Raw genomic sequence first — 461373 nt, 5'->3', positions numbered from 1 at the left:
AAATAGGACGAAGCAGCGCGTTTATCGATCACCTCGCTCGACTGGCTTCTAACCATTTTTCTGGTAGTGAATTCGAAAAAGCCAATTTAGCCAAAATTTACACTCGCGTAGAAAAAGGCTTTATTCGCGTAGATGCTGACGAACTAACATATCCTGCTCACGTTATTCTTCGATATGAAATTGAGCGAGATCTCATGAACGGCGTCATCAAACATACAGATGTACCAGAACTCTGGAACGAAAAGATGAAAGCGTACTTGGGGCTATCAACCGAAGGAAACTTCAAAAATGGCTGTATGCAAGATATCCATTGGACAGACGGAAGTTTTGGCTATTTCCCGTCCTACACGCTCGGTGCGATGTACGCTGCACAATTTATGGCAGCAATGAAACAAACCGTCGATGTAGATGCGGTTATTCGTTCTGGCGACTTAGCTCCGATATTCAATTGGCTCTCGGAAAACATCTGGAGTAAAGGTAGCTTATTCACCACTGATGAGTTGGTAAAACAAGCCACGGGTGAAACACTGAATGCTAAACACTTTCAAGCTCACCTAAAAGATCGCTACTTATAAAGCGAAAAGAATAGAAAGTAAAAGCCCAAGGTTCGTATGTTCCTTGGGCTTTTTGTAGGCTCTCTATGTGTTATGCCAAGCTAGGGATGAGCCTAGGCTTGTACAAACAGTCCTCACCCTCTGGTCTAGTTTTAAACCGACGATGAAGCCACATATACTGGCTCGGACTTGCCATGATTGATGTTTCAACTATTTGATTCACGAATGCGGCGGCACGTTGATGATCCTCTTTCGGGAAACCTTCGACGGGCGCACTAATGGTTAGGGTATAGTGTCCGTCTTTTCCTCTTACCATCGTAAAAGGCACAATGGCGCAATCTGTAGAATCAACCAACAAACTTGTACCTGTCGTAGTACAAGCATTTTTAACGGCAAATAACGGTGCAAATGTCGAGCGTCGGTTACCATAATCGTGGTCCGGTGCATACCAAACCCGCTCACCCGTTTTAAGTGCTTCAAGCATGGCTTTGACGTTTTTACGATCAATCAGTGTACGATTAGAGCGAGAGCGTCCCTTATACTGAAAATAATCAAAGCACGGATTATTGTTTGGGCGATAAACACCGGTTCCAGACTTTTTAATGCCAAAAGCTCGAGCACCTAACTCTAGATTCATTGAGTGTACGGCCAACATTAATGCACCTTTGCCTGACTTCTCTAAAGCCTCTAGATGCTCCATGCCTTTTATCGTGACGTGTTTGTTTACCCGTTTATCTGACCAAAACCATGCCATTGCGGTCTCAAAAAGTGCGATGCCAGTATTGTCGATGTTGTCTTTTAGAATTGCTTCGCGTTGGCATTCTTCCATATGAGGGAAGCAAAGCTCAAGATTGCGTCTGATCGTAACTTGACGTTTTCTCATGAGTCGCATAGCTAAACGACCAATGTTGCGTCCCAAAGCTAGTTGAACTTTAAAAGGAAGGAGGCTAAGTAAGTACATCACGCTAATGATAATTAACGTTCCCCAGTAACGAGGCAAAAGAAATTCGGCCTTGAATGCAGGCTTTTTGTATTTGTTCATGTAAGTATTGTCAGATGTGCCCATCTATAAGTGATAAAAACAATGATAATGGACTGCACTTTTATCATTGATAACGCTAATAACATAAATTAAAGCGCGCGGATTCTATGGTTCTTCGACACACTACACAATAAGAACTTTGCAGAAATATGTAGGGAATGAAAAAGCAGTAAAGATGAGTCGCCACGTTAACATCTATCGGAGTGATTTATCTACTGCCCTTTCCTAAAGTTTGAAGAAACATAACTTTGTATTTTCAATGCGCTAAATAATGCCTGTGTTTCAATCACATAATGCGACCGTGATGAATGCAACAATAAGACGTCATATCAATACTCGCCATTAGCGATTGAATTTGCACTAAAAAGCCGCAGCAATTTCTCGCTGCGGCTTCTTATTCACTTAACAAGTAGAGTGGCGTTATTCGTGCCCTACTGTTTTGGATAATAAATTTACGATCAACACACCAGCGATGATAAACCCAATACCAACTAGGGCTGGTAAGTCTAGACGCTGTCCGTAAACAAAGTAACCAACCGTCGCAACCAAAACGATCCCAGCACCACTCCATATGGCATAAACAACCCCAACAGGCATTGTTTGCACTGTGACGGAAAGCAAGAAGAAAGCGATGCCGTAACCAATCAAAACGACTGTGCTCGGCATTACTTTCGTAAATTGCTCTGTTTTGGGAATATAAGAAGTGGCAATCACTTCACATACAATCGCTATCGACAGCGCCAACATTGGTGGCATAGAGACAAGCATTTTGAACATAAGGCATTAACGCTCAACAGAAATGTAACCGACAACATGTCCGGATAATTAGGCCGCGCATTATACCCAACTCATCTCACGATGGAATACCACTAACGATGTTTACACACCATCACTTTCGCTTACTTTTTGATGACCAGGTGAAAGGCTGACGTTTTGGTGCTGACGAGAAATTTCAAAGTAGATATGCATATCAATCGGCTCAGGTGTATTGAGTAGCATCTTACCTACTTCACGTTGGAAATGACCATAATTACCTAGCTCATCCGTTAGTTCTAGGAGCTCGTAAGAGGCTTCATCGGCAAACATTCCATACGCATACTGATAATGACTGATATCCTTGCTCTTATCATAACCCAGCTTTTGAAGAGCTTGATCAATCTCTTCCGGCGTATAAATGTCTTTATCACCAAACGAATGCAGTAGCACGCAAGGAACTTCTTGAGCGATGCTCTGAATCTTTGTCTTTCTCTTGAAAATACCGAACATAATGTCCTCCACTGACGATGTTTCCAAATATGCACATTAATGCAAAATGGTGAGCTGATTGTTTTTAGTATGGCTCATTAATTTGAGACTTCCTTACTACGAAGTCACCTTCACATATTAACGTGATCGCATAATTACCAGCAAATAGTACACACTGCGTTTCAAACCTATCTCATCAGAAACTCTGCTTTAGTCACAATTGTGTGACAACCCCGAGTACGGTTTACCATAATGTAAAGAGTAGATTGAAAAGTCGGATTTCGTATCGACATCTAAACTTAATTAAGTTAGCTTTAGAAGTATAGACGTCTAGATTGACTATACTTAGGGAGAGAAAGTCGTGCCAATTAGAATTCCAGATCAATTACCAGCTACCGATGTATTAAGGACAGAAAACATCTTCGTGATGAGTGAAACGCGTGCAGCGAGTCAGGAAATACGTCCTTTAAGAGTGCTGATCCTTAATCTGATGCCAAAAAAAATAGAAACTGAAACTCAGTTTCTGCGTCTACTCTCAAACAGCCCACTACAGGTTAACGTCGAATTACTGCGCATTGATAACCGCCCGAGTAAAAATACGCCAACTGAACATTTAGACACGTTTTATCGCCAATTTGAAATGGTGCGAGATAAAAACTTCGATGGCATGATCATTACTGGGGCTCCATTAGGTTTGGTGCAATTTGAAGATGTCATTTATTGGGATCATCTCAAAACCATCATGGAGTGGGCAAAAGATCATGTGACATCCACTCTTTATGTTTGCTGGGCTGCGCAAGCAGGGTTAAAGCTACTCTACGATCTACCTAAAAAAACGCGTAAAGAAAAACTTTCAGGCGTGTATCATCATCAAATCCATCATCAGTTTCACCCTATCTTACGCGGATTTGATGACACGTTTTTGGCTCCTCACTCGCGTTACGCAGATTTTTCGCCTCACTTTCTAGAAGAGCATACTGACTTAGACATTTTAGCGACATCGGATGTCGCAGGTGTGTACTTGGCCACCACAAAAGACAAACGAAATGTCTTTGTCACAGGACACCCTGAGTATGATTCCCACACTTTACATAATGAATATATCCGAGATTTAAGCGAAGGTATGGAGCCCGCTATTCCTGTCAACTATTACCCAAACAACAACCCAGATAACCCGCCAATTGCAAGCTGGAGAAGCCATGGACACCTCCTCTTTTTAAACTGGCTGAACTACTGTGTTTATCAGCAAACACCGTACGATCTCGATCACTTCAGTGAAGATGCTTTCACTAAAGACGATTAGCTTCAAAATAAGCAAACAAAGCACTCATCATTACCGAAATGTAATATGTGAACCAAGCCGCCATATGGCGGCTTTTTCATAACAGTTTGCAAACCTGATCGCATAGTGTTTTTTCCTCAATAGGTTTTTGCTAAGTAATTCATATCATGCAGAAAGATTCAGGGATGTAGGGATAAAGAATGAAAACAGCAAAGCTCGGTGCACTAATATTATTGTCTCAGTTTGCACTCGTGGGTTGCGTGACGGTGAAAGAAGATGGAAGCCCTGTCGTTAAAGCCGATCCTGTGGCAATGGCAGAATCACGTATCGCACTTGGCTTAGGTTATTTAGACGGCGGTAACATGATTCGCGCGCATGATAACTTACAACAAGCCTTAAACCACGCACCTCAATACTATCGCGCGCAATTATCTATGGCTCACTACTACGAAACGGTTGGTGAAGATATTAAAGCCGAACAGATGTATAAACGCTCTCTACGCCAACACACTAAAAACGGAAATGTGCTCAATAACTACGGTACTTTTCTTTGCAAGCGAGGTGACTTCGAAAAAGCCGATCAGATGTTTAATCGAGCCATTGAGCAGCCTTATTACTACCTTATTCCAGCAAGCTATGAGAATGCAGCTTTTTGTGCGCTAAAATCACAAGATAAAGACAAAGCGAGATACTACTTTACTAGAGCTATCGATCATGACCCTCATAGACCAAAATCGATTTTGCAACTCGCTAAAATAGAAATTGATAGCGGTGATTATACTGAAGCTAGAATTCGATTAATGAGATTCAATCAAATGTATGGCGTGAAGAAGCCCTCTTTGCAACTCATGATTCAACTTGAACGTGCAGCAGGCAATGAAGCTCTCGAGAAAAAGTATCAAAAACAATTGGAAAAATTTTCTTAGTACAAAATAGCGATACATAAGGCGCATTAGCTCACAGCCAATACAGCGCTTGACCAAGAATCCAGTGAATTCAGACTCACGGTGATACATTCATCCTGTACATAAACGTCAAATTCGGTACTATTTGAACGGAATAAGTGACCAAGTCACATTATAAAAAGTGCGCACACAACGAAATTTGTACATCATACTGTTTTTAAGATTGATTTCGGCACATTGATAAATACTAAATATTACTGACATGCACCAGAAGGAAGTTGAAGCCGGATGAAACCTGCCTGCACTCTGTTATTACTCACTTTGCTGAGTTCACCTTTTGTCGTCAGTGCACAAGAAAATATTGAGAAAACATTCACATTTGGCATTGTGTCCAATAAAGCCCAAAGCAAAATCAAAAAAGCGACGCCCCTTACTCAGTATGTAACTGAAAATATGGCTGAATATGGTTACGCAAAAGGGGCGGTAAAGGTATTTAAAAATTATCGTCAGCTCGCGGTTGCGCTTGAAAATGGCACCGTTCAAATTGCAACGGCGACCCCCTTTAATGCGATGACCTTAGAAAAGGAGTCTAATAGCCAAGTTCTTGCTATACGATGGAAAAAAGGCCTACAAAAATATCATACGGTGTTCTTTACTAATAAAGAGAGTGGCATTGAGTCACTTTCTGACCTGCGCGGAAAAACGCTTGTTTTCGAAAAGCGCACGTCTACCAGCAGCTATTACCTACCTGCGATTACATTGCTGAACCACGGAGAAAAACTGCAATACCTTCCCTCTCCTGATGACAAACCGGCCAAAGACAGCATTGGTTATTTATTCCTTGATGAGCAACTCGCTCAGTCAAATGAAATCAACCTATCTGTATGGGTATATAAACAGAGAGTTGCAGCTGGAGCATTCAGTAACTTCAACTGGAACAATCCCAAAGATTTGCCAGAGAACATGAAAGACAAACTAGCGATTTTTTCTCGTTCTGTTGAAATACCCAGGGATTTGATTCTCGCTTCTCCAAGCATGAGCCTAGAGCAACAGCGTAAAATCACGTCCATACTGCTTGATATGGATACAACTCACGAAGGCTCTCTCGCACTTAAAAAGTTTCAGAACACCAAAAAATTCAGCGCGCTTACTCCAGAAATGCGAGCCTCCTTAAGTACAGTGCGCAAGTCAGTTCACTTGTTACCGAAGGTGGATTGATGTTTCAAAAGCTCTCACTCGAAACCAAATACATTTGCTCGACAATGTTCGTTGTCTTGTTTGTTGTGGTGATAAATCTTGCGCTATACATGCACGGTTACGATGCGTATTCAAATAGCTTAACTCAACAAATCACGAACAACTCTCAAGAAAAAACAGAATCTTACGTTAAGCAAAAAGGGTTGGTTTATGCAGAGCTATTATCAAAACAGCTTTTTGATCCACTCTATACAGACAATATCAGTCAAGCGTATGAGCAAATTAAGGCAACATTGAGCCAGCCAGATGTCTCGAAAATACATGTTGTTGACAATGAAGGGCTAATCTTTCACGACGGCACTACTCAGCTAAGGATGTTTGCCCAACCTCATTACCGCTCTCCTTTTATTTTGAAAGCAATAGAAGAATCTAGAACTCTCGTTTCCTTTTCCAAGCATCAGTTGGAGATCGCAGCGCCGATTCAGCAATCAAACATTACTCTTGGGGCGGTGTATCTTGAGCTTAACTTGATACATCTACTGGAAGAGAAAGAACAGAATATTGAACAAGTCCAAGCGATTACCTCAAACGATAAACAGAAGATGTTTAACTTGCTGCTAACGATCAGTGGGATATCCGTTCTATTCGGTAGCATCATCGCTTATGCTTTGGGGCGGTCGTTAACTAAACCACTCAAGCAACTAAAAGATCAATTTTCAGAGTCAAATACCCAAGCGCTGCCAGTCACCGACATACAAAGCAAAGATGAAGTGGGAGAACTTATTTCGGCGTACAACAAAATGTCAAACAAAGTGAACCGATACACCAGCCGAGTTGAGTTCATGGCGTACCACGATATTCTGACTTCCCTGCCAAACCGAGAAAAGTTACTCATTGATATTCAAACGCAAATAACTGACCACAAATCCCCCTCACTCGCGGTTGTGTTTATTGACTTGGATGACTTTAAGCACATTAACGATAACTATGGACATAACATTGGGGATAAATTGCTAGGCCATCTTGCCTCAGAGCTTCAAGGCCGTTTGCCGAGTTATTTTAAGCCGCTTTACCGCCTTTCTACCATCGTAAGTCGAGTAGGTGCGGATGAATTTGTACTGGCCTTTCCGTGCTCGGACAATCATGAAGCTAGAGAAAAAGCGAACGATATACATCGCCAACTACTCTCTCCCTTTAGTTTGGAAGAGAACGATATTCAAATTACGGCAAGCCTCGGAATTGCTGTGTATCCAGAATTTGGTTCAAACGCTGAGTCTCTTTTACAGCTTTCCTCTCTTGCGGCGCAGGAATCTAAAAGACGCGGTAAAGACATTATGACGATATACGATTCCACGTTTGATGAAACGATTAAACAACGTTTATACATAGAACGAGAACTGCGTCGTTCAGTACGTGACTTGTCTCAATTCGAGCTGTGGTATCAACCACAATTTGATCTAAAAACCTATCACCTAATTGGGGTCGAAGCATTGGTTAGGTGGAATCATCCCGAGAAAGGCTATATCAGTCCAGAATCGTTTATCCCGATCGCAGAGCAAAGTGATTTAATATTGGAGCTTGGAGAACATATCATTGAGACGGCAGTTGCTCAGCGGGCAATGTGGGCAGAACATTTCGGTACTGATTTTCACATCGCATTAAACTTGTCCCCAAGACAAATCTATCGCCAAGATTTAAGTCAATTATTTTCTAAGTATTTACGACGACATGATGTCGCCCCTCAAACCATTCATGTTGAAGTGACAGAGTCACTTTTTATTGATGATACAGAGAAAGCTCAATATGTGCTTAAAAAACTACAAAGTATCGGAGTGGAAGTTTGGCTAGATGACTTTGGTACGGGGTATTCAGCCCTTGCCTACCTACAACATATGGCTTTTGACGGGCTCAAGATTGATCGTTCATTTATCGCTCAAATCCGAAAAAGCGATCAAGACGATTCATTAGTTCGCGCGATTGTATCCATGGCTCACAACCTAAGAATGAAAGTAGTAGCCGAAGGCGTAGAAACTCAAACTCAACTCACACGAATGGAGTCTCTCCACTGTGACGTCGTACAAGGCTTTTTCTTAGGTAGGCCTGTACCTGCTGAGGAATTGATTGCATTTGAATACCAACGAGGGAGTGGCGCTCAAAGCGTCAATCACTTTGCTTAGAACGCCGTTTTGTTAACTATTGCCGCTTAGCGCGTTAGTACTCGTAATGCAATATCGGTCACACTTCCCCCACCTCATTAATATGAATTTTCTCTTAAAATCTAACATCTGAGATAAATAAACTACACTTTTCATATCAACTTCTTGGATATGGAAATGCGCGTGGTAGGAATCTTTTCTTGGAACAACCTGTCGGTAAAACAAAAGCTATTTGGGTTGGTTTTGCTGCCAATTTTATTGTTGCTTGTCCTCGCGGGTAAACATGTACAAAGCCTTTCTATCCAGGCTCAGGAACTACAAAAAGCACAGTTATTCTCTGTCTACATCGACCGCGTATCTTCGCTTTATCACCTACCGAATAACCCTGATGTAATAGATAAGCAACTAAAAACTCAGCAGATATCTCAATTGTTACGCGACACTGCAGCACCAGTATTCGGTGAAAACGCTGAGATACTAAACCAGTTGACAAGCTTTGAGGAAGCAACCCTCTCGATGCTCTCTTCGCAAAATCAAGAAGAAAAGTTAGATGCGGCAGAGTGGCGCGCTGATACGTTCAAAGAAATCCTCATGAGCTTAGACAAAGTCTATTTTAGAAATGTGAGTTATGAAACAAACACTCACCTTTCTTCTTTGATGCAACTTGAATGGTTGATGTTTTGGTCTACTGAAGAGCATAGATTAAGCGAATATTTGATTCGATCTTCAGAGGAAAATAACGAGTACGACCTCACAACACAGGCTTCTATCCAATCTTTAATCCAGAACCAACAACTATTTCTAGAGCGTTTTGTGACGCTAAATGCCAACCAACAACAAGTAGATCTGCTCATTGAGACGTTTACGGGTGAAGTCTTTATCAAAAGCCAAGAGTTTCGTGCTTATTTATTGCAACCAGCTCAACTCAAATCATTAACCCCGGATGAGATTGATGCGGGGTTATCTGCACTCAACAAACGCTTATCGTTATTACAAAGTGTTGACGACAAAATGGAACAACAGCTGAGTGATGATATATCAAAGACAATCAACACGACGACACAGCACCGCTTTACCTTTATCGCAATGATGAGCCTTTTAACGCTGTTGGTCGTAAGTTTAACGCTAAGATTGGTGCGAAAAGTTACTGGAAACTTGAATCTAGTCCTCAAATTTCTCAGTAACGAAAGCAATGAACAAAGTAACACTGAAAATTCACCTCTTGCTCAACTAATAAAGGGTAAAGACGAGCTGAGTAAGTTTGCTCGAGAGGTAAAAAAGCTTAGTGATGAGCGGATGTTGTCCAGACTAAAGCTCACACAAGCTAAAGAAGATGCAGAACAAGCAAAAGATGATGCAATTAAGGCGAGTAAAGCCAAAAGTAGCTTTTTGGCCAACATGTCCCACGAGATCCGCACGCCGCTAAATGGCGTTATTGGCATCTCTGAAGTGTTATCCGATACTTCCCTGACTGCCACACAACGCGATTACGTCGACACGATTGAAACCTCCTCCCAACTGCTTTTGAGTTTAATTAATGACGTTCTAGACTTCTCAAAAATTGAATCTGGGATGTTGCTCATTAGCCCACATTCAACTTGTGTTCGAGAGTCTATCTATGACATTGCTTCTATCATTTCACCGAAAGCAAAGGAAAAAGGCATCGATGTGCAAGTCAACATTAGCCGTAACACGCCTTACCACGTAATGTTGGATGACCATCGTATACGCCAAGTTGTCATGAACTTCATGTCTAACGCGGTAAAATTTACCGAACAAGGCAGTGTAGAGCTATCGGTCATCACCCGCGAAATAAAAAATGGTGAAGCGGTCATCGAGTTTTCCGTTAAAGATTCTGGGATTGGTATTGATGCCCAGCAGCAAAAGAAAATATTTGCTCCATTTGCCCAAGAGGATAACTCTACTACCCGACAATTTGGGGGAACTGGACTTGGGCTTGCCATTAGCACGCAATTAGTTGAGCTAATGGGTGGAGAAATTCAACTTGAATCCGAGAAAGGTAAAGGCAGTCGCTTCTTCTTTGAACTAACTGCTCCTGTTGTGACGCAAGAGTTTAACGCTTATCACGCTCTGAATCACAACGACATATGGATTGTATGCAGCAGTACTCAACTAGAACAAAAACTGCGTAACGAGTTAAGTTTTTTCAACATCAATATAACGCAGTCAGTAGATACCTTAAGTGCGTTGCCAACGTGGATTGATAACGAGCGCGTTATCGTTATTCATGTAGAAGGATCACCAAATGCAGCGGCGATGCATATCGATGAGATAGAAAGCCTTTGTAAACGAAACATTCGTGTCTGCCTCATCAAGCACCTTCATAGCCCACAATTCGACTTTAGAAACAATATCAGCGCCTTGGTCACTCAGCCACTACTAGGGCAGCGCTTAATTAAAGCACTTGAAAGTTGTGCGGCAAATTTCTCGCACGCACAACAAGAGAGCACTTCAGCGCAACATGTTAAATCTCTGCCGAAAGTTTTGGTCGTTGATGACAATACGGTCAATCAAAAAATCGCGGGGCTACACGTCACAAAAGCTGGCTTCGACTTTGATGTCGCAGTAAACGGACAAGAAGCGGTTGAGAAATTTCAACAGAATCAGTACAGCCTAATTTTAATGGACTGCATGATGCCCGTAATGGATGGATTTGAAGCCACCCAAATAATTCGTCAAATAGAAGTAAAAGAAAAACGCGCTTTCAGAATTCCGATTATTGCTCTAACGGCAAGTGTGGTCGATGACGATATACAAAAATGCTTTGACGTTGGAATGGATGACTATGTGCCCAAACCGTTTAAAGCAGGGTTGCTTAAAGAGAAGTTAGATAAGGCAATAGGGTTACGCGTTTCCAACACGACGCCTGCTGAACCACACCAAGAGAACACCACCCCCGATAAAACTCATGAACTACCTGCAAGTTCTGAGCAACCAGAAGCAACGGTAACGCCTATTCGCTCCGAACGCATCTTGCTTGTCGAAGATAATAGAGTGAACCAGAAAGTGGCTTCTCTATTGCTATCTAAAGCAGGCTATCAATTCGAAGTCGCAGAAAACGGTCAAATTGCAGTCGAAATGTTCCAAAAAGATGGAAAGTTTGATGTTATTTTGATGGATTGCATGATGCCCATAATGGATGGGTTTGAAGCTTCTAGGCAAATTAGAGCTTATGAAGCGAGTAAAGGATTAGCTAAGACGCCCATTATCGCATTAACAGCAAGCGTCGTTGATGATGATATTCAACGCTGCTTTGATTCAGGAATGGATGCCTACGTACCAAAGCCTGTGCGCAAAGAAAAACTGTTGTATCAAATTGAACAAGCAATGTAGGTGGATTCTATGAGTAGAAATCATTCTCGCGTTGCTTTTCCTTTGCGTTACATAAAACGCTATCTGTTTATTCTGATTGCCCTTCTTTCATTAAATTGCCAAGCTCTCGCTGCAGAGAGCTACGCCGTTTTCTCATTTAATGACGAATTCTCTCCGCTCACTGTCAATAAAGCGCGAAAGTTGTACAGAGGGAAGACGCAACTTTTACAAGGCCAGCGAATTGAACTCTCTGACTGGCCTGCGACATCAACAGAAAGAGCTGAGTTCTATCGTTATCTTCTCAACAAAAATTTAGCGCAAATGAACGCGCATTGGGCAAGCTTGTCTTTTTCAGGTAAAGCTAGACCGCCAAAAGTGATTGCACGCTCCAGCATTGATGACCTCATAGCATGGATGCAAGAGAAGCCGAATAGAATTGGTTATGCCCCAACATCGAGCGTCCCTAGTAATGCTCATGTTTTATGTGTGGTTAGCTCGGAGAATTGATATGAAAAAATATTTAACCATGTTATCGCTGAGTATCGCGACCTTTCCGAGCTCAGCCACGATTGAACTAACAGAACAACTTTCTTTAAGTGGTTTTGGCTCTACTTCGTGGGCAAAATCCGATAACCCAACTACGGTACTAGTTAACCGCTTTATTGGCGATGAATCTTGTTTCGATTGCGATACCACTTTCGGCATGCAGCTCGATTATTTTCACAAGGCATTTCGGGCATCCGCACAAGTCGTAAAGCGCCCGCAAGACCATTGGAGCTCGCCTCAGCTCGAGTGGGCGTATTTGGCTTATACCTATAAAAACATAGAAATAAGAGGAGGACGCTTAAGACTGCCACTGTTTTTGATGTCTGAGTACAACTATGTCGGTCACGCTTTTACCCAAGCCCGCCCACCGAATGAGGTATATGACAGCATTCTAGGTATCACGGCTTATAACGGCCTATCTGCACGCTGGATTCATGACCTTAATGAGCAAGTCGTACTTACCGCCATGCCGTTTGTCGGGTTTAAAGACAATAGTGACGTAACCATCAATGAACGTACTGAATTGGAAATTGAGTCAAACAACACTGCAGGGATGAACTTAACGCTAAGCGGAGAGAGCTATCGTTGGAATTTTTCCTACCTCCACGGCGATTATGATCAAACAACGACGCTCTCTAACATTGAGCAGTCCACTCCCGGTGGCGGAACCACAATCATTGACCGTCTAGTTGAAACAGAAAAAAACAACACGATCGATCTGTTTTCTCTAGGGTTAAGATACGAGCTCGATAACATTGTGATTATGGCAGAAGGACAGACCAGCAATCTTTCCTCATCTTGGTACGCGACAACAAGTTATAATGTAAAAAAGTTGACTCCTTATATTGTTTACGGTCAGCAGTTTAATAGTCGGGATAAAAAAAGTGGAGACAGTTTCTTACTCGGATTGAGATACGACCTAGATTACAACGTTTCCCTAAACGCAGAATGGCAAAGGTTCAACGCCTACAATAATAGCTCTGGCGCGTTTTCATCAGCCCCAAAGGATGACAGTGCGAGCCTTTATACGCTAATGCTCAACTTCGTTTTTTAATGTTTCTTACAGTACCAATTTCCACAACGCTAGGGGCTGTTGCATTAAGAAGGCTTTTTGCAACACGTAACTAAACGCTAAACGACTGAAAGGGGTAAAATCGAACAGTTCAGATAGATAAGTGGCAATCCAAACATAGACAAAGGTTACTCTATTTCGGTTTGTTTTGATTGTCTTTTAACCGCTTTTCTTTGCGTCGCAGTGCCCGGAAAAACTTTGACTCTTCGTGGTACCAACCAAGGACACTAATTGGAAAGCCCACGAGCATCATAATAAAAACATCCGCAGGGAGTTGTTCCCAAATGTCGCTTAAAGAATGCAGCTCTCCCAAAATGAACAAACCGATGACTTTACCAAGCAGTAATGCACAACAAATCATAAAGAAGGACTTTAATATATAGTGCCATTTGCCTTTTTTACGCTCTTCTCTCCAATAGGCATACTTATATTGTCGATCGTACATTCATCCCCCTAAAGTAAACTTGCCGTAAGTTTAAGCATCTCGATAGCGTAAAGTGCGTTGGCACCTCTTTAATCATAGTGCGTATCTAAAGTGAATGCTTGTCGTGGCAATAAGAAGGAGATGTATTCTGTAGTAAGAGCTACATAATCTCTGAACGTTATATGTCTTGTGTAATTCGGATGATGCCTGATTTTGCTTATCGCTAGTGTTTTCTGAACACCCAAATCGGGCCGATGAGTAGAAACTGTAAATCCTCAAAAAACGACGGTTTTTTACCTTCAATCTTGTGACCGATAAATTGCAATATCCACAATACACCAAACAAGAGCATAGAAATATGCAGAACGGGCAACATCAATACCTCTAGAGACCAAATAAGGCCAATGCACGCTAATGTGTAGCCGATCATCATCATGAATACGCTCAGAGACAAACGAAAATAGAAAACCCAAGTGGGGATCACTGCTACCCAAACCCAATTAAGTTCGAAGCCTAATAATGAAATCTGGGGAATCGACCAAATAAGTCCAACCACAGAAATGTAGATACCTGGAACTGCGATTGTGTGAATCTTTTGGTTGATAGGGTTTTGGTGACTCTCCCCGTATTCTTTTAGCCATTCAGATAATGCTCGCATATCATTCCCCTTTTCCACCTTCTTATTCTTATATAGCCCGAGGATGAAAAAGGTGCGAATTTTTCCGTAAAGGCTACGAGCAACGAGCGACAAAACAACAGAGGCCAGTGCGTTGCCGATTACTCACCAAGCAACGCTCGTTGTGCTTTCGGCAGCTTGGCAACGACAAGAGCATAAGAGCGTTCACACAAGTCTTGAATCAACCCATCCTCGACATCACCGTTAAAATAAACCGTTATCCAATGACGCTTATTTAAGTGATAACCCGGGATAATGTCCGTAAACTGCGACGTTAAGACTTCTCCATCTTCTGGTTTTACTTTTACGCTGACATACTCCCGACCGTTTCTCTCTGCAATGATGGCAAACATCTTGCCTTTGATTTTGTAAACAACCGCTTCAGGCCCAAATGGGAAATCGCTTTCTGCACACATGAAGGTACTTAAGTATTGTTCTAGTTCTTTGCTTTTCATATCCCCTACCTCCTTCTGCGTTCTCATTCAAATTGTGGCAATAGCAATTTTAACGCCTGGTTAACCTGCGCTTTTTCATTGCCTTCTAAACCATGCAATAACGATTGCTGAACGTCTACATGCTCCAAAATTAGCTTGTCAATTAAGGTTAAGCCTTGCTCTGTTAGTTCAACGGTGACGCTACGTCGGTCTTCTTTACTATGGGTTCTGGTAATAAACCCTTTCTTCTCTAGTTTATCTAAGCGATTAGTCATCGCACCCGAAGTGAGCATCATCGACTCTATTAACGCTGAGGGAGTAAGACAATATGGTGAACCAGCTCGACGCAGTGTCGCTAACACATCAAATTCACCCATTTTCAGATCGTACTTCTTATGTAGCTCGGCGACCCTAGATTCCATGTGTTTTGCAATTCGCATTAGTCGACCCATTATTGCCATCGGTTCAGTGTCGAGGTCTGGCTTCTCCCTAGCCCACTGCTCTACCACTCTATCAATTGCATCCATTATTTCTCTCCAAACATCATATGTTTTTTATTTTAACATAAAGATACTTTACAAAAAGCCACCTTGCCGATATCGTTACATTTAATTATCTCTACATAAAGATATTTAACATGAACATTTTACTTGCGATGATTCCTGCCTTTTTTTGGGGGACGACTTACGCTGTTACTCAGTTTACTCTACCGGACTGGCCTCCCGTTTTACTTGGCGCTCTAAGGGCACTGCCTGCGGGTCTTTTGTTGCTGGCAATAAAGCCCTCGTTTCCAAAAAGAAGTGAGTGGAAGGTGCTGCTTGTTTTAGGAACCATCAACATCGCTTGCTTCTTTGGTCTCATTTTTGTCATGGCGTTGACGCTTCCTTCTGCCATCTCTGGTGTTGGTATGGTTTCGGTCCCCGTTTTTGCGATGCTGTTTGGTTGGGCGGTCTACAAACGTCAGCCTAGTGGCATTCAAGCGATAAGCGGCGCAACTTTGATTGCTTTAGCTTGGTTCTTATTTGATCCTAGCTCTATTTCTCTCGAACCCGTGGGCTTACTTGCGATGATCTCCGCCATTATGTGCATCGTGATAGGAAGTAGCGTAACAAAGTCACTAGGTACAAAAATGCACTGGTGGACAGTGCTAACATGGCAGCTCATTTTGGGTGGCGTGATTATGTCTATCGCAACAAGTGTGCTGGCGATAAACAATCCAGAGCCATATGTTACAGTCGTTCAGGACGTATCCATGACGAATATTCTAGGGTTACTGTGGGTAATTATTCTGAACACCGCATTAGGGTATGGCATGTATGTATGGTTATTACAGCGGATGTCGGTCGTAGATTTTACCTTTGGTGGTATTGCAAACCCAGTCGCAGGCATTGTTTCGGGCCTACTGCTATTGGGGGAAACGTTCACTCCTCTGCAATACAGCTTAATGCTGGGAATGATCGTAATGTCATTACTACCTCAGCTCATTACGTCAATCAAAACGAAAAGAGCCGCACTCTCCTCCTAAGTAACGTTAATTCCTAACACTCTAGGAGTAATGAGAGTGTTAGGAATCCTCAAGTGTGAGCCTACCAGCAGAAATCAGCGCTAACCTAGGAAACTGGCACCTTTAAAGCGGGATGTTATGACGTTATGGCTATTAAGCGCTTGCAAGGTTAGTCAGGGGCTCTGGTTTAGCGTAAACATAACCTTGAATAAGGTAAATCGCATGCTGAGCCAGATATTCGACTTGAGCCTGGCTCTCTACACCTTCTGCAATCATCTCACATTCCGCTTTGTTCGCTGCAGACACAATTGAGTCCAGCACTTTCAATTTTTGGTCGTCAGATCCTATTGGATCAATAAACATCTTATCCACTTTTAAACATCGGATGCCCAAATCTTGTAGGTAAGAAAAGCCACCATATCCGGTACCAAAATCGTCAATTTTGAACTTGTAGCCTTTATTCGTTAAATACAAAATCTCTTTTTTCGCGGCCTCAGTGTCTTTTACTGGTATTCTCTCGGTCAACTCAAAATGAATTCTATTCGAGATTGGCCAATTTAACTCCGACAGCAACTTCGTTAATACGCCTGACTCTAAATGGGAGGAAACAATATTGATGCTGACCCACGTATGCTCGGGTAAGTCACTTAAGTCTTGTATGATTTTACGAATAAGCTGATTGGTCATCGGGATAATCAGGCCACTTTCTTCTGCAGCACCAATAAACATATTTGGTGGCACCATTCCATCACGCCGCGACCATCGAATCAGTGCTTCGTATCCTACTGTCTTACCATCGCGACTATCGACAATCGCCTGGTAGTAAGGAATAAATTCTGCATTACTAATCCCATTTTCAATTAGACCAGTAATGGATTTTCTCAAGCTTTTACCAGATATGTATGCAAAGGCAGTCGCAAGACCAGCAAGCACACTTACAAGACCGCCCCACAAAAGTACTCTTTCCTGAGCATAATTTTTAAGTTTCTCACCGCTGTATATCTTTATGAGCATGTTGGCTTGAGACTCTCCTGAAAAGAAAAACTCTTTTGAGAGTGCGTTTTCTTCTCCTGCAATATTCGCTTTGCCACGGCTTATCGTTAAATCACCAAATATTGGTTCATCATACTTAAACTCTACAAATAGGCAGTCTTTGCAAGGCGTTTTTATTACCTCGTTAACCCAACTGTTATCAAGCACCCAGAAGACTTCAACGTGTTCATTATCATAAATGACCATCCACTCTATTTGGTCATTCTGTTGCGGCAAAATAAGTGATGCGAAAAAGTTTTCATCTATCTGAAATCGTTCACTACTAGATGGGCGAGACACTTCACTACCAACCGTGGAACACTTTTTACCGCCTTCTGTGGTCATCGCAATAAAACGAATGTAACGGTTATAAAAACGTGGGTCGCGTAAAGTTCTTACATCACTATCACTACAAGTAAAATCTAACTGAGCAATCTGCTTCACTATTGCTCCGTCCAAATAGGCAGACCTTTGATTTAAATAATCTACGTAAGCATCTATTTTCGACGCTTTTACCGAGTTGACGTAAAAGTTGGTTATCGAATGAAAGGCCACTACAAATATGGCGATGGGAACTAAGCCGAGTAAAGTGGCATACCTTGTATTCTTTGTTATCAAAGTTCGTCCTGCTAATCTGTCAAGCAACCTAAGTGGGATATGAATACTATCTCATTTTTATAGTCCAAAAAGTGAGGAATGACGCTCAATAAAATGATAGGCTCAAGTGGCTTTCAGATGTCGGGATTTAGAATGTGAGCACCAAACCACATTCGAGGGGAACAGAGTAGCGAATAAGTGGAAAGTAAGAACGAGCCCAATTGTTAAGTCATCCGTAATAAAAGTGACGACTTGGAGCTTGAGCAATACTTTTTAGATAGGCAGCAGATACGCTAAAAAACAAAAAGGAAACGATTGATGCCAACCGCTTCCTTTATTTGTTATTGCTATTTAAAAGTGCGTGAATTACGCCACTTCAAGAATCACTTTTTCCAACTTATCTAGGCCTTCATTTAGCACGTCAGATTCGATGGTCAGTGGAGGTAACAGACGAATCACGTTCGCTTTTACTCCACAAGAAAGCAGGATAAGACCATTTTCTTGCGCTTTAGAAATCACCGATTTGGTCATCTCTTGTAGTGGTTTGCCTGATTCTGGATCAGTAAACTCAATCGCCATCATCGCACCTGTAGTACGGATTTCACCGATAGCAGGCACAGACTGTTGCAGTTTAGTCATACGAGCATTGACCACTTCACCGATGCCCATCGCTTTAGCACACAAATCTTCTTCTTCGATGATTTTCAGCACTTCAAGACCAGCAACACAACCAAGTGGCGAGCCTGCATAAGTACCACCTAAACCTCCAGGCAGTGCAGAGTCCATCACATCCGCTTTCCCAACTACCGCTGAGATTGGGAAGCCACCAGCAATGCCTTTCGCCATTGTCATTAGGTCTGGTTCAATGCCTAGGTATTCTGTGGCAAACATTTTACCGGTACGAGCAAAACCCGTTTGGATTTCATCGGCAATCAGCATGATACCGTGCTTATCACACAGCTGACGCAAGCCTTGTGCAAACGTTTCAGGTGCTTTGTAGAAGCCGCCCTCACCTTGCACTGGCTCGAAGATGATCGCCGCAACGCGTGAAGGTTCGATATCGCAAGCAAATAGGTCGTCGATCGCTTGTAAGCTTTGCTCAACGCTGATGCCGTGGAACGCATTTGGGTATGGCGCGTGGTAGATTTCATTCGGGAAAGGACCAAAGCCTGCTTTATATGGCGCAACTTTACCGGTTAACCCCATCGTCATATTTGTGCGACCGTGAAAGCCGCCTTTGAACGCTATCACGCCGCTACGACCAGTATGAGCGCGCGCTACTTTCACTGCGTTTTCGACCGCCTCGGCGCCAGTGGTTAGAAAGATCGCTTTCTTCTTAGTCTCTCCTGGTGCAAGTTCTGTCAGCTTTTCTGCCAGCTCAACGAATGACGCATACGGGGTAACCATCGCACACGTGTGCGAGAAGTTATCCAACTGAGCTTTTACCGCTTCACTGATACGTTTGTGAGAATGCCCGGTGTTAGTTACCGCGATGCCCGCTGCAAAGTCGATGTATTTGTTGCCTTCGATATCCCATACGTAAGCGTTTTCTGCTTTCTCGACGTAAAGTGGGTACAGTGCGCCCATGCCTTGAGCGATAACTTGGCTTCTTCTTGCGTGTAGTTGTTGGTTTGTCATTGTCTTGTCCTTAATTAGTTGCCGCCAAAGCAGAGATATTTCACGTCCATGTATTCATCGATACCTTGTTTTGCTCCTTCGCGTCCGATGCCGGACTGCTTAACGCCACCGAAAGGAGCGACTTCAGTAGAAATCATGCCTTCGTTAATGCCGACCATGCCGTATTCGAGCGCTTCTGCGATTTTCCAAACACGGTGGATGTTTTGGCTGTAGAAGTACGACGCAAGACCGTAAATGGTGTCGTTCGCCATTTCGGTCAGCTGTGCGTCACTGTCAAAACGAATCACTGGCGCGACAGGGCCAAAGATTTCCTCAGAGACAATCTTCATGTCGTGAGTAACGTCTTTGAGAACCACTGGCTGCATAAATAGACCATCGAGCTTTTTAAGTTCTGAAACTGGCTTCGCGCCTTGCTCAATAGCACCGTCGATAAGCGCTTGAATGCCTTGCTTTGCCGATTCGCTGATCACAGGACCGATGTTCACGCCCTCTTCTAAGCCGTTACCGACTTTGAGTTGTTGAACCGCAGCGTCGAACTTAACAATGAACTCGTCATACACTTTGCTGTGTACGTAGAAACGGTTCGCACACACACACGTTTGACCTGCGTTACGGAATTTCGACGCCATCGCGCCCGCTACGGCTGCATCAATATCCGCATCATCGAATACGATAAATGGCGCGTTGCCACCTAACTCCATTGAGGTACGTTTTATGTCAGCCGCGCTTTGCTGCATCAGCACACTACCAACTTGGGTAGAGCCAGTGAAAGACAACTTACGAATCAACGGATGCGAAGTGAAAATAGCGCCTACCTGACGTGAATTTTCACCCAGAACCACTTGCAGCACATCGCGTGGGATGCCTGCTTGGTAGGCGAGCTCTGCAACCGCAAACGCAGACAGCGGCGTAGATTCAGATGGTTTTACGACAAAGCTACAGCCTGCCGCTAAAGCTGGCGCTGCTTTGCGCGTGATCATCGCGATTGGGAAGTTCCAAGGCGTAATCGCACAGGCAACTCCAATTGGCTGTTTGATGGTCACCAAACGCTTGTCTGCACTTGGCGCAGGAATCGTCTCACCGTAGGTACGTTTCGCTTCTTCAGCAAACCATTCGATAAAGCTCGCGCCGTAAAGAACTTCACCTTGAGCTTCAGCCAGCGGCTTACCTTGCTCTAACGTCATTAAGCGGCCAAGGTCGGCTTTGTTTTCTAACAGAAGTTGGAACCAACGATTGAGCATGCCAGCGCGAGTTTTTGCTGGCAGTGCCGCCCACTCTTTCTGCGCCACACTGGCACGTTCAATGCCATTTAAAATGTCGTTTTCGGTTGAGACTGGTGCGTACCCGAGGAGTTCTCCGGTCGCCGGATTAGTCACTGCAATGCCCTGTTGTGGATTCGCTACCATAAACGAAACAAGGCTTTGGTTTTGTATCTGTTGCATGGTCATTCCTTTTGACAACTCATCATCGCCGCTAAGCCAGCGGCGAGTTTATGTTTAAGCAGGGATCTGCTGCGTAATACAGTGAATGTTCCCTCCGCCGAGTAGAACCTCTCTCGACGGTATCGCGATGATTTGGTATTCCGGCATCGCGTTTTGCAAAATATCGATCGCCATAGCGTCGGTCTCTTCGTCCAGCATCGGCAAGAACACATGCTCGTTGACGATAAGAAAGTTCGCATAAGAGGCACTTAGGCGTTCGCCAGCTTGTCGACTCATTCCTGAACTGGCGTCAATGCCATTGGCTTCGCGCTCGCTGTAATGCAACGGACCCGGTAATGGCAAACGGACAATTTCAATCTCGCGTCCTTTCGCATCTTGCTGCGATTTCAGTACTTGTTCCGCTTGACGAGATAACGCGTATTGCGGATCGCTTGGGTCATCGGTCCAACTTAGTACCACTTTACCCGGTGCGATAACGTGCATCAGGTTGTCGATATGGCCGTCTGTTTCGTCATTGAATAAACCATTTGGCAACCAAATGACTTTTTCGATACCGAGGTACGCCTTTAACTGCTCTTCGATTTGCGCTTTGCTCAACTGCGGATTACGTCCTGGGCTGAGTAAGCACTCTTCTGTGGTGTAAAGCGTGCCTTCACCATCGGTGTGAATCGCCCCACCTTCAAGTACAAACGGAGCGCGGTAATGATCAATACCGATGATGTCGCACACCGAACCAGCGACAAGATCGTCCTGCTGCCAGTTGTCGTAAAGGCCGTTGTATTCGCCGCCCCACGCGTTGAATTGCCAACTAATCCCACGGCGCTCGCCCGCTTGGTTAACAAGCACGGTCGGCCCGATGTCTCGCATCCACGCATCGTTAAATGGGATTTCCACCAAACGTACATCTGAGTGAAGCATTTGACGCGCTCGGTCAAAGTTGTGCGAGCACACCGCCACACACACTTTGGTCACTTCCGCGATTAAGTTCGCGATTCTGGCGAAGGTTTCTTGCGCGGGTAATGCGTCATCACGCCAATTGTCTTTCCTTTCTGGCCACGCTAGCCAAACTTCACTAACCGGCTGAAACTCAGCCGGAAAATAGAAGCCATCTTGCGCTGGTGTTGTCGATAACTTCATTTTAACGCCTCTTTAAACGGCTAGTTTGCCAACGCTGGTGTAAAGGTCTGGACGACGGTCGCGGAACAAGCCCCACGCGTGACGCGCTTTCGCTGTCGTAGCTAGGTCGATTTCTGCGTAAATGATGGTTTCACCTTGACGCGGTGCTTCGGCAATTTTTGCACCAGTGTGGTCAGTGATAAAAGAAGAGCCGTAGAACGTCGTCTCGATACCATCATCGACTTCAGTGCCCACTCGGTTTGACGCAATCACTGGAACGAGGTTTGCTGCCGAGTGACCTTGCATTGTACGTTGCCAGTGGTCACGTGAATCCAGTGTCGGATCTTGAGGCTCAGAACCGATTGCAGTTGGGTAAAAAATCGCTTCCGCGCCGTGCAGAGCCAAGCTGCGCGCAAGCTCTGGGAACCATTGGTCCCAACAAATGCCAGCACCGAACTTACCGAACTTGGTTTGCCACACTTTGAAACCGGTATCGCCAGGGCTAAAATAGTACTTTTCGCTGTAGCCCGGGCCATCAGGAATGTGTGACTTGCGGTAGTTATCTAGTACCGTACCATCGGCATCAATCATCACTAGCGAGTTAAAAAACGTGTTGCCCGCTTTTTCAAAGTAACTGACTGGAATAACGACGCCGAGCTCTTTAGCCAACGCACTCATCTCTTTAATAAGACGACAATTCTCCGTTTCTTCTGCAAGCTCGAAATACTTTGCTTCCTGTTTTTTGCAGAAGTAAGGCGCAGCGAACAGCTCTTGCGGAAGAATCACGTTCGCACCGTTTTGTGCTGCTTCACGAATCGCCTTTTTTGCTTTGGCTAGGTTATCTTCCAGATCCCAGCTTTTCGTCAGTTGAAGGGCTGCAAATTTCACCACTTTGCTCATTGGATATTCCTTATCTCTTAAATCGCCAGTTTGTCACGTAGGTTGTAGTAAGCCGCGCCCATTGCCGTAAACGGAATTTGGAAGTGGCGGCCACCCGGGAAGGAGTAATGTTTCAGTGCAGCAAACGCGTCGAAACGTTCAGCGTGTCCAGTCAAGGTTTCAGCCAGCAACTTGCCTGCTAGGTGAGTACACGTTACACCGTGACCGCTGTAGCCTTGTAGGTAGTAAATGTTGTCTGCAAACGAGCCAAATTGCGGCATGCGTGAGTAAGTCAGCAAGAAGTTACCCGTCCAGGTGTAATCAATCTTGATGCCTTTCAATTGTGGGAAAACTTTTTCCATCTTCGGACGGATCAGTGATTCGATGTTTTCTGGGTCACGTGCACCGTAAACTACGCCACCTCCGAACAACAAACGCTTGTCGGCAGTTAAGCGGAAGTAGTCAAGCAAGTAGTTACAGTCTTCAACACAGTAGTCACTGGTCAGCACTTGTTTGAGCTGCTCATCACTCAAAGGCTGAGTCGCCACCACTTGTGTGCCGCACGGGATCGCTTTGTTGCTGATGTTTGGTGCCAAACCACCAAGGTAGGCGTTACCTGCCAGTACCACGTACTTGCTCTTCACGCTGCCTTGCGCCGTTTTGACTACTGGGTTAATCCCTTTGTCAATCGACACGACCGCCGACTGCTCAAAGATTTGACCACCTAGAGAAATGAACGCAGCGGCTTCACCTAATGCCAGTTTCAGCGGATGAATATGACCACCGCGCATATCCAGCAAACCGCCAGTGTACACTTTCGTCCCTACCGCTTGTTCTACCTCTCCTGCGTCAAGCAGAGTCAGTTGGTCGTTGCCGTAACGCTCCCAGTTCTTCTTATGTTCTTCTAGCCCTTTGAGTTGTTTACTGTTCAGTGCCGTGAACAAGCCACCTTGCTTGTAATCACAGTTGATATCATATTTGTCGATCAGACCACGGATGATATCGCCGCCTTCAAAAATCATATCGCACAGAGCTTTAGCTTGGTTTTGGTCGTAACGGCTTTCAATCACGTCAACATCTCGGCTGTAGCTATTAACGATTTGGCCACCGTTACGACCAGTTGCCCCAAAGCCCACTTTTGCGCTTTCTAGCACAACGACTTTAAAACCTTTTTCTGCAAGGTGTAGTGCAGAAGAAAGACCAGAAAATCCCGCACCGACTACACACACATCGCACTCGATGTCGTTTTGCAACTGTGGGTATTCCGGCATGTTTGGCACAGAGTGCGCGTAGAACGAATCCGTATGCTTGTTCATAGAACTATTCCTTTATTTATCGTAATCGTCAGCAGGCTTAAGGATGGAGGCGAATCCAAGTGGTTTTGGTTTCGGTGAATTTTTCAATCGCGTGGAGAGACTTGTCTCGACCGTTTCCGCTCATTTTGAATCCACCAAATGGAACCGTCATGTCACCTTCGTTATAGTTGTTGACCCAAACCGAGCCAGCTTGCAGTCGTTTTGCTACGCGATGAACGCGGTTGATATTGCTACTCCAGAGTGCCGCGCCTAAGCCGTACTTCGAATCGTTAGCGATCTCAATTGCTTGCGCTTCGTCTTTGAATGGAATGACACACAGCACCGGACCAAAAATTTCCTCTTGAGCGACACGCATCTTGTTGTCGACGTTGTCTAAAATGGTTGGGGAAACAAATGCGCCCTGCCCATCGACATCGCCGCCACAACGTACGTTTGCACCTTCTGATTCACCTAACGAGATGTATTCCAACACTTTTGATTTATGATCTTGGTCAATGAGCGCACCCATTGATGAACTTGGGTCCATTGGGTCTTTTGGCGTGAACGCTTTCGACGCTTGAATAACTTTTTCTATAAACTGCTCTTTGATGCTTTCGTGAACAAGCAGGCGGGTTGCCGCGACGCACACCTCACCTTGGTTGTAGAAACACCCTGCGGCGGTGTCTGCTGCTGCGCGGTCTAAATCATCACAATCTTCAAACACGATGTTCGCGTTCTTGCCGCCCGCTTCTGCAAACACACGCTTTAGGTTGCTCTCACCCGATCTGACCATCAGTTGACCTGCAATGCGCGTCGAGCCTGTGAAGGCGATGCAGTCTACGTCTTGGTGTTTCGCCAACGCGTCGCCAGCTTCATGACCAAAACCCGTAACGACTTGGAAAACGCCTGTTGGTAATCCCGCTTGAGAAGCAAGTTGACCTAGAAATATCGCGGTGAGAGAAGATTTTTCTGACGGTTTTAGAATCACGCTGTTACCAGCGGCTAAAGCAGGACCAAGCTTCCAGCACGCAAGCCAAAGGGGAAAGTTCCACGGTACAACCGCAGCAACCACACCAATTGATTGATGAGAAATAAAAGCGTGTACATCTTTTTCGGTTGGGGCAACTTCGCCGTACACTTTGTCGATCGCTTCTGCGTACCAGCGTAAAGAGTTTGCTGCGCCAGGAATATCGGTTGAGAAGCTGTGAGAGATAGGTTTACCAGTATCAAGCGTTTCTAGCAGAGCCAATTCTTCTTGGTTTTGATCAATCAAGTCAGCAAACTGTTTAAGCACTGCTTTGCGATGAGCTGGGCTGCTCTCGCTCCACTGACCGGATTGAAATGCTTGGCGAGCGTATGAAACCGCGAGATCAACATCTTCATTTTGGCAACGGGCGATTTCGGTGAATATCTCATCTGTTGCTGGGTTAACTACCGGGATGGTTTGCCCTGTTAAAGCGGCACTGTATTCACCGTTAATGTACGCCCTGTTTTCGATGTTTAGATTGTTTTTTAGTTCAATCCATTGCTCTTGGGTTTTCATACGCTCTCCTTGTGATCACACAAGGCAAGCCCCCACTAAAATGTGGTTGGCGTATGCGCACTTATCATTCGACAAGCCTTGTCTGTGTGATTTGTAAATCGATGGGGCTTCGTCGTATCAATAATGTACGACTCGCCCGCTGTTATGACATGAGATTGCCCTTTATATTCCAGAGTGATTTCACCCTCTAATACGGTGCCAATCTCTTCGCCTTCGTGTTTGATTTCTGCCGCACCAGTGGTTCCATAAGGTGCGTATTCCTCGATCAAGAATCCGATAACTTGATCTTTGTCGCCATTCGTTACCAGTTTCATGGACACCGTCTCGCTCCCGATTTCCACAAGATCTGACGGCTTGATGACTACTTTCACTTCATCGTTCGAAGGTTGTTCAAAAGTGAAAAACTCTGATAACGATAAAGAAAATACATTAACGATTTTTTGTAGTGAGCTGACCGACGGGCTCACTTTGCCATTTTCAATGGATGAGATTGCACTGTGGGTAATACCAGCGCGCTCGGCTAGTTCCCTTTGTGACAATCCATGTTTTTTTCGTAACTGAACAATATTTTTACCAATCTCTTGATTGTCCATTCATACAGCTCCAAACGTTTAACGAGAGGTAGCCATCATAAATTCATTGAACAAAATTTGAGAGAAATGATTGGTTTTTGCTTCCCATTCTGGGTGCCACTGCACGCCAACGAAAAATTTTTGATTAGGAAGACTAAATGCTTCTACCAAGCCATCCGGGGCTTTAGCTTCTACTTGTAATAGAGGAGCAAGCTGATCGACGCCTTGGTTGTGTAGTGTGTTCACTTCAAAGAAGGTGGTATTTTCCCAATGATTTTGCACCAGCCATTGTTCAAATAAGCTCTGCTTTTGAACTAGTACAGCGTGTGCTGGCGCGTATTTTTGTTCGAAATCTTCAACAGGCGCTTCACGATGGTCATTGAAGCCGGAGTCATGAACGGCTGGGTTTAACGAGCCACCAAGTGCGACATTCATCTCTTGAAAGCCGCGGCAAATACCAAGGCACGGAATGTTTTGGTCAACCGCATGACGAATTAACGTGAATGAGAGCTCATCACGAGCTTCATCTTTGTAGCTCTCTTCGTGCGTTGCATTGTATCGATGTGGCGCAACGTTAGAGTGGCTGCCAGGAAAAAGAAAACCATCACATATGTCTAGGATGGTGGTTACGTCATCGCCCGACATGTCGGGAGCCAACATAATCGGTAGTCCTCCAAAATCCTTTATGGCGCGAAGGTAAAAGTCGTTGACCGCTTGTATCTGATAGCCACCCAACTCTTTAGCGCAGCTAACCACACCAATGATGGGTTTGTGTGTATCTGCCATGATATGTCCGTGTTCGATTTATTTAACACAAACCCTACAAACCATGTACAAAATTATCAACACAGATGACCATTATTATCGTCACAACGTGATCTGACGCACTTTTTAGGCTTCAAAACTGAATATTTATGCTCATTATATTGAACAAAACAAAACCAACTGTTACAAAATAGTTAACAGAAAGACATAAAAACCAGCCGTTAAACATCAAAAACACAGTGTAAGTGCATGTTTAAATTAAAAATAACCTAAAAAACAAACAACTCGCTCAGAGTACTGTAATTTATTTGTTAATTTGGTTATTTCTAATTTCTACTCGTCAGGCTATTTGGAGAAGAAAATGGAATCGTATCTACAGGAAGTAAAAAATTTTAAACAAAAATGGCCCGATATTGAATTTATCGATCTCATCTTTACCGATATAAATGCCACCCCAAGAGGAAAACGCATCCCGATAGATGCTCTAGAAAAACTGAATAAAGGTGTTGCCCTCCCCCTTTCGACCATCACCCTAGATACCAAAGGTAACGTCGTTGAAACAGCCGGGTTGGGAGAAGATCTCGGAGAACCAGATAATCTCTGCTATCCAATCAGCGGCACCTTAATGCCGACGGCAAAAGAACAAGTTGGTCAGCTACTGCTTAGTATGATGGATGAAACCGGGCAGCACCCTAACCCACTGTTCATCCGAAACATTCTCGCTTCTATATTGCAAACACTGCATGCTAAAGACCAATATCCTTGCGTCGCGCTCGAGCTGGAGTTCTATTTAATAGACAAAACCCGCGGCGAAAATGGCGAACCATTAACGGCAATTAACCCCACGAAAAAAACTCGAGAAAAAGATACCGAGGTTTACGACCTTGATGGACTAGATGACTACGCTGATTTCTTGGCCGACCTTAATCGAATTGCATTAGAACAAGGTTTAAACACTTCCGGAGCCCTATCTGAATCGGCACCAGGGCAGTTCGAAATCAACTTCAACCATTCTAAAGATGTGCTTCGAGCATGTGATGAAATCATCATCGCAAAACGCTTGATTCGCCAGGTCGCTCATCAGCACGGATTTGACGCCACATTTATGGCGAAACCTTTTAGTGAGCAAGCGGGTAATGGCATGCACATTCACCTCAGCTTGGTTGATACAGATGGTAACAACCACTTTAGCCAACCAGACGGTCAAGCGAGCGCCTTCTTCTATCAAACCATGGCAGCGATGCTGTCACAAACATCCGATGCCATGGCCCTAATCTGTCCTAACGTTAACTCTTACCGTCGCTTTGTTCCTGGCGCTTACGTCCCAACCAAAGCCGATTGGGGAGAAAACCACCGCGGTGTTGCGTTGCGTGTGCCTATCAGCGATAGCAAAAATCGCCGTATAGAGCATCGTATAGCAGGCGCTGACGTTAACCCATACATTCTCGCTGCAGTAGTACTTTCCGCAGTATTAGCGAGTGAAAGCTACACCAAAGATCAATGTCCACCGACTCTCAGTGATGATGCAATTGAGTTACCTCTGCGTATGTCAGAAGCTCTAGAGCGACTGGAGCACAGTGAGCTGGCTCAATACATCTCAAGAGATTTTATCGATTTGTATCTAGCTTGCAAACAGAGTGAACTCGCAGAATTTGAGCGAGCGATTACTCCATTGGAAATCGACTGGATGTTGCACTCGGCATAAACAAAGGAAATGAACTTTATGACTACGCAGACCAAGGCGCTGGATGCGCCTCTTAAAATCAACTCTCAACACATTATTGTTTCTTTAATCTCGGTTGCGACGTTTGTCTTTTTTACCACAATCGGTTTGAACCATGAGGAAGGCGAAGCCTACGGATGGATGAGTCTTTTACCAACGGCGTTGGTATTGGTCTTTGCGCTGACAACACACCGAACTGTGGAAGCCCTCTTTAGCGGCGCTATTGCCGGTGTTCTTCTGCTTAACCCAACTGAAGCGGTGGAACAGATTGTTGATATTTCCATGAGTGTAATGATGGATGAAACTATTGCTTGGATCATCCTCGTTTGTGGTTTGATGGGCGGCCTAATTGCTATTTTGGAGAAAGGCGGCAGTATCTTAAGCTTCTCCGACATGCTGGTCACGAAAGTAAAAAGCCGTAAGCAATCGATGCTGATGACCTTTGCTTTAGGTATTCTGATCTTTATCGACGATTATTTGAATGCGATTGCAATTTCTTCCTCAATGAAAAAAGTTACGGACGGCTACCAAATCTCGCGTGAAAAGCTCTCATATCTTGTGGATTCAACCGCCGCGCCTATCTGTATCCTCGTACCGATTTCCACTTGGGCAATTTTCTTCAGTTCGTTGCTAGAAGCAAACGGAGTAGCAGAAGCGGGAGATGGTATCAAAGCATACATTGAAGCTATTCCATACATGGCTTACGGCTGGGTAACGCTGGTGATTGTTTTGCTGGTTGCAATGGAAAAGATCCCAGATCTAGGTGCGATGAAAAAGGCAGAAAAGCGTGCGAAGAATGGTCAAGTTCGTCCAGACGGTGCAACAGATGTCGACTTTGGTCCCGATGTATCTGCACATACCAACCCAACCATGGGCCTTGTCAACTTCTTGTTACCAATGATCGTACTTGTTTCCGCAAGTTGGTATTTTGGTATCGATCTACTTGCTGGTGTTTTCGTCGCGTTAATCTTTACTATTAGCTTTTACGGCGCACAAAAACTGATCTCGATGAACGACATGTTCGAAGCTGTTTATGATGGCATTAAGGTTATGCTACTGCCGCTTGCGACCGTTATTGGTGGTTTCATGTTGAAATCGGTCAACGACTCATTGGGCGTCACGCAGTATGTCATTGAGACCGTCAGCCCTTACCTGTCAGCGTCTTACTTCCCGGCGATTATCTTTATGATTACGGGCGCGTTGGTATTTGCAACGGCATCGTCTTGGGGAACGTTTGCAGTAGCGATGCCAATTGTTCTACCTTTGGGCGAACAGCTTGGTGTGCCTCTACACTTAACCGTTGCAGCGCTGCTTTCAGCATCAGCGGCAGGGAGCCACTCTTGTTTCTTTAGTGACTCAACCGTGTTATCTGCACAAGGTTCGGGCTGTACAGCAATGCAACACGCAACCACACAGTTTCCTTATGCGTTGATTGGTATTGTTGCAACCGCGATTTTCTTCTTCATCATCGGTTAGCCCCTTTATCTAATTGCAAAACCCTGCTCAAAAATAGCGGGGTTTTGTTCTATCAAGTCAAATGATCCTCTTAAAACTACTTTACGTTCGTTCAGTATAAAAATACTCAAAGATGTACAGCTGCACTCAATAAGGGTTTGGTAAACCTAATATTTTTGGTTTACGCTTAGCGAAGCGTTTATTGTGCAACAAGGCAGCTTTTGAGTAACTTAAATGCCGCCTTAATACAGTGTTAACGGTTGGAGAGACATGAAAAAGTTAGCCCAAGAGATATGGATATTTGACGGAGATCCCGTCCAATTCTTAGGACTCCCATACACCACTCGTATGACTATTGTTAGGCTTTCTGATGGTGGCCTTTGGGTTCATAGTCCAATTAAGTTATCAAATTCGATTAGAGAGCAAATCAACAATCTAGGCCAAGTGAAATACTTAATCGCTCCTAATCATTTACACCACTTGTTCTTATCTGAATGGGTATTTGCCTATCCTAGCGCAGAAGTTTATGGCACAGATGAAGTCATCAAGAAGTGCCGTGATATACACTTTCACGCTTCACTTAACCAAGGCGGTAATGCTTGGAACTCTGAGGTTGAACAAGAACTATTTTCTGGCTCTCCATTAATGGAAGAGTGTGTGTTTTATCATCGACTTTCAAAGACCTTAATTGTTACTGACCTCGTCGAGAATTTTTCTGGCCAGGACTTTAACTACTGGCAGCGGTTTGTGGCTAAAGGGGCCGGTATTCTTGCTCCGAATGGAAAAATGCCTTTGGATTGGCGCCTAAGTTTTATGTTTAGCAAACAAGAGGCTCGAAAACACTTAAATAAACTGCTGTCTTGGAAACCTAATATATTGGTTATGGCTCACGGTGAAATCGTCCTTGATAATGCAGACAAGTTCTTACAGCGCTCTTTTAAGTGGCTAGTATGAGACAACATTGAAAACTCACACAACAGAATAGACAAGAAGCTATTTTAAAACATTAGGCCCTTTTAGCTTAGTCTTAGGGGGCAATTTACAGAACTACACGTTATGTTTAACGATAAGCTCCCCTATTCCTCTTAATTGAGCATTATGCAGCAATTTAAAATTCCGTTAGAATTGCACTTCAAAAACTTCAATGCGAAGAATTCTGAACATTGATACGGACATAAGTTCAAGAGTTAACATAACGCTATAGCAATCTCTTACTAATTATTTTGCTTCGAGACATTGGCATACTCCCGAAACAAACCCTTCGACTCTAAAGGTTTTGTTAATAACTGTTGCCATGCTTGTTAGTTATTCTCGTTGAACTCAGTATCTTGAAGTTGTTTGAATATATAAATTTAAAAAAGAGACATAAGATGCACAAAAAACTCATCATTCTAAGCTTGCCTATTCTATTAGCCGCATGTGCGGCACCAAAGTATACGGTAGAAACAATCTCGAAAGAAAATCAGAGCAAGGAAATCACCATCGTAAAAGACAACGCCACGCGAGATGTTTTCTTAGATTCGATGCAAGACTGGTGTTTGGATACCGCCCATAAATGCACAGTCGTAAGCGACGGCACTCCTCCTGTTAGCTCTGAGCTGACACTTACTTACGTATCACGCTGGAGCTGGGATTTTAGAACATTTATCGCTGATGCTCAGATCAAAGCCTACAAAAATAACGAAAAAGTAGGACAAGTTGAATTTAAAGCACCAAACAGCGCGAATCCAGATAAATGGGGTAAAGACAACAAACGAATCATTTCGATGATGGATTTGTTATTCGGTAAACAAACCGTGAGTGAGGCTCAATCCAAGATTAAGCTGGGCGAAATGTAATGAGCCGAGCAATTGCCCATTTAACCAGCATCATATATTTGTAGATAAAGATAGGAATGTTTAAGTGACTGAAGTCAAAACCATTGGGCTTTTCTTTATAACCGCCATTGCAGAAATATTAGGCTGCTACTTACCTTATCTCTGGTTAAAGGAAGATAAGTCAGTTTGGCTTTTGGTACCGGCAGCGCTATGCCTTGCTATGTTTGCTTGGCTTCTATCTTTACATCCTACCGCTACTGGCAGAGTTTATGCTGCTTACGGTGGTGTCTATATTTTTGTCGCAATTCTATGGTTGTGGTGTATCGACGGCGTTCGACCAACGCTCTGGGACATAGTGGGGGTTTCTGTCGCTATGCTTGGCATGTCAATCATCATGTTTTCACCCAGAGCATCCTAAACGTAACCGAGGGAAACCCTTACGCTTAGTATTTTGGCTATGTGCTAGATTTATTGATTAATAACATTATGACGTAATTGCTACATAGCCAAAGTACGCTTGGGCTTCACCCCAAAACAGCGCTATTTATAGGAGATACCAATGAACCATGCAGTGAAGGCAAGATTTGATGAGTATCCAAAACATGTGCGTATTCGGATAGAAGAGCTACGAAATATCGTCTTAACTATCGCTTCTGAATTAAAACTGGGGGAAGTTGAAGAATCTCTAAAATGGGGAGAGCCAAGCTACAGTGTGAAAACAGGTAGCCCGGTAAGGATGGATTGGAAACAGAAAACGCCTAGTCGTTATTATCTGTTCTTTAATTGCCAAACTAAGCTCGTCGACACATTCCGCGAACTGTATAGTGACTCACTTGAGTTTCAGGGTAATCGAGCAATAATTCTATCTTTATCAGCTCCTTTGCCAGAAGCTTCAATCAAGAGCTGTTTAGAATTAGCATTAACCTATCAAAAGCGAAAGAACTTACCTCTTTTAGGTATGTAAGATCGCTTAATAAAACTATTTACGGCCGATTAACCATATTCAACTACTCTACCTTTGTATCCTTTTTAATGCTTACGCAGTAAAGTTTTAGATTAAGTGGTCACCTTAATAGCGCCGTAACCAAACTAGTAATATCGAAATAAAGAAGAGTTTATGAAATCAAAAATCTTGTTCTTACTTATGCTTGGAGCTCATTTCAATGCTTTTTCAGCGACGAACTATCAAGTAAATGTGGTAGTAACAGAGCCTCAATCAACATTCATTTTTCCGACTTTTGAAATATCCTCTAAAGGAAAAAGCAAAACCAGTTTTGTCGACGGCTGCACGTACTTAGGAACCCTTTCAGAACCGAGCAAAAATAGCATACAGCTTGAAGCTACCATGTCATGCAACCGAGATGGCGCTACGTCAAGGATGGAAATGCCGGTATTTGTACTCAACTCCGAGGGTCAAAGCGCGAGTTATGATCTTGTAGAAAACGGGGTCGTGATGTGGAAATATTCTGTAGAAGTTAAGCCGTCACTTAAAAAGTGATATATCAGAAATACTAAAGTAACAATCAGCACTATTAACCGCCGTTTAAGTGTAATAGGTATATTCTTTACGACTTAATGACGTTACTTGTTGCCGCAAGTCTCCAACTCATGTACAAAACAGCCCTAATTTTAATAGGAGATAAGTGGCATGAATTTAATTGTACGTCAGGTAACTTTAGGTGATGCTGAAGGCATTACAAACGTCCTCAACCCCATCATTATTGAAGGTTTATACACTGTATTAGATACGCCTTTCACACCTGAAGAAGAAAAAGAGTTCATTACTCATTTCCCAGAACGGGGCGTGTTTACAGTCGCTTTATCCGAAAATAGCTCACAAGTTGCATATTTCGGAACATTCCGATCAGTCATTTCGGGATTATCCGATCACTTTTAACCTAACTCCGAAATTGGTGATCGGAATAGCGAAAACCGCGATCGGAAAGCCCGAATTCCTACCTTTCCTCTTTTAGAACAATAGCTCGCTATTCTTTACTTCTTAAACAAGTAAGTAAGGAAGCGACAATGGCAAAAAGAGGAATCCAATGAACAAAATAAGAGAGGTATTACGCCTTAAGTACGACTGCAGTCTTTCAAATCGCAGCATCGCTTCTTGCCTTAAACTCGGCCCTTCCACCATATCGGAACTCCTTACTCGCTTTAAACAAAGCCAACTTGGTTGGCCTCTACCTGAAAGTTGTAGCGATGCTGATCTCACTCAAGCTCTGTATCACGGCAACAAAGCCAGTCGCGATAAAGTCATGCCAGACTCCATTCAATACGCAGTCGAACTCAGACGTAAAGGTATGACGAAGATGTTGTTGTGGCAGGAACATCATGAGCAATATCAAGAGCAAGCTTACGCTTACACTCAGTTCTGCGAGCACTTCACTCGTTGGTTCAAAACCCAAAAGCGCAGCATGCGTCAGCTCCATGTGGCAGGTGACAAGCTGTTTATCGATTACTGTGGGCTTCGGCTTCAGGTAGTCAATCCTGACACAGGCGAAGTACGAGAAGCAGAAGTGTTCGTGGCGACCTTGGGCGCGTCCAATTACACCTATGTTGAAGCCTTCTCAAGCCAAGGTAAGTCATACAGGTTAGAGGCGCGCCAATGCGTTAGAGCACCTCGGCGGCGTACCACAACACTTGGTTCCCGATAATCTGCGTAGCGCGGTCACCAAAGCTAACCAATATGAGCCAAGGCTTAACGAGAGTTATCAGAAACTGGCGAATCACTATCAAACTGCCGTAATGCCAGCTCGTCCCTGCAAACCAAAAGGCAAAGCGAAGGCCGAGAATGCCGAACTCTTAGTAGAGCGCTGGATCATGGTGCGGCTACGACACAAACCTTCCATACCTTCAAGGAACTGAATCTCGCCATCCGTCAGCTTATGAACGACTTAAACCAACGTGAGATGAAACAGTATGGTGCAAGTCGTAAAGCGTTGTTCGACAAACTCGATAAGCCTCCGTTCCCCCCCCCCCCCCACAAAAAATACAGCGTTACCTGTATACCTAAACCAAACGAGCCAAAGTCGGGCCTGATTATCACATCGAATATCGCCGCCACCACTACTCGTGCCACATCAACTTGTAGGTCACCATGTCGAACTGGAAGCCTACAACCGTCTCGTGCAGATCTACCATCAAGGTAACTTGGTCGCCCAGCATCCACTCAGCCAAAGAGAGCGCGGAAACAGCACCCAACCAGAGCACATGCCGAGTAATCATCAACATCAGAAGTGGTCGCTTGGACGCCTGCTCAACTAAGGGAGCCAATATCGGCCCAGCTATGCGAGAAGCCGTTAATAAGATGCTCAACTCCAAGCCTCATCCAGAGCAGTCGTATCGCTCCTGCCTTGAGCTGCTCAATCTGAACAAAGCGCATGGCGAATCGCGCTTAAAGCAAGCCTGTAACGATGCGCTGATGCTGACAAAACCGAACTACACCTTCATCAGCAATCTACTGAAAAATAATCGAGAAGGGCAACTAAGCAAAGACAAGGCGAGCACGCCGAACCTAGTTCATAGCAATGTCCGTGGCCCGAACTGTTATCACTAGGAGAAAAGACATGAACTCACTGAACGACCAAACCAAAACTCTCCGCCTGAGCCATGCTGTAAAATCGTTAGAGCAGTAACAGGAACAACTAAGCACCTACGCAGAGTTGGACTTCGAGGAAAGAATAAGCCTGCTTCTGGAAAGTGAAATCTTGAATCGTACTCAGACCAAAATCCAACGTCTAAAGCGACAAGCCAAGCTGAGAGTAGATGCGAAGCCAAGCCAACTCATCTACAAAGAAGGACGAAATCTCAATCGTCAACAGATAAGCGAACTTATGACGGGTAGTTATCTTTACAAGCATCAGAACATCTTGATCACAGGCCCAACAGGCGCAGGCAAAACCTATCTTGGCTGCGCACTGGCAACCAGTGCCTTCGACCAACAACAAACCGTCAGGTACTACCGATTAATTCGCTTGCTTGATGCTCTGACCGCAGAACGTCTAGATGGCAGCTATCAAAAACAACTCCAATCGAAGGCTAAGAAAGCCTTACTGATCCTTGACGACCGGGGGATGGAAAAACTGACTCAAGAGCATGCAGGCCATCTTCTGGAAGTATTCGAAGATCATTACCAAAACAGCAGCACAATCGTCATTATTCAGTTACCTGTAAAAGAGTGGTACAACATGATCGGCAACGCAACCGTCGCAGACGCTCTCATGGATCGGCTGGTACATAATAGTCATCGAACAGAACTAGGAGGTGAGTCGATGAGAAAACTGGCGCAATCCGATCACTTAGAGTAAAAATAGGAAGAGAGAAAAACGGCAGGATCAGGTGATCGGAATAAAACGAAACAAGCGATCGCAATCACCGAAATACGCAAAACACTCGCAAATTTAGAATTTTGGCATGAAGGCTTGGAGTCCATTACCTAATGATTTAGCAAAACTAAGAGGAACTAATGCATATAAAACAAAGCGATAAGCTACAGAGAAGGAGCCTTTGACGCAAGGAATTAGAAGCAAAATTCACCCTGCGTATAACGCCGCATTAAGTGGTGAGCAACTCACCGCCTAACCCGAAATATAGTGCCATAAACACCGCACTAAAACTTTGAACTGAAACTGCCGAGCGTTGGGAATCCCTCTTAAATGCTTTGTTAGCTTTCGTACTCTACGACGTCAGCATTTTTTAGTTGATATTTTTGTAACAAAACCAGTGCCCTTTCAGAAACTAAGAGTAGCCCAGTATCTGTCACGCTAAAATCGTCTTTATCTATGGTTCCAGAGACTTGGAACCACGAAAAACGAGGTAATGTACACTCTGGATACAGTTCTTCAAATATGTCAGAAATAGATATTTCAGCCACTTCCAGATTGTATCCTGACAACTGCGATGAGCGTAAGGCCATGGCTAAACGCTCAGAGACTAAAAAGCATGGAAATGAAGTCAATAAATCATCACCTAACCAACCATCAAACTGAAAATGTAGCTTTTCTATTGTCGGTGGATGCAAATCGAAATTTGCCAGCGTATTTTCACCCAAGCTTCCAGGAACTTCTGGTTCGATCAAATATTGGTTCATTTCATTCTCCCAAAGAAAGCTAACGCCCTGTGAAGGTGTGAGCAACGCAATACGAAAGCCGCCGCACACCACTCTAATCCCTAAAACCAACGCATAATGAAAATGCCACGCGTTGCGAATCCCTCTTGAATAGTTTGTTATTGCACTGAGCTAACGGCTACGCTGTCAGCGCCCATTTGATAGCCAAAATTCATACCGTTCTTTTGCCCTTTCAGATACACGCAACACTGTGCCCTCAATCCACTTAGGAGCATGTCTTCGATTCAAAATGGAAATATTTAGCTTATCCCCAGATTCTGATGTGCAATCATCGCAACCTAATCCATATTGATTGCGTAACCATCTTTTACCTTGAAAATAATAAGAGCGACCGTTTCGAGTCAGTTTGACGATATCAATCAAAACAGTACCACTTTCCAACTCAATATATGCTAACAGCTCTCTTTGTTTATGCTTCATTTTTTCCTCTGGGCAATAATGCCTTGCTAAGGGGTGAGCAACGCAATACCGAAGCCGCCGCATACCACCTTAAACACTAAAACCAACGCATAGTGAAAATGCAGCGCGTTGCGAATCCGTCTTAAAGCGTTTGTTAGCATTCAGCACCAAGTTATACTATAAATTTTCTACGTTATATAGGTAGCTAACCTTCTACTGTCTTTTTACCGCACTTTTCACAAACTAGGTGGCGTTCAAACTCATCCATAGAGGCAACAAATGCTCCAAGAGCCCAGCCTTTAATCGCGCCTGCTATAAATTCCTTAAATTTCTGATTTTTGGCACCTTTAAAAGCACTCGGCTTTCTGACCAAGACAACTACGTGATGAGTATCCGTACCGCAATCTGAACAGTAACGAACTTCTGTTTTGTGAGACATTCTTTTTCTCCATGAATGCTAACGCCTTGCTAAAGTGTGAGTAACGCAATAATAAGCTACCGCACAGCGCCTTAATCACCATAAGCCACCGTAAAGTAAAAATGCCACACGTTACGAATCACTCTTAAGCAATTTGTTCGTACATGCGCCACTTCTATTTATACGCTCAAAAATATTGAAAAGTGGCATAATATGAAAGAATTTGAACACTGAAGTGAGACGGGCAGCTACAAAACTTCAACTCGATTAATGGACGAGAGTTGACTAGAAGAAAAATGCACTGAACTGCCCTACTTTCACTGGCTTCAAATTAGAAAAGGATTCATTCATCGCACTTTTATGGCAACACCCGAAAAACGACAAGATTAACTTAGGAAGTACAGCGAAAACGAAGAAGCTCCAAAGAAGTAGGCTAATAGTTAGAAACCGTAAACGATGAAATCGAAGCGAACAATCCATATATAGTGCCACCGGAAAGAACATGAAAGACACAAACTGAAAGGTGTAAAAACGAGCGCCAACACAGATAAATACCAAAACTTATGACCTTCGACGCCAAACCCGCACTAATGCCGCATTAAGGTGTGAGCAACGTCACCACCACACTAACTTATACGCCTTAAATACAAAACCCAACGATGACATAAAAATGCCACGCGTTGGAAATCACTCTTAAATACCTTGTTAGTTTTTTGTTTCTAGAGTGTGCTTATTTTCCAAGTCGTCTAACCTGTTTTTAAGTTTCTCTAACTTTCGAGAATAAATAAAGAAACCGATTTGAGAACATACTACGGCCACATAGAACAGGTTATCTCTATGTTGAGCTGGAGCATCATTCCACAACCATATAGCGAAGACAGTGACAAGCACATAAGAAATAATATTTGAAATCATTGATGAAGCCCCGAAACTAATCGCACACTTCGATTTTCTAACTCTGTATTTACTTTTTTTAATTCAGACTTATTAAACGCAACAGCTCCCAAAATGACAAACATAGCTAAACCACCTCTACCAAGTTTACCTCTAGCTTTAGATTCCTTGGATAGTTACCAGCTTTTAGGTTGAACATGTATTTGCCAGCCGCTGTTTCTTTCCTTTCATATTTTGAATCGTCAGGCGCCTTCTTTTTCACTGAGTCAATGCCATTCTCACAACTTGGTTTTGTTGTGTAGCTCTCACTAGCTAAGATATTTTGTCCATTTCCTGCTTTTAAACGAAAGCGATATTCTCCCGCTGTATCTTTATAAAGTTCAAATTTTCCAGACATAGACGCCCCACAATATTATTGACAAATCAAACATTAAAGATATATGCATGTCAGATCATACAAAATATAATCAATTTTTCAAAATTTTCAATTATGTTGAATAAGTAATACACACTAGCTTCTGTAGGTGTGTTCTCAAAGAACTTAATGCACTCACAAGTAGCTGCCATCTATAGAGTTATAAACAACCAAGGACATTTTTGAGAGCTAATTACAATATCAACTAATTAGCGTTGAAGCTATCTGTAGTTGTGCATATGATAGACGCACAATCGGAAATGGAGATTATGTTGTGCAACCTAGAGGCAAATCACTTTCTGTACCACTACGTCCCAAAATCCAATGGCACTTGAACTAGCTGTACACCGATATGAGGTTTCAACTATTAAACTTTATAATCAAACTTGGATGAGACAACCCTAAATCTTTCAAAGCTTCTCAAGAAGATTTGAAACACCTCAAAACCTTGAGACGTAGCTTAAATGCACGGTATCATTACAAAATAACTTACAGAATATCAAGAGCGAAGCGCAGTGACTTCGCCAGACGATTTAATGGATGAACCTCATCACCTTACCCGTGTTTTGGCAAGATACCTACCCAGTATCGGTGACACCAAGCAAACTAAACGACATGAAGCCACCATATTATTATGGGAACTGGGCATTTCCGAAAAATGGAAATGATCTTTGTAACACGCAACCTTCATACGCTTGGTCTTGGAATCAATGACCCATCCAATGGTGTTTGGTTACCTAGAAATGTGAAAAACAAAGGATATTGGAGTTCTCCAGATGCTGAAGCATATAAGAAAGTTCATCGCTATGACTATGAAGCATGGGTAGTTACAAATTTAAGCAATAACTCTCTTAAAAAAGATGTGTTCATTAACCGTCTTCGTAATATCAAAATTAAATTAAAAACTTCTACTTACCCCGAAGGTATGATTTCTAGCAAAAACCCGAACTGGAATGATGAATAATGAACGTCTACCAATTGAAAGAGGCGCCGCATGATTACAAGGCTTTGCAATTAGGTCCAACGGAACTCTTCGGTGCCATAGGCAAACAACATCTAATGACCATACACCGCCAGCGCTCTCAGAACACGTCATTACTAGATATTTGGAAAAATGTATCCGCCTCATTCGATGACGTTTTAGGAACTAACGCTGACATCCCTGATGTGTCGCTGTGGTCTATGACATACCTAGTACTGTCCCATCGTGCTTACGAAATATTAAAACCCACCTTAGAAAATGAAGGTGAGTTTCTATTGGTAACTGTCGGAGAGGAACAAGTTTATGTCTTTAACTGCCTCTCCTTTGGCCAAGAAGACGAATCTGTTTGCGTGAAGAAATATCTTGATGGCATCGAAGATGGTTACGAAATACTTTATTTCGAAGAATCGGATATCGAGAAGCGATATCTATTTAAATCACGACTTGAAGGTTGTCAAAGACTGTATGCCACTGAATCTTTTAAACACTTATGTGACCACTATGACTTGCGTGGGCTTCGGTTTGAAGAAGAGCTGCTAAGAGTGTTTTAGCCAACTTAAATTTCAAGTAGCAGCTATGAAATGTATTAAATTATTCAAGAGTAACAATGAGGAAACCGTGATTGGATAAAATAGAATGAACAAACGAGTACATTGCACTAGTTAGCGAACAATTTAAACTGTGGGCTAACTTCCTCAATACAGGTTCGGGGTGTTAACTTTTACTCTGGCAATAACGTATATGGGAACATCTTCACCGTCGGTAAATCGGGTTCTTTCTTTACTCGTTATTTTCTTTGTAAGGATTAATGGCTCCCAGTATTTACCTCATAAAACTTGGCAGTTAAGAGTTAAAGCAAAATCAGACGAGAAGACAAAGTTAATACTACTAGGCCTAGAGCAAAAATACTTTAATTTTATAACAAACTTCACCATGTATCCTATGTTTATGTTTGGTTTGCTATTTCTCATAGCTGTTTCTTTGAGTACATCAATAGCAAAGTATTTTCCTTTGTGGTAAACATACGTCGGCTTTTATAAAATCCCTTAAGAATGACTCAAACGCTTGGCATTTTCAATTAAATAGCGACCTTCGTGGTTAAAGTTAATTATTAAAATTATCACAAAGTAATATTCCATTATAGTCTTAAAAGGGAATTATATGAAGTTAGTTGACAGCGCGGGAGCTACTGCTTTAATTACTGAATGTTTATACTGTGCTAGCACAGAATTTAAACATGGATATTTTAGAACCTTAGGTCTTGATGGCGATTTATTAGAGCGAAGCTTCCAAGAAATTATTTATGAGGTTTTATATAAATCTTAAATAATATTGTAGATTTTTAGCTTCTTTCGTTTGGATGCGTGTTTGTATATTCATTTTTTAGAATATCAATCAGTACAAATATACGTAAAATTTTTAGCCAGAAAAGTAGCAGGTCAAAAGCACTTTAGGTTAAATACTAAAAATCCAACGAAAATAGAAGATAAATATCTATCATATTTAAAGGTATCTTGAGGATTGCTTTTAGCAAAATTCATTTTTATTGTCATATATCCAATCATGAAAAACAAGGCGTCACTAGAGAAAATGATGTGATAGCAGTTATAAAAAGCAATGGAAATGACAAAGTCACATTCCGGACTAAAGAGTATGAGACTAGTATGATATTTTTATACTGTGGTTCTCGAAATTGTGCAGGGTATGATCCAGAAGGGAGTCAAATTATCTATGTACCCCAAACACAAATGACGACGAAAAACCCAAGAATATACCAAAGATGTTGATTATTCTATCTACAACTAGCTTTCTGATTACTACTCAATCCGATGAAGAACTAGTAGTGGTTACGGACTGGCTTCAGTGTAATTCACGTCGCCGAAAAATGACGAGCACCCTCTAAAATATCAACAATTGGAAGATATACGAATTAATTATGTGTTTGAGCCAGGAGATTGCAAGGGCAAAAAAGATGACGATAAACAGTATATTAAGAAACTCCGCAAGAAACTGAAGTTAACACATGAGAATGGGGTTGATTCATTTAATTACTTATAGTGTCGACCGAGACAAAATAAATCATTTTATGTCAATGCGTACTAAAGTGATGCGTGAGTTAGCTAAGAATTTAATTTATCGGTCAGCCATAGGGGAGGATTTTCAACCTCAAATACAAGATATTACGAAGTGACTAGAGTTAACTTTCAAAGCTTGGCCCTATCATGTTTTAAAGGATGTCTCTAATTTAAACCTCTACAACCAAGACGCTATCCGTACACAAACCAGCCCCTTCAGATTTTAGAGTCTTTATCCTAAACTGTGTGATTCATAGACATTCTTTCAACTATGCTGGGTGTCTATGGACAGAGAAATCCAACAAAGACTACGGTGGGTAAAAATGTATGAGGAATGTGGTTATGCAGGCCTGGTATGTCGACGCTGTAGTATTTCCAGACCAACATTACATAAGTGGGCTAGGCGATAGAAGCAGTATGGAATCGCTGGTCTGGAAAGCCAGAGCAGACGCCCTCATTCATCTCCAGTTGCCAAGCTCTATGATGAGCTAAGAGCATTGATCGTTACGATGCGTGAGAAAGGCAATTTAGGGGCGCGGCGTATACAAACGAAAGTAATCCGACTTCACCAAATACATCTAAGCACAGCGACACTCCATAAAGTTTTATACGAAGCACCAGTCAAACTCATCGTAACTTACCGACGAAAAAAAGATTTCCAAAGATATGAGCGCCCAATTCCTGGTGATAGAGTCCACATGAACACCTGTAAAATAGCGCCTGGAATTTACCATTATACAGCTATTGATGACTGCTCTCGCTATCGGGTTCTAAGGTGCTGCTCTCGGCGCACAGCAGCAAATACAGTTGACTTTATCGATTGTGTCGTGGAAGAGATACCATTTCCTATCCAGCGTATTCAGACGGACAGAGAGCGTGAATTCTTTGCTGAGAAAGTCCAGAAACAACTCATGATTTATGGGATCAAGTTTCGCCCAAATAACCCTGGTTCACCTCACTTGAATGGTAAAATGGAACTCTCGCAGAAAACAGATAAAAGTGAGTTCTATCCGACCATAGATGTCTATGTGGGGTTGGAAGAACTGGACCTGCTGCTAGCTGAATGGCAACACTACTACACCTAGGAACGGCCCCACAGCTCGTTAAATGGGCTAACCTCGGATAGACAGGATTACTAAGATTCTGATCAAACCCTTTTGTCTGAAGAGGTATCTCAGAACTACGAGATCAAGAAAGAGAGGTATCAAGAGCAGAATTACAAGCTCGATCTTCAGCTAAGAAAAGTGAAACCATCTCTATGAATCACACATTTAAGCTTAGAAACATGATTTTGATTGCTAGCTTTTTCTGGCGACTAACGCCCTGTTAAGGGGTGAGCAACGCAATACTGATGCCACCTTAAACACCGAAACCAACACACAGTGAAAATGCCACGCGTTGGGAATCACTCTTAAATGCTTTGTTATGTATAGCGGCTAGAGAGACCAATTGTAGCTTTTGAAAAACACATCATCTATAGGAAGAACCGGGCACAACAATGCCCCTTCAAGCGGTTTACTGACCGCGATTACTTTTGAAACCTCATCAATCATTACACCAACAGATTCAAGAGAACAGTTCTGTTCGACACTCACCCCCCATTTTTCAGCTTGATTAGAAGATATAGGTTGGCCTAGAAGAATGGCTACTTTGTTACCTTTTACACTGAGTGTCTGTAAATCACCTTGAGCATTAACTGCCCAATTACATTGAGAAGTTAGTTTTGTTTCAAAAATGGTAGACTCTTCAAACAAAGTACAAGATGATCCATTGTTAACTGACAGATTAAATGCTAAGGAAGAAAAATTAACAAACGATAAAAGTAGCGTAGTTGTTTGTTTCACTGTTTTATCTCCCAAAACCAAACTTCATCACCAAGATTAATCCAATCAGGGGCGCCTCCCTTCATATGCTCGCCATCCCAAACGTCAATGTGATCGGTACTACCCCACCCATTCCTGATAAAGATAATCCCTCTCCGACCCATTAATGATTTTCTCTTTGCTCTTTAATAAGCTCTTTATTTCCAAATATATTAGGGTTAACAGAGATCCAATTTGCTAACTCTTGGGCTGCTAAAATGTGTCTAGGACTATGTTTAAAGCCAGGGTAGCAGCGCCTATTAGGATATTTTTGGTCAAAACTTGAAGTGTCGATACCTGTTTCCTCCAGAGCAACCCGTACGAATAGCACACTGATTAGGAAAATGAGCCCTATCACAAGGAGATTTTGGGTATGGATGGTTTTTCCACAACTTGACAAATTGAATTACTGACACTGTACGTACCTCACTGAAACAAAAAGCACTCTAACACACTCAAAAATAGCAGTTACTCTAAGTGTCGCACTTCAAACTTGATACTAAGAACTCGAAGCAAACATCAAAGGGTAGATAGTAGTTCATAGGCCCTTTAAGAGTGCACGAATTATTCGATCGCGAAATATACGTAAGATAAACCATGTTATCGCTATCGTCGCTGATACCACAGCCAAACTGTCTACAGCCATCACGATGTAGAATAAGCAGCCGACAATAACACCAATCAACATCGCTACGTTGAATGGAAAAGCGTTGAATTTAACTATACCGGATGAGCCCTCTCTTAGCTCTGTCTTTAGTCCTTGCAAGTAAAAGAAGAGTAAAGTGCACCCACCGAAAAGACCCAATATTGCTATAATCATTATAACTCCGAAGGATTGATTAGACCTCTGAGGATCAGCTCTTTTCTGGCATCTTTCATGCCTTGGGTTTGCATTGCATTAAAACCAATAATCATTATCACAAAAGCGCCAAGCATTCGCCCTGACTCACCTACAAGTTGCTTTCTTAATCCCAATTTTTTCGCTGTCTCTAACACCTTATTCGAACTAACGATACTCGTTAGACCTTTGGTCACTGTTGTTTTCATTCCTTCATTAAAAACAGAATATACGCCAGCGGGTAACACTCCGACTGAAATCGTTGGAACATCAAAGCCAGGGCTACTGAGTAAGTCAGAGATTTTCTTGTTTGAATTATAATAACTTTTTAACTCAGAATCACTTAGTGACCAGCAGAACCAGTATGGATTTGCGCCGATTTGGCCTATCATTCCATAGAGTTTAGACTTCAAGCGATTGTTTTTTAAATTCAACACACTACTCGTTACTTTTCTTTGGTCGGGCTTCGATAAATGTCTGTACAACACAATACCAGATAAAAGGCTTAACGATTGATTTTCACGATGTAAATCATTTTTATATGGTTCTAGACCCATGAGAACAATGAAAAACTTTAACGGATCTTGATTGTGTTGCCGATGGGTGTATCTGGAAGATGTGACGCTTAAAGAGTCCATGCCTAAAAGTCCTTAGGTAATTTCAATACACAAATCATTACATAATATTAAGTAGGCGTTTCGTTTGTAAAATGTCATCTACTTCTAATGTATTGATATATAGAACTATATTAAAAGTGAGATCTGGTAGGGGTATCCACTTTTAGGTTACAAAAGCTGATGCAAACTTGTAAAGTTGCATCGTTGATTGTAACTTGGTGAAACTTATTTTGAGGCAAAGGTGAGTCTGCCGTGGTCGACATCTGACACGCCTTTGCACAGTTCAGAGTTGCGTTTTTCTAATTTAGTAGAGCATGAATTAACTGATGTATGGCAACTCGCTTATTTGAGCGCCCAGTATCATTGGAACAGAGCACACCGAATACAAACCCATATTGCTCAGTGCTTAATCATTAATAAATTCAATAACTTTACAAGATGATGAAGCATAAAAGGCTAGAGGGTAGCTCCTTCATCAAGAAACCGAATATACGGACGCAACAACTAAAGAGTTGCTTTGAGTTGGAAAGCAACTGGTAAGGGTTTCTTACTTATTGCCAGCAGGAAATGAGGCAAATTAACGAATTTGAACTCCACTTTAAAAAACTTGGGCGCTATCTTAAATCCTGAGATTAATTCCACAAACTTGAATTACTCCTCTTGAGCACATTTTGATCTTAGAGGCTATTCGGTGAAGATCCGAAACAAAAACAAGCACAAACAGTGATTTAAATCACAATTAGGAGTTATTTTCGCAGTTCCTCTCAATGTTTCCCTAGAGGGTAACACCAAGACAATATTACATATAAAACAATGCCTTGTAATGAAATCGAGAATCCATCTTGAACAGTTTGTTAGCTGAAAGTTTCACCGAGTGCATCTATCCATTGCTCTGGCTTCGCTACAATAAACTCGTAACACGTGTTGTTGGCTAGCTTTATGCGAAATGCATTCGTGTTGGTTGGAGTTACACCACCACCTTTGCCCAAGTACTTAGCTACGGCAGCAATGCCTTGGCGCTTTAATTGATATGGACCAAAACCCAACTTTTCGTTGTACGGAATAAAAATTAAATCCGGCTTCGTTAGTTCTAATTTCCCATCTGCTTTAGTCGCACCGAATTGAGTTGTAGCTGTTGAAGACTTAATTACTTTATCAGACATAACGTACCCTCTTCCTTGATTTACTTTTGTCTGCTAACGCCCAATTAAGGGGGTGAGTAACGCAAAACCGATGCACCGCAAAGCACCTTAATCACTCAAATTAACGCATAGTAAAAATGCCAAGCGTTGGAAATCACTCTTAAACAGTTTGTTAGCTATCTATCAAATTGATACAGTTTTGAATGATGATTGCACTATCAGCTTTACTTTGAGTTTGCATCGCGCATTGTGCCATAGAGCTATAGCCACTACTCTTACGTACTTCATGATTCAAATTATCTAGCGCAAGACGAAGAGTTGAAAGATTAAACACTCCGTTATTAACCAAATATTTTACTGTCTCAGGATAAAAACTGGCCATTTCTAAAAATTCAGCTTGCTCATTCACATCATTAAATATATTTTCCCGTTTTAGACACTTTTTGGATAATTTCATGGACAAGATACTGCGCTCTTGTTCGTTGAAAACTTTTCTTTGCATCAAAATAAGAGTCATCGCCAATGCTGCATCAACATCGTAATGATCGTTTTGGCCGCCAACCATTTTTAAGCACTCTTCAAAGCTTTGAATCAAGTCAGGTAAGATTCCATTCATGTTATTCCTCCAATTTACATTAGGCAATATCTGGCATTACAGCTAACACCCTGTTAAGGTGTGAGCAACGCAATGCCGAAGCTGACGCATACCACCTTAATAACTTAAATCGACGCATAGTAAAAATGCCACGTGTGCAAAATCCCTCTTAAACGCTTTGTTAGCGCGCTATTAAGTTAAACAAGAAATTCTTTGGGGTCCGTTGACTTCCAGTCCTTTTTTCCTCATTACTGTAATAACTATATTCACGTTGATGCTCATCACCATCAACGTGAATCTTATTAACAGCGCAAGGCATATTTATATGCGAAACCGTACACCTAATATTAAAAGTATCATTGTAACTCAACTTCTTAAGCACCTCTACATGTAATACTGTTAACCTGTTAAATATAGAGTTAAGCTCAGTAATAATTATCAATAGATTATTACGTATGCCATTCATTCTATCTTTAACAAAGTGCTTAGATGACTTAAATGACATTTATGGCAACGTAAAATCTTATTCACTGAACGTTCGAGAGCAGCTATTTGAGATCGTGAAATCATGTTTACCCCTCCATAAAGCTACGATAAAGCTCTTCAAGCTTCGAGTTCAATTCAGAGTCACTTTTCGCAGAAATTGAGCCAATTAACTCTGATTCACTTATATTTCCTAGTCTCACATCAAAGCTTTTATTATCAAAACTATCAACGAAAATACACATTTCACTCCCCTCATAAAAGAATGAAGCAGAGTTATCATTAACAGACATATCAAATTTCATCTTTTCCTCTTAATAATGTTTATAAATATCATGTCGACTTAGTGCGTTGCGAATCACTCTGAAGTAACTTGTTATACCGCTTGGATTCAAGTACGAAGTGCGACACCCCTGAAATTTAAAACTGTGAGATGTGCTATTCATAAGTTTTACTCCCGCCAAGAAGTGAAAAACCATGAATTACACACACCGCACTGAGAATGAAAGGTATATGATGTCCGCACTTAGAAAGCAAGGCATTAGTGTCGTCAACATCGCTAAAGAGCTAGGGCGTCACAAGAGCACTATCTACCGAGACTTTAAACGTAACTCTCGATATAATGCCTATCGCCCCAACCCTTCCTATCAGCCAGCTAGAGCGCAACAAAGAGCTAGAAACAGGTTAAGCCGATCACGGCGTAACAAGCGGTATACCAAGCACGATTTCAAAATTATTGACGCACTTATAATGCTCGACTTAATGAGTTTGTAGGAGACAAGCTTTCCAAGTCAATTAACTTAGGAAACCATGAACGACTTTCTAAATACATATTATGGCGATAAATCCAAAGAGGTTTATAACAAGAAACTTTCTCGATTAAAGAAGAGCTTTAGCTATCTAGCAGATGAATCCGCAATTAGTGAAAACTTTATGTTTAACAAAAAACCAAAATGGCTAAATGTTTCTGATAATAAGAAAGAACGCTTGGGTTTAGATATAGAAGCATTCAAAGCAATTGAAAAAGAGGCCCCTCTATTTTTAAAAGTAGCGATGGGGTTATCGATTCAATCGACTCACGCAGTAGCTGAACTACATAGAATAAAATACCGTATACCAAAACCGGATACATGTGGAATTGTCTGGTTTGATACTCCAAAACCAGAGAACGGAGAAATTGTATTTGGTACCTTGTACATACATCGAGCAAAGGTTAAGAATGCTAAAACGTCTTATGTTGCTATTCCGGTGACAAGCGCTATCAAAGAAGTTGTAGAGCTATCTAAAACAGATAAGCTACATTGCCCTTACGTAGTGCATCGTAGACCTGCAAGAAACAATAATATCGCTAAGCAGTGTGACCACCGTTACCAAGTGACCAGTCGCATGATCAGCGAAACATTTTCCAAAGTACGCGACGAACTCGGTTTGTACTCTAACGTAGAAAAAGCTAAGCGCCCTACTTTCCATGAAATCCGAAGGCTATCGGCAAAACTCATCGATGAAATGGGTGTAAACCCTCGCCAACGCATGGCACATGCCAGTGATAGAACCACTCAGATTTACACTGATAGTCACGACGTAGAATGGCATGAAGTACCAGCCATAAGCGTCGCAATATAGCCCATTTCAAGCGCTGTACAAACTACTGTTTTTTACCACCTTTTTACCACCCCCTCGAACTTTACTCAGTACTAACGCAGAGTAATAACAAGGGGATAAAAAGGAAAAAAGAAGGAATTCCACTTGAATATCAATAAGTTATAGACACAAAAAAGCCCACCAAAAGGTGGGCTTTTTTAAAATTTGGTGGGTCCGGGCGAACTCGAATCGCCGACCCCTACCATGTCAAGGTAGTACTCTAACCAACTGAGCTACGGACCCAAATTTTTATGTTCCTAACCATTCAATTCAGAATGGTGCGTCCGAGTGGACTCGAACCACCGACCCCCGCCATGTCAAGGCGATACTCTAACCAGCTGAGCTACGGACGCATTTCTCTGGAACGACGAGGATATTAGCTATAAGCGAACGACGGTGCAAGCACAAATTTACCAACTTTGAACCGTTTGGCGAAAATGTAAACTCAACACGCGTTTTCAGATGATTTTATCGACAAGGACGGAGCCTGCAGGGTTTAAAAGTGTGATCTATATAACTTTTATTATCTCACTTAATTGTCGTAAGGCACTTCACTGAGCATCCAAATCTGTAAGATTTGCGATACCTTAGGGCAAGTGCCGAACAAAATCTGATATTTAGGTTTAAATGGTTCGCCGATATAGGTTGTACGGATCAACTCTCCTGTTTTGACGTCTACTTGAGTGCTCACCCTGCCTTTGAAGTTTTGAAATATGACAAACTGCTCACTGTGGTAAACCATTTGCTCTCGGTAAAACAAGAAATGATCTTGGGGTGTCTCTGTCAATTCACACTCTAGTGGTTTCAAATTAGGTATCGCACTAACATTAGATGCGATGAACAATGCTGACAAAATCCATCCGTATCGCATATGGCTGCCCTATTCTGCACTCTTTTTCAAAGTATAGGTCTTGCCTTGAGGACAGATACAAAAAAGGCTTTGATCATCTCTAATCAAAGCCCCTTATTTCTGCAGGTTAATTATCGTGTTTAGTCGTCCGCCTCAAACACAACGTTATAATTTTCGGTGTATGTACAATTCGGCTGACGGCTACAAGTAAAGAAACGTCTCCCTTTGAACTCACCTTGGCTTGCGGTTTTAATGATCATCGGACTGCCGCATTTTTTGCAAAAGCGCACTTCTTTATCGGGCTCAATCAAATCAATGTGTGCCGCAAGCAAACGACGTAATCGCCCAACTTGATAACTGTGCTTTATCGAAGCGCCGATTAAAGGCAGGTTGGCCGTCTTACAAACATGAATCAATAACTTTTGTCTTTCTATCTTACCCTTGTTTAGCTCCTGCCCATTATCCAATTCAACGATAACGCGCGGCTCTAGTGTCCTTGGGTCACAAATAACGTAATCAAAATAGCTTCGAGATATACGATTGTTCGCGACAAAAAACTGCTTCTTATTTTTGATTTCTTTTGGCGTAACCAAACTGGACATGTTTACTTTCGCGAATACTACGGCATGCTCCCCTACCGCCGCTCTTAACGCATTATAGAACGCACCCTCTTGACCTCTGAGCAGAGGGCCTTTCGAGCGATAAGGATAATCACGCGTGTCATCGTGCTTAATCACGTACTTTTGAATAACAAAGAAGAATAAAACCAGAAGAACAACAATGATAAAAATGTTGGTCATAAATAAAGTGCATCCAAAACAACTCGTTGCTCAAAGCGTAAATGGAAATGTTATGCAGAGCAACAAAACCTCGCAATTTTGAGGCGCCACGACGATAGCGAGAAACAGAAAATTTTGCTCACCAATAAAAACGAGCCAATCACACACTTGGATTGGCTCGTTTAAATTTTGTTAATACATTATGTATGCTAAGAATCAACTATTAGCGTCTGGCTGATTCTCTGGCATCGCATCAATAAAAGCTGGCAGTTGATTGCATGACTGCACAACAGCGTTAATGGTTGGATAAAGAGAAGTATCTACACCAAAGCGTTGTGCGTTATAAAATTGTGGTACCAGACAAATATCGACAATAGATGGCGAGCTTGTCAGGCTAAACTTGCAATCACCATTTAGTTTACGATGCTTCTGAAGTTTCTCTTCTAATGCTGTAAAACCTTTGTGGATCCAGTGATGAATCCAAGCGACTTTGCGCTCTGGTTCGCAAGCTAACTCCCCCTCTAAATACTGTAGAACTCTTAAGTTATTCAGGGGATGAATCTCCATTGCAATATCCTGAGCCAAAGCTAGCGCTTGGTATCGAAGCGGCGTTTGCTCGGGGATCACAGTGACATCCGGGTAGTGTTCTTCTAAGTATTGAATGATCGCCAGTGACTGGGTTAACTGAACCTCCCCATCCACCAGCAAAGGAACCAGTTCAGAAGCGTTTAACTCATGGTACTCGTCACTGTGTTGTTCGCCACCATTGCGCACCAAGTGTACCGATTTTGAATCATACGATAACTCTTTAAGATTCAAGCAAATACGCACACGATACGCCGCCGATGATCGCCAGTATCCGTATAAAATCATGCTATCGCTCATATCGTCTCCCAACCAGCATTGTTAGTGCTTGAGATATTGGCTAACTTGTTGGTCAATCGAGCCGAATATGTTGTTGCCACCCGCATCGAACATTTCCAATCTGATTGAATCTCCAAACGACATGAAGTTAGTCGACGGCTTGCCATCACGAATGGTTTCAATCATGCGAACTTCCGCGATACATGAATAGCCAACGCCACCCTCCTCAATCGAAGTGCCATGTTCGGTGCCTTGCTTATTAGATACCGTGCCAGAACCTATAATTGCCCCAGCAGATAGCGGGCGCGTTTTAGTCGCATGAACAATTAAGTCTGCAAAATCAAACGTCATATCGATACCCGCATTTGGGCGACCAAACGGCTTGTGGTTGTAGGTCGAGACCAATGGTAAATGCACTTTGTTTTCGTACCACGCATCGCCTAGTTCGTCTGGTGTTACTGCCACAGGAGAAAACGCAGAAGAAGGTTTAGATTGGAAAAAACCAAACCCTTTAGCTAATTCTGCGGGAATTAGCCCACGTAGTGAGACATCATTCACCAGCATGATCAAACGAATCGACTCCTGAGCCTCTGCAACACTCGCGCCCATTGGTACGTCACCAGTTACCACAGCCACTTCACCTTCGAAATCAATACCCCATTCATCACTCGCAAACTCGATGTTGTCACAAGGACCAATAAAGGCATCAGAGCCTCCTTGGTACATCAACGGATCGGTCCAAAAACTCTCTGGCATTTCAGCGCCGCGAGCTTTTCGAACCAACTCAACGTGGTTTACGTAAGCACTGCCATCAGCCCACTGATAAGCGCGAGGAAGCGGCGACTCGCAGTAGTGCGCTTCAAACTCTTCATACCCTGCAACCGTGCCATTGTTCAGTGCAACGTATAGCTCTTCCAGTTGCGGTGCTAGCGTATCCCAGTTATCAAGTGCCACCTGCATCGTCGGTGCTAAGTTCATGGGGTGGAAAATTTCTGTCGCTGGTACGCAGCGCGTTAAGTCTTTGCTCACGACCATCAACAAACCGTCACGAGTGCTATTTTTCTTGGTTGCTAATTTCATCCTTGCCTCTTACTTCTCTTGCCAGCTATAGACGTATTCTTTGTTTTCTACTTTTTCCAGCTCATCCGAAAACTGAAGTGCGTGACGCGTATCAATCATGACCGCAACTTCGTCGGCAAAAGTCTTCTTATGCTCTCGCCCTGCCTTGAAAGCTTTCGGGTGAGGGCCATGCGTAAATCCTGCTGGATGGAATGTCACCATGCCTGCTTCAATGTTGTCACGGCTGAAAAAATCACCTGCATGGTAGAACAAGACTTCGTCATAATCGTCATTGTTGTGGTAGAACGGTACTTTGAGCGCTCCAGGATCACTTTCAATTGGACGAGGAACGAAGGTACACACCACAAATCCTGCTCCTACAAATGTAGTATGTGCAGAAGGCGGTAAATGGTAACGATGTGACATAAGTGGACGAATATCACGCCAGTTCACTTTTACTACCGCCAAATCACCATGCCACCCAATCGCATCCAACGGGTTGAATGGGTAAGTGATAACACTGACTTTATCGTGGCGTTTCACCTGAACCTGTGTTTGATTTTCAGAATATTGAGCACGGAACTGATCGTTGATCGACGGCGTTTCTAGAACCGCCGGATCAAACACCGCGTGGTTTCCAACCATGCCTTTTTCGGGCAATGTATAAGCCGCATCGGTGTTTTCGATCATCAGAATGAACATCGGCTCGCTTGGCTCTAAACGCCAGCTCGTTGAGCGCGGGATCATGACATAATCCCCTTCGCTCACTTTCAAATGACCATAATCACAGTAGAGATCTGCCGTACCTTGGTGGATGAATAGCAGTTCGTCGCCATCTGCATTTCTCACCAAGAAGTCCATTTTTTCATCCATACGCCAGACACGAACTTTACAATTCGTGTTGTGTAATAGATGTGGGACTGCCCAAGGGGTAATATGGCTAGCTTTCTCGACTAGATTAAAATCAAATGCTCGTGGACGTAGCTCGCCTTCCCACTCAGACCACTCCGTTGGGGCATGTTGATGATGAAAATGTGTTGCGGGGCCGAAGAAGCCACTTCGACCTGCCTCACGTTCATAAATTGCCTCTTCCGGGAAGTCAGCATGCGCTTGTTTAGAGCACACTCCCTCCCGTTGAGGGAATGTGATCCATTTATGCATCGCTCAATACTCCTCGGCGAATTTGGTCTTCTTCTATCGATTCAAACAACGCTTTGAAGTTACCCTCGCCAAAGCCTTCATTGCCTTTACGTTGGATGATTTCGAAGAACACAGGGCCGATAACGGTTTGAGTAAAGATCTGTAGCAAGATGCCATCTTTCGTTGGTGCACCATCAATAAGAATCTGCAAATCACGAAGCTTGCTTACATCTTCACCGTGGCCTTCAACACGCTGATCGACTTTCTCGTAATAAGTATCTGGCGTTGGCATAAAGTCCATGCCGCGCTCACGCAAGGTTTTGACCGTTTCGTAGATGTCGTCTGTGGTCAATGCGATGTGTTGAATACCTTCGCCATTGTATTCACGGATAAACTCTTCAATCTGCGATTTATCATCTGACGACTCATTGATAGGAATTCGGATTTTGCCGCAAGGTGCGGTCATCGCACGGCTGACAAGACCAGTCAGCTTACCTTCGATATCGAAATAACGAATTTCGCGGAAGTTACCAATGCGCTCATAGAAACCTGACCAGACATCCATGTTGCCCTGCTTAACGTTGTGCGTTAAGTGGTCGATTTCGTAAAGACCAACATTCGCTTTTGATAAACGCTCATCAGCATCATCATAAAAACGAAAATCGACATCATAAATACTCTGCTTTCCATAACGGTCGACAAAATAAAGCAAGCTTTCACCGATGCCATAAATAGCAGGAATGCTAAGCTCCATCGGCCCAATTTCCGTTTTATATTCTTTACCGCCATTCTCTAACGCATGCGCCAGAGCAACGGTGGCGTCTTTCACACGAAATGCCATGCCACAAACCGACGGACCGTGAACTTTGGCGAATCCCTCAGCTTGGCTATGCGGCTGCGCATTCACAATAAAGCTAATGTCACCTTGTCGATATAACCACGCTTCTTTTGAGCGATGCTTTGCAATTTCCGCAAAACCTAACGATATAAACAGATCTTTAAGCTGTTGAATGCCTTTGTTGTCAGCAGCGGTATATTCAACAAACTCAAATCCGTCTGTTCCTAGTGGGTTATATGCATCAACCATGACTTTCTCCTTGTCTCAGTAGCTTTTGTTTGGACTTATTTTTCTAACTTGGCGCAGGTCTTGAGAAATTGGAATACGTGGGGAGAAATCTTTACCTTGGCGATTTTTACGCATAATTGTAAAATATATGTTACACACAGGAGGCGCGTCGAATCTACTTTCGTAAACATCAAATAAACTGCTTATTTTCAATATATTAGATTGATATTTTCGGCTTTACGCCAACACATAAAATGTAAACAAGTTGTTACTTTGGCATTTTATCTTGGCAACGTAACTCAAAAAAGTAAAAGGGTATGGAAAATCTATTGCACCCTATCTCTATCCGATTTATTCATTTGCTCCTGCAAAACATCAAAAGTAATGTTTCGTGACGCTTCATACAGTTCGAAAGGCTCATCGGTCAGAATCGTGTCATGGATACCCCTTTATTGATTCACCTCAGTTTTATTTAAAAGTAACTGTGCCATAAGTGGTGCTCTGTTCCCTATCGAGCCGAGCCACAAGGCTTCACGCTCGATCAGAAAAAGAGACATCTAATGACACACATCAATCAAGAACGCTTAGTTGAACATTTTTGCCAACTGGTACGTATCGATAGCGAATCAACAAACGAAAAACAAATTGCAGAAACACTGGCAGAGCAGCTAGGCGACCTAGGCTTTACCGTGCACAAGCTTCCAGTACCTAAGCACATTTCTAACGGCTTTAACGTGTACGCCCGTTTAGACGGCAAAAAAGACGGCTCTATCCTAATGAGCTGTCATATGGATACAGTCACACCGGGCATTGGCATTGAGCCAATCATCGAAGACGGCGTTATCCGTTCAAAAGGCAATACGATTCTTGGTGGCGATGATAAATCTGGTATTGCTGCCATCATGGAAGCCGTTCGTTGTATTCAAGCGGAAAACCTTGAGCACAAAACGTTAGAACTTGCTTTCACCGTGTATGAAGAAGGCGGTTTATTCGGTTCACAATACTTCGATATGTCACACGTCACTTCAACGGAAGCAATCGTGTTAGATACGGGTGGCCCTATTGGCACCATTGTGACCGCAGCCCCAGGCCAGCAAAAGATCATGGCAAAAATCAAAGGCCGACCAGCACACGCAGGGCTTGCGCCAGAAGAAGGCATCAGTGCGATCATGGTGGCGGCAGATGCCATCAACCAAATGAAGCTGCTTCGCATCGACGAAGAAACGACAGCCAACATCGGTATGGTTAACGGCGGTCAGGCCACAAACATTGTTATGCCTGAATTAAAAATCGTGGCAGAAGCACGCTCCCTGAATGGCGATAAACTAGATGCTCAGGTCAATCATATGATCTCAACATTAGAGTCTGTCTGTGAAAAACACGGTGCAGAAGTCGACATTGAATCTAGCCGAGCCTACGACGCTTTTGTTATTGAAGAAAACCACCCACACGTAAACGCTATAAAAGCAGCATTTTCAGAGTTGGGAATTGACGCCTTCACAAAAGGCACTGGCGGCGGTAGCGATGCCAACAACTTTAACAAGAAAGGTCTCACAACGGTCAACCTTTCAACTGGCATGGCAAAAGTACACACGACAGAAGAGTTTATCGCGGTAAGTGATATGGTCAAAATCACTGAGTTCGTGAAACATTTCCTAGTCAGTTAACGTCGTGCTTTTTGAAGAGCAGACTGACTATCTTCCCCTTCTAGCCTGTGCTTGAAGGGGATTTTAATTTGTATCGAAGCAAAATTACTTCCCGTCATGCCAACTTGATATCAGATCTTCAAAGAAATTCCCCTAGCTCACTTTTTGAGACCAGACAGCTCAACACCTGACACCCTGTTACAGTAATGTTAAAACTCGATTGTGTAGACAATTTATACAATATACATTTTTGGCATCTTTCAGGATGAAAAGAGTGAGACAAGGATGAAATTACCTAAGTTGCTTTTATTAGCGTCGATGATGAGTCCAATACTGGCAACATCAAGCTATGCCGCGCCGTATCCCTCAGGTGTGACCCTCGATGAGACACAAGAAATTACGCTAAACAATGGGGCTGAAGTTACTTCTATTGACCCAGCCAAGCAAGCCGCAGAGCCCGCTTTTAATCTCGGTCGAGACCTGTTTGAAGGTCTGGTCATTCAAGATAAGCAAGGTAAAACCATTCCTGGTGTTGCTGAGTCTTGGTCAGTCAATGACAACAATACGGTTTATACCTTCCACTTACGTGATGCAAAATGGTCAAATGGCGAAACGGTCACTGCACAAGATTTTGTCTACAGCTGGCAACGCTTACTGAATCCAAACACTGCTTCACCGTACGCTTGGTTTGCGGCCATTCCAAATATCGAAAACTCGCAAGCGATTATGAAGGGCGAAGCCGAGCCTGAGTCTTTGGGCGTGAAGGCGCTGGATGAAAAAACGTTCCAGGTAACACTCGAAGAGCCTATTCCCTTCTTTACGAAACTATTAAGTCATCCCGTACTTGCACCCGTTCACAAAGCGACCGTCGAAAAACATGGCAACCGTTGGACCCAGCCTGAGCATATCGTTACAAATGGTGCGTTTACTGTCTCTGAATGGAAAGTTAACGAAAAACTGGTGATGGTTAAAAATCCACATTATTGGGACGCAAGCAATGTAGTGCTGGAAAAAGTCACCTGGCTACCAATTGGTGATGCAAACGTAGTGCTAAACCGCTACCTAGCTGGTGAGATAGACCAAGCGGTTTCCATTCCTGCCGCTCAGAAGAAAAAGTTAATTCAACAACGCCTACAAGAAGTGGCAAGCACCAGTGCGTCTCTTGGCTCCACATTCTATTACCTCAACACTCAACAAGGGCCAACAAAAGACGTGCGGGTTCGTAAAGCCCTCTCATATGCCATTGACCGTCAACTGTTAACAAGTGCTATTTTGAGAAACGGTGGGGTTCCAATGTATACCCTTGTGCCACCTCAAACAGATGGTTTTAAATCTCACACTCCTGAGTTCGCAACTTGGAACCGCCATAAACGTATCGAAAAAGCGCAGCAATTACTGTCAGAAGCTGGATACGATAAAAGCAATCCGCTTAAGTTAACGTTTACCGTACCAACTTTCTCGATGGACGTAAAAATGGCAACCACCATGGCAGGCATGTGGAAAAGCCGATTGGGTGCGCAAGTCACGATAAAACAGCTAGAACCGAAAGTGTTCTACGCACTTAAAGAGCCGACCGACATTACTCGCGGCGGCTGGACGGCTGACTACAATGAAGCCTCTACATGGTTGGATATCTTCGTTTCTAGTGGCGAGTACAACGATTCTCGTTATAACAACCCGCAATACGACGAGTTAATGGCTCGCTCAAAGACCATGAGCAACCCATCAGAACTGTATCTACAAGCAGAAAGCATGCTGATTGAAGACATGGCCATTATTCCTATTTATCGTCCGGGTAACGATCAATACCTCATCAAGCCTTACGTGGGCGGCTACGAACTGACAAACCCTGAGTCGTCGTACTACCGCAAGAATGTCTATGTAAAAGCCCACTAAAAGCATGTTTTCGGTCTGAGTCGGCAAGTTCAATGTTTACTTGCCGTTCCTCATATCTCTCGGTGGAGAAGGCAACCTGAGCTCAGACCATTTTTTATTCATAACCGTTCGAAGTGATTTCGGATGACCAAAGGATGATGGATCATGATTTGGTACATTGTTAAGCGATTAGCTATCGCTATCCCCACGCTTCTATTCATCGCACTCGTATCATTTTGGCTGATGCACATTGCACCAGGGGGGCCATTTGATATGGAACGGCCTATGCCAGAAGTGGTACGTGCGAATATCGAAGCAAAATTCCATTTGGACCAGCCCTTCCTTACTCAGTTTTGGATTTACATTGGTAATTTCATACAAGGAGATCTCGGTCCGAGCTTCGTTTATCAAGACTTCAGTGTTACACAGCTCGTCGCACAATCATGGCCAGTTTCAGCAGTATTAGGCGTACTCTCCTTTTGTATTTCCGTTCCACTTGGCATGTTGCTTGGCACCATTGCGGCATTGAACCGAAATAGCCGCCTAGATTACGGCCTGATGACACTTTCGATGACTGGAGTTGTGGTTCCGGCTTTCGTGCTTGCTCCGGTTTTAGTCATGATTTTCGCTATTCAGCTTGGCTGGTTCCCTGCTGGTGGTTGGGAAGGAGGAAAGCTGGCTTTTCTTGTTCTTCCCGTGCTCAGCTTAGCGATTGGCTCCATTGCGAGTATTGCACGCGTCATGCGTGGCGCAATGATTGAAACGCTCAACCAACCATACATTCGAACGGCAAAAGCCAAAGGTTTGTCCACAACCTACATTTTATTCCATCACGCTTTGCGACCATCCCTGATTCCCGTCGTTGCGATGCTCGGCCCTGCGTTTGTGTCTGTTGTGACAGGCTCGGTGATTATCGACATTTTCTTTGGTACAGGTGGCATGGGACAACACTTTGTGTCTGGGGCTCTCAACCGCGACTACGGCCTAGTAATGGGCATTACTCTGATTGTCGCTTCACTCACTATCTTCTTTAACCTTGTGGTCGACTTGCTATATACGATTATCGACCCTCGTATACGCGTTTAGGAGTCCGGTATGTTAACGATCAAAAAACTGGATACACAAGCTCTTCAAGATCAAGTCGTCGACAATATTGAAGCCGTCGAAGGTCGCAGTCTTTGGCAGGATGCATGGACTCGATTTCGTAAAAACAGAGCCGCAATGACATCAGTGTATGTTTTGGCTTTCATTACCTTATGCATCACTTTCGGCCCCTCTCTTGCCGCTTTTGGCCATGATGAAATTGACTGGGAAGTGCTCATCGATCCATACGAGCTAGGGAAACCTTCACTGAGCAGTGGCCATTACTTTGGTACCGATGATCTCGGGCAAGATGTCTTCGCTCGCACGATGCAAGGTGGCAGGCTCTCTATTTTGGTAGGTTTTGTTGGCGCCTTAGTCGCCGTTGTTATTGGTACGATTTGGGGAAGTATTTCCGGCTATCTTGGCGGCGTTGTCGATAGCGTAATGATGCGCATTATTGAGGTGCTCGATTCGGTGCCATTTATGTTTATGGTTATCCTGTTTGTTACCCTTTTTGGCAACAACATCTACCTGATTTTTATCGTGATCGGAATGGTATCTTGGCTGGGCATTGCCCGTGTTGTACGTGGTGTCACCTTCGGTCTAAAAAAGCGAGAGTTCATCGAAGCCGCACACTCTATTGGGGTTTCTAAATTGACAATTGTCCGACGCCATGTTCTGCCTAATGTGCTTGGGATCGTGATGGTTTATTCCTCCTTAATGGTACCAGGATTCATTATGTTCGAATCGTTTTTGAGCTTCTTAGGGCTTGGTGTTCAACCACCAGACACGAGCTGGGGAATCCTAATTTCCGAAGGCGCAAAAACGATTGACGTTGCATTGTGGATGCTGCTTTTTCCCTCTCTGTTTTTAGTTGCCACCCTCTTTTGTTTTAACTTCATCGGCGATGGCTTGCGTGATGCTCTTGACCCGAAAGACCGATAAGGACAAACCCATGCTATCTATTGAAAACATGAACGTGCGCTTCGATACGCCAGATGGGCAAGTGCAAGCGGTCAGTAATCTCTCCTACTCGATTAAAGCGGGCGAAACTCTTGGGATTGTTGGGGAATCAGGTTCGGGAAAAAGCCAGTCTGTTTTCGCATTAATGGGGTTAACCGCGGATAACGGCGCCGTGTCTGGAAGCGCAATGTTCCACGGTGATGATTTACTCGCGATGTCTAAAAAGCAGCTCAACCGCATCCGTGCAGAGAAAATCGGAATGATCTTTCAAGATCCGATGACGTCACTCAACCCATTTATGAAAATTGGCAAACAGCTTTGTGAAGTTCTCATGATTCATAAAGGAATGACCCGAAAACAAGCAAAAATTGAATCGATTCACATGTTGGATGCGGTGCGTATTCCCTCTCCCGAAACTAGGATGAATCAATACCCTCACGAATTATCTGGCGGAATGCGTCAGCGAATCATGATAGCGATGGCCTTGTTGTGTAAGCCCGAGTTGTTAATTGCAGACGAACCAACCACCGCGTTAGATGTAACCGTTCAAGCTCAAATTTTGACGCTATTACGAGACTTACAACAAGAGTTCAATACGGCTATTTTACTGATCACTCACGATATGGGCGTCGTCGCCGAGATGTGTGATCGCGTATTGGTCATGTATGGTGGTCAAAAAATGGAGCAATCAGATACCGAGACATTGTTCGCTCAACCTGCGCACCCCTACACTCAAGGCTTGCTAAAGGCAATTCCTTCCATCACTGAAGATATGCCGCGTTTACCAACCATCCCAGGTAACCCACCAAGTGCGTTGATTAACCATCAAGGGTGTCCGTTTAAAGAGCGGTGCGAGCATCGAGAGACGCGTTGCCAATACGAAACCCCACGGTTTTCTCCATTAAACACGAGCCAGTCCATTGCCTGTCACGTTAAAGCACCCAGTGTTATCACTCCCATTCAAATAAAAGCTTAAGGAGGCGTTATGAATAAAAAAGAAGTCCTCATGTCTGCTCGTGATTTAAACGTCCACTTTCCTGTTTCACGTCATCTTATTCCAAGTCGACGTAAAATCGTGAAAGCGGTCAATGGTATCGACTTAGATGTTTACCGAGGTGAGACACTTGGCATTGTGGGGGAATCAGGCTGCGGAAAATCAACACTTGCTCGCGCCTTACTTCGCTTAATTGAACCTACACATGGCGAGTTGACTTGGAAAGGTCAAGACATGCTCGGGTTTAGTAAAAAAGAGCTTTCCTCTCGACGCAGAGAATTTCAGATGGTGTTTCAAGACCCATCCGCTTGTTTGAATCCGAGGTTAACCATCTCAGAATGCATCGCCGAACCACTGCTCACCCACGAGCCAAAGCTTAAACGGGCAGAGGTAGAAAAGCGTGTCATCGCTATGATGGATAAAGTGGGTCTCTTGGCGAGCCAGCGAAACCGCTATCCACATGAATTTTCCGGAGGTCAATGCCAGCGTGTGGGCATTGCCAGAGCATTAATTCTCAATCCAGATTTGGTCGTGTGTGATGAACCCGTTAGTGCACTAGATGTCTCCATACAAGCTCAGGTCATCAATCTTCTAGATGATCTTAAACAAGAAATGGGGTTAACACTGGTGATGATTGCGCATGACTTAAGCGTGGTGCGCCATATCAGCGACCGCGTTATGGTGATGTATCTTGGTAAACCTATGGAAGTAGGACGTTACGATCAAGTATTTGATGATGCTCAACACCCCTACACCAAAGCACTGTTATCTGCTGTCCCGATAGCTAATCCGCAATTAGCACGTGACCGTGAAATACAACTATTGCCCGGCGATCTTCCTTCTCCACTTAACCCACCGAGCGGTTGCGTTTTTCGTACTCGATGCCCAGAAGCAACAGAAGTATGCGGGCAACAGAACCCAATAAAAACAGGCTCGGAGCAGCATCATATCTATTGCTCAAATATGACTTTAGGAACCATTTAATGAACAATACTAACTCAGTAAACCAACGCCTTACGTTATTGCGTGAGGCAATGTCCTTTCACAACGTGTCTGCATATATCGTGACCAACAATGACCCACATAACAGTGAATACTCAGCGGATCATTGGTTAGCGCGAAGCTGGATTTCAGGTTTTACCGGCTCAGCAGGCGATGTCGTCATTACCCAACAAGGTGGTGGCCTGTGGACTGATGGTCGTTACTATATTCAAGCTGAAGAACAGTTACACGGCACAGGACTTGAACTGTTTAAAGCCAAACAACCAGAAACGCCGACAGTTGCCAAATGGCTGGCTACCACGCTACCAGAAAACAGTATTATCGCGGTTGACGGGCGCGCCATCAGTTACGCTTTTTATCAAGGCCTCAAACAAACCTTTGAAGCGAAAAACATTAAGATCATTCTCGACCTGGATTTACTCACACCGATTTGGCTTGAAAGACCACCTCGCCCAAGTGCACCCGTATTCGAGCACCCCACCGCTTTTGCTGGCGTTGACACTGAAAATAAGTTAGCAAGAATCCGTTCTTGGTTAACCGAGAACCAAGTAGATAGCTTATTAGTGTCAACGCTAGATGATGTCATGTGGACAATGAATATTCGAGGTGGTGATACGAATTACTGCCCAGTTTCTGAAGCCTATCTAGTCGTAGAGCAATCACTTGCGACACTGTTTATTGATAAAGCCAAACTGCCTCAAGACGTTGAAAGAGCGCTGACCGATCAGAGTGTACACATTCGCCATTACAACTACGTAAGTCAGTATTTGAATCAGCAATGTGAGGGATTATCGCTCGCTTTTAACCCGACCCACACAGACAGCTTATTGGTGAGTTCGATTGAAGGGAATGTGAATCTAAAGCCAATGGCTTGCCCTGTAACGGCAATGAAGGCCATAAAAAATGCGACCGAGCTAACTAGCCTAGAACAGGCATTAACAGATGATGGTGTGGCAATCGTAAGGTTTATGAACTGGCTCGAAGAGCAAGTTCCAAGCGGACTCGTTACAGAATTGTCTGCTGAGGCACAACTGAATCACTATCGCCGTCAAACCCGACATTATGTGAGTGACAGTTTCCGCACTATCGCAGGCTTCGCAGCTCACGGGGCAAAAATGCATTATGCCGCCGATGAAGAAAGCAATGCGGCAGTCAATGAAAGCAACTTCTTTCTCGTCGATTCTGGTGGCCAATACCTTGGCGGGACAACAGACATCACCCGTACTTTCCACTTCGGGTCACCGACCATTAAGCAGCGCAAAGATTATACCTTGGTGCTCAAAGCGGTCATCCGACTGACTCAGACTCGATTCATGAAAGGCTCTACGGGTGCCAATCTTGATATCATGGCGCGTGGCGTCTTATGGCAACATGGTATTGATTACAAGTGCGGCACTGGACACGGCGTGGGCATTTGCTTGAATGTTCACGAAGGCCCACAAAATTTCTCGCAAAGCCACCACGAGGTTGAACTAAAACCGGGTATGGTCATTACTAATGAGCCAGGCGTTTATCGCGAAGGTGAGTACGGGGTAAGAATAGAGAACATTCTTAAAGTTGTAGAAGTAGAACAAAATGAGTTCGGCACGTTTTACGGTTTTGAGACCATCACTCTTGCTCCAATTGCGACCAACGCCCTTGATTTATCAATGCTAGATCAAGCAGAGCTAGACTGGCTCAATCATTACCATTCACGAGTCTATCAAGCACTTAGCCCTTTTCTTGATACGCAAGATAAAAACTGGCTTCAACGCACAACCCAACTTATTGAGAAATAGGATATCAGCAAGCTTTATAACGTTTTCATTTTCATCTCAAACTCCTTGTTTGCCAGCCTTCGGGCTGGTTTTTTTATAGAGATAACGGCGTGAAAAACAAAAACGCCCCGCAATGTTAGCGAGGCGATCAATTAAATTAAAATGATGCAGTTAAAATGCCCTACTGACGACACTTCTGAGCATCAAAATCAACGACGATGGCGGCATTCTCAAAGTCACCAGAGACTTTAACGTAGCCCCAGTAGTTACTCTGATTTGACAACGTAATACACTCTCCATTACCAATATTATCTGACCACCCGTGAAGATTAGCACCATCCGGCCAACCAGAGTTACTGTATTCAAGCTTTAGGTTGCCCATACCGTTCCCCGTCGTTATCGCCAGATTTGAGCTCTCATTCACCGCTGGCACGCTCAGCCAAATGGTTTGTTGATTTGCCAAGCAAACAGGCTCTCCTGCTGTTAGGCGCCCACCGCTTACTTTACTTTGCACCGCGCAGTCTTGTGGCAATGTGTCATTACCGCCCAACGTTGAGATAACAACACTATGAGTGGCGGTTGCCGTCAAGCCTTCACTGTCTGTCACACTTAGACTGACCGAATACTCCCCTTCACTCCCATATTGGTGCGTCGGCTTGGTTTGTGTACTTGTCGAGCCATCACCGAAGTCCCATAAGACGCTGACGATCTTCCCGTTTGGGTCTGTACTGTTTTCACTGCTAAATGTAATGCTTTCACCGACTTTCCCCTTGTTGTTTGCGGTTATGACTGCATTAGGTGCACCATTTGAGACAAGGGCTTGCTGCCACTGCTCAAACTCACTTTGATATAAATTCGCCCATTGGGTGATCGTTGCTTTGTAATTGCTCCAATTCCCTTGGCGTGTTTCCACCAGCATTTGGTTTACGTCATCTTTATGATTTTCAAACATAAAACGTACAGCTAAGTACCCCCAACGATAAATTCGATCGACATCAAACCCATCATAAGTAGTCTCGAAAATCTCACTTAAGGTATATGTCGAGCCGTCTAAAATCGTCTCAAGTGCTGCTTGGTTGTCATTTTCTTGAGCGACATACTCTGCAATGCCTTCACTCCACCACACTATTTTTTCAGTTGGATGACTAAACCCTCCATAGAGATCAAATCGACCATCTAAGTAATGCACGTATTCGTGCTCTAAGTTCCAGACAAAGTGATCCGCGTTCGCATAAGAGGCTTCATAAGCAATAAAGTTGGGAATATTCCCCGGCTGGGAAGGATCGCCTTCCAAGTACATACCGCCATTGTCAGTACTAATATCGAAAATTGGCCCTGCGTACTTACCATAATCGGTGCTTGAATCGAAGATATTGACTTGGAGCTGAGTATTGTGGTCATCTTTTACTGGCTGTTCACCAGTTTCTAATGACTGATGAAAGTAACCCTCTTCGTAACCCATTTTAGAACATGCGGCCGCGTGTTGCTCTTGCGTCATATTCTGGGACAATATTCGAATTGTTGGACTACAAGTATAAGTTTGCGATAGCACTAAGCCTTTTAGCTCAGTTTCGAAATTACAAATTCCGAACTCACTACAATCTGCGTAATATGAGGCAGTGTCCGCCGCCGCAAGCCAAACCGCGTCACCCCGACCATACATTTCATACTGTTCAAAGATTCGACTCAGCTGACTCTTCACAACAGAACTCGCGTTACCCGTATACTTGGTCAAACGCCCGAGCTCTCGCCCCGCATTCGCGGCCATGAACTCATCTTCAGCACCGATTGATGATGCCCTCAGAGCAAAATCGCCTAAAGCTTTGGCAAGGTCCGTTTGGTTGCCAATTATTTGCACAAATTGCTCGTTCCACTGCCCACCAAACAAAATAGTGAAAACACCGTTAACTGCATTGCGCATATACCAGTGCTGGGCGTATTGATCATTCCAACGTGTAAGCCACTGGGTCACTTGCGGTAAGTACGCGTGCTGCAAGCCCGCACTATCCATAGTGATGATGACTTCACTAAGCACTTTGCCGTGACGGTCGCTGTTCTCATAGAAGTTTGCGTTATTAACAAACGCATCCACGGATTCTTTCACCGCTGGGGTAACCCATTCAATAAATGAGATGTTGTCATTGTAAAACTCGGCGTAATAACCCGCGCGCAAGTATAAGAAAAACGTTTCGAGTTCATCGCTCCCGCCACCTGTATACCCCTTCGCCAATGTCGTAGTGCGCTTCGCAATGTTGTACATATGATCGGAGCTAAATACCGACTCCTGAATCCGACTTTCAGCAGAGAATAACTGGTTCACGCACGTCGCGCCCTGACTTAAAATTTCGCTGATCAATTGGTTACTGCTTTCGGTAACCAATGCTTCCAAATCACAAGCAGTGCTCGACTCATCAAGGCTTTCAAGTGACTGTACTCGAGTTGCCTTGGAGGGCTGAATAGGGAGAGTTGCGGTTGGTTGGTATTCAACTCGATTGGATTCAACACCGTGTGTATGAGCCGAATGTGCATGTTGCTCTGTAACTTGAGAAACTGGCTCGCTTAACGCAAATACGCCAGTGCTGGTTAATGTTGTCGCAATCGCGACACTCAAAGTCTTCAGTTCCATCTAATTTCTTCTATATTGAGTTTTCCTTAAATGCATTACGTCTTTTGCATCGCCACTGCCCTTATTACTGCAAGAGCATCTCCATATAATCTACTCGCAAGACAAGATGAAACATTTTGTTAACAACTGAACGTGACGGTGTCAGTTTTTGGTACTCGAGTTGCCGTTGCACGAGCTTGCCAGAAATCGATTTGCTTTAGTAATATTGATCAACTAGTTGTTTATCTTTCCATTCAAATATCTTTTATTGCTCCTCACAAAAGCGATAAAATGGTTTCTTTTCTTTTTGCTAAACAACTCCTATGACCGACGCTGATATTGAGCTACAACATCTTTGGTTAGAAGTCCAAGCCGAACGCTGGCAAAACCTGCCACGCTTTTTATTCAGTTACTACTGCTACAAGCACAACCTTGTCAGTAAAACCAACAAAGTTTGTTGGGAGACGGCACGTGCAAGACTGCCCGCTTCAACATCAATAAAAGAGCGAAAAAAGGCGGTGGTTGAACCGTTAGTCCCTGAGGAAGCCGTGGTTGGGTTATTGAAAGCCATCAGCAAAGATGGGGAAATGACATTTGACGTGATGGGAACCACACTTAATACGTTTTTGCATTATGTTGTGATTAGCAAGGAAGAAAAAGCGCGACTTAAATCAAACATGCCAGCTAGTTGGTATCAGCAATCAAACAAGTCGCCTTTGGCACGTTTCGAGCAAGCTGGCATTAAGCTACCAGAGTGATATGTCAGTCATCGCTGAAGATACACAAAAAAGACAAGCGCCTACAATGAGGCGCATTTGGTCAAAAATTGAGGTGCCCCTAAACAAAAGTGCAAAGTGACCAACAAAGAAAAAGTTTGGTTACTCTTGAATGCCTCGAATGCGTACATTACGTCTACGCAAAACTTCTAATGTCACGAGCAAACACACCGACATAAAAATCAACAACGTAGCGACCGCCAATATGGTCGGACTAATTTGCTCTCGAATTCCTGACCACATCTGCCTCGGAACGGTTTTTTGTTCTGCCCCAGTCAGGAATAACGCCACCACAACCTCGTCGAACGAGGTGCCAAAAGCAAACAAGCCGCCAGATATCATCCCCGGACGAATCAGTGGAAAGGTAATGTGTCTGAAAGTATAAACAGGGTTTGCGCCTAAGCTAGCCGCCGCTTTTACCAAGCTATGGTCAAAGCCGCTTAACGTCGCAGTAACGGTAATGACGACAAAAGGCGTACCTAACGCAGCGTGTGCCAAAATGATGCCTAAATAAGTTTGTGATAAGCCAAAGCGTGTGTAGAAAAAGTACATCGCAGCAGCAGAGATAATGACTGGTACGATCATGGGTGAGATCAACAGCGCCATAATCGTATTGCGAAAAGGCAAGTTACTACTTGCTAAACCCAACGCCGCCAGAGTTCCTAGCCCTGTTGCAACGAGTGTCGCCATAAAAGCAATAAACGTGCTGTTTTTCAGCGCCAACAGCCACTGATCACTAGTAAACATTTCTTGATACCAGCGAGTAGAATACGCTGCCGAGTCAAGGTTTAACATCCCCTCGGTAAAAGTAAAGTAAGGCGTTGCATTAAACGATAACGGGATGATGGTCAGAATTGGAGCGATTAAAAAGAACAGCACCACCCCACAAAAAGCTAAGTAACCTGCGTAAGCAACTCGCTCTACTTTTGATGCATAGTTTGGTAATGCCATGGTTATCCCCCTACCTTAAGGTTGTTAATGCCAACCACACGGTTGAACATATAAAACAGAACCAGTACAACGAACAAAAGCAGTCCACCCAATGCGCCAGCCATCCCCCAGTTCAGTGATGTCTGCATATGATAGGCAATCATATTGGAGATCATCTGTCCGCTTCTTCCACCAACCAAAGCGGGCGTAATGTAGAAGCCAATAGAAAGAATGAAAGTAAGCAAGGCCCCCGCACCTATACCCGGTAACGTAAGCGGCATATAAACTTTGATGAACGCAATGAAAGGCGTCGCGCCTAGAGAACGAGCGGCTCGGAAATAAGTTGGGCTAATTCCTTTCATTACGCTATACAGAGGCAGGATCATAAAAGGCAACAGAATGTGCACCATAGACACCACCGTTCCGAAGGTATTGTGAATCATCTGAATTCGCTCAGAAGTAAAACCCGACCAAATAAGGAGATCATTAATGACCCCTTGGTTTTGCAGCAGAACAATCCAAGACGTGGTTCTGACTAACAATGATGTCCAAAATGGCAGCAGCACAATAATTAAAAGTAAGTTCGCGCGCTTATCAGGTAAATTGGCAAGCAGGTAAGCAACGGGGTACGCCATCACCAAACAAGTTAAGGTGATTGAAATAGACATCCAAAAAGTTTTAAAGAAAAGGTCGACGTATATTTGGCGTTTTTCTGGTTGGGGCTCAATGTCTCCAAACTCATTCACTTGCAAGTCTAGCGCTGCAAGATAATGACTGAATGTTAATGCGCCACTAAGATTCTTAAACGCCGCCCAATATTTAGGATTAGCCCAACGCTTATCCAGCTTAGCTAGTTGTGTCACCGAGCTCGGCAGCGACGTCAAACGAGACAACTTTCTGCCGGTTTTCATGAGTAAACTGCGCATACCAGACTCTTCAATATTCATCCGGTTGGCTATTTTCGGTAGCTCTTTGCTTTGATAAAGCGCAAGTACCTCAACAGAGAATGCCTCAATGACTTCTTGATGAGGCTGACCTTGATAATCCCAACTTTCTAAGGCTTGAATAGTTTGTGGTAGTGACAGGGATATTTCTCGGTTATCCACGCTTCGATAAAGCATGTCGAGGATAGGAAAAGCAAACGTAAGCAGAATAAAACACACCAATGGCGTTGTGAGCATAATGGAGCGAAGCTTTTTTCGGCGCTCGGCCTTTTGCAACTGCGCTTTCAGATTGGTTTCTTGCTCATGAACTTGGCGTTCGATTTCCAATACAGAATCTAATGCGGTTAGCTCTCGACTCATGCTGCTACCTCGCTACTTTGAGTTTGTGTCCCATCAAGAGCATGGCAATCGTCACTTTGCCAACCAATACGACAAATTGAGCCAGGCGTTAACTGCAAGTGTTTACGATTATCGTTAGGTACTTTAACGATGAAGTGACCAACGCTCTCTACTTCGACGACCAGACGATAATGATCACCGTGATAAATCAATTCTCGTAGGACGCCCGAGACTTGGTTCTCGCAAGACGCTTTCTCTGGTTGAATAACAATCTTTTCTGGTCGAATGGAAAGTGTTGTTCTCTGCCCTTGCTCAGAGACTCTGACAGGTTTCGCAGTAAATAACTCTTTCCCAACGAGCACTTGGCAATACTTTCCGTTCCACTCTTTGACTAAACCTGAGAGTTGGTTGTTTTCTCCGATAAACTGCGCAACAAACGTATTACTCGGAGATTCATAAAGCTCGGTTGGTGTCGCGAGTTGTTGCACTTCACCGTGATTAAAAACCGCAATACGGTCGGACATAGTGAGAGCTTCGTCTTGATCGTGCGTCACATACAAAATGGTAATGCCAAGCTTTTCATGCAAATGTTTAATTTCCATCTGCATTTGCTCACGCAGCTGCTTATCTAACGCGCCTAGTGGTTCATCCATCAATACGAGTTTAGGCTCAAACACTAATGCTCGCGCTAACGCAACACGCTGTTGTTGACCACCTGATAACTGCTTCGGGTATCGAGTCGCAACATGCTCAAGCTCGACCATTTCTAATACACTCTGAACTTTGCTTTGAATCGTGTCACTGTCGAGTTTTCGCACCTTTAAAGGAAACGCAAGATTCTCAGCAATGGTCATATGTGGAAACAACGCATAGTTTTGAAACACCATACCAATATCGCGCTTGTGCGGCGCGAGATGATTGACAGGAACGCCATCAATATAAATGTCTCCACCGGTCGCAGTTTCAAAGCCTGCTAGCATCATCAAGCAAGTGGTCTTGCCCGATCCTGACGGCCCCAACATAGTAACAAACTCTCCAGGAGCAATATCTAAGTTGAAGTCTTTCACCACCAAATTCGTGCCATCGTAGGTTTTCTTAACGTGTTGAAAGCTGACATAGTCCTTGTTTTCCGTGCTCATGACTTCCCTCTTCTCATTTTTTGAATATTACGAATGAGTAGAGCGTCAGTTAACGCTCTACTAAACAGCACAATTACAGATTGTATTTGGATAGGTCTAAGCGGGTTTCTAACGCATGTTCAACCATTTGAATGACTTGTTGACGCTCTTCACCTTGTAAGAGTTGGCGTGGCGCACGAACTTGTTCAGAGCCACGTCCGCAGACTTGCTCGGCCAATTTTATGCACTGAACCAGCGTAGGAATGGTGTCTAAACGCAGTAGGGGTAAGAACCAACGGTAGATCTCTAACGCTTCAGCATAACGACCTTGGCTTGCCAGTTTATAAATCGCAACGGACTCTTCTGGGAATGCGTTGGTTAAACCAGAAATCCAGCCGGTCGCACCTAGCATCAATGATTCAAGAGCGATGTCATCAACACCACTGAACACGGTAAAGCGGTCATCAAATTTATTGTAAAGCTCGGTGATACGACGAGTATCAGTGGTCGACTCTTTAATAGCTACAATGCTTTCAAACTCAGCCAGTTTCACCATGATATCGAGGTTTACATCGACACCATAAGCAACCGGGTTGTTATAAATCATGATTGGCATTTCTGGCGTTGCTTTTGCTAGCGTGCGGTAATATTCGAACGTTTCGCTCTCAGACGTGCGGTAAACCATGGCAGGCATCACCATACAACCATCGATACCAATTTTGTACGCATCCTGCATGTAATCAACAGCTGCTGTGGTAATAGACTCTGCTGTACCAGCAATCAAAGGCACACGGCCATTTACGACTTCTTTTGCCGCTTGCAAGACCTGGCGTTTCTCCTCCGGGTACAACGCACAGTTCTCACCGACAGTACCCAAGCAGATAATGCCATTCACACCATCTTTAATTTGGTTATCTATAACAGTTTGCGTTGCGTCTAAGTCGATTGACTGATCTTGACGAAATTGCGTACTGACCGCCGGATAAACACCTTTCCAATCAATTTTCATGAACTACTTTCCTTATATGTATATTGTATGCAATTTAAATGAACGAGCAAAAATGCTCAGGCATGGCTATCTATGCCATTCTCTAACAACACCGCCTTTACAGCGGCCAAATCAGCCAAAGCACTGCCAACTGATTTGTATAAAGTAATGACCTCATCGTTTTGACGTCCTGAGATTTGTTGGGCGCAAAGCTGCGGTAATTCCCCTTTGATATCGTCTGACGTGAACACGCCCTCTTGAATTGGAATGAGAAGATCGCCCGCTTCGGCTAATACATTAATACGGCTATCAACATACACCTGTGCTCGTTGCACTGCTTCGGAGTCGCATTCACGCTTATCCAAGTCATGATTACCGACCAAATCAATATGGGTGCCCGGCTGCACGTCTGCGCCATTAAACAAAGGCTCTGCTGATGCGGTAATACAGCTGATGATGTCAACGTGTTTGATAACGTGGCCCACATTTTCTACGACTGAAACACGGAACCGACGCTCATCAGGAAGCGACTGATACTCTGAAGATGACACAATGGCATCTACCGTCGCCTCGGCTTTGTCTGAGTTACGCCCCCAAATATAAACCTGCTTAAGTGGGCGAACCGCAGCGTATGCCCACGCAAAATAAGGCGCAAGATTGCCCGTTCCGAAGATCAACAGACGATCAGCATCGGGACGCGCCAAATAGTCCGCTGCCAACGCAGAAGCTGCGGCGGTGCGCCAAAACGTTAAAACTTTACCGTCCACGAGTGCGAGCGGCTCACCATCGTTTCGTCTGAAAACAAGCAGCTTAGATGCAAGCGTATCTTTGCCTTGCTCGGGATTATGCGGGAAATACGTAAAGGCTTTCACCGCAATCAACTCCTGGTTCCAAGCTGGAAGTAGCGCAAACGCCTCGTATTCTCCCTCTTCTAAGGGCATGACTCGGCGTTGAGGTATTGTTGCTGGCCGCGAGTACATTTCACGCATCGTTTCAATAAGAGACTTCATTGTTAAACATTGCGCGACTTGCTGTGCTTCGATGACTTTCATTATTTCTCCGAAAACATAAATACAGTTGAGGAAAAGTACGGAACCTCGCTTATGGATGAAAACTCGGCCCCATACAAAAATTAACGCCTAGTTAAGCAGCCAGGTGTTGAACTCTTCATTGAGTTCATCTGCGTAGTCTGACCACCATTCATCGTTAATCAGGAAGGCGGTTTGGAAGTTTTGAGGTGCGGTAGGAAGGTTCGCTAAAATGTCTGGGTTCACCTCCGCCGAAGACGACTTACGCGTAGGCCCATAGGCAACGTACTTAGCTTGATCAGCTAATGGTTTTGTTCCTGAAGAAAAAGCAATGAAGTCCAATGCAAGCTTTGTGTTCTCACTCCCTTTAGGTATCGCCCATCCATTCATGTAACCCATTTGACGGTCCCATATAATCCGAAATGGTTGACCTTCATCCTTACGGGCATTGTGGATTCGGCCGTTAAACGCCGAGGCGATCACCACTTCTTTGTCTGCAAGCATTTGAGGTGGCTGGGCACCTGTTGTCCACCACAGCACTTCTGATTTGATCGTATCCAACTTAGCAAAAGCACGCTCACGCCCCGCTTCGGTTTCGAGCAGGCTGTAGACCTCTTCTGGCTTTACACCATCAGCCAATAGTGCCCACTCAAGATTACCCTGAGGCTGTTTTTGCAATGCACGTCGACCTGGAAAAGTTTTTAGGTCAAAGAGATCGGTCAACTTGCTAGGCAAAGCCTTACCTTTAAACGCGTCTTCGTTCACCGCTAATACAGTGGACACTACGATGGTATTGATTGCGCACTCGTGAATCGCACCATCAATAAAATCCTCTTGTGCTGGTGTTCCATCTGCGCCCGGAGGCAAAATACTTGGGTTCACTGGTTCTAGTAACCCTTCGGCGCAACCACGAACAATGTCTGGCTTGTCGAGAGAAACCAAATCCCAGCGCACGTTGTTCGCTTCCACCTGCGCTTTAATTTCGGCTAATCCGCCGCTGAAATCCTCGGATACGATCTCGACACCTGTTTTTTTAATGAAAGGCTTGTGATATGCCTCCACTTGGCTCTTGGTGAATGCACCACCCCAAGATACGACCGTCAATTTGTCTTCAGCATAAGCAGAGGTCCCCAACAGCATTCCTGAAATCAACAGCGCCAATGGTGCTTTGGTCATTCGTGACATGTTTTACTCCTTTTGGTTGTTTTTCTGGAGGCATCCGAGTACGGCTGCTGGACACCATTTTTGTTAAAATTAAGTTAACATTAGCATTTAATATATTTTATACAATATTTAATATTAAATTTTTTCAGGCGAATCGTTGTAATGAAAAAGGTGATAGATCAATCGATGTCGGCTTTCCTTCGATAAGCTCTAAAAGGAGATCTGCCGTAATCGCCGCTTGAGTTAATCCAAGGTGTTGGTGGCCAAATGCCAGTAATACATTTCCATCCCAAATGCTATCAATAACCGGTAACGAGTCGACTGTTGAAGGCCGATTACCCATCCACTTTTCTCCTTGCTTGAGTGGATTTAACTCCGATTCAAACATCTCATCACCTAACTGAAAAAGCATTTCTGAACGTTTCATATTGGGTGGTGATTCTACATCGGCATACTCAACAGTGCCTGCCAAGCGTAGCCCGCCAGACATCGGAGTCATGATGAATTTTCTATCTGCAGAGCTAATAGGAAATGGCAGTACATCACGCTTGTCATCCACCATTAGGTGATAACCACGCTCGGCTTGAATAGGCACTTTGACTCCGGTTAGCTGCCGTATCAAAGGCTTAGAATGTACACCAGCAGCAACAATGATTCGGTCAAATGAATACGTTTGAGACTCAACCAGCACCTCGCCATTTTTCGCCAACGCAGATACATCTTTTTGTAAAACCTTACCGCCAATAACTTCAAAAGCTTCACTTAGCTCAACACAGAGCTGATAGGGGTCTAGCGTATGACCTGTATCGGGAAAAAAGACGCCGACACGAACCTTATGGCTGAGATCAGGTATCCGCTCTCGAATCTCCTCTTGTGTCCAAACTTGATACGCCACACCGTTTTTAGCCAGTGAGTTAAGCGTGCTTTGATAATTCTGAAACAGTTTCTCGTTTTCAAAAGTGAGCAATGAACCATTCATTTTTATTAGATGCGCTTTTCCGATTGAATCAAGCACGCCACGCCAACTTGCCACTGACCGCTCGTTAAGACTCTTAATCGCGTTTTTTGCCCGCTCCGCGGCTGATGGCTTGGTTTGTAATAGAAAACGAATCATCCACCCGATTGTGTTTGGAATATCTTGCCAACGGATCGAAACCGGACTTTTGGGATCTAGCAGCATTTTAGGTAATTGTGGAAGCAGCGCTGGCGTTGCAAGAGGGACGATTTGCTCAGTCGCGATATGGCCTGCATTTCCCTTAGAGCATCCATTCCCCACGCCATTGGGATCAAAAATCGTGACTTGATAACCTTGCTGCTGCAATTTCAAGCCAATTGATAAGCCAATAATCCCCGCACCTATCACAGCGATCCTTTCCTTTTTAGTTTCATCCTTGACCAACATAAATATGCTCCGAGTCACACTTGAAAACGTAGATTGTATACAATATATTTTACATTACGTTAACATCACTATTGTTTAATTCAACCATTTTTTCAGCAAGGAGCGAAAAATGAGACAAGGAACTTTTTTCTGTATTGATGCCCACACCTGCGGCAACCCAGTTAGGCTGGTAGCAGGCGGTGTGCCTCCACTCGAAGGCAATACCATGAGCGAAAAGCGCCAATACTTTCTTGAGCATTATGATTGGATTCGTCAGGCACTCATGTTTGAGCCTCGCGGACACTCGATGATGTCGGGGTCCGTTGTCTTGCCTCCTTGCAGCGATAACGCAGACGCTTCAATTCTGTTTATTGAAACCAGTGGCTGCTTACCAATGTGTGGCCACGGCACCATTGGAACCGTCACCACCGCTATCGAAAATCGCCTTATCACTCCCCAAAAAGAAGGTCGTTTGATACTTGATGTCCCAGCAGGACAAATCGAAGTGCACTACCAAACAAAAGGTGACAAGGTCACGTCGGTAAAGATATTTAACGTACCGGCTTACCTTGCCCACCAAGACGTAACCGTGGACATAGAGGGCTTAGGTGAGCTCACTGTCGATGTTGCTTATGGCGGAAACTATTACGTAATCGTCGACCCTCAAGAAAACTACGCCGGACTTGAACACTACTCTCCAGATGAAATTTTGATGCTTTCTCCAAAAGTTCGCGAAGCGGTATCTCGAGCGGTTGAGTGCGTACATCCAGAAGATCCGACAGTGTGCGGTGTTTCTCACGTGCTATGGACCGGAGAGCCCACTCAAGAAAACGCCACCGCTCGAAATGCTGTGTTTTACGGCGACAAAGCGTTGGATCGCTCGCCATGTGGTACGGGTACTAGTGCACGCATGGCGCAATGGCATGCAAGAGGCAAACTCAATCAAGGAGAAGACTTTGTTCACGAAAGTATCATCGGCAGCCTATTTCAAGGACGTATAGAAGGCATTACCGAAGTGAATGGCAAAGCCGCTATTTTGCCAAGTATTGAAGGATGGGCACAAGTATACGGTCACAACACAATATGGGTAGACGATGAAGATCCATATGCGTACGGATTTGAAGTGAAGTAATAAGGATAGTAAGGAAGAATGATGAACCCACAAGAACCAACCACTTTTTACGCAGTCAACGCCTTTACTGGTGAGCCTCTACCTATTGCGTTTCCGGTACATGGAGAGCAAGAAGTTAATCAAGCCGCCTCAGCCGCCCAAAACGTTGCGCGTGAGTTTCGCCAACTAAGTAATGCAAAGCGATCGAGCTTACTTTGCTCTATCGCCTCTGAATTGGAAGTGAAGAGTGAAGAAATCGTTGCTCGTGCTCATTTAGAAACTGCCCTTCCCGAAGCACGTTTAAGCGGCGAAATAGGACGTACCGCGAACCAATTAAGACTATTTGCCGAGGTTGTGAGATCGGGTAATCACCATCAAGCAATTTTCGATACGCCAAACCCAAACCGTCAACCACTGCCAAAACCAGATATTCGCCGTCAACAAATCGCAATTGGCCCTGTCGCCGTGTTTGGTGCGTCTAATTTTCCGCTCGCATTTTCTACGGCAGGTGGTGATACGGCTTCGGCACTGGCAGCTGGCTGTCCTGTGATTGTAAAAGGCCATACCGCCCACCCTGGCACCAGTCAACTTGTTGCAGAGTGTATTGAGGCTGCACTGGAGAAAGAGTGCTTACCGCAAGCCATCTTCACGCTATTGCAAGGCAACAAACGCGCACTTGGCCAAGCACTCGTTACCCATCCAAAAATTAAAGGGGTTGGGTTTACAGGCTCCGTCGGTGGTGGCCGTGCGCTGTTCAATCTAGCTCAGCAAAGACCAGAGCCAATCCCCTTCTATGGTGAACTAGGGGCGATTAATCCAACATTTATTCTCCCTTCAGCCATACGAGCAAACGCCTCATTGGCTGAAGAGTTTGTGGCTTCTATGACTTTGGGCTGTGGACAATTTTGTACAAAACCAGGCGTTGTATTTGTCTTGAATAGCCCAGAAACGCAAGCCTTTATCGAAATCGCTCAAGGGTTAATTCGACAACAATCAACGGCCACTTTGCTAACGCAAGGAATCCGAGAAACGTATGAATCCGAAGTGGATAAGCGAGCTTCCGAAACAGGCATTAACGTAACTCGTTCTGAACAAGCAGAAGTGACCAATGTCGCACCAGCACTGTTCGTGACGGACAGTAAAAACTGGCGTAAAAACCCGCAATGGGAAGAAGAAATATTCGGTCCTCAATCGTTGATCGTAATCTGTGAAGATTTCGATGACATGTTGAAACTGAGTGATTCACTGACTGGCTCGCTCACCGCAACCCTTCACGCTACCGCTGAAGACGAAGAACAAGCCAAGCAACTGCTTCCAAGTTTGGAAGAAATCGCCGGACGCCTTGTATTCAACGGTTGGCCAACTGGCGTCGAGGTTGGTTACGCTATGGTTCATGGTGGACCCTATCCGGCTTCAACCAATTCTGCCTCAACATCTGTCGGGGCAGAGGCTATTCATCGTTGGTTGCGTCCCGTCGCTTATCAAGCTTTACCAGAATCTTTATTGCCGGATTCATTAAAAGCGTCGAACCCACTGGGTATTCAACGCGCCATAGATGGCAGTGTGTCCCAATAAAATCACCAGATGGCTCAAAAAGGCATCAACTGATGCCTTTTATTTCACTCTACTTCTCAAAACCTTCTTTCCTAGTTGGTTTGTGCCAGAAAAACAATAAACTACTAAAGTAAAATGGATTGGATACAATATTAATTTCACGGGAGACTTCAATGTCACAGAAACCTGTTTTTAAAACGCGTACTCAGCTCGTTGAGGAAGCAATTCGAACTCAGATCTTGAAGGGCGAGTTAAAAACTGGTCAACCTTTACGTCAAGATGCGTTAGCAAAAGAGTTTAATGTTAGCCGAATTCCTGTGCGTGAAGCGTTAGTTCAATTGGAAGCACAAGGACTCGTTAGCTTTGAACCTCACAAAGGTGCGACGGTCACTGAGCTATCTCCAGAGAAAATCAATGAGCTATTTGAACTGCGCGCTGTCGTGGAATGCCACATTTTAGAGCGCGCGATTCAAAATATGACAGACGCTGACCTTGAACGCGCGCGCGAAGTTCGCGAACGTTTCGAGTCAGTAGTGAACAGTGGCGACGAAGTAGAAGAATGGAGCAACTACAACTACGAGTTCCACAAAGCCCTATATGCGCCAGCCAACATGCCTGAAACTATGGACGTCATTTACAACCTGAACACAAAGTGTGACCGATACATACGCATGCAGCTATTGTTTACTACAGGCATTAAAAAGGCAGAAGAAGAGCACTTAAGCTTGTTTGAAATGTGCCAAAATCGCGATATCGAAGGCGCCAAGTACCTACTGAAAAAGCACATTCTAGAAGCAGGCACAGCGATTCGAAACCTGCTGCTTGAAAGGCAAAATATCAGCCAGTAAACGGAATAACGAATAAGGTGATATTCAAGGATGAATGTTGGACCAAAGTTTTTACTTGCAGCGCTACGACAAAAGATTAAAGAAGAAGGGCTTTGCTACAATTCCTTGTCAGAGAAAAGTGGCATCCCTTTATCTAGTATTAAACGCCACCTACATAATCCAGCTTTAGGTTTGGATAAAGTACTTATTTATCTGAACTACCTGAATACCGATCTCATCGAACTCGCAACCTTAGCCAACGAGCTTCAGCACCAAAACGAGCAAATGCTAACAGATGAAGAGAGCGCCCTTTTCGTTGAGCATCCTTATTTACTTGATTTTATTTATATGCTGACTTCTCGTGATATTAAACCGCAAGAGATAGCCCAAACTTACGGACTTTCTGATACAAGCTTACGATTCTATTTGCGTATCGCGGAAATTCTAGGATATGTCGAAAACTTCGGAGACGGCTTGTTTTACCATTCTGGTCATCGATTTATTATGGAAGAAGGTACGGCATTAGACACCTTATTCAAAGAGCGATTTCAACAAGATTCGCTTTCTCATGATATCAACCCAGGCGTATGTATAGGTCGCATTAGGCTCACCGAAGAGCAGAAAGTGCAAATAGAGGACGAGCTTTGTAATAAATTAGCGAAACTTAACGCAGTTAACACTTCCAACAATGAAGGTGAACTAACAAATATATTAATGCGCTGCACTCCCGGTGCTCAGATATTTTTCGCTGATGATTTACCTAACATTGACGGAAGCTTATTAAAGCACGTCGCTCAACTCACTAAATTAAGTTAAAGCATCAGATAAATAAATCAAACACCCCCGAGATAACATCATATATCCCTACCAAACTATTGATTCAAAGCGTTTCCTGAATCTAATTCTGATTTTTTATTTAGCAAGCGTCGCTTAGTCAACTAAGAACTTGTCTTAATTTCACACTTATTAATTGTCTTGTTAGCTCTTTTGAAATAGACAGAAAACTTAAGTAATGACTAATTTAGCTTAAGTATAAAAGACAACTTTTTTACGTTATTTACCTCACACTATTTAACTATAAATTTGCAGACGAACAAATTAAATTAATACATTCACCTAGCTAATAAAAACAAAAGCAAAACACATAATTATAATTCTATTATTTATAAGGACATAGAAAAGTGAAATTTAAGTATTCTTTAGCAACGGCAGTCACTCTCGCATTATTACAAGGCTGTGGCGGTGGTGGCGGTGATAGCTCATCACCTACTCCGTCCACTAGCAGTGCAAACGGTCCAACGTGGAAAGTTCATGATTTTAGCCAACCGTCGAAAACGTTTATCAACCAATGTGAAACGCCCCGCGTCGGACTGGACCCATATGACAACTATGCCGCCTATCCAGATAAATTGGGCTCTGCATTACACGAAAAACTCTTTTTAAGAGCTTTTACTAACGAAACGTATCTATGGTATGACGAGGTTCCTGATAATAATCCAGCAAACTACAAAACTGTTACTGATTACTTCAATACGCTGGTCACCTCTGCTACTACCGCGACGGGTAAACCAAAAGATCGCTTCCATTTTACCGTCCCTTATGAGGATGATATGAAATCATCGCAATCCGGTTTAGTTGCTGGATTTGGTTTTAACTGGGCATTCCTACGTGGCGTACAACCTCGAGACGTTCGTATTTCCTACACTGAAGAAGCCTCGCCAGCTGATAGAAGCGGCATTGCTCGTGGTGATAAGCTTCTGAAAATCAATAATATTGATGTGGTTAACACCGGTAGTCAGTCCGACATTGATTTTATTAATAAAACGCTCTTTAACCCTGACATCAATCAAGATTACACCTTCACATTTGAGAGTGTTGGCGGTCTAGAGAAAACCGTGACGCTTACCGCCTCTGATGTCATGACCTCTCCAGTTAAAAATGCCAAAGTGATTACACAAAATGGTATGCGGATCGGCTATCTGCAATACAACTCCTTTGAACCAAGCGCTCAAGCCCCGCTTATTGAGGCGTTCAGTACGCTCTCAGCAGAGAATGTTGACGAGATCGTCGTTGATTTACGTTACAACGGCGGTGGCTTAGTCCTTCAGTCCTCGCAAGTAGGCTACATGCTAAGCGGTGCTGGTCAGAACCGAGTCTTCAGTGAGTTGATTCATAATGACAAAGTGATGCGTACCATTAAAGATGGGGATAACATCTATCGCTTTACGAATCTAGCAATAGACTGGGCAGCACAGAAATATTCGGATCAAGTGCTTCCGACACTGAACAAAAAGCGCGTATATGTGCTGACTTCAGGAGGCACGGCTTCCTCAAGTGAACTGCTAATCAACGCTTTGCGCGGCATTGATGTGGAGGTTATCCAAATAGGTTCAACAACCACAGGTAAACCGTACGGGTTCTCACCAGAACAAAACTGCGGCACTATGTACTACACTATTCAGTTCAAGTCGGCGAACGAGAAAAAATTTGGCGACTTCGCTGATGGTTTTATTCCTACTCCAAAGAGCCAAATCAATACCGAGCTAGGCTTAGACAATAGAGTGGAAGGTTGCTGGGTCAATGACGACCTAACAAAACCATTAGGCGATCCATCTGAAGGTATGCTTTCTGCGGCACTAAACTACATGGAAACTGGAACCTGTCCGCCAGTATCCCCTTCAAGTTTCAACGCCATGCCGCGTAACATTTCATCTCCGGAGTTAAGCGATCTTCGCTCTCCGCTACGAACAGAGGCAATTCATGTTGAGATCAACTAACTTTTTACGAATGCTGATTCGGGTTGCGCTTTTCTTAGGCACTTCGATTTCTTTGATAGGATGCCAAGCTATGTCACAAGAACCCGTTGAAGCATTGAGTAAAAAGAACTCTCCGGAAACAGTCATAGAGATTCAAAACGCGATCGCAGAAATCCAAGGGACACCAGCACCTAGAATCGCAAATAACGTATTTGAATCCTCACCGCATGTGTTGATTGAAAAAGGACGAGTAAAAGGGAAAAACAATCAACTGTTGGATGGCAGCTATACGGATCTTCCAGACCAATATACGTTGCAGATCAGAGGTGAAACCTGTGGCTTGTACTATGCCAAAACAGATACTTTTGTCTCTCTCAGTTCACTAGATTGTGAGCCCATCATTAAGTTTTAGATCTCCCAAAATAGAAGCCCGCTGATATCAGCGGGCTTTCTACTTTATTGTTCAGTGTGAAACGGTCAACGTTACTTTAGTTCAATCCATGCTTTGCGCTGTTGCTTATCCATGTATGACCAAGCTACAAAGCGGCTCACTTTCTGCCCTTGACTCATTTCAACCACACGAATGGCCTTCACACCCAATTTTTCAAGCTGCTTGCGCATCGGGCGAACGTTGTCTTTTTTGGATATAAGTGTCGTAAACCACAAGACCTGTGCGGCAAAAGCTTGGCTTTCATTCGCCATTTTTCGGATAAACGCCGCTTCTCCGCCTTCACACCACAATTCAGCGTTTTGACCGCCAAAATTCAACGCAGGTTTACTTGTCTTTACTTGTGCGGTTTGAGGTTTTAGCCCTTTCTTACGCTGGTTTGCTTTTAGATTATCGATTTTACGCTGGCTGCCCATAGCGGCATCTTCCGCCGAACGGTGGAATGGCGGATTACATGTCGTCACATCATAACGATCATTCGGTTGAATGATACCTCGATAAATATTGGCATCATTGTATTGCTGTATCAGTGCAATTTTTCCCGTCAAAACACGATTGTGCTCTACGATCGTTTGAGCCGATTGGATGGATTTTGGATCGACATCGCTGCCCGTATAGTGCCAACCGTATTTTGTTACACCAACAATCGGATAAATACAGTTTGCTCCCACGCCGATGTCCAACGCTTTCACTTTTTGGTGCGCGTACTGACCTTTTACTTCACTATCAAGTAGTTCTGCCACTCGGTGAATGTAATCAGCGCGGCCCGGAATCGGTGGGCAAAGGTAGGTGTCGGGAACGTCCCAGAACTCGATACCATAATACGCAGCAAGCAATGCTTTATTGAGCATTTTAACAGCGTTAGGATCAGAGAAGTTTATGGAGTCTTCCCCTTTCGGATTTTTGATAACGAATGGCTTTAACTGTGGTTCACTTTCCACGAGTTTTTTAAAATCGTAACGACCTCGATGAACATTACGCTCATGCAAACCATTCTTCGCTATTTTTATGAACTCGACTTCGCTCTTTCCTGCAGGCTGCGAGGATTTGCGCGCAACTTTGTCTTTAACACGCTTCGGCTTGGCTTTATTCGCGTCTGTATTCTGAGCCGCCTTTGAAGCCTTTGGCTTTGCTTGCTTCGCGTTGTGATTATTGTTCTTCATTCAAATTCGCTTTTAAATCGAGGTAAATCATAAACAAACGAGCATCAAATTCGAGTTGGTGATACTCAGGCTCCATGCTGCAACATAACTGATAGAACGCCTTGTCGTGGTTTTTCTCACGAGTATGTGCCAACTCATGTACCACCAGCATTCTTAATAGTGGCTCGGGCGCATCTTTAAATACATTGGCAATGCGAATCTCGTTTTTCGACTTAAGCTTACCACCATGGTTTCTACTGATTACACTGTGCAAACCAAGCGCATTGTTTACCGCGTGAATTTTCTTATCGTAGACAACTTTACTGATTGGCGCGGCTTTCTTCATGTAGCGATTTTTGATTGCCATGGCGTACTCATAGAGCGCCCTTTCGCTTTTGATTTGGTGCCTATCGGGATAACGCTTTTCGAACCAAGGAACAAACTTGCCACTCGCTATCAATGAGCTCACCTGCTCTACGATGTTTTGTGGGTAGCCTTGAATGTATCGAAGTGACGGATGCATAGAGTTAACGTCTGTTATGACAAAATAAAGGCGCTCAATATACCTGAGATAAAGGACAGTTTCACCTTAGCTTTCGCCTTTCATTTATGGTGAAAGGCCGTTAAACTTCGCCTCCCAATGATAATGGAGAGAAACTCAATGAAACGTGTCGTCCTTTACGTCAAAGACAAATGCCCTCACTGCAAAGATGCTCAACGTTATCTGGATTCGAAAAATATTAACTATCGTTTGTGCAATGCTAAGATGCAACGCGGTCGCAAAGAACTTGATGCGCTTGGTGCTCGTTCAGTGCCAGTTTTAAAAATTGGTGATCGGGTAATGATTGGCTGGAACCCAAAGAACTTCGAGAAGATGTACAAAGGCGACTAGTGCTCGGACGATGAATCTGCGCTGCGTTTAAACGTAGCGCTTGATAAAGTCGATAAACGTTCGATCTGCTATTGATAAATACCCCTGCTTGCGCCAAGCAAGTGCCAGATCCAGCGTCACTGGTGGTTCAAACGGTAAGCCAACAACGCCCGACTCATGTTGAGTCACCAATTCCAGTAACGCGGTAATCGCAAACTCTTGTTTTACAATACTCAAAATCAAAGGCAGTAAGTTGGTCTCGAATGATGACTTCATGGTAAACCCATGCTCCTCACTCACCTGATCCAAAAATTCGCGGTGAAAATAGCCATGCTGAAACATAACCAAATCGTGTTCAAAGAACTCATCAAAAGTAAGAGCGTGTCGCTGGGCTAACTCATGCTCAGGTGAAACAACTGCGACCATTTGGCTAGTAAACAAATGGTCAGTTTCTAGATCATCAGGCACATTATCACAACTGATCACACCAATATCGAGTTGACCATTGAGCAGCATACGACGAATCGATTGAGTTCCAGCTTCGACCAAGGTCAATTTTAACTCAGGGAATTGGCTTTTAAACGCCATCACAATTCGTGGAAAGAAATAACTGCCCATCATTGATGGCGTCCCTAGTCTTACTTCGCCTTTCGCTAAACCTTTCAACTCATCAATCGCGAGCTGCGCGTCGTGCAACTGTTGAATCACCCGCTTAGCATGTACAAATAACGTTTCGCCCTCTTTCGTTAAGCTGATTTTTTTATCATCACGGCGAAATAGGGTAACGCCCAAAGACTGCTCAAACTTTTTGATAGAAATGCTTAATGCGGGCTGGGCAATATGCAGGGCTTTCGCCGCATGGGTAATGTTTCCGTGTTCAGCGACCGCCAGAAAATGTTTAAGTTGTTTCGATTCCATTAGATCAAAAATATATGGTGTCCATATTTTTAATATATTTTTTTAATTTATAACGAACTGATAGATTGATCACAGTCTCTCCATTTGCTCACATTAGGCAGGATTCATGGTCAGTTTTGGCACACCGGAATACAAACGCATTACGCTCTCGCTAGCGCTTGGTTCCTTCTTGGTTTTTTCAAATTTATACCTACTACAGCCAATGCTGCCCACTTTTGCTCAAATTTTCACGATCTCAGAAACGCAAGTGAACTGGTTATTTGCGGCCTCAACACTCGCTCTCTCTTTTAGCCTCGTTCCAATGGCTGTGTTGTCAGAATCAGTGGGAAGAAAGCCAGTCATGATGGCTGGTCTGTTTTCGATTCCTACCCTTTCCGCTTTGATGCTGTTTGGTGACTCATTTCTGTTTTTGGTGGTATGTCGAGCACTGATCGGTGTCGCGCTCGCAGCTTTTGCTGCGGTCGCCGTGGCTTACATGGCAGAAGAGCTCGACAAGCACGCTTTCTCGATGGCAATTGGAACGTACATTGCGGCTAACTCATTAGGCGGTATTGCAGGGCGTATTAGCGGCGGCTTATTGGCGGACAATTTCAGTGTTGATGTCGCCATTGAAGTTATGATGGTGTTCACTCTTCTTGGTGTCATTGGCGTTCACTATTTATTGCCAACACAGCGCAACTTCACTCCGTCATCAAACAGCTTACGCCATCAAAATCGTGCGCTTATTGGTCATTTTAAAAACCAACGCGTGTGGTTCGCGATGCTGATAGGAGGACTTAACTTTGCTTTGTTCGTCAACCTATACTCCGTCATGGGTTTCCGTCTGGTGAGTGAACCTCACAATGTGCCCGTCGGGTTGGCCTCACTGATATTTATTTGTTACTTGGGAGGGACTTTCTCCTCTCGTTGCGCAGGCCACTGGAGTAAACGTTATTCATCAATCCTCGGTATGTTCTTAGGCGCGATAGTGAGCATGACGGGGATGTGGATTGCGGCGGTTGAAAGCTTGACTGCAATGCTAGTTGGATTGTTGCTGATAAGTTTTGGTGCCTTCTTTACTCATACCCTCGCCTACGGTTGGGTCGGTCAGAATGCCACTCGCGCCAAAGCCACCGCGACAGCGCTCTACTTAGTACACTACTATGTAGGCGGTAGTTTGGGAGGATTCTTACTTCTTTATTGTTGGCAACATGGTGGTTGGTCGAGTGTTCTTATGGGGGGAAGCGCAGTCTACCTAGCAATGTTTGCTGCAATTGCGTATCTGAAACACATTGCCGAAAGAAAGCACACTGACCAAACACCTGACGCGGCGAGTTTAAAGAGTAGCTAAGGTACGCTCATTTGCGTAATACCTCTCTGGTTACTTAGATAACCAACTCTGCTATGCTTGGGCTACTTTAATAAAAACCAGAAAGTCGTATGTCAACGCGTTCAACACAAAACACAGATATCGAAGCGATCACTCAACAGGTCGATCAATGGCTCAACGATGTGGTAATCGGACTCAACCTTTGTCCGTTTGCTGCCAAACCGCAACGTAATAAACAAATCAAAATCTTTGTTAGTGAAGCGACTCAAGAAGAAGCGCTTCTTGAAGATATTTTATTGCAACTGATTGAGCTGAGTAACACAGAGCCCGAACAACTTGAGACCACGTTGGTTGTGGTTCCCAACATGCTACAAGATTTCTGGGACTACAACTTTTGTATCGATTGGGTTGAAGGATTAATTAAGCAGCAAAACTGGGAAGGCATTTTCCAAGTAGCGACTTTCCATCCGGATTACTGTTTTGGCGGCGCAAGGCCTGAAGACGACGAAAACCTGACCAATCGTTCTCCTTACCCAATCTTCCATTTGATTCGCGAAGAGAGTATGGAAAAGGTACTAAAACACTATCCTGATCCTGAATCCATTCCCGATACAAACATCGCTCGTGTTTCCTCCCTTTCAGAGGAAGAACGTAAAAAGCTGTTCCCTTACCTATTTCGTTAAGCACCACCATTCCCAAAGGCAGATTTATCACCAGTTAGATGCAATGCCCTTGGGGTTCAAAGTGCGGTTTGGTATCATTGCCGCTTCAATCGATTCAATGGAAATTAGAATGCAACTGTCAAAGCTAACCCAAGAGATTTTTGATCACTTATACCGTGATATCACCGAGTTCCGTAGTACGTTCGACTTACCAGTCGCAGACGCTGCAAGCCTTGATACGCAAGCAGACACACTACACACCTCTTTGGCGATCGAAGAGCTAACAGAGCTAGCAGAAGCAGATTGTAAAACTGAGCAAGCAGATGCCATCGTAGACAGCGTGTATGTATTAATGGGCCGTCTCGTTCATCTTGGCCACAGCAAAGTAGAAGACAATCTGGCGATCAGCTACTTAATTGATCTTCTATTAAACGTTGCGGTAAACCGTGGTATCGAGTTTATTCCTTGCTGGGATGAAGTACATTCAAGCAACATGAGCAAAGTATGCCGTAACGAGCAAGAGTACTCAGAAACAGAAGCATTCTACGCAGAACAAGGCATCAAGTTGATGGCGGTGCAGAAAGGTGAATACATCATCGCGAAATGCGCCGAAGATTTCGTATCGGAAGGTAAAACCATTCGTAAAGGCAAAGTACTCAAATCTGTTTACTACCGCCCAGCAGATCTAAAGCCGCTAACTCAGTAAGCGTTGAGTTTGGCTTTCTCGATTAAAAAAACGACCTCAAGTAGGTCGTTTTTTTATTGTCCCTAAATACTAATCAAAGATTAAATAAGGTTGCTCATCTACGATGACCTTTTTGACTTGAGTATTGAACACTTCCCCGAGCGCTTCTTCCGTTAGCACAGTATCGGCACTTCCTGATGAGTGCAGCACACCGTTGTTAAGCAGCAATACTTTATCTGCGTGCTTTAATGTGCGATTGAGATCGTGATTAGCAACCAATACTCCAATTCCCTGCGCCGCCATAGCGTTAATCAATTGATAGAGCAGACCCTCTTGCGCAATATCTAACGGTGCTGCTGGCTCATCCAAAATTAAAAACTGCGAAAAAGGATTAATGGTACGCCACACCTGCAAACATACACCTGCTAATCGGACACGCTGCCACTCACCACCGGATAATGTTTGAATACTGCGATGAAGCTTATCTTGCAGTTGTACCAGCTCCACCACCATATTGACGGCATCACGCACTTTGATATCCGCAATCTCAGCACCACTTGGCAGAGATAAAGCGAGATACTGAAACACATCAACATTAAACGCTGGGCGCGATTGCTGACACAAATAACCTCGAACATGAGCTTGCTCTGACAACGGTAAAGTAAGCAAGTTTTTGTTGCCAACGTACACTTCACCACTCATACCGTCTCGGTGACTTAACGTACCAGAAATCGCAGCCAATAAAGTACTCTTACCGGAACCATTAGGCCCAACGATATGTACGATTTCGCCAGCTTTGCATTCAAAAGAAAGAGGCAATAATCGACTACCAACCGACATATGTTTAACGTGCATCATGACTCTTCACTAGCATCCAGATGAAAATAGGTGCGCCAATCGATGTTGTCATGACACCTAAAGGTAACTCTGCGGAGTCCAATAACAGTCTTGCGCCGATGTCAGCAAATACAAGCAACGCAGCACCAGATATTGCAGAAAGTGGCAATAAATAACGGTTTTCCGTACCAAAAGCCAAACGCAACAAGTGCGGCACCACCAAACCAACAAAACTGATGATGCCACCCAAAGCGACTGAACTACCCACCAAAACAGAAATGGCGAGGATCAATTTCCAACGCATTTGATGCACATCGACACCCAATTGGGTCGCATGAATCTCACCCAGCATCAATTTATCAAGCGACTTGCCTTTACAACATAACCAGGTAAGCACCGGTAACATCACCAAAGTAACGGTATGTTGATACCAACTTGCACCGCCAATACTGCCCATTAACCAATACATCAGTTGGCGTAAACTGAGATCATCACTAAAGTAAAATGCCCAGGTCACAATCGCGCTCGATAAAATACCCAATGCGACCCCAACCAAAAGCAATCGAGCCGTCGTCAGGTGCATTGCCCTTGCTATCGCCACCAAAACAAACGTGAATACCATCGAGCCTGCAATCGCTGCCAACATAAAAACAATCGGGGTAGGAAGAACAGGTGACGCGAACATGATTAAGACCATTGCTAAGCTTGCGCCACCAGAGATACCAAGCACGCCAGGTTCAGCCAACACGTTCCCAAGCAACACTTGTAACGTCGCGCCAGATACCGCTAACGCAGCACCAATAATTGCCGCAGACACTAACCTCGGTAAACGCAAGTCCACCAATAACTTCTGTTCAAATGCAGATAAGGATTGAAAAGGAGAAAGGAAAATTTCTCCGACCATCAAGTGAATGGCAGAGAGTACAGCGAGCACGATCGACATAACCATCAGGTTACGTTGCCAGCGTCGTTCCTTGTTCAGGATAAGTTGTTGAAAATCCATAGCGGCCGATAAAAACAAACGAGGCTTAACCTTACAGTTAAGCCTCGGTAAATTGCAATTAACTTCTCAAAGCAATGTTGGATTAATCGTAAACCAACTCACCCTCTTCAAAACGGGTTTTCACTTCACAAACCATCAGAGCTGCACGTTGACCTATTGCGACGTGGCGGTTCGGGAAGACAATCGCTTCGTTTTCATTCTTCGCCATTAATGGTTTGTCGCCATCATGACCAAACACTTCGCCGTGAACAAATGAGGTGAAGTTTTCAACATTGTCGTCGAACATAAAGTCAAAGTCTTCGTTCAAACGAACGATTGTGCGACTTACGCGATACTTAATGCATGGTTTTGGTAAGTGTTCTGGCTTCGTTTCCGCAATCAAATTACGTAAAGACAAATCAAACGCGGTCAGTTTATCGAGGTCATTTTCACCGATACGAGCCACACGGCCAAGCTCCATTGTGAGAGCCTGCGCACCAAAATTCTCGGCACTGTACCAGCTAAACGTGCTCGATGGTGAGTTTGACAGGAGCACTGCTTCAATGTGTGCACTGTCCAAGAAATCGATCAATGCCTTGCTGCGCACAGGATGACGAGTCTTAGGACTTACTGCAAACGTATAGTGCTTCGAGCCTCTAATCGCGCAGTGTAAATCAAGGTGCCAGCGTGTTGTCGGGTCGGTATCCTGATAAAAATCTCGAACAAGCAGCTTAAGCGTATCGGCGATAACAAGCTCTTTTGTCTGTTTGTGTTCTTTTTCGTCAAACAGACGGTTGAGATTTTCTTCGAGGAATCGCGTGTGCGCCAGAGTGGATTCTGGGTGAGCGATAATGAACAGACAACGGGTATCGACCGTCTGGAACCCAGATTCTATGTCTTGAATAATGGAATCCACCAGCTCCATCGGTGCGGTTTCATCTCCGTGAACCCCACAAGAGATGATGATGTTCTTCGTATCCTGAGTATAATTCGCAGGGATTACTTCTAATACACCACGCTGATAGAGTTTAAGTTTTACACCGTTAGAAAGCACCTGCTCCGCTGGTGCAACATCAATATGAACATCTAACGTGTCAGTTAAAAACGATTGGCGAAAGAGAGACTTCGTCATGCGTTACTCCTTAATAGCACGGCGGATATGTTAATAAATTGTACAAAGGATTTTTGTTGCTGCGATCTCACTTATGAGTAGAAATCACTATTTCCCTCGAAAATCCGATGCCTTTTCGCGCCAGGCACTCAAATCAAGCATTGAGGCGTTTAATTTTCAAACAATTACAAAGTGTTAGGGCTGTGAACTTTACCACAGCCCTGATTAAGATCATTATGATTTGATCAAATTTTTGTAGCTATAAAGCAGATTATGCATCAACACTGCGAAAAACTTAGCCGCGCTGTGCGAGCAAACGCTCAAACTCATCGACTTTTTCACGCACTAGCTCAACACTCTGCTGCCAAAACGTTGGCTGGGTTAAATCCATCGACAGATGCTTTTCGACGACATCTTCCGCCATCATGCAGCCTGTATCGCGCAGCAAATTGATGTAATCGGTGTAAAACGCTTCGCCTTTGGTTTCTCGCTGTGCATAGATACCCTTGCTAAACAAGAAGCCAAATAGGTATGGGTAGTTATAAAAGCTCACGCTATCAATAGAAAAGTGCAGCTTGCTTGCCCAGAAGTACGGATCCGGTTCGCTCATTACGTCGCCATACCATTCTTTCCAAGTTTCTGACATCAACTCACAGAAATCATCTGCGGTTAACTCTCCATCCTGGCGGCGTTCATAAAACGATTTTTCAAACTCGTAGCGAACCGGAATGTTGATCATTAAAGCTAGCGCAGATGACAACTCTTCCCACAACATCTCGAGCTTTTCATCAACGCTCTCAGCTTTCGAAATCAAATGATCACGAACGATGTTTTCTGCAAAGATAGAGGCGGTTTCTGCTAACGTCATTGGGTAGTAAGTTTGGCAAAGTGGCAAATCACGAATAACCCAGTTATGGAACGCATGGCCAAGTTCATGTGCCAGAGTCATAAGGTCTGAACGGCTGCCACTCCAAGTCATAAACACAAGTGGTGTTCGCGTTGCTGGCAGTTTGGTGCAGTATGCGCCAAGACGCTTGTTAGCATTTGGCGCGGCATCAATCCAACCATTTTGTACCATCAAACGGACAAACTCCGACATCTCAGGGTTTACTGTTTCAAATGCTTCACAAATAACATCAATCGCTTCATCAAAGTCGTAAACCTTCGCTTCACCGCTCAAAGCAGGCATAGCCGCCAGATGATTCCAAGGTTTCATCTCATCCAGACCATGTACTTGCGCCATCAATAAACCTGCTTTCTGACCAATAGCTCGACTGTCTTTGGCGACTGTCATCATCGCATTTAAAGTTTCAGCTTGGATTCGGCTACCATGCAAACTCGGCTCTAGGAAGTGAACTTCACGCTTCGTAGAACGCTTTTTGTTTTCAGTTAAGCGCCATCCTGCTAACGCATTCAAAATCGCAGCGAATGATTCTTGGTGCGTTTGCATTGCATCTTGTACGCCTCGCCACGCGGCTTCTTGACGCTCGAATTCAGAACCATAAAGAATGCTTGCCGCTTGAGAAAACCCAAGCTCTTCACTATTACCATCTGTGTACTCAAGCTTCACTTTCAATGAGCCAGTCAGGTTATCGTATAGGTTACCCCAAGCCGATTTGCCATCCACACTCATCGCAGCCAGTAACTGTTCTTCTGCGTTGCTAAGACGAGTATCCGCCAACTTTCTAGAATTCAAGATAGAAAAAGCTTGCCCACTGATATCAGGATTCTCATGGTCTAACACGCGCAAGATAAACTCTTCGTCGGCATGAGTTAATGTCAAATCAAAGGGACTGAACGCTTGGGAAAGCTCCGAAAAGATGCGGGTCATTTTACCAAGTAACGATTTCGCTTCGGCGTTTGTTGCATCAACAGAAGCATAACAACTCGCAAAATTTGCAACTGTGCCCGCTAAACGACTCGCGGCTTCATTGGTTAAAATCGCATTTTGCATGATCTCTACGTTGCCACAATCTGCTGATTGTTTATTCAAAAGATCAATACATTGTTCCACAAGAGCAATATCGTCTTGAATTCGTGGGTCAGAAAGGTCGTTATAAACGATGGACAAATCCCAACTCGGCGTTGTCATTTCTATATTTCCTTTTTATGTAACTGAGTCAATTTTCGCTTCCTGCACCTAGCAGATAGGCTTCCACTGACATCTTCCGTGACTATGCCCGTAAGCAATATCGTTCTGGGCATTTTAATATTTATAAATTAACGAGTTAAAAGAGGTACGCCAATCGAACGCACCGAGGCGTAAATTTGCTCATCTATAGTAATTGTTATATGCGTGACAGAAGCGTTTCCTATCGACAACGTCGAATACCACTTTGGGTTACGCCAATCTAACTCCAATACATGAGCAAGAATCATACGAATGACGCCACCATGCGTGACGATAAGTAGATTGTCATTGATATCGTTGATGATTTGAGACCAAACGCGACATATGCGCTCAGAAAATGTGCTTAAGCTCTCAGCATTCGGCAACGTATGTTGTGCTGGCGATTGCCAAAAAGCATCTAGCTTTTTCCACTGCTCAGTGAGCATATCAAAAGGCATACCATCAAAATCACCAAATGCCATCTCTTGTAAAGACTCATCCGTCATTACTGGTAATAATTGCTGTTCAGCAATGATGTTTGCCAGTTCTTGACAGCGTGAAAGCGGAGAAGAAATTATTCCTCCCACACCTCGTCCACTCTCGGCCCAAGCCCGAGCAATACTCTCTTGATCAGCAGGCGTAACTTTTACATCTGTTTGGCCATGGAGTCCTGGTGGAGCGTCTACTTTTCCATGACGCACAAGATAGATATTGAGTGTTTTCATTTTGTTCCATCCTACTCTTTAAGAACCAACGGCAAACCAGCAGCAACAAAGGTAACGCGATGGCAAACACTGGCTAGTTTTTGATTCATCCGTCCTGCATTATCCACAAAATAACGACTAACCGCCCCCAAAGGTACAATGCCCATTCCAACCTCGTTAGAGACGAATATTAACGTCGCATCTGAGCCACGCACCACCTGTATAAGCTTTTCAATTTCTGCTTCTAGCTTCTCATTGGAACATTCATCACCTAACTCAAATATCCAATTGTTGAGCCACAAGGTTAAACAATCGACCAATACAACATCGGTGGTAGCGAAATTTGTCAGTAACTCAGATAAATGAAGCTGGCATTCATGCTCTTGCCACTCGCCCCCGCGTTGCTTTTGATGATGCGCTATTCGCTCTCGCATTTCTTGGTCAAATGGCAGCGCGGTTGCAACATAGTGTAATGCTCGCTGAGAAGCGACCGATAATTGCTTAGCTGTTTTTTCTGCCAAATGCGACTTCCCAGAGCGCGCGCCACCGAGTATCAATTGCTTCATGAGGAGTGATACAACCCAATCATAGTGAGATAAACAAGCAGTTCCGATAGCTGCTGCGCTGCGCCAAGGCAATCCCCCGTAAAGCCGCCAATTCGCTTGGTTAACCAACGTTTGAACATCAAACGAAATACCACGAGAACAAGCGATATCAAGATCGCATCCGCGAAACCAAGCACAAGCAATGTTACGCCACCAGTAAACAACAAAATGGAGACTTCTAGAGAAGACTGGCGACTTGCTAGCGGTTTACTTTTCGACGTATCACTGTCACTGACATAAGGCATGTCATAAATAAGCGTCGCTGCTAGTGCTCGGCTTGCGGTGTAAGCGACGACAATGACCAACCAAAAGTGCGGCAAGTTAGCCAGTTCACTCCAAAAAACATACTTAGCCAATAACGCCATAATGAGAGTGGCGGCACCATAAGTGCCAATACGACTGTCTTTCATAATAGAGAGGCGTCGCTCTACGGTCATGCCACCGCCAATGCCATCCGCCATATCGGTCAAGCCGTCTTCGTGAAAAGCCCCAGTTAACAATAAGCTAAACACCATCGTTAATACTATGGCAACCGACTCTGGGAAAAAAATTGAGGTGAGCGAGAATACCAAAGCGCAAAGTGCTCCAAGCACGAGACCAACTAACGCAAAGTAACGGCCTGCCTGATTCATGCGTTCTTCACTGTAAGGCAACGCTTGGGGCACGGGTAAGCGGCTAAAAAAACTGGTAGCTAATAGAAATAACTCCCACTGGTATCTTAACGATGACGGCGTGACTTTCTCAGAATTATCAGGGACTGACACTATACTGTAACTCCTGCACTCTCGAAGCTCGCCATTTTGTTGTAAAACTGAGCGGCAGCTTTTAACAAGGGTAAGGCAAGAGCGGCTCCTGTTCCCTCCCCTAGCCGTAAACCAAGGTCGAGCAGAGGTTCTGCTTTAAGATGTTCCAATACAAATTTATGTCCATTTTCTTCAGAGCGATGGGCAAACAACATGTATTCACGCGTTTCTTCATCTAGCAACGTCGCAATATAAGCCGCTACCGATACGATAAACCCATCCACTAAAACTGGAGTTTTAAGCCGCTTGGCTTCTAAAAAAGCGCCCACCATTTGTACGATTTCAAAACCTCCAGCCTGTGCAAGAATCGCTTTAGTATCAAGACCTCGACATCGGTTTACCCCCTGTGCTACCAATTTATATTTGCGGCTCAACTGCTGTTGATTGATTCCAGTGCCAACGCCAACACAATAATCAATATCTAATGAGCTCAGCGCCGATAACAGTGCTGAGGCCGAACTGGTATTACCGATGCCCATCTCACCGAACATCAAGAGGTTTGAACCATGCAAAATGGTTTGCTCAGCAATCTTCGCACCATATTCTAAACCTAGCGCCACTTGTTCTGGGGACATCGCGGATTGTTTAGAAAAATTAGCCGTACCGTTACCCAACCGTTGTTCAACCAAGTTGGGATGGGATTTAAATTCTGGAACAAGCACATCAATAGGAGCCAACATGCCGCAATCTATTACTTTGAGTTGAATGCCATTGATGTCGCAAAAACAGTTGATGGCTGCGCCGCCAGCGAGAAAGTTAGCCACCATTTGCTGAGTGACTTCGCTTGGCGCAATGCTCACACCCTCCTCTGCAACGCCGTGATCTCCAGCAAATACCAGCATGCTTGGTTTGCAGATAGCGATGGAATCAACTGGCTGAGGTTTATTCTGACTTTGAATAAGAGCTAACTGCAGTGCCACCTTTTCCAATAAGCCTAAAGAACCGACGGGTTTGGTTTTGTTATCTATGCGTGCTTGTATCTCCGCAGCAAAAGAGTCATCCATTTTTTACGTTCCTTTGATGTTATCTGGGTGAGAGGTGTTCTGTTGTTCAAGAGGTCTTGTTCAGCGACAGTTTTTGCGCGCCCACTATTGTATACACTTGCATCCAATTGGGGCAGCGCTAATCAAGTTTATCTCAGGATAGTCTGCCGAGTTCGCAGAGCGTCTCACCTTTCTTGCACGAGATTATAAGTAACTCGTTGAAATCCGCTACAATAGCTTAGACTATATTCCCATATAGAAGAAAAGATATGGATAACAACACCTGCTCAATCATCGCCGGTGCAACTGGCTTAGTAGGCTCAAAAGTCATTGCAAACCTCATAAATCAATCAGGTGTTGGAACATTATATTATCTTTCTCGCCGCCCACTCGATGGCGTCCTAGATGTGGACAACAAGCTTATTCCTCTCATTGATGCAGACCTTTCTATCCACCAATGGGATGAGAACCAACCAACACCAACCATCGGCTTTATCTGTTTAGGCACGACCCTTAAGCAAGCAGGCAGTAAGGATAATTTACGTAGAGTAGATGTTGATCTGGTGTGTAAAGTCGCCCAACAGATGAAAACGATCGGAGTCAAACGCCTTGCGGTTGTTTCTAGCCTTGGTGCAAATAGTAAATCACCATCCCATTACTTAGCCTGTAAAGGACAAATGGAACAAAGAATCGAAGCTATGGGTTTTGAGGAAATCGTGTTTGTTCGCCCAGGCCCGCTTGTTGGTCAACGTCAAAACCCAAGAACGGACGAGAAGTTAGTGCAAACTCTGTTTAAGGTAATTCGCCCACTCATGCTTGGCAAACTGTCCAACTTCTTACCTATTCGAGCGGAAGATGTCGCCAAAGCGATGATTTATCAACTTTTCAGTTATCAAGAAGACTCGGTGGTTTACTTACAAAGGAAAGAAATGCGTGACTTACTGCATCACTACGAATAACCATTTTGTACAATTAACGTGCTAATTCACACTCTCATGCGACTTAGATCTCGTTTTTATATTCATTTTAGATCTAGCTAATACCCGTTTGTCATTTTTAAAGTTATATCACGAGCGTTATCTTACGCTCCATAAATAAATCCGTATAAAACCCCGTATAAAAAACAACCGCCACTTCGGCTGGTTGATAAGGTCAAATTATGAATTTTGCAGTGATAGCCTCTCTAGCCGTCTTTGTTGGCATATTGTTCTTTCTATTTAATCAACAACAAAAGAAACACACTCTTTCACGTCTCGTTTTGATCGGTCTTGTTACCGGTTCTCTTTTTGGTCTTGCTTTGCAACTCATTCACGGTGAAGGCAACAGCGCTATTGCTCAAACACTTGAATGGGTAGGCATTGTAGGCAGTGGCTACGTTGGTCTACTGAAAATGGTCATCATGCCACTAGTATTGGTATCGATGATCTCTGCAGTTGTTAAATTGGAGAAAGGTGGATCATTAGGTAAAATTTCTGGCCTGACCATCTCTGTTCTTCTAGTAACGACTGCAATTGCTGCACTTATCGGTATCTTGGTGACAACGACATTTGGCCTTTCAGCAGAAGGTTTAACTGAAGGCGCGCGTGAAACCGCTCGTATCGCCGTTTTAGAAAGCCGTGCTGGTACAGTAAGTGACCTAACTATTCCTCAAATGCTAGTTAGCTTCATTCCAACCAACCCATTTGCTGATCTAACAGGTGCTCGCTCGACATCAATTATCGCTGTTGTGATTTTCGGCGTGTTAACTGGTATCGCCGCTCGTAAAGTGATGATGGAAAAAGCAGAGTTGGAATCACCTATTCGTACTTTCGTAGAAGCAGCTCAGTCAATCGTTATGCGATTAGTGAAGATGATCATGGCGCTAACGCCATACGGCATCGCAGCACTGATGGCAAAAGTGGTAGCGACATCAAGCGCAGGCGACATCTTAAACCTATTTGGCTTCATTGTGGCGTCTTATGTTGCTATCGCACTGATGTTTGTTGTTCACGGTGTATTAGTCTCTTTTGTCGGCGTTAGCCCTGCGGAATACTTTAAGAAAATCTGGCCTGTACTGACCTTCGCGTTTACATCTCGTAGCTCAGCAGCAACGATCCCACTAAACGTAGAAGCGCAAATCACCAAGCTTAACGTTCCACCAGCGATTGCAAACCTATCAGCATCGTTTGGTGCCACTATCGGCCAAAACGGCTGTGCGGGTATCTATCCTGCAATGCTTGCAGTGATGGTAGCTCCGACAATGGGTATCAACCCTCTGGATCTTCACTTTATCCTGTCATTGATTGCGATTATCACCATCAGCTCATTTGGTATTGCAGGTGTCGGCGGCGGTGCGACGTTTGCAGCCTTGATTGTTCTTCCTGCAATGGGCTTACCTGTGACCATCGCGGCGCTGCTTATCTCTATTGAACCATTGATTGACATGGCACGTACCGCACTAAACGTTTCAGGTTCAATGACTGCGGGTACAATTGCTAGCCGAGTGCTGAAGTCACCAGAAAGTGAAGCAACATTGGAAGAAACACGAGCATAGAACTCAAATTCCTTCCAAAGCGATAAAACGTAAAATATCAAGCCGATGGTTCGCCATCGGCTTTTTTCATTTTCAAAAATTCAACTTGCATCTTTCGTTGCTAGTCAAGGCGTTGAATGGTCTAATACTGTCATCGGTTTTGTAAACGGTAAGCAGAATGCACCAAGATAATCAGCCCACTTTTTTCTTCTTTGATTATGAGACATGGGGAACCAACCCCGCGAAAGATCGCCCAAGCCAGTTCGCTGGTGTTCGTACAGATGAAAACTTTAATATCATCGGCGAGCCTTTAGTCATGTACTGTCAACCACCGGCTGATTATCTTCCGTCTCCTGAAGCTGCGCTTATTACTGGTATTACTCCGCAAAAAACGGTGCAAGAGGGCCTTTCTGAGCCAGAGTTTATCGCTAAGATTCACGCTGAACTCGCAAAACCAAATACTACCAGTTTAGGCTACAACAGCATTCGCTTTGATGACGAAGTGACCCGTTATACTTGTTATCGCAACTTCATCGATCCATACGCATGGAGTTGGCAAAACGGTAACTCACGTTGGGATTTACTCGATGTACTACGCGCGTGCCATGCCCTTCGCCCAGAAGGCGTAGAATGGCCAGAAAACGAAGATGGCTTCACTAGCTTTAAATTAGAACACTTGTCTGTGGCTAACGGCATAGAACATAGTAACGCGCACGATGCCATGGCAGATGTGGTTGCGACTATCGAAATGGCAAAGAAAGTAAAAGCAGCGCAACCAAAATTGTTTGATTACTTTTTTTCTATGCGCCAAAAGCGCAAGCTCAATGATTTAGTCGACATCGTCAACATGACACCGTTGATGCACGTTTCAGGCATGCTAGGGCGCGAATGCCAGTACACTAGCTGGATTGTGCCTGTTGCTTGGCATCCAACCAATAATAACGCCGTTATCACCATCGATTTAGCGAAAGACCCTCAACCTATTCTTGAGCTATCCGCAGAAGAGCTGCACGAAAGACTCTACACTAAGCGCGAAGATCTTGGTGAATTGCTACCAGTGCCAGTTAAACTAGTTCATTTGAACAAATGCCCTATTCTCGCCCCTGCAAAAACGTTAACGGCTGAAAATGCGGAGTCTATTGGCATTGATCGCCAACAATGTCTCGCTAATCTCGCTTTGTTGCGCCAACATCCTGAAATTAGAGAAAAGCTGATTAGCCTCTTTTCCGTCGAGCGTAAATTCGATAAAAGTGATGACGTCGATACACAACTTTACGACGGGTTCTTTTCTCCGGCTGATCGCGCAGCTATGGATATCATTCGCGAAACCGATCCGAATAATCTTGCCGCATTGGACATTGAATTTGATGACAAGCGCATTAAACCTCTATTGTTCCGCTATCGTGCGCGTAACTTCCCAGGCACATTAGACGAGCAAGAACAAAGACGCTGGGCATTACACTGTCGAGAAGTGTTTGAAAGCCAAATTGAAGAGTACATGCTGAATTTAGAAAACTTAGTTCACGAACATGAAAGTGACGAAAAGAAGATTGCGATATTAAAATCCGTGTACCGTTATGTAGAGAGCTTAGCTTCCTAACTCCTCCTAATACAAGCGCACCTTATGGTGTGCTTGTTGTTTATATACTGTCAAAATGATTAAAGAACGATTCTTACAACTGATCCAACTGCTCATTTCAATCTTCCTCATCATGGGAGCACTTGGCATCGGAATTACCATTCAAAAGTTCACTGGCGTTTCCGTTCCAGGAAGTGTCATCGGTATGCTCGTACTGTTTTTCTCCATGACTCTTGGGCTTGTAAAAGTCGACTGGGTCAAACCGGGCGCCACGCTATTTATACGCTATATGATCTTATTGTTCGTTCCTATCAGCGTGGGATTAATGCAACATTTCGATATGCTACTCGCTAATGCCCTCCCTATCATTGCTAGCGCAGTTGGAGGCTCACTCATTGTACTAGTCAGCCTCGCTTGGCTGCTGGACTACTTGTTAAAGGAGAAGCACTGATATGTGGTTAGTTGTTACCATTGCGGTTTTTCTTGTCGCGCGCCAAATTGCAATCAAAGTGAATAATCCTCTAGCAAATCCTTTGCTGATCAGTATTGCAGTGCTCATTCCTTTGCTTACTTACTTAAATGTACCGTTTGAAACGTATTATGCGGATAACGAAGGGATCAGTTTTTTACTTCAACCAGCCGTAGTTGCTCTGGCTTATCCACTATATGAACAACTACCACAAATTAAAGCAAACTGGCGAATCATCACTTTTGCTTGCACAGTAGGCAGTGTGATGTCGATGATGACAACCACCTTGATCGCAGTCGCTTTCAAAGCGGATATCAGTTTAATCGCGAGTCTAGTGGGTAAGTCCGTCACTACACCAATAGCGATGGAAATATCGAGTCACCTCGGTGGTGAAGCCGCCGTTGCAGCGATCTTGGTTCTGATTGTCGGTTTATTGGGCGCAATTTTGGCATACCCAATTTACAATTTGATTGGAATTAAACACCCGATTGCACGTGGTCTGACAATGGGTACAGTCTCTCATGCCTTAGGCACCGCTACTTGTGCAGAGAAACAGCCCATAGATGCCGCGTTCTCATCACTCGCATTGGTTTTATGTGGGATCATAACTTCTATTTTGGCTCCAAGCTTTTTTGCTTTGGCTGTCTGGCTATATCAATAGTTAAGCGCTCTCGGTCTGCCCTCCTTCCGGCAGGCCGTAGCCTTTCCGCTTCTTCCTTACCCTTTTCAAAACCCTATCTTATCTATCAACCTCACCCAGTAATATCGTGAAGGGACTTGATCGAGATATACATTCATAGCATTAGCATTCTAGGTGCTACCACTCGCTCTAGATTACGTAGGCATAAAGTAGCATAGCGGTAAAAGTCGCGTTAGTAACATACTCCTGCTCCTTGGTCATATGAATATATACTGATATGGTTAATTGTGAGACGGAGATAACGCTTCACACCTGTGCAATCGAATACATGTGTGAGCTCACTCTAATTATGTAACAGAATTATCAATTGCATTATTTATCGTGATCTAACGCACGGAACATTTCTATCTTTCACATAGAATAACTGTCCATGCAATAACAAGGATTCAACATGAAAAGTCGCATTGAACAGGCGCTAGCAGGCGCTCCAGAAGCACTTTCCAAACAACTTGCTCCTATCATCCAAGCTGATGATTTTGATGCTACGCTTTCAGTTCAACAATTTGAGCAGTTGCTTTCAGCTACCGGTCTATCAGACAAAGAGCTTCGTGTTGCGCTACTTCCTTTTGCCGCAGCGTACTCCTATGCTCCCCTTTCTGACTTTTATGTCGGCGCTATCGTTCGTGGCCTTTCAGGTCGCCTTTACTTCGGTGCCAACATGGAATTCTTTGGTGTACAGTTGGGTCAAACGGTTCACGCAGAGCAGTCTGCGATTAGCCATGCTTGGATGAAAGGCGAACGTGGTGTTAAGGATATCACTATCAACTTCAGCCCATGTGGTCACTGCCGCCAGTTCATGAATGAGTTATCTACCGCAAACGAGCTTAAAATCCAGCTCCCAGAACGCGAAGAAAAGTCACTTCATGAATACCTGCCTGAAGCCTTTGGACCAAACGATCTCGGTATCGAGTCCGGCTTAATGGCAGAAGTTAAACACCAATTCTCATGTGATGATGAAGACGCACTCATCCAAAGTGCAGTTGAAGCGATGAACATGAGCCACTCTCCATACACCAACAACTTGAGTGGTTTAGCATTAGAGATGACTAGCGGCCGTGTATTCCAAGGCGCTTATGCAGAAAATGCAGCGTTTAATCCTAGCTTGCCACCGCTACAAGTTGCGCTAATCCAAGTTTTACTTGCGGGTGAAAACTTTGACAGCATCAAAGCCGCTGCATTGGTAGAAAACTCTGAAGGTAAGATCAGTCACTTAGCCGATACGCAATCAACGTTGGAAGCGTTGAATCCAGATATTCCGCTTAGTTTTGTCAACGTATAAACGACAAATTCAACAAAAAGCTCTACAACATGTAGAGCTTTTTTATTACCTAAAAACCAAAAGCAAACGTTTGCTTTGTCATAAAACTTCAGTATGATCTCCTGCAATTTCTGTCTCATCACTCTATTTTGTAAGGGAACACTATGTTTGGCACTGCAACTAGCGCAAATGCTACCCGTGTATTACTTTTAGGCTCTGGCGAACTCGGTAAAGAAGTCGCCATTGAATGCCAGAGACTTGGTTTAGAAGTGATTGCTTGTGATCGCTATGCCAATGCTCCAGCGATGCAAGTCGCTCACCGTAGTTATGTTATCGACATGTTAGATGGGAACGCCTTAGAAGAAGTTATTACGAAGGAACAACCTACTTACGTCGTACCAGAAATTGAAGCCATCGCAACCGGCAAACTGGTAGAGCTTGAAGAAAAAGGACTGAATGTTGTTCCAACCGCTAAGGCAACCAGGCTAACAATGAATCGTGAAGGTATCCGACGTTTGGCAGCAGAAGAACTGGAATTGACGACTTCACCTTATCGTTTTGCAGATAACTTTGAAGACTTCAAAGCCGCGGTTGAGCATGTGGGTATTCCGTGCGTGGTGAAGCCAGTGATGAGCTCTTCCGGTAAAGGGCAAAGTGTTATCAAGACCGAAGACGACGTTACAAAAGCATGGGATTACGCTCAGGAAGGCGGACGTACGGGTGCAGGTCGCGTTATCGTGGAAGGTTTTATCGACTTCGATTACGAAATCACTTTATTGACCATCAGAGCCGTTGACGGTGTGCATTTCTGTGCTCCAATTGGTCATCGTCAGGAAGATGGCGACTACCGCGAATCATGGCAACCGCAAACTATGTCAGAAAACGCAGTAAAAGCAGCTGAATACACGGCTGAGAAAGTGGTAAACGCGCTCGGTGGCTACGGCATCTTTGGTGTAGAGCTGTTTGTCAAAGGCGATAAAGTCATTTTCAATGAGGTCTCTCCTCGCCCTCACGATACGGGCATGGTTACAATGATTTCACAGGAAATGTCTGAGTTTGCTCTCCACGTGCTCGCGTTTACCGGAATGCCAATTAATAATATTGTGCAATATGGCCCATCTGCGTCTGCTGTTATTCTTGGACAAGGAACTTCCACAAACATTCGCTTTGAAAACCTAAGCAAAGCTTTAGCTCAACCTCAAACACAAGTTCGTCTATTCGGTAAGCCAGAAATCGATGGCCGCCGCCGTTTAGGTGTTGTCCTTACGCGACGAAAAACCACCGAAGAAGCCGTTCAAGATGCTGTTGAAAGTGCTTCAAAAGTGAATATCATTTATTAAATACGAACCACTCATACAAAAATAGCGCAGCTCAACTTGCTGCGCTATTTCGTGTTCCAAACCGAAGAGAGCCTATTCACTCTCGATTAAGTACACTTCTTCAGAGAAGCGACTTAAGCCTTTTTTCGCAATTTTAGGATGATTCTCGTCAGCTTCATCTACGTTCAAACAAGTAACTTTGTAACCTGAAAATAACTGCTCAATCTCTTCGACCGGCACGCTAAATGGAGGCCCCGCCATCTCTTCTTGAGGATAGTTGAGTGTAACAAGCAAAATACGACCGCCTGGATTCAGCAGTTGCTTGAGACGCTCTACATACTCCTCTCGCATATCTTGCGGTAAAGCAACCAACGCGGCGCGATCATAAATGATATCGGCTTGAGATACTGGTGCAGTGAAAAAGTCCCCAGTATAAATAGAGAGCTCATCAAATTGATAAAGCTCGTGCATGCCATTAAGAGGCGTTACCGTTGGCGTGTAAAAATGTTCAGCAAAAAAGGCACGCACAGCGATATGGCTTAGCTCAACACCTTCAACCGAATCATGCTTCATCGCTAGCCAAATCAAGTCTTCTGACTTTCCACATAAAGGAACTAACACTTTATCTTCACGCTTTGGATTAGTGTGTTTCCAATATACTGGTAATAGCGGGTTTACATCTTCCAAGTGAAATCCGATTTGATTGCTGGCCCATTTGTTATGCCAAAATTCTTGGTCTCTCATTTTACTTTCTACTTGTCGGCTGTTTTCATTTTGAGAGGTAAGACTAACGTTTTTTTTCAATTTGTCTATGCCGTTCATCTTTGGTTAATACTGCGGTGATAGGATGTAATCGGTCTCATAGGAGATGCGCCTTTATCTGATAATCAGAATAAAGAAAAGAGAAATGGTGATCTAACGCACGATTCTACTTCAAGATAAAACTGAAACCTTGGAATCTTTCGTAATGGCCCCATTTATAAGTTAGTACCTGATTTGCCGAACTTAGCGACCTTTATGTTCCCTATTTTCTAAGTACAAGCAAGTTAAGGAGAGTGAATGAGCTTATTTCTTCGTACTACAGCATTGATGCTTTTGGTACTTAGCCGTGCACCGGCATTTGCCGCACTTCCAATTACCCCTGCGCCTAATGGCGAACAAAATCGTTCAACCAGCCAAAACGAAGTTTGTTCGAAACTTTTTAAACACAGCCTTAGCGGTTTATATGGCATTCAGTCAATCGACACCACACCAACTCAGCCATATTCTGACTTCGACATTCTTTACAGCAAAGCTCACCAAGCGCAATTTGAACTTGAAACTATCTGTAAAAGTACCGCACTTCTTAATGACGCTCAGCCATACTTCGCAGGCGTGAAATCCAAACAACGAGCAGAAGAAAAGATAGCTTTAGAGTTAGATGGGAAAGTTGAACGTATTACTGACCTAGCACGTGCAACGATTGTAGCTGAAGACGTCGCGAGTTTAGTCTCCATTTATGAAACGTTAGAGCGTGAAACAACGATTGTGAAAGTAAAAAATCGATTCAAAAAACCTGGCCCTTCAGGATATAGAGACTTGAACTTGCTCGTTCGTTTACCAAAAACAAACCTAGTAGCCGAAGTTCAACTGCACTTGAAAGCAATCGCAGATGTAAAAAGCGGTCCCGAACACGACCTATACGAAAAAATCCAGAAACTAGAACGTCAAGCGATGTTGGAAAAACGTGAGCTAAGCGAAATAGAGCTTGCCTCTATTCGCAACATGCGTACACAGTCTAAGAACTTGTACCAACAAGCATGGCAACCATACTTAACAACGCATCTAGAAGCGGCGTAACCGATATCATTAAGCGTCTCTCATAAACAGAAAAACCACCGCATTACGGTGGTTTTCATTTGTATGCACACGAATTTTACGCAAAAAAAAGACCACGCCTTAGCGTGATCCATTTATTCGGCTTACTGTACTTTCTTCAGGTTTTCTACACGAGCTTTTAACTTCTGACCCGGGCGAAAAGTCACTACACGTCGAGCAGTAATTGGAATATCTTCACCAGTTTTCGGGTTACGACCAGGTCGTTCATTCTTGTCACGAAGATCAAAGTTACCAAAACCTGACAGTTTTACCTGTTCGCCACTTTCCAGTGCCTTACGAATCTCTTCAAAGAACACTTCCACCGTTTCCTTGGCGTCCCGCTTACTAAATCCTAATTTATCAAACAGGTTTTCTGCCAGTTCGGCTTTTGTGAGCGCCATAAAACTTTCCTCAAAGCTATGTTAAACAATGCTACGTTAGTGTAGCGCCAGAGCAGTTTTACCCTACCAATTCAACAACATATCGGGGTTACATCAGGAAGTGTATGACAAGCTTATGATTTTCGCCAACTTTTTTCTTGGCGAACAAAAGGAATAGCACTACGTAAATTATTGTTAAACGCCAGAAATTTGATATTTTTGTTTTTGTTTCATCTTTATCAGGAAAAACATCCAGATTATAAAACTAAAAGTAGTTTAAATATCAACATTAAACACTATTTAATAAAAATATCAGATATTGGTTATTTAACAGACACTTGACATAGAACTTGTCGTAAATTCAGTGATTTGTATGTAACTCGATACGTAACAATTAGATTAAAAGGTATGACCACCTGTACTTTGCAACTGTGCTTAGAAAGCTTGATTAAACCCACGCTTCTCGCTGTTTAACGATGACGCCATATATAAAGATTGATAATGTGGAAGTTCGTGTATTTCCTCATTAGCTTCTTACACTGCTTCTAGGCGACCATGATTAATCAAATCATAAATATTCTTTTCCCTGTTTTTGCTCTTGTCGGAGTTGGCTATTTGGTCGGTCGTTACATCAAGCCTGACTTTCGCCCAATAAACCGCATTAATATTGAGGTTTTTTACGCCAGCACTGGTATTTTCGTCACTCGTTAGCATGCCGCTCGATTCAAATCAGGGGCCGCTTCTCTTGGCGGCAATTGTCGCGGTTTTAATTCCCGCACTACTCATGATCCCGGTATGTCGATGGACGTCACTCTCGTTTAAAACCTGGGCGCCACCACATATGTTTCGCAATAGCGGAAATCTAGCTATTCCTTTGTTTACCTATACGTTTGGAGAAATTGCGCTGTCGTCAGCAGTGCTTTTATTTGTCGTGTCAGCATACTTGCATATCAGCTTAGGCGTAATGCTGCTTAGTCATGGCAACCCTTTTAAGCAAATAGTCAAGATGCCAATCTTTTTAGCAGCGTCGTTGGCTCTGTTTCTCAACGTGTCAAATGTGGGTGCATGGGCGCCTTTATACGAAGCCACGGCTCTACTTGGGCAAGCGGCCGTACCCGTGATGCTTTTATCTCTGGGGGCACAAATGTGTCATTTAAGGTTGGACGGTTTAAAGATTGGTGTGTTGTGTACCGTGCAGTCACTGGCAACTGGTGCTGTCGCTTTTGCACTTATTTATTGGTTAATTCCCCTTCCAACGATGCAATTGCAAATGATGGTGCTCTTCACAATGCTGCCGCCAGCCGTCATGAATTACCTATTTGCGGAAAGACTGAATATAGAACCCATGAAGGTGGCGTCAATGGTACTATTTGGCAACTTTTTCAGCATTCTTACGCTGCCTCTTCTGCTTAGCTATACCCTCTCACTCGCTGCCTAACCGCCAATAAGCTATCGTTAGCGTGTATTAGCTGAAAAACAATACGTTCCTAATCTCGGGTAAGGGCCATCCCTAGTTTGGTCTAGTATTTTAAAATAATGAGGGGTGGTGCGAGCAGTAAGGAACTTGAACAACGATAAGGTAATCCTAAAAATAAAAAAACCCTGCCAAACTGGCAGGGTTTTCATTTCTTAAGAAGATACGTTACGCGAGATTAGTCACGTAGAGACGCACCAAACTTCTCAGAAACGTGAGCAACGATAGCGTCAACCGCACCAGCGATATCTGCATCTTCAAGCGTACGCTCAAGTGACTGTAGAGTCAGAGCGATTGCTAGGCTCTTCTTACCTTCTTCAACGCCTTTACCTACGTAAACGTCGAACAGTTTTGCATCTTTAAGGAACTCGCCACCTTGCTCTAGACAAGCGTTAACAATGTCACCAGATGCAACAGCTTCATCCACTACTACCGCGATATCACGACGGTTTGAAGGGAATTTAGAAAGTGCTACCGCTTCTGGGATCACTTTGCTGTTAATTGCAGACCATTCGATTTCGAATACGATAGTACGACCATTTAGACCGAACTTACGCTCAAGCTCAGGGTGAACGGTACCGATCACGCCCACTTCTTTGCCATCTACGATGATTGCCGCAGATTGACCTGGGTGAAGTGCTGGGTTAGCTTTTTTGCTTTCAGGTGACAGTGCAGCGAAAGAGTACGCTTTTTCGTTCGCAGATAGCTCTAGAATCGCTTCTAGATCGCCTTTAAGGTCGAAGAAATCAACCGTGTTAGTTTCGATATCCCAATGTTCTTCACCGCGAGTACCAGCGATAACACCCGCTAGCATAGGCTCTTGGCGCATGCCGTTTTCTGCAGATTCACATGGGATGAAACGTAGGCCGTATTCGAATAGACGAACGCGTGGCTGTTGACGCTTCTGGTTGTGAACAACCGTGTTCAGCAGACCTTGGATAAGACCAAGACGCATTGCTGACATGTCTGCAGAAATTGGGTTTGGAAGTACTAGAGGCTCAACACCAGGTACAACTAGCTTTTGCTGCTCAGGCTCAACGAAGCTGTATGTGATTGCTTCGTGGTAACCACGGTCAACAAGAAGATCACGAACGCGTTTCAGTGGAAGATCCGCTTCAACGTGGTTGTGCATCTTAAGTGCTGCTGCTGGGTTTTGGTTAGGAATGTTGTCGTAACCGTAGATACGGCCAACTTCTTCAATCAGATCTTGCTCGATAGCGATATCGAAACGCCATGTTGGCGCTACTGCCACCCAACCTTCTTCTGAAGCTTCAACAGTCAAACCTAGGCGCTCTAGGATTTCTACTACATCAGCATCAGCGATGTGGTGACCTAGTAGGTTGTCTAGTTTCGTGCGACGTAGTGCAACTTTGTTTGGCTTAGGTAGGTCTGCTTCAGATTCTACAGCTACAACAGGTGCTACTTCACCACCACAAATTTCAACAAGAAGCTGTGTTGCACGCTCCATTGCGCTCACTTGTAGTGCGTAATCCACACCACGCTCGAAACGCATTGAAGAATCAGTGTGAAGACCGTAGCTACGTGCGCGGCCACGGATGTGGTCAGGTGCAAAGAATGCACACTCTAGTAGAACGTCTTTAGTCTCAGTTGTTACACCAGACTCTTCACCACCAAAGATACCTGCGATTGCAAGTGCTTTGTTGTGGTCAGCAACTACTAGTGTATCTGCGTTTAGTTCTGCTTCGTTGCCGTCAAGAAGCGTTAGCTTCTCACCTTGCTCAGCCATACGAACTACGATGCCACCTTCGATCTTCGCTAGATCGAATGCGTGCATTGGTTGGCCTTGCTCTAGAAGAACGTAGTTAGTGATGTCTACTACAGGGTCGATAGAGCGAATACCACAACGACGCAGTTTCTCTTGCATCCATAGTGGTGTTTCAGCTTGAACGTTTACGTTCTTAATAACACGACCTAGGTAACGAGGACACGCAGCAGGAGCTTTCACTTCGATAGACACTTTATCGTCGATTGAAGGGGCAACTGCTTCTACTAATGGCTCTGTCACGTCAGCACGGTTTAGTACGCCAACTTCACGAGCTAGACCACGAATGCTGAAACAGTCAGCGCGGTTTGCCGTTAGGTCTACGTCTACTGTTACGTCGTCTAGACCTAGGAATTCACGGAAATCGGTACCGACTACTGCGTCTTCTGCTAGTTCCATGATACCGTCTGACTCAACGTCGATACCTAGTTCAGTGAATGAACAAAGCATGCCGTGAGATGGCTGGCCACGTAGTTTCGCTTTTTTGATTTTGAAATCACCTGGAAGAACAGCACCAACTGTTGCTACTGCTACTTTCAGACCTTGGCGACAGTTAGGTGCGCCACAAACAATGTCTAGAAGCTCTTCTTCACCCACGTCAACTTTAGTTACGCGCAGTTTGTCTGCATCTGGGTGTTGACCACATTCAACAACGTGACCGACTTTAACGCCAGTAAAAGAACCTGCAACAGGAAGAACGTCGTCTACCTCTAGACCGGCCATTGTAATTTGGTGAGTTAGCTCGTCAGTAGTAACCGCAGGGGTTACCCACTCACGAAGCCATGATTCGCTGAATTTCATGTTGATGAACCCTCTGGATTACTTGAACTGTTTTAGGAAACGAAGATCGTTCTCGAAGAACGCACGTAGGTCGTTCACGCCGTAACGAAGCATTGTTAGACGCTCAACACCCATACCGAATGCGAAACCAGAGTATTTTTCAGGATCGATACCTACGCTACGTAGCACGTTCGGGTGAACCATACCGCAGCCTAGTACTTCTAACCATTTACCGTTTTTGCCTTTCACGTCTACTTCAGCTGAAGGCTCAGTGAATGGGAAGTAAGATGGACGGAAACGTACTTCTACTTCTTCTTCGAAGAAGTTACATAGGAAATCGTGCAGGATGCCTTTCAGCTGAGCAAAGTTTACGTTCTCATCAACCAGCATGCCTTCCACTTGGTGGAACATTGGCGTGTGAGTTTGGTCGTAGTCGTTACGGTATACACGGCCTGGTGCGATGAAACGGAATGGTGGTTTACCATTTTCCATCGTACGGATCTGTACGCCTGACGTATGAGTACGAAGCATCAAGTCTGGGTTGAAGAAGAAAGTATCGTGGTCAGTACGCGCTGGGTGATCAGCTGCGATGTTTAGCGCATCGAAGTTGTGAAATGCATCTTCGATCTCTGGTCCAGCCTCGGTGTTAAAACCAAGTTCGCCAAAGAACTTCTCAATACGCTCTACAGTACGAGTTACTGGGTGTAAACCACCGTTTTCAATACGACGACCTGGTAGTGTTACGTCGATTGTTTCTGCTGCTAGTTTTGCTTCAAGCTCAGCACGTTGTAGTGCATCTTTACGAGCTGCGATAGCTTGCTGAACTACGCCTTTCGCTTTATTGATCTCTTGACCAGCTTCACGGCGTTCTTCTGGTGGTAGTTTGCCTAGGCTTTGAAGTTGAGCAGTTAGCTCACCTTTTTTACCCAGATACTGAACACGCACTTCATCAAGTGCGACTAGCGATTCGGCAGCTTCAATTGCAGTGCTCGCGCTAGCAATGATCTCTTCTAGATGTTGCATCGTTTCCTCATCTACCTGTAGGTAGTGTCCATAAGGGAGTGATTGGTTTTTTGATAGCTGTACATAGTAGCCAAACCGGGCACCAATGCCAAATTGAATTACGAAAAGAAGAGGTTATTGAATAAAAAGAGCACAAAAACGTCAAAAATGTCATCTTTAGTTGAACTGCCGTTTAGTTGTGCCCTTTTTTTTTAGAAATAGTATTGAATAGATAGCTCGATAAAATCGTCATCTCTAGCGAAGTAGAGCAAATCATTTGGTGTTTCATTTTTAAACAACCAAGCATCAATTTGCCACTTAACGTGATTCGATATTCGGCTCGATGCTTCTAACTTAGCATTGTAAACATCATCGTTATCTAAATCCTTCGTAATTCCCGTCAATACTTCCGTTCCGTCCTCATCATTGAGCGCCCAACGAATACCTGCAAACACATCATTTTGACCGATAGTTTGTGCGTTGTTCCCACGACTGTCATAGAGGTACTCACCAATAACTCCCACATCCCAAACCGTGTCAAATGCACCGACGAAGGTATACTCAAAACCCGTCACAAGACCGACATGATTATCAGCGCTATCTCGATAAACACTTTCTAGTTTCCATAACCAATCGCCAACAATTCCTTGCACATCCAGACCGACATGACTCATCAGAGCGTAGTAAGGCTTTAATTCTCCGTACTCAAAACGAAAGTAAGGATCCCGGTTTGTTCCATATAAATAGCTCAGGCCTACGTCCCAATCGCCAAGCATTTTCGAATATCGAAAAGCCACATCTACGTGCTTCTCTTCTCTGCTTGATTCATAGATAGCATCATCAGAGACAACGGGGTCGGTTCGCAAGCGGCCATCTGTACCCGCAAACGTTCGTTCCCTAAAGTAAGGTAACAACATTGCGTGGACGGCGCCCCAGTCTTTGAAAGAGGTAAAATGTAACATCGGCTGACCGAGTTTATCTTCACCATCGACGGCTTCAATGGTATCTGTTTGGTTTACTACATCAACTAAATGGGCTGATTCAGTCACTCCCCAAAAGACCTTACTAATCCCAACTCGAAGCTCATAATCATCCCAATAAGTCAGATAAAGTGCCTCTCGTATGTCACCATGACTTCGCTCATCGTCTAGACCATCCAGACGATAGAAAGGTGTGAAAGTAAAGTTTGCATCACCATTTTGCATCTCCCAGTAAAATTCTGGCTGCAAAACCAATGACGTTTGCGCTTTGCTCTGACCCTGAGAGCCCGTTTTAAAAAACTGACGATGCTCAATATTGACTTGTCCTGCAAGCTCGACGGCAGTCAGAGGCATCGAGTAAAAAAAGGCTGCTGCACTAAGCAACAACCCAACATTTAATCGCTTCATTTTTCCTCCACTACCTCACTCGCTTCAACACATTCTTATGAAAGTCATTGTCTTGTAATCCAGTGTTAAAACGCATTTCGCTAGTCGTTAGCTCAGTACTTTTTCCTGTTTGATGGTTTGTCATCACCATAGTGTGCGCTCGCCAATATTGGTTGAGATATTGCTTGTAATCGGAAAAAGAAAGCGTTTTTAACAAAGAGCCTTTGCGGTCGTAAAACTCAACTTTAAGTGGACGATAATGCGCTTTATCTAACCACACCGTTTGCTTGGTATAACCTGAGTTCTTATCGGTCGGAATTTGCTCTACGACGAAAACATCTTGCCCGTTTATGCTGTCATCTTTTAGGTAGTTGAAACGGTATTTTTCAATCTCAAAGGAACTGAGATCCTCATACGCGAATTCACTGCCCATAAAAGGGCCTGATTTGTTACGCGAGGAAATACGTTTCACACGTTTCAGTGCAGGAAGGTAAAGCCATTGGTCATCGGCACCCACCGTATGAGAATGGTTAAGAAACGCCGAGCCTTTTACATCTCTCGGTTCATCAAATATCGTGAGCCCTTTGTCACCATCGCCATCAACTTCGAGTGATTGTAAGCGCATTAAACGTGTGCTGCTTTCTCCTTGCGCGTTTCGCAGAATCATTTGCATCGTAGCAACAGAATCCCCCCACCCTTCATCACGGGCTTTGCGCTCTTGGGCAATTTCTAGTCCTTTGGCTTCATCCGCCAACACCGCATGACTCATAATAAGCGAGACAGAAAGTACTGATACTTTTAAGGCATTTTTTACTAAATTCATGTTCGATCCTTTAATTCGTTATGACTGAGTAACAGTCTTGGTTTGAGAGTCAGTTGATTTAAGCTTATTTCGGCGCTCCACCTCGTCGTAAACGCCTTTGTCAAACAACATCAGTAGAGTCGGTAGGAAGATGAAATCCACAACAAGGGCAATAAAGATGACAATGGCACTCAGCTGTCCCATATCGGCATTTAAACGGAAGCTCGACATCGCCAGAACAGAGAAACCAGCAACAAGCACGACCGTCGTAATCCAGAGTGCGCGCCCCACGGTACGAAAGGCGTAGCGAACCGCTTGCTCCGCACTGTGGCCATCTTTACGAGCGTGTTGATATTTAGAAAGAAAGTGAACGGCGTCATCGACAACAACACCAAGCGTTAATGTCACAACGACAGACAATCCCAAGTTAATCTCGCCAGAAACCAGCGCCCAAATACCAAAACCAATAAGCGCAGGAGCAATATTCGGGACAAGACTAATTAAGCCAAGCTTGAACGAACGCAAGGCAAAGATCAGTAATGCAGAGATTAAGACAAGAGTAATGGGCAAGGTTGACAGCATGCTGGCCATATTCGTTTCACCAATATGCGCAAACATCAGTGAAGGACTAGACGCAACAACATCATATTGAGGCGCGTTTTCGTTAAACCATTGGTAAATGCGATTTTCCAAATCAACAAGCTCGACGCTGCCCAAGTTCTCCACGGTGAGAACCATCTTGATCGACGACTTATCTACATTGATTTGGTTGTTCAAATCTAAACCATACGGTAGTGACATTTCATAAAGCAGCAGATATTGAGCCGCTAATTCTCTGTCTTGAGGGAGCGAGTAATAAGCCTGATCATCTCCATGCATGTTCTTGTTTAGGCGCTTATAAACATCGCTCAAGGTCGCAACATGGTCCGTTTCTGACTGCAACCTTAGCCAGTCAGTAAATTTACCCACGGAATTGAGAAAATTAGGATCGGCAATGCCCTGCGATTCGTTGGTTTTTATCGCGATACTGATGTTCGCCATGCCACTGATTCGCTCTTCCATAAAATCAGCCGCTCGGCGAAATTCATTGCTATGGCCAAAGTACTCGACGGATTCATCATTGACTTTGTTCAGCGGAATCAAGCTCGCACTCGCGACAATAACAAGCACCGACAACGGCAATAACGCATGTCGCTTTGACACCACGAAATCTCCTAAATGATCCATAAAGTGCTTTCTTTCATCAGAAGTATCCGACTTCACCGTAACCGGAAGGATATTAAGCAAGGAGGGAAGTAACGTGATGGAAAGGAAACAAGCAACCATGACGCCAAGGGCTGATAGGTTGCCGAAATCTCTCAGGATTGGAGAATCCGACATATTCATCATTAAAAAGCCGATCGCGGTGGTAATGGAGGTAATCAAGATAGGCATGAAATTGAGCGCAATACTTCGCTCAATAGAGTGGGCTTTACTAAAGCCGTTTTGCATAGACTGACGCATTGTCGCGATGATGTGTACACAGTCTGCGACGGCAAGCGTCATCACCAAGGTAGGCACATTAACGGTCGCCGTGCTTAAGAACATACCAGCCCATCCTGACAAGCCCATTGTAACCATAACCGAGCCGATAATAACGATGAGTGTCGCGATGACGCTAAGCAATGAGCGCAACATGATGGTCAGAAACACCAATATCACTAGTAACATAGTAGGCACTAATGTTGCGCTATCATCTTGGGCTGCGGTCATAAACGCGTAGTTCATTGCAATAATACCAGCCTTATGGAATTCCGTGTCTGGGTACACTTGCTGATAACGCTCAATCATTCCGTTTATGTAAGCAACCACCTCTTGTACTTCAGCAGTTTTATCTATTTCAGGGAGTTGGACCGTAATGTTTACGACCGTGACATCTCCTTTTTCAGAAATCAGTGAACTTTTCAAAACCGGCTCACTCAACGCAATACTTTTGACTTTCTCTACTCGTTGAGGTGTCAATTCATATTCGCTATACAGTAAATCTTCGACAAGAAGATCATCTTCAAACGCTTCGGTATGCTGGTAGTTGGCGAGGGAATCAACGCGGGTCGAGTATGGAACTTGCCACGCCTCGTCAGTGATCTGCTGAATAAGAGATAATGTGCTAGGAGTAAAAACAGTGCCGCTCTTTGGCGCTATAACCAAAGCAAGACTGTCAGATTTTGCAAAGGTGGTTTGAATTTCATCAAACGCAAGTAACTGCTCATTTGTTCCATCAAAGAAGATGTCGTAATCTCCTCTAAAGTAAAGATTTTTTCCTCCAATGGTTGCTATGACAATCAATAAAACGGTAGCAAGCATCACCAATACACTGTAATTCGTTGGTAGCTTACCCCACCCTGAACGGGCGTATTGTTGAACGTTGTGATGTGGCATCACACTCTCCTTTTGTGACGTTTCGTCAAATTTAAAAACTAAAAAAACAGCAAATGCTGTAAATAACCAGACAAACTCGACATGCAAACTTTAGATCGAATGAATTTGGCTACATAAGTTAGTTTTTAGTAACTTCCTATGCTTCTCGTGATCATTGGCTGAACGCCAACCTTCGAGATTTAATGACGATTCGTCACAATAGTGCGATAAAAAAGCCAACCATAACGTCAGATTGGCCTTTCCAGTTTATTAGCGATTCACTGACTCTAAATAAGCAAGCTCTTCACTAAATAACTCCTGCTCCACTCGACGCCAGGTTTTACGGTAGTCCCATTCTGTAGATAAAGGCGACCAACCTAAACCATCAAGTAACATATTCGCGTTGTGCAGTACTGAGAATGGGTCTTGAATTCGCTGAATACATCGACTGTTCGATGCATTTTGCGCCAAAGCGTTTGAACCGAAGGCAATAGACCAGTTGGCGAATACAATAGCATCTGAACCAATTGCGGGAGAAAACTTAAGATCACCACATTCTACCGCATTGTTCACTAGCGCATCAGCACCATCTATTACTTGTTCTTCCAAGTTATTCAGTTCATTCACACGTTTAGGCGAAGCCTTCTCTAGAACCCAAGGCGTCTTTGCAACAATCGCACAGGTTGATAGTACTGGCTCCATACGAGCGTAAATACGATAACCTACATGCATCGCAATGATTTTTTCTCTGGTATTGCCATTAAATTTGGCGGTACGTTCGAAAAATATTGCTTCGCTTTTCAGCGAATGAATACAAAGCGCAAGAATCACATCTTCTTTGCTGCAAAAATGATTGTAGATCGTCCCTTTAGAATAAGGGCTTGACGCTGTAAGCTTGTCCATCGTTAAGTTGGCAAAGCCTTGCTCTTGAACTAAAGACTTAGCCAATTGAATAAGCTCTATCTCACGATCAGCAATCGCCTGTTGCTTTTTTGTTAGCCCTGAAGACACACGACATCCGTCTTGCTTGCTATATTTTTTACAGCGAAAGTTAAACATAATCCTTTGATCCGTATACCAACACACTCCCAATAATTGTAACACGATTCTTTAATACAGGAACGCAACTAAAGTTGACGAACCGTCATAAATGACACTTCGTCATAATAGATCAAAAAACAAACATTTCAAGTATGAATTTATAATTAGAAGATAAATAGCTACCAATTATGCATACCCAAGTAGCTACAGGATGCTTGGTTCAACGAGAATGGTTTCTTTGTAGAGGAAGCGAGAGAGGCTTTGGGAGGAACAACGAAGGAAATCAGCATGTTAAAAATAACGAAAGTAGATGCTGAACAGGTATTATTCGAAATAAGCCCAAAACACTTTAAGTCTGAATTAAGAGCAAACACCGCTGAATGCCCTACTTACAAAGTATTTGCTGTCTTAGGCTTTTTCTTTTGCAACGCCCTTTCAGAAACTCTCTTCAAAAAAGGCTCAAAATCTATATAGATAGGCTTGGCTTATCACCTGCAGATGCGATGGCATAACGAATATCATCAATAAATCGCCCCTCTGTCTCAATAATGCCGTCAGAGAATGTGACTGGCTGATGTGGCCCAGCAAGTAGAACAATATTAGTAAAATCAGAGACATTAAAGTTCTCTGCTACAACATTTTTGGAATGAAAATCGATGACGGTCTTTGCGACTTGATCTTCCAGTAACAAAAGCTGTTCTTCGGTAATTTTCATACGCGCCAAAGCAACGCGAACACACTTATCGTGGGTAGTCGTCTGCTCTTTTATGATTTCGGTATATTTGTCGTTGAGCTTGGAGTTCTCTGCATAGCTATAATATAAAGGTCCGTGCAGCGTTATATTTTTATCTTCATCAACGTAAACGAGATCCAACAACTCTAATGCTTTTAAGTAATCGGACATGCTCTGCTCAGACAAGTCATACTTTTTCTTTAAAATAGAATAGCCGTCTTTACCTCGTAACATTCTCAATTCACGATAAAAGTCGTAAAGGTGAGGGAATTGAAAGAATACTTCATCCTGTGTGCGACTAAAGTAATCCTCGTCTTCACCTTGCAATTGATTTGCGAGCTTTTGTAGTTCATCTAACGTGCAATCAACCGCTCTACAATATTCCAGCAACTTATCTAAAGCGAGATTCGTGCTTGTAAGATGTCTCTTAAAGGTAGATAGTGGCATACCCATTTTCTCAGATAGCTCTCGATATGTTAGCCCTTTTGTTTTAATCGCTTGGCGTAATGCGGCTAGCAAGTATTCGGGAGTCAGATCTCTCATCTACAATTCCTTTTGGCAATGTTACAGCTGTATAGTATTTGTAACAATTTAGAACCGCTTGGCAAGGTATAAGTTCATATTTTTATAAGAAAAACATGAATTAATATACTGAAAAGAGAATTCACACAACAAATGAAAAATTCAATATGAATTCAATTTCATTATAGATATAAAATAATATGCAAAATAAAAGTGAAGCAATTACTCTAAATCATCGTGATTAATTTTAATAGTAACGTAAAGTTGAGAATATAAACCTATTCTCTCTACAAAAATCTAGAATAATTAACCTAAAAGGAACAGAACGGTAAATGCATAATAATTCACCGCTCTCTATTAGCATTTTTGCAATGCTATTCAAGTAGACTAGTCCGCTAGTTTCACTGCAGTACCAAATGCCAAAATTTCCGAAGAACCATCTACGATTGAGCTTGTGGTAAATCGAATCCCTACAATTGCATCGGCACCTTTAGATTCAGCGTCCGCCACCATGCGCTGTATAGCAATATCACGCGCGTCGGTCATCATTTCCGTGTAACCACGAATTTCGCCGCCAACAATGCTCTTGATACCCGCCATGAGGTCACGGCCAATATGCTTTGATTGAACAACATTACCAGTTACAACCCCTCTGATTTCAGAGATCTGCTTGCCAGGAATGCTTTCGGTCGTTGTGTAGATCATTTTTAATCCCTTATAAACGTAAAAATTTATACCCAAGCTACCTTATAACTAACATAAGATGCTAACCAATAAATTGAGAAGACTGATAAACAATACTCTAAATAGCCAAGCTAAAAGTCATTTGGGTATAAATTTTAGCAATAAAAAAGGAGAGCTAATGCTCTCCTTCTCTTAATCCTAAACTGCTAATTAAAGAGCAGCTTTCGCTTTTTCAACTAGAACTGCAAATGCAGCTTTGTCGAATACTGCGATGTCCGCAAGGATCTTACGGTCGATCTCGATAGATGCTTTCTTAAGACCATTGATGAAACGGCTGTAAGATAGACCATTTTGACGAGATGCCGCATTGATACGTGCAATCCATAGTTGACGGAATTGACGTTTCTTAGCGCGACGGTCACGGTAAGCGTATTGACCAGCTTTAGTAACTGCTTGGAAAGCTACGCGGTAAACACGTGAACGCGCACCGTAGTAACCTTTAGCTTGTTTTAGAACTTTCTTATGACGTGCACGAGCTTGTACACCACGTTTTACGCGAGGCATTATGCTTCTCCTAAACTAAACGATTGATAACTAAAAAGAATTAAGCGTATGGCAACATACGGATTACTGCAGCCACTTCACATTTTGGAAGGATTGCATTCGGACGTAGTTGACGCTTGTTCTTAGTAGTACGCTTAGTCAGGATGTGACGTTTTGTAGCGTGCTTGTACTTAATACCACCAGCAGTTTTCTTAAAACGCTTAGCAGCACCTTTGTTGGTTTTCATCTTAGGCATGATGAATAACTCCGCATTGAGTAGGTTTAATAAACAACGTAATTAGGGCGAACAAAACCTAGCCGTTATGCCTTTATCGAAAGGAAAGCGGCTAGGTTTTAATTACTTGATGAGCCGTTAATTACTTCTTTTTAGGGGCTAGCACCATGATCATCTGGCGACCTTCAATCTTCTTAGGGAAAGATTCAACTACAGCAATTTCTGCAGTATCTTCCTTAAGACGATTTAGAACGTCAACACCGATGTCTTGGTGTGCCATCTCTCGGCCACGGAAGCGAATTGTTACTTTCACTTTGTTGCCTTCTTCAAGGAAACGCGTCAGGTTGCGTAGTTTTACCTGATAGTCTCCAATATCAGTTCCAGGACGGAATTTTACTTCCTTGATCTGGACCTGCTTTTGCTTCTTCTTCTGCTCTTTAGCAGTTTTGCTCTTCTCGAAGAGGAACTTACCATAGTCCATCACACGACAAACAGGTGGCTCGGCGTTAGGACTGATCTCAACGAGATCCATACCAGCTTCTTCAGCAGCTGCAATGGCTTCTTGAATCGATACAACACCAACTGATTCACCGTCAGCGCCTGTTAGTCGAACTTCACGAATACCACGAATTTCACCGTTGATACGGTGCGGGTTTTGTTTTACCGGCTGTTGGCCACGTCTTCCGCCTTTAATAGCTTATTCCTCCAGATTGAGCTTACGGCTAGAGATCTCGTCTTGGATGTATGCAATAAAATCATCCACTTTAAATTTACCAAGATCTTTACCTTTACGAGTACGCACTGCAATTTCGCCAGCTTCCATTTCTTGGTCACCAACAACAAGCATATACGGTACACGCTTCAAAGTATGTTCGCGGATTTTAAAGCCAATCTTCTCATTTCTCAAGTCCGCTTTAGCTCTAATTCCACTTTTTTGTAGTTTTTGTACTATTTCTTGAACATAACCTGACTGTTTATCAGTAATGTTCATAAGAACTGCTTGTTCTGGCGCCAACCAAGTTGGGAAGAAACCAGCATATTCTTCGATAAGGATACCGATGAAGCGCTCTAGTGAACCTAGAATCGCACGGTGAATCATTACCGGTACAAGACGTTCATTGTTTTCACCTACATAAGTTGCACCTAAGCGACCTGGTAGGTTGAAGTCTAGCTGGACAGTACCACACTGCCACGCACGGTCTAGACAATCGTATAGTGTGAATTCAATCTTAGGACCGTAGAACGCACCCTCGCCTTCTTGAATTTCGTATGGAATATCCATCGATTCAAGAGACTGCTTCAATGCTTCTTCAGATTGATCCCAGATTTCATCTGAACCTACACGTTTCTCTGGACGAGTAGACAGTTTCACTACGATGTTGTCGAAACCAAATGTTTGGTACGTATCGTACACCATCTTGATACAGTTTGTTACTTCTTCTTGAATTTGGCTCTCAGTACAGAAAATGTGAGCGTCATCCTGAGTAAAGCCACGTACACGCATAATACCGTGTAGTGCACCAGATGGTTCGTTACGGTGACATGAGCCAAACTCAGCCATACGTAGCGGTAAGTCGCGGTACGATTTTAGACCTTGGTTGAAGATCTGTACGTGACCTGGACAGTTCATTGGCTTAATCGCGTATTCACGGTTCTCAGAAGAAGTTGTGAACATTGCATCAGCGTATTTGTCCCAGTGCCCAGAGCGTTCCCAAAGAACACGGTCCATCATAAGTGGACCTTTCACTTCTTGGTAACCGTACTCATCTAGCTTAGCGCGGATGAATACTTCTAGATCACGGAAGATAGACCAACCATTGTGATGCCAGAACACCATACCCGGTGCTTCTTGCTGCATGTGGAATAGGTCGAGTTGCTTACCAATCTTACGGTGATCACGCTTCGCCGCTTCTTCTAGGCGAGTTAGGTGCGCTTTCAGTGCTTTCTTGTCGTGGAAAGCCGTACCGTAGATACGTTGAAGCATTTTGTTGTCGCTGTTACCACGCCAGTAAGCACCTGCAACATTCAGCAAAGTGAAGTGTTGACAGAAGCTCATGTTAGGAACGTGAGGACCACGACACATGTCGATGTATTCTTCATGGTGGTAAAGGCCTGGACGATCATCACGAGATACGTTTTCGTCTAGGATTTCCACTTTGTATGGTTCGCCACGTGATTCAAACGTATCACGCGCTTCCTGCCAGCTTACTTTTTTCTTAACCACTTCGTACTTGGTTTTCGCTAGCTCTTTCATACGCTTTTCAATCTTTTCAAGATCTTCTTGCGTTAGAGATTCGTCTAAGTCGATATCGTAGTAGAAGCCATTGTCGATGGTTGGACCGATCGCCATTTTAGCTTGAGGGTAAAGCTGCTTAAGAGCGTGACCAAGAAGGTGAGCACAAGAGTGACGAACGATTTCTAGACCGTCTACTTCATCTTTAACTGTGATGATTTCAAGGCTTGCGTCTTCTTCAATTAGATCACACGCATCAACGCGGTTACCGTTTACACGACCAGCGATAGTTGCTTTTGCAAGACCAGGACCGATCGATTGCGCAACTTCCATAGTAGAAACTGGGTTGTCAAATTGACGCTGACTGCCGTCAGGAAGAGTAATAATAGGCATGCTATGTCCTTTACAGTGGTGTTGCACACCAAGCAACACATGTTATTCAAATTAGAAGCTATTTGTTGAAAATAGTTGAGAGTCAATAAAGGCCTCTCGGTAACACGAATACCGGACCGTTATCGAAAATGGGATTGTACCTAGCTCACATTTAGAATGCAAAGCGCGATTTTGTTTTGTCATAAGAACTTAACCGCAGACCCGTCACGACAATCTGATCATGCTTTTTTAAGAGACCGCATAGCTGATGAATGGAATTGCCCCTCAATGAACTTACACAACAAATTACAATATCCCCTATTACGTGTGAACCGATACAAAGCCTAACACGCTGGGCGAGAGCTCAACGTGCGATTTAGGTATATAGTTGTTTTATAGAGTAGTTTGTATGTAGGTATTCATCATGGTCTATTTCAAATCGCGCTTTATGGTGCTTCTAAGCACCTCGATATGTTCTTTGCAAGCCTTCGCATCAAATGACTTATATGGCCCGCTGCGTTCTTACGCACAATCCCCAATGCAAGTGGTTAGTCACACCAACATACTGCGTTCAGGACATAGTCTGCCCTATGGTTTTGTCGAAGCCTATGGTTCAGGAACCGTGGCAAGTGTTTGGGCTCATACTGATGAATACGCACTGGATTATTACCACAATCAAATCGAATTAGGCAGCAAATGGCAAGTCAGCAACCGTTGGCAGTTGGAGCTCAACTATCGATGGGTCTTTGCCGCTGACAACCATTTAGATGGACTGACGAAAAGCTTCCATAAACTTTTCGGTATCGGACAAAATGGGCGGGATAAAGTAGACAGAGATCGTTTTTACATTTCAATGCCGCAATATGATGTGCTTGAAGATGATTTCGAAGGACAAACACTGGCCAATAACCTATCTACTTACTTACAGTATCAAGTGTTCCAAAATGAACATCACGGCCTATCGATTGGCGGCAGTTTGTATTTTAACGATGTGGCTCACGGCACTTTTCAAGGTAGCAGTTTCGAGCAAGGCTTCCAATTAAACTACAGCTACTTAAGTGATGCTCATGCATTTTATTCGATGATTGGCATGACTTTTCGCTCGGATGACCGTGCCTTGCTCGATCTGCCCTATCGACATAATACGATTGCCATTGCGGGTGGGTACCGTTATGCCTTAGAAGATAACCATCACCTGATGTTGGAATATCATTGGTATCAAGGGTCAACAGAAGGACCCACAGAGTTTGCTGATGCCTCTAATGAACTGGTATTGGGCTATCGATATCTAATGGAAAATTCAGCGCTTGAGTTTTTAGCCGTAGAGAACGCAAGAAACATGGATAACAGTACCGATATCGCTTTCACAATAGGATATCGGTACATATTTTCATCAAGGTGATGAGAGCTATAGATTTAGCGTTGGTGCAACTGCGGCTGCGACTTGAGCATCGGTTGCATTGATCGGCAACGTAAACGAGCGATATTGGTCACCAGCCAAGCTGAGCGAACGGTCAATCTCTGCCAAACAATGCATGACCTGCCCTTCCAGAATAAAAGAGAGCTCAATTTCTTTTGATGAGATAAAGCCGCTGTTACGGAACTCTAGCTCTTGATAAATACCAGAGCGAGAGGCAAACGAGCCACCGCGCAAAAAGCCTTTTTCAACATCGGCTTTAACCATAGTGAAGCCAGCTTGCTCGATCGCTTGAATAACCCGAGATGCTACTGGTAGTGGTTTCACTTCAATATAGTCACGGTCACGCGGATCAATTGCAAAATCAATATCTAACGTCGTCTCGACCCAAACATGACATTGATTCTTAAGTGCGCTAACCGCAGTAATTGGTGTTTCGTCATGCAGTTTTAGCTCAAACGGAACCTGCTTTTCTTCATTAGGTTGAATCACAAAAGGGTCAACTGCTTTCAATTGATCGATAGTGAAGGTTTGATAACTTACGCTATCATCCACTTCGACTTTCATTTCCGTGTTCAATTTAATCGTAATAGCATCAATTTGTTGTTCGACGTCTCCGCCTTTGACATGAACATGCCCTTTCAGCGTCGCTCCTTGAAACACGCTCATTTCGTCCAAAATGGTATCTACTTTTGCAGAGCCGATCCCCAGTGATGCTTTCAATTTTTTAAACATACTTTTCCTTTTTTAACGACTTTTCTTCTAATAATCGTTTGTTTACACAATTGTTTTCTGCTGTGCAAGCAATAGACCACAAGAAAATGTTTGAATTCAATCATCAATCCAAATAATGCTCAACAGCAAGAGTCATTCAGCTCTGCAATAGGATTGTTCGGTCACTAAGCGGTACATTCGTCGAGAAATGTTTGCAATTTGTACCTAAATTAAGCAGTATTTGTATAGTCAAATAAAGGGAAATCATTATGTCTGCACCACTCTACATTCAAATTAAACAATTTATCCTGGATAAAATTGATGCTGGAGAGTGGGTAGTTGGTCATCGCATCGCCACCGAGATTGAGCTTACCGAGCAATTTGGTGTCAGTAGAATGACAGTGAACAAAGCAATTCGGGATTTAGTAAATGAGGGCCGATTACAACGTCGCCCACGCTTAGGCACGTTCGTGTGTGATCCTGGTGAAAAGTCAGAATCTCCCCTGCTAGACATTCGAAACATTGCCGAAGAAGTCAGCGATAGAGGGCGAAAGTATGGCAGTAAAGTGCTCAAACAGATTGCCATAAAAGCAGATGACAACATTGCGATAAAACTCGGCGTTATGCTAGGCACGACAGTGTTTTACAGTGAAATTATTCACTATGAAGACCAAACGCCGATTCAATTGGAGCTCCGCTGGGTGAATAGCCAATATGCCCCGAGTTATTTAAATCAAGACTTCACACAAATCACTCCAAATCAATACCTGTCAGATAATTGCCCACTCAGCGCGATAGAACATACTGTAGAGGCAATTGTGCCTGAAAGCCGTATTAAGCAAGACTTAAAAATGCAAGCCAATGAGCCTTGCCTTCTCTTGAATCGCAGAACGTGGAGCCAAGATAAGTTAGTCAGTACCGCCCTACTTTATCACCCTGGTAACAAATATAAGCTGAGCTCAAAAGTGCTCATTTAAGGGCAAGATTGGTCCTCTAGATCTACGTTTTGATCACATTTTAGCAACATCAATCTTGTCAGTGTTCTTATTTTGCTCTATTTATTTGTATATACATTTAATGATACAAATAAACACAGGGACACAAACATGGATTTGCTGATTGAAAACGCACGTCTGGTCACCATGCAGTCGGGAGAGCGCGGTTATCTGCCAACGTCTCCTGCTCGTATTGGCATTCAATCTGGAAAAATCGTTGCGATCAGCACCTGTGCAATTGGTGAAGACGAACCGCAAACCGAGTCTCTGCTGTCTGCCCAACATTACGCTCAGAGTATCGACCTTCAAGGCAAGTTAGTTCTGCCAGGTTTGATCGACTGCCACACTCATCTTATTTACGCGGGCAATCGTGCCAACGAATTTGAAATGCGCTTAAGCGGCGTGCCATATCAAGAAATTTCCAAACAAGGCGGTGGGATACTTTCAACGGTGCATGCGACGCGTTCAGCAACCGAAGCGCAGTTAGTTGAGTTAGCGTTGCCACGTTTAGACGGGCTACTCGCGAGCGGCGTCACTTCTGTCGAAGTGAAATCAGGCTACGGATTGACACTGAATGATGAAGTAAAAATGCTCCGTGCAGCCAAAATGCTTGAACAAGAGCGCAAAGTTAAAATCACGACTACACTTCTCGCCGCTCACGCCATTCCGCCAGAGTTCCAAGGTCGTGCAGATGATTATATTGAGCACATTTGTCAGGACATAATCCCTGTTGTCGCAAAGGAAGAATTAGCTACGAGTGTCGATGTTTTTTGTGAATCGATTGGTTTCAATCTTGAACAAACAGAAAAAGTGTTTGTAGCTGCAAAACGCCACGGCTTAAAGGTTAAAGGGCATACTGAGCAACTTTCTAATCTCGGTGGTACAGCCCTCACTGCGCAATACAACGGTCTGTCAGCGGATCACATCGAGTTTTTAGATGAGCAAGGTGTTAAAGCACTTGCTCGATCAAACACCGTCGCCACTCTATTGCCTGGCGCTTTTTATTTTCTAAGAGAAACTCAGTTACCACCGATTGAGTTGTTGAGAGAGCATAACGTGCCGATGGCAATTGCTACGGACGTCAACCCAGGTACATCACCATTTTCTGATCTCACACTCATGCTGAATATGGCGTGCACGCTATTTCGCCTTACACCGCAAGAAGCACTGCGTGGTGTAACGCAACATGCAGCCAAAGCTCTGGGTTATCAAAACTCACGTGGCGAAATCAAAGTAGGGTTTGATGCGGACTTCTCTATCTGGGATATCGAAAGCCCTGCGGATTTAAGCTATCAAGTCGGAGCAAAACGTCTGGTAGGTCGTATAGTAAATGGTGAATACATTTCACACGGAGGCCAATAATATGTCTCAATTCGACCTACACTCTCCCCTATTTCATTGGCAAGGCCGTCATGATGCCGAGGACGGCAAGCTTGGTCAGCGAATTCATCACGTTGTTCAACGCCAAAAAGCAGATGAGTTGAGTGCCGTTGCGCATGGCGTCTCATTACTCGGTTTTGCTACCGACGCTGGCGTTGCGAGAAACAAAGGACGCATTGGCGCGAAAAAAGCGCCAGACTTAATCCGACGAGCACTCGCTAATTTAGCATGGCACCAAGACGCCCCACTATATGACTTAGGTACTGTGGTGTGTGAAGACGACTTACTGGAAGAGAGCCAAGCTCTATGTGCAGCAACCATTTCAAGCGCACTGCCCCATACGCCAGTCATCGTGCTGGGTGGTGGGCATGAGATTGCGTGGGCCTCGTTTTCCGGCTTAGCGGAATATTTTAAAGCGCACCATCCAGAGAAGAAGCCTAAAATCGGCATTATCAATTTCGATGCGCATTTCGATTTGCGCGCATTCGAGAGTAACCTCGCCGACATAAGACCGAGCTCTGGTACACCCTTCAACCAAATTCACCATTTTTGTCAACGTAACGATTGGGACTTTCATTACGCTTGTATTGGTGTAAGCCGCAGTAGCAACACTAAAGCGCTATTTGAAAAAGCAGATGCGTTAAATGTTTGGTATGTAGAGGACAATCAGCTCTGCTACTTAAACCACAGTTATCACTTAACTCAGCTTCAGCATTTTATTGACGACTGTGACTACCTCTATTTGACTATTGATCTGGATGTATTCCCTGCTGCAACCGCACCTGGAGTCAGCGCACCAGCAGCTCGGGGAGTGAGTTACGACACAATTGCCCCCTTTTTAGATCGAATTCTTCATTACAAAAATAAGTTAATGCTGGCTGATATCGCCGAATACAACCCAAATTATGACGTCGATAGTCAAACAGCACGATTAGCTGCCCGTTTGTGTTGGGATATCGCCAACGCGATGGCGGAAAAACAGCACAAACCATAATGCATCCCAGATGCCACTGATTATTACGACCAAGCAAGTACTTGGTCATCACGAGAAACTAAAGGAGTCTGAAATGACACAGCGCCAGGGACAAGATCCACGACTTGATACAAGCAGAACAATTCGTGCACCTCACGGAGATAAACTGCGCGCAAAATCTTGGCTAACCGAAGCCCCTCTTCGTATGCTGATGAACAACCTTGATCCTGATGTTGCAGAACATCCACATTCACTGGTTGTATATGGCGGCATTGGCCGAGCAGCGCGAAACTGGGAATGTTACGACAAGATTGTTGAAGTACTTGAAAGACTCGAAGATGACCAAACGCTTTTAGTTCAATCAGGCAAGCCTGTTGGTGTTTTCCCTACTCATAAAAATGCCCCACGCGTGCTTATCGCAAACTCAAACCTTGTTCCGCATTGGGCAAACTGGGAACACTTCAACGAGCTAGATAAACAAGGCTTGATGATGTACGGCCAAATGACCGCTGGCAGCTGGATATACATTGGCTCGCAAGGTATCGTACAAGGCACATACGAAACGTTCGTATCTGTTGCAAAAAAACACTTTGACGGTGAAGCAAAGGGCCGTTGGATTCTAACAGGTGGTCTTGGTGGCATGGGTGGTGCTCAACCTCTCGCTGGTACAATGGCGGGCTTCTCCATGATTGCAGTAGAGTGTGATGAATCACGTATCGATTACCGCCTGCGTACAGGCTATGTCGATAAGAAAGCGACTTCTTTAGATGAAGCGCTAGCTATCATTAAAGAGTCAGACACACCAGTATCGGTTGGTCTACTAGGTAATGCAGCAGACGTTTTCTCTGAGCTGGTAGAACGTAATATCACGCCTGATGTCGTAACAGACCAAACGTCTGCACACGACCCGCTCAATGGCTATTTACCACAAGGCTGGAGCATGTCTCACGCAGCAGAAATGCGTTTGCAAGATGAAGCAATGGTCGTAAAAGCAGCGAAAAAATCCATGGCTGTGCAAGTTCAAGCGATGTTAGAGCTGCAAAATCGCGGCGCCGCAACACTCGACTACGGTAACAACATCCGCCAGATGGCCTTGGAAGAAGGCGTAGAAAACGCATTCGATTTTCCTGGCTTCGTTCCAGCCTACATTCGTCCTCTATTCTGTGAAGGTATCGGTCCTTTCCGTTGGGCTGCTCTCTCTGGCGATCCTGAGGACATTTATAAAACCGACCAAAAAGTAAAAGAGCTAATTCCAGATAATCCGCACTTACATAACTGGCTAGATATGGCTCGCGAACGCATCCAGTTCCAAGGTTTACCTGCGCGTATTTGCTGGGTTGGTCTTAAAGATCGTGAGCGTCTTGGTCAAGCATTCAACGAAATGGTGAAAAATGGCGAACTTAAAGCGCCCGTTGTCATTGGTCGAGATCACTTAGATTCTGGCTCTGTAGCAAGCCCGAACCGTGAAACCGAAGGTATGATGGACGGTTCTGACGCCGTATCAGACTGGCCATTATTAAACGCGCTACTCAACACGGCGGGCGGCGCAACTTGGGTTTCACTGCACCACGGTGGTGGCGTAGGTATGGGCTTCTCGCAACACTCAGGTATGGTTATCTGCTGTGACGGCAGTGAAGATGCCTCACAACGTATTGCCCGCGTGCTGCATAACGACCCAGCAACAGGCGTGATGCGTCATGCTGATGCGGGATACGATATAGCTAAACAATGTGCAGCAGAGCAAGGGCTAGATTTGCCAATGCTCAACGAAGAACTGAAGAAGCTCAAGTAAGGATGAAAGAGATGTTAAATTTAACGCTAAAGCCAGGTCATATTAGCTTAAACGAACTACGCCAAGTGAGCCGTTCACCAGTCAACCTTACTTTGGATCCTGAAGCCATTCCGGCCATTGAAGAAAGCACACAGGTCGTAGACCGAGTCATCGCGGAAGATAGAACGGTTTACGGAATTAACACTGGTTTTGGGCTATTGGCTAACACACGAATAGCACCAGAAGATTTAGAAACACTGCAACGCAGTATCGTTCTTTCTCATGCGGCAGGTATCGGTGAGTTTATGTCAGATGAAACGGTTCGTCTGATGATGGTATTAAAAATCAATAGTCTGTCTCGTGGCTTTTCTGGGATTCGCCTAAAAGTCATTAATATGCTGACCGACCTAGTCAACGCACAAGTTTACCCTTGCGTACCTAAAAAGGGCTCTGTTGGCGCATCAGGTGACTTAGCTCCTCTAGCCCATATGAGCACAGTATTACTGGGAGAAGGACAAGCTCGCCACAACGGTAATATCATTTCCGGGCAAGAAGCATTAGAAATCGCAGGTCTAGAGCCTATCACTCTGGCGCCAAAAGAAGGCTTAGCGCTACTAAATGGGACTCAGGCATCCACAGCGTTCGCATTGGAAGGCCTGTTTATCGCGGAAGACCTTTTCGCGTCAGCAACCGTTTGTGGTGCAATGTCTGTTGAAGCCGCTCTAGGCAGCCGACGTCCATTCGATCCGCGCATTCACCGTGTACGTGGTCATCGCAGCCAAATGGACGCAGCACTCGCATACCGTCATTTGTTAGACACATCGAGTGAAATAGGTGATTCGCACACTAACTGTGAAAAAGTACAAGACCCGTATTCTTTGCGTTGTCAGCCTCAAGTGATGGGTGCGTGTTTACAGCAAATCCGCAATGCGGCGGAAGTATTACAAGTAGAAGCGAACTCCGTATCAGATAATCCGTTGGTGTTTGCTGAAGATGGTGACATCATCTCTGGCGGTAACTTCCACGCGGAGCCTGTTGCAATGGCAGCCGACAACCTAGCACTTGCGATTGCCGAGATCGGCAGCTTGTCTGAACGTCGTATGGCATTACTTATCGATAGCGCGCTATCAAAACTGCCACCGTTCTTAGTCGACAATGGTGGTGTGAACTCTGGTTTCATGATTGCTCAGGTTACCTCTGCTGCGTTAGCAAGTGAAAACAAAACGCTCGCTCACCCAGCGTCAGTAGACAGCTTGCCAACATCAGCAAACCAAGAAGATCACGTTTCAATGGCAACCTTCGCGGCTCGCAGATTGAAAGAAATGGGAGAAAACACTCGCGGCATTCTGGCGGTCGAATACCTCTCAGCAGCACAAGGCCTAGACTTTAGAGCACCAAACAAGTCTTCTGAGCGTATCGAGATTGCCAAACAAATGCTGCGTGACAGAGTATCGTTCTACGATAAAGATCGCTACTTTGCTCCAGACATTGAACAGGCAAACACTCTGCTTAAGCTGGCTATCCACAATACACTCATGCCAGAGAGCTTGTTACCAAGTGTTCGATAATTAAGCATAACTGGCATTTCACCGAATAACCAGATGATGACTTGAAGGCTCTACGTTCTGCGTGGAGCCTTTTTACATACGATTAAACATGTTGATGGCACTATTTATGAACGCCAGTCTACTTTGATGGCTATACTTTAAAAGATAGGCGAGCGAAAAGGTCGTTGTTTATTGTTTTCACAAATAAAAGCGTTGCTAAAGTATGCGTTTTTAACGGTTTATCCGCCGAAATAGTGTCTTATTGTTAGGATACGGTGAAGTTTTCACTGGATGGACCATTGCTACGCAGATATTCGCATATAATCCCACACAGTTTTGGTTACTACGTAAAAATTATGTTTCTAACACCTTATTTTTCAAACACTAATCACCAGTTTCAGTTCACTCGCGAACAAGCAAGCCACTTTGCAAAACGTGTCGCAGGTGACTACAACCCAATTCATGATGAAGACAACAAACGCTTTTGTGTCCCTGGAGATTTACTTTTCGCTGTGCTTCTTAGTAAAGAAGGCGTTAGCCAAAAGATGCGTTTTAACTTCTCTGGCATGGTAAACGATGGTGTAGCACTTCATATTGAAAATAAGTGTGACAAAGAAAGCGCTGTTGTTGACGAGGCAGGTAAAGAATACTTACACATGTCCCGTGAAGGTGAAACTAACCACGATCCGGCATTTATTGAGCATGTAGTGACAAATTACGTGCAATTTTCTGGTATGAACTTCCCTCACATCATGGTTCCTCTTATGGAAGAGAAGCAAATGATGATTAACTGCCAGCGTCCATTAGTTATTTATGAAAGCATGGAAGTCGAATTTTCACGCTTAGACCTTACGCATCCAGAGGTGGATTTCACTGGCGCAACATTCGACGTAGAAGGAAAACGAGGTGTAGTCACCTTAAACTTTGCGTTTAAAGAAGACGGTGAAGTCGTTGGTAAAGGTATTAAGCGCATGGTTGCCAGTGGCTTGAAGCCATATGACCAAGAAGCGGTTGATGACCTTGTACGCCGCTTTAATGAACGTAAGGATGCATTCCTAGCAAAGTTCGTTAAGGCAGCCTAGTCGACTGCCCTATCAGAAGCGCACAAAAAACGTGTTTACTAAAAGAAAGCCCAACGTCGACCGTTGGGCTTTCTTTTTATGTCTCATCCAAACAAAACTAAACGCAATGCTTAGAGCCAACGACGAACATGATTTTTATAATCCACATACTCCTCACCAAACAATCGCTCTAGAACGCGTTCCTCAGGCTTGATTTGAAACCGATTCATATAACTGACAAATATCACGCCACAAAGCACCACACTCAAGTGCTGCCACCACAAACCAGTTGCTATGATTAGAAGCAATAATGCCGTGTACATAGGGTTGCGTGAAAAGGCAAACACACCAGTTCTTACAACAGAAGATGCCGCTTCAGGTTTTACTGGGTTCACTGTGGTTTTTACTTTGCGAAATTCATACACGCCAGCAATGCCCATGTAGCCAGACAACAAAGTTAATACACCTACTACAAATTCAACAAAGGGTACTCGAATGTTCATGCTCGGCGTCAAAACTTTAAGTCCGTACATCAAAAGTATGACTAGCAAAAACACCACAACAGGTGGGACTTTGAGTTCAAGTTTTCTCAAGATTCATATCCTTTGAAAGGGTCTAAATACGGTTTCTAAAAAGCCCAGTAAAACTGGGCTTGATTTAGTCCGATTACAACAAAGTTAACAGCGCCTGAACGGGATGCTTGGGCTTCGTTCCTTCAAAGCGTTTAACTTGGCTGCGGCAAGAATAGCCTGTAATCAAACATCTCTCGTTATCCAACTTATCTAAGATTGGCTTCCAGCTTAAATTGTAAATATCTTTCGACATCGACAACTTATCAACCTCATGACCAAACGTACCCGCCATACCACAACAACCAACAGGTACCGTATTCAAAACTGCACCAAAGTGAGCAAAAATAGCGCCCCACTCTTTTTCCGCATTTGGCATTTTGGTTTTCTCAGTACAGTGAGCAAACAGATACCAAGGTTCTTGCGCCTTATGCTCTCCGCTTTCAAACGCTTCTAGTCTTGGGTAAAGCCATTCGTGGGCTGTTAGTACATCGAAATTACCTCGCTTACTGCCAAGCACTTCAGCGTATTCATCTCGATAACACAGCACCAAAGCAGGATCGACGCCAACTAATGGAATATCCAGATCCGCTACCATCGCCAAGAACTTCGCTGTGTCGGCTGCTGTGCCCTTAAACTGACGTAAAAACCCTTTAATGTGTTGTGCTTTACCATTCGGCTTAAACGGCAGAAGTACCGGATGCATACCCAGCTTTTTCAATAACTTAACGAAGTCTTCAACGACATCAGCGTCGTAGTAGCTAGTGAATGGGTCTTGAACAATTAAAACATGCTTGCTCTTTTCAGACGAAGACAAACCACTGAGCGCTTGCAGATCATAAGGCGTTGTCAGCGACTCTACTCGTTGTTTCAAGGTGGGTACTGATAACAACGGCGCATCGACATACCCGACCGTAGATGCCGTTAAACTTTTCACCCACGACTGCTTCAAAACACCATTTACGACACCTGGCGCTTTTGCCATCATCGGCAGCATAGTCTCAATGTTCGCAACCAGATAGTCTTTTGCAGGACGTTGATAACGAGAGTGATAGATGTTTAAAAAGCGTGAGCGAAAGCTCGGAACATCGACTTTAATCGGACACTGGCTCGCACATGCTTTACACGCCAAACAACCATTCATCGCTTCATACACTTCGTGGGAGAAATCGTATTCGTGACGACGATTGATAGAATGACGTACGCGGTCAATCATGGTTTTGATTGATGTTTTGTTTTCTAGTGTTTGCTTTTCTAAGTCAAGAATATCAATGCCTTGCTCAGTAAGCTGACGCAACCACTCACGAACCAAACCTGCACGACCTTTTGGTGAATGACGACGATCGGCTGTTACTTTCATCGATGGACACATTGGCGAGCTAGTATCGTAGTTAAAACACAAACCGTTACCGTTACATTCCATCGCTTGTTTAAAGCTGTCACGTACTTGAACGTCAATCTGACGGTCATAGTAACCACGTTTGGTATCGGTAACTTTGACAAGCTCTGCACCACTATCAAGCGGCGTACAGATTTTGCCCGGGTTCATTTTGTTGTGTGGATCGAATGCCGCCTTCACACGTCTCAGCTCAGTAAACAACTCATCACCGAAAAACTCAGGGCCATATTCTGAACGGAAACCTTTGCCGTGTTCACCCCACATCAAACCGCCGTATTTCGCCACCAGCTTAACCACTTCATCAGAAACTTCGTGCATCAATGCTTCTTGGTGCGGGTCACACAAATCCAACGCAGGACGTACGTGAAGCACCCCGGCATCGACGTGACCAAACATGCCGTAATTCAGAGACTTGCTGTCTAACAGCTCTCGAAACTCTACAATGAAGTCCGCCAGATTTTCTGGTGGCACACAGGTATCTTCAGCAAATGCGACCGGTTTAGCGCGGCCTTTTGCTGCGCCTAACAAACCCACCGCTTTTTTACGCATGTTGTAAATACGCCCGATACTCGCTACATCGTTACAGACTTGGTAACCGATGATGCCCGCTTCTTCTGTTTCCAGCATGGTATCGAGCTTGGCGGTCAGCGATGCAACCTGCGCTGCAACTTCTTCTTCGTCCTGACCTGCATATTCCACCATATTGATGCCAAGCATCTCTTTATTTGGAACATCGGTAAGCAAATCACTCACGGTGTGCCAGACGATATCTTGCTTCGCGAGATTAAGCACTTTCGAGTCAACGGTTTCTACAGACAGCGCTTTCGCTTCGACCATCAACGGTGCATTACGCAGTGCAGAATCAAAGCTGTTGTATTTAACGTTAACCAAAGTACGCGCTTTCGGAATTGGCGTCAGGTTAAGCTTCGCTTCGGTAATGAATGCCAATGAACCTTCAGCGCCGCACAGTACTCGTGTGATATCGAAACGGTCACCTTCTTCATTCAAGGCATTTTTTAAATCGTAGCCCGTTAAAAAGCGGTTAAGAGGAGGAAACTTATCTACGATCTGCTGGCGTTTTTCACGACATACGGATTCCGTTACACGTAGCGCCTTGGCAGCAAACTCGTCTTCTTTTGGGTAGCCGTTGGACAGGTCTGATTCTAGAACTGAGCCATCAGCAAACACCGCTTGTAGCGACAAAACATGATCGGATGTTTTTCCGTATTTCAGAGAACCTTGACCAGAAGCATCGGTGTTGACCATGCCGCCAATCGTTGCACGGTTACTGGTAGATAAGTCTGGAGAGAAGAAGTAGCCATAAGGGCGAACTGCGTCATTTAACTGGTCTTTCACTACACCAGTTTGTACACGAACCCAGCCTTCTTTCTCATTAATCTCAAGCACTTTGTTCATGTGGCGAGACATATCCACCACAATACCTTTGGTTAGCGACTGACCATTGGTCCCCGTGCCGCCACCACGAGGTGAAAAGGTAATTCGTTCGTACTTTTCTTTATTGCTCAGTTTCCCGAGGAGAGAAACATCTTCTGTCGTTTTGGGATGAACGACAGACTGAGGAAGTTGCTGGTAAACACTGTTGTCAGTGGCAACCGCTAGTCGACTTGAATATTGGCTTTCGATATCACCAGTGAATCCGGCGTGCTCAAGCTCTTTCAGAAAACTAAGAACAAGAGGATCGACATCAGTTTGCGAGTGTAATCTTGGTAACATTTGCTTCCTGCCCCTACGACGCTGATCCGATCAGCTGCGGGTTGTGTAATTATTTGCTCACTTCTCATACAAATTGGCGCTAAGCGAAAAAAACACCACAAAAGAGTTAGTGAAGTAATATTCTTTGAATTTCGTCACTTTACAACATTTAAAAAGACGAGCAAATCAGAATCTCGATACAATAATTAAACTTATGCTTTATTTTTTCACGCTTGATGCCTTACATTGGGGAACGAATCGCGTTTCTAGATGAGTTTTCAGAATGAAAAAAAATAAAATTGTGACCACTGAAGATATCCTTCTCAAACTTTGCCAGTCTGTTTCTGGCGTACTTACTTCGGCGACATCTTCTCAAGTAAATTATTCAGCAATGGTGCAAAAAATCCACAAGACTAGCCTCAAACCAGATTTTGGCTGTTTTGTTCTGTTTGATGGCGGATTTACCGGGCTAGTTGTGATTAATTTTACGGCAAAAGCCGCACTGGAGATCTACACCAACTACATGCGTAATATGGGCATGCCAGAAGAAGAACTGGCAATATCTCATACTTCTGACGAGGTAGGCGATGTTCTGGGTGAACTCATGAATCAACTGGTCGGAGACTTCACTAATAAAATTCGTAAAGACCTGCAAACGAACATCACACAAAACCAACCAAAAATGCTGGCGCTGAATAAGCAAGTTATCTTACAAGTTGATACCAACCTTGACCGCCCTCAAGCGCGCAGAGTGACGTTCTCCACCGAAAACAACAATATTTTCTATCTCGAGCTAGCAATGGATAAAACTGAGTTCATCCAACTGGAAGAGTTTGAAGTTGCTGAAGACGAAAACCCAGACGACATTTTAGAGGCAACACGTAAACAGTTGGCTGAGAAAGAATCTAAATCGTCGGGATCAAACGATGATGCCGATGACTTGCTCAACCAGCTCGGGTTGTAATTCTAACGAATCTTAATGAAGAATGGCTTCTTAGACACAAGTACGACTTCATACTGATTACGACGAACTAAAACGCCAGCCTCGCTTAATGCGAGGCTTCTTTTTATGTGCAGAAATTATCTTCAGTCCCACCTTGTATTTCGTTTTTATGTCAAAAAAGGTAATATGTCTGACTTCATAAATTTTCTGCTTTCGTTACTGGTTGTCGATGGATAAACAAAAAGCTCTGAAAAAAATCGCCAAGTGCTTAGAACTGGGCAATTCCGCTAATGTTAATGAGGCTGCCAATGCTATCAAAATGGCACATCGCCTCATGCTTAAATATGGTCTCGATAAAGACGATATTGAGTTCATCAGAATGGGAAAAACACAATCTTCTCATCTGCTACCAGCGAACATCAGTTCTACCATATTGCGAGTGATTCGCGGCATTAACACAAAATTCGGTGTCGAAGCAGTATTGTTGAATCACAAAGGGCTCAAACGTGTCGAATTTATCGGTGAAGCAGATCGCGCTATTTTTGCTGCATTTGCTTTCGATATTGTTTATCGCGAGATGAACGAAAGTACCGGACAATTCCGAAACAGCTTTGCTGGCACCGGCACCTCTTCTCAGGAAGTGACTCGCCGTGTGAACTCATTTGTATCTGGCTGGGTGGAAGGCGCGATTGAAAAATTGCCAATTATTTCTCCAGATGAAGAGTCGGCCAATAAAATTAATGACTATATTGATAAAGAATTCCAAAACATTGACCGCGAAACGTTCAAGAAGCAATTGAAAGAAGCGATGAAAAACCTAACTGAAGACTACGAAGTGGGCTTAAAGAAAGGTAGAAAGGTTTCAGTTAACCGTGGAGTGGGCGGCGAACAAGCACGCAAAATGTTGGGCGATTCATCGAAATAGCCAGAATAGTAAAGGATTCACATAAGCACCCATGACTTCGATGTCTATAGGGCTTACTTTGAGAGCTTTGGCAGTATTGATAGGAATTTTCTTACAGAAACTCTTATCAATCTTACTTTCTCATAACAAATATTAATGCTTGTTTATTCATAATTCGCATCCCATTATGAGGCATGGTTTCGCCTCAGTTTTATACGGAGATTTTCCCTTGAAAAAGATGCCTATTGCACTAGCTCTAGTGCTAGCTCTTACTGGCTGTCAAGCCACTCAACGCCAAAATGCAACAACGGGTGAATACGAAACTAACTCCACCACGCAAGGCGCGCTTATTGGTGCGATCGCTGGCGCAGCAATCGGCCTAGCAACGGGTGATGATGCTAAAGAACGTCGTCAGCATGCACTCATTGGTGCAGCCGCAGGCGGAGCGACTGGCGCTGGCGTTGGTTACTACTTTGACCAACAAGAAGCGGAATTACGTCGCGCTTTGCTAAACTCTGGCGTACAAGTTCAGCGTGTTGGTGAAAATCAGCTTTTACTGCGTATGGAAAACGGTATCGGCTTCTCTTCAAGCTCTTACCAGCTTGATGCTAGTATCCATAATACTCTACGCGGTGTTGCTCGCATCCTAGTTGAGTACCCAGATACCAGTCTCGTTATTGACGGTTACACGGATAGCACAGGTAGTGAGTCATACAACCAAACGTTGTCAGAGCGCCGTGCAGAGTCCGTACGTCAATTCCTAGTATCTCAAAACGTTGCACCTGGTCGTGCAATTGCACGCGGCTACGGCGAACGTAACCCAATTTGCTCAAACCAAACTTCTGAAGGTCGTGCGTGCAACCGTCGTGTTGAAATCCAGATCTTGCCACTGAAGTAATTTGGTTGCACCATAACGGTAATAATAAAAAATTACCGGAGCAGGCCTAACCATTATCGTTAGGCCTGACATATTGATGTCTGTCAAAACGTCTGCCCTACTCTGCTTATTTAGCCTCAGCTTTTCTGGTTACTCGCTTGCCTCTCAAGCTCCAAATGACCCCATCGAACAATATGAGTACGCACAACAATTATTGGCATCAAACGAAGCTGAAGCCTCACCAGAAACGCGCTACTGGCTAGAGCAATCCGCCAACCAAGGTTACCTCCCTGCACAAAAACAGCTCGCGAACGACTTTGCTAAAGGGATCAATGGTGAAAAAAATGAAACACAAGCGTTATATTGGCTAACCTCTATCGCACTCAATGACCCAACCGATCGTGGCTTTCTTCTCGCCGATTTTATTCAGCGCAATCCAGATAAGGTCACAACTTCTCAATTGACTGAAGCCTTGTATCAAATGGCTTCTCAGCATAATCCAGCAGCAGAACAAGCTTATAATCAACTATTAGAGCAGCGCTTCAACCAACTGCGAGCTAAACAAGTCTCGCAAATAAAGTCGCTCGATAAAAAGGCTGAGCAAGCACAGGAAGAGAAAAGCACAGTTGCAAACCCCAAAGTAGAACACTCGCAGTTTTTATGGCTGATCTGGCTAGCGGCGATACTCATCATCAGCGGCTTAAGTTTTCTCGTAATCAAGAAACTTAAGCAGAATAGAAAAGCGCTTGAAGCCAAAGAGGAAAGCCAAAATCAACGAATGGCGAAAAAAATAAAAGAGCTAGAGTTTACGAACAAGCAACTGAAACGCCAGCTAGAGAAAGTATTCAAAGAATTTAAGAAATCCAAAACCCAGGCAGAGAACCATAAGCTAAGCGTCGCGTGTGCTATGTTTGGCTACACACCACAACACATCCCTGATTTACAAGCAATCAAGCTACGCTATAGACAGCTATCAAAGCTTTATCATCCTGACACAAGAGGCAGTGAAGAAGAAATGAAGCGACTCAATCATGCCTTTAAGCTCGTCTCACAAAATGTTACAAAACAGTAAAAATAGGTCAGGATACTTTGGCTAGCATGCTTTTAGACCTATATAATCAAGCGCCGCAATCGATCTCCCTCTCAAACAAATTAACAGACATTTAACTTAAGTCGCGCTTTTATGCCATAATGCCCGGCGCAAAATAACACCTAACGACTCAAATTAATCTAGGTGGGGAGAAAATCAATGTTCACTGAAGAAGGCACCTGTGATTGGTGTAAAAAACCTAGCCTTGTAACTCGTCACGATTATTTAGATGGCAAGCACCACTACTCATGTAAAGCTTGCTACGATATGGCGAAAATCGACGTGCGCCTATTTAACCTAGGCGAATTACAAATGCGCGAACGCTTGCAACGAGCGAGCTAAGCAAGACGGAATCAACGGAACTGATTTTCAAAGGCGCCTTTTAAGGCGCTTTTTTGATCGGCCAAGCCCTATTTCCAATCTCTATCTCGTATTCCCTCCTATCTTACATAGCACGTCGCATCGGTTATCAGCCCTCTCCCACTGTATACAAACCATTGTCCGTGAAAAACACCTGTATATACAGTAGTAAACCCCTGTATGTCTCTCGTCCAACTTTCTACTCACCTCACATTTTTAAATTGATGTTAGACATATCAGAAATGAAAAATAAACAAATAAATTCAATTACTTAAAATAAAATCCTTTTATTTCCTTCTCAAAAAACCGCAAATAACTTTTGAGAAACTTGTTGATCAGGTCGCCAAAACAAACTACTGTATAGGCATACAGCATGTATAAAGGAACAGTAAGATGCAGTTACAAAGTCAATCTCATACATACTCTCGCTACAACGTATTGGCACAAGCAACTAAGCCCATGGCCGTTTCGGATCAGCTTCTATTTAAGCTGGCTGTTTTATCGCAGCAGAAACAATGGATTTTGTTTACAGCAGACTGCCCTCGTCCAGACTTTGAACAACTCACTGCTTCTAATATTTGCTGTAAAAACATCATTCAGATGAAGCCGTCTCAACAGCTTTCTGAAGTGGAAATCGTGATTAAAGCTATTCAGTCTGGTAACGCTAGCGCTGTCGTCGCATCGAACAAGATTGCCCTAATGAATCAATCAATGCTTCGCGATATTGCTCAACGTTATCAGTGTGAAGTCTTTTTCGTCGAAGGCAGAGTTAATAAGTACCACTAACAAGATCGACGTTATCCATCCTGCATCTCGCCTCCTTTTTAAGGGGGCTTTTTTTGTATTAAAGAAAACAGGCAAACGTTTGCTTTTTCTCTGGCGAGTTAAAATAGTTCTGGTATGATGCCCACATTCGATTTATTCAGCGCCCACATTTTGCTGAATATCTTCTCTTTCTGACGTTTGATTAAGATGATAGGAATGTCGCAATGAGCCTTGCTAATCAAGTACTTGCCGTCAATGACGATCTGCCAATTCGCACCCATAAACCCGTTCATAGTGGAAAAGTTCGTTCAGTTTACTGGTTAACTGAAGAAGACAGCGCCCGACTGATCAAAGAAAAAGGATACAATGTCGCTCCAGATGCGCCTTTGGCTATCATGGTAATTAGCGACCGAATCTCTGCATTCGATTGTATTTGGCATGCTGAAGGTGGTCTTAATGGTGTCCCGGGTAAAGGGGCTGCGCTTAATGCGATTTCTAATCACTGGTTCAAACTGTTCAAAGAAAATGGCTTAGCAGATAGCCATATTCTAGACATTCCTCACCCTTTTGTTTGGATTGTACAAAAAGCCAAACCGGTAAAAATCGAAGCCATCTGCCGCAAATACATCACGGGTTCGATGTGGCGCGCTTACGCAAATGGCGAGCGCGAGTTTTGTGGAATCCAACTTCCTGAAGGGTTAGGAAAAGACAAAGCACTGCCAGAGTTGCTAATGACCCCATCCACAAAAGGCATTCTAAAAGGCATTCCCGGTGTGCCAGAAGCGGATGACGTAAATATTACTCGTCAAAACATCGTAGACAACTACGAAGCATTTAACTTCTCAAGCGCTGACGATATCGCACTCTACGAAAAATTGCTGAAAGAAGGCTTTAACGTTATAAGCCAAGCGTTAGAAGAAATCGACCAAATCTTTGTCGATACCAAATTCGAATTTGGTTATGTTCATGATGCTGCTGGCAATGAAAAGCTGATTTACATGGATGAAGTGGGTACACCAGACTCGTCTCGTATATGGGATGCTAAAGAGTACCAAGCAGGTCACATCGTAGAGAACTCAAAAGAAGGTTTCCGCCAGTTCCTACTTAACCACTTCCCTGACCCAGATATCTTGCTAAATAAAGAACGTATGCCAGAGCGTGAAGCACTCGCTCGTGATAATGCTTTACCCGTCGAATCTTTGATGGCGATTTCGAGCACCTACATTGGTATTGCCGAGAAGATTACAGGCAAGCCGATTCATTTGAGTGAGAATCCGAAAGCGGAAATCATCGAAGTTCTGAGCAAAGAATACGGATTGATTGACTAGCACTGTCGCTAGATTGCTAAATGCTTTCCAATAAAAAGTCCGCACTAGCTTGCGGACTTTTTTCGTATTAGGCTCAGTTTAGCCGATATTTAACGTAGTGCCATCTGTTGTAGAGGCTGACTTGGTCGTCACCTGATATGTTTTGTCTTTAATCGTTGATACGAAATACCAGGTCGCCTCTGCCTTGTCGGGCGTAAAAGTAACGCGCATAAAGCCACGCTGTTTGATGTCTGCCCACTGTAATTCTGACACTAAGTGCGGCAGCGTGTATTCCATTTGAGTGATCGCAACAGGGTCTAACGCGAGGTAGGCTTCTAACCCAGGGGAACTCACAGAGCTAGTCGCAAACTCTACCCCGATAGGATGCTTAGATACGTCTTTAAGCTCACTTGCCCATGCATTGTGCGTATCTCCTGCCAAACAGACAAAGTTACCACTGCTGGCTTTGGCCAGTTGATAAACGTTCTCTCGCTCAACGTAGTAACCATCCCATGCATCTAGGTTATATGGCAAAGCAATGGTATCTAAACTTGGGTCAGAGAGATAACCCGTAATCGCAGAGTTTACCGCTAATAACGCCTCTGTTTTTTGTTCTTCAGTGGCAGTAAACAATTGAAACATCGCGGTCATAACCGAACTTGGCAACTCCATACGAGACATTAACACTTGTTGCCCTAGCACATTCCAAGTTGCGTCGTGCGTACTGAACGCATCCATCAGCCAAGCGAGTTGGTCACCGCCTAACAGCTCTCGGTCTTGACTGCGCGACTGGGCAACTAAACCGCCAATAGCTTCCATCGTTGGTGAGCTGAACGAGAAATAATCCAACGGTTTATCACGCCCCACAAGTCGCGTGTCGAGCATCATCAAATTGACTAAACTTCCAAACGAAAACTGACGGTAAATCAGCATGTTTGAGAAAGTGTTTTCACGAACGGGCAACCATTCTGTCCACGCGGCAGCCGCAGCTGCACGACGATCATTAAAGCGGCCTTCCTCTTCTTGATGGTTTTCCGCACCATTTTTCCAACTATCATTTGCAAGCTCATGGTCATCCCAGACTGCAATCATTGGTAGGCTCGCATGTAACGCTTGCAGATCAGCATCTTGGCGATATTGCGCATACCGTTTTCGGTAATCATCTAAGGTAATGCATTCAGTGCCTTTGCTTGGCTCTCGCCCTAGTGCCTCAGCATCTTCACTAGCGTAGCCACCAGCCCCATACTCATAAATGTAATCACCGAGATGAAGTACCACATCAAACGGTTCTTGCTCATGTTGATTTAAGATCTCTCGATACACATGGAAATAACCAGCAGGATAGTTTGCGCAAGAAACAACGGCCATGGATGCCTTTTCTACACCACCCTCTGGTAATGTTTGAGTTTGCCCGACTTCGCTAGTGACATCTCCAACCATGAATCGATAGTAGTAGCGAGAATTTGCGTTGAGGTTTTGAACATCAACTTTTACCGTGAAATCTCGGCTCGTGTCTGTGGCAAAAGTGCCACTTTGCACGATATCAGTAAAATTTTCGTTAGATGAAACTTGCCAGCTTACATCTGCGTAGCTCGCTGAGGTTGTAACACGAGTCCAAATGATTACTTGTGTTTGAGTAGGATCTCCACTCGCCACTCCGTGCTCAAAGGTAACCGCAACAGATTCACTAGCATCGCTACCACAGCCCACCAGCCCGGTAACAATCGCCGTTGAAGAGGCAGCTTTCATAAAGTCTCGACGAGACAAAGACATATTGACTTCCTTTCTTATTGTGTTTGTTTTTATGCCCAAATGACGTGGTGACTCAATCATCCTTGTGTGCCAATAAGGGACGTTAATTCGAACTTACAGTACCAACCACTTAGTCGGTAATTTGTCCTAAAAACACAAAGTTAGAAGCTAGTTATGACAATTGCATTTCCAAACGTTACATTTTTGTTAATTTAAGTGCAAATACTCTATATTCATCACACTTCCAAGACCTGTGACAAAAACCTCAAAATAAAAAAGCGACCTACTTTGAGGTCGCTTTTCATTGCACTATTGTTAAGTGGTACATCGATGAAGTGGAAATGCTCAGCCTAAAACTTGATGTTAAGGACATCTTGTTCTGACGTATCCACCTTCAACTGACTGCGAGATTCTATGTACTCGATTTGCTGAACATCGAGCGAATATGGCATAACGACTCGCAATTCATTGATCCCTTCATGTTTAGCTAGCTGGGTTAAGCGGACCAAATTGGATTCATCACTTTTACGAGAAGACATCGATTTTAATGCGGCATCCCACAACCGATCTTCAGGCTTGCGCAATTCCGCAATGTTCTGTTTCCACATCAAACCGAAAATAGGCGCGATGGTGGCAAATGCCTCTAAAAAGGTCCATTTTTTACTACCTGTCGCTCCTAAAAAGCTAGTGTAGTCGAATTCAATGCACGTCTTTCCTTGTTGATCCATTCTATGCCCCCGACACTCGAAAATGAGATATACCAAATATCGTTCAACTGTTTTGATATAGCAATGGGATATAAAACATTCGTCTTTTATGCCCTAATTTACATACAAAAGGAAATATTAAAACCAGCTTTGTAACAACTGATGTACAGCTTCGCTATATATAAGCATTCAATTGATTAATATTTCAATTAAGAAACTAAAAACAACACGCAAGTAACGCTATCAATATGAAATTATTATAGATTCACCAAGAAAATATCAATTCTTGTCACAACGTCATCCGCCGATCTACTTTACATCAATCACTCGACTGGCCTTTTTATACTGTATCTTCCAACCCGCCCAACGTGGCAGCTCCCAACGCTTCGGGTCTCCCTTACGGTTTCCCTCTCGATAAACGACCTGTACCAGCTTGCGAGACGCGTAATACTCGACATCTAGTTGGAGTTCTGGCAGCGAAAGTTCTAAAGGGTACTGCTCCGTGAAATCGTCGTATTCCCATTCTGGAACACCGTTAAATGTTAAGTCTTCTGGTTCAAACAACGCCATATCATCGATGTTTTCAACGCCTAATGTTTCCAACTGATCCTTTAACCAGCTAGAAAATGTCAAGGAGCCCAAGTCGTTAACCTCTTCTCCTTCGACATTAAGGCCCAATGCGTTGTAGAGTTTCCAGTGTTGGATTTGCTGTTTTCTTTGAGAAGCAAAACCTGGTAACAGTGTCTCGTCTTCTATCATTTCGACAATAGACTGAACAGCAACATCACCTTTTAACGCTTGATGTTCAGTACAGATTGTTCGCCCGGCGTAGACCAAGTGCATTGTTGCTCTTGGCGTCTCTTCTTCATAATTCGTCTCACCTTGTTGCCACTCCCCTAGCTCAAGTTCGCGTAATAATGTCAGCGGGATAGGCATCATAACCGATGCGAGGTTCAGTGTTTGCTTAACGCCTCGTCCTGGCACGCTATGGCTATCTAGCACGATGGCCGCTTCTTCTTTATCAGGAAAGCGGCTGTTACGCCCAACCAGCATCTCGACTACGCCATTTCCTAGAGCATCCCTTCGACGAGCTCGTCGGACAAACACAAGCTCAGGGTGCAATGAGGCGATGGAGAAAAAGAGCGCTTCACGTTTATATCGAGAGGCAACGTCAAGTTCCGGTAATTCAAATACTTCTCGCATTTGTTTCGCTAAACCTTGTGCCTCTTCGAGTGCGCTGGCATCAATGACAATGCCCGGAAGTCGCTCCCCCCGAACCAAACGGATCAACAAAGAGACATCACACCCGTATGGCTCCTCTTGAGATAGAAGCTCAGCAACTTCACCACTTTGTCGCTGATAGAGCTGCGCAGGCACAGATAAGGCGGCAGCCAAATCAATCATTGCTTCCTTCTCTGGCTTCGCTTGAATTCTGGTAACGAGATCGGCAAACAGTGCATCAATGGGTAGTGGATATACTTTTCTCCCATGCTGCGTGACATTGCCATCCTCATCAATCGCTTCCATAGATAACAACGTCGAATGAGATGCCTCTAGCGACTTTGGGGGAATTGAGTCGAGAAAATCGAGTGTTGAGAGACGGTACCCACAACAAGCCGCTGCCAGCATGGGCTCGACGAGCTCTTCTCTGTGTAATTCTGGAGGTGTCACCAACTCTAAAGGCGCGTGCTCACCATATAGACGAATACAAGCCCCTTCGGTAACGCGACCTGCTCGCCCCATTCGCTGCGCGGCACTGGCCTTAGAAATGTTGGTTAATGTCAGTGCTGTACGTCCATTTCGTTGTACAGTTCTGCGCTCTAAACCACTATCGATTACCACACGGATATTAGGAATGGTCAGAGAGGTTTCCGCGACGTTGGTTGCCAATACGACTTTCCGTTGCTTTTGTACCGTCAGCGCACGATGTCGTTCTTCATCACTGACCGAGGCATGAAGTTTAACCACCATGACATCACTGCTGCTTTGTAGCATCTGCGCGCATTGGGCGATCTCTTTACGTCCTGGGAGAAAAACAAGAATATCGCCATCTTCATCTTCCAGTGCTTCTTTTACCGCTCCGACAACTTCCTGTTCACATCCCTTTTTGTTCGGTAAATAGCGGCTGTCTGTGGAACGATGTGTCACCGTGACTGGAAAGCAACGTCCTTCCGAACGCAGACGCTTAGCATCCAGGTAACGCGCTAGCTTTTCGCCTTCTAAGGTAGCGGAAGTGACGATCAATCGATGTTGATTTTCTTGCTTCAAAATGGCGGTTAATAGATCAATATCCCAGCGTCGCTCGTGAAATTCGTCCACTATCACGACATCAAAGTCTGCTAGCTTGTTTTCCGAAAACCAACGCAGTGCAACCCCCGGAGTCACAAATACAACTTCGGTTTTTTCATCAAAGTAGGCATGAAGCTTGATCGCGTAACCGACTTTGCGACCTATTGGCTCTCCAGATTGCTCCGCAAGAAATTCAGCCAGCGAGGTACAAGCAATTCGACGTGGTTCAATAACCAGAACGCGTCCGTGTTTTGCCGCCCACATGGGCAAGCGGGTAGATTTACCCGACCCGGTTTCGGCTTCCACCACAAGATGGTTAAGGCTTACATGATGGTCAAACTCAGCTTGCAGGCTGTCGATAGGTAGTTGAAACATAGAAATTGGATTTGATTTGATGATGCAAAACATTATACCCAAGTAAAAAAATCCTGCTTTAGGTATCTCTAAACAACCAATATTGCCGATATTTTCGTCGGTATCTGAATTTTTTTGCGACATTACATTGATGTGCATCAACGCATGTTTACAACTAAATAGTGAACCCGTTAAAATTTGGTGCGCATCCTTCAACCCTACATAAGGCACCCAATGAACAACGATAAACGCCCACTATATATTCCATATGCGGGTCCGGCTCTTTTAGCAACCCCTCTTTTGAACAAAGGCAGTGCATTCTCTGCTGAAGAACGTAGTTCATTCAACTTAGAAGGTCTGCTTCCAGAGTCGACCGAAACTATCCAAGAGCAGGTGGAACGTGCCTACCAGCAATACAAAAGTTTCGAAAGCGATATGGATAAACACATTTATCTGCGTAATATCCAAGACACCAACGAAACATTGTATTACCGCCTAGTGCAAAATCACATTTCTGAGATGATGCCAATCATCTACACGCCGACTGTTGGCGCAGCATGTGAAAACTTCTCTAACATTTACCGTCGTGGTCGCGGTCTGTTCATTTCATACCCGAACCGTGACCGTATTGACGACTTGCTGAACAACGCAGCAAACCACAACGTTAAAGTGATTGTTGTGACAGATGGCGAACGTATCCTTGGCTTGGGTGACCAAGGTATCGGCGGCATGGGTATTCCTATCGGTAAACTGTCACTATATACCGCGTGTGGTGGTATCAGCCCTGCTTACACGCTACCAATCGTGCTTGATGTGGGTACCAATAACCCGCAACGCTTAGCTGATCCGATGTACATGGGTTGGCGTCATCCTCGTATTACGGGTGCAGAATACGATGCATTTGTAGAAGAGTTTATCCAAGCGGTACAGCGCCGTTGGCCTGATGCTTTGATCCAATTCGAAGACTTTGCTCAGAAAAATGCGATGCCTCTTCTTGAGCGTTACAAAGACCGCGTGTGTTGCTTCAATGATGATATTCAGGGTACTGCTGCTGTTACTGTTGGCTCTCTACTTGCAGCTTGTAAAGCAGCAGGAACTCAGCTTTCTAAACAACGTATTACCTTCCTAGGCGCAGGGTCTGCTGGTTGTGGTATCGCAGAAGCGATCATCGCACAAATGGTATCGGAAGGAATTTCTGACGAGCAAGCTCGCTCACAAGTTTACATGGTTGACCGTTGGGGTCTGTTACAAGAAGGCATGCCTAACCTTCTTGATTTCCAACAACGCTTGGTGCAAAAGCATACCAATACGAAAGAGTGGGAAAATGAAGGAAATGGCTTCTCACTACTCGATGTTATGCGTAACGCCAAGCCAACGGTACTAATTGGTGTTTCTGGTGCTCCTGGCCTATTTAGCCAAGAAGTCATCGAAGAAATGCATAAACACTGTAAGCGTCCGATTGTCTTCCCACTGTCGAACCCAACAAGCCGCGTGGAAGCGACACCGAACGACATCATTCGTTGGACAAATGGTGAAGCACTGGTTGCAACAGGTAGCCCATTTGAGCCAGTGGTTCATGAAGGTCGCACTTACCCTATTGCACAATGTAACAACAGCTACATCTTCCCAGGCATTGGCCTTGGTGTACTTGCTGTCAATGCAAAACGTGTCACTGACGAGATGCTAATGGAATCAAGCCGCGCGCTCGCAACATGTTCTCCTCTAGCAATCAACGGTCGTGGGGCACTACTTCCACCACTGGAAGAGATCCACTTAGTATCGAAAAAAATCGCATTTGCCGTTGGTAAAAAGGCAATTGAACAAGGTGTCGCATTAGAAATTACTGATGAAGCATTGAACGTGGCGATTGAACAGTCGTTCTGGCAACCTGTTTACCGCCGCTACAAACGCACTGCGTTCTAAGCTTGAGACAATTCGTTTAATAATTAGCCCCTACCATGTAGGGGCTTTTATTTTTTTATCATCCTAACCAGATTTTGGCATAAATGGGCTTCTCTCTTTTTGTTTCTATCAGATATGATGAGAACTACATTTTTAGTTAAGGATATAAAACGTTTTGTTGTTTTCTCGCATAAGATCAAAGTGGAAGCTGAAATTTTCCTGGAAGCGATTTGCTTTGATTTTGTCGATCTCTGCACTTAGTCTGCTTGTTTCTGTTATTGCCATCGACCGGTGGGTGGTTTTACAAGCCAAAGAGAGCATTTTCACTGAATACGAGCAAATCCCTCAACATGAGGTTGCCGTAGTTCTTGGTACCAGTAAATACATCGGAAAGATCCTCAACACTTACTACACTCATCGCATTAATGCGGCGATTGAGCTTTACAACCAAGGCAAAGTAAAACAGTTTTTATTGAGTGGTGATAACGCCCACCGTTCATATAACGAACCGTGGACAATGAAACGCGACTTACTTAAAGCAGGCGTGCCTGAAGAAGTGATTCACCTTGATTATGCTGGCTTTCGTACCTTAGATTCGATTGTACGAGCGAAAAAAATTTTTGCTTCGGAGCGATTTCTGATTGTGACTCAGCGCTTTCACTGTGAACGCGCACTGTTCATCGCTAATGCTTACAGCATTGATGCGCAGTGTCTCGCGGTAGCAGGGCCGACGGCCAACAAGCAAAAAACATCGATGCGTGTTCGAGAACTGCTAGCCCGTGTGAAAGCGTTTTTAGACCTGTATATTATCAATACGCAGCCTAAGTTTCTTGGCCCTCAAGAACCTATCGTCGCAGTAAAAGAGCCAAATAAAGCAGCTAACGAGCCTCTTCAAGTCCCCGTCGAATAGAGGAATAACGTGGCTCACAAGCCTAGTAACATTTCTATAAAACAAATGGGTAGTTTTCTACCCATTTCCAATTCTCAACATCACACTTTCTAATTTGCTCTACGATTCAGGCAAAACTCTTTTTCGCATTCAAAGTAACATTTCATCAATAAATAACTACAAGTCAGTTACTTTGCCATAAAAAAACCGACAAAAGGCAATGCAAAAGGAGCACTACCCATGACCGCACTCGCTGTGACATTGAAGAATTGGTTCTTCACTCGCAACAGCATGATTTTGAACGCGAATATCCTATTGTTCATTATCTTGTTTAATACCTTACCCTTTGAGCCACAAGTAGTAACCGGCCTGAGCATCTTAGTTTTTGTTGCTATTTTGTGGCTAACCGAAGCGATTCACGTCAGCATTACTGCGCTGCTCATACCACTACTTGCGGTATTTTTGGGTGTGTTCAACACTCAAGCCGCACTGAATAACTTTTCCAACTCCATCATTTTTCTATTTTTGGGTGGTTTTGCACTAGCTGCGGCTCTACATAAACAAAAGTTAGATCAAGCTATTGCAGATAAAGTACTATTGCTGGCAAGAGGAAAAATGTCTGTCGCTGTATTCATGCTATTTGGTGTGAGTGCTGGCCTGTCAATGTGGATTTCAAACACCGCCACCGCCGCGATGATGTTACCGCTTGTGCTGGGTGTGATGACAAAGCTAGACGCTAAGAAAAACCACAACACCTTTTTGTTTGTTCTACTCGGTATCGCTTACAGTGCTTCAATTGGTGGTATTGCAACACTGGTTGGTAGCCCACCAAACGCAATTGCAGCAGCTGAAGTTGGCCTTAGCTTCACTGAATGGATGAAGTTTGGTGTACCTATTTCCCTAGTATTAATGCCAATCGCTATCCTCGTATTGTACACGATGACTAAGCCTGACCTTAGCCACAAGTTTGACCTTGACCATCAACCAGTCGAATGGACAAACGGCAAAATGATTACGTTGGCGATTTTCTTACTGACCGTGACGTTGTGGATATTCAGTAAGCCTATTAACGCTATGCTGGGTGGCTTCGCGAAGTTCGATACTCTTGTAGCTATTGGCGCCATCCTTCTACTTGGTGCTTCTCGCGCCGTCGAGTGGAAAGATATTGAGAAAACAACCGACTGGGGTGTGTTAATCCTATTTGGTGGTGGTATCTGTCTGAGTAACGTCCTAAAAGCAACCGGAACAAGCGTATTTTTAGCTCATAGCTTGTCAGGCTTCCTTGAGCAAGCCGGTATTCTCTTAACGATTCTTGCAGTGGTTGCTTTTGTTGTCTTCTTAACTGAGTTTGCGAGTAACACCGCCAGTGCTGCGCTACTTGTCCCTGTATTTGCGACCATTGCAGAAGCCTTAGGCATGTCTCCGGTTATTCTCTCTGCACTGATTGCCGTCGCTGCATCTTGTGCATTTATGTTACCTGTTGCAACACCTCCAAACGCGATTGTGTTCGGTACGGGTCATATCAAGCAAAAAGAAATGATGCGAATTGGTTTCGTATTAAACATTGCCTGTATTGCTGCACTAACGCTTTTCGCTTGGTTGTTCTGGTAAAAATAGCAAGTTCGATTAGCACTACACTGCTGCTCACGGTAATCGTATCGATAACCCAAACTTCCCCCCTAAGTGGTGTTCAGCAGTTTCCCTCTTGGTGGCCAGTTGGCCACCTTTTTTCTTTCCTTTTAGTGAACGGCTATCAGGCTTGCTTCTTTTCGCAAGCAAGTAAACCATAATGAGCTTCCACTCGGTTGCGACCATTGCGCTTCGCCTGATACAACACTTCGTCAGCTCTCGCCATGGTTTCTGAGACGCGTTCATTCTGCATTTGGGCAACGCCAATACTGCAAGTTAATGATTCACCGTGCACCCACAAATGATCCTCCACATTTTTGCGAATCATTTCTGCCTTCTCTAACGCTTGTTCAATATTGGTATCAGGGCAAAATACGACAAACTCTTCGCCGCCCCAACGAACGAGTCGATCGTCTGAGTAAATAGAAGTCGCTACCACCATGACAAATTCGCGCAATATGTCATCCCCCATTTGGTGCCCAAACTTGTCGTTCACCTTTTTAAACTTATCCAAGTCCAAATAGAGAATACTGAAGGTGTTATGCCCCCAGCGAACCTGACGAGATTGTTGTTCCAGCCAGTGTTGCACAGCATATCGGTTCATCGCGCCCGTCAAAGCATCTCGATGCGCTAACTCTGCAAACTCATAGTTTTGAGCTCGCAAAGTATTATTCACCTTTTCCAAATGACGGTGACGCTTTTGCGCTTTTTCATAAGCCACTCTATTTTTTCGTAACTCATGCAGAGAAAAAGCCAGTCCAAGCGCCATCCAAGAGATTAATAATGCATACAACAATGTTTCTTGCGCAAGGTAAGCGCCTTCAAACTCAATTTTATCAATCACAATTCTATGTTTACCAAGTGCCGCACCAGACCCAGTTGCAATATCAATACGTGTGATGTTTGAAAATTCAGGTGCGGAGTGTTCAATCGCGACTCCGTTATCTACTAACCACCAGGTCATCACCTGAAGATTTTTAATCGGAATTTCGACAATATCGCTCGAACCCGATGGAGAAAACTGCATGCCATTATATTTAATGGTGTACTCGTCGTCCGGCTTGGAATACTCAGAATTATAATTGCGAAGATACAAACGTAGGTCGTGGCTAGGGTTAGCCCCTATTCCTGCCTCTTCATATCGCACCTTCAATCGAATCGTATGGTAGTTGGAAAGGTCAATACCCTGTGTTGGCGTTGCTGAATCGGTATAAACCGAGATTCCGCAATAAGGCCAAGCATACGAGCTCTGCTTTAGTTCACAGCTAAGAACTAGGCTTTGCCGATCGTATGTGATATCTGCCTCACTCACACCTCCTTCACTGGCATCTTTAGTTGCATAGATATTGAAATGCTCAGGTGTAATGGTCAGCTTTCGCGTATCGCCAAGCACACTATAAAGGGCAACCAAACTGATAGTGCAAATAGAAAGAGCAAAGATAAAGTTATGGATCCACTTCATGGGCAAGTGACCTGCTGAGATTATACAATACGTGGGGTTCAATAATTTCAAAAAATGAAATCAAGGTAATTTATCAAGAAATAAAATCGCTTTTTCATTCAATTCTTAGTTTCGACACATAGTAACGGATTTTGAACCGTTATCACGTTTTAAAATTTCTAAAAAGTGCAGCCCAACTTCTATTTGCGAAGCATTTCACAGCCATAATTTTTAGAAAATAAAACACGATGCATAATAATTTAGTGAAAGACATTTACTTTAAAGCTCCTGTCAACCCTGCATCTCTTCTCCACTTCAGTATATACTGTGCAAAAACACAATAATGAGTAATGTCATGTCATTAATTGCAACTGGCACGCTAAACAAAATGCGTGCTTCTCTGGACGGTGCCGTCAATTACCGTCTTCCTGTCGGTGAGGAAGAAATCGACTTAACTCCGTTTCTGGGTAAAACGCTCACACTGACTCACACTGGCAATATTTTTTGTTGCTCATGTGGAAAGAAAACGAAAAAGAGTTATTCGCAAGGCCACTGTTTTGTATGCATGAAAAAGCTAGCAAGCTGCGACATGTGTATCATGAAGCCAGAGACCTGCCACTACGATCAAGGGACTTGTCGCGAACCACAATGGGGTGAAGAGAATTGCATGGTGGATCACTTTGTCTACCTGTCCAACACATCCAGCTTAAAAGTTGGTATTACTCGTCATACTCAAATCCCGACTCGTTGGATTGACCAAGGCGCGACTCAGGGCTTGCCAATTTTTAAAGTAAAAACTCGCCATATCTCCGGTTTAATTGAAGTTGAACTGGCGAAACATATCGCAGACAAGACCAATTGGCGCACACTGCTTAAAGGTGACGGTGAACCTATGGCATTGCAGGACCGTTTTGCTGAGCTATTGCCTTTAGTCGAAGAGAAAATTGCCGAGATAAAACAGCAATTCGGCGAAGATGCCATTGAAGTATTAAACGAAAGCATTACCGACCTTAGCTACCCGGTACAACAGCACCCAACGAAGATCACTTCGCATAACTTCGATAAAAACCCGGTTGTTACTGGCACTTTGCAAGGCATCAAAGGTCAATACCTCATCTTTGATACTGGCGTTATTAATGTAAGAAAATTCACTTCCTATGAAGTTGAAGTTAGTGCGTAATCGCTTGCAGAACGCGTTGATTCAAATAAAAACGAAAAAAGCTCGAGTTTGACTCGAGCTTTTGTTTTTCTATTAGGAAGAAATCGTTAGTTATGCGTCAAGGATGCTTTCTAGCACATCGAATAACATATCGACTTCTTCTATTGTGTTGTAATGCATACAACCAATTCGCACTACACCACCCGATTCTTCTAAACCAAGTTGACGAACTAAGCCCAACGCATAAAAGTGACCATTCCATACACAAATGTTATGTTCACCCAGTGTTTTCGCGATGAACTCTGGAGAATATCGGCCAAACGTTAGCGCAAAAGTTGGCGTGCGGAGTTGGCTATCTTCCTTTGCGATACCGAATAGATTGACACCATCTAATGCATTCAAACGCTGTAAGAAACGCTCACTCAAGCGCTGCTCATGTTGTTCATACAGTTGGTAACTTTGCTCCAACCGTTGGCGAAGAGGTAAACCGACTTCACCAAATTGAGCCAGATACTCAACCGCAGAAACGACACCAGCAAGACCTTCAAAACTTTGCGTTCCTGTTTCAAATCGACCTGGACCTATATTAGTGGCAGGCTCGACTTTGTAAGGGCGAATACTGTGGAGCCACTGATCGGCTATGTAAGCAATACCAACGTGCGGTCCGAAAAACTTGTAAGCTGAGCAAGCTAAAAAGTCACAACCTAACGCTTGAACATCAACCAAATGATGAGGCGCATAATGGACGGCATCCACATAAACTTGTGCCCCGACATTGTGCGCCATGCTGACTACTTGCTGTACATCCACAATAGAGCCCGTCGTGTTCGATGCATGAGTCACAGCGACAAGGCGCGTTTTATCAGAAAGAAGGCGGCTTAAATGCTCCATATCCAGCGTACAATCTTCTTCGTTGATACGAACTTGATGAACCGTAACGCCTTTATCTTCTGCCGCTTGCTGCCAGCTGGATACATTTGAATAGTGATCCAAAGCGGAAACAATGATCTCATCTCCTGCTTGCCAATCTCGACTAATCGCGCGACTAAGCTGAAAGGTTAGTGAGGTCATATTGGCACCGAAGACAATATTGCCAGATGAAGGGGCATTAAGTAGCGCCTGAGCCGACTCACGCGCATTTTGCATTACGTCAACGGTCACTTGGCTAGAAAAATAATGCCCGCCTAAGTTAGCGTTGAAACAACCTAAATACCCTACCATGCTGTCTAGTACTGATTGAGGCACTTGTGAGCCACCTGGACCATCAAAAAACGTCACGGGCTTGTCGTTGTGGTATTGAGCCAACGCCGGAAATTGCTCTCTGATCTGATTAAGATTGAAGTTCATTACGCTTATCCGTAGCCGTGAGTACAAATACATCCATATGGCCCGCTTCGTCATCAATAACAGAGCGGATTGGGCACGCGTTATGCCACAGCTTGCTATCAGCCAAGATTGCGACCTCTCCGGTTTCTAGCACTTTACGGAAAAATGGGGCTTGGTTATGGCTGCTGTACAGCATGATGTCGCCACCGATGATGTTATGGCGTCCCACACCAACCATTGCAATGTGATCAAAACCGTCTTGGTGCACACCTTCAGGTGCTACTTGGGTTTCTTCTTCCAGTGCCCTGATACGGATTTGGTGAATTTCTATTTCTTGACCGTTTGGCAGATGATTCGCATTGACAAACAATTCACACATTTCTCGAAAGCCATCGCTGGTAAGAATATCCTTCTCAATTGGCTCGAATTGTCTTACAACATCACCTTGAAATCGGTTGATATCAGAGGATTGAACAAAGCTATTTTTATTTAAGTCGATGACTTTGCCGTTATCAAAACCAACCACAGAATAACGTCGTAGTCGATACTGACCATCTGCATGTTCGGTACGAGGCAGTTCTTCAAACGATGGGGAAAGCTGCTCAATTGCTGCCATGCTGAGCTGTGTTAAATGTAGAGTATTCTCACGTGAATGTAACATCATTTGCTCCTTTAATGAGGCACATTAATTAACATTTAATTTACACACTAGGTTACGCAAATATTCTGCAATTACCAGCTTTTAACGTTGATAGCTTCAACAAAACGACGAAAACGACATAACAAACCAAATCAAACCACAAAAACAGAACCATGTTTCAGTTTTACGCTTTGACAATATTTGAAACTAGACTTCTCTACTACGAATAGAATTTTATGCTAGAAGTCAACGTTCTCTATCAATATTTAGTGGGTTCTAATCTATAACCAATTATTCGATCACAATCGTTGTTTATGCTTTTAAAGCACTAAGAATTTCCATACAATCGAGGGAAATGTTACGCCCTTTTTGGAGCCATAATGAGCGACGTAAAACACTGTAAATTATTAATTCTTGGTTCTGGTCCTGCAGGATACACAGCTGCCGTCTACGCAGCGCGTGCAAACTTAAACCCTGTGCTTGTGACGGGAATGCAACAAGGTGGTCAGCTAACCACCACAACTGAAGTTGAAAACTGGCCAGGCGATGCTGAGGGACTGACAGGACCAGCATTGATGGATCGCATGAAAGAACACGCCGAGCGTTTTGAAACTGAAATCGTATTTGATCACATCAATGAAGTAGATCTATCACAACGCCCATTTCGTTTAAAAGGCGACTCAGGTGAGTACACTTGTGATGCCTTAATCATATCTACCGGCGCATCAGCAAAATACCTTGGCCTTGAGTCTGAAGAAGCATTTAAAGGTCGCGGCGTTTCTGCTTGTGCAACCTGTGACGGTTTCTTCTACCGTAATCAGAAAGTTGCAGTTGTGGGCGGTGGTAACACGGCTGTTGAAGAAGCGCTATACCTATCTAACATTGCGTCAGAAGTTCACCTGATCCACCGCCGCGATTCATTCCGCGCAGAGAAGATCCTTGTGAAACGTCTGATGGATAAAGTTGAAAGCGGTAATATCGTTCTTCATACCGATCGCACTCTCGATGAAGTACTGGGTGACGATATGGGCGTAACGGGCGTCCGCATTAAAGACGTGAACAGCGGTGCGACAGAAGATATCGATGTAATGGGTGCATTCATCGCAATTGGCCACCAGCCAAACACACAAATCTTTGAAGGCCAAGTAGACATGAAAGATGGCTACATCATCGTTCAATCAGGTCTTGAAGGCAACGCAACACAAACTAGTATCGAAGGTGTATTTGCAGCTGGCGACGTAATGGACCACAACTACCGTCAAGCGATCACCTCTGCAGGTACAGGTTGTATGGCTGCATTAGATGCTGAACGTTTCTTAGACTCACTTGGTGACAAATAACTTTTCACATTTGTGTCATATCCTTAAAGCCCAGCGGTATTCCCGCTGGGTTTTCTTTTGTATACTACCGCCTCATTAAAACAATTATCATTAAGCCTTCACGATGGATAAGAAAAAGCAAAGCAGCTTGAATAAGTGGCTGAAGCAACAAAGTAAGTTAGCCAAGCGCTGGCTTATGATTGCGATAGGCCTAGGCGTACTTTCAAGCGTGTTTTTATTGGCTCAAGCAGCCCTGCTCGCCTCCATTCTGCACCAGTTAATCATTGACCAAGTCGACAAAACCGACCTCATTTGGCATTTTGTTGGGCTCGGTGGCACGGTTATCGGTCGAGCTGCTTGTACCTGGGGTCGAGAGCTTGCCGGTTACCGTTGCGGGGAGCAAATTCGAGTTTATATTCGCCAACTCATTTTAGATAAAGTTCATAAACTTGGGCCAGCTTACATCAAAGGCAAACCTGCTGGCAGTTGGGCAACGCTCATCTTAGAGCAGGTAGAAGATATGCAAGATTTCTTCTCACGCTACTTGCCTCAAATGTCATTATCGGTACTAGTGCCTTTCATCATTTTGGTTGTCGTATTCCCAGTAAACTGGGCAGCAGGCTTGATCTTCCTGGTCACTGCACCACTAGTGCCTATTTTCATGGCACTGGTTGGGATGAAAGCCGCAGAAGCAAACCGTAAAAACTTTAAAGCGATGCAGCGTTTGTCGGGTCACTTTTATGACCGCTTGCAAGCAATGACGACCATTCGCTTATTCGATAGAACAAAATCTGAAACTGAAACTCTTAAGGGTGCTTCAGAAGTCTTTCGTACTCGTACCATGGACGTTCTGAAAATCGCGTTTCTGTCTTCTGCGGTGTTAGAGTTTTTCACTTCTATTTCTATCGCAATTACCGCTGTCTACTTTGGCTTTAGTTATATCGGGGAGCTGGACTTCGGCTACTACGGCACGGGTGTTACGCTCTTTGCTGGTTTGTTCATTCTGATTCTTGCGCCAGAGTTTTATCAGCCATTACGTGATTTGGGCACGTTCTATCATGCGAAACAGCAAGCGGTTGGCGCAGCAGAAAGCATTGTCGAATTTCTGGATTTGGAAGTCGATCAAATCAAAGATGGTACCCAAGCGTTAGATAAAAACAGCCCTATCCATATTGAAGCGGACCAGTTAACCATTTTTAGTCCGGAAGGTAAGCAGCTCGCAGGTCCCCTATCCTTCTCTCTTGAAGCCAACAAAAGTACGGCTTTAGTTGGACCAAGTGGCGCAGGTAAAACAAGCTTGGTAAACACCATCCTCGGTTTCATGCCTTATCAAGGTAGCTTGAAGATTAATGGTTGTGAATTGTCGCAACTGGATCTAGCCACATGGCGAGAGGCAGTAAGCTGGATTGGTCAAAACCCGATGCTATTACACGGTAGCATTCGAGATAACATCACACTAGGTAAGCACAATATTCAGGATGCAGACGTACATTGTGTGTTGAATGACTCTCACGCTGCTGAATTTGTTGAAATGCATGGGTTGGATTATCCGATATCTGATCGTTCTGGTGGTTTATCTGTCGGCCAAGCGCAGCGTTTAGCACTGGCTCGCGCCATGCTACAAAATGGTCGTTTTTGGTTATTAGATGAACCAACCGCAAGCTTAGATGCTCGCAGTGAAAAACTCGTTATGGAAGGCATTAACAAGTATGCGCATGCCACAACGAATTTGATGATTACTCACCAACTTGCGCCTTTACAAAACGTATCGCAAATTCTTGTTATGCAGGACGGCCAGATTGTTCAACGTGGTGATTACGCCACACTGTCGACAGAATATGGCTTATTTAAAGACATGTTGGAAGCGAACCTCGCACAACGTGAAACAGACAAGGGGAACTTAGATGCGTGATTTACTCCCTTATCTAAAACTCTATAAGAAACACTGGTTTGGTCTTTCGCTAGGTATGCTACTGGCATTTCTGACCTTAGCGGCGTCTATTGGCTTATTAACGCTATCAGGTTGGTTTATTTCAGCCGCAGCGGTGGCAGGCTTGACGGTTGCTCGTGAGACCTTCAACTACATGTTACCAGGTGCCGGGGTACGCGGCGCTGCAATGGCTCGAACCGCAGGTCGATGGGGAGAACGTGTAGTTAGCCACAATGCAACGTTCAAGCTACTTACCGATCTACGTATCTTCTTCTTTAAGAAACTTGCACCACTGATTCCGGGTCGTGTTTCTACGATGCGTGATGCCGATCTGCTCAACCGCCTAGTAGCGGACGTAGATGCGATGGATCACGTTTACCTTCGACTTATCAGCCCTGTCGTGATTGGTGTTTTTGGCATATTGAGTTTAACGGCTGTCCTGGCGTTCTTTGATTGGCATCTCGCCCTACTGCTTGGCTCGATTCTTACCGTCATGTTGTTTGTATGGCCAGTACTGTTCTATAAACTGGGTAAAAACAATGGCGAGAATCTCACTCATCATAAAGCGCAATTGCGAGTGGCGACACTGGACTGGCTTCAAGGCTACAGCGAACTGAGTATCTTTGGAGCAGAAGAACGTTATCGTAATCTCATTCTAGAGAAGCAGAAGCAGTTGCTGTCTAACCAATTTGTGAACGCGAACTTAACGGGCATGGCTTCAGGCCTGCTTATGCTGGTGAACGGCATTACACTGGTTGTGATGCTTTGGTTTGCTGCAGACGGCGTAGGTGGTCGTGCTCCTGATCCTTGGATTGCGCTGTTTGCGTTTGCAACCATGGCGAGCTTTGAGATTCTGATGCCTATCGCAGGCGCATTCCAGTATCTCGGTCAAACGTTGACCTCTGCTCGTCGTTTAAATGAAGTAATTTTGGCTGAACCTGACGTTGTCTTCCCTGAGCAGTCGAAACATAAAGACACAACGTTAGACATTGAATTCGACAACATAGATTTTACTTACCCTGACGGTCAGCAAAAGGTGCTGAAAGACTTGTCACTCTCACTACCGTTGGGCACTAAAACTGCAATTGTAGGTCAAACAGGTTCAGGTAAATCAACACTGATTCAGCTTCTTTGCCGCTACTGGGATGTTAACCAAGGTGAAGTTCGAATCGGTGGTACAAAACTGCAAGATTGGAGCGAGTCGGACCTGCGATCAGCAATGACTGTGGTCAGTCAACGCGTAGATGTACTAAACGGGACACTACGTGACAACTTACTCATGGCCGCTCCGGATGCAAGTGATGAGCAACTGTCTACTATTTTACAAAAAGTCGAGCTTGGCGGACTTCTTGAAGAGCCGGGGTTAGACGCTTGGTTAGGCGACGGCGGTCGTCAGTTATCTGGCGGTGAGAAACGTCGAATCGGTATTGCTCGAGCATTGCTACGTGATGCCCCAATCCTACTCTTAGATGAACCGACTGAAGGCCTCGATAAGCGTACGGAACAAAAAGTGATGGCGCTTTTCAATGAACACTTTGCTAATAAGACAGTAGTATTCATTACACACCGACTGATAGAGCTAGAAAGTATGGATAGCATCTGTTTGATGGAACAAGGTGAGATCATCGAGCAAGGCGACCATCCAACGCTACTCGCTCAAAAAGGTCGTTACTACCAGCTATTACAATCTCTATAATTCGATTTTCAGTGACGAGAAGGGCTCATCAAATGATGAGCCCTTTTGTTATTCCTGTATTATTAGTTACCTAATTAAGCACGTATACAGTGCTGATTTACCGACCAGATTTTTTGAGATAAGCCGCCATTTCATCTTCCGGAACCATGCCCCCACCTGTTGCCCAAACAAGATGTGTTGCGTTTTTGAGTTTTTCTTCGTCAAATTTCATTCGAGACTGGTAAGCATGGTTATTCGAGACGTGCACTGCACCAATCATACCGGCTAATGCAGAAGGCTCTAGATTAATACCTTCCAGTTCACTTAACTCACCCAAGTGGTGATACATACGAGCGTCATCAATGGTGTAAAAACCATCAAGTAGCCTTTCCATCGCTCTTCCGACAAATCCCGAGGCACGCCCGACTGCCAAACCATCAGCGGCGGTGATGTTATCGATACCCAAATCTTGTACCGAAATATCGTCATGCAAGCCTGTATGTACGCCCAACAGCATGCACGGTGAGTGCGTTGGCTCTGCGAAAATACAGTGGACATGCTCGCCAAATGCTACCTTCAAGCCAAATGCCACCCCACCAGGTCCACCGCCAACACCACAAGGAAGATAAACAAACAATGGATGATGCTCATCAACCACGATTCCCAAGTCATCAAATTGCTGCTTAAGACGCTCACCCGCAACAGAGTAACCTAGAAACAGCGTCCGTGAGTTTTCATCATCGATAAAGAAACAGTTGGGATCTTTTTCTGCCTCTTTACGACCTTGCTCGACAGCAATACCATAATCTTCTTGGTGCTCTACGACATTAACACCATGCGACCGGAGCTTATTTTTCTTCCATTCCCGCGCATCCGCAGACATGTGGACTGAAACTGAAAAACCCAGCTTCGCACTCATGATGCCGATGGACATACCAAGATTGCCGGTTGAGCCAACCGCAATACTGTACTGCTTAAAAAACTGCCGAAACTCATTGCTGAACAATTTTCTGTAATCATCGTTTTCACAGAGCAAGCCGGCTTCAAACGCCAACTTTTCTGCATGAGTGAGCACTTCATAAATACCACCTCTCGCTTTGATCGAACCAGAAATTGGCAAATGACTGTCTTTTTTGAGCATTAAATGGCCCAATATTGGTGTGTCGTATTGCTGCTCCAAACGCACTTTCATCTTGGGAACATCCACCACAGAAGACTCAATGATGCCATGCGAAGCTTCCGTTTCGGGAAACGCTTTCATCAAATAAGGCGCAAATCGTGCAAGCCGTTCACTCGCAGCTTGAATATCTTTTTCATCTAGCCCCACATAAGGCAAACCTTCTGCTAAAGAGGTTATGTTTGGGTTAAACCAGCAGACCTCCTTAAGATCAATAAGTGGCGCCAAGAGTGGGAGCTGCTTGATCAGCGCTTCAATATTCGCCTTGGTCATTTTACCTTCCTGGAGTGATGTGAGTTGAGATAAACAAAAGCGCCGCAATAGCGACGCTTTGGAGAACAACTATCAGTTTGAGTTTACGCGTAGTTTTTCTCAAACTCTTGCATAAAATCGACTAACGCTTGAACGCCTTCTAACGGCATGGCGTTATAAATGGATGCTCGCATACCACCAACGGCTCGGTGACCTTTTAGCGCTTTCAACCCTTTAGAGTCTGCTAGCTCAAGGAAGGTTGCATCCAGTTCAGGCTTAGCAAGTTGAAATGGCACGTTCATCAAAGAACGGTTTGCTGAGTGCACGCCATTACGGTAGAAATCAGACTGATCGATGTAATCATACAGTAGCGCGGCTTTAGCGCGGTTCACTTGCTCAATCGCTTTTACTCCACCCTGTGCCTTCAGCCATTTGAAAACAAGACCAGACAGGTACCATGCAAAGGTTGGTGGCGTGTTGAACATTGATTCTTTTTCTGCCAAAACAGTGTAATCCAAGATACTTGGTAGTACCTGCTTCGCCATACCTAATAAATCATCGCGCACGATAGCAATAGCAATGCCGGAAGGACCAATATTTTTCTGAGCGCCCGCGTAAATCACACCGTATTTAGACACATCGATTTCACGAGAAAGAATTGTCGAAGACATGTCAGCAACAATCGGTTTGTCGGTGATAGGAAGATCGTTAATCTCAATACCATCAATGGTCTCATTTGGACAGAAGTGAACGTAAGCCGCTTCTGGAGCAATTTTCCATTCACTTGCAGGTAGAACCGCGACTTTCCCGTTGATTTCTGTTTTTGCATCAAACACGTCTGGTTCGCAGTATTTTTTCGCTTCAGCTACCGCGCTTCCAGCCCAATAACCACCATCGATGTAAGTTGCCGTATCGGCATCACCAAGTAAGTTTAGAGGAACAGCAGCAAACTGAGCACGAGCACCACCTTGGCAGAACAGCACTTTATAGTTGTCCGGAATATTCAGAAGATCACGTAAATCCTGCTCGGCTTCTTCTGCAACTTTGATGAACTCTTTGCTTCGGTGGCTGATTTCCATGACCGAAGTGCCAAGACCTTGCCAATCGATTAGTTCCTTTTGTGCTTGCTGCATAACTGCTTTAGGCAGACCTGCTGGCCCTGCACTGAAGTTAAATACGTTGTCCGTATTTTGTTCCATGATGCTCATTGCTCCTGCTATGTAAATATTAAGAAATTAATATCACGTTTTCGCAGTGATAAAAACAAGAAAAGAGGTCTTACGACCTCTTTTTAAAGACTAAGCGTTGAATTGGAACAAATTCGCAACAACACGAATTACTGTTGTTGCATCAAAGCAGGCATAAGTAGAGCCACCAATGGGAACTCATGCCCATTTTCGAACTTCAATTTGCCTTCACCAATTTCTGCTTTTAATTGATAACCGCCCTCTACTTTTTCGATCAACTCCATAATAAGGAGCTCATCAATCCCTTCTTGAATAAATGGGTAATGCGTTACTAATTCATCAGAGAAGTAAGTGCTAAGTTCACCAGTAGTGGCCGTCACCAACTTCATTGGATCTTGAGTAATATGCTTAGTACCTTCAGGGATGGATAGTTGCCACTCGTTGTGGAACTTGCCGTCACCGAACGCGAGTGAAAGCTCGTTCACGGATAAATCAAAACCTTTGCTAAACAGCGTATCGACATGCGGCAACAAATTCGCAATTTCCTGCTCATCTAACATAGGAGAGCTTTGATAGATAGACATAATTTGATCAAAAGACTGGCTATCCACATCTGCAATTGAGAAATCCAACTTAAAGTTATCGACATCCGTCCCATCAGTTAAACGTAGTTTCTTAGCATCTAGGTTTAATTGACTGTTCAGCTTATCACCAGACTCACTCATCGTAGTGTTACCACGGTAGCTCGCATTTTCAATCAAAAAGACAGGCGTCAAGTTCGCATCAACCACATCCAGCTTCTCTAGAGAGAAAGACTGCTCGCCTAACCAGTAGCCTTTTGCTTGCTTTCCTTTACCTTGCCCTGTCAATGCATTCAGATGAAGCTCTTCACCGTTTTCAAAATCCACTTGAACAGAAGGAACGGAAACTTGGTAATTGAGATCACCCAATACCGTCACATCACCTGTTACTTTTGCAGGGCTTGTAGAAACAGAAACACCTTGCGCTTCGTTACGATAATGCCAACTGTCTAGGTCGAGGATAAATGCTGTATTGCCATTTAGTTGAGTCTGGCTATGCATCGTGAGAGGCAAAAAGTCATTGTCCACCAATTTTGAATCTGCTGTTAGGCTTGTTAGACCGTGGCTAACATCACTGGTTACGTCAAACGTCGTTGGCATACCATCACGCTCTAACTGCGTTTTAAGCTCAGGATCAACAACTGAATAACGAGTCAGCACGACTGAAGACAAATAGCCACGCTGATACTCGACCACTTCGCCTTTAATCATTTCATCATTCATATTGGTAATACCATCTTCAATGATGGACTGACCAATTTGTCCGACAGCCAATGGCCAACACAGTGCTAATGAGATAGCACCACCAATGGCGCCGATTTTTTTAAGATTTTGCATAACGTCACTTATTAGATATTTTCGGTCAGTCTACCCCAAACCACCTGCGGAGAAAACATTGAGACAAATCAGACTATTGATGCTTATTCTAGTCCATTAATCAGGAATCATACTTGGCTCCCACTCATCATGTCCTTTTATTGTTAAAGTTTGCGTGGCGAAGTTTTAACCGGAGCTAAAACATCTGTGAATCGTTATGCTGTGTTGTGTCTCGACAACAACCCAATCAGTGCTGAACAGTTTCGATTGGAGCTGTCTGCCTTCTCTAGTAAGTTTGATATTTTTTCTGTCGAATCGATAGAAGAGGCTCAAAGCGCTTTAGAGTATCTAGAAGAAAGAGAACAGACTGTTGCTTTAGTTATAGCGAGCCATCACGCTCATTTTAACGGCGTGGATTTTCTTATTGGTTTAGACCGGATGCCACATACCGAGCAAGCAAGAAAAATTCTTATTAGCTGCTCGTCTGATATAGAGGCAATTCTCACTGCCGTTAATGAGGGCAGGCTCGACCACTGCCTCACTAAACCTTTGCCAGATAACGTCTTATTTAACACAGTGCAAAAAGAGCTGACCCAATTTATCTTGCGAAATGGCAAAGAAGACCTGCTAAGTTACAGTCAGATATTGGATCATCACAGCTTGTTGCGAGCGCACATCAATAACCAGATGAGCCATTATCAAGCCGGATTCTTACACGACTACCACTCGATGTCTGATACCGAGTTAGCCGAGCAAGTGATCTCCGCTCTCCAGCAATTTTTCAAAGATAATGACGAAACAAGAGCGTGCCGTACATACTCACCTGAACACTTATTAACCGTGGAAGGCGAGCCAAATAGCTTTTTGTGGTTTATCACCGAAGGTGAAGTGGCTCTGTACAAGCGCGATGAACAAGGCATGCAGCGAGAGGTTGTACGCCATAACAAAGGGAATATTGTCGGAGGCATGTCGTTTGTTACTGGGGAATGTTCTTTCTCGACAGCTCTAACACTAACCAAAACAGAAGTTATCAAACTCGATCGCAACGTATTCAATAAAGTGATGCAAAGCGACTCAAACTTACTGCCTCTTTTTACAAACTTGCTTTTACGCCACTTCAACCGCCGATTGCAAAGAAGCATCAACACCAAACTGCAACTTCAAAAAACGCTCGAATCTTTAGAATCAGCCCACCAGCAGCTCATTGAAAGAGAAAAAATGGCGATGCTTGGTCAATTGGTTGCAGGAGTGGCCCACGAACTAAACAATCCAGTAGCCGCGATATTGAGGGGCGTAGAGAATTTAACGCATACGCTAGAACGATTACTTAACGATGCGCCAAGTTCCGATATACAAACCAAAGGCATTGAATTACTGAGCAAAGCGCAAACCTCAAAACCCGCTTCAACCGCCGAGCTCAGATCACGCGTAAAAGCGCTTAGCCATACTTTTCCAGACCGAGCATTGGCAAAAAAAGTGGTGAGCCTTGGATTAGAGTCCGATCAAGAGCTACTTACCCAACTAATGAGAAAGCAGCAAGCGTCTTATCATGCTCTCAATACACTAGAGCAATACCACAAAGCAGGTTCTACACTTCGCTCAATTAATGTCTGTGCAGCACGAATTGCTGATATGGTAAAAAGCCTGAAAGGATATGCTCGGTCAGATGATGAAACCCTGCACTATGCCGATATTCATGAGGGTATTGAAGACACCTTGGTGATTTTCGAGAACAAATTAAAAATGCACCAAGTTTCAACCGACTATGCAAACTTGCCTTCCATCCTTTGTCAACCGATCGCACTCCAACAGGTGTGGACGAACTTGGTCTCTAACGCCATTGACGCATTTCCAGAGAAAGGTGTGTTAAACATACAAACACGCCTTGTAGAAAAAGAGCACACACATTATGCCGTTATCTCATTTGAAGATAATGGATGTGGCATTCCTGAATCGCAAAGAGACGCCATTTTCGAGCTGAACTTCACCACAAAAAAAGAAGGTAACTTTGGCTTAGGCATCGGGCTGTCCATCTGCCAGCAAATCGTAACAGCACACAGAGGGTGGATTGACGTCGAATCAGAGATCGGCCAGTTCACAAGAATGACCGTCTGGTTACCAGTCATCGAAGAAGGAGATGAAACATGACCAAGTATCTAATTTTATGTGTCGATGACGAACGAGAAGTCTTGGATAGCGTGCTCCAAGATCTTGCTCCCTTCGAGGAGAACTTTGTTGTCGAAGGAGCGGAATCAGTGACTGAAGCTCGGCAAGTGATTGAGGAGATGGCGGAAGAAGAAGTTCAGCTTGCTCTCATTTTATGTGACCACATTATGCCGGAACAAACTGGGATCAGCTTCTTAATCGAACTCAGTCAAAATGGTGACACAAAAGCAGCGCGCAAAGTTTTACTCACAGGACAAGCCGGTTTGGAAGACACCGTAGAAGCCGTAAATAACGCGAGTCTCGATTATTACATTGCCAAACCTTGGAAAGGCGAAGCGTTGAGAAAGGCAATCGTGTCTCAGCTTACCGCGTTTGTGATTGAGAATGATGATAACCTGCTATCCTGGACTCAAATCCTTGATTCTGAGGCAATCCTCAACGCCATGGCAGATAGAAGAGCAAGCTTTGGCGAGTAATAAAGTGTTTAGTTCTAACTTGAACTCAACGATGGTCATTGAACCACCTTACCTCGCATAGTAGAACGAGGTTAGAAAAACATCGTTACTTGTCCGAGTGAAATCCTCGGACACTACGTATATGGCGTAGTTTTTGCTTAAACCAAGGAACTATTAAGTTAATTGACAAAACATCGACACATTTTTGTTGGTCGTGGACCTTCCTTTTTATTATGATGTCGGACAAATCAGATTACGGTTCAAGTGGTTGCTTGAATCCATGGAAATAATGAACAAGGTTTATCGTTAGTTATGCGTAAAACACTATTAGCCGCTGCCTTACTAGTGGCATCAAGCCATGCCCTAGCTGCAAACGATCGCAATGCGCCAGCAACTATGAGCAACTTTAGCTACGACTATTTCGAAGCACGTATTGGCGCAAGTCCTGTGACATTTGGTGCTGGATTCAGCAAATCAATTCACCCGAACGCGCATGTTATTGCTCGTATTGACTCTGAGTTTGAAAGTGATTTTGACTCAGCTGCAGGCTTTGGCTTCCATTCTCCGCTAAACAACTGGGCAGATCTTACTGGTGAAATGCTAATGCGCGTTGTGCAACCTTCGAACGAGAGCAGCACAGATGTTGGTATGGAGCTGAACTTAGGTGTTCGCCAATGGTTGGGCCCTCAATTAGAAGTAGGCGGCAAAGTCGGCTACGTTTCTATCGATAACGATGACGATTGGACTGGCTCTGCCTACGCTCGATTCCACTCAACAGAGCTTTTCTCTTTGGGTGCTGAAGCACGTATCAACGATTTTTACGGTGATCAGGTAATGTTTACTACGCGTTTTAAGTTTTAAGATTTGTGCTGTAAGAAAAGAGCAAATTAAAAAAACAAAAACCGAGGTCTCTGCCTCGGTTTTTTGTCTAATTTAATGACTAACTCAATGAAGTGGTAAAAAACTTCAACGTCCTTTTTCCGCTTTTCACACTTGCCTTTACGACCCGCTAACTCCATCGAAACGAGTCAATCATTGTGCGATCAGCTTCGCTTAGTCACACAGTGCCAATAACTGTTTTTTACGCGGCTCTTGGATCAGTTTCCAATGTACGCCATCAGTTGCACCAGCAAATTTCCACAGTAGCTTTACATCAACATCATTACCGTAAGCCGTTTTAACTTTGTTGAAGACTTTTACAGGTCCAAGTTCTAAAAAGGTTTCTACGTCATCAACACCGGCTTTCTTGACCATACGTTCAAGGGTTAGTTGCATGTTGGGTAAGTCTCTTAAGCGTCTACTGGCAGAGGACTTTTGATATTTCCGTTCCTTAATTGAGTATTCAATTGATTTCTGTACCAGTTCATCAAGCCCTACATATCCGGATTCGAATAAATCGGTTACATCATAATAATTTACGGTTGCCGTCGTCTGTTTTTTGACGTGCTTATACTTCTCACAGCTCAGTTGAGTAAACACTTCATCTAGCCCATTACCACCACGTAAGTAGCAGCAATCATTGCTGACAAGCGCAAACATAGCATCATCGGTGAATAAACCAATACCACCGAACATAGAACGTTTTTGGTACTCACTGAAGGTGCGTACATATTTAAAAAAAGCTTGGTCTGTCATGTCCATTGACCTCTTTAATCTGAATAAATTACCCCGATTAGCGATGTCACCAGATAAACAGCAGCTTATAGCGAATTATAAATGTCGATTTGTTGGCGATATTTTTGTGAGTTGTGCTCACCAACTTGCTTAATCATACTTAACGTTGAAAAATAAGTTAGGACATAGGTCACATATAAAAAAGTATAAATTCTGCATACGTGATTAGTTTCACATTTATTGTTCGTGTGGTGATATTTTTTTGACGCATAGCATGCCTAAAACGCGCCATCATTATGATCTCGCTGGCAATTACGGGCACATAATACGCATTTAATTGATAAAGAATACGCTGTAAGGGTACACTGTACGAAAGATCTCAAGTACAGCGTCACAATGGAACATTTATCATTTTTTTGGCTGCCAAATAATAAAGATAAGCTTATAAACGCACTGGAATCCGAGTTTGCTCAGCTGGTAGAACAGTCCATCGCCACGGGTAAGATTTCGTTACCTCCTATTCCTGATGTCGTGCTTAAAATTCAGCAGTTATGTGTCGAAGAACACACCACGATTGCCGATGTTGCGAACTGTTTATTGGAAGATCCCGGATTAGCAGCGGTCGTTTTACGAGTCGCTAACTCTGTGATTTTCAATCGCAGAAATATCACCTGCAACGACTTAACTACAGCGGTATCTCGTCTCGGAATACTTCGTGTACGTGATATTGTTACCGCACAAGCGATCGAGCAACTTAAACACTCAGTTAATCTCACTAAAGAATGCAATGCCATCTTGGTGAAGAGTGCAGCGATATCGCGTGAGCTCGGTGCCGTCATGGTGATGTTAGTTCAATCGTTTCGTAGCCACGAGCCAGGCACTTATGGTCATCTAGAGCAAGAAAAGGCGTTATTGGTCGGTCTATTAGCCGATATTGGGTTATTTTGCCTAATTAATGAGTACCACTTGTACTTAGATAGGGGCAATTACTTAGACCCAGATATTGCATTGCAGATCTTCCAAACACGTTGTTCTGCCACAAGTAAACTGGTACTTGAGCGTTGGGGGTTTGACAACGACTTCAGAGAAGTATCCTCAAACGAAAAATACGAGTTAACGCGACCAGAAGTGAGTTATCTCGACATCGCTAGAATTGCGCATCATTTATTGATGTTCCGCAATCACGATGAACGCATTGACGAACATGAAGTTGAATTCAACTTAACTGGTGCAGAAGTCTTGTATGAACTTAGTAACATGAGTGATACTGACTTCAATGATCAAATCCGTGCTGTACTCAATGCTAGCGGTTTGTAATTTATCGCTTTCTGATAATACCTTATCCGCGATAAAACGATTCGCTCAAGGCTGAGCTGTGTGTGGTGAAATGTCTCTAATTTCAACCGATAGATAATTTGATTTATGCGTGTTGATGTTATCTCAAAAAGGAATCATTGAGCTTTATGTTCTCAGGGATGCTATTTATTTTCGCTCCGCTTGTGGTGGGGTATCTAATTCCTATATCTCGATCTTCGTTATTGGAGAAGATCAATCAGTCAACGTCCTACCTTATTTACGTCATTTTGTCGTTGATGGGTCTTAGTTTGGCGGCGCTCGATAATTTAAGCAGCAACTTACAAAGTATTCTCCTCTATGCGAGTACGTTTTTTTTGTGTCTAAGTGCCTGCAACCTGTTGGCTCTGCCTATTATTGATAAAATTATTCCACTCCAGACCAATCAGAATCAAAAGAAGCTACCGTTATCTTCGATGGCTTTAGAGTCAGTTAAGCTTATCGTGGTCGTTGGCGGAGGGTTAGTGGTTGGCCTGCTGTTACCCATTGATTTGAGTTGGGTAGATACAGCAAGCGAATGGATACTCTTTCTACTTCTATTTTTTATTGGTATTCAGCTGCGCAATAGTAGACTTACTCTGCGTCAAATCCTATTAAATAAACAAGGAATGGCCATTGCGGCTGTTGTCATCGCAACATGTATGCTTGGTGGCGTTCTTGCAGCGGTGCTTTTGGATCTTCCTCTTTATCAAGCACTCGCAATGGCTTCAGGTTTTGGCTGGTATTCACTCGCAGGTATTTTAATGGGTGACGCTTTTGGTCCGGTATTTGGTGGCGCGTCGTTCTTGATTGAATTGATGAGAGAGTTAGTCGCACTGGTTGCCATTCCTCTCTTTATTCGTAGCTATCCGTGCACCGCAATTGGTTATGCCGGTGCAACAGCAATGGACTTCACCCTACCCGTTATTCAAACTACCGGTGGTGTGCGTTGTGTTCCTGTTGCTATCGTTAGCGGCTTTATTTTGAGTTTATTGGTACCAGTTATGATGCTTTTCTTTGTATCACTTGCTAGCTAGATCTCAGGTTTTCGCTTTAACATCCATTACAATACGGCAAAAATTTAAATACCCAGTTAACGTCAAAGTGGTCAATGTTTTTTGGCAAGACCCCTCTTTCTTTTCGTCATTCAGCCCAACGATTTGTCACGACCAAATAGAAAGAAGGGAGAAACATCAACTGATGTGCATTGCGTTAATAAAGGGATAACAACCAGAAGGAAGAAGAATGAAACGCTTTGTCGTTGCAGCGCTCCTCGCTACAAGCTCAACTTTTACGCTTGCCGCAGATCAACAATGTCTTGCTAGCAAATACGATGGCTACGTCGATGCCTCACTACAGTGGTATCAAGATCTTGTTGATTTGACGGTTACCCAATATCCAGATCTGAAAGAAGTTAGTCAATGGTTCTTGGATGGACGTAAACATCACTTTGAATTAAACCGCGAAGCGGTTCACTACTTTCTAGAGAACGACCCTAGCCGCGTTGCGACGGAACAGCCAATCGAAGCATGGTTAAAACTAGAGCAACATGACGTTAAGCAGTTAGCGACCCGAAGCGATAAGTTAGGTGAAGTTGCAAAACAGACATTTAGCGACCGTCAATCAACTAACCACCCAAAAAACTACGAGCTTCGTTCAGCATTCGCTGATCTGCTTAGTCATCCCCAACAAATTGATACCGCACTTAATAAGTACAATCAGTCAATAGAAAAGATTGAAAAGCAGAAATGTGACTAAGATTGCTCGCATTAGTCGTTGATTAGCATTCGAAAACACTAGAATGTTTTAACGTACTCAATCTAGAATTTTTTAATGTGAATATCGTAACCTTCACCTAAAATTTTCATTTCTACAACTTGGGTTTCAACAATTAAAACGGGACTTTGCGCCCGTTTTAGTTTAGATTGTGCCGCTCGCATTACCAAAATAACTACAAAGATTCTTTGCTATGGTTAAGGAACAAAAAACCGCTGATGTTAGCTTTGAGAGCTTGCTAAAGATCTTCACTGTCCCAGAAGGTCCGGACTCAACGTTAACTAAAATTGACGAGAGCCTCTCGCGAAATCTAAATCAATTTCTTCGTGAACACATCGTGGCAGAAGAAAAGCCTTTACGCGAAATCGAAAAAGACTTTTCTTCTGCTCAGATTCCTGAGCAGCCAGAGTTCGTGTCAGATCATACAGAGCACTTACTCGACACTTTGGTGTCGCACTCAGTTCACACATCTTCACCAAGCTTCATTGGTCATATGACATCGGCACTGCCTTATTTCTTGATGCCACTGTCAAAGATCATGATCGCCTTAAACCAAAACCTGGTAAAAATAGAGACTTCCAAAGCCTTTACACCACTTGAGCGTCAAGTTTTGGGTATGCTGCATCGCTTGATATATGGTCAGAATGATACGTTTTACAATCAGTGGATGCACAGTGCAAACCACTCATTAGGCGCATTTTGTTCCGGCGGCACCATTGCCAATATCACTGCGCTTTGGGTAGCACGTAACAAAGCGTTAAGAGCCAATGGCTCATTTAAAGGCGTGGAAAAGGAAGGCCTTTTTAAAGCCATGAAGCACTATGGCTATGATGGCTTAGCGGTGCTAGTGTCTGAGCGTGGTCACTACTCCCTTAAGAAAGCAGCCGATGTATTAGGGCTAGGCCAAGAGGGCTTGGTTGCGGTTAAAACCGATGCCAACAACCGTATTATTGTCAACGACCTGAAAGCGAAAATTGTTGAGCTCGAAAAACAAAACATCAAGCCTATTGCTGTTATTGGTGTGGCTGGCACAACAGAGACAGGTAATGTTGATCCATTGCCTGAAATCGCTGAAGTCTGCCAAGCTCACGGCTGTCACTTCCATGTGGATGCCGCATGGGGTGGCGCAACACTTATGTCTAACCATCACCGTCACCTTCTTAAAGGTGTGGAAATGGCAGACTCAGTAACTATTGATGCGCACAAGCAGCTCTACATCCCGATGGGCGCTGGTATGGTTCTGTTCAAAGACCCTGACGCAATGAAATCCATAGAGCATCACGCTCAATATATATTGCGAAAAGGTTCAAAAGACCTAGGCAGCCATACATTAGAAGGTTCACGTTCGGGTATGGCGATGTTAGTCTACGCCGCAATGCACATCATAAGTCGCCCAGGTTATGAGCTTCTTATTGACCAAAGCATTGAAAAAGCTCGCTACTTTGCGGATTTAATCAAACAGCAAGATGATTTCGAATTGGTTTCTGAACCAGAGCTTTGTCTGCTCACATACCGTTATTTGCCGCCATTCATCCGTGAAGCATTAGCACAAGCAGAAGGCTCACAAAAAGAACAACTGAATGAGCTGATCAATGAGTTAACACAGTTTATTCAAAAGCGTCAGCGCGAAACGGGCAAATCGTTCGTTTCACGTACAAGACTGAACCCAGACCAATGGCAACGCATGAATACGATAGTGTTTAGAGTGGTTTTGGCAAATCCACTGACCACAAAAGAAATTTTGAGCTCAGTGCTTGATGAACAACGCGAAATCGCCAAGCAAGCACCAAATTTGATGAAAAGGATTCAACAGCTGGTTGTTGATATTCAATCGTCTTAACAGCCAGATCGAGTTACATCAATTTGAAATTTTTTTTCGTTTTGATGTAACTCAAACATCATTATCGTGCGACTAGCGCAACAAAACTTCGTTTACACATCCAATTCTGTAGTTTTTACAACATTTTGTTTGAGGCCTGTCAAATTCTCACTAAATAGTACCCGTTATTGGTTTAGACTGATTGAAGATCAGGTTTATACTGATTCTATGGCGCTGGTTGTTTTCGTTAACGCCCCACTCTACTCCGGAATCTTCGTGTTTCCTTTCGTTAGCAGAGCCAGCGAGTTGTTCTCTATACCCTCGTGAACACTATGAATACATTAGAAAAAATTCAAAAAAACCTGGAGAATTTCAGCAAGTCAGAGCGCAAAGTTGCGGAAGTAATTATGGCGTCTCCACAAACTGCAATTCATTCAAGCATTGCAACGCTGGCTAAAATGGCCGACGTTAGTGAGCCCACTGTAAACCGCTTCTGTCGTCGTCTGGACACCAAGGGCTTTCCAGATTTTAAGCTTCACTTGGCACAGAGCCTAGCCAACGGCACCCCTTACGTTAACCGTAATGTGGAAGAAGACGATGGCCCAGACGCGTACACCCATAAGATTTTCGAATCGACGATGGCGTGTTTAGATGTCGCGAAAAATAGCCTAGATCCAATGCAAGTGAACCGTGCGGTCGATTTGCTAACGCAAGCGAAGCGCATTTCATTCTTTGGCCTTGGTGCATCATCTTCTGTCGCCCGAGATGCACAAAACAAGTTTATTCGCTTTAATATTCCAATTACTTGTTTTGAAGATATTGTTATGCAGCGCATGAGTTGTATCAACTGCAGTGATAATGATGTTGTGGTTCTTATTTCTCATACCGGTCGAACAAAGAGTCAGGTAGAAATAGCGAACCTTGCTCGTGAAAATGGCGCAACGGTTATTGCTATTACAGCGAAGGATTCTCCTCTAGAAAAGGCAAGCTCGCTGGCCATCACGCTCGATATTCCAGAAGATACCGACGTTTACATGCCAATGGCAAGCCGAGTTGTACAAATGACAGTGATTGATGTGCTAGCAACTGGCTTCACTCTTCGCCGTGGTACAGGTTTCCGTGAGAACCTAAAACGCGTAAAAGATGCGTTGAAAGACAGTCGCTATGACAAACTAAGCCAGTACTAAGCACTAAAGCTTAGTCAATACTTTATCTAGGGGAACTCAAGGCTCCCCTTTTGTTTTAATGCTGCTAAGGGAGCAATCACCCTAAGTCGTTGACACTCGATAAGTCCGCTCTTGATTCCAGTACTTCAACAGAACTGACATGTTGTGCACTCTCTGCTACACACTCTCCGCTACAATCACAGACTTGCTGCAATATGTAAATCAAACGTTCCTGATTAAGAGGTAAAGGATTCCCTTTGATTGCCATTGACTTAAGCGCATCGTTCGCCACTTGCTCAAAAGAGGTTTCGCATACTCCAAATTGAGCCAGTAGCGGTAACGCTAACTTATCTAGCACCATATTTACCCAAAGAATTCCATCGTGTTCGTTAGCATTTACTCGCTCAGTGACTAATTGGGCCAGCTTGCGATAACGACTTATCACATCATTCCTACCCGCGAGTTTAGCGGCGTTAATGTTCTCCTGCATCACGTGCGGAGCTAGGCGAGCCGTAATAACGCTATGGGGGGCGTCTAACTTGCCTCCTAACGCCGATGCTAACCCATGAGCGGCACCTAATTTGGCATTAGTAATCGCCATACCACCAAGCAATGCAGCGAACGATAAATCAGAGCGCGCCTTATGATTATCTTGCTTACAAGCGGCAATCACTGAACGGCTTAAACGGCGTAGCCCCTCTTCGCAGACCATATCAGTAAGAGGGTTTGGCTCACCACACACATACGCTTCCATTAAATGAGTGAACGCATCCATTGCGCCACGTCCAGATGTGTATTGGTCGGTCCCGTAAGTAAGTGTCGGGTCTACAATGGCAACGTCTGCGAGCATATCAGGGCTTCGAAGACTCACTTTCACTTTATCTTGTCCAGATTTCAGCACAGCATTTCTGGTCACTTCTGAACCGGTGCTTGCTGTCGTAGGAATTGCAATAAAATGAAGAGGCTTTGCTTTTAAAGGGACGCTTCTTCCTACCACTTCTACGTAATCGTAAACATTGCCTTGATTGGGAATAATGGCAGCTAAGGCTTTGCCCATATCGATGACGCTGCCACCACCTATCGCAACTACCATATCAGGTTGGAATTTTCTACCGAGCACTGCGGTCTCTTCTACCATCGTGATGTATGGTTCACCAACGATAGCTACGTGCTGGTAACGCATATTTTGAGCTTTAAGATATTGGATAATGGGGGCGGCTCGTTGGGTATCCTGCCCAGTAACCAGCAAAACACTGTAGCCAAATTGGTTAATAACGGATAATGAAGATTGAAGTGCACCTTCACCAAATATAATCCTTGTTGCAGTCATAAACTGAAACATACACACCCTCCCAAAAGAATATACCCAAATAACCTCTCGCCCTCTGATTTAACACTTATGTAAGAGTTGAAGTTATTTGCGTATAGCCAAAATAGATTGCTATTTTTTTAAACAAAAAAAATTGACCAATTCCACCTTGCCATCATTAACCCTTTAGAATGTATGTTTTTTATGTGTCACTTCACATACTTCAGAGTCGTAAAATAAGCACGTGCGTTTAGTTTTTATTCGATAGATTTCACCTATAGAACCAAGAGGTAATTGCCGCTTTATTTCCGTATCTGGATCGGGCATAGTTACTCCAACAAAAGAAAGCGCACTCAGCCGCTATGTTTTGTACGCTTTCAAAAAAGAATAGATTTAGGAGAAATAAGATTATGTTCGTTGTTATCTTTGGTCGCCCTGCATGTCCTTTCTGTGTTCGTGCAAAAGAGCACGCAGAAACGCTAAAAGCAAAACGTGATGACTTCAACTACCGTTACGTTGATATTCACGCTGAAGGTATTTCTAAAGCAGATCTTGAGAAAACAGTTGGTAAACCAGTTGAAACCGTTCCTCAGATCTTTATCGACCAAGAGCACATCGGTGGCTGCGACGAGTTCGAAGCATACGCGAAAGAGCACCTAGGTCTATTTGACGAGTAATAAAGACTGTTTTCAAAAAAGCCGCTTCATGCGGCTTTTTTATTATTTTTCAGCTGGTTATTACGTTAAGTCAACTAATGGTAAAACCTAAAAAAATTCACTTATCTTTTTGCTATATTTAGTTACAATTCACAGTTCTTAATCTTTTTTGGCACACACTCTACCGAGCCACACAGTGAACATAGACGTCGTATACCTTCTCGAGCAAAACCCTATCCTTCTAATCTTCGTCGTATTAGCCATTGGCCTTGCCATCGGAAAAATTCGATTTGGCAAATTACAATTAGGCAACTCTATTGGCGTTCTTATTACCTCTTTGGTAATGGGCCACCTTGGTTTCTCATTTAATGCAGAAGCTTTAACCATTGGCTTTATGCTGTTTATCTACTGCGTTGGCATTGAAGCTGGACCAAACTTTTTTGGTATATTCTTCAGAGATGGTAAGCATTATTTTATTTTAAGCATGACTGTTCTCGTGTCTGCGGTCAGCTTAACGTATGGCTTGAGTCACTATTTCGGCCTCGATTTTGGCTTATCCGCCGGTATGATGGCAGGCGCATTGACCGCAACGCCAGTACTGGTTGGTGCACAAGATGCTCTTAACTCTGGCCTTGCGACTATACCGCGGAATATGGAATTTTCTCTGGTATTAGAAAATCTATCCGTAGGCTACGCGATGGCTTATCTGGTCGGCTTAATTAGCATGATCATGTTTGCTAAATTGTTGCCAAAACTGCAAAAACAAAACCTTTCTGATTCCGCGCAGCAAATCGCACAAGAGCGTGGCCTTGGAAATTCAAGCCAGAGAAAAGTGTATTTACCCATTATTCGAGCTTACCGAGTGGGCCCAGAGCTAATTGACTGGACTGATGGTAAAAACTTACGAGAACTGGGTATTTATCGTCAAACTGGCTGTTACATTGAACGAATCCGCCGAAATGGTATTCTCGCCCACCCAGATGGTGATGCTATCTTGCAAGAGGGAGATGAAATTGCACTGGTTGGCTTCCCTGACAGCCATGCTCGCTTAGACCCTAGCTTCCGTAATGGTAAAGAAGTATTCGACCGTAACTTGCTTGATTTACGCATCGTTGAAGAAGAAATCGTCGTAAAAAGTGACGCAATCGCTGGTAAGCGTTTATCGGATTTGAATTTGTCTGAGTTTGGCTGTTTCTTAAACCGCGTAGTTCGCGCTCAGATTGAAATGCCTATGGACTTAGACATTGTGCTCGCTAAAGGGGACGTCCTTCAAGTGAGCGGCGAGAAAAGCCGAGTACATGGACTGGCGGAAAAAATCGGTTTCATCTCGATCCACAGTCAAATGGCCGATTTGCTCGCTTTTTGTAGCTTCTTTATTTTGGGTATTCTGTTTGGCCTCATCACAATGACGTTCGGTCAGGTGTCTTTCAGTTTGGGTAATGCGGTGGGTCTTCTGTTGTCCGGTATTACGCTTGGTTTCTTACGAGCAAATCACCCTACTTTCGGTTATGTCCCACAAGGGGCGCTGAATATGGTCAAAGATCTAGGGTTAATGTTCTTTATGGTCGGAATTGGTCTAAGTGCAGGTGGAAAGATGTTCGAGCACCTAACGCAAGTAGGACCAAAAGTCATTGGTTTGGCATTTATTGTCAGTGTGGTGCCTGTAGTTCTGGCTTACTTAGTTGGCGCACACGTACTCAAGATGAACCGTGCCCTGCTCTTCGGTGCCATTATTGGCGCCCGTACTTGCGCTCCGGCTATGGATGTCGTTAACGACTACGCTAAGTCCACCATCCCAGCCCTTGGTTATGCGGGTACCTATGCGATTGCGAATATTTTAATGACGCTAGCTGGTACGATTCTGATAATACTAAGTTAATACTCACTTTGACTATGAAATACAAAAAGGCGCTCAATGAGCGCCTTTTGTTTATTGGTTATCTAGTCTGTGATTCGATTAGATTTGAATGAAGTCTGCTTCAACTGCTGGATTCACATCCGCTTCGTAATCTACGCCTTCAACGCCGAAACCAAATAGTTTCAAGAACTCTTCTTTGTACTCAACGTAGTCAGTCAGCTCTTTTAGGTTCTCAGTCGTAATTTGAGGCCATAGCTCACGACAGTGCTGCTGAATGTCGTCACGAAGTTCCCAGTCATCCAGACGTAGGCGGTTCATCTCATCAACTTCTGCCGCGCTACCGTCTTCTTTGTATAGACGTTGGCTGAACATACGGTAGATTTGTTCCATACAACCTTCGTGTACACCTTCTTCGCGCATTTTCTTGAATACCATTGCGATGTACAGTGGCATAACAGGAATTGCAGAACTCGCCTGAGTTACAACAGATTTAAGTACCGCAACATTGGCACTACCACCTGTTGCTGCTAACTTGTCGTTTAGCGCTTTCGCTGCACGGTCTAGGTCCATTTTTGCTTTACCTAGTGCACCATCCCAATAAATTGGCCAAGTTAGCTCAGTACCAATGTAGCTATACGCGACGGTCTTACAACCTTCAGCAAGAACACCAGCATCAGACAACGCATTGATCCAAAGTTCCCAATCTTCACCGCCCATTACAGTGACAGTGTCTTTGATTTCTTCTTCTGTTGCAGGCTCAACGCTAGCTTCGATGATCACATCTTTGTTGGTATCAACAGCCGTTGATGTGTAAGTTTCACCGATAGGTTTAAGAGATGAACGAACTAATTCACCAGTTTCTGGCATTTTACGTACTGGAGATGCCAGTGAGTAAACCACCATATCGATTTGACCTAAGTCTTCTTTGATGAGCTCGATAGTTTTCTGTTTCGCTTCATTTGAGAAAGCGTCGCCGTTTAAGCTTTTTGCGTACAGACCTTCTTCACGCGCTAGCTTTTCAAAAGCAGCGGCATTGTAAAAACCTGCTGTACCTGGTTTCTTCTCAGTACCTTCTTTTTCGAAGAAAACACCGATAGTTGATGCACCGCCACCAAATGCCGCAGCGATACGAGAAGATAGACCGTAGCCACTTGATGCACCAACAACAAGAACACGCTTAGGTGCGTTTTTGATTGGACCTTGCGCTTTGGTGTACGCAATTTGTTCTTTTACGTTAGCTTCACAACCAACAGGGTGCGTTGTAGTACAGATAAATCCACGAATTCTAGGTTTGATGATCATATTCAACTTCCTTTAAAAAACCTTGTTAGGATAAAAGTTTCGTTGGGATTTCGCATCTAATTTCTGTAAAAATGCTCTTAAAAGGCAAGTGGTTGGAGCACTATCCCACCATCCACTCCCCAAGAATACAAAAAAGCACCTCATTGAGGTGCTTTTCTTAACATTAGTTGTCTATTATGCCGCCGGATTCAACTGCGACTTTTTTGGGCTATGAGTTCGCACTTCAGAAAAGTCATGACTAAAGTGGTCAACTTGAATCGCCTTGTAGCGCAATTTATCTGCAGCCATGATTTGATCAATTTCTTGCTCAGTTAACACGCCTGCTTCAAATGCTTGCTGCAAACGGTCATGCAGCAGACCTTTACGAGCCACTTTACCATCCTTCGCAGCCTTCATAAGTTTACGCTCCAAAGGTTTAATGTCGTACATTGCAAGGAATGCATTCTCCATTAAGCCTACGCTGTCATCCTCTGATTTTCCGATGTAGCACAGATGCGTGAGGCGATCACGTTGCGCGCCTGGTGTCATCATCGCTTCAGCCAAATTCACACACAGCTCATCACTTGGCTTATTGAAATGATTACCAAGCGGGAACAATAGCCCCTTAAGCACACCGCCAACGTATTTCACAGGGAAGTTGGTGTAAGCCTCATTTAATGACTTAGAAGCGTTATACAAACAGTGTTGAACAGCGTAATGAACGAAGTCTAGATCGCCTTGTTGACGGCCTTCATCTTCATACTTTTTCAAGGCAGCAGATGCCATGTATAGATAGCTTAATCCATCACCCAAACGTGCTGAGATCATTTCTTTACGCTTCAAGTCTCCACCTAAGGTTAACATCGCAAAGTCTGCACTTACTGCAAGTGCACGACTAAGACGAGTAATGTCTTTGTAGTATTGCTGCGTTGGGCCACTCATGTGCGCGTTAACAAATCGAGAACCAGTTAGTGCTGCACCAAATGCACCGAATGTATTACCGAGCGCGTGCTTGATGTGTTTAAAGAGTAAGTTGTCAAATTCTTTCGCACCTTGTTCAGAATCTGGATTCGCCGCGGCTTCCATTTCTTTTAGAACATATGGGTGGCATCGAGTCGCACCTTGACCAAAAATCATCAGGTTACGAGTCAGAATATTCGCGCCTTCAACAGTGATAGCAACCGGGATACCAAGGTAATGTTTAGCAAGATAGTTCATTGGACCATCTTGAATCGCACGACCCGCATGGATATCAAACGAATCATTTAGAATGGTACGCGCGATTTCCGTCATGTGGTACTTGGCAATCGCGGTTACAATCCCAGGTTTTTCTTTCATATCGAGAGAAGTCGTCGTTAGCGTACGCGTCGCTTCTAGTAGGTAAGTAAGACCACCAATGCGCCCCATTGCTTCTGCAACACCTTCAAACTTACCGATCGACATTCCAAACTGTTTACGCACGTAAGCATAAGCACCTGTTGTACGTGTAGTAAGGTGACCAATCGCTGTGCCAAGCGCTGGGAGAGAGATACCGCGACCAGCAGAAAGACACTCAACCAGCATACGCCAACCTTTACCTGCATAATCAGCGCCACCGATCAACCAGTCCATAGGGATGAAGACATCTTCACCACGAGTAGGACCATTCATAAACGCAGACCCCAGAGGATCATGGCGTTCGCCTATCTCGACACCTTCATGGTCAGCGGGAATCAACGCACATGTAATGCCAACCTCTTTCTTGTCACCAAGTAGCCCTTCAGGATCTTGCAGTTTAAATGCTAACCCGAGCACTGTCGCAACTGGCGCAAGCGTGATGTAGCGTTTATTCCAACTAACTCGCACGCCAAGCACTTCTTTGCCTTCATGGGTGCCGTAACAAACCACGCCTTGATCAGGTATGCCACCCGCATCAGAACCCGCTTCAGGGCCAGTTAGGGCGAAACAAGGGATGTCTGTACCATCAGCTAAACGAGGCAACCAGTAATCTTTTTGCTCTTGCGTACCATAGTGCGATAGCAGCTCACCAGGGCCAAGAGAGTTCGGTACCATTACCGATACCGCGGTACTGATACTTCGAGTCGCAATACGAGAAACAATGGTTGAGTTCGCCAAAGCGGAAAATTCACGACCACCATATGCTTTCGAGATGATCAAAGAGAAAAATCGCTCTTTACGTAGGTACTCCCATACTTCAGGCGGTAAATCCCTGTCTTCTTTGACAATCCTCTGGTCATCAAGCATTTCTAGCAGGGTTTCAAGCTCATTATCCATAAATGACTGCTCTTCTGCCGTCAGTGTAGGCGTTGGATAATGATGCAATGTTGTGAAGTTTGGCTTGCCTGAGAATAGTTCGGCATCCCACCATACACTACCCGCTTCCATCGCCTCTTTCTCGGTGCTAGACAGAGGTGGCAATACTTTTTTGAACACTTTAAAAGCCGGGTCACTAATCCATTTTCTTCGTAGAGAGCTCATAGTTCAGATCCTTTTGTTCACGTAACCGCTCGGGGTATAATCTTATTATTGGTTTAACTTTCTTATTTGTCTTATGCCAACTGCTTTGCTGACATTCCTGCTGACAAATATGGAATCAGTAAATCGACGACAGATTTCACATCGACTTCCTTTTCAAACTTACTTTCTGCCAGCTCCGAAAGAGCTTGGCTTGAAGCCATCGTAAATACACAGGTTCCTAACGTGAAGTGCAGTCGCCAAAACAAATGTTCTTCACATAGTTCCGGGTTCGCCTTCATTATCGAGAAAGTGAAAAGGTTCAGTACCTCTTCGTATCTGGTGGTAATGAACCAGCGTAGATGACCTTGAACGTCTGTATAACCGCGGCCAATTAACAACATAAATAGCGCAGTACCATTTGGGCGTACATCATTTAATGTACGTAAAGGTAATCGCAATGACTCAAAGACATCGTCCATGTTGTAGCTATCGCGCGTGTTTAACTCAATTAATGAAGTCTTAATGCTCGGCATTAGTGCTTCTAAATACCTATCTAAAACCGCTCTAACCAGCGTTTTTTTATCGCCAAAGTGATAGTTTACCGATGCTAAGTTAACGTTAGCTTTACCTGTTATCGTTCTTAGCGAAGTATCATTAAAGCCATGTTCAGCAAAGAGTCCTTCTGCGACATCGAGTATTTTTTCTTTTGTTGATGTTCTCGGGGCCATTTTAATCACTCGTATTAAACAACTGTTTGAAAATATACTCCCGAAACTTAAGATTAACAAATGATTAACATCACACTTTAACCAATTGGTCTGACCAGACAGTAAAAGGTGTGATCTAATCTTTTGAAATTCAATCGAATACTCCGGTGAAGCTTATCAGAAGAAAACGATCAAATTTCTCAGTCCAGCGCAATTGAAACGCTAACAATAGCCTTGGCGGCTCGGAGTGAGCGACGAGAGTATGAAATACATCTTCGGTTCTCGGGGAGATAAAATGAGAAACACAGAAGTTAGTAACTTCGCCAAGTTGGTAATCCATCTCGACTTTTCTATTACTTTCGGGTGTGTAAGAAGCTAGAAAGCATTAAGTAGAAATTTTTTGAAAAAAAATGGAACTGTTTGGAAAAGGCTCGGTCTGAATATACGTAACAGTTAGGGCATTTGAAGTTTCACTGGCCGTCAAACTTGTTTCTATCTAATTGTTACGTTGCTGCTTTTTTCTTATTAACTCCTATGTTTGTATCCGCCCAGTCAAATTTTCGGCTGGGCTTTTTTTCGCCTGTAGATTTACCAAGCGCCTCTTTCGATGATTTGCCCCAACTCCATAAGCTAGACCTTAGTTGGTCACAAAAGTAACCACCCTGAAGTGGTTGATGTGCCGATCTGCAGACATAAAAAAGCCTCCCGAATGGGAGGCTTTACTAAACAGTGTGTATCTTACGCTTGCGCTTTCTTAGGCAAAGAAAAGTGCAGTAACGCGTAGCCAAGTAACGCGGCTGTCGTCGAGCCCATTAAGATGCCTAGTCGAGCATAGGTATCAAACTCAGGGCTTACATTTCCAAACGCTAAAGAGGAAATGAATATAGACATTGTAAAACCGATACCACACAACACAGAGACCGCAAAGATATGCTTGAAGTTAATGCCTTCCGGTAGCTTAGCTACACCCATTTTCACAGCAGCCCAACTAAAGGTGAAGATACCTAGAGGCTTACCAACCAGTAGCCCCAAAGCAATACCTAATGGCAGCATTGAAGTTAGGCCTGACATCGATACGCCTTCTAGCGAAATCCCCGCATTTGCAAATGCGAATAGAGGTAAGATACCAAATGCCACGTATGGATGAAGTGCGTGCTCCATGTGCTTAAGTGGGGAATGTTCGCCCTGTTTACCCTTAAGAGGAATAGCAAAGCCGATCACTACGCCTGCAAGTGTTGCGTGAACACCAGATTTAAGTACCGCAAACCATAAGATCGCGCCGACTATCATGTATGGTGTCAGTTTCGTTACTTCCTTCGCATTCAACATGAACAGGACACCAGTCATGATGAAGCCAACAAGCAGCGCCATGCTAGAAAGATCACCTGTGTAAAACAGTGCAATAATAACAACCACGCCTAAATCGTCGATAATAGCGAGAGCTAACAAAAACACTTTAAGGCTTACTGGTACGCGCTTACCTAGTAGCGCCATGATACCTAGAGCAAATGCAATATCCGTCGCAGCTGGAATGGCCCAGCCAGAAACCGCCTCTGGGTCGTTAGCATTAAACGCAACGTAAATAAGAGCAGGGGCTAACATACCACCAACCGCCGCAATAGCAGGGAAAATTGCGGTTTCTTTTGATTTTAGCGCTCCTTCAAGTAGCTCTCGCTTCACTTCAAGGCCAATAAGTAAGAAGAAAACAGCCATTAGGCCGTCATTAATCCAGTGAGAAACTGACATACCGAATACATAAGTATGCAGTACAGATTGATAAGTTTCGCCCAGCGGTGAGTTAGCAATGGTCATCGCAATTGCCGCTGCAATTACGAGAAGAATACCACCTGCTGATTCCATTTTGAAAAAGTCACGAATGACATCGTTCATGGTTTCGTCCTTATATTTATTATCTTAATAAACGATTAACAAAGAGTGATAAGAGTGTATAGCTGTCGAAAACTTTAGAATAATCGCTTCTTCAGAGTATAAACTTCGGTTTTTTCGATGTTAAGTTTACTATACATCGTATTTTCCAACATGACACTCAATTTTGATCGGAGATCGTATTTGTTTTTGTCGCACCAAATATTTATCAAGATGATGAGAAAATCAGCATAACACGGCTTGTACCATCATGATAACCCCGTACTTTTGAGAAAAAGCTAGGAAGCTTCGCGCACTAAAAAACCACCCGTAGGGGGTGGTTTTCTTCACAACTCAATAGCCTGTCAGCTGCATAAAGCCCCAAGCCTCATTGGAGCCGGAGGCTAAAGTAGGCCCTTCCCAGTAAGGTATTACAAAGGGTAGCCACATATCTGACTTGATAATGCGGGTAGTCAAATTAATTTGATGCTTCGGAATATTGATAATCCACTGCAAAGGTAACCTTCTTCCATTGGATAAACTGGTCACTTGCATTGGTTTAATACTGATATCATCGTCTGAGAGGTTGATGACTTTACCTGAGCGTGTCGACAACGTGCCAAATACGTGCGGTGTTTGCCCATGGTGACGATAACGGCTAACAGTTAATGCTCGACCATCATCTAAATTGAAAACAAACCAATCCCAGCCTTGTTGCCCCTCACCAATTAAGCCGCTGCCCCATTCTTTTTGCGCCCAAGCAGAACCCGTCACTGAGAATCGCTTACCATTTAAGCTTAAGCTACCTTTTACTTTTAAAAATGGAGCACTGAAGCTAAAAGAAGCAACAGATTGCAACGCATGTTTAACTTGGAAACCTTTGTCTCCATTCACGACAAAGGGGCCGCTTGTCATGGTATTGAGCTCAAGTCCAAACGTATCAGTATTCACATTCAAGTTGCCCGGGAAAGGCGTCGCACCGAGTGATCGCCAAGTCCAATTATCAATCCATAACCTGAAAGGGCGATTGATCATACCAGCTTGGCCTATCCCACCTCTAGCTACCCGTTGCTCTTTCCATACATGCGAGCCATGACTGACGACAACATGTGAAATGTACAATTGAGGGTTCTGCCAACCGCTGGTTTCTCGCTCGTCCGTCGCAACCCTAAAATAGCTCCATTGAACATTGTAGATCTTGCCTTGCTCATCTTTTAGTTTCGCAAAGTAGTGCCACCATTCATGCTGATACTCGGGATGAAAGCGAAAGTCTGAGGGTAAAGAGACATGCTCATTAGGTAGTACAGGCTCGAAAATCGTTTGATTTTCACGCGTTAAGATAGAATCAAGTTCGCTTTCTCGTGTTGCTGTAGCCTCTAACCAAAAAGTTGAGTAAAAAGCAGCCCCAGTCAGAAAAGCGAACGTAACAACAATGAGCGTTGAAACCAACAAGCGTTTTTTAGAGCCCATTTTTTTCATTACAACGCGTCCCTTAATGACTTCATCGGTGTACTTTTGATCATTCTAATAACTGGCAATGCGCCAGCAACCATGATGGCAAGCATCGCCCAAGCAATGGTTTGAGCATACTCCCATGGAATCGTTTGAAGCTCTAGAGACCAGCCAAATGATTGCTTAATGATAATATCAACGATCAAATGTGCGAGCGCCAAGCCGAGCGGCACTGCAATAATCGCAGAAATGGCTCCGAAGACGAATAGCTGCAAACCACCTAATACGACAAGTTCTTTTCCGGACACACCCATGCACCTTAATAAGGAAAAATGCCGCTGCCGTGAAAGTTCTCCTGCCAACGTCGCAAAGAATAAACCAAACACGGCAATAATCAGCGTGATATTGCCCAAGGTTCCTGCTATCGCAAAGGTATGATCAAACACTCTCATTGCTTGGCTATAAATATTACCGTTATCAAACACACGATCTTGCGGGAGACGGAATACATTCTCTAAGCGATTTTTCAGCCCTTCTCCATTGACGTTATCTTTTAATACTACGCCAAGACCAACATTACCCGTACCTGCAAATGCATACAGCCAATTCCGGTGCGACATCATCACCTGGTTATATGGGTTTCCATAATCGTAGTAAACGCCTACGACTTGCCAATCACCACCAAGCGGTTCTTGCAAGTTAATGAAATCGCCAGGGCGGATATCCAGCTTCAAGGCCATCGACTCACTGACCATTAAGCTCTTGGTAGCGTGCAGTTGATACCAGTAATTTGGGACACCTAACTTGACGGTAAGTGAGTCTAACTCACCTTCAGAAGAGCCCGTACTTACAACTTGTAGAGCACCGTGCTCGGTCGGCATATCTTTTTCCCAGCGCCACCAAACCGAGTTCACCTCTGGCTGATTCTGGAGCCATGCGCTCATCCTAGCGGCTGAATTGTTGGTCGGATAGATGTACACATCAGCGGCTAATCGCTGATTTAGCCACTTATCGGTTGTATCTCGAAAGCTTCCGACCATTGTTTCTACACCAATGTTTGCCGCCAGCGCTAACATAAACGCCATCGTAGCCACACCGCGATAGCTCATGCTGGCTGCTGCATCAGCAAAAAACCAACGGACACGAACCCATCGCATGGTATAAGAAAAACTTTGGAACATATGCCACATAATAAATGGCATAAACAACGCCACACTAACCAACATCAGAGCAATAATAGCAAAGCCGGTTTCTTGTGTTTTCGGCGCCTGATATACCGCTATTGCAGCGACACAAAACGCACATGCCGCAAGCGCCTGCCAAGAGAACTCTCTTCCAGCAAATCGCATTAGCGACAGTCGAGAAGAAAGGCGGATTGGTTGTGACTTCAACAAACGGATTAATGGCCACAGACACGATATCAACGCACCCATCGCTGCCATGATTAGACTGTATAAGCTAGATTGCCATGACCATCCTATGGTTAAGCCTACGTTGGCATCATACAAATCACTCAGGCTCGAAGACACTGCTGGGATAAGTTCATTTGCTAAGATCAAGCCAAAAAAGTTACCACACGCCCACGCAATAAAGACGAGCAAAGACAACTCTAGTAATAAAGCTTGCGCTAACTGTGTTCCGTTAACACCAGTCTGTCTCAAAATACCTACCAAACGTTGTCGCTGGATGAAAGACAGAGACATCGCTTGATAAAAAATAAACAACCCGACCAAAAACGACAGCATTCCCATCGCAGTGAGATTCATATGGAATGCGTTAGTTAGCGACTCAAGCTCTGTACGCGTATTCCTAACGAGCGTCATTCCGTTTGGCAGCATGTTTTTCAGTGCTATTAGCTTTTCCTCTGGCATTTCACCACAAGAAATCGCAGACAAACCTGAGCTCCGCTTGAGCATACGCAACAACGATATATCAGTAACCAGCCGAGTACCCGAAAGCATCTTGTCCTTATCTACTTGAATAGGCCCAAGACGGCTTCCGTCATTCATCTCAATGAAGTCCCCATCCTGCCAACTCATGTAAGCGGCCAAATCTTGACTAACAAGAATAGGATAAGGAGGCTTCATTAGTGATAAAACAGGCATCTCACCTAGCGATTTTCCTTGTTGTAGTGGGATCATCGCGACAGGATCTATCCCCACCAACATCAGGCTCATATCGGTCTTGGCATCTAGATGAAGCACATCAAACGGTGCACATTGGTTAAACCCAGCTCGACGTAACTGAATATAGAAACCTTGAGGAATTTTATTGGCAGAGTGCTTCGTTCGGATTCGGTATGGCAAAGGATTAGAGAAAAGTTTTTCCCCAGTTGCATAACTTTGTTTTGCATGCTGGTTGATAGAAGTAACACCAACAAGGAGGGACACGCCTAAAGTTAATCCCAGCCAGACAAGAATAATTTGTAGAGGGTAACGACGGTAATGACCGAGTAGTGCCTTAACTACGGGCCATAACATGTAGCTGCCCTCCTTGAAGTCGAATCTTTCCTTCCATATGGGCGGCCACTTTTTCACTGTGCGTCACTAACAGCAAAGTACACTCCAATTGGCGAGCGAGACTCGTTAATAAGCGCATTACTGCTTCTGCGTTTCGCTCGTCTAGGCTACCAGTTGGCTCATCAGCAAGCAGGATTTTGGGTTCCATATAAAGGGCGCGAGCAATCGCCGCACGTTGTTGCTGACCACCAGACGCCTCTTCCGGATAACGTCCTAGCAATGGCATTAAGTCCAAAGCAGAAAGAATTTGACGCCACAACTCTTTATCTTCCGGCAGACCTTTTAACTGACGACAAAAACGAATATTGTCGGCAATATTAAGTGTAGGAAGCAGATTGAATTGTTGGAAGATATTACCAATATTGTTGCGGCGATAAAGGGTTCTTAAATGCTCCGGTGCTTCATGCATAGCAAAATTTGGAAACTGCACTTCACCAGAGTCAGCAGTATCTAATCCGGCGATTAAATTCAGCAGAGTACTTTTACCCGAACCACTTTCTCCCATCAGAGCAACTTGGTCGCCTTGCTGCAATGTTAATTCTGCCCCTTGTAATACAGGGTGAAACTCTCCCCCGTCTACATAGCCTTTACATAGGTCTGACAGTTTTAACATTGATTATGCCGCTCGGATGGTGTTTAAAAATTGGGATCAGAATCTACACTAAAATCCTGTTAGTAGAAAGTATTTTGAATGCTTGATCACACTATGGAAGTACAAATGCAACTCGATTCACTTTCTGTTGCTAATTTTGTTGACGTTTTGAGCAGATTTTTGCAGCCAAAATAAACTCTGTTCCTCCTTACTGGCCAATCAGGTTTTTCATCCATTTTCGGCTAACCATTCTTGGCAAGCAAATCGCCCACTTCACAACTTCTTCCGTCAAAAAGAGTAAGTAAACCCATTGTGGGTCCCAATTGAGATAAATCGCTGCAAATGCTGCGAGTGGAATCCCGATCACCCACTGCGCCAAGATGTCTTGATACAAACAAAACTTAACATCACCGCCCGCGCGTAATACACCAACAATCGCCATCATCGGCACCGAGCGTAACACGACACCCAACGCTAGAATCACCATAAACTGTTCAGCTAGCTCGCGAGTGTCTGTTGTCAGTGCACTAAACGCATTAAGGATCCATTGATTTGACACTATCAACAAGATGGCGACCACAAATGCGATAAGCACATTCAAAATGACCGTAGCCCATGCTTGATAATAAACGGGTTCAAAATTACGAGCGCCGAGCTGGTTCCCGACTAGAACTGCAGCCGCATTCGATAAGCCAATCATCATCGCCAATGCGATCGACTCAACAGGTGTCATTACGGAAAGTGCCGCCAAACCTTGTACGCCTGCTTGCCCCATGATGGCGTGATAAGCAAACAGCCCACCAGCCCACGCCAAGAAGTTAAATGTGGTTGGCAAAGAGAGGCTCAAGAAACGCGTAATTTTATCTAAGACCAATCCTGCGCGTATATCATCCCAACCAAATGCGATTATGTGTTTTTTCAACCATAGATAACCAAACAAGCAACCTACTTCGATCGCGCCACTGATTACCGTTGCGATCGCTGCTCCCGTAATACCCAGAGCAGGAAAGCCTAATTGACCAAAAATTAAAACCCAGTTAAGAAAAACATTAGATAAAATGCCTATACCACTAAAAAAAGTGCTTAGGCCTGGTTGGTGCATCGCCCTTAGGCCCACCGACATACTGGCCACACATGCAACAGCAAACATGCTAACCGACGAAATAATGAGATAGCTGGCCCCTAATTCAATCACTTCTTGTGAATCGGTAGTCAAGCTCATGATGAGTTGTGGAAAAACAACAAACAAAGCAACAGCAATCGCAGCAAACATCATTGCGATCATCCATGTTAAAGCGGTACTGCGACGCACCCCAACTTTATCGCCAGCCCCCCAATATTGAGCGGTTAACAACGCACCGCCCGTTGTCACCCCAACTAACATGATGGTGGTGACGAAAGTCGCGCGCGCAGCAACTCCAACTGCGGCAATTTCAGCTTCACCAAGTTGACCAAGCATAAGAACATCGACGAGGCTTCGGCTTGAAAACATCATGCTTTGCAGTGTAATTGGTAACGCGATTGCAAATAAACGACGTAAGAATGCTTTATCTGCGTGTATTGAGAGTTGAGAAAGAAAAGTCACAAGCGCTCCAACGACAACTTATTGATAGAATGGGGAAAGTGTCTCATGATTATACTCTGTGGTGTTTATTCCACCAACGATAAAAGGACAGATAATGAAAAAGGTGTTGGTGCTAGGCGCCTCGGGTTACATTGGCTCTCAACTTCTTCCGTTACTTTTAGATAAAGGTTACGCCGTCACAGCAGCGGCGCGACATATTGATTATTTAGAGTCAAGAACTCAGCCTCACCCTAATTTAACGTTAAGGTATCTCGACTTGGCTGACGCAGAGACCACGAAGGCTGTAGTGAACGATTTTGATTTAGTATTTTTTCTCGTGCACGGGATGGCTCAAGGTGATGACTTTGTTGAGTACGAACTAAACCTTGCTTTGAACTTCAAATTTGCGTTGGAACAAAGCTCCGTCGAGCATGTTATCTATTTGAGCGCCATTCAACCTCAAACCGGAAACTCTCGCCATTTAGCCGCTCGTAAAGCCACGGGAAAAATAATTCGACAGTCTGGTATTCCAGTAACTGAATTGCGTGCTGGCGTTATCATCGGCCCCGGCTCTGCCGCTTTCGAAATCATGCGTGACTTTGTCTACAACTTACCTATTTTGACCGCGCCTAAATGGGTCGACTCAAAAGCGAACCCTATTGCCTTGCCCAATCTCAACCACTATTTGTTGAAGTTAGCAGAAGCCCCCTCTCCAGAAGAAAGTCAAATTTATGAAGTTGGTGGGCCAGATACACTTAGCTACCGCGAACAGTTCAAAGTCATTTGCCGAATCACGAACAAGCCGTATCGGCTGTGGTCGACCCCGCTACTTACTCCGAAAATGGCATCGTACTGGCTAGGTTTAGTTACCTCAGTGCCAACTAGTATCGGTAAAGCATTACTTGCGGGCTTAGAGCACGACTACATTGCAGACTCCAAAGCGATTGAAGAACGATTTCCTCAAACGCTGATCAGCTACGAGCAAGCGGTAACTGATACCATTCAAGATGAAGGCACATTTGTACGCAGTAATGTCTGGGGGTTTGAACCCGCAGCGCTTCGTCGATGGCAACCAGGATATGGCTATTACCCAAAACAAGCTGGAGCGAGCATTAAAACTCATGCCTCCGCTGCGGCATTATGGAAAGTGGCGCAAAAGATCGGGAGTCGCGAAAAAGGCTATTACTTTGCCAACATCTTGTGGCGTACACGTGAATGGCTCGATATCTTTTTTGGTGGCGGAAAACCGATTCGCGTTTCTCCTCCTGGACCAGAGCTTAAAGTCGGTGATTTTATTGACTCTTGGAAAGTGATTCGCTGCGATAACAATCAGTTTCTTTCACTGTTTTTTGGTATGAAAGGCCCAGGCCTTGGGCGTTTAGAAATTACCATCAAAGATCTCGGTGACGAACGAGAGCTGGATATTACCGCCTGGTGGCACCCGCAAGGGTTTCTTGGGCTGCTTTATTGGTTTGCAATGATGCCAGCCCATCTCTTCATATTTAAAGGCATGGTCAAAGCCATCGCGAAAGAAGCAAACCGTTTAGAAAACAAAAAGCCCCAATAACAGGGGCTTCTAAACACTCAAAATGTCACTTTAGTCAGCTTTGAACGAGAGTGGAATTTCGGCTAACTGGTTGCCTTCGTTTGCTGGAAAAATAAGGTACTCGCCATGGTATTTCACCATCGATTTGTAGTCTGTTACCTTATGAACCATAAAGCCCGCTTGCGCTGCTTTCTCAACAAACTCAGCATGATTGCCACGCACAAACCAACTCATTGGCTTTACGAGCAACTCGCCATCAAAACAGCTTTCGCATTGGTCTGCACATAACGCTAAAGAGTTTTGACCTTCAGTGAAGATTTGTACTTTGCCGCACCCAATCAGTTGCTCAGACGTTGAGACTTCCCAGCCTGCTTGCTCCATCAAATCAAGAAAAGACTCAATATCTGAATCTTTGAACACTTTGGAGTCTTCACCTTCAGGGAAGAATTGCGCATAAAAAGCGGAAATACGTTTAAAGATAAACAACAAACCAGCATCGTTCCCCTTTGAGCGACCGGCTTTTTGCCAACGCGTTAAGTCATCGCCCACCGTACGTCCGAAACGTTGTGATTTTAGCGCCTTTGTTACCCAACGCACTAAATAATGGTTATTCGCAACAGGGGCATTGGCTAACTTACCTGAGCGATGCTCTTGATCTAACTCTTCAAGTGCTGAGTTAACCAAGTTTTGAATTTCTTTGGTGTAATTCGACATTACGCCTTTCTTCCTAAAGTCCAATAAAACAGTGCTGAAAGCACAGAACAAGCAAACATCACGATGATCATCGGCCAAGCAACATTCCCGGGCAGTGATGCCACCAGCGCACCAACCAATGAACCGATACCGAATCTTAATGTCCCCGCTAGAGACGACGCCGTACCCGCCATTGATGGGTAACCACTTAAAAGCAGCGCCATCGCGTTACTACCTATCGTCGACAATGTACCGATAAACAGCACAACAAAAGGCACAATGCCCCATAATCCGAAGTCCATTAACCAACTTACGAATAAACCAATCCCCGCCAAAAGTTGCACGAACAACCCAAAACGAAGCATGGCATGGGAACCAACTTTCTTCACCAAGCGACCATTAATACTGGTCATGATGATCATCGCCACAATGTTCAAACCAAATAGGTAACCAAAGTGGTCTGGTCGAACACCATATAAATCAATATAAACAAACGAACCCGCCGTCAAAAATGCAAACATTCCGGAAAATGAAAACGCACCTGAGAGCATCAAACCGATCGCTTCAGGATTGGAGCATAATCTGGCGTAGTTTCTCAGCGTCGTGCGGAAACGAAGAGGCTGACGATTTTCAGGCTGTAACGTTTCAGGGATTTTCCAAAGTACGAGAAAAATCACGACTACAGCGAAAATAGCTAATACCCAAAAAATGGAACGCCAACCAAACCAAATCGCGAGATGGCCACCGATCATCGGTGCCACCAACGGCGCAATAGTAATGACCAGAGTAACGAAGGACATTGCGCGTGCAAAGTCTTCACGGTCAAACATGTCACGCACGACAGCTTGGATAATGACCGCCGCTGCCGCGCCAGCAAAACCTTGTGCCGTACGTACATAGGTCAGCGCATCAATGCCATTTGTTGTCGCACTCACAACAGCAGCCAAGCCGAAGAAAAGTACGCCTAAAATCAACACAGGTCTGCGACCAAAGCTATCGGCAAGCGGCCCGTGAATTAACTGGCCGATCGCAAAACCCGCCGTATAAGCCGTCAACGTAATCTGAACCGCGCCAGGCGCGACCCCCAAATCTTTCGCAATTGTCGGCATCGCAGGCAAATACATATCGATCGCCAAAGGCGTCAAAGCACCAATCGCTCCTAGTACCAGAAACAATAGAAAACTGATTTGGGATTGCGGAGCACTTTGAGCTTTTTCTGTCATTCTTTTACCTCTTGTTGGAGCCCTACCGTCAATACTTGCAGAACAAAGTGAAAATAACGGAAGTTCTCATAACGCTGAATGTAGAAGCCAAAAACCTGTTCTATCCAACGTTCGAGAATCATAAGGGCAAATATGTACCAAGGTGTGACCTTGACGAACTCGACATAGAAAAGCATGTGAAAGCGAAATGTGTTTATGGGAAACAAACACAATGCAGTAAAAATGATGGCGTTGACACCATCATTCCATTCACCGTAGCCGAAGGCTTTGCAATAAGAGTATGCATGCATCAGCTAAATGCAAAGGCATATCACTGAGATGAGTAAGCACACCGGAATTGTCTAGGCACTAATTTTGGTAGGAAAATTTATTTTGAGCCAATTCCTACCAAAAGACTAGTTCCTATTAGGAACTAAAGAATTTCCCATGCCGACAATTAATTCCAAATAGAATCAATTTCTTCTTGCGTGAGGTAGCGATAATCACCTGGTTCTAGTGCCTCATCAAGTTCGATAGAACCAATACGCTCACGATGTAAGTACTCAACTTTATTTCCTAACGCCGCGAACATACGTTTCACTTGGTGATACTTACCTTCCACGATAGTTAACAATACTTCATTCTCGGCCTCGTTCACGATTTCCAAACGAGCGGGCAATGTTGCTTCTGATTCATTGCGCAAAATGATGCCTTGTTCGAGCTTTTCCGCGTAATCTGGCTGAATAGCATCGACGAGCCAAACACGGTACGTTTTCTCACACTTATGCTTAGGTGAGGTAATACGGTGAGACCACTTACCATCATCCGTAATCAACACTAAACCAGTTGTGTCGACATCTAATCGGCCCGCAAAGTGAAGGTTTTCAATTTTAGGTTCATCAAGCAATGCGAATGCAGTTTGGTTGTAGCCATCTTCATGTGAACAAACAAAGTCAGCAGGCTTATACAACATAATGTAACGAGGACCAGGAGCACCAATAACACGGTCTTCCCACATCACTTCCGCACCTTTAGGTACTTTAAATGCACCACTTTTTTGAACCTCACCGTCAACGGTGATGTCTCCACTTTTGATGATCTTTGTTGCCTGTTTGCGTGTTGCACCTAGAGCGTCACACAAATATTTATCTAAACGCATGAATACCTCATTGAATTATACCCAAGTGACCTCTAAATATTGGTTTAAAGGTCACTTGGGTATAAAAGTCAGGTATTATAGCGTTCCTCGTTCGAATAGTTGAGCAATTTCACATATTTTCATGTACACACTTCGTCCTTATCAAGCCGACTCGGTTAAAGCCGTTATTCATTACTTTCGTAAACACTCGACACCAGCAGTGATCGTGCTGCCAACCGGTGCAGGAAAAAGCTTGGTGATCGCAGAACTTGCTCGCCTTGCGAAAGGACGAGTGTTAGTCCTCGCCCACGTAAAAGAACTGGTCGAGCAAAACCACGAAAAGTATGAAGGTTATGGTTTAAAAGGTTCCATCTTCTCAGCAGGATTGGGACGAAAAGAAACTGACCAGCAAGTCGTGTTTGCTTCGGTTCAATCGGTCGTACGTAACTTAGATTCGTTCAAAAACCAGTTTTCTCTGCTCGTTATTGATGAGTGCCATCGTGTGCCAGATGACAAAAACAGCAGCTACCAAAAAGTTATTACTCACTTACGAGAACTGAACCCTGGCATTAAGGTGCTGGGACTAACTGCAACGCCCTATCGTTTAGGAATGGGCTGGATTTATCAGTATCACACCCGAGGTCAAGTGCGAACCGAAGAGCCTCGATTCTTCCGCGATTGTATTTTCGAACTGCCGATCCGTTACTTGCTCGACGAAAACTTCCTCACTCCAGCCCGCATGATGGATGCGCCCGTTTTGTCTTACGACTTCTCTCAACTGAAGCCCGCTAACACCGGACGCTACAAAGAAGCAGAAATGGACATGGTGATCGATAAAGCCAAACGTGCGACTCCACAAATTGTTGAGCAAATCATGCAATATGCGAAAGAGCGCCAAGGGGTCATGATCTTCGCTGCAACTGTTCGACACGCACAGGAGATCCACAGTCTATTGCCAGAAGGCGAAACTGAAATCGTCATTGGTGATACACCTACGCCGGAGCGCGATGCGATCATCCAAGCGTTCAAGAATCGTCAAATAAAATACTTGGTCAATGTTTCGGTACTGACAACCGGTTTTGATGCGCCGCATGTCGATTTAATCGCGATTTTGCGACCAACAGAGTCAGTCAGTCTGTACCAGCAGATAGTAGGACGAGGATTACGCTTATCAGACGGAAAATCAGAATGTTTAGTGCTTGATTACGCAGGCAACAGCTACGATTTATACCAACCTGAAGTCGGTGATCCCAAACCAGACTCTGACAGTGAAATTATCACGATTCCTTGCCCGGCTTGCGGATTCAATAACAACTTCTGGGGTAAGTTGGATAGTAACGGTTTCTTGGTTGAACACTTTGGCAGACGTTGCCAAGGTTACTTTGAAGATGAAGACACAGGCGAACGTGAACACTGTGGCTACCGTTTTCGTGCCAAATACTGTGGTGAATGTGGTGCGGACAACGATATCGCTGCACGAATTTGTCATGAGTGTGACGCGACGCTCGTTGACCCAGATAAAAAGCTAAAAGAAGCCCTTAATCTCAAAGATGCATTAATCTTTGAATGCACAGAAATGGACCTATCTGTATTTAAGTCCAGTGATGGTAAATCTCAGCTAAAAGTGACGTATTCTGGTGAACCATACCAAGGCGAAGGCAATGCGTTAGTTCATGAGTTTTGGTCATTGAGTACCAAAAAACAAAAACAAACGTTTAAAGATCAGTTCGTACGCCCCCACTTAGCAGACAAGCATCGCCCTTTTGAAGAGGCTTCACCGACACGCGTTGTCGCTAATCAACATCGTTTCCGTTTGCCTCAGTTTGTTATTGCTAGAAAATCTGGTCGCTTTTGGAAGCTGCGAGATAAAATTTTTGAAGATGAGTTGAAATAACATCCACAACACATGGCAAAACTTAATTAGCTGATTCACTCTCTGTTCATCTATATCCGATATACTGCGGCTAACGCTCCAGAAAAGGTTTGACTATGTATAAAGCAACGACTTCTCTACATTCTGCGTTACTTTTCGGCCTTATTGCAACATTTATGTGTGCACCAAGTTTTGCCAAGCATGACAACGAGTACACATCACAAAATGGCCACGCCATCGTGCAAGATGTCGAAAAGCCAGGAACACGCATCGAATTCGATGAAGATCAAGATGAGGTCTATCGCGCGGTTCAACAAGGATATATACGACCATTTTCGGAACTTTACGCCGCAGTCGAAAACGACTTATACGGCCGCATCATCAAGGTCGAGCTTGAAGAAGATGATGATGCTTGGGTGTATGAATTGAAAATTCTGTACAATAACAGCGTCCTGAAAGTTGAGTACGACGCCGCCACGCTGGAAATGCTTGAGATCAAAGGTCGCAGCTTTAACAAAGCGTTAAAGCCGCAAAACAACTAAACTTGTCTAATGCGTAATCCAGACGCGATGCGTAGCTTACTTCGATAAAAATCCAAACATAATAAGAATCATCAATATGAAAATACTTGTTGTTGAAGATGATCCTCGTTTAGGCGAGCAAATCATCGAAACATTAGAAAGTACCGGCTGGGTACCAGAATTGTCCCAAGATGGCATAGACGCTCTGTATCGCGCGACTTCGGAAGAATGGGACGCCATTGTTCTTGACCTCGGCTTGCCAAAACTGGATGGTCTTACCGTCCTAAAAGGCATCCGAGATGAAAACATTAATACTCCTGTCGTGATTTTAAGCGCTCGCGACACCCTAACGCAGCGAGTTGAAGGCTTAAACGCAGGTGCAGACGATTACCTAACTAAACCATTTGAAATGGTTGAGCTTATCGCTCGTATTCGTGCACAGCTTCGAAGAGCCTCTGGTAATGCCTCTCCTGTGATGCAAATTGGCGACTTGAGCTTGGATACACGCACTTCTAAAGTCATGTGGCAAGGTCAAGCGGTAAGCTTGACGGCGCTAGAGTATAAAGTGGTCGCTTACTTTATGCATAACCCGGAAAAAGTGATTTCTCGAACCGAACTCGTCGAGCACATTTACAAACAAGACTTTGATCGTGACTCCAACACAATCGAAGTTTTTATCGGCCGAATTCGCAAAAAAATCGCACCAAAGATCATCAAAACTGTCCGAGGGTTGGGATACCAATTAAATGCCGAATAGAAACAGGCTACCGTTGAACGCAATAAAACGACTGAGTATCAAAAGTCGCCTCGTTTTAGCGGCGATCGTTTGGTTAACGGCAATGATCCTCGCCGCTGGTGTGACGATACCGACGCAGGTCTACAACTATATGGTTGATGACACTCGCTCACAGCTCAGCATTTTTATGGATGAAGTCGCAGCACAGTTAGAAGTCGATAACACCGGGCATCTTTCACTCGCAGCTCAGCTATCAGACCCTCGATTTAACCGACCTTACAGTGGTTTGTATTGGAGTGCCTCTACAGAGGCAAGCCTCGAACGTTCTCGTTCGTTGTGGGACAAAAAAATCGAATACAAAGGTTTGGATAAAGATGCGTATGGAGCAAGAGGCGAAAAACTAATTACGCTAGAAAAAGCACTGTATCTTCCTGATTACGATGGTCCTATTCACATTATTATTGGTATTGACGAAGAGCCCATTAAAAATACCCTTCAAACGTTAATCGGCCAACTTTGGCTTATTTTGGGTTTATTATTCGCGGGCGTACTTACCGTCATTTTACTGCAAATTGCTTGGTCATTGAGTCCTCTTACAAAGCTACAAAAAGAATTAGCCGAGCTGAAGTCTGGTAATAAAAAGAGTCTAGAAGAAACCTACCCAAAAGAGATTTCTCCTCTAATCTTCGACCTCAACGCTCTGCTGTTCCATTACCAAGAATTACTAGAGAGAGCTCGCAATCATGCAGGTAACCTATCTCATGCACTTAAAACGCCACTTTCTGTTCTAAAAAATGAAGTTCAGACGTTAGAACCTGAGGCACAATCCCGTCTCAGAGCTCCAATCAATCAAATACAAGACCATATCGATTACCATTTGGGTCGTGCCCGTATGGCCGGATCGATGAACATATTATCAGTGAAGTCGAACCCAGCAGATCGTGTGGATGCTATCTCAATGGCGTTTGATAAAGTGTATGCGAGCCGAAGCATTACCTTAATTAATGAACTTGATTCAGAGCTGAATGTAGCAGTAGAGCAGACCGATCTCGATGAAATGCTAGGTAACTTGCTAGAAAATGGCTATAAGTGGGCCAACAGCATGATTCGTGTGCACTCCTCTCAGGATAAGGAAAATATACACATCATTATTGAAGATGATGGGCCAGGCATCCCTAAAGAGAAACTGAGTCAAGTAATCAAGAGAGGAGTTAGATTGGATGAAACAACCCCTGGCTCAGGTCTTGGTCTAAACATAGTCAGTGAAATGGCACACAGTTACCGAGGTCAATTAACATTGGATACAAGCGCTTTAGGTGGATTAAAAGCATCTTTAGTCTTACATCTCAGCCGAACATAAAGCATATAACACATAAACTTTGTTTTTCGGACCATGATCAGTAAACCGATGAAAATGAAGTCGATGTGAACAAAATCCAAGCAAAGCGTTAAAAGGGATAGCCTTCCACCCCGCTAAATCATACCTTTTTGTTGATTTGGATACGATTTGGGTTGCCCATTTATAATTGGAATGATAGTATCCGCGCTCGCTTGAACAGTTCCTGTTTCAAGCTTTACCACGAACAACAAGGTCGCATTGTTGATTGTGAACATTTGATTTTTACTAATTTGAGAGTAAATACTATGAAATTCGAAGCAGTAGTACGTACTGAACTAGGTAAAGGTGCGAGCCGCCGCCTACGTCACGCTGGCAAATTCCCTGCAGTTGTATACGGCGGTGAAGAAGCAGCAGTAGCTATCGTTCTTAACCACGACGACATCGTAAACCAAATGGACAAGCCTGAATTCTACGAAGGTATCGTTCTAGTTATCGATGGCAAAGAAGTTAAAGTTAAGCCACAAGACGTTCAACGTCACGCGTTCAAGCCAAAAGTTGAACACATGGACTTCATCCGCATCTAATTCCCTACCAAGGAATTAATCGGATTAAATCCAAACCTTTTGCATAAAAGATAATCGGACTTACCAACCGAGACATCTAAAAAATTTCAAAACCCCGGAGTCTTACCACCTCCGGGGTTTTACTATATTTAGCATATAGCATTTGATTTATGAGCGGGCAATATACTTCACTAAAGTGAGATCGGTCAGCGTCATACTCTCAATCACTTCCGACTCTTCCTCTCCAGTACGCACAAAACCACACTTCTTGTAAAAGTTAAGCCCCTGTTGATTAGTATCCAGTGCTTTCAAACTGATCTGCATAACTGACGTAGAGAGCAAACGTGTCTCTAACTCATCTAACAGTGCACGTCCTGCTCCTTGCCCATAATGTAGCGGCGTAACGTAGCAACATGTCACTAATGCCGTTTTATCTTCGCTGGTGTGGTTAGGTAACTCGTAACTTAAAAAGCCAACAATTTCTCCTTGCCTCTCAACTACGATCAATTGGGCCAGTTGCTCCGTCATCACTCGTGCCCACATCCTTTCTCGACGCTCAATCGTAAACTGCTCTATGTAGCTCTTTGGCATTAATCCTTTATACGCCACCAGCCAAGAATCAACGTGTATCTTGGCGATTTGGGCTGCTTCCTTTTTGAGTGCGTCCCTTACTGTGTATCTCATAAGCATCCTTTATTAGCGTTCACCACTTACAAATTCTTTTAACCCTACCCTTTAAACCAAAGCTCAAAGATAACGGCTACAGTCGCAACGCTTTACATTAATCTATTTCATTTTCATTAATTAAATGATAGTTCACATCATAATATTCGAAGAAGAACGATCCATTATTTACTTTTCATTTTGACTCATTAGGTTGAATCTATTTGTTTAAACACTCGAGTGTCAAATGCGGAATAAGCACGATAAGGTATCGGATGAGGATAAATAAACGATGCCTAAAGCATAAGGTTTCTAAACGATCGCAATTATAGTAAAGAGATAAATACAATTTTTGATAGAGTTTGGCAGAATAAAGCCATGATCAAATGAGTTTAAGCTCTGTGCTGTTCATTATGCATACAAACCGAGCCCCTCATCATTAGAGCGAAAATTTATAACGATTTGTGTCATACCTATTAGGAAAAACATAAACTTGGCAAAATAATCACCAAAATCAGCGTAATACTTCGCAAAAATGCGCATTGATTCACACAAACAACACACATTCAATTAACTACCTCACAAAAAATAGAGCTAGCGATACAAAATAAATACTAAATACCAATTCTGTTTATTTATAGACGTAGTTTGCAGGCTTATTAATTCATTTCTCCGATAGAAGTATAAATAAGAGATAGATCACTAAAGTTTCACATTAATTCCGTATATTTCACGCCGTAACAATAACAAAATCACAAAGAAAGGATCCCTTATGAAGTTTTCCAAATCTCTTTTGGTAGTGGCAGTGGGCGCTGCGCTAGCAGGATGCGGCTCAGACAGCGACAATTCTCCAGTAACCTGCGAGACTGCAGATTCTTGTACTAAGTTCACCGTTCTCCACACTAACGATAACCATGGTCGCTTTTGGCATAACAGCGACGGCGAATACGGCATGGCTGCGCGTCACACTTTAATCGAATCTATCCGCGCAGAAGTCGAAGCAAAAGGCGGTGAAACCATTCTGCTATCTGGCGGTGATATTAATACCGGTGTACCAGAATCAGACATGCAAGATGCGGTTCCAGACTTCGTAGGGATGAACCTACTTGGTTACGATGCAATGGCTGTCGGTAACCACGAATTTGATAACTCACTAGATATTCTCGATATGCAAGCCGAGCTAGCTGACTTCCCTATGCTGGCTGCGAATATCTATAAAAAAGATACAAACGAGCGTTACTTCGACCCTTACAAAGTATTTACTATCAACGGCCTTAAGATCGCTGTTATTGGTCTAACAACGCAAGACACTGCGAAGCTAGTCAATCCAGACAACGTATCAAACATCCACTTTGAAGACCCTCAAGTAGAAATCAAAAAGGTACTGAAGGAAATCGAAGAGAACGAAAAGGTAGACCTAGTATTTGCAACGACGCACATGGGTCACTACGAAGATGGTAAAAACGGTAGTGAAGCACCAGGTGACGTGAAACTCGCTCGCTCTCTTGAAGAAGGACAGCTAAACGCTATCATCGGTGGTCACTCGCAAAACCCTGTATGTATGGAACCAGGTACCAATGAGTATGCTGATTTCAAACCTGGGGATGATTGTGCCCCAGACCAACAAAAAGGCACTTGGATTATGCAAGCGCATGAGTGGGGTAAATATGTGGGTCGTGCTGACTTCGAATACTACGACGGCAAGCTTCACTTAGCGAACTACGCACTGATTCCTGTAAACCTTCTAGACGAAAACGATGAAGTTATCGGTGAACGAATTCAACAAGATGCAACAGTAAAAGCGTTACTACTGCCATACCAACAACAAGGTCAAGAGTTATTAGATGAGAAGATTTCTAATACGACGGGTAAGTTAGAAGGTGATCGTAACGTAGTTCGCTCTCAACAAACTAACCTAGGTCACCTACTCGGCGAGGCATACCGTACTTACAAAACGGTAAATGCTGACTTTGGTGTGATGAACTCTGGCGGCGTGCGTGATTCAATCCAAGATGGTGATATCACTTACCGTGACGTACTAACGGTTCAGCCATTTGGTAACTTCGTGACTAAAGCAACTATGACAGGTAAAGAAGTTAAAGAATACCTAGACGTGGTTGCGACGAAATCTGCAGGGTCTGGTGCTTACGCTCAACTAGATAACATCACTTTAGATGTAAATTGTGATGCTGGCTCAGTAACCATTACCGATATTAACAATAAAGGCTTCGATCTAAACGAAACGTACACATTCTCTGTAATCAGCTTCAGTGCTGCTGGTGGCGATAACTATCCAATCATCGATGTTCAATCTACACAGCTAACTGATGCATACGTTTTGCGCGAGTTCTTCGTAAACAACCCACAAATCTCTGCGGATAACTACGACAAGAACTTAGAGAACATCAAATACTTCAGTAATGGCCAACCAGTAAAAGGCTGTCCTGCATCTGGTAGCTAATACTAAACACCTTCCCCCTGGCACTAAGAGCTTTTACAAGCAATTTCGTCAGGGCTTTCCTCAAAACCGAAGCTTTGTGCTTCGGTTTTTTATTTTCGATAAATTACTGAAAACTCTCCACCTTCACAATATGTTCAAAAATTGTTCATTTGTGTTATTGACGCCCCTGTGTTGGGCTTCTATGTTTGATAAGGTCTTTTAAATATGCAGGTTCATCGGCTAAATTTCGCGAAACATTTTTAATAGCATAGTCAATGATTCTGAGAAAGATGTGAATGGCGTTACAAACACTGCTCTCAAACAATTTGTCTTTGGACTTCAAACGATGGTGATGTGCCTCCACGCGCACACTAATGAGCAGCGATCTGGACGTCAATGTGTTCAAACTGCTGCCATCGAGTTCTGGAGGTCAAAAATGAAACGAGCCAGCAATAGCTACAGACTCCAAATGATCAAAGAAGTAGTTACCCGTAGAGAGCGTGAAGCTTGTACGGATCCTATGGCGAGATATATTCATCAACTGATGGATGAACGCCCAACAAGTAAATTAGATGTTGAATTCAATCATCGATTTTCAGGAAATCACTTCGACGAACAAGCGGGAGGCTGGGTTAGCGACCGTTGGTCGATGAAATAACGCCAATTACCGCTCTATAGGGAAAATGGATAGGAGATTCCCGGTTCTTAAAGGACACCTTGCCGGACCGGGAATATGTAAAAGCCTAATCAGAACCGAAAGCGAAGGCGTAACCCCACAGACTGAACAAGAATTCTAGAATAAGTCTTGTTGAGGCGATGACTCATCTTGAAGCTGTTCTGGCTTCGTCTTCCCGGCCAACATCTTTCTTCTGTACCTTTGACGACACAACTTAATAACGTGCAACTGCTGAGCGGGGGTTAAGTTAAGCCAATTAAACCTTTCCTCTCTCTTTCTCATACACCCCTTGCAATACCCTTTTTCATCGGAGGTACATACTCCAACACAAGGGCTTGGGACAGTAAAAAACTCCAGTTGCTCCATACTAAAACCGCTCTTTCCATATTAGGGCGTATTGGCCTAGTTTAAATAATGAGAAGATTAGTCAGCAACAAAACTTGCTATATACTTCGTTATGTCAAAAACATACGAAACCATAACCTTATGCTGACAAAAACAGTGTTTTATTACTTATACTTACCGCGTTTATAAAAACGGAGTCTATAAAATGAAGCTTAGCCTAAAAACGTTAGTTACAGCAATCTCTCTCCCTGTTCTTATGACTGCTTGTGCTAGCAACGGTGATGATGTGAAAGAAATAACGGCTCAAGATTTGCAGCACCACAACTGGGAACTTGTTCAAGTTGATGGCAAAAATATCGTTCTAGACGAACACCAAAAAGCGGCTCGCCTAGAAATCGGTGAAAATCTAACCGCAAACGGCAACGCAGGTTGTAACAACTTCTTCGGTCAAGCCGAGTTGAAAAACAACCAACTACGCATCGAAAAAATGGGCATGACCATGAAGATGTGTATGGAAGATCAAATGAAGATCGAAAACGCAATGACACAAACACTATCTAACTGGAGCGATATCACGCTAACTAAAGATGGTCTTGTTCTGAAAAGTGCCGATCACGAATTGACGTTTACACTACGTGACTGGGTAAACTAATCCCAACTAAGTAAACCAGATAGTATCTTAAAGCAGCCAAACGGCTGCTTTTTTTATATCGATGAATCGTTAGTCATGCATGCTAAAGTCATTTAAATGGCCAACTTTCTTTCTCTTTTCGCCCTCAATTCCATGCTTTAGACATCAATTTTGCTCTGTAAAACAACCTATTCATATCTCTGGGGACAATAATTTTCAATTACTTGAAAGAATATCCTCAAACAAACGGTCCGCTCCTAAAATGACACCAAATTTGTCCTTTATTCGTTTTGCTTCACATTGAGAGTAATTCTTTGAATCAATGAGTGATTCCGTTTGGGATTGGCATTGATAATAGAGAGAGATGAATTACTATCCTTGTAACAGAGCGGAACGACTTGCGAAAACGTCAATAGAAACGAAAGCAAGCACCAAAAGACATAACACGGAATAGATATGAAAAAGCTACTCAGCAGCATTGGCATTTTAGCCACGACTTTTGCGACACCTTCTTTTGCCGATTCATCAGTGAATAGCGAATGGCAAAAAATCGAACAACAAGCCGACGGGCAATCCGTCTACTTTCATGCTTGGGGCGGAAGCCAAGAAATTAATCGCTACATACAGTGGGCGAGTAGAGAGCTAAAATCACGTTATAACGTGACGCTAAACCACGTTAAAGTAACTGATATTTCTGAGACCACTACTCGACTTATCGCAGAAAAAGCGGCAGGCAAAAACAGCGGTGGCAGTGTTGATATGGTTTGGATCAATGGCGAAAACTTCAAATCAATGAAGGATAACCAATTGCTATTTGGTCCTTTTGTCGAAGGTTTGCCAAGCTGGCAATATGTGGATAAATCTCTACCAATTGATGTGGACTTCTCCGAGCCAACAGAAGGTCTAGAAGCACCTTGGGGAGTAGGACAATTAGTGTTTATCCATGACGAGCAAACCCTCCATAACCCTCCAAAATCATTCGCAGAAATGCTGAGCTATGCAAAAGCGTTCCCGAATCGCCTGACTTACCCTCGACCACCAGAGTTTCATGGCACAAGCTTTATCAAAGCATTACTCATTGAACTGTCTAACAACGCCCCTGAGCTGCAACAACCAGTTACCGATAACACGTTTGAGCAAGTCACTCAACCGCTGTGGTCTTATCTAGATGAGTTCCATAAAGTCGCTTGGCGCGGTGGTAAGCAGTTTCCAGGCGGTACAGCAGAAACCCTTCAGCTACTAGATGATGGTCAGACTGACCTGGCGATTACCTTTAACCCGAACGCGGTTTTCTCTGCGCAGTCGAGCGGTAATCTTGCAGAGAGCACCAAAGCGTACGCAATGGACGCAGGAGCACTCTCAAATATCCACTTTTTAGCGATTCCTTGGAACGCAAATGCCAGTGCTGGTGCACAAGTTGCGATAAACTTTTTATTGAGCCCTGAAGCACAGTCTCGCAAAGGTAACCTAAACATCTGGGGCGACCCTTCGGTACTAAGCAACCAATACTTAACTGGTTCGGCCAAAAACACTCAACAATTCAAATCTATCGCTGAGCCACATCCAAGTTGGCAAGCGGCGTTGGAAAAAGAATGGTTGAAACGCTACGGGAATTAGTAAGAATCCATGTTAAGAGCGCTGTATTTAGTCATTATCGCAGTTTGTATTTTGCCTACCATTCCGGGACTACTTGGAGTGGTGGTCTCTGCGCTCGGTTATGTACCTCCTATCGGTCTACACCACTTTTCTTTTGATGGCTTCAATGCCGTCTTTGATTGGGAAGGTGTTTGGACATCCATCGGGCTTACTTTCTACTCCGCCATTTTCAGTAGCTACTTGGCTTGCTTCATCGCATTTGCAATTCTACAAGCCTCTTGGGGCAGTAAGTTTTGGCGAAAAATTGAAGTTAGCCTTTCCCCACTTCTCGCGATGCCGCACGTCGCGTTTGCAATTGGCTTTGCGTTCTTGTTTGCCCCAACTGGTATGGGCGTTCGTGTTCTCAACCAACTGTTTGGTTACGACCCGAATGCACAAACGGTGAATGACTTAGCATTGCTGATTAAGGACCCACATGCACTCGGTTTGATCATCATACTTGCGATTAAAGAAGTGCCGTTTTTATTGTTGATGAGTATTCCGATCCTTCAGCAATTGAAAGTCGATAAGGTTGAAAAAGTCAGTCACTCGATGGGCTACAGTTCCGCGCAAGCGTGGTGGAAATGCGTATTTCCGCAATGGTTAGCAAAACTTCGTTTCCCAATGCTGGCGGTATTGGCTTACAGTTTGTCCGTTGTCGATGTCGCCCTGATTATTGGCCCTACCAACCCACCCACGTTTGCGGTTTTGGTATGGCAATGGTTTAACGATCCAGATTTATCGCTCCTACCAAGAGCTGCCGCTGGCGCAGTAATACTGTTTGCGATCGCTAGCGTTTTGATTGGATTTGCACGCTTAATGGAATGGTGTATTACCAAAGGCTTCAAACGCTGGCAGTACTCTGGTCGAAACGGGTTTCGTTTACCCGGTAAAACCCTATTTTCACTGGTCGCGCTACTTGCACTTCTAATGATTCCACTCATGGTGCTGTGGAGCTTTGCCCAACGTTGGCGCTTTCCAGATTTGCTCCCAAGCCGTTACAGCCTGCGTTTTTGGGAATACGAATGGCACAGTATTCTAGGGACTCTAGAACAAAGTATGTCAATCGCCCTAATCAGCGCGACTGTCGCGCTAGTTCTTGCTTTAATAGCACATGAGTATCGTCTCCGTTATCGCTGGCAGGTGCCCGGTTACATCATCGCCATCCCAATGCTGATTCCTCAGCTATCCGTGCTATTCGGTATGCAAGTAGTGACGCTGTACTTAAACAGTAATGCGTATTTCTTTTGGGTATGTTGGGCGCATGTATTCTTTGCGTTCCCATTTATTTACCTCTCGCTAGACGGTCCGTGGCGCAGCTTCGATAACGGCTTAACTCGCGTCGCACTCAGCTTGGGTAAATCACCGATGCAAGCTTGGTTAAAAGTGAAACTGCCAATCCTCCTGCCTGCAATTGCATTCGCGTGGGCTGTCGGTATTAGTGTCAGCCTGGCGCAATACCTACCAACATTGGTGCTAGGGGCTGGGCGCATTAGCACCATCACAACCGAAGCCGTTGCACTATCCAGTGGTTTTGACCGACGTGTCACCGCTATTTACGCCATTTGGCAAGCTCTGCTGCCATTCTTGTTCTTTTCTTTTGCGATACTGCTTAGCCACTTGCACAGGAAGTATCGCCGCTTGTCTATAAAAGGTTTACTACTGAATGAGTCTTTGTCTCGAAAACCTCGCCATCCGTAAAACCAATGGCGACGCGCTTTTTTCAGCGTTCAACATGACCGTAGAAAAAGGTGAAATCGTTACCCTGATGGGGCCTAGCGGTTGTGGTAAATCCACTTTGTTGGATGCCATTGCCGGGCACCTATCCGCCGAGTTCAACTACTCTGGATCCATTACGCTTGATAACGAAAAGTTGGATGCCCTCCCTGCCCATAAGCGTCAGGTCGGTATTCTATTCCAAGAAGATTTGCTCTTCCCTCATTTAACGGTGTGGGAGAACCTTGCCTTCGCGCTACCAAACTCAATCAAAGGTGAAGAGCGTAAAGCTCACGCTATGCAAGCACTGAAGAACATTTCATTGACCAAACTAGCAGAGTCCTTTCCTGACCAAATTTCGGGAGGGCAACGTGCCCGTATCTCATTGACTCGTATGCTGCTAGCAAAGCCAAAAGTTGCGCTACTTGATGAGCCCTATAGCAAGCTGGATAAAGACCTGCGCGTGCAATTTCGCAATTGGGTGGTCGAACAATTGCAGCAAGCGAACATCCCTACTTTGATGGTAACGCACGATGAAGACGATATTCCTGATGGCAGCAGCTGCCTAAACTGGCCGTGGGAGACAAATCATGCTTGATAGCCTGAGTATAAAGCTCATCCGCAAACCGCTGGCACTCAGTGCGAAATATCTCGATAAATGTGGTATCACTGCAAATCAGACGACAGTGTTTGGTTTTGTACTTGGCTGTTTTGCCCTGCCGGCTTTGATCGCCGAACAGTACTTGTTGGCGTTGCTGTTTATTTTGCTGAACAGAATCTGTGATGGGTTAGACGGTGCACTGGCGAGGATTCAAGGCATTACCGATGCGGGTGGTTTTCTTGATATCAGCTTAGATTTTTTGTTCTATTCGTTGATTCCTTTTGGCTTTGTGCTTGCCAACCCAGAGCACAATGCCGTTGCAGGCGCATTTTTGATTTTTTCCTTCATCGGCACTGGTAGTAGCTTTTTGGCTTTTGCCATCATGGCAGGAAAACAAGGCATCGATAATCCGGTATATAAAAACAAATCGCTTTACTACATGAGCGGCTTAACCGAAGGTACAGAAACCATTGGCTGCTTGGTTTTATTTTGTTTGCTACCGCAACACTTTGCCGTCATCGCGTATATCTTTGGCGCGGCATGCTGGTTTACTACTTTTACACGTATTTATTCAGGGTTTCATACGCTTAACGATCATTAATACTGCTTAGACAATCGCGTTTCCTTAAGGGACAAGCCGCTAAGCCACTGTTTTATAAAGCACCAAAACGCAGGTTAAATTGGGGTATATACTCTTTGAATGAAGAAACCATTCGGAGGCTATATGAAAAAACAGATTAATTTAGGCATGTTGCTCACCATTACTTGTGCGCTCGTGCTTGGCGGCTGTAGCTCACCTAACCCGTACGGAGATGCATACGGCTCATCCGACACTCGCAAAGTTCAGCAGGTTTACTACGGCACAGTAGAAAAAGTAGAACCCGTAACCATTGATGCCACTACCCAATCCAATGCCATTGGCACCATCGCTGGTGCTGCCGTGGGCGGGATCTTAGGCTCAAAAGTTGGGGGCGGTTCTGGCTCGGATATCGCTGCCATTGGTGGTGGTCTATTGGGTGGCTATGCAGGCAGCAAAGCGGCTGAAGCAACCGCGAAAAGAAATGGCGTGAATCTGACCATTCGTTTAGAGGACGGAAAGATTATCTCTATTGTTCAAGAAGCAAATCCAAACATGATTTTCCAACCAGGCCAAGCGGTCCAAATCAATGTTTCTGGTAATGACGCCAGAGTCGTTCCTCGTTAATTCGGACGAACCAAACCTTTGGCCTGCTTTAATTCAAACACCTAACCCGCGCAAGCTTACATCACTGGCTTGTTAACTTGCGCGTTTCTTTTCGTATCAAACTTGATCGTCGTCAATGGAACATCAATCTCCCACACCTTTCGATGTTCAAATGACATCAAGTTGCTAGCATGAGCCCATTCCAGATAACTTTGGGCTTGTTATGACTCCGACTGTTGACCACGTACTCCTTAATATCGCGCTAAACCTCAGCTCAAATCGCTCTCACGAGCAGCAATATCAAAACCTCATTGATGGGGTCGCGCAAGTATTCCCATGTGATGCGAGCTGCCTGTTTATCTTCGATGAGGATGGTTTTCTAACTCCTGTCGCGGTAAAAGGCTTATCCAGCTCGGTCTTAGGTCGTCGCTATTTCCCCAAGGCGCACCCTCGCTTAGATGCCATTATTCATAGCCGTGAACCGGTGCGTTTCGATGCCGATTGTTCACTGCCGGATCCTTTCGACGGCACACTATTAACTGAAGACCAATGCATTGATGTTCACGATTGCATGGGCTTTAGCTTGTATGTCGAAGGCCAACTTGTTGGCGCACTAACTATGGATGCACTAACGGTGGGCGCGTTTGATAGCATCGATCCTGTCGCTATCGAAACCTTTGCGGCTTTGACCGCTGCGACATTGCGTAACATTGCTCAGTTAAAAGCGCTCAAAGCGCAAAACCAGAAGCAAAAAAGCGTCACTCAAACCCTTATCCAGCAAGCCCGTTCTCAACATGGAGAAATGGTGGGTTTGAGTCTACAGATCAACCAGTTACGAAACAACATTGCGACTGTTGCTCAATCAGATTACGCAGTACTTATCACAGGAGAGACCGGTACTGGTAAAGAACTGGTCGCGCACTCGGTACACGCGCAATCTCATCGTAGCGATAAGCCGATGATTTACGTCAACTGTGCGGCCCTGCCTGAAGGTCTGGCTGAGAGTGAACTGTTTGGCCATGTCAAAGGCGCATTTACAGGTGCTAATAGCCACCGTGCCGGTAAGTTTGAACTGGCAGACGGTGGAACGATTTTCCTTGATGAAGTGGGCGAACTGCCTATGATTTTGCAAGCAAAATTGCTGCGCGTAATTCAGCAAGGCGAGCTGCAACGTGTGGGTAGCGATCAGCATTTGATGGTCAATGTGCGCATCATCGCCGCGACCAATCGACAATTAGAAAAAGAGGTCGAAGCTGGCACGTTTCGAGCAGACCTTTTCCACCGTTTAAACGTGTTCCCAATCCAAGTCCCCCCACTGCGTGCCCGTGACGGGGATATTCCCGTTTTAGCAGGATACCTGTTAGAAAAAGTACGCCAACAATTTAATGCGCCCAACCTGCACGTTCACCCTAAGGTGTTGGCTCAACTGGAGTCTTCACCTTGGTACGGAAACGTACGCGAGCTCGAACACACTTTAACTCGCGCGGCTTTACACGCCATTCAACAAGGCGCAAGCACGATCATGCTTAACCATTTCGACACCTCATTGGCTCTCGATGATGTAAAAAACACATCGCATTATCTGCCTAAAGAAAGCCAGCCAATGCGAGAGCTAATAGAAAGTTATCAACGTGATTTAATTGAACATGCTTTGAGCCAAACTGGTGGGGTTTGGGCAAAAGCAGCGGAGTTTTTACAAATGGATCGTGGGAACTTATATCGGATGGGTAAAAAGCTCGGGATCAATAAATAACCGACTACAAGAAGCCGATGTGATTAAGACATCAACTGCGTTGTCTTAATTACATCAACCACTCTCCTAAATCTGATAAAATCCAATGCAAATCAACAAGATAACAATTGGCACACATTCTGCTCTCTAGTGGTCAACATCACGACTATTAAAACAATCACTGGAGAACCCAATATGTTCTGTATTCAATGTGAACAGACAATTCAAACCCCTGCTGTTAAAGGTTGTTCTTTTGCACAAGGTATGTGTGGTAAAACTTCTGAAGTATCTGACCTTCAAGACGTGTTGGTTTACACACTGCAAGGGGTTTCTTTTTGGGCATCAAAAGCACTTGAATTCAACATCATTAACGATGAAATCAACCAATGGGCACCAAAGGCATTTTTCTCTACATTGACGAACGTAAACTTTGACCCTGAACGTGTCCTAGAGCTAACTTCTCAAGCGGCAACGTACAAAGCATTGCTAAAAGAGCAAGTAATGTCTGCTGCAACACTCGCCGATACCGAAGTTGCTGACATCCCTGTTGTTGCTCACTTTGAGCTACCAAAAAGCGCAGAAGCAATCTTAGCTTTTGCTCCTCAAGTCGCGGTTAACCGTGGTAAGGACCAAGTACATGAAGATGTGATTGGCCTACGCCTACTTTGCCTATACGGCCTTAAGGGTGCCGCAGCATACATGGAGCACGCACGTGTTCTTGAGCAAACCAACAACGATATCTATGCCGAATACCATGAAATCATGGCGTGGTTGGGCACAGACCCTGAAGATCTTGGCGAACTACTTGATTGCTCAATGCGCATTGGCCTGATGAACTACAAAGTGATGGAAATGCTCGACCAAGGTGAAACAACGACCTTCGGCCATCCAGAACCAACCACGGTGAACGTCAAGCCAGTAAAAGGTAAATGTATTCTTGTTTCTGGCCATGATTTGCATGACCTAGAAAAAATCCTGCAACAGACCGAAGGCAAAGGCATTAACGTTTACACCAATGGTGAAATGCTGCCTGCACACGGCTACCCTGAGCTGAAGAAATACTCTCATCTTGTCGGTAACTACGGCAGCGCATGGCAAAACCAGCAGAAAGAATTCGCCAACTTCCCTGGTGCAATCGTAATGACGTCAAACTGCTTGTTGAATCCAAATGTGGGTCAATACGCAGACCGTTTATTCACTCGTAGTATTGTTGGCTGGCCTGGTGTGGCTCACATCGAAGGCGATGATTTTAGCCAAGTGATTGAATGTGCTCTAGCGCAAGATGGTTTCCAACACGATGAAATCGAACACCACATCACGGTTGGTTTTGGTCGAAATGCACTGATGAACGCCGCCCCTGCGGTTATCGACCAAGTGAAGCAAGGCAACATCAAGCACTTCTTCCTAGTCGGCGGTTGTGACGGCGATAAAGCGGAACGTAGCTACTACACCGATTTTACGGCTGAAGCACCAGAAGACACGCTAATCCTGACCTTGGCGTGTGGTAAGTTCCGCTTCAACAAGAATACGTTTGGCGATATCAACGGCATTCCTCGCCTATTGGATGTGGGCCAATGTAACGATGCTTACTCTGCAATCCAGCTTGCACTTGCACTGGCGAAAGAGTTTGACTGTGACATCAATGAACTGCCACTCACGCTTGTGCTTTCTTGGTTCGAGCAAAAAGCGATCGTTATCTTGCTAACGCTATTTGCATTGGGCGTGAAAGGCATTTACACAGGCCCTACTGCACCGGCATTCCTAACGCCAAACCTAATCGCCATCATCCAAGAGAAGTTCGATATGCGCAGTATTGGCAATGTTCAGGATGATCTAAAAGCCATCCTAGCAGCTTAATAAACTTGCTTGTTACGCGCCTCCTTACGCGGAGGCGCTATCTATTTCGAACCAAAAATAGCCACAACCAAAGAGATTGTTATGTTTTTTGAATGGCAAGGTAACCAGCCCGTCACACTCCGTTGCATCGACAAATACTTCGAAACACACGACACCGTCAGCATAAAATTGGCCGAACTAACCGAATCACTTCTGTTTCAGTTTAAGCCTGGCCAGTTTATTAACTTGGGCGTCGAAATTGATGGAAAAATGGAGTTTCGTGCCTATTCAATCAGCTCGATCAATGAAGACGATCACCTTCAACTCACCATCAAACGAGTATCTGGCGGTAAAGTATCGAACTACATCGTTGACTCGCTGCTGCTCGGTGATACTGTTCAAGCATTACCACCAGCAGGCGAATTTAACTGCATCGACCATCCACCCGTGTTACGTGATGGCGAAACAAAAGCCTTGCTTATCAGTGCAGGTTGCGGCGTCACGCCCGTATTTTCGATGGCAAAACACTGGCTGAGTAATCAAGATGAAAACGACAACGATGTGGACATCGCATTTCTTCATATTGCACGCAGCCCAGAAGAGACGATTTACTACGATCAGCTAGAAACGTTAGACGCTGTGTATCCCAACTTCAATTTAAAGTTGTTGCTGAAAAACCGCGAAGGAACATCGCATCCACAAGGTCGTTTGAATGCCGACTGGCTTAAAGAGCTTGTTCCTGATTTCAAACAGCGCACCGTTTACCTGTGTGGTCCAAGCCAGTTTATGCAAGATGTTCACGGCTATTTGAATGACCTTGGTTTTGACATGACGAACTTCTACCAAGAGAGTTTTACGCCAGCGACTGGCGCAGAATCATCGGTCTCCGATGAGACGGTTAACGTTTCTGTTCCTGATTTTGCTCAAAGCATCGATGCTCAAAAAGGTCAGGTACTGGCCGATGTGCTCGAAAGCGCAGGTTTACCATTAATCGTCGCTTGTCGAAGCGGGATTTGTGGCTCGTGCAAATGCAAGGTTCGTAAAGGCAACGTCTCTTCCACCAGCCTAGAAACATTGACGCAAGAAGAAATTGAACAAGGCTATGTGCTCGCCTGCTCATCAACCATCGAAGCGGATCTTGAAGTGCAGATCGGTTAATGCTGCTGGTATCGATCTTTTATTGTTTCCCGTCATTCCGACGAGCCTAGGCGAGGTCAGGAATCTAATATCAGCGTGTTAGGAATAACTCACTCTGATAATAGACTCTGAATCACACTCGCGTCTCGCTATTCAGATTGACGGGGTATCGCGGAGATGCCAGCCTTACTCAAACGGCTGGTATTATAGATAGGTACAACTTTCGTTTCGTCGTCATTGCTTCTCGCTAAACAGCAACACTTTCAATGCTGCTTCGCTGTCTACGTCCATAAACTCTGGTGGGTTATCCAGACGCTCACGGAATGTCAACTCTGGCGCTTCTTCTTTCATGCTTTCAATCAAGAAGTCGCTTGTCACAGATGGCGAGTTCACACATGCCATCACTTGACCACCGTCTGCCAACAAATCCGGCAACCGACGTAAAATCTTTTTGTAATCTTTAGTCAGCGCAAAGCTGCCTTTCTGGAATGAAGGCGGATCGATGATAATCAAGTCATACTGACCAGATTTCTTAATCTTACCCCACGATTTAAAGATATCGTGCCCCATAAAGCTTACCTGGTTGATGTTATGACCATTTAGCTTGTGGTTCTCACGACCTTTAGACAGCGACGCTTTTGCCATGTCGACGTTAACCACTTTATCTGCGCCACCCGCAATGGCAGCGACAGAAAAGCCACACGTGTAAGCAAACAAGTTAAGCACGTTTTTATGCTTCGCATTTTCCCGTACCCAATCACGACCGTAGCGCATGTCCAAAAACAGACCGAAGTTTTGATTGCGGCCAATATCCAATTGGTATTTCAAACCGCTTTCTTCAACGACAGGGCGAGCGTCTAATTCACCGACAAGCACTTCTGAAGGCGCACCATCGGCATAACGGTGCTGAAGAACCATAGTGCGACCTTGCTTGTCTGCCCACAGTGGTGATTGTGCCAACGCATTGAGGCCGTTTTTCAGCTCAGCGAGAAACGCGTCGTCGACTTCTTTAAACAAGTTGATAATCACCTGACCTTGTAACCAATCACAGGTGATTTGCTCTAGGCCCTCAAAACGACGGCCACGACCATGAAACAGTCGACGAATTTCGTTAGGAGCTTGCGCGAGCTCGGTTTCTAGATGCTGAAAGAACAGCGGAAGTTGTGATGCTTGCATCGAGTTCTCTTATTAGTTTTCTTTGTGACGGTTATTTGATCGTAGGCCAGTTCAGTTCCCAAGGGGAAAGCCAAGTATCCAAACCCTGAGAGACTATTTCACTGAGCCATTTGTTACCCAGCACTTGGTATTCTCGTGGGTCGCAAACAAAGCGATATTGCTCATCTCGGTATTGGAAGCAAAGTGAAAATGCATGCAGATAACCGCGATCAGCCTCATTGCCTGCATTGTAAATCGGGTCGCCAACAATACCTGAGCCAACCGATTTTAATGCCACGCGGATTTGATGCGTTTTACCAGTGTGTGGCTTACATAAAAATAGGCGCTCTCCGGGCTCTGCCGCAAGAGAGAAAAACTGGGTGACGGCTGGGTTATTTTTGCTGTTGACCAGCTTCCATGATGAACGGCGCGAACGCTCCATATCACCAACGACCAAACCTTGTTTCTTTTTCGGCTTTTTAGAGCCAATCGCCAGATAGAACTTTTCCACTTGGCGGTCAGCAAAAGCTTGCGATAACGCACTAGCCGCTTTGGCGTTGCGTCCGAGGAGCAGAATACCCGATGTCATTTTATCCAAGCGATGGATAAGATAAAGCTGCTCATCACCACTCTGCTTAGCCACTTCTTGCAGCAGCATTGTGTCGCCATCGTCTTTATGAACAGAGACGTTGGGATGCTTATTGATGATCAGAAAATCGGGATGGGTATGTAGAATATCGAACATAAAAAAACTGGCTCCACGTTTGGAGCCAGCAGTATACATAAGTTATCGGACAAAGCTATCGAGGCTTGCCCTAAGGTCTTTTCTAAAGCTTCTTCGAGAAAATGCCAGCAAGACCAATGATTGCGATACCCAGCAGCATGATTTCACCTTTGCCACTATCAAAGCCAGACTTAATCCCCATGAAGGCAACAATAGCAATCGCAACAGGAATCAGGTATTTAACTAGGTTGTACCACAATCCAAATAGCGGGAAGGATACTTCGCCGTCATTAGTGATCTCTTTTTCTAGCTCAGCACGGCTTAGGCGCCATCCAGCAAAGATACAAACCAACATACCACCAACCGCTAAGAAGATTTTGTCCGTTAGCAAGTCGAAGATATCAAAGGCACCGGTACCGAACAGCGTTGGTCCCATTCCACCTAACGATAGTGACGCAAAAATACATAATGCCGCCATAACTGCGCTTGCAGACAGAACTGCGTTAGAGCGCTTCATGCCTTTCTCGTCGATTAGGTAAGACACGACAACTTCCAATAGTGATACTGAAGAAGTTAATGCCGCCACCGTCAAACCGATGAAAAATAGCAACGCGAATAGCAACCCAATCACACCGCCCATTTCAGCAAACAGCTGAGGAACGACAACGAATACAAGACCAGGGCCTGCTGCAGGCTCCATGCCAAAGGCAAACATTGCTGGGAACATAGCAACACCAGCAAGAATCGCGACACCAGTATCCATCGCTGTAACCATACCGGTTGTTTGAACTAGATTCTCTTTCTTCTTCAGGTAAGAACCGTACGTCATCATACAACCCATACCTAAGCTAAGTGAGAAGAACGCCTGTCCTAGTGCAGCAAGAACCACGTTGCTGTCGACTTTAGAAAAGTCCGGCATGAATAAGAACTCAAGGCCAGCCATTGCACCTGGCAGCATTAAGCCCTTAACAGAAACAACGATTAGGATTAAGAACAGAAGCGGCATCAGAACCTTACCGGCTTTCTCAATACCACCCGAAATCCCTTTCATCACGATCATGACGTTAAGGAACAGGTAAACACCCATCCACATTAAAGGTTGAATCGGATCTGAGATGAAACCGCCAAAACTGTCGCCAATTGCTTCTGGCGCGCTGAGTAGACCACCACCCACTTTAAAGATGTAGGCCAATGCCCAACCACCAACCACAGGGTAGAAGCCCATGATCAAAAGACCACTGAAGACTCCCATAACGCCAGTGAACGTCCAGCGTCGGTCAGTTGTTTTGAATGCACCTACGGCAGAAAGACCTGTCTTACGACCAATAGCGAACTCTGTCAGCATCACGCTAAAGCCGATAAAAATTACAAAGATAAGATAGATAGCAACGAATGCACCGCCGCCACTCTCACCTGCTGTGTAAGGGAATTTCCATATATTGCCTAAACCGACAGCGGAACCCGCTGCTGCCATTACGAAGCCTAGTTTAGACCCCCACGTATCACGTGGTGCTGCTGTATTAGTTGTAGCCACGCTTTTTCTCCAAAATTAGTTTGTTGTGTATGCATAGAGATAGGCGTCTAAAAAGTTTATGTAAAAATTATTGTACACTTATAGAATAAGCGTTCGACGCACTATGTCTAGAAAGTAAAGCAGCTCCCCTTTAAAATTGGAACCCCAAAAAAGTACATTTATCGCACAAGTGTCGAGTTACGCAGGTTAAATGCTGCTTTTTTGTTCAAAAGTTAAAGAATGGCCTTATTTTTCACATTAAAATAACAGAATCAGCTGTTATGAAATTCGTTCCTCATATAAGGTCAATCCCACGTCTAAATGGGAAATCTATTCCCCCAACCCACTTTTATGCTTAATATCCTAGAAGGGCATATTACTCTGAGCGTATATGGACAAGTTTTATCACTTTCTTACTTTAGCTGGCATCGGGCTATATTGGTTACTGGTCGCAGGTGTGACCATTCGTGTCGTTTTAAAGCGCCGTGCAGTGAGCGTGTCTTTAGCTTGGCTAATGATCATTTATATCCTTCCCGTTCTGGGTGTCGCATGTTATTTCCTCTTCGGTGAACTGAACTTAGGCAGAAAGCGAGCCGAACGTGCGAAAGAGATGTTTACACCATTCGAGAAGTGGTTCAGTCAGCTTAACGACTGTAACGCGCACAACCCAGAAACGATGGGAAGGCACATCTACCGAATTGATGAACTTTGTAACAACCGCCTTGGTCTTCCCGCATTGAGCGGTAATACATTGTCGCTGCAACAGTCACCTAATGAGATTTTGCATTCCATTATTGAAGACATCGAAAACGCGCAGAGCAGTATTCGAATGGTATTCTACATTTGGCATCCAGGTGGTTTGGCTGACTCTGTGGCTTCTGCGCTTATTCAAGCGGCTAAACGCGGCGTAGATGTCAAACTATTGCTCGATTCAGCAGGTAGCCCGCGTTTTTTCAGAAGTCCTTGGTATCGAATGATGCAGGATGCTGGAATTGAAGTTATTCAAGCGTTAGAAGTGAAGATGTGGCGTATTTTCTTACGTCGTCTTGATCTTCGCCAACATCGCAAGATCATCGTAATTGATGATGAAATTGCTTATACAGGTTCAATGAACTTGGTTGACCCGGCTTACTTCAAGCAAAATAGTGGCGTTGGGCATTGGGTGGACATCATGGTTCGCATTACGGGACCAACGGTAAACGTATTGAGTGCCATCCACTGTTGGGATTGGGAAGTCGAAACTGGCGAACGTCATTTACCAAGACTACCTGAATGCAAGATCGATGAGAGTGAATTCCAACACCCTATTCAGGTTGTGCCTTCTGGCCCAGGTATGCCGGAATATCTGATCTATCAAGTATTAACATTGGCAATAAACCAAGCCAATCGCTCGGTACGAATCACAACACCATATTTCGTGCCCAATGCTGATTTACTCGAAACGTTAAAGATGACAGCACAACGAGGCATTGACGTTGAACTCATTATTCCACATAAAAATGACTCTATGATGGTGCAATGGGCGTCACGCGCTTTTTATAGTGAGCTCTTGAGTGCAGGGGTCAAGATTTATGAGTTTTATGGTGGTTTGCTGCATACAAAATCTGTCGTAATTGACGACCAATTCTGTTTAGTTGGCACCGTAAACATGGATATGCGCAGCTTGTGGCTGAACTTCGAAGTGACCCTCGCCGTTGATGACGAAGAGTTCACCAAGCAAATGTCTTGGTTACAAGATAGCTATATTAAGCAATCTCACACTGTTGTATTGGAAGAATGGGAGAAAAGGAGCCTATTTTCTCGGTTCTTAGAGCGAGTGTTCTATCTCTTCAACCCACTCCTCTAATACCTCAAATACACAGGCTAAAAAACCTCCAGCGCTACATGCATCCTGCTGGAGGTTTGTTCTTTTAGCTCCCTATCTACACGATACCTCTCGACAGCATTACCTGTTCATCTTGGCTGTTATTGGCTGATATTGGCTGATAGTTGACTTTTCCCTTGCATAACCTACGTCGTCCATGTTTTAAATATTCAAAACCGCAATATTTAAGACAGGGAACTTTTATGTCAGAGGGAAAAAAAACCAAACTCATTACCGCTGGCCGCGATAAAAAGTGGACAAATGGTGTTGTAAACCCACCCGTTCAACGCGCTTCAACCGTGGTATTCAATACCGTTGCAGAAAAGAACCAAGCCACCATTAATCGTGCAAACAAAACATTGTTTTATGGTCGCCGAGGCACCAACACGCACTTTGCTTTCCAAGACGCAATGGTTGAGATTGAAGGTGGAGCTGGTTGCGCGCTTTACCCTTGTGGAACGGCAGCAATTTCAAACGCCATCCTCTCTTTCGTTGAAACTGGCGATCACATTCTAATGGTGGACACTTGTTACGAACCAACTCGTGACTTTTGTAACACCATCATGAAGAAAATGGGCATCGAAACCACCTATTATGACCCAATGATCGGTGAAGGTATCCGAGACTTGATTCAGCCGAATACCAAAGTCCTTTTCTTGGAGTCTCCTGGTTCAATAACCATGGAAGTCCAAGATGTGCCTACATTAGCGCGCATTGCCCACGAGCAAGATATCATCGTGATGCTAGACAACACATGGGGAGCAGGCGTGAACTTCTCTCCTTTCGAGCATGGCGTAGACATTTCCATTCAAGCGGCAACTAAGTATATTGTTGGACATTCAGATGTCATGCTAGGTACTGCTGTGGCTTCTGAAAAGTATTGGGATCAGCTTCGTGAACAAAGCTACCTGATGGGTCAGTGCGTTTCTCCTGACGACGCATACCTAGGTCTTCGAGGTATTCGCACGTTGGATGTTCGCCTAAGACAGCACGCAGAAAGCAGTTTAAAAGTCGCTCAGTGGCTCGCTTCTCGCCCAGAAGTTGATCATGTCCGCCATCCCGCTTTAGAAACAAATCCTGGCCATGAGTTTTTCAAACGAGACTTCACAGGTGGAAACGGCTTGTTTTCATTTGTTCTCAAAACGTCTTATCCAAAAGCGACGACGGCTCTGCTTGATGGTATGAAACACTTCAGTATGGGTTACTCTTGGGGCGGTTATGAAAGCCTCATTCTAGCTAACGAACCTAAGAGCTTTAACAGCCTGAGAACCATAGCTCACCCACACTTTGAAGGTACTTTGGTTCGTATTCATATTGGCTTAGAAGACGTAAATGACTTGATCGCTGATTTAGAGGCTGGTTTTGCGCGTTATAATGCCTTAATGCTTGAAAAAGAAGCCTCCCTATAACAATGATTGAATCGCCCTGCATTGCGGGGCGTTTTTATAAGCCCCTGACTTAATTAGAATTAACCAACATTCACCCGAACCATTAATTAATGTTAATCATTTGTGTTGTTTTTCAATTGAGCAGTCACAGAATGAAATAATGTGCCACAAATAGGCTTTCCAAATTTAGGGTTTCTCTCCTACTTTTTATCATTCATAAGAGGTCATACCACAAGGAGATAGTTTTGAAACTCAAATTTATAGCGCTAATGCTTTTTACCTTAGTTACCGTCCCAATAACCTCCGTATACGCTGCAACAGGTTATACCCAAACCAAGTATCCGATTGTTCTGGTTCACGGTTTGTTTGGTTTTGATACCCTGGCAGGCGTTGATTACTTTTTCGGAATACCACATTCCTTAACAAAAGATGGCGCTACGGTTTATGTTGCACAGGTATCCGCGACCAATAGCAGCGAAGTTCGAGGGGAGCAACTGCTTGCTCAAGTAGAAACCTTACTTGCAGCAACAGGCGCAGAGAAAGTCAATCTCATTGGTCACAGTCATGGTGGTCCAACAACGCGCTATGTTGCCTCTGTCCGTCCTGACCTAGTCGCATCAGTTACGAGTATAGGAGGCGTTAATAAAGGGTCTAAAGTGGCAGATTTAGTTCGTGGCACCGTATCTGAGGGTTCGGGTAGTGAGCAGCTCGCGGTAAAACTGGCGCAAGGTTTAACCACTCTTATTAATCTTCTATCAGGCGGTTCTGATCTCGACCAAGACCCTTTAGCCTCACTAGCAGCATTAACCACGGAAGGATCATTAGCGTTTAACCAACACTATCCAGAAGGAGTCCCTACCAGTGAATGTGGTAATGGTGACTTGCTGGCTTCAAATGGCGTTTATTACTACTCATGGACCGGATCATCCACTTTTACAAACGTTTTCGATCCGACCGACGCTGCCATGATGGTACTTGGCTTAGCCTTTGATGGGCCAAATGATGGCTTAGTTGGTGCGTGCAGCACACATTTGGGCAAAGTCATACGTGATGATTATCAAATGAACCATTTGGATGAAATTAACGGCCTACTCGGTATTCATCATCTTTTTGAAACCGATCCAGTCACGCTTTATCGCCAACATGCAAATCGTCTCAAACTTCAAGGTTTATAAGAGGTCATCACAATGAAGAAAGTCGCTCTCACCACTTTTATCCTGCTCTCGATATTTGGCGTGGGAGCGCTTTCTCTGTTGCAAAGCGACAAACAACAAGAGATAACCTCTAACCATTCGCAATCTCAGCAAGATATAGCCGCCGATGTCTCTTCTCCAAAAGATTTCTTCGAATATTCTCTTAGCCGGCTGGGCGAAGAAGATCTCGATACGATCAAAGCGGAAGTCAATGATGACACTTTAGCAAAGCAAACTCTGAATATTGATGCCACACTTTTTCAAGCCTACCTTTCCTACAAGCAAGCACTCACTGCATTAGAGCCTTTTGAGCACAACCACCTAACGCTTGAACAGTTAACCATGCTGAATGAAGCAATACTGAACTTACAGCTTCAATACTTTAACGAGGTGCAGATAACCCAATTGTTTGACGAAGAAAACCGACTTCGCCAACTTGCTTTAGAAAAGCTGACGATTAAAACACAGGCATCGGATATCGAGAGTCAAGCACACCTTCTCAATCAAGCGTTATCAGAACAACCGGATTACATACGAGAAAGTGAACGCAATAACGCATTAGCAAAGCAGCTCGAGCAAGCTTCTCAGCTTGATTCACAAGACAAGTACATCGCCCGTGTTGCTCTGGTAGGAGATGCCGGAGCGCAGAGGCTGCAAAAGCTTGATGAGCAAAGAGCATCATTTGAGACTCAACTCGCCACTTATTTAAAGCAGCGTCAAAATATTCTGAATAGAGGTTTTCTAGGGCAAGACGAAAAACAGGCAGAAATCATTGCTTTAAGAAAACAAAGCTTCGATGCCACTCAATGGCGTCGAATCGAAGCTTTGGAACGTATTCATGATAGCCAGAACTAACAACATTAGCTTAATAGCCAAACGTCACTTATTCTGCTTTTTAGGACATCCAACGATATGGTCATCCACCATGCCGACGGCTTGCATGAAAGCATAACAGATGGTTTCACCGACAAACTTGAAGCCTTTCTTTTTTAGGAATTTACTCATGGCTTTGGATTGCTCTGTCGAAGCTGGTACGTCACTCATATGTTGCCATTGATTGACGATTGGTTCACCGTCCACGAACTGCCACAACGCGTCTGATAAACTCCCGTATTCAGCAATTAACGCTTTGGCCGCTTTGGCATTACTGAATACCGAGTTAATCTTTCCGCGATGTCTCACAACATCGAAGTTTTCCACGATGTATTCAGCGCGTTCTTCATTTCTTTGTTCCAACGCATCTAGATCGTAATTCTCGAACGCTTCTCTGTAACCTTCGCGCTTTTTAAGGATGGTGATCCAACTAAGACCAGCTTGCGCACCTTCCAAAGTAATAAACTCAAACAGGACTTGGTCGTCATATACTGGCACGCCCCATTCGGAATCATGATATTCGCGCTCTAATGGGTGATTCATCGCCCACGCACACGTTTTTTGTTCTGTCATTATTCTTCCTTAAAAAGCGCCTCTAACTGATGAGCTAGAGGCGCGATATTTTTCATCGTTATATCAGTAGCACTAAACCTGTTTCGGTACTGCCACTTTATGGAACAAACGATACAACACTGGCACGACAATCAGTGTCAGGACTGTCGCAAAACCCAAACCAAACATAATCGTAACCGCCATTGGTTTGAAGAAAATATCTGGCAACAGTGGGATCATACCAAGGATCGTCGTGATAGCAGCCATACAAACGGGACGGACGCGACTTACCGCAGCATCAACGACCGCGTCATAAGCCTCTTTACCGGACTTCATTTCAATTTCAATTTGGTCCAGTAATACGATGCCATTTTTGAGCACCATTCCCGATAAGCTTAAGAAGCCGAGCAATGCCATAAAACCAAACGGCGTGTTGAGTGCCAACAAACCTGTGGTGACGCCAATTAACGCCAGCGGCACGGTAAGCCAAACAATGAGTGGCTCTTTGATAGAGTTAAATAGGAATACAGTGATCAAGAACATGAACAAGTACCCCATTGGCATGGTAGTAAACAGCGACTCTTGAGCATCACCAGAAGATTCGTATTCACCACCCCACTCTAGTGAATAGCCAGGAGGCATTTGAATCGCTTCGATTTGGGGCTGTAAACGTTTTTGCAACGTCGATGCGGTTTCTTCACCTAGAATATCAGGGTCTGCCATCACAGTGAGCATACGCTTACGGTTCTTACGTACGATGATAGGATCCTCCCAACGCATGTCGTAACCCATTGTGACTTGTTGAAGTGGGATAAACTCACTCTGTGCTGGACTCCATATTTTCATGCCTTCGATGTTACGAATATCAATACGTTCATCTTCAGGTAAGCGAGCCACGATAGGCATGAGCGTCGTGCCGTCTCGGTATAAGCCTATCGTCATTCCAGAGAATGACATGGACAAGAAATCATCGACGTCCGATTTGGTAATGCCATAGCGACGTGCCTAACTCTCGTTAAACTGAGGTTCAAGAACTTGGGTTCGTTCACGCCAATCATGCCTGATATTTGTTGCCTGAGGGTCGGCGTACATGATGTCCTTGACCTGAGCGGCTATCGTGCGAAGGACGGTTGGATCTGAGCCAATAATGCGAGCTTCAATTTTTGCACCACCACCAGGGCCTAACTCAATCTGTTTGAGCTTGTAATTGATTTCTGGGTAGTTGGCTTTTAAATACTCTCGAAACTTCGCCATTAATGGTTTTAACGCTTCGTAATTTTCCATACGAGTGGTTATCTCACCATAAGCCGCATAACTTTTCTCTGGCGCGTACGTTAACATGAAGCGCTGTAAGCCTTTACCCGCGGTCGTCGTGATATGGTCAACATGCTCTTGCTTAGCTAACCAACTTTCTAACTCTTTAAGCGTTGTGTTAGTTGCTCGAATATCAGTTCCTTCTGGCATCCATACATCTAACTGAAAAATCGGCGTTGTCGAAGATGGGAAAAACGCTTGCTTCACAAAGGTGAACCCGTAAACACTTGCCGCTAATCCCGCAATCAGCACCACAACGGTAAACCAAGCACGACGCATACAAAACTGAAGAAACTTTTTATAAATAACGAAAATAACCCCGTTATATGGATCATTTTCTTCCCCTTCACCTTGTTTAATCTTCTGGCCTTTAAAGAAGATGTCAGCAAAGAATGGTGTCAACGAAATAGCGGTAAACCAGCTCAACATTAAAGAGATCAGCAGAACCGTAAATAAAGTGCCACAGTATTCGCCCGTCGAGTCTTCAGACAGTCCAATTGGCGCAAATGCAGTTACCGCAATCACAGTTGCCCCAAGTAATGGCCACTTTGTTTGGGTAACAATGTCGGTCGCTGCTTGGAGTCGAGTTCGCCCTTTTTGAGTACCAATCAAAATCCCCTCAACCACAACGATGGCATTGTCCACCAGCATACCTAACGCGATAACCAAGGCACCTAATGAAATCCGCTGTAAATCTATCGCGAGATACTTCATGAAAATGAACGTACCCAGCACCGTCAGCAGCAAGATTAAACCGATTAGTAGCCCAGAACGTAGCCCCATAAAGAACAGAAGTACGATAATGACGATACCGACAGCTTGAGCCAAGCTCACAACAAAACCGCTAACCGATTTATCCACTTCTTTCGGCTGACTATAGATTTCCGAAATTTCGATACCGACAGGTTGCTGGTACTTTAGCTCGGCAAGGCGATGATCAAATGCTTTTCCGACTTCAACGACGTTGACGCCTTCAGCAAAAGAAACGCCGACGTTTAGTGCAAGACTTCCGTTAAAATTAATAATATTATTCGGGACTTCTACGTAACCACGTTTTATTTCCGCCACATCTTTCAAGAAAATGAGCCCCTGAGCGCCCGACTCAGTAATTAACAAATCACCCAGCTCCTCCACACTCTGGAACTCGCCAGTCGGCTGAATTCTGATGTACTCGTCACCAATTCTGATCGCTCCTGCGTCAGAAACCACGTTTTGCGTCGAAAGAAGATTAAACACGGTATCCGGAGCAAGACCTATACTGCTCAGCTTTTTCATCGATACTTCGATGAAAACTTGTTCTTGCTGTTGCCCGGATACCGAAACTTTACTCACGCCATCAACCAGTTCGAGCTCTCGGCGTAAGTAATCGACGTAATCCAGTAGCTCTTTATAGCTATAACCGTCGCCAGTCACCGCTAACAAAATCCCGTAAACATCACCAAAATCATCGATCACTTGAGGTTCATTCACACCTGGAGGCAACGTCCCTTTAAGGTCGTTCACTTTACGGCGCAACTCATCCCAAATTTGTGGTAGATCATCAGGGCCATAATTGTTCTTCATCGTGACCGTGATTTGAGATAATCCCCGGCTAGAAATCGAATTTACTTCATCAACATAAGTAAGCTGCTGAATCGCTTTTTCGATTGGGTACGTCACTTCTTCTTCGACTTGTTGCGGTGTCGCACCAGGGTAAGAGGTCACTACCATCGCATCTTTAATAGTAAAAGCAGGGTCCTCAAGACGCCCTAAACCAAAGAATGCGGCGATACCACCAATCAAAAATATCAGTGCGACCATCCAACTGATGACGCGATTTCGGATGAAGTACGCAGCAATACCGGTCACATCATCATCACTTTGAGGCACTGATTTATTAAGATCGCTCATAGACCGACCTCCTGCGTAGCCATTTCCTGTATCACTTCCACTTTCATGCCATCCCTTAATCGAGAAACACCGGCAATCACGACTTTGTCTTTGAGCATGAGACCATCAAGGATTTGAATGGACGTTTTAGATGCCTTACCTGCTCGCACCTGTTTGCGCGATACCGTATTGTCGTCATTCAGTACCCAAACAAATTTGTTTTCGCGCCCCAGCTCGTCACCATCCGCATTAAAAATGGCTTCGATAGGAACATTAATTCCTAGGTTGAGATCAAGCCCAACATTCTCGTCTTTAGAAGTTACCTCAACAGCCATACCATCTAGGATGTACTCTTCTTCCGGCATAGGAAGCGACAGTGTGACAGTAAACGTACCTGTTGTTGGATCGGGCTCAGTCGTAAACTCTTTTACCGTCGCGTTATATTCGTTACCACTGGGCACGCGCACTAATGCTTTGATCGCGGTAAGCCTTTCTTCCGTTGGCGGTTGGTTCACATAGAGGCGGTCAGGAAGCTGAATCAACACTTCGACTCGCTCCAAGCTGTGAATATTAACGATATGCTGTCCGACTTGAACATTTTCGAATTGGTCGATATTAACTCGCGAAATAATCCCATCCACGGGCGCTTTTAAGGCAGTAAATGATAGACGAAGTTTGGCTAACTGAAGCTCAGCTAAGGCGATTTGTCGTTGTGCTGCAATTTCATCAAACTGAGACTTAGCTAATAGGCCTTTATCAACCAAAGGGCGTGAGCGGCGATACTGACTGTCGATAACAGAAAAACGCGCACTCGCATTATCTACATCCAACTCATAGTCAGTGGGATCTAGCGTTGCAATAACATCACCCTTCGTGACTTTGTCGCCCTCTTTTACCATGATGCGGCTGACTTCTCCTGCCACTCTGAAGCTCAAATGAGAGCGATCCGCTGCATTCGCAACCGCAGGGAAGTACAAGTTGTCGTCCACCTTGTTTCCCGCTAATGACGTAACCCTAACTCGTGGCGTTTCGAGCTCTTTTTCTGGCGCCTTATCCCCACAGCCAACGAGAAAAAGCGTTGAAAGTAAAGTCGCTAGAGAGATGATTCCTTTCATATTACAACCCTCTTTCCTTAATCCACGCCCTTACCTTAATTCCGGGTTCAATTACACTGACACCCGAGATAATGATTTGGTCGCCATCGTTAAGCCCGGCTAACACTTGATTTTTGTCATTCATCTCAATTGCGGCTTTGGACACAATGCCTTGCTCATCGACACGCCAAACGTATGTTTTGCCGTTCTCTTCTAGCAACGCGGAGTTAGGAATCTTTGTCGCTCCTGCACTTTTGGACAGGAGGTAAGCATTGCCAGACATTCCCGGAAAAAGGCCTATTTCTGCTGGTCGCTCCATGACCATCGTAACTTTGTAACTGCCCGTTTTAGGGTCGGCTTCAGTATCGATTTCCTGAAAGGTTAAGTCAAAGGCTTGCTCGGGGAACGCATCAAATATCATTCTGGCAGAGACATCGCTCCCCTGCGTGTAACGATTTAGAAGATAGTCTGGGATTTGGAATATCACTTTGAGGAGTTGGTTGGACTGAATATTCATCACCCCTTCTTTCGCGGCAACATATTCATGGTTTTCTGCTGGAATGTACGAAATGGTGCCATCATATGGCGCGACAAGTTTGGTATATCTTAAGTTTGCCTTTGCTTGATTCCATTGAGCTTTTGCCGAGTTGTGGTTCGCTTTTGCCTCATCAAAATCTTGCTCAGATACTACTTGGTCTTTACGTAGCTTTTGGTATCGCTTGTATTGCACATCTGCGAGCAAAAAATTTGCCCGAGCTTGCTGTTCGAGCAGAGAATATTCATCTGGGTTTAATGACGCCAAAACATCACCTTTACTGACGACTTGACCTTCATTCACTTCTATCGTTTGAAGAAGCCCTGGAACTCGAAATGTCAGTACTGCTCTATCGCCAGCTTCCGTCGTGGCAGGAAAATGTCGCTCAAACTGGGCATTGCCAACAGATACTGTAAATAGCTTCGCAGGACGCGATTCAGGTTCAGGAACAGGAGGAAGTTCTTTACCGCACCCCGACAAGACAGCCGAGATGGCAATAGGAATGAGCAATTTTCTCATTACATTCATCCATAAAAATTGGGGGATTATTTTTAAAGTAGATGAATTTTGAACGAACTTCCAGAGCAGAAAAGATTAATAGTGCTTTAAAATTAGTAATTTGTGATAAAAAAGCAGGCTTTATGCCTGCTTCAGTTAAATCTTCTTTGGATACAAAATGCCTAGAGCTTACTGAATTCTCTGTTCACCCTATATGTATCAGACGTAACATAAGCTTCCATGTTACGAATTTTGCCATCAAGACGGTCAAAATCCCTTTCCAACACACTGAGCAGTTGATCAGGGCTTTGCCCTTTCTGCCAAGGCTTACTTTTGAGCGTATGCTCTTGCTGCGCTCTGATATTTTCAGAATACGTTACTGGTTGCTTTTCTAACATAAACGCCATCGCGACGTAGGCTAACAATACCAAAAACGTACCACCTAGCAGCGCTGCAGAAATCACTACAATACGAATCAACCAAACTTCTGCACCAAAGTAGTTGGCAATACCGGCGCAAACACCGGAGATTTTGCCATTTACTGGATCACGATACAGTTCTCGATTATTCATACTTGCGTCTCCATGTTGGTGACTCAGCATCCAAGATGCGCTCCAATGTATCAACTCGGGACTGCATCGCTTCCGCTTTTTCAGATAGTACCTGAAGGCGCTCTAAGTCTTGGCTCGACAGTGCACTATCTGTTTTGCGTTTGCTGCGATAGTGTAAGAAGAGCCATAGTGGAGCGACAAAGATTAAAAAGACAATCACTGGTCCTGCTATAAAAAATGCCGACATAAATGGCTCCTTTCTTATTTATCTTTCGATGACATCTGTTCTTTCAGTTTTGCCAACTCTTTTTCAATTTCGTCTTGTGCCTGCAACTCTGCAAACTCTTGTTCTAGCGATTTAGCATTACCAGTTTGAGCATATAGGTCTGCTTCCGCTTCCATTTCATCCACTTTACGTGAGTACTGCTCAAATTTCGCCATCGCTTCATTAGTACGGCTAGTGTGCAGGTGTTTTTGCACATCACGACGGTTAGATGCAGTTTGGTTACGAATTGCTAGTGCTTGCTGTTTTGCGCGCGTTTCAGCAATTTTGCTTTCCAACTTACCAATCTCGCCAGTAAGCTTATCGATCGTTTCTTCCACTAAGGTTTGCTCAGTGTGGAGGCCTTTAATTACTTGCTCTAGCTTTTGCTTTTCAATTAATGCTGCACGAGCTAGATCTTCGCGCTCTTTAACTAATGCTAAGCTCGCTTTTTGACCCCATTCGCCAATTTGCTCTTCTAACGTTTCAACCTTACGAGCCAACTCTTTCTTGTCTGCAATCGCTTTAGCCGAGTTAGTACGCACTTCAACAAGTGTGTCTTCCATTTCTTGAATGATAAGACGGATCATTTTTTCAGGATCTTCCGCCTTGTCCAGTAATGCACTGATGTTTGAGTTAACGATATCTGCAAATCGAGAAAAAATACCCATAACGGAACTCCTCTTTTTTCCTATTAAAACTCGACAAGGTGGTGATTAACCTTGTGTCTCCCTGAATATATAACAAGTAACGTGCCAACTTATAATTTTCTTTTAAATCAGAGCGTTATTCATTTTGTTGTCGTTACACACTATTGTGCTATGATGTTTTTCACCAACTGTTGGTGAAATTTACCAACTCTATCTCTAAATCATGGCTCGGCTGTTAAATAAGAAGGACTTTATGAAGCAAAACCTGATTGGTGAATCACCTGCTTTTCTCGCTGTACTAGATAAAGTATCACAACTTGCACCCATTGAGCGCCCTGTCCTCATCATTGGTGAACGAGGTACGGGTAAAGAACTCATCGCTCAGCGTTTGCATTATTTATCAAGACGTTGGGATAAACCACTACTATCACTCAACTGTGCGACATTAAGCGAAGGGCTAATAGATTCCGAATTGTTTGGACATGAATCCGGCTCCTTCACGGGCTCTAAAGGTAAGCATAAAGGGCGTTTCGAGCGTGCCGAGGGCGGTACTTTGTTTCTTGACGAACTGGCAACCGCACCACTTTTAGTTCAAGAAAAGCTATTACGTGTCATTGAATATGGTGAATATGAGCGAGTTGGCGGTCATACCGCTCTCAATGCGGATGTTCGACTTGTTTGTGCAACCAATGCCGACCTACCAAAATTGGCAGAGCAAGGTGATTTTCGTGCAGATCTGCTCGACAGGCTAGCCTTCGATGTCATTATGTTACCGCCTCTTCGCGAGCGCAAAGAAGACATTCTCTCTTTAGCAGAGCACTACGCGATGAAAATGTGTCGTGAACTGCAACTGGAATACTTTGTCGGTTTTACCCCAAAAGCGCAGCAGTCGCTTATTGAATATGAATGGCCCGGTAACGTCCGCGAACTAAAAAACGTGATTGAACGTGCGATTTACCAACATGGTCTGAATGCTCACCCAATTGATGAACTGGTTTTCAATCCTTTTGAAACGGTTTGGCACAGCGCGCTTGGCCATAGTGCAAAACAAGCAGAGCAACAAGAAGAGGAAGCATCAAGCAACACCATCCAATTCCCTCTAGACTATAAACAATGGCAAGAGGAACAAGATATCCATTTACTCAATCGTGCATTGGAAGAAGCCAAGTTTAATCAACGACAAGCAGCCGAGCTACTTGGCTTGAGCTATCACCAATTACGAGGGATGGTTAGAAAATATGGTTTGGTCGGACAAAGCTAACTTGACCGAGAGTACTCAATCAATACACGAGCTCGTGACTGCGCTCTAATTCGCATGCATTTATGGCATAACACCTTACAGTGTATGGATTTTATGTTTGGAGCGAGTTCACAAAGGTGATAAATTAGCGAGATCATTTTCGCTTGTTAGCTTTGAAAGAGTAAGATCAAACGAAACGAGCAAGATCCAATGAACATTTCATATTATGAATGCTTTTATAAGATTATCGCTGAGCCTTATTGGGATTAGCCTACTGACCGCTTGTGGCGATGAAATTGACCACAATGATATTCGCAAAGCTGGCTTTGTGTTTTGCGGGCAAGGTAAGCCGACCACGTTTAACCCTCAGCTTATTGATAGCGGTATTACCGCAGAGGCTCTGAGCCCGCAGCTGTACGATACGCTGCTCACGCTCGATCCTAAATCACATCAGCCCGTGGCAAGCATCGCCGAGAGTTGGTCAGTAAATGAATCAGGGACGGAATACACGTTTAAGCTTAAACGTGGTGTTAAATTCCAAACCACGCCTTGGTTCACACCCACTCGCCCATTGAATGCAAAAGATGTGGTATTTAGCTTCAAGCGAATCATCGATGTAGACCATCCTTTTCACCAAGTAGGTGGTGGTTTTTATCCATGGTTTGCAGGGTTAGATTTTCAAAACCTACTCCAAGACGTGGTTGCAATAGATGAGCATACGGTAAGGTTTACGTTATCTCAGCCAAACTTTTCTTTCTTGGCCAATATTGCCACCAGCCATGCGGTTATCTTGTCTGCGGAGTACGGACAGCAATTGGCTGCAAAAGATCATAAAGAAGAAATCGACCAACTTCCTATCGGTACCGGCCCTTATCAATTAAAAGAGTACCAAGTGAACGATTTGATTCGATTAGAGCGTCATTCTAATTACTGGAAGTCACCAGCAAAAATGGAACAAGTGGTGTTCGATATCTCTCACAGAGGCACGGGTACATTAGCTAAACTTTTAAGAAACGAGTGTGACGTACTCTCTTCACCTATTTCGAGCCAAATACCTGTCATTCAAGAAAATGACAACCTTGAGCTGACGGCTACACCAGCTAACAACGTTTCCTTTATTGCGATAAACACAGAAACCACCGCGCTGAGTGATGCTCGAGTTCGCCAAGCACTTAACTTAGCGATCAACCGTCAAAATATTTTAGATTCGGTTTACTACGGAACTGGCTCCCAAGCTTATACCTTGCTACCACCAAATTCATGGGCTTATCAAAAAGACAGCGTAAAAATTCGTTATGACCGGAATTATGCATTGGCACTACTTCGAGATGCAGGCTACGAAGACGGCCTAGAATTGACCATGTGGGTACCACTTGAACCACGTGCTTTTAACCCAAGCCCTCGTAAGACTGCGGAGTTAATCCAAGCGAATTTTGCCGATATTGGGGTTAAATTAACGCTACTGACCGATGATAGGTTTGAACGTGTGGATTTGGAGAACATCAACGATATCGATTTACTTTTAACTGGTTGGATTGGTGATACCGGGGATCCTGACAACTTTTTCCGCCCTTTATTATCTTGCGAGTCTGACCGCGTTGGCCTTAACGTGTCCATGTGGTGTAACGATGACTTCGATTTCTTGCTCGATTTGGCGTTAGAAACTCAAGAACCGCGTTACCGTTTGAACCTATATCGCCAAGCACAGAACATTTTGAATCAAGAGTTCCCGGTTATTCCTCTGGCGCATGGCGTGCAGTTCCGTGTGCACGACAAATCGCTGACAGGCTTCAAATCAAGCCCTTTCAATGCCCAACCGTTTGATAGAGTTGAGAGAATTCACTGATGTTTTGGTATACCGTTCGACGCTTTAACCTATTTATCATCACTTTGATGATCCTTACATTAGTGGGTTTTTCTCTGCTTCGCCTTGACCCTCTCTCGCACTGGGCAAACGTTGATTTTTGGTCTGGTTGGCAAACTTACTTAATCAACCTTTCTCAGCTTGATTTTGGCATAAGTAAAAACGGCAACGCGATTTATGACGAGCTCGCCGTCGTATTCCCTGCCACTTTGGAACTGTGCTTTTTTGCCTTTTTGGTGTCCCTTTTGATCGGTATTCCACTTGGAACCGTGGCTGGGATGAAGCAAGGTAAATGGCTCGACACCAGCATTTCATTCATGTCGATGTCTGGTTATTCCGCCCCAATTTTTTGGGTAGCTCTGCTACTTATCATGGTCTTTTCATTGGAATACCAACTCTTTCCCGTTGCGGGACGGTATGATTTACTTTACGAAATTGATCATGTAACCGGGTTTGCCATTATCGACGCATTCATGGCGAAAGGCGAATACCGCGCTCACGCACTGCAAAGCGTTATTGAGCATATGGTACTGCCATGTTTGGTGCTCGCTTTGGCTCCAACCACCCAGGTTGTCGGACTAATGCGCTCCTCGGTAGCGGAAGTGATGAGCCAAAACTACATCCGTGCAGCGAGAATCAAAGGTCTTTCGAACCGCGAAATCGTAACTCAACATGTATTGCGGAATGCGATACCGCCTATCATTCCCAAAGTTGGTGTTCAACTTTCGAGTATGATTACCTTAGCTATCATCACGGAGTCTATTTTTAACTGGCCAGGTATTGGTCGTTGGCTTTTAGATGCGCTAGCAAGCCAAGACTATGCATCTATCCAAGCTGGCGTGATGGTACTTGCGACTTTGGTTCTTACCGCTAACATACTCTCGGATTTGATTGGCGCGATGATTAACCCTTTAGTTCGAAAGGAATGGTATGCTAACAAATAACGTTTATCAGGAAGAGCGCATTCCAACACAGTTTGAGCGTTTTTGGCGAAGCTACCGCGCCAACGGACTAGCCATGTTTGGCTTGTGGTGCTTGGTGTTTATCGTCCTTATTACCATTTTTGCCCCCCTACTTGCACCATTTGACGCCCAAGCACAGTCAGGTGAGTTGCTTGTGCCGCCATCATGGGCCCCAGCAGGAACGGTTGATTACTTTTTGGGGACCGATGACTTAGGTAGAGATATTCTTTCGCGCCTGATTATGGGCTCTCAGCTAACATTTGGCGCTGCTGTCGCCATCACCGCAATTGCTGCCGTTGTAGGCTGTTTAATTGGCGTATTGGCAGGTATGACGAAAGGCTTACTGTCGAGTACTCTCAACCACTTGCTCGATACCGTCATGTCGATCCCGTCGCTCTTATTAGCAATCATTTTTGTGGCATTTCTAGGCTTTGGTGGGTTCAATATTTTACTCGCAATCTGCTTGGCTTTGATTCCGCGTTTTATTCGCTCCGTTTATATCGCAGTCCACACCGAAGTTGAAAAAGACTACATAATGGCAGCACGCCTTGATGGCGCTAATGATTTCTACTTACTGTGGAGTTCAATTCTTCCTAACATTCTGACGGTCATTGCCGCTGAAATCACACTCGCGCTCTCTGCTGCGATTTTAGATATTACGGCACTGGGTTTTCTTGGCCTAGGCGCACAGGCCCCAAGCACCGAGTGGGGAGCAATATTAGGTGACTCTGTCGAGCTTATTTATATTGCACCTTGGACAGTGACCCTACCCGGCCTGACCATCATGTTTACTGTTATTACCCTAAACTTAGTAGGTGAAGGTGTACGTCAAGCGCTTAATGCGGGGATCGAATAATGCCGTTGTTAGATATTCGACATTTGACCATTGAGATCGAAACACCTCAAGGGTTGGTCAAAGCCGTTGACCGAATGAGCCTAACTTTGAACGAAGGCGAAATTCGTGGTCTTGTAGGTGAGTCTGGCTCTGGAAAAAGCTTAGTTGCAAAAGCGATTGTCGGTGTGAGTAAAGATAACTGGCGCATCACCGCTGACCGTATGCGCCTTGGCAATATTGACTTGCTTCAGCTTACGCCAAAAGAGCGTCGGCGCGTCATTGCTCGTGATATTGCGATGATTTTCCAAGAACCTTCAACTTGTCTTGACCCTTCAGAGGAAGTCGGGCGTCAATTGATTGAATCCATTCCATCTCGCGCATTTGAAGGGAAATGGTGGGAGCGATTTAAATGGCGTAAAAAACAGGCCATCGCGCTTTTGCATAAAGTGGGTATTAAAGATCACAAGCGTTTAATGGGTAGCTACCCTTATGAACTGACTGATGGTGAGTGTCAAAAGGTCATGATTGCCATGGCGATTGCGACCAAACCTAAATTGCTGATAGCAGATGAACCAACCAACGACTTAGACCCGATTACCCAATCGCAAATCTTGCGTCTGTTGAGCCGCATGAACCAACTTAATAACACAACCATTCTGCTTATCGGCCACGACTTAGCGACCATAACACAGTGGGCAGGACGTATTACGGTAATGTATTGTGGTCAGTCGGTGGAGTCTGCCGATACCAGTAAAATCATTGCGGCACCCAAGCACCCGTACACCGATGCCTTGCTTAAAGCGATGCCTGACTTTAATGATTGGGTACCACACAAGCAAAAACTCCAATCCCTACCGGGCTCGATTCCGCCATTGCAGCATCTACCTATCGGTTGTCGCCTCGGACCACGTTGCCCATATGCGCAGAAACAATGTGTAGAAATTCCACACACCAGACGAATTAAGAATCATAAATTTAACTGCCACTTTCCATTGAACACGGAGAAAAAGTCATGAGTGCGTTACTTGAAGTCGATAATTTATCGAAGCAATTTGTTACGCGCTCCCGTCTGTTCAAACGTCAGGTTAATGAGGCAGTTAAACCGGTAAGCTTTACTTTAGAGCCAGGACAAACTATTGGTTTTATTGGTCAAAACGGGTCAGGAAAATCCACACTAGCTCGTATGCTTGCTGGCGTTGTTGAACCAAGCTCCGGAGAAATCCGTGTGAATGGCGAACGATTGGAGCACAAAGATTACGCGACACGCTGCAAGCTCATCCGCATGATTTTCCAAGATCCAAACACATCGTTAAACCCACGAATCCAGATTGGTCGTATTTTAGAAGGTCCGCTAAAGCGAAATACCAACATGCCGCCAGATGCGCGCATGCAGCGTGTAAAGAACACCCTGCTCCGCGTAGGATTGCTGCCTGAGCACGCCTATTTTTATCCACAAATGCTAGCTGCCGGTCAAAAACAGCGCGTGTGTTTGGCTCGTGCACTTATTCTTCAACCTTCCATCATTGTCGCTGATGAGGCGTTAAACGGTTTGGATATGGCAATGCGCTCGCAGATCATTAACTTATTCCTCGAGTTGCAAGAAGAGATGGGATTGTCATTTGTGTACGTGTCTCAGCATATTGGCATTGTTAAGCATATTACTGATAAAGTGATGGTGATGCATGAAGGTGAAGTGGTCGAGTTTGGCGAGACCAACCAAGTACTGACTCATCCCGAGCATCCTATTACTCAACGACTAGTCGAAAGCCACTTTTATAAAGCGCCAAGCCATCAAACAAAATAGCTTATCAAAGATGTAATCGTTCAAATGTAAAGAAGCCTGCTTTAACGCAGGCTTCTTTATTGCATGGGTACTAATCAAAGAACTAACGGCGGCTCGCTTGTTTGCGCAGTTCAAAATCAAACTCGTCAGGAAACAATACGACCCCTTCTTCATTTTGATTTGGGAATACAACAATCGATAGCTCGTCATCCTCTAGACCAGAGGTCCAACGGCTGTGCCACTTGTTTAAAGAGATCGCCTCAGGCTCGCAATCTTCCCAATCACCATTCGCCCATTGCAAAGCAAACTCTTCGTTTGGCCATACTGGTACACAATCATCATCTTCTGTATTTAACATGACACAGCCATGTTCGTCTTTCAGAATCCAAACCTTACGATTCGCCACAATCTCTTTTACGCAGTACTTTAAACGTTGCTCTTCATCGTAGCGATTAATGGTATCCATCTGCTCTTGGGTCAGTTGCTCAGACATATTCGTCTCCTATTTCCCATAGAAAAATGCCCGCAGCTAGGCGGGCATTTAAAGTATATGCTAGAAAATTAAGCTAGCTCAGTTTGAAGCCAAGGCCAACCTTGCTTCTTACGGCTTAGCGTGTTTTCCATCATTAGCATGCCGTCTTTTTCGTGCTTAACAAGCTTCTCAGCCCACTCACCTTTGTATAGAAGACGAGTTTGAGCAGTCGTGATGTCTGTTAGCATTACAGCAGCGAACGCTAGGTTATCTTTCTCACAACGAGATTCTAGGTCTGCTTCTAGTGCTTCGATCATACCGTCAACTTGCTCAAGAGTTGCAAGTTCAACCTGACCAACCACTACGTCACGACCGTTGAATGGGTAACCTTTAAGGTCTTTCTCAACAAGCTCAGCCGCTGATAGACCTTCGATGTTTGTTTTAGCAATTAGAAGATCTTTAGTGAACGCGTCAACATCTTGTACGTCTGCGATTGCCGCTAGTTCAGCAACGGCATCTTTGTCTTTTTGTGTACAAGTTGGAGAAGCAAAACCTACTGTGTCAGATAGAATTGCTGACATCATTAGCTTAGCAATTTGTGGAGTAATCGCGTGACCTTCAATCTTGAACATGTTGAATAGAACAGTGTTGGTACAACCAACAGGCCAGATCCATGCTTCCATTGGGTTTACTGTCATCACGTCACCTAGACGGTGGTGGTCAACAATACCCGCAATTTCAGCTTCTGCGATATCGTCTGGTGCTTGTGCTAGATCTGAGTAATCTACTAGCCAAACGGTCTCACCCGCAACTGATGTGCGAAGCTCAGGAACTTCAGCGCCAGCAACTTCTAGGATGTGCTGAGTTTCACGGTTGATTTCGCCTTGGCGAATTGGCATAGCTTCAACGCCACGCGCTTTTAGAAGTTCAGTTGCAACGAGTGCACTACAAATACTGTCACTGTCTGGGTTCTTATGACCTACAACTAGAATCATGTTTCTTCCTATTCAAGTCAATTTTATACGCCGCCTAATACAGTTAATTAGGGCGTGTTTGCTCACAAAGGCCGATACTTTACCTGATTTCAGAGAGTTTGACACGAAGAAAAGTTCACAATGCTATTGCGAATAAATCTCATTTACATATAATGATAATTATTCCTATTTGCATTTGAGTAAACGATGAACGCGACCCAATTATTACACTCTGCACAACAGTTGTTTCAGCCTACTCAGTTTCGTTTAGCTTATAAGCGATTGCTGATCCCTATCGTCATGCTCATTTTGCTAGGCAATGAAAATACACGTGACGTAGCCGTACAGACGCTATCCGACTCATTCTGGGCAGTGTCATGCTATGTTGCTGCCACATTGGCTATTTATCATTATCTTTCAAACTTTATGTCGAAAACCAATCGAATTACCGAGCTATATCATCGCTCGCGTAATCATCAGGTTTTCTTTGCTTCTTTATTGGGTGCTTTGCCTGGCTGTGGTGGCGCTATTGTTGTGACAACGCAATTTATTAGTGGCCGAGTGGGATTTGGTGCGATTGTCGCGGTACTTACTTCAACAATGGGTGACGCTGCCTTTTTACTTCTTGCCGCCAAACCAAGTGTTGGATTAGGCGTGGTTGGATTAGGCATTATCGTGGGTACTCTTTCAGGGTTAGTCGTTAATGCTTTTCATGCTGATAACTTTCTGCGACCAGAACCAAAAGAAGCACCTCAGACACATGCTTGTTGCCAACACCAGACAGACCGACACACGCCTCTTGAACAACGTGCAATCAATCTACAAGGCGCATTTTGGAAATGGCTTATTGTGCCTGCTAGTGTCGTTGCTGTGTTAATGTCTTTCCAAATAGATATTAATCAGTTGCTATCTTTGAAAGCCAACACCATTGAATGGCTGGGCGCTATCTTCGCGGTGATCACAATGTCGTTGTGGGCTATGACAAAAGAGCTCGGCGATTATCAGTCAACGGTCTCTGAAGATGAAAAAATTGTGGACTCGCATCCAATTCAAAAAGCGGCTCAAGACACAAACTTCGTCAGTGCTTGGGTGATCGTCGCTTTTCTGGCGTTTGAACTGACGACCTATTTTTCTGGAATCGACCTCGTAGAAACCTTTTCTCATTGGGGGATATGGATGCCATTAGCTGGCTTAGCCATTGGTATGCTACCTGGTTGTGGTCCGCAAATTTTAGTCACTAGCCTGTACATCTCTGGTGCAGCGCCACTTTCGGCGCAATTGGCAAATGCGATTTCTAACGATGGTGACGCCCTATTCCCCGCCATTGCTATGGCACCGAAAGCTGCTTTGGTCGCGACTATTTATTCGTCCATTCCTGCGTTTATTGTTGGATACGGGTATTACTTTTTATTCGAGTTCTAACGCCCAGAGCATCAAAACGAGAAAGGAGCCGCAATAGGCTCCTTTCTTGATCTTGGTATTAGGCGATTTACTTCACGTTATGCTGTAACGATCGCTTTCGCATTGAGCCCTTTATCCACGCTCACCATTAACAACTGGCAAGGTTCTTGGTTTAGCTTTTCCCCTGTCCAGTAATCATACCAGTCCACCGGTTGATCAGACGTCAGCGTAAATTCCATCGCTCCGTAACTCGCATAATTAAACAAACAATGGAGGTCATTCTTCGTCGTTAGTTTTAAAAACGCGTGATTTAAACTCAAAGCGGTAAACTTTGCAGATTGCTGGTTACGTTGTTGACGTAACATGAGCTTAGCCAGTGTCTTCTTAGCAAACGGCGTAATCTCAGGGAGTGGGTCGCCAGACAGCAGCAAACCACCACTCGCTAATAACACCGTGCGATGAAATTCATACTCTTCTCTGGATGCAGATTGATTAGCTAATGAAGTGAATGTCGCGCAATCCGGGTCAATTTGCCACAGTTTTCGGTGCTGCCAACTACGGTAAAAGGTTTCTCTGGCTATCTGCTCGAATCGACGACTATGACGCTCTACATCGTCAGAAACACGCATTGCATCCACAAGCCCCAGAGATGGCCACATTGGCGCGTTGCAACCTAAAAGCCACGCATCACCAGCGCCTTTGGCAATCGCTTCCATTCCTAAGCGATACGCCTCAACGCCTGTAATACCAGATTGTTTACGAACACCTTTTAAGGTGCCCCAATAGTTCGCGTCTAGCTTGAACAACTCAACGCCCCACTCTTGTCTCATGACAGAGACTACATTCGTCAGATGGTCTTGTACTTCTGGGTTTGAGGTATCGAGTATGTACCAAGGCGTGCATCGCCAACCACCGTATGTGACATCTTCTGCTTTAAGTAAGCCACCATCCTTGTGGCGAACAAACCACTCTGGATGCTGTTTGAAGATCTCCGACTCAGGCTGTGCAATGAAAGGCGCCATCCAAATTGCCGGCTTTTTTCCTTTTGCACGGATGTTATGAATGAGCTCTTTTACGCCACCAGAAAACTTATCTGATGGGGTTAACCAATCGCCCATAAAGGCTTGATAGCCATCATCCAGAAGTACCCACTCAAGGTCTTCGAGCTTATCTTGCATGCAATCAACGTTCTGCATGATGTTTTGCTCTGTCACGTCTGCGTAGTACGCGTACCACGAACACCAACCAACAGGCGTATCTTGTGTCACACCTTGGCGAACAGGATGATGCTTTGCAATCATCTCGCCATAGGTTTGATAAAGCTCGGATAGCGATTGACCACAGAGTACCGCCACGGATTCAAGTTGATTACTTTCCCAATCCGCCACTTGAGTCAACTCACCATCAATTGCGGCTGATAAAACCCAATGCCCATCACGCAGTACAACATCAAAATAGCCAGCAAAGCGATGACATGATGTGAAGCCAAATAATGTGTAGCCCGCTGAACCTTCCACCACTAAATAGTTGTAATAACGCTTAGGGGCATCTTTAGGGTAGATTCGATAAGAAGGATTATTGTCTGGACAGCGACCAATATCAACGGGGTGATTGATCGTTCCCGCCGTTTGCGCCAACATTTGAAAACCATCCCCAATTACGTTGGCCTCGTGCTCGTACAAAAACGGCATTTCGAGCAACACTTCACGGTCGGTAAAGGTTTTATTGTGGAGACCAGCAAAAGAAAAATGTAATTGATTACCCTCGACTTCAACTTGGAAGTCATTGTTATTCACAGTGATCTCAGTGTGATTTGCCAATTGAATGCTCTGAGCCATAAAGAGTCTACTCACTTAATTATTATTGTTTAGCTTGGCGCATTATCTCCTGCTTGTCTCACCCAATTCGTTACCATCATCACGAATACCAGTCTCGTTTAACGTTATGAAGTTACTATTGAGACAACGCTCACTGAAATTTTGATAAAAAAATACCAGCCCTGAGGCTGGTATTTCGATTTATGCAAACTGCACTAATTAAGCAACTTCGATCGGACCACCAAATGAAGTGACTGGCGGCACTTTACCTGTGAACTTCTCGAAGTCTACGATACATGTGTTCGCAGAAGTCGCCTGTGCAAGCTCAGAAGAACCGATGTCTTGCGTTAGCGTGTTAGGATCACCGTAGGTACAGATTGCGCCCTCTTTCTCGTTTAGAGGACCGTACCATGCACCTTCTTCGATACGAATAACGCCACGTGGGTAGCTGTCAGTCAAAACAGCGCCAGCTAACAGCTGACCACGACCGTTGAATACACGTACCAAATCGCCATCTTTGATACCTTTTGCTTTGGCATCCGCTGGGTTGATGTAAACCGGCTCACGACCTTGTACCGCGTAAGTCGCGCGGAACTCTTCAGACTCACACATCTGAGAGTGCAGACGCTTATCAGGGTGGCAAGACTGCAACCAGAATGGGTATTTATCTGAACCAGGACCACCGTGTGAACGCTCTGATTTTTCGAACCACATTGGGTGCTCTTGACAGTGTTCGTAACCGTAACGGCCGATCTTACGAGACGTGATCTCGATGAAGCCAGACGGCGTACCTAGTGGATTCAGCTCAGGGTCTTTACGGAAGTCCGCATGACGAACCCAAGGTTTACCTTCACCGAAGTCTAGTACGCTCTTCTCCCAGAACTCGTTGAATTCTGGCATTTCAAACTTACCTTCGTTCGCTTTTTTACAATCGTTGTAAAGGCTTTCGATCCATTCCATCTCGCTCATACCACGAGTGTATTCTTCGCGGCGACCAAAACGCTGAGTTAGTTCACTCATGATTTGGAAGTCAGGCTTAGATTGGAACAATGGATCAACTAGGCGATGCATCGCAATCAGACCTTTGTTCGAGTATGAACCGTATACGTCGATGTCGTTACGTTCCCATTGCGTACACGCCGGTAGAACGATATCTGAGAAACGACATGTCGCAGTCCAAGCAAACTCGATCGTTACAACCGTTTGAAGCTTGCGGAACGCTTTCTTCATGCGGTTACGATCTTGATGGTGGTGCCATGGGTTACAACCCGAGATAACCATCATCTTGAAGTCTGGCAGTTTCACTTTACCGCCGTTGTAGTTGATCTCTTTGCCAGGCTCTAGCAGACAGTCGATCCAACGTGCAACAGGGATAGTACGACTGTAACCGTTAAAGTCGTTGTTGTCCCACTTCGGTTTCATACCTTGGTCAAGGTTACGAGGGAAACCACCAGGGCCCGCGAAACCAGTAGAAGGCACACCGATACTTGAGTAATGGTGACCGTAAGAGATACCACCGCCAGGTAGACCGATTTGACCAACCATTGCAGCAACCACAGCCGCTGCCCAGTATGGCTGCTCACCGTGCTCTTGACGCTGGATACACCAACCCATCAGGATCTGTGTACGACCGCTGACTAGCATGCGTGCGAATTCACGGATCTTGTCCGCTTTCACGCCACAAATCGCTGCTGCCCATTCAGGCGTCTTCTCTACTTTGTCTTTTGTCTTACCTTGAACGTATTGAATGAACTCTTCAAAGCCGAGACAGTAAGTATCAATGAACTTCTTATCGTACAGGTTTTCGTTGTACAACACGTGTGCCACAGCGAGCATGAACGCTACGTCTGTCAGCGGGTTGATGTACAAGTGATCGTTCTCTAAGTAGCGCTGAGTTTTGTTCTTCACTGGGTCTACAGATAGAACGTTGATCTCACCTTTCGCCACTTTTTCTTTTAGTTGTGCAAGGTACTTAAACGACTCATGCGTTTCACAGTTCCAACCTACTTGAAGGTTTTTCACTGGGTCGTTAGCCCAAAGAACGATGTTGTCAGAGTTTTCTAGGATCTCAGACCAAGACGTACCTTGTGCGTACACTTCGGTTGAACCTAGCACGTACGGCATAATGGTTTGACCTGCACCCGTCGAGTAGTCACCTACTTTAGTGATGAAGTTGCCGTGCATACCTACTGCACGTTGCATGTGCGCTGTACAGTTGTTAAATGAACCCGTTTGGTTCCAACCTGTTTGACCTGCATGCAGCGCCCATGGGCCGTAGTCTTTTTGAATACGTTCTAGTTCGCGATAAAACAAATCTAGCGCTTCATCCCAAGTTACTCGGATGAAACGGTTGTTACCACGAGTATCCGCGCTGTATTTGTGTTTCTTCAACCAATCTAGACGAACCATTGGGTAACGCACACGTGAAGGGCTGTAGATAATACCCTTGATGCCGTTCAACATTTCTGTTGGGTTTTTGTCTAGCTCTAGCGGCTTGATCTCTTGAACTTTACCCGCGTAGATGTGGGCGCGGAACGCGCCCCAGTGAGAACCGGTTACTTTCCAAGTACCTGTCGTCTCAACGGCATTTGCAGAGGCGGACGCCAATAAGCTAGGACCAATTACTGACGCTGCACTTGTGGTTGCTACACCTTTAAGAAAACTTCTTCGTGTAATAGCCATTTAAAATTACTCCAATCCGACGCTTATTAGTGGTGACCTTCAGCATAATCTGAAGAGTGTTTCTGTAGATACTTCAAGATCAGTGCTTCACTGTCTGTATCTAGGTTAACGAACGCCAACATACCGTCGAACATACCTGGCCAGGTGTTCGCGTCGAAGTGCGCTTCCGCAGGTTGAGTGTGACATACAGAACAATTGGTCTTGTAGGCTTCACGAGATTTTTCCCAAACAGGATTGATGTCGTTCAGCATAGACTCTTTCTTAATCCATACTTTCGCCGCTACTTTTTCCCAAGGAAGGCCTGTTAACTCATCCACTTTTTTCTCACCAGTCGTCACAATGTTGCTGTCTGTTGCTGCTTCTTTCATCAGAGACGCAGTCGCAATGTTCTTACCGAAGTCTTCTTGAATTACACGACCAAAACCTTTTGCTTTGCGCCAACCGTCAATTTCGATCTCAACAAACTCGCCTTTGTCTTCAAGAACTTTAACGGTCGATGCAGGATTAAGAAGACCAGCTTCTTTACTGCCTTGCGCGTCAAAGTAAATTGGAAGGTGACGAATACTTACGAGCTCTTGACCTACTGCGTAGTCAGTACCTGATGTCATTTGCTCTAGATCACCCACGATGCCGCCGATGCTATCCATACCTGCTGGTAGGTTGTGCGCGATACCTTTGTGACAGTCAACACAGCTTTGATCTTTCTCAGCGGCTTGCTTCATTTGGATACGAGCCGTAGGAGACATTTGCTCGAAATCCATCGATTCGTAGTTGTGACAGTTTTTACACTCCAGAGATTTGTTTGCCGAGAAACGATCCCATTCGTGTTTAGCAAGTTCGATACGACGCTCTTCGAACACACCCGGTTCGTCGTAGTTGCCAAATACTTGTGCAAATACTTCTTTAGAAGCTTGCATCTTACGAGCGATCTTATCTGTCCAGTTATGTGGAACGTGACAATCAGGACAGGTAGCACGAACACCAGAGTGGTTTTTCCAGTGCACCGTTTCTTGTAGCTCAACGTACACGTTGTCACGCATTGTGTGACAACTAATACAGAATTCTTCTGTGTTGGTTGCTTCTAGAGCGGTGTTAAAGCCACCCCAAAAGATAACACCAGCAATAAAGCCGCCCATAGTCAGCACACCTAGGCTGATATGTACAGCTGGGCGCGTCATGGTACGCCACAGTTTAATGATTAATGATTTCATTATTTGCTCTCTTAAAATCTTTTCAAAAGTGTGGTTATGAGCTCACTGGCTTACATGCCGTGCGCGCCTGGAGGTCCAAAGAAGAAGACTTGCAACATCCAAACGATGAACCCGTAGCCGCCAACAAAGGCCACACTCAGAATTGGGAAGAGAACAACTGCAATGAAGAGGAACGACTTCCACTCCAGGGAGCGTTTTTCACCACTCTCAATTTTATTAACATCACTCATACATTTGCCTATTTTGTATCTAGTGTTATTGAAAAGCCCGCGTAACCAAGCTTAAGTTTTTTACAATCTCTAATGGAAAATGTTAGACCATACTAATAGTAGGGTTCAATCAAATAAGCGACCTCAGACCTTGTAATTCAACACTTTTTTGAGCTCATCCAGAGATATGATGGATTGATGTTATTTATTAAAAAACATGAACAGATGTGACAAAATAAGTCTTTTAAGGAGTTGTTAAATAACCAACATTTAAGAAACATCGATCACATTTAAATCGTAATTACCATGCCATAAATCGACTTAAAAACTCCGAAAAAGATAACCGTTTGTAAACAAAATGCTGCGTATTAATGTCGAAAATAGCACTCAAGATTTACTTTAAGAACAGCAAAAAGTGCACGTAGTGGTTCATATAAAGGGGAGGCTTAGATACAATTATTCGCGTATTTTCAAGGAGCGATTATGGACAACGTGGTGGATATAAGCTGGGTCAAACTGGCACTGTTTGGTTTGATTTTATTGGTCCCCTTCTTTATCAATGCCCGCTACAAATTAGGGATAGCAAAAGACACCATAATCAGTGTTATCCGAATGACACTTCAGCTCATATTGATTGGCGTGTATTTAGAATATCTTTTTCAATTAAACAGCTTACTTGTCAATATACTTTGGCTTGCCATCATGCTACTGATTGGTGCCAGCTCAATTGCGGGAAAAGCTCGCTTACCTAAAAAGCCACTTATGCTTCCGCTACTAACGGGCCTTACCTGTGGTCTAATACCACTTCTGATAGCAATTACAGCAGGCTTAGTGCAACCATCCCCTATTTACAATGCGCAGTACATGATCCCACTTGCTGGTATGTTATTGGGTAACAGCTTGAGTAGTAATATCATCGCTCTTCAGAATTTGTTTACGGCTTTTGAGCAGAGACAAGCAGAATATGAGGCTGCAATCTCACTTGGAGCCTCTCCTCGCTACGCATCCTTCCCCTTCATTCAGGAGGCTCTTAGAAAGTCCCTTGCCCCGACTTTAGCTTCTATGGCCACTACAGGGCTGGTTACCTTACCGGGTATGATGACCGGTCAAATTCTAGGTGGCGCGAGCCCGATGGTTGCGATTAAATACCAGTTAGTAATTATGCTGGCTATTTTCGTCATGTTGAGTGCCTCCGTAACCATAACGTTAGAAATGACATTGCGCTGGGTACAAACCAAAGAAGGCCGAATAAAGATAAAAATCGAGCAACCCGAATCGACCAAAACTCATGGTTAGCTGGCGCTTGTGGGTAAAGACCGTTAAACAACTTATATTGCCAAGTCGAACATACTTATAACTGAATAACTCAACTATTCTTCGAGCACTCATCAAGACGCTTTCAGATGAAAAGTCAGGCAGAATTCTTTTTGATATAAGCCTCTAATTTTATGAAATTTTCTTTGCAAGTTTAGATACGCACGACCTTTGATACAGGTTATCCACAGAAAATGTGGATAAGCCCCCAAAACCCATACGCAACCAGAAACATAGCAACATAAGTGATCAATCGAATCGTCATGCATTGATCACGTGACTGACATGTTCTAATTTTAAAGTAAAGGCAGTGACCACAAACTTGGAGAGACGTACATGGATGTCTTAATGATCAAAGAAAATTACGATGAACTCCTGTCCGATGCACCTCTGGATTGGCTCGTTCAAGAACCAAAGGAAGTAACTTCTCATTGGCTCCCAACCGATTTTGGCATCAACGAAGAGTTGATTTAACATGACTCGACTTATTTGACATTTGCAGAGACAAATAAAAAGAAAGGCGAACCATCTGGTTCGCCTTTCTTGTGATCTTCTAAACTTATCGCAAATGGTTATCTTCATCGCGTAGATAAATCATCCAATACCACATGCCAACAAATACGCCACCACCAATAATGTTTCCTATCGTAACAGGAATTAGGTTGTTTACGATGAACCCCATCATGTTTAAGTCCGCGTAGTTTGCAATATCTGCCCCTGTCATTTGCCAAAACGCTTCTGGCGCAAAGTACTTAATACCAATCGCCATAGGTACTTGGAACATGTTCGCAATACAGTGCTCAAAACCTGCCGACACGAACATAGCCACAGGCAAAATCATGACCGCTATTTTATCTGTCAATGTTCGCCCACTAAACGTCATCCAAACTGCAATACAAACTAATACGTTACACATAATGCCAAGCGCAACAGCAGCAAAGAAACCATGATGTAATTTGTGTTGGGAGATCGCCATCGCGTTAAGACCAACTTGGCCATGATCAAACATATATTGCTTGGTAACTAGCATACAGGCCACGAGCAAAATGGCCCCAACCATATTGCCAAAGTAAACCACCAACCAGTTTTTGATAAGTGCTTGCCAAGAGATTTTTCCACTCGCACGCGCAACTAGTGTCAGCACAGAGCTAGTGAAAAGCTCGCCGCCAGTAACCACCACCAAAATCAAACCAAGGCTAAATGCCAGACCACCAATGAGTCGTGTAATGCCCCAAGGCAGCTCGCCTGCGCCTGTCGTTACCGTGGTATAGAAGATGAAAGCAATACCAATATGAAGCCCCGCAGAAATGGCGAGCAGAAAAGATTTGATTGGAGCTTTCGTTGCTTTGCCTACCCCCACTTCAGCCGCGCGTTCCGCAGCTTGTGGCGGTAATAGTGAGTCAAACTGATTAAAGTTCATTCTGGTGTAACATTTAGAAACATTTAAAGAGGCGCGGATAATCGCTCTATTTCCCTATTTTTTCAAGTGCGATTTGGCGTGTTTACTAAAATCGTTGTTATTGGGAGATCAAGCAATAAATAGCGCCTATCATTCGCTACCGTAAGTATCATTGATACTTAACAAGTATTCGGCCTTTCGAACAAAGATCCTGCGTTATATCAGCCTGATAGCGCCATACTTAACACTTCTTGTCGTTGAATGTTGCCCAACGCTACTTTTCAGACTAGCTTGGTAAAAAAAGCGCAAAGGAATCATTTATGAAATATTCAGCTGAACATATCGCCGAATTGAATCTACTTCTTCAGTTCGACCTAAGTAGTGCTGCAACTGGTATTAAAGTTCATACAGACGCGTCAGAAGAAATGCAGGCAGCCGTTGCTCGTCTATATAAGAAGCAACTTTGTACACAGCCTGACGGTGGTTATCTAACAGACGAAGGCATTGAAGTTGCAGAACATGCAGATAAGATTTTGAGAGTTCTGTCTGTGTAATTTGAACAAAAAACGCCACCGAACTCGGTGGCGTTTTTTAGTCCTATATTTTTCCTGTCGATGCCTGTGGCAATAATCGCTTTTTCATTTTGCTAAATGGTTGAACCTTGTCATACAACCAGTTAAAACCAGTGGCATAAAATAGGAAGAAAACGAGGAAGCCGGCTTCCAGCATCAGAGCTTGAAGAAGCGTAATTTCTAAGAACCAGGCAATCACAGGTAGAGAGATAAAGATTAATCCTCCCTCGAAACCAATAGTGTGTCCAAGCCGCATCGCTAAACTTCGCTCAGCTCGATTGTCACCAAACCACTTATCAAAATACAAGTTGTAGATGTAGTTCCATATCACGGTATACATGCTCAACCCGACCCCAACCAACGCGAGATCACTAGAACCCTTTCCAGTGATCAATGAAGCCGCTGGTACAATAATCGCGAGTGCGATTAACTCAAAAAGTACTGCATGAAAAATTCGTTCGTTACGAGTCATATTTCTCTGTCCAAATAGTTCTACTCAATGCTTAGAATTTTATCTATTATTTAGATAACCAAAAGTTAGATACCATCGGTTTAAGCGATATGTTTACCATCGAACAACTGCAAGCTTTCATTGCTACATCAGAAGCAGGATCATTTTCAGGAGCAGCTAGAAAACTGGGGCGAGCTCAATCTGTAGTGAGCCAGCACATCATGAATATGGAGATCGACTGTGGTGTTGAGCTTTTCGATCGATCAGGCAGGTACCCTAAATTAACTGAGAATGGCCTCGCGCTCGTACCTTATGCACAAGCAACAATCAGCCAACTCGACCGCCTAAACAATAGGGCATCGCAGCTCTTTTCCACGCCAACGAACAAATTAGTCTTAGCTATTGATGAAGGGATTCCTCTGACTCGCTTGCCGGATGTGCTAAAGAAGTTAGAGCAACGCTTTCCACACTTACAAGTTGAATGCTTAACGGCTTCAAGCCCTGATATCATTGAATTGGTTAAGTCGGAACGCGCCACGACTGGGATTATTTTGAGTGATTTACAAATGCCAAGACACATCGATTTCACCAATCTTGGCAATATTGCATTTGATGTCTATGTCTCTTCAACACATCCTTTAGCAAAGCAGCAAATCACTCACATTGATCAACTAAAACAACATCGTCAATTGGTCATACGATCCAAAAGTGCAGAGCCATGTGGTCTCAATCAAGCATTTAGCCCAGATATCTGGTACGCTGATAACTACTATATTTTGTTGGAATTGGCGAATAAAGGGTTTGGTTGGTGCTTTCTACCACAGCATTTAGTCGCGTATTCACCTAATACATTAAAAAAGGTTGGGGATGATTTCACAAAACTGGCTTGGCAAGTCAATGTTGACCTTATTCAGCACCAGAAATGGCATTCAGATCCCCTCCATCAACAAGCCAAAGCAGAACTGCTCAACCTATTCGGGCAGACATAAGTAAGTAGGAAGACCCAAATGGCAAATACATTGATCGTAGGTGCAGGCTGGCTCGGAACTCCGCTAGCAGAAACATTGATGAAAGATGGACACTATGTTGTCGTCACTCGTCGTAGCCAAACTCGATTAAAAGAGTTACCCACCTCATTAACTCACTCCGCATTGTTCGATTTCAATCAATTGAACGCCACAGCACGGCTAGATGAGTTGCTCAAACAGCATCAAATTACGCACGTTATCGGTGCTTTTCCTCCAGGGTTTCGTAAAGGACGCGGTCAAGAATATGCCCAGCAATGGCAAATACTTGCCAACGCAGCTAAGCAAAACAACGTTGAAAAACTTCTCATGATCAGCTCTACCACGGTTTACCCTAACCTTGCTTCCGATATGGAAGAAGCTGACGCGTCACTCTCTTTAGCAGCCGAAAGCCCTTATTTCTCTGATAATGCACGTATTATGCTTCAAGCAGAGCAGCATGTTATCGACTCGAATATTAGCTTTGTTATTCTACGTTGTAGCGGATTAATCGGGCCAGATAGACACCCATCTCGCTTTGCAGCAAGGCTTCAACAAGTTAGTCGTAAAGCACCAGCTAATATGCTTCATCAAGATGATGCTGTCTCGGCTGCGAAATTTGCCTTAGGCAATTTAAGCAACCAAGTCATTAATGTGACGACACCTCATACTGTCAGCAAGGCTGAGTTCTACCAAGCTGCCATAAACAAAATCGGAAGTGAGATACCTCTTCCACCCGTCACAGAGCAAGCTGACAAGCGTATTCTTGCTGACAAACTACTCTCACTTGGTTATCGATTTCACTTCAATTCAACTTTGGATGCGCTATGAGACTCTATAGACATATAGAAACGCTTTGGGATTACATGCAACTCAAACATAAACTGAAGCCTGCGGACTGTTTGTTTGTGATGTGCAGTAATGATGTGCGTGTAGCGGAGCACGCTGCCAAGCTCTACCACCAAAAGTTGGCACCTTTGATTGTATTTTCAGGGGGTGAAGGTCGCTTCACAGATGGACTGTTTGAAAAAAGCGAAGCAGAAACCTTTGCCGAGATTGCAAAGATGTCGGGCGTTCCAAGTGAAGCAATTTTGCTCGAAACTGAATCCACAAACAGTGGAGAAAATGTTCGCTTTACTGAGCAACGATTAAAAGAGGAAGGAAAACAGTGTTTCTCGTTTATTCTGGTACAAAAACCGTTTATGGAGCGTAGAGCAATCGCGACATTTGAAAAACAGTGGCAGTCACCCTACACTCAGCTCCAAGTAAGCTCTGCGGCTCTTCCATTTTTTGAATACATTAATGAAGACATGCCATTAATGATGGTGCTAGAAGCACTAATGGAAGATTTCTCTCGCGTAAAAAGCTATCCAGAGAAAGGATTTCAAACCAAGCAGAACATCCCTCATCAAGTTGAATCTTCTTACCAGGTTTTACTCGAGCGGTTTGGTTTTGACTTAGGCTAGCTTTTTCTAACCGACAACAAAAAGCCACCAAGTACGGTGGCTTTTCTGTATCAATACGGCTTATTTACCGAGCGCTTCTTTGTAATGTTGGCGGCATACGGAGACATACTTATCGTTACCGCCGATCGCAACTTGATCGCCTTCTTTAATTGCCACGCCGTGTTCATCGGTACGAATAACCATATTCGCTTTGCGGCCACAATGGCAGATTGTTTTGAGCTCAACCAGCTTGTCTGCCCAAGATAATAGATACTTACTGCCTTCAAAAAGTTCGCCTAGAAAATCGGTGCGAAGGCCGTAACACAATACTGGAATATGCAACTTATCAACGACTTCAGTAAGTTGATAAACTTGTTCTTTCGACAAGAACTGACACTCATCAACAAGAATACAGTGACGTTTTTCAACCTCATTCAGACCTGCGATCTCTTGATACAAATTGGTATCCTGACGAAATAAATGTGCGTCAGATTGAAGACCAATACGAGAGCTCACTTTACCGACACCAAAACGATCATCTAGCGCAGCCGTAAAAATAACTGGCGTCATGCCGCGTTCTTGATAGTTGAAAGAGGATTGAAGAAGCGTTGTTGATTTACCCGCATTCATTGCTGAGTAATAGAAATACATCTGAGCCACAGAGCATTACCTAAAGTTAAAGTTTTAATTTATGGAAATGGAAAATAAAAGGGCTGAATTATCAGCCCTTTAAAAATGAAAATTCAATTACTTACGACGCCACGTTGTGCCTTCTGGACCATCTTCCAGAACAATGCCCATTTCGGTCAGCTTGTCACGAGCCATATCTGCATTCGCCCAATCTTTCGCAGCGCGAGAGTCATTACGTAGCTTGATCAGAGCTTCGATTTCAGCCACTTCATCATCGTTACCCGCATCACCTTTTAGGAAGGCTTCAGGATCTTGGTGAAGAATACCGATCACGTCAGCTAGTTCACGCATTAGCGCACCGAGTTCGCTCGCTTTCTCTAGGTTTTCTGTCTTCAGACGGTTAACTTCTCGCGCCATGTCGAACAGTACTGAGTAAGCTTCTGGTGTGTTGAAGTCATCGTTCATCGCTGCAGTGAAGCGAGATACGTATTCTTCACCACCAGCAGGCGCAGCGTTTGGGTCTAAACCACGTAGAGATGTGTACAGGCGCTCAAGCGAAGCACGTGCTTGGTTTAGGTTATCTTCGCTGTAGTTTAACTGGCTACGGTAGTGACCAGACATTAGGAAGTAACGCACTGTTTCAGCATCGTAGTGACCAAGAACGTCACGGATAGTAAAGAAGTTACCTAGAGATTTAGACATCTTCTCACGGTCTACCATTACCATGCCGCTGTGCATCCATGTGTTCACGTATTGTGTATCGTGTGCACAGCATGATTGTGCGATTTCATTTTCATGGTGTGGGAACTGAAGGTCAGAACCACCGCCGTGAATGTCGAAGTGGTTACCTAGGATTGAAGAGTTCATTGCTGAACACTCAATGTGCCAACCTGGACGACCAGGACCCCATGGTGACTCCCACGTTGGTTCACCCGGCTTTGACATCTTCCAAAGTACAAAGTCTAGAGGGCTGCGTTTTGCTGTTTCGATATCAACGCGCGCGCCAGCTTGAAGCTGATCAAGGTCTTGCTTAGAAAGCTTGCCGTATTCGTTGAATTTACCTACTTCAAACATTACGTCACCGTTATCTGCAACGTATGCAAAACCGCGCTCGATTAGCTTCTCAACCAATTCGATGATTTCAGCAATAAACTGTGTCGCACGAGGTTCAACGTCCGGACGTTTCATGTTCAGCGCATCAAAATCAGCGTGCATTTCACCAATCAAACGCTCAGTCAATGAATCGCAAGACTCACCATTTTCTGCGGCACGTTTGATGATCTTATCGTCGATATCTGTGATGTTACGTACAAACGTCAGATCGTAGCCCAAGTAGCGAAGGTAACGTGATACAACGTCAAAAGAGACGAAAGTACGACCGTGACCAATGTGACAGAGATCGTAGATGGTAACTCCACAGACATACATACCGACTTTGCCAGCTGTAATTGGTTTGAATTCCTCTTTCTGTCTTGTGAGTGTGTTATATATCTTTAACATGATCTCTATCTATGATTGTGAATGAATAAAAGAAGATGAGTATATCAACTCCAACCTAGTTAGGTAATAGCAATTAACCGATAAAACGATAATCGGCTAAACTTCAAGCACAAAACGAAGAATTTCCTCTTCCTGAGTTTTTAAAGCACTAGAACTTAGGCTAGAATCTCGGGCTCAACACAACACAACACAGTAAAGGAAAGTAGCATGATCACCCTTCACACTAATTTTGGTGACATCAAGATTCAACTAAACGAAGAGAAAGCGCCAGAGACAAGCGCAAACTTCCTTCAGTACTGCCGCGACGGTTTCTACGACAACACGCTTTTCCACCGTGTTATTGACGGCTTCATGATCCAAGGTGGTGGTATGGAGTCTGGTCTACGTGAAAAAGCGACTCGTGCACCTATCAAGAACGAAGCAAACAACGGCCTAAGCAACAAAGTGGGTACACTTGCTATGGCACGTACTATGGAGCCGCATTCAGCAAGCTCTCAGTTCTTCATCAACGTAAACAACAACACATTCCTAGACTTCCGTAGCGAAAGCCTAGATGGTTGGGGTTACTGTGTGTTCGGTGAAGTAATCGAAGGCATGGACATCGTAAATAAGATCAAAGGCGTTAGCACTGGTTCTTACGGCATGCACCAAGACGTACCTCTAGAAGACGTAGTAATCACTGGTACAACAATTGAAGAGTAATTCTTAGGAATTATTTTTAAAAGATAAGTTAATGGGGAGGCATAGCTTCCCCTTATTTCTATGACGACATTATTTATTTCCGATCTTCACCTTACCCCATCACGTCCTGATATCACGGAATGTTTTGTGACGTTCATGCGAACAGAAGCAACAAAAGCTGATGCACTTTATGTACTCGGCGATCTGTTTGAGTTCTGGATTGGTGACGATGACAACACCCCTTTTGCAGACCAAATCCGCGCAGAATTTAAAGCACTGACGGATGCGGGTGTGCCAACTTTTTTCATCCAAGGCAATCGAGATTTTTTACTCGGCAAACGCTTTTGCAAAGAAACCGGTATGACATTACTCGACGATGTCTGCACGATTGATCTTTATGGTCAAAAAGCCGTAATCCTACATGGCGATACGCTCTGCATTGACGATGTGAAATACCAAGAGTTTAGAAAAACCGTTCACAAGCCATGGCTACAATGGTTGTTTAACCGTATTCCTTGGTTCATTAAGAAGAAAATTGTCTCAAAAGTTCAATCCGATATTCGTGATGATAAAATGAGCAAGTCATTAGATATCATGGACGTCAACCAAAATGAGGTCGAGAAAGTAATGTCTCAGAACTGCGTCAACTTAATGATTCATGGTCACACACATCGCCCGAACACACATTTTTTTGACGTTGATGGCGTTAAAAAGACCCGAATTGTTTTAGGGGATTGGTATACGCAAGGCTCAGTTTTAAAAGTAAATTCTGATAGTTTTGACCTACAAACGAGACCGTTCATACAGAATTTGCGTTAAGCATGTAGAGCGTGTAGAAGATTCACGCTCAAGTCGTAGATATTTTGTAAAAAATCGCTATTATCATAATACTAAGTTAAACAGAACGAAGTACCTAATTGAAGTATTCTTACGTAGCTCGCCAACCGATTCTGGATAGAGAAAAACGAACCATAGGTTACGAACTCCTCTTTCGAGACGGCCCTAAAAATACCTTCCCTGAAGTAGAACCAGAGCTGGCTACTAGTCGACTGCTATCCGATCATTTTTTATCGACGCATTACAACACATTAGGAAACAAACTTGGCTTTGTTAACTTTCCGCATCAAAGCTTGGTGAACTTGGTCCCAACTTTGTTTCCTAAAGAATCTCTCGTCATTGAAGTCCTTGAAGACTGCAAACCGACAGAAGAACTGTTAGAAGCCATCAAGCACCTTCATGAGTGCGGATACAAAATTGCTCTGGATGATTTTGTTCCGACGAAAGCTTGGAAGCGCTTTCTTCCATACGTTTCCATGATCAAGTTTGATATTAGACTTGTGCCGATCAAGAAAGCTGCCATTTTTATTCAGGCGTTGAGCCCATTTAAAATCGACTTTCTTGCGGAAAAGGTAGAGACCTATGAAGAGTTTGAGCAAGCTCTAGAAGCCGGTTTTAACTATTTTCAAGGGTATTTTTTTAGCAAACCTGAGATGATCCAGAAAAAACGGTTGAACCCCGCGTTTCTTACCGTCATCCAACTTTGTAAAGAGATTGCAGATAAGCCCATCGACTTCAATGAGGTTGAACGTCTGTTTTCGATTGATGTGACGCTGTCATACAAGCTGCTTACTTACGTAAATTCAGGATATACATTAACGACTAAGATCAAATCGTTCAGACAGGCGCTTATTTATCTGGGTGAAGAGCGACTACGACGCTTTATTTCCTTAGTTGCAATTGCCTCCGTTCAAGAAGATAAACCTGACTCTCTTTACTCTTTAGCGATTCAGCGTGCACGAATGTGTGAACTGCTACTTAGTCAAATGAACACTAGGTATGACCCTGGGCAGGCTTTTTTGACAGGCATGTTTTCTTTGCTCGGATCTTTGCTCGATCAACCGCTCTCGGATGTCATTGAAGATATCCCCGTTGACGAAGATATAAAACTCGCATTAACCAGTCGAAAAGGCGTACTTGGTCACTTACTTTCGATGACGATCGCCTACGAACAAGCGGACTGGGAGTTAGCCGAGCGATATTGCACCGTTCTTAAATTAACCGAACCTCAATTAGCAGACGCTTTTAATCAATCGACGGAATGGGCTCAAGAACTGCTGTCTCAAACGCCCTAAATGGCTATAATGCCCCAAAGAATACCTGCGACCTCACTTATGTGGGGTTGTTTGTTTTTACCGCTTAATTAATCGAGATTTCATTTTATGGCTTCTTCTTGTCCTTGCGGCTCTAACCGCACCTACCAACAGTGTTGTGAAATTGCCCACAATAACCACGCTGACGTCACCACTCCGGAGCAGCTAATGCGCTCTCGTTACAGCGCGCATGTGTTAGGTCTAGTGGATTACGTGGTGAACACATACCACCCAAGCTGTAATGCAGAAGAGCAACGTGAAGGCATTGCCCAATCTATCGACAGCGATTGGTGCAAGCTTGAGGTAGTGAAAGCTGAAGCGGGTTGTAACGAGAATGAAGGTTTTGTTGAATTCAACGCTTACTTTGACGAAGACGGCAAACGCTACTGCATGACAGAGCGTTCTCGCTTTGTAAAAGAAAATGGGCTTTGGTACTACATTGACGGCACGTTTCCAGAAGAAGAGCTAGAAGAAGAACCAGAACAAGATCCTCGCCTAAACCAACCAGTGAGTAGCCTAAAAGTAGGTCGTAACGACCCGTGTATCTGTGGAAGTGGTAAGAAATTTAAGAAGTGTTGTGGGTAAGATCATCCACTCCTAGCTTATTGAGCTCGATTTAATTGGATTCTTGACTTCGCCTAGGTTCGTTGGAGTGACGTGAATATATGTACCTATTTGAAGTAAATAACTCTACTGCAAGTACCATTAGAAAATATACCGTCATTCTGAACAGCGAGGGACGAGCGTGATTCAGAATCTAATCGCCACCAGCACTATTGCCGGTTTTTGCCCCGAATCAAGAACACTAAAGTAAAAAGCCCCTAGGCTCGAGAGCATAGGGGCTTTCACTTATCGCAAGCTTACTTATGACGCTCTTTCAGTTTATTCACTACGTCATTCATCGATAAGCCTTGGTCTTGAAGCAATACCATTAAGTGATAAATCAAATCTGCAGATTCACACACTAACTCCGCCTTATCGCCCGACGTCGCCGCAAGCGCGACTTCAACGCCTTCTTCGCCCACTTTTTGCGAAATACGCTTGGTGCCACGGGCATAAAGACTGGCAGTATAAGAGGAATCTGGGTCGGCACTCTTGCGGGCAGCCAATAGCTGCTCAAGTTGATGAAGCCACACCATTTGTGACTCCTCTTGAGGGTCCACATCCCAGCAAGTTGTGTTACCCAAGTGACACGTAGGACCAATGGGATTCACTTTCACCAGTAGCGTATCGTTGTCGCAATCGAGCTGCATGTTCACTAGTTGCAATACGTTGCCGGAGGTCTCACCTTTCGTCCAAAGACGCTGCTTGGTACGAGAGAAAAACGTCACTTGACCTGTTTCGCCCGTTTTTGCCAACGCATCTTGGTTCATATAACCCATCATCAGCACTTGGCTTGATTGGAAATCTTGTACGATAGCAGGTACCAGACCATCCACCTTTTCCCAGTTGATTCGCTCAACTAGCGAACTTACTTCGGCGGCTTTCACACTCATAGTCGTACCTCAATGCCTTGTTGTTTCAAATACTGCTTTAGTTCACCAATATTGATGACTTGTTTGTGGAATACCGATGCGGCAAGCGCGCCATCCACATTTGCTTTTTGGTATGCTTCCGCAAAGTGCTCCATAGCACCTGCCCCACCCGATGCAATCAATGGCACGTTACACACTTCACGCACCATGTTAAGCTGTTCAATATCGTAACCGTTACGTACGCCGTCTTGGTTCATCATGTTCAGTACGATTTCACCAGCGCCACGCTTTTGTACTTCTTGCACCCAATCACGTGTTTCCCATTGAGTTGCTTTGGTGCGTTCTTCATCGCCAGTAAACTGGTAAACCTGATACTTGCCTGTCTCTTTGTCGTAGTATGAATCGATACCAACGACGATACATTGCACACCAAACTTATCAGCAAGGTCAGTAATCAGTTGCGGGTTAGCCAATGCAGGTGAGTTAATAGACACTTTGTCTGCACCAAACTCAAGAATGCGCGCTGCATCTTCCGCTGATTTAATACCACCAGCGACACAGAAGGGAATATCAATCACTTCAGCAACGCGAGCGACCCAACTTTTGTCAACGACACGCCCATCACTTGAAGCGGTAATATCGTAGAACACAAGCTCGTCAGCGCCTTCTTCCGCATAACGCTGCGCCAGAGGAACGATGTCGCCAATGATTTCGTGGTTGCGGAACTGGACGCCCTTCACCACTTGTCCATCACGAACATCAAGACATGGAATTATTCGCTTTGCCAGCATGCAAATGCCTCCTCTGCTGTGAATTTACCATCTAACAGCGCACGACCAACAATCACACCAGCCACACCGCTGCCTTTTAGCGCTTCGATATCTGCTAATGAGCCAATGCCACCTGAAGATTGAAACTGCACTTGTGGGTACTGTTTACATAGGTCGACATAAAGCTCTACGTTTGAGCCTTCTAGCGTACCGTCACGAGAAATGTCCGTACAAAGCACGTGCTGCAAACCTACCGTCAGGTAATCGTTGATCAGAGCTTCGATAGTCACGCCTGAATCTTCTTGCCAACCAGAAATCGCTACTTTACGTGTGCCGTCTTGATCGATGTTGATGTCTAGCGCGAGAACGATTTTCTCTGCACCGTATTTTTCCATCCAACCTTTCACAAGCTCTGGCTGTTTTACTGCTGTTGAGCCAACGACAACACGCTGAGCCCCCGCTTCTAGCAGATCAATCACGTCTTGCTCTGTGCGCACTCCGCCACCGATTTGGATGTTCGCTGGCGTGCTTGCTAGTAGCTTTGCAATTAAATCAAGTTGACGTGCTGTCGTGTCTTTCGCGCCAGTTAAATCCACCAAGTGCAGCCAGTTAGCACCAGCTTGGTGGTACAAGTTGAACTGCTCTGCTGGGTCGACTTTGTACTCAGTTACTTGGCCGTAATCACCTTGATAAAGGCGAACCACCTGTCCTTCAATTAAATCAAGAGCTGGAATAATCACACTAAATCCCTTTTATAATTCTAAGAAGTTTTGAATAAGCTTCGCGCCCGCTTTTGAAGAACGCTCAGGGTGGAATTGCACGCCGTAATAGTTACCGCTTTGTACTGCTGCTGTGAACGGGTTGCCGTATTCACATTCCGCAATCGTGTAATCCCCAACAGGCATCGCAAAGCTGTGCACGAAGTAGAAATACTCTCCTTCTTCAATATCTTTGAAAAGTGGATTACCTGCTTTTGCAGAGACCGTGTTCCACCCCATATGCGGCAACGGCAAATCGCCAGTTTGTAGTAGCTTCACTTCGCCATCACAAAGTCCAAGACACTCAACTAACTCGTCGGCTTTCTGCCCTTTCTCTTGAGACACTTTGCCCAACAGTTGCATGCCTAAACAGATACCTAGTAATGGCTTTTCTACCTGTTTTACCAAGCTGATCAGATCGCGCTCTTCTAGGTTCTTCATCGCTTCGCTGGCGGTTCCCACACCCGGTAGGAATAGCTTATCTGCGGATAATACGACTTGCGGATCTTTTGAAATCGTTACGTCATAGCCTAGGCGTTCAATGGCAAACTTCACCGAAGAAACGTTGGCACAGCCAGTATCGATAATGACAACTTTCTGTTCTGTCACTGTTTTTCTCCTTGCTAACGTTAGCCTTAAAGCACGCCTTTACTACTTGGTAGCTCAGTGCCTTCTACTTTGATTGCTTGGCGTAACGTACGACCAAACGCTTTAAATAGACTTTCAATGATGTGGTGATCATTGTTGCCCGCAGAAGAAAGGTGCAACGTACACGCTAATGTGTCAGTCAGAGAGCGGAAGAAGTGAACCACCATCTCTGTTGAAAGATCACCCACTTGCTCACGACTAAACTGCGCGTCGAACTTAAGGTAAGGACGACCTGATAGGTCTAGTGCGCATTGCGCCAAACACTCATCCATTGGCAAGCTAAAGCCAAAGCGACCAATACCACGCTTGTCACTCAGTGCTTCCTTCAACGCTTGACCTAACGCAAGAGCGGTATCTTCCACTGTGTGGTGATCATCAATGTGCAGGTCACCTTCCACTTTGCACACCATTTGGAATCCACCGTGCGTCGCGATTTGATCCAGCATGTGGTCAAAAAAGCCAAGACCTGTAGAAATGTCATTACCGCCTTGCTCGTCAAGATTAACGAATACTTTGATGTCTGTTTCTTTTGTGGTGCGGACCACTTCAGCCACGCGCGCCTTCACTGTGAGATCTTTTAGGATCTGTTTCCAGCCCATGGTTTCTGGGTTGTATTGAATACCACGAATTGCCATGTTTTCTGCAAGTTGAAGATCGGTTTGACGATCGCCAATCACAACAGAGTTTTGGAAATCTACTTTGCCACCTTGAAGATACTCTTTTACCAAGCCTAGTTTAGGCTTACGGCAAGAGCAGTTATCTTCATCAAAGTGAGGACAAATCAGTACGTCATCGAACTTCACACCTTGTGACTCAAAGATCTCCATCATCATGTTGTGCGGTGCATCAAAATCAGCTTGTGGGTAGCTGTCGGTACCCAAACCATCTTGGTTCGTGACCATCACTAGACGGTATCCTGCATCCTGCAACGACAGCAGGCTTGGGATAACAAATGGCTCTAGCTTTAGTTTGTCTAAACGGTCTACTTGAAAATCAATCGGCGGCTCTACAATTAAGGTGCCATCACGATCAATAAAAAGGATTTTTTGTTGTTTGCTCACTCGAACTTCCTTATTGCTATTCTTTTGGCGCTCCCGCTATTGAGCGAGAGCGATAAATTCTGTCTCTATTTATGCGTAGTAGTTTCTGATAAATCCAAGCGTTTTTTCGCACTCGTCACGGTTACCCACACTGATACGCACACAATTTTCAATTGGCGAGTTACGCAAAATAATGCCCGTATCCCAAGCCGCTTTGAAAAGGTCATCGCCATCTGGGAATTTCACCAATAGGTAGTTCCCCCACCCTTCAAACACTTCCAAGCCCGGAATCATTGAAAGGCCAACTTGCAAGTAAGCACGGTTTGCATTCAAATCGAGAACTTGAAACTTCGCTCGCGCTAAACCAGCTTCCGAAAGCGCCTGAGTCGCAATTTCTGCCACTGGAACTGGGACTGGGTAAGGTGCAATAACTTTAAGAAGTACATTAATCAGCTCTTCGTTCGCAAGCGTAAATCCACAACGCAGACCTGCAAGCGCAAAAGCTTTCGACAGAGTACGCAGAATTGCAAGGTTCGGGTATTGCGCCAGTAGGTCTACCGTTGACGCTTCTGGACAAAAATCGATGTACGCTTCATCCATCACCACGATTGCACGGTCTTTTGTCATCTCAAGCATAGACACAATGTCCTCACGCTTAACCAAGTTACCTGTTGGGTTGTTTGGCGAACATACAAAAACCAGTTTCACGTTATCCAGATTAGCTTCGATGCCTGCAAGGTCTAGTTGCCAATCTGACGTTAGCGGCACGGTTTTGCGCTCTACACCGATGGTTTCTGCACTGATGGCGTACATACCGTAAGTCGGTGGGCAGTAAAGAATCGCATCTTCACCCGGCTCACAGAATGCACGAATTAACAACTCAATACCTTCATCCGCACCACGAGAAGTCAGTGTTTGTTCTGGTTTAACACCCGCATACGCTGCGTAAGCGGAAATCAGTTCTTTCGGTTGGCATTCGCTGTAACGATTAAGACGAGCAAAGTCTGTTTTGTATTCATTGTTAAATGGTGATTCGTTGGCATTTAGCCATACGTCACCCGTACCACCGATTCGGCGAGCCGACATATAAGGGGTAAGCTGTTGGACTTGTTTACGCGCTAGCTTTTCCATCTCATTACTCTCTTATTCTTACTTACTTGCTAATTTTTCTACGCGGATAGTAACGGCACGTTTGTGAGCGTCCAGACCTTCCGCTTCAGCCATCGTGACTACCGTTGGTGCAAGGTTCTTTAAACCATCAGCAGAAAGCTCCTGAACCGTCATTCGTTTAGAGAAATCCGCCAAACCTAAGCTTGAATAAGTACGTGTGTAACCGTAAGTAGGAAGGACGTGGTTAGTCCCCGATGCGTAATCTCCCGCAGATTCAGGCGACCAATCCCCAAGGAAGATAGAGCCTGCATTATCAAGTAGAGGTAGAAGCTCACGAGGGTTCTTAGTCTGTACAATCAAGTGCTCAGGACCGTAGTAATTGGAAATAGAAACTGACTGCGTCATCGACTCGGAAATAATGATCAAGCTTGATGCCAGAGCCTTTTCTGCGATGTCTGCACGAGATAACTCCTTAAGCTGACGTTGAACCGCATCCGTCACTTGATCAGCAATCACAGGAGAAGGAGTCACAAGTACCACTTGAGAATCAGGACCGTGTTCTGCTTGGCTCAAAAGATCCGCAGCGATAAAGTCTGCATCTGCGGTTTCATCGGCAATCACAAGAACTTCTGATGGACCTGCTGGCATATCAATCGCCGCACCACGAAAATCATTACTTACCTGACGTTTTGCTTCGGTCACGTAAGCGTTGCCCGGACCAAAGATCTTATCTACTTTCGATACAGTCTCGGTGCCATAAGCCATTGCAGCAACTGCTTGGCCACCACCGACGTTATACACTTCATCAATACCGCACAGTTTCGCTACGTACAAAATCTCATCAGCGATTGGCGGTGGAGAACAAAGAACGACTTTACGACAACCTGCAATTTTTGCAGGAACGCCGAGCATCAAAACAGTCGATGGCAAAGGCGCACTGCCACCAGGAATGTACAAACCCACTTTTTGAATTGGGCGTGTTACTTGTTCACAAAGGACACCTGGCTGGGTTTCCACCTTGATCGGTTGCGGCTTTTGCGCTTTGTGGAACTTAGAAATATTGGCGTAAGCTTGCTCTAGTGCGCTCTTCATTGACTCTGACAAACGCTCTGACGCTGCCTTAATTTCCTGAGAAGAAACACGAATGGATTCAGGCTTAACACGGTCAAACTTTTCTGTCAGCTCAATAAGAGCAGAGTCACCTTCTTCTCGAACTTTAGCAATAACTTCGGCCACAGCAGTGGTGATATTGGCACCTTCTGCAATAGCAGGGCGCTCCAAAATAGAGTCTTGCTGATTCTCACTTAATGATTGCCAAACGACTGTTCTCATGATGCTTACTCCATCATTTTTTCAATTGGTAGAACGAGAATTGAACTTGCGCCCAACTCTTTCAGCTGTTCCATTGTTTCCCAGAATAGGTTTTCAGAACTCACTAAGTGAACAGCCATTTTCTGCTTATCTGCAGAAAGAGGAAGAACAGTTGGGTCTTCAGCACCTGGCAGTAGTGCTTTAATTTGATCTAACTTCTCTGCTGGGGCGTGAAGCATAATGTACTTAGATTCTTTCGCTTGCTGCACGCCTTGCATGCGAGTTAACAGCTTTTCGATTAGCGCCACTTTGTCTGCGTCGAACTCACCAGTGCGTTGAATCAATGTCGCTTTTGATTTGAAGATAATTTCAGCTTCTTTAAGGCCGTTCGCTTCCAGTGTTGCACCTGTAGAAACCAAATCAGCGATAGCATCAGCGAGACCCGCGCGAGGGGCAACTTCTACAGAGCCTGTCAGCATACATGTAGAGAATGGAACGCCGGCTTCATCCATGTACGCTTTTAGAAGTTGAGGATACGTTGTAGCAATACGCTTGCCAGCTAAGTCTTGTGGACCGTTGTACTCTTCTTCCTTGTCGATTGCGATAGATAAACGACAGCCACCAAAATCAAGTCGACGAAGCTGAACAAACTCGCAGGGTTCACCTAATGCTTTGCGGTCAAGGCGAACTTCTTCTAGTTCATTTTCGCCAATAAAGCCAAGGTCAACCACGCCATCCATAATTAAACCTGGGATGTCGTCGTCACGAACCAAGAGTAAATCAATTGGCATATTTTCAGAATGGACAACTAAACGCTCGCCCATTACGTTGAACTTTACGCCGCACTGTTTTAGTAGAGCTTGACTCTCTTTGCTAAGACGACCTTTTTTCTGAATTGCGATTCTTAAACGTTGTGTTTGCATTGCTTTGTCCCTATGCAAGATTTTGATATCTAAGTATTTTTCAAACTAATAAAACTAAAAAACCCTCGGGAGATTGAAGTCTCCCGAGGGTTTAAAATCTGCTTTTACTTTGATTTTACCTCCGGGAGTTTCCTGCCTCCCGGGTATGCGTACATCGCCCGAAAGACTAGATTGGGTGATGATGGTGATGAATGTTCATTACAAAATTACGCATACTTATTTCAAGGCTCTTCTCATTTGCTTTGTTACCAACCACACTAACCAAGCTGATTACTTTTTTCAACCCTTAATTTTAAAAAAATTCGAATTGTATAATACAAATAAAAAAGGAGGCCGAAGCCTCCTACAATTTCACCTTTTAAATCAGTGAATTACGCACTCTGGCAAGACGCTATTTTAGACTTTGAAAGCCATGACAAAATAGCGCAAACGATAACGAATGTGATCGACGCTGCAATGAACGAGAACGCAATTGAAGCAGTCATACCAAGGGCAATAAAGCCGACGCATGAAACAAGCGCGACTGATAATGCATAAGGTAGCTGTGTTGATACGTGATCAATGTGGTTACAACGTGCACCCGTCGATGACAAGATAGTCGTATCTGAGATTGGTGAACAATGGTCACCGAATACCGCACCAGCTAAAACCGCACTCAGCATCGGTAGCATTAGCGCTACGTCTGTTGCGCCAGCCATGTCACCCGCGATTGGTAACATGATACCGAACGTACCCCATGAAGTACCTGTTGAGAACGCCATTAGGCCAGACAACAAGAATAGGATAACTGGTAGCCAGTGCGGGTTAATGTTGCCCTGCGCCATTGTCGAAAGGTAAGTACCAGTCTTCATATCACCGATAACAGAACCAATGGTCCAGGCAAATACTAAGATTAGAATCGCACCAAACATAGACTTAGCACCAATCCAAAGTGTACGTGCGATCTCAGCCATTGGTAGACCTTGCTTCACAACAGTAAACAGTGCAACTGCTAAGCCAAGCAAGCTACCGTAGATTAGTGATGTACCTACATCTGTATTTTCAAAAGCACCAAGAAGCGCAAACTCCTTACCATCAGCAGCCAATGCTTGGCCACCCGTGTAAAGCATTGAAGCGATAGTGGCGATAATCAGCGTCACGATAGGAAGTATCAAATCTGACACTTTACCCTTTTCACTTTCACGGATATCTAGCTCTTCGTTTAGGTCATGCGCTTCTTGCGAGTCATTTTCTTTGTCTTTATCAAAGCCACGACCTTGCGATGCAGAGATCTCATGCTCACGCATTTTACCAATATCAAGACCAAACCACGCAACAGCGAACACCATTAGCAGCGCAAAAACGGCGTAGAAGTTCATTGGAATAAGACGAACATATGCGCCAAGAGCAGAATACTCTGTGACCCCATGTGAGACTAAGATCCCGCCAATAATAGTAATAATGTAAGCACCCCAGCTAGAAGCAGGCATAATTACACACATTGGAGCAGCGGTTGAGTCTAGAATGTACGCAAGCTTAGCGCGAGACACATAAAAGCGATCGGTTACTGGGCGAGAGATCGCACCAACAGCAAGGCTATTAAAGTAATCATCGACAAAAATGAATACGCCTAAAAAGGCGGCAAGAAGTTTGGAGCCGCGTTTACTCTTCACTCGAGATTGTGCCCATTCAGCAAAAGCACGAGTACCGCCAGATAGCGTTAATAAAGCTGTTGTCATACCTAATAAGATTAGGAAGCCAACAATGCTCATGTTCCAAGTGTTAATTCCGCCATCTTCAATAAAGACAGAAGAAACTTGAGAACTGACGTAACCTGCGGTGTCGCTGATAGACCAGCTATTAAGTAGCACCGCACCTAGCACGATACCTACACCCAAGGAAACTAATACACGTCGAGTCAAAATCGCCAAAGTCAAAGCGACAATAGGTGGCAATAATGAAACAGGAGAACTAGAAAAATCTATTAAATTCATGATCTTCAAAAACCAAAGTTTGGCTAGAGATCTACTGCAGACAAGTCACGTAGCATACGATACGTGCTCATGTTGAACTTAGCGACAGGGAAGCGAACACTCCACCCAACCCTACAGTAGCGCTCCATAGTTTAATGTGAATATATACTATGGCAGTGTTGTTCCTTTCAGATACAACCCCAGCAAGTAACTTTGATGAGTTACTTACTTCGGCAATCTTCGCCTTCCACTATTATTCATTGGCATCACCCCAATAATAGCTACTCTTCGAGACCGCGCCTCTACGGCAACAACAAACAATTAACCACTAACTGTACAAATTAACAACAAATTGTCTGCAATATTGCATCAGGTGGCAGCCATTGTACTTATGATGAGAGTCAATGCAACACATCAAACTAAATTAAACAAATAAATAATGGCTGAGATAATTTATAAACCTTGCCTAATTCCATAAGTTTTGTGCAACTGAAATCACATCAATCATGTTATTTATGAAACATTATTACTACCTTAGAAATATCATGGTTTATCTTATATCAATAAATTAAGGATATATGACACACCATTAAAGATGGATGCTTCATATTTTTAAGTAATAACTCAAATTTTTTTATAAAAAACCAAGCTGTCACTCTCTCTATACAATAATGATTGTTGATTTTAGTTCTCATCTAATAATGATTTATTTCGAGTGTAATAATATTAATTGCTTTAAAAAATAGTCAAATTTAAACAAAATCTTGATTTAGCATTTGCACATAAGGAAAAGATAAAGTTAAATATAAGGACTCTTTGTTTATTTATAGATTGGCATTATTTAATCGTAACGATAAAAAGTGCCCAACACATTAACCTTTTAATAGGAATCGTTATGTCAGAGCTGACTAAAACCCTTCTAAATATCCGTAGCCTTCGTGCATTTTCTCGTGAGCTGACTCTAGAACAATTGGAAGAAGCTCTAGATAAACTCACTACTGTCGTAGATGAGCGTCGTGAAGCAGAAGAAGCAGAACGCGCAGCACAAGCAGAGCAAGAAGCTAAGCTTGCAGAGATTGCTGAGAAAATCGCTCAAGACGGTATTGATGTAGAAGCACTTATTACTGCGCTATCTGGCGAAACTAAGACGAAAGGCAAAGCGAAGCGCGCACCTCGCCCTGCTAAATACAAATACACAGATTCAAACGGTAATGAGAAAACTTGGACTGGCCAAGGTCGTACACCTTCGGCGATTCAAGAGCAACTTGATGCAGGTAAATCTCTGGATGAGTTCCTAATCTAGATCCGTGCTATTTTTAAAAGGCTCCCATAGGGAGCCTTTTTTATTTAAACCATTACAAATAAAAAAGGCACATTTCTTAATGCGCCTTTTACTTTAGTTACAGAATAGTTAATTAAACCGCTTCGTATTAACGTTCCCAGTATGCTTCTTCTAGGCTATCTTCTCGCTCAGGAAGTCCGCGCGACAATCGTGGTGAATGTTGCACGAGAACTTCGTAGCTCGCACGGTTTGCGTATTTGCAGACTTGAGAAAAAGAAGAGTAAGTTAAATACTCGTTACTGTGCTTGCTTGAATTAGGCACATTTTCTTTATGGTATTTATTTGCTGCCATATCATGAAGAACAGCAGATAACGCGGCATCACCTGCGCCATTTGTATTCTTAATTTTTTCTGGACCACCCATATATGGCGAGATATGCGAGTACACTTTTATTGGCGTCTCGCATGAGTCTTTTTTCGCCGGACGACTAAATTCATAACGATTAAATTCAGCAATTGACCCTGGAAGTAATGGCAAAGAAGTTTCGCGCTTCGCGCTATCTTCCGTATACCCAGCCATAAATAGACCTACAGGACCCGCCGTGCACAATACTAAATCAGCCCACTCCAATGTTTTATCAGACGCAGCAAGTGGATCAGATTCCCCCGTCAGTGCTTCTGCTTCATCTTCATTCATCGCAACGACTGAAACGTTATCTCGAATGAATTCTTGCCAATATTTAGGGTCATCTTGAATAACAAACTTTGTGCCTAAAGTCAGAACAACAGGCACATCATTCTTTTTCGCGTACTCAATTGCTTTCATTGTTGCTTCCGGCATTGGGTCGCCGTCTTTGCAACGTACTAGATATGACGTTAGTACAAGTGCTGATGCATTTTTAAAGATTTTCTCTGGAATGCTATCAGGATGGAGTTGGTTCATTTGCCCTTCGCTGATAGCAAAAGTACGTTCACCGTCTTCTGTGATAAGAGCAAAACAACGGCCAATTGCACCATCTACACCTTGTAGGTAGTTCAAGTCCATGCGGCTTGATGTATTACAAAGATAACGGTAACCGTAGCTGCCAATCTTAATATCCTGGCTCATCACTCCAAGTAGTGTGGAGCGGTCATCCGCTAGCACGGAGTAGTTATGTAGCGTGTTACCAATTGTACCGCCCGCATACTCATTGGTAATCAAGTTCTCTTCTTTCAGTTGCTGGTATAACTCTTCTGCTCTTTCGTCATCGATAACCAGAGAGTGACCTTTACTCAGACCGTACTTTTCAATCACATCCGTTGTAACTTTTGCTTCAATATCAACCAAGGTTTGGTCAATACCAATGATGTGAGTGCGCGTCATCTTCTTGCTTTCTTGTGCTTGGCTCACCAGCGGGTCACGAGCATGAACAGGAAAATAGTGCTTCGATTTGCGTTGTCCAGGAAATTTCATATTGTCAGTCTGAGTAAGGGGATGAAAAGGAGAGCGGATTCTATACCGCTAATAATAAAGCAGCAATAAAAGCGATTATAGCAAACGTTTGCTGACAGCTTTTTTCTTTTAGGTGGCTTATTCACCTTCCATAAAGCTGAGATCTGGTAGTTGCTCAAGGTGCTCGCTATAACGCTTTAGGTTGAACTCACCTTCATTCTTCATTACATCAAAAATCTCAATTGACATCGCACATGCCATCATCGCAACCGCATCTTCACGTGGTGTGCCAGTCATCATTAAACGCATAAGGGTTTCTTTTACTTTAAGCGGGTTGCCATCTTCGAGCTGATTTTCCACAATTTCAATCAACTCACTTTCTTGCATAAATTGGTTTTCTTCTGTCATTTGGTGTTTCCTCTTGGATTTTGGCCAACTATGCCATATATACCTCTTCTATACTTGCGAAATTACTCGTTCGAATCTTTGTTGAAGAAAAATCCAGCGAAACGAATTGTGATTTCGATCTCGGATCTGTCACCGGTCTGTGGATTCTGATAGAATCTGCATCCCGTTTATTTAAGTGGTGTTTAGTAATGTCTGATAACAGCCAAAAGAAAGTCATCGTCGGTATGTCCGGCGGCGTTGATTCATCTGTTTCCGCGTATCTTCTAAAGCAGCAAGGCTACCAAGTAGAAGGCCTTTTCATGAAGAACTGGGAAGAAGATGACAACGAAGAATATTGTACAGCGGCAGAAGATCTTGCTGACGCTCAGGCAGTATGTGACAAGCTAGGCATCCACCTACACACTATCAACTTTGCTGCCGAATACTGGGATAACGTATTTGAGTACTTCCTTGCTGAATACAAAGCTGGCCGTACTCCGAACCCTGACATTCTTTGTAACAAAGAAATCAAGTTCAAAGCATTCCTAGAATTCGCTGATGAAGTACTTGATGCTGATTACATTGCAATGGGCCACTATGTGCGTCGCTCTTTCCCAGAAAATGGTGAAAAACCACAGATGCTACGTGGTCTAGATGGCAACAAAGATCAAAGCTACTTCCTGTACACATTAAGCAACGAGCAAATCGCACGTAGCCTATTCCCTGTTGGTGATCTAGAGAAGCCAGAAGTGCGCCGCATTGCGGAAGAACAAGATCTAATTACCGCTAAGAAGAAAGACTCAACTGGTATTTGTTTCATCGGTGAACGCAAGTTTACAGAATTCCTAGGTCGCTACCTTCCAGCTCAGCCTGGTAATATCGAGACGCCAGAAGGCGAAGTGATTGGTCAACACCAAGGCCTGATGTACCACACACTTGGTCAGCGTAAAGGTCTACACATCGGTGGCCGTAAAGGCGGCGGTGGTAACGAGGACCCATGGTTCGTTGGTGAGAAAGATCTAGAACGTAACGTTTTGATTGCTGTTCAAGGTAAAGACCATCCAATGTTGAAATCAGAAGGTCTACTTGCATCACAACTTCACTGGGTAGATCGTGAGCCAATTCGCGATGTTATGAAGTGCACAGTGAAAACTCGTTACCGTCAGGAAGATATTCCTTGTACAATCATCCCTATCGATGATGAAAACATTAAAGTTATCTTTGACGAGCCACAAATTGCTGTAACTCCAGGTCAATCAGCAGTGTTCTACAAAGGTGACGTGTGCCTAGGTGGCGGCATCATCGAGCAACGCATTAAATATTCTCAAGCTTAGGAGTCGTTACGTGGCGAATACACTTTATGACCGTACTATCGCTTTCGCTGGGATTTGCCAAGCTGTTGCTTTAGTTCAACAGGTAGCGAGAAACGGACATTGTGATCAAGATGCTTTTGAAACATCAATCAACGCTATTTTGAGCACGAACCCTGCTAACACAGTTGGCGTATTCGGTCGCGAAGCCGATCTAAAGCTCGGCCTAGAATGCTTGGTTAAAGGGATTGATAGCACACCATCAGGCAGTGAAATTACTCGTTACATTATTAGTTTAATGGCGTTAGAGCGTAAGTTAAGCTCTCGTAACGATGCTATGTCTCAGCTTGGTGATCGTATTCAAATGGCCAAGCGTCAGTCAGAGCACTTTGAGCTACTAGACGATCAAATGATCAGCAATTTAGCGAGCATCTATCTGGATGTCGTTAGCCCTATTGGCCCACGCATTCAAGTAACGGGCACGCCATCTGTACTGCAGCAGACGGCAAGCCAACACAAAGTTCGTGCGCTGTTGTTATCTGGCATTCGTAGTGCAGTTCTTTGGCGTCAAGTTGGTGGTAAGCGTCGCCACCTAATCTTCGGGCGCAAGAAGATGGTAGAGCAAGCACAAATCCTTCTTGCTCGTCTGTAGTAAAATATCAAATAAGCAGCTCGCGTTTATCGCGAGCTCATTTTTTCGACTAAAACAAATATCGCGCAAACGTTTGCGCGATATTCGTGACAATTGCCACAGTTATTGGTATAAAGCTCACGAAATTTAGAAACCCAATTCAGGAGAACATCATGGAACTGTCAGCATTGACTGCTGTTTCACCAGTAGACGGCCGTTACGGAAGCAAGACAATTGCGTTACGCGAAATTTTCAGTGAATACGGTCTACTAAAGTACCGTACTATCGTTGAAATCCGCTGGCTACAAAAGCTTGCTGCTACTGCTGAAATTGCAGAAGTGCCAGCGTTTAGCGCAGAAGCAAACCAATTCCTAGACGACCTTGCTGCAAACTTCTCTGAAGAAGATGCACGCCGTATCAAAGAGATCGAGCGTACAACTAACCACGACGTAAAAGCGGTTGAGTACTTCCTAAAAGAGAAAGTAGCAGACGTTCCTGAACTGCACGCAGTAAACGAGTTCTTCCACTTCGCATGTACTTCTGAAGACATCAACAACACATCACACGCTCTAATGCTTAAAGAAGCGCGTGAGAACGTGATTCTTCCAGAAATCCGTAACCTAATCGACGCTATCAAAGCACTAGCAGTGGAATACCGCGACATTCCTCTTCTATCTCGTACACACGGTCAGCCTGCTTCTCCATCTACTATGGGTAAAGAAATGGCAAACGTGGCGTACCGTATGGAGCGTCAATTCAAGCAAATCGAAAACGTTGAGATCCTAGCGAAAATCAACGGTGCAGTAGGTAACTACAATGCACACCTTTCTGCTTACCCAGAGCTAGATTGGCACAAGTTCTCTGAAGAGTTCATCACAGAGTCTCTAGGCGTAACTTGGAACCCTTACACAACTCAAATCGAACCGCACGATTACATCGCTGAGCTGTTCGACGCTATCGCTCGTTTCAACACTATCCTGATTGACTTCGACCGTGACGTTTGGGGTTACATTGCACTAGGCCACTTCAAGCAAAAAACTATTGCAGGTGAGATCGGTTCTTCAACAATGCCTCACAAAGTTAACCCAATCGACTTTGAAAACTCAGAAGGTAACCTAGGTCTTGCGAACGCTGTATTCGGCCACCTAGCACAGAAACTGCCTATCTCTCGTTGGCAACGTGACCTAACTGACTCAACGGTTCTACGTAACCTTGGTGTTGGTGTTGGCTACGCTATCATCGCTTACACTTCTACGCTTAAAGGCATCAGCAAGCTAGAAGTAAACCGTGAAGCGCTTCTTGCTGAACTAGACAAGAACTGGGAAGTACTAGCTGAGCCAGTACAAACAGTTATGCGTCGTTACGGCATCGAGAAGCCATACGAGAAGCTGAAAGAGCTAACTCGTGGTAAGCGTGTAGACGGCGAAGCAATGCGTAACTTCATCGACGGTCTTGAGCTTCCTGAGCACGAGAAAGCACGTCTGAAAGAGATGACGCCAGCGAACTATATCGGTCAAGCAATCGAGCTGACAGATAAGCTGTAATCCTCCTGTAACGACCAGATACCTAAAAGGTTGACGCGAAAGCGTCAACCTTTTTTAGTTAGGAGAGTTAGGTCGGGAGAAAATAATTTTAGTTATATGGAATGGATTATTAATTGAAGATCAGCCCCATTTGTTATGGCTGCTTTTGGAAGAACAAGGTTATTGTTCCTACTTCCACACCAAACTTTTTTATTTTCGTTAGATTGAAAGCGTGTCTGTCATCCTGACGATAAAGCCAATCATCAAAAGCAACCGTCACTGATGAATCCTCCATTTGTAGCTCAAAGTCATATTGCCACTGTAACGCATTGCCCTGCTCTTCCCCTGTTGCTACACCTATAATATCGTCTGCCTTACCTTCATAACGACCGTCTTCTAATCTAGTGATAACCCAAATTCGCTGGTCCACCTCTCCGTCATCAAACACGAAGTCTTCCACCAGCGTCAGCGTATCACCCGCTACAGTACCCACTATATCGACTTCAAAGCGACGCGTTTGCTGTCCGGTATAATCTTGCACCATCCCCCACGCCTTTATGTCGCCTTCGAAATAACCGAATACGTCAAAAGTCGGTGTAGAAGAGCGGTAATTATCAATGTCTGCGGAACATGCCGAAAGAAAAACAGCTGCCACTAAAGTCGCTGATTTAAAAATTCGTTTAAACACTATCTAACCTGCCCTATCAATTGTTTTCGGAGTTTCGGAAATTCTGTGTTGGGTGATAACCATATAGCCAAAAATGCATCGTTCATTCGTTCGTCTTCAATGATGCCAACGTTCTTTACTTGCACGTCCCCAACCTGCTTATAAAAAAGCTGACCAGATTTTCCATCTGTTAGATAAGTAAGCTCGTCACCTTTTTGAATATCAGGAAACATACGATCGAGCTCGCTGATCCAAGCTTTTCGATATAAGTCCGTAAAACCCAATTTCGCCCACTGCTCATCCGTCACATCAAGCAGCTGTTGCTTACTGATGTCTCTCTTGTAATTAATTTCCAACGCAAGGGGATGTGGCGATACGTCATCGCTTACGATGAACTTTCCATCAGGCGCTTTTAATCTTGAGTGATAAATATCGAAGATGAACCAAGTAAGTTGGGCTTCTCCAACAGTTTTCCACCCCTTCCAATTCGCAATGTTGCTGGCAGCTTCGCTATTTCCAACAGGTTGAGCTTGCAGAGCAAAAGAGCCAGTTACTATTACCAACGCAAGCAACCTAGTCAGTCTCTGAGTTAAGTCTCTCTTCAAGCTTTTCATTTCCGTACACCTTGAGTATCAAGAGCATCATGACGCACCATTCGACAAACAACATTGCCAGTGTAGCGCCAGTGCTGAATCCAAATTCAACGGCTTGGAGTTTATGGCCAGCAAAGTAGCTCGCCGTTCCTCCGATACCGCCTACTATTGATACGTAGGTTTTTGGGAAACGGCACAAAATTGACTTAAGTTGATAGGCATACCAAGAAAACAAAACCCACAAGCATAATAACCAGACTGGCAGCCATGGGGTTGGAAAGACAAAGACCGAGAGTTGTTGATTGAGCGTATCAAGCACGAGCCCGACCGTGACGATCACACTAATACTTTTGAGCGAAGATGCATCGCTTTTCAAACAATATAGTAGGGTTGCCAAAGTAAGGAATAACGTCACCCATTGCCATTGATAGGTTCCAAGCACCGCTGCAAACCAGCAGAGTTGGAACCATGTCGAAGCAAGAAACACCTTCATAACGAACTACGGGCGTTGAAACGTCATGTGAACGGCACTGATCGTGCGAGCCAAAAAGCCACCTTCACAGTAGCTCAAATAGTAGCGCCACATACGCACAAAGCGGTCGTCGTAGCCAAACGAGCGCACTTCATTCTCTGCTCGATTAAAACGTAAGTGCCATTCGTTCAGCGTCTTGGCGTAGTCCAAACCAATATCGAACAAGTCTCGCGTCACTAAGTCACTGTATTTTGTTGTAGCTTGGGTTAGTGAGGTTACCGACGGTAAAAAACCACCCGGGAAAATGTACTTTTGGATAAAGTCGACGTTGTTACTGTAGTAATCGTAACGCTGATCGGCAATCGTAATCGCTTGAATCGCCATCAAGCCACCGGACTTTAATAAAGACTCACAGACCTTAATATACGAAGGCAGGAATTGTTTGCCCACAGCTTCAATCATTTCAATAGAAACGAGCTTGTCATAAGTGCCGGTTAGGTTTCGGTAATCTTCTTTGAGTAGAGTGATTTTGTCTTCTAAGCCACGCTCTTTGATTTTTTGCTCCGCGTACACGTGTTGCTCTTCAGATATCGTTGTTGTGGTGACCTGACAACCGTATTGTTCGGCCATGTAAATCGCCATAGCGCCCCACCCAGTGCCAATTTCAACAACATGATCAGTGGGCTTCAGCTCAAGTTGCTGACATAGACGATCCATTTTGTTGATTTGAGCCTGCTCTAGAGAGTCATCCGCATGATTGTAAAGCGCCGACGAGTACAGCATATTGGTATCAAGGAACGCTTCGTATAGGTTGTTACCCAAGTCGTAATGCGCATGGATATTTTTACGTGAGTTCTCTTCAGAGTTTCTGTTTGACCAATGGCTGAACTTGTACAGTATTTTAGTCAACCAACTGCCTTGCTCTTCGAGTTTATCTAGAGCACGCATGTTAAGGGCCATCAGCTTCATTAATGAGGTTAAATCGGGGCTATCCCACCACCCATCCATATAAGCCTCACCAGCAGCAATACTGCCGCCCTGCAAGATCCGTGAATAAAAGCCTGGATGTTTTACCTCTATAGTAGCGACAACAGGTTGACCACTGTACTCCCCATTTGGCGCACTAAGACGCTCGCTTCGCTCTGTCGTTTCCGTCTTAAAACTTTCAATAACTGTTAAGCAGCCGATTTCCATTTTTTGCAGACATTGAAAAATAACTCCGCGAGCCGCTTTTTGCGTTGTCGTCAATTTACGCGGCAATGTCATAGAACTAGTATTTAACATGCAGAATTCTCCTTGTGCTTTTTATTTTTTTTGTCTGTTTTTTCAATATCGGCTTCTATTTCTTCATGCGTTGAATATTTAGGATGAGAATAAAAAGGTGCGCCTTTCACCCAAAGTTTTAATGCGTGCCAATAAATACCAACCATTACTTTTACCGTTTGTATTGGTGTAACGATCAAACACCTCAATAAGGTTTTGCTTGAAAGTGGCTTAGCTTTCATAACCATGGTGGCATCAAAGTGTTTCTCTCCTTTGTGACATTCAAGATGAATATTCAACTTGTCTGTCAAAGGCTTAATTCTCCAGCGGTAGAGTTGGTCAATCGGGTTGAATGGTGAAACATGGAATGCTTTATCTTGTTCCCAACCAAACTTTTCTTCTTCTTTATCTGCTGACACCACGTAGTAATGTCGTTCATTCCAAGGAGTGTTACTCACCTCTGCGAGGAGATACTTCCATTCTCCTTCCGTGTTATAAACGTAGTAGAAATTAACGGGACTGAAATAAAGTCCTAGATAACGCAAGTGACAGACTGCGATTACCTTGCCGGTACAGCGAACACCTGTCAGTTCTTCAATTTTGCTGTGCACTGCCGCCTTGACGCTACCTTCACCAATGTAATCACTGCGCTTGAAGCGAGCCCAATGCCACCAACGCGAACCAAAACCCCATACTTTTTTCTCTAAAGCATCGAGCTCGTCTACATCGATGGCGGGCATAAATAAAGAGTAGTTCAACTCATGATTCACAGGCGTGAATCGACGGTGACGAACGTTGCCTATAAACAATCGGCTGTTCATTTGGCTATCCATATCACGCTGCGCCTTTTTCGAAAGGAACCACATTTTGTTCGCGGTACTTTTCTTCTAGTTCTTTCACAACATCAAGCGCGCTACGCACGCCATCTTCATGAAAACCGTTGTACCAATAAGCGCCGCAGAACCAGGTACTTTGTTTGCCCTGTATCTCATCTTTGCGCTGCTGCGCTGCAATAGACTCAGTGGTGAATACTGGATGATAATAAGTGAACGAACGCAAGACTTTATTTGAGTTAATTTGCTCAGTACTGTTCAACGTTACACAAAACGTATGTTCTGATTGAATATGCTGAAGAATGTTCATGTTATAAGTGAGCGAAGGGAGGCGTTGCTGTTCCTCTTCACTGCCTTCCAATAGGTAGTTCCATGATGCCCATGCTGCCTTACGTTTTGGTAATACGGCAGAGTCGGTATGAAGAACAACTTCATTTGCTTGGTATGTCATATCCCCCAAGATTTCCTGCTCAATTGGGCTGATATCCTCTAGCATTCTCATTGCTTGATCACTGTGACAAGCAAAGATAACGTCATCAAACCAATGCGTTTCTCCGCGAACTTGAACGCCAACCCCTTTTTCGTTGCGAACCACTTTTTCGACAGGACTATTAAGACGAATATTCTCGGCAAAGCCTTTGGTCAATGGTGGAATGTATGAACGTGAACCACCTTTAATCACATACCATTGCGGTCGGTTAGTCACATCTAGCAGACCGTGGTTGAGGAAGAAACGTAAGAAGAACATAAGAGGGAATGCGCGCATGTCAGCTAAAGTCGACGACCAAATCGCAGCACCCATCGGTAAAATGTAGTTATCGGTAAAGAAAGCACTGAATTTGTGTTCGTCAAGGAACTCACCTAACGTCTGAGAGTGCGAGGATTGCTCGCTAGCGAAGCGCTTGGCAAGTTTATTGAAACGAAGTATCTCGAAGATAAATCGATAAAATTTGGGGTTTGCCCAGTTGCGTTTTTGAGCAAACAATGTCGACACTGTGTGGCCGTTGTACTCTAGTCCGTTCCCATCGTTTCTGACACTGAAGCTCATTTGAGTAGGCAGACCTTCAACGCCAATCTCGCTCATCATTTTAATGAAATTAGGGTACGTACGGTCGTTATAGACGATGAACCCAGTATCTATCGCGTATTCTTTACCGTCAAGGCTCACATCAACGGTTGCAGTATGGCCACCGATGTAATCGTTCGCTTCAAACAGCGTTACATCATGTTCTTTATGCAAGTAATAACCACAAGTAAGGCCAGAGATTCCCGTTCCCACAATCGCTATCTTCTTTCTTCCTGCTGTTTTCATTTTTATTCCTTCTTATGATACGAGTTTAGCAGTTAGGCGAGCTTGCCAACTGTATGGAAGTAACGAGATAAAACGTAAAATACTGGTAAATCTCGCTGGGAAATAGATATAGGTCTTGTTGGCGGCTAACTGCTTCCTGATAGAGTCCGACGCTTGCTGAGTAGAAATGATCATTGGCATTTCGAAGTCGTTTTTGTCAGTCAACGGCGTTTCAACAAAACCAGGAAACACCGTTACCACATTGATCCCTTTCTTTTTCAAGTCGACGGCGAGCGTGCGTGCAAAATAACTGACTGCCGCTTTGGATGCGCCGTAAGCTTCAGCACGAGGCAGTGCCACTTCTGATGCGATAGAGCCAACAATAACAATGCGGTGCCCTCTCTCTAAATGCACTTGGCAGCCTTCAACGCAGTTGGCAACACCGACAACATTTACGTTCATCACACGCGCCATGAGTTTCGCGTCGACCACTCCCTCATCCATGTACTCACAATCGCCTGCGTTAAAAACCCATGTGTTTGGCGTAAAGGGCAAATTAGAGAGCGCCTGCTGAGTTTCCTCATAATTTGTCACATCAAACTGCAATGTATGAATTTTGGAGGAAACTGCCTCCAGTTCTGCAAGAACATCTTGATTCCGACCACAAGCAATCACATTCCATTCTGAGTTCGCGTAATCTAGGGCAAGCTGTCTTCCTATTCCGGAGGTGGCGCCTGTGATTAAGATGGTGTTGTTCATTGTCCTAACCTCTGCTTGATGGTTTTAACGACTGAACCAAGTAACGGTAAATGCTCATAGAGCATCTCTCCGAGATCAAAATAGTCTCGGTGATAAATGACCTGACCTTCGCTAAATTTGAGGTGCGAAACACCATTGACGAGAATAGGCGCACCCTTCTGAAGTTTGGGATGCTGAAGGTCCATTGTCCAAGTTAGGAAGCCTGTATCTCCGACTTGTTGATGCTCATGGATTACAAAATCACAACTGATGACGTTGGCATATAATGAGGTGAAATAATCCGAAAGTGCTGGCCATCCTTCTAAACGATGCGCTGCGTCCTCAAATACTACATCTTGGTGATATATATCCTTAAGCAGATGTAAGTTCGCTTTGTTGAGCTTTTGATAGATATTGCCAACAGACTGTATGTCCATTTTTTACTCCTACACGCCCATTAAGTTGTACAAAATTATTATATGTACAAGATAGTTCATTCCACCAAAGTTGTACAAAAATAATTTTGTATAACTTTATTTCTGTAAGTAGTACGTGATGAAGTTCGCACGCGATCAATCGGCGAAAAAAAAAGGCTTGGTCAAAACCAAGCCTTTTCAGCAGATTAACAATTATTTAAGTAGGAACAATTAGTATTGCTGGCCTCGCAACGCTGCAATACGTTTATCTAGCGGAGGGTGGCTCATTAGTAGCTCAGTCAGCGACTGCTTGCCGTTGATACCAAATGCCATCATGGTGCCATCCAGTTGAGATTCATGACTCACCTTCAAACGCTCTAGAGCCGCAATCATTTTTTCTTTGCCAACGAGGCGCGCTGCACCTGCGTCCGCGTGGAATTCGCGATGACGGCTGTACCACATAGTCAAGAAGCTAGCTAGGAAACCAAATACCAGTTCAAGCACCATGGATACGCCAAAGTAAACCATCATATTTGTACCTTGGCCTTCTTCATCATCGTTCGACGCCACGATATTGGCAATAAAGCGTGATAGGAAGATAACAAACGTGTTCACGACACCTTGCATCAACGTCATCGTGACCATATCACCATTTGCAATATGGCTCACTTCGTGTGCAAGTACTGCCTCTGCCTCATCACGAGTCATATTGTGTAAAAGACCAGTAGAAACTGCGACAAGAGAGTCATCTCGTTTTGCACCAGTCGCAAATGCATTGATATCTGGTGAATCATAAATAGCCACCGTTGGCATACCAATACCCACTTGTTGAGCTTGACGACCCACAGTTTCGACTAACCAATGCTCCGTTTCGTTGCGCGGGCTTTCAATGACCATACCACCAACCGAGCGTAGCGCCATACCCTTTGACATCATCAACGAAATAAATGCGCCACCAAAACCAAATACAGCAGCCATTACAAGTAAACCTGACAGACTGCCTGGTTGCATTCCAGTTACAGCGTAAACAATATTCAGAACAACACTAAGCACTAGCACGACAGCTAGGTTAGTTGCTAGGAATAACATAATTCGCTTCATTACTTTTCTCCGAGGAAGCTTATCGTTTTTTTAAAACGGATTGTTATAAGGAACAAATGGTAATCGCTATAAAAGCCAATTCCGTTGATTTTCATGTTCCGTGCGTTATAGATATAGTCTATCCGCGATAAAAACAAGGTTAAGCAATAAATTGCAACATTTGTTTTCGGGACTGAAATATTTGATTCAAGCGATTTCAAAACATGCTTTGGTAGGAGCTGGAACCTCCGTTCATATACATTTATCAAAATGATGAAATAAGCTCTGAGCTACTCATCATCTATTGATAGATGATCTTGGTGTTAAATCTATCACCTCTTAGCAACTTAGCTAGAAATTTTTTAATAGACCAAAAACAGTACGTTAGCTCTGCTATAGACTTTGGTCTTATTGTGCGGCCACATGGACATGCTAAATTCGAATGAGATGAACAAAACAGAGCCACTCTAAGTACATTGCAAAAAGTGCATTGGGTGAGTTCAAAAACTCCATGTATTGAGGGAAAAACCATGGTAGAAACTAACGACTATCAAATGGCTATTGATTTACTACGTTGTCACCTAGGCATCTCAGAGGACGAGGCAAAGCAACAACTTGGTATTTCAACCGATCATCATATGTCTCAGCGTGTTGCAGAAACACAACAAGCATTGATGGGGCTCAGCCAAGATAAGTAATCTGACTTTTTAGGTTACACCAACAAGAAAGGGCTGCATTGCGCAGCCCTTTGGGTTTTTAGTCTTTTATCCTAAACACCATTAGTCAGTGTTTAGCAACGGCTCTACATTAATGTACTTGCCTAGCTCTTTGCGTTTAGCACTTGGAATATATGGAATTTCCCCAAGCTTAGGTGCATCGATACGTGCTTCTAGCATCTCGATAATGTCAGCGTAGTGCTCTGTGCCAGGGTTGACGCGGTTTGCCACCCAGCCAACAAGATTCAAACCATCCGCTTTAATACTCTCCGCTGTGAGTAAAGCGTGGCTCAAACAGCCTAATTTAATGCCAACCACCAGTACAACAGGTAACTGCTCTTCTTTTACCCATGTAGATAAACAGTCCGTATCGGATACTGGCACACGCCAGCCTCCAGCACCTTCAACGAGAACAACATCGGCTTGCTGCTTATGTTGAGCCAGTTTTTGACTCAGAACATCGTAACTTATTTCGACATGTTCATGCTTCGCTGCAATGTGGGGAGAAGCAGGCAACTCTAAAGCGTATGGGTTCACATCATCATAGGCCACATCGAGTGTTGCGGCGTCTTGTAAGTGTAAAGCATCAGAGTTACGCCATCCGGCTTCAGTCTTGTCACTCCCTGCTGCCACTGGCTTATAACCAATAGTGTTTAGTCCTTTTGCAGCGATCGCTTGCAAAATGGCTTTAGACGCTACCGTCTTTCCAACATCAGTATCCGTACCAGCAATAAAAAAAGCATCAATCATAGATGTATTACTCCAAAACAAACCTGATAACTTGCAGGTAGAAGACCTTGATCGTTTTTAAACGCTTGGTACGCATGCTCAACTTTTAACAAAGTCTCGCGACTAGTTAAACCGTGTGAGCGCCCGCTTACGTGATTTGCACCTATACCTTTGAGGTCACGCATAACTGAAAATGCAGAGTCATACCAAACTGTGATGGTGGTCAAGTCTAGTTGATGGCTGTCACATCGAGATTGCGCTAACGCAATTTTTACCTGATTGAGCGTTAGAAAGTTATTGACGTGTTGATATGCATCAATTTTTTCCCATGATGCACGCAGCTCATACAGTGATCCATCAACCAGTGTAGAGAACCACGCTTTCCCACCATTTTTTAGCACGCGGCGCACTTCTTTTAGTGGGTAACTTAAATCTGTACACCATTGCAGCGCTAAACTTGAAAACACGTAATCGAAGCTATCATCGTCAAATGGTAAGTTTTCAGCATCAGCAACTTGGTAATGCATTCGTACTGCACCACAACGCTGCTCTGCTTTATCTAACATGGCTTGAGAGATATCGCCGCAGACTACTTCCGCACCACGTTGTTGAAGTAGTTGGGAGAAATAACCCGTGCCACAACCTAAATCCAATACACGTTTTCCCGTCAAGTTTTCAGGAAGTTTATCAAGCAGCTGATGCCCGACATCACGTTGAAAAGCCGCATGTTTATCGTATGTTTCTGCTGCTTTACCAAACGAAGAGGCAATCGCGTCTTTATCTTGATGGAAACTCTCTAACGCGAGCGTTTGCGCTAATGCGGTAGTTGCATTATCCATTACAGCGCTCCTAATGCTTGTTTCAATGCGATTGAAAGCGTTTTAACTTGTTCTGTACTATGGTTCGCAGTGAGCGTGATACGAAGGCGTGAGGTACCTTTCGGAACGGTTGGTGGACGAATCGCGGTGACCCATATGCCATTTTGTCGACAAGCGTTCGCAACCTGCAAAGCAAGTTCTGATTCGCCAATCACAAATGGCTTGATCGGGGTATCTGTTTCAACAAAGCCATCCAGATCGCTTAGATTCGTTTGATAAACCTCATTTAGCTCCGCCAGCTTTTCGCGTCGCCAAGACTGCTCTTGAATCATAGAAACCGCATGTGTCAACGCGTAGGCCTGCGCAGGTGGCATTGCTGTTGAATACACATGGTGACGAGCAAACTGGGTCAAAAAGTCACCCGTTGCTTGGTCACACAAAATCGCCGCACCGGACATGCCAAACGCTTTACCGAAGGTCACGACTAAAATCTCTGGTTTGACATTAGCAAGTTCACAAGAGCCTCCACCCGATTCGCCGAGCACGCCAATACCGTGAGCGTCATCCACTGCTAACCATGCTTTACGTAAGCGAGCTACTTCCGCAATGTCTTTCAACGGCGCGCAATCGCCGTCCATGCTGAAGACACCTTCAGTCACGACCAGATGATTGCCTTCATTAGTAAACAGCGTTTCTAAATGCTTAATGTCGTTGTGCTTAAAACGCTTCATTTTCGCCGTTGACAGTGCCCCTGCTTCCATCAAAGATGCGTGGTTTAATCGGTCTTGAATCAATACGTCTGATTTTTCTAGCAGGGTAAAAAGCAACGCTTGATTAGCACTGAAACCAGAACCAAATAATACCGCCCTCTCGAAGCCCAGCCATTCAGTTAACGCCGCTTCTAAGTTGCAGTGCGCAGCACTGAAGCCAGTCACCATGGGTGATGCCCCACTGCCACTGCCATAAACGCTCAGACCTTGCTGCCAAGCACGTACAAGCGCTTGATCATTGGCTAAGCCTAAATAATCGTTGCTTGAGAAGTTGATGTAGCGTCTGCCATCATGTTCTAAAATCGATTGGTTTCCGGCAAATACCACATTCATTGAACGATTCAACCCTTGCGCTTTACGAGCAGAAAGAGCAGATTCGATTCGAGATTTAAACGCTGGCATCGTAGAAAAGATCGTCTTTAGTTGGACGTGCAGCAACGCGCTCTACCACGCGATCCAGCAATTCGTTTTCTTCGATTTCATCAGGTTTTTGAGACACTTCTTGGCTGTTAATACCCAGCTTCTTAAACAGCATCATGTCTTTGTCTTCAGAAGGGTTTGGGGTCGTTAGAAGTTTGCAGCCGTAGAATACTGAGTTTGCACCTGCCATAAAACACAGCGCTTGCATCTGTTCGTTCATGTTTTCGCGACCAGCAGACAAACGCACAGCCGATTGAGGCATCATGATTCGTGCGATCGCAATCAGACGGATAAAGTCAAATGGCTCAACATCGTCCACAGTCTCCAGCGGTGTGCCCTTCACTTTTACCAGCATATTGATTGGTACGCTCTCAGGGTGTGTAGGAAGATTCGCCAATTCAACCAGCAAACCTGCACGATCGTTGGCACTTTCACCCATGCCGATGATACCGCCAGAACAAATCTTCATACCAGCATCACGAACGTGAGACAGCGTATCCAAACGGTCTTGGTAAGTACGAGTGGTAATGATGTTGCCGTAGAACTCAGGCGACGTATCTAGGTTGTGGTTATAGTAATCCAGACCCGCGTTTGCCAGCTGCTTCGCCTGCTCTGGCGTTAACATACCTAACGTCATACACGTTTCCAAACCCATGTCTTTTACGCCTTTGATCATATCGGTCAAATGCGGCATGTCGCGCTCTTTCGGGTTCTTCCACGCTGCGCCCATGCAGAATCGCGTCGAACCTGCATTTTTCGCTTTTTGAGCAGCGTCGAGTACACGTTCGACTTCCATCAGACGCTCTTTTTCGATGTCTGTGGTGTAACGAGCGCTCTGAGGACAGTACTTACAATCTTCTGGACAAGCACCCGTCTTAATCGACAGAAGCGTGCTTACTTGAACATGGTTGGTTTGTTGGTATTGACGATGAACAAGCTGCGCTTCAAATAGGAGATCCATGAATGGCTTTTCCATGAGATCGCGCACTTCAGCATGCGTCCAGTTATGACGAACTTCCACGTGTATTCCTTTAATCACTTTTTTGTTGTGTTGACAGTCTACTTAGTCTCGATAAACTGTCAACACAACAAGAAACAATAAAGTTTACATTGGTTTGTTTTTTAATCTCAACAGCTATTGGAATAGAACATGGATCTCGCCTTCGACCGCCATCACATCTGGCATCCTTACACTTCAACGTTGACACCTCTGACCTGCTACCCAGTGGCCTCAGCAAATGGTGTACACATTAAATTGGAAGATGGGGCAGAGCTTGTCGATGGCATGTCTTCTTGGTGGTCGACTATCCACGGCTATAACCATCCCCACCTAAATCAAGCGGCGCACCAGCAAATCGATCAAGTGTCACATGTCATGTTTGGCGGGATTACCCACCAGCCTGCAATTAGTTTGTGTAAGAAGTTGCTGTCCCTCGCACCAAATAACCTTGAGCATGTATTCCTTGCCGATTCAGGTTCCGTTGCCGTAGAAGTTAGCTTAAAAATGGCTCTGCAATATTGGCATGCGAAGGGCGAACGCCGACCGAAGTTTCTGACTTTGCGCCACGGTTATCACGGTGACACCTTTGCAGCCATGTCGGTTACCGATCCTGATAACTCAATGCACTCTCTCTACAAAGGCTTTTTGCCTGAGCATATCTTTGCGGAGTCACCAACCTGTGGTTATTGGGATGAATGGAAGCCAGAAGACCTTACCGACTTCGAGCACAAGATTGAGACTCACCATAAAGAACTTGCTGCGGTGATCCTAGAGCCTATCGTTCAAGGCGCAGGCGGCATGCGTATCTACCATCCAGAATTTCTCAAAGGCGTGCGTAAGCTTTGCGACAAATACGGCTTGTTATTGATTGCAGATGAGATCGCTACCGGTTTTGGACGTACCGGCAAATTGTTTGCCTGCGAACATGCAGATATTCAACCAGACATTCTGTGTGTTGGGAAAGCACTCACTGGAGGCTACATGACCCTCTCTGCGACCCTCGCGAGCAAACACGTAGCAGACACCGTTTGTGGCGGTGATGCAGGTTGTTTTATGCATGGCCCAACGTTTATGGGTAACCCACTTGCCTGTGCTGTTGCCACTGCAAGTTTGGAATTGATTGAGCAAGGTAACTGGCAACAGCAAACCCAACAAATCGAAGCGTTGTTTTCTGAGTTACTACCAAAACTTGAAGAATACGACTTGGTGAAAAACACCCGTTGGTTGGGTGCTATTGGCGTAGTGGAGACGCATCGCCCTGTGAATATGGAAGCCATCCAAGCCTTGTTTGTTGAACACGGAGTTTGGATTCGTCCATTTGGTAAACTGATTTATATGATGCCGCCCTTCATAAGCAAGCCGGAAGATATTGAGAAACTAGTTAACGCGATTGATGCAGCGTTGCAACGTAAAGACTGCTTCGCTTCATAGTTCAATTCAACATGAAAACGGTTTGAGTATGAGACTCAAACCGTCTCGTTATTTATTAGAGCAGTAAAGTTATCGGAGTTGACTGTCTTTACTCGCTCGTCTATTGAACAATGCTTGGCGTTGAGATACCAATTCGATTGTTGACTGACATTCGATACACAGACGAACGCCTTTCATTGCAAGACGACGCGCTTCCGGAATCTCATCACCACACTCATCGCAATAATGGGCGCTCTCACCCTTTGTGATACTGCCACGAACACGGAAAATCTCGTCGTCTATTGTGTTTTGAATTTGTTGGCTGACGCTATCGTCGTTTGCCCACCCTACGGCCATAAGCCCTCCTCGTTACTTGAATGAGAAAATCTACTTACCGTGGTAAGGTGGATGATTATATCGATTACAAATAACAAGATAATTAGGGTAAATTCGAAAACACTATTACGTTTTAGTAATAATTACTCTGTAATCGATTATTCGGCGCTCTCATGGAAAAGCAATGCAAGGTTACTCATACTCCCTTCCTCGCATTCAAAATACTGCGTTTGCTCAGGCTCTCTCAAAGTAACACTGAGTATCTTCTCTACCTCACCAAACTCCTCGTTAAAGTACTCACTGACTAATATGACGCGCTCACCAATACTAAATTCCAGTGACTTCTCATCTACCAACGCTCGATGGTAATGTTTGAAACGATAATCTTGAGGTTTGATCCGCAGTAAAACTGGGCTTTGATTCACAGTGGACTTATTAAAGGTAAGCTCGCCTTTGACGTGTTCTATCGAAATACTAAAGTTCATAGTTTGGTTTACCGAACATTCAAAGACTTTTCTGGGTAAGGTGCTAGCAACCGCAAACGTGCTCATCATAGCAACACTTAAACCCCAAGTGACCGCCAATCGTTTCATTACCATTCTGCCAACACTATAAATAGCGCTTGCTCATACATACGGGTTAATACATATCCGTGTGAAGATGAATACGAGCCACTGAGTACACTATTCTCTTTCTCAATAACGATATCCTCGATGCCGTCAGCGTTGTAATCACCTTTTGCTACAATCGTAATGACTTGAAAACCATCGGTCGCGTCGAAGTACTCTGCTCTCACTTCACTGGAGACATGAGTTCTCTGGATATGGTCTGCTTCATCCCACGTTGATAGTGCCTTTGCTTTCTCCGCACTTTCGTCAGAAATAACAAAAGCAAGCGCACTTGGGGCTAAATTAGGAAAGTTATCGTCTAACTTAAATTTCGATATAAATGAGCGCTTGGAGGCGGCTAACTTTGCCATCTCACTCCATGTTTGACACTGAGTTAAATACGCTTTAAACGCACCGTATTCATAAGCTTTAGCCGCAGTAAAACCCTCTGAACTTGCATTAGCTAAGTCTTGGCAATTCGATACCAATTTTTCTTTGTCAGGCGCACGTCTCAATTCAAGTTCATAGCCCCAATAGAGCGAGTTACGAAGTTGCATATTTTCTTTGGAAGGTTTCGCTACTTCGCGCGCGAAAAAGCGGTCTGTTCGCTCAGTATCTAAGTATTGAGGTGGGATAAGTTCGCTTGCGACAACCCTACCGAAAACGAGCAAGGTAAGCGCAAAAATAACACGTAATAAAAGATGATTTAATGGCATAACGTTTAACAACAAAGACAAATGAGGACGTTAGCTTGTCACGTGAAAAACCGCTTAGAAAAATATTATTTATCTCCTACTGCCAGATTCTGGGCGAGCTCGTCACTAATGCGTGTGCTAATTACATTACAACGTATTTTCACTCGACGCAGATAACAAAAAACCCAGCACTAAGGCTGGGTTTTGGTGTTCTAGTGGTTAATGAATTAACCGATGTGCGTTGCGCCCGCCATGTACTTCTGAAGTACTGTAGGGATTGCAATGCGGCCGTCTGCTTCTTGGTTGTTTTCTAGGATAGCAACCATTGTACGACCTACAGCTAGACCAGAACCGTTTAGCGTGTGTACAAGCTCAGGTTTCTTCTCGCCTTTACGACGGAAACGCGCTTGCATACGACGAGCTTGGAAGTCCCACATGTTAGAACATGAAGAGATTTCACGGTAAGTTTCTTGAGCAGGAACCCAAACTTCTAGGTCGTAAGTCTTACGAGCGCCGAAGCCCATGTCACCTGTACATAGAACCACTTTACGGTAAGGAAGCTCAAGAAGTTGTAGAACTTTCTCAGCGTGACCTGTTAGCTCTTCTAGTGCGTTCATTGAATCTTCTGGCTTAGTGATTTGTACTAGCTCAACTTTGTCGAACTGGTGCATACGAATCAGACCACGAGTGTCACGACCGTAAGAACCCGCTTCTGAACGGAAACATGGCGTGTGAGCTGTCATCTTTATTGGTAGATCCGCTTCGTCAGAAATCGTGTCACGAACTAGGTTCGTTACAGGCACTTCTGCAGTAGGGATTAGAGACAGTTTACGTGGCTCTTCGTCGTTTACTTTTTCTACTAGCGGCTCAGTGTGGAAAAGATCTTTACCAAACTTAGGAAGCTGACCAGTACCGAATAGGCTGTCAGAGTTTACTAGGTAAGGTACGTACATTTCTGTGTAGCCGTGCTCTTCAGTGTGAAGATCCAGCATGAACTGAGCGATTGCACGGTGTAGACGAGCAAATTGGCCTTTCATCACGATGAAACGTGCGCCAGTGATCTTAACTGCACTTGCGAAGTCTAGACCGTCGCCCATTTCGCCTAGGTCAACGTGATCTTTCAGTTCGAAGTCGTAAGACTTTGGCTCACCCCAACGAGAGATTTCAACGTTGTCGTTTTCATCTTTGCCATCTGGTACTTCGTCTGCTGGGATGTTTGGTACAGAAAGCGTGAACTCGTCTAGTTGAGCCATTACTTGCTCAAGTTCAACTTTCTTCGCATCAAGATCGCTACCTAGCGTACCGATTTGTTTCTTGATCTCTTCTGCGCCTTCTTTGTCGCCAGCCGCCATTTTTTGGCCGATTTGCTTGGAGATGGAGTTACGCGTGGATTGTAAATTTTCTACTTCTACTTGAATGGACTTACGTTGTTCTTCAAGTTTACGAATAGTATCTACGTCTAGCTTAAAGCCACGACGCGCCAGTTTAGCAGCTGTTTCATCCAGCTCTGTACGAAGTAATTTAGAATCCAGCATTGTTAATCCTATGCTTTTTGTTGTGAAATCACGCGCACTTTCCAAGCGTACGCGTTAAAAAAATTTACTGAACAAATGTATCCAAAAACGCCTACTTTTCATAGCGCTTTTGTGGGCTATTTGCGTCTAAAGTAGCCAAGTAATCTAACTTTTCGCCGATTTTGGTCTCCAGACCACGATTTGTCGGCTGATAGTACCTACGATCGCCCATTTCAGGCGGCAAATATTGCTCACCTGCTGCGTAAGCACCAGGCTCATCGTGAGCATAACGATACTCAGCCCCATAACCCATGTCTTTCATCAAACTGGTTGGCGCATTTCGAAGGTGATGCGGCACTTCATATTCAGGTAAGTTATGAGCGTCCGCTAGCGCTTGTTTCCAAGCAACGTAAACGGCATTACTCTTTGGAGCGCACGCGAGATAAACAATAGCTTGAGCAATCGCACGTTCACCTTCTGCTGGACCAACGCGTGTAAAACAGTCCCACGCGGAGAGTGCCACTTGCATGGCTCTAGGGTCCGCATTGCCGACATCTTCCGATGCTATCGCAAGTAATCGACGGGCAATATAAAGAGGATCACAACCCGCAGCAATCATACGTGCAGCCCAGTAAAGCGCCGCATCTGGGTTAGAGCCACGAATGGATTTGTGGACCGCAGAGATTAAGTCATACCAGATATCACCTTTGTTATCGAAGCGAGAGACTTTCTCCCCTGCCACTTCAGCCAGCAACTTAAGCGTGATCTCTTTTTCACCTTGCGCATTGTCTTCTGCCATGTCGTAGAGCAGCTCAAGATAATTGAGAGACATGCGAGCATCACCGTTGACCAGTTCTGCTAGGCGGTCTAATACGTTATCAGCGAAATGTGCGGGTGTATTGCCCAAGCCACGCTCTTTGTCACTGATCGCTTGATTCAGCGCCAGTGAGATTTCATCTTTATCGAGAGACGTTAGCTTGTAGACACGTGCACGTGACAGCAATGCGTTGTTTAACTCAAACGATGGGTTTTCTGTCGTCGCACAAATAAAGGTAACCGTGCCATCTTCGATATGCGGTAAAAACGCGTCTTGTTGAGATTTGTTGAAGCGATGCACCTCATCCACAAATAAGATGGTGCGGCGACCCGCCATTTTGTTCTCACGTGCTTTCTCGATTGCAGCACGGATTTCTTTCACACCAGACGTTACGGCAGACACACGCTCTACTTCAGCATTGGCGTAGTTTGCAGCCACTTCCGCTAATGTCGTTTTGCCTGTACCTGGTGGTCCCCAAAGGATCATAGAGTGAATGTGACCCGCCTCTAGCGCACGGCGCAGTGGCTTACCAGGGCCTAAAATGTGCTGCTGTCCAATATATTGCTCGATTGTTTCCGGTCTCATACGAGCAGCGAGGGGACGAAAATCTTCGTCCCCCGAGAAATCTAATGTGTAATTACTCACTACCAATTAATTCCTTTGGTCATCCACTTCCACACCTTTTGGAATTGTGAATGTGAATCTGTCTGCTTTTGGTTTACCCAGCTTCACGTTGTTAAAGGTGAACAAACCTTTTTGGCCGTCTTGCTCAACCACATTGAAGCCTTTCACCACACCTTTGGCATCAATATTAATCTGGAATTGACCTTGTGTGGAGTCTACTGCAGTAGGAATGAGAGTGAACTGGTCACCTTTTTGAGATATTTTGTAGTTATTCCAATCACTTGCTCGGTTACGCGTTAGCAAAACAAATGGCGTTTGCTCTGTTGCTTGCTCTTGCCAGTAGATGCTCACTTGCTCGATGAATGGGCTGTAGTACCACAATGTCTTACCGTCAGAGACCAATAGGTTCTCATCAGGGAATGTTGTACTCCAACGGAACAGGCTTGGGCGGGCAATTTCAACCGTACCTTCTCCTTCCATAACCGTTTCGCCTTCAGGGCTGATAACCTGCTGAGAGAAATCTGCACTAAAGCCATCATTCATAGAAAGACGTTTGTTTAATTCATCTTTAGGAGATGCTGCGTGTGCAGTAGAGAAGAGGGAAAAGCTTAAAACAAGCGCGGAGAAAAGTTTCGCTGAAAATAGTTTTTTCATTCAGATACCTATTATTAGAACCACTCACCTCAGTTGGACTGAGGTGAGTAACACAAGTTCATTAATCTTTTGGTGGCGCAGGTGCCAGTACTTCACGATTACCGTTATGACCCGGAGCACTTACGATGCCCTGCGCTTCAAGCTGCTCTACAATACGGGCGGCACGGTTGTAACCTATCTTAAATCGGCGCTGAACACCGGAAACCGAACCTCGACGTGATTGAACCACGTGCTCAACAACTTGATCGAAGAGCGGGTCTACATCTTCATCCGCTTCCATTTGCTCACCTGGCAATAGACTTTCTGGAGTTTGATCTCCACTGATGATCTCTTCAATGTAGTTCGGTTTACCACGCGCTTTCCAGTTGTTTACAACAGCATGAACATCATCATCTGATGCAAATGCACCGTGAACACGAGTTGTATGACTTGATCCCGGCGGTAGATACAACATATCACCCATACCAAGTAGTGATTCTGCGCCGCCTTGATCTAGGATTGTACGAGAGTCCGTTTTAGTCGATACCGTAAACGCAACACGAGTTGGAATGTTCGCTTTAATTAGACCGGTAATAACATCAACCGATGGACGCTGAGTCGCAAGAATTAAGTGAATACCTGCCGCGCGCGCTTTTTGCGCCAAGCGAGCAATCAGTTCTTCAACTTTCTTACCTACCACCATCATTAGGTCAGCAAATTCGTCAACAACAACGACGATGTAAGGCAGCTTTTCTAGCAATGGCGGTTCAGTATCCATGCTGTCGCCTTCCTGCCAGAACGGGTCATGGATTGGGTGGCCCGCTTCTGCTGCCATCTTCAATTTTTCGTTGAAGCCCTTCACATTACGTACACCTAATGCCGACATCAATTTGTAACGACGTTCCATCTCGCCCACACACCAACGTAGAGCGTTTGATGCGTCTTTCATATCAGTCACAACTTCAGAAAGAAGATGAGGGATACCTTCATAAATAGAAAGCTCTAGCATTTTCGGGTCAATCATGATGAAGCGTACATCTTCTGGACCTGCTTTATACAGCATGCTCAAAATCATCACGTTCACACCCACCGACTTACCAGAACCTGTTGTACCTGCTACTAGCACGTGAGGCATCTTCGCAAGATCGGCCACCACAGCTTCACCCGCAATGTCTTGACCTAACACAACCGTTGTTGGTGACGTTGCTTGCTCAAACTGAGGGCTACTGATGACATCAGATAAATAGACCGTCTGACGACTCATGTTTGGCAGTTCCAAACCGATGTAAGGCTTGCCAGGGATTACTTCCACGACACGTACCGCCATCGCAGACAATGCACGCGCTAAGTCAGTTGAAAGACCAGAAATACGACTTACTTTCACCCCCGGCGCCAAATCAAGCTCAAAACGAGTGATCACTGGACCAGGATAAATACCAACCACATCGGCTTTGATTTTGTAGTCAGCGAGTTTGCTCTCTACCAATCGAGCGACCTGCTCTAACGCATCACGGTCGATAAAGTTTTCACGTTTTTCTGGATGATAAAGCAACTCGAGCGTTGGGAGTGGCTCTTCCGGAACTGGCAAGTTTTCTTCTTTCTGTACCAAAAATGGGTTCTGTGTTGCAGCGACTTTGGCTTGCGCATTGGAAACCATATCTTGGAATGCGGTAACGTCTTGGTCGTTGTCTTGGACCTCTTCTACCTCCACTTTTTGAGGTGCAGGTTCAAATGTTGTTGAAGGTGTTGCAACTTGCTGATGAGGCGTTGTTGGCTGTACTTGCTGCGCAGGCTGAGACTCCACTTCGTCTTCATCATCTAACACATCAAAGTCAGAGATCGTAGGCTCAATATGTTGGCTAGATTCCGTTTGCGCCGTGATGCTATCTAATACAGCAGAATCAATTGCAGGCTCTTCATGTACAGGATGCTCAATACTTGGCTGCTGTACTTGCTCTGCTTCAAATTGTTCGTACTCCGCATAATCTGGTTCAACACTGATCGGTTCTTCTGTAGCTGTATGTGGCTCTACATAGGAAGAGTAAGTGTCTGCAAATGATGGGGCTGCCTGTTCTTCAGTTCCCCAGTCATCTGCTTGTTGCGCCGCTGCTTCAAGCTCTTCTATCGTAACATTCAGTTGCTTGGTGCGTTCCAAGAGCGGATCAACGTTATCAGTGTTAACCGTATGGATAGGTTGTATTTGAGGCTCAGGTTCAGAATAAACTGGCGCAGCATTAACCGTAGCCTTGCGTTGTGGTGGCGTCGGTTCTACCATCGCCTGTTCCTCAGGCTTATCAGGTTTCGCTTGCGGCATATAAATAGGATACTCATGCGCTGGCGCCGGCTCTTTCGGTTCATCGACATCGTACGCCGTTAAATGAGGAAGCGGCTCATCATCAATTTCATGGTCTACATTGTGTTTAGGCGTAGAGACTTTGTCTTCTACAAACTCATCAAGCTGAGGTTCTAAAACTTCCTGCTCTGAACCTCTTGCCTTATTTGCAAGCGCGGCAATTAGTGCTAACGCACGATCACCAAGCCATTCCACGATGTTAAGCCATGAGATGCCAGTGAAGAGCGTAAAGCCCGCTCCCCACAAGAACAGCAATACCAATGTGGTACCGAGTACATTCAATGTAGGTAAAGCGAGGCTAGACAACACATCCCCGACCACACCTCCGGATGAAAAATACCAAATGTCATCAAAATTAATATCGGCAAGACCGCAACTGGTCATAATAAGGACGACCAGACCGAGCAGCCTTGTACCCCATAGCATGAAATCAATGGGCTCATCTTCTCCTCGTTTACGGCAAATCACCCATGCAGCCGCCGCTAGCAAGAAAGGGATTGGGTAAGCGAGAGAGCCAAATGTGAAGAATAGAGTATCGGCTAGCCAAGCGCCGAAAAGGCCACCAGCATTATCGATATCCCCTCCCCATGCGGTTTGGGACCAAGAAGGATCGGCCGGACTGAAGGTAAATAGTGCAACCGCAAGCAATACCGAGCTAAGAACGCCAACGATAAAGCAGCACTCTTTTAAGCGTTGGAAGCCATTTAAGCGTGAAGACTGGGGCTCTTCACTGGTTTTGATAATGGTTTCGACTTTCTTTGCGTTCTCTTTGAACATAAATCAACTTGAATATGGAAATGAAATAGGAAATTGCAAAACATTCCGAGCGGCATCAAGCCGCTCGGTAAATTGATTTAACCATATCAAGGAGAAAAACCCAATTACTCTCTGGCGAAAGCGGAAGCATATACCGCTTTCTTTGCAAGAAATTAACGAGTTTTGATCACAAGCTGGTTAGATTGTTTCACTTCTTCCATAACAACGTATGTGCGAGTGTCATTTACGCCAGGTAGACGTAGTAACGTATCGCCCAATAGTCGGCGGTAAGCACCCATATCTGATACACGGGTTTTAAGAAGATAGTCAAAGTCACCTGAAACAAGATGACACTCTTGTATGTCGTCTAGCTTTTGAACAGCTGAGTTAAACTGCTCAAACACATCCGGCGCACCACGGTTTAGCGTAATCTCAACGAATACTAATAGTGATGCATCTAGGAACTGCGGATTCAATAATGCAGTATACCCTGTGATATAACCCTGACGCTCTAAGCGACGTACACGCTCCAAACATGGCGTTGGAGAAAGTCCCACACGTTTTGAAAGCTCAACGTTTGAAATACGACCGTCTTTCTGCAGCTCATTAAGAATGTTGCGGTCGATACGGTCTAGTTCCTTGGACGGCTTTTTATAGTTGTCTGCCATTTTTTATTCCACCTTATTACTTCCTTGCAAAAAAATATACTACAACTTTTTAATATTTGGTGCCAAATTTTACAAATCTATAACTATACTAGTTATTAATTCGACAATAACACCCTACTAACAGTTAATACAACCATTATAGAAAGAGGATACAGGATGATCATTGGCGTACCTAAGGAAATCAAGAATCACGAATATCGTGTTGGTATGATCCCAGCTAGCGTGAGAGAACTCATCTCACATGGTCACCAAGTTTTAGTTGAGACCAATGCAGGTGCCGGCATTGGTTTTTCAGACGATGATTACATCGCTGTCGGCGCATCCATTCTCCCTCATGCTGCTGACGTATTCGCGCAAGCAGACATGATTGTAAAAGTAAAAGAACCCCAAGCAGTAGAGAGAGCAATGCTCCGCGAAGGGCAAATTTTATTTACTTATTTACACCTAGCACCAGATTTTCCACAAACTGATGAGCTAATCAAGAGCAAAGCTGTCTGTATAGCCTATGAGACTGTAACAGATAATATGGGTCGTTTGCCACTGTTAGCACCAATGTCAGAAGTGGCAGGTCGGATGTCTATCCAAGCTGGCGCGCAAACGTTGGAAAAATCGCACGGCGGTCGTGGTCTGCTCCTAGGCGGCGTACCTGGTGTTGAACCTGCAAAAGTCGTTATCGTTGGTGGTGGCGTAGTTGGTGCAAACGCTGCTCGTATGGCGGTTGGCCTTCGCGCTGACGTCACTATTCTAGACCGTAACGTAGACACACTTCGTAAGCTTGACGAAGAATTCCAAGGTCGCGCAAAAGTGGTTTATTCTACTGAAGACGCTATCGAGAAGCATGTTCTAGAAGCAGACCTTGTTATCGGTGCCGTTCTAATTCCTGGCGCAGCAGCACCTAAACTGGTCACTAAAGAGCACATTGCTAAGATGAAGCCTGGTGCGGCAGTGGTTGACGTGGCAATTGACCAAGGCGGTTGTTTCGAAACTTCACACGCGACAACCCACGCAGATCCAACTTACATCGTTGATGAAGTGGTTCACTACTGTGTAGCAAATATGCCTGGCGCAGTTGCTCGCACTTCAACATTTGCACTCAACAACGCTACACTTCCATACATCGTGAAGTTAGCAAATAAAGGCTACCGCGAAGCACTTCTAGAAGACAAAGGCTTCCTTGAAGGTCTAAACGTTATTCACGGAAAAGTAACGTGTAAAGAAGTAGCAGAAAGCTTTGACTTGGAATACGTTGAACCAACTCAAGCTATCGCTATGTTTAATTAATGACAAAATAAAACATAACTTGTCACGTTTTGTTTACAAAAGCCCACTCATAAGTGGGCTTTTTCATATAGAGCGTTTGGCTATAAAGAATAACTAAATCTTATATGCACAAATTAAAATATTTCTAGGCGTGACCGATTTAGGGCAAAACTCTGACAATCTAACACGGTAACCACGTTCTTCAAGATAAAGCACTTTGTCTAATGCGAGCCAGACCTCCAACGGACGTTGAAAAACAAGTTGCACTAAGCTCATTCTCTCCATTTGCCAGAAGCGTTGTTCGCTTAACTTTTCAAAATGAGAGAAATCGATTTCTTGAGGAAGAACAATGCCTTTTTGCTCCGCTGCCCAGCGACATAAAGATTCAAAACCATCACTTAATTGCGACTTACGGATACTCGGCACAGGCTGATACTCTGCCATTCCCAAAGCTTGTCGCGTGATCAAATCAAACCCAAGACGAAACATCATTTCCTGCTGACGATGACGACGCACGCGCTCTCCTCCTGTCACCGTTTGTTGTAATGGGATACGCAGTTCTTGCTTAGACAATGAGAGAGAAGAAGCCCTGCCCGATTCCGACATCGGCTGGTATTGTTCCGACTGAATCAAGTGGTAACAACAAGGTGATATGGTCATCGCAGCAACCCCATTTTCACTGCCGTACTGCATTAGACGAACGTGAAGGTCACCGCATGCATGCAGTGCTACTGCGTGTTGCGTTGGCTTAAACACGGCTTTCGCTTTGCTATCAAACGCGTCGCCTTGAATAAACGTCATCTTCCAATGATGTTCATTGGCTGCTTGTTGCCCCGAATCGCACAGTGCTTGTTGGTATTCAAAGCTGGTTACAGGCTGATCGGTTTGCGTTGTCAGGATTCGCCCCAAGTAACCTTTACCTGAGCACCATTCTAGCCATTCTTCGCCACAGTGTTGTTGAATTGCAGCTTCACCCATCGAGCTAATTTGCTCCAACTTACGTCCCGGAATACCGTTATCTAAACCACGAGCGAGTTCCAAGCCTTTTAAAGCTAGCGGTTCTATGCGAGTGAGTTCTGAAAGTTGTTCAAGTTCAGGCAAAAACGGACTAAGTGCTTTTAAGGCAAGCTCCGGTTCCGCTTTGTATTCTTCAATTTGGGAGGGAGAAAGAGACGCCAACCACTGGCACAACTGAGGATGTTGCTCTTGCCAAGGCAATGATGCGTGAATGCTGCTTTTAAACGGCTCGAATCGCCACAAAGATTGGTTTTCGATTAAGCAGTCATTAATAAATTGAAATTGCGTTTTCATAGCTCCCCCTACAACGAGCGCATTGTAGAGGGAATCGAAACATCAATGAAGTGTTATCTGACCGGAAGCTCGATGTCTTTAAACATCTCTTCGATTTCTGCATTAGACTTCAACGAAATCGCCTGCTCAACCACTGGACGCGTTAAGTGCGGTGCAAAACGCTCCATAAAGTCGAACATGTAAGAGCGAAGGAAGGTACCACGACGGAAGCCAATGCTCGTTGTGCTTGCGCCAAACAAGTGGCTTGCATCAATCGCAACCAAATCGCTGTCTTGTTCTTCATCAACTGCCATGCTCGCAATCACACCAACACCGATACCCATACGAACGTAAGTTTTAATGACGTCTGCATCAGTTGCAGTGAACACCACTCGCGGGGTTAAACCTTCGCGGTTGAATGCTGTATCCAGCTCTGAACGGCCAGTAAAACCGAACACGTAAGTGACTAATGGGTAAGCGGCAAGATCACTGATCGTTACTTTGTCTTTCTTCGCTAGTGGGTGGTCTTTAGGCACAACTATTGAACGATTCCAGTGATAACAAGGCAGCATGATGGCATCTTGATATAAGTGAAGCGCTTCTGTCGCAATCGCAAAATTCGCTGTGCCTTTAGCTATCGCCTCAGACATTTGTGACGGTGTACCTTGGTGCATGTGTAACGACACTTTTGGATAACGAGAAGTAAAACCTTTGATGACATCTGGCAGTGCATAACGAGCCTGCGTATGTGTCGTGGTGATATTCAGCGTCCCCATTTCTGGATGGGTGTGCTCTCCAGCCACCGCTTTGATACTTTCTACACGAGCGAGAATTTCTTGAGAGATACGTACAATTTCTTCACCAGCTGGCGTCACTTGCGTTAAGTGCTTACCGCTACGTTCAAAAATCTGAATGCCTAACTCATCTTCCAGCAACCGAACCTGTTTACTGATACCTGGCTGAGAGGTATATAAGCTTTCCGCCGTTGCAGATACATTCAGATTATGGTTTACAACCTCAACAATATACTTCAGCTGCTGCAGTTTCATCGTAATCCCTTACTTATTCATGAGAGAGTTTATTGGCCACTCAAGCGAGCGATATAATAATTAGTTATAACGCGTTCAAATCGAAATGAACAGCAATTTCTAACTTATACCTCAATCACATACTAATAATCTTCAAGAAAGAAACAATATGCACAAAGTTGAGCCAATAAATGACCGAAGTTTTATGATGTGACTTCTATCAGTAACTAAAACGTGGGAGAGACAAAATAATCAAACAAATAAGGTGCCGAGTAAGATAAGATTCATGTATTCTTTAACGCTAGCCGCAGAAAAGTAAAGTAGACGCAAAGATATGAATATTGGTTTAATAATCGCTTTGGTAGCCATCCTACTGGTGTTAATCCTAGGCTATAACATTATGTTGCAATATAAGGTTAAAGTTGAAACCGCAAAAAGGCAGGAATCAGCGCGATATGTAGCCTTGATAGATGGTACTGAAGAGTTGATTGGTCATGCGCACCATATCCCTTTTAGTAAAGAGCTGTTGCTGTGTCTAAACAATCGTATTCTTGACGCGCTAGAGAGCATGCATGAGCTGGACCCGAAGAACAAGCAACTTGCTCAACGTATCGAAAATATGAAGCAGCAGATTACGCAGCTAAAAGAGAATGGTCCTACTGGCGAGAGTACCACTTTCAAGATGCCGAGTAGTGATAAACAAGCTATCGTCATGCTTAAGCTGGTTAAACGACTTCGCGACACTATCCGTAACGAGCACAACAAAGGCCGATTGGATACCCAGACTTACGTCACCGAAAATGCGCGCTTGGAAACGATGCAAATTCGCATCAACATTGAAAATGTCATCAAAAGAGCAAACGACTCTATCGCTCGTGGCCAACCAGGCACCGCGCTTCAACTGCTGCGTAAAGGTATCGATGCTTTGAGCACTAAGAGCGATCCTTATTCTATTCAAGCGAAACAAAAGCTTGAAGAGATGTTGGGTGACTTAGATAAAAAGCGCCAAGATAAAAGCGATGCCGAAATGCAGCAGATTGCTGACAAAGAGCGTGACAATGACATGGAAGCACTCTTCGGCGAGAAGAAAAAGTGGTAACATTCACTTCAGGTCAAGAAAGGCTGCAATTGCAGCCTTTTTTCTATCCGCAAGACAACGGATATGCCCAGTAAAAATGTGAAGTACTAAAACTAAAATGATGAATCTAGACGCCTATCAAGATCTTCTTGCTCCCATTAACCAATTTCTGCAATGCAGTACACCTGATGAATGGGTAGAGGAAGCAAAGAAACCAGAGAACCTTCAAACCATTTTGTTAGACCACCTACTGTGCGAACTAAAAGCTGGCCAATCTGCCATGTTTTTAATTCGCAAGTATGCCGTTGACCAATCCAGTTCACATGCTTTACTTGACTGGTTTAAGCCCTACGAAGATTTTGCTTACCGTAACGTAGGCTCATTGGAAACTTTAAAAGGCAAGAGCAATATTTCTAAGTCAATCATGGCTAAGTCCGACTCACCATACAGCCAAGATTTGATCGATAAGATGGTGCTTTTGATAAAAGAGGAGTTACACCACTTTTATCAAGTTTTAGAGATCATGGAAAGTCGTGGAATTGAGTATAAAAATATTCCAGCAAGTCGCTATGCTAAAGGACTGATTTCGCATATGAAGACTCATGAGCCAGAAACGCTGATCGATAAACTCATCATTGGTGCGTACATCGAAGCCCGATCTTGTGAGCGTTTTGCCAAACTAGCACCACATATGGATGACGATATCGCAAAGTTCTACATTTCTTTATTACGTTCAGAAGCACGCCATTACCAGGATTATCTTGTATTAGCGGAGCAAATCGCAGGCAAAGATATCAGCGAGCGCATCGCCTACTTTGGACGTATAGAGGCAGATTTAATTTCTACGCCAGATACAGATTTTAAGTTTCACAGTGGTATTCCAGTCTAGCGAGCATATTCTCCCAAGGTTGAGCATACTCTGAACTTATATAGACAGAGAATAAATAAGCCGGACATTTCGTCCGGCTTATTTATTGTAGCAATGAGGTTAGGAATAAAGCTGAAACACAACAACTAGAGCTGGAATGAACCCATTCGAGTTTTCAAGTTGTGCGCTAGGCTACTAATCTGCTGACAAGCCACAGCCGTTTGTGAAGCTCCCTCAGCCATCTCTGTTGAAGCACTATCAATATGCTCCACGCTACGATTCAGCTCTTCGGATACAGAATTCTGCTCACTGCACGCCGTTGCGATTTGTGTACTCATTTGCGCTATGTTATCGACAGAATGTTCAATTTCTTTTATCTGGCTATCAGCATCATTAACTTGCTCAACACACTGAGAAATACCCTCCTGACAATCACGGCTTGAATGCCCTATTTTACTGCTGCTCTCTTGTAGTTGATTAACAATTTCCACAATTTGTGAAGTGGAGTCTTGAGTGCGTTGCGCCAGAGAACGAACCTCATCTGCCACAACAGCAAACCCACGTCCTTGTTCACCAGCCCGAGCGGCTTCAATTGCGGCGTTCAGTGCTAACAAGTTTGTTTGCTCGGCAATCCCGCGGATCACATCTACGACCACATTGATATTGTTTGAGCTCGATTCAAGCTCACGTGCCAGTTCATCTGATTCTTGGATCGTATGTGATACACGCTCAATTACTGCGATAGTTTGTTGTAACGTCACCGTTCCTTGCTTTGCCACTTCCGCAGCCGAATAAGCAGAGGTTGCGCCAACTTCGGTATTTTGTGCCACTTCACTTACAGCAGCTTGCATTTCTGTCATCGCAGAAGCCACCGAGCTAAGTTCAATTTGTTGATTTTGCATACCAGAAGCGGTCTGAGAAGAAATAGCACTCACTTCCTCTACTGCTGCCGTTAGCTGAATCGTTGAGTCATTAATCTCAGAAACCAACGAATGTAAGTTTGTTTGCATACCGACAAGCTCTTTGAGCAGCGTTCCTAACTCGTCTTTGCTCAATTCGCTTTCGTCGATTTGATTATTCAATTGACCCTTGGCGATTTTGGAAGCGAATTCCAGTGCTCGATCAACAGGCCCGCAGATGACTCGAGAAAGCAACATGGCAGACATTACCATGACCAATGCGACGACAAGCGCACCAACAGCAGCGCTGTATTGTGTAAATGCCGCTTCACTTTGTACTTCTTCGCCAATCAAATTCACCAACTCATCGTTCAACGCGAGGGTATCATCCAAGCTGCTCAACGCTTTTGAGTAGGTATCGAAACTTGATAAAATTACATCATTTGCACTTTCAGCATCGCCTTGGCTTAGCAATACGTTGTAAGTCTTCGTTTCTTTGATGTATTGATTCCAAGTTTCTTTAAAAACGCTAAAGGACTGCGTTTCACGCTTATTAAGGTCGAGCTTTTCGTATTCTGCAATACCAGCCTGCACATCAGAACGCCATTGGTCGAGGCCTTTTAACCACTCACCAATTTTGGGGTGATTTGCGTTTGGCAATAAAGAGAACTCATCTTTACGCACTTTAGTAATATCAACTTGGATACCTTTCAAAATCGCAACAGAAGGTAAACTTTTATCTGTTAGCACTGAGATGTCTTTATTCAGTGTTAACAAACCTTGCACCAACATTACTGACACTAAACCAAACACGGCAAAAACGGTTAAATAACTAACCGATATTTTCTTTACGACACTTAAGTCTTTAATACGCATGCACTTTCTCCCCGCAGCCTTTCCAAACCTCTCACTTAAGTGAAAGCTTAACCTCTAAAACACACTGTTTTTTGCGCTCGATATCATTGAACGCTCTTATATACATCGGCTTGAGAGGTCAAATCTTGACCAGTAATTGATAGTTTTATCACATGCTATTTTAGAGATAGGCTCGCATGCTCCGTATTGTGTCTACATCTTTTCATGAGCGCTTCTCGGCGCAGATCCAAGATCTCATCGATGAGCTTTTCTTTCGCATTTATCCCAAAATGCTGGGCATAATTTTTTACTTTTGCTATCTCATTAGGTTGCAAGCGGTACACCTCTTTCTTTAAACGCGCTTCTGCTTCACTTCTAATCAAACCTTGCTCTTGTAACAATTTAATGATGGTTTCATCGGTTGGATTTACTGCTCTAGCCATGGTGCTCCATCTATCAATTTGAGTTCTAGCCATATAGCTAGATGAATGACGCCGCACAACTTATAGAGCAAAGATGACAGCTTGATTGCAGTGAATGCAATTCGTTGACTGTTGGTACTATTTTCCACCGCTTTAACGGCCACACACTCAATATCCCCATTCTCACCATTGAATAAAGATCACATTCTGATAACAATTTTCAGCGCTGGCTTAGATGTCATCCATATTTAACGTGCAAGTAACATTTATAAACAAGAATGATTGCTCTAGTTCAAATGATGGAAAAATAAGATGAAATTTTCGCAGTGGAGCCTTTTATTAAGTAGCTTGATAGCGTTACCCAGCATTGCAGATACCGACGTTTACCTAACGAATAACTCTGAGCAACCGTTAACTATTCAAGTAAAACATGAAGGCAGTGATTTGCTTCAATACGGAGAAGAATGGCAACAACATGTGCAGGTACTTGGTCCGTGGGAAACTAAATCTGTATTAAGCTTCAACCGCTGGGAGGGCGTGAAATCAAATCAAACTTACCGTTTTGAAACTGTGGTTTCTAGCCCCGAAGGTGAAAGCATAACACTCAATCAAATAATGGAAGGCCATTGGTACAATTCGACCATTGAATACGGCTTGTCCGCAGCCGATGTCGAGTTATCTCTCAAAGATGATCGTAACATTCATCGTGCCAACACTAACGCTTTTGGTACGAGAGAAACCGAACTGGCATTTAAGTCAGACAGTACCGCTCGATATGATGATCTTTACTACACCATCACGCCGAGCAAGGTAGCGGAGTCTGTCGACAACGAAGAACAAAACCTTAAGTTGATGACTTATAACATCTGGGCATTGACGGCTATTGCATCGCACATTGGAGATCGTTACGAACTGATTCCTCAACATGTAAAAGGTTACGATGTTTTGGCGCTGCAAGAGGTGTTTGCCAGCGGCCGTGAAGCATTCTTACGTGAGTTAGCCAAGGAATATCCTTACCAAACAAAGATGTTAGATAAAGAAGGCGTTAATATTCATGATGGTGGCGTAATCATAGTTAGTCGCTACCCTATCGTGAATGAAGCGCAATATGTCTTTCCCGATTGCTCTGGTACAGACTGCTTTGCCGATAAAGGCGTAAATTATGCGGAAATAATTAAAGGTGGTCAGGCTTACCATGTGTTTGCTACCCATACCGCATCTTTCGATACAGACACCGCCCGTGAGTATCGTCAGCGCCAGTTCAAACAAATCCGCGCACTCGCCCAATCTCTTGACATTCCTTCGAGCGAAACTGTGGTATACAGCGGCGACTTTAACGTAAACAAAAGAAAGTTCCCTGGTGACTACCAACAAATGATCGCTAACTTAAGCGCCATAGAGCCTCAGTACTCTGGTTACACGGAGTCAACCTTTGATCCCCGTATCAATAACTTCGCAGGTGAAGCGTTATCAGGTGGCGAAAACGTGGAATACCTTGACTATGTTATGGTGAGTAGTGAATACGGGGTGAAATCATTCAATGACAACCGTGTAGACGTGCCGCGCACAACCGCAGAGAGTTTATGGAAACACTACAACCTTTCTGACCATTTCCCAGTAAGCGCAACAATCAAGCCATGAAGAAAATCGCTTTGATAATCATGTCCGCCATTATGGCGGGCATGATATTTTTAACTTTCAATCACGATGTTCAAAAAAAAGAGCTCGCTTCCTCTCCTTCCCCTAAGACAAAAAATCAGAGTGTCTCCAGTACCTCACCACAAACAAGCAGCATCGTGCCCGATACGGATACTTCACCACAAACAACTAAGCTCCCTTCCACAGTTCAAATAACGACTGAGCGATTAACTCAACTCAAAGGCAGGAAACTTGTCGCTGAACTTGAGACGTTTTGGCAAGAGTGTATGTTGAACCGTAGTTGTGAAGAGCAGGTCGCCTTGTTTGAGGCGCATTTATCTTCAGCTCGATTCCAGCTTTTGGCGAACTACCCTCAGCTCAGAAGCCAATGGCAAGAGAGTGTAGGAAATTTGTTATTTGATGAGCAGCAATCACTGGCGTCGCGTATTGCACAGCTGAAGAACGAAGCAAGACGCATCTGGGGAGAATTGGCTGATGTTGTTTTCGCGGATGAGTTCGCGCTGTACGATTTCAACTTAGAAGCCCAAAAGCTGGACACTCAAAGCCCAGATAACTTTTTGCGAACTTTCGAACAACTCACCATTGACTGGCAAGAACATGCAGATGCTATTGGGCTAACAAGCGACCAGGAAAAATATGAGCGTGCGGTCACCCTGATTCCTAATAGTATGAGCCTACCAGATCGCTTGGCGATCATCGCAGAGCTTGAACGAACTTACTTAACGAAAGAAGAAAGTAAAAACATTCATGCTCGTCAGCAGCAAATTACAGAGCAAAAAAAACAAGTCAAAGATTACCAACAAGCATTACAACAACTTGAGTCCAAGCTAAGAACGCAAAGAGCTTCTAGCCATTCAAATTTGTCAGAACCGGAATGGCAAAGCTATTACCAACAAGAAGTCGCGGATTTTCGTCGTGAATTTTTTTCTTCTTAACAATGCGCTTTGACTGACTGAGAACTTAAAAAGGCACGTTGCTAACCAGCCGTCGTGCCTTATGTTCAACTCTCTACTTTTAATTCAGAACAAATTTAAACCAAATACATCTTTCACATCAAATAGCACTTTTTCGGTTTTCTCGCGAGAACGCTCACTACCTTGTTTTAAAATATCAATCAGCTGCGCTTTATCATTCAAATACATAGCGCGCTTTTCTCGAATAGGGCGAAGAATCTCTTGTAAGCATTCTTCTAACACTTTCTTGGTCAAACCATCACCTAACCCACCTCGTCGATAATGGTCTTTTAGCTGTTCGACATAATTTTTATCAGGATGAAAAGCATCGAGGTAGATGAATACAATATTCCCTTTGACTTGGCCTGGGTCCTCAATTTTCAGATGATTGGGATCGGTATACATAGATTTCACTGCCGCGGAAATCTCCTTTTCGGAGGCCCCTAAGTTGATTGCGTTCCCCATGCTTTTAGACATCTTATTTTTACCGTCAGTACTCGGCAAACGAGGTGCATCGCTAAGTAATGGACGGCATTCTCTAAGAACTTCTTTTCCACCCAGATGGTTTATTTTTCTCACGATTTCATTAGTTTGCTCTAACATCGGCAGCTGGTCATCACCCACTGGTACTAGCGTCGCATGAAACCCCGTAATATCAGCAGCTTGAGAAATTGGATACGTTAAAAAGCCTGCGGGAATAGAGCGTTCAAAGCCTTTACTTTGAATCTCATTTTTAACCGTGGGGTTTCGCTCTAATCGTGCGATAGAAACAAGATTACTGTAATACATTGTCAACTCGGCTAACGCTGGAATTTGAGATTGCAACGTGATCGTAGTTTGAGCGGGGTTGATACCAACAGCCAAATAATCTGCAACGACATTGAGAATATTAGAGGATACCTTTGATGGATTATGCGCGTTATCCGTCAACCCTTGCATGTCCGCGACCAAGATCGTTTGCTCGTGCTCCGTTTGCAATTTGACTCGTTGTTGCAATGAACCAATATAGTGCCCGAGGTGTAATGGACCTGTTGCTCGATCTCCGGTAAGTATAATTTCACGCTGAGATGTATTTTTATGGCTATTCATATTTGTCTCCAAGTATTTAATAGATCGCTACTGGAGATAAAAAGATCAAACACTCTTAGCTACCATCCAGCAGCTTAAGAATGTAAGTATTCCGCGCCGCTCTATTTAGAGCGCCACCAAGAGAAGGTTGTTAATGAAGGGCGAACGTGTATTTTCATGTTTTTTAAACTAACAGCACACACCGCAGAACTCAATCTGTTTTGTACTGAATTAGTGTGAGTGTTCCAACAGCGAATTAAGAGGATTACATTGGTAAAGACATCGCAATGACCAAAACCGCACCAAATACCGAACCAGAGACAAACGCACACAGTACAGTTTTGTTGTGTTTCCTTTTCATTGATGAACTCCTATCCATAACTACGATGACCAGCCCTCACATCTAATACGCATGTGGATGCATCACGACAACGAGTTAACCAACATATCGCACGTAGGACCAGTACCGCTTTGTTAAATTGGGACCTCGTCCATAACTTGGAGTGTAAATGACTCCGGAACCTACAACAGAAGAAAATTTCATTACGTTACTGTCCTACCCTCCGGGTTTGTGGCTTAATAGGCAGCAGGAACACTTTTTTCTTTTGCTGCGGATACTTACATGGAAGCTGTTTTACATCAGTTGCAATTCTCTTTGTCGATAACCGGACCTATCTGTTTGATGTTGGTACTTGGCGTTCTTTTTAAGCGCTTTGGTCTAATCAACGATAATTTTATCGAAGTAGGCTCTAAGCTGGTGTTTCAAGTTACCTTGCCTGCGATGTTATTTGTCAGCATTGTGGCTTCAGAACACGACTTTTCCGCGGCAAGTGGATTCGTCAATTTCGGCGTCATCGCTAGTATTTCGTTTTTCATTTTCACCTACCTTTCCGTCAAACTTCTGTTCAAAGCATCGCCTGACCAAGGCGTTCTCATCCAAGGTGGGTTCCGAGCAAATACAGGTATTATTGGTATCGCTTACGTTGCCAATGCGTATGGTTCTCAAGGTGTGGCGCTAGCAGCGCTCTATGTCGCGGTCACCACATTTATTTATAACGTCCAAGCGGTAATTTGCTTATCGCCCAAGGGGGCAACGTCTGCCTCGCAAGCAGCAAAGATGATGGGCCGAACACTGACTAGGAATCCGCTCATAATCTCCATTGTTCTAGGAATGGCTTTTTATTTACTCGCTATTCCAGTACCGAATGTGGTTATTGACGCAGGAGACTACTTGTCCAAAATGACATTGCCTTTGGCGCTGTTGTGTACGGGTGGCTCACTTGACTTTAGCTTGATGAGAAAAGAGAAAGGTCCATCTTGGTTTGCGAGCAGTTACAAGCTCATCGTAGCGCCAGTCATCATCACCATGGGAGCTTACTTAGTAGGGTTTCGAGGAATTGAGCTAGGTATTCTTTTCTTTATGAACGCCTCTCCAGTCGCTGCTGCCAGCTATGTCATGGCGCGTTCCATGGGAGGCAATGCCACGTTAGCTGCAAATATCATCGCACTCACTACGGTGCTTTCTACCGTGACCTGTACGTTGGGCATCCTATTTCTTAAGTTCTACAGCTTAATATAATTGGTCCGCGATAAAATAAAAACGCTAAACGGCATTGATGTCAGTTACTGGTCGTGATTCGCAAAAGTGAGCTTTCTTACCAGACGAAAAAATTCACTCGCTTCAGATTCCGACAAACAAGAAAAAAACTCTTTCTGTAAATTCGTCATGATTTGATGAACTTGCTTTAAAGCATTTGCTCCCTCTTTTGTCATGCTTAGCATTTTAAGGCGCTGATTCGATTTACTTTTAGAAACTTGAACAAACCCTCTCTTTTCCAGATTGTCCACCATCCGCTTTGCTACACTTCGCTCAGTTCGAACCGCATCAGCCAACGCTTGCTGGCTCATAGGTTGAAATTCTTCTAAAGCGGCCAGTGCACTTGCCATTTCTAGTGTCATCAAATTTTGCCGAGACAGCTCGGCTTGGGCACGATTGCGGTACATACGCTGCATCACACCGCAGACAAACATAGGGCTTTGATCCAAAACGGAAATTGGGGAAATTTTCTGATCTTTCATCGTCGTTTTTCTTCTTTAGGCTTTCATTCGGCCGAAAAGGCTGTGCTGATACTGCACACAACACGCCGTCTTTCAGGCTCGCGTCATAGACGGTAACCACCAAGTGAAAACATAAAATAAAGAGCGCCGAAGCGCCCTTTAATCGTGTTTATTATCACTAGTATAACTCAGTTAAAACAACCAAGTCCTACTCGCTTTGCTGAGTGGGTTTAGTGCTGGTCTCAGACAACTCTGCCTCCGACTCTTTTCTCGCACGTCGATCAAACAATCGCTCAACCACTACAAAGAAGATTGGGACGAAGAATATACCCAATATCGTGGCACTGATCATGCCACCAAGTACGCCGGTACCTACTGCGTTTTGACCTGCCGATCCCACACCTGAACTGATAGCAAGTGGTACCACACCCAAACCAAAAGCAAGCGATGTCATGATAATTGGGCGCAGACGAACGCGAACAGCATGTAAGGTTGCTTCGATAAGCCCAGCGCCTTTCTCATAGTAGTCCTTTGCAAACTCAACAATCAGAATGGCGTTTTTGGTTGCCAAGCCGACCGTAGTTAATAAGCTCACCTGGAAGAACACATCGTTATCCATACTGCGCGTCATTACCGCAAGCACAGCACCAAGCACACCAAGAGGAACAACTAACACCACGGCGAAAGGTACTGACCAACTTTCATACAAAGCGGCAAGAACTAAGAATACGACGAGGATAGATAGCGCATATAGCATCGGCGCTTGGTTTCCGGAAAGGCGCTCTTCATACGAAATACCATTCCAGTTCACCGTGAAACCTTCTGGTAGCTTTTCTACCATTGCTTCAATTTCTTCCATGGCTTCACCAGTACTTACACCAGGAGCTGCACCGCCTTGAATATTCATTGCTGGCAAACCATCAAAGCGCTGCAAAAGAGGAGAACCATATGTCCACTCGCCACTCGCAAAAGCAGAGAAAGGCACCATCTCTCCCTTAGCGTTGCGTACGTACCATGAATCGAAGTCTTTTGGCTGCATGCGGTATTCCGCATCACTTTGCACCATCACTTTCTTCACACGACCGCGGTCAATATAATCGTTAATGTAAGCCCCGCCCCATGCAGCTGACAGGATTTGGTTTACGTCATTGATACTGACATCCAAAGCACGAAGTTTGACGTGGTCAATGTTCACTTTGTACATTGGCGCATCTGCCTGACCGTTTGGACGAACACCGACAAGTTTCGGGTTTTGTGCTGCCATGCCCAGAAGTTGCCCTTGAGCCGCAACTAATGCATCGTGCCCTTTATTCAACGAGTCTTGGAGATAGAAATCGAAACCTGTCGAGTTACCTAGCTCTTGAATCGCTGGAGGGGCGAACGCAAACACCAAAGCTTCTTTAATGGTAGAGAAGTACCCCATCGCTCGGCCCGTAATGGAAGCCGCATCAGCGCCAGGCGCTTCACGCTCAGACCAATCTTTCAGGCCGATAAATGCCATCCCCATGTTTTGGCCTTGACCTGCGAAACTAAAGCCCGCAACAGAGAAGACGGATTTTACATTGTCTTTTTCGTCTACTAGGTAAAAGTCACGCATTTTCTCAAGTGTTTTTTCCGTCTGTTCTTGTGTTGAGTTAGGCGGCAAAATAGCCATTGAGAATACTGTGCCTTGGTCTTCATCTGGCAAAAATGACGTTGGAAGGTTCATAAATAACCAGCCAGCACCTGCACTCATTGCCAAAAATACAACCAACATGCGACCTGTGCGTTTTAGAAGTTTGGCAACGCCGGTTTCATAGCCTGCTGTCATCGCATCAAACTTGCGGTTAAACCAGCCAAAGAAGCCTTTCTTCTCTAGAAGCTCAGCATCGCCTTTTTTCAGCAACGTAGCGCACAATGCCGGAGTCAGAATTATCGCAACCAAAACGGAAAGCGTCATAGCCGCCACAATAGTTATCGAGAACTGACGGTAAATAACCCCGGTAGAACCAGACATAAACGCCATAGGGACGAATACCGCTGAAAGCGTCAACCCCACACCAATCAGGGCACCAGTGATCTGCCCCATCGATTTTTTGGTCGCTTCTTTGGGCTCTAAACCATCTTCATGCATCACACGCTCGACGTTTTCCACCACAACGATGGCATCATCCACCAGCAAACCGATAGCCAGAACCATCGCGAACATGGTTAATGTGTTTACGCTAAATCCAGTCGCGTACAAAATAGCGAAGGTTCCGAGCAATACGACAGGCACTGCGATCGTTGGAATGATCGTCGCACGGAAGTTCTGCAAGAACAGGTACATGATTAAGAACACAAGAAGAATAGCTTCTAATAGCGTTTTAACCACTTCTTGAATCGAGGCTTTGACGAATGGTGTTGTTTCAAATGGGTAAGCAATCTGCAACCCTTCTGGGAACGTTGCACTCAGTTGTTCTAAGCGCTCTTTTACCGCATTGGCTGTCTCAAGCGCGTTTGCGCCAGTACCTAATGAAATACCTAACCCCGATGCTGGGAAGCCATTATATTGGCCTCGAATATCATAACTTTCTGCACCACGCTCAACGCGAGCTACATCTTTCAAATAAACATTCGAACCACTGGCGTCGGACTTAAGAATGATGTCTTGGAACTCTTCTACACTGCTCAAACGACTTGCAGAAGAAATCGTAGCATTCAACAACTGACCTTCCTGCGCAGGTGCCGCACCCAGTTGACCTGAAGAAACTTGCGCGTTCTGTTCACTGATTGCATTTGCTACGTCGATCGCGGTCAAGTTGAATTGCGTAAGCTTAAATGGATCCAGCCAAACTCGCATCGCATACTGCGCACCAAACGCCTGCACTTGTCCTACGCCAGTTACACGACTTATCGGGTCTTGAATATTCGTTACAACAAAGTCGCCGATATCGTTTTCTGTAAAGTCAGGATCTTCAGAATAAACTGCGACAACCATGAGAAATGCCGTATTAGATTTATTGACGACAATACCTTGGTTTTGTACCTCCATCGGCAATGAAGTCAATGCCAATTGCAGTTTGTTCTGCACCTGTACTTGCGCGATATCAGGATCAGCTTCGCTATCAAACGTCAGGGTAATTGTCGCATTACCAAATGCATCACTGCTCGATGATAGGTAGCGAAGGTAATCTAATCCCGTCATATTTTGCTCGATAACCTGCGTTACCGAGTCTTCAACGGTTTTTGCTGATGCACCTGGATAGCGAGCACTGATGGTGATCGTCGTCGGTGAAATCGTTGGGTATTGCGAGACGGGTAAATTGAATAATGACATTACCCCCGCCAACATCGTTAGAATCGCGAGAACCCAAGCAAATACCGGACGATCGATAAAAAATCGTGCCATGATTACTCCTGTTCACCGTTTTGGATAGTTACCGAACTGCCTGGCCCTACCTTTTGTAAACCGGCGGTAATGACTTTATCACCCGCGTTCAAACCATCAATAATGCGCCATTGGCTATTGATCGCTTCAGCAGTCTTCACTGGTTTCGCTTCCACTTTGTTCTCGCCATTAACCGTCATCACTGTCGCTTTACCTGTCGCATCACGAGATACCGTATTTTGTGGTATTAGAATCGCATCAGGGTCGACACCAGTAATGACCGTCGCACGAACAAACATTCCAGGTAGCAACAAACCGTCAGGGTTTGGGAATTCGGCACGAAGCGTCACGCTGCCCGTACTTTCGTTCACATTGACCTCAGTAAATTTCATTGTGCCTTTGTGTTCGTAAGTGCTGCCATCTTCAAGCATCAATGTAACTTGCGCAGAGTCATCTTCTTGCATATGGCCTTGGGAGAGTGATGCTTTCAAACGCAGCAGTTGCGCGGATGATTGCACAATATCAACATTGATAGGGTCAAGCTGCTGAATGGTCGCTAATTTGGCAGCTTGGTTAGCCGTAACCAACGCACCCGCTGTCACACTCGATTTACCGATCACTCCGCTAATCGGAGCTTTGACTTGCGTATAATCTAAGTTGATTTTTGCTGTGTTGATCTTGGCTTTTGCGACTAGGACCTGCGCTTTCGCTTCTTTGTATGCCGCTTCTGCTTCATCCAAGTCTTGTTGGCTGATGGATTTTTTGGTGATCAAGGTTCTGTAACGCTTCACCGTGGCATAGGTCGACTCTGCCGCAGCTTGCGCACGGATTAATTCCGCTTCAGCGCTCAGCAAATCCGCCTGAAATGATGAATCATCAATTTGATATAGCGACTGTCCTTGTTCAACAAGGCCACCTTCAACAAAATTTCGCTCCGAAATAATGCCAGTGACTTGCGGACGAACTTCCGCTTCTTTGAATGCTCGGCTACGACCCGGCAACTCTACTGTCAATGCTTGGCGCGTTGGCTGGACTGTTAACACTTCTACTTCGGTTGTGGGCGCAGGACCACCACCTTGGCTCGATCCTTCTTCGCTAGGTTGACATCCAACCACAAAAAGGCTCGACGCAATCAGCAGAGATAGCGTGGTTTTACGTCTCATGAATTTTTCTCTCTTATCTACCGACAAGCCTTCAAGATTCCTTATTAAAAGCTTCTAGAATGACTTAATAATGACTAACGGATGTATATCCAGAACAAATTAATTAGGATGATAAATACCCAGTGTTGTACATACAACAAAATTTACAGTTCTATACGCTTACGTAAAACGTTTATGGTAAAGGTGTTATGAAGTTCTCAAATTTGAAGATTTTGGGTTGGAAATCACATTTTCCTGTGTGCAATTGCAATGGTTAAAAAGCAGCAAAAGTGATGATAAAAGCATCATCACGCTGTACAGAGTTTGTTACCGCTGTCTAGGGTTATTTGCCCACTCTGGTATACGAACTAAAGTGAGAAAGGAATGTAAATATAGTCGAAATTTCACAAGTCAGGTTCGCCACTTATCTAAAAAATAACCCGCTAAGAAGCGGGTTATTTCGTCAGTGAGATTGCTGTTCTCAAGCTTATACTTTGAACTGACTGACCTGATGATCTAAACGTTGAGTTTGCTCTGACAACATGGCTAAAGAAGCTTGCGCTTGGTTTACGATTTCCACAATTGAAGTGCTACTGTCTGCAATGCCTTGTACGTTGCTATTTACTTCGTCACTTACTGTACTTTGCTGGCTCGCAGCCGTTGCAATGTGTGTATTCATCTCGTTCATACGTGAAATCGCGTTCAAGATTTCAGAAAGGGATTCACTCGCTCGGCCAGCGGACTTGATCGTTTCATCACTGCTATTTTGGCTACCGCGCATCACTTCTACAGCTTGTCCTGCACCAGATTGTAGCTTTTCAATCATGGTTTGGATTTCTCCCGTACTCTGTTGCGTACGACTGGCTAAAGAACGAACCTCGTCCGCTACCACAGCAAAGCCTCGCCCTTGCTCTCCAGCGCGAGCCGCTTCAATGGCTGCGTTAAGCGCTAATAAGTTTGTTTGCTCGGCAATACCACGAATTACATCCAGTACGGACGCAATGTTACTCACATCATGATCCAATGTGTTAATGACGTGGCTTGCGCTTTCGATTTCACTTGCGAGGCTACGAATTGAGCTAACCGTTTGATCCAAAATAACATTGGTATTGGTAAGTTCATCATTCGCTGTTTGGCTCGCAACCGCAGCTTCGTTAGCGCTATCGCTTACATTTCTGCTGGTGACTTGCATTTCATGCACTGCCGCCGCTACCGCCTCGCTATCTTTTTGCTGAGAAACGGTCGAGTTCGCGATGGTCGTGGTCAACGAGCTAAGATTTGCCATTTCGTTACGTAAGGTATTTGAGCTTTCAATTACCTGAGCGACTGTCATTTGAATTTTGGACACAAACTGGTTAAATGCGTCTGCTAAATTGCCAATTTCGTCTTGTGTTTTTACATCGATTCGTTGACTTAGATCACCTTCACCGGACGCAATTTCTGTCATCGCATTTTTAATATCATTGATAGGCTTCACAACCGTTTGTAACAACAAAAAAGCCATCGCGATAGCGGCAAAAATAACAATCACAATGCCAGCCTCAAGAATGAGTTCTGCTCTTGTTGCAGCCGCTGATATTTCGCCCTTCAACTGGCTTTGCTTTTCTTCTATTGCATCTTTTACAACGTTAAGCTGCGCTCTAACCTCGATAAATTGGTCTTCAAAGTTATGTTTGTGCTCATTGTAGTAACCACGCCATTGAGATTGAGGTAAACGTAGCATCGCTTCATAACTTGCTAACCATTTTTCACCCAAAGAGACAAGCGTTCGAACTTCATTACCATGTGTAGAAGGCATCACACCGGCTTGTGATAGCTCAATCATTTGTTCCATACGTGGTAGTGCTTTGTAGGCGTTGTCTTTGTATTCACCGATGTGATGATCAATATCGTTTTGAGTATCAGAAAGTGCAACACCTTGGATTGCAGATGTTGCTTGGTAAAGATCGCGATAAGCATCCTCAATCGTTAATAAGTTCGGCACGATCTGTTCGTTGAGTGTCTCACGCAATTCAGATTGCTTCCAACTTGTCATAACGTTTAATACAGAGCTCACAATAAACAATCCAATAATCAATGACAGCGGGATCACTATCTTCTGCTTGATCGTTAAGTTCTGGAACATGAATAGACTCTCTTTATTTATGGTATACAAACTGCCGGAAATTATATCAAACAAATAGAGTATACTATTAGGTAAAAGAGGCTATTCAACATGAAATCTAATGACTTTTTGACAAGGGTTCTAATTTCAACAATTAGTTGATTTTATAAAAAATTTAACAAAGAGATCTTTTCAAAAGATGCAAATTAAAATGCTCTTTCAAAACGAAAAATATGTAACAGAAAGTGAATTAAAAGGGACCACATTTTGAAGAATAGATCGACTCAATGATTTACTGAGAACACATACAAAATACAGTTTTTGGATTGAGCACGACCGCGTAATATGCAAAGGTCCGAACATTTCTTCTAAAGCTCAAAAAAACCATTGTTTATCTGACGTATTTAAGGGTAATCCTTGATGATGTTAGTCGTGATGTTGGCAGACAGGGTGCTTACAAGTTTTCGAAGTTAACCAGTAGCACAGTGAACGATTCAGATTTTCTTGAGCGCCAAGGCAATAAAAAAGTTTGCTATTTTCCTCTCAAGAGACGCATTAAAGAAAATAATGCAACCTAGTCACAAAGTCTTGCTACATCTTCAGAAAAGAATGATGTTGCTAAACAAATCTGGTGCAGCATACACATTGAAGCTAAACTCGTTTAAGGAACTTTTTCATATCAATATGAGAAAACATAGATTTCTCAAAGTTACATCAACCATTCAACGATTAAACTAATGTTAGCGTACCGGTACGTCCGAAAACTCCATGCATGAACCATTTAAAAGAGCCAAAATGTTCCAACCCAACTTCGCCTCAGTGGAGTGGCGAGTCGTTTCGCTCGCTCTCCTACTCTCTCTACCTCATACTGCTCATGCGGATCCACTAGATAAGGAAATTAGCAACCTTCTTCAACAACGTTTTTCTATCGCGGTGTTGCTGTCCGATACTGACGCAATTGCGTTTGGTATTGGCGACTTTGATCCGAATGCATTATTTGATACCGCCAACCCAGAGTTCGGGACTGACGAGTCAATCAATGAACGTCGAAGCAAATCCGTATATGTTCTCCCTTACACGACTAACTTTGACATAGAGGGCAGCGAGGATTTACATGAGCTGTCGTTTAAGGCATTTACGATACAAACAGAGAATGATCTCAAACTATTCGGCACAAGTAAGGATCTTCTCAAGGAAAGGACATACGGTGCATCGATTGGTTATGGGTATCTATACAAAGCAAGTGAAAACGTCACCCTTAGCACCAGAACGACGACTCACCTTATGCGTTATGAAAACTCATTCTCTACCGATAATAAACTTTCCTCCATCATTGGAAGAATCCTAGACGGCCGTGCCGTTAACGTTTCAGCATGGGCGGCAATAGTTCAACCATCCATTAAAGCCAAATACACGTCTCCCACAAGTTGGGGGAAATGGCATGCCAGTTCGACATTGAATTCATTCATTGGGCACAGCTGGGGAAGCGCAAATAACGGCAATATAGGCAACCCTAAAGGTTGGTACCTATCTAATGAAATCACCGGTTACTACAATATTTATCACGGTGAGCAAGCTTTATTTACTGGGATTAAAAGAGTCGACCTTTCGCATGATTTAAGCGATGAACTGGGAAGTCCGCATTACTACGAAGCTTCTATAGGATGGCTATTTTATGCACCAAAGCCCTTTGATTGGTTGGACAATTTCGGCATAGGCGTTAACTTCAACTACGGCTCGACTCTCAGAGGTGGCAGCATTCAACTTTACTACAACAAACAATAACGCTGTCAGTACAGGAACCAGTTGGTAGCATATATAACAAGAAGAACTAGAAGACACAAAAGGAATGGCAGAGTTAGCGTCTTCGCAAACTTTTTCATGAGACTTGGGTTATCAAACACCACACCTTCCGCTTCTCTTACCCTTCGCTCTTCGTCAAAATGCCATTTAATGGCTAAGTAGGCTCCTATCCCTAATACAATAAGCTTAAAAGCTCCAGCAAAGTAAGGAAAGAAATTAGCCCAACTGTCGTTCATTATCCATCTCCATCAAATTCAATATCAGCTTTGCGGTGGCAGAATCCAAGATTCATGTAGAATGCCCCCCCCCCTCAAAGTCAGACTCTCTGGCTAGCGTCAGTCTACTGCTCGAGATAGCTGTCCACAACTCTCTTTACCATATCGGCATTTATTAATTATTTAATAAATAACAAGAAAGACACTAGCACACTTGCTGAAAAGTAAGTGTCAGTTTGGATTGAAACTCATCAGGAATCGAAAATGGTCCACAGTCGACTTGTTGATCTAGTGAAAGCCGAATTACCTAGCTTTAAATCGTTCGCTAGTATAAAAATGTAGCCTATCGCACTTCTGGTCGAGTCCTAACAAACTTATGATGCATATGTCATTAGCGGTGCAATTTTAAGTTTATCAATTAGCTAAAGTTTCCCACCTTAACTGTCAGTAAGCTTGCTGTGTTTGAGACGATCTCGACATGACTAGTGTATAAATAGTATGGAGGTTCAAAGTGAAGGCAAGGCAAATTTCCTTACTAAAAATATTGTTTCTGTAATTTTATTTCAGGATTATCGAAACCATCATAAGGATAATTCGAACTAATCTTAATCCATGCTCCTTCAGTTACATTTGCTTTCTTTTACTCACTTCTCGCGACTATTAGTGGCATTTTGAGACAATTTCCTACACTCCTTTCTTTGTCTTAGTTGATATAAATCATGGTTAGAAGAAAACAGAATCACCTGTATTTCTCGATACATGAATCCAAACTGCCCGACTTTTCGTAACTAAATTACAGATAGACACGATTTTTAGTATGGCACGTTTTTGAGGAACCAAGATGTTAGATACCCTCATGCTGTCGCGGATCCAGTTCGCGGCCAATATCAGCTTTCACATTCTCTTCCCGACCATCACCATCGCGTTGGCATGGATGTTGGTGTTTTTCAAGTGGCGATATAACCGCACACAAGCCCCCGTATGGCTCGATGTTTATTACTTCTGGGTCAAGATATTCGCTCTCACTTTCGCCTTGGGTGTGGTATCCGGCATTACGATGAGTTTCCAGTTTGGTACCAACTGGCCAGGCTTTATGGAACGAGTCGGAAACGTAGCTGGACCATTGCTCGGATACGAAGTGATGACCGCCTTCTTTATGGAAGCCACCTTCCTGGGTGTAATGCTTTTTGGACGAGGACGAGTACCGGAATGGGTTCATACTCTCGCCACCGTTCTGGTTGCTGTTGGGACAAGTATGTCCGCATTTTGGATTCTGGTGCTTAACAGCTGGATGCACACACCAAGTGGCTATGAAGTGATTGACGGCATTGTTCATGTGACCAGTTGGAAAGAAGTCATTTTCAATCCTTCTTTACCGTACCGTCTTCTACACACGCTATTAGCATCGGCGCTGACTGCCAGCTTCTTGATTGCAGGTATCTCGGCTTATCAAATAATGAAAAAGCCAGATCACCGTTCAGCCAAACTTAGCCTAAAAGTCGCGCTGTTCGCGGCGGCTGGATTTATCCCGATACAAATCTTTGTCGGTGACCTGCACGGGTTAAACACGCTTGAACATCAACCTGCAAAAATAGCAGCAATGGAAGGTGTGTGGGAGACCGAGCAAGGCGCGCCCCTTCTTCTGTTTGCGATGCCAAATGAAGAAACTCGCAGCAATGATTTTGAAGTGGGCATCCCAAAGCTGGCGAGTTTGATTCTTACGCATGACTTAGACGGGGAAATCCAGGGACTTAACGAGTTTGCGCCTGACCACCCGCCAGTGAAGCCCTTGTTCTTTGGTTTCCGCGTGATGGTTGGTGTGGGTGTTCTTATGCTGCTGGTTAGCTGGTATGGCGCGGTGAAGCTAGCACGCAAAAAAGCGCTACCTAAACCTTACCTATACACAGTATTAGCCATGACGTTCTCTGGTTGGATAGCCACACTGGCGGGTTGGTATGTTACTGAGATTGGTCGACAACCTTGGTTGGTCAGCAGTGTATTGCGAACATCCGAAGCCGTCACCACGGTTGCGAGCAGTAGCGTGATGACTTCGCTCATTATGTACTTAGCCATTTATGCTGCATTGCTGGTTGCGTACATCCATACCCTATTCTATTTGGCGCGCAAAGACGTTGCAGCCCATGAAGTCCCACTGACACAACAAGAGGCCTAATCATGCTCAACTATCTACCAGAAATTTATCTTCTGCTGCTTGGCTTCTCGGTCTTTATGTATGCCGTGCTCGACGGCTACGACCTTGGCGTCGGTATCCTGTTGCCAAGTGATAATGAAGCGCAACGTGACCGAATGATAGCCTCTATCGGCCCTTTCTGGGACGCGAACGAAACGTGGTTGGTGTTAGCCGTTGGTATTTTGTTGATTGCCTTTCCTACCGCTCACAGTTTGATTTTGACGGAGCTTTATATGCCGACCGCCATCATGCTTATCGCACTGATAATGCGTGGCGTGGCATTCGACTTCCGAGCCAAAGCCAACTCGGATCATAAACCTCATTGGGATTGGTGCTTCCGAATTGGCTCTCTAGTCACCGCACTAACCCAAGGTTACATGGTGGGTCGTTACATCATGGGGTTTGAGCAATCAACCGAAGCATTTGGCTTTGCATGGTTAAGCGCACTTTGTGTAACAGCGGCGTACGTTTACATCGGTGGCGCATGGTTGGTACTGAAAACGGAAGGTGATTTGCAAATACGCTCGGCGCGTTGGTCTCGCCGTGCTGGTTGGTTAGCGGCTCTGGGTATCTTGGTAGTGAGTGTTGTAAACCCAATTGTAAATCAACAAGTTGCCTTGCGTTGGTTCAGCTTCCCAGAAATCTTGTTGCTTGCCCCAGTTCCGTTAATTGTATTGGCAACCATCTTCCTAGTTGATCGCTATTTGCGTCAGGTTCCAATGGTGAATGATCTGGGTGTGCGCTGGCCTTTCTTTGGTGTCACCGTCATTTTCGCGTTGAGCTTTCTAGGTCTTGCGTACAGCTTCTTCCCAGAAGTTGTGCCGGGGTTGATGACCGCACAACAAGCGGCCTCCTCACCTGCGACATTAATAATCGTGGGCTACGGTGTGATGATTGTTATGCCGGTGATATTGCTTTACACCTTTGTGGTATACCGGATCTTCAAAGGCAAAGCGACAGAACTTAGCTACAAGTAGGAAAGGTAATTCCTCAACAAAGCGCCGCTGCTCATGCGGCGTTTTTTGCAGTACTCACGACTAAAGTATCTACCCAAGGCGACTGAGTGGGAACGCTGAGAGAATGTAGCGGCAGCCAGTAGTTTGTTCCTAACTAGAACGAGATAACCGTTTCTCAACTATAGCGATACAGGCACAAAAACAGAAAGAATATTTGATGTTACAAAAGGTAGACCACCACTTTAAAACGTTTTGAGTATTTTTTGCGCTCAATGAGGTACAAGTATACTTATGCTTTTTATGACTTGTGAACACTCAATTGCATGTTATGTTGCTGTTGAAATAGTACATGAAATAAGGACAAGAACATGAAGATAAGATGCAAAACGACGCAAAGCATTGAAAAATTTAACCCTGATGACCTCAATCTAAACACAGATCTCTTTGGTATGATTGCTGTTGTATTCGTGTTCATGGCTGTTTTGCTTAGCATCTAGTAGCACTACGTTCATTCTTGTGGCCGTATTCATACCTCATGTGATATGGCTGCTAAATTCTAGATTAAAGCGGATAGGCTAACCCGCACCAATCAGATTATGGCGGCCTCTGTATAGCATCTTCAATTTTGGCGTTGTATCGAGGTGAGATGTGAATAGTTGGCTTGTAGATAGAATGGCGCTTGCACCTTGAGCACTCTTGTGTACTTTCAATGACGCATTACTTTAGTGTAGATACGAAAAAAGGCCTGATAAATCAGACCTTTTAGAATGTGGCGGTGAGTGAGAGATTCGAACTCTCGATACGTTGCCGTATACACACTTTCCAGGCGTGCTCCTTCAGCCACTCGGACAACTCACCGAATCAAATTTTGGTTAGCATCATTGGCTAACGAGGCGCTAATTTAATGATTATGTGCCTGATGGTCAAGGCTAAACATAAAAAAAAGCGCCCTTTTCGAATCGATTGCTCACTAAGTAACTAAATTGAGCAAAACTGGGGCATTTACATGCTTTGAGAATAACCGGGAACACGGAACCAACGGCGGCACATGTCCAAGAAGTACCCATACAACACACCCATGCCACAAGAAATAACAGCGTTACTTGCTACTGCGGTCACAATTTGATCTGTAGACGCGCCAACTGCGAATAAAATACCCGCATAAACTGGAGATTGAAATAGTACATAAGCGACCAGATCAGAGATGTTCTTCATAAAGGAAGACGGTGACACCTTACTACCTTGATGCAGCATCCAATCACGAAAAACCCCATACGGCCAAGCAATGGCGATATTCACTGGAATCGATAGCGTACGCGATGCTAGAGATTGCTCAAATGTCATCCCTGAAATCAAAATCTCGACAATCATCCCTGTGATAAAGCAAAAAACAACCATAGCAAAGGTATCCGCTGCGGCGTGACGAATACAAAATGGTCCACGAGACTTCATTTACAAAACCCTTAAAATCAAACACTGCAATTAATAAAAATAATAAAACTATTAACCACTAAAAAGACATCAAGCCAGTTAATGATGCAATTAGAACACACAAAAACTAGCTTATGGCTCTGTATTTAAAATTAAGTTGTAAATTTATAACCAACTTTTAAAGTAAAAGTAGTTTTTTTCACCAATGGCGAGTAAAAACGCCTAAAATTACGTAAAAATGGTACAAAAACACGGATTTCACTTACATAAAAAGGGGTTACGATAATTATTTTGACGTAAAGTTAGAACAAAACTCGGACTGTAAACAGTCACTCCTATAGCTTATGCTACCAAGCTGCGAAAATTCAGAGTATTACCGATATAATCACAGTAGAAGGTCTTGCTGCTTTACTCGTAAAAGTAAAACTGCAAGCCTGTTCATTGCAGGTTAGAAGAGTTTGTGACGACGCTGGATGACGTATGAATAGTAAGAACAATTCACAGTTGCGCCATATTGATTCAGTTATGGTGAGGCCAGCAAAATCGTTAATGTATCGATATCATCTTGGTCCGGGGATTGCTGACGCTTTAAGTTACTTCTTATCCGTTCGGCGACTGAAGAAACGTCGCCACTGAGTTCAAGGGGAGCCTCCGCAATGATCGCTGAAATAGCCTCAAGTGCTTCATTAAGATGTCCATTATCTAGAGCGACATAGAAGTTGAGTAACCACTTTTCAGCATTAAAGCTATCTGCTGCATTTCCATCAAAGTCCGATTGGTACTGATATAACTGTGTCGCATGAAGATACAGTGCATCATTTAATTCAGACTCCACTATTGGTTTCGCTATTATGTGGTCTGCTCCTACATTAATCATACGCTCTTGTGTTTCTTTGAACACATCCGCTGTACAGCCAAAAATCAGTACCGACTTAGCAGGTGAACTCATTGCTCGAATGGCTGATATGGCCCCAACGCCATCTAGAACAGGCATATGATTATCCATCAGTATCAAATCAAATGGTTTGATCGCAACCTCATCGACTGCAAGCTGACCATTTTCGACACTTGTGCACTCAAAGCCCTTGGCTCGGAGGAAAGTTTCCATAATGATCGCATTTGTTCGGTTGTCTTCAACAATGAGTGCTTTCAACCCTTTACAGTTCAATTTATGTGTATTGATTGACTCTACTTTACCCGGCTTGCAAGGTGTAAGGGCAATTTCGACAGTAAAAGTCGTTCCAGCGTCCTCCTGACTCTCTACAACCACTTGCCCACCCATATGTTCCGCGATTTCTTTGACTATTGCTAAACCAAGCCCTGTACCACCAAACCGTCTAGTCGTTGATGACTCTGCTTGCTCAAAAGGACGAAAAATGCGTTTTTGTGCCTCTTTTGAAATACCAATCCCTGTATCTTTTACCTTTAGTATCAGCTTGGTGCCAGCCTTACTCGATTTCTCGGCTAGCTCTACCTCTACGATGCCACGATCGGTGAACTTAACAGCGTTATTGAGTAGATTGAACAGTACTTGACGCAAACGGGCTTTGTCATTGTTGTACCAACGACCCGTTGGTAAATGCGAGACTACTCTAAAGCGAAGACCTTTTTCTGCACATAGCGTTTGATAAACACTCTTGATACTGCCGATAATCGACTCAATTGGGAAAGGCTTATTTTCAAACTCAACATGCCCTTGTTCAATTTTTGAGTAATCTAAAATCTCATTGAGTAATGTCATCATGTGATCACCTGAATCATAAAGTGTTCTCAGGTGCTTACGCTGCTCATCGGTAAGTGGTGTTTTTAACAGTATCTGGGCAGTTCCTAGTACACCGTTCATTGGTGTGCGAATCTCGTGGGACAATGTGGCTAAGAATGCCGTTTTAGCGTTTGTCGAAGCCTGAGCTTTTATTCTCTCCTGCTCTAAATAGATCGTCTTTTCATTGAACTTCTCGATAAGCTGTCCGATTTCGTCATCGCTATCGTAGTCAATATCTATGATCCCACCAGTTTTCGAGTCATCAATCTTAGCGGCAATGCGAACAATTGGTTCAACAATATAGCGATTCAGTAAGTAGTAACCGACCAAGACACACAAGAGCAAAAATGGAATGATCCTCCCCTCAACGCTCATCACTTGTTCAAACACTTGATCAGCGACTTTAGCTTTTGCGTTGACAACTTCCATGCGCCAATCGAACTCTCCGAAATCAAGCTCGCTGACATAAATTTCGTCCGTCAGTTGAAAGTTGTGCTCAATAATCACGTTTGAGTCAGCATCGCGAACCACTACCCCTAAAGAATGCTGGTTCGTGTGCTCTCGAATAAACTGAAAAAGTGCATCAAGTGATAGGTCTACCGTTACAACTCCAGCGAATCGACCGTTTTGGTAATATGGAGAAGATGCGGTAATCATCTGGACCTGAGTAAAGGTATCGATGTAAATCGTAGACCAACTAACAGAACCTACCGGAGCATCGGCGGCAGCGACATACCAGGGTTCATTATCATAACCGCCAGATTCGGGGTTATTGTAGGAGTGAATTTGGTCAATACCACTATCACTGTTTTTATTGAAGAATAGACTTTTATATCTCCATTGTTCTGCTTTGAGTTCGGGTTTAGGCCATACGCCACCACTAACAAGCATCTTGTCACTCAATTGAAGAATATGTGGAATTATTGTGTTGAGAGATTGAATATTTTCAGTCCCTTGGGCTAGCCCTACTAAGCTGCTCAATACACCTGTAGAACTGAGGAGGGGCTCTTTTATCTCAAGAGCCAGGAGTTGGGTACGTAACTCTAGGTTTTGCTCTAGCTTTTGTCTAACCGGTGGCTCAACAACCAAATAGGCGACAGAACCAATCGTTGCGATAAAGAAACACAGGTACAGTGTCAGGGCGAGAATGCTTTTTTTTCTCAGTGATGAGCGAATTTCCATAGATGTGTGAATCATTCCCTAATATCGATTTATCACAAATTGATTGGTAAGATGAGCGCAATCAACCAGCCCATTAACAAATGGTATTCTATTTTGAAACTACAAGACATCCTTTCTCTCCCAGAACTTGACGGTAAACTACTAAACCTAGCAAAAACTCAAGGCTTTGTAACAGCGATGGCTGCAGCGCCAAACGTATTAATGCCTCAAGAGTGGTTACCATTCTTATGGGGTGGAGAAGAAACAGCGCCATTTACTGACGGTGAACAACTAGAGCAGTACATTGACGAGATTGTACAAATGTGGAACCAAACTCGTCCCGCTCTCCTAGAAGGCACTTGGCAGTGGCCTGCAGGGTGCGCGCTAGATGAGCAAGACATTGTAACAAGTCAGGCTCGCGATTTCTGTGAAGGTGTATTACAAGGCTGGCAACTTGCGCGTGATGACTGGGAAACGTTGATGCCTGAGGATAGCGAAGATAATGCCCTACTCGGTGGTGTTTTACTTTCTCTTACTATGCTTTACGACCCAGAAACAACCATTGAAACATTGGCCGAACAAGGTATGGAAGGCTTAGAGCAGTTTGAGGAAATCTTCAACGCAATGCCAGTGATGTTATGTGGTCTTACCCAGCGCGGTGTTGCATTAGCTGAAGAACAATAGACGCAACGCTGTCGACCATCAAGATTGAACGGCTGAATAGACAAAAAGCTCTCCAAATGGAGAGCTTTTTTGATCATGTTAAAATTACATGTGGAATATACCGCGCCATATCTTGAGTCACTAAGCTACTGTCTTCCCTAATCGAAATACCGGCAGCTCTATCATTGACCAACCAACTGCCAATTAACGTATGGTTTTGCCCAAACTTAGGTAGTGGATGGTATTGCTGGACGATATTGAATTGAGATTCATAAGGCCCTGACGTTTTAACAAAACGTTTTCCATCGATGACGATCTCGATGTTCGCGCCCTCTCGAGAAAATAGTGGCTTGATGACATAATCTCTCATAGTGTTCGCTTTTGAATCGTTAGCAAAATAAGCGGGCAAAAGGTTCGGGTGGTTAGGAAAGCGCTCCCACAATAACGGTAAAAGTGCTTTATTGGATAGAATCGACTTCCACATCGGTTCTAACCAGTTTACGTTCGCAGTCGCTAAGTACTTCGCATATTCCTCTTCAAACATAAACTCCCAAGGGTAAAGCTTAAACATCCAACGAATCGCTCTGTCGTCAGCATCCACAAACAGACCATCTTCCGTCACTCCAATATCTTCGACATGCACGAATGCCGTTGCTAACCCTGCCTCTCGCGCGCAATCCTCTAAATACTGGACAGTCCCTTTATCTTCTTCAGTGTACTTGCAGCAGCTAAAGTGAAGTGTTTGTCCTGGTTGGTATTTTGCTATTTCGGCAAAGCGCTCGATCAAAAAATCTTGAAGAATATTGAATTGATCCGCGCTACGGTGAACTCGACCTTTATTTACAACATCTTCTAGCCACACCCACTGCCAAAAGCCAGTTTCAAACAAGCTGGTTGGCGTATCCGCATTGTTTTCCAGTAATTTTGCTGGCGAGGTCCCGTTGTACGCGAAATCCAGCCGCGAATAAAGCGAAGGTTCGCTTCGTCTCCATGAAGAAGCGACCTGCTCCCACATAGATTCAGGGATCGCACATTGCGTCAGCAACCACTCACTCCGAACGACTTCATCCACAATAGCCAGGCACATCTGATGCAGCTCTTCAGTGGGCGCTTCTATATCGCGCTCAATTTGCTCAAGCGTGAATTGATAGTAAGCACTCTCATCCCAATACGGTTGGTCATACATGGTATGGAAACCAAAACCAAACTGGCGTGCTAATTCGCGCCAGTTTTCGCGCTCTTGTATTTCTCGTCGAAACATAGTGCTTTTTAACCGCCTCGACTGACCGACACCGCTTTACCAAACCCGCCTCGAGACATCGCCCTGCCAATGGTGCCGCCACCACGTTTATTAAGGCTATTAGTCGCAACTTTGGTCGGCTGGTTTCGGTAGGAGCCAAAGAATTGTCCTGCTCCATTATAGAATTTGGATTTATAACGGTACATCGGCTCTGAGTAATAGCTCTTGTTATAACCTTTCAATCCGCTTAATGAGCGACTGTAAAAAAAACCGCCAAAGTTAGGTACATAAGCTCGGGAACTGGAACTGTAGTAACAATCATCCTCGTAGAAATCATTCTCGCATTCGAACTCGCTGCGGTAGCGAGGGGCATTTTGTTCGGCACGAGCTAAAGCTTCTTGGTATGCAATGTCACACTGTTCACTAAACTCAGGCGAGTTAGATTTACACTCATCAGCATCAGAAAAAATGTACCCTTCTGTTTTTGACTCGTACGTAGCAAAGAAGAAAATACCACCAAAGGCAGCAAAGGGAAGAATTTTCCCAAGCTTTAAGCTTTTGTCCATGGAAGAACGTTTAACGTTAGAACTCCGCTTCATCGTTCCTCCTAGTAGGTCATGCACGCGGCATTCAATACGCCAACCGAAACAGAAACTGCTGCTAATACAATACCGGCTGGCAGTTCATCTTTTTCGATACGCTCTGCCACTTTCGGAAGTAAAATAAAGCGTACAATTGCAAATGCAATAATTTGAGCAAGCATTGCAACAACGCCCCAAACCATAAAATCGACGATATTGACTGAGTTTTTTGCCGCCCCCGAAATCGCGAGACAGTAACCAAGGAAGGCCCCACTTAGCGCAATCGCTGCTGCTGTATTTTGTTTTTCTTTGATCAGATGCCACTCATCGTATGGCGTCAACTTGACGTAGATGAACTTAAACGCCAATACAAAAATAATAGAAACAGAGAAATAGAGTAAAAAGTTTGGGAAGCCTGCTAACAGGCCAGCAATCATGTGCATTATTGTTCCTTGTTCATTTCTTTCCAGGCAAAATCTTCAATACGTTCATCTGCAATGTAAAACAGCTTGGTACTCGCGGGTACTTCAGCATCTAAATCTGGGTTGAGTTGAATACCATCGCCAATATCAAAAGCAATCAGCGTGGCATGATGGCGTCTTTTGAGAAAAACGAAGAGATTCTCAATAGTGGTGGCAGACTGCCCCTCAGGATAAATAACTGAGTATTGCGTCATACCTCGTGTTGAAGCCAAAAGCTCCTGATGAAGCGCACTTGAGCCCGGGTCAACCGCCGCTTTTGCCAACATTTCTGCGCCAACAGCAGGTATGCATTCCGCTTTCGGGCAATGCTGACTTAGAAGTCGGCCTAGCGCTTCATCTTTAAAGTAAGCGACCAAATGAGCGGAAGGGTTTACAGATGCGCAGTATAGAGCGGCTGACAAGGTAATGTCGTCCGAGAGATTATCCACAATAATGCAAGCGGCTTCGGCAATATTGGCGTTTTTCATTTCTTGCGAATCGGTATAACTGGTCACTTTGATAAAACTGATTTCGCCAGGTAACGGGTTCTCTATTTCTGAACGGCTGCATAAAACAATCGGACGCTTTCCCTCTTCTTCATGTTGTAACATGCGAATAAGGTGCATCGTTCTCGATCCATTCCAGCCCAACAATACAATATGGTTTTCCACTCTTACTCTCCGTTTTCCTAAAATACCCGCTCGCCAATAGTCCATCGCTGCTCCAGCGACACGCCCCAATAATGCGGCGAATAAGCTCAAACCGCCGGGGATTACAAATAGTACGACAACCCATTTACCCAAATCTGTTACTGGAGAATGGTCGCCATAACCCACCGTACTCGCCGTAACCATGAGGTAATAGATAAAGTTAGCGAAACTGTCTGTTAATGCTGTTTCACCAGCGAGAACCAGCAGCCACCATGAAAGGCTCACATATAAGCCACTAAAGATGAGAAGGCTTCGGTTGCTCAATTTAAAAAGGTGGGAACTAAGCCACTTTTTAACTACTAACCACACCGCCATAAATTTATGACCTCGATATTCATTGATTGCATCAATAGTAACTCATTGATAGTAAGACACAAAAAAACCAGCCATATTCGGCTGGTTTTTGAGATTTACTTTCAGTTACGCCTACTTTTTAAGCATTACCTTTCACTTGCATATTTAGCTGCTCAGCAAAATCTAGCATGCGGTTAAGCGGGATAAGGGATTTAACACGCAGTTCTTCGTTAACAAAAATCTCGTGCTCTTCACCACCTTCACTAAGCGCTTTCTCAATTGCTTTCAAACCGTTCATTGCCATCCAAGGACAGTGTGCACAGCTGCGACATGTTGCGCCTGCACCTGCGGTTGGCGCTTCGATAAGTTCTTTCTCTGGCACAAGTTGCTGCATTTTAAAGAAAATGCCTTTGTCTGTCGCAACGATCATTTGTTTGTGAGGAAGCGCTTTCGCTGCTTTGATCAGCTGACTCGTTGATCCAACGGCATCGGCAAGTTCTACGACGCTTGCTGGTGACTCAGGGTGAACCAAAATAGCCGCATCTGGATACACGCTCTTCATTTTTCGTAGCGCATCAGCAGAGAACTCATCATGAACCACACACTCACCCTGCCAAAGCAGCATATCTGCGCCAGTTTTGTTAGCGATGTACGATCCTAGGTGACGGTCTGGTCCCCAAATAATTGGCTTATCTTCAGCGTCTAAGTGTTCCACGATTTCAAGCGCAATACTCGATGTAACGACCCAGTCGGCACGGGCTTTAACCGCTGCTGAGGTGTTTGCGTAAACTACAACCGTATGATCAGGGTGAGCATCACAAAACTCGCTGAACTTATCCGCAGGACAGCCAAGGTCGAGCGAACATTCCGCTTCCAACGTTGGCATTAGAATGCGCTTTTCTGGTGTCAGAATTTTGGCCGACTCGCCCATAAAGCGAACACCACCAATAATCAATGTACTTGCAGGGTGACGATTACCAAACTTCGCCATTTCCAACGAGTCACCAACAAACCCGCCAGTGTCTTCAGCTAGGGCTTGAATCTCAGGGTCGGTATAATAGTGCGCGATAAGTACCGCATCTTTTTCTTTGAGTAACTTTTTAATACGCTCAATGTAAGATGCTTTTTCTTCTTCGCTTAATGGAACTGGTTTCGGTGGGAATGGGTAAACAGTGTCGATTTTATCTAATATATGGCTCATTGCTCATGCTCTACGCAACTTCCTTTAATCCGAGTATTGTAACCTCGTTAATTTTCAAAAACCAACTTGTCGCGGGGATTTCTAGCGGTCTAGCCGTATATCTTTGTTACAGGTAGCATTTCCGAGTAGCGAAATTCGGTGCAACACAAGGTCAGAGGCTCTGCATCATTGCTATCGACTTAGCCGTTCTGCACCAACAGAAAATGGAAAAGAAAAAGGAAGCCGAGGCTTCCTTTTCAAAACATAACGTCTTACAGCTTAGAGCTGGCAAGTTTTGCAGATGCACTACCTGGGTATTCATCAACCACTTGTTGGTAGTACTTTTTCGCTTGAGCTGCATTGTTATTACGCTCAGCGATTTCGCCTAACTTAAGCAACGCATCGGCTCGCTTGTTGGAGTCTTTATAAGACACAACAGCGGCAAAACTTTTCACTGCATCCTCATCCTGCTTTTTAGCGAAGTACAACTGACCTAACCAGTAGTGAGAATTCGCTGAATATGTAGAATCAGGATAATCTTTCTGGAACTGCTGGAACGCTGCAATTGCGCCAGTGTAATCACGCTTTTTGAGAATGAGGTCAACTGCATTCTGATATGCCGTTTGCTCATCAACATTTGGAGTGTACTGGCCACCTGTTTTCACAGGTTGTGCTTCTTGTGCAGGTGTGGATTTTATCTCTCCACGAACACGATCCAGCTCGACAAACAACTCACGTTGACGTTGCAACATTTGTTTCATTTCGTAGCTATTTCGCTCTAATTGACCACGCAATTCACTGATCTCTTGCGACATTTGGTCAATTTGCTGTTGCATTTGGAGCTGAACGCGATTGCGGTTTTGGAGCAAACGTTCTAGACGCTCTACTTCCGTTTCAGATGAACGGCTCTTAGAGACGGATGATGTGCTGTTGAGATCGGATACTGGAGCTGGTGCAGCGAACGCAAAGTTCGCTGCACTTGCCAGTAACGTAAGCGCAACAGCGCGCTTAGTGTTACTGAACATGAGGATTACCTCGAATTAGTATACTAGAACCGCGCGACGGTTCTTAGCGTAAACTTCATCTGATTGACCTAGAAGAAGTGGCTTCTCTTCACCGTAGCTAACGATTGAGATTTGGTCAGCTTGAACACCTAGTGCTTGTAGGTAGTTCGCTACTGCTTGTGCACGACGCTCACCTAGAGCAATGTTGTACTCAGGTGTACCGCGCTCATCAGCGTGACCTTCGATAGTTACGTTAAGTGCTGGGTTCTTGCTTAGGTAAGAAGCGTGAGCCGCTAGCATCTCTTCGTAATCTGCTGCAATTGTTGAGTTGTCAAAAGCAAAGTAGATTGTTTGAGTTTCACGTAGCGCTTGCTCTTTTAGCTCTTGCTCTGTCAACTGACCGCTTTGATCAATTGGCGTAGCTACTGTTGTTTCCACTGCGCCATTGTTGTTTGTTGCTGCACCAGTGTTAGAAGCAGCGTCGTCGCTTGAACTACACGCTGTAACAGCCATTACAGGAAGCGCGATTAGTAGCCCTTTTAGAACCTTGTTCAGTTGCATCTTATTTTCCTTTATTAATCAAACTTATTACTACAAAAACGGTGACCATGCAGGCGCTCGAACACGCCCATTTGTTGCCGGTAATCTAGCTTTGAATCGACCATCAATTGACACCATCGATAGTACGTTTTTCTTGTTGTAAATCGAGCTATACACAACCATGCCACCGTTTGGGGCAATACTAGGAGACTCATCAAGCAAGGTCTTAGTTAAGACTTGAAGAGCACCAGTTTCCAAATCTTGTTTCGCCAAATTAAATCCTGCGTTGCTGCGGTTCACCATAACTAGGAATCGCCCATCAGGAGTAATCTGACCACCCAAATTTTGGCTGCCTTGCCAAGTCAAACGGTCAATAGAACCGCTGCCCAAATTTACTTGATAAATCTGTGGTTTACCACCCCTATCCGATGTGAAAATCAACGATTTTCCATCCGGATGCCAGAACGGTTCCGTATTATTTGATCTGCCACGCGTAATTTGCGTCAGCTTACGAGTGTTAAGGTCAAACGTATAAACATGAAGCGAGCCTGTTTTAGAAAGAACAATCGCTAACTTATTGCCATCTGGCGAAAATCTTGGCGCACCATTGTGACGTGGGTATGAAGTAATTTTCTCACGTTCACCGGTGTAGATGTTCATGATGAAGATTTCTGCTTGGCCATTTTGGAAGCTAACATACGCAAGCTTTTTACCATCTGGTGACCACGCTGGTGACATTAATGGTTGCTTAGAACGTAAAACCAGACGCTCATTGTAGCCATCGTAATCAGCGACTCGAAGTTGGTAAGGGAAACGGTCTTTATCGTTCACTACCACATATGCAATACGAGTCATGAAAGCGCCACGGTCGCCAGTTAACTGTTCATACACCAAATCAGAGATACGGTGAGCGTACTCACGCATACGAGGCCCTTGAACAGTGGCTACTTTATTGAACAGCACATGATCTTTTGACAGAACCAATTCACCGTCACTACCAAGCGCCTTACTCTTCCCACCTGTTAACTGACCACGCACAATATCAACAAGTTGATAGTTGATAACGTAGTCACCTTGGTCGTTTTGCTTGATTGAACCAGTCAATAGCGCATCCACACCTAAATTGGTCCAAGCATCAAAATTAACTTCTGATTCACTGAACGGTGTTTGTGGCATTTTGCTCGTTGGAACTGGGCTGAATTTACCACTACGTTGTAAATCCGAGGCGATAACAGCAGAAACATCCGTTGGAAGCGCTTGTGTGCCCTCCCACTTAAACGGAACAACAGCAATTGGTCGTGCTGAATCAATACCATCGGTAATGACCAACTCTAATGCGGCATTCGCCACATTTGTCATACTGCTAAACAGTACAAACATTCCTAGTAAAAGGCGTCTAATCACGTCTTATTCCTTTTAGTCCAAAGCAACAGTTATGTTGATGTCTTTTAGTCTTTCATTGACCGCTGATTCTGAAGATTTAGGGAACGTCCCTACCTGAGCTATTGCTCGCTTCGCCGCAGCACATACTCGAGTATCGCCACTCAAAACGGTAACACCAGAGACCATCATATCAGTTCCTGTCGGAATCAATTTGATGTTTACCCTACACTCCTTTCCCAGCAAGTAGTCATCCTTAATCAGCTTTTGCTGAATATTTTGAGTATAGATGGATGACATACGAGAAAGTTCGTCGTCAATAAATTGATTGCGCGCAGCACTGTTTTTACTGACCTCATCCTCGAGACCCGCAAAAATATCATCTAACGCGGCTTCTTGAGCTTTACGCTCACGCTCGGCACGCTCAGCTGCTTCTCTCGCTTTACGCTCTCGCTCAGCTGCCTCTTTTGCCGCTTTCTCTTTTGCAATGCGCTCTTGTTCAGCTTTTTCAGCAGCTTCACGCTCACGACGTGCTTTTTCTTCCGCTTCTTTTGCTGCTTTTTCACGAGCCAAACGTTCTTGCTCAGCTTTTGCTATAGCCGCTTCTTTTGCTAAACGCTCCTGCTCAGCTTTACGCACGGCTTCTTCTTTTTCCTTGCGCTCTTTTTCTAGCTTAGCAGCTCGCTCTTTTTCTTTGCGAACACGTTCTTCTTCCTGCTTGCGCTCTTGCTCTTTTTTCTTACGTGCAGCTTCTGCTTCTCGCGCCGCTTGAGCATCTTTCGCTTGCTGCTCTTTCAACTTGCGAATTTGCTCTTCTTCAGCTTTGCGGTTTTTTTCTAGCTGCTCTGCTTCGCGTCTCAGTTTATCAAGACGCTCTTGTTCTTTTTTCGCTGCCTTTTCGCGTTGCTGGCGAATTTCTTTCGCTTGTTGCTGCACAAGTTTTGGATCGATGACAACAGCTTGAACCATTTGCCCTGTAGGCTCTGGTTTAGACATGTTGAAGTCCGTCCCCCAAAGCAGGGCTGCAACTAGAATTGCATGCAAACCAACCGATATTGCTATCGGTTTGGCGTATTGGTTGGGTTTCTTCTTGTGATCTTTCATAGATAATTGATGTCTATTCCCTGATATCGGTCATTAGACCTACCTTAGGGATACCAGCTCGACTTAGTTCATCTAGCAATAGAACAACATCGGCATATGGTGTTGCCGCGTCGCCACCTACCGCAACTGGTGAATCCGGCTTAACCTCTCGCTCCGCTTTCACTCGCACAATAACATCTTGCAACGACAAACCTCGCTGAACTTCTTCATCATTTACGCTTAGGCCTAAATTACCCTCGCTATCAATTTCGATGATAATAAAGCTACTGTCAGTCTCGCCAGCAAGGTCTTGCATAGATTCTGCGGTCGATGTTTTCGGAAGATCAACGTCGACGCCTTGAGTCACAAATGGAGCGGTCGCCATAAAAATGATCAACAGTACGAGCATTACGTCGATATACGGAACAACGTTGATCTCCGCTGTCATTTTTCGCTTTTTAGGTTGATAACCCGCCATGCTTTATTCCTTATCCGCGCTGTCTCGGCCAGCCATCGCTTGACGATGAAGGATGCTGTGGAATTCTTCAGAAAATGTTGCGTAAGTGTGCTCTAGTTTACTCACTTTATTGCTTAGGCGGTTGTACGCCATTACTGCCGGAATAGCCGCAAATAGCCCCATCGCTGTCGCGATAAGTGCCTCGGCGATACCCGGTGCAACCATAGACAACGTAGCTTGCTTTACTTCACCCAGCGCAATAAAGGCGTGCATGATGCCCCAAACGGTACCAAATAGGCCGATATAAGGGCTTATAGAACCGACTGTTGCCAAAAACGGTAAGCTTGTTTCTAGCTCATCTACTTCACGAGAAACAGCAACGCGCATTGCGCGGCCAGTGCCTTCCATGATGTAAGCTGGTGAATTTGCGTTGCTCTTACGTAGGCGAGCAAACTCTGTAAAACCTGCGTAGAAGATTTCTTCTGTGCCTTCAATTTCGTCTTTACGCGCTTTTACTTTTTGGTAAAGCTGAGAAAGATCAGTACCCGACCAAAATTTGTCTTCAAACTGCTCTGCATTTTTTGACGCTTGAGAAAGCACTTTGCTGCGCTTGATGATCATTGCCCATGACACAATTGACATGCCAAGCAACGTCAGCATCACAAGCTTTACCAACAGACTGGCCTGAAGAAAGAGATCTAAAATGGAAATATCAGCAGTCACTATTTGTTAGCTCCGAATTTATAAAGGTTGGAATAGCTATTGGTTTCATTTTCTTATTATCGATACATGCTACCTTAACCGAGGCCTTGCACAATATCTTGCCTTGATCATTGACCAACTCTTGACAGAATTGCAGAGAAGCACGTTTTATTTCTGACACTCGGGTTACGACTGTCAGATGCTCGTCCAGCTTAGCGCCTTGGTTGAAATCGATATCCATGTGTCGGACAACAAAGCCGATATTTTGTTCCAGTAACACATGTTGAGAAATGCCTTTAGCACGTAACATCTCTGTCCGTGCGCGCTCAAAGAATTTTAGATAATTAGAATGATATACAACACCGCCCGCATCAGTGTCTTCATAGTAAACAGTGATCGGCCAGTGAAAGAGATTTGATGTGCCTTGCAAGGGAGTACCAATATATTCAATTCTTTAAAGTAATTACTATAACTGAAGCGACAGCAATTGGTACCGAGCTAATGAAATATTTTTGAAATTTGTAGAAAAAATAAAAGCTAGGCGAGATACCTAGCTTTTATTCGATGATTTAGTAACCGACTTTATTACAGCATATTTCAGCCTAAATGAAATAAAGTGCCGTTAGATAAATTAAGATAGCTAACGAGAAATAAGGACTAAACAAAACTTGCCAGTACCAGTTTCTTGGCTTGAAGCCCACCCCATACACCATGCTTGAACATACAGACCAAATCAGTGCTGGTGCGATGATTGAGTTAAAACCACCAATTGCTTGATGGTAAGCTTCAGGGTCCCACATCACCAATCCTACGTGCATAAAGCCAAGGATGAGAGATAAGACTCGTAGCAGAGTCTTATCCATTGGTGCGTGAAGTTTCGCTACCTTATCAGCGAGGTTACTCACTGTCTTTATCCATCATTTCTGAGTGCTCTAGCCAAAGAGCGTTGATGATACCGAATGCACAAGCAAGTAGTACACCTAGAATCCATGCGAAATACCACATAGTAAATGCTCCTTAGTAAAGTGAGTTTTTGTTGTCTTCAATGTACTGGTCATCAAGGCGACCAAACATCTTGTAGTAAGTCCAAGATGTGTAGCCAAGGATGATTGGCACCATAACAAACGCAACGCCTGTCATTAGGTTCAGAGTCAGCTCAGATGACGTTGCATCCCACATTGTTAAGCTGTGGCTTGGCATTAAGTCTGAAGGCATGATGAATGGGAACATCGCAAAACCTGCAGTAAAGATAACACCAGCAACACCCAAGCTTGAAGTAATGAACGAAATCGCACATTTTTCAAGACGAGATGCCAATACAGCGAGAAGCGGCATTGCAACACCTAATACAGGAGCAGCCCATAGTAGTGGGTAGTTTTCAAAGTTCTTCATCCACGCACCAGCTTCACGGATAACCTCTTTGTTTAGAGGGTTAGAAGCAGCGTTAGTGTCGATACCGCCAACAATGACGTAACCATCGATATTTTGGATCCAGAAACCAGCCGCTACAAACGCAGCAACCGTCAGTAAACCAGCCAACTGAGCAACGTTGCGCGCACGCACATGCACTTCGCCTGTTGTTTTCATTTGTAGCCAAGTAGAACCTTGCATCAAAATCATGAACAAGCTTACTAGACCACACAACAGTGCAAATGGGTTTAGTAGACCAAAGAATGAGCCATGGTATGTTGGCATCAAGAACTCACTCAATTGGAATGGTACACCTTGTAGAAGGTTGCCAAACGCTACACCAAAGATGATTGGCGGAACAAAACCACTGATTGAGATACAGATATCCCAGGTATTGCGCCATTTTGGATCTTCGATTTTAGAACGGTAGTCTAGGCCCAGAGGACGAAGCCATAGCGCTGCTAGTGTCAAAATCATCGCTAAGTAGAAGCCTGAAAATGACGTTGCGTAAACCAAAGGCCAAGCTGCGAACAGTGCACCACCAGCAGTGATAAGCCAAACTTGGTTACCATCCCAGTGAGGAGCAATTGAGTTAATCATGACACGGCGTTGCGTGTCGTTTTTACCGATGATAGGTACAAGCGCGCCTACACCCATATCGAAGCCGTCTGTTACTGCAAAACCAACTAGTAGAACACCGATTAGTACCCACCAGATGAGTCGCAAGATTTCGTAATCAAACATCTTGTTATCTCCTTACCTTACGCTTCTACTTGGCGACTAACTTTGTCTTCAACAGAGTCAGCATTTTGCTCGAAGTGGTAGCGACCCGTTTTCAGGCTACTTGGACCTTTACGAGCGAATTTCAACATTAGGTAAACTTCTGCAATCAGGAATACCGTGTATAGCGCCAGAATTGCGAAGAGTGAAGTCCAGATTTCACCTGCAGTTAGTGCAGAAGCTGCAACATGCACTGGTAAAATTTCACCTACAGCCCAAGGTTGACGGCCGTACTCAGCGACGAACCAACCCGCTTCAATTGCAATCCAAGGTAGTGGAATGCTAAATAGTGCAGCTTTTAGAATCCATTGTTTCTGCTCAATCTTCTGACGACACGTTTGGATAAACGCCGCACCAAAGACAAACAACATGATGAAGCCACAAGCAACCATGATACGGAATGACCAGAATAGCGGCCATACTGTTGGGATTGAGTCGTCCGCAGCAGCTTGGATTTGCTCTTCTGTTGCATCAACAACATTGTCTGTGTAGCGTTTTAGAAGTAGACCGTAACCTAGGTCACCTTTCACTTCATCAAACGCAGTCATGTTTTCTTCTGACTTATCGCCCGCACGAAGCTTCTCTAGAAGTTCATAAGCGTACATGCCGTCACGAATACGATCGACGTGTTCATCACGTAAATCACGAAGACCTGTTACTTGCTCATCAAAAGAACGTGTCGCGATAATACCCATTACGTAAGGGATCTTAATTGCGTAATCGGTATGCATCGTTTCCTGGTTAGGAACACCAAATAACGTAAATGCGGCAGGTGCAGGTTCAGTGTGCCACTCTGCTTCAATTGCAGCGAGTTTCACTTTTTGAACTTCACCAAGCTCGTAGCCAGATTCGTCACCAAGAACGATGGTAGATAAGATAGCTGCAATACCGAAAGAAGCAGCAATAGCAAACGAACGACGAGCAAACGCAATGTCACGACCTTTTAATAGGTAGTATGAACTGATGCCTAGAATAAACATTGCGCCACAAGTGTAACCAGAAGCAACCGTATGCACGAACTTAACCTGAGCAACTGGGTTTAGTACAACCTCAGAGAAGCTCACCATTTCCATTCGCATGGTTTCGAAGTTGAAATCTGCGCCTACTGGGTTTTGCATCCAGCCGTTTGCGATAAGAATCCAAAGAGCAGAGAAGTTAGAGCCTAGTGCCACAAGCCAGGTAACCGCTAAGTGTTGGCGTTTAGATAGACGATCCCACCCGAAGAAGAATAGACCAACAAAAGTTGACTCCAGGAAGAATGCGACAAGTGCTTCGATCGCTAGCGGTGCACCGAAGATATCACCTACATAGTGGGAGTAGTAAGACCAGTTCGTACCAAACTGGAACTCCATGGTAAGGCCTGTCGCCACACCAAGTGCAAAGTTAATACCGAATAGCTTACCCCAGAACTTGGTCATGTCCTTATAGATTTGCTTGTTCGTCATTACGTACATCGATTCCATAATGGCCAGAAGGAAGGCCATACCAAGGGTCAATGGTACGAATAGGAAGTGATACATCGCTGTCAGTGCAAACTGCAACCGCGATAGATCAACTACGTCAATCATGGTAACTCCTATGTGTCGGCTGAATGACACTCTCTACATATTGCAATCCATATTCAGGTGTTATTTACACTTGAAAAATGTTGAATTATCACAACTCATTGTTGCAAAAATGTGCTTCATTGGTTAGTTAATTGTTAAGCATCAGCTAATATAGCTGGGGCTAATATTACTTGTAAAAACAGATTGTTTCAAAAGGTTTATAGCCGTAACGCGCTTTGATATACATCAATGTTTATGCGCGGAATTTGCACAAAAATCCATCACATTGATCTAGATCAACCAGTATTGGATACGGATGTTAAGAGAGAGTAATCAGGAGAGAAATTAACCAGTTGCAAGCAAACATCGAGTTAACAATCAATGCTTTTTACTTACTAAACCAGTATGAGAAAAAATTCAAAAAATGTGAGTTTGGTCAACTTTAATGAAGCGCTGGGCAACAACGGCCCAGCGAGGGAATCTTATTTTTCAATTCCGAAATGCAAATACGCACGATCTGTCGCGATTCTTCCACGCGGAGTGCGTTGTAAATAACCTTGCTGAATAAGATAAGGTTCAAGAACGTCTTCAATAGTGTCCTTTTCTTCACCTATCGCCGCTGCCATGTTGTCGAGCCCGACCGGACCACCACCAAATTTTTCCATAATCGCGAGTAGTAGCTTACGGTCCATGTAATCGAAGCCTTCGGCGTCCACATCAAGCATATTCAACGCCTTATCGGCAACATCGGCACAAATGTGACCATTGCCTTTTACTTCCGCATAATCACGAACACGACGTAGCAAACGGTTAGCAATACGTGGTGTGCCACGCGCACGTCTTGCCACTTCCAATGCACCTTCAGGTTCCATTGATAAACCTAAACAATCCGCGCTTCGCTGCACGATATCTTGGAGGTCTTTTATCTTATAAAACTCAAGGCGCTGAGTAATACCAAAGCGGTCGCGCAATGGTGACGTTAAAGAGCCCGCTCGGGTCGTCGCACCAATTAACGTAAATGGTGGTAAATCGATCTTAATAGAACGAGCGGCCGGACCTTCACCGATCATAATATCCAGTTGATAATCTTCCATCGCCGGATACAGCACCTCTTCAACCATCGGGCTCAAGCGGTGAATCTCATCGATGAACAACACATCGTTTTCTTCGAGGTTGGTTAACAGCGCGGCCAAATCGCCTGCTTTCTCAAGTACAGGGCCTGAAGTAGTGCGAATGTTCACTTCCATTTCATTGGCAACGATGTTCGCAAGTGTGGTTTTACCCAAACCTGGGGGACCAAAAATCAAAAGGTGATCAAGTGCTTCGCTACGTAACTGAGCAGCTTTAATGAAGATCTCCATTTGGTCACGGACATGGTCCTGACCTTGGTAATCCGCTAATTTTTTTGGCCGAATAGCACGATCAATGACATCTTCATCACGAAAGGCAGGGTTTTCTGGCGCGATTAAACGATCGGCTTCAATCATCTTTTTACCTTGAAAAATGGTTACCTGAAAGAATAATGCCGCTCGTTTAACAGCAAGTGGCATATTTCTATATCTCGTCATCCTGTACAGCGACGAAGGAGCGTGATACAGGATCTTCTATCCGAGCGATTTATGGTCAAATTGTTTCATTAACCGCTCAGCGTGCTGCTATTAGATTCCCAGTCTCGCCAGGCTCGCTGGAATGACACAAAAAACATCGTTAAGCGATTGGCATTAACCTTAGAGAATGAGTTATCTTGAACAAATGTTCACTGTGCAACCAGCGTTACACCATTGATTTTAGAGCTTCACGGATCATTTGCTCACTGCTCATGTCCGGTTTAGCGATCTGAGATACCACTTTCGACGCTTGAGTCGGCTTGTAACCTAGAGCTAGAAGCGCACTGATTGCTTCTTCTTCCGCGTTGTTGGATGTCGCACTAGAATCCGCAGGAGCAGCATCCGTAAATGGTGTAAATAGATCGCCAGCGCCCCACCCTTTCAAGCGGTCTTTCATTTCAACAACCAATCTCTCTGCGGTTTTCTTGCCAACGCCTGGAAGCTTAACCAGCGTAGAAACGTCTTCATGTTCCACACAAGTAACAAATTGCGTTGCTGTCATACCAGAGAGAATACCAAGACCGAGTTTAGGACCAACGCCATTGGCTTTGATCACTTCACGGAAAAGTGCTCGTTCTTTTACTGTGTTGAAACCGTATAGCAATTGCGCATCTTCACGGACAACAAAGTGAGTATAAATAATGGCTTCTTCGCCAACATTTGGCAGTTCGTAAAAACAGCTCATTGGCATCTGGACTTCATAGCCAATGCCATTAACTTCAATTAATACTTCAGGTGGTTGTTTTTCAATCAGTATGCCACGAAGACGTCCAATCACTATAAATACTCTTTGGAAATGAATTTGCGACAGGATAATAAAGAACTGGATAGACATCCAGTTAATTTTAACGGTAGCGCCCTTTTCTGGCACTGGTTGCTTTGCCCGCTAACGCAACGAGAGTCTTGTTAGTATTGGCATGACAAATCGCCACACCTAAAGCATCGGCTGCATCCGCTTGAGGCTTGGCGGGCAATTTAAGCATCTGCTGAACCATATGCTGAACTTGCGCTTTGTCCGCGCCACCAGTGCCGACGACAGCTTGCTTAATAAGACGAGCCGCGTATTCAAATACCGGCAACTCCGCATTCACCGCAGCAACAATTGCACTGCCACGAGCTTGGCCAAGTTTTAGCGCTGAATCCGCGTTTTTGGCCATAAACACTTGCTCGATCGCGAAAACGTCCGGTTGAAACTGGGTAATGATTTCCGTGACGCCTGCATAAATCTGTTTAAGCCGACCCGGAAGTTCTTTTTCTGAAGTACGAATGCAGCCACTACCAAGGTATTGCAAGTGGCGTCCATTTTGACGAATGACCCCATAGCCGGTAATGCGCGAACCTGGGTCAATGCCCAAAATAATTGACATGAATGTTCCTAAAAATGAGGCCTAATTCGGCCTCAGTCTTTTTATTATTACTTGCTAACTTCGGAGCAAATACCGCTCCCGACACCTTGAGTTTAATCTAGCGTAGCCGCAACGTCGTCAGAGATATCACCATTGTGATAAACCTCTTGAACGTCGTCCAGATCTTCCAAAGCGTCAATCAAACGAAGTAGTTTTGGCGCAGTATCCGCGTCCAAATCTGCTTTCGTAGATGGGATCAGCGACACCTCCGCGTTCTCTGCCTCAAAACCTGCGGCATCAAGGGCATCTTTTACGAGTCCAAAGTCGCCTGGGGCCGTGTAGACATCAATCGAGCCATCTTCTGCCGTTTCAATGTCATCAGCACCACTTTCTAATGCCACTTCCATTACCGCATCCTCATCTAAACCTGGGCCATATGAAATCACGCCTTTCTTGTCGAAAAGATAGTTGACGCTACCATCCGTCCCCAGATTACCGCCTGACTTTGAGAATGCATGGCGTACGCCAGATACCGTACGATTTCGGTTATCCGTCATACATTCAACCATGACCGCCGTACCACCTGGACCATAACCTTCATAGATCACGGTTTCCATGTTGTCGTCGCCTTCACCACCAGCACCTCGGCTGACAGCGCGGTTGACAGTGTCACGTGTCATGTTGTTAGACAGTGCTTTATCAATTGCTGCTCGCAAACGTGGGTTATTTTCTGGCTCACCGCCCCCCTCTTTTGCCGCAACAACGATTTCACGGATTAATTTAGTAAAAATTTTGCCGCGCTTCGCATCTTGCGCTGCTTTACGGTGACGAATATTCGCCCATTTACTATGACCAGCCATAATTCACCTTTTAATGTATTTTGACGCTTAATAACAAAACATGTTCTAAAAGCGTTGCTTGGGAAATTGCTTTGGAAGTTTCTTGGGTTTATTTAAACAAAAACTCCCGCAGTTGCGGGAGTTTTCTTCAAATGTTGTGCGCTTATTCTGCGTCTTTTTCTTTCGCTGCAGTTACTGCGATTGCTAGCTCTTCTAGCGCTGCTGGGTTCGCAATACTTGGTGCGTCTGTTAGTAGACACGCCGCTGCTGTTGTTTTAGGGAACGCGATAACATCACGGATGTTCTCTGTACCACATAGCAGCATTACTAGACGGTCTAGACCAAATGCAAGACCAGCATGTGGAGGCGTACCGAATTTCAGCGCATCAAGCAGGAAGCCGAACTTAAGCTGTTGCTCTTCAGGTGTGATGCCTAGAATATCAAATACGGCTTCTTGCATATCTGCGTTGTGGATACGAACAGAGCCGCCGCCCACTTCGTAGCCATTTAGAACCATATCGTAAGCGTTAGAATTTGCCGCAGCTGGGTTTGCTTTTAGCTCTTCTGCAGTCACACCTAGAGGCGATGTGAATGGGTGGTGCATCGCGTGTAGGTTGCCTTCGTCATCTTCTTCGAACATTGGGAAGTCAACAACCCATAGTGGAGCCCATGCAGACTCATCCGTTAGCTCTAGGTCTTTACCTAGTTTCAAACGTAGCGCACCCATTGCTTCTGCAACGATGCCCGCTTTATCAGCGCCAAATAGGATAATGTCACCAGATTCCGCTTGAGTACGATCTAGAATGCCGTTGATCACGTCTTCATTTAGGAACTTAGCGACTGGAGATTGGATACCTTCCATGCCCGCTGCACGGTCGTTAACCTTCATCCAAGCTAGACCTTTCGCACCGTAGATGCCAACGAATTCACCGTAGCCATCAATTTGCTTACGAGTCAGAGAAGCACCACCTGGAACGCGAATAACGGCAACGCGGCCTTTTTCGTCGTTTGCTGGACCTGAGAATACTTTGAACTCAACGTCTTTCACTAGGTCAGCAACGTCTACTAGTTCCAGTGGGTTACGTAGGTCTGGCTTGTCAGAACCGAAACGACGAATCGCTTCGCTGAACGGCATTACTGGGAATTCACCTAGGTCAACGTTTAGTAGCTCTTGCCACATTTCACGAACCATTTTCTCAGTCGTTGCACGAACTTGGTCAGCCGTCATGAATGACGTTTCGATATCGATCTGAGTGAATTCTGGTTGACGGTCAGCACGCAAGTCTTCATCACGGAAACACTTAACGATTTGGTAGTAACGGTCAAAACCAGACATCATTAGAAGTTGTTTGAATAGCTGTGGAGACTGAGGAAGCGCGTAGAAGCTGCCTTTGTGAACACGGCTAGGTACTAGGTAGTCACGAGCGCCTTCTGGAGTCGCTTTTGTTAGGACTGGTGTTTCGATGTCTAGGAAACCGTTGTCATCTAGGAAACGACGAACAAAGCTAGACGCTTTAGCTCGTAGCTTGATGCGGTCGCTCATTTCTGGACGACGTAGATCTAGGTAACGGTACTTCAGGCGCTGCTCTTCAGAGTTCTTTTGGTTGAAGTCTAGAGGCAGAACATCAGAACGGTTGATGATTTCAAGACCTTTCGCAAGGATCTCAACTTCACCTGTTGCCATGTCTTTGTTTGCTTGGCTCTCTGGGCGAACGCGCACTTCACCCGTTAGTTTGATACAGAATTCATTACGAAGTGTGTTCGCCACTTCATACGCATCCGCCATATCTGGATCAACAACTACCTGAACGATACCTTCGCGATCTCGCATATCAATAAAAATAAGACCGCCTAAATCACGACGACGGTTAACCCAGCCGCAAAGTTCTACAGTTTGTCCTGCAAGGGACTTGTTCAGGTGACCACAGTAATGGGTACGCATAATGAAATTCCCAATCTCTCAAATGTTGTTAACTACGCTCTGTCAGCCTCATTGCTAAGCAGAGTAAAGATTCAGTTATACGCTGAATGTCCACGAAAATCGACTACTCAACATACAATTACGTGTGTTTTATCATTCACTGGTGCTTTTTAGTACAACAAATGTTCAAAAGCGCACCAAAGCGAAAAAATTGGGGAGGATTATAGCGTGAAATTACCTATTTCAGCAAAACTCTCGTAAAGTATTCACACGAGTAGCAAGCAGTAAAGAATAATGGATAACTTACCTCTTCGACTTGGATTGACGATGTGGTCGCACAATCAATGGCAACAAAGTTTTTACGGCAGCGGGACAAAGCCCGCTGAACGTTTAGAAAGGTATGCGCAAGTGTTTCATACCGTGGAAGGCAACACGACATTTTATGCCACACCGACGCTCAATACAGTGCAAAACTGGAGAGCCGCAACCCACGATGATTTTCGCTTTACTTTCAAACTTCCTAAAGCCATTACTCATGAGCAAATGCTAAGAGGTTGCAGCGAACAACTGAGAGACTTCATGAAAGTCATGGAGCCTTTGCATGACCGTGTAGGCCAATGGACAATTCAATTACCAGCCGCATTTGGTCCTGAGCACCTTGATCGACTGAAAAAGTTCTGCGCGAGCTTTCCACCTAACTTCCCTCTCGGTGTTGAGGTTCGCCATATGGCATTTTTCTCCAAAGGCGAAGAAGAGCGAGCACTTAACCAATGGTTAGTAGAGAATAATATTGACCGCATTATTATGGATAGCCGCCCAGTCTTTGCCGCTAAGCCCGACAATGAGGCGATTATTGATGCACAAATGAAAAAACCACGAGTCCCTGTTCACGCCATTGCTACCGCTTCACATCCTTTGATTCGCTTTATTGGTCATCCAGAAGAACAACAAAATTACGAGTTTTTTAAACCATGGCTCAACAAGTTGCCACAATGGATTGCCGAAGGTAAACAGCCATATGTCATGATCCATACCGCAGACAATATAATTGCGCCAGAGTTGGCCGCAAACCTATATAAAGACATACAAAAGCGTATCACACTCCCTGAGTTATCACCTTTCCCAGCTGACGATGGCAACTCGCAGTTACAGATGTTCTAACGCAACACATGACAGAGGCGCGAAATTCCCATAAAATACGCGCCTTTTTTGGTGCCTGACATTTTCAGGCGGCTTGTATGCAGAGACTTAGTTATGAACCCTAAGAGCAATCCAGATACTATTTTTTCGGCTCCAATCGATAAAATTGGGGATTTCACGTTCGATGAACGCGTAGCGGAAGTATTTCCTGACATGATTCAACGATCGGTACCGGGTTACAGCAATATCATTTCTGCAATCGGTATGCTGGCAGAGCGTTTTGTAAAACCTCACTCAAACATCTATGACCTTGGCTGTTCTTTGGGTGCTGCAACATTGTCTATGCGTCGCCATATCAAACAAGAAGGTTGCCAAATCATCGCAGTGGACAACTCTCCTGCGATGGTTGAGCGTTGTAAACTTCACGTCAACGCTTACCGCAGTGACACTCCTGTGGATGTAGTAGAAGCAGACATTCGCAATATCGAAATTGAAAACGCGTCAGTGGTGGTGTTGAACTTCACTTTGCAATTCCTCTCTCCAGAAGATCGTTACTCCTTGCTCGAGAAAATTTACGCAGGCCTGCGTCCAGGCGGCATTTTGATTCTATCGGAGAAATTCGTCTTCGAAGATGAAGTTTCGAACGAACTGTTAATTGACCTTCACCACGACTTTAAACGTGCGAATGGTTATAGCGAACTAGAAATCAGCCAAAAGCGCAGCGCGATAGAAAACGTAATGCGCCCAGATTCAAAGAAAGAACATAAAGAGCGTTTCGCTAAAATTGGCTTTTCTAGCTACGATGTTTGGTTCCAATGCTTTAACTTCGGCTCCATGTTCGCGATTAAATAGACCATGCATACAAAGCCTGAACCATACCGATTTCGGCTTTTGTTAATAATTTATACCCATCAACTCAGCGATTAACTAACTATGTTTAACTTTGCAAATTTCTACCAATTGATTGCCCAAGACACCCGTCTTCAACCTTGGCTTAATGTGCTTCCACAACAGCTAACGGATTGGCAAAATGCAGAGCACGGTGACTTTGGTCGCTGGTTGAAAGCCCTGAACAAAATCCCAGCGGGTAGACCGGACAACATCAACATTGTTGATTCTGTCACGATTTCAAACAATGAGCCCATGCCTCAAGGGGAACTTAAAAAGCTAGAAAGCTTACTTCGTACATTCCATCCTTGGCGCAAAGGCCCATACAACGTACACGGCATCCATATTGATACTGAGTGGCGCAGTGATTGGAAATGGGACCGCGTGCTTCCGCATATTTCACCATTAAAAAATCGCAGCGTACTCGATGTAGGTTGTGGTAACGGCTACCACATGTGGCGCATGCTAGGCGAAGGTGCACGCTTAACTGTCGGTATCGATCCATCTCACCTGTTTCTAATTCAGTTCGAAGCAATTCGTAAACTAATGGGCGATGACCAACGTGCACACCTATTGCCATTGGGTATTGAACAACTACCTAAGTTAGAAGCGTTCGATACGGTATTCAGCATGGGCGTGCTTTACCATCGCCGCTCGCCTCTCGATCATTTAGTGCAACTAAAAGATCAATTGGTATCTGGTGGTGAACTCGTATTGGAAACACTCGTGATTGAAGGTGATGAGAATGCAGTACTGGTCCCGACTTCTCGTTACGCGCAAATGCGTAATGTCTATTTCTTCCCTTCAGCAAAAGCCCTAAAAGTGTGGTTAGAATTGGTCGGTTTTGAAGATGTTCGTATCGTTGATGAAAACATCACATCCGTAGATGAACAACGTACCACAGATTGGATGACGCATAACTCTCTACCTGACTACTTAGATCCGAACGACCCAAGCAAGACTGTAGAAGGCTACCCTGCCCCTCGCCGCGCGGTTCTTGTCGCTCGCAAATCATAATTCGCTGAGATTCCTGACATTGTCTTAACTCATTTTACGAGTTAAGACATTACCCTCTTTCCTCGTAATGAGCGAGTTTGATTTTTGAATCCATTTTTCACGTCAAAATATAAGCACGCTCTAAATAAGGATGCGCTTTTATGTCCTTGATTTTTGGCTTTTCATCACTATTCCTCAAACAATAAGTAATAGAGAAACATTCTTACTTGTGAGGCTTTATCGATATAAGCTAAACTCCTAAAAAATAAACAACTTAATCCAATCCCAAGGTTTTCAATGTTATTACGATTGACCCCGATTGTTGCCATCGCCTTACTATCTGGATGCTCACTAACCAAAGGCGAACAGTACCACCAAGAAACGTTAGCGGCGATTCAAAATTCAGAAGCGAATGTCAATAATCGCATTACCAACCTAGAGCTACAGCTCAGCAACCAATCGGACTATATCGACAGCCTTGAAGAACAAGTCGATAAACTACAGGTTGAACTTCTTACATTTCGCGATGAAGCAATGGCAGAAGTAAAAAAACCGAAAGAGCCGATTATTGTCCAATCTCCCGCTCCTGTGGAACCAACCCCAACTCACGATATTGTCCTTGGCTCTATCGAAAAGGTCACTGTAGAGTCGATTAAGCAAACTTTTGATGCACGTATCGACACTGGTGCCGCGACGTCGTCTTTAAATGCCGTTGATATTGAAGAGTTCGAAAGAAATGGCAAAAAATGGGTCCGATTCCACTTAGCAGACACCAGTAAATCCGAAGAAGAGAAAAGTACTTGGATCGAAGCTCCTGTCATTCGCTACGTCAAAATCCGCCAGGTTACCAGTGAAGAGTTAGAACGCCGCGCTGTGGTAGAACTTTGGGTGCGCGTTGGAAAAATTCATGAAAAAGCGCAATTTACGTTGGCAGATCGCTCACATATGAACCATCCTATTTTACTGGGTAGAGAATTTATGCGCGACATAGCACTTGTCGATGTAAGTCGTACCTATATCCAAACGGACGAAGATAAAAAATAATAAGGTAGATTATGACGTCAAAAATACCGTTTTACCTTTCTATCATCTTATTGGTGATTGCGGGCATTGCTCTGAGTGTTTTCAGACATGAAAACTACGGCGTGCCTTGGACGCCAGGCGAAACTCGCCAGGTATGGGATGTAGAAGCTCGTATTGAGTTCAATGCTAACGGCAACGAAGTAAAAGCGTCACTTGCAGCACCTCATACACAAAGTGGTTACACACTTATCGGTGAATCTGCTTCCTCATCAGGTTATGGCGTTTCCTACATCAATGACGATTCAGGCCGTCGTGCAGAATGGTCAATTCGCCAAGCTCAAGGGCCACAAACCATATACTACAAAGCCCAGTTCTTAGTAGACCCTCAGGCTAAAGTCACTCCTTTACCGCCAACGGAAGACATTACGCCACCAACGCTATCAGCACCACAAGCAGCAGCGGCAAATGCCCTTATCGAACGTGCGATGAGTCGCTCAGCCGATAATGTGACGTTTACTCGTGAGCTTATCAAAGCGCTTAATGACCCAGATAGCCAAAACTCGTCGCTACTACTGAACGATTTCAGCCGTACTGATGCACTGCATAATATTTTGCTTACCGCAGGTATACAAAGCAAAACCGTCGGTGTTATCGAACTAGAAGATGGTCGTCGACGCCAAACAATTCAACCAATGGTTCAGGTTTGGTCAGGTAAAGATTGGGTACTGTTTTCGCCAAAATCCGAACAAAAAGCAGTGAAACCCAACTTGTTAGTGTGGGATGAATCAAACGTATCCTTACTTGACCTTGTTGGTGGTAAAAATAGCCAAGTGCATTTCTCGATGATTAAGCAAGAAATGACACCACAACAAGCTACAAACAACAAAATAGAAGCAGATGGATTACTGAATATTTCAATTCATAGCTTACCTTTGGAAGAGCAAGCGATGTTCAAAACCATCATGCTCATCCCTATTGGTGCTCTGATCGTTGTGTTCTTGCGTGTGATTATCGGCCTGAAAACATCCGGTACCTTCATGCCTGTGTTGATTGCCGTTGCTTTTGTTCAAACTCAACTATTAACGGGTATTGTCGGTTTCTTGCTAATTGTAGGTACAGGCCTGATTATTCGAAGCTATTTGTCTAGGTTGAACTTATTGCTGGTAGCAAGGATATCTGCGGTCATTATTACCGTTATCATGATCATCTCGGTGTTCACCGTTGTTGCGTTTAAGATGGGCTTAACGGAAGGCCTAACAATTACCTTCTTCCCTATGATAATCTTGTCTTGGACGATTGAACGTATGTCAATCCTATGGGAAGAAGAAGGTGCGAAGGAAGTTGCTCTGCAAGGTGGTGGTTCATTGCTGACAGCGGTATTAGTTTACCTTGCAATGACGAACTCATACATTCAACACTTAACCTTTAACTTCATTGGTCTACAGTTGATTGTTCTGGCCGGTATTCTATTACTAGGTACTTACACAGGTTACCGCCTCACTGAGCTACGACGCTTCAAACCACTAGCGGAGGACTAAACGATGTTCGAAAGTTTTACTTCGCCGTCTAAGCTTCGCCATAAAGGCATTATGGGGATGAACAAGCGTAACCACAGCTATATTGGCCGTTACAATGATCGTTCTAAATACCCACTTGTCGATGACAAGCTAAAGACCAAAATTATTGCACAGGCAGCAGGAGCAACAGTTCCTGCCCTGATCGGTGTCATTCATAACCAAGCTGAAGTTAAGACTATCCACAAAATGGTTGAAAACTGGCCTGGTTTTGTAATCAAACCTGCACAAGGTAGTGGCGGTAAAGGCATTCTGGTTGTTACGTCTCACAAAAACGGGGTATATACCAAACCCTCCGGCTCTACAATTGGTAGGGATGAGGTCGAGCGTCACATTAGTAATGCGCTTGCTGGCCTTTTCTCTCTTGGTGGTAAAAATGACGTTGCTGTGGTTGAAAACTTAATCAAGTTTGATGACTGTTTTGATGGCTTCAGTTATGAAGGCGTACCAGATGTTCGGATCATCGTATTTAAAGGTTATCCAGTTATGGCGATGATGCGCTGTTCTACAGCGGCTTCCGACGGCAAAGCAAACCTTCACCAAGGTGCGGTAGGAGTAGGCATTGACATCGCGACAGGTAAAGCCGTCAGAGCGGTGCAGTTCGATCATCCAGTGACTCATCACCCTGATACAGGTAAAGACCTTTCGACCCTTCAAGTACCGCATTGGGAGCGCTTGCTGGAGCTTGCGTCAAGTGCCTGGGAAATGACAGGTTTGGGATACATGGGTACGGATATGGTGCTGGATAAAGATGAAGGGCCTATGGTTTTAGAGCTTAACGCTCGCCCTGGTCTGGCAATCCAAATCGCTAATGGTGCAGGCTTGCTTCCTCGTTTGAAACACATAGAGAGCCTTGGCACACCTGCTGAGTATCCAAAACCGATTGAACGCGTCGCTTACGCGGCAGAGCAGTTCGGTGTGAAGCCGTTGTTCTAACCCTTCGACATAATGTTCGTTATTACTCGCCAGTAATTGTCATGATTACTGGCGTTTTTGTTCCCGCATCCAAAAACCTTGCACTTGCTCTCCTTATTAAACACATCCTTCTCATATATAAGTTGAATCAATGATCGAGCTAACAAAATCAACATAGATCGTTTCTTTTCTACTTTGCCTTTTGAGTATGATGAGAGCTCCCCTTACTCAACTTGAGAGGTTGGGAAATGCTAATAAAAGAAACAAATAATGATGAACCAGAGCTTGAAGAACAAGAGAGCTTAGACCAACACCTACAACGCTTGTCTGAGCTTTCTGTCCAAGCACTTGAAGAGCTTGCTGAAATGATCGAAGTCAGGGACGATATTCCAGAGGAATAAACGTCGCTTCCTCATTAAGTTCCGCTAATAAGCCGAGACTGCCGTCCTACAGTCTCGGCTTGTCTTATGTTGTTCGAAGCCTGCCTCGCAAACAGATACAAAAACGCCCGCGTTCATTGCGGGCGTTTTGTTAGATTCGAAGTTTACGATTCAAACTCTTCAATCATCTCTTGTGCTTCAGTCTTAGGCTTATCCGTTTGACCAAAACCACGCAGACCAACCACGTGTACGTGTTCGTGATCTTTAAACACCTTACGCACCAGTTTGTAGGTCGTACCTTTCTCTGGGCTGATGTTTTCAGGTGCCGCGATAAGAAGCTGCATATCCAGACGGTCACACAATTCGAACAATGTCGCGATCGATTTCGCATCCAGACGCGCTGCTTCATCCAAGAAAAGCAAACGACAAGGCACAATGTCTTTGCTGCGTAGACGACGAGACTCTTCTTCCCAGCTTTGAACAACCATCAGAAGGATTGACTGACCGGTACCGATCGCTTCACCTGTTGATAGCGCGCCAGACTCTGCTTGTAGCCAACCGTCTGTACCACGGTTCACTTCTACACTTAGCTCTAGGTAGTTACGGTAATCCAGTAGCTCTTCACCCAGAACCTGAGGAGAACGTTGACCCATATCGATATGTGGGTTCACGCGTTGGAACAGTTTCGCCATTGCTTCAGAGAAGGTAAAGCGAGTCGATTCAAACAGATCTTTATGCTGCTCTTGCTGTGTCGCTAGTCCGTTCAGTAGCACTTCGTGACTTTCACGAATCTTCACGTTTAGACGTACGCCCTTCACCTGACCAAACGAGATGTTCGACAAACCTTGGTTCAGCATACGAATACGGTTTTGCTCACGCTGAATCGTCTTCTTGATGATGCTCGCTACTGACTCAGAGCTGATCGCTAGACGGTTTTCACGTTGCGTTAGCTCTTCCGTTAGACGCGCCAGCTCGACTTCCATCTCTTCGATTGCTTCAACTGGGTCATCAGTACGGATGATATCCTGACGAATACGCTCACGAAGGTGTTGGTATACAGCAATATAGAACAGAACTTTACGCTCTGGACGTGCGTTATCTTCTGATAGACGCAGCGCATCACGCAGGTCGTCATTGTTCGCAACCGCTAGACGCAGCGCCCCCAATGATTTATCAGACATAGAACGCAGCTCATCCGCAGACATGTAAGCCAGTTCACGCTTGTGTAGACGACGCTCAACATCGTTCTCACGCGCTAAACGAAGTACTGAACACCAGCCAGCTTTCGCTGCAACCACGAAGGTACGCAACTCAACATATTCTTTCTGAACTTTCTTCAGGCGTTTCGCCAAGCCTTTCATCTCTAGTTCAGTAGAGGTGATCGTGCGCTCGTATTCGCTCTTACGACTGCGAGACGTGTGTAGACGCTCGTGCAGTTCGTCACGACGACGCATTGCACGTTCTTCTGCACCTTCGTCCGCGTTCACGCCAAACTCTTGAAGTTCTTGTTTGAACTCTTGAACCGTTTCCAGTTTCGCTTGGTGTGAACTCTTCAATGATGCCAATACTTGGTTGTATTGGTTCATTTGACCTTGCGATTGTTTCAACTCTTCACGAGAGCGTGTACGCATTTGTTCAGCTTGAACCAGTTTAGCTTTTAGCTGCTCACTCAGTTCGCTACTCTTGTTCAGTAGGTCTACTGAATCTGAGTAAGCGAAGTAGTGACGACGTTCAACGAGATCCGAGAGTGCAAAGATTTGCTTCTTAAGATCTTGTAGCCGCTCGTCTGCCGCTTTGTATTCTGCTTCTAGTGCATCGAATTGCTCTGGGTCAGCATCAAGCGCAGACGCAATATTCTCTAATTGCGCGACGGCTTTTGCATGGTTGCTTAAGAAGTTCTTCGCCTCTGCAAGCTGAGCGATTTTCTCTTCTAGCTCATCAAAACGCGCTTGCAATGACTCATCTTCAACAAGCACCATGTGTGACGCTAGCTTGTCCAGAGAAGACAACGCTTGCTTGCTGGTTTGAAGCTGAGAACGTTGTTGTTGCTCTTTCGCATCCAGATCCGCCAGCACGCGAGCAATTTGGTTACGCTTATCACGAATAGTTGCCAGTGCTTGTTCTGGATCGGCGTCAAAAGCAACCTGAATGTGGTTAGACACAAATAAGTTAAACGCTTGGTACAAGCGCTGCATTTTCTGAGAATCAAACGCCGCTTTTGCGTGTTTCTCTACCACTTCTTCTCGTTCGTTACGCAGCAACTCTAGACGCTGCTCACGTGCCGCGCGGCCAAACAATGGGATCTCAGGCAAGCGAGAGTAACGCATTTGGCGATCGTTCATACGAACGCAAACCGCGCCCTCTAACTCTTCTGCATCGAACGAGCTGTCATCAAAGGCATCGATGTCACCTTCAATGATGTACAAGTCTTCTGGACAGTCGTCTAGCTCTACCAGTTTTTCTTCGATGCCTGACAAGTCAGAAACAACGATAGCGTGACGAGCCGGACCGTACATCGCACTGAAGTAAGGCGCGTCATCAATCGTGATGTCATCGTAGATCTCAGACAGCAATACACCGCCCAGCGTATCTGCCAAACCTTTCAGGCGAGGGTCATTTGAACCACCAGGAGAAGCAAGACGCTCAATCTCAGCGTCTAGCTGGCTACGGCGCTCAGCAAGCTTATCTTTAGCTAAAGACAACTCCCTTTCTTGTTCAAGGACAACTTGCATGTGGTTCATTACCGCATGGCGATCCTCAAGTTCTTCACCGCTCTGCTCTCTCAGTTTCTCTAGCGCATCGTTCGCCGCAATCCAAGCTGGTGCTATTGCTTCAAGCTTACTGATTTCTGCCACCGCGTTTTGCTCTAGACGGCGCTGTTCACCACGCTGATCACGAACTTCTTCTTGAGCTATCTCTAGTGATTCGATTTGCGTCGCATGACGTTCACGTTCTTGTTCAAACGTAACCTCATCGGTTAGTTCAACGTGATATTGCTTTTTGTATTCAGCAACCAGTTCACGTGCTTGACGCTGCTGGTTAAGGCTGCGTTCGAGATCACGGTGTTGTGCTCGCCATTGTTGTTCGTTTTGTGCAATTTGTTGTGACTCACGCGCTTTCGCAATTGCAGTTTTCGCATGCTCAGACGCGTCTTTGCGCTCAACTTGACCAACGATGCTTTGTACCAGTTTAAGCGCGGTTTCAAACTGCTCTGCCGCTGCAGAAGACATGTCCAGTTTGTGCTTAACCGATAGCAACGCATTGGTGCTTTCTGATTCTTTGTTCTTAAGCTCAGAGACAAGCGCTTGAGCCGATTCCGCCGTTAGGCTGTCATCGCCAAGTAGTTGCTTCGCTTTCTCCAGCGCTTGAACTACTTGTTGATATTGAAGGGCGCGAGTTTGCTGAACGTCAAGAGCTTGCTGGTAATCAGCAAGTTGCGTCTTAAGGCTATCCACCTCTTCTTCTGCAACGGTAGCTTGCTCTTCAGCCATCATCACGCGTTCTTGCGCTTCTTCCACTACCATCATTTGTTCTTCAAGACGCTCGCTCAGCTCTTCAAGATCTTCTTGGTAGCGTTCGATCTTCTCTTGCTGACGCAGCGCGTTTTGCACCAGTTGCAAGTGATCAGAAGCCGCTTGGTAGTCTTGCTCTAAAGAAGATTCTGACTCGATCAGCAGTTCCAGCTCTTCTTGAACGCGGTTAAGCAGATTGTTTTGCTCAATCAAGGTTTCGCGAGAACCAAATAACTCTGAACGCAAAGACAATGTCTGTTCTAGTTTTTTACGGCGCTCGTTGGCATGGCGCATATAGTCCGCTGCCACGTAGTTGGTCGACTCTGTAATCAAGTGTTTGAACAAGTCACGATCTGCTTGCGTGGTTTTGATCGCTTCTAGCGTCATGCGGTTTTCACGCAGTGCCGATTCCATATCTTGGAACGCTTTTTTCACGCCGCCGTTTTGTGGCAAAAGGTAGTCACGTAGCGAGCGCGTAATCGCACTTGAGATACCACCGTAAAGCGATGCTTCGATCAGGCGGTAGAATTTAGAACGGTCACCAGAGTTACGCAGTTTCTTCGGAATCACACCGAATTCAAACATTTGTGCGTGGTAATCCACGATAGAAGAGAACGCTTTGAACTGAACGCCTTCAAATTCCGCGATCGATTCTTTTACTTCGTTGATTTGACGTACACGAGCTTGAGTCGCAGATACGCTTTCAACCAAAATATCCGTTGGTTTCACATGGCTTGGAAGACCTTGGATCACAAACGGTTTGATGTCTACTTTCTTATCACGACCCGCAACTTGCTGTAGTTTTACTGCAAACAATAGGCGTTGGTTACGTGAGTTCACCACGTCTAGCGCCGCATAACATGCGCCCGGCTGTAGCTTACCGTACAAACCTTTGTCGCGAGACGATTGGCTGCTGCCTGCTTCTGTCGTATTACGGAAGTGCAGTAGCGTTTGGTCAGGAATCAATGCGGTGATGAACGCCGCCATTGTGGTTGATTTACCTGCACCGTTACCACCTGATAGCGTGGTGACCAGACCATCGATGTCAAACGTACGGGCAAAGAAGCCGTTCCAGTTGACCATGGTCAGCGATTGGTATTTACCGCGTTCAATCATGCTCATGCTTCACCCTCTTCTGTTGTTTCTTCTTGGGCTTGGTCGTCTTGATCTTCTTCAGACAATAAGCTGCCTTGGCTTGGCTCTTTGGTGTGCACTACTGCTTCACCATCACGGATCAGACGCAGCTGCGCTTCACGCATGTCATCGCCAATACGTACATCGGCACCAAAGCGGAATACCGCTTCACTGATGCTGAATTTACCGGTTTCACCGATGTTGATGATCATGCCTAGGCGACGCAGACGACGAAGTGACGTACGTACTTTTTCAAACAGCTTTTCTTTATCGAGGTCAGAACCAGTCGCACGGTTCGTCACTAGCTTCATCAGCTTGTTTTCATCTGCTAGAGCAAGCAGTTCGTCGTACAGCTCTTGGTTAGTGAAGATGCCTTCGTGCGCAAGACGCTCTGGGCTTAGATAAAGGAAACACAGTACCTTACCCACCAGCATATCCAGTTCAGAAAGAACACTACGGCCAATCAGAGACGTTGAACGAGGACGAAGATAGAAGAAACCTTCTGGCGCTTTCACCAATTCGGTGTTGTAGCGTTGGTAGAAAGAAGAAAGCTCAAGTTCGAAATCCGACAGCAACGCGTGGTTGTCTAGATCTTCACTTGAGATATGACGCCCTGCTCGAAGCATGCTGTCTAGCGCTGGGAACAGAGGGTTAGAAATTGCTTTTGCCAGATTCTCTGACATGTATTCATTAGTATCGGTCGATGACATTCGCTTGTACCTTTGCCCCAAATTCGTTGATTGCTTTCCAGTCTGGTTGAATCGCTTGGTAATCCGATTCTGAATACCCTAGACGTACAGCTTGATCGACGATAATGCGAGCTAAATCAAAATGATGAGTGTAAGGGTGCTGTGCAAGGTAATCTCGCAGTACCACACTCAAATCGATTGGTGTGCCTTGATCTTTATGCGCTTTTAGCATGTCACCAATTCGTTCAGACAGCTCATCATTGACTTGTTGAAACTCTTCGTATTCTACTTCCATCGGAACTTGACCCGTTACCTCGTCATCACGCAGTACTAGGGCCTCATCACGAAGGTCAGAAAGCCTCTCCGCATCTGCATAAGTCAGATACCAAGGCGCATCGAAGTAATCTTTGACAGATTGACGCAGACGCGAGCTAAACGCACGGTTCTTATCCATATCGATTGCAGTACGAATAAACTTGTGCACGTGTCGGTCGTAACCAATCCAAAGGTCGATCGCTTGCTGGCCCCAGCTTGTGATTCGGTCCAGCTTCATTTGCAGACCAAACAAGGCTTCTTCGATAAACTCCAGCTCAGGGTCACCGTAAACAATTTCTTGAATATCGAGGATCTGAGTTTGCAGTTCATCACTGGCGGCTTGCAGCGTATCTTGAAGTTCACGCAACGTGCTTGATGTTTCTGACAGAAGTGCTTCACAGTTGTTGATCGCTTCGCGCCAGTCTTTGTTAAGCAGGTCAGCAATCTGTTGTTTCACTGACTGTTGCTGCTCATCCATAACACGTTGGTTGAGGTCAATTTGATCGAAGATTTCGCCTACAGAATATTTTAAAACACCGTATACGTTTTTCTTCCAGTGACCCGGTGTGCCACCTTTTTGTGCTGCCTCAATCGCTTTCGCCATTTCATCCGCTACCATGGATAGCTGGATAGATAGACGCAGTTTTGAGAACTCACGATGACGCACGTAGTAGTCGGTTATTCCTATCGCTAATGGCGACAAGCGGTAAATGCTCGCTCCGTCAGTAATCTCACTGACAAAACGGCTCATAAGACGCTGCTTAACCATCTCGTTGATCGCATTGTTCGCACGAAAAGCGGAGGCTTCGCCGGTCTCATCAAATAGTCGAGTGACGATGGCAAATGCATCATGCAGTTCACCTTCACCCAGTTCTTCATCGAACCTTTCATTACTCAGTACGGCAATGGCTATCAAAAATGCCAATCGCTCTGTGGTCAGGTTCAACGAGAAATCGTGCTGCTTAACCCAGCCAACCAGCTCATCGATTGGTTGCTCTGCAGCATTGAGAGTCATCTCACTCATTGTTATTCCTGTTTATCGTTCTTTTTAGCCCACACATGAATGTAGCGGCCTAATGAGAGGTATGGCTCTTGTCGACAAAGTTGTTTTTCTAGCGCCAACACATCTTCAAACTCGTAATCACCCATGTATTCCATATTGCCTATGTAATCACTAAATGAGCGAATACCAGATTTGCCACAAATATTAAAACCTGAATTTTCTATCCACTGGTAGACTTCTTCAGGTTTTAAGCCTTTTTGCGGCTGTAGTTTAAATCTTTTTCGGTGAGGCATGCCGTCTAATATATGAGGAATGTTGCCACAAACCACGTTTTTATAGACTAAACCGTGGTGGTTGTAGAACATGACTGATGCGATACCTCCCGGTTTTACTTGTTCAAGAACTGTTTCAAGTGCGGCCTTAGGATCAACCAGCCACTCCATCACAGCGTGGAACATAACCAGATCGACCTGTCCATCCATATGTTCACCGATGGATTGGACAGGCGAATGAATCAGGCGATACTGCTCAAGCAAACCGTTTTTTTCAATATCCTGCTTAGCCAACTGCAGCATTTCCGAAGATAGATCACATAAAGCGATTCGATGTCCGAGCTTAGCAAGCTTTTGCGACATTTGTGCCAAACCACCACCAGCGTCCAACACTTCTAGGGGTTGCTGGTCAGCATCTAATTCACTTAGAATCTGTAGAAAATCTTCCCACACAATGATTTGGCGGATCTCCCCTTTATCGGAGCCGTAAATATTTTTTGCAAATTTGTGGGCGATATCGTCGAAATTGCGGTCTTCTGTCACTTCTGCTGAGTTATCATAACGGATTGTGCCGCTATTCTGGCACAAGGAAAGCAGGAATAAAGAGGGATACCCTCATTTTTATTATCAATTGATGTTTTTTCGGACTATTTATGTATGTTTGAGCTGAAAAAAGTAGTGTCAGCCATGCTTATGCCCCTTCCGGCATTGCTGCTGATAGGCTTGTTGGGTCTTGCTCTCATTAGTTTTACTACAAAACGTAAAACTGGCTGCTTCGTTGTTCTATTCTCTTTTGTTGGCATTTTTCTTGTTGCCTTCCAACCTGTTTCAACCAAGCTTCTTATGCCGTTAGAGCGAGAGCATAAAGCCTTTTTGCCAGTTTCTGGCACCATCGACTACGTGATGGTTTTAGGGAATGGTCATGTTATCGATGACGAAATTCCACCCACCTCGCAGTTAAGCCGTGCAGCATTAATGCGCTTAACTGAGGGCATTCGTATTTTAAGAATGTATCCAGGCGCGAAATTAATCTTATCCGGCTATGCTGGCGGATCTGAAATTAGCCACGCGCGAATGATGGCGAACGTTGCCCTTGCGTTGGGAGTCGCGAAATCCGATATCATTTTATTAGAAGATGCGAAAGATACGTGGGAAGAGGCGCGTCAAGCGGCTGCATTCGTTCAACAAAAGGAGATTGTGTTAGTCACTTCTGCGAGTCACATGAGCCGTGCATTGTATGAGTTCAACGCAGCAGGCATTAAACCAATCCCAGCCCCGACCAACTTCTTAGCTATTAGCGAGATAAGTCAACCTTGGGATAAATACTCACCTAAAGCGCGTTACTTAGAACAAACAGAGCTTTATTGGCATGAGTACTTGGGCAGTATTTGGCAAAGGTTGCGTGATACTGTCGGCCAAACACCAATGGTTGAAGCAAACTAGTATTATCTTGAAGCCACAAAAAAGGAGAGCCGAAGCTCTCCTTTTTCTTTTTACGATTGAGTTATGTTCCAACTAGTCACCAGCAAACATATAGCCTTCGCCGTGTACCGTTACAAAAATCTGTGGGTTCTTAGGATCGAACTCCATTTTTGCGCGCATACGTCGAATAAGAACATCAATGGTGCGGTCATTCGGCGCATCCACTCGATGGCTGATCATGTTCAAAATACGCTCACGACTTAACACCTGGTTAGGATAAGACGATAATGCCACCAAAAGTTCATACTCTGCTTTAGTTAGTTTTACTGGCTCACCGTTGCGGCTAAGTGCGCGACGTTGAATGTCGAATGTCCACTCCCCAAAGCGCACAATGTGCTCTTCACTGGTTTCATTCGCTTTCGAGCTGCCACTGCGCGCTGCTGAAATACGCCACAGCAAGTTTTTAACGCGAACTAACAGCTCTCTCAGTTCAAAAGGTTTTGTCACATAATCGTCAGCACCCATTTCTAGGCCTACGATTTTATCAATGCTATCCGTGCGTCCTGTTACTAATATGATACCAATATCCGATTGGCTACGTAACTCACGAGTAAGCATCAGGCCGTCTTCACCAGGCAGGTTAATATCCAGCATGATCAGGTCTACATCGCCCGCTTGCAAAACTTCACGCATTTCTGCGCCACTCTCTGCTTCGCTGACTTGGTAGCCCTCATTTTGGAAATATCCCGCAAGCTTACTACGAGTTACAACATCATCTTCTACGACTAATACGTGATAGCTCATTTACACCACTTTTCTGTCTTCTTATTATCCAAGACGTATTCTATTCATAACTAGTAACATTTCTAGTCATAGATACATTAAAACGCAAGATTTAGCGTTTTTATTGATTCAAAACAAGCTTGCCCATTGCTATTAATAAACGGTCATTTTTGACCATAAAACATAACAATTATAGTTACTGCTATTCATTTTAATTGATTACACTTAGGGGATATCCCTAATTGACTTTGTGATGCATGACTTGAAGCATCATTCAGGAGCCCAAAATGCAAGAAGTGAAAGCTTTTAATGAAAAACGCGCTGAAATTTACTGGTGGTTTTCGAGCTTGTTCGCAAAAGAACTAACAGAGAAAGAATTGGAAGCCTATCACAGTGTTGAAATTCGCAGTTTTCTCGCAGGTTTAGGTGAAAATGAGTCGCTAAAACCAGCCGTTGATAGCCTAGTTGATGCGCTGAATCGGTTACAAGATCGTGAAGATGCACAACTAGAGCTTGCAGCTGACTTTTGTGAACTGTTTTTGAAGACAGAAAAATACGGCGCTCTTCCTTACGCATCCATGTACATTGGTGAATCAGGTTTACTGAATGACAAGCCAGCTGAGGAAATGGAAAAGTTGATGGCTGAATTTGGCGTTCAAGTAGACGAAAACCTAAAGGAACCTGCGGATCACTTAGCCGTTGAGCTCGACTTTCTCGGGAACATGATTATCCGCTCAAACGAGCTTGAACAAGAAAAACACATGGAAGAAGCCTTCGTTAAACAAAACGACTTTATCCAGCAACAATTGATGTCTTGGTTACCTCAGTTTTCAGACAAATGTAAACAATTCGACGAATTTGGATTTTACTCGAGTGTCGCGAAACTATTAGTTGCATTTTGTAAACTAGACAGCGCCTACCTTCTTGGTGAATAATTGCCGCCTATTTTTAGGGAGCCTGCCTATCGGGCTTCCTGTATGCCTGAAAGTGACCAATTGTAAGTAACTTGGGTATAATATTCGTTTGCCTTAACTTAGCGCAAAGACGCTTGGTTATTTAGCAGTCAAAATGTGACTTCAAATACACAAATCTCTTGCTGAAAACATTGCTAGTCAGTTCACATAGGGCTAAAATGTGAGCGCAAACGATTAAATATGATTTATATGTAAACCGCTGAAATATAGCGGTTTTTGTGTTTTCTTAACAGGTTGATGGCAATTTCTCATCAGATAGAAAAAAGATAAAATTCATCGACCGATGCTGCTACGTACCCTTTTGTCGCACTTGGATCAACCGCTGCCGAGACACTTAGCGCCAATTTTATATTGCTAGGTGTGAAACCATTAGAGCATCAGGTACATCCAATACGACATATTTCAGTAGCTCGATACAGGACACCATTTATGGCCACGATAAAAGACGTTGCTCGCTTAGCCGGCGTTTCCACTACGACAGTTTCGCACGTTATCAATAAAACGCGTTTCGTTGCAGAAGCAACGCAAGAAAAAGTAATGAAAGCCGTTGACGAGCTGAATTACGCGCCAAGTGCCGTTGCACGCAGCCTAAAATGCAACTCAACTCGTACGATTGGCATGTTAGTAACTCAATCAACTAACCTATTTTTCTCAGAAGTGATTGATGGCGTTGAGAGCTACTGTTACCGCCAAGGCTATACTCTGATTTTATGTAACACAGGCGGGATTTACGAAAAACAACGCGATTACATTCGTATGCTGGCTGAAAAGCGCGTTGATGGCATCCTAGTGATGTGTTCTGACTTAACCGAAGAACTAAAAGAGATGCTTGACCGTCATGCGGACATTCCTAAAGTGGTCATGGATTGGGGCCCAGAGAGCTCACAAGCAGACAAGATCATGGATAACTCAGAAGAAGGTGGCTACATTGCAACCAAACATCTGATTGACAATGGTCATACGGATATCGCTTGTCTAAGCGGTCATTTTGAAAAGCTTGCTTGCCAAGAGCGCATTGCAGGTTTCCGTCGCGCAATGAGCGAAGCGAACCTAGCTGTAAATGAAGACTGGATCCTTGAAGGTAACTTTGAATGTGATACGGCCGTATTAGTTGCAGATAAAATTACCGCAATGGACAAGCGCCCGACGGCGGTATTCTGTTTTAACGACACAATGGCTCTAGGCCTAATGAGCCGCTTGCAACAAAACGGGATCAAAATTCCTGAAGATATTTCAGTGATCGGCTACGACAACATCGAGCTTGCGGAATACTTCTCTCCACCGCTAACGACTATCCACCAACCTAAACGTCGTGTTGGTAAAAATGCATTCGAAATTCTACTTGAGCGTATCAAAGATAAAGAACACGAAAAACGAATTTTCGAGATGCAACCTGAGCTTGTAATTCGAAATACTGTGAAAAAAATGAACTAAATTTCACTGTATTTAACCGTGTTAAATAAGCGCTCTACAGGGGCGCTTATTTTTTTGGAAAAATTAAGCATTCTCTAATACTTCACACCACTCTAATAACAATTGACTAACGTTAACTCCCTGTTTTATATAAATGTAATATATATTAAGAACTCCTTTTCAAAGGCCAATTTGCACCTTTCCATATGCAAAATAGAGCATTCAATCTATCATTTTTATTGAACCGAAATCACACTTTTAACGCTAAACCGTGATGTTAATTCAATATAAGAAGTATGCTCATTGTGTCACGCACAGGGCAAACCATTCGAAAGAGTGGGACGCAAAGCCTCCGGCCTGAACCATATTACGATATGGAAGGTAGCGGGGTTACCGATGGCAAGTGTGTAAGCAATGACTTTACTCTGTAATGACATTGTTTTTACGCATGTTTGCTACTCTCTCGGACCTGACTTTTGGTGGCGTAATATTAATTACACCGAGATAACAAAACATGGATAAACCGATACTCAAAGACTCTATGAAGCTATTTGAGGCACTTGGTAATATCAAGTCGCGCTCAATGTTTGGTGGCTTCGGACTATTCGCTGATGAAACAATGTTTGCACTAGTGGTAAACAATCAGCTTCATATCAGAGCAGACCAAAAAACTTCATCTGACTTCGAGAAACAAGGGCTAAAGCCTTACGTTTATAAAAAACGTGGCTTTCCAGTCGTTACAAAGTACTACGCTATTTCCAGCGATTTATGGGAATCAAGCGAACGCTTAATCGAAGTAGCGAATCAATCATTGAAAAAGGCAAAGCTTGAGAAAGAACAGCAAGCAAGTACAAAGCCTAACCGTTTGAAAGATTTGCCTAACTTACGACTGGCTACCGAGCGCATGCTAAAAAAAGCCGGCATCGAATCCGTAGAGAAGCTTGAAGAGGAAGGTGCGCTTAACGCCTATAAAGCGATAAGAGATACGCACTCTGCAACCGTCAACATTGAGTTGCTATGGGCACTAGAAGGGGCTATCAACGGCACTCATTGGAGTGTGGTACCTCAAGCTCGCCGAGATGAGTTGATGAACGGCCTCCAATAAAAGTCGGCCTAAAAACTATCTTGTAAAACCGCAGTCTAATCTGCGGTTTTTTTGTGAAATTTTTTCGGTTTTCCTACTGTCTTATTACATATATCCCAAATTGGAATCAAAATTATGAATAAGAAACTGATATTAGGTCTCATCCTACTAGCGGCTATCGTCTTTTTAGGTATTAACTTTGGCCAGTATTTAACCTTAGAGAATGCAAAAGCCCAACAAGAAGCACTAACTACATACATCGATCAGAATTTTGTATTCTCGGCTGCGATTTACTTTTTTACCTACATTGCAATTACCGCTTTTTCTATCCCAGGAGCGGCAGTAGTCACCTTACTTGGTGCAGCCTTATTTGGTTTTTGGACAAGCTTGCTACTGGTTTCTTTCGCTAGCACTATGGGGGCAACACTGGCCTTCTTGAGCAGCCGATACTTATTGCGTGACTGGGTACAAAACAAATTCGGAAATAAACTCAACGCAATTAATCAAGGTGTCGAAAAAGACGGAGCTTTTTATCTATTTTCCTTGCGTCTAATCCCTGTATTCCCTTTCTTTCTAATCAACTTACTGATGGGCTTAACGCCGATGTCTGTAGGTAGATTTTATCTCACTAGCCAAATAGGTATGCTGCCAGGCACAGCCGTATATCTGAATGCAGGTACTCAATTAGCAACAATTGAAAGCCTATCGGGCATTGTTTCACCCGCAGTATTAGCGTCTTTTGCGCTATTGGGACTATTTCCAATCATCACTAAATGGGTTATGAATAAAGTAAGGCCGACACCAAGTCAGCAAAACTCGTAATTGGTGAAGTGGGTATTTTGATGAAAATATTTATCGCTAAAAACCCAGCAGAAGCACACATTGTATGTGAGCTGCTTAAAGTGGAACAAATTTACTGTGAAGTTCGTGGAGAAGGTATTTTCGGCTTAAAAGGAGAACTGCCGTTTGGTGATGATACCGATCCTTATGTGTGGCTTTTTGACACTGCACAAAAGATGAAAGCTGAAGAAATAGTAAAAGCATATCGAAAACAATCCGATAGGCATGAGTATCAAGATTGGCAATGCCCAAAATGTCATGAAATAAACGAAGGGCAATTTGGTGCATGTTGGCAATGTGGATATCAACTAGGAGAGCTATAGCGGCTCTCCTATTCAGTGGATGCACTCAGTTTTAAGCACATACAGCTTGCTGTTTAATAAACTCGATGGAGTGTTGATTGAAGTCTTCTGGACGCTCTACATTGCATACATGACCACAATTCGGGATTTCTCGTAGAATGCTGAGCTTATGTGCTGCAACCATTTCTTTGACAGGTTTAATAAACATGTAATCCCTGTCGCCCATTAAGTAAAGAGTCGGAATGGGTAACTCTCGATCTTTAAAATATTTCATTAACGGATTTACATCAGCGGCAAGAATAAACCAACGTTTAAATTCTTTTTGGCAAAGCTTCTTGGCTTCGCGAATAAAAAGGTGGCGAGATTCTCGTTGGCTTCTTTGAGGCATAACAATATAAGCGAACAGTTTGTAGAGCCACATGTACGGTAGGATATGCTTACAAAAATTACCTAATTTCACCAATATCTGAGAACGAGTGTTAAGCCTTGTGACAGCACCGCCGAGCACCATCGAACGTACGCGCTCTGATGACAATTCAGCAAGGTTTCGAACAATAATAGTACCAAGCGACATACCGACAAAATGAGCGGATTGGATCTTTAAATGGTCCAATACTTTCAAAATATCTTGGGTAACTTCCGTAAAGGTATAACGGCTAGCAATGAGCTCTTTAAGTAACTGATTTGACTTTCCATGACCTCTTAAATCGATCAGCAATAAGTTAAAGTGTTGCTTGTAAGCTTTAATTTGCTTGAACCAGATAGAAGAGCTACCACCAGCACCGTGCACAAATACAACCCACTCATTACTAGTAGGGTGCAAATAGGTTTTATGAAAAAGTAGCGGCTGGGTCATATTGAGTATCAAAAAGATCGTGCTATTGAGTAAAAAGCCATCCTACCACACTCCCCTTACTCAAGATAATAAAGGCACCTCATTCGGTGCCTTTCGTTACAATTTTAAGTCAAACTAACGCTGAGTGGTAAAGCTGCAAATAAGATTCTGCGGCCTTTTGCCAACAAAAGTCTTGTTGCATCGCGTGCAACTGTACTTTATTCACTTCAGGCTCGTTTTGAGCGTAGAGCAACAGTGCCCTTAGCATCGTTAACAACAATGCCTGCGGTGTCGGTTCGAAAAAAACAAACCCCGTTGCTTCAGATGGGTTTACATCATAATCGCTAACGCTGTCCTTCAAGCCACCAACACCGCGTACTATCGGTAATGTCCCATAAGCCATACTATAGATTTGGTTTAAGCCACATGGTTCAAACTCAGAAGGCATCAAGAAGAAATCAGAACCCGCTTCAACGATATGCGCAAGTTCATTGTCATACGCTTCTACAAAGGCAAATTGGCTAGAAAACTGCGCGGCAACCTCTCGTAACTGAGCGGCAAGAACAGGGTCTCCGGTCCCAACGACAACTAGCTGAACATCGTGCTTCAAAAAATCGGCCAAAGCAGGCAACAAGTAATGAACGCCTTTCTGCTGGGTCAACCGACAAACCATACCGAACATAGCTACATCTTTTTCGGGCAAATTTAGTCTTTGTTGTAATGCTTTTTTACAAGCTTTCTTCCCTTGCGACATACTTTTCTGGTCGGCGCAGTAATTAACCGGCAAGTAGGTATCCGTTTCCGGATTCCAAGCGCTGTAATCACAACCATTCAAGATGCCGACTAAGTCCTGCGCACGTTGCTGAAACTCCCAAGCCATGCCGTGACTGCCAAGCTCTGTTTTTAGTTCCTCTGCGTACGTAGGGCTAACCGCGTTTATCTTATCTGCATTCATTACACCAGCTTTAAGCATCGTAATATGCGTTGCACTCACCGCAGCATCGGGAACGTTTCTACAATGAAACTCTGGCAAACACTGCACGTCTTCATAACTAAATACGCCTTTAAAGACCGCATTGTGAATTGAAATGACGCTTTTAGTATGAGCAAAAAACGGATCATTGCCATACCTGTGCTTGAGCAAAAATGGAACAAGACCTGTGTGCCAATCGTTCGCGTGTATGATATTAGGTTGAAAGGCGAGCTTGGGTAACATATCGAGACATGCTGCACTAAAAAACGCAAAGCGCTCGCCGTTATCAGTATACGCTTGGTTGTTCTCCGCATACATTGATGGTCGATTGAAATACGGCGGACAATCAATCAGGTAAACAGGATTTTGACCTAACATGAGCCGCAAAACTCGATACTCCGTATGCGGCCATGATGTTAATTCTGTTTCTAATACAACTTCTGCGTCTGCGAGTTTATCAATACTGCTGTACGCAGGGATGGTAATTCTTACGTCTTGCTGTAGGTTTTGAAGGGCTTCCGGTAGTGCCTTGGCAACATCTGCCAAGCCACCACTTTTAATGAGTCCTTCAACCTCAGAAGCTACAAACAGAATAGATAAGTTGTTAGTAGCCAACTCGAGCTCCTTTCGGAATAACAACAATGCCCTCCTCAGACACGTGGAAGTGTTTTTTATCTTCTTGAAGATTCACACCAATCTGAGTACCAGGAGCAATATCGGCATCCTTGTCGACAATCACACGACGTAAAACACATCCTTCGCCAATTTTTACGTCACCAAGAAGTATACATTCGCTGATATCGCAAGCAGAAGCAATATTACTGCGAAAACCAAGCACCGACTTTTCGATTCTTGAGCCTCTAACATAGCTGCCATTACACACTAAACTATCGATTATCTGCACACGACCATTATCAGAGTCGGTAAATGTCGCAGGTGGCAATGGTGGGTAGTAGGTATGCAATGGCCATTTACGGTTGTACAGCGAAAATGGTGCATCTTTTTCTAGCAGATCCATATGCGCTTGCCAGTACGCATCAATAGTTCCGACATCACGCCAGTACACCTCTTCTTTTTCGCCACTGATTTTGTTGGTACTGAAGTCATACACGAACACATCACCTCTAGGGAACATCTTTGGAATGATGTCCTTTCCAAAATCATGTGATGAAGCTTCATTATCCGCATCTTCGACCAACTCTGAGAACAGTACCTGAGCTTCAAAAACATAGTTACCCATTGAAACTAAAGCGTAATCAGGGTCACCAGGAATCGACTTCGGATTTGCTGGTTTTTCTTCAAAGCCAATCATACGGCCTTCGCTATCCACTTCGATAACCCCAAATTGCGACGCCTCTTTTAGTGGCATGCGCAATGCAGATACCGTCAGAGAAGCCTGCTTTTCTGAGTGGAAGTTCAGCATTTGTTTGATATCCATCTTATAGATATGGTCAGAGCCAAAAATACAAACTTGCTCTGGTTCCTCTAACTCCATAAAACGCAGGTTTTGATAGATCGCGTCCGCCGTCCCTTCGTACCAACGTTTACCAGTACGCATTTGAGCGGGAATAGGATCGATAAAGCGGTCTGTAATGCCGTTGATGTTCCACCCCTTTTTTAAGTGATGGAATAAAGATTGAGATTTAAATTGGGTTAGGACGTAAATGCGCATCAGATCCGCATTAACAAAATTGTTTAGAGCAAAATCGATCAATCGATAACTACCACCAAACGGTACCGAAGGTTTACTGCGAGATTCCGTTAAAGGTCTCAAACGAGAGCCTTCACCGCCAGCAAGAATCATTCCCAAAACACCAGCCATTTGTTGTTCTCCATATCGTTATAGCTTGGATTTGGTACTCGCTTGAATGAGTCATACTCGGGGAGTCAAGCGAATACATTTAGCAACCGTCTCTGAGTTTCTGTGAACTCTTACAACACGGATAAAAAAGCTACGGCACTTCCAGTATGCAACGTCCACTCTTTCCTTATTTTTTGACGCAAACAATGCACACAGTTGCACTAATTTTTGTAATAAATTATCTAAGCGGGTTCTAAATTACAATTTTTAATACGCCATTCTGTGTACCATACAGCTCTTGCGTACTCAAGACGATATCTAGATCACACATGGAAAAGCAAACGATTACATTGTGAAAACAATTTACGAACGGATTCACTACACCGCCGATTTTTTAGCCCAATGTATAACAAATATGTGAATGCAAAATGAAAGTTACAACGAATATTTTTTACATAAAAAATACATCAGCGACTACGAAATATTGATACTGGGATCTTCTCGCGTCAGCAAAACTCAGTCAAAGCAGCAAAGATCTATACGAACAACACAGTGGCCTTTACGCAAAAACAAAACGCAAAAAAGGCAGCGATATCGCTGCCTTTTTACATTACTTAGATCGTACGTTTTTATGCTTTCGCTTTTTTACGCTTATCAGTGACTTCCCACTTACCGTCAACAAAGAGCGCTGTCCAACCAGATGGTTTGCCATTCTCTTCCGAACGAACGTAGTTCTCTTTTGTTTTGCGACTAAAGCGTACAACTGCAGGACGACCATCAGGATCTTCTTGCGGTGCGGTCGCTAGGTATTTGAACTTCTCAGGTAAACGCTCTTCAAAACGTGCCAGTTCAGCAACCAAAGGAGCACGTGTCTCGCGCGATTTCGGGAAGTTGCTTGCCGCCATAAATAGACCTGAAGCACCATCACGAAGTACGAAATACGCATCTGAGTTTTCACATGGCAACTCGGGGAAATGAACAGGATCTTCTTTCGGGGGCGCGACTTCGCCATTCTTCAAGATCTTACGAGTGTTCTTGCACGTTTCGCTCGTACAATCCATGTATTTACCAAAGCGACCGTTCTTAAGCACCATATCAGAGCCACATTTGTCACATTCAACAACTGGACCATCGTAGCCTTTTACTTTGAACTCGCCGTATTCAACAAGGTAGCCTTCACAGTTCGGGTTATTACCACAAACATGCATCTTACGCTTGTCATCAATCAGGTATGCGTCCATCGCTGTTTCACAGATCGGACAACGCTTTTTAGCACGAAGAGCTGCGGTTTCAACGTCTTCTTCTAGAACGTTAATAATACCTTCTTCGTCACCCAAGTTGATGGTTGTCTTACAACGCTCTTTTGGTGGTAACGCGTAACCTGAACAGCCTAAGAACACACCTGTCGAAGCAGTACGGATGCCCATTGGACGGCTACACGTCGGACACTCGATATCCGTCATGACGATGTGGTTTAACTTCATACCGCCTTCTGACTCATCCAGCTCCGCTTTTTCAAGATCGCCAGTAAAATCAGCAAAGAAGTTGTCTAACACAGCTTTCCAGTTCACTTCACCTTCAGCGATTTGGTCCAATTTCTGTTCCATACGCGCAGTAAAGTCGTAGTTCATCAAATCGTTAAAGCTGTCATCAAGGCGGTCAGTAACAATTTCACCCATTTTTTCAGCGTAGAAACGGCGCTGATCAACTTTCACGTAGCCACGATCTTGAATCGTAGAAATGATCGATGCGTAAGTCGACGGACGACCAATGCCTCGTTTCTCCAGCTCTTTAACCAGTGCTGCTTCAGTGTAGCGCGCAGGTGGCTTTGTAAAGTGCTGTTTAGGGTCAAGTGACTCTAAGCTTAGCTTATCGCCAAGTTGTACCGCTGGAAGGATTGTATCCTCGTTTTTGCCCATTGGACGCTGTACACGAGTCCAGCCGTCAAATTTAAGGATACGGCCTTTCGCTTTAAGCGTGTATTCTGCCGCTTTTACGCTGATGGTTGTTGAATCGTATTCTGCTGGCGTCATTTGACACGCTACAAACTGATTCCAAATCAAAGCGTAAAGTTTGTGCGCATCAGCATCGACACCTTGCAGGTCTTCCGCCTTAACACCCACATTTGAAGGACGGATCGCTTCGTGCGCTTCCTGTGCCCCTTCTTTGCTACCGTACGTCAATGGTTTCGCTGGCAGGTACTTATCACCAAACTCAGAACCAATAAAGTCACGTACAGCGTCCACAGCCTCGGCACTTAGGTTAGTCGAGTCAGTACGCATATAAGTGATGTAACCGGCCTCATAGAGGCGCTGAGCTAGCATCATGGTCTTTTTCACGCCGTAGCCCAGGCGTGTACTCGCTGCCTGTTGAAGCGTAGAGGTGATGTAAGGTGCTGAAGGCTTGCTCTTTGTAGGGCGGTCTTCACGCTTACATACTTCGTAACTTGCATTCTCAAGTACAGACATCGCTGCTTTGGTTTCTGCCTCATTAACTGGCTTAAACGCAGAACCGTCTTTCTGAGCAACAAGCAGTTTAAAGTCCGCTTTGTCTTTCGTTTTCGTATTCGCATGAATGTCCCAGAATTCTTCTGGTACAAACGCGTTAATCTCACGCTCACGCTCAACTAACAATTTCACCGCAACAGACTGCACTCGACCAGCAGATAAGCCACGAGCCACTTTTTTCCAAAGTAGAGGTGAAACCATAAAACCAACGACACGGTCCATGAAGCGACGTGCTTGTTGGGCATTTACACCATCCATGTTCAGCTCACCAGGTGTCTGGAAAGCTTGTTGGATCGCGTTTTTCGTGATTTCGTTAAAAACTACACGTTTGTATCGCTCTTCATCGCCACCGATGATCTCACGAAGGTGCCATGCGATTGCTTCCCCTTCGCGGTCCAAATCGGTTGCGAGATAAACGCAATCTGCGTCTTTGGCGAGTTTTTGTAGTTCGTTGACAACTTTTTCTTTGCCTGGAAGGATTTGGTAATTCGCTTCCCAGTCATGATATGGGTTAATCCCCATTTTTTTGATCAACGCTTTGCGGTCTTTCTCTTTTTTAACGCGCGCTTTCTCTTCCGGACTCATCCCTTTAGTTGAGATGGCTGCGGCTTTTTTCTCACCAGTGCTTTGACCGGCCGTAGGCAGATCACGCACATGACCAACACTAGACTTAACAATAAAGTCTTTACCAAGGTACTTATTTATCGTCTTTGCCTTGGCTGGTGACTCCACTATAACGAGTGATTTACCCATAACTGACTCTAACGTCCTTCATAATAATGCGGGTAGAAACCTTGTTTAAAGGCCACCCGCATAATGTTCTATTTCATTGCTTCTTTTTTTACTATTGTGCGAGATGAAAAGAAGATCAACTGCTTTTTTGAAATTCAGATCCGATTGGTTGACAATTCATCGTCTTTATACTTCAAAGAGACAGGGTTCTGAAAGGTATTGAGCGGCATATCTAAACAGGCAAACTTAGCATCCGCTAATCCAATGCAATAAATTTTGTTACCCATCACAAAATAGTTTCGTTCAATACTCTGCCATCTTCCTCCGCATCATGCTTATACTCTAAAAATTGATCTGTTTAGTCTTACTGAACGATTGACTGAATTAATCATGCAAACCCATTTTAGTTGTAGGTATACTCAGCGTTCTTAACTGAATAGGATGGTAGAAAGAATATGTCTGATAGAACGTTTATCGAAGAGTTCGACCTTCTTTTGATCGCTAACCAAATCATCCAAGAGCACGATGATTACATCGAGGGAATGCGAGCAACAAGTGTAGAAGAAAAAGAAGGTGTTTTAGTTTTTAAAGGTGAATACTTCCTTGATGACAAAGGTTTACCAACTTCAAATACGACTGCAGTATTCAATATGTTCAAATACTTAGCGCATCACCTTTCTAAGGAATTTACGCTGGTTAAATAGTATTGGGAAACAAAAAAGCCAGAGTGTTATTCACTCTGGCTTTCCTGTTTCAGGTCAGAATATTTAGCAGCTTAAAGCCTTAAGTTTGTCGAAGTAGTCAGGGAACGTTTTCGACGTACACTTTGGATCGTTAATCGTCACAGGCGTATCACTAAGTGCCACCAGCGAAAAACACATCGCCATTCGATGATCATCGTAAGTATCAATCGCAGCATGCTTTAACTGAGAGACAGGTTTGACGATGATGTAATCTTCCCCTTCTTCCACTTCCGCACCAACTTTACGTAACTCAGTCGCCATAGCTGACAAACGGTCTGTTTCTTTTACACGCCAGTTATAAACGTTACGAATAGCGGTAGTGCCTTCGGCAAATAACGCTGTTGTCGCGATGGTCATTGCAGCATCAGGGATATGGTTGTAATCCATATCAATGCCTTTTAATTGACCAACACGTGAAATTACGTAGTCATCACCCCATTCAATTTCTGCACCCATTTTTTCAAGCGCATCAGCAAATTGAATATCACCTTGAATGCTGTTTTTACCGATACCCGTGACTTTAACTTCTCCGCCTTTGATGGCTGCCGCCGCCAAGAAGTAAGAAGCAGAAGACGCGTCACCTTCAACCAAGAAATCACCTGGAGCGACGTATTGCTGACCGGCTGGAATCACAAACTCTTGATAGTCGTTGTTGATCACATCGACTCCAAACTGCTTCATGATATGCAGGGTGATATCGATATAAGGCTTAGAAACCAAATCGCCTTCGATGTTGATGCGAATTTCACCTTCAGCCAATGGCGCAGACATTAAGAAAGCGGTCAAGAACTGACTTGAAATGGACCCATCGATAGAAACTGTACCTGCTTTTAGGCCAGTACCAATTATTTTGAGAGGTGGAAAGTTCTCGTTTTCCATGTACTCAACGTTCGCACCAGCATCTTTCAGTGCCGTGACAAGGTGACCAATTGGACGCTCTTTCATACGAGGTTCGCCCGTCAGTACATACTCCCCTTCTCCAAGACAAAGAGCCGCAGCTAATGGTCGCATCGCAGTGCCAGCATTGCCGAGAAATAACTCTACCGGCTCTGAGACAGAAAACGGACGCCCAAGGCCTTCAACGAGACATTCTGTTTTATCTTCGGAAAGTTGGTATTGAACGCCTAGTTTAGTCAGCGCATTCAGCATATGACGAATATCATCACTGTCGAGGAGATTAGTAAGGCGAGTTCTGCCTTTAGCAAGAGCAGCAAGTAAAAGAGCTCGATTAGAAACGCTTTTAGAGCCAGGAAGGTTCACTTCCCCTTGAATTTTATTGATAGGTTGTAACGTTAGGCTTTCCATTAAAAGTTGATAATCCTTTGTGCCCTCAACATACGATTTTTATGAGGGCTAAACAATTCTTCGTGAATTCAGACTACCCAAAAAAACACGACAAAACCAGAGTAAATCGGCGCTAATTTATGAATATCCTCAAGTAGCCTAAAGATACAGAATTAAAGGCATTGCCAGCGATGTAAATCAGAGCGAAAGAAGCACGGCGAAACAGCAAACTATTTCGACTTTATTTGACGATAAGCCAGCCCGACTGTACATGCCTGATTAGGCTTCGTTAGACTAAAACAACCTAGGGTTAATAAGTGATATCAACCCTGACTCCATCATCAAAATATAAAATACGAACTTCATCCCCTCGACTAAATAACATATTTTTATCAACATCTTGGATGACATTAATTAGCTTATCACCCTTCACTTTGATGAGTAGCTCAACTAACTTATATTCAACCGTGTATTGGTAATTACTTTGGTTTTGAGCAACTGCGGCACCAGCAAGCGCACCCACTGCCGTCGCGACTTCTCTTCCCGTACCGCCACCAAATTGATTACCGACTAAACCACCGATAGTGGCACCAAGTAGTGTCTTCCAACCGTTACTTTTCGATTGAACAACCTCTTGTTGAGTAATATAACGGACAGAGTCAATCTTCCCGTAAACTACTTCATTAACTGGCTTGGCAACATTTCTTTCATAGGCTGCGTTGGCGACAAGTGGTAAAAACAGTATGATCCCAAGCCATACTTTTACGATATTTCTTAACCAGGTCATCATAAACTCCTCTGACTCCAATGTTGGTAACGACTTCTTATGGCTATTTATTTAACTGAACTCGATGAAACGTTCAACTTTCCCTCACCCTATAAAGCACTCAGCGACCCCAATGGTTTGCTGGCTTTTGGTGGTGACTTAAACCCCATGAGAATCCTCAATGGTTACTATCAAGGCATTTTCCCTTGGTATGGTCCTGGTGAACCTATTTTATGGTGGAGCCCTTCTCCGCGCGCTGTGTTTGACCCATTGCAGTTTAAGCCATCTAAAAGTCTCAAAAAATTTCAGCGTAAACATAACTATAAAGTAACACTCAATTTCGCGACAGAAGAAGTGATTAGACTATGTTCTTCAACACGCCCTGCAGAGGAAACATGGCTCAACGAGGAAATGCAAACTTCCTACATTGAGTTAGCCAAACTTGGTCACTGTCACTCTGTAGAAGTATGGCATGACAACAACCTGATTGGCGGACTATATGGCATCTGCGTGGGCCAACTTTTTTGCGGGGAGTCGATGTTTAGCCTAAAAGATAACGCATCCAAAATTGCATTGTGGTACTTATGCAACCATTTGGCGTCAAAGCAAGGTCAATTAATCGATTGCCAAGTTATGAATTCTCACTTGGCATCACTTGGCGCATTTGAACTTGAGCGTGACGAATTTATGCAAAAACTACTATCTTTAAGAGAAAAGCAAACACTATTTGATGCCTATCAGCCCCAAGTTTTGCAGGATTCAGTATGAGTACGGATATACAACATATTCGAATAGGGTTGACGAATAATCACCCTTGTAGTTATTTGCCTGAACGGCAAGAGCGGGTTGCGGTGGCGCTTGATGAAAGGCTGCATACTGAAGAAAATTACCAGTTGCTCATGGCTAACGGTTTTCGTCGTAGCGGAGATACCATATATAAACCGCATTGCGAGCATTGCACCGCTTGCCAGCCAATTCGAGTCTCGATTCCAGACGTTAGATTATCAAAAAGTCAGAAGAGGCTGCTTAATAAAGCACAGTTTTTACGCTGGGAAATGAAACCTGAAATGGATGAGGAATGGTTTGAGCTTTACAGTCGGTACATCTGCAAACGGCATAAAAACGGCACTATGTACCCACCAAAGCGTGATGAGTTTGCTCGATTTGCTCAAACTAGCTGGCTGACAACGTCGTTTTTACACATTTACGATGAATCAGATCAATTGCTCGCCATTGCGGTGACAGATTTGATGCCACAATGCTCGAGTGCTTTTTATACTTTCTTTGACCCTGACTACGAGTTATCTCTTGGCACGTTAGCAGTGCTTTATCAAATTAAATACTGCCAAGAAAACAAACAACAGTGGCTATATTTGGGATATCAGATTGATGAGTGCCCAGCAATGAGCTACAAAACACGCTTTCAACGCCACCAAAGGCTAGTAAATCAGCGTTGGCGAGGGTAGAATACGCCTCAACTTTACATAATTACTATTTAGCGGCAGAATATAGCCCGCTAATATTGCCTAATTTCTAAAGAGGATTAAATGGCTAAAGAAGACGTAATCGAGATGCAAGGCACTGTCCTTGACACTCTACCAAACACTATGTTCCGTGTTGAACTTGAAAACGGTCACGTTGTGACTGCTCACATCTCTGGCAAGATGCGTAAGAACTACATCCGTATCCTAACGGGTGACAAAGTAACTGTAGAGATGACTCCATACGACCTGTCAAAAGGCCGCATCGTCTTCCGCGCTCGTTAATCTCTGATTTTCGGATGCAATAAAAAACGGAGCAAGCTGCTCCGTTTTTTATTGCACAATTTTTTCCGATTTAGTTCAGATAAAAAAGCGCACGATCTTCTCGTGCGCTTTTGCGTTTGTTACCGACTAACGATTAATGCATCGCTGTCTCTTTCTCACTTAAGTATTCAAACTCAAGCGTATCGTTGACCAGCGTTACCTTCACTGTACCGCCGTCAACTAAAGATCCAAACAACAGTTCGTTAGCCAAAGGCTTCTTAAGCTGTTCTTGGATAACACGCCCCATTGGGCGAGCCCCCATAGCTTTGTCATAACCTTTATGTGCTAACCAATGGCGAGCGTCTTGCGATACTTCCATTGAAACGCCTCTCGCATCAAGTTGCACTTGCAGTTCAACAATGAACTTATCAACCACTTGATGGATAACGCTTTCATCAAGGCTGTTAAACCAGATGATGTTATCAAGACGGTTACGGAACTCAGGAGTAAACACCTTCTTAATTTCCGCCATTGCATCGTGACTGTTGTCTTGTTGAATCAAACCAATTGATTTCTTCTCGGTTTCCGCCACACCTGCGTTAGTTGTCATAACAAGAATGACATTACGGAAGTCTGCTTTGCGACCATTGTTGTCCGTTAGCGTACCGTTATCCATGACTTGCAACAGCAGGTTAAAGATATCAGGGTGCGCTTTTTCAATCTCATCAAGTAATACGACTGAATGTGGGTGCTTAATAACAGCATCAGTTAGCAAACCACCTTGGTCATAACCGACATAACCAGGAGGCGCACCAATTAAGCGACTTACGGAGTGACGCTCACCATACTCAGACATATCAAAACGAAGTAGCTCGATACCTAGAAGCTTAGATAACTGCACTGTCACCTCTGTTTTACCAACCCCTGTTGGGCCTGCAAACAAAAATGAACCAACAGGTTTGTTGTCTACACCCAAACCTGCACGTGTCAGCTTGATCGCCTCGGACAATGCATCAATCGCATTATCTTGACCAAATACCAACATCTTCATTTTGCTATCTAAGTTTTTCAAAATGTCTTTATCTGAAGAAGAAACCGACTTCTCTGGAATTCGCGCCATTTTGGCAACCATTGATTCGATATCAGCCACTCCGACCGTTTTTTTACGACGGCTTGCAGGAGCAAGACGACTACGCGCACCAGCTTCATCAATGACATCAATGGCCTTATCTGGTAGATGGCGTTCATTAATGTATTTAGCCGACAGTTCTACCGCGGCACGCAGAGCTTTATTGGTATAACGTACTTCATGGTGAGCTTCGTACTTCGGCTTCAAGCCCATCAAGATTTTAGTTGTGTCATCTAATGAAGGCTCTACAACGTCTATCTTTTGGAAACGGCGAGACAACGCACGCTCTTTCTCGAAAATGTTGCTGTATTCTTGGTATGTCGTCGAACCAATACAACGCAACTTACCGCTACTCAAAAGAGGCTTAATAAGATTTGCTGCATCGACTTGCCCCCCAGATGCCGCGCCTGCACCGATGATGGTATGTATTTCATCGATGAACAAAATGGCATCCTCTTCTTTTTCAAGTTGTTTCAAAATCGCCTTGAAGCGTTTTTCAAAATCACCGCGATATTTGGTACCAGCGAGCAAAGAGCCAATATCTAGTGAATAAATCACGCTGTTTTGAATGACCTCAGGGACCTGCCCTTCGACAATTCTCCATGCAAGACCTTCCGCAATAGCTGTTTTACCAACCCCTGCCTCACCCACTAGTAGTGGATTATTCTTGCGGCGTCGACAAAGTACCTGAATAGTGCGCTCTAACTCTTTATCACGTCCAATGAGTGGGTCGATGTTTCCATCTTTAGCGACTTGATTAAGATTCGTCGCAAAGCTTTCTAGGCGTTCTTCAGAATTAGGCTCTTCAACACTTTCTGAGCTAAACGAGTCTGATGATGAATCCTCACCTGCACCTGATGCTTTAGTAATACCGTGGGAGATGAAGTTAACAATATCTAATCGGGAGATGTCATTTTTCTTCAGAAGGTAAGCGGCATGCGACTCTTGCTCACTGAAGATAGCAACAAGCACGTTGGCGCCTGTTACTTCATTACGACCAGACGACTGTACATGAAAGACGGCGCGTTGTAGTACACGTTGAAAACTCAAAGTCGGCTGCGTTTCACGCGTCTCATCACTATCTGGGATAAGAGGCGTAGTTTGATCGATGAAAATATCGAGTTCGTTGCGTAAAGCGTCAAGATCCGCCTTACAAGCTAGAAGGGCTTCCTTAGCTGCATCATTTTCCAACAATGCAAGTAGGAGGTGTTCGACAGTCATAAACTCGTGGCGTTTATCGCGCGCCCGAGCAAATGCACCGTTAAGGCTTGACTCTAGTTCTTTATTTAGCATAAGTACCTCCCGAAAAAACAACTGGGGTTGTTCGAGCAAGTCTTCTTTGTTTACGCTTGCTCCATAGTGCAAAGTAGCGGATGTTCATTTTCCCTTGCGTACATCGTAACTTGCGCTACTTTTGTTTCGGCAATTTCTGCGCTGTATGTGCCGCAGATTGCCTTTCCTTCATAGTGGACCTGAAGCATGATTTGAGTTGCTTTATCAATATCATGTGAGAAAAATCGCTCAAGCACCTCTATGACGAAATCCATAGGTGTATAGTCATCATTATTGAGTACGACATTGTACAGCTTAGGTGGCTGGACTTTCGTACTTTCTCGCTCCAGAAGATCAGAGTCCGGAGTGACCCATTCAAAATTTTTACTCATGGCAATCTAAAGATATCGTATCAAAGGGTTGATGTTTTCGACCTATAAAAACAATCTACCACAAGCGTGCAGCGCGGTGTAGTGAGTTATGGCACCGAATTCGATCTTTGAACGATAAAAGTTGCTACCTAATATAGAGACTAATGCACGTCTTGATACGGCGCAAATAAAAGATGCTTGTCGATAAGTTACACATTTTTTCTTATAAAAGAACTTTCTATTTATTGCTTTCGGACTATTGCAAACCACCCCATCATCTTCTATCTGGATCACACTTCCTCATTGAGAATACGGTAATTATCACGAAAACTTCATTTTTTATTCAGTCAGAGGATTCTTCTCCCATAAGCAACACGGACAGTATGGCTTTTTCAGTATGAGCCACTTCATAGGCAAATTGACTAAACTTCTGCGTATATACGAAAAACTGTTTGCAAATTTGTTAATCTCAAAAGTGATTTGTTTTCAATTATGTTTCTGTTTGTTGCTCACTGCTATTGACTGTCGAAATTCATTGACTACAGTGGAAAGTGTCGATGCATAAATCATCATTTTGAAACCTCTCTTCTTTAAGTGGTTTGATGAATGTGACTTATCATTGATTTGACGTTTGTTGGCATTCGCTGACAATGGTAGTACCAAGTTAAAGGTATAACTTGGTTGCAGTAACAACATCAGTAAAAAATGCATGAGGGATGTAAAGCATGGCTACAGGTACAGTAAAGTGGTTTAACAATGCCAAAGGATTTGGGTTTATTTGTTCAGATGAAGAAGAGGGAGATATCTTTGCCCACTACTCAACTATCCAGATGGACGGTTATCGTACACTGAAAGCAGGCCAACAAGTCTCTTACGAGATTGAAAAAGGTCCCAAAGGCTGTCACGCGAGTAGCGTCGTGCCTCTTGAAGGCCAAGCCAAATAATTAGAGCGCTGTCGAAATATAAAAATATTGCTCTCGAAACGCCACGTTGATGTTTTGAAGAGAAAAATAAACCCGCCAAGATAGCGGGTTTCTTACTATTTAGAGCACGTGTTACAAAAGGAACACGTACAACGCACTTACAGGATAGGAAACACGCCGAAAACGACGTGTTTTTTAACACTAACTTACTTGTTAATGATTGCGTTAAAGGTTTCGCTTGGACGCATCAATTTAGAAACCAATGCATCGTCTAGTAAGTAGTAACCTCCTAGCTCACCTTTCACGCCTTGCGCATTATTTAGCTCAGCAACGATCGTTTCTTCCTGCTCTGACAGCGCTTTTGCAATTGGTGCAAATTCAGCAGCAAGATCCGCATCATCCGTTTGCTCTGAAAGCGCTTTCGCCCAGTAAAGTGCAAGATAGAAGTGGCTTCCACGGTTATCTAGCTCACCCACTTTGCGTGACGGAGATTTGTTGGTGTCTAAAAACTCACCGGTCGCTTTATCTAGTGTATCTGCGAGAACCTGAGCCTTAGGATTGTTTGTCGCTACACTTAAATGCTCTAACGAAGCTGCAAGCGCTAGGAACTCGCCCAAAGAATCCCAACGAAGGTGATTCTCTTTTTCTACTTGTTGAACGTGCTTAGGAGCAGAACCACCAGCGCCTGTTTCAAATAGACCACCACCGTTCATCAATGGAACAATAGATAGCATCTTAGCAGACGTACCTAACTCTAGAATTGGGAACAAGTCTGTTAGGTAGTCACGAAGAACATTACCTGTAACAGAGATAGTATCTAGGCCCGCTTTCATACGCTCTAGTGAGTACTTACAAGCTTCAACAGGAGATAGGATCTTAATCTCTAGACCGTCAGTATCGTGATCTGGTAGGTAGGCGTTTACTTTCTTGATGAGCTCAGCATCGTGCGCGCGGTTTTCATCTAGCCAGAATACAGCTGGAACACCTGTTGCACGTGCGCGAGTCACTGCTAGTTTAACCCAATCTTGGATTGGTGCGTCTTTAACCTGACACATACGGAAGATATCACCTTCTTCAACCGCTTGCTCTAACAGTACGTTATCTGAAGCATCAACAACGCGAACAGTACCCGCAGCATCTAGAATGAATGTCTTGTCGTGAGAACCATACTCTTCAGCTTTCTGAGCCATTAGGCCGACGTTAGGTACGCTCCCCATAGTGGTTGGGTCAAATGCGCCGTGCTCTTTACAGAAATCAATAACCGCTTGGTAAATACCTGCGTAGCTACGATCTGGAATCATCGCTTTGGTGTCTTTTTGTTTACCATCTGGTCCCCACATTTGACCCGAAGAGCGAAGCATTGCTGGCATAGAAGCATCTACAATAATGTCACTTGGTACATGTAAGTTTGTGATACCACGATCAGAGTCAACCATCGCAAGTTCTGGTTGAGTTTGGTAAACCGCTTGAATGGCCGCTTCAATTTCTTCTTTTTGCGCTTCAGGTAGAGACTCAATTTTTGAGTAAACATCACCGATGCCATTGTTTACATCAACACCTAGCTCTTCAAACAGCTTACCGTACTTATCGAAAACGTCTTTATAGTAAACTTTTACTGCATGGCCGAAAATGACAGGGTCAGAAACTTTCATCATCGTCGCTTTCATATGAAGAGACAGCAGCACGTCTTGTGCTTTCGCTTCAGCAATCTCTTTCTCGAAAAATTCAACCAACGCCTTCTTCTTCATTACTGAAGTATCAATGACTTCTTTATCTAGTAATGGGAACGCAGACTTAAGCTCTTTAACTGTACCATCATTACCGACAAACTCGATTTTGACCTCTGTTGCACCAGAGATAGTTGTAGACTTTTCGCTACCAAAGAAGTCATTGTCTGACATGCTCGCAACATGAGACTTAGATTCTGCTGACCATGCACCCATTGAGTGTGGGTTTTTCTTCGCGTAGTTCTTAACCGAAGTCGGAGCACGACGGTCTGAGTTACCTTCACGAAGTACTGGGTTAACCGCACTACCTTTGATTTTGTCGTAAGCCGCTTTAATCGCTTTCTCTTCGTACGTGCTCGGCTCTTCTGGGTAGTTTGGTAAATCGTAACCTTTCGCCTGAAGCTCTTTAATCGCCGCTTTAAGCTGAGGAACTGAAGCTGAAATGTTAGGTAGCTTGATGATATTTGCTTCTGGAGTTTGAGCTAGTTCACCAAGCTCAGTCAACGCATCGCCCATGCGCTGTTCTTCTTTTAGATGCTCTGGGAAGTTAGCGATAATTCGACCTGCTAGTGAAATATCACGAGTATCTACATTGATGCCAGACGATGCTGTGAATGATTGAATGATTGGTAGTAATGAATAAGTTGCTAGCGCCGGCGCTTCATCAGTGATGGTGTAGATAATTGTAGGTTTTTCTGTAGGCATGAAATTTCCCTATTTTTTAATCAACTTGTTGGCTGATCAACTCAGCGTCTGAGTTGGTTTAATTGACGCATTGCTGCACGTTAGCAGTACATGTCTCCTCACTAACGCCACATGCGGTTCGCACTCTTTGTTGTAGTTTGAAGCTCTAAGCTCTGAATCCATGAGTGCACTGATATAATTAAACAAATAACACGAATTAGTCTATCATTCTGTGCGCGTTTGTTAGTTTTAGGCGCGCAAATCATATCCGATCATGAGAAAACTTAAAACTTTCAAACACAGTTCATTTACATTTTTGCAGGGTAGTTAACATGTCATCTCGTACAGGTCAGGAAAAAGGTCGCAGTCGTAACCAGTCTAAAACGGGCCATTTTAAACACTCAGGAGCTCGCAATGGCTCGAAGACTCGTACTCAGCAAGACCGCCGCCCTAATCGCCCAACAAAAAGCCAAAAGCCAAAAGTGGCCCCTAAAGATCGTAAAGTCATTATTTTCAATAAGCCTTACGATACGCTCAGTCAATTTACCGATGGCGATGGTCGCAAAACGTTAGCGGACTATATCCCAATCAAAAATGTCTATGCGGCTGGCCGATTGGACCGAGACAGCGAAGGTTTGATGGTACTCACTAACGATGGTATCTTGCAGGCGAAGCTAACGCAGCCAAAGTCAAAATCGCCGAAGACTTATTGGGTTCAAGTTGATGGCGCTCCTCAGGAGCAAGATCTTGAAAAATTGAGAAAGGGAGTAGAGCTAAAAGATGGTATGACTCTACCAGCCGAAGTTGAAGTTATTCCAGAACCACAAGTCTGGGACAGAACGCCTCCGGTTCGTTTTCGCGCAAATATCCCTACCACTTGGTTAGCCATTACCATTATTGAAGGAAGAAATCGTCAGGTGCGTCGCATGACTGCGCACATTGGCTTCCCTACTTTGCGCCTCATTCGTCATTCGATGGGTGATATCGTCCTTAACGACCTAATGCCTGGTGAATGGAGAGAAATCTCTCTCTAACAAGCAGAAAAGATAAAAGCAGGCTTAAAGCCTGCTTTTTAGATTCATACTTTTTCAGTTAAGCCCTATCTAATGAACTAAGGGATTACTGCTCAGCGAGCCAGTTTTTAAAGGCCTCTTTTTCCGCCGGAGACGCTTTCTGGTACATCGTCTTTAATACATCAACCATTGGGCTGTCGTTCGATGCGGCTGTTGAACGGGTATCACTAGTCTCAACTCGAGGCTCGATATCACTTACTGATTGTTGATGCTGATTCACAGTTACATAACTAACGGCAACACTCGCGATACCGCCAGCAATATTGTAGTTACGAGATTCTTGAGGGTAATTACGACCAATTTGAACACCATCTGACTCTAATACATCTTCGACCAAAGCAATAGGTTGGCCTTTGGTATCCAGTAATTGCCAATCTAGAGGCGAGATGTTGTTTTGCGCTTGGCGAAGAGTTTTAAACTCTGGCAGTTCAAACGTTAGCTTTTCGTTTTCAGCATCAAATTTAGCAACGATTACATCACTGTAAACCGTCTTAAGGTTTTCGTTAATTTCAAATGTAGGTTGATATTTGAAGACAATTTGATTCGTTCCGTCAGGTAGTTCGATTGTCTTCTCACTAGAAAAAAGACCACCTTCTAGATCTGGCTTCTCCATGTTGACGGCCAATAACTTCACGTCTTCTGGAACCACTAAAGTCGTTGCAGCGTAGAGGTTTGTACTGGCAAAAATAGACAGTGCCATTGCCACTTTTAATGATAACTGCATAGAATTTTTCATCCTTATCTTCATAGTAAAAGACCCAGCATATAGCTGGGTCTTACAATATCAAACTGGGTATTGATTACCAGTAGAAACGAGCACCAACACCGAAGTTAGTTGCGTCGTCTGTGTCTTTGTTGTCGAAGTCAGTACCTTCGAAAGTGTAACCCGCTTCTGCGAATACACGTGCCCATTTAGAGAACTTGTATTCAACACCAGCGTAGAACCAAGAAGAGTCTGCGTCTACTTTACCTGCTTCGTCAGTAGACTGAGCTAGGTACTCGTAACCAGAGTATAGAGTTGTTTTAGGAGCAACAGCGAACATACCAGCTACAACGATGTAGTGTGAATCAACTGTTGATTTACCTAGCTTATCTTCGTTTTCGTTGTAGTAGTACGTAGCACCTAGAGTGTGCTCGTTTAGTGCGTACTCAGCAGTTACTTCAAAAGATAGGTTTTCGTTATCAGTACGCTCTGTGTGAGAAACTGTTTGCTCTACACCATTAAGAACTAGTTTTTTCTCTTTAGTTACGTTGATGTCGTTGTTCGCAGTAAGTACACCAGCGTGTAGAGATAGGTCGTTGAAAGATTTACCAACGAATACTTCTAGTACTTCTTCGTTAGAATCTTTTTCGCCTAGCGCGTAACCAGCTTTTAGCCAGAATGCGTCATTTTCGTAAGCGTATTTGATTTGAGAATCGTTGTTCCAAGCGTGACCGTATGCAGTTTCCGCTGCGTTACCACCGAAGAAGTAAGAGTAATCTGCGAAGTATACATCATCAGCCCAAGTACCTTCTTTACCGAAGCGAAGAGTACCCATATCACCCATATCAAAGCCGATGATGTGGCGACGTACGTATACAGAGTCATCTGTACGCTCGCTTGAATCAGCACCTGCGTCGTAGTTGTCACCTAGAGCAACACCGATTTCAACTTCACCCAGAACTTTTAGGCTTTCGTCAACAACGTAAACCGCGTTCACACCAGTACGAGAAGAGCTAGTGTTTAGCTCTGCTGTGTGATCAGTTTTTTCTGTGAATAGAAGAGTTGGACGTAGCTGACCGTAGAAATCTACAGAACCTTCTTCAGATTTGAATACTTCAGCTGCGTTCACTGAAGTTGCAGACGCAACTACAGCTAGTGCTAATAGAGTTTTTTTCATAATTAATCCACTGCCTTTTCTTAGTTCGGGATATCCTTGTCCGGTTCCCTTTTTTATATGTTTGAGGTAGAGCGTTAACAAAACGTTATACAGCACCTCCTCAAAATCTGGAGCTAAGAGTGCAAAAGATTATTCTGGCTGTCAAATTTTCTAAATACCAATGTAAAAAAAACAAAATACCATTACAAAACAACAACTTAATAAGTTTACCTTTATTTATTCGACGAACATCTAACCAATCCCCATTATTATTTGTAATTTACAAAATTATTAACAAATGGTTTTTTAATCCAATAAGTAAATTTTAAAAAAACAAAAAAAGAATAAAAACCTACAAATCAGACCAAGTTGGAGTTTTATATTTTTCATATAATGAAATTAATTTCATTAAGATAAGGTTCAATATTTTTTTGTGAAGGAGATCTACATTCCTTATAAAAGCATTCCGTTTTGTGAACTACTGTACAACTAGTGATGTGTGCTACTATTCGCCTCCAACGCATTTGAGGCCCGTATGCTGACCAGTAACATTCAAAAATCGATTCGTAATAGCTATCAAAACCTTCAAGATCAACTTGATAACTTTGTGCCTAGAAGAGCACAAAACTACCTTGTTGCAGAGATTGCAAAAACGCTGTGCGGTCAGTATCACAAATCTAACCGAATACTCGTTGCAGAAGCAGGGACTGGAATTGGTAAATCGCTCTCTTATCTAATGGCGACCATTCCCGTGGCTGTACATAACAATAGGAAAGTGGTTATCTCAACGGCGACCGTCGCTCTGCAAGAGCAGCTCATAAATAAAGACCTCCCTCTTTTTCGTCGGATTACCGACCGAGAGTTTTCTTTTATTTTGGCAAAAGGCCGTCAACGCTATTGTTGTGCAGAAAAGCTCGCCACTGCTAGCGGTGCTGATGGTGGCCAGTTAGCCATGTTTGAAACCAAACCTAAGCAAAAAGATATAGAGCTGTTAGAAACAATGCATCGCTCTCTTGCGCAAGGTAAATGGGACGGTGACCGTGATTCTTGGCCTAAACCCATCGACGATAAGCTTTGGCAACTGATTGTCAGTGATAAACACAGTTGCAATAACAGTTTACCAGGCCACCGCGGCTGCCCATTCCAAAAAGCGCGCTCAGAGTTGGATAAAAACGATGTCATCATTGCTAACCACTCTCTCGTCATGGCAGACGCAGATTTAGGTGGCGGCGTGATTTTACCTGAGCCAGAAAATACAATATACGTCTTCGACGAGGCACATCACTTACCTCACGTCGCTCGTGACCATGCTTCAGCATCTGCGAGTTTAAAAGGCGCGGCAGCATGGCTTGAGAAGTTAAATCAGTCGATTAGTAAGTTTTCATCACTCGCAGACGAGAAACGCGTAGCTCGATTTCGCAACGACCTTCAAGACGCGGTTCAGAACTTGATACCGGCACTGACTCAATTGCCCAAACAGTTCGACCCAGCCCAATTTGAAGAGGGTATCTACCGCTTCGAACACGGTGAACTACCTGAGTGGCTAGAGAACCAATCCAAAGAACTAAAACAGTCCAGCAAAAAAGCAAATCAGAGTGTGGCAAAAATTGCCGATCTTATTGCGGAAAGAGTAAAAGACGGGGAGCTTGCGACAAGGTTGGCTGAACCAGCGCTTGCAGAGCTCGGTTTCTACATTCAAAGGTTAGAAAACTTAGCGCAAGTATGGCATTTAATGGCTGAACCAACTCGTGAAAAAGGTGCGCCTTTAGCTCGCTGGTTAGAAACCCACCCCGTTCGCGAGGGTGATTTCATTGTGAGTGTTTCGCCACTTGAAATTGGATGGCAACTCGACCAACAGATTTGGAGCAGATGTATTGGCGCCATTTTGGTTTCCGCAACGATGCGTGCATTAAACTCTTTCCATTACTTTTGCCATCAGGTTGGTATTGATGGAAAACCAGAATCAGGCACTCAGTTTTTAGCGCTTGCGTCACCATTCGATTACCAAAACCAGGCAGAATTACTCATCCCTGCGATGAAATATGAACCACCAGCGCCTCAATTTACTGAATATCTTATTGAGATCTTGCCTAAGTACTTGGAAGACAAGAAAGCCAACTTAGTATTATTCTCATCCTATTGGCAGATGAACCAAGTCGCGAAGGCACTCTCTTCGGAGTTCATAAAAAAAGGCTGGGCGTTGCAAGTTCAAGGTGAAAGCTCACGTCAAGAAATTCTAAAAAAACATAAAAAGTTAATAGAATCAAATAAAACCAGCGTCTTATTTGGTACTGGCAGTTTCTCTGAGGGGCTAGACTTACCTGGCGAATTACTTGAAAACTTGGTGATTACAAAAATTCCATTTGGCGTTCCAACCTCCCCTGTTGAGCAGGCTCATTCCGAATACATTGAGAAAAAAGGAGGAAACCCGTTTATGCAAATAACTGTACCAGACGCAAGCAAAAAGCTGATCCAGAGCGTAGGTCGCTTACTGCGTAAAGAGAGAGATTCTGGTAGAGTAACGATTCTTGATCGACGCATAGTCACTAAGCGATACGGACAAGCCTTAATCGACTCACTACCTCCATTTAAACGTAAAATAGAATATTAGAAGAATCACCATTTATGGAAATGATTGAGCCAACCATGCTGTTGGTGTTGGCGCTTGTCGCTTTTGTCGCAGGATTTATTGATGCAGTTGCCGGTGGTGGTGGCATGCTTACCGTACCTGCTCTACTTTCGCTAGGCTTGCCGCCTCATATTGCACTAGGCACCAATAAACTTGCCGCTACCTTTGCTTCTTCTACTGCAGCATTTACGTACTACAAAAAACGTCTATTCAAACCTCAATGCTGGAGGCGTGCATTCGTGGCAACACTCGTCGGAGCGACATTAGGTACGCTATTTGTAGATGCGATTAGTACGGATTGGCTGGAAAAAGGATTGCCGCTTGTTATTTTGGCGGCAGCGTTGTATACCGTTTTTCATAAAACACCCCACTCTGCTCATCAAAGTCCAATACCCGAGCCTTGCCCAAAACTTCATAAAAAACAGTACATGCAAGGCTTATCCATAGGATTCTACGACGGACTCGCAGGGCCTGGAACTGGGGCTTTTTGGACAGTAAGTTCAATGGCGCTGTACCGGCTGAATATCTTGCTCGCCTCTGGCTTAGCAAAAGCAATGAACTTTACCAGTAACTTTACCTCTTTGATCACTTTTGCATTCCTCGGACATATCAACTGGGTGCTAGGCTTAACAATGGGAGTATGTTTAATGGCTGGTGCTTTTGTTGGCGCGCACTCCGCTATTAGATTTGGTTCTAAATTCATTCGTCCTGTATTTGTTACTGCCGTCAGCATACTAGCCATTAAATTGGCTTATGACGCATGGTTTGTAGGTTTGTCATGAACATTTCTCAACTCCAGGAAAATCTAGAACAAATGGCGAAGCAAGCCGCTGTTCTTGACCGTCAAAGAGGCGAACATCATGTTCCGCTTTTTGATGAGCGTTTATTTGGTTGCCGCTCTCGCTTACTTACTCCTTGCGTAAAAGAAGCAAAAGCCACGCTGGGTGCGATTGTGCGTGAGCAAAATGAAGGTAAGCTCACCGCTTTGCGTGCTGAGTACCTCACTGAACGGTTAGTGGCGCAAATCGGTGCGATTCAACGCGAGATTTCTACCACTAAAATTCGTAAGAATGAAATCAAACATAGCAGCCATTTCCGTAAGCCTATCAACGTGCTTTATCAGGAGCTCGCTCAACATCAAGAGTGGGCAAGACGCTTGCGCGAGATGGTGTTAGAAAAAGAACGTGCTGTCGAAAGCGCTCCTAGTTTTATGCGTGCCGACGCTCAAAAAGTATTACTAGCAACCGAGCAACGTTTAGCGCGTTGTGAAACAGCACTTCTTAAGCTAGAGAACCAAATTACACATAGGGAAAAACATCAATAATGGCTGATCAACCAACCTCGCCTTTAGATGACGCACCTGAAGAGATCAAACTGGCTGTCGATTTAATCTATTTGCTTGAGAGCAATGAGATAGATCCAGAAGTTGCGCTTAACGCTTTAAAGATCGTGCAAAACGACTTAGAAAACAAATTAAAAGCAAAGTAGCTCAGAGCGTTTCACTCCTTTCACCGAGACTCGTTTTCAGTGCTCTTACACAATGATACTATTCATAAAAAGTACGCCCCCAAAAAGGATAAATAATGAAAGTAATCAGCTTTAACATCAATGGACTACGTGCGCGACTGCACCAACTCCAAGCGCTAATCGACAAACACCAACCTGATGTGATTGGTCTTCAGGAAATTAAAGTTCACGATGAAGCATTCCCGATTGAAGCTGTCGAAGCCATGGGCTACAAAGTGTATTTTCATGGTCAAAAAGCACATTACGGCGTAGCAATGCTTTGTAAGCAAGAGCCTCTACACGTACAAAAAGGGTTCCCGACGGATAACGAGGAACATCAAAAGCGCATGATCATGGCAACGTTTTTAAATGAAAACGGCGAAAAGGTCACTGTACTAAACGGCTATTTCCCTCAAGGGGATAACATCAGCCACGAAACCAAATTCCCATACAAGCGCCAATTCTATAAAGATCTGATGACCTACCTAAACGATCATCACAATAACGACGAGCAATTGATTGTTATGGGTGACATCAACATCAGCCCTATTGATGCAGATATCGGTATCGGCGAGCCAAACCGTAAACGTTGGCTAAAAACAGGTAAATGTTCATTCCAACCTGAAGAACGCGAATGGTTGAAAACCTTACTAGACTGGGGCTTTGTGGACACCTTCCGTAAGCTATACCCAGAGGTGAACGATCAATTTTCGTGGTTTGACTACCGTTCTCGCGGTTTTGATGATAACCGTGGCCTACGAATTGATGTCATTTTGGCAACCCCTTCTCTAGCGGAAAAGTGTATTGAATCTGGTATCGACTATGAGCTTCGTGGTATCGAGAAGCCTTCAGATCACGCACCAATCTGGTCAACATTTAAGTAATATATTGCAAAGCTATAAGCGAGACTCAACGCTAAGCTTAATCCAATAAAAAGGGAGACTCAGTCTCCCTTTTTCATACAAATTACCATTTAATCACTGATTCAGCGGCCAAACCGTTTGACCATCAACAGTTATCGGTGTTTGTGCAAATTCGTTCAGACAGTAGCCTGTATTACTACTTGCAAAGTAAGTGAGCGGCATCGGCGGTAGATTCAGCGCCACAACCTGCTGTTTCGCTTTTTCTGTGAGCGAGAACCCCCACATATCGAGATAGTTAGTCATATCTCGCTGAGAGATGTAGCTCAGAGCAATAAGCAACCAGTCGTTGTTCGAGATGCTATTTGCTTCTTCCCGAGAGTAGTTGGCGAAACCAATACTCAATCGTCTCTCATCCCAAAGCGCATCGTCCGATTTTAAGCGGTTAAACTCACGTTCAATCAGGTGCAAGCGCGCCAATAAATGCCAACCATTTTTAAGCACACCTTCATGCTGCGCCGCCATCATCATTTGAATGTAAACACGAGCGCCCCAACTCCAACTGGTTTGATTTTGCGCAGCCATGTATGCGTTTGGATCCGCTTGAGTTCGGCTAGCTTGCAATAATTCAAACTGGCCTTTGAAATCCAAGCTTTGGCAAGTTGAAACTTTTCCCGTATTCTGGAAGAAACGAGACTTACTGTAATACGAGTAGTAATTGGTCGTTGAATGCCCTTCCCAGCCTGAAAATCGGAATCGACCTTTTTCTAAACCATGACCAAGCTCATGTAAATCACCGTGACCGAGTGGGCTGAATGACCAGTAAGCATCGTAAGGGTTACCCGAACAACCATAACCACACGTCGCTTGGTCAGCGTTCATGTGCTTCACTATATCAATATTGGCGATTTCCCAACCTTGATTTTTGGCATACTGGATAATTTCCGGAACCTCATCGATCCCCGGCCCTTGGAAACCTGCCAGCACATGCGGGTAGTTGTGAACATATTCTTCTGTTGCAAGCGCCATTTCCGAAGGGGTAGACCACATTTCATCGTTGACCGACTCCAACATTTTGTCGCGCTTTGAGTGTACTTCAAACCCAGGAGTGATCAGCTCAGCCCAATCGAATAAATTGGCTTCTAACTGTTGAATAAAAGCGTCGTTGTCCTTCTCACTTCTCCAAACTGGATGCTGTGCCACATGATTAAATTTCAGTTCAACCGGAACATCATTTTTGTCAAAGTGAACCTGTACTGGACCACCATAAGGAGAAGTCAGCGTGATGGTTTCACCCGGCTTCACTTCATAGCCGAATGAAGTCAGCAGTTTTGGTCGCGTGTATCCATCTTTGCTGAACTCATGAGTTGCACCACTTCTTAAAGTGTTGATGACAATCTTAGTCGCCACATCATTGCTGTCATTACGTTTAACCGTAAAGGTTTCCCCAGGAAGTGCATACACACCAGCCGAACGGAAGTTACGCTTTGATTCCATATTAATCGTTGCACTGATTCTCTTTATGTCAGGGCTAAACTCACTACGGCTGAAGTTCCCCATATTTGGTTGTTTTGGGTTTACGCTTCGGCTGTTGTATTGCACGTAATCGGAAAAGTACGACTTTAGGAATTCGGTCATTTGGGTTGATTGTTTGTCCATCGGGAAGACAACCGTTTGACGATAATGATCAGCCAGCAATACCATGAGTTTTTCGTATTGGTAGCCGTTTTGATTAAACAAATCTACTTTTTGTTCATCAAGCTTTTGCAACCAATGGCGAATGCTGTTTGCCCCTGCATAAAATTGACTGTCCATATTCGCAGTGTCAGGGCAGGATTTGTCATCACACTTTGACAAGTCAACGTTGAAATTTTGAGATTCAAAACGAGACAACAACGCTTGTTGTGTAATAACAGAATCCGGCACAACGTTCATCAACGATGAAGGTTCCCAGTCGACCAAGCCGAACTTACGCCAATAGTTATCTCCCACATAATCAACATGGAATTTTTCCAAAATGTCTTGGCCAAGATCAGTTAGTCCTCCATCCCAATGCAGGTATAGAACAGGAATTTGGGCTTGCTCAGCGTATTCCAAAGCTTCGAGTACTGGTTTGTTGGTATCTCCAGATTGCAGATGCTGTGACAAGATCAATAAGTTTGGAGTATTGGTTTGCAAGCAGCTAAGTAGCTTCGAACCATCGCATAGGTTGGCCTCGTTAAACGCCAGCTCTTGTGAAACATTGTCTTTCAGCCAATTCCGAGTCGCTTGCTCATCCGGAAAGTAATAAGACTGATCCATTTGCGCGATGACGACGTTTGAAGTAACTCCGCCCGACAACCAAGTGACCAGGTTACTTAACCATTGCGTCATCGCCGCGTTGGAAGAGTCGGGAAAACGTTGTGCCGTTCTAAATGGGTTACTACCTAATAGTGCGTAACGTTGACCATTAGACTTTTCCCCGGCAACGCCAATTGACAGCGCTTGATCTTTGTAACCGCTTGCCATGGCCTTATTGGTCATCAAGATGGTGTCGTTGAAGCCATACTGAGGTGCCAAGATCGCGGCATCATGGGTTGGATCCCAATAAAGACCTGAAAGGTTTTTCGCAATTGCAGATTTGATCGTATTCGACTGCATCTTGTGGTCTTCTACAACCTGACGACTTTCTCGAATGAAATCGCTCGGGTCAGAAACGAGCAGTGCATTACCAGTTTCAAGAGCTTGTTGAACTGGAGCTGGCGTTGGTTTTACTTGAGCATTAGGTTGTGATTCTCCCTCTCCCCCACCACATCCTGTGGCTAAGGCGGCAATGCCCAACGATAGAATTGTTTTTTTCATTTTTACTTACTAAACAATGAGTTTATCGAATGTTAATGTAAGTTAATGAATAATAAGAAAGAGTCTTTTACATCGGCTGGAAAAATAGGAATGAAGATAACAAAATTATCAAAAGCAATAGCACCCACTCCGGTGCTATTGCCTCTATTGATAATTAGCTTAAAGGACGTAGATAAGCTAAGAAACGCTTCTCTGCCACTTTGAAACACCACAAAATCATAAACGTCAGTGCCATGTAGAACAGCCCCGCCGTCAGGAAAGACTCAAATGGTGCATAGTAGCGCGAGTTAACTAGACGCGCAGCACCAGTTAAATCCATGATGGTAACGATGCCCGCGACTGCACTTCCGTGCAGCATAAATATGACCTCGTTGGAATAAGCTGGTAATGCTCGACGCAATGCACTCGGCAAGATAATACGTCTGTATGTCATAAACTTACTCATGCCATAGGCTTTCGCAGCTTCCACCTCACCTTTCGGCAAACCATTAATCGCACCACGAATAATTTCTGCGGTGTAAGCCGATGTATTCAGAATAAAAGCGACCAAAGCACAGAACCAAGCGTTCTCCCACAAGGTATCTTTCACAGGGAAAAACTGATCCATGCCGTAGTAAATCAAATACAGCTGAACCAATAGCGGCGTTCCACGGAAAAAGTAAATGAATCCCCAAGAAGGTAAGCTTAGAGCGTAATTGGTACTATTGCGTGCCACGGCTAATGGGATAGAGACACACAAGCCAATAACCAACGCTAATCCCACTAACCAAACTGTTGTCCAAAGTCCCTGAAGATAAGTTGGAAAGCTTTCAATAATCAAAGAAAAGTCCATAACTTACCTCGCATGAATACTGAACTTACGCTCAACAAGCTTGAGTAGCCCGGTCGAAACGCTGGTAAAAAATAGAAAGATGAGCGCGACAGCCATGTAAAAGGTGAACGGCATTTTCGTTGTACCTGCTGCCAATGAGCTCATTCTCACCATGTCATCCAGACCAATAATGGAAACTAACGCTGTGGTCTTAAGTAACACTAACCAGTTATTACCAAATCCAGGTAATGCATGACGAATCATCTGAGGAAGTAAGATTCTTCTAAACGATAAAGCAGAACTCATCCCATAAGCTTTCGCCGCTTCTAATTCACCCTTGTCCACCGCCATGATCGCTCCACGAAAAGTCTCCGCCATGTAGGCGCCAAAGATAAAACCAATCGTGAGTACACCAGCTATAAATGGGCTGACATCAATATAATCAGGTAAGTAAGACGTCCATTCATGGTTTGGATCACTCGAGGCAAACCACTCGTTGAGCGTTTCGTTGATGGAGTAAAGGCTGTTATTTAAAAGTATTTGTCCACCAAAGAAAATTAGCATCATCAGAACCAAATCTGGAATGCCGCGAATGACGGTGGTGTAAAGAGTGGCAATCGCCCTTGCCCATTTGTAAGGCGCTAACTTAGCTAGTGCGCCAAGCATGCCTAAGACCATGGCGAGAATGAGTGAAAGCACTGCAACTTCTATTGTTACTAAAGCTCCTTTCAAAATCGAAGCTTCGTATCCTTGTAAATCTAGCATAGGTGAGTTCCTAATCCCTAAACTCAAAAAATCGACCGTTGACTACTTCTAGGAACAAGCCAACGGTCGCTTAATTACGGTTTATTCACCGTACACATCGTAGTTAAAGTATTTACCAGCAATTTCTTGGTAAACACCTTTCTCACGTAGTGAAATAATTGCTGCGTCGAGTTTCTTCGTCAGATCTTTGTCTTGTTTACGAACAGCGATACCCATACCTTCGCCAAACCATTTTGGATCGGTTAACGATGGTCCAACAAACTCATAAGCTTCGCCACCTGCTTTGTTGATCACACCCTCTTCTAGAGCAGACGCATCACCTAAAACGGCAGCAATTCGACCATTTTCTAGATCAAGATACGCTTCATCAAAAGAGCCATAACGCACAATTTCAACATCATCGCCGTAGTTGTCAGTTAAGTACTTGTCATGTGTCGTCGCACGTTGCACGCCAATTTTGACATCTTTAAGATTATCAAAATCTAGACCCGCACCTTTCTTAGCGATAAATTTATTTGGAATTTGTGCGTACTTGCCAGTGAAATCGACTTTTTTCTTGCGCTCTTCAGTGATAGACATTGCTGCGATGATGGCATCGTACTTACGTGCAAGCAGAGAAGGAATAATACCATCCCAATCTTGAGCGACGATTTTGCACTTCACTTGCATCTCTTCACAGAGTGCATTTGCCATGTCTACGTCAAAGCCTTTTATTGAGCCATCAGTTTCTGTCCAGCTAAACGGAGGGTAAGCACCTTCGATACCAAAGCGAACTGTTTTCCATTCTTTCGCTTGGGCAACACCTGATACTGCCGTTGCAGCAATCGTTGCTGCTAATAACCACTTTTTCATTTCCATACTCCTGTGATTGCTATTTTATTTCGTTTTGTTTGTTGTGTTGGCTTAGGAGGCAATAGTCTGCCGCCTAACAAATATTAGTAAATGGATGAGATAAACTGCTGTAATCGTTCTGAATCCGGGTTTGTAAATAGCTTAGCTGGATTTCCCTGTTCTTCCACTAAGCCTTGATGTAAAAACATCACATGGTTTGATACGTCACGCGCAAACGCCATTTCGTGCGTGACCACCAGCATAGTTCGCCCTTCATCTGCCAAATCTCTCATTACCCCCAGAACTTCTCCTACAAGTTCTGGGTCAAGCGCAGAAGTTGGCTCGTCAAACAACATCACCTCTGGGTCAACTGCTAGCGCACGGGCAATAGCTGCACGTTGCTGCTGGCCGCCAGATAAGTGCCCAGGGTAATAATCCTTACGCTCATACAAGCCTACCTTCTTAAGCAAGACTTCTGCGTTTTCAATCGCTTGAGCTTTTGGCACGCCTAAGACATGAACAGGCGCCTCAATCACGTTTTCTAGTACGGTTAGGTGAGACCAGAGGTTGAAACCTTGGAAAACCATTGCCAGGCGTGAGCGAATACGTTGGACTTGCTTTTCATTAGCAGGAACAGATTCACCTGCTCTGCTGTTCTTCATTTGGATTAATTCACCATTTACCCAAATTTCGCCCGCGGTAGGCGTTTCTAGCAAGTTGATACATCTGAGAAAGGTACTCTTACCTGAGCCGGAAGAGCCAATAATGGAGATAACATCTCCTTTGTGCGCGGCAAGTGAAATGCCTTTTAAAACTTCATTTTGTCCAAATGTTTTGTGCAGGTCTTTTATATCTAGCGCTGGTACATCATTCATGCGCCCTACTCCCTGTGTTTTTGTCACTGCAATTAAGGGACTCCGCCCTCTCTAATTCGGAACAAATTAGCACCGCCCCTTGAAACTTGCAACAAATTATTAACCTAAATAATTCGAATAGAAAGATACGATAGGCAAATTAATATGCAATATATAGCAACATATTCTTCAAAAGTTGAATATTAAATATAAAAAAGCCCCTTTCAAAGGGGCTTAATAAATTTACAAAAGTGTTAAGACGCTACTTAACCAATACCATAAAATCAGATTTCTGAGCATTCGTATTGACCTTCTCAGAATCAACTTCACTGATCACAAGACCATCGTGATCCACTTTAAGATCGGTCACATCACCATGAGAGAAAAGAGAAACAAAGTCATAGCTATTTAGGTTTGCTTCAGCAGACTCCACGACAATAGATTGTGAGAAATCACTTTTAGAAGAAACTTTCAAATCTTGCTTCACACTGTCATCGAATGTGTAGTAGAACAACTCCGGAACAACGACATCACTCTCTAAAGTTGTAAATATCTTGTGTGTTACTCGGTGTAGTGTTCCAGAGTTAGACTCTGCACGATATGCAAGGCGGCTAAAGCCTTTATCTTGGTCAGTGAAAGCAAAACCAGTATCAATAGTTGAGCCTCTCACCACATGCGACGCAGGCAGAGCATTTAGGTTGTAGTAAGCGCTTGGATCAATTGAGATATCCCAATTTGCGTCCTGATACATCTTTTGGTTCAGCACTACCGTCCAACCATTGATAGGTTTTTCAGCTGCAACACTGTAAGTCCAAGTTTCCGTTTTTGGCTCAAGCGGGTGGTAGAACTTCGTCGTTGACATAGGTAGCTCTGCAACTTCGTAGTTGTAATCACCAACAAGTACACTGATGTCTAAAGTGTCATATTTAAAAAGTGTTGGGTTCAAGATTGGAGAAGAGCCATTCATGCCAACCAACGGCAATGGTGATTCACTCGACCAATCGCGAATACCATACTGGTGCAGTTCTGTTTTCGCTGCGTCTGCATATTGTAGCACGACTGTCGACTCCATCTTCGAACCAATTGCTCTTACATCCAAAGAATCAATAGAATAGGTAGGCTTAGACTCTTTCGCAATTTTAGATATGAAGTTGTACTCTAAGCCACCAGCCTCCGTTGCTTCATATTTAAGGTCAGTTCGGGTAGCCTTACGGAAGTTGCCATTTTTATTGCAAGCAGACACCGCCTCTCGATTCATTGAGAACGTTGAGTTTCTAAGGTTATTGTCCTTTAAAAAATCTCGACCGAAGCTGTTTGCCGTAAATACTGTTCCAGAAGCATCAAGCAACTGATAAGTAAAATAGCCGTCCTCAGGAATGTCTTCTAGAACAAATTTCAAAGTAGTGCCTGATGGGTAGATAAAGTCGCCTTGACGGACACCATTCTTGTCTGAATAGAAACCGACGACCTTACCTCCTGTTAGCTGTGCACTTACGGCTGGTTGATAGGTCAATACCTGCTCGATGCCGTTGCCATCTACTCTTCGGTCGTAAATAGTACAGCTGTCTTTTTGTGCATTTGTTTCACTAATGACATTTGGAGCTGCAAAAGTAAAAGTGAATGTAGTTCTTGGTGTGGAACCACCGCCACCGCCGCCACCGCCGCCGCAACCGACCATTAACCCTGAGATGATTGCCACTAGTGGCAGTACTTTAAGCTGTTTCATGTCTTTTTCCTAAACTGAGCGGCAATGATTAGCCAAAAAATTGTCTTTGCTCTGTCCAAAGCAAGAATAAAGCCAGCTTTATATAATCACCGTGAATATTGACATTTAATCTGCATCTCGTGCAAAAGGACAAAAAGTTCTAATTTTATGCAACTTGTGTAATGAAATTACACAAGATCTCCGCATCTCATTCGCATGCCAGAAACTTTCTGTAGTTTTATTTCACAACCATTCTTAAAGTGATCTAAATCAATCACCCTAAATGGCTATCTTGCTAGACTCCTGCCAAAAGATGAGGCTTTTTTTTGCGCCTCAACACAATAAGTTATTAGCTATGCTTAGGCACAGTGTCGACGTGTAACAAATCTAACAATAGCTAGCATAAGCGTGCCGCAGGATGCGGATTAACACAATTGAATGAAGAATTCATAACTTTTAAATATATGAGGAATCTATGTCAGACGCAGTTAACAAAACGCACTCTGATTCAGATATCGAGACCAAGAGCTACCGTGAGCTTCATCGTCCAGCATCTGAGTTCGCAAGCCGTTCAGACTACCTAGACCACGAACTACAAATTATGAAGCCACGTCGTTTTGGCTTGAACTTGCCAGGTCGTGACTTCCGCTTTGAGCTTGAAGACCTTGTTCCAGCACTTGCTGGTACTATCGGTATTATCGCAATGTACTCTGCGGTAATGATGTCTTGGGCTGAAGGTCTTACTGCAGCATGGGACCACGTAAACTTAGGCAAGGACTTTGCTATCGAAGTTGCGCGTGTAGAAATGCTCATCCCTGCACTTCTTTTCTGTGTACTTGCCTCTGGTTTTATTAACCCTAAAGCCAATCTAGCAGGCAACCACGGCCCAATGATCCCTCTTATTGGTACCATCGCTCTTGCTGGTGCTCACCCTCTTGCATTAGCAATTCTCATTGGTGTGTTTGGTTTGATTTTGAGCCTCTTAAAAGGTGGGTCAAAACTGGTTAACCTCACCTCTGAAGGTACGGCTGGTGGCCTTCTTATTTTCTTAGGTTTAACCGGAACCATGAGCCAAATTAACTCTATTCAAGCTTGGGCTGTTGGTTTGCAATCCGATACGGTTGCCGCTGGTAGCATGGGTTACATCGGTCTAATTGTTCTTGCGGTTACCATTGGCTTATACGCGTTCCTTGCTAAAGTGAACAAACGCTGGCTAGCGATCCCTGTTTGTGCCTTCACTGGGCTTGCAATCGCACTTGCTCTTGGCGCAGGCTTCGATATTAAATTCGTAACCGAGACAGGCCTTCCAAACCTAAATCCAATCTACTGGTGGGGTTCAACAGAAGAAGGTTGGATGCTTGGTCTTCCTAATATGGAACACTTCATCGCTTCTCTACCATTCGCCATTCTTGCGGTAGCAATGTGGTCACCTGACTTCTTGGGTCACCGTATCTTCCAAGAGATGAACTACCCACGTAAGAGTGAGAAAGTGCTGATGGACGTTGATGACACAATGACAATGTGTTCCGTTCGCCAAATGGTCGGTACTGCAGTGGGTGGTGGTAACATCACATCATCTTGGGGGACTTACATGATCCCTGCTGCAATCGCGAAACGCCCTATTCCTGCTGGTGCCATCTTACTAGGCTCTCTATGTATTATTGTTGCAATCCTTGGTTTTCCTATGGACGTTGCAGTATGGCCTCCAGTTATGCGCGTTGCTCTTCTCGTTGGTGTATCTCTACCACTGCTTGAAGCTGGCATGCAGATGGTGAAGGACTCGAAAGACTCACAAGCAGCAGGTATCTGTATCTTTGGTTCTGCCGTTGTTAACCCAGTTCTAGCTTGGGCACTAACTATGCTTTTAGATAACAACGGTTTAATTGGAGATAAAGAGCGCGCGTCTCGCCTATCATTTGTAGACAAGATTGTGATCCCAGTAAGCGTACTTGTTATCTGTTTAGTTGCTATGCTTGCAGTTGGTATGCTTGAAGGCCAGTATGGCATCCAAGCTTGGCTATAAGCTAGCAGTCCAGAAATTTGTGGGTAGCGCTCGTCGCTACCCCATTTTTATCGAAATTTTTGAGGATTTATTGATTTAGTTTAAGGTTTGCAAAAAAATTTTAGTTTAACCTCTAACTGTTGCTTAAAAAGAGAAACGTTAAAACTAGTGACAATATTTATAGTTTTGTAAATCGAATACGTAAATTTAAGACTATAAATATTGTTATTCATAAGAGTGTACTGTTCCCCTCTTTTATCTGGGGATAGCTGGCTCAACGGCGAAGCAGTACGTATTTTTTTCTACTAAAAAGGTAGGTATGTCATGGCAGAGCAATTTGCTAAAGCTTGGGAAGGTTTTGCTGCAGGCGACTGGCAAAACGAAGTAAACGTTCGTGATTTCATTCAGAAGAACTACACTCCGTACGAAGGCGACGAATCTTTCCTAGTTTCTGAAGGTACTGAAGCGACTAACAAGCTTTGGGCTAAGGTAATGGAAGGCATCAAACAAGAGAACGCGACTCACGCTCCTGTTGATTTTGATACTTCAGTTATCTCTACCATCACTGCTCACGATGCAGGCTACATCGAAAAAGACCTAGAAACTATCGTAGGTCTTCAAACTGACGCTCCTCTAAAACGTGCGATCATCCCTAACGGTGGTATCCGCATGGTTGAAGGTTCATGCAAAGCCTACGACCGCGAGCTAGACCCACAAGTTAAAAAAATCTACACAGAATACCGTAAAACTCACAACCAAGGCGTTTTCGATATCTACACTCCTCAAATCATGGCGTGTCGTAAATCTGGCGTACTGACTGGTCTTCCAGATGCATACGGTCGTGGTCGTATCATCGGTGACTACCGTCGTGTTGCTCTATACGGTATTGACTTCCTAATGAAGGATAAATTCGCGCAGTTCTCTTCTCTACAAGAGCGTTTTGAGAACGGCGAAGACCTACAAATGACAATGCAGCTTCGTGAAGAGATCGCAGAGCAACACCGTGCTCTAGGTCAAATCAAAGAAATGGCTGCAAAATACGGTTGTGATATTTCTCGTCCTGCTGAAACTGCGCAAGAAGCTATTCAGTGGACTTACTTCGGTTACCTAGCTGCTGTTAAATCTCAAAACGGTGCGGCTATGTCTCTAGGTCGTACTTCTACGTTTCTAGACATCTTCATCGAACGTGATATCGCGGCTGGTAAGCTAACTGAAGAACAAGCTCAGGAAATGATCGACCACTTCGTAATGAAACTACGTATGGTTCGTTTCCTACGTACTCCTGAGTACGATGACCTATTCTCTGGCGACCCTATCTGGGCAACTGAGTCTATGGGTGGTATGGGTCTTGACGGTCGTACGCTAGTTACTCGTACAAACTTCCGTTTCCTAAACTCACTATACACTATGGGTCCTTCTCCAGAGCCAAACATCACTGTTCTTTGGTCTGAGCAACTACCTGAAGGCTTCAAGAAGTTCTGTGCGAAAGTATCTATCGATACTTCTTCTATTCAGTACGAAAATGACGACTTAATGCGTCCAGACATGAACTCTGACGACTACGCGATCGCATGTTGTGTATCTCCAATGGTTGTTGGTAAGCAAATGCAGTTCTTCGGTGCTCGTGCGAACCTTGCGAAAACAATGCTTTACACCATCAACGGTGGTGTGGATGAGAAGCTAAAAATCCAAGTTGGCCCGCAAATGCCTAAGATCGAAGGCGATGTTCTTAACTACGATGAACTGTGGGAGAAAATGGACCACTTCATGGATTGGCTAGCGAAACAATATGTGACTGCACTAAACGCTATCCACTTCATGCACGATAAGTACAGCTACGAAGCGGCACTAATGGCTCTACACGACCGTGACGTTAAACGTACTATGGCTTGTGGTATTGCTGGTCTATCTGTTGCAGCTGACTCACTATCTGCAATTAAATACGCAAAAGTTAAGCCAATTCGTGACGAAGACGGTCTAGCAATCGACTTCGAAATCGAAGGCGATTACCCTAAATTCGGTAACAACGATCCACGCGTTGATGATATTGCATGTGAACTTGTTTCTGTATTTATGGGCAAAATCCGTAAGCTTAAGACTTACCGTGATGCAATCCCTACTCAGTCAATTCTTACTATCACTTCAAACGTGGTTTACGGTAAGAAAACTGGTAACACGCCTGACGGTCGTCGTGCTGGTGCTCCATTTGCTCCAGGTGCAAACCCAATGCACGGTCGTGACGAGAAAGGTGCTGTAGCATCACTAACTTCAGTTGCTAAACTGCCGTTTGCTGACGCACAAGATGGTATCTCTTACACATTCTCTATCGTACCTAACGCACTAGGTAAAGATGAGGGCTCACAACGCGCTAACCTTGCTGGTCTGATGGATGGTTACTTCCACCACGAAGCGGGTATCGAAGGTGGTCAACACCTCAACGTGAACGTTCTTAACCGTGAAACTCTAGAAGACGCAGTTAAGCACCCAGAGAAATACCCTCAGCTAACAATCCGTGTATCTGGTTACGCTGTTCGCTTCAACTCTCTAACTGCAGAGCAACAAGCTGACGTAATCGCGCGTACATTCACTGAGTCTCTATAAGACTATAGCGAAATAACGTTCTATTAATACAACAAAGGCTGATGCTAAGTAGCATCAGCCTTTTTTTATTTCTTGAATGAAAGTTGTGATATCGCGAAAGACTTTTGCCCGCATTCTTACGTATGATGCGAAAAAAGTTAGCAAATAAAGTCTATGAGATTTAGTAAATTAATTATTCTTACCCTTCTTTCTCCAGTTGCAATAGCATCCACTAAGTCTACGGTTTCTTTTACCATCGACAACGATGGTATTTTTGGCGTCGATCAAGACTATACGAATGGTGTTTTCCTTTCTTACGCGACAGACCAACTGACACAAGAAAGCCAATGGAAATGGCTGAGTCTAGCTAACTCAGAGCACGCCAATATCGATAAAATAGAGTTGGTTCTTGGCCACAAAATGTGGACTCCAAGCGACATTGAAGCCGATTATCCACTAATCAATGATCGCCCATATGCCGGTTACCTACACACCGAAATCAACTACCTTTCCCTAACGAGTGACAAAGCTGTACGGTACAATTTCACCATAGGAGCTACGGGTGAAAGTTCGCTATCAGAAAAGGCGCAAGAAATCGTTCACGGCATAACAGGATCGACGGACCCTCAAGGTTGGGATTACCAGATTGAAGATAAAGTTGCGTTCAGCCTTGGTTACCGCGTATTTAACAAATTGATGCGCAGCGAAGAACAAAAAACACAATGGGAGATCACCAACATTAACGACATCAATGCGGGTAACTTCCGTAGTGATGTCTCTCAAGGCGTCATGTTTCGTTGGGGTACAAACCTAGCGAATAGCATCGGAGCAGCCAATATCAGTGTCGAAAGCCCTTTCTCAGCAAGTATGATCGCTCAGAACACGTCGAGTTGGTTCTTGTTCACCGGGTTTGAAGGTCGTTACCGCTTTAATGACATGACTATCGAAGGAGATCGTCCTGGCATTCCTGAACCGTCAGCGCCATACGACGTCACACTGCAAAATTGGCAAGCAAGTGCCGTCGCGGGGGTATCTTGGTACAACCAAAATTACGGTGCAAGCATCACCTTTACGATTAAAACACCGGATTATGAAGAAGCCCAAACCGATGTTTATGGGACAGGCTCGTTCTCCGTGTTTGCCTTTTTCTAAAAACTGGATTATCCCAGTATCGAAGCCAATCTAGATACACGGCAAGTTCTCGGGGTAGGTATTAACCACCTCGTGTTCAAGCGTTTATGTAGATTGGCTCCATCTATTTTCTTTCTTCAAATAACCTTGCCTTTAGTACCGACAAAGCTGTTTTAACCCTGCTTTTTGTAATAAAATAACAGCTAGAATTTACTAGTAATGAGAGCAAAAGATGTCAACAGCTGGTCGTATTCACTCATTTGAGTCATGTGGTACCGTAGACGGACCTGGTATTCGATTTATCGTCTTCTTGCAAGGTTGTTTAATGCGCTGTAAGTATTGCCATAACCGCGATACTTGGGACACGCATGATGGCAAAGAAGTCACGGTTGAAGAAATCATTTCCGAAGCGAAAAGTTACCGCCACTTCATGAATGCATCAGGTGGTGGCGTTACTTGTTCTGGCGGCGAAGCGATGCTTCAACCGGAATTCGTACGTGATTTTTTCCGCGCTGCTAAAGCCGAAGGCATTCATACATGTCTAGATACTAACGGTTATGTTCGTAAGCACACTGATGTTATCGATGAAGTACTGGATGCAACAGACTTAGTCATGCTTGACATCAAACACATGAAAGACGAAGTGCACCAAGATCTCATCGGTGTATCCAACCGACGCACATTGGACTTTGCTCGTTACTTGCAAAAAATCGGAAAGAAAACATGGATTCGCTATGTCGTCGTGCCTGGTTACACAGATGACCCAGAAGCAGCACACATGCTTGGTGAATTTATTAAAGACATGGATAACATCGAAAAGGTCGAGTTACTTCCTTACCACAAATTAGGGGCTCATAAGTGGGAAGCGTTAGGCTTAGAATACCCACTCGAAGGCGTAAACCCGCCACCGAAAGAAACCATGGATGAAATTCAATCCATTCTTGCTCAATACAACGATAACGTAAAATACTAAGTGAACCGCAAGACTAACCTCTTTAAAATACCAGCTTATTGCTGGTATTTTTTTGATTATATCTAAGCCTTATCAGTGAGTTTCTCTGCGGTCATTTAGGTATAAAAAGAACGATAGAAATGATTGCGTCATGTTCGCATAGGAAGGAAGTAACATGGATTTGTTTAACTTAGGCTCTCTTGTTGTCTCAATTTGGATAGTAGCTGTCTACTGCCTACCAGATTGGAAAAAAGTCGTTTGGCTCAAACTGGAAAAAGAAAAAGGATTTCAGCACCTCGTTTTTGCAACGCTCTTCTTTTTCAGTATTTTATGGGCCGCTCAAGCAGGTGTAAAAGAAGGATTACAGATTCATTTTCTTGCACTAACAACGCTGACGATGATGTATGGTTGGCGCATGGCATTTCTACTCAGCATTCCCGCTATGTTGGTCAACCACCTACTACATGATGTGTCCTTGCTACTCTTACCCACGTCGTTAGTTCTATCTGCCCTAATTCCGATTTTCATTAGTTACTTAGTGTTTCTTCTGAGTTACCACTACTTACCACGAAACATTTTTGTTTTCATCTTCGTTGCTGGATTTTTCAATGGCGCGATAACAGGAAGTCTGCACCTCATCATTAACTCTTTTTATCACCTATCAGTTGGTCACTACGATTGGGAAACCATTCAACATAACTACTTTGTTTTTGTGCCGTTGCTCGCCTTTCCTGAAGGTCTACTAAATGGTATGGCACTGGCGGTTTTAACCGTATTCAAGCCAGAGTGGCTGAGAGTATTTTCAGACCGAGACTACATATACAATCATTACCATAAATAAGTGTTTTGAAACTGGTCAAAAGTGACAGTTCTTGCCATTTTTTAGTATTAAATATGTGTTGAGATCATGTTTCACTCATGTCTTAAGCGTTAACCTAAGCACATTAAAAATGTATTAGATATCTAGTGAGGTCACCATGGAAATGTCAAACGCTCAACGTTTGATTCTATCAAACCAATACAACCTTATGTCTCAACTTGATCCAAGTAATGCGGCCAAATACAAACGCTTACAAACGATCGTTGAACGTGGTTATGAACTACAAATGCGAGAGTTGAACAAAGATTTCGGCTGCCTCTCAGAAGCAGAATGTCGTGAGATCATCGACGTTATGGAGATGTATCATGCGATGCAAGAATCTTACAACATGCTAGACGATGAAGATCGTAGCAACGTGGATCAACGTCGCTTGAAGTTCTTGGGATTTGATATCGCTTCAGAAGCGCAACAAGTACATTACGTACGTTTTCTCATCGATTCTGAAGGTTTGTACCCTCAGTTTGACAAGGCAGATCATCACTTTAACAGCCAAATGCCGATGCTAGATAAATACCGCCGTATGCTGCAAACTTGGCGTAACTGCCCTCGTCAGTATCATTTATGTGAAAACGAACTAGCGCAAATCTTCAGCGCATAAAAATGGTCGTCTAAGAATGAGGAGAGCGCCCGCTCTCCTTGTTATTTACCCTGTCACAAACTTATCTAAGACTTTGCTCTCTTCCTACCTCTTTCACTTACCTTGCTCAATGTAGAACAACGAATCACTGAGACTCTTCCGTCTTTGCCAAATATTTGATTTCTATTGCACCTATTCACGACATAAATTCGTCCTTAATAAAAGAGTGATTCAAATGTCACTTTTACAATAAATTCATAATTGTTAAGCAAAATTGCAAATCCCCGACTAGGCTTAAGTAGAGAAAGGCTGTGATTGAAAAATTCATATCCACCGCTCACCGTTGTAACGAAAAAACCGTCCATAAAGCAAAGTCTTTGGTGTCGCCAATCTTACATTCTGTACGAACCAAATGTGATAACAGGACGTATATTCAAACAACAACGAGCATAACTGTTGGTGGAAAGCCTGAATCAACGTTCGTCGGTAGACTGACTATTAAAGGGGAAAGCGACATGAGTATTTTCGACCACTATCAATCAAGATATGAAGCTGCAAAAGATGAAGAGATGTCGTTACAGGAGTTTTTAGCCCTGTGTAAAGATGACAAAAGCGCTTATGCTAATGCAGCAGAACGCCTACTGATGGCGATTGGTGAACCAGAGATAATCGATACGGCAAAGGATCCGAGACTAAGCCGAATCTTCTCGAATCGTGTTATCTCTCGTTATGAAACCTTTAAAGACTTTTATGGCATGGAAGATGCCATAGAACAAATTGTGTCTTACCTAAAACATGCGGCGCAAGGCCTAGAAGAGCGTAAGCAGATTCTTTACCTACTCGGCCCTGTAGGTGGTGGTAAGTCTTCGCTTGCAGAAAAGCTTAAGGCTCTGATGGAACAGATGCCTATTTATGTTCTTACTGCTAACGGCGAACGCAGCCCAGTGAATGACCATCCATTCTGCCTATTCAAAGCCACAGAAGATGGCGATATTTTGAAAAAAGAATATGGCATCGAGCACCGTTATCTTCGCTCGATCATGTCTCCTTGGGCCGCTAAACGTCTTCACGAGTTTGGTGGTGATATCACCAAATTTAAAGTAGTGAAAGTACGCCCTTCTATCCTTGACCAAATCGGTATTGCCAAAACTGAACCAGGCGATGAAAACAACCAAGATATCTCATCATTGGTTGGTAAAGTCGATATTCGTAAGCTTGAACACTATTCGCAAGACGATCCAGACGCTTACAGCTACTCCGGTGCGCTGTGTAAAGCAAACCAAGGTTTAATGGAATTCGTTGAGATGTTCAAAGCACCAATCAAAGTGCTTCACCCGCTGTTAACAGCAACGCAAGAAGGCAACTTCAACGGTACAGAAGGCCTTTCTGCGATTCCATTCGACGGTATGATTCTGGCTCACTCAAACGAATCTGAGTGGCAGACCTTCCGTAACAACAAGAACAATGAAGCGTTCTTGGACCGTGTTTATATTGTGAAAGTACCTTACTGTCTACGTGTTTCAGAAGAAGTCAAAATCTACCAAAAACTTCTTGAAAACAGTGAGTTGTCTCAAGCCCCTTGTTCACCAAGCACGCTCGAGACTCTGGCACAATTCAGTATTCTTTCTCGACTTAAAGAGCCTGAAAACTCGTCCATCTTCTCTAAGATGCGCGTATACGACGGTGAAACGCTGAAAGATACGGATCCAAAGGCAAAAAGCTATCAAGAGTATCGTGATTATGCTGGTGTCGATGAAGGCATGAACGGTCTCTCAACACGTTTTGCCTTTAAGATTTTGTCACGCGTATTTAACTTCGACCAAACCGAAGTGGCAGCCAACCCTGTACATCTATTCTATGTGATTGAACAACAGGTTGAGCGCGAACAGTTCCCTGCTGAAACAGCAGAGAAATATCTCGAGTTCTTGAAAGGCTACCTAGTACCTCGATACGTTGAATTTATCGGTAAAGAGATTCAGACCGCTTATCTTGAGTCTTACTCTGAATACGGCCAAAACATCTTCGACCGATATGTCACCTATGCAGACTTCTGGATTCAAGACCAAGAGTACCGAGATCCAGAAACTGGTCAGCTATTTGATCGCTCTTCACTGAATGCTGAGCTAGAGAAGATCGAAAAAACAGCTGGTATTTCTAACCCGAAAGATTTCCGAAACGAAATCGTTAACTTTGTGCTTCGTGCGAAAGCGAATAACAATGGTCAAAACCCGGTTTGGACCAGCTACGAAAAACTGCGCACAGTAATCGAGAAGAAAATGTTCTCCAATACCGAAGAGCTACTTCCGGTTATCTCATTTAATGCGAAAACCTCTTCTGAAGATCAGAAGAAGCACGACGACTTTGTCGCTCGCATGATGGAAAAAGGCTATACCGAGAAACAGGTTCGCCTACTTTCTGAGTGGTACCTACGAGTACGTAAGTCATCCTAACCCAGTATTGAGTTAGGTCGCTTGTGAAACATGAAGAGGGCTATTTCATGGCGCAATTTATAGACCGAAGGCTCAATGGCAAGAACAAGAGCGCTGTTAATCGACAGCGCTTCTTGAAGCGCCACAAAGAGCAAATAAAAGAGTCGGTAGCAGACGCAGTGAATCGACGCTCGATTACGAATACGGAAACGGGCGAAGACGTCTCTATCCCTCACAAAGACATCAATGAGCCTATATTTCATCAAGGCAAAGGTGGTGTTCGCGAACGAGTTCATCCCGGTAACGATCAATTCATTACTGGTGATAAAATTGAGCGTCCCAAAGGTGGCGGTCAGGGTAGCGGCTCAGGAGAAGGGAACGCCAGTCCAGATGGAGAAGGCCAAGACGAATTTGTATTCCAAATATCAAAAGATGAGTACCTCGATATTTTGTTTGAAGATCTCGAGCTGCCTAATCTAGAAAAAAACCAAATTGCCAAAATCACTGAATGGAAAACACACCGTGCAGGCTTTCAAACTGCCGGTATCCCTTCCAATATCGCCGTAGTACGCTCTCTGCAACAATCTCTTGCGCGCCGTACTGCAATGACTGCTGGTAAGAAACGACTTCTCAAAGAGCTAGAAGACGAACTTGCTCGCATCAAAAATATTGAGCCTGCTCAGCAGTTTGAAGAGAACCGCTTGAAGGCTGAAATTGAAGAACTGCGCAAGAAAATCGAAAGCGTGCCGTTCATCGATACCTTCGACTTACGCTTCAAGAACTATGAGAAACGCCCTGTACCATCGAGCCAAGCGGTCATGTTCTGTCTAATGGACGTATCCGGTTCTATGGATCAGGCAACGAAAGACATCGCAAAACGCTTCTATGTTCTTTTGTACTTGTTCTTAACTCGTACCTACGAGAATGTCGAAGTCGTCTTTATCCGCCACCATACCCAAGCGAAGGAAGTGGACGAGCACGAATTTTTCTACTCACAAGAAACCGGGGGTACCATTGTATCTAGCGCGCTCAAGTTAATGGATGAAATAGTAAAAGAGCGATACCCGATTGGTCAGTGGAACATATATGCAGCTCAAGCATCCGACGGTGACAACTGGGCAGATGATTCGCCAAGATGCCGGGATCTGTTAGTGAACAAATTACTTCCAAACTGTCAGTATTACTCTTACATAGAGATCACACGGCGCTCGCACCAAACTCTATGGCATGAGTACGAAAAACTCACTGAAGAATTTCCTAATTTCGCAATGAAAAACATTCGCTCTGTGGAGGATATTTTCCCAGTCTTTCGTGAACTATTCCAAAAAGAAACGGCGTAAGGAGGCTAGCGATGAATACCGCAACGAGAAACCTCTCAGGAGAGGCGCCTAAGAAGCGTAACAGTAAAGTGTTGCCAGATGGACCAGATTGGACTTTTGAGCTGTTAGAGCGATACCACAAAGAAATTAAGCGTGTCGCGGAGCATTATCGCCTAGACACTTACCCTAACCAAATAGAAGTGATTACTTCAGAACAGATGATGGATGCCTACTCAAGTATCGGCATGCCAATCAATTACAACCACTGGTCATTTGGTAAAAAATTCATTCAAACAGAGCAGAACTATAAACATGGTCAAATGGGGCTAGCCTACGAGATTGTGATTAACTCCGACCCTTGTATTGCTTATTTGATGGAAGAAAATACGGTAACAATGCAAGCACTCGTTATAGCGCACGCGTGTTACGGCCATAACTCTTTTTTCAAAGGTAATTACCTATTCCAAACGTGGACTGACGCCAGCTCTATTATCGACTATCTGCTGTTCGCCAAAAAGTATTTAGCCGAGTGTGAAGAACGATATGGCGTAAAAGAAGTGGAAAAACTGCTCGACTCTTGTCACGCGTTAATGAACTTTGGTGTAGACCGCTACAAGCGTCCAGAGAAAATCTCAATTACAGAGGAAAAAGCAAGACAAGAAGAACGCGAAGCATACCTACAATCTCAAGTTAATGAGCTTTGGCGCACGGTACCAACAGCCAAGACGAAAGAGGAAGACATTAAAGAGCGATTCCCAAGCGAGCCTCAGGAAAACTTGCTCTACTTCTTCGAAAAACATGCGCCGTTGCTAGAGCCGTGGCAACGTGAAGTTGTTCGGATCGTCCGTAAGATCAGTCAGTATTTTTATCCGCAAAAACAAACGCAAGTCATGAATGAGGGCTGGGCAACGTTCTGGCACTATACCATACTCAACCATCTTTATGATGAGGGCTTGGTGTCTGAAAAGTTCATTCTAGAGTTCTTACATAGCCACACCAGTGTCGTGGCTCAGCCGCCTTATAACAGTCCTTACTTTAATGGCATTAACCCCTACGCGTTAGGCTTTGCCATGTTCCGAGATATTAAGCGTATCTGCGAAGAACCAACTGATGAGGACAAGGAGTGGTTTCCAGACCTAGCAGGAACCGACTGGTTAGATGCAGTGCATTTCGCGATGCATAATTTCAAAGATGAAAGCTTTATTAGCCAATACCTTTCTCCGAAATTAATGCGTGATTTCAAGCTGTTTGCGATCAACGATGATGATCATAAGAACTTTATTGAAGTCGCTGCTATACACGATGAGATGGGTTATAAACGCATTAGAGAAACCTTAGCCGCTCAGTATAACTTATCTAATCTTGAGCCAAACATTCAGGTGTTCAATGTCGATGTCCGTGGTGATCGATCGCTTACGTTGCAGTACGTTCCTCACAACCGCATCCCACTTGATGATAGTTACGAAGAAGTTCTAAAGCACGTGTATCGATTATGGGGCTTTGATGTCATTCTCCAAGAAGTGAAAGACACCGGTCACCGAGAGGTGTTAGCGACCTGCCCTAAACGGAACCAATACGACACTAACATTTAACTAATACCGCGATACAAGTAAAACAAAAAGGCTCCTAATTCAGGAGCCTTGTTTATTCTTAAATCTATATGAGCATTTGTTACGCTTGCTTCTCAACAATCGCGCGCACGGCTTCTAGGTCTTCGGGCGTATCAACCCCTGCCGCTGGTGCTTCTTTCGCTACCGCCACATGAATTTTTTCACCGTACCAAAGCACTCGCAGTTGCTCAAGACACTCAATCTGCTCTAATGCACTTGGTGCCCAGTTGACATACGTATTAATGAAACCAGCTCGATAAGCATAAATACCAATATGACGCATTAATGGGTTGGCAATAGTTTTGTCTTGTTTAGCAAAGTTATCGCGATCCCAAGGGATGGTTGCTCGACTAAAGTACATCGCATAGCCTTGCTCATCTGCGACAACTTTAACAGCGTTCGGGTTGAACACTTCCTCTTCCGAGTCTATTTCTACAGCTAACGTCGCCATCGGGGCTTCACACCCAGATAAGTTATCAGCAACCTGACGAATGATGGACGGCGGAATCAAAGGCTCATCCCCTTGCACATTAACAATAATGTGGTCTGACGGAATAGCCATCTTTTCAACAACTTCGGCAAGACGCTCCGTACCTGATTCGTGGTGGGGAGAGGTCATACAAACTTTACCACCAAATGACGAAACCGCTTTCGCAACACGCTCGTCATCAGTTGCAACGATGACATCTTCCGCACCCGCTTGTAGCGCTTGTTCATAAACCCACTGAACCATAGGCTTACCACCAATATCCGCTAGCGGTTTACCAGGCAAACGGCTCGATGCGTAGCGCGAAGGGATGACAACCGTAAAAGACATTAGCGTCCCTCATCCATGCTCATAGTGCGAGCTTCAGGCTCTAGCAGAACTGGAATACCCTCTTTGATCGGGTAAGCAAGGCGATCCAATTTGCAGATCAACTCTTGATTATCTTTATCGTACGTCAGCTTACCTTTGCAAACAGGGCAAGCTACAATCTCAAGTAGACGGTGATCCATAAGCCGCTTTAACCTCTTTTATTCTATTTAAAATTTGCTCTGCATCGTTTGACTCAAACTGGGCAGATACAGGCAGATACCACCAATTATCTTGCGCATAATGGCTGCACTTGACGGCATCTTTCTCGGTCATAATCACATTGGTCCCTTGTTGAGCCAATGCTTCTAATTCTTGTTGATCAAAGTCTTGATGGTCAGCAAAACCTTTTGTGACTTTAACATTTGCGTTCATCGAGTTTAGTGTATGAAAAAAACGCGGAGGATGCCCAATGCCCGCAAATGCGACGAGATCTTTCAACTCCGAGACATCCACATGTTGCTTAGTCTTAAGATTAATAGCTTTAGAGGGTGCTAAAGCCATTGCGATTTCGCCCGTATGCGCTTGACCGCCATTGGTGATGATAAAGTCGACTTCTTTAAGTCGCTCAATACCTTCACGTAAAGGACCTAATGGAATCAGGCTTTCATTCCCAAACCGGCGATTCCCATCCACAATCACTAACTCAATATCACGGCCTAACGCATAATGTTGTAATCCATCATCCGTAATTATGATATCCACATCCAAATCTAGCAGTGCTTTCACAGCATTTGAACGCACAGGATCTACCGCAACAGGTGCTCCTGTACGGCGATGAATCAACTTAGGTTCATCGCCACAATGCTTCGCTGGCGTATCTTCTTTTAGCACTAACGGATAGACAGGAGCCTTTGCCCCATAACCACGAGAAACAACCCCCGGCTTAAAGCCCATTTGCTGTAGTTGCTCAACAAGCCACACAACAACTGGTGTTTTACCATTGCCACCAGCAGTGATATTGCCAACCACAACAACAGGTATTGGCGCATTATAAGCTTGCTTACGGCCAGTTTGGTATTGCTTTCGCTTTGACTTGCTTATCGCTCCAAATAATAAACTCAGTGGCCACAAAAGCGGCCACAAGAGGTATTTTATTGGATGGTTTTCAAACCAGATTTTTTCAATCACCGCGCTTATTCACCAAACTGAATACGGTGCAATTGTGCATACGCACCATTTTTCTTAATAAGCTCAGCGTGGTTGCCACGTTCAATGATGGCACCATCATCAACCACAAGAATTTCATCGGCTTTCTCGATTGTGGATAAGCGGTGCGCTATTACAAGTACCGTTTTATCTTTTTGCAGCTCATCAAGTGCAGCTTGAATAGCTCGCTCGGATTCGGTATCCAAAGCCGAAGTTGCCTCATCAAGAATCAGCACTGGAGCATCACGCAATAGAGCTCGCGCAATCGCAACACGTTGGCGTTGACCACCAGACAAGCTAGCACCATTTTCACCAATCATGGTATCAAGTCCATCATCCATTTTGCCGATGAACTCCATCGCATGCGCGAGTGTTGCCGCTTTCTCGATATCACTGCGCTCGTATTGGCCATCCGTTGCGTACGCAATATTGTTTGCTATCGTGTCATTAAACAAATGAACATTTTGCGATACTAGTGCAAATTGCTTACGTAAATTCTTTAGCTCGTAATCACGAATATCATGCCCATCTAATGTGATAGATCCACTGTCAACATCATAGAAGCGGTTGAACAAGTTCGCGATGGTACTTTTACCTGAGCCAGAACGGCCAACTAGCGCCACCGTTTTTCCTCTTGGAATATCGAAGCTGACATTTTCCAATGCTGGTTTTTCTGCACCAGTGTAAGTAAAGCTTACGTTTTTAACTGAAACATCGCCATTTGCGCGTTCAACTGTCAACTTACCTTCGTTTTTCTCAGGCTCGAGGTCAATTAACGCGAAGAGCGTTTGGCTCGCGGCCATACCACGTTGGAACTGAGAAGTAACGTTAGTCAGCGCTTTAAGTGGGCGCATCAGACCAAACATTGCAGAGAACACAACAGTAAATGTACCTGGAGTCAGTTGCTCTTTAATCGAATCAATACTTGCTAAATAAAGAACGGCAACAATTGCAAGTGATGCAATCATTTGGATGATAGGGTTAGCCGCCGCTTGAGCCGTCACCAACTTCATGCTTTGTTGACGCATTTGGTTGCTGACTTTTTCAAATCGTTTACGTTCGATGTCTTGGCCGCCATAGCTCAACACAACTTTATGGCCTTTCAGCATCTGCTCTGCTGATGCAGTTACGTTACCCATCATGGTCTGCATATTTTTGGATATTTTTCTAAAACGTTTAGAAACAACACCAATACCCCATGCTACAACGGGAGCAACAGCAAACAGCACTAGCGACAATTGCCAGCTGTTGTAAAACATCAAAACTAACAGACCAATGATACTTGCGCCTTCACGGACAATGCTCACCAACGCTTGGCTAGTTGCCGCTGATACTTGCTCTGAGTCGTAGGTTATACGCGACAATAAGTTGCCCGTCTTTTCCTTATCAAAATAAGACACTGGCATATGCATAAAGTGATTGAACACCATGCGACGGACTTGCATAACTACGTTGCCAGATACCCAGCTCAAACAATAGGTGGAGACAAATCCACTTATGCCACGGATGAACATCATGGCAAAAATAATCAATGGAAGCGTGCGTAAAAAATCAGATTCAGCGTTCCCAAAACCTTCATCGAGTAGTGGTTTTAGCAGGGAAATCATATAGGTATCTGATATGGCATTAATAACTAATGCAATGACTGCAACGACAAGACCTGACTTATAAAGGCGAATAAATTGCCATAGACGCTTAAACGTCTGCCAAGTCGTTTCATCAGTATTTATCGACATAGAAGTGCTTTATTTTCTTACATTAAGACTCTCATTCTACTCCCTTACGCAGCATCTGCCTATACCAAGGCTCAAATGTATCGCTACGTTTGGTTTCTGAGCGCCAATTATCACGGTGAATAAAGAAGCTTACCTGACCACCCTCACCAGTATCAAGCCAAGTGACGCCAAGTTTTCGGTATGAAGCAACGACACTTTCCGCTGGCATTCCCCATCGATTGTTTTTTGCTAAAGAAGCAACCGCCACACTCGGGCTCACCGCCTCAATAAATCGAGGATTCGATGAACTTTTACTCCCGTGGTGAGGGACTAGCATCACATCGCTTTGTAACTTTCCGGGTTCTCTAAGCAAAATCCACTCGCTAATGGCCTCAATATCACCAGTAAAAAGCATACTAAAGTTAGAAATAGGGTCAGTAAGTCGTAATACACAGGAGTGCGGATTATACGCACGTTGAACAAGTGCAGGAGGCCAGAGCACTTCCATGTTTAATCCTTGCCATTTCCATTGGTCGCCTCTAGTGCAAGGCTCATATTCGATAAAGAATTGACTACTAAGTTTACGCTGTGGAGAAAAGGCATCTTCAATGAAAAAGCGGCCGCCTGCGTGATCATTATCGGAATGGCTTAGAATCAGTGTATCTATGCTTTCATAACCTCGTTGATGCAAAACCGGAGTGACGACCTGCTCTGCGATACTGCCGCTTTGCCATGCTTTACCAGTGTCATACAGCAACACCTTGTCGTCTTTTTCTACAACCACTGCAAGGCCATGACCTACATCTAATACATCGATACGCCAATGCGGTTCATACTCCGCTGCAAACTTGATACTAATAACGATGCCGAGTAACAAATACCACGCGTACTGAGACATGAACCGTTGAAATATTAAGCAAACCACTATCACCATAACCAGCATTGTCATTTCCATGCTAATGGGTTGCCAAGAACCTACTGCGTACTGTATTGACGTGCTCAATGGCTGTAATGACCAGTCCACCAAATGCCACAGAGGCTTCGCTATCATTTCAAGAAACAAAGATGAGAACAGGGCTAGAAACATCAAAGGTACAACGATAAATCCGAACCAAGGAATAAATACCAAGTTGTAGGCTATTGAGGACAAACTAAAACCGGAGAAGAAATGGCCACTAACAGGTACGATTAAAGCGCTCAACATCAATTGAGTAAGCAATAACGCTTTTAATCGCGCTTTCCAACCTCCCCTTTGATGTCGAATCAAATTAATTGCGAACAATACCGCACAAACGGAGAGGTACGATAACCAAAAGCTCATACTGTAGGATGCAAAAGGTTGGACAAGCAGTTGTAGAGATACTGCAAGCAAAAGAACTCGCCAAGAAGTCCAGTGCACCAGAGTATACTTCAGGAGAACGTAAACAACGCATACCGACACTGCTCGCGTAGTAGGCAGAGAGAAATCCGCTAACCAAGCGTAGGCAACAGCGAAGATCAGCCCATATAAGCTAGGCAACAACTGGTATTGGGGTAATAGATAACGAACGGTACCGCCCACGACTAGCCCAAAAGTAAACGCCATACCAATATGTAAACCAGAAATGGAGACCAAATGCAGTAAACCACTGTCCCTGAGCGCTTGCCAATCTTCCTTAGACAACCAAGAACGGTCAGCAAAAACTAACGCACTTATTAACGAGAAATGATGAAGGGAAGACACATCATCAGCGACATCGGCAATAATGGATTGACGCAGAGATACATTAGAACGAACAATCCACTGAGCGTCTTTGTTAACAACCGCTCGGGCGATAATATTTTTACCCATCGCGTGCTTTTCAGCATCAAAGCCAGCTTCGTTGCGTAGACCTGTAATCGGCTTTAACGAGATGGATGTCGTAAACTCACTGTTAACATCGAGTGGAAAAGGCGTAATAAGACGGATTTTAGGTTTAAGAAAAGGTAACAGAGTTTGAGAATTTACCGCTTCTATAGCAACAATACCTTCATAACCGTGACTTATTTGCGTAAAAGGGCTGTCAACTTTACCAATTATGGTAATATTCTCCCCTGCTTGAAAAAGGGCTTGTCTCTGAGACTCCAATACATTGCCGTGGACGATGACAACCATAAAGCCCGCAATTGCGCCTATGCTAATTAAGCCACGACGTAATTTGATTATTGAGCCAGTGGTTATTATTCCCAGCAGCAACCAACGCCAATCTGGTATTGTCGGCCACCAAGCTGACGAGATTACGCTCGCTACAAATAACGCCAAGGTCCAACTTTTTTCTGAGAGAGTCATGCTGTCCTATGCCTAGAAAGCTGATAAAACGCTTCATGCCAGATCATGAATTGATCAAACGCCAAAAAGCATTGAAGGTCTTCGGCAATGTGTTGTACAACCCAAACTTGTGGTGCTTAAACCGCCGCTCGGCATCAGGGGCTTTTGCTGTCGGGTTATTTATGGCTTTTGTTCCGCTGCCGAGCCAAATGATCATGGCCGCTGGTTTGGCCATTATGTTGGGTGTCAATCTGCCCCTCTCCGTCGCTTTGGTATGGATCAGCAACCCTATCACTATGCCTGTGCTATTTTACTTTGCGTACAAGCTAGGTGCTCTAGTGATGCGTCTTCCCCCGCAACCTTTTCACTTTGAACTATCGTGGGAATTCATCATGCAGCAAATGAGCACCATTGGACCTCCATTTCTATTGGGCTGCGCAATTTGTGGGGTTGTATCCGCGATTATTGGCTACTTCGGAATTCGAGGGCTTTGGCGCTACTCCGTGGTACGGAGCTGGCAAAAACGCAAAATAAGATAAGACCTTACTGCGTAAAAATCAGCATTTGAGCTATCAGTTGAGGGGCATCTAACAGTTAGAATGAAACGCGATGTTACTCAAGTCGGATAAATACAAAAAAGGACCGAATTCGGTCCTTTTTTGTATTTCGCATATTGTAAAACAATCAGCTATTTAGAACTCAGTACAGCCGCCGGATTCAACCTTGCGGCACGAGAAGCAGGATACCACGTAGCAAGTAAACTAAGCACTATCGCCGTCACTGACACCAATGCCACATCTGGCCAGTGTAGTTGTGATGGTAAGAAGTCAACAAAGTAAATATCACCCGATAAAAACTGATGACCAATTAAGCTCTCTAACCCTTTAATTAACGGAGTCAGGTTTAACGCCACTAAGACACCGATAACACTGCCGACGAGACTGCCAAATACACCAGAGAATACACCTTGCCAAACAAAGATCCGTTTGATTAGGCTATCTTTTGCTCCCATTGTTCGCAAAATTGCAATTTCCGCCGCTCGGTCTTTCACTGCCATCATCAACGTAGACACAATATTAAAACATGCCACGCCAATCACCAGTACCATCACCAAGTACATAATGGTGCGCACGAGCTGAATATCGCGATACAAAAAACCAAACTTTTGCTGCCAGCTTTTCAAATACACGTAAACATCAACCATGCTACCAACCTCGCGAACAATAGAAGGCGCATTGAGAACATCGTCCGTTTTTAGTGAGATGCCAGTGACCCCTTCCCCTAACCTCGCGTATTGCTGAGCATCCGCTAATGGTACTAACGCTAGAGAGTGGTCGATTTGGCCATTCAACGTTAAGAACCCTGACACTTTCACGCGCACACGCTTAGGAGCCTGCACTTTATTTGCGCCGCCTGTTTGCGGAATCATCAACGTAACGTAATCCCCCACGGCGACATTTAGCTCGTTTGCTACACCTCGGCCTAAGATCACTTGCTGCTGACCAGCATAAAAGTTTTGCCAAGCAGCTTGGTCAATAAAATTCGACAAGCTCGACACCGCTTGCTCGAAAGTAGGCTCTACACCACGAACTTCTATCGCTTTTAGCTTACTGCCTTTTTCTGCCAAACCCGTAAAACGAACATACGGTGCTGCCGCAACAACATGTTCATGTTTTAGAGCTTGATTCATCGTTTTGGTGTAGTCCTGAAGTGGTCCATTAACACCTTCTAACTCGCCGTGTGGGATCACAGACAACACACGCGATTGCAGCTCGCGCTCAAAGCCATTCATTGCAGACAAACCGATAATGATCACAGCAACGCCAACCGCAATACCAATAGTCGAAGAAAGCGATATGAAAGACACCATCTTGTTGCGCTTTTTCGCTCGACTGAAGCGACCACCAATCATCAAAGCTAAAGAGGTAAACAAAACTAGCCCTCCGCAGATGCTGTATCAGTCACAAAACGATCTACGAGCAAACCATCTTGCATGTGCATTTGACGATCCATTTTTGCTGCCAGCTCTTTGTCATGCGTGACAACCAAAAATGCAATGTTTGACTCTTTATTGAGCTCGCGCATCAAATCATAGATAGACAGTGCCGTATTGTGATCTAAGTTCCCCGTAGGTTCATCAGCCAAGACCAGATCAGGTTTATTCACCAATGCACGCGCAATCGCAACACGCTGACGCTCACCGCCCGATAACTCGGAGGGTCTATGTTGCATCCGATGACTCAAACCAACTTTATCTAACAGCGCTTTAGCCGCCTGTTTTGCATCCGCTACTTTAGCACCACCAATCATCAGTGGCATCGCCACATTTTCAAGCGCAGTAAAGTCAGCCAACAAGTGATGAAACTGGTATACAAAACCAAGGTGCTTGTTGCGTAATGCCGCCTGTTTGTTCGAGCTCAAAGCTGATAGGTTTTGCCCTAGAAAATCAACTTCACCATGAGTTGCGTCATCTAACGCACCTAAAATATGCAATAAGGTACTTTTTCCCGAACCAGAAGAGCCAACAATAGAAACCAACTCCCCTTTGTCGATATCGAAACTTACGCCTTTCAACACTTCCGTATCTAACGAACCCTCTCGGTAGACTTTACGAATATCACGACATTCTAATAGCTTATTCATAGCGAAGTGCCTCAGCAGGTTTAACAGAAGATGCTCGATAAGAAGGATAAAACGTAGCAGCAAGGCTAAGAGCAATCGCCAATACCACCACTAAAAGAATTTGCAGTGAATCAATCAAGATGGGTAGATGACCACCAAAGCTGAATAGCGCCACACCAGCAGATTCAAGAATCGCATTTAGATTAAGTGACAAGATCACGCCCGCAGCGCCACCAACAATCGCGCCAATTACACCACTGCTTGCACCTTGCACCATGAAAATGGTCATCACATGAGATTGAGTCATGCCTTGAGTTTTCAATATTGCGACTTCTGATTGCTTCTCCATTACCACCATGATTAAAGCGGAGATAATATTGAATGCAGCGACACCCACAATTAGACCTAGCATAAGTCCCATCATGTTCTTTTCCATTTTCACCGCTTGGAAAAGCTCACCACGCTGTTCGCGCCAATCACTCCATTCCCATCCATCAGGCATGGGTTGGTCAGCAAAATCCGTCACCATAAATGGGTCAGAGAAAAAGACACGCCAACCAGAAACCGTGTCTTTAGGGAAACGCATCAGCTTAGATGCATCCGTCATGTTCACAATCATTAATTGACCATCAACGTCCGATCCCGTATTGAAAATGCCTGAGACAGTAAAGTTTCGCTGGCTAGGAATACGGCCAAGTGGGGTAAACTGCGTTGCGTTGGTCACCATCAAGCGCACTTTATCCCCGATTGAGACCTTTAGTGAACGCGCCAAACTGTGACCCAAAAATACATTGTAGTCACCTGCTTGAAGTGACGATAATCGTCCGGCAATCAAATGGTTGCTAATCGGATCGCCTTTCTTAGGTTCAATACCGATGAGGTAACCAGCCGTCAGCTGTGCAGAACTCTGAATAACAGCCTCTCCTCTAACGATAGGCTCCGGCTGAGATTCACTCGACATCGCTTGAACAAATGGAGGGGCAGACTCGGTCATAGGCGTTTTTCCATCGTGTTGCGAAACAACGGCATGAGGTAGCACACCTAAAATGCGTTCTTTTAACTGCGATTCAAACCCGTTCATCACAGAAAGAACCGTCACCAACGCCATTACACCGATCGTAATACCCGCCGTCGACATATAAGAAACAAATCGGCTGAACCTATCTCCAGAGCGTCCCCGAAGATACCTTAAGCCAATAAACAATGAGATAGGATGATACATATAAGACAAACCAACTGGTTGTTTTGATATAAAGCTTTAGCGGATTATCTTACCTTACTCTTCTCATTAAGAAGACAAGAGAATCGCTAAATTTGTCAACGACATGCAATAAGTCTGTATTTAGGGCAAAAAGTTCAAGGACAAATCAGCTAAACTTGATAACTTCATTCAGTTAGCGATAATCAGTGCCCTATTTCTCTTTGTTTGTTGAGTGAACAGGGAGCGCTCACTGGCAAAAGGATCGACTATATGACAGAGCAAGAATACTTTACCGTCCATCATAACCTCACCATCAACGTCGAAACGTTGAGTGCGGACTTTGCTTTGCCAGATGAAGAAACATTTGTCTCCGAAATTCCAGCACCATTTATTGTCGCCAGTGAATTTAGTCACTTAGATATGTTGGCAGACAACGCGCGTCTAGAGCTGAAAAACAAAGAGTTAAAGCATGTGATCAACTTGCTTGATACGCAAAACGCGAAACTTAACCTCTTGTTGAGCTTTATGCTTTCACAACAAGATGACGCCTCCATTCGCTATCAAACGACGCAGTTTGGTGCTAGTCAACTCAGTTTCCGCTCAGATACAGCGTTAACTACTCAACAACTCGTTCGTGTTAAACTGTTCCTCGATCACCCTGCTGCGGCGATTTACTGTTACGCTCAAGTAGAAGAATGTGATGCTTCAGAGCAAGATTTCATTATCACGCTTAGATACAAGATGCTCCGAGAATCTGATCAAGATTTACTGATAAAGGCGGCACTGTATCAACAACAAAAACTTTTACGTCAGCGCTCGATGGAGCGAGATAAAAAATAATTCCTATGACAAAAGCAACGATTCTTTCCGTCACCAACCCTTCAGAGCGTGGCGACAAAAAACAGCTAGGTAATTTGCCGGGCGCAGCTCTACCTCTAGCCATTGCAGAGCTAGCCAAGCAGCATTCGAGTCACTCGCTACTCGTTGTGCCTGACCCGCAAATCGCTTTAAAGCTTCAGGCAGAGATTGAGCAATTCACCGACCAAACGGTAAGCCTGTTCCCCGACTGGGAAACGCTGCCTTACGATAACTTTTCTCCGCATCAAGAAATCATCTCTGAACGTATCGCTCGCCTATACCAACTGCCAAGTCAACGTGATGGCATAACCATCGTCCCGGTCAGTACAGTATTGCAACGCCAATCGCCACGTGATTTTCTGTTGCAACACACTTTAATGGTGAAAACTGGTGATCGGCTCTCGCTAGAGAAGTTACGTGTACAACTTGAAAATTCTGGCTACCGCCATGTAGATCAAGTATTTGGACCAGGTGAATATGCAAGTCGTGGGTCTATTCTGGATCTCTTTCCTATGGGCAGCAATGACCCGTACCGCATCGACTTCTTTGATGATGAAATAGATACCATTCGCACGTTTGATCCAGAGAACCAACGCTCTATCGACGATATTCAGCAAATCCAATTGCTGCCTGCACATGAGTTCCCAACCACTAAAGAAGCGATTGAAGATTTCCGTACACGTTGGCGCACCCAGTTCGACGCACGCCGCGAGCCTGAATCAATCTACATGCAAGTGACCAAAGGCACGTGGCCCGCTGGTATTGAGTATTGGCAGCCGCTGTTTTTTGACCATACCGAGACTTTATTTGAATATTTGCCAGAAGACTCTCAAGTCATCACATATGGTGATATCGAATCTGCGGTCGATACTTTCTTAACCGATGTCGAATATCGATACGACCAGAAAAAAGTTGATCCGCTGCGTCCTCTTTTGACTCCTGAACAGCTTTGGTTGAAAAAAGACGAACTTTTCAGTCAACTAAAACAGCTCCCTATCGCTCAATTGAGCCTAGATAAAGTGGTTAAGCGTGCCGGTCGTCAAAACCTACCAGTACAATCGTTAGCCGAGCTTGGCGTTCAACAACAAAATAAAGAGCCGCTCTCGCGCCTTCGTCAGTTTAGTGAGCAATTCAGCGGCAAAATCGTTTTCTCGGTAGAGTCAGAAGGTCGTCGTGAAGCACTAACGGAGCTGTTGCAAGGCATCAAAGTTCGGCCAGTCGTACATGGCTCACTTTACCAAGCTCTAGACTCGGGTGATCGATTCAGCTTGGTCTTAGGCGCAGCAGAGCATGGTTTCATTCACGAAGAGCTGAACTTCGCTCTGATCTGTGAAAGTGATCTACTCGGTGACCGTGTTATCCAGCGACGCCGCAAAGATAAAAAAGCCGTCAACAGTGACACCGTTATTCGCCACCTTGCCGAACTAAAACCCGGCCAACCTGTGGTTCATATTGATCACGGTATTGGCCGCTACATCGGTTTACAAACACTTGAAGCCGGTGGTATGAAAACGGAATACGTCACCCTTGAGTATCAAAACGATGCCAAGCTCTACGTGCCAGTTTCATCACTGAATCTTATCAGCCGTTATTCTGGCGGCGCTGAAGAGAGTGCGCCACTGCATAAATTAGGTGGTGAAGCGTGGGCAAAAGCACGTCGTAAAGCGGCAGAAAAAGTGCGTGACGTCGCGGCAGAATTGCTGGATGTATATGCAAAACGAGAATTAAAACCGGGCTTCAAATTTGAGCTAGATCGTGGGCAATACGCAACATTTAAAGCAACATTCCCGTTTGAAGAAACAGATGACCAAGCGATGGCCATCAATGCCGTATTGTCAGACATGTGCCAGGCAAAAGCAATGGATCGCTTAGTATGTGGTGACGTGGGCTTTGGTAAAACGGAAGTCGCTATGCGCGCAGCATTTGTCGCAACGGATAACAGTAAACAGGTCGCTGTACTCGTACCAACAACCTTGCTTGCTCAGCAGCATTTCGAAAACTTCCGTGACCGTTTTGCCAACTTACCAATCCGAGTTGAAGTACTGTCTCGTTTTAAATCTGCCAAAGAACAAAAAGTCATTCTGCAAGACGTTGCCGATGGTAAAGTAGACATTGTCGTTGGTACGCATAAGCTGCTTTCGAGCGACATTAAATTCAAAGATTTAGGTTTGTTGATCGTTGATGAGGAACACCGCTTCGGGGTTCGTCAAAAAGAAAAGGTCAAAGCAATGCGTGCAGATGTGGACATTCTTACCCTCACCGCAACACCAATTCCACGCACACTGAATATGGCAATGAGTGGCATGCGAGACCTGTCGATCATCGCGACACCTCCTGCACGCCGTTTAGCCATTAAAACCTTTGTTCGACAAAAAGAAGAGCCAGTGGTCCGTGAAGCGGTACTGCGTGAAATTATGCGTGGTGGTCAGGTTTACTTCCTGCACAATCAGGTTGAAACCATTGAAAAAACGGCAGAAGACTTACAGAAACTCATCCCAGAGGCACGCATTACCGTGGCTCATGGTCAAATGCGCGAGCGCGAACTTGAGCGAATCATGAATGACTTCTACCATCAGCGCTTTAATGTGTTGGTGTGTACAACCATCATCGAAACCGGTATCGACGTACCAACGGCAAATACCATAATCATGGATCGTGCGGACAATCTTGGCTTGGCGCAGTTGCATCAATTGCGTGGCCGTGTTGGACGTTCGCACCATCAGGCCTATGCTTACTTATTAACGCCACATCCAAAAGCCATGACCAAAGATGCCATCAAGCGTCTTGATGCGATTGCTTCACTGGAAGACTTAGGTGCTGGCTTTACGTTAGCAACCCACGATTTAGAAATCCGTGGTGCTGGTGAGCTGCTTGGTGATGAGCAAAGTGGGCAAATTCAATCCGTTGGTTTTACACTTTATATGGAAATGCTGGAACAAGCAGTGCAAGCATTAAAAGAAGGCAAGGAGCCATCTTTGGATGAGCTGCTTCGTGAGCAAACTGAAGTGGAAATGCGAATCCCAGCGCTCTTACCAGATGATTACATTCCGGATGTAAACACACGACTGTCGATGTACAAACGCATTGCGAGTGTCACAAGCAGTGATGAACTATCAGAGCTAAAAGTGGAACTGATTGATCGCTTTGGTTTGCTTCCAGACGCAACAAAGAACTTACTTGCCGTCTCAGAATTGAAAATTTCGGCTGGTAGTTTAAAAGCGAAAAAGATAGAAGCCCATGATAAAGGTGGATTTATCGAGTTTTACCCTGATGCTGACATAAATCCAGCGTATTTAGTTAAACTGCTGCAATCACAGCCGCAAAAATTTGCAATGGAAGGTCCAACTAAGTTCAAGTTTAGCGTACCATTGGTGGACCGACGTAAACGCATTCAGTTTGTTCAAGACTTACTGAATGATTTTAAACAGAATTTATTACCAACGAGCTAATAGTCGAATGAGAATACTGATCCCGTTATTGCTTCTATGTGTCTCAATGCCCTCTTGGGCACAGCGCCAATTTGATATTGAAGTGATCATTTTCAAGCGAGCAGTCGACGCTGAAAGCACAACAGAATCTTGGCCGAATCAACTGCCAAAAATCGATATGGAAAATGTCGGTAGCCTAGAGAGTGAATCCTACCGCCGCTCTAAAGGCGTGACACTTTTGCCAAGTTCTTCTTTCCGTCTCAACGCGCAAGAAGCGGCACTAAATAATCATGCCGGCTTTAAAGTGCTTAAACACGTAGCCTGGCGTCAAGGTGACCGAGGTAAATCTAGCGCCCCAATTTTCCGCATCGTTGGCGGGCGAGATTTCTCTGATTCTTATCAAGCAGATGGCCGCCCAATCAATGGCAATCAAACATTTTCCAGCGACGGTTACAGTGAAGAGACGGTCAATGGTCCTTTATATGAACTAGATGGTCGATTCCAAATATACGTACAGCATTACCTCTTCGCCGAAACAACACTAGATCTGCGCGAACCAAGTGTTAGAGAGGTGCGTTTTGAACCAACCTCAACTGAGCAATTGGCGGATGACTTAGGTGAAGTAGATGGTAACGTCCAAGTAGGTAACTTGGCAGAAATATCGCCGACAGTAACCGAAGAGAAATTCCTGAAGAGTTATCGAATGGATCAAAAACGTCGTATGCGTAGCAGCGAGACTCATTACCTAGATAACCCGTTGATGGGTATGATCATTCAAGTTCGTCGGGTTCGATAAGCACGAGCGGTTCGACAAAGCGCAGCAAAGCTGCGCTTTGTTTTTATCTGCTATACCTCAGTTATTCCTAACCAACGCAGAGCAAGGAAAATAGCTGCGTTCAAGTATAAATAGACAGCTTTCAATTTACTTACACTCAACATGGAAGTCGTATTAGTTCATGAGTCCAGACTTTGAAATCATTGCGCCCCGCTTAGCGCTCAAGCTCATCCCTTCTGAAGAAGCACATTCACTACAACGATTACTTGCAGAATCCCCTTCGCTGCACCAATGGCTTGACTGGTGTGATAAAAACGTCACATTGAAAACCGCGCAGGACTTTCTGTTGGCAACCCGTCTTAACTGGGTCAAAACTGAGGCTTTTGGTTTCGGTATCTATGAGCGGCAAAGTAACACTTTGGTTGGAATGGCAGCGGTTAATGAGTTATATCATACGTTTAATATGGCGAGTATTGGTTACTGGGTTGCCGACCGCTATCAACGGCAAGGCTATGCCCAAGAAGCCGTTAAAGCCTTAGCAGAATTCTGCTTCGCAAAGCTAAGTTTAACTCGACTAGAGATTGTTTGTGACCCCGACAACGAAGCTAGCCAAGCCTTAATTGAGTCCGTCGGTGCACAAAAAGAAGCCATCGCCAGAAACCGGTTTATTTTTCATGGTAAGCCTAAAGATGGCGTTGTGTACTCACTTTTACCGACAGATCTAACATAAACAAAAAGCCACCGACTTGCGGTGGCTTCTGCATTTTTTAAGATACAACACATCCACACAGAGTGGATTTAAAACCTTAGTGCAGCTTAAGGTTTGGACGCAGCACGCGATTAATGCGGCCGACGAGCATCATCAGACCGGTTTTGAATACACCGTGCAACGCCATTAGGTGCATGCGATACAATGAGATGTAAACGACACGAGCAATACGGCCTTCTACCATCATCGACCCTTTAGTTAGGTTCCCCATCAGACTACCAACGGTTGAGAAGCGACTTAGAGACACTAATGAACCGTGATCTTTATATACATAGTCTTTCAACTCGCGCCCGTTGATCTTCGCGACGATGTTACTAAATGCCTGGCTTGCCATTTGGTGTGCAGCTTGAGCGCGTGGCGGCACGAACGAACCGTCAGACTGGGTGCATTGTGCTAAGTCACCAATAACAAAGATGTCATCATCTCGTGTTGTCTGTAGTGTGTTTTTCACTACAAGCTGATTGATACGGTTCGTTTCTAAGCCAGCGATATCTTTAATAAAGTCTGGAGCTTTGATACCCGCAGCCCAAACCATGATTTGAGCTGGGATCTTCTCACCATCTTTTGTAGTAAGGCCATCTTTTTCAGCTTTAGTCACCATAGTGGCGGTGCGCACGTTTACGCCCAACTTCACCAACTCTTGATGAGCAGCAGAAGAAATACGTGGAGGTAACGCTGGTAAAATACGCTCACCTGCTTCAATCAGATTGACGTTCAACTTGCTAGAATCAAGATCACCGAAGCCATAAGTGCGCAGCTCTTTAACAGCATTATGTAACTCAGCTGATAGTTCAACGCCAGTTGCACCAGCACCAACAATCGCAATATCGACCGTACCGTTACCGTTTTTCGCGTGCAGCTTTAGGAACTCGTTGTTCATTTCTGTACGGAAACGGTGTGCTTGCTCAGGGCTGTCTAGGAAAATACAGTTTTCACGAACGCCAGGCGTGTTGAAGTCGTTTGATGTCGAGCCAATCGCCATCACTAGAATGTCGTATTCTAGCTCACGGCTTGGCATAAGAAGTTCACCGTGTTCGTCTTTAAGCTCACTTAAGATGATCACTTTACGTTCACGGTCGATGTCTTGAAGACTACCCATTTGGAAGTCGAAGCTGTGGTTTTTTGCATGAGCTCGATAGCTCAGTGCATCTACTCCTTCGTCCAAAGAACCTGTAGCAACCTCATGCAATAATGGCTTCCACAAGTGGCTCGCTTTTCGATCGACTAGCGTAATTCGCGCACGGTTTTTGCGACCTAGAGTTCGACCAAGCTTAGTTGCCAACTCAAGACCACCTGCACCGCCGCCTACAACGATAATGCGTGTCACAATGATTTTCCTCTACAAAAATGAATATATGGGGTTCAGCTCGATGCATGACTCACAAACATTTGTGGCATCCATCCAACCGATGAATTCTTGGTTCTTAGAGGTGTCTCAATTCCTTGGATTAAAAAACTACCACCCACTTTGATTCTTTATCTATCAATGACTTGTCAGGGTTTGGCATGTTTATCTGGTACGCATACGACGCCAGAAGTTTTTGGGCAAGTTTATTACTCGCTCTCAATTTTTTTTGATATTTATCAAATTATTTTAGTCCGGTTCATTATATAGAGACCAACTTTGAAGGCAACCAAAATCCGTGTAACGAGTACGGATTGACTACTTTTCGACTACTCTACAACAAGGTGTTCGTGCTACATAGGAGGGAAGTAAGAAAACGGTAAGGAGAACACAATATTCAAAGCGTTAAACCAAGAAAATGTGCCTTTCAAAGAGACAGTGGCTCGGCATACTCAAGAGAAGGAATCGCAGCAAAGCAGCCAATAAAAACGCCGCTTTACTGTCTACACTCAACATTAGTAAGTATTTTTAAATGCCTTTATCGCTTGTAAATGATGAGAGATTTTTTTGAACTTATGAGACTGAGTTTCATCCCAAATGATTTGATAGTGTTTTTCTAACTCAGCTGCCGTTTTCGAATTGTCATGCACTTCATCATCTTTAGAGAGAATCACTAAGCAGTGAGCTTGATTTTTCGCTCGGAACTGATCAACACATTTTGTTGCGATATCTTCGTACTCTTCTGGACGATCGATTCGACCAGCCATCGTTTTTTCTGGGTGCAAGTTCGGGTTGAACATCACTTGCTTGATACCGCATAGAAAACCAATTCGCTCAGACCAGTAACCACCTAAACCAACCCCGCAGATTAACGGGTTTGGGTCATCAGATTGATCGATAACTTTAGACACTTCTTTTAACAAGTGTTGCATGTCGTGCTTTGGGTGAAGGGTGCTGTAATTGATAAAACGAACGTCGTCGTCGATAAATTGCAGTTGAAGAACTTTTTCGTGGTTACCCGGGCTTGTACTGTCAAAGCCGTGTAAGTAAATAATCATCTGTACCTCTCCCTGTGTGTATCTGGTACTTTTATTAAAACTACCACTATTTCCTTACTGTTAAAGGGGAAAATATCACGAGTTCTCAAAACAGTGATCTTCCATACACAATGAGCCTTTCAACTCATACGCACTGTTTAAGTATTGTTCATCTCCCCACAATTTATAGGCAAGTAGATACCAGAGCATCGCCATCACCAAGGTTCTTGGTTGCCAAGCGTGTACACCTCTCAGCCAAAGAGACACATCTTCGATACCTCGAATTTGGCAATACTGCTTTACCGCTTCTTCCACAGGCGCATTCGCGACCTGAATAGTTAAGGTCAAATCAAGCCTAGAGTCAGCAATCCCGGCATACTCCCAATCAATGACTTTCACCCCATTCTCTCCTCGCACTAGGTTATAACACCCCAGATCGAAGTGACATAGGGCAAGCGGAACAGGTGCAACGTTCGGTTCCGTGCGCCACTTCATGTACAAAGCCTCAAACTCCGTACCCACATACTGACCATCAAGCTCAAGCCAATAATGATCGATGCGAGAAATATATGAAAATGGAACCAAAGGAATTGCGCTTATCGGATATTGATGAATCTGCGCCGCAATGGATAATAAATTGCTTAGTGCTAAGCCTGACTCCGTCAGAGCCTCTCCTTCTATCCATTCCACCAGCAACCCTTGCTCATGAATAAAAACTGGCTTGGGGCCAATTTCCAATGAAGAGACTGCATTCAGCACTTGATATTCACTGTGACGAGAAATTGAAAAAGCCTTGCAGACATGACTGGTCGGTCGCCAGATGTATGCAAGGCCTTGAGAAGATTCCAACCGCCAACAACGGTTGGTGAGCCCCCCGGTAACAGTTTGTACTTTTACCGGAGGCTCCGTAAAGAAGCCATCGAGAGCGTTAAGACTCGGATCTAACTGTTTTGCTTGTTGCCAAGAAAACCATGCCATTGATGACTTCTCCACCCTGTTCGATTAAAGACCGAATAGGCTCTTAGATTGCGCTTTACGAATTTCAGTTTCATCCGCCCACTCAATCAAACCTGTTTCTAGGTCCATTAGGCGCATGGTCATCTTGTAGTATACATCTTTATCGCTACCTGCATTTTTCACAATGCTAGATAGGTTGCCGTAAAGCATGTATTGAGCACCAACCATTTTACCAAATTGGATCGCTGTGCTTTGGTTAACAAGCTCATCCGTGTTTTGGAAGTTAAGTTGTTCACGCACAGACTCAACACGATCCATATCAACAAAGCGGAACTTACCTGAGTTCAACATCTTAGTTGAGATCGTGTCGGTAATGGATTCAGTGTCAATATGTTCACTGGTTTTGTTCTTAATTCGCTCAACAAAAACGATAGGACGTTGGTCACGAGTAATTGCTGCTACAGAGCCCGACATCATCATGCTATCCACCATTTCAGCCGCGATTTTTTGTAAATCTGTTGAACCAAAATCGATAGTCGTGGTTTCTGTTGCTTGCGCATCGCCGTAAGAGACTTTGTTAGAACAGCCACCTAAAATGACGGCAAGACCTAAAAGAGCAATAATACTTTTTTTCATGAGAGTTCCTTAGTTTTTCAATACCAGCGCATCGTTAGCGCGGCAGCTTCGGCAGAGCCGTTAAGATTAATCGTCTTGTGCTTCTCTAATTTGCACACGGAATTTTGTGCCATTTGGATTCACAGTAACTTCAGATAACGTGACTTGCTCAAATCCGCGCACAATCATTTTTCGCCACGGACCAGGTTTGGTATTCACTTCTAAACCATTGTTGTCATACCAATAAAATCGGTAAAGAATATGCTGATCACCTTTGTAATTGCTACTCAGCTGCACGACTCCTCGTGGGCGATCATCAACGTAAGTGGTGGTGATGTTGTCAACTAATAAGCGACTACCTAAAACGTTATCATTAAAAAATACTTTTTGCGTTTGGCCATCAATTCGAATACCAGCCGTGTTTTCGGCGCATCCAACTAAACCAATAGCCATTGCTAAACAAACAAGCCATGCTTTCATTACAGTCTCCCTAGCTGTTTATGCCACACGGTTGAGTGTGCTCCCTGACGAGATACCCATACCAATGTAGTCTGCTGTGCAGGCACTTCAAACTGATAGGTTTGATCACCCAAGTTTAAACTTTGTGTTCCCGGTTTCACGATTTTTGAAGCCGTTTTCACTTGCGCTGGCAATGTTTGCCAACTTCTCGTATCTGGCTGTTCGGTCAATGTGTTCCATACATTGAAAAGTATGTTGCCCACATCATCGCCTTTTTTCGCCGCCTCTTTTCGGATTCGATCTTTTGCCCAAACACGAAGAGCTTGACGGATCACTATTGTAGTAAGACGTTCATTAAGATCGTTTTGCGCCATCGCATTAACATCAGTCAGCGTACTGGAAGGCAATACCTGACCATTTAAAACAACATCGCTAAAACGTTGAGCACCTCGGTTCTGATAATAAGGAAGCGCCAACGAATAAATCGCGCCATTATCGCGACTGTCGTAAATCGGTAAATCAATACGCCACCCTTTCATCGCCTCAACAACACCCTGCTCATCAATAACGATGACTCGCCCTTGTGACTGAGTTAATCCAGAAGGTGCTTTGCCATACCGCTTCTCTAGCATGCGCAAGTCTTCACGCATGCCCAGCTTCTTAGCAGCGTATAAGGTGCTTTCCACAACTTGCTTGTTGTCTGGCATTACAGCGAGTGCTCGTCGGTAATCAACATAAGCACTGTTTAAGTCTCGCGACGCTTCATATAACAAGCCAGAAAGATAGAACAGATAACCATTTTGTACCGCGCTTAGTTTTTTACCAGCATCAGGGTAGTTCGCTAACACACTGCCTAAATTGGCAGACATGCCTTGCTTGTTAAGGTCTTTCTCTGCTGCTTTTAGCTCTTTTTCACGCGCCTTTCTTGCTGCTTCCTGAACTTGATTAGCTCGACGCACTTCAACTAGTGCCCCTTCTAAATCGTTTTTCTGTAAGTAATTTAGTCCTAGATACAGGTGCAAAAAGCCAAGTTCGTAATCGGCGGGATGATAATCTTGGAGATTGTCGTTCACTGCGAGAGAGCCGACGCTCGTTGCCGTGTCTGACACAGATATCGTCGCTCGATCTTGTTGAACACGTACGGCACGATCGCTGCTTTCTAGCGCATTCAAACTTGTTGGGTAATCTTCAGCAAGAAAAGAGATGCGACCTTTTTCAAAATTGCCAAGTATCTCGCCACCCACTTCACTTGATTGAAGTTGTTTTGCTTTGGCATATTCCCCTGCAACAACGGCTTGATAAACTTCTTGATTCTGGTTGCTGTAATGGCTAAACAGATTGCCCGCAGATAAATTCGCGCAGCCAGAGGCCATTAAAGCCCAGCTCATCAGCCCTAACAGCTTTACACCTAGTTTCACATTTATCTCCACAAATGTGTCATTCGACAGGAAAAAGAAGTGGGTGAATCGCCACCCACTTTTAAAAGCTTAGCTCAATACCATTGGACCTAGAGGGCGGCCGCCCAGTAGGTGCATGTGAATATGGTAAACCTCTTGGCCACCATGTGGATTACAATTAACGATTAGGCGATAGCCGTCTTCAGCAATACCTTCTTCTTTCGCTAACTTTCTAGCAACAGTGAACAAACGCCCCATCATTGCTTCATCTTCAGCTTCTACATCATTCGTTGTTGGGATCAGTTTATTCGGAATAATGAGAATATGGCTTGGTGTGCGAGGGTTAATGTCGCGAAACGCAGTCACCAAATCATCTTGATAAAGGATATCGGCAGGGATTTCCTTGCGAATAATTTTACTAAAGATCGTTTCTTCCGCCATGAGGACTCCATTTTATAAACGTAATTAGACCCCAATTAGTATGCGCCAACCAAAAGCGGAGCTCAATAAAAACAGTGTTCACTTAACATTATTAATCAAATGCTAATTAACGAAGCTTTTTTTGTCGTATGCGTCATAAAATGCGCGTCACAAACTGAATACAATCCAATGAATTTTGTTACTTTTTTAAGACAATTATTATTTTTATACCCAAGTAAACTCAAAAATGCTTGGGTAGCTTGTCTATTTTTGGGAGAGGAAGCTCACTTATGCGAGGTTCAGTTATTAAAAGGATGTATGCCGGCTTTGCACTGATCATCATCCTATTTGCCGTCACAATTGCCATTATGATGGGAGGAATGAGTGATATTCACGGAAAATTTGGCACGGTTTCTAAATCATCCCTACCGTTGGTATCGTTATCTAATCAAACCAGTGTTGAGCTGCTTTCTGCCGACAAATCATTTAAAGACTTCCTGACGACAGAGAATAAACAACGCATGGATGAAATGCGTCAGGAATTTGCTAGATCTCAACAGCGCTTCGAATCCACATTGGCTCAACTGAAAACCGCAAGCCAAACCTACCCTTCTCTTGCCGAACCGTTTTCACAGTTAAAAACGTTAGAGCAGAGCTATTTTACAGAAGCTCTAGAGGCCATGGACAACTACGAAGCAATGTTCGCGGCTCAAGAAGAAGTGCAAAAATCCTCACGCCGCTTCCAAAAACTGAATACCGAACTGTCGGTTGGTCTTAAAGAATATGTGGCAGATCAAACCAGCATTTCTGTCAAAGTCATGGCAAAGAGCTACTTTATCAAGTTAAAAGATGCCGAAGTAATTACCTCTGATGCCCTCGCCAGTTCCAACCCTGAGTTTGTTACGCAAGCCGTAGCTAAAAACCGCAAAGCAGTAACGCACTTGAATTACGCATTCCGCGGGTTGGTGACTCAGCTTCCTGAGCTAGAAAAAGCATTTGGCGAATCTGTAGAGCAATTTACTCGTGACGTCGGTATGCGTGGCGGTGTGCTAGACCAACATAATAATTACCTCAATGCTCGCGCCGCTTTGTATAACAATATCGCCAACCTAGCAAATAAAGTGGATTCAACCATGGCGATTCTTGAGCAATTTACGACAACCGCAACAGATAAGCTCAATGAATCATTGGCAGATGCAGGTGACATATATTCGGCCGGTGTAACGAAAGCCATCATCATTGGCGTTATTGTCGTTTTACTCGCGACAGCGATTGGCTACCACATCGCACAAAGCGTTCGCGAGCCGTTGACTCGTATTCTAAAAGTGTTAGAAGGCCTGACTGAAGGTGATATGACACAGCGTATCGACATTCGCTATAACAACGAATTCAGCCGTGTGAGTGGACACATTAACTCACTCGCCGACAACCTTCACGAGATCTTGGTGAAACTCAACGAAGCGTCAGAAAACCTATCGTCAACCGCGACAACCAACGAACGCACCTCTTCGCAAGCACAAATTAAATTGAGCTCTCAACGCGAACAAACAGCAAACGTCGCTACCGCGATGACAGAAATGTCTCATTCAGTGCAGGAAGTCGCGCAAAGTGCGCAAGGCTCGTTAGAAATGGTGCAACGCGTCGAATCTGCCTCTGAAGAAGGTAGGAATGTTATGAGCAGTAATATCTCAACCATTAATCAACTAGAAACACGTTTGAACGAATCGGTCTCCGCAGTTTCTGAGCTACAAAAAATGAGTGGTCAAATTGGGTCTATCCTTGATGTGATCCGCAACATTGCGGAGCAAACCAACCTACTGGCATTGAACGCGGCAATTGAAGCGGCTCGCGCTGGTGAACAAGGTCGCGGCTTCGCGGTAGTGGCAGATGAAGTACGAGTACTCGCATCAAGAACGACTCAATCAACCACTGAAATTGAATCCATGATCAGTAATCTGCAAGCTAGCTCGCAATCGGCGAACCAAGTCATACAAAGCTGTATGAGCGATATGGAGATGTCGGTTGAGCAAGCATCAAAAGCGAACAGCTCAATGGAAGAGATCCAGGCGCTAATCATCGAAATCAGCCAAATGAGTACGCACATTTCACAAGCAGCAGCAGAGCAAAGTGAAACATCAACAGACATTGCTCGCAGCATTGAAGATATCAACAGTATCGCCGATGAAAGTTTCCAAGCCATGTCGAGTATCGCACAAACCAGTGAATCACTGACCCACTTGGCTCATCAGCAAAATGAATTGGTCCACCGCTTTAAGTTATAAATACTTTATAACTAAGAGCATTAATTAGTGCAATCAACTGTATAAGGGCGACTTTTTGTTAAGTCGCCCTTGTTTTTTGTCGGCCATGTCTACATATGATTAATAAGGCCAGCTCATCCCCTTGCACAACTCTTTTCGAGCGGCCTCATAAAAAGGAAAATCTATGGCTGTTCATGTTGGTATTATCGACCAAGACCCAGTGAGATTGGTCACTCCTCTATTAGATAATCGTACGCTAAGCACACATATCGTCTTCATCGGAGACAAGAGCCAGTTAGATATATTTGACCGACTGAGTGCCGTTTTAGCTCAACGAGAAATTACTTCTGAATTTTTTGAAATTCCATCCGCTGTTAATACATCTCTGATCAAACAAGCAATTCAAAAACTGGCAAAAGACCTTCATGAACGCGGCGAAGATGTAAAATTGAACGCGAGCTGTGGTCTTCGTCATCGCTTGTTGTCGGTGTACGAAGTTTTCCGTACCTATCGCTGGCCAATTTTTGTGGTTGAGCCTAGTAGCGATAAGCTTTGTTGGTTATACCCTGATGGCAAAGAAGATACCCAAGTCGAAGATCACATTACGATTGCAGATTACCTCACTATCTTTGGTGCACGCGGCGAGTTTAATCACGTTGATTTACCACCTCTTCTTGATAAAAAATTGTATGAACTTGGTGAACGATGGGCCTCAAATGCGCTTGAGCTTGGGCCAGGTCTAGCAACACTTAACTACCTTGCAACCACATGCCGCAAAGAACAAAAGCTTGATGTCGAGCTCTCCGAAAAACAGCAGGGCTACCGTGAGCTCAACATGTTGCTTTCAGATTTAGTAGAAGCAGAAATCGCCACCTATGAGAATGGCGTTTTAACGTTTGCAGATGAAGATGCTCGACGCTTTTCAAACGGTGAGTGGTTAGAAACTTTGGTTCACAGCACCGTGAAGCAAATCCAAGACACCATGCCGACGATCCAAGATCGATCGTTAAATGTTCAGGTTTATCGTAAACTTGGTGAAAGTGAAGTACGCAATGAGTTAGATGTCGCAACAGTTGTAAACAACAAGCTGCACATCATCGAGTGCAAAACCAAAGGCATGAGAGATGACGGCGACGATACTTTATATAAGTTAGAATCGCTTCGCGATCTATTAGGTGGCTTGCAAGCGCGCGCAATGTTGGTGAGCTTCCGTCCTCTTCGTCACAATGACATTACTCGTGCTGAAGACTTAGGGCTAGCCCTGATTGGCCCTGATGAGCTTAAAGATTTAAGAACGCACTTAACGGCTTGGTTTAAAGACGCGGGCGGTTCAGACGAGATATAGTGCCATTAAGAAAAGCTAAAATTCACAACGATAAAAAGCAGCATTAATGCTGCTTTTTTTATACCTAAATTTTAGCTGTACGCATTTCTATAAGTAGAAAAAAACCAGAGGTTAGCCTCTGGTTTTTTCTGTTTGTTTAAATGCCAACTATAGAGGCTTAAAGCATTTTACGCGCTGCTTCTACAACCACTTTAATTGAACGCGCTTCCGTTTCTTTCAGAGTTGAATGATCTGGAATCTCTTTTTGTGTACGGTTGATGATAACACCAGCCACACAACCCGCTTTTAAACCAGAGCTCGCACACATTGTTAGCAGTGTTGCAGACTCCATCTCGAAGTTAAGTACGCCCATGTCTTGCCATTCTTGCATAGAGCCTTGGAAACGCTTAACAACACGACCAGAGAACGTATCGTAACGTTCTTGACCAGGGTAGAACGTGTCGCTTGATGCAGTCACACCCATGTGAACTGTAGCGCCAGACTCTTCTACCGCTGCTTTCATTGCGGTTGCTACTTCAAAGTCAGCAACTGCTGGGAATTCCATAGGAGCAAAGTGTAGGCTCGCACCGTCAAGACGAACTGACCCCGTCGTTACGATCATGTCACCCACGTTTACATGTGGTTGAATTGCACCCGTTGTACCAACACGTAGGAAAGTACGAACACCAAGCTGTGCCAATTCCTCAACTGCGATAGAGGTAGAAGGACCACCAATACCTGTAGAACAAACCACAACAGGTTTACCGTCTAACTCTGCACGGTATAGCGTGTATTCACGATGGCTTGCTAGAAATACTGGATTTTCCATTTGTTCTGCGATTTTTTGAACACGCGCTGGGTCACCAGGAATGATCGCTAGAGTCGCACCATTAAGATCAGCTTCAGTAACACCTAAATGGAATACAGCTTGAGACATAAGTCGCTCCTTATTGTGGCTTATTTTATGAACAATAAGCTCATTAATCAGTTATTGGGTACAGATGCACTGTAGCGAACCTTTCACCAACATAGAGTGATCACAATCACAATCACAAAATGTAATGAAAATGAAATTTCAAACAAAACTGGCATTGATCACACTTTAAGGGGCGTTAGATCATTTTGTTGCATAGCAATGCGTGATTTCAAGGACGAGAAAAACGTCTGATCGCATCAGGTGAATACGGTTAAAAAAAGCCCGATACACGAATGCCTCGGGCTATTAATGAGTGGGATCAATGGTTAGGTCAGTTATTTGATCTGCTTGGACTCAAAACGAAGTAATCTCAACGCATTCAATGTCACCAGTGCTGTTGCACCACTGTCGGCTAATACAGCAACCCACAACCCAGTTACACCAAGTAAACTTGTCACTAAGAATACACCTTTCAAACCTAGCGCTAACGCGACATTCTGACGAATGTTACTTAGCGTCGCACGCGACAGTTCTATCATGGCAGGTAGCTCAATCAAACGGTTGTGTGTTAACGCCGCATCAGCAGTCTCGAGTGCAACATCCGTACCGCCTCCCATCGCAATGCCGATACTCGAAGCTTTCATGGCTGGAGCATCATTGATACCGTCTCCCACCATCGCAACGGTATGTTGTTGTGATAGCTTCTCGACGTAATGCACCTTGTCTGCAGGTAACAAACTCGCTTTATAATCCAAGCCTATTCTATTTGCCATTGCTTCTGCACTTCTCGGGTTGTCACCCGTTAGCATCACCGACGTGACCCCAAGTTCCTTCAACATTGCGATGGCTTGCTGGGCATCTGAGCGCAATGTATCTTGCCATGCGATCACGCCAATGACCTCGTCATCGAAACGCACAATGACAACCGTTTTACCTTGTTGTTCCAACGTAACCACTTGCTCTTTGGCTTGTTGAGAAAGTGGAAAGTCTGCCTTTGAAGGCGTGACCACTTGGACCATTTTTCCATCGACGTAACCTGTGACACCAGAGCCTACTTGCGCGGTTTTATCCAACGCTTCAGGAATAGTAAGCCCCTGCTCTTGCACTTTGGTAACTAAAGAAACCGCTAGAGGATGACTTGAACCAATCTCGATTGACGCAGTTAGGCTAAGTAACTTGTCTTCATCCATATCAAAAGCAAAGACGTCGGTCACTTCTGGTTTACCTTGCGTCAGTGTCCCAGTTTTATCAAATGCGACAGACTCAACCTTGCCAAGCAACTCAAGCGCCGCACCACCTTTGATCAATGCGCCCCGCTTAGCCGCTGCCGCCAAGCCAGAAGTGATCGCCGCAGGCGTTGAAATTACTAATGCACATGGACAAGCAATCAACAGAAGGGCGAGTCCTCGATAGATCCACGTTTCCCACGGTTGGGCAAATAGTAATGGCGGCGTAACGATAACCATCAGAGACACCAGCATCATTAGCGGCGTATACCAACGGCTAAATTTATCAAGAAAGCGTTCTAATGGTGCCTTACGAGATTCGGCTTCTTCAATCAAATGAAGAATTCGGTCTATCGCATTCTCGCCCTGACGGGAAGTCACCTGTAAGCGAACCACTTTATCGACAACCACAGCCCCGGCCATCACTTTGCCACCGGTTTGATGTTCAACGGGAACAGATTCTCCCGTTAACGCACTTTCGTCAAAACTCGCAAGCGCATCTTGCAAAACACCGTCGGCAGGCAAACGACCTCCAGGTGCGACTTCTATGATATCCCCTGGTTTAAGCTGAGCAGCTGGTACTTCTTTACGCTCTCCATCAATAATTAAAATTGAATTTTCTGGGACTAAGTCCATTAACGCCTGGACACCGCTTCGCGCGCGAGATGATGCATATGCTTCTAACTTTTCACCAATAAGGAAAAGCAATAACACCATTGCGGCTTCGGCGGTTTCACCTAAATATAAAGCGCCGAGCGCCGCTACACTCATTAACGTTTCAATCGCAAAAGGCGTACCGCTACGCGCCAACTTAAATGCTTTGAGCGCGATTGGGTATAAACCAAGTAAACACGTCAAAGTGAATAACCAAGCGCTTATTTGAGGGTCGATCTTAGAAATTACTGCCGCAGTAGCCATTGCACCAGCAATCGAGAGAATTTGGATGTTGTCTCTTATGACGCCAAGCCAGCCTTTCTTTGTAGTGCTTGGTTTTGGAGCATCAAGTGAAGAGAGCGGGAAACCCGTTTTTTGGGCTGTCTGCTCTATCGTAGCTATCAGCTCTAGACCATCAAAATCGACGACCAGTTTTTCTGTTGCAAACAAAACCTTGGCTTGGCTGACGCCTTGTAAAGACGTAATGGCTTTCTCAAGCTTTTGCGCACAAGATGGGCAATCCATACCTGACACAAGCCAAGCGTTCCGAACGGAGGAATTACTCTCCCTTGTGGGATCGTCTTCCTCGCCTGTGTCAACGCTGCAGCCTCCTCCACTACAGCAAGAGCTTTCAGAAACATCAACACTGGCCTGAGAGATATTGAGCGAAGATTTTACTGGCGCACAGCATGACTCGCTTGCACCAAGCGGCACCGCAGTTTTGATTTTGCTAGATTGGCAACCTTGATGTTTTGTACACATAATTTTTTCCTTATTGGTATCGGTGATTTACCTATTGCTAAGGATAAACCTTAGAGTAAGCTCCAAGGTCAAGATAAATTTGTACAGTTCGGCGATAGAAAATAAAAAAGACGCCGAAGCGTCTTTCCAAACCAGTTTAAAAGCAATATTCCGTAAAGTTTAAACAGAGAGGTTAAACGGGATGCTTAAAGCACTCATTTAATGTCATTCCTATGGCACGCAGCACGTCTCTTCTTGTGATAACACCAACCAACTTACCTTTGCCATCCACCACTGGATACATTTTCGGCTTTCCAACTTTCATCATGTCAGCCAGTTCAATTACTGACATTTCTGGAGAAACAGATAAGACATCATCATGCATACACTCTTGTACCGTATGTGTATCTTGGCAGTGATAACTTGCTTTCACCAACTTATCTAATAAGTCTTGCTCCGATAAAAACCCAACCACTTTTTCATTTTCATCAATGACAGGGCCACCTAGTGTGACACTTTGCATTACTTTGTTTAAAGCTGCCGAAAGTGACATATCTTTCGTGAAAGTCACCGCTTGCAACGTCATGTAATCTTTTACTTTTAATGAATGCATTCTTATCTCCTTAAGGGCATTTTATTGCGGCCTTTAGATAAGTGTCGCCTAATTTCCTGATTTTACTAAATGGAAAGGAGTAATTTTATTTATAGGCACAGCCTATTGAACTAAAACAAAATTAACTCACCGAACAACATTCACTGTATTTCGTTAAACGCAAGATTCAGCCAGGCTGATTTTTCTAGGCAATAAATACAACAAAGCCAGTCAAATTGACTGGCTTTGTTATTAAGTAATTGTTGCGTTAGCTATGTTGGCGGCGCATGTTGTCTAAAATAATGCCAGTCGCCATCGCGACATTCAGTGATTCGGCACCGCCAAACGCCGGAATCGTGATTTTATCTGTCACGAATTTTGCTGCGGCTTCGCGCACACCATGAGATTCGCTGCCCATCAACAAAATACCTTCAGCAGCGAAATCCGTTTTATGAACGCTCTCTCCTTCCAAAAACGCGCCATATACTGGCAATTTGGCGTGTTCCAAGTAACTTGGCAAATCCACCAAACTCACTTGTACGCGGCCAAAGCTGCCCATGGTCGCACTGATCGTTTTAGGATTATAAGGATCAGCACAATCTGTACTCGCAATAATGTGCTTGATGCCATACCAGTCTGCAACACGAATAATCGTACCTAGATTACCAGGGTCGGATACACCATCTAGCGCAATCATCAAGCCTTTCGCTTGAGGCTCTTTTACACTCGGAATTTCAACCACAGCAATGGCCGCATTATTGCTCACAAGCGTGCTCGCTTTGGTCAATTCATCAAGCGATGCTTCAACACAATCAAAACGATTTAGCGTACTAGCATTTTGTTCGAGAAATGCCGCTGTTGCAAAAACCTGCTTCACCTTCAATGAACTACTTGCTAGCTCTAGTACGTTCTTTTCACCCTGAACTAGGAATAAGCCATGCGCTTTACGCTGTTTCTTTTGACCTAAAGCACGAAGCAGTTTTAATTGGTTTTTTGAAATCATTAAAGTATCCCAGGTGAAAATGGTTATTCGGCGAGCGTACCCTAAACAATCTTCACGACAGTTCGGTATCAAGCGGATGAGATTATAAATTATACCTAAATAACCTCAAGAAGCTTGATCATCAGAAGACGTTGAACACCAAGCGTAGCCAAAATAAAAGAAGGCTCAAAAACGAAAAAAGCCCTGCGATAACGCAGGGCTTTCAAAGGGTGGGACCCCAGCCACATCCCGGCACACAAGTCACACGCTGCGGCTGCTTCCTTCCGGACCTGACCGAGTTCACGAGCTATTGTTGCGAGAGGACCAGAGCCCCATAATTCTTTTCGAGAGGTCTTGCCTCAATCGATGGGGCGATTATTCAGTATCAGCTCTCATAATGCAAGAGCAAAAACCTTGAATTTCATCATTTCATTACCGTTTGAACAAAACTCGATCAATTCATTCCTTTATGATGAAACCGTGCAGTCACGATAAGAGGAGTCGTGCCGTGAGGACTGCTTACTCATGTACATGTCTTCATCAGCCAAATGCATCGCTTGCTCTAAGCTCATGTGCCGTTCCCTTTTTGCAGAGAAACCAATAGAGATACTTATAGACTCCAAATCACTACATAATTTGCCTTTCACATCGATTCTACTGAGCTCTCTCATTGCTCTAGTTAACTCGGCTTGCGTAGGATAACCCAGTAATATGAACTCATCCCCTCCAATTCGATAACATCTTCCCGACCAGACATAATGAATTTTTAGCGCCAGTAGTTGTAAAACTTCGTCCCCAGCGCGATGACCATAAGTGTCATTGATTCGTTTGAAATGATTAATGTCTAAGTAAAGTATGGATAGATCTTTGTTTACTCCTTTTCGATACTTTACTTGCAACGCACGACGATTCCTTAACCCTGTTAAGTTGTCAGTGTTCGATTGACGGTAAAGATAAAGCGAAACACAAATAGCAAACAATAATACAAAGATAAACACAGCTTGTGTTTGCGTCGCTAATCGAATCTCATATTCAAGTGCGGTACGCCAATCTGGGCGTACATCGTACTGAGCAATGATCTTATCAACTTCTAACATCGCTATCGCTCGACTGAAGAAAGGCGCAAGCATGGCTCCTTTTTCATTCGCGACCAATCCAACAGAGAGTTGTGACTCATAAAACTCGCCAATAGCGGTATCCTGCTCTATCGGAACCAATTCACTGAGACGTAAAAAATGATTGAGCATCGCCGTATCCATCGGAATGTAATCGACTTCTTCATTTAGTAGCCCCTGAATGAGCTCTTGTTGGGTACGATAACGTTTGAGTTCTTTTAGCGGTAACAGTTGCGTCATCATTTGATCGAAAAAGTCATCCTTAACTACGCCAATCCGCTCAGATATCAACTGTGAAACATGAGAGTATGTGCTCGGTTTGTAACCTAAACGCTTGACCATCACCGATGCTGGCGCGTAATGGGGCTTTGGAAAGTAGCTAAATGCGCGCCGCTCACGGCTGACCGTTAACGGCGCCAAAATTTCGAAATTACCTTGGATAAACTCATGGTACATAGAACCCCAGCTTTCACCAGGCTCACTAATGATCAAGCAGTTTAAAGCCAAGATCTCACAGCTTCCCAGGACTACATCAGCCGTCATCCCTTCGACACTACCATCTGCGTTGTATACAACATATGGAAAGATAGATTCGAGCTTAATCCGTATTGGTTCATTAAAATCAAGGGGTAATAAACGAATAGAATCACGCAACGCTGCTCGCCTTAATTCAAATTGATACTGGGAAATTTCTTCGCGAAGCTGCTTTTGCACCGCTTCCCCGTGAATAAACGTAGCGAACGTGTCCAACTCTTCAAGATGATGATCTTTTTTACTGATGATGGATACGGGCTTTATCGAAATCTGATCATTGAGCATCTTGGCGTCAAACCCCTCCATCAGCATCGGCTTGAGCTGGTTAATGGCATCGACAACGCCATCCACAGCACCTGAACGTAGCAGTGTTACTGCTTGTTCGTGACCTTGATAAGAGATCTGTTCTAGCTCAGGGTAGTGTTGTTTAAGTAATTGGGCATAAACTGTATCTTTGGGGACGCCAACACGCGAAATGTCACTCAACGTCGAATCTTTTAAACCAAAGAGGTAGGTATATTCGATATTTGTTGGGCGGGAATAACTAAAACGTTGAGCACGTTCTTGTGTGTAAGTGATATTCGCAGCAAAGTCCGCTTCCCCATTCGCTACTGAATTTAGAATGGCATCAAAGCTGGAGTAGTTCACGTATTGAACGGTAAAGCCAAACTCCTTTGAAGCAGCATTGAAAAGAACACGAGTGACGACATCATCCGCTTCAGTCGCGACTTTATAATGAGCAATTAAAGGGGCTTCGGCTTTTACATTCAAACTCAAGAGGCAACATGCAAAAAGCAACAGTGTTCGAGCAAAAGTTGTCATGACAAACTTATCTTAAATCAACCACTTATATTGTGGTTATTATTATTGGAAGTGTAGTAAATATGAAATGAAGAACATATACTAATCTCCATTTTGTTCCACAACCAATTCGATACTCTGCCGCACATGTCACTTTTTACCTGACTAAAAACTCATAATTCAGCCTGTTCATCGCTACTACGTAAAATATAGTCAGTCATCCAAGCCGTCCCTAACAAACAGATCCAAACCACGAAAACAGGGTTTGGCACATCCGTGGTCGGGCTGACGACTAAAGCGGCAAAACCCACAGTCGGCAATGTCCAACATAATAATTTGCTCCAACGAATGGTATGTTGAAGCTTCGCAAGTGCTTCCATTGACGCTAACATTCCCGTCAAACTTAACGCCATAAGAACGGCGTACGGTAGGCCTGCAATCCACAATGGGAGCAACAAAAACAACGGCCACCAGCTGTGTTTATTGGATGGCGTCCAATGCGCAGCCGACCACCACATCGCCATAACCGCAATGGTTTGAACCACTGTAACCCAAGCAGAACCATCCAGCTTACCGCCTTGCTGTGTGACCATAAGACCAACTTGCAGTGTAAGTACAATAAGACCAGCGGTGAGCAACACACCTAAAGAGCTTCTACGAGAAAATACCACCATTAAAAGTGGGAAAAGGATCAAAACACCAACCGACAAAGCAATTGGCTGCATTGAGAGTGTCGCACCAAAAGCCATCATCGCGCCCAGCAATACTAAGCCAGCGAACCCACCTTGTGGCAGAACCCACAGCGCGGGGATCATAAGTGCAAGAACGGGAATGTCACCCTCGCTCAAACTCATCGCCCGAACACAGACAACAGCGAGTAAGGTCGTAACGAAAAATTGAAGTGTCGATAAAATCATAGCGCCTCCTGGCTTCCCCACCTACTTGGTAACTCAACGGCAAAAACTGGGATTGAAAGTCGTTGAGAGGGTCTAGATTCAAGCTTAGCTTGCGTTTGCTTCATGCTGTTTAAGGCTCATCAACCAACGACACTAAAGAACAGAAAATGTAATTCTTCAAAGTGAGTCGCTGGCAACACAAGGGTTAAGAACCGTTAGCAATATACAAGTCCAATGGTTTACCATTCCTTAGTAACCCAAAATAGACACTTTTGAGTATGGACCAATTTTTAGCGCAAATCTTTGCTGTAATTCACCAAATTCCAAAAGGAAAAGTCTCCACCTATGGGGAAATTGCCAAAATGGCCGGTTATCCGGGCTATGCGAGACATGTTGGTAAAGCACTGGGCAACTTACCAGAAGGCAGTAAACTCCCCTGGTTTAGAGTGGTAAATAGCCAAGGAAAAATATCTTTAAAAGGCAGAGACTTAGAGCGACAAAAAAAGAAATTAGAAGCAGAAGGGATTGAAGTATCGGAAGTTGGCAAAACTTCACTTAAAAAATACAAATGGCAGCCTTAAGCTGCCATTTTTTGTTCTCAGTACGTCGTATTAACGTGTTCCAACTAGACGAATATCTAATTGGTGAGTTTGTGCTTCATCTGTAATAACACCGTTATGTGTGTCGCTGATAAAACGCAGCTTTCCATCTACCTCAATGCGAGCACGAACGCTGTAACGATGGTTTGGTTTGATTTCATTGCTGTCGTAACTCAACTCAAAAGAAAGAGGAACTTGCTTACCTTCTGTTTCGAATGTCTGTTTCGCCAACACTTTTGCTGGCGCATCCGCCAAGGACACATCTTCTAACGCAATAGTAACCACTGCGTTTGGTGGCAAGGCAATCCGCTCGCGATAAGCCACTGTACCTGTAATCGTCTTCATTGACGCTTCTGTAGATTCCATTTCTGTATTTTGAGAAGTTTGGCAACCCACTAACGCAGCCCCAAAGAGTAGAGAAGTAACAAGTAGTAGTGTTTTTTTCATATATTCCTCGAAAAGAGCATTAAACCGAAGCAATTATAGGTGTGGAATATAAAACTGTCTGCTTCCTGTCACTTTATTTGACAATAGTTTGACTGAGTTAGAATTTATCAAACAATTGATTTTGTTTCATAATTGGAACAATACTATTTCTAAGTTACTCAATAGTTCTTAACTATGCCACTTCACAAGAGTGAGGCTGTTGAGGTAACTTGGAATGAAAGACAACGGTGAGGAGACACAATGAGTAAACCACTACGAGAATTGCTCAGCCTACTACAACTCGAAAAATTAGAAGAAGGCTTGTTTCGTGGCCAAAGTGAAAACCTAGGTTTGCCTCAAGTTTATGGCGGTCAAGTAATTGGGCAAGCACTTTCTGCTGCGCGCTACACCGTTGAAGAAACACGCACGGTACACTCCTTCCATAGCTATTTTTTGTACCCTGGCGATCCAGAAAAACCTATTATTTATGACGTAGAAAATCTGAGAGATGGCCGTAGCTTTAGCACTAGACGCGTAAAGGCAATTCAAAATGGACGCCCTATTTTTTACCTAACCGCATCCTACCATGGCGATCAACCTGGGTTTGATCATCAAAAAGAAATGCCAGATATCCCTGGTCCAGAAAACTTTGCCTCAGAGAGTGAGCTCGCAAGCCATATTGCAGAATTTCTACCCAAACGCTTACGCAAAACATTTTGCGGGGAAAAGCCAATCGAAACTCGCCCCGTTACGGTTATCAACCCTTTGAAGCCCAAAAAAGCAGAACCCAAACAGTACCTTTGGATTCGTGCTAATGGTGAAATGCCAGAGAATCAGCTAATTCACCAGTACCTTCTGGCCTACGCATCCGATTGGGGATTCCTTGTAACAGCAATGCATCCACATGAAGTCTCATTAATGACGCCTAACTTTCAAGTGGCCACCATTGACCACTCTATCTGGTTCCATCGCCCGTTTAAGATGGATGAATGGCTTCTATATGCGATAGAGAGCCCAACGGCGAGCAATACTCGTGGGTTGGTCCGTGGCGAAATATACAACCAGCAAGGTCACTTAGTGGCGACCGCCGTGCAAGAAGGGGTGATGCGCTACACGAAATAGCTCGTGTTCGCTAGACGAAAAAAGGAGTGCTGTTCCGCACTCCTTTTTTAATGGGTATCAAACGATGATTAATTTGGTTGATACTTCATGTTAACAACCGACCATTCGTAAAGTGATTTCGGGTAACCATATTCGCCTTTCCCGTAAATGACATTTGGGTCGGCATAGAATCCACCTTTATTCGTTGCTAAAAATTCACGAACCCCACGACGATAAGTAATCACAGGTGCTACTAACTCATACTCTACCTTTTCCATCTTCGAGTCATCAATTATTAAGAACCGAGTCATACGAATCGTGCTGCCGCTGGTGCAGTACCCTGGGTCATCATAGTCAATTGCTTCAAAAGGCTTGAGATCATCTTCGAACAGCTCTGATGTACATCCATCAAATCGAGCTAAGTGTACCCACGCTCCTTTTATTAGAGTTTGGTCATCGTTACCCACCGGCTTGAATGCAAGTAGTGCAATCTTACCTTTGCCGTATAATTTCAATTCTTCGTCCGTTGGCTCACGCACTGAACGAACGTTCATCAAACCAAACTCACTTTCTTCTAAGTTAGAAAACTCACGTGCATTTAGCGTGCTAAACAATACTGTTTGTTCAGTTTCAAGCAATGTATATTGATCCGCAACACCTTCATCTGCAAAGCTTAGATACAGCTGGACTTTCTTACTTTCCAACGCTTTGTAATCTCGAGATTCTCCTTCCGAAACGTCGAGAGAAACCCAACGTCTTTTTACTGGTGGGAGGTCAAGTAACGTCAGCTCTTCCTTATCAACATCTAATGAAGCGACTCCTTTAATTGTTGAGCTGGATATTTGATAGCTGCGGTTTCCTATTGGTGTACCAAAGTCTAGCTTAACCTTTTTAAATGGTTCAAATTCCACCTTCATTGTAGAAGCACTTAAACCAGGGTGATTCGCTTTGTTAATAGTGCCATTTACGACGATTGTTTTAGCTTTGTAGTTGCGCCCAGTAAGAGTAACCTCTAATTGGTACGTGCCTGCATGCAGGATTTTCAAACGCCCTGTATCAGGAGAAACTAGCTCGACCACAGGGTCTTTTTGGTTAATAAGACGGTAACTTGCCTTCGCAGTCCCACCACTCATCACTGGTGAGATAACACTACCAGCGGAGAATTCTACCGTTGGGTAAGTAACCGATACAGGGTTTGTGCCTTGTTTAATCGTGACCGAGAAACTACTTTCACCCGGATCCACTTTGTCGTCCCCCGCATCCGAAACAATAATTTTTGTGCTACCCGCGTTAAGAATTTGCATGGCACCCGTTTGGCTGTTTAAGGAAACCACATCTGTTGCAGCGTTGTCTGCAAATCGGTACGTAACTTCTCCAACCGTACCAGAGATTTTCGGCGCAACAAATGTTTGGCCAACCTTCCAAATCTCTTCCACATCGGATTGAACTTCAATTCGGCTCGGCGCACTCAGAATTGTCACATAGACTTTTTGATCAGGACCAACAGTATAATTCGCGCTCTCTTTTCTGCGCACAGTTAGCGTCGCTTTACCCGCTTTATACACATGGAGACGTCCTTCACTCAAACCACCGACAACATCTGGTGCGGTGTTATCTACAATCTCAATTTGCTCGTCAGCACTCAAACCAAAATCACGGTGAAGATCAAAACTGTATTTGTTGCTGTATACAACGTCATAATCGTGCGTTGCCATCGGTTGGCCTTCAGCCTTTGCAACTTTAATGACGACATTAAATTGAATAGGTTGGTAGAACTCCCCACCATCGTCTTCAAACTTAAGGCCGTACTCACCCGCAGTCACTACCTCCAACTTGCCGTCAGTCATTCGTAAGCCATTAGGTAAGCTGCTAACTAGATTTACGTTACCTTTTTGCCCTTTAAACGCCAGAGGGATTGAAAGATTTGGTTGATAGGTAAGCGGCATTTCAATGTCTTTTATAACGGGATGAGGCGCGCGATTAACTTCAAGATCAAAACGAGTTTTGCTTGCAGGATAATTACGCATATCATGCTCGTAAATTTCCACTTCAGCAGCACCAACACCTTTGATCAGTAATGCTTCACCATTTTCTGTTTTAGCAACAACGTCTTCACCACGAATGATTCTCAGCTCATAGTCACCGTAGGCGTTCGTCACCTTAGGGAAAATTCGTCCACCTTCCTCATAAGTTGTGACGATATCCGCTGCGCTGATTTCTTGACGCTTGCCTTGTTTTACATCCACAAAAAATTGCGCTGTTTGCTGTTTATCCAGAAACGCGTCGCTGTAAGTTGCTGTCGCTTCAACCGTTAATTGCCCAACATTATGAACAAGAAGCAAACCCGTTTCAGGGTCTAGCAACTCGGCCACCTTGCTGTCTGGTACGCTATTTATGATTTTGTAAGAAATACGTTGCGTTTGAGCTTTATCTAAACGCACTGGTTCTAACGTCAACCCTTCTCGATACTCGTCTTCAAGCAAAGCGAACTGTAATTGCCCCGGAGCTACTGCATGCAGTTTAACCGTAGCGCGAACTTGTTTCGGCAAGTAAAAGTCGTTACCTGAATCGGTAATCAGCACCGATGCCTGACCAACTGAACCTAATGAATATACCGAACCGTTCTCATCAACACGAATCAAGTTATGACCACTTTCTACCTCATAACTCAGTTCGCCTTTTTGGCCACGGACGATCAACGCTTTTCCTTCTGACTCAATCGCATTGAAATTCAGATCACTCACTGAAAGTTCAGTATTGATGCCTCGCTCTACAGTGACAGAAAATCTTGCTTCAGAAGATTCATAAGCAGAGCTACTATCTGTAGCAAGAATCGTCGCCGTTCCTGGGCGCAGAATTTGTAGTATTCCTGAGTCATTAATTTTCACGACATTTGGCGGATTAGAGTCAATGACTTGGTAAGATACCGACCCATGTACATTGCTCAGTTTTGCTTCAGTAACCGTTCCCACTCCTTCAAACTTCAACACCGTGTCTTCCACTTTTAATTGCGGACGGTTCTGCTTTGTTACCGTAGTTGGTGTCTTCGTATTGTTCGGCTTAGAGTCTCCCCCACCGCCACAGCCAGCGAGTAAAGCTGCGAGAAAAAGCAAATAGTAATTTCTGTTCATTTTTAGTAATACTTTGTTACATACAAGATGGGGCGATAATAATACGATGTTTTATTAATCACTATCCCCATTTTTGAGTACTTTATTACTTAAGTAATTGCTACTGTATTAATCCTAAAAACAAATACTCAAAAATAGCGACCAAATTACATGAAAACACAAAAAGCAAACGTTTAAATCAAACTCTTCCATTAATTTAGTAAAAATTAATATTCAATAAAATAAAACATGAAAAAGAAAGAGAAAAAATTGCGTTATTTTTTCTTTCATTATGATGTATAGGATTAATGGACTGTAAAAACAAATAGTTAATGAAAAATAGAAGAGAGAATAAATATCGTTTATATTTGTAAAAATCTGGCAGGAAATAGTTTTAAAAGCATAATCAAACTACCTTTTAACATTTAAAATACTAAAAGGTAGAATTAACATTAGATAGAATTCTTATAGGGCGAGTTATTTTAGGATTGGTAACTCTGTTGTGTATTTAATGGACTCCATAGCAAATGTTGAAGTCACATTAGATAGCCCTTTTACACTATTAACTAACCGCTTATAGAATTCGTCAAAACACTTCATATCTTTGACTAGTACTTTCATCATGTAGTCATACTCGCCAGCCATACGATAAAACTCCATTACCTCAGGAAAGTCACTCACAGTTGTAACAAAATGGTGATACCAACCTTCGGAATGATCAATCGTTTTTAACTGAACAAATGCAATGAAAGATAGCTCGAGCTTTTCTGCACTTAACAACGCCACGCGTTTTTCGATGTAGCCCTCTTCTTCCAACCTTTTCAAGCGCTTCCAGCATGGTGTTGTAGTAAGATTGACTCGCTCAGCCACGTCATTTAATGACAAGGTGCTGTCGGTTTGTAGTAAAGCAAGCAGCTGCTTATCTATTCGATCTAAGCTCATTTCTATAAAACCCATAAAATGTAGAAAATTTTTCTACAGGTATCTTCATTAAGAGTAACAATAGCAAAGTTTTTCTCGGAAATTATAGATAAATTATCCCTATCTAATACTTATCTATCGATTTCCCAAGGAGAGACGCCATGTGTACTGACCACAATTGGATCAACAATGCAGTGCGTAAAATTGAAGCAGACTTCCAACGTTCTGCTGATACTCACTTATTTAAACTCGAACTACCTTCTCTTGATGGTATCGATATCTATCTAAAAGATGAGAGTACGCACCCTACAGGCTCTCTTAAGCATCGATTGGCGCGCTCATTGTTTCTTTATGCTATTTGTAATGGATGGATTGGTCCTGAAACCACTGTAATCGAGGCGTCCTCAGGCAGCACTGCCGTTTCGGAAGCGTATTTTGCGCGTTTACTTGGCTTACCGTTCATTGCTGTTATGCCGAAAACCACTGCACGTAAAAAGATCGAACAAATTGAATTTTACGGTGGTAAAGCGCACCTTGTTGAACGATCAGATCAGATTTATGACGAGTCTCGACGCTTGGCTCAAGAGCTAAATGGTCACTACATGGACCAGTTTACTTATGCTGAACGTGCTACTGACTGGCGCGGTAACAACAACATCGCGAACTCTATCTTTAGCCAAATGGAGTTAGAAGATCACCCGATTCCTAGCTGGGTAGTGATGAGTCCTGGAACAGGCGGCACATCAGCAACCATTGGCCGTTTTATTCGTTACCAAAAATACGACACTAAGCTTTGCGTGGTAGACCCTGAAAACTCAGTGTTTTACGATGCTTTCCAGTCAGGAAATCACTCATTGAAAGGCGATACTGGCAGCAAAATTGAAGGTATCGGGCGACCACGTGTCGAACCAAGTTTTATTGCTGGTGTCATTGATGAAATGCGCAAAATTCCAGACGCAGCCAGTGTGGCAACCGCCCATTGGGTATCTCAGCTGATTGGGCGTAAAGTCGGCGCATCAACAGGCACCAATCTTTACGGTGTGCTGCAATTGGCTTGTGAGATGAAACAACGCGGTGAGAAGGGTTCTATCGTGACGCTTCTATGTGATTCTGGAGAGCGTTACCTAGATACGTATTATGACTTAACATGGGTAAAAGAGAACATCGGCGATATTCAACCTTACTTAGCTCAACTCGAAGTCATTCAAGCAAAAGGTTGCGTTGAGCCAGCTTGTTGCGGCTCAACTAACGCTTAACGTGCAAACTGGACTTTAAAAAACAGCCCAACTTCATGCGGGCTGTTTTTATCGTTGGGTTTTACTTTTTCTGGCGCGCTTCAAACGCAGCCAATTGTTCTGGCGTTGCCGCTGGTTGATGATTTTGTTTCCATTCATCGTAAGTCATGCCGTAAACACGTTCGCGAGCGTCATCAATATCTAAATCCAAACCGAGATTTTCAGCCTCAGATTTATACCATTTGCTAAAGCAGTTGCGACAGAAGCCCGCAAGGATCATCAGGTCGATGTTTTGTACGTCTTTGTTGGCATCTAAATGCGCCAATAAACGGCGAAATGTCGCCGCGTCTAACTTATCTTGTTCTTCTTGAGTCAAGTTTTTGTATTTGAATTCAGCCACTTTCCTTCTCTCTTCTTTAGCTAGCTTTCGTCACCATATCTAGTTAGTCGGTAGTCATGAGTAATAAGTATGCTTTAGCGCAACAATTCCCATTCTAAAATCACTACCTTTGATAAAAGCTGATATGATAATTACCATCCATCCTATTGATTAAATTAACATTTAAACAAATCATTACAACGGTCTTTTACCAAGGTTATCGTCTAGTTATGAAAAACGCCATTCTATTATTGTCTGCCTTGACCATTAGCGTGCCAACTTTAGCTGCTCAAGAACAAGCTCATCAATCTTATTTTTATCTGGGTACTGGTAACGTTGGTTTTGATACACCGTATTTCGGCTCGGATAGAGACAATGAGTGGTCAACACCACATATCACAGTTGGCTGGGGTTACCATGTAAACCAATACCTCGCGTTTGAAGGGGTTCTGCGCTATTCACAAAATGAACTTAAGAACGATGCTCTAAAAACTGACTTAGATCTTCACTATTACCAAGCAGGTATGTCTGCTGTTGTAACGAGTGATGACTTAGGCGATACGCCACTATCACTATTCGGTCGCGTAACAGCGCTTGGCACTCAAGCCGAAATGTACGTACCAAACGAACAAAAAGTCACAGATGATTCAGGCGCACTATTCAACATCGGTGCTGGTGTCCATTGGGATATGAGTACAGATATCTGGTTACGCGCAGAGTACATTTATAATGTCGCGGATATGGGTTTTGAAGATTTTTACGACAGCTACGAAGGTGTACAAATCAGCCTAGGGAAACGCTTCTAATCGAACGCTTCCGAGCTAACTTTAAACCGATAAAGAGAAGCCGAGGTTATTACCTCGGCTTTTATGTTTTAACGTTTGATTTAAGGGTGCGCTATACGGCCCTTCGTATCATGGCTAATTGCTTTTTTTAACTCTGCTTCTACATGACCTGGTGCTTGTGTTTTCGCCGAAATCAATCGGTACATTGCCGGGATAACAAACAAGGTCACCAATGTCGCAAACCCCATCCCGGAAAAGATTACCGTACCCACGGCAATACGGCTCTCATAACCCGCCCCTGTCGATACTATCAACGGAATTGCGCCAGCAAGTGTGGTAAACGCAGTCATCAAGATTGGACGTAGACGTCGCGCAGCTGCATCAATGATCGCTTTTTCAAACCCAACGCCACGATCACGTAGCTGATTGGCAAATTCTACGATCAAAATACCGTTTTTCGTCACCATACCAATCAACATGATCATGCCGATCTGGCTATAAATATTCATACCTTGGCCCATAATAACCAAACCAAGGAAGCCACCAAATACACCCATCGGCACCGTAAACATGACCACTAACGGGTTTACGAAGCTTTCAAACTGAGCCGCCAACACGAGATACGCCACTAGTAGTGCCAATGCAAACACAACAGCAACACTCGCTTGGTTCTCTTTAAAGTCTTTCGACTCCCCCGAATAACTCACCGAAATGTCACCCGGTAAGTTGTCGATGGCTTCCTGGTCTAGGTAATTCAGCGCATCTCCTAATGTATAACCTTCCGACAGGTTGGCAGTAATAGTGATGGACTTCTGTTTGTTGTAGTGAGAAAGACGAATAGAGGCCGCCACTTCTTCAATTTTTGTGACCGCATCTAACGTCACTAGCTGACCGCTATTCGTGCGCAGATAAATCTGACTTAAATCTGCAGCATTATTAAAGCTATTTTCATCACCGCGAAGATACACATCGTACTCTTCGCCACGTTCAACATAAGTCGTTTCGCTTTTACCACCGAGCATGATTTCTAGGGTGTCAGAAATGTCTTTAACACTGACTCCTAGCTCTGCGGCACGCTGTCGGTCAACTGTAACCAATAACTCAGGCGTTTTTTCCGAGTAATCTATCTCTGCTCCTTCCATCATTGGTGATTCTTCTGCTTTGTTCTTTAGCATTTCAGCCCAAACAACGAGCTCATCGTAATCAGAGCCGCCTAATACGAACTGAACTGGCTCACTCGAACCACCTTGGAAACCTGGCATAAATGGGAACACTCGAACATCTGGGATACCTGCCAATTCTTTCCGTACTTTGTTAAGGGCTTGCTGAGCCGTGATATCACGTTCGTTCCAATCTTCTAGAATCATGATCACAAAGCCTGTCTGGTCTCCTGCCTGGCCACCAAACGCTGGCGTTTGGATGCTGAATGACTTCAGATAACCTTGCCCTAGTAATGGCATCAATCGGTCTTCGACAATATCCATATTGGCTGACATACGATTGTATGACGTAGCGTCTGCACCGCGCACAAACGCGAATATCACACCGCGATCTTCTTGTGGGGTCAGCTGGGCCGGTACCTGATTCATCAAGAAATAGCTACCGCCCAAACAAGCTAGAATCACCAGCGGAGCAGCCCAACGTACTTTCAATGCACCTTTCAATAATGCGCGATAGCCACTCTCAAGCTTGCTAAACAAGCGATCAACCGCTTCATTGAATCGATTTGGTTTTACATTCGCTTTCAAAATCTGACTACCTAATACAGGAGTCAGCGTCAGGGCAATCAAAGAGGAGAATATGACCGACATAGCCAGCAATACAGAAAACTCTGTAAATAGTAGACCTACCATGCCATCCATAAAAGAGATCGGTAAGAACACCATCACCAGCACTAATGTTGTTGCTATAACAGCAAAACCAACCTCTCTTGTGCCTTTATATGCGGCGAGTAATGGCGATTCACCGCGTTCAATATGGTGGAAGATATTCTCTACAACCACAATTGCGTCATCCACCACCAAACCAATCGATAATATCAACGCCATCAAGGTGATCAAGTTGATAGAAAACCCAAAGTAGTACGCGGCAATGAACGAAGAAATCAGAGAAACAGGTACCGTAACCGCAGGAATTAAGGTTGCACGAGCTTGGCCGATAAAAATGTACAATACCAAAATCACCAAGCCGCCCGTGATAAATAGCGTGCTGTACACCTCTTCGATTGAACGCTCGATAAACACTGTCGCGTCGTAATCTATCGCAAGACGTGTACCTTCTGGTAAGAACTTCTGGATGTTATCGACTTCAGACCTAACCAGCTTCGCTACTTCTAACGGGTTTGCGTCTGACTGCGGTACCACACCAAGACTGATGTTTACTACACCATCACTTTTGAAGGTTGAGTTTTCGTTTTCTGCACCAATGAAGACATCTGCTACATCTTTTAAATAGATAGGTGTATTGTCGCTTGCGCGTTTAATGACAAGATATTGAAAATCTTCAGGCGTGTTATAAGTACGAGCCGTACGCACGGACATTACTGTTGAGTCGTTGCGAACTTCACCACCTGGGCTTTCTAGGTTCTCACTTCGTAAAGCTGATGTAATGTCCGAAGCTGTAACTGAACGTCCAGCCATTAGTTCTGGCTTAAGCTTCACGTACATGACCTTGTACAAACCACCGGAGAGATCAATGGAGCTAACCCCAGAGATCAGGCTAAAGCGGTCCATCAATACACGTTCGGCATAATCGGTTAATTGAGTACGGTCCATCTCTGCAGAACTGAGATTGATGTAGAGCGACGCCTCTCCCGAGCCATTGTTCTTATAAACAATAGGGTCATCCGCTTCATCAGGTAGCGAGCGCTGAGCACGAGCTACGGCATCACGCACGTCGCTCACACCTGTGTTGAGATCGTAACCTAACTCAAACGTGATCGTGATACGCGACATGCTGTTACGAGTAGTGGAGCTAATTTCATCAACTCCACTGATCCCAGAAAGCTGGTCTTCCAAAACAGAGGTAATTTGGCTTTCAATAATAGTCGCCGATGCACCCTCATAACGCGTACTGATAGAAACGACTGGGCTTTCTATATCAGGCATTTCACGAACGGCTAATTTGGTGAATGACACAAAGCCAAACACACACAACAGCATGCTCAGAACCAACGCCGCGACAGGGCGTTTAACTGAAACGTCGGACAGTAACATTAGTTTTCTTCCTCATCCGATTCACTGTCATTGCGTGTCACATCCGTGGTGTTCGCTTTTAGTGGCGCGACAATTTCTTTCACTTCGACACCATCACGCATGTTAACAATGCCTTGAACCACAATCTTGTCACCAATCTCAACACCAGATTCGATCACCACCTCGTTACCAACACGAGCACCTAGCGACACTTCTTGACGAGTAGCTTTGTTATTTTCATCAATTACATATACAAAACGTTTAGTTCCGGAGTATTCAAGTGCTTGAACAGGAATGATTGGCGCCTTAATAGCAGGAAATGCTAGTGAAGCGTTCATCAACATGCCCGGCTTCAATTGATTTTCTGGGTTATCAAACTCAATACGCACGCGAAGATTCAGTGTTTCGGCGCTGATCCGCGTATCAATACCTGTGACTTGACCAGTAAAGGTCTGGCTACCCCATGCACTGGTTTTAGCGATGACTTCCATACCAATAGAAAGCATCGATAAATAGCGCTCCGGTACTTGTAAATCCAGTTCCATGACGGAAAGATCATCCAACGTCAAAAGTTCAGTACCCGCACTGACCATTTTGCCGCGGCTAAAATCGATAAAACCAACAGTGCCAGAAAATGGGGCAGTAATATGGAGGTCAGCTAAATTGGCTTGAGCAGCATCAAGCCTCGCTTGTGCTATTTCAACACTGGCTTTTTGTGCATCGATTTCAGTTTGAGTAATCGCATTCCGCTTAACCAAACGTTGGAACTCTTTTAACTTACGCTGTTCATCTTTAAGGTACGCCTTTGCCTCAATCAAAGCGGCTTGAGCCTTATCGTCATCTAACTTAATTAATAGCTGGTCTTGCTGGACATTTTGATTCGCTTTAACAGCGATTTGATTCACTTTGCCGGCGACTTCCGATGCGACAACCACAGACTCCGCTGCCTTTAATTTGCCGATAAGAGTTAAGGATTGATTGATCTCGTGCGTTTCTACTTGTTCAGTCACAACGGTAACCGCTGAGCCTCCTCGCATCGCAGCGCAAACCGATGGAGAACTCAGTAATATAGAAAGCGTTAAAACAGATAACGATAACGTGGCTTTCATGCTCATGATATTGACTTCTAAACGAATAAACTTATGTCATTAAACTGCTTACAGTTTATCAGTAGATACGGTGTTTAACGTCAAGTAGTGTAAATTCAAGTAAAAAGCGCGCTTCTCTTCTGTTCAAAGGACAAACAAAACGCTGACTTTCTACCATCTTTGCCCAAAAAGACAGCATTCAACGTAAAAACGTAAGAAAAACGCTTTACAGCCTGAGCGAGTTTGCTATGATTCGCTCCGCACTTGGGAGATGAGTTGGGAAAACATCTTACTAAGTATAAAAATCCTCTGGAGGGGTTCCCGAGTGGCCAAAGGGAGCAGACTGTAAATCTGCCGGCACTGCCTTCGATGGTTCGAATCCGTCC

At 44.2% G+C, this 461373-nt stretch carries 402 protein-coding genes, 4 tRNA genes, 1 other RNA gene, 7 pseudogenes, 2 riboswitches and 1 other annotated feature (1 of these 417 only partly in view); of the genes and pseudogenes, 184 read left to right on the top strand and 230 right to left on the bottom strand.

Annotated elements, in window-relative coordinates:
- A protein-coding gene (locus R7040_RS02070) for a carboxypeptidase M32 (RefSeq protein WP_318081191.1) crosses the window boundary here: on the top strand, positions 1 to 575 show its 3' end. The gene continues 898 nt to the left of window position 1, outside the view; the window shows 575 of its 1473 coding nt (coding positions 899-1473); its start codon lies off the left edge, out of view; its stop codon occupies positions 573 to 575.
- Between the two features lie 70 nt (positions 576 to 645).
- On the opposite strand, the gene R7040_RS02065 is transcribed toward R7040_RS02070, so the two are convergent.
- The 3 genes from R7040_RS02065 to R7040_RS02055 form a co-directional block, all read right to left on the bottom strand.
- Positions 646 to 1596, bottom strand: coding sequence for an LpxL/LpxP family Kdo(2)-lipid IV(A) lauroyl/palmitoleoyl acyltransferase (locus tag R7040_RS02065; RefSeq protein ID WP_064369089.1), 951 nt, complete (start codon positions 1594 to 1596; stop codon positions 646 to 648).
- Positions 1597 to 2016: 420 nt separating this feature from the next.
- A complete protein-coding gene (locus R7040_RS02060; protein ID WP_069593657.1) occupies positions 2017 to 2352 on the bottom strand; it encodes a DMT family transporter in 336 nt (111 codons plus the stop codon).
- Between the two features lie 123 nt (positions 2353 to 2475).
- Complete coding sequence (locus tag R7040_RS02055; RefSeq protein ID WP_005377791.1) at positions 2476 to 2862, bottom strand: DUF6559 family protein; 387 nt, start codon at positions 2860 to 2862, stop codon at positions 2476 to 2478.
- Between the two features lie 340 nt (positions 2863 to 3202).
- Between R7040_RS02055 and metA the strand changes: the two genes are divergently transcribed.
- The 7 genes from metA to R7040_RS02020 all read left to right on the top strand — a co-directional run bounded on the left by metA (position 3203) and on the right by R7040_RS02020 (position 13314).
- Complete coding sequence (gene metA, locus R7040_RS02050) at positions 3203 to 4144, top strand: homoserine O-acetyltransferase MetA (RefSeq protein ID WP_005377792.1); 942 nt, start codon at positions 3203 to 3205, stop codon at positions 4142 to 4144.
- Positions 4145 to 4323: 179 nt separating this feature from the next.
- The gene (gene pilW / locus R7040_RS02045; protein WP_017820928.1) at positions 4324 to 5049 is read left to right on the top strand and encodes a type IV pilus biogenesis/stability protein PilW; all 726 of its coding nucleotides are present in this window, start codon (positions 4324 to 4326) and stop codon (positions 5047 to 5049) included.
- Positions 5050 to 5316: 267 nt separating this feature from the next.
- Positions 5317 to 6246: a phosphate/phosphite/phosphonate ABC transporter substrate-binding protein gene (locus R7040_RS02040; RefSeq protein WP_005385723.1), complete on the top strand. Its 930-nt coding sequence runs from the start codon at positions 5317 to 5319 to the stop codon at positions 6244 to 6246.
- Positions 6246 to 8402 (top strand): EAL domain-containing protein, encoded by a 2157-nt coding sequence (locus tag R7040_RS02035; protein ID WP_318081190.1) that lies wholly within the window; start codon positions 6246 to 6248, stop codon positions 8400 to 8402. The genes R7040_RS02040 and R7040_RS02035 overlap by 1 nt, the downstream gene beginning before the upstream one ends.
- A gap of 156 nt (positions 8403 to 8558) precedes the next feature.
- Positions 8559 to 11735 (top strand): response regulator, encoded by a 3177-nt coding sequence (locus tag R7040_RS02030; RefSeq protein WP_081248156.1) that lies wholly within the window; start codon positions 8559 to 8561, stop codon positions 11733 to 11735.
- Between the two features lie 9 nt (positions 11736 to 11744).
- A complete protein-coding gene (locus tag R7040_RS02025) occupies positions 11745 to 12221 on the top strand; it encodes a hypothetical protein (RefSeq protein ID WP_017633987.1) in 477 nt (158 codons plus the stop codon).
- 1 nt (position 12222) lies between these two features.
- Positions 12223 to 13314 (top strand): hypothetical protein, encoded by a 1092-nt coding sequence (locus R7040_RS02020; RefSeq protein ID WP_064353870.1) that lies wholly within the window; start codon positions 12223 to 12225, stop codon positions 13312 to 13314.
- 151 nt (positions 13315 to 13465) lie between these two features.
- Here the strand turns inward: R7040_RS02020 and R7040_RS02015 are convergent, their stop codons facing one another.
- The 4 genes from R7040_RS02015 to R7040_RS02000 form a co-directional block, all read right to left on the bottom strand.
- Positions 13466 to 13777, bottom strand: a complete 312-nt coding sequence (locus R7040_RS02015) for a hypothetical protein (RefSeq protein WP_318095325.1) — start codon at positions 13775 to 13777, stop codon at positions 13466 to 13468.
- A gap of 202 nt (positions 13778 to 13979) precedes the next feature.
- Entirely contained in the window at positions 13980 to 14414 is a 435-nt protein-coding gene (locus tag R7040_RS02010; protein ID WP_064353869.1) for a DUF962 domain-containing protein, read from the bottom strand.
- Positions 14415 to 14533: 119 nt separating this feature from the next.
- Positions 14534 to 14887, bottom strand: a complete 354-nt coding sequence (locus R7040_RS02005; protein WP_005377801.1) for an MmcQ/YjbR family DNA-binding protein — start codon at positions 14885 to 14887, stop codon at positions 14534 to 14536.
- A 23-nt stretch (positions 14888 to 14910) separates the two neighbouring features.
- Positions 14911 to 15393, bottom strand: coding sequence for a MarR family winged helix-turn-helix transcriptional regulator (locus R7040_RS02000; RefSeq protein ID WP_053350391.1), 483 nt, complete (start codon positions 15391 to 15393; stop codon positions 14911 to 14913).
- 110 nt (positions 15394 to 15503) lie between these two features.
- Here R7040_RS02000 and R7040_RS01995 point away from each other — a divergent pair, with 110 nt between their 5' ends.
- Complete coding sequence (locus tag R7040_RS01995; protein ID WP_064353868.1) at positions 15504 to 16391, top strand: DMT family transporter; 888 nt, start codon at positions 15504 to 15506, stop codon at positions 16389 to 16391.
- A 132-nt stretch (positions 16392 to 16523) separates the two neighbouring features.
- On the opposite strand, the gene R7040_RS01990 is transcribed toward R7040_RS01995, so the two are convergent.
- From R7040_RS01990 to R7040_RS01950, 9 genes are all read right to left on the bottom strand, one after another.
- Positions 16524 to 17846, bottom strand: a complete 1323-nt coding sequence (locus tag R7040_RS01990; RefSeq protein WP_081248155.1) for an EAL domain-containing protein — start codon at positions 17844 to 17846, stop codon at positions 16524 to 16526.
- A gap of 519 nt (positions 17847 to 18365) precedes the next feature.
- A complete protein-coding gene (gabT, locus tag R7040_RS01985) occupies positions 18366 to 19637 on the bottom strand; it encodes a 4-aminobutyrate--2-oxoglutarate transaminase (RefSeq protein WP_318081188.1) in 1272 nt (423 codons plus the stop codon).
- Positions 19638 to 19651: 14 nt separating this feature from the next.
- Positions 19652 to 21079 carry an NAD-dependent succinate-semialdehyde dehydrogenase gene (locus tag R7040_RS01980; protein WP_064353865.1) on the bottom strand — a complete coding sequence of 476 codons (1428 nt, stop codon included), beginning with the start codon at positions 21077 to 21079 and terminating at the stop codon, positions 19652 to 19654.
- A 54-nt stretch (positions 21080 to 21133) separates the two neighbouring features.
- Positions 21134 to 22216 (bottom strand): agmatine deiminase, encoded by a 1083-nt coding sequence (gene aguA, locus R7040_RS01975; RefSeq protein ID WP_064353864.1) that lies wholly within the window; start codon positions 22214 to 22216, stop codon positions 21134 to 21136.
- A 12-nt stretch (positions 22217 to 22228) separates the two neighbouring features.
- Positions 22229 to 23095 (bottom strand): N-carbamoylputrescine amidase, encoded by an 867-nt coding sequence (gene aguB, locus R7040_RS01970; RefSeq protein ID WP_047100674.1) that lies wholly within the window; start codon positions 23093 to 23095, stop codon positions 22229 to 22231.
- A 17-nt stretch (positions 23096 to 23112) separates the two neighbouring features.
- Positions 23113 to 24390, bottom strand: a complete 1278-nt coding sequence (locus tag R7040_RS01965; RefSeq protein WP_053303134.1) for an NAD(P)/FAD-dependent oxidoreductase — start codon at positions 24388 to 24390, stop codon at positions 23113 to 23115.
- 37 nt (positions 24391 to 24427) lie between these two features.
- A complete protein-coding gene (locus tag R7040_RS01960; RefSeq protein WP_053306913.1) occupies positions 24428 to 25912 on the bottom strand; it encodes an aldehyde dehydrogenase in 1485 nt (494 codons plus the stop codon).
- 35 nt (positions 25913 to 25947) lie between these two features.
- On the bottom strand, positions 25948 to 26505 hold the full coding sequence (gene puuR, locus R7040_RS01955; RefSeq protein ID WP_005377813.1) for an HTH-type transcriptional regulator PuuR: 558 nt from the start codon (positions 26503 to 26505) through the stop codon (positions 25948 to 25950).
- An 18-nt stretch (positions 26506 to 26523) separates the two neighbouring features.
- Entirely contained in the window at positions 26524 to 27270 is a 747-nt protein-coding gene (locus R7040_RS01950) for a gamma-glutamyl-gamma-aminobutyrate hydrolase family protein (RefSeq protein WP_005377814.1), read from the bottom strand.
- A gap of 340 nt (positions 27271 to 27610) precedes the next feature.
- Between R7040_RS01950 and R7040_RS01945 the strand changes: the two genes are divergently transcribed.
- The 10 genes and pseudogenes from R7040_RS01945 (at position 27611) to istB (ending at position 36557) form a co-directional block, all read left to right on the top strand.
- Positions 27611 to 28954: a glutamine synthetase family protein gene (locus R7040_RS01945; RefSeq protein WP_053306915.1), complete on the top strand. Its 1344-nt coding sequence runs from the start codon at positions 27611 to 27613 to the stop codon at positions 28952 to 28954.
- Between the two features lie 18 nt (positions 28955 to 28972).
- The gene (locus R7040_RS01940) at positions 28973 to 30448 is read left to right on the top strand and encodes a Na+/H+ antiporter NhaC family protein (protein WP_318095321.1); all 1476 of its coding nucleotides are present in this window, start codon (positions 28973 to 28975) and stop codon (positions 30446 to 30448) included.
- Positions 30449 to 30697: 249 nt separating this feature from the next.
- Positions 30698 to 31381 (top strand): DUF4336 domain-containing protein, encoded by a 684-nt coding sequence (locus tag R7040_RS01935; protein WP_054574095.1) that lies wholly within the window; start codon positions 30698 to 30700, stop codon positions 31379 to 31381.
- A gap of 416 nt (positions 31382 to 31797) precedes the next feature.
- Entirely contained in the window at positions 31798 to 32265 is a 468-nt protein-coding gene (locus R7040_RS01930) for an Sbal_3080 family lipoprotein (protein WP_005385757.1), read from the top strand.
- A 64-nt stretch (positions 32266 to 32329) separates the two neighbouring features.
- Entirely contained in the window at positions 32330 to 32662 is a 333-nt protein-coding gene (locus R7040_RS01925; protein WP_005377819.1) for a YnfA family protein, read from the top strand.
- 141 nt (positions 32663 to 32803) lie between these two features.
- A complete protein-coding gene (locus tag R7040_RS01920; RefSeq protein ID WP_031780989.1) occupies positions 32804 to 33208 on the top strand; it encodes a DUF1801 domain-containing protein in 405 nt (134 codons plus the stop codon).
- A gap of 153 nt (positions 33209 to 33361) precedes the next feature.
- Entirely contained in the window at positions 33362 to 33742 is a 381-nt protein-coding gene (locus tag R7040_RS01915) for a hypothetical protein (RefSeq protein ID WP_031780990.1), read from the top strand.
- A 150-nt stretch (positions 33743 to 33892) separates the two neighbouring features.
- Positions 33893 to 34096: pseudogene (locus R7040_RS01910) on the top strand (histone acetyltransferase); the annotation flags it as partial.
- A 193-nt stretch (positions 34097 to 34289) separates the two neighbouring features.
- Positions 34290 to 35806, top strand: a pseudogene (istA, locus tag R7040_RS01905) (IS21 family transposase).
- Positions 35807 to 35816: 10 nt separating this feature from the next.
- Positions 35817 to 36557 (top strand): annotated as a pseudogene (istB, locus tag R7040_RS01900) (IS21-like element helper ATPase IstB).
- Positions 36558 to 36913: 356 nt separating this feature from the next.
- Here istB and R7040_RS01895 read toward each other — a convergent pair.
- The 4 genes from R7040_RS01895 to R7040_RS01880 all read right to left on the bottom strand — a co-directional run bounded on the left by R7040_RS01895 (position 36914) and on the right by R7040_RS01880 (position 39486).
- Positions 36914 to 37339, bottom strand: a complete 426-nt coding sequence (locus tag R7040_RS01895) for a hypothetical protein (RefSeq protein WP_064353871.1) — start codon at positions 37337 to 37339, stop codon at positions 36914 to 36916.
- Between the two features lie 165 nt (positions 37340 to 37504).
- A complete protein-coding gene (locus tag R7040_RS01890) occupies positions 37505 to 37798 on the bottom strand; it encodes a hypothetical protein (protein ID WP_033905187.1) in 294 nt (97 codons plus the stop codon).
- A gap of 184 nt (positions 37799 to 37982) precedes the next feature.
- Complete coding sequence (locus R7040_RS01885; RefSeq protein WP_033905186.1) at positions 37983 to 38216, bottom strand: hypothetical protein; 234 nt, start codon at positions 38214 to 38216, stop codon at positions 37983 to 37985.
- A gap of 1000 nt (positions 38217 to 39216) precedes the next feature.
- Positions 39217 to 39486 (bottom strand): YegP family protein, encoded by a 270-nt coding sequence (locus R7040_RS01880; RefSeq protein WP_318095320.1) that lies wholly within the window; start codon positions 39484 to 39486, stop codon positions 39217 to 39219.
- A 652-nt stretch (positions 39487 to 40138) separates the two neighbouring features.
- Here R7040_RS01880 and R7040_RS01875 point away from each other — a divergent pair.
- From R7040_RS01875 to R7040_RS01860, 4 genes and pseudogenes are all read left to right on the top strand, one after another.
- Positions 40139 to 40468, top strand: coding sequence for an AHH domain-containing protein (locus R7040_RS01875; RefSeq protein ID WP_081248153.1), 330 nt, complete (start codon positions 40139 to 40141; stop codon positions 40466 to 40468).
- Positions 40468 to 41037, top strand: coding sequence for a hypothetical protein (locus R7040_RS01870; RefSeq protein ID WP_064353863.1), 570 nt, complete (start codon positions 40468 to 40470; stop codon positions 41035 to 41037). Before R7040_RS01875 ends, R7040_RS01870 begins: the two co-directional genes overlap by 1 nt.
- Positions 41038 to 41647: 610 nt before the next feature.
- Entirely contained in the window at positions 41648 to 41812 is a 165-nt protein-coding gene (locus R7040_RS01865; RefSeq protein ID WP_161781338.1) for a hypothetical protein, read from the top strand.
- A gap of 1033 nt (positions 41813 to 42845) precedes the next feature.
- A pseudogene (locus tag R7040_RS01860) lies at positions 42846 to 43823 on the top strand (DDE-type integrase/transposase/recombinase).
- A 174-nt stretch (positions 43824 to 43997) separates the two neighbouring features.
- On the opposite strand, the gene R7040_RS01855 reads toward R7040_RS01860, so the two are convergent.
- The 5 genes from R7040_RS01855 to R7040_RS01835 form a co-directional block, all read right to left on the bottom strand.
- The gene (locus tag R7040_RS01855) at positions 43998 to 44405 is read right to left on the bottom strand and encodes a hypothetical protein (protein WP_064353862.1); all 408 of its coding nucleotides are present in this window, start codon (positions 44403 to 44405) and stop codon (positions 43998 to 44000) included.
- An 837-nt stretch (positions 44406 to 45242) separates the two neighbouring features.
- Positions 45243 to 45899 carry a hypothetical protein gene (locus R7040_RS01850; protein WP_213896015.1) on the bottom strand — a complete coding sequence of 219 codons (657 nt, stop codon included), beginning with the start codon at positions 45897 to 45899 and terminating at the stop codon, positions 45243 to 45245.
- Between the two features lie 833 nt (positions 45900 to 46732).
- Positions 46733 to 47041: a hypothetical protein gene (locus R7040_RS01845; RefSeq protein ID WP_033905178.1), complete on the bottom strand. Its 309-nt coding sequence runs from the start codon at positions 47039 to 47041 to the stop codon at positions 46733 to 46735.
- 151 nt (positions 47042 to 47192) lie between these two features.
- Positions 47193 to 47636 carry a hypothetical protein gene (locus R7040_RS01840; protein WP_033905177.1) on the bottom strand — a complete coding sequence of 148 codons (444 nt, stop codon included), beginning with the start codon at positions 47634 to 47636 and terminating at the stop codon, positions 47193 to 47195.
- 551 nt (positions 47637 to 48187) lie between these two features.
- A complete protein-coding gene (locus R7040_RS01835) occupies positions 48188 to 48403 on the bottom strand; it encodes a hypothetical protein (RefSeq protein ID WP_033905175.1) in 216 nt (71 codons plus the stop codon).
- Between the two features lie 172 nt (positions 48404 to 48575).
- Here R7040_RS01835 and R7040_RS01830 point away from each other — a divergent pair.
- Positions 48576 to 48857 (top strand): annotated as a pseudogene (locus R7040_RS01830) (helix-turn-helix domain-containing protein); the annotation flags it as partial.
- 51 nt (positions 48858 to 48908) lie between these two features.
- The gene (locus R7040_RS01825; RefSeq protein ID WP_033905174.1) at positions 48909 to 49721 is read left to right on the top strand and encodes a tyrosine-type recombinase/integrase; all 813 of its coding nucleotides are present in this window, start codon (positions 48909 to 48911) and stop codon (positions 49719 to 49721) included.
- Between the two features lie 184 nt (positions 49722 to 49905).
- On the opposite strand, the gene R7040_RS01820 is transcribed toward R7040_RS01825, so the two are convergent.
- The 8 genes from R7040_RS01820 to hppD form a co-directional block, all read right to left on the bottom strand.
- Positions 49906 to 49982: transfer RNA gene (locus R7040_RS01820), tRNA-Val, on the bottom strand.
- A gap of 33 nt (positions 49983 to 50015) precedes the next feature.
- A tRNA-Val gene (locus tag R7040_RS01815) sits at positions 50016 to 50092 on the bottom strand.
- Between the two features lie 179 nt (positions 50093 to 50271).
- Positions 50272 to 50610, bottom strand: a complete 339-nt coding sequence (locus tag R7040_RS01810; RefSeq protein ID WP_085569546.1) for a hypothetical protein — start codon at positions 50608 to 50610, stop codon at positions 50272 to 50274.
- A 119-nt stretch (positions 50611 to 50729) separates the two neighbouring features.
- Positions 50730 to 51389: a DUF2726 domain-containing protein gene (locus R7040_RS01805; RefSeq protein ID WP_005377831.1), complete on the bottom strand. Its 660-nt coding sequence runs from the start codon at positions 51387 to 51389 to the stop codon at positions 50730 to 50732.
- Between the two features lie 195 nt (positions 51390 to 51584).
- Entirely contained in the window at positions 51585 to 52253 is a 669-nt protein-coding gene (gene maiA / locus R7040_RS01800) for a maleylacetoacetate isomerase (protein WP_005377832.1), read from the bottom strand.
- A 21-nt stretch (positions 52254 to 52274) separates the two neighbouring features.
- A complete protein-coding gene (locus tag R7040_RS01795; RefSeq protein ID WP_054577894.1) occupies positions 52275 to 53312 on the bottom strand; it encodes a fumarylacetoacetate hydrolase family protein in 1038 nt (345 codons plus the stop codon).
- 9 nt (positions 53313 to 53321) lie between these two features.
- Entirely contained in the window at positions 53322 to 54452 is a 1131-nt protein-coding gene (locus R7040_RS01790) for a homogentisate 1,2-dioxygenase (RefSeq protein WP_318081247.1), read from the bottom strand.
- Entirely contained in the window at positions 54445 to 55518 is a 1074-nt protein-coding gene (gene hppD, locus R7040_RS01785) for a 4-hydroxyphenylpyruvate dioxygenase (protein ID WP_005377835.1), read from the bottom strand. The genes R7040_RS01790 and hppD overlap by 8 nt, the downstream gene beginning before the upstream one ends.
- A gap of 539 nt (positions 55519 to 56057) precedes the next feature.
- Between hppD and R7040_RS01780 the strand changes: the two genes are divergently transcribed.
- The 7 genes from R7040_RS01780 (at position 56058) to R7040_RS01750 (ending at position 64838) form a co-directional block, all read left to right on the top strand.
- The gene (locus R7040_RS01780; protein ID WP_318081248.1) at positions 56058 to 57164 is read left to right on the top strand and encodes a M20/M25/M40 family metallo-hydrolase; all 1107 of its coding nucleotides are present in this window, start codon (positions 56058 to 56060) and stop codon (positions 57162 to 57164) included.
- A 264-nt stretch (positions 57165 to 57428) separates the two neighbouring features.
- A complete protein-coding gene (locus tag R7040_RS01775) occupies positions 57429 to 59039 on the top strand; it encodes a peptide ABC transporter substrate-binding protein (protein WP_064353858.1) in 1611 nt (536 codons plus the stop codon).
- 144 nt (positions 59040 to 59183) lie between these two features.
- A complete protein-coding gene (gene oppB, locus R7040_RS01770) occupies positions 59184 to 60104 on the top strand; it encodes an oligopeptide ABC transporter permease OppB (RefSeq protein WP_005377838.1) in 921 nt (306 codons plus the stop codon).
- Positions 60105 to 60113: 9 nt separating this feature from the next.
- Positions 60114 to 61046, top strand: coding sequence for an ABC transporter permease subunit (locus tag R7040_RS01765; RefSeq protein WP_005377839.1), 933 nt, complete (start codon positions 60114 to 60116; stop codon positions 61044 to 61046).
- A 10-nt stretch (positions 61047 to 61056) separates the two neighbouring features.
- Complete coding sequence (locus R7040_RS01760) at positions 61057 to 62040, top strand: ABC transporter ATP-binding protein (RefSeq protein WP_017820901.1); 984 nt, start codon at positions 61057 to 61059, stop codon at positions 62038 to 62040.
- A 9-nt stretch (positions 62041 to 62049) separates the two neighbouring features.
- On the top strand, positions 62050 to 63042 hold the full coding sequence (locus R7040_RS01755) for an ABC transporter ATP-binding protein (protein WP_017633963.1): 993 nt from the start codon (positions 62050 to 62052) through the stop codon (positions 63040 to 63042).
- Positions 63042 to 64838 carry an aminopeptidase P family protein gene (locus R7040_RS01750; protein WP_017633962.1) on the top strand — a complete coding sequence of 599 codons (1797 nt, stop codon included), beginning with the start codon at positions 63042 to 63044 and terminating at the stop codon, positions 64836 to 64838. The genes R7040_RS01755 and R7040_RS01750 overlap by 1 nt, the downstream gene beginning before the upstream one ends.
- Before the next feature lie 160 nt (positions 64839 to 64998).
- On the opposite strand, the gene R7040_RS01745 is transcribed toward R7040_RS01750, so the two are convergent.
- Positions 64999 to 67443, bottom strand: a complete 2445-nt coding sequence (locus R7040_RS01745; RefSeq protein ID WP_017820899.1) for a collagenase — start codon at positions 67441 to 67443, stop codon at positions 64999 to 65001.
- 302 nt (positions 67444 to 67745) lie between these two features.
- Here R7040_RS01745 and R7040_RS01740 point away from each other — a divergent pair, with 302 nt between their 5' ends.
- Positions 67746 to 68180 (top strand): hypothetical protein, encoded by a 435-nt coding sequence (locus tag R7040_RS01740; protein ID WP_318095317.1) that lies wholly within the window; start codon positions 67746 to 67748, stop codon positions 68178 to 68180.
- A 120-nt stretch (positions 68181 to 68300) separates the two neighbouring features.
- On the opposite strand, the gene R7040_RS01735 is transcribed toward R7040_RS01740, so the two are convergent.
- The 7 genes from R7040_RS01735 to R7040_RS01705 all read right to left on the bottom strand — a co-directional run bounded on the left by R7040_RS01735 (position 68301) and on the right by R7040_RS01705 (position 76111).
- Complete coding sequence (locus R7040_RS01735) at positions 68301 to 69149, bottom strand: ABC transporter permease (protein WP_171344739.1); 849 nt, start codon at positions 69147 to 69149, stop codon at positions 68301 to 68303.
- A 2-nt stretch (positions 69150 to 69151) separates the two neighbouring features.
- Positions 69152 to 70432 (bottom strand): ABC transporter permease, encoded by a 1281-nt coding sequence (locus R7040_RS01730; protein ID WP_171344740.1) that lies wholly within the window; start codon positions 70430 to 70432, stop codon positions 69152 to 69154.
- Positions 70429 to 71550, bottom strand: coding sequence for an ABC transporter ATP-binding protein (locus R7040_RS01725; RefSeq protein WP_048626301.1), 1122 nt, complete (start codon positions 71548 to 71550; stop codon positions 70429 to 70431). Before R7040_RS01725 ends, R7040_RS01730 begins: the two co-directional genes overlap by 4 nt.
- A 73-nt stretch (positions 71551 to 71623) precedes the next feature.
- A complete protein-coding gene (locus R7040_RS01720) occupies positions 71624 to 72538 on the bottom strand; it encodes a dihydrodipicolinate synthase family protein (protein WP_054730115.1) in 915 nt (304 codons plus the stop codon).
- A gap of 56 nt (positions 72539 to 72594) precedes the next feature.
- On the bottom strand, positions 72595 to 73569 hold the full coding sequence (locus R7040_RS01715; protein WP_222716630.1) for an ornithine cyclodeaminase family protein: 975 nt from the start codon (positions 73567 to 73569) through the stop codon (positions 72595 to 72597).
- An 87-nt stretch (positions 73570 to 73656) separates the two neighbouring features.
- Complete coding sequence (locus R7040_RS01710; RefSeq protein ID WP_054576452.1) at positions 73657 to 74730, bottom strand: polyamine ABC transporter substrate-binding protein; 1074 nt, start codon at positions 74728 to 74730, stop codon at positions 73657 to 73659.
- A gap of 124 nt (positions 74731 to 74854) precedes the next feature.
- Positions 74855 to 76111 (bottom strand): FAD-dependent oxidoreductase, encoded by a 1257-nt coding sequence (locus R7040_RS01705; RefSeq protein WP_318081249.1) that lies wholly within the window; start codon positions 76109 to 76111, stop codon positions 74855 to 74857.
- Between the two features lie 109 nt (positions 76112 to 76220).
- Here R7040_RS01705 and R7040_RS01700 point away from each other — a divergent pair, with 109 nt between their 5' ends.
- From R7040_RS01700 to R7040_RS01675, 6 genes are all read left to right on the top strand, one after another.
- Positions 76221 to 77222 carry a 4-hydroxyproline epimerase gene (locus R7040_RS01700; protein ID WP_047008677.1) on the top strand — a complete coding sequence of 334 codons (1002 nt, stop codon included), beginning with the start codon at positions 76221 to 76223 and terminating at the stop codon, positions 77220 to 77222.
- Positions 77223 to 77243: 21 nt separating this feature from the next.
- A complete protein-coding gene (locus R7040_RS01695; RefSeq protein WP_318081251.1) occupies positions 77244 to 78776 on the top strand; it encodes an aldehyde dehydrogenase (NADP(+)) in 1533 nt (510 codons plus the stop codon).
- Positions 78777 to 78928: 152 nt separating this feature from the next.
- Positions 78929 to 79603 carry a GntR family transcriptional regulator gene (locus tag R7040_RS01690; RefSeq protein ID WP_005377862.1) on the top strand — a complete coding sequence of 225 codons (675 nt, stop codon included), beginning with the start codon at positions 78929 to 78931 and terminating at the stop codon, positions 79601 to 79603.
- A 30-nt stretch (positions 79604 to 79633) separates the two neighbouring features.
- Complete coding sequence (locus tag R7040_RS01685; protein WP_318095316.1) at positions 79634 to 80398, top strand: transcriptional regulator; 765 nt, start codon at positions 79634 to 79636, stop codon at positions 80396 to 80398.
- Between the two features lie 365 nt (positions 80399 to 80763).
- Positions 80764 to 82359: a S41 family peptidase gene (locus R7040_RS01680; RefSeq protein WP_042521927.1), complete on the top strand. Its 1596-nt coding sequence runs from the start codon at positions 80764 to 80766 to the stop codon at positions 82357 to 82359.
- Between the two features lie 70 nt (positions 82360 to 82429).
- Positions 82430 to 82750: a hypothetical protein gene (locus tag R7040_RS01675; RefSeq protein ID WP_025766761.1), complete on the top strand. Its 321-nt coding sequence runs from the start codon at positions 82430 to 82432 to the stop codon at positions 82748 to 82750.
- A gap of 71 nt (positions 82751 to 82821) precedes the next feature.
- Here R7040_RS01675 and rlmF read toward each other — a convergent pair whose 3' ends face one another.
- Together rlmF and R7040_RS01665 are read right to left on the bottom strand one after the other, a co-directional pair.
- Complete coding sequence (gene rlmF / locus R7040_RS01670) at positions 82822 to 83949, bottom strand: 23S rRNA (adenine(1618)-N(6))-methyltransferase RlmF (protein ID WP_258470003.1); 1128 nt, start codon at positions 83947 to 83949, stop codon at positions 82822 to 82824.
- Positions 83936 to 84451 carry a M48 family metallopeptidase gene (locus tag R7040_RS01665; RefSeq protein WP_258470004.1) on the bottom strand — a complete coding sequence of 172 codons (516 nt, stop codon included), beginning with the start codon at positions 84449 to 84451 and terminating at the stop codon, positions 83936 to 83938. Before R7040_RS01665 ends, rlmF begins: the two co-directional genes overlap by 14 nt.
- Before the next feature lie 138 nt (positions 84452 to 84589).
- Here R7040_RS01665 and R7040_RS01660 point away from each other — a divergent pair, with 138 nt between their 5' ends.
- On the top strand, positions 84590 to 84820 hold the full coding sequence (locus R7040_RS01660) for a glutaredoxin family protein (protein WP_005377871.1): 231 nt from the start codon (positions 84590 to 84592) through the stop codon (positions 84818 to 84820).
- Between the two features lie 27 nt (positions 84821 to 84847).
- Here the strand turns inward: R7040_RS01660 and R7040_RS01655 are convergent, their stop codons facing one another.
- Positions 84848 to 85717, bottom strand: coding sequence for a LysR family transcriptional regulator (locus R7040_RS01655; RefSeq protein ID WP_005389786.1), 870 nt, complete (start codon positions 85715 to 85717; stop codon positions 84848 to 84850).
- Positions 85718 to 85823: 106 nt separating this feature from the next.
- Between R7040_RS01655 and R7040_RS01650 the strand changes: the two genes are divergently transcribed.
- From R7040_RS01650 to R7040_RS01640, 3 genes are all read left to right on the top strand, one after another.
- A complete protein-coding gene (locus R7040_RS01650; RefSeq protein ID WP_053306932.1) occupies positions 85824 to 87047 on the top strand; it encodes an MFS transporter in 1224 nt (407 codons plus the stop codon).
- 89 nt (positions 87048 to 87136) lie between these two features.
- Positions 87137 to 87709, top strand: coding sequence for a DUF1415 domain-containing protein (locus R7040_RS01645; RefSeq protein ID WP_053306933.1), 573 nt, complete (start codon positions 87137 to 87139; stop codon positions 87707 to 87709).
- 109 nt (positions 87710 to 87818) lie between these two features.
- Positions 87819 to 88394 carry a nucleoside triphosphate pyrophosphohydrolase family protein gene (locus R7040_RS01640; protein WP_005377875.1) on the top strand — a complete coding sequence of 192 codons (576 nt, stop codon included), beginning with the start codon at positions 87819 to 87821 and terminating at the stop codon, positions 88392 to 88394.
- Positions 88395 to 88463: 69 nt separating this feature from the next.
- Here the strand turns inward: R7040_RS01640 and btuD are convergent, their stop codons facing one another.
- The 8 genes from btuD to cobT form a co-directional block, all read right to left on the bottom strand.
- Positions 88464 to 89231, bottom strand: a complete 768-nt coding sequence (btuD, locus tag R7040_RS01635; RefSeq protein WP_017820884.1) for a vitamin B12 ABC transporter ATP-binding protein BtuD — start codon at positions 89229 to 89231, stop codon at positions 88464 to 88466.
- Positions 89218 to 90213, bottom strand: a complete 996-nt coding sequence (gene btuC / locus R7040_RS01630) for a vitamin B12 ABC transporter permease BtuC (protein ID WP_053306934.1) — start codon at positions 90211 to 90213, stop codon at positions 89218 to 89220. The genes btuD and btuC overlap by 14 nt, the downstream gene beginning before the upstream one ends.
- 82 nt (positions 90214 to 90295) lie before the next feature.
- Positions 90296 to 91324, bottom strand: coding sequence for a succinylglutamate desuccinylase (locus R7040_RS01625; protein ID WP_005377878.1), 1029 nt, complete (start codon positions 91322 to 91324; stop codon positions 90296 to 90298).
- A gap of 274 nt (positions 91325 to 91598) precedes the next feature.
- Positions 91599 to 93395 carry a M3 family oligoendopeptidase gene (locus tag R7040_RS01620; RefSeq protein WP_138939952.1) on the bottom strand — a complete coding sequence of 599 codons (1797 nt, stop codon included), beginning with the start codon at positions 93393 to 93395 and terminating at the stop codon, positions 91599 to 91601.
- A 128-nt stretch (positions 93396 to 93523) separates the two neighbouring features.
- A complete protein-coding gene (cobC, locus tag R7040_RS01615; protein ID WP_053306936.1) occupies positions 93524 to 94138 on the bottom strand; it encodes an alpha-ribazole phosphatase in 615 nt (204 codons plus the stop codon).
- A gap of 11 nt (positions 94139 to 94149) precedes the next feature.
- Entirely contained in the window at positions 94150 to 94683 is a 534-nt protein-coding gene (cobU, locus tag R7040_RS01610; RefSeq protein ID WP_005389806.1) for a bifunctional adenosylcobinamide kinase/adenosylcobinamide-phosphate guanylyltransferase, read from the bottom strand.
- Positions 94680 to 95486, bottom strand: coding sequence for an adenosylcobinamide-GDP ribazoletransferase (locus R7040_RS01605; protein ID WP_053306937.1), 807 nt, complete (start codon positions 95484 to 95486; stop codon positions 94680 to 94682). Before R7040_RS01605 ends, cobU begins: the two co-directional genes overlap by 4 nt.
- Complete coding sequence (cobT, locus tag R7040_RS01600; RefSeq protein WP_053306938.1) at positions 95486 to 96529, bottom strand: nicotinate-nucleotide--dimethylbenzimidazole phosphoribosyltransferase; 1044 nt, start codon at positions 96527 to 96529, stop codon at positions 95486 to 95488. The genes R7040_RS01605 and cobT overlap by 1 nt, the downstream gene beginning before the upstream one ends.
- A gap of 248 nt (positions 96530 to 96777) precedes the next feature.
- Between cobT and R7040_RS01595 the strand changes: the two genes are divergently transcribed.
- The 7 genes from R7040_RS01595 (at position 96778) to purT (ending at position 104366) form a co-directional block, all read left to right on the top strand.
- Entirely contained in the window at positions 96778 to 97467 is a 690-nt protein-coding gene (locus R7040_RS01595; RefSeq protein ID WP_318081252.1) for an NAD(P)H-binding protein, read from the top strand.
- 200 nt (positions 97468 to 97667) lie between these two features.
- Positions 97668 to 99041: an L-cystine transporter gene (locus tag R7040_RS01590; protein ID WP_318081253.1), complete on the top strand. Its 1374-nt coding sequence runs from the start codon at positions 97668 to 97670 to the stop codon at positions 99039 to 99041.
- A 157-nt stretch (positions 99042 to 99198) separates the two neighbouring features.
- Positions 99199 to 100620 carry an exodeoxyribonuclease I gene (gene sbcB, locus R7040_RS01585; protein ID WP_085569561.1) on the top strand — a complete coding sequence of 474 codons (1422 nt, stop codon included), beginning with the start codon at positions 99199 to 99201 and terminating at the stop codon, positions 100618 to 100620.
- Between the two features lie 55 nt (positions 100621 to 100675).
- Positions 100676 to 101050 (top strand): CidA/LrgA family protein, encoded by a 375-nt coding sequence (locus R7040_RS01580; protein ID WP_005397786.1) that lies wholly within the window; start codon positions 100676 to 100678, stop codon positions 101048 to 101050.
- Between the two features lies 1 nt (position 101051).
- Positions 101052 to 101729 carry an LrgB family protein gene (locus tag R7040_RS01575; protein WP_005377888.1) on the top strand — a complete coding sequence of 226 codons (678 nt, stop codon included), beginning with the start codon at positions 101052 to 101054 and terminating at the stop codon, positions 101727 to 101729.
- Between the two features lie 430 nt (positions 101730 to 102159).
- Entirely contained in the window at positions 102160 to 103047 is an 888-nt protein-coding gene (cdd, locus tag R7040_RS01570; RefSeq protein WP_053350421.1) for a cytidine deaminase, read from the top strand.
- A gap of 143 nt (positions 103048 to 103190) precedes the next feature.
- Positions 103191 to 104366: a formate-dependent phosphoribosylglycinamide formyltransferase gene (gene purT / locus R7040_RS01565; protein WP_064353845.1), complete on the top strand. Its 1176-nt coding sequence runs from the start codon at positions 103191 to 103193 to the stop codon at positions 104364 to 104366.
- Between the two features lie 72 nt (positions 104367 to 104438).
- Here purT and R7040_RS01560 read toward each other — a convergent pair whose 3' ends face one another.
- Positions 104439 to 105089 carry a thiopurine S-methyltransferase gene (locus R7040_RS01560; protein ID WP_021707633.1) on the bottom strand — a complete coding sequence of 217 codons (651 nt, stop codon included), beginning with the start codon at positions 105087 to 105089 and terminating at the stop codon, positions 104439 to 104441.
- Positions 105090 to 105404: 315 nt separating this feature from the next.
- Here R7040_RS01560 and R7040_RS01555 point away from each other — a divergent pair, with 315 nt between their 5' ends.
- On the top strand, positions 105405 to 106184 hold the full coding sequence (locus tag R7040_RS01555; RefSeq protein WP_005377897.1) for a phosphoribosylglycinamide formyltransferase: 780 nt from the start codon (positions 105405 to 105407) through the stop codon (positions 106182 to 106184).
- A 122-nt stretch (positions 106185 to 106306) separates the two neighbouring features.
- Here the strand turns inward: R7040_RS01555 and ihfA are convergent, their stop codons facing one another.
- On the bottom strand, positions 106307 to 106603 hold the full coding sequence (gene ihfA / locus R7040_RS01550; protein ID WP_005377899.1) for an integration host factor subunit alpha: 297 nt from the start codon (positions 106601 to 106603) through the stop codon (positions 106307 to 106309).
- Positions 106604 to 107137: 534 nt separating this feature from the next.
- Here ihfA and R7040_RS01545 point away from each other — a divergent pair.
- Positions 107138 to 108020, top strand: a pseudogene (locus R7040_RS01545) (AEC family transporter).
- Between the two features lie 214 nt (positions 108021 to 108234).
- On the opposite strand, the gene pheT reads toward R7040_RS01545, so the two are convergent.
- From pheT to R7040_RS01515, 6 genes are all read right to left on the bottom strand, one after another.
- Positions 108235 to 110640: a phenylalanine--tRNA ligase subunit beta gene (gene pheT / locus R7040_RS01540; RefSeq protein ID WP_085569564.1), complete on the bottom strand. Its 2406-nt coding sequence runs from the start codon at positions 110638 to 110640 to the stop codon at positions 108235 to 108237.
- Positions 110641 to 110658: 18 nt separating this feature from the next.
- On the bottom strand, positions 110659 to 111642 hold the full coding sequence (pheS, locus tag R7040_RS01535) for a phenylalanine--tRNA ligase subunit alpha (protein WP_005385470.1): 984 nt from the start codon (positions 111640 to 111642) through the stop codon (positions 110659 to 110661).
- Positions 111643 to 111833: 191 nt separating this feature from the next.
- Positions 111834 to 113009: a hypothetical protein gene (locus R7040_RS01530; RefSeq protein ID WP_395240844.1), complete on the bottom strand. Its 1176-nt coding sequence runs from the start codon at positions 113007 to 113009 to the stop codon at positions 111834 to 111836.
- A 10-nt stretch (positions 113010 to 113019) separates the two neighbouring features.
- Complete coding sequence (locus R7040_RS01525; RefSeq protein ID WP_053306943.1) at positions 113020 to 113811, bottom strand: outer membrane lipoprotein-sorting protein; 792 nt, start codon at positions 113809 to 113811, stop codon at positions 113020 to 113022.
- Positions 113812 to 113829: 18 nt separating this feature from the next.
- A complete protein-coding gene (locus R7040_RS01520; protein ID WP_054574058.1) occupies positions 113830 to 116208 on the bottom strand; it encodes an efflux RND transporter permease subunit in 2379 nt (792 codons plus the stop codon).
- Between the two features lie 249 nt (positions 116209 to 116457).
- Positions 116458 to 117246 (bottom strand): TetR/AcrR family transcriptional regulator, encoded by a 789-nt coding sequence (locus R7040_RS01515; protein ID WP_005377913.1) that lies wholly within the window; start codon positions 117244 to 117246, stop codon positions 116458 to 116460.
- A 270-nt stretch (positions 117247 to 117516) separates the two neighbouring features.
- On the opposite strand from R7040_RS01515, the gene R7040_RS01510 reads away from it, so the two are divergent.
- Positions 117517 to 117702: a hypothetical protein gene (locus tag R7040_RS01510; protein ID WP_005377915.1), complete on the top strand. Its 186-nt coding sequence runs from the start codon at positions 117517 to 117519 to the stop codon at positions 117700 to 117702.
- On the opposite strand, the gene R7040_RS01505 is transcribed toward R7040_RS01510, so the two are convergent.
- From R7040_RS01505 to thrS, 6 genes are all read right to left on the bottom strand, one after another.
- The gene (locus R7040_RS01505) at positions 117695 to 118504 is read right to left on the bottom strand and encodes a helix-turn-helix domain-containing protein (RefSeq protein ID WP_005377917.1); all 810 of its coding nucleotides are present in this window, start codon (positions 118502 to 118504) and stop codon (positions 117695 to 117697) included. The genes R7040_RS01510 and R7040_RS01505 overlap by 8 nt on opposite strands.
- Positions 118505 to 118870: 366 nt before the next feature.
- On the bottom strand, positions 118871 to 119188 hold the full coding sequence (locus tag R7040_RS01500; RefSeq protein WP_005377919.1) for a heavy metal-binding domain-containing protein: 318 nt from the start codon (positions 119186 to 119188) through the stop codon (positions 118871 to 118873).
- 189 nt (positions 119189 to 119377) lie between these two features.
- Positions 119378 to 119731: a 50S ribosomal protein L20 gene (gene rplT, locus R7040_RS01495; RefSeq protein WP_004727974.1), complete on the bottom strand. Its 354-nt coding sequence runs from the start codon at positions 119729 to 119731 to the stop codon at positions 119378 to 119380.
- Between the two features lie 40 nt (positions 119732 to 119771).
- Entirely contained in the window at positions 119772 to 119966 is a 195-nt protein-coding gene (gene rpmI / locus R7040_RS01490) for a 50S ribosomal protein L35 (RefSeq protein ID WP_005377932.1), read from the bottom strand.
- Between the two features lie 121 nt (positions 119967 to 120087).
- Positions 120088 to 120639 carry a translation initiation factor IF-3 gene (gene infC / locus R7040_RS01485; RefSeq protein WP_080276913.1) on the bottom strand — a complete coding sequence of 184 codons (552 nt, stop codon included), beginning with the start codon at positions 120637 to 120639 and terminating at the stop codon, positions 120088 to 120090.
- A 3-nt stretch (positions 120640 to 120642) separates the two neighbouring features.
- Positions 120643 to 122571, bottom strand: coding sequence for a threonine--tRNA ligase (gene thrS, locus R7040_RS01480; RefSeq protein WP_005395892.1), 1929 nt, complete (start codon positions 122569 to 122571; stop codon positions 120643 to 120645).
- 403 nt (positions 122572 to 122974) lie between these two features.
- Here thrS and R7040_RS01475 point away from each other — a divergent pair, with 403 nt between their 5' ends.
- Positions 122975 to 123952 (top strand): DUF3187 family protein, encoded by a 978-nt coding sequence (locus R7040_RS01475; protein WP_053303168.1) that lies wholly within the window; start codon positions 122975 to 122977, stop codon positions 123950 to 123952.
- A gap of 6 nt (positions 123953 to 123958) precedes the next feature.
- On the opposite strand, the gene R7040_RS01470 is transcribed toward R7040_RS01475, so the two are convergent.
- The gene (locus R7040_RS01470) at positions 123959 to 124702 is read right to left on the bottom strand and encodes a sporulation protein (protein ID WP_042521960.1); all 744 of its coding nucleotides are present in this window, start codon (positions 124700 to 124702) and stop codon (positions 123959 to 123961) included.
- Positions 124703 to 124950: 248 nt separating this feature from the next.
- Here R7040_RS01470 and hutC point away from each other — a divergent pair, with 248 nt between their 5' ends.
- The 6 genes from hutC to R7040_RS01440 all read left to right on the top strand — a co-directional run bounded on the left by hutC (position 124951) and on the right by R7040_RS01440 (position 132429).
- Complete coding sequence (gene hutC / locus R7040_RS01465) at positions 124951 to 125658, top strand: histidine utilization repressor (RefSeq protein WP_042521962.1); 708 nt, start codon at positions 124951 to 124953, stop codon at positions 125656 to 125658.
- A gap of 129 nt (positions 125659 to 125787) precedes the next feature.
- Positions 125788 to 127038, top strand: a complete 1251-nt coding sequence (gene hutI / locus R7040_RS01460) for an imidazolonepropionase (protein WP_053306946.1) — start codon at positions 125788 to 125790, stop codon at positions 127036 to 127038.
- Between the two features lies 1 nt (position 127039).
- The gene (gene hutG, locus R7040_RS01455) at positions 127040 to 128050 is read left to right on the top strand and encodes a formimidoylglutamase (protein ID WP_033905138.1); all 1011 of its coding nucleotides are present in this window, start codon (positions 127040 to 127042) and stop codon (positions 128048 to 128050) included.
- Positions 128051 to 128123: 73 nt separating this feature from the next.
- Positions 128124 to 129821, top strand: coding sequence for a urocanate hydratase (hutU, locus tag R7040_RS01450; RefSeq protein WP_054578031.1), 1698 nt, complete (start codon positions 128124 to 128126; stop codon positions 129819 to 129821).
- 11 nt (positions 129822 to 129832) lie between these two features.
- Positions 129833 to 131368 (top strand): histidine ammonia-lyase, encoded by a 1536-nt coding sequence (hutH, locus tag R7040_RS01445; RefSeq protein WP_206969815.1) that lies wholly within the window; start codon positions 129833 to 129835, stop codon positions 131366 to 131368.
- A 335-nt stretch (positions 131369 to 131703) separates the two neighbouring features.
- The gene (locus tag R7040_RS01440) at positions 131704 to 132429 is read left to right on the top strand and encodes a DUF3581 domain-containing protein (RefSeq protein WP_017821813.1); all 726 of its coding nucleotides are present in this window, start codon (positions 131704 to 131706) and stop codon (positions 132427 to 132429) included.
- Positions 132430 to 132539: 110 nt separating this feature from the next.
- On the opposite strand, the gene R7040_RS01435 is transcribed toward R7040_RS01440, so the two are convergent.
- The gene (locus R7040_RS01435; RefSeq protein WP_005377951.1) at positions 132540 to 133001 is read right to left on the bottom strand and encodes a methyltransferase family protein; all 462 of its coding nucleotides are present in this window, start codon (positions 132999 to 133001) and stop codon (positions 132540 to 132542) included.
- Between the two features lie 73 nt (positions 133002 to 133074).
- Positions 133075 to 136110, bottom strand: coding sequence for an FAD-binding and (Fe-S)-binding domain-containing protein (locus R7040_RS01430; RefSeq protein ID WP_318081257.1), 3036 nt, complete (start codon positions 136108 to 136110; stop codon positions 133075 to 133077).
- 262 nt (positions 136111 to 136372) lie between these two features.
- Between R7040_RS01430 and R7040_RS01425 the strand changes: the two genes are divergently transcribed.
- The 7 genes from R7040_RS01425 to R7040_RS01395 all read left to right on the top strand — a co-directional run bounded on the left by R7040_RS01425 (position 136373) and on the right by R7040_RS01395 (position 142356).
- Positions 136373 to 137053 (top strand): DUF3334 family protein, encoded by a 681-nt coding sequence (locus R7040_RS01425; protein ID WP_005388843.1) that lies wholly within the window; start codon positions 136373 to 136375, stop codon positions 137051 to 137053.
- A gap of 208 nt (positions 137054 to 137261) precedes the next feature.
- The gene (locus R7040_RS01420; RefSeq protein WP_005377954.1) at positions 137262 to 137957 is read left to right on the top strand and encodes a DUF2786 domain-containing protein; all 696 of its coding nucleotides are present in this window, start codon (positions 137262 to 137264) and stop codon (positions 137955 to 137957) included.
- A gap of 217 nt (positions 137958 to 138174) precedes the next feature.
- Positions 138175 to 138834: an OmpA family protein gene (locus tag R7040_RS01415; RefSeq protein ID WP_005377956.1), complete on the top strand. Its 660-nt coding sequence runs from the start codon at positions 138175 to 138177 to the stop codon at positions 138832 to 138834.
- 76 nt (positions 138835 to 138910) lie between these two features.
- On the top strand, positions 138911 to 139885 hold the full coding sequence (locus tag R7040_RS01410; protein ID WP_017634859.1) for a molecular chaperone DnaJ: 975 nt from the start codon (positions 138911 to 138913) through the stop codon (positions 139883 to 139885).
- A 177-nt stretch (positions 139886 to 140062) separates the two neighbouring features.
- A complete protein-coding gene (locus R7040_RS01405) occupies positions 140063 to 140245 on the top strand; it encodes a hypothetical protein (RefSeq protein ID WP_213892209.1) in 183 nt (60 codons plus the stop codon).
- Positions 140246 to 140656: 411 nt separating this feature from the next.
- Positions 140657 to 141049 (top strand): SulA-like leucine-rich domain-containing protein, encoded by a 393-nt coding sequence (locus R7040_RS01400; RefSeq protein WP_213967386.1) that lies wholly within the window; start codon positions 140657 to 140659, stop codon positions 141047 to 141049.
- 203 nt (positions 141050 to 141252) lie between these two features.
- Complete coding sequence (locus R7040_RS01395; RefSeq protein ID WP_005377963.1) at positions 141253 to 142356, top strand: phosphoribosylaminoimidazolesuccinocarboxamide synthase; 1104 nt, start codon at positions 141253 to 141255, stop codon at positions 142354 to 142356.
- A 78-nt stretch (positions 142357 to 142434) separates the two neighbouring features.
- Here R7040_RS01395 and R7040_RS01390 read toward each other — a convergent pair whose 3' ends face one another.
- The 3 genes from R7040_RS01390 to R7040_RS01380 form a co-directional block, all read right to left on the bottom strand.
- Positions 142435 to 144108 carry an alkaline phosphatase D family protein gene (locus R7040_RS01390; RefSeq protein WP_213967385.1) on the bottom strand — a complete coding sequence of 558 codons (1674 nt, stop codon included), beginning with the start codon at positions 144106 to 144108 and terminating at the stop codon, positions 142435 to 142437.
- A gap of 329 nt (positions 144109 to 144437) precedes the next feature.
- Positions 144438 to 144815, bottom strand: a complete 378-nt coding sequence (locus tag R7040_RS01385) for a hypothetical protein (RefSeq protein WP_005388859.1) — start codon at positions 144813 to 144815, stop codon at positions 144438 to 144440.
- A gap of 288 nt (positions 144816 to 145103) precedes the next feature.
- On the bottom strand, positions 145104 to 147458 hold the full coding sequence (locus R7040_RS01380) for a helicase-related protein (RefSeq protein WP_318081258.1): 2355 nt from the start codon (positions 147456 to 147458) through the stop codon (positions 145104 to 145106).
- Positions 147459 to 147671: 213 nt separating this feature from the next.
- On the opposite strand from R7040_RS01380, the gene R7040_RS01375 reads away from it, so the two are divergent.
- The 3 genes from R7040_RS01375 to R7040_RS01365 all read left to right on the top strand — a co-directional run bounded on the left by R7040_RS01375 (position 147672) and on the right by R7040_RS01365 (position 151839).
- The gene (locus R7040_RS01375; protein WP_005377977.1) at positions 147672 to 149360 is read left to right on the top strand and encodes an NAD-dependent malic enzyme; all 1689 of its coding nucleotides are present in this window, start codon (positions 147672 to 147674) and stop codon (positions 149358 to 149360) included.
- Positions 149361 to 149514: 154 nt separating this feature from the next.
- Positions 149515 to 150249, top strand: a complete 735-nt coding sequence (locus R7040_RS01370; protein ID WP_047100722.1) for a vancomycin high temperature exclusion protein — start codon at positions 149515 to 149517, stop codon at positions 150247 to 150249.
- 219 nt (positions 150250 to 150468) lie between these two features.
- Positions 150469 to 151839 carry an SLC13 family permease gene (locus R7040_RS01365; RefSeq protein ID WP_017634863.1) on the top strand — a complete coding sequence of 457 codons (1371 nt, stop codon included), beginning with the start codon at positions 150469 to 150471 and terminating at the stop codon, positions 151837 to 151839.
- A 142-nt stretch (positions 151840 to 151981) separates the two neighbouring features.
- On the opposite strand, the gene R7040_RS01360 is transcribed toward R7040_RS01365, so the two are convergent.
- Complete coding sequence (locus R7040_RS01360) at positions 151982 to 153319, bottom strand: GGDEF domain-containing protein (RefSeq protein ID WP_206957337.1); 1338 nt, start codon at positions 153317 to 153319, stop codon at positions 151982 to 151984.
- A gap of 334 nt (positions 153320 to 153653) precedes the next feature.
- Here R7040_RS01360 and R7040_RS01355 point away from each other — a divergent pair, with 334 nt between their 5' ends.
- Positions 153654 to 154478: a DUF2797 domain-containing protein gene (locus tag R7040_RS01355; protein ID WP_053303179.1), complete on the top strand. Its 825-nt coding sequence runs from the start codon at positions 153654 to 153656 to the stop codon at positions 154476 to 154478.
- A 90-nt stretch (positions 154479 to 154568) separates the two neighbouring features.
- Here the strand turns inward: R7040_RS01355 and R7040_RS01350 are convergent, their stop codons facing one another.
- Together R7040_RS01350 and R7040_RS01345 are read right to left on the bottom strand one after the other, a co-directional pair.
- The gene (locus R7040_RS01350) at positions 154569 to 155804 is read right to left on the bottom strand and encodes a cysteine desulfurase-like protein (RefSeq protein WP_064353827.1); all 1236 of its coding nucleotides are present in this window, start codon (positions 155802 to 155804) and stop codon (positions 154569 to 154571) included.
- Positions 155788 to 156444, bottom strand: a complete 657-nt coding sequence (locus R7040_RS01345) for a 2OG-Fe dioxygenase family protein (RefSeq protein ID WP_005377989.1) — start codon at positions 156442 to 156444, stop codon at positions 155788 to 155790. The genes R7040_RS01350 and R7040_RS01345 overlap by 17 nt, the downstream gene beginning before the upstream one ends.
- 359 nt (positions 156445 to 156803) lie before the next feature.
- Here R7040_RS01345 and trxB point away from each other — a divergent pair, with 359 nt between their 5' ends.
- From trxB to cydC, 3 genes are all read left to right on the top strand, one after another.
- Positions 156804 to 157763, top strand: coding sequence for a thioredoxin-disulfide reductase (gene trxB, locus R7040_RS01340; RefSeq protein WP_054577922.1), 960 nt, complete (start codon positions 156804 to 156806; stop codon positions 157761 to 157763).
- 103 nt (positions 157764 to 157866) lie between these two features.
- Positions 157867 to 159654, top strand: coding sequence for a heme ABC transporter permease/ATP-binding protein CydD (cydD, locus tag R7040_RS01335; RefSeq protein ID WP_318095248.1), 1788 nt, complete (start codon positions 157867 to 157869; stop codon positions 159652 to 159654).
- Positions 159647 to 161368, top strand: a complete 1722-nt coding sequence (gene cydC, locus R7040_RS01330) for a heme ABC transporter ATP-binding protein/permease CydC (protein ID WP_213868395.1) — start codon at positions 159647 to 159649, stop codon at positions 161366 to 161368. Before cydD ends, cydC begins: the two co-directional genes overlap by 8 nt.
- A gap of 97 nt (positions 161369 to 161465) precedes the next feature.
- Here cydC and R7040_RS01325 read toward each other — a convergent pair whose 3' ends face one another.
- The 3 genes from R7040_RS01325 to R7040_RS01315 form a co-directional block, all read right to left on the bottom strand.
- Complete coding sequence (locus tag R7040_RS01325) at positions 161466 to 162797, bottom strand: D-serine ammonia-lyase (RefSeq protein ID WP_213967380.1); 1332 nt, start codon at positions 162795 to 162797, stop codon at positions 161466 to 161468.
- An 83-nt stretch (positions 162798 to 162880) separates the two neighbouring features.
- Complete coding sequence (serC, locus tag R7040_RS01320; protein ID WP_064353824.1) at positions 162881 to 163975, bottom strand: 3-phosphoserine/phosphohydroxythreonine transaminase; 1095 nt, start codon at positions 163973 to 163975, stop codon at positions 162881 to 162883.
- 137 nt (positions 163976 to 164112) lie between these two features.
- Positions 164113 to 165381, bottom strand: a complete 1269-nt coding sequence (locus tag R7040_RS01315) for a DUF945 family protein (RefSeq protein ID WP_042521988.1) — start codon at positions 165379 to 165381, stop codon at positions 164113 to 164115.
- Positions 165382 to 165567: 186 nt separating this feature from the next.
- On the opposite strand from R7040_RS01315, the gene R7040_RS01310 reads away from it, so the two are divergent.
- From R7040_RS01310 to R7040_RS01300, 3 genes are all read left to right on the top strand, one after another.
- Positions 165568 to 167508: an ATP-binding protein gene (locus tag R7040_RS01310; protein WP_318081259.1), complete on the top strand. Its 1941-nt coding sequence runs from the start codon at positions 165568 to 165570 to the stop codon at positions 167506 to 167508.
- A complete protein-coding gene (locus R7040_RS01305) occupies positions 167505 to 168002 on the top strand; it encodes a response regulator (protein WP_017820839.1) in 498 nt (165 codons plus the stop codon). Before R7040_RS01310 ends, R7040_RS01305 begins: the two co-directional genes overlap by 4 nt.
- A 291-nt stretch (positions 168003 to 168293) precedes the next feature.
- On the top strand, positions 168294 to 168842 hold the full coding sequence (locus R7040_RS01300; RefSeq protein WP_005378006.1) for a hypothetical protein: 549 nt from the start codon (positions 168294 to 168296) through the stop codon (positions 168840 to 168842).
- Positions 168843 to 169034: 192 nt separating this feature from the next.
- Here the strand turns inward: R7040_RS01300 and R7040_RS01295 are convergent, their stop codons facing one another.
- Positions 169035 to 169622 carry a TfoX/Sxy family DNA transformation protein gene (locus R7040_RS01295; protein WP_005378007.1) on the bottom strand — a complete coding sequence of 196 codons (588 nt, stop codon included), beginning with the start codon at positions 169620 to 169622 and terminating at the stop codon, positions 169035 to 169037.
- Positions 169623 to 169991: 369 nt separating this feature from the next.
- Here R7040_RS01295 and R7040_RS01290 point away from each other — a divergent pair, with 369 nt between their 5' ends.
- From R7040_RS01290 to R7040_RS01270, 5 genes are all read left to right on the top strand, one after another.
- Positions 169992 to 170912 (top strand): HDOD domain-containing protein, encoded by a 921-nt coding sequence (locus R7040_RS01290; protein ID WP_005378009.1) that lies wholly within the window; start codon positions 169992 to 169994, stop codon positions 170910 to 170912.
- Between the two features lie 146 nt (positions 170913 to 171058).
- A complete protein-coding gene (locus R7040_RS01285) occupies positions 171059 to 171964 on the top strand; it encodes a lysine exporter LysO family protein (protein ID WP_318081260.1) in 906 nt (301 codons plus the stop codon).
- 208 nt (positions 171965 to 172172) lie between these two features.
- On the top strand, positions 172173 to 172685 hold the full coding sequence (locus R7040_RS01280; protein WP_017634875.1) for a hypothetical protein: 513 nt from the start codon (positions 172173 to 172175) through the stop codon (positions 172683 to 172685).
- 211 nt (positions 172686 to 172896) lie between these two features.
- A complete protein-coding gene (gene panP, locus R7040_RS01275; protein WP_005378019.1) occupies positions 172897 to 174543 on the top strand; it encodes a pyridoxal-dependent aspartate 1-decarboxylase PanP in 1647 nt (548 codons plus the stop codon).
- 311 nt (positions 174544 to 174854) lie between these two features.
- Positions 174855 to 175709 carry a MurR/RpiR family transcriptional regulator gene (locus tag R7040_RS01270; protein ID WP_005378021.1) on the top strand — a complete coding sequence of 285 codons (855 nt, stop codon included), beginning with the start codon at positions 174855 to 174857 and terminating at the stop codon, positions 175707 to 175709.
- A 76-nt stretch (positions 175710 to 175785) separates the two neighbouring features.
- Here R7040_RS01270 and R7040_RS01265 read toward each other — a convergent pair whose 3' ends face one another.
- Entirely contained in the window at positions 175786 to 177030 is a 1245-nt protein-coding gene (locus R7040_RS01265; RefSeq protein ID WP_064353823.1) for an iron-containing alcohol dehydrogenase, read from the bottom strand.
- Positions 177031 to 177407: 377 nt separating this feature from the next.
- On the opposite strand from R7040_RS01265, the gene R7040_RS01260 reads away from it, so the two are divergent.
- Together R7040_RS01260 and R7040_RS01255 are read left to right on the top strand one after the other, a co-directional pair.
- Positions 177408 to 177674, top strand: a complete 267-nt coding sequence (locus tag R7040_RS01260; RefSeq protein ID WP_005378026.1) for a GrxA family glutaredoxin — start codon at positions 177408 to 177410, stop codon at positions 177672 to 177674.
- Positions 177675 to 177849: 175 nt separating this feature from the next.
- On the top strand, positions 177850 to 179532 hold the full coding sequence (locus tag R7040_RS01255) for an aspartate:alanine antiporter (protein ID WP_005378028.1): 1683 nt from the start codon (positions 177850 to 177852) through the stop codon (positions 179530 to 179532).
- A 78-nt stretch (positions 179533 to 179610) separates the two neighbouring features.
- Here the strand turns inward: R7040_RS01255 and fabV are convergent, their stop codons facing one another.
- The 8 genes from fabV to R7040_RS01215 form a co-directional block, all read right to left on the bottom strand.
- The gene (gene fabV / locus R7040_RS01250) at positions 179611 to 180813 is read right to left on the bottom strand and encodes an enoyl-ACP reductase FabV (RefSeq protein WP_005388648.1); all 1203 of its coding nucleotides are present in this window, start codon (positions 180811 to 180813) and stop codon (positions 179611 to 179613) included.
- 174 nt (positions 180814 to 180987) lie between these two features.
- Positions 180988 to 183270: an acyl-CoA dehydrogenase gene (locus R7040_RS01245; protein ID WP_318095240.1), complete on the bottom strand. Its 2283-nt coding sequence runs from the start codon at positions 183268 to 183270 to the stop codon at positions 180988 to 180990.
- Positions 183271 to 183341: 71 nt separating this feature from the next.
- Positions 183342 to 183977 carry a TetR/AcrR family transcriptional regulator gene (locus R7040_RS01240; protein ID WP_053306960.1) on the bottom strand — a complete coding sequence of 212 codons (636 nt, stop codon included), beginning with the start codon at positions 183975 to 183977 and terminating at the stop codon, positions 183342 to 183344.
- Between the two features lie 717 nt (positions 183978 to 184694).
- Positions 184695 to 185846, bottom strand: coding sequence for a Na+/H+ antiporter NhaA (gene nhaA, locus R7040_RS01235; protein ID WP_005378034.1), 1152 nt, complete (start codon positions 185844 to 185846; stop codon positions 184695 to 184697).
- A gap of 330 nt (positions 185847 to 186176) precedes the next feature.
- Complete coding sequence (locus tag R7040_RS01230; protein WP_042521997.1) at positions 186177 to 187301, bottom strand: lipocalin-like domain-containing protein; 1125 nt, start codon at positions 187299 to 187301, stop codon at positions 186177 to 186179.
- Positions 187301 to 189754 (bottom strand): ABC transporter permease, encoded by a 2454-nt coding sequence (locus R7040_RS01225; protein ID WP_005378038.1) that lies wholly within the window; start codon positions 189752 to 189754, stop codon positions 187301 to 187303. Before R7040_RS01225 ends, R7040_RS01230 begins: the two co-directional genes overlap by 1 nt.
- Positions 189735 to 190406 carry an ABC transporter ATP-binding protein gene (locus R7040_RS01220; protein ID WP_005378040.1) on the bottom strand — a complete coding sequence of 224 codons (672 nt, stop codon included), beginning with the start codon at positions 190404 to 190406 and terminating at the stop codon, positions 189735 to 189737. The genes R7040_RS01225 and R7040_RS01220 overlap by 20 nt, the downstream gene beginning before the upstream one ends.
- 187 nt (positions 190407 to 190593) lie before the next feature.
- Positions 190594 to 191970, bottom strand: a complete 1377-nt coding sequence (locus R7040_RS01215; protein ID WP_213870495.1) for an MATE family efflux transporter — start codon at positions 191968 to 191970, stop codon at positions 190594 to 190596.
- Between the two features lie 94 nt (positions 191971 to 192064).
- Between R7040_RS01215 and R7040_RS01210 the strand changes: the two genes are divergently transcribed.
- Positions 192065 to 193516 (top strand): DUF2867 domain-containing protein, encoded by a 1452-nt coding sequence (locus R7040_RS01210; RefSeq protein WP_213967377.1) that lies wholly within the window; start codon positions 192065 to 192067, stop codon positions 193514 to 193516.
- 30 nt (positions 193517 to 193546) lie between these two features.
- Here the strand turns inward: R7040_RS01210 and R7040_RS01205 are convergent, their stop codons facing one another.
- The 4 genes from R7040_RS01205 to rsuA form a co-directional block, all read right to left on the bottom strand.
- Positions 193547 to 194209, bottom strand: a complete 663-nt coding sequence (locus tag R7040_RS01205) for a DUF2913 family protein (RefSeq protein WP_005378053.1) — start codon at positions 194207 to 194209, stop codon at positions 193547 to 193549.
- Positions 194209 to 195411, bottom strand: coding sequence for a Bcr/CflA family multidrug efflux MFS transporter (locus R7040_RS01200; protein ID WP_017820848.1), 1203 nt, complete (start codon positions 195409 to 195411; stop codon positions 194209 to 194211). The genes R7040_RS01205 and R7040_RS01200 overlap by 1 nt, the downstream gene beginning before the upstream one ends.
- Positions 195408 to 195701: a hypothetical protein gene (locus R7040_RS01195; RefSeq protein WP_005378057.1), complete on the bottom strand. Its 294-nt coding sequence runs from the start codon at positions 195699 to 195701 to the stop codon at positions 195408 to 195410. Before R7040_RS01195 ends, R7040_RS01200 begins: the two co-directional genes overlap by 4 nt.
- Before the next feature lie 146 nt (positions 195702 to 195847).
- Positions 195848 to 196549: a 16S rRNA pseudouridine(516) synthase RsuA gene (gene rsuA / locus R7040_RS01190; RefSeq protein ID WP_005388670.1), complete on the bottom strand. Its 702-nt coding sequence runs from the start codon at positions 196547 to 196549 to the stop codon at positions 195848 to 195850.
- 121 nt (positions 196550 to 196670) lie between these two features.
- On the opposite strand from rsuA, the gene R7040_RS01185 reads away from it, so the two are divergent.
- From R7040_RS01185 to rplY, 5 genes are all read left to right on the top strand, one after another.
- On the top strand, positions 196671 to 198422 hold the full coding sequence (locus tag R7040_RS01185; protein ID WP_171344595.1) for a DEAD/DEAH box helicase: 1752 nt from the start codon (positions 196671 to 196673) through the stop codon (positions 198420 to 198422).
- 155 nt (positions 198423 to 198577) lie between these two features.
- Complete coding sequence (locus R7040_RS01180; RefSeq protein ID WP_372036143.1) at positions 198578 to 198943, top strand: PepSY domain-containing protein; 366 nt, start codon at positions 198578 to 198580, stop codon at positions 198941 to 198943.
- A gap of 76 nt (positions 198944 to 199019) precedes the next feature.
- Positions 199020 to 199679 carry a response regulator transcription factor gene (locus R7040_RS01175; RefSeq protein ID WP_005378073.1) on the top strand — a complete coding sequence of 220 codons (660 nt, stop codon included), beginning with the start codon at positions 199020 to 199022 and terminating at the stop codon, positions 199677 to 199679.
- Positions 199669 to 201018, top strand: a complete 1350-nt coding sequence (locus tag R7040_RS01170; RefSeq protein WP_005378071.1) for an ATP-binding protein — start codon at positions 199669 to 199671, stop codon at positions 201016 to 201018. The genes R7040_RS01175 and R7040_RS01170 overlap by 11 nt, the downstream gene beginning before the upstream one ends.
- A 284-nt stretch (positions 201019 to 201302) precedes the next feature.
- Positions 201303 to 201581, top strand: a complete 279-nt coding sequence (gene rplY / locus R7040_RS01165) for a 50S ribosomal protein L25 (RefSeq protein WP_005378066.1) — start codon at positions 201303 to 201305, stop codon at positions 201579 to 201581.
- A 147-nt stretch (positions 201582 to 201728) separates the two neighbouring features.
- Here the strand turns inward: rplY and R7040_RS01160 are convergent, their stop codons facing one another.
- Positions 201729 to 202244, bottom strand: a complete 516-nt coding sequence (locus tag R7040_RS01160) for a GNAT family N-acetyltransferase (protein ID WP_213967375.1) — start codon at positions 202242 to 202244, stop codon at positions 201729 to 201731.
- Positions 202245 to 202995: 751 nt separating this feature from the next.
- On the opposite strand from R7040_RS01160, the gene ushA reads away from it, so the two are divergent.
- Together ushA and R7040_RS01150 are read left to right on the top strand one after the other, a co-directional pair.
- On the top strand, positions 202996 to 204684 hold the full coding sequence (ushA, locus tag R7040_RS01155) for a bifunctional UDP-sugar hydrolase/5'-nucleotidase UshA (RefSeq protein ID WP_238952272.1): 1689 nt from the start codon (positions 202996 to 202998) through the stop codon (positions 204682 to 204684).
- A 415-nt stretch (positions 204685 to 205099) separates the two neighbouring features.
- Positions 205100 to 205321: a hypothetical protein gene (locus tag R7040_RS01150; protein WP_005386686.1), complete on the top strand. Its 222-nt coding sequence runs from the start codon at positions 205100 to 205102 to the stop codon at positions 205319 to 205321.
- A gap of 135 nt (positions 205322 to 205456) precedes the next feature.
- Here R7040_RS01150 and R7040_RS01145 read toward each other — a convergent pair whose 3' ends face one another.
- Positions 205457 to 205705 (bottom strand): DUF1289 domain-containing protein, encoded by a 249-nt coding sequence (locus R7040_RS01145; RefSeq protein WP_005378062.1) that lies wholly within the window; start codon positions 205703 to 205705, stop codon positions 205457 to 205459.
- Positions 205706 to 205889: 184 nt separating this feature from the next.
- On the opposite strand from R7040_RS01145, the gene R7040_RS01140 reads away from it, so the two are divergent.
- The 9 genes from R7040_RS01140 (at position 205890) to R7040_RS01100 (ending at position 216176) form a co-directional block, all read left to right on the top strand.
- Positions 205890 to 206336: an META domain-containing protein gene (locus R7040_RS01140; protein WP_005378077.1), complete on the top strand. Its 447-nt coding sequence runs from the start codon at positions 205890 to 205892 to the stop codon at positions 206334 to 206336.
- A 435-nt stretch (positions 206337 to 206771) separates the two neighbouring features.
- A complete protein-coding gene (locus tag R7040_RS01135) occupies positions 206772 to 207932 on the top strand; it encodes an ABC transporter substrate-binding protein (RefSeq protein WP_158173801.1) in 1161 nt (386 codons plus the stop codon).
- Positions 207933 to 207941: 9 nt separating this feature from the next.
- Positions 207942 to 209651 (top strand): thiamine ABC transporter permease, encoded by a 1710-nt coding sequence (locus tag R7040_RS01130; protein WP_318081262.1) that lies wholly within the window; start codon positions 207942 to 207944, stop codon positions 209649 to 209651.
- A complete protein-coding gene (locus R7040_RS01125) occupies positions 209617 to 210264 on the top strand; it encodes an ATP-binding cassette domain-containing protein (protein ID WP_065274385.1) in 648 nt (215 codons plus the stop codon). Before R7040_RS01130 ends, R7040_RS01125 begins: the two co-directional genes overlap by 35 nt.
- Entirely contained in the window at positions 210257 to 210868 is a 612-nt protein-coding gene (locus R7040_RS01120; RefSeq protein WP_054577935.1) for a CDP-alcohol phosphatidyltransferase family protein, read from the top strand. Before R7040_RS01125 ends, R7040_RS01120 begins: the two co-directional genes overlap by 8 nt.
- A gap of 123 nt (positions 210869 to 210991) precedes the next feature.
- Positions 210992 to 211471, top strand: a complete 480-nt coding sequence (locus tag R7040_RS01115; RefSeq protein WP_318095235.1) for a glycine zipper 2TM domain-containing protein — start codon at positions 210992 to 210994, stop codon at positions 211469 to 211471.
- A 202-nt stretch (positions 211472 to 211673) separates the two neighbouring features.
- Complete coding sequence (gene norR / locus R7040_RS01110; protein ID WP_318081263.1) at positions 211674 to 213203, top strand: nitric oxide reductase transcriptional regulator NorR; 1530 nt, start codon at positions 211674 to 211676, stop codon at positions 213201 to 213203.
- Positions 213204 to 213377: 174 nt separating this feature from the next.
- Positions 213378 to 215039 carry a hydroxylamine reductase gene (hcp, locus tag R7040_RS01105; protein ID WP_182016155.1) on the top strand — a complete coding sequence of 554 codons (1662 nt, stop codon included), beginning with the start codon at positions 213378 to 213380 and terminating at the stop codon, positions 215037 to 215039.
- 81 nt (positions 215040 to 215120) lie between these two features.
- The gene (locus R7040_RS01100; RefSeq protein WP_213986662.1) at positions 215121 to 216176 is read left to right on the top strand and encodes a hybrid-cluster NAD(P)-dependent oxidoreductase; all 1056 of its coding nucleotides are present in this window, start codon (positions 215121 to 215123) and stop codon (positions 216174 to 216176) included.
- 213 nt (positions 216177 to 216389) lie between these two features.
- On the opposite strand, the gene R7040_RS01095 is transcribed toward R7040_RS01100, so the two are convergent.
- The 3 genes from R7040_RS01095 to R7040_RS01085 form a co-directional block, all read right to left on the bottom strand.
- Complete coding sequence (locus R7040_RS01095) at positions 216390 to 217331, bottom strand: class I SAM-dependent methyltransferase (protein ID WP_064368054.1); 942 nt, start codon at positions 217329 to 217331, stop codon at positions 216390 to 216392.
- Between the two features lie 31 nt (positions 217332 to 217362).
- Positions 217363 to 218055 (bottom strand): TIGR01621 family pseudouridine synthase, encoded by a 693-nt coding sequence (locus R7040_RS01090; RefSeq protein ID WP_025766861.1) that lies wholly within the window; start codon positions 218053 to 218055, stop codon positions 217363 to 217365.
- Positions 218056 to 218137: 82 nt separating this feature from the next.
- Complete coding sequence (locus R7040_RS01085; protein WP_042522154.1) at positions 218138 to 219508, bottom strand: sodium-dependent transporter; 1371 nt, start codon at positions 219506 to 219508, stop codon at positions 218138 to 218140.
- Positions 219509 to 219938: 430 nt separating this feature from the next.
- Here R7040_RS01085 and cls point away from each other — a divergent pair, with 430 nt between their 5' ends.
- The 4 genes from cls (at position 219939) to R7040_RS01065 (ending at position 224847) form a co-directional block, all read left to right on the top strand.
- On the top strand, positions 219939 to 221393 hold the full coding sequence (gene cls / locus R7040_RS01080) for a cardiolipin synthase (RefSeq protein WP_005378105.1): 1455 nt from the start codon (positions 219939 to 219941) through the stop codon (positions 221391 to 221393).
- Between the two features lie 221 nt (positions 221394 to 221614).
- Entirely contained in the window at positions 221615 to 222820 is a 1206-nt protein-coding gene (locus tag R7040_RS01075) for a cystathionine beta-lyase (RefSeq protein ID WP_053349514.1), read from the top strand.
- 248 nt (positions 222821 to 223068) lie between these two features.
- The gene (locus R7040_RS01070; protein WP_017820863.1) at positions 223069 to 223974 is read left to right on the top strand and encodes an esterase/lipase family protein; all 906 of its coding nucleotides are present in this window, start codon (positions 223069 to 223071) and stop codon (positions 223972 to 223974) included.
- A 12-nt stretch (positions 223975 to 223986) separates the two neighbouring features.
- Entirely contained in the window at positions 223987 to 224847 is an 861-nt protein-coding gene (locus tag R7040_RS01065; RefSeq protein ID WP_213967368.1) for a lipase secretion chaperone, read from the top strand.
- 24 nt (positions 224848 to 224871) lie between these two features.
- On the opposite strand, the gene R7040_RS01060 is transcribed toward R7040_RS01065, so the two are convergent.
- From R7040_RS01060 to pspA, 7 genes and pseudogenes are all read right to left on the bottom strand, one after another.
- Positions 224872 to 225438, bottom strand: coding sequence for a DNA-3-methyladenine glycosylase I (locus R7040_RS01060; protein WP_005378109.1), 567 nt, complete (start codon positions 225436 to 225438; stop codon positions 224872 to 224874).
- A gap of 72 nt (positions 225439 to 225510) precedes the next feature.
- A pseudogene (gene vmeI / locus R7040_RS01055) lies at positions 225511 to 228621 on the bottom strand (efflux RND transporter permease subunit VmeI).
- Complete coding sequence (locus R7040_RS01050) at positions 228618 to 229715, bottom strand: efflux RND transporter periplasmic adaptor subunit (RefSeq protein ID WP_318081264.1); 1098 nt, start codon at positions 229713 to 229715, stop codon at positions 228618 to 228620. Before R7040_RS01050 ends, vmeI begins: the two are co-directional and overlap by 4 nt.
- Position 229716: 1 nt before the next feature.
- The gene (locus R7040_RS01045) at positions 229717 to 230748 is read right to left on the bottom strand and encodes an efflux RND transporter periplasmic adaptor subunit (protein ID WP_318095231.1); all 1032 of its coding nucleotides are present in this window, start codon (positions 230746 to 230748) and stop codon (positions 229717 to 229719) included.
- Positions 230749 to 230909: 161 nt separating this feature from the next.
- Positions 230910 to 231299 carry an envelope stress response membrane protein PspC gene (gene pspC / locus R7040_RS01040; protein WP_017634673.1) on the bottom strand — a complete coding sequence of 130 codons (390 nt, stop codon included), beginning with the start codon at positions 231297 to 231299 and terminating at the stop codon, positions 230910 to 230912.
- Positions 231292 to 231525: an envelope stress response membrane protein PspB gene (gene pspB, locus R7040_RS01035; RefSeq protein ID WP_005378117.1), complete on the bottom strand. Its 234-nt coding sequence runs from the start codon at positions 231523 to 231525 to the stop codon at positions 231292 to 231294. The genes pspC and pspB overlap by 8 nt, the downstream gene beginning before the upstream one ends.
- Positions 231526 to 231539: 14 nt before the next feature.
- Positions 231540 to 232211, bottom strand: coding sequence for a phage shock protein PspA (gene pspA / locus R7040_RS01030; protein ID WP_005378119.1), 672 nt, complete (start codon positions 232209 to 232211; stop codon positions 231540 to 231542).
- Between the two features lie 232 nt (positions 232212 to 232443).
- On the opposite strand from pspA, the gene pspF reads away from it, so the two are divergent.
- The 6 genes from pspF to R7040_RS01000 all read left to right on the top strand — a co-directional run bounded on the left by pspF (position 232444) and on the right by R7040_RS01000 (position 238895).
- Positions 232444 to 233451, top strand: a complete 1008-nt coding sequence (gene pspF / locus R7040_RS01025) for a phage shock protein operon transcriptional activator (RefSeq protein ID WP_017820869.1) — start codon at positions 232444 to 232446, stop codon at positions 233449 to 233451.
- A 205-nt stretch (positions 233452 to 233656) separates the two neighbouring features.
- A complete protein-coding gene (sapA, locus tag R7040_RS01020; protein WP_017820870.1) occupies positions 233657 to 235276 on the top strand; it encodes an ABC transporter substrate-binding protein SapA in 1620 nt (539 codons plus the stop codon).
- The gene (locus R7040_RS01015; protein ID WP_005378122.1) at positions 235276 to 236238 is read left to right on the top strand and encodes an ABC transporter permease; all 963 of its coding nucleotides are present in this window, start codon (positions 235276 to 235278) and stop codon (positions 236236 to 236238) included. Before sapA ends, R7040_RS01015 begins: the two co-directional genes overlap by 1 nt.
- Entirely contained in the window at positions 236225 to 237112 is an 888-nt protein-coding gene (locus tag R7040_RS01010) for an ABC transporter permease subunit (RefSeq protein WP_005378123.1), read from the top strand. Before R7040_RS01015 ends, R7040_RS01010 begins: the two co-directional genes overlap by 14 nt.
- Complete coding sequence (locus tag R7040_RS01005) at positions 237112 to 238107, top strand: oligopeptide/dipeptide ABC transporter ATP-binding protein (RefSeq protein WP_005378126.1); 996 nt, start codon at positions 237112 to 237114, stop codon at positions 238105 to 238107. Before R7040_RS01010 ends, R7040_RS01005 begins: the two co-directional genes overlap by 1 nt.
- On the top strand, positions 238104 to 238895 hold the full coding sequence (locus R7040_RS01000) for an ATP-binding cassette domain-containing protein (protein ID WP_005393308.1): 792 nt from the start codon (positions 238104 to 238106) through the stop codon (positions 238893 to 238895). The genes R7040_RS01005 and R7040_RS01000 overlap by 4 nt, the downstream gene beginning before the upstream one ends.
- A gap of 82 nt (positions 238896 to 238977) precedes the next feature.
- Here the strand turns inward: R7040_RS01000 and R7040_RS00995 are convergent, their stop codons facing one another.
- On the bottom strand, positions 238978 to 239367 hold the full coding sequence (locus tag R7040_RS00995) for a DUF2750 domain-containing protein (protein WP_017634677.1): 390 nt from the start codon (positions 239365 to 239367) through the stop codon (positions 238978 to 238980).
- A gap of 68 nt (positions 239368 to 239435) precedes the next feature.
- Positions 239436 to 240341, bottom strand: coding sequence for a manganese-dependent inorganic pyrophosphatase (locus tag R7040_RS00990; protein WP_017634678.1), 906 nt, complete (start codon positions 240339 to 240341; stop codon positions 239436 to 239438).
- Positions 240342 to 240527: 186 nt separating this feature from the next.
- Between R7040_RS00990 and R7040_RS00985 the strand changes: the two genes are divergently transcribed.
- Complete coding sequence (locus tag R7040_RS00985; RefSeq protein WP_025766868.1) at positions 240528 to 241742, top strand: putative manganese transporter; 1215 nt, start codon at positions 240528 to 240530, stop codon at positions 241740 to 241742.
- Between the two features lie 77 nt (positions 241743 to 241819).
- Here the strand turns inward: R7040_RS00985 and R7040_RS00980 are convergent, their stop codons facing one another.
- From R7040_RS00980 to torE, 4 genes are all read right to left on the bottom strand, one after another.
- On the bottom strand, positions 241820 to 243559 hold the full coding sequence (locus R7040_RS00980) for a glycoside hydrolase family 36 protein (protein WP_115385870.1): 1740 nt from the start codon (positions 243557 to 243559) through the stop codon (positions 241820 to 241822).
- A gap of 198 nt (positions 243560 to 243757) precedes the next feature.
- Positions 243758 to 246220 carry a trimethylamine-N-oxide reductase TorA gene (gene torA, locus R7040_RS00975; RefSeq protein WP_005378138.1) on the bottom strand — a complete coding sequence of 821 codons (2463 nt, stop codon included), beginning with the start codon at positions 246218 to 246220 and terminating at the stop codon, positions 243758 to 243760.
- Between the two features lie 26 nt (positions 246221 to 246246).
- Positions 246247 to 247431, bottom strand: coding sequence for a pentaheme c-type cytochrome TorC (gene torC / locus R7040_RS00970; protein ID WP_318081265.1), 1185 nt, complete (start codon positions 247429 to 247431; stop codon positions 246247 to 246249).
- Positions 247432 to 247481: 50 nt separating this feature from the next.
- Complete coding sequence (gene torE / locus R7040_RS00965; RefSeq protein WP_005378141.1) at positions 247482 to 247661, bottom strand: trimethylamine N-oxide reductase system protein TorE; 180 nt, start codon at positions 247659 to 247661, stop codon at positions 247482 to 247484.
- Positions 247662 to 248123: 462 nt separating this feature from the next.
- On the opposite strand from torE, the gene R7040_RS00960 reads away from it, so the two are divergent.
- Both R7040_RS00960 and R7040_RS00955 read left to right on the top strand, forming a co-directional pair.
- Positions 248124 to 248936 carry an ABC transporter permease gene (locus tag R7040_RS00960; RefSeq protein ID WP_047100766.1) on the top strand — a complete coding sequence of 271 codons (813 nt, stop codon included), beginning with the start codon at positions 248124 to 248126 and terminating at the stop codon, positions 248934 to 248936.
- A gap of 366 nt (positions 248937 to 249302) precedes the next feature.
- Positions 249303 to 249428 (top strand): hypothetical protein, encoded by a 126-nt coding sequence (locus tag R7040_RS00955; protein ID WP_254903806.1) that lies wholly within the window; start codon positions 249303 to 249305, stop codon positions 249426 to 249428.
- An 85-nt stretch (positions 249429 to 249513) separates the two neighbouring features.
- Here the strand turns inward: R7040_RS00955 and focA are convergent, their stop codons facing one another.
- A complete protein-coding gene (focA, locus tag R7040_RS00950; protein WP_005378146.1) occupies positions 249514 to 250374 on the bottom strand; it encodes a formate transporter FocA in 861 nt (286 codons plus the stop codon).
- Between the two features lie 299 nt (positions 250375 to 250673).
- Here focA and R7040_RS00945 point away from each other — a divergent pair, with 299 nt between their 5' ends.
- Complete coding sequence (locus R7040_RS00945; protein WP_005387662.1) at positions 250674 to 250907, top strand: TIGR02647 family protein; 234 nt, start codon at positions 250674 to 250676, stop codon at positions 250905 to 250907.
- Positions 250908 to 250950: 43 nt separating this feature from the next.
- On the opposite strand, the gene R7040_RS00940 is transcribed toward R7040_RS00945, so the two are convergent.
- Entirely contained in the window at positions 250951 to 251397 is a 447-nt protein-coding gene (locus R7040_RS00940) for a PACE efflux transporter (RefSeq protein WP_042522041.1), read from the bottom strand.
- An 89-nt stretch (positions 251398 to 251486) separates the two neighbouring features.
- Here R7040_RS00940 and R7040_RS00935 point away from each other — a divergent pair, with 89 nt between their 5' ends.
- Genes R7040_RS00935 through R7040_RS00925 form a run of 3 tightly spaced genes read left to right on the top strand, consistent with a single transcriptional unit; the run spans position 251487 to position 253846 of the window.
- Entirely contained in the window at positions 251487 to 252365 is an 879-nt protein-coding gene (locus R7040_RS00935) for a LysR family transcriptional regulator (RefSeq protein WP_005378151.1), read from the top strand.
- An 18-nt stretch (positions 252366 to 252383) separates the two neighbouring features.
- Positions 252384 to 253211, top strand: a complete 828-nt coding sequence (locus tag R7040_RS00930) for an NAD-dependent epimerase/dehydratase family protein (protein WP_064353801.1) — start codon at positions 252384 to 252386, stop codon at positions 253209 to 253211.
- Positions 253208 to 253846 (top strand): YdcF family protein, encoded by a 639-nt coding sequence (locus R7040_RS00925; protein WP_064353800.1) that lies wholly within the window; start codon positions 253208 to 253210, stop codon positions 253844 to 253846. Before R7040_RS00930 ends, R7040_RS00925 begins: the two co-directional genes overlap by 4 nt.
- 60 nt (positions 253847 to 253906) lie before the next feature.
- Here the strand turns inward: R7040_RS00925 and R7040_RS00920 are convergent, their stop codons facing one another.
- Positions 253907 to 254485, bottom strand: a complete 579-nt coding sequence (locus tag R7040_RS00920) for a thymidine kinase (RefSeq protein WP_064353799.1) — start codon at positions 254483 to 254485, stop codon at positions 253907 to 253909.
- 87 nt (positions 254486 to 254572) lie between these two features.
- Positions 254573 to 255955 (bottom strand): cysteine--tRNA ligase, encoded by a 1383-nt coding sequence (gene cysS / locus R7040_RS00915; protein ID WP_064353798.1) that lies wholly within the window; start codon positions 255953 to 255955, stop codon positions 254573 to 254575.
- Between the two features lie 207 nt (positions 255956 to 256162).
- On the opposite strand from cysS, the gene R7040_RS00910 reads away from it, so the two are divergent.
- The 4 genes from R7040_RS00910 to R7040_RS00895 all read left to right on the top strand — a co-directional run bounded on the left by R7040_RS00910 (position 256163) and on the right by R7040_RS00895 (position 259371).
- A complete protein-coding gene (locus R7040_RS00910) occupies positions 256163 to 256657 on the top strand; it encodes a peptidylprolyl isomerase (RefSeq protein ID WP_005378156.1) in 495 nt (164 codons plus the stop codon).
- Positions 256658 to 256717: 60 nt separating this feature from the next.
- The gene (gene lpxH, locus R7040_RS00905) at positions 256718 to 257455 is read left to right on the top strand and encodes a UDP-2,3-diacylglucosamine diphosphatase (protein ID WP_005389817.1); all 738 of its coding nucleotides are present in this window, start codon (positions 256718 to 256720) and stop codon (positions 257453 to 257455) included.
- 98 nt (positions 257456 to 257553) lie between these two features.
- A complete protein-coding gene (locus R7040_RS00900) occupies positions 257554 to 258768 on the top strand; it encodes an EAL and HDOD domain-containing protein (RefSeq protein WP_213896047.1) in 1215 nt (404 codons plus the stop codon).
- An 87-nt stretch (positions 258769 to 258855) separates the two neighbouring features.
- Positions 258856 to 259371 (top strand): YchJ family protein, encoded by a 516-nt coding sequence (locus R7040_RS00895; RefSeq protein ID WP_005378159.1) that lies wholly within the window; start codon positions 258856 to 258858, stop codon positions 259369 to 259371.
- Positions 259372 to 259646: 275 nt separating this feature from the next.
- On the opposite strand, the gene hisIE is transcribed toward R7040_RS00895, so the two are convergent.
- The 9 genes from hisIE to tet(35) all read right to left on the bottom strand — a co-directional run bounded on the left by hisIE (position 259647) and on the right by tet(35) (position 268794).
- Positions 259647 to 260282: a bifunctional phosphoribosyl-AMP cyclohydrolase/phosphoribosyl-ATP diphosphatase HisIE gene (hisIE, locus tag R7040_RS00890; RefSeq protein WP_005378160.1), complete on the bottom strand. Its 636-nt coding sequence runs from the start codon at positions 260280 to 260282 to the stop codon at positions 259647 to 259649.
- Positions 260279 to 261052 carry an imidazole glycerol phosphate synthase subunit HisF gene (gene hisF, locus R7040_RS00885; RefSeq protein ID WP_004749837.1) on the bottom strand — a complete coding sequence of 258 codons (774 nt, stop codon included), beginning with the start codon at positions 261050 to 261052 and terminating at the stop codon, positions 260279 to 260281. Before hisF ends, hisIE begins: the two co-directional genes overlap by 4 nt.
- Positions 261034 to 261771: a 1-(5-phosphoribosyl)-5-[(5-phosphoribosylamino)methylideneamino]imidazole-4-carboxamide isomerase gene (hisA, locus tag R7040_RS00880; protein WP_005390889.1), complete on the bottom strand. Its 738-nt coding sequence runs from the start codon at positions 261769 to 261771 to the stop codon at positions 261034 to 261036. The genes hisF and hisA overlap by 19 nt, the downstream gene beginning before the upstream one ends.
- Positions 261772 to 261783: 12 nt before the next feature.
- Complete coding sequence (gene hisH, locus R7040_RS00875) at positions 261784 to 262398, bottom strand: imidazole glycerol phosphate synthase subunit HisH (RefSeq protein WP_017821716.1); 615 nt, start codon at positions 262396 to 262398, stop codon at positions 261784 to 261786.
- A gap of 26 nt (positions 262399 to 262424) precedes the next feature.
- Positions 262425 to 263498: a bifunctional histidinol-phosphatase/imidazoleglycerol-phosphate dehydratase HisB gene (gene hisB, locus R7040_RS00870; RefSeq protein ID WP_005378173.1), complete on the bottom strand. Its 1074-nt coding sequence runs from the start codon at positions 263496 to 263498 to the stop codon at positions 262425 to 262427.
- Positions 263499 to 263567: 69 nt separating this feature from the next.
- Positions 263568 to 264608 (bottom strand): histidinol-phosphate transaminase, encoded by a 1041-nt coding sequence (gene hisC, locus R7040_RS00865; RefSeq protein ID WP_318095214.1) that lies wholly within the window; start codon positions 264606 to 264608, stop codon positions 263568 to 263570.
- Positions 264609 to 264626: 18 nt separating this feature from the next.
- On the bottom strand, positions 264627 to 265919 hold the full coding sequence (gene hisD, locus R7040_RS00860) for a histidinol dehydrogenase (RefSeq protein WP_033905089.1): 1293 nt from the start codon (positions 265917 to 265919) through the stop codon (positions 264627 to 264629).
- A 5-nt stretch (positions 265920 to 265924) separates the two neighbouring features.
- The gene (gene hisG, locus R7040_RS00855) at positions 265925 to 266821 is read right to left on the bottom strand and encodes an ATP phosphoribosyltransferase (protein ID WP_318081278.1); all 897 of its coding nucleotides are present in this window, start codon (positions 266819 to 266821) and stop codon (positions 265925 to 265927) included.
- Between the two features lie 53 nt (positions 266822 to 266874).
- Positions 266875 to 267012: a sequence feature (His leader region), on the bottom strand.
- A gap of 180 nt (positions 267013 to 267192) precedes the next feature.
- A complete protein-coding gene (gene tet(35) / locus R7040_RS00850) occupies positions 267193 to 268794 on the bottom strand; it encodes a tetracycline efflux Na+/H+ antiporter family transporter Tet(35) (RefSeq protein ID WP_053349499.1) in 1602 nt (533 codons plus the stop codon).
- Between the two features lie 109 nt (positions 268795 to 268903).
- A riboswitch (Lysine riboswitch) is annotated at positions 268904 to 269086 on the bottom strand.
- Positions 269087 to 269668: 582 nt separating this feature from the next.
- Between tet(35) and R7040_RS00845 the strand changes: the two genes are divergently transcribed.
- Positions 269669 to 270076 (top strand): H-NS family nucleoid-associated regulatory protein, encoded by a 408-nt coding sequence (locus R7040_RS00845; protein ID WP_005378185.1) that lies wholly within the window; start codon positions 269669 to 269671, stop codon positions 270074 to 270076.
- Positions 270077 to 270203: 127 nt separating this feature from the next.
- On the opposite strand, the gene R7040_RS00840 is transcribed toward R7040_RS00845, so the two are convergent.
- Together R7040_RS00840 and R7040_RS00835 are read right to left on the bottom strand one after the other, a co-directional pair.
- Positions 270204 to 271508 carry an inosine/guanosine kinase gene (locus R7040_RS00840; RefSeq protein WP_005378187.1) on the bottom strand — a complete coding sequence of 435 codons (1305 nt, stop codon included), beginning with the start codon at positions 271506 to 271508 and terminating at the stop codon, positions 270204 to 270206.
- A 117-nt stretch (positions 271509 to 271625) separates the two neighbouring features.
- On the bottom strand, positions 271626 to 271895 hold the full coding sequence (locus R7040_RS00835; protein WP_005378190.1) for a hypothetical protein: 270 nt from the start codon (positions 271893 to 271895) through the stop codon (positions 271626 to 271628).
- A 188-nt stretch (positions 271896 to 272083) separates the two neighbouring features.
- Between R7040_RS00835 and mnmA the strand changes: the two genes are divergently transcribed.
- The 3 genes from mnmA (at position 272084) to purB (ending at position 275359) form a co-directional block, all read left to right on the top strand.
- A complete protein-coding gene (mnmA, locus tag R7040_RS00830; RefSeq protein ID WP_005378192.1) occupies positions 272084 to 273208 on the top strand; it encodes a tRNA 2-thiouridine(34) synthase MnmA in 1125 nt (374 codons plus the stop codon).
- A 10-nt stretch (positions 273209 to 273218) separates the two neighbouring features.
- Positions 273219 to 273836: a high frequency lysogenization protein HflD gene (gene hflD / locus R7040_RS00825; RefSeq protein ID WP_005378194.1), complete on the top strand. Its 618-nt coding sequence runs from the start codon at positions 273219 to 273221 to the stop codon at positions 273834 to 273836.
- 152 nt (positions 273837 to 273988) lie between these two features.
- Entirely contained in the window at positions 273989 to 275359 is a 1371-nt protein-coding gene (gene purB, locus R7040_RS00820; protein ID WP_005378198.1) for an adenylosuccinate lyase, read from the top strand.
- Between the two features lie 133 nt (positions 275360 to 275492).
- On the opposite strand, the gene R7040_RS00815 is transcribed toward purB, so the two are convergent.
- The 9 genes from R7040_RS00815 to htpX form a co-directional block, all read right to left on the bottom strand.
- Positions 275493 to 276026: a DUF3833 domain-containing protein gene (locus tag R7040_RS00815; protein WP_225491463.1), complete on the bottom strand. Its 534-nt coding sequence runs from the start codon at positions 276024 to 276026 to the stop codon at positions 275493 to 275495.
- Entirely contained in the window at positions 276026 to 276619 is a 594-nt protein-coding gene (locus R7040_RS00810; protein ID WP_182016338.1) for a chalcone isomerase family protein, read from the bottom strand. Before R7040_RS00810 ends, R7040_RS00815 begins: the two co-directional genes overlap by 1 nt.
- Positions 276579 to 277091: a DUF2878 domain-containing protein gene (locus tag R7040_RS00805; RefSeq protein WP_318081279.1), complete on the bottom strand. Its 513-nt coding sequence runs from the start codon at positions 277089 to 277091 to the stop codon at positions 276579 to 276581. Before R7040_RS00805 ends, R7040_RS00810 begins: the two co-directional genes overlap by 41 nt.
- Before the next feature lie 6 nt (positions 277092 to 277097).
- Positions 277098 to 278354 (bottom strand): cyclopropane-fatty-acyl-phospholipid synthase family protein, encoded by a 1257-nt coding sequence (locus tag R7040_RS00800; RefSeq protein ID WP_318081280.1) that lies wholly within the window; start codon positions 278352 to 278354, stop codon positions 277098 to 277100.
- Positions 278348 to 279166 (bottom strand): DUF1365 domain-containing protein, encoded by an 819-nt coding sequence (locus tag R7040_RS00795; RefSeq protein WP_064353793.1) that lies wholly within the window; start codon positions 279164 to 279166, stop codon positions 278348 to 278350. Before R7040_RS00795 ends, R7040_RS00800 begins: the two co-directional genes overlap by 7 nt.
- Before the next feature lies 1 nt (position 279167).
- Positions 279168 to 280478: an NAD(P)/FAD-dependent oxidoreductase gene (locus R7040_RS00790; RefSeq protein ID WP_017821708.1), complete on the bottom strand. Its 1311-nt coding sequence runs from the start codon at positions 280476 to 280478 to the stop codon at positions 279168 to 279170.
- Between the two features lie 12 nt (positions 280479 to 280490).
- Positions 280491 to 281216, bottom strand: coding sequence for an SDR family oxidoreductase (locus R7040_RS00785; RefSeq protein WP_005378209.1), 726 nt, complete (start codon positions 281214 to 281216; stop codon positions 280491 to 280493).
- On the bottom strand, positions 281213 to 281632 hold the full coding sequence (locus R7040_RS00780; protein WP_005378211.1) for a nuclear transport factor 2 family protein: 420 nt from the start codon (positions 281630 to 281632) through the stop codon (positions 281213 to 281215). Before R7040_RS00780 ends, R7040_RS00785 begins: the two co-directional genes overlap by 4 nt.
- A 210-nt stretch (positions 281633 to 281842) precedes the next feature.
- On the bottom strand, positions 281843 to 282712 hold the full coding sequence (htpX, locus tag R7040_RS00775) for a protease HtpX (protein ID WP_005388085.1): 870 nt from the start codon (positions 282710 to 282712) through the stop codon (positions 281843 to 281845).
- Positions 282713 to 283185: 473 nt separating this feature from the next.
- On the opposite strand from htpX, the gene R7040_RS00770 reads away from it, so the two are divergent.
- Positions 283186 to 283389, top strand: a complete 204-nt coding sequence (locus R7040_RS00770; protein WP_054575128.1) for a hypothetical protein — start codon at positions 283186 to 283188, stop codon at positions 283387 to 283389.
- An 81-nt stretch (positions 283390 to 283470) separates the two neighbouring features.
- Here R7040_RS00770 and bioD read toward each other — a convergent pair whose 3' ends face one another.
- Genes bioD through bioB form a run of 4 tightly spaced genes read right to left on the bottom strand, consistent with a single transcriptional unit; the run spans position 283471 to position 287165 of the window.
- Positions 283471 to 284157 (bottom strand): dethiobiotin synthase, encoded by a 687-nt coding sequence (bioD, locus tag R7040_RS00765; RefSeq protein WP_005378217.1) that lies wholly within the window; start codon positions 284155 to 284157, stop codon positions 283471 to 283473.
- On the bottom strand, positions 284154 to 284975 hold the full coding sequence (gene bioC, locus R7040_RS00760) for a malonyl-ACP O-methyltransferase BioC (RefSeq protein WP_005388087.1): 822 nt from the start codon (positions 284973 to 284975) through the stop codon (positions 284154 to 284156). The genes bioD and bioC overlap by 4 nt, the downstream gene beginning before the upstream one ends.
- The gene (bioF, locus tag R7040_RS00755) at positions 284975 to 286126 is read right to left on the bottom strand and encodes an 8-amino-7-oxononanoate synthase (protein ID WP_025631796.1); all 1152 of its coding nucleotides are present in this window, start codon (positions 286124 to 286126) and stop codon (positions 284975 to 284977) included. The genes bioC and bioF overlap by 1 nt, the downstream gene beginning before the upstream one ends.
- Complete coding sequence (bioB, locus tag R7040_RS00750; protein WP_005495747.1) at positions 286113 to 287165, bottom strand: biotin synthase BioB; 1053 nt, start codon at positions 287163 to 287165, stop codon at positions 286113 to 286115. The genes bioF and bioB overlap by 14 nt, the downstream gene beginning before the upstream one ends.
- 129 nt (positions 287166 to 287294) lie before the next feature.
- On the opposite strand from bioB, the gene bioA reads away from it, so the two are divergent.
- Positions 287295 to 288575 carry an adenosylmethionine--8-amino-7-oxononanoate transaminase gene (gene bioA / locus R7040_RS00745; protein WP_064353791.1) on the top strand — a complete coding sequence of 427 codons (1281 nt, stop codon included), beginning with the start codon at positions 287295 to 287297 and terminating at the stop codon, positions 288573 to 288575.
- 69 nt (positions 288576 to 288644) lie between these two features.
- On the opposite strand, the gene R7040_RS00740 is transcribed toward bioA, so the two are convergent.
- The 8 genes from R7040_RS00740 to lrp form a co-directional block, all read right to left on the bottom strand.
- Positions 288645 to 288911, bottom strand: coding sequence for a DksA/TraR family C4-type zinc finger protein (locus tag R7040_RS00740; RefSeq protein WP_045413777.1), 267 nt, complete (start codon positions 288909 to 288911; stop codon positions 288645 to 288647).
- Between the two features lie 137 nt (positions 288912 to 289048).
- The gene (locus R7040_RS00735) at positions 289049 to 289489 is read right to left on the bottom strand and encodes a hypothetical protein (RefSeq protein WP_064353790.1); all 441 of its coding nucleotides are present in this window, start codon (positions 289487 to 289489) and stop codon (positions 289049 to 289051) included.
- Positions 289483 to 290214: an ATPase gene (locus R7040_RS00730; RefSeq protein ID WP_318081281.1), complete on the bottom strand. Its 732-nt coding sequence runs from the start codon at positions 290212 to 290214 to the stop codon at positions 289483 to 289485. The genes R7040_RS00735 and R7040_RS00730 overlap by 7 nt, the downstream gene beginning before the upstream one ends.
- A gap of 206 nt (positions 290215 to 290420) precedes the next feature.
- Positions 290421 to 291728: a serine--tRNA ligase gene (gene serS / locus R7040_RS00725; RefSeq protein ID WP_005437179.1), complete on the bottom strand. Its 1308-nt coding sequence runs from the start codon at positions 291726 to 291728 to the stop codon at positions 290421 to 290423.
- A gap of 91 nt (positions 291729 to 291819) precedes the next feature.
- Positions 291820 to 293175: a replication-associated recombination protein A gene (locus R7040_RS00720; RefSeq protein ID WP_318095209.1), complete on the bottom strand. Its 1356-nt coding sequence runs from the start codon at positions 293173 to 293175 to the stop codon at positions 291820 to 291822.
- The gene (gene lolA, locus R7040_RS00715) at positions 293176 to 293802 is read right to left on the bottom strand and encodes an outer membrane lipoprotein chaperone LolA (RefSeq protein ID WP_005388103.1); all 627 of its coding nucleotides are present in this window, start codon (positions 293800 to 293802) and stop codon (positions 293176 to 293178) included. It lies immediately after the preceding gene.
- A 61-nt stretch (positions 293803 to 293863) separates the two neighbouring features.
- Positions 293864 to 296911, bottom strand: coding sequence for a DNA translocase FtsK 4TM domain-containing protein (locus tag R7040_RS00710; RefSeq protein WP_318081282.1), 3048 nt, complete (start codon positions 296909 to 296911; stop codon positions 293864 to 293866).
- A gap of 152 nt (positions 296912 to 297063) precedes the next feature.
- Positions 297064 to 297558, bottom strand: a complete 495-nt coding sequence (lrp, locus tag R7040_RS00705; RefSeq protein WP_005378234.1) for a leucine-responsive transcriptional regulator Lrp — start codon at positions 297556 to 297558, stop codon at positions 297064 to 297066.
- A gap of 156 nt (positions 297559 to 297714) precedes the next feature.
- Between lrp and ald the strand changes: the two genes are divergently transcribed.
- A complete protein-coding gene (gene ald, locus R7040_RS00700) occupies positions 297715 to 298839 on the top strand; it encodes an alanine dehydrogenase (RefSeq protein ID WP_005378241.1) in 1125 nt (374 codons plus the stop codon).
- Between the two features lie 93 nt (positions 298840 to 298932).
- Here the strand turns inward: ald and R7040_RS00695 are convergent, their stop codons facing one another.
- Both R7040_RS00695 and cysB read right to left on the bottom strand, forming a co-directional pair.
- A complete protein-coding gene (locus R7040_RS00695; RefSeq protein WP_213896053.1) occupies positions 298933 to 300129 on the bottom strand; it encodes a methyltransferase in 1197 nt (398 codons plus the stop codon).
- A 53-nt stretch (positions 300130 to 300182) separates the two neighbouring features.
- Positions 300183 to 301157, bottom strand: a complete 975-nt coding sequence (gene cysB, locus R7040_RS00690) for an HTH-type transcriptional regulator CysB (protein WP_006742885.1) — start codon at positions 301155 to 301157, stop codon at positions 300183 to 300185.
- A gap of 313 nt (positions 301158 to 301470) precedes the next feature.
- Here cysB and R7040_RS00685 point away from each other — a divergent pair, with 313 nt between their 5' ends.
- Positions 301471 to 302235 carry a hypothetical protein gene (locus tag R7040_RS00685; RefSeq protein WP_005378247.1) on the top strand — a complete coding sequence of 255 codons (765 nt, stop codon included), beginning with the start codon at positions 301471 to 301473 and terminating at the stop codon, positions 302233 to 302235.
- A gap of 97 nt (positions 302236 to 302332) precedes the next feature.
- Entirely contained in the window at positions 302333 to 303103 is a 771-nt protein-coding gene (miaE, locus tag R7040_RS00680; RefSeq protein WP_064353786.1) for a tRNA isopentenyl-2-thiomethyl-A-37 hydroxylase MiaE, read from the top strand.
- A gap of 125 nt (positions 303104 to 303228) precedes the next feature.
- Here miaE and R7040_RS00675 read toward each other — a convergent pair whose 3' ends face one another.
- Together R7040_RS00675 and R7040_RS00670 are read right to left on the bottom strand one after the other, a co-directional pair.
- Positions 303229 to 304857, bottom strand: a complete 1629-nt coding sequence (locus R7040_RS00675) for a methyl-accepting chemotaxis protein (protein ID WP_213896144.1) — start codon at positions 304855 to 304857, stop codon at positions 303229 to 303231.
- Between the two features lie 155 nt (positions 304858 to 305012).
- Entirely contained in the window at positions 305013 to 305279 is a 267-nt protein-coding gene (locus R7040_RS00670) for a hypothetical protein (RefSeq protein WP_017634954.1), read from the bottom strand.
- Positions 305280 to 305570: 291 nt separating this feature from the next.
- Here R7040_RS00670 and R7040_RS00665 point away from each other — a divergent pair, with 291 nt between their 5' ends.
- On the top strand, positions 305571 to 306899 hold the full coding sequence (locus tag R7040_RS00665) for a sphingomyelin phosphodiesterase (RefSeq protein WP_064353784.1): 1329 nt from the start codon (positions 305571 to 305573) through the stop codon (positions 306897 to 306899).
- Positions 306896 to 307852, top strand: a complete 957-nt coding sequence (locus tag R7040_RS00660; RefSeq protein WP_064353783.1) for a hypothetical protein — start codon at positions 306896 to 306898, stop codon at positions 307850 to 307852. Before R7040_RS00665 ends, R7040_RS00660 begins: the two co-directional genes overlap by 4 nt.
- Before the next feature lie 84 nt (positions 307853 to 307936).
- On the opposite strand, the gene trpS is transcribed toward R7040_RS00660, so the two are convergent.
- Positions 307937 to 308959, bottom strand: a complete 1023-nt coding sequence (trpS, locus tag R7040_RS00655) for a tryptophan--tRNA ligase (RefSeq protein ID WP_318095199.1) — start codon at positions 308957 to 308959, stop codon at positions 307937 to 307939.
- 601 nt (positions 308960 to 309560) lie between these two features.
- On the opposite strand from trpS, the gene R7040_RS00650 reads away from it, so the two are divergent.
- Positions 309561 to 310517: an AEC family transporter gene (locus tag R7040_RS00650; protein WP_025766898.1), complete on the top strand. Its 957-nt coding sequence runs from the start codon at positions 309561 to 309563 to the stop codon at positions 310515 to 310517.
- A 44-nt stretch (positions 310518 to 310561) separates the two neighbouring features.
- Here R7040_RS00650 and R7040_RS00645 read toward each other — a convergent pair whose 3' ends face one another.
- The 4 genes from R7040_RS00645 to R7040_RS00630 all read right to left on the bottom strand — a co-directional run bounded on the left by R7040_RS00645 (position 310562) and on the right by R7040_RS00630 (position 317612).
- On the bottom strand, positions 310562 to 311017 hold the full coding sequence (locus R7040_RS00645; RefSeq protein ID WP_017635039.1) for a MarR family winged helix-turn-helix transcriptional regulator: 456 nt from the start codon (positions 311015 to 311017) through the stop codon (positions 310562 to 310564).
- 187 nt (positions 311018 to 311204) lie between these two features.
- On the bottom strand, positions 311205 to 314366 hold the full coding sequence (locus tag R7040_RS00640; protein ID WP_005378264.1) for an efflux RND transporter permease subunit: 3162 nt from the start codon (positions 314364 to 314366) through the stop codon (positions 311205 to 311207).
- A gap of 2 nt (positions 314367 to 314368) precedes the next feature.
- Entirely contained in the window at positions 314369 to 315508 is a 1140-nt protein-coding gene (locus R7040_RS00635; RefSeq protein ID WP_065274363.1) for an efflux RND transporter periplasmic adaptor subunit, read from the bottom strand.
- A gap of 466 nt (positions 315509 to 315974) precedes the next feature.
- Positions 315975 to 317612, bottom strand: a complete 1638-nt coding sequence (locus R7040_RS00630) for a methyl-accepting chemotaxis protein (RefSeq protein ID WP_203345786.1) — start codon at positions 317610 to 317612, stop codon at positions 315975 to 315977.
- Between the two features lie 774 nt (positions 317613 to 318386).
- Between R7040_RS00630 and R7040_RS00625 the strand changes: the two genes are divergently transcribed.
- Complete coding sequence (locus R7040_RS00625) at positions 318387 to 319376, top strand: Solitary outer membrane autotransporter beta-barrel domain (RefSeq protein WP_005388404.1); 990 nt, start codon at positions 318387 to 318389, stop codon at positions 319374 to 319376.
- A 5-nt stretch (positions 319377 to 319381) separates the two neighbouring features.
- Here R7040_RS00625 and R7040_RS00620 read toward each other — a convergent pair whose 3' ends face one another.
- Positions 319382 to 319630, bottom strand: a complete 249-nt coding sequence (locus R7040_RS00620) for a hypothetical protein (protein ID WP_005378271.1) — start codon at positions 319628 to 319630, stop codon at positions 319382 to 319384.
- Positions 319631 to 320450: 820 nt separating this feature from the next.
- Between R7040_RS00620 and R7040_RS00615 the strand changes: the two genes are divergently transcribed.
- The 3 genes from R7040_RS00615 (at position 320451) to R7040_RS00605 (ending at position 323253) form a co-directional block, all read left to right on the top strand.
- Positions 320451 to 321782: a cytochrome ubiquinol oxidase subunit I gene (locus R7040_RS00615; RefSeq protein ID WP_169628386.1), complete on the top strand. Its 1332-nt coding sequence runs from the start codon at positions 320451 to 320453 to the stop codon at positions 321780 to 321782.
- A 2-nt stretch (positions 321783 to 321784) separates the two neighbouring features.
- The gene (locus tag R7040_RS00610) at positions 321785 to 322777 is read left to right on the top strand and encodes a cytochrome d ubiquinol oxidase subunit II (RefSeq protein WP_169628385.1); all 993 of its coding nucleotides are present in this window, start codon (positions 321785 to 321787) and stop codon (positions 322775 to 322777) included.
- Between the two features lie 347 nt (positions 322778 to 323124).
- Positions 323125 to 323253: a hypothetical protein gene (locus R7040_RS00605; RefSeq protein ID WP_005378275.1), complete on the top strand. Its 129-nt coding sequence runs from the start codon at positions 323125 to 323127 to the stop codon at positions 323251 to 323253.
- 273 nt (positions 323254 to 323526) lie between these two features.
- Here the strand turns inward: R7040_RS00605 and R7040_RS00600 are convergent.
- The 3 genes from R7040_RS00600 to R7040_RS00590 form a co-directional block, all read right to left on the bottom strand.
- A tRNA-Ser gene (locus R7040_RS00600) sits at positions 323527 to 323614 on the bottom strand.
- 144 nt (positions 323615 to 323758) lie between these two features.
- The gene (locus tag R7040_RS00595) at positions 323759 to 324208 is read right to left on the bottom strand and encodes an L-alanine exporter AlaE (RefSeq protein WP_025766903.1); all 450 of its coding nucleotides are present in this window, start codon (positions 324206 to 324208) and stop codon (positions 323759 to 323761) included.
- Between the two features lie 502 nt (positions 324209 to 324710).
- Positions 324711 to 327131, bottom strand: coding sequence for a hybrid sensor histidine kinase/response regulator (locus tag R7040_RS00590; RefSeq protein ID WP_318095375.1), 2421 nt, complete (start codon positions 327129 to 327131; stop codon positions 324711 to 324713).
- A 51-nt stretch (positions 327132 to 327182) separates the two neighbouring features.
- On the opposite strand from R7040_RS00590, the gene R7040_RS00585 reads away from it, so the two are divergent.
- Complete coding sequence (locus R7040_RS00585; RefSeq protein ID WP_005378278.1) at positions 327183 to 327794, top strand: YecA family protein; 612 nt, start codon at positions 327183 to 327185, stop codon at positions 327792 to 327794.
- Positions 327795 to 327867: 73 nt separating this feature from the next.
- Here the strand turns inward: R7040_RS00585 and R7040_RS00580 are convergent, their stop codons facing one another.
- The 21 genes from R7040_RS00580 to aspS form a co-directional block, all read right to left on the bottom strand.
- Complete coding sequence (locus R7040_RS00580) at positions 327868 to 329034, bottom strand: glutathionylspermidine synthase family protein (protein ID WP_047100822.1); 1167 nt, start codon at positions 329032 to 329034, stop codon at positions 327868 to 327870.
- A gap of 8 nt (positions 329035 to 329042) precedes the next feature.
- Positions 329043 to 329612, bottom strand: a complete 570-nt coding sequence (locus tag R7040_RS00575) for a DUF1190 domain-containing protein (RefSeq protein ID WP_025766906.1) — start codon at positions 329610 to 329612, stop codon at positions 329043 to 329045.
- Between the two features lie 8 nt (positions 329613 to 329620).
- Positions 329621 to 330037: a DUF350 domain-containing protein gene (locus R7040_RS00570; RefSeq protein WP_005378281.1), complete on the bottom strand. Its 417-nt coding sequence runs from the start codon at positions 330035 to 330037 to the stop codon at positions 329621 to 329623.
- Complete coding sequence (locus R7040_RS00565; protein WP_017635053.1) at positions 330037 to 331080, bottom strand: potassium channel protein; 1044 nt, start codon at positions 331078 to 331080, stop codon at positions 330037 to 330039. The genes R7040_RS00570 and R7040_RS00565 overlap by 1 nt, the downstream gene beginning before the upstream one ends.
- Positions 331081 to 331198: 118 nt before the next feature.
- Positions 331199 to 332260 (bottom strand): quinolinate synthase NadA, encoded by a 1062-nt coding sequence (gene nadA, locus R7040_RS00560; RefSeq protein ID WP_047100825.1) that lies wholly within the window; start codon positions 332258 to 332260, stop codon positions 331199 to 331201.
- A 251-nt stretch (positions 332261 to 332511) separates the two neighbouring features.
- Positions 332512 to 333264, bottom strand: coding sequence for a tol-pal system protein YbgF (gene ybgF, locus R7040_RS00555; RefSeq protein ID WP_005378285.1), 753 nt, complete (start codon positions 333262 to 333264; stop codon positions 332512 to 332514).
- Positions 333265 to 333279: 15 nt separating this feature from the next.
- Positions 333280 to 333804, bottom strand: a complete 525-nt coding sequence (gene pal / locus R7040_RS00550) for a peptidoglycan-associated lipoprotein Pal (RefSeq protein ID WP_005378293.1) — start codon at positions 333802 to 333804, stop codon at positions 333280 to 333282.
- Positions 333805 to 333834: 30 nt separating this feature from the next.
- Positions 333835 to 335187, bottom strand: a complete 1353-nt coding sequence (tolB, locus tag R7040_RS00545) for a Tol-Pal system beta propeller repeat protein TolB (protein ID WP_005387925.1) — start codon at positions 335185 to 335187, stop codon at positions 333835 to 333837.
- A gap of 12 nt (positions 335188 to 335199) precedes the next feature.
- A complete protein-coding gene (tolA, locus tag R7040_RS00540) occupies positions 335200 to 336267 on the bottom strand; it encodes a cell envelope integrity protein TolA (protein ID WP_042522108.1) in 1068 nt (355 codons plus the stop codon).
- A 13-nt stretch (positions 336268 to 336280) separates the two neighbouring features.
- Complete coding sequence (locus R7040_RS00535; RefSeq protein ID WP_005378298.1) at positions 336281 to 336724, bottom strand: ExbD/TolR family protein; 444 nt, start codon at positions 336722 to 336724, stop codon at positions 336281 to 336283.
- 3 nt (positions 336725 to 336727) lie between these two features.
- Positions 336728 to 337426 carry a protein TolQ gene (gene tolQ, locus R7040_RS00530; protein ID WP_005378301.1) on the bottom strand — a complete coding sequence of 233 codons (699 nt, stop codon included), beginning with the start codon at positions 337424 to 337426 and terminating at the stop codon, positions 336728 to 336730.
- Positions 337416 to 337835: a tol-pal system-associated acyl-CoA thioesterase gene (ybgC, locus tag R7040_RS00525; RefSeq protein WP_213967357.1), complete on the bottom strand. Its 420-nt coding sequence runs from the start codon at positions 337833 to 337835 to the stop codon at positions 337416 to 337418. Before ybgC ends, tolQ begins: the two co-directional genes overlap by 11 nt.
- Positions 337836 to 338007: 172 nt before the next feature.
- Positions 338008 to 338310: a cyd operon protein YbgE gene (gene ybgE, locus R7040_RS00520; RefSeq protein WP_005378304.1), complete on the bottom strand. Its 303-nt coding sequence runs from the start codon at positions 338308 to 338310 to the stop codon at positions 338008 to 338010.
- Positions 338303 to 338410 (bottom strand): cytochrome bd-I oxidase subunit CydX, encoded by a 108-nt coding sequence (cydX, locus tag R7040_RS00515; protein ID WP_000270284.1) that lies wholly within the window; start codon positions 338408 to 338410, stop codon positions 338303 to 338305. Before cydX ends, ybgE begins: the two co-directional genes overlap by 8 nt.
- A 12-nt stretch (positions 338411 to 338422) precedes the next feature.
- On the bottom strand, positions 338423 to 339559 hold the full coding sequence (gene cydB / locus R7040_RS00510) for a cytochrome d ubiquinol oxidase subunit II (RefSeq protein ID WP_006742909.1): 1137 nt from the start codon (positions 339557 to 339559) through the stop codon (positions 338423 to 338425).
- Between the two features lie 17 nt (positions 339560 to 339576).
- Positions 339577 to 341163: a cytochrome ubiquinol oxidase subunit I gene (gene cydA / locus R7040_RS00505; RefSeq protein ID WP_005378311.1), complete on the bottom strand. Its 1587-nt coding sequence runs from the start codon at positions 341161 to 341163 to the stop codon at positions 339577 to 339579.
- Positions 341164 to 341624: 461 nt separating this feature from the next.
- Positions 341625 to 342629 carry a Holliday junction branch migration DNA helicase RuvB gene (gene ruvB, locus R7040_RS00500; RefSeq protein WP_005378312.1) on the bottom strand — a complete coding sequence of 335 codons (1005 nt, stop codon included), beginning with the start codon at positions 342627 to 342629 and terminating at the stop codon, positions 341625 to 341627.
- Positions 342630 to 342915: 286 nt separating this feature from the next.
- On the bottom strand, positions 342916 to 343527 hold the full coding sequence (gene ruvA, locus R7040_RS00495; protein WP_017820041.1) for a Holliday junction branch migration protein RuvA: 612 nt from the start codon (positions 343525 to 343527) through the stop codon (positions 342916 to 342918).
- 67 nt (positions 343528 to 343594) lie between these two features.
- On the bottom strand, positions 343595 to 344116 hold the full coding sequence (ruvC, locus tag R7040_RS00490; protein ID WP_005387909.1) for a crossover junction endodeoxyribonuclease RuvC: 522 nt from the start codon (positions 344114 to 344116) through the stop codon (positions 343595 to 343597).
- A gap of 92 nt (positions 344117 to 344208) precedes the next feature.
- Positions 344209 to 344955 carry a YebC/PmpR family DNA-binding transcriptional regulator gene (locus tag R7040_RS00485; RefSeq protein WP_005378402.1) on the bottom strand — a complete coding sequence of 249 codons (747 nt, stop codon included), beginning with the start codon at positions 344953 to 344955 and terminating at the stop codon, positions 344209 to 344211.
- Between the two features lie 142 nt (positions 344956 to 345097).
- The gene (gene aspS, locus R7040_RS00480; protein ID WP_005378401.1) at positions 345098 to 346876 is read right to left on the bottom strand and encodes an aspartate--tRNA ligase; all 1779 of its coding nucleotides are present in this window, start codon (positions 346874 to 346876) and stop codon (positions 345098 to 345100) included.
- A gap of 273 nt (positions 346877 to 347149) precedes the next feature.
- On the opposite strand from aspS, the gene R7040_RS00475 reads away from it, so the two are divergent.
- The 7 genes from R7040_RS00475 (at position 347150) to R7040_RS00445 (ending at position 353792) form a co-directional block, all read left to right on the top strand.
- Positions 347150 to 348016 carry a DUF72 domain-containing protein gene (locus R7040_RS00475; RefSeq protein ID WP_064367988.1) on the top strand — a complete coding sequence of 289 codons (867 nt, stop codon included), beginning with the start codon at positions 347150 to 347152 and terminating at the stop codon, positions 348014 to 348016.
- A gap of 93 nt (positions 348017 to 348109) precedes the next feature.
- Complete coding sequence (gene cmoA / locus R7040_RS00470) at positions 348110 to 348847, top strand: carboxy-S-adenosyl-L-methionine synthase CmoA (RefSeq protein WP_017635063.1); 738 nt, start codon at positions 348110 to 348112, stop codon at positions 348845 to 348847.
- Between the two features lie 81 nt (positions 348848 to 348928).
- Complete coding sequence (gene cmoB, locus R7040_RS00465) at positions 348929 to 349900, top strand: tRNA 5-methoxyuridine(34)/uridine 5-oxyacetic acid(34) synthase CmoB (protein ID WP_053307473.1); 972 nt, start codon at positions 348929 to 348931, stop codon at positions 349898 to 349900.
- Between the two features lie 276 nt (positions 349901 to 350176).
- A complete protein-coding gene (locus tag R7040_RS00460; RefSeq protein ID WP_005378391.1) occupies positions 350177 to 350923 on the top strand; it encodes an ATP-dependent zinc protease in 747 nt (248 codons plus the stop codon).
- An 11-nt stretch (positions 350924 to 350934) separates the two neighbouring features.
- Positions 350935 to 352440 (top strand): inactive transglutaminase family protein, encoded by a 1506-nt coding sequence (locus R7040_RS00455; RefSeq protein WP_005378389.1) that lies wholly within the window; start codon positions 350935 to 350937, stop codon positions 352438 to 352440.
- 3 nt (positions 352441 to 352443) lie between these two features.
- Complete coding sequence (locus R7040_RS00450; RefSeq protein WP_005378387.1) at positions 352444 to 353412, top strand: alpha-L-glutamate ligase-like protein; 969 nt, start codon at positions 352444 to 352446, stop codon at positions 353410 to 353412.
- Positions 353413 to 353639: 227 nt separating this feature from the next.
- Positions 353640 to 353792 carry a hypothetical protein gene (locus R7040_RS00445; RefSeq protein ID WP_005378381.1) on the top strand — a complete coding sequence of 51 codons (153 nt, stop codon included), beginning with the start codon at positions 353640 to 353642 and terminating at the stop codon, positions 353790 to 353792.
- A gap of 143 nt (positions 353793 to 353935) precedes the next feature.
- Here R7040_RS00445 and mukB read toward each other — a convergent pair whose 3' ends face one another.
- From mukB to cmoM, 4 genes are read right to left on the bottom strand one after another with little or no spacing between them, the layout of a single operon-like run.
- Entirely contained in the window at positions 353936 to 358399 is a 4464-nt protein-coding gene (gene mukB / locus R7040_RS00440) for a chromosome partition protein MukB (RefSeq protein ID WP_318095374.1), read from the bottom strand.
- 2 nt (positions 358400 to 358401) lie between these two features.
- The gene (gene mukE / locus R7040_RS00435; RefSeq protein ID WP_005378379.1) at positions 358402 to 359127 is read right to left on the bottom strand and encodes a chromosome partition protein MukE; all 726 of its coding nucleotides are present in this window, start codon (positions 359125 to 359127) and stop codon (positions 358402 to 358404) included.
- Positions 359108 to 360445 (bottom strand): chromosome partition protein MukF, encoded by a 1338-nt coding sequence (gene mukF, locus R7040_RS00430; protein ID WP_017634722.1) that lies wholly within the window; start codon positions 360443 to 360445, stop codon positions 359108 to 359110. Before mukF ends, mukE begins: the two co-directional genes overlap by 20 nt.
- A gap of 2 nt (positions 360446 to 360447) precedes the next feature.
- On the bottom strand, positions 360448 to 361239 hold the full coding sequence (gene cmoM, locus R7040_RS00425; protein WP_025766915.1) for a tRNA uridine 5-oxyacetic acid(34) methyltransferase CmoM: 792 nt from the start codon (positions 361237 to 361239) through the stop codon (positions 360448 to 360450).
- Between the two features lie 114 nt (positions 361240 to 361353).
- On the opposite strand from cmoM, the gene elyC reads away from it, so the two are divergent.
- Positions 361354 to 362139, top strand: a complete 786-nt coding sequence (gene elyC, locus R7040_RS00420) for an envelope biogenesis factor ElyC (RefSeq protein ID WP_005387893.1) — start codon at positions 361354 to 361356, stop codon at positions 362137 to 362139.
- Positions 362140 to 362211: 72 nt separating this feature from the next.
- Here the strand turns inward: elyC and torR are convergent, their stop codons facing one another.
- Positions 362212 to 362922, bottom strand: coding sequence for a two-component system response regulator TorR (gene torR, locus R7040_RS00415; RefSeq protein WP_005378370.1), 711 nt, complete (start codon positions 362920 to 362922; stop codon positions 362212 to 362214).
- Positions 362923 to 363188: 266 nt separating this feature from the next.
- Between torR and torD the strand changes: the two genes are divergently transcribed.
- From torD to R7040_RS00390, 5 genes are all read left to right on the top strand, one after another.
- Positions 363189 to 363836 (top strand): molecular chaperone TorD, encoded by a 648-nt coding sequence (gene torD / locus R7040_RS00410; protein WP_017820035.1) that lies wholly within the window; start codon positions 363189 to 363191, stop codon positions 363834 to 363836.
- A gap of 468 nt (positions 363837 to 364304) precedes the next feature.
- Positions 364305 to 365309, top strand: a complete 1005-nt coding sequence (purR, locus tag R7040_RS00405; RefSeq protein ID WP_005378368.1) for an HTH-type transcriptional repressor PurR — start codon at positions 364305 to 364307, stop codon at positions 365307 to 365309.
- A gap of 287 nt (positions 365310 to 365596) precedes the next feature.
- Positions 365597 to 365686, top strand: a riboswitch (cyclic di-GMP riboswitch).
- 116 nt (positions 365687 to 365802) lie between these two features.
- A complete protein-coding gene (locus tag R7040_RS00400) occupies positions 365803 to 366393 on the top strand; it encodes a TfoX/Sxy family DNA transformation protein (protein ID WP_005378367.1) in 591 nt (196 codons plus the stop codon).
- Between the two features lie 114 nt (positions 366394 to 366507).
- On the top strand, positions 366508 to 367194 hold the full coding sequence (locus R7040_RS00395; RefSeq protein WP_005378366.1) for a TVP38/TMEM64 family protein: 687 nt from the start codon (positions 366508 to 366510) through the stop codon (positions 367192 to 367194).
- Positions 367195 to 367214: 20 nt separating this feature from the next.
- The gene (locus R7040_RS00390; RefSeq protein ID WP_017820033.1) at positions 367215 to 367535 is read left to right on the top strand and encodes a DUF2007 domain-containing protein; all 321 of its coding nucleotides are present in this window, start codon (positions 367215 to 367217) and stop codon (positions 367533 to 367535) included.
- Positions 367536 to 367566: 31 nt separating this feature from the next.
- Here R7040_RS00390 and R7040_RS00385 read toward each other — a convergent pair whose 3' ends face one another.
- The 4 genes from R7040_RS00385 to topA form a co-directional block, all read right to left on the bottom strand.
- Entirely contained in the window at positions 367567 to 368370 is an 804-nt protein-coding gene (locus R7040_RS00385) for an alpha/beta fold hydrolase (RefSeq protein WP_017820032.1), read from the bottom strand.
- 109 nt (positions 368371 to 368479) lie between these two features.
- Positions 368480 to 369937, bottom strand: coding sequence for a glycogen synthase GlgA (glgA, locus tag R7040_RS00380; protein WP_064353745.1), 1458 nt, complete (start codon positions 369935 to 369937; stop codon positions 368480 to 368482).
- Positions 369927 to 371144 carry a glucose-1-phosphate adenylyltransferase gene (gene glgC / locus R7040_RS00375; protein ID WP_017634726.1) on the bottom strand — a complete coding sequence of 406 codons (1218 nt, stop codon included), beginning with the start codon at positions 371142 to 371144 and terminating at the stop codon, positions 369927 to 369929. Before glgC ends, glgA begins: the two co-directional genes overlap by 11 nt.
- 608 nt (positions 371145 to 371752) lie before the next feature.
- Positions 371753 to 374383, bottom strand: coding sequence for a type I DNA topoisomerase (gene topA, locus R7040_RS00370; RefSeq protein ID WP_005378351.1), 2631 nt, complete (start codon positions 374381 to 374383; stop codon positions 371753 to 371755).
- Positions 374384 to 374817: 434 nt separating this feature from the next.
- Between topA and R7040_RS00365 the strand changes: the two genes are divergently transcribed.
- On the top strand, positions 374818 to 375066 hold the full coding sequence (locus R7040_RS00365) for a YciN family protein (protein ID WP_005387884.1): 249 nt from the start codon (positions 374818 to 374820) through the stop codon (positions 375064 to 375066).
- A gap of 63 nt (positions 375067 to 375129) precedes the next feature.
- Here the strand turns inward: R7040_RS00365 and aroA are convergent, their stop codons facing one another.
- Both aroA and R7040_RS00355 read right to left on the bottom strand, forming a co-directional pair.
- Positions 375130 to 376410, bottom strand: a complete 1281-nt coding sequence (gene aroA, locus R7040_RS00360; RefSeq protein WP_213866955.1) for a 3-phosphoshikimate 1-carboxyvinyltransferase — start codon at positions 376408 to 376410, stop codon at positions 375130 to 375132.
- 289 nt (positions 376411 to 376699) lie between these two features.
- Positions 376700 to 377176 (bottom strand): glycine zipper 2TM domain-containing protein, encoded by a 477-nt coding sequence (locus tag R7040_RS00355; RefSeq protein ID WP_005378348.1) that lies wholly within the window; start codon positions 377174 to 377176, stop codon positions 376700 to 376702.
- Between the two features lie 39 nt (positions 377177 to 377215).
- Here R7040_RS00355 and aat point away from each other — a divergent pair, with 39 nt between their 5' ends.
- From aat to infA, 3 genes are all read left to right on the top strand, one after another.
- Positions 377216 to 377923 (top strand): leucyl/phenylalanyl-tRNA--protein transferase, encoded by a 708-nt coding sequence (aat, locus tag R7040_RS00350; protein WP_005378347.1) that lies wholly within the window; start codon positions 377216 to 377218, stop codon positions 377921 to 377923.
- Positions 377920 to 378621, top strand: a complete 702-nt coding sequence (locus tag R7040_RS00345; protein WP_170890548.1) for an arginyltransferase — start codon at positions 377920 to 377922, stop codon at positions 378619 to 378621. The genes aat and R7040_RS00345 overlap by 4 nt, the downstream gene beginning before the upstream one ends.
- 81 nt (positions 378622 to 378702) lie before the next feature.
- The gene (infA, locus tag R7040_RS00340) at positions 378703 to 378921 is read left to right on the top strand and encodes a translation initiation factor IF-1 (protein ID WP_001040192.1); all 219 of its coding nucleotides are present in this window, start codon (positions 378703 to 378705) and stop codon (positions 378919 to 378921) included.
- A gap of 133 nt (positions 378922 to 379054) precedes the next feature.
- Here the strand turns inward: infA and clpA are convergent, their stop codons facing one another.
- Positions 379055 to 381322, bottom strand: coding sequence for an ATP-dependent Clp protease ATP-binding subunit ClpA (gene clpA, locus R7040_RS00335; protein WP_005387879.1), 2268 nt, complete (start codon positions 381320 to 381322; stop codon positions 379055 to 379057).
- 50 nt (positions 381323 to 381372) lie between these two features.
- Positions 381373 to 381693, bottom strand: a complete 321-nt coding sequence (clpS, locus tag R7040_RS00330; protein ID WP_005378419.1) for an ATP-dependent Clp protease adapter ClpS — start codon at positions 381691 to 381693, stop codon at positions 381373 to 381375.
- Positions 381694 to 382397: 704 nt separating this feature from the next.
- Here clpS and cspD point away from each other — a divergent pair.
- Positions 382398 to 382616 (top strand): cold shock domain-containing protein CspD, encoded by a 219-nt coding sequence (gene cspD, locus R7040_RS00325; protein ID WP_005378407.1) that lies wholly within the window; start codon positions 382398 to 382400, stop codon positions 382614 to 382616.
- A gap of 185 nt (positions 382617 to 382801) precedes the next feature.
- Here cspD and R7040_RS00320 read toward each other — a convergent pair whose 3' ends face one another.
- Entirely contained in the window at positions 382802 to 385027 is a 2226-nt protein-coding gene (locus R7040_RS00320) for an NADP-dependent isocitrate dehydrogenase (RefSeq protein WP_206954026.1), read from the bottom strand.
- A gap of 311 nt (positions 385028 to 385338) precedes the next feature.
- On the opposite strand from R7040_RS00320, the gene R7040_RS00315 reads away from it, so the two are divergent.
- Entirely contained in the window at positions 385339 to 386040 is a 702-nt protein-coding gene (locus tag R7040_RS00315; RefSeq protein WP_005387874.1) for a pseudouridine synthase, read from the top strand.
- An 85-nt stretch (positions 386041 to 386125) separates the two neighbouring features.
- Here the strand turns inward: R7040_RS00315 and R7040_RS00310 are convergent, their stop codons facing one another.
- Positions 386126 to 386803: a DUF2057 family protein gene (locus R7040_RS00310; protein ID WP_017634732.1), complete on the bottom strand. Its 678-nt coding sequence runs from the start codon at positions 386801 to 386803 to the stop codon at positions 386126 to 386128.
- 76 nt (positions 386804 to 386879) lie between these two features.
- Complete coding sequence (locus R7040_RS00305) at positions 386880 to 387959, bottom strand: porin (RefSeq protein WP_005378424.1); 1080 nt, start codon at positions 387957 to 387959, stop codon at positions 386880 to 386882.
- A 514-nt stretch (positions 387960 to 388473) separates the two neighbouring features.
- On the opposite strand from R7040_RS00305, the gene dinG reads away from it, so the two are divergent.
- From dinG to xthA, 5 genes are all read left to right on the top strand, one after another.
- Complete coding sequence (gene dinG / locus R7040_RS00300; RefSeq protein ID WP_253658605.1) at positions 388474 to 390549, top strand: ATP-dependent DNA helicase DinG; 2076 nt, start codon at positions 388474 to 388476, stop codon at positions 390547 to 390549.
- A 14-nt stretch (positions 390550 to 390563) separates the two neighbouring features.
- Positions 390564 to 391349, top strand: a complete 786-nt coding sequence (locus R7040_RS00295; protein ID WP_115385848.1) for a sulfite exporter TauE/SafE family protein — start codon at positions 390564 to 390566, stop codon at positions 391347 to 391349.
- Positions 391346 to 391891, top strand: a complete 546-nt coding sequence (locus R7040_RS00290; RefSeq protein ID WP_017820026.1) for a primosomal replication protein — start codon at positions 391346 to 391348, stop codon at positions 391889 to 391891. Before R7040_RS00295 ends, R7040_RS00290 begins: the two co-directional genes overlap by 4 nt.
- Positions 391891 to 392055: a pleiotropic regulatory protein RsmS gene (gene rsmS / locus R7040_RS00285; protein WP_005378432.1), complete on the top strand. Its 165-nt coding sequence runs from the start codon at positions 391891 to 391893 to the stop codon at positions 392053 to 392055. The genes R7040_RS00290 and rsmS overlap by 1 nt, the downstream gene beginning before the upstream one ends.
- Positions 392056 to 392150: 95 nt before the next feature.
- A complete protein-coding gene (gene xthA, locus R7040_RS00280) occupies positions 392151 to 392957 on the top strand; it encodes an exodeoxyribonuclease III (protein ID WP_005378433.1) in 807 nt (268 codons plus the stop codon).
- A 93-nt stretch (positions 392958 to 393050) separates the two neighbouring features.
- Here xthA and R7040_RS00275 read toward each other — a convergent pair whose 3' ends face one another.
- The 6 genes from R7040_RS00275 to R7040_RS00250 form a co-directional block, all read right to left on the bottom strand.
- Complete coding sequence (locus R7040_RS00275; protein ID WP_318094510.1) at positions 393051 to 395774, bottom strand: ImpA family metalloprotease; 2724 nt, start codon at positions 395772 to 395774, stop codon at positions 393051 to 393053.
- A gap of 154 nt (positions 395775 to 395928) precedes the next feature.
- Positions 395929 to 396606: an ABC transporter permease gene (locus R7040_RS00270; RefSeq protein WP_005378435.1), complete on the bottom strand. Its 678-nt coding sequence runs from the start codon at positions 396604 to 396606 to the stop codon at positions 395929 to 395931.
- Positions 396607 to 396609: 3 nt separating this feature from the next.
- Positions 396610 to 397350, bottom strand: a complete 741-nt coding sequence (locus R7040_RS00265; protein ID WP_005378436.1) for an ABC transporter permease — start codon at positions 397348 to 397350, stop codon at positions 396610 to 396612.
- An 81-nt stretch (positions 397351 to 397431) separates the two neighbouring features.
- Entirely contained in the window at positions 397432 to 398202 is a 771-nt protein-coding gene (locus tag R7040_RS00260) for an ABC transporter substrate-binding protein (protein WP_005378437.1), read from the bottom strand.
- A gap of 83 nt (positions 398203 to 398285) precedes the next feature.
- Positions 398286 to 399056 (bottom strand): ABC transporter ATP-binding protein, encoded by a 771-nt coding sequence (locus R7040_RS00255; RefSeq protein ID WP_054729268.1) that lies wholly within the window; start codon positions 399054 to 399056, stop codon positions 398286 to 398288.
- 241 nt (positions 399057 to 399297) lie between these two features.
- Positions 399298 to 400761 carry a hypothetical protein gene (locus tag R7040_RS00250; RefSeq protein WP_033905046.1) on the bottom strand — a complete coding sequence of 488 codons (1464 nt, stop codon included), beginning with the start codon at positions 400759 to 400761 and terminating at the stop codon, positions 399298 to 399300.
- Between the two features lie 454 nt (positions 400762 to 401215).
- Here R7040_RS00250 and R7040_RS00245 point away from each other — a divergent pair, with 454 nt between their 5' ends.
- From R7040_RS00245 to R7040_RS00205, 9 genes are all read left to right on the top strand, one after another.
- Positions 401216 to 402763 carry a DUF3360 family protein gene (locus R7040_RS00245; RefSeq protein ID WP_005378441.1) on the top strand — a complete coding sequence of 516 codons (1548 nt, stop codon included), beginning with the start codon at positions 401216 to 401218 and terminating at the stop codon, positions 402761 to 402763.
- Between the two features lie 303 nt (positions 402764 to 403066).
- Positions 403067 to 405343 carry a formate C-acetyltransferase gene (pflB, locus tag R7040_RS00240; protein ID WP_005378442.1) on the top strand — a complete coding sequence of 759 codons (2277 nt, stop codon included), beginning with the start codon at positions 403067 to 403069 and terminating at the stop codon, positions 405341 to 405343.
- A gap of 153 nt (positions 405344 to 405496) precedes the next feature.
- The gene (locus R7040_RS00235; RefSeq protein WP_005387855.1) at positions 405497 to 406474 is read left to right on the top strand and encodes a lipid A deacylase LpxR family protein; all 978 of its coding nucleotides are present in this window, start codon (positions 405497 to 405499) and stop codon (positions 406472 to 406474) included.
- A gap of 211 nt (positions 406475 to 406685) precedes the next feature.
- Positions 406686 to 407426, top strand: a complete 741-nt coding sequence (gene pflA / locus R7040_RS00230) for a pyruvate formate lyase 1-activating protein (RefSeq protein WP_005378444.1) — start codon at positions 406686 to 406688, stop codon at positions 407424 to 407426.
- A 154-nt stretch (positions 407427 to 407580) separates the two neighbouring features.
- Positions 407581 to 408246, top strand: a complete 666-nt coding sequence (locus tag R7040_RS00225; RefSeq protein WP_064353743.1) for an energy-coupling factor ABC transporter permease — start codon at positions 407581 to 407583, stop codon at positions 408244 to 408246.
- Between the two features lie 136 nt (positions 408247 to 408382).
- On the top strand, positions 408383 to 408883 hold the full coding sequence (locus R7040_RS00220; protein ID WP_005378446.1) for a YfbU family protein: 501 nt from the start codon (positions 408383 to 408385) through the stop codon (positions 408881 to 408883).
- Between the two features lie 494 nt (positions 408884 to 409377).
- Entirely contained in the window at positions 409378 to 411312 is a 1935-nt protein-coding gene (locus R7040_RS00215; protein WP_005378447.1) for a PrkA family serine protein kinase, read from the top strand.
- 47 nt (positions 411313 to 411359) lie between these two features.
- Entirely contained in the window at positions 411360 to 412631 is a 1272-nt protein-coding gene (locus R7040_RS00210; protein WP_005378448.1) for a YeaH/YhbH family protein, read from the top strand.
- 11 nt (positions 412632 to 412642) lie between these two features.
- Complete coding sequence (locus tag R7040_RS00205) at positions 412643 to 414202, top strand: SpoVR family protein (RefSeq protein WP_005378449.1); 1560 nt, start codon at positions 412643 to 412645, stop codon at positions 414200 to 414202.
- 79 nt (positions 414203 to 414281) lie between these two features.
- Here the strand turns inward: R7040_RS00205 and kdsB are convergent, their stop codons facing one another.
- Genes kdsB through R7040_RS00180 form a run of 5 tightly spaced genes read right to left on the bottom strand, consistent with a single transcriptional unit; the run spans position 414282 to position 420245 of the window.
- The gene (kdsB, locus tag R7040_RS00200; RefSeq protein ID WP_064353742.1) at positions 414282 to 415037 is read right to left on the bottom strand and encodes a 3-deoxy-manno-octulosonate cytidylyltransferase; all 756 of its coding nucleotides are present in this window, start codon (positions 415035 to 415037) and stop codon (positions 414282 to 414284) included.
- Positions 415037 to 415216 (bottom strand): Trm112 family protein, encoded by a 180-nt coding sequence (locus R7040_RS00195; RefSeq protein WP_005378451.1) that lies wholly within the window; start codon positions 415214 to 415216, stop codon positions 415037 to 415039. Before R7040_RS00195 ends, kdsB begins: the two co-directional genes overlap by 1 nt.
- Entirely contained in the window at positions 415197 to 416204 is a 1008-nt protein-coding gene (gene lpxK / locus R7040_RS00190; RefSeq protein ID WP_064353741.1) for a tetraacyldisaccharide 4'-kinase, read from the bottom strand. The genes R7040_RS00195 and lpxK overlap by 20 nt, the downstream gene beginning before the upstream one ends.
- Positions 416205 to 416209: 5 nt before the next feature.
- On the bottom strand, positions 416210 to 417958 hold the full coding sequence (gene msbA / locus R7040_RS00185; RefSeq protein ID WP_318094507.1) for a lipid A ABC transporter ATP-binding protein/permease MsbA: 1749 nt from the start codon (positions 417956 to 417958) through the stop codon (positions 416210 to 416212).
- A 31-nt stretch (positions 417959 to 417989) separates the two neighbouring features.
- Complete coding sequence (locus R7040_RS00180; protein ID WP_115385843.1) at positions 417990 to 420245, bottom strand: DNA internalization-related competence protein ComEC/Rec2; 2256 nt, start codon at positions 420243 to 420245, stop codon at positions 417990 to 417992.
- Between the two features lie 8 nt (positions 420246 to 420253).
- Between R7040_RS00180 and R7040_RS00175 the strand changes: the two genes are divergently transcribed.
- Positions 420254 to 420763, top strand: coding sequence for a DUF2062 domain-containing protein (locus R7040_RS00175; RefSeq protein ID WP_005387834.1), 510 nt, complete (start codon positions 420254 to 420256; stop codon positions 420761 to 420763).
- A 149-nt stretch (positions 420764 to 420912) separates the two neighbouring features.
- On the opposite strand, the gene lolE is transcribed toward R7040_RS00175, so the two are convergent.
- From lolE to lolC, 3 genes are read right to left on the bottom strand one after another with little or no spacing between them, the layout of a single operon-like run.
- Positions 420913 to 422157, bottom strand: coding sequence for a lipoprotein-releasing ABC transporter permease subunit LolE (lolE, locus tag R7040_RS00170; RefSeq protein ID WP_033905042.1), 1245 nt, complete (start codon positions 422155 to 422157; stop codon positions 420913 to 420915).
- Positions 422158 to 422159: 2 nt separating this feature from the next.
- Entirely contained in the window at positions 422160 to 422867 is a 708-nt protein-coding gene (gene lolD, locus R7040_RS00165; RefSeq protein WP_005378457.1) for a lipoprotein-releasing ABC transporter ATP-binding protein LolD, read from the bottom strand.
- On the bottom strand, positions 422860 to 424068 hold the full coding sequence (gene lolC, locus R7040_RS00160) for a lipoprotein-releasing ABC transporter permease subunit LolC (protein ID WP_318081288.1): 1209 nt from the start codon (positions 424066 to 424068) through the stop codon (positions 422860 to 422862). The genes lolD and lolC overlap by 8 nt, the downstream gene beginning before the upstream one ends.
- Before the next feature lie 249 nt (positions 424069 to 424317).
- Between lolC and R7040_RS00155 the strand changes: the two genes are divergently transcribed.
- From R7040_RS00155 to R7040_RS00140, 4 genes are all read left to right on the top strand, one after another.
- Positions 424318 to 424887, top strand: coding sequence for a hypothetical protein (locus tag R7040_RS00155; protein ID WP_054576371.1), 570 nt, complete (start codon positions 424318 to 424320; stop codon positions 424885 to 424887).
- Positions 424888 to 424892: 5 nt separating this feature from the next.
- Entirely contained in the window at positions 424893 to 428354 is a 3462-nt protein-coding gene (gene mfd / locus R7040_RS00150) for a transcription-repair coupling factor (RefSeq protein WP_054576370.1), read from the top strand.
- Positions 428355 to 428361: 7 nt separating this feature from the next.
- A complete protein-coding gene (locus R7040_RS00145; protein ID WP_021707672.1) occupies positions 428362 to 429129 on the top strand; it encodes a peptidoglycan binding protein CsiV in 768 nt (255 codons plus the stop codon).
- Between the two features lie 160 nt (positions 429130 to 429289).
- Positions 429290 to 429838 carry a GNAT family N-acetyltransferase gene (locus R7040_RS00140; protein WP_170890542.1) on the top strand — a complete coding sequence of 183 codons (549 nt, stop codon included), beginning with the start codon at positions 429290 to 429292 and terminating at the stop codon, positions 429836 to 429838.
- Positions 429839 to 429914: 76 nt separating this feature from the next.
- Here R7040_RS00140 and R7040_RS00135 read toward each other — a convergent pair whose 3' ends face one another.
- The 7 genes from R7040_RS00135 to hinT form a co-directional block, all read right to left on the bottom strand.
- Positions 429915 to 431204, bottom strand: a complete 1290-nt coding sequence (locus tag R7040_RS00135) for an NAD(P)/FAD-dependent oxidoreductase (protein WP_025766937.1) — start codon at positions 431202 to 431204, stop codon at positions 429915 to 429917.
- A 533-nt stretch (positions 431205 to 431737) separates the two neighbouring features.
- Positions 431738 to 432280: an alpha/beta hydrolase YcfP gene (gene ycfP / locus R7040_RS00130; protein WP_005378464.1), complete on the bottom strand. Its 543-nt coding sequence runs from the start codon at positions 432278 to 432280 to the stop codon at positions 431738 to 431740.
- A gap of 75 nt (positions 432281 to 432355) precedes the next feature.
- Positions 432356 to 433237, bottom strand: coding sequence for a thiamine kinase (gene thiK, locus R7040_RS00125; RefSeq protein WP_318081289.1), 882 nt, complete (start codon positions 433235 to 433237; stop codon positions 432356 to 432358).
- A 24-nt stretch (positions 433238 to 433261) separates the two neighbouring features.
- Entirely contained in the window at positions 433262 to 433852 is a 591-nt protein-coding gene (gene lpoB / locus R7040_RS00120) for a penicillin-binding protein activator LpoB (RefSeq protein ID WP_005378467.1), read from the bottom strand.
- 66 nt (positions 433853 to 433918) lie between these two features.
- The gene (locus R7040_RS00115) at positions 433919 to 434311 is read right to left on the bottom strand and encodes a YcfL family protein (RefSeq protein ID WP_005378469.1); all 393 of its coding nucleotides are present in this window, start codon (positions 434309 to 434311) and stop codon (positions 433919 to 433921) included.
- On the bottom strand, positions 434311 to 435708 hold the full coding sequence (locus R7040_RS00110; protein ID WP_025766940.1) for a COG3014 family protein: 1398 nt from the start codon (positions 435706 to 435708) through the stop codon (positions 434311 to 434313). The genes R7040_RS00115 and R7040_RS00110 overlap by 1 nt, the downstream gene beginning before the upstream one ends.
- 69 nt (positions 435709 to 435777) lie before the next feature.
- Positions 435778 to 436128, bottom strand: coding sequence for a purine nucleoside phosphoramidase (hinT, locus tag R7040_RS00105; protein ID WP_005378473.1), 351 nt, complete (start codon positions 436126 to 436128; stop codon positions 435778 to 435780).
- A gap of 269 nt (positions 436129 to 436397) precedes the next feature.
- On the opposite strand from hinT, the gene R7040_RS00100 reads away from it, so the two are divergent.
- Positions 436398 to 438389, top strand: coding sequence for a methyl-accepting chemotaxis protein (locus R7040_RS00100; RefSeq protein ID WP_170890541.1), 1992 nt, complete (start codon positions 436398 to 436400; stop codon positions 438387 to 438389).
- 163 nt (positions 438390 to 438552) lie between these two features.
- A complete protein-coding gene (locus R7040_RS00095) occupies positions 438553 to 439713 on the top strand; it encodes a DUF1887 family protein (protein ID WP_318081290.1) in 1161 nt (386 codons plus the stop codon).
- A gap of 157 nt (positions 439714 to 439870) precedes the next feature.
- Here R7040_RS00095 and udp read toward each other — a convergent pair whose 3' ends face one another.
- The 7 genes from udp to R7040_RS00060 form a co-directional block, all read right to left on the bottom strand.
- A complete protein-coding gene (udp, locus tag R7040_RS00090; RefSeq protein WP_005378479.1) occupies positions 439871 to 440629 on the bottom strand; it encodes a uridine phosphorylase in 759 nt (252 codons plus the stop codon).
- A gap of 314 nt (positions 440630 to 440943) precedes the next feature.
- On the bottom strand, positions 440944 to 443250 hold the full coding sequence (locus R7040_RS00085) for a zinc/cadmium/mercury/lead-transporting ATPase (protein ID WP_017634749.1): 2307 nt from the start codon (positions 443248 to 443250) through the stop codon (positions 440944 to 440946).
- Positions 443251 to 443422: 172 nt separating this feature from the next.
- A complete protein-coding gene (locus tag R7040_RS00080; protein ID WP_005378483.1) occupies positions 443423 to 443842 on the bottom strand; it encodes a CBS domain-containing protein in 420 nt (139 codons plus the stop codon).
- Positions 443843 to 444089: 247 nt separating this feature from the next.
- Positions 444090 to 444824, bottom strand: a complete 735-nt coding sequence (locus R7040_RS00075; RefSeq protein WP_064353734.1) for an RNA methyltransferase — start codon at positions 444822 to 444824, stop codon at positions 444090 to 444092.
- 212 nt (positions 444825 to 445036) lie between these two features.
- Positions 445037 to 445133, bottom strand: an RNA gene (ffs, locus tag R7040_RS00070) — signal recognition particle sRNA small type.
- Positions 445134 to 445270: 137 nt separating this feature from the next.
- The gene (locus R7040_RS00065; protein WP_318081291.1) at positions 445271 to 447274 is read right to left on the bottom strand and encodes a GGDEF domain-containing protein; all 2004 of its coding nucleotides are present in this window, start codon (positions 447272 to 447274) and stop codon (positions 445271 to 445273) included.
- Between the two features lie 152 nt (positions 447275 to 447426).
- On the bottom strand, positions 447427 to 448170 hold the full coding sequence (locus R7040_RS00060) for a hypothetical protein (RefSeq protein ID WP_005389942.1): 744 nt from the start codon (positions 448168 to 448170) through the stop codon (positions 447427 to 447429).
- A gap of 257 nt (positions 448171 to 448427) precedes the next feature.
- On the opposite strand from R7040_RS00060, the gene R7040_RS00055 reads away from it, so the two are divergent.
- Positions 448428 to 448730, top strand: coding sequence for a DNA base-flipping protein (locus R7040_RS00055; protein WP_005378570.1), 303 nt, complete (start codon positions 448428 to 448430; stop codon positions 448728 to 448730).
- Positions 448731 to 448760: 30 nt separating this feature from the next.
- Here R7040_RS00055 and R7040_RS00050 read toward each other — a convergent pair whose 3' ends face one another.
- Positions 448761 to 449195 carry a YbaY family lipoprotein gene (locus R7040_RS00050; RefSeq protein WP_005378572.1) on the bottom strand — a complete coding sequence of 145 codons (435 nt, stop codon included), beginning with the start codon at positions 449193 to 449195 and terminating at the stop codon, positions 448761 to 448763.
- A gap of 240 nt (positions 449196 to 449435) precedes the next feature.
- On the opposite strand from R7040_RS00050, the gene tesB reads away from it, so the two are divergent.
- The gene (gene tesB / locus R7040_RS00045) at positions 449436 to 450296 is read left to right on the top strand and encodes an acyl-CoA thioesterase II (protein WP_005378575.1); all 861 of its coding nucleotides are present in this window, start codon (positions 449436 to 449438) and stop codon (positions 450294 to 450296) included.
- A gap of 68 nt (positions 450297 to 450364) precedes the next feature.
- On the opposite strand, the gene R7040_RS00040 is transcribed toward tesB, so the two are convergent.
- Entirely contained in the window at positions 450365 to 453406 is a 3042-nt protein-coding gene (locus R7040_RS00040) for a cadherin repeat domain-containing protein (protein ID WP_318081293.1), read from the bottom strand.
- 456 nt (positions 453407 to 453862) lie between these two features.
- Positions 453863 to 454327: an Lrp/AsnC family transcriptional regulator gene (locus R7040_RS00035; protein ID WP_025998626.1), complete on the bottom strand. Its 465-nt coding sequence runs from the start codon at positions 454325 to 454327 to the stop codon at positions 453863 to 453865.
- A gap of 140 nt (positions 454328 to 454467) precedes the next feature.
- Between R7040_RS00035 and R7040_RS00030 the strand changes: the two genes are divergently transcribed.
- Complete coding sequence (locus R7040_RS00030) at positions 454468 to 455562, top strand: PLP-dependent cysteine synthase family protein (protein ID WP_005389952.1); 1095 nt, start codon at positions 454468 to 454470, stop codon at positions 455560 to 455562.
- A gap of 61 nt (positions 455563 to 455623) precedes the next feature.
- On the opposite strand, the gene R7040_RS00025 is transcribed toward R7040_RS00030, so the two are convergent.
- Positions 455624 to 455941 (bottom strand): DUF1244 domain-containing protein, encoded by a 318-nt coding sequence (locus R7040_RS00025; protein ID WP_005378586.1) that lies wholly within the window; start codon positions 455939 to 455941, stop codon positions 455624 to 455626.
- 209 nt (positions 455942 to 456150) lie between these two features.
- Between R7040_RS00025 and R7040_RS00020 the strand changes: the two genes are divergently transcribed.
- Positions 456151 to 456726 (top strand): porin family protein, encoded by a 576-nt coding sequence (locus R7040_RS00020; protein WP_033905033.1) that lies wholly within the window; start codon positions 456151 to 456153, stop codon positions 456724 to 456726.
- Between the two features lie 80 nt (positions 456727 to 456806).
- Here the strand turns inward: R7040_RS00020 and vmeF are convergent, their stop codons facing one another.
- Together vmeF and R7040_RS00010 are read right to left on the bottom strand one after the other, a co-directional pair.
- Positions 456807 to 459920 (bottom strand): multidrug efflux RND transporter permease subunit VmeF, encoded by a 3114-nt coding sequence (gene vmeF / locus R7040_RS00015; protein ID WP_318081294.1) that lies wholly within the window; start codon positions 459918 to 459920, stop codon positions 456807 to 456809.
- Positions 459920 to 461014 carry an efflux RND transporter periplasmic adaptor subunit gene (locus R7040_RS00010; protein ID WP_005378593.1) on the bottom strand — a complete coding sequence of 365 codons (1095 nt, stop codon included), beginning with the start codon at positions 461012 to 461014 and terminating at the stop codon, positions 459920 to 459922. Before R7040_RS00010 ends, vmeF begins: the two co-directional genes overlap by 1 nt.
- Positions 461015 to 461306: 292 nt before the next feature.
- Between R7040_RS00010 and R7040_RS00005 the strand changes: the two genes are divergently transcribed.
- Positions 461307 to 461373: transfer RNA gene (locus tag R7040_RS00005), tRNA-Tyr, on the top strand.

The organism is Vibrio sp. 1069 (genome assembly GCF_033340555.1).
The sequence above is the reverse complement of the archived record's forward strand: the minus strand, read 5'-3'. Positions and strand labels throughout refer to the sequence as shown.

Bases quoted from the DNA above. Each gene is read 5' to 3' on its own strand.
- R7040_RS01995 (WP_064353868.1), top strand. From the start codon at position 15,504: ATGAACATTTTACTTGCGATGATTCCTGCCTTTTTTTGGGGGACGACT.
- R7040_RS01350 (WP_064353827.1), bottom strand. From the start codon at position 155,804: ATGAACTTCAATCTTAATCAGATCAGAGAGCAATTTCCGGCGTTGGCT.
- R7040_RS01010 (WP_005378123.1), top strand. From the start codon at position 236,225: ATGCTAACAAATAACGTTTATCAGGAAGAGCGCATTCCAACACAGTTT.
- R7040_RS01790 (WP_318081247.1), bottom strand. From the start codon at position 54,452: ATGCATAAATGGATCACATTCCCTCAACGGGAGGGAGTGTGCTCTAAA.
- R7040_RS01180 (WP_372036143.1), top strand. From the start codon at position 198,578: ATGTGTGCACCAAGTTTTGCCAAGCATGACAACGAGTACACATCACAA.
- rsmS (WP_005378432.1), top strand. From the start codon at position 391,891: ATGGCTGATCAACCAACCTCGCCTTTAGATGACGCACCTGAAGAGATC.
- R7040_RS01885 (WP_033905186.1), bottom strand. From the start codon at position 38,216: ATGTCTCACAAAACAGAAGTTCGTTACTGTTCAGATTGCGGTACGGAT.
- cysB (WP_006742885.1), bottom strand. From the start codon at position 301,157: ATGAAACTGCAGCAGCTGAAGTATATTGTTGAGGTTGTAAACCATAAT.
- ybgF (WP_005378285.1), bottom strand. From the start codon at position 333,264: ATGTTCAGTAACACTAAGCGCGCTGTTGCGCTTACGTTACTGGCAAGT.
- R7040_RS01070 (WP_017820863.1), top strand. From the start codon at position 223,069: ATGCTTTTTACCTTAGTTACCGTCCCAATAACCTCCGTATACGCTGCA.
- R7040_RS02005 (WP_005377801.1), bottom strand. From the start codon at position 14,887: ATGAAAAGCAAAGAACTAGAACAATACTTAAGTACCTTCATGTGTGCA.
- aspS (WP_005378401.1), bottom strand. From the start codon at position 346,876: ATGCGTACCCATTACTGTGGTCACCTGAACAAGTCCCTTGCAGGACAA.
- R7040_RS00245 (WP_005378441.1), top strand. From the start codon at position 401,216: ATGTCAGACGCAGTTAACAAAACGCACTCTGATTCAGATATCGAGACC.
- R7040_RS00800 (WP_318081280.1), bottom strand. From the start codon at position 278,354: ATGTTAAATACTAGTTCTATGACATTGCCGCGTAAATTGACGACAACG.
- R7040_RS00100 (WP_170890541.1), top strand. From the start codon at position 436,398: ATGCGAGGTTCAGTTATTAAAAGGATGTATGCCGGCTTTGCACTGATC.
- R7040_RS00460 (WP_005378391.1), top strand. From the start codon at position 350,177: ATGTTATTACGATTGACCCCGATTGTTGCCATCGCCTTACTATCTGGA.
- topA (WP_005378351.1), bottom strand. From the start codon at position 374,383: ATGGGTAAATCACTCGTTATAGTGGAGTCACCAGCCAAGGCAAAGACG.
- R7040_RS01280 (WP_017634875.1), top strand. From the start codon at position 172,173: ATGAAACGCTTTGTCGTTGCAGCGCTCCTCGCTACAAGCTCAACTTTT.
- R7040_RS00695 (WP_213896053.1), bottom strand. From the start codon at position 300,129: ATGAAAACGCAATTTCAATTTATTAATGACTGCTTAATCGAAAACCAA.
- R7040_RS00585 (WP_005378278.1), top strand. From the start codon at position 327,183: ATGAGCGCAATCAACCAGCCCATTAACAAATGGTATTCTATTTTGAAA.
- R7040_RS01015 (WP_005378122.1), top strand. From the start codon at position 235,276: ATGTTTTGGTATACCGTTCGACGCTTTAACCTATTTATCATCACTTTG.
- R7040_RS00805 (WP_318081279.1), bottom strand. From the start codon at position 277,091: ATGAAGGTGTTTCTTGCTTCGACATGGTTCCAACTCTGCTGGTTTGCA.
- R7040_RS00685 (WP_005378247.1), top strand. From the start codon at position 301,471: ATGAATATTGGTTTAATAATCGCTTTGGTAGCCATCCTACTGGTGTTA.
- R7040_RS01755 (WP_017633963.1), top strand. From the start codon at position 62,050: ATGAATAAAAAAGAAGTCCTCATGTCTGCTCGTGATTTAAACGTCCAC.
- hisIE (WP_005378160.1), bottom strand. From the start codon at position 260,282: ATGAGTGTGAAAGCCGCCGAAGTAAGTTCGCTAGTTGAGCGAATCAAC.
- R7040_RS01505 (WP_005377917.1), bottom strand. From the start codon at position 118,504: ATGAGAGATCTGACTCCCGAATACTTGCTAGCCGCATTACGCCAAGCG.
- R7040_RS01440 (WP_017821813.1), top strand. From the start codon at position 131,704: ATGTTTCTAACACCTTATTTTTCAAACACTAATCACCAGTTTCAGTTC.
- lolA (WP_005388103.1), bottom strand. From the start codon at position 293,802: ATGAAAAAACTATTTTCAGCGAAACTTTTCTCCGCGCTTGTTTTAAGC.
- cydD (WP_318095248.1), top strand. From the start codon at position 157,867: ATGGATAAGAAAAAGCAAAGCAGCTTGAATAAGTGGCTGAAGCAACAA.
- infA (WP_001040192.1), top strand. From the start codon at position 378,703: ATGGCTAAAGAAGACGTAATCGAGATGCAAGGCACTGTCCTTGACACT.
- R7040_RS00955 (WP_254903806.1), top strand. From the start codon at position 249,303: ATGATCAAAGAAAATTACGATGAACTCCTGTCCGATGCACCTCTGGAT.
- R7040_RS01560 (WP_021707633.1), bottom strand. From the start codon at position 105,089: ATGAGAGACCAAGAATTTTGGCATAACAAATGGGCCAGCAATCAAATC.
- R7040_RS00945 (WP_005387662.1), top strand. From the start codon at position 250,674: ATGAAATATTCAGCTGAACATATCGCCGAATTGAATCTACTTCTTCAG.
- aroA (WP_213866955.1), bottom strand. From the start codon at position 376,410: ATGGAAAGCCTAACGTTACAACCTATCAATAAAATTCAAGGGGAAGTG.
- R7040_RS01325 (WP_213967380.1), bottom strand. From the start codon at position 162,797: ATGACCAAGGCGAATATTGAAGCGCTGATCAAGCAGCTCCCACTCTTG.
- xthA (WP_005378433.1), top strand. From the start codon at position 392,151: ATGAAAGTAATCAGCTTTAACATCAATGGACTACGTGCGCGACTGCAC.
- ihfA (WP_005377899.1), bottom strand. From the start codon at position 106,603: ATGGCGCTCACAAAAGCCGAACTGGCAGAAAACCTGTTTGATAAATTA.
- R7040_RS01705 (WP_318081249.1), bottom strand. From the start codon at position 76,111: ATGTTGGTCAAGGATGAAACTAAAAAGGAAAGGATCGCTGTGATAGGT.
- pilW (WP_017820928.1), top strand. From the start codon at position 4,324: ATGAAAACAGCAAAGCTCGGTGCACTAATATTATTGTCTCAGTTTGCA.
- hisF (WP_004749837.1), bottom strand. From the start codon at position 261,052: ATGCTGGCAAAGCGAATAATTCCATGTCTTGATGTTCGTGATGGACAA.
- R7040_RS00590 (WP_318095375.1), bottom strand. From the start codon at position 327,131: ATGGAAATTCGCTCATCACTGAGAAAAAAAAGCATTCTCGCCCTGACA.
- R7040_RS01850 (WP_213896015.1), bottom strand. From the start codon at position 45,899: ATGGACTCTTTAAGCGTCACATCTTCCAGATACACCCATCGGCAACAC.
- R7040_RS01980 (WP_064353865.1), bottom strand. From the start codon at position 21,079: ATGCAACAGATACAAAACCAAAGCCTTGTTTCGTTTATGGTAGCGAAT.
- R7040_RS01960 (WP_053306913.1), bottom strand. From the start codon at position 25,912: ATGAAAACCCAAGAGCAATGGATTGAACTAAAAAACAATCTAAACATC.
- R7040_RS00030 (WP_005389952.1), top strand. From the start codon at position 454,468: ATGTGTACTGACCACAATTGGATCAACAATGCAGTGCGTAAAATTGAA.
- R7040_RS01870 (WP_064353863.1), top strand. From the start codon at position 40,468: ATGAACGTCTACCAATTGAAAGAGGCGCCGCATGATTACAAGGCTTTG.
- R7040_RS01640 (WP_005377875.1), top strand. From the start codon at position 87,819: ATGCAACTGTCAAAGCTAACCCAAGAGATTTTTGATCACTTATACCGT.
- R7040_RS00450 (WP_005378387.1), top strand. From the start codon at position 352,444: ATGTTCGAAAGTTTTACTTCGCCGTCTAAGCTTCGCCATAAAGGCATT.
- clpA (WP_005387879.1), bottom strand. From the start codon at position 381,322: ATGCTAAATAAAGAACTAGAGTCAAGCCTTAACGGTGCATTTGCTCGG.
- R7040_RS01625 (WP_005377878.1), bottom strand. From the start codon at position 91,324: ATGACGAAGTCTCTCTTTCGCCAATCGTTTTTAACTGACACGTTAGAT.
- R7040_RS01470 (WP_042521960.1), bottom strand. From the start codon at position 124,702: ATGTTTAAAAAATTGAAAGCATCACTGGGGATCGGCTCTGCAAAAGTA.
- R7040_RS00085 (WP_017634749.1), bottom strand. From the start codon at position 443,250: ATGTGTACAAAACATCAAGGTTGCCAATCTAGCAAAATCAAAACTGCG.
- pspA (WP_005378119.1), bottom strand. From the start codon at position 232,211: ATGGGTATTTTTTCTCGATTTGCAGATATCGTTAACTCAAACATCAGT.
- R7040_RS01135 (WP_158173801.1), top strand. From the start codon at position 206,772: ATGAAAAAGCTACTCAGCAGCATTGGCATTTTAGCCACGACTTTTGCG.
- R7040_RS01945 (WP_053306915.1), top strand. From the start codon at position 27,611: ATGGAATCGTATCTACAGGAAGTAAAAAATTTTAAACAAAAATGGCCC.
- gabT (WP_318081188.1), bottom strand. From the start codon at position 19,637: ATGACAAACCAACAACTACACGCAAGAAGAAGCCAAGTTATCGCTCAA.
- R7040_RS01200 (WP_017820848.1), bottom strand. From the start codon at position 195,411: ATGACAGAAAAAGCTCAAAGTGCTCCGCAATCCCAAATCAGTTTTCTA.
- R7040_RS00355 (WP_005378348.1), bottom strand. From the start codon at position 377,176: ATGACCTGGTTAAGAAATATCGTAAAAGTATGGCTTGGGATCATACTG.
- R7040_RS00395 (WP_005378366.1), top strand. From the start codon at position 366,508: ATGAATAAGAAACTGATATTAGGTCTCATCCTACTAGCGGCTATCGTC.
- cydX (WP_000270284.1), bottom strand. From the start codon at position 338,410: ATGTGGTATTTCGCATGGATTCTAGGTGTACTACTTGCTTGTGCATTC.
- R7040_RS00390 (WP_017820033.1), top strand. From the start codon at position 367,215: ATGAAAATATTTATCGCTAAAAACCCAGCAGAAGCACACATTGTATGT.
- hisG (WP_318081278.1), bottom strand. From the start codon at position 266,821: ATGCAAACACAACGTTTAAGAATCGCAATTCAGAAAAAAGGTCGTCTT.
- R7040_RS00650 (WP_025766898.1), top strand. From the start codon at position 309,561: ATGGAAGCTGTTTTACATCAGTTGCAATTCTCTTTGTCGATAACCGGA.
- R7040_RS01690 (WP_005377862.1), top strand. From the start codon at position 78,929: ATGTCACAGAAACCTGTTTTTAAAACGCGTACTCAGCTCGTTGAGGAA.
- pflA (WP_005378444.1), top strand. From the start codon at position 406,686: ATGTCAACAGCTGGTCGTATTCACTCATTTGAGTCATGTGGTACCGTA.
- R7040_RS00640 (WP_005378264.1), bottom strand. From the start codon at position 314,366: ATGGCACGATTTTTTATCGATCGTCCGGTATTTGCTTGGGTTCTCGCG.
- R7040_RS01845 (WP_033905178.1), bottom strand. From the start codon at position 47,041: ATGTCTGATAAAGTAATTAAGTCTTCAACAGCTACAACTCAATTCGGT.
- hcp (WP_182016155.1), top strand. From the start codon at position 213,378: ATGTTCTGTATTCAATGTGAACAGACAATTCAAACCCCTGCTGTTAAA.
- R7040_RS01620 (WP_138939952.1), bottom strand. From the start codon at position 93,395: ATGACAACGCCGAGTTGGGATTTGTCCATCGTTTATAACGACCTTTCT.
- R7040_RS01525 (WP_053306943.1), bottom strand. From the start codon at position 113,811: ATGAATTTAGTAAAAAATGCCTTAAAAGTATCAGTACTTTCTGTCTCG.
- cmoA (WP_017635063.1), top strand. From the start codon at position 348,110: ATGAACCCTAAGAGCAATCCAGATACTATTTTTTCGGCTCCAATCGAT.
- cspD (WP_005378407.1), top strand. From the start codon at position 382,398: ATGGCTACAGGTACAGTAAAGTGGTTTAACAATGCCAAAGGATTTGGG.
- ycfP (WP_005378464.1), bottom strand. From the start codon at position 432,280: ATGATTATTTACTTACACGGCTTTGACAGTACAAGCCCGGGTAACCAC.
- R7040_RS00730 (WP_318081281.1), bottom strand. From the start codon at position 290,214: ATGCCATTAAATCATCTTTTATTACGTGTTATTTTTGCGCTTACCTTG.
- R7040_RS00020 (WP_033905033.1), top strand. From the start codon at position 456,151: ATGAAAAACGCCATTCTATTATTGTCTGCCTTGACCATTAGCGTGCCA.
- R7040_RS02015 (WP_318095325.1), bottom strand. From the start codon at position 13,777: ATGTACGATCGACAATATAAGTATGCCTATTGGAGAGAAGAGCGTAAA.
- R7040_RS00925 (WP_064353800.1), top strand. From the start codon at position 253,208: ATGAGACTCTATAGACATATAGAAACGCTTTGGGATTACATGCAACTC.
- R7040_RS01475 (WP_053303168.1), top strand. From the start codon at position 122,975: ATGGTCTATTTCAAATCGCGCTTTATGGTGCTTCTAAGCACCTCGATA.
- R7040_RS01530 (WP_395240844.1), bottom strand. From the start codon at position 113,009: ATGAAGCGATTAAATGTTGGGTTGTTGCTTAGTGCAGCAGCCTTTTTT.
- rlmF (WP_258470003.1), bottom strand. From the start codon at position 83,949: ATGAAGAACAATAATCACAACGCGAAGCAAGCAAAGCCAAAGGCTTCA.
- R7040_RS00305 (WP_005378424.1), bottom strand. From the start codon at position 387,959: ATGAAAAAAACTCTATTAGCACTAGCTGTAGTTGCGTCTGCAACTTCA.
- R7040_RS00060 (WP_005389942.1), bottom strand. From the start codon at position 448,170: ATGATTTTATCGACACTTCAATTTTTCGTTACGACCTTACTCGCTGTT.
- R7040_RS01655 (WP_005389786.1), bottom strand. From the start codon at position 85,717: ATGGAATCGAAACAACTTAAACATTTTCTGGCGGTCGCTGAACACGGA.
- cobT (WP_053306938.1), bottom strand. From the start codon at position 96,529: ATGGATGACTCTTTTGCTGCGGAGATACAAGCACGCATAGATAACAAA.
- torA (WP_005378138.1), bottom strand. From the start codon at position 246,220: ATGGCTATTACACGAAGAAGTTTTCTTAAAGGTGTAGCAACCACAAGT.
- hutI (WP_053306946.1), top strand. From the start codon at position 125,788: ATGGATTTGCTGATTGAAAACGCACGTCTGGTCACCATGCAGTCGGGA.
- thiK (WP_318081289.1), bottom strand. From the start codon at position 433,237: ATGGCATGGTTTTCTTGGCAACAAGCAAAACAGTTAGATCCGAGTCTT.
- R7040_RS00290 (WP_017820026.1), top strand. From the start codon at position 391,346: ATGAACATTTCTCAACTCCAGGAAAATCTAGAACAAATGGCGAAGCAA.
- R7040_RS00910 (WP_005378156.1), top strand. From the start codon at position 256,163: ATGATCACCCTTCACACTAATTTTGGTGACATCAAGATTCAACTAAAC.
- R7040_RS01685 (WP_318095316.1), top strand. From the start codon at position 79,634: ATGAATGTTGGACCAAAGTTTTTACTTGCAGCGCTACGACAAAAGATT.
- R7040_RS00610 (WP_169628385.1), top strand. From the start codon at position 321,785: ATGCTCAACTATCTACCAGAAATTTATCTTCTGCTGCTTGGCTTCTCG.
- R7040_RS00990 (WP_017634678.1), bottom strand. From the start codon at position 240,341: ATGATTCTAGTTGTAGGTCATAAGAACCCAGACAGTGACAGTATTTGT.
- mnmA (WP_005378192.1), top strand. From the start codon at position 272,084: ATGTCTGATAACAGCCAAAAGAAAGTCATCGTCGGTATGTCCGGCGGC.
- R7040_RS00930 (WP_064353801.1), top strand. From the start codon at position 252,384: ATGGCAAATACATTGATCGTAGGTGCAGGCTGGCTCGGAACTCCGCTA.
- purB (WP_005378198.1), top strand. From the start codon at position 273,989: ATGGAACTGTCAGCATTGACTGCTGTTTCACCAGTAGACGGCCGTTAC.
- R7040_RS01700 (WP_047008677.1), top strand. From the start codon at position 76,221: ATGAGACAAGGAACTTTTTTCTGTATTGATGCCCACACCTGCGGCAAC.
- norR (WP_318081263.1), top strand. From the start codon at position 211,674: ATGACTCCGACTGTTGACCACGTACTCCTTAATATCGCGCTAAACCTC.
- R7040_RS01355 (WP_053303179.1), top strand. From the start codon at position 153,654: ATGTCATTAATTGCAACTGGCACGCTAAACAAAATGCGTGCTTCTCTG.
- R7040_RS01045 (WP_318095231.1), bottom strand. From the start codon at position 230,748: ATGAGAAAATTGCTCATTCCTATTGCCATCTCGGCTGTCTTGTCGGGG.
- R7040_RS01715 (WP_222716630.1), bottom strand. From the start codon at position 73,569: ATGAAAGTCATCGAAGCACAGCAAGTCGCGCAATGTTTAACAATGAAG.
- R7040_RS01400 (WP_213967386.1), top strand. From the start codon at position 140,657: ATGCAGTTACAAAGTCAATCTCATACATACTCTCGCTACAACGTATTG.
- R7040_RS02065 (WP_064369089.1), bottom strand. From the start codon at position 1,596: ATGAACAAATACAAAAAGCCTGCATTCAAGGCCGAATTTCTTTTGCCT.
- R7040_RS01660 (WP_005377871.1), top strand. From the start codon at position 84,590: ATGAAACGTGTCGTCCTTTACGTCAAAGACAAATGCCCTCACTGCAAA.
- R7040_RS00260 (WP_005378437.1), bottom strand. From the start codon at position 398,202: ATGAAAAAGTGGTTATTAGCAGCAACGATTGCTGCAACGGCAGTATCA.
- hisD (WP_033905089.1), bottom strand. From the start codon at position 265,919: ATGAGAACAGTCGTTTGGCAATCATTAAGTGAGAATCAGCAAGACTCT.
- R7040_RS01170 (WP_005378071.1), top strand. From the start codon at position 199,669: ATGCCGAATAGAAACAGGCTACCGTTGAACGCAATAAAACGACTGAGT.
- R7040_RS00265 (WP_005378436.1), bottom strand. From the start codon at position 397,350: ATGCTAGATTTACAAGGATACGAAGCTTCGATTTTGAAAGGAGCTTTA.
- R7040_RS01385 (WP_005388859.1), bottom strand. From the start codon at position 144,815: ATGGATCAACAAGGAAAGACGTGCATTGAATTCGACTACACTAGCTTT.
- R7040_RS01425 (WP_005388843.1), top strand. From the start codon at position 136,373: ATGAAAAAAAATAAAATTGTGACCACTGAAGATATCCTTCTCAAACTT.
- R7040_RS00080 (WP_005378483.1), bottom strand. From the start codon at position 443,842: ATGCATTCATTAAAAGTAAAAGATTACATGACGTTGCAAGCGGTGACT.
- R7040_RS00895 (WP_005378159.1), top strand. From the start codon at position 258,856: ATGGCTTCTTCTTGTCCTTGCGGCTCTAACCGCACCTACCAACAGTGT.
- puuR (WP_005377813.1), bottom strand. From the start codon at position 26,505: ATGGACAATCAAGAGATTGGTAAAAATATTGTTCAGTTACGAAAAAAA.
- R7040_RS01315 (WP_042521988.1), bottom strand. From the start codon at position 165,381: ATGCAAAATCTTAAAAAAATCGGCGCCATTGGTGGTGCTATCTCATTA.
- R7040_RS01395 (WP_005377963.1), top strand. From the start codon at position 141,253: ATGAGCCTTGCTAATCAAGTACTTGCCGTCAATGACGATCTGCCAATT.
- btuD (WP_017820884.1), bottom strand. From the start codon at position 89,231: ATGATGCACGTTAAACATATGTCGGTTGGTAGTCGATTATTGCCTCTT.
- R7040_RS00785 (WP_005378209.1), bottom strand. From the start codon at position 281,216: ATGAACAACACCATCTTAATCACAGGCGCCACCTCCGGAATAGGAAGA.
- R7040_RS00740 (WP_045413777.1), bottom strand. From the start codon at position 288,911: ATGGCCGTAGGGTGGGCAAACGACGATAGCGTCAGCCAACAAATTCAA.
- focA (WP_005378146.1), bottom strand. From the start codon at position 250,374: ATGAACTTTAATCAGTTTGACTCACTATTACCGCCACAAGCTGCGGAA.
- R7040_RS00710 (WP_318081282.1), bottom strand. From the start codon at position 296,911: ATGTTCAAAGAGAACGCAAAGAAAGTCGAAACCATTATCAAAACCAGT.
- R7040_RS01555 (WP_005377897.1), top strand. From the start codon at position 105,405: ATGAGCTTATTTCTTCGTACTACAGCATTGATGCTTTTGGTACTTAGC.
- rpmI (WP_005377932.1), bottom strand. From the start codon at position 119,966: ATGCCTAAGATGAAAACCAACAAAGGTGCTGCTAAGCGTTTTAAGAAA.
- fabV (WP_005388648.1), bottom strand. From the start codon at position 180,813: ATGATCATCAAACCTAGAATTCGTGGATTTATCTGTACTACAACGCAC.
- R7040_RS01115 (WP_318095235.1), top strand. From the start codon at position 210,992: ATGAAAAAACAGATTAATTTAGGCATGTTGCTCACCATTACTTGTGCG.
- tesB (WP_005378575.1), top strand. From the start codon at position 449,436: ATGAGTAAACCACTACGAGAATTGCTCAGCCTACTACAACTCGAAAAA.
- R7040_RS01650 (WP_053306932.1), top strand. From the start codon at position 85,824: ATGGTCAGTTTTGGCACACCGGAATACAAACGCATTACGCTCTCGCTA.
- R7040_RS01645 (WP_053306933.1), top strand. From the start codon at position 87,137: ATGTCAACGCGTTCAACACAAAACACAGATATCGAAGCGATCACTCAA.
- R7040_RS00010 (WP_005378593.1), bottom strand. From the start codon at position 461,014: ATGAGCATGAAAGCCACGTTATCGTTATCTGTTTTAACGCTTTCTATA.
- R7040_RS00065 (WP_318081291.1), bottom strand. From the start codon at position 447,274: ATGACAACTTTTGCTCGAACACTGTTGCTTTTTGCATGTTGCCTCTTG.
- vmeF (WP_318081294.1), bottom strand. From the start codon at position 459,920: ATGTTACTGTCCGACGTTTCAGTTAAACGCCCTGTCGCGGCGTTGGTT.
- R7040_RS00630 (WP_203345786.1), bottom strand. From the start codon at position 317,612: ATGTTCCAGAACTTAACGATCAAGCAGAAGATAGTGATCCCGCTGTCA.
- R7040_RS01500 (WP_005377919.1), bottom strand. From the start codon at position 119,188: ATGATCTACACAACGACCGAAAGCATTCCTGGCAAGCAGATCTCTGAA.
- cysS (WP_064353798.1), bottom strand. From the start codon at position 255,955: ATGTTAAAGATATATAACACACTCACAAGACAGAAAGAGGAATTCAAA.
- R7040_RS01285 (WP_318081260.1), top strand. From the start codon at position 171,059: ATGTTCTCAGGGATGCTATTTATTTTCGCTCCGCTTGTGGTGGGGTAT.
- R7040_RS00940 (WP_042522041.1), bottom strand. From the start codon at position 251,397: ATGACTCGTAACGAACGAATTTTTCATGCAGTACTTTTTGAGTTAATC.
- sapA (WP_017820870.1), top strand. From the start codon at position 233,657: ATGAATGCTTTTATAAGATTATCGCTGAGCCTTATTGGGATTAGCCTA.
- ruvB (WP_005378312.1), bottom strand. From the start codon at position 342,629: ATGATTGAAGCCGATCGTTTAATCGCGCCAGAAAACCCTGCCTTTCGT.
- R7040_RS01775 (WP_064353858.1), top strand. From the start codon at position 57,429: ATGAAATTACCTAAGTTGCTTTTATTAGCGTCGATGATGAGTCCAATA.
- R7040_RS01065 (WP_213967368.1), top strand. From the start codon at position 223,987: ATGAAGAAAGTCGCTCTCACCACTTTTATCCTGCTCTCGATATTTGGC.
- R7040_RS00250 (WP_033905046.1), bottom strand. From the start codon at position 400,761: ATGAAACAGCTTAAAGTACTGCCACTAGTGGCAATCATCTCAGGGTTA.
- R7040_RS00055 (WP_005378570.1), top strand. From the start codon at position 448,428: ATGGACCAATTTTTAGCGCAAATCTTTGCTGTAATTCACCAAATTCCA.
- R7040_RS00615 (WP_169628386.1), top strand. From the start codon at position 320,451: ATGTTAGATACCCTCATGCTGTCGCGGATCCAGTTCGCGGCCAATATC.
- R7040_RS01665 (WP_258470004.1), bottom strand. From the start codon at position 84,451: ATGCATCCGTCACTTCGATACATTCAAGGCTACCCACAAAACATCGTA.
- R7040_RS00575 (WP_025766906.1), bottom strand. From the start codon at position 329,612: ATGAAGCGGAGTTCTAACGTTAAACGTTCTTCCATGGACAAAAGCTTA.
- R7040_RS00535 (WP_005378298.1), bottom strand. From the start codon at position 336,724: ATGGCGGGTTATCAACCTAAAAAGCGAAAAATGACAGCGGAGATCAAC.
- R7040_RS01710 (WP_054576452.1), bottom strand. From the start codon at position 74,730: ATGTCACGAATGACCAAAGCACCATTGGCGCTGTTGATTTCAGGAATG.
- R7040_RS00660 (WP_064353783.1), top strand. From the start codon at position 306,896: ATGAAGAAAATCGCTTTGATAATCATGTCCGCCATTATGGCGGGCATG.
- R7040_RS00845 (WP_005378185.1), top strand. From the start codon at position 269,669: ATGTCAGAGCTGACTAAAACCCTTCTAAATATCCGTAGCCTTCGTGCA.
- R7040_RS01520 (WP_054574058.1), bottom strand. From the start codon at position 116,208: ATGCCACATCACAACGTTCAACAATACGCCCGTTCAGGGTGGGGTAAG.
- udp (WP_005378479.1), bottom strand. From the start codon at position 440,629: ATGTCTCAAGCTGTATTCCATTTAGGTGTTACTGAAGCTGATCTTAAT.
- serS (WP_005437179.1), bottom strand. From the start codon at position 291,728: ATGCTGGATTCTAAATTACTTCGTACAGAGCTGGATGAAACAGCTGCT.
- R7040_RS00155 (WP_054576371.1), top strand. From the start codon at position 424,318: ATGACAGAGCAAGAATACTTTACCGTCCATCATAACCTCACCATCAAC.
- R7040_RS00665 (WP_064353784.1), top strand. From the start codon at position 305,571: ATGAAATTTTCGCAGTGGAGCCTTTTATTAAGTAGCTTGATAGCGTTA.
- R7040_RS00295 (WP_115385848.1), top strand. From the start codon at position 390,564: ATGGAAATGATTGAGCCAACCATGCTGTTGGTGTTGGCGCTTGTCGCT.
- R7040_RS00670 (WP_017634954.1), bottom strand. From the start codon at position 305,279: ATGGCTAGAGCAGTAAATCCAACCGATGAAACCATCATTAAATTGTTA.
- lolC (WP_318081288.1), bottom strand. From the start codon at position 424,068: ATGTATCATCCTATCTCATTGTTTATTGGCTTAAGGTATCTTCGGGGA.
- lolD (WP_005378457.1), bottom strand. From the start codon at position 422,867: ATGAATAAGCTATTAGAATGTCGTGATATTCGTAAAGTCTACCGAGAG.
- R7040_RS01965 (WP_053303134.1), bottom strand. From the start codon at position 24,390: ATGAACAAGCATACGGATTCGTTCTACGCGCACTCTGTGCCAAACATG.
- aguB (WP_047100674.1), bottom strand. From the start codon at position 23,095: ATGAGCAAAGTGGTGAAATTTGCAGCCCTTCAACTGACGAAAAGCTGG.
- R7040_RS01270 (WP_005378021.1), top strand. From the start codon at position 174,855: ATGAATACATTAGAAAAAATTCAAAAAAACCTGGAGAATTTCAGCAAG.
- R7040_RS02025 (WP_017633987.1), top strand. From the start codon at position 11,745: ATGAGTAGAAATCATTCTCGCGTTGCTTTTCCTTTGCGTTACATAAAA.
- rsuA (WP_005388670.1), bottom strand. From the start codon at position 196,549: ATGCGTTTAGATAAATATTTGTGTGACGCTCTAGGTGCAACACGCAAA.
- lrp (WP_005378234.1), bottom strand. From the start codon at position 297,558: ATGGCAGACAACTATAAAAAGCCGTCCAAGGAACTAGACCGTATCGAC.
- R7040_RS01005 (WP_005378126.1), top strand. From the start codon at position 237,112: ATGCCGTTGTTAGATATTCGACATTTGACCATTGAGATCGAAACACCT.
- R7040_RS00320 (WP_206954026.1), bottom strand. From the start codon at position 385,027: ATGCCTACAGAAAAACCTACAATTATCTACACCATCACTGATGAAGCG.
- btuC (WP_053306934.1), bottom strand. From the start codon at position 90,213: ATGGATTTTCAACAACTTATCCTGAACAAGGAACGACGCTGGCAACGT.
- msbA (WP_318094507.1), bottom strand. From the start codon at position 417,958: ATGTCGATAAATACTGATGAAACGACTTGGCAGACGTTTAAGCGTCTA.
- pal (WP_005378293.1), bottom strand. From the start codon at position 333,804: ATGCAACTGAACAAGGTTCTAAAAGGGCTACTAATCGCGCTTCCTGTA.
- R7040_RS01920 (WP_031780989.1), top strand. From the start codon at position 32,804: ATGAACCATGCAGTGAAGGCAAGATTTGATGAGTATCCAAAACATGTG.
- R7040_RS00035 (WP_025998626.1), bottom strand. From the start codon at position 454,327: ATGAGCTTAGATCGAATAGATAAGCAGCTGCTTGCTTTACTACAAACC.
- R7040_RS01410 (WP_017634859.1), top strand. From the start codon at position 138,911: ATGTCTGTCAAAACGTCTGCCCTACTCTGCTTATTTAGCCTCAGCTTT.
- R7040_RS01125 (WP_065274385.1), top strand. From the start codon at position 209,617: ATGAGTCTTTGTCTCGAAAACCTCGCCATCCGTAAAACCAATGGCGAC.
- R7040_RS01375 (WP_005377977.1), top strand. From the start codon at position 147,672: ATGAACAACGATAAACGCCCACTATATATTCCATATGCGGGTCCGGCT.
- R7040_RS00570 (WP_005378281.1), bottom strand. From the start codon at position 330,037: ATGCACATGATTGCTGGCCTGTTAGCAGGCTTCCCAAACTTTTTACTC.
- R7040_RS00675 (WP_213896144.1), bottom strand. From the start codon at position 304,857: ATGCGTATTAAAGACTTAAGTGTCGTAAAGAAAATATCGGTTAGTTAT.
- R7040_RS01120 (WP_054577935.1), top strand. From the start codon at position 210,257: ATGCTTGATAGCCTGAGTATAAAGCTCATCCGCAAACCGCTGGCACTC.
- R7040_RS01835 (WP_033905175.1), bottom strand. From the start codon at position 48,403: ATGAAATTTGATATGTCTGTTAATGATAACTCTGCTTCATTCTTTTAT.
- miaE (WP_064353786.1), top strand. From the start codon at position 302,333: ATGATGAATCTAGACGCCTATCAAGATCTTCTTGCTCCCATTAACCAA.
- R7040_RS01840 (WP_033905177.1), bottom strand. From the start codon at position 47,636: ATGAATGGAATCTTACCTGACTTGATTCAAAGCTTTGAAGAGTGCTTA.
- R7040_RS00140 (WP_170890542.1), top strand. From the start codon at position 429,290: ATGAGTCCAGACTTTGAAATCATTGCGCCCCGCTTAGCGCTCAAGCTC.
- R7040_RS00635 (WP_065274363.1), bottom strand. From the start codon at position 315,508: ATGAGACGTAAAACCACGCTATCTCTGCTGATTGCGTCGAGCCTTTTT.
- R7040_RS00645 (WP_017635039.1), bottom strand. From the start codon at position 311,017: ATGAAAGATCAGAAAATTTCCCCAATTTCCGTTTTGGATCAAAGCCCT.
- R7040_RS01345 (WP_005377989.1), bottom strand. From the start codon at position 156,444: ATGTTACATTCACGTGAGAATACTCTACATTTAACACAGCTCAGCATG.
- R7040_RS01140 (WP_005378077.1), top strand. From the start codon at position 205,890: ATGAAGCTTAGCCTAAAAACGTTAGTTACAGCAATCTCTCTCCCTGTT.
- R7040_RS01940 (WP_318095321.1), top strand. From the start codon at position 28,973: ATGACTACGCAGACCAAGGCGCTGGATGCGCCTCTTAAAATCAACTCT.
- R7040_RS00270 (WP_005378435.1), bottom strand. From the start codon at position 396,606: ATGGACTTTTCTTTGATTATTGAAAGCTTTCCAACTTATCTTCAGGGA.
- cls (WP_005378105.1), top strand. From the start codon at position 219,939: ATGGACAAGTTTTATCACTTTCTTACTTTAGCTGGCATCGGGCTATAT.
- R7040_RS01205 (WP_005378053.1), bottom strand. From the start codon at position 194,209: ATGTCGAATTACACCAAAGAAATTCAAAACTTGGTTAACTCAGCACTT.
- R7040_RS01145 (WP_005378062.1), bottom strand. From the start codon at position 205,705: ATGGAGCAACTGGAGTTTTTTACTGTCCCAAGCCCTTGTGTTGGAGTA.
- R7040_RS01405 (WP_213892209.1), top strand. From the start codon at position 140,063: ATGTTCACTGAAGAAGGCACCTGTGATTGGTGTAAAAAACCTAGCCTT.
- R7040_RS01515 (WP_005377913.1), bottom strand. From the start codon at position 117,246: ATGTTTAACTTTCGCTGTAAAAAATATAGCAAGCAAGACGGATGTCGT.
- R7040_RS00175 (WP_005387834.1), top strand. From the start codon at position 420,254: ATGCCTAGAAAGCTGATAAAACGCTTCATGCCAGATCATGAATTGATC.
- bioC (WP_005388087.1), bottom strand. From the start codon at position 284,975: ATGGATAATGCAACTACCGCATTAGCGCAAACGCTCGCGTTAGAGAGT.
- R7040_RS00810 (WP_182016338.1), bottom strand. From the start codon at position 276,619: ATGAAAAGCTTGAAGAGAGACTTAACTCAGAGACTGACTAGGTTGCTT.
- R7040_RS01875 (WP_081248153.1), top strand. From the start codon at position 40,139: ATGGGAACTGGGCATTTCCGAAAAATGGAAATGATCTTTGTAACACGC.
- R7040_RS00215 (WP_005378447.1), top strand. From the start codon at position 409,378: ATGAGTATTTTCGACCACTATCAATCAAGATATGAAGCTGCAAAAGAT.
- sbcB (WP_085569561.1), top strand. From the start codon at position 99,199: ATGCACCAAGATAATCAGCCCACTTTTTTCTTCTTTGATTATGAGACA.
- R7040_RS01365 (WP_017634863.1), top strand. From the start codon at position 150,469: ATGACCGCACTCGCTGTGACATTGAAGAATTGGTTCTTCACTCGCAAC.
- R7040_RS01735 (WP_171344739.1), bottom strand. From the start codon at position 69,149: ATGGCATTACCAAACTATGCATCAAAAGTAGAGCGAGTTGCTTACGCA.
- hutC (WP_042521962.1), top strand. From the start codon at position 124,951: ATGTCTGCACCACTCTACATTCAAATTAAACAATTTATCCTGGATAAA.
- R7040_RS00445 (WP_005378381.1), top strand. From the start codon at position 353,640: ATGCTAATAAAAGAAACAAATAATGATGAACCAGAGCTTGAAGAACAA.
- R7040_RS00040 (WP_318081293.1), bottom strand. From the start codon at position 453,406: ATGAACAGAAATTACTATTTGCTTTTTCTCGCAGCTTTACTCGCTGGC.
- R7040_RS00400 (WP_005378367.1), top strand. From the start codon at position 365,803: ATGGATAAACCGATACTCAAAGACTCTATGAAGCTATTTGAGGCACTT.
- R7040_RS01825 (WP_033905174.1), top strand. From the start codon at position 48,909: ATGAACGACTTTCTAAATACATATTATGGCGATAAATCCAAAGAGGTT.
- R7040_RS00210 (WP_005378448.1), top strand. From the start codon at position 411,360: ATGGCGCAATTTATAGACCGAAGGCTCAATGGCAAGAACAAGAGCGCT.
- R7040_RS01265 (WP_064353823.1), bottom strand. From the start codon at position 177,030: ATGTTTCAGTTTATGACTGCAACAAGGATTATATTTGGTGAAGGTGCA.
- R7040_RS01725 (WP_048626301.1), bottom strand. From the start codon at position 71,550: ATGAGCACGGAAAACAAGGACTATGTCAGCTTTCAACACGTTAAGAAA.
- R7040_RS00605 (WP_005378275.1), top strand. From the start codon at position 323,125: ATGAAGATAAGATGCAAAACGACGCAAAGCATTGAAAAATTTAACCCT.
- R7040_RS02030 (WP_081248156.1), top strand. From the start codon at position 8,559: ATGCGCGTGGTAGGAATCTTTTCTTGGAACAACCTGTCGGTAAAACAA.
- rplT (WP_004727974.1), bottom strand. From the start codon at position 119,731: ATGCCTCGCGTAAAACGTGGTGTACAAGCTCGTGCACGTCATAAGAAA.
- nhaA (WP_005378034.1), bottom strand. From the start codon at position 185,846: ATGAACGATGTCATTCGTGACTTTTTCAAAATGGAATCAGCAGGTGGT.
- R7040_RS01050 (WP_318081264.1), bottom strand. From the start codon at position 229,715: ATGAAAGGAATCATCTCTCTAGCGACTTTACTTTCAACGCTTTTTCTC.
- R7040_RS01930 (WP_005385757.1), top strand. From the start codon at position 31,798: ATGCACAAAAAACTCATCATTCTAAGCTTGCCTATTCTATTAGCCGCA.
- R7040_RS01890 (WP_033905187.1), bottom strand. From the start codon at position 37,798: ATGAAGCATAAACAAAGAGAGCTGTTAGCATATATTGAGTTGGAAAGT.
- dinG (WP_253658605.1), top strand. From the start codon at position 388,474: ATGCTGACCAGTAACATTCAAAAATCGATTCGTAATAGCTATCAAAAC.
- R7040_RS00455 (WP_005378389.1), top strand. From the start codon at position 350,935: ATGACGTCAAAAATACCGTTTTACCTTTCTATCATCTTATTGGTGATT.
- hutG (WP_033905138.1), top strand. From the start codon at position 127,040: ATGTCTCAATTCGACCTACACTCTCCCCTATTTCATTGGCAAGGCCGT.
- oppB (WP_005377838.1), top strand. From the start codon at position 59,184: ATGATTTGGTACATTGTTAAGCGATTAGCTATCGCTATCCCCACGCTT.
- thrS (WP_005395892.1), bottom strand. From the start codon at position 122,571: ATGCCTATTATTACTCTTCCTGACGGCAGTCAGCGTCAATTTGACAAC.
- hutH (WP_206969815.1), top strand. From the start codon at position 129,833: ATGTTAAATTTAACGCTAAAGCCAGGTCATATTAGCTTAAACGAACTA.
- R7040_RS01240 (WP_053306960.1), bottom strand. From the start codon at position 183,977: ATGGCCCCGAGAACATCAACAAAAGAAAAAATACTCGATGTCGCAGAA.
- aguA (WP_064353864.1), bottom strand. From the start codon at position 22,216: ATGAAGTTATCGACAACACCAGCGCAAGATGGCTTCTATTTTCCGGCT.
- R7040_RS00790 (WP_017821708.1), bottom strand. From the start codon at position 280,478: ATGAAAACAGCAGGAAGAAAGAAGATAGCGATTGTGGGAACGGGAATC.
- aat (WP_005378347.1), top strand. From the start codon at position 377,216: ATGGCTATTTATTTAACTGAACTCGATGAAACGTTCAACTTTCCCTCA.
- R7040_RS02020 (WP_064353870.1), top strand. From the start codon at position 12,223: ATGAAAAAATATTTAACCATGTTATCGCTGAGTATCGCGACCTTTCCG.
- R7040_RS00485 (WP_005378402.1), bottom strand. From the start codon at position 344,955: ATGGCTGGTCATAGTAAATGGGCGAATATTCGTCACCGTAAAGCAGCG.
- pspB (WP_005378117.1), bottom strand. From the start codon at position 231,525: ATGTCGGCATTTTTTATAGCAGGACCAGTGATTGTCTTTTTAATCTTT.
- R7040_RS01805 (WP_005377831.1), bottom strand. From the start codon at position 51,389: ATGACCAACATTTTTATCATTGTTGTTCTTCTGGTTTTATTCTTCTTT.
- R7040_RS00620 (WP_005378271.1), bottom strand. From the start codon at position 319,630: ATGAACGACAGTTGGGCTAATTTCTTTCCTTACTTTGCTGGAGCTTTT.
- R7040_RS00145 (WP_021707672.1), top strand. From the start codon at position 428,362: ATGAGAATACTGATCCCGTTATTGCTTCTATGTGTCTCAATGCCCTCT.
- rplY (WP_005378066.1), top strand. From the start codon at position 201,303: ATGAAATTCGAAGCAGTAGTACGTACTGAACTAGGTAAAGGTGCGAGC.
- R7040_RS00625 (WP_005388404.1), top strand. From the start codon at position 318,387: ATGTTCCAACCCAACTTCGCCTCAGTGGAGTGGCGAGTCGTTTCGCTC.
- cydC (WP_213868395.1), top strand. From the start codon at position 159,647: ATGCGTGATTTACTCCCTTATCTAAAACTCTATAAGAAACACTGGTTT.
- cobC (WP_053306936.1), bottom strand. From the start codon at position 94,138: ATGAAAACACTCAATATCTATCTTGTGCGTCATGGAAAAGTAGACGCT.
- glgC (WP_017634726.1), bottom strand. From the start codon at position 371,144: ATGGCTGGTGTTTTGGGAATGATTCTTGCTGGCGGTGAAGGCTCTCGT.
- R7040_RS01810 (WP_085569546.1), bottom strand. From the start codon at position 50,610: ATGCGATACGGATGGATTTTGTCAGCATTGTTCATCGCATCTAATGTT.
- R7040_RS00195 (WP_005378451.1), bottom strand. From the start codon at position 415,216: ATGGATCACCGTCTACTTGAGATTGTAGCTTGCCCTGTTTGCAAAGGT.
- pheT (WP_085569564.1), bottom strand. From the start codon at position 110,640: ATGAAATTCAGCGAATCATGGCTTCGTGAGTGGGTAACCCCTGCGGTT.
- R7040_RS00475 (WP_064367988.1), top strand. From the start codon at position 347,150: ATGGATAACTTACCTCTTCGACTTGGATTGACGATGTGGTCGCACAAT.
- R7040_RS01150 (WP_005386686.1), top strand. From the start codon at position 205,100: ATGAAACGAGCCAGCAATAGCTACAGACTCCAAATGATCAAAGAAGTA.
- R7040_RS01225 (WP_005378038.1), bottom strand. From the start codon at position 189,754: ATGTTATGGCCCGTAGTTAAGGCACTACTCGGTCATTACCGTCGTTAC.
- clpS (WP_005378419.1), bottom strand. From the start codon at position 381,693: ATGAGTAAAAATTTTGAATGGGTCACTCCGGACTCTGATCTTCTGGAG.
- R7040_RS00225 (WP_064353743.1), top strand. From the start codon at position 407,581: ATGGATTTGTTTAACTTAGGCTCTCTTGTTGTCTCAATTTGGATAGTA.
- pflB (WP_005378442.1), top strand. From the start codon at position 403,067: ATGGCAGAGCAATTTGCTAAAGCTTGGGAAGGTTTTGCTGCAGGCGAC.
- pspF (WP_017820869.1), top strand. From the start codon at position 232,444: ATGAAGCAAAACCTGATTGGTGAATCACCTGCTTTTCTCGCTGTACTA.
- R7040_RS01590 (WP_318081253.1), top strand. From the start codon at position 97,668: ATGAATTTTGCAGTGATAGCCTCTCTAGCCGTCTTTGTTGGCATATTG.
- trxB (WP_054577922.1), top strand. From the start codon at position 156,804: ATGAGCGACGTAAAACACTGTAAATTATTAATTCTTGGTTCTGGTCCT.
- R7040_RS00985 (WP_025766868.1), top strand. From the start codon at position 240,528: ATGAACGCGACCCAATTATTACACTCTGCACAACAGTTGTTTCAGCCT.
- R7040_RS01420 (WP_005377954.1), top strand. From the start codon at position 137,262: ATGGATAAACAAAAAGCTCTGAAAAAAATCGCCAAGTGCTTAGAACTG.
- ushA (WP_238952272.1), top strand. From the start codon at position 202,996: ATGAAGTTTTCCAAATCTCTTTTGGTAGTGGCAGTGGGCGCTGCGCTA.
- R7040_RS01195 (WP_005378057.1), bottom strand. From the start codon at position 195,701: ATGCATGCATACTCTTATTGCAAAGCCTTCGGCTACGGTGAATGGAAT.
- R7040_RS01185 (WP_171344595.1), top strand. From the start codon at position 196,671: ATGTACACACTTCGTCCTTATCAAGCCGACTCGGTTAAAGCCGTTATT.
- R7040_RS01090 (WP_025766861.1), bottom strand. From the start codon at position 218,055: ATGTTCGATATTCTACATACCCATCCCGATTTTCTGATCATCAATAAG.
- R7040_RS02035 (WP_318081190.1), top strand. From the start codon at position 6,246: ATGTTTCAAAAGCTCTCACTCGAAACCAAATACATTTGCTCGACAATG.
- R7040_RS01595 (WP_318081252.1), top strand. From the start codon at position 96,778: ATGGATAACAACACCTGCTCAATCATCGCCGGTGCAACTGGCTTAGTA.
- R7040_RS01415 (WP_005377956.1), top strand. From the start codon at position 138,175: ATGCCTATTGCACTAGCTCTAGTGCTAGCTCTTACTGGCTGTCAAGCC.
- bioF (WP_025631796.1), bottom strand. From the start codon at position 286,126: ATGCCAGCGTTTAAATCTCGAATCGAATCTGCTCTTTCTGCTCGTAAA.
- cydA (WP_005378311.1), bottom strand. From the start codon at position 341,163: ATGATTGACGTAGTTGATCTATCGCGGTTGCAGTTTGCACTGACAGCG.
- serC (WP_064353824.1), bottom strand. From the start codon at position 163,975: ATGGAACAAAATACGGACAACGTATTTAACTTCAGTGCAGGGCCAGCA.
- R7040_RS00050 (WP_005378572.1), bottom strand. From the start codon at position 449,195: ATGAAAAAAACACTACTACTTGTTACTTCTCTACTCTTTGGGGCTGCG.
- R7040_RS00310 (WP_017634732.1), bottom strand. From the start codon at position 386,803: ATGCAGTTATCATTAAAAGTGGCAATGGCACTGTCTATTTTTGCCAGT.
- R7040_RS01880 (WP_318095320.1), bottom strand. From the start codon at position 39,486: ATGTCTGGAAAATTTGAACTTTATAAAGATACAGCGGGAGAATATCGC.
- R7040_RS00345 (WP_170890548.1), top strand. From the start codon at position 377,920: ATGAGTACGGATATACAACATATTCGAATAGGGTTGACGAATAATCAC.
- R7040_RS00205 (WP_005378449.1), top strand. From the start codon at position 412,643: ATGAATACCGCAACGAGAAACCTCTCAGGAGAGGCGCCTAAGAAGCGT.
- R7040_RS00255 (WP_054729268.1), bottom strand. From the start codon at position 399,056: ATGAATGATGTACCAGCGCTAGATATAAAAGACCTGCACAAAACATTT.
- R7040_RS01730 (WP_171344740.1), bottom strand. From the start codon at position 70,432: ATGAGTCGAGAGCTAACCGCATTAGATTCTGTATTGGAAATCGAACGC.
- hppD (WP_005377835.1), bottom strand. From the start codon at position 55,518: ATGGTTGATGCATATAACCCACTAGGAACAGACGGATTTGAGTTTGTT.
- R7040_RS00565 (WP_017635053.1), bottom strand. From the start codon at position 331,080: ATGGCGGTGTGGTTAGTAGTTAAAAAGTGGCTTAGTTCCCACCTTTTT.
- R7040_RS01720 (WP_054730115.1), bottom strand. From the start codon at position 72,538: ATGAAAATTGATTGGAAAGGTGTTTATCCGGCGGTCAGTACGCAATTT.
- R7040_RS01780 (WP_318081248.1), top strand. From the start codon at position 56,058: ATGACACACATCAATCAAGAACGCTTAGTTGAACATTTTTGCCAACTG.
- R7040_RS01765 (WP_005377839.1), top strand. From the start codon at position 60,114: ATGTTAACGATCAAAAAACTGGATACACAAGCTCTTCAAGATCAAGTC.
- cmoB (WP_053307473.1), top strand. From the start codon at position 348,929: ATGTTTAACTTTGCAAATTTCTACCAATTGATTGCCCAAGACACCCGT.
- R7040_RS02010 (WP_064353869.1), bottom strand. From the start codon at position 14,414: ATGCGAGCATTATCTGAATGGCTAAAAGAATACGGGGAGAGTCACCAA.
- R7040_RS00735 (WP_064353790.1), bottom strand. From the start codon at position 289,489: ATGGTAATGAAACGATTGGCGGTCACTTGGGGTTTAAGTGTTGCTATG.
- R7040_RS00960 (WP_047100766.1), top strand. From the start codon at position 248,124: ATGGACAACGTGGTGGATATAAGCTGGGTCAAACTGGCACTGTTTGGT.
- R7040_RS01300 (WP_005378006.1), top strand. From the start codon at position 168,294: ATGCGTAAAACACTATTAGCCGCTGCCTTACTAGTGGCATCAAGCCAT.
- R7040_RS00315 (WP_005387874.1), top strand. From the start codon at position 385,339: ATGTCATCTCGTACAGGTCAGGAAAAAGGTCGCAGTCGTAACCAGTCT.
- R7040_RS01130 (WP_318081262.1), top strand. From the start codon at position 207,942: ATGTTAAGAGCGCTGTATTTAGTCATTATCGCAGTTTGTATTTTGCCT.
- R7040_RS00835 (WP_005378190.1), bottom strand. From the start codon at position 271,895: ATGACAGAAGAAAACCAATTTATGCAAGAAAGTGAGTTGATTGAAATT.
- R7040_RS00365 (WP_005387884.1), top strand. From the start codon at position 374,818: ATGTCTGATAGAACGTTTATCGAAGAGTTCGACCTTCTTTTGATCGCT.
- R7040_RS01580 (WP_005397786.1), top strand. From the start codon at position 100,676: ATGATTAAAGAACGATTCTTACAACTGATCCAACTGCTCATTTCAATC.
- ald (WP_005378241.1), top strand. From the start codon at position 297,715: ATGATCATTGGCGTACCTAAGGAAATCAAGAATCACGAATATCGTGTT.
- R7040_RS00580 (WP_047100822.1), bottom strand. From the start codon at position 329,034: ATGTTTCGACGAGAAATACAAGAGCGCGAAAACTGGCGCGAATTAGCA.
- torD (WP_017820035.1), top strand. From the start codon at position 363,189: ATGCAAGAAGTGAAAGCTTTTAATGAAAAACGCGCTGAAATTTACTGG.
- R7040_RS01950 (WP_005377814.1), bottom strand. From the start codon at position 27,270: ATGGCAGATACACACAAACCCATCATTGGTGTGGTTAGCTGCGCTAAA.
- R7040_RS02060 (WP_069593657.1), bottom strand. From the start codon at position 2,352: ATGCCACCAATGTTGGCGCTGTCGATAGCGATTGTATGTGAAGTGATT.
- cdd (WP_053350421.1), top strand. From the start codon at position 102,160: ATGAAAAGTCGCATTGAACAGGCGCTAGCAGGCGCTCCAGAAGCACTT.
- mukF (WP_017634722.1), bottom strand. From the start codon at position 360,445: ATGAGTGAGATGACTCTCAATGCTGCAGAGCAACCAATCGATGAGCTG.
- R7040_RS01290 (WP_005378009.1), top strand. From the start codon at position 169,992: ATGGAACATTTATCATTTTTTTGGCTGCCAAATAATAAAGATAAGCTT.
- R7040_RS00385 (WP_017820032.1), bottom strand. From the start codon at position 368,370: ATGACCCAGCCGCTACTTTTTCATAAAACCTATTTGCACCCTACTAGT.
- R7040_RS01795 (WP_054577894.1), bottom strand. From the start codon at position 53,312: ATGAAATTAGCAACCAAGAAAAATAGCACTCGTGACGGTTTGTTGATG.
- elyC (WP_005387893.1), top strand. From the start codon at position 361,354: ATGTTTGAGCTGAAAAAAGTAGTGTCAGCCATGCTTATGCCCCTTCCG.
- R7040_RS01380 (WP_318081258.1), bottom strand. From the start codon at position 147,458: ATGTTTCAACTACCTATCGACAGCCTGCAAGCTGAGTTTGACCATCAT.
- R7040_RS01000 (WP_005393308.1), top strand. From the start codon at position 238,104: ATGAGTGCGTTACTTGAAGTCGATAATTTATCGAAGCAATTTGTTACG.
- R7040_RS00235 (WP_005387855.1), top strand. From the start codon at position 405,497: ATGAGATTTAGTAAATTAATTATTCTTACCCTTCTTTCTCCAGTTGCA.
- purR (WP_005378368.1), top strand. From the start codon at position 364,305: ATGGCCACGATAAAAGACGTTGCTCGCTTAGCCGGCGTTTCCACTACG.
- R7040_RS01245 (WP_318095240.1), bottom strand. From the start codon at position 183,270: ATGAGCTCTCTACGAAGAAAATGGATTAGTGACCCGGCTTTTAAAGTG.
- R7040_RS01295 (WP_005378007.1), bottom strand. From the start codon at position 169,622: ATGGACATGACAGACCAAGCTTTTTTTAAATATGTACGCACCTTCAGT.
- kdsB (WP_064353742.1), bottom strand. From the start codon at position 415,037: ATGTCTTTTACGGTTGTCATCCCTTCGCGCTACGCATCGAGCCGTTTG.
- R7040_RS00115 (WP_005378469.1), bottom strand. From the start codon at position 434,311: ATGAAAGCATGGCTTGTTTGTTTAGCAATGGCTATTGGTTTAGTTGGA.
- lpoB (WP_005378467.1), bottom strand. From the start codon at position 433,852: ATGAAAAAAAGTATTATTGCTCTTTTAGGTCTTGCCGTCATTTTAGGT.
- maiA (WP_005377832.1), bottom strand. From the start codon at position 52,253: ATGAGCGATAGCATGATTTTATACGGATACTGGCGATCATCGGCGGCG.
- R7040_RS01100 (WP_213986662.1), top strand. From the start codon at position 215,121: ATGTTTTTTGAATGGCAAGGTAACCAGCCCGTCACACTCCGTTGCATC.
- R7040_RS01575 (WP_005377888.1), top strand. From the start codon at position 101,052: ATGTGGTTAGTTGTTACCATTGCGGTTTTTCTTGTCGCGCGCCAAATT.
- lpxH (WP_005389817.1), top strand. From the start codon at position 256,718: ATGACGACATTATTTATTTCCGATCTTCACCTTACCCCATCACGTCCT.
- R7040_RS01305 (WP_017820839.1), top strand. From the start codon at position 167,505: ATGACCAAGTATCTAATTTTATGTGTCGATGACGAACGAGAAGTCTTG.
- mukE (WP_005378379.1), bottom strand. From the start codon at position 359,127: ATGTCATCGACCGATACTAATGAATACATGTCAGAGAATCTGGCAAAA.
- htpX (WP_005388085.1), bottom strand. From the start codon at position 282,712: ATGAAGCGAATTATGTTATTCCTAGCAACTAACCTAGCTGTCGTGCTA.
- R7040_RS00595 (WP_025766903.1), bottom strand. From the start codon at position 324,208: ATGAAGTCTCGTGGACCATTTTGTATTCGTCACGCCGCAGCGGATACC.
- R7040_RS01060 (WP_005378109.1), bottom strand. From the start codon at position 225,438: ATGACAGAACAAAAAACGTGTGCGTGGGCGATGAATCACCCATTAGAG.
- R7040_RS00935 (WP_005378151.1), top strand. From the start codon at position 251,487: ATGTTTACCATCGAACAACTGCAAGCTTTCATTGCTACATCAGAAGCA.
- mfd (WP_054576370.1), top strand. From the start codon at position 424,893: ATGACAAAAGCAACGATTCTTTCCGTCACCAACCCTTCAGAGCGTGGC.
- R7040_RS00980 (WP_115385870.1), bottom strand. From the start codon at position 243,559: ATGGCTCAGAGCATTCAATTGGCAAATCACACTGAGATCACTGTGAAT.
- R7040_RS01075 (WP_053349514.1), top strand. From the start codon at position 221,615: ATGTCAGAGGGAAAAAAAACCAAACTCATTACCGCTGGCCGCGATAAA.
- R7040_RS01750 (WP_017633962.1), top strand. From the start codon at position 63,042: ATGAACAATACTAACTCAGTAAACCAACGCCTTACGTTATTGCGTGAG.
- R7040_RS01260 (WP_005378026.1), top strand. From the start codon at position 177,408: ATGTTCGTTGTTATCTTTGGTCGCCCTGCATGTCCTTTCTGTGTTCGT.
- R7040_RS01220 (WP_005378040.1), bottom strand. From the start codon at position 190,406: ATGTTAAAACTGTCAGACCTATGTAAAGGCTATGTAGACGGGGGAGAG.
- nadA (WP_047100825.1), bottom strand. From the start codon at position 332,260: ATGAGCCATATATTAGATAAAATCGACACTGTTTACCCATTCCCACCG.
- pspC (WP_017634673.1), bottom strand. From the start codon at position 231,299: ATGAATAATCGAGAACTGTATCGTGATCCAGTAAATGGCAAAATCTCC.
- R7040_RS01695 (WP_318081251.1), top strand. From the start codon at position 77,244: ATGAACCCACAAGAACCAACCACTTTTTACGCAGTCAACGCCTTTACT.
- R7040_RS01915 (WP_031780990.1), top strand. From the start codon at position 33,362: ATGAAATCAAAAATCTTGTTCTTACTTATGCTTGGAGCTCATTTCAAT.
- R7040_RS01675 (WP_025766761.1), top strand. From the start codon at position 82,430: ATGTCACAAGAACCCGTTGAAGCATTGAGTAAAAAGAACTCTCCGGAA.
- R7040_RS00780 (WP_005378211.1), bottom strand. From the start codon at position 281,632: ATGGACATACAGTCTGTTGGCAATATCTATCAAAAGCTCAACAAAGCG.
- panP (WP_005378019.1), top strand. From the start codon at position 172,897: ATGGTTAAGGAACAAAAAACCGCTGATGTTAGCTTTGAGAGCTTGCTA.
- R7040_RS00995 (WP_017634677.1), bottom strand. From the start codon at position 239,367: ATGTCTGAGCAACTGACCCAAGAGCAGATGGATACCATTAATCGCTAC.
- bioA (WP_064353791.1), top strand. From the start codon at position 287,295: ATGGATCTCGCCTTCGACCGCCATCACATCTGGCATCCTTACACTTCA.
- R7040_RS01510 (WP_005377915.1), top strand. From the start codon at position 117,517: ATGTTAAAAATAACGAAAGTAGATGCTGAACAGGTATTATTCGAAATA.
- R7040_RS02000 (WP_053350391.1), bottom strand. From the start codon at position 15,393: ATGGATGCAATTGATAGAGTGGTAGAGCAGTGGGCTAGGGAGAAGCCA.
- R7040_RS01935 (WP_054574095.1), top strand. From the start codon at position 30,698: ATGAAAAAGTTAGCCCAAGAGATATGGATATTTGACGGAGATCCCGTC.
- R7040_RS00220 (WP_005378446.1), top strand. From the start codon at position 408,383: ATGGAAATGTCAAACGCTCAACGTTTGATTCTATCAAACCAATACAAC.
- R7040_RS01085 (WP_042522154.1), bottom strand. From the start codon at position 219,508: ATGGCAGCAGCGGGTTCCGCTGTCGGTTTAGGCAATATATGGAAATTC.
- R7040_RS01895 (WP_064353871.1), bottom strand. From the start codon at position 37,339: ATGAACCAATATTTGATCGAACCAGAAGTTCCTGGAAGCTTGGGTGAA.
- tolA (WP_042522108.1), bottom strand. From the start codon at position 336,267: ATGAAAGATCACAAGAAGAAACCCAACCAATACGCCAAACCGATAGCA.
- R7040_RS00095 (WP_318081290.1), top strand. From the start codon at position 438,553: ATGGCTGTTCATGTTGGTATTATCGACCAAGACCCAGTGAGATTGGTC.
- cydB (WP_006742909.1), bottom strand. From the start codon at position 339,559: ATGTTTGATTACGAAATCTTGCGACTCATCTGGTGGGTACTAATCGGT.
- pheS (WP_005385470.1), bottom strand. From the start codon at position 111,642: ATGCAACATCTAGAAGAGATCATTGCTAGCGCGAGCACTGCAATTGAA.
- R7040_RS00840 (WP_005378187.1), bottom strand. From the start codon at position 271,508: ATGAAATTTCCTGGACAACGCAAATCGAAGCACTATTTTCCTGTTCAT.
- trpS (WP_318095199.1), bottom strand. From the start codon at position 308,959: ATGAATAGCCATAAAAATACATCTCAGCGTGAAATTATACTTACCGGA.
- purT (WP_064353845.1), top strand. From the start codon at position 103,191: ATGTTTGGCACTGCAACTAGCGCAAATGCTACCCGTGTATTACTTTTA.
- R7040_RS01430 (WP_318081257.1), bottom strand. From the start codon at position 136,110: ATGTTACCAAGATTACACTCGCAAACTGATGTCGATCCTCTTGTTCTT.
- R7040_RS01210 (WP_213967377.1), top strand. From the start codon at position 192,065: ATGAAAAAGGTGTTGGTGCTAGGCGCCTCGGGTTACATTGGCTCTCAA.
- R7040_RS01745 (WP_017820899.1), bottom strand. From the start codon at position 67,443: ATGGAACTGAAGACTTTGAGTGTCGCGATTGCGACAACATTAACCAGC.
- R7040_RS00275 (WP_318094510.1), bottom strand. From the start codon at position 395,774: ATGAAAAAAACAATTCTATCGTTGGGCATTGCCGCCTTAGCCACAGGA.
- R7040_RS01160 (WP_213967375.1), bottom strand. From the start codon at position 202,244: ATGAGATACACAGTAAGGGACGCACTCAAAAAGGAAGCAGCCCAAATC.
- torR (WP_005378370.1), bottom strand. From the start codon at position 362,922: ATGAGCTATCACGTATTAGTCGTAGAAGATGATGTTGTAACTCGTAGT.
- R7040_RS00795 (WP_064353793.1), bottom strand. From the start codon at position 279,166: ATGGATAGCCAAATGAACAGCCGATTGTTTATAGGCAACGTTCGTCAC.
- ruvC (WP_005387909.1), bottom strand. From the start codon at position 344,116: ATGTCAATTATTTTGGGCATTGACCCAGGTTCGCGCATTACCGGCTAT.
- R7040_RS00180 (WP_115385843.1), bottom strand. From the start codon at position 420,245: ATGACTCTCTCAGAAAAAAGTTGGACCTTGGCGTTATTTGTAGCGAGC.
- bioD (WP_005378217.1), bottom strand. From the start codon at position 284,157: ATGATTGATGCTTTTTTTATTGCTGGTACGGATACTGATGTTGGAAAG.
- torC (WP_318081265.1), bottom strand. From the start codon at position 247,431: ATGAAATCATTAATCATTAAACTGTGGCGTACCATGACGCGCCCAGCT.
- hisC (WP_318095214.1), bottom strand. From the start codon at position 264,608: ATGGAAAAGCTAGCGCGTAAACAAGTCCAACAGCTTACCCCTTATATG.
- R7040_RS01175 (WP_005378073.1), top strand. From the start codon at position 199,020: ATGAAAATACTTGTTGTTGAAGATGATCCTCGTTTAGGCGAGCAAATC.
- R7040_RS01230 (WP_042521997.1), bottom strand. From the start codon at position 187,301: ATGAAAAAAATGGGCTCTAAAAAACGCTTGTTGGTTTCAACGCTCATT.
- R7040_RS00075 (WP_064353734.1), bottom strand. From the start codon at position 444,824: ATGATTTCAAAAAACCAATTAAAACTGCTTCGTGCTTTAGGTCAAAAG.
- mukB (WP_318095374.1), bottom strand. From the start codon at position 358,399: ATGATTGAACGCGGTAAATACCAATCGCTGACCATGGTCAACTGGAAC.
- R7040_RS02040 (WP_005385723.1), top strand. From the start codon at position 5,317: ATGAAACCTGCCTGCACTCTGTTATTACTCACTTTGCTGAGTTCACCT.
- hinT (WP_005378473.1), bottom strand. From the start codon at position 436,128: ATGGCGGAAGAAACGATCTTTAGTAAAATTATTCGCAAGGAAATCCCT.
- R7040_RS01865 (WP_161781338.1), top strand. From the start codon at position 41,648: ATGAAGTTAGTTGACAGCGCGGGAGCTACTGCTTTAATTACTGAATGT.
- hutU (WP_054578031.1), top strand. From the start codon at position 128,124: ATGACACAGCGCCAGGGACAAGATCCACGACTTGATACAAGCAGAACA.
- R7040_RS01760 (WP_017820901.1), top strand. From the start codon at position 61,057: ATGCTATCTATTGAAAACATGAACGTGCGCTTCGATACGCCAGATGGG.
- R7040_RS02055 (WP_005377791.1), bottom strand. From the start codon at position 2,862: ATGTTCGGTATTTTCAAGAGAAAGACAAAGATTCAGAGCATCGCTCAA.
- R7040_RS01095 (WP_064368054.1), bottom strand. From the start codon at position 217,331: ATGCAAGCATCACAACTTCCGCTGTTCTTTCAGCATCTAGAAACCGAG.
- R7040_RS01360 (WP_206957337.1), bottom strand. From the start codon at position 153,319: ATGAAGTGGATCCATAACTTTATCTTTGCTCTTTCTATTTGCACTATC.
- cobU (WP_005389806.1), bottom strand. From the start codon at position 94,683: ATGAAGCAATTGATACTCGGTGGCGCGCGCTCTGGGAAGTCGCATTTG.
- R7040_RS01740 (WP_318095317.1), top strand. From the start codon at position 67,746: ATGACCGACGCTGATATTGAGCTACAACATCTTTGGTTAGAAGTCCAA.
- torE (WP_005378141.1), bottom strand. From the start codon at position 247,661: ATGAGTGATGTTAATAAAATTGAGAGTGGTGAAAAACGCTCCCTGGAG.
- R7040_RS01390 (WP_213967385.1), bottom strand. From the start codon at position 144,108: ATGTCTTTGTCTCGTCGAGACTTTATGAAAGCTGCCTCTTCAACGGCG.